We start from the raw sequence: 361,020 nt of genomic DNA, 5'->3' as shown, positions 1-361,020 counted from the left end.
CGATCAACCGGCGAGGGGCCCGTCTGGCTCCCCCTTTTAGCGCCCTGACGTGGGAGGAGTCGACCACGCAGCGGGACCAGTCCAGCCGCGAGGCCGCGTTCAGTTCGGCCAGCAGGACCTCGTGCAGCCGCTGCCAGACGCCGGCCTGGTTCCAGTCCCGCAAGCGGCGCCAGCACGTCATGCCCGAGCCGAAGCCGAGACCTTGCGGCAGGTACTCCCATTGGATCCCGGTGTGCAGCACGTACAGGATCCCGCACAACACCTGCCGGTCTGGCAGCGGCTTGCGGCCGGGGTACCGAAGGCGCCGCTCGCGCAGCGGCAGCAGCGGCTCCAGGAGGTCCCACAACTCATCCGACACGATCCACGGCGACGTCCCCACACCAGGCGAACGCTCAACTACCTTCCTCGACACGGCCATCAGGGCCGAGTCACCTCATTGTGTTAGCTGCTGTAAGCGATGATGGACGGCGACACCGGCACTCTCAACGATCTACTCGACGACGGCTTCGCCCTGACCCACATCACGGGGTGCGTGCAACACAAGGGCCGAGTGGCTCGCGCAGATGCGCGCCGAACGGCCTCCTTGACCGTCCGTCGCCCGTCTGGTGCACGGGCTGGGCTGAGCCCGCCGACCGCCTGCTCACGGACGCGCCGTCAGGGAGTCGGGGCGGGGGTGTCGAGCTGACGATCGACCTCGGCCCCGATCGCATCGAGGGTGGCCGTGAGGCGTTCGAGTGACCGTGGCAGGAGCCGGGGCCCACGCTGCCAGCCCCGGGAGCCGAAGACTTCCCACACCGGATCGGTGAGCTCGACCAGCAACTCGGCCTTCCGATTGTCTTGGCGCTCGGAGATCACCACCGCGCGGGCCTGCGTCACGTAGGTACCGATCATCGTGCGCAGGACGTCGGACGGCCAGGTCGGTAGGTAGCTTTCCAGGTTGTCGACCATCCACATGGTCGAGTCGTCGAGCTGAGTCATCCACCGGGCCCGCTCCGACCTGACACGGTCGCGCATCACGTCCGTCCACCCCGGATCGCCGACGGCGGGCTCCTCCACCGCGAGCAGCCGGCCCCCCGCTGAGACGATCTTGAGCATCGACGCCAGAAACTTGTCCCGGGCCTGATGAAGCTCGCCGATCCGCCGCTTGCGGGCCTCCAGCCTGGGAGCCACGAGCCACCCGGTTCCCACCGTCGTGACCAGCGATGTCGCCAGCGCAAGCACCAGCGTCTCCAGCGCCCCCGGTTCGTTCGGCATGCACCGCCCCTCCCCAGCACGCCCCAGCAGCGCGCCGTGCGCCGAAGTCTGCCACCCCGTACTTTTCGGCCCCGACCACAGCTGCTGGACTCGACTGATCTGCACGCGGGCGGTGAGGATTTCGGCCGACCGTTCGACGCACACGACGGCGACCACGCAAGAACGGACGCCGACCGGTCGGTGGCGCAGTACCGGATGACCGATACGCACCGCCGCACTCGGGCCGCGTTCCCAACTCCACGAACCGCGCTCGCCCTCGAGCCATCAAACAGCGGGAAGGGTCGCTCCGCTTCGCAAGATTCCAAGCAGACTTGCCTCATTGGCTGACTCAGCAGACCACCTGACCAGCTTCACAGCCCGCCTGACGCCCCATCAGAACGAGCGTCAAATGAGCGTCAAGACACCTCCACGGGCGTCATTTCAGCGTCAAGATATCGCCCGTAATGCACATAGCGCACATCACACACACCCGCTAAAACCGCAGGTCAGCGGCCCTTTTCGGCAGGCTCAAGGATCGCGACGCACTCCACGTGGTGGGTCATCGGAAAGACGTCAGAAGGGGGAGGACCTGACGTATTCGCAGGTCAGCCGCCATTTACAGCCCCGCCGAAGGACCCCACGGACGCTCGGAGCGTCAAACGAGCGTCACGGCCGAGGCATGAGCTGGCCTCCGCCCAACGAGGCTCAGCCCGCGGTAGGCGCTGGCGCCGCCCCGCCGACGTCGACCCACATCCCCGTGACTACGCCCCACGGAAGGCCATGGAGTGAGGAACCTACCCCTCCTCATGCCCTGCGGTTGGCATCAATCCTCGTCAGCTGAGAGCAGGCTGGCAACTGCCACGACAAGCAGGCGACGGCCGCGGAGGGGTGTGGGACGGCATGCGCGAGCCAGGCAGTATTCCGACGGAGATGGACCGGCTGAAAGGGCACGCTGAACGCGCCTTCGCCGAGGCGCAGAGGGCCGATACAAAAGCAACGGCGTTGTGCGGAATAGCCGGTGGCCTGCTGGCTGCAGGGGTTGCCGTGCTGTCGAGTGCACACGGCATGCCCCCCATCGCGGTGTTTTCCCTTGTCCTGATGTGTCTGTTGCTGATGGCCGCGATAGGGGCTGCGCTGCTCGCGCTGCGGCCCGTGGTCCCAAGGGCGGGGCTGCATACCGAATTGATGGGCGAGGCACTCGTACACGACCGGGCCGGTGTGAGTACGACTGCTCGTGGGGAGCTTGAACGGCATGTCGAGGGCCGCCGACTACGAGTGCTGGCCTGGCTGGCGGACAGGAAGCTGCGAGCGGCCCGCCTGGCCGTCGACTTTGCCCTAGCAGCACTCCTGATGGCTGGAATGTGTCTATTGAGCAACATTCTGGTTAGTTGAGACGATCACCTAAGTGTGTTGGGGCCGCATAGCAGGGGGACGCGTGTATCAGCCGCATGCCACGGTGATCGGCGACAAGTTATGGGCACGTCTGAAGGCGCTCGCACCGCAGCGCGTCAGGCCGGCTCGGAGTGTGCTGCTCCGGCAGGGAGATCCAGCAACTCACGTGATCGTGCTGGAGTCCGGGTCAACGCTGATCACCCTGGCCGGGGTCTGCGGAGAGAGGACGCTTCTTGCCGTGCGCGGCGCCGGTGAGTTACTCGGTGAACTGGCCGTGTTGGACTCCCAGCCTCGCACGGCCACGGTCATCGCCGCCGAGTCCTGTCAGATCCGCATCATCCCGGCTGCCGCTTTCCTCACGTTCGTTGAGGAGCATGATCTGCTGGCCCCGCTCCTGCGCCATGCCATCGCCCGAGTTAGGGAATCCGAGGCCGTGCGGCTCGAACTGGCCACTGCGTCTGTGCCGCTCCGTCTGGCATCGGCTCTGTCGCGGCTGGTCGAGGCCGCATCCGCTTCGGCTTCGGATCTTGCCGTGCGTCTGACCCAGACGGAGCTGTCTCAGATGATTGGCGCTTCCCGCAACGCGGTGGTCAACGCACTCAAGCCCTGGCGTGAGCAGGATTGGGTCCGCACCACCTCCAGCGGTGGGCTCCTCGTTCGCGACATCCATTCGATTCAGTTGCACGCGCGTACGCAGGCGTGACGGGCCGCACTTCAGGCGTGCCCACTACTGGGCAGCGGCGGCCGTCCCGCCCGATCAGCATGGGCACTTCCCTGACCGCCTGTGCTGAAAGGACGGTGCTCAATGGATGCGCCGCTGCACGCAGAGCCCCTGGATGTGCCCGCCGAACTCGCCCTTGTGGCGATCGACATGGAGAAGTACAGCCAGATCCCCGAGGCGAAGATGGCCGCCGCCCGGTGCGACGTGGACGACATCGTGGCGACTGTGCTCGCCGAATGTCAGCTACCCGACCCACAGGAACTCCCCGGCGGCTACAAGGACAGTGGCGACGGGGCGATCCTGCTGTTCCCGCCCTCGGTGCTGGCACGTCTCGTGGACCCGCTGCTCGGCCGGCTCGATGCGGCTCTGGTGCGCTACGAGCGGCAGCGGCTGGCCAGTAGTCCCGTCCTGCGGCTGCGGGCCAGTGTGCACGTCGGCCCGCTGTCCCTGCCCGACCACCGCGGTGACGCCATCAATGACACCACCCGGCTGCTCGACAGCCAGGCGACCCGCCAGGCTCTGTCGGCCGCGAAGGACAGTGACGGCTTCCTTGCTGCCGCGCTCTCTGAGATCGTCTACCAGCGCACCGTGCACGCGGGCCGCACGCAGGATCTGGGCCCACACCACTTCCTTGAGGCGGTTGCCCGCGTCGGCGACAAGCCCGGCTTCGAGCAGCCTTGCCGGATTCATGTGCCGGGCCTGACCGGGCCGGCCGTACGCCCCTACGTCACGGACGCCGCATCACCGGCCGCTGCTCCCTCCTCCACCGCGCAGCCGAGCGACGCGTCAGTGACACCGGTTTCCGGCAGCGGCGGCACGTTCCAGTTCCACGGTCAGGTCAGCGACGCCACGATCGCCAACAGCATCGACACCCTGCGAATCGATCGCCGCCAGCGGTGAGTCGCCTGGCCTTCCGTCCTCCCACACTTCCCACACTCACCCTGGAGCACTCGTATGTCTGACGTGCCGTTCGACCCCATCCAACCGACCAGCGAAGCTACCGAGAACCAGTCCAACGGCTCCGGCGGCTGGCTGCATCGCTTGCGCCCCGGATCCGGCGCTCCCGACCGACGGGACGCGACCCCTGACGCCCCATCTCCTTCCCTCGCTCCCCTACCACCGGATGCCGCCTCTCCCGCGCATCGCGTGCATGAAACGCAAGACCGGGCGACACACGTGTATGGGAACCCCGATGTCGTCGCCCACCACATCAAACAGCTGATCCTTGAGACCCGAAAGCAGGACTTACTAGAGGGCGTCGAGCAAAGTCGCGAGCGACTGCTCGATCAGCCGTTCGTTCGCAGCGCGCACTGGAACACGATCTGGGAGCAGATCGTCAATCCCGCCACCAGCCGCCCCCACCAGCCCGTGATCATCATCGTCGCGCCCCGCTCATACGGCTCGACAACCCTCGCACTGCGGCTTCTGGCCGAGCACACTGCTCACGACGCCACCCTGGTCAAGTTGGACGCAGACTGGAAGACCCCCAGCAAAGGACGCCTGCCGCTGGAGATCGCGCACGCCTACCAGCTTGACCTCAAGCACCCGGCGAAAGATCAGGTATCGGCCGACTTCCTCGACGCGCTGTCGGAACACGCCGCCCACCTCCGGGGTTGCGGTTCCTATCTGGCGCTGACCGTGGCACAGGACCTGTGGAAGGATCACCGTCTCAGCGATCGCGACGGCATCCAAGTGGTTCATCTGCACGAGGCTCCCGATGCCCAGGAAGTCGTAGAGGCGCATCTGGACGCCAACGGCTACGGACAGCTGGTCACATCGCTTTGCTCCTTCCCCAAGGCCACGGCTTCCTTGCGCGGACTGACGGCAGTGGCCGCCGTACGGGCCGCGTACTCCGCCGTGACGGCTTGGAAGGAACATATCCACGTCGGCTCCCAGCAGTCGCGAGTGCGGGCAGACTCCGACGGCGGAACCCCGGCCACGCTGGAAGAACGCATCATCGCGGCTCTGACCGACTGGCGCGGCGAACTCGACGGCCGGTTCGGCGAGATGAACAGCCTGTACGCCCACGACAACCCCTCACTCACCGTGGAGGACCGCTGTCTGCTGCTGGCCCTAGCTGTGCAGCAGACGGCACCCATGCCCGTCGTCGCGCGCAGTGCGGCCGCTCTGCTGAAAGCCATCGGCGACGCCCCCGACGCTCCCGGCGCAGCAGCAAAATTCTCACCGCCCCTCAGTGCGCTGGCCGGACGGGGAATGCGTCGGCGCATCCAGGATGTCGGGGGTGAAGTTGACCTGCAGGACACCGTGGTCTTCGACCGGCCTGCTTATGGACGCGCCGTGCTGGAGTATGTCTGGGACAACTACGACGTCATGCGTGAGCCCTTGCTGACCTGGCTCGTCGCGACGGCTCAAAGCGCCGATCCGGAAGACAACGCGGTGGCTGCGTTGGCCGAGCTCACCGTGCGGCACGGGTCAGTGGACTACCTCACGACACTGGGCGCCCTGGTCGGCAGCAGTCATCCCAAGGTGCTTGGTGCGGTCATGGAACGTGCCGTGCATAACGAACACGTGGGACGCCTGGCGTGGGAGGCGCTGTACGGATGGGCAGAGAAGGAGAGTTACGCGCCCGCGGTGATTACACTGTGCCGACGCATCCTGGAGGACTCCTCCGTCGCCACTTCTCTGGCCAAGCGGGCAATGGTGCGCCTGCGCCGGGTCACGCACAAGAACACCTCCGGCACCGTGATCGGCCAAGTCCAGGCTGCCTTCGACTCTCTGGTCCTTCACCCCACCGTCGCCCTGCGACTGGCCGGTGAAGTCGTGAGCTGGCAGAGGGGCAAGGTCTCCTCCGCTCGCAGCGGCGCCCTGGCCTTCCTAGCATTGATGACCCTCGGCCACGACGGCACGCCGTGGCTCGTGGACACCCCTCCCACGGACATCGACGTACAGCGCGGCGTCCACGACCTGCTGTCCTCTTCGGAGACCGCCGCCGAGGTCACCTCGCGTCTGACGGACTGGATTCGTGCTTGTGCCGACGATCCCAGCGCCTATATGCAGTTGCGCGACCAGCTTCTGCCGGCGCTGCGGGGCCACAACATGTTCGAGGCCGGCTGGAGGTTCATGAGCGGGCTGCGCGGCATCTCCACCGTTGAGGGTTTCAGCGTGGCCGACGACTTCTACAACCACCTCGTCGACAGCCGTGTGCGCACGGTCTTCCCGCTCGAAGAGAACCTCGTATGAGGTGGCCATGGCGCCGCGCCGTCCGTACAAGCAGGTCTGCCCAGCCACGATTGCTGCCCAGTGCCACCGATGGCATCGCCTTCGAGGCCCTATACACAATCACCTGGCGACCACTATGGCGGGTGCCTCCCAGCGTGGAGGAGACGGTACGCGCCACCGTGCATGCCACGGCGACCGAGACAGCTGTACGTCTGCGCGCCTCGGACGTGCCCGCCGCACAGGATGTCGTCAACGCGGCTCTCGGCACTCTACCCCGCCGTGCCCCGAACTACTGCCTGCTGAACGTCAAGGCGACTCTCGGTCTGCCCAGCGCAGCACAGGAGCTGCTGGCCCAGCGGGCAGCGGACGAGCAACGCGTCCGCCGCCTGCGCTTCTTGAAGGACAACCTCTACGACCACCCGGACCTCGTCGTCCTGGACCAACTCGAACACCACGCCCCCGGCGCCCTGGGCGACGAGCATGTTGCCGAACTCCAGCGCCTTGCGCGCCTGATCTACTCCTGCGACCGCTGGTGGTTCCCGCTCCTGCAGCAATGGGAGCAGGTCGGCCAAGGGTTCACGAACATTGAGAAGCGACAGCAGGCCATGCTCGTACTGTCCGACTCCCTTAAGGCTCTCAACGGCGGCAGTCTCCCCAGCGGCATCGCAGCAGTGGACATGTCCGGGTCTGACGGAGCACCCCGAAGGGCGCACCCATGAAGCTCGCCCTGTGGCGGATGCTGCTGGCACCCCTAACCAGCCTCCGAGCCCTGTTCATTCAACGGCGCAGCGCAACACCCCTGTCCTACGACGTCGCCTGGCGCCGGGCCCGCCTGGACCGTTGTCCCGACGACATGGTCTATCGACTACACGGCCACCGAAGCACCGCACCCGACCAAGCATCCAGTGCTCAGTCGCGCTTGGCCGCGCCGAGAAACGACGAGCCGACCGACCGGCGCGCCTGACCGACGTCTCTGCAAACACACAAACACCTTCGCCCTGTCCATGAGGACAGGGCGAAGGACGTTCATGCGGCAATGGTCAGGGGCGCGTCCAAACGCTCGGGTCTGGTGCAGGTTTGGGTGACAGGTTCGGTCACACGGCCCGGAGAGCCGGTGCGGTCATGACGGTCGCGAATTCGATGGGGGTCAGCCGGCCGAGCGAGGCTTGTCTGCGGCGGCGGTGGTAGGTCCGCTCGATCCAGGTCACGATCGCGATCCGCAGTTCCTCGCGGGTGGCCCACGACCGGCGGTCGAGGACGTTCTTCTGCAGCAGGCTGAAGAAGGACTCCATGGCCGCGTTGTCGCCCGCCGCGCCGACCCTCCCTATCGATCCGACGATCCGGTGCCGATCGAGCGCCCGCACGAACTTCCGCGACCGGAACCGGGATCCGCGATCGCTGTGCAGAATGCACCCGGCGACGTGTCCACGCCGGGCAATAGCGTTGTCAAGGGCTGCGACGGCCAGGCGAGACTTCATCCACGTGTCGATCGAATAGCCCACGATCCTCTTGCTGAAGGCGTCCTTGATCGCACAGACATACAACTTGCTTTCCGCTGGGGCGTGTTCGGTGATGGCAGTGAGCCACAGGCGGTTCGGGCCGTCGGCGGTGAAGTCGCGACGGACGAGGTCGTCATGCACCGGCGGGCCGGCCTTCCTGCCCCGGCCCCGTTTCTTTCCGAACACGCTCCACCAGCCGTTGTCCCGGCAGATCCGCCACGCGGTCCGGTCGGCCATCGCGGCTCCCGAGCCGCGGGCCTCGTCGGCCAGGAACCGGTAGCCGAACTCCGGGCCCTCACGGTGGGCGTCGAACAACGCGTTCGCACGCGTCGCCTGCTCGAACTCGGCATCAGCCACCGGACGATCGAGCCAGCGATAGTAGGGCTGGCGGGAGAGCTTCAGGACCCGGCACGTGACCGTCACAGGAATCCCGCCCGTGGCCAGCTCTTTCACGAGCGGGTAGATCCTTTTCCCGGCAGATGCGCCTGCGACAAGTAGGCCGCGGCCCGCCGCAGGACCTCGTTCTCCTGCTCCAGCAGCCTGATCCGCTGACGCGCTTCCCGCAGTTCTGCGTTCTCCTGGCTGGTCGTCCCGGGCTTCGTCCCGTCGTCGATGTCCGCGCGACGCATCCACTTCCACAGCGTCATCGCGTGCACTCCGAAGTCGGCGGCCACCTGCTCGACGTCCTGGCGGAACTCTTCCGGGTATGGCTTGGGCACAGCGACATCCTTCCCACCCGCCCCACAGGGCAAGCCAGTTCAGATGTCACCCGATCGTGCAGCAGACCCCTCCCCCATACCGCAGCCGTCGGGTAGTTGTGCGACTGGACGTCTGCGCACACTGCCCGAGCCCCAGCATCCACCGCCTTCACACTCGCTCCGCCCCACGCCGCCACGTCCACGTTGCCTGGATTCTGCAGCGCCTCGTGCAGCACGTCGCCTCGCGATTGCGTCGGGGGACTTGGAGCCGAAGACGACGCCTCACCGCCGGCCGAGCAGCCGGCCACCCCCAGCAGTACGCCAACCACGGCCACACTTACTGGTGGTATCAGAATGAGGTTCGGAGGCGGCGGAGGCATATGAGGCTGCAGGCCAGTTCGAGCAGACCCTGATGGAGGTCAGCGCGTCGTTCGTAGCGGATGCGGAGTCGTTTGAACTGGTGCAGCCAGGCGAAGGCGCGTTCTACGACCCAGCGCACCTTGCCCAGTCCGGAACTGTGGGCGATGCCGCGTCGGGCGATCAGCGGTTTGATGCCGCGCTTCCACAGCAGGCGGCGGTACTTGTCGAAGTCGTAGCCCCGGTCGGCGTACAGGCGCCGCGGCTTGCAGCGGGGGCGTCCCCGTAGGCCCCGGATCGGCGGCACGGCGTCCAACAGGGGCACGAGCTGGGTGACGTCGTGCCGGTTGCCGCCGGTGAGGGTGACGGCGAGCGGGGTTCCGTGGCGGTCGACGATCAGGTGGTGCTTGGAGCCTGGGCGGGCACGGTCGACGGATGAAGGCCCGACGTGGTCCCCCCTTTGAGGGCCCGGATGTGCGAGCCGTCCACGGAGCAGTCGTCCAGGTTCAGCAGGCCGGCGCGGCGCAGCTCGGCGAGCAGGGTTGCGTGCAGGCGTGGCCAGACACCGGCCTCAGTCCAGTCCCGCAGTCGACGCCAGGCCGTGACTCCGGAGCAGCCCACGGTCTCAGCGGGGACGTCGCGCCAGGCGACGCCGGTCCGCAGGACGTACAGGATGCCGGCGAGAGCTGCCCGGTCCGGAACGCGACACCGCCCGGGATGACGGTGGCGCCGTTCGGGAGCAGGTGGCAGCAGCGGGGCCACCCGCTCCCACAAGTCGTCCGAAACAAGATCAGCACGCACCCGGACACCCTGCCGACCACGATCGACGAGCGCAAGACCCACGGCTCAACCCACCCTGAAACGAACAAGCCGTGACTGCCGGTTGCCGCCTTGCCGAAGAAGCGTGCGTGATCCCCTTGCAGGAGCTGTCCGAACTGATCTCCGCGCTCCGGAGAATCGATTCCTCCTCGGGACTCGCTCGTTGATCACCACGCACACCGAACGCCCGATCATGGAGTCCTCACCGTGAAGATCCGCGCCTCCGCTACCGCGGCCCTCATGGCCGTATCCGTTCTGACCGCTCTCGCCCCGTCCCAGGCGCTCGCCGCCGCTCAGGCCCCGCCCTGCACGAAGAAGAACATCGCCTACCTCGACGCCCAGAACGCCCAGGAGGATGCCGAGGCCAAGGTCACCGAGGCTGAGCAGGCCCTCGACCGGGCCCGCGGCGACCGCACCACGCTCGACAAGGCAGCCGCGCAGGGGCGGCAGATCGTGGACTTCCTGCAAAGCACCCCCTCTGACGAAGCCAGGCGTGCCATGTTCGATCTCGCGGACGAGAACTACGCACTCTCGCAGGCTGCCGAGAAGTACGATCCGGCCGCGACCGCCGACGCTGCGGTGAAGCTGGCCGACGCCGCCGACAAGGCCCTCACCGACCACAAGGTCGACGACTTCACCGCCCGAAACGTCCGACACATGACGTCGATCCTGCGCGCGTACTCCGAGACCGTACGCAAGGCGACGGAAGCCCCGAACGTCGAGGCCCGCCAAACAGATCTGGACAGGGCCCGGTCCGAGCAGGCCGAGGCGCATCAGAAAGTGCGGCCCGCCCGCGACGCCTACCGCACGTGCCTGGACAACCTCGGCTGAAAGCCGCAGCAGGAACACAGGTGTCCGGCAGGGGAATCAACACTGCCGGACACCTGTGCGTTCTCAGACCTCATTCTGAAACGATCAGTTAGGCGACGGCGCCGCGGCCGTCATTCATCGGCAGCGCGGCGCCCTGGCGCCGCCCCACAGCGGCACAGTGCGGGTATGCCAGGTCAGCTGGAAGCCGTTGCCGTAGTCGCGGGGATCGAGGTGCGGGTCCTTCCCCGCGAGAACGACGGTGACGAGCAACCAAGCCCCTCTGCTTCCATCTATCTGCTCGGATACGGTCTGGCCCATGGCTTCCCGCGAACACCCGCCGCTTCCTGAGTCGGTCCGTCATGGTCTGCGTGCCATCGTCTTCGATACGAACTCCTTTCCCCGCGGTGGGCTCGACTTGGATCTCCTGCGGGAGTGGGCACAGCGAGCCTCGGATGATGGGTTCGAAGTCTGGGTGCCGGAGCCGGTGCTGTGGGAACTTGCGGAACACGCCGCCGCGTCTTGGGAGGCTTGGCGGGCGAGTACGAACCGAGCCAGGAGATCTATGCGAGCGGCCGGTTTGAGGATCCCCTCCGACGATCCTTACTCCTCGCGTGCGGAGGTGATGGCCGCTGTGGACACGTCCGTTCGAAGCCTTGCTCCGTCCGTCCGGATCATCGCCCTCGACGGTGATCTGGCAGTAGAGGCGCTCCGTGACCAGGTGCAGATACGCCCGCCCGCCAACAAGAAGAGTGACGTCAAGACGGGTGCCGCCGACAGCGCATGGATCAGGCAGGTGCTGCGGGCCTCCGACGGCAGCATCGACTCCTTCGTGATCGTAGGGGCGGACGCAGATGTCTACGACGCCTTCAAGGGCTGGAGCCTCCCGAAGCCACACATGGTGCCTTTGCACGCACTCCAGGGAACACTCTTCGTCCTGGAGGCTCCGAGCGACGAGACGAGGGACTCCTTGGTGCAGTTCCTCCAGGGCGCGGTGGGCCAGCCGCTGGAGGCGGGGCGCACTCCGGATGAGGACCTGACTCTGGGCGAGGTCGGAGCTCTAACCGATCTTTTCGGCGATTGGGAAGACGACCAGATTCGCGACGTGGAGCTCGGCGACATCACAGCCGTCGTGGGTATGAACGATGTGAAGATCAGCCGGAGAGGACTGGCCACCGCGGAGGTTTTCCTCTTGGTCGAAGCCGAGTACAGCAGCTGGCGGATCGACGAAGACGGAACTCTAGTTGCCCACTCATCGAACATCCCGCAAATCCTGGTGCGGGACGTGCTCAGCTTCACCCTCGATGGCGGCGCGGTCACTCGTGCCCGCTCCGAGATTGGTCAAGCCACGGCAACCCGAGCAGACAACCACGCCTACAGCGACCCGTCGGATGCGCTCTTCGAGCTCATCGACAACCTCAGGCTGATCCCGGGTATTGCGGAAGATCTGGAACTACTGGACGACGGTATGGTTTCCACAACGTTTTCCAATGGCTTCGACCTCGCGCTGGAAGTGGAGCACGGCGGCGGAGATCCTCATTGGACAGCCACATTCACTCTGTCGAAGGGGACATGGTCGGACACCCTCGAAGTGCGCTGCGAGTGGGACTCCCTCCGCGTCCCGTACGAGGATCCAGACATCTTTCCCGCGTACGTGCTCACATCCGGCGATGCCTGTGACCTGAACATCCCAGCCGAATGGGCACCGACCACCTGGGCCATCAACCGCATGTGGCCCCCTGCGTCCACATGACCGCACGGGCGCTCACGGCTACGCCCGCGTCGGTGAGGGCGCTGTGGCCGTCGCAGCGTGGCGCTGAACGTCAGCAGTAGCAGATACCGGAGCCGTCACGACGGGTCGACCAAACCCTTGGCACTGTACGCCGGGCACTTGACAGAATCTAGCGGGTGAAGGAAGCCCACATATCCAAGCAGCACCTCGTCTCCCAGGTCCTCCTCAGGCAGTTCACGATGCTTGGACCGAAAGCCAGCGGCCGGCAGCTATTGCCCATCGACCTGTGGAACCCGGAACGCCGGCAAAAGCTGAAGGGCCCCGGGGCGTGCGGCGCGGCCAAAGACTTCGTTGCGTTCGACTCCGCGTCTGCCGAGGATCTGTGGGGATCGGTGGAGACACGCGTGCCCGCCGCGCTCGCGGCTGTGAAAGCCGGCACTCCGTTCGCCGACCCCCTGCACGTCGAGGTACTGCGCGACCTAGTCGTACTCCACTATGTGCGCTCGCACCGCTACCGCGGCGTGTACACCAGCGCGTTCGAGACTGTGAGCGTGAATGTCCGCAGTGAGCTCGTCAGGCAGTATCCGGAGCACGTCCGTCGTGAGGCGCTGCGCCAGACCGGGTTTCATCTGTCTGGTTTCGGCTCCCTCGGTTCCTTTGCCGAGCGTCTCATCGAGCAGTCCGAGGCCACCCAGGACTTCGGGAGCGGCAAGCTGTTTCGCACAAGCATCGAGAACATTTTCAACAAAGCACGCGCCATGGCGGCGAAGTGGAATGTAGAGGTGTTGAGTCCGGAGAGCGGGCAGTTCCTGATCGGCGACAATCCAGGGGTGTCCGTGCGCATGGACACGACGCCCTTCTCGTACAACATGGCCTTCGGGGACGCGCACTCCGTCGTTCTGCCCATCGGTCCCCGGCACCTGCTGGCCTTGGGACCAAGAAACCTGCTGGGCAGCGTCCCCGGAACCGTCGTCGACGAGCTCAACACTGTGCAGATCCTCGCTGCCTACCGTTACGTCTATATGCACCCTCGAAGTGAGCTGGAGACGTTCGCCAGGGCCAAAGCGAGACAGCGGCAAGCAGACCGCGCGAACGACTGAATGCCGGCGGACCATTTTCCTGCGGAACATGGGAAGCCATGTTGAAGGCGGACGATGAGGGCTGGACCCTGTCGTGGCCGGTGGAGTGGCAGGGACGTTCGCCGCTGCGCGGGCTGGTGAGTGACGAGGAGGGCCCGGCGGAGGTCTGTTCGGCGATGCGCGAAGGGCCAGCCTCACGAGCGCGCCCGGGCTTTCTGGTCTGGGCGCGCTCGTGAGGTGTGGCTCTTCGCGTGAGCCGGTGTTCGGGTCCAGGTGGTGGCGGCAGAAAGGCGGTCCGGCTTCGTCTCAGAGCTGAGGGTTGTCCTCTAGGAGAAGTCTAGGATCTGCCTTGCGTCGCGGTCCGTGCGTCAGCACGGAGGTCTGGGGGCAGGGTCCAATTCGCCGTTCAGGAGGGCCTTGATGATCCTCTGGGTGCGGTCCCACATCTCGGTCCCGTGGCCGGCGAGATTGTGGTCGAGTTCGTGCTGTGGCATGTCGAGCACCTGCTTCATCTCGCCGACCAAGGTGGGCCATGGCGCCAGCGAGTCAGTCAGGCCCTCCACGTTGCCGGACCAATCGGCCCGGCGTGCTCCCAGGACGAAGGCAACCATAAAGACGGCCATGATGGGCTCGCTGTCGAGAACGATATGCCCGCCCATACCTGCGAAGTTTCCCTTGCCGGTCAAGGCGGCCATCGTACGGGTGACAACGGGGAGCTGGAGGAAGAGGGCTGCGGCTGGGGAGCGGGCCTCCTCCCATTCGGAATCGGTGGCGTCGGCGAGCGCGTTAGCCATTTTCGGCAGGGAGACGAAGTCGGCGGACTCAACGAGGGCGCTCGCCGGACCGGTCAGCCAAGGGTCGGCCTCTTCCACGCGCTGTCGTCTGCCCGGGGAAACGCCGAGGACCTTCTCGATCGTCTCCGCTTCCTCCTCTGTCACATCCGGCTGCTTGCCGAGGGCGAAGATCTGCAGCAGATGTGCAACCGCTGTTGCCCGTTCGTCGGCCGTGACGCGGATCGGGCGGGGCAGCGCGTTCTTGCCGCGCTTCGCAGCCATGGTCGTAGCGACGGCACTCACCACCGCATCCTGTTCGGTAACCGGGTCGAGGCCCTGGCGGGATGCCTCGGCCTGAAGGTCCTGCTCCACCTCGTGCAACAGCGTGGTCAGCACGGCGGTCGCCGATGCACGCACAGCGTCCAGGGCAACGGGAAAGCCCTCGACCCAGAGCACGACACGCAGCACGTCCACGTTCTGCGTGTGCTCACGCCAGCGCAGGAGTTGGACGAGCTGCTGATCGCTGCCAACCGGGTAGATCCAAACAGGCCAGCGCCCATCGTTGCCGGCGCGCACGGGGCGCGACATAAGGCCGTCTTGACGGAAGTCCTCCAGCCGCCTCTCGGTCATCGTGCCGAAGCCGGCAGACATCGCGGCGCGAAGGAGGTCGTCGCGCTGTAGGACACGGGGTTCAACTGCCATGCGGGGCAGCGTAGAGGCACGGTGGGCGACAGGAGGAGCCGAGTACTCCCGACCCAGGCCGCTCTAACTTGCAATCGCCCCTATCCCCGTTGTCACCTGCGGCTTTGCCCTGCTTCTGTGAGTCCACGACGCCAACACGGGCGTCTCTCCCCTCTCTCGAAAGGACTTGACCATGTCCAGGAAACAGGTTGCGGCGGTGGCCGGTGTGATCGTGCGGGCCCTCGCGAAACGGTGGGCCGACGACAACGGCCTCACCAGGGGTCAGGCCGTACTGCTCGCCTGGGCGGCAGGAGCCCTCGCGTCAGCGGCCGTCATGCATGTCTGACCCTTCCGACGGAGCGCTGCACCGCCGCAGACGTCGTGCGCGGAGAAGCCTCTGCCGGACATGCCGAAGGCCCCGCGAACCATGTAGTTCCGGGGCTTTCGGGCCCGACGTGGCCCGTTCCGTCCCGCTGCCTGTCTGCCGAACGGCGTTGGTTCCGCCGAGGGCTTGGCAGCCATTGACGGCTCCTGAGCACGGGCCGGCAGGCACTGCTCGCCGTCGTGAAAACTCGACTGGAGTCGCATCATCACTGCCGTGAATCCGGTGCGACGGTGGAATTCACCCACCTGGTTGGGCGCTTCGACGGGCATCACGGGAAGCGCGCCATAATACTCGTGGCACAGGAGAGGGACCCTGCCGGGGCACCTTGACCAACTGCACGACGGGCATCGCTGGAGCAGTCCGGCGATGCCCGTCGCATCAGGCCCCCGTCCACACCGACTCCCCGTCGGGGCACGGCGGCATAAGCGCCTCAGGTGTCACGAGCGTGTCACCAACGCCGTAGACGCTCTCGCACCACAAGACGCAAACCCGAACATACCCACCCGCTCTGGACCACGTGGACGCCTCTGGATGGCTTCTACGACATGTGCCATGTAGTACCGCGGGAAACTCCCCCGCTGGCATCACCAACCAAGATCCGGACCAGGCGCGGACCAAATCGGCTTCACATCGGGCGATTCCACCCGTTTCCGCAGGTCAGCAGTGCGTAAGGCCGTGTACCACCAGCAGACGAAGAACATGCTCGTGTCGTACTCGCCCAAGAAGCTCGGGTTCTTCTAAAAGCACAGAAAAGGGCGCCTGACCAGGCACGTTGCCTGATCGGCGCCCTTCTTGGGCCCCGTCTACGCCGCCAGTCGAAATGCGGCCCTACTCTCCTTTTCCGCCACCCGTACCCCACCTCTGACCAGTTGTTCCGGGGCATTTCCGGGCCAAGCCTGGGCTAACGCGCCCGGGCTCGCCTCGTCGTGGTTCTCCCATCGCCGCATGGAGTCCTTGATGAGGCGGTTCGCGTGGTGACGTGCCTCGGCGAGGAACTTGGCGTAGTAGCGGAAGCGAACCTGGATGCTCTGCCCGGCTCGGCGCGCACACTCGGCCGGGTCGACTCCGGAAGCCCGCCAGCCGGGAACGGGGCGGGAACGGCTCCGGCGGGGGACGTCCGTGGCGCCTGCCGCTGGGCGAGCGGGTGCTGCTCGTGGCTGTGTACTACCGCACGAACCCACATGAGAAAGCGGCATTCCTGCGGGTCATGATCATCTGCGAGACGATCATGAATAACCCTCTGGACGCGCCGCCGCTGCTCGTCGTCGCAGGAGCCCGGTGCGGCACCGTTCCGATGAGGCCTTGGGTCGCTCGCGAGGCGGGTTCACAAGCAAGATCCACCTCGTCGGAGAAGATGGGCGCCGCCCGCTCGGGTTTGTCACCGCGCCCGGCCGGGGGGGACGCACCGCAGATGATTCCCGTCCTGGAAGAGATCCGGGGCGTCACCTGCGCAGACGCCAGATCAAGCACACCATCCCCGAGCCGAGAGACCAGCGGGCCAACCGCCGACGCCGCGGCAGCCAGGGCGGCAGACCCACAGGGTTCGACAAGACGATCTACCGCCGCTGCAACAAAGTCGAGCGGACCATCAACCGGCTCAAGAGCTTCCGAGCCATCGCCACGCGCTTCGACAAACGGGCGTACGTCTTCCATGGAACGGTCACCGTGGCGGCGATCCGCCTGTGGCTCCGTCCGGAGTGAAGGGCCCCGCTCAGAGGTCTTTGGCACCCGGGTAGTGGTGGCGAAGTTCGCTGAGTACGCACTCGTCGACAGCCCTGACGTCCCACGAGGAACTGTCGAATTCGGTCAGGACGAGCATCAACTCGTCCCCGGCGAAGCCCCGTGCTTCGGCATCGATCAACTGAAGGAACGGGGTCGTCAGCGACAGCAGCGTCAATGTGTCCATGCCGGTGTCGGCGGACCGTCTCTCCATCTCGACACAGCGAGGATCGACGATCTCGTCGAATTCGATGCGCCACGTCAGGTCCAGGCCGAAGCTGCCGAGGCGAACCAGTAGCTCAGCCAAGGTCACGTAGTGCTTTCCGCGCCAGGCCGGAAACGTGATCCCCTTCATCCTTATCCCTGCTTCGGCTGTATCCCGTGCCATGTGCCCCCGTCGTTGAGCAAACACTGGGCCACAGCCCTGATCAGCTCACACGACCCATCGGACACGGCCTAGCCGGTCCTCACGAGTGAACTCGCCGTGCTTTCGGATCAGTTGCCATGACGCCGCGCAGGATGTCCGCCACTTCCTCGGTGTGCTGATTGATGAAGAAGTGCCCCCCAGGCAGCGCGTGCACCCGTAACGTCGAGGATGTGTGCCGCTCCCATGCCTGTATGTCAGGAGGGTTGGTGAGGGGATCCATGCACCCCATGAGCGCGATAACCGGACAGCTGACAGCCGAGTCGACTTCGGGGTGGTAGCGGCTGTGTGCCATGAGGTCACCGCGTATGACAGGCAAAAACATTCTGCGCAGCACCGGATGCCCCAGAAGGTCGGCATCGGCGCCTCCCAGCGAGCTGATCAGTTCGATCAGCGGCTCGTCAGCGTCTTCCGAGCCCTCGCTGACGGAATCCAAGGCAGGCAGCTTGATGCGAGAAGGGGCAGGATGCCCGGAGGCCACGAGAACGATCTGCCGCTGGTCGGGCGTGCGGCGGACGACCTCATACGCCACCGCAGCCCCCAGGCTGTGGCCGAAGAAGATTGCCGGTTCGTCCCCGCGTATCCGCGCGAGCACTTCGGCCACTTGGTCCGCGAGGACGTGAACATCGGTGAAGAGGGGCTCTCGTTGACGTTCCGCACGCCCCGGATACTGGACACACGCCGTCCGCGCCATGTCGGCCAGCTGCGCCGCGAGGTGCTGGTAGGAGCCGGCAGAGCCACCTGAGTGTGGGAAGAAGAGGACCGTCCAGGGCGTGGCCGGCGATGCAGCGCCGGGGAAGGACCGTATCCACGGTTCGGCGTCGAGCATGACTACCGCTCTCTGAAAGGACGACGAGGTCAGAGGGAGTGAAGCAAGGCGAGTGTCTGCCTGAGCTCGTCCCGCAGCGCTTGTCCGGCTGCCTCGGCGTCTCCCCGCACGACAGCGTTGATCAGTACGGCGTGCCCCTCATCGCCATGATTCGGATTGTCGGAGCGCAGGCTGAGCAACTCGACCAGATCGAGCAACCGACGTTGCAGCACAGGTACGAACTCGGTGAACAAGCCGGTGAGCACCGGGTTGTGCGCCGCGACGACCACGGCCTCGTGCAAGGCGATGTCGGCCTCGACGAATTCGGCGTTGCCTGCGTTCGCAGCGTCCCGGCGCCTGGCCAGGGCACCATGCAGAGCGGCGATGTCGTCGTCGGTGCGGCGTTGCGCGGCCAACTGCGCGGCTTCGACTTCGACGAGCATCCGGACCTCGTAGACATCGGTGATGACTGCCTGGCGCAACTGGGTGCCCCAGTCTTCCTTGGGCTTGGTCGCGATGACGAAGACACCGGATCCCTGGCGGGCCTGCACCAGGCCGGCGCCGGCCAGTGCCCGCAGAGCTTCACGAACGGTTGAGCGGCCCACACCAAGGGACTTGGCCAGAGTGGTCTCGCCGGGGAGCTTCGTCCCGACGGCCCATTCACCCCCGGTGATCTGTTCGCGCAGATGCTCAGTAGCTTGCTCGACCAAAGGGGACGGCCGCAAGGCACCTAGTGACATGTGAGGTTCACCTTCCTACACCTCTCAGGTTGTCTGAGGAGCTGAGTTGTCGTTACTGTACCGCCATGCTGCTGCACGAGCTTCTTCTCCTCGGCTGCCGCTGCGGGGCCTGACACGACCGGCACCCCGCAGCGGGGTACCGGGCTGCGCCGGTCGACGTCCGGTCGACTGAAAGAAGTTCCGCACGATGGCCTCCTCCTTCCAGGGCACGGTGTTTCCCACCCTGCGCACTCCCTCCGGCGACATCCCGGCTGACGCGCCCCGGTGGAACCCCCAGCGCCCGAGTGTGATGCCCCATCAGCGTTACCAGTCCGCAGACCAGCGCGTCGCACTGCCCCTGTCGGACAGGACCTGGCCGTCGCACCGGCTCGAGCGGGCTCCGCTGTGGGTGCCGGTCGACCTGCGCGACGGGAACCAGGCGCTGGCCGAGCCGATGGACACCGAGCGCAAGCGCCGGATGTTCGACCTCCTGATCACCATGGGCTTCAAGGAGATCGAGGTAGGTTACCCCTCCGCCAGCCAGACCGACTTCGACTTCGTGCGTCACCTGGCCCACAGCGGCGCTGTCCCCGATGACGTGACCGTCTCCGTGTTCACCGCGGCCCGCCAGGACCTGATCGACCGGACCATCACCTCCGTCGAAGGACTCCCCCGCACCCTCGTACACCTCTACACCGCGACCGCCCCCACGTGGCGGGACGTGGTCCTGGGCCGCTCCCGCGCCGAAGTCCACCAGCTGATCCGGGATGCCGCCGCCCACCTGATGCGCCGTGCCGAAGAACGGCCGGGTGCCGACATCCGGTTCGAGTTCTCCCCGGAGGTCTTCAACCTCACCGAGCCGGACTTCGTCCTGGAAGTGTGCGACAGCCTGACCGAGCTGTGGGAAGCGAGCCCGGACCGGCCGGTGGTGCACAACCTGCCCGCCACGGTGGAGATCGCCACTCCCAATGTGTACGCGGACCAGATCGAGTACATGCACCGCCACCTGGCACGCCGCGAGTCCGTGATTCTGTCGGTCCACCCGCACAACGACCGCGGCACCGGCGTCGCCTGTGCCGAACTCGCCGTCCTGGCAGGGGCGCAGCGCGTCGAGGGGTGTCTGTTCGGCAACGGCGAGCGCACCGGAAACGTCGACCTGGTCACCCTGGCACTGAACCTGTACGCGCAGGGCGTGAACCCGATGATCGACTTCTCCGACATCGACACGGTGCGCGAGGCGGTGGAGTACTGCAACAGGCTGCCGGTGCACCCCCGCCACCCCTACGGGGGCGACCTCGTTCACACGGCCTTCTCCGGCACCCACCAGGACGCCATCGCCAAGGGCATGGCCCACCACGCCAAGCAGGCCGCCGAGCAGGGTCTGTCCGCCGGGGAAGCCCCATGGGCCGTGCCGTATCTGCCCATCGACCCGGGTGACATCGGGCGCACGTACGAGGAAGTCATCCGTATCAACTCCCAGTCCGGCAAGGGAGGTATCGCCCACCTCCTGCACACCCACCACGGCCTGGACCTGCCCCGGACCATGCGCCCGGACTTCTCCCGCGCGGTCCAGCACGTCACCGACGCCACCGGTCAGGAGCTGTCCCACAAGGAGCTGTGGGAACTCTTCCGCACCACCTACATCGCCCCGGCCCTGGACGGCCCGGTCACACTGACGTCCTGGAGCGCCACCGAACCGGCTTCCGGCGAGCACCGGTTCACCTGCACACTGCGCATCGGAGGACAGGAGCGTGCCTGCGAGGGCACCGGGAACGGGCCGCTGTCCGCCCTCGCCGATGCGCTCCGGAGTGCCGGCATCACCGTCGACATCCTCGGCTACACCGAGCACTCCACCAGCACCGGACCGGGCAGCCCTGCCGCCGCCTACGCCGAGTGCCGTGTGGACGAGGTCATCTGCTGGGGAGCGGGCTGGGACACGTCGGTTCTGACCGCGTCGGTCCATGCCGTCATGTCCGCGGTCAACCGCTCGGGCGGGGCCACCTCGTGAGCGAAGCCCCGGTACTCCGCGTGGAGGACGTGGACGTCGTCCGCGACGGCAATCCGATCCTGCGCGAAGTGTCACTGACCGTACGAGCCGGTGAGCACTGGGCGCTGCTCGGCGCCAACGGGGCGGGCAAGAGCACCCTGCTCGGTCTCCTCGGGGCGCTCACGCACCCCACCCGCGGCATCGTGGAGGTGCTGGGCCACCGGCTGGGACGGGTCGACATGCGGCAACTGCGCTCCTACGTCGGCCATGTGAACCCGCGGCACGATCTGCGCTCACCCCTCAAGGTCCAGGACATTGTCCTGACCGGACTGACCAACACCATCGAACGCATGCCCCGCTGGGTCCCGACACCCGAGCAAGTCGCCGATGCCGATCGTCTCATCGGCCTGCTCGGCCTCAGTGATCGCCACAGTGCACGCTGGCCGACCCTGTCCCAAGGGGAACGGGGCCGTGCGTTGATCGCTCGGGCTCTCATGCCCAGTCCGCGGCTGCTGCTGCTCGACGAGCCCGCGACCGGCCTCGATGTCGCCGGCCGCGAGCAACTCATCGAACGGATCGACACGCTTCAGCACACCTACCCGGATCTGGCATCGGTCCTGGTCACCCACCATCTGGAGGAGCTGCCTCCCGGGACGACCCATGTGATGCTGCTGCGTGACGGACGTTGTCTGGCGTCCGGTCCCGCCGACGAGGTCCTGACCAGCGACCAGGTCAGCAAGTGTTTCGATCACCCCATCCGCCTCACCCGCGTCGATGGGCGTTGGAGTGTGAGGGCCAACCGCCCAGCCAGACCACAAGTCGGCTGAGAGGGCGCCCGCGGCGGTGCGCTCCCACCGGAGCACTCCGCCGCCTGCGCTCCCTCAGGACAGCGACTTCTCGGCCTTCTCGACAGCCTCCTGAGCCTGGCCCCAGTCCCCCTCGAAGTGATCGGCCAGGGCGTGAAGCCACCGCTCGATCTCTAGGAACACGCAAGTGGGTGCCGACCAGGCGTGTTGCCCGGTCGGCACCCTTCCGAGACCACGTTTCCGGGCCAGGCCCGGACTTGCGCGCCCGGGATCGTCTCGTCGCGCTTCTCCCAGCGGGGTCGACTCCGGGGGCCGCCCAGAAGGAGGTGCCCGCGCGGCCCAGGTCGTACGGCCGTGACCCGGTTCGGCAGTCCCGTGTACCGGGCGCGGATGGGTAACGCGCTGCTCGTCCGCCCGCGATATGTGGTGTTTTGCACGACTGTCTCCCATAGGTCCGAGGTAGCGTCAGGCGCACGAAGGGCGAGAGGAGGTTCCCTCCGCCACGAACTGTGGGTCCGGCCGGATCGATCGGAGGTGTGGTCGTGTCGGTGGACATGAGCACCGTGGACGAAGCGAAGTTGAACGAGCTGCTCGGGAAGGTCGTGACCGATCTGGGTGCGGTCGCGGCGGCGCCCCTGGCACTGCTCGGGGAGAGGCTGGGGCTCTTCCGGGCCCTCGTGGACGGCGAACCCGTCACCCCGGGGCAGCTTGCGGAGCGCACTGGCACCAACGAGCGCAACGTCCGCGAATGGCTGGCCGCGATGGCCGCCAGTGGATACCTGACCTACGAGGGCGATGACCGCTTCCGTATGACACCGGAACAGAGCGCGGTGTTCGCCGACGAGAACAGCCCGGCCTTCGCGCTGGGCGGGTACCAGTCGTTCCTGTCCTGCGGCTCGGCCGAGGAGCGGGACCGGCTGGAGCGCGCCTTCCGGGACGGCCACGGCGTCGGCTGGCACGAACACCACCCGGACCTGTTCGCGGGGACGGCCCGCTTCTTCCGTCCGGGCTACGCCGCGCACCTGGTGGACGAATGGCTGCCGGCGCTGACCGGCGTGATGGAGAAGCTGCGCGGCGGGGGCAGGGCGGCCGACGTCGGCTGTGGACTGGGCCACTCCACCGTGATGATCGGCGAGGCGTTTCCGGACGCGTTGGTGACCGGCTTCGACAATCACGGGCCGTCCGTCGAGGCGGCCCGGGAGCTGGCCGCGGAGAGTGGTGTCGAGGGCCGGGTCTCGTTCGAGGTGGCAGGCGCCCAGGACTTCGGCGGCGGGCCGTACGATCTGATCGCGTTCTTCGACTGCCTGCACGACATGGGTGACCCGGTCGGTGCCTTGGCGCACAGCAGGGAGCAGCTGGCCGAGGGCGGCAGCATCATGCTCGTGGAACCGATGGCGGGCGACCGGCTGGAGGAGAACCTCACCCCGCTCGGCCGCGCGTTCTACAGCGCCTCGAGCCTGATCTGCACACCGGCCTCGCAGTCCCAGGAGGTCGGCCGCGCCCTGGGCGCCCAGGCGGGCGAGGAGCGCACCCGCCAGGTCGCCTCGGAGGCGGGTCTGACCCAATTCCGCCGAGCGGCACAAACCCCGTTCAACATCGTCTACGAGGCTCGCGTCTGAACGCGGAGTCCCGGTGGTCCACTCACGCCGAGGACCTTCTGACCAAGCCGTACGCCCTGTAGTTCCGCTCGATGTGCCTGGTCCTGTGGTCGTCCGGGGCCGGCAGTTCCGACACGACTGCCGGCATCCAGGATGCGTGCTGCCCTGGAGCCCCGGACCGCTGCCCAGGCACGCCGACAGGCACCGCCCGGGTTGATGACCGCGCCGCAGGGCGGCCGCGCGAGAGTGGGCTGGTTCAGGCGTTGATCGGTCCGGGGCGTTCGCGGAGCATGCGTGATTCGCGGCCGTCGATTTCGGCGAACACCTCGGCGCGGATGGCCATGATCTGACCGGGCGGTGTGCGGCTTTCCACGCGGCGATCACCGGCTCGGCCCTTGCGCACTGCTCGTCGGACAGGTCGGCCTTGCAGAGCTTGCGTTCGCTCACGGTGTTCAGCCCAGCATGCCCGAGCGCCCCTCGGAATCAGTTGGCGCCGTACGGGCAGCCGGTGAACCAGCCGATCCGGCCGCAGTGCTGCTCGTGGACGAGACCGAGATGAGAGATTCTGCACGGGCTGCGTCGGCGCGGCCCGGTATCGGTCTGTGCCAGGTCGCCGCCGTCTCACCTACGCCGACCACACAACACTGAAGAGAGGAACAACCCGATGACTCCCGACCTCGGCCGACTGGCCGAAGTCATGCCCAGGCCCTCCACACCGGCACACGCCCCCGACTGGAACGCCGCCGAAACCACCCTCGACACGACGCTGCCCGCGGACTACAAAGAGCTCATCAACACCTACGGAGGCGGCTTCGTCGACGGGCTCATGCTGCTCCTGGAGCCGGGGTGCGCCAACGACGTCTACGACCAGCTCAAGATCTCGGCCGAGCGCGAGGAAGCCAACGACGCGCTGTGGCAGTACGAGGACAAGCCCACCGAGATGGAACAGGAGGGGAACCGTCTGGTCTGCTGGGCCACCACGGACAACGGCGACTATCTGTACTGGCTCGTGCGGCCCGGCGACTCCGCCGACAGCCGCCCCGTCCTCGTCAACGACGAGTCCGGACAGGAGTGGGAGCGCTACGACATGACCGTCACCCGGTTCCTCACCGCCGTCCTGAACGGCGAGGTGCGATCACAGATCCTCTGGGACAAGTTCCCTTCGGATCCACATGAGTTCCGCCCTGCTCGGGGCAGCATGTAGGAACACCGGCAGCGCGACGCCCCGCGCCTCGGTCGGCGCGGGGCGGTTGGGGCGGGACGGTCGGGGTGGGGCGGGGCGGTGTCAGGTCGCCGGGGTGACCTCCTTCAGGTTTCCGGCGTTCAGAAGGTTCGGGATCGTCGTGCTCGTCACGTACTGCGTGCCGAGTCCGGGCTGGCCGAACCACGGCCGGATCGGTCCGGCCTCCACCTTGAACGCCTTGACCACCTTGTAGAGGTGGTAGTTGTACGCCGGGTCCGAGGCGTTGTACTCGTCGAGGTTGGTCGGGGGGATCGCGCGCCGGATGTACGGGGTGCCCTCGGGGGCGAGGAAGTTGCCCCGGCCGCTGCCGAACAGGTCGACCATCTGGCCCACCCTCAGCGTCTTGGTCTCGTGCACCGGGCGGCCGTCACGGAGTACGAACCCGTTGTTGTCCGGGTACCACCAGCCGGACTTGTTCTGCTGGTCGGTCTGCCAGTAGCAGCCCAGGAACCAGTACGGCGAGGTGCTGTCCTGCGGCTTCCAGCCGCGCAGCATCCGGGCGATCGGGCCGGTGCGGGGCAGATGGCTGGGGCCCAGCCGCCAGTCCTCGCGGTAGTACGTCTCCAGGCCGACCGGCGGTGCCGTGGTCGAGCCGGCCGACCGGTGGGTGGTCGGGCAGCTCTGACCGGCGACACCGGCGACGCCGGTCGCCCCGGCGCGGGCGCCGGCGGCCTCGACGGGGCCCGGTGCGAGGCCGATCAGCAGGAGCGGCGACGTGAGCGCGCTCACCACGAGGCGACGCAGTAGCTTCATCCGAGTCTCTTCCCTGTCCCTTCTCAGCCGGTGCCGCACGGCACCGGGCACACGGGCGATGCCCGTGACGGAGCCATTAGTGGCGGGCGGGAGAACGGGATACCGGGATGGTGCGGCCGGAAAGACCTCCGAACGGCGCAGAAAAGGAACCCGGGCGGCGCAACCATGTGAGCGGACTCACGTACGGAACCGTGTTGCCTCCGGGGAGCCGGGATAGCAGGGTGCCGGATGTACTGCGGGGACGGCCGATCACTGGGGAGTGTCATGGCCGTCCCCGCGGTGTTTCCGGGCAACGCCGTTCAGGCGGGCCCGAGTTCAGCTGAGCGGAACGGCGTCGCCCGGGGCGGTGTGCCAGTTGGTGACGATCGGGGCGTCGACGGTGATGGTACCGACGGGCAGGGAGACCGGGTTGGGGTCGTCGTCACCGATGGCGACGATGATGGAGTCGAGTTCCTTGCCGCCGTTCTCCTTGGTGGTCTTCGGGTTGACCCCCGCGTAGGCGGCGGTGCTCCCGCTCAGCTTGATCTGCTTGCCGACGCTCTGCTCCGCGGGACGCGCCTCGGTGCCGTCGGAGCCGAACGCCACGGTCGGGAGCGCGGCGGGCAGGTAGCAGGTGATCCCGGGCTTCGCCTTGGCGGTGATCAGGATGTATCCGCCGGCCTGGGTCTCGGACTTGGTGCTCCAGGAGATGTCGTTGGCACCGCAGCCCTGCTCGACCGGCTCCCGCTTGCCGCCGCCGGTGTCGGCGCCGGAACCGGCGGCGGAGCCGGAGTTGGAGCCGGAACCGCCGGCCGAGCCTCCGGTTCCCTGACCCGTGGCACCGGACCCCTTGCCGGCGCTCCGACCGCCGCCCGCGGTCGCCGCCCCGGACGGGTTGGTCGCGCCGCCGGTGGGAGTGGCGGACGAAGAGCCCTGTGCGGCACCCGTGTCCGTGGCCGCGTCGCCGTCCTGACATGCGGTCAACAGCATGGCTCCGCCGACGAGCGCGGCGGAGACGAGGAGGGCCTTGCGACGGTTGCCGAACATGAAATCCCCTTTGGTCATCAGCAGTTGCGACCGATGCCGTTTCGGCTCCCCGTGGTCGCATGATCACTATGAGGGGTCCGCGAGCCGAGCGGACGCAACGCCTTCGTTCCATGACAACGCTGTCGCAGACTGGTGACATGATCACGCCGGGCCGGGGGGCCGCGCCGGCCGAGGCGCGAAAGCCTGGCCTGGCCTGGCCGGGCTACGCGGGGTCGAGCCGGACGGGTTTGTCAGACGGCCTGGACGACAGCGCCCGCGTCTTCGAGCGCGGCGACCTCGTCGGCGGGCGCGGTGGTGTCGGTGACGAGGGTCTGCAGGAGGGCGGCGGGGGCGACGTGGGCGTAGGCGGTGTGGCCGAGTTTGCTGCCGTCGGCGGCGACGATGACGCGGCGGGAGGAGGCGATGGCCGCCTTCTTCACCGCGGCGTCGTCGAGGTCGTAGGCGGTCAGGCCGTCGGCCGCGGTCAGCCCGCAGCAGCCGATGACGGCGGTGTCGAAGCGCAGGGCCGCGAGGGAGGCGAGGGTGAGGGGGCCGGTGAGGGCCCCTTCGGCGGCGCGGGGCCGGCCGCCGGGCACCATCAGTGTGGCCGGGCCCGGTGTCTCGCCGAGCAGGTGGATGGCTTGCAGGGACAGGGGCATCACGGTCACGGGCCGCTCGCGCAGGAGGCGGGCCACCTCCAGGCAGGTGGTGCCGCTGTCCAGCAGGACGCTCTCGCCGTCGGCGACGAGTGCGGAGATCGCGGCCGCGATCCGTCGCTTGGTGTCGACCGCTTCGTGGGCGCGCAGCGCGAAGGGGGGCTCCTCGCCCCGCAGCAGCAGGGTGCGTGCCCCGCCGCGGACGCGTTCGAGGACGCCCTGGGCGGCGAGGGTGTCGAGGTCGCGCCGGATGGTCATCTCCGAGGCACCGGTCAGCGCCGCGAGCTCCTGGACGGTGGCGCCGCCCGAGTCCCTGACGACCTTCGTGATCAGCCCGTGCCGGTCTGCGTTGCTCATACCCGGGATTGAACACCACCCCGAAATGAACAAGCAACTTGTTCGTTGATGCATATTTCGAACATGACTTATGTTCGTTACGGTGGGCGGCATGGAACGTACGCTTCGAGCCGCCCGCGTGGCGACCTACGTCTACTTCGTCCTGTGCGGCACCTTGATGGGCGCCTGGGTGGTGCACATCCCCGCGATCGAGGAACGCGTGGGCATCAGCCACGCCACGCTCGGCGGCCTGCTGGTGCTGCTCGGGCTCGGGGCCTTCGTCGGCATGCAGGTGGCCGGCCCCCTGGCCGACCGCCTCGGCGCCCGTGTCGTGGTCCCCGTCAGCGGCGTACTCTGCGGTGCGGCCCTGGTCCTGCCCGGGCTCGCCCAGGACCCGTGGACCCTGGCCGGGGCGCTGCTGGTCTTCGGGTTCTGCAACGGCTGCCTGGACGTGGCCATGAACGCCCACGCCGTGCACGTGGAGAAGGCGTACGGACGGCCCGTCATGTCGGGGTTCCACGCCACGTTCTCGGTCGGTGGTGTCCTCGCCTCGCTCGTCGGGGCGGGCGCGGCGAGCGCGGGTCTGAGCCCGGCCGCGGACATGGCCGCCATGGGGGTCGCGGGCGTCGTGATCTCCCTGGTCTCGGCGCGTGCTCTGCTGCCTGCCGATCCTGCTGCGGAGAGCCCCTACGACTCCGACTCCGGCTCCGTGGCCTCACCGGCCGTCGAGCGGCGCCGCACCAAGGGCCGGGTCTGGCTGCTGGCCGTCCTGGCGCTGATGGTCATGCTGTGCGAGGGCGCCGCCAACGACTGGAGCGCCCTGCATCTCAAGGACGTCCTCGGTGCGTCCGTCGGCACGGCGGCCTTCGCGTACGGCACCTTCGCCGCGGCCATGACCCTCGGCCGTCTGCTCGCGGACCGCTTCGTCGCCCGGTTCGGCTCCAGGGCGATCCTGCGCTACGGCGCGGCCACGGCGGCCGTGGGCATCACGCTCGTGGCCCTCGGCCCGTGGATGTGGGCCGCGTTCACCGGCTGGGCGCTGTTCGGTCTGGGCCTGTCCGGGTGCGTTCCCCAGCTGTTCAGCGCGGCCGGGCACGCCGACCCCTCCGCCGCCGGTGCCAACGTCTCCCGCGTCGCCGGTCTCGGCTACGTCGGCATGCTCGCCGGACCCGCCGTCATCGGCTGGTTGACCCACGTCGTCGCACTCAACCACGCCTTCGTCCTACTGACCCTGCTGTGCGCGACCACCGCTGTGGGCGCCGGGGTTCTGCGCACGGGGTCCGACCCCGCCCGCGAGAGCGAGCCGGTAACCAGCGGCCACTGACCGCTTGTGCGGCACGGGCCCTGACCTCCGTGCCGCACCAGCCGCTGCTTCTCCGGGCAGCCAAGCGGACACCCGCCTGGCTCTGGCCCGTACGGGCGAGGCCGTCGATGCCGTAGTCCTCGCCGGGGCGGGCCTGCGGAGGATCGGCCGGGAAGCCGAGGCCACGGAGGTCCTCGACGTGGACCTGGTCTCGCCGGACAACTGGCCGTGCAGACCCGGGAGTCCGACGAGGCCACCCGCGCGGTCCCGGCCCCGCCGAGGAGCTGATCAGCCACGGCGCGAACGAGGTTCTCGCCGCCTCCCGGCGCACCTGAGACGCCACCGTGCGCCGCAGAACCCGCAGAACCGCACCGCCCCGCACGCCCCCCTCAGTCGATACAGAACTCGTTGCCCTCGACGTCCTGCATGACGATGCACGAATCGTTGCCGTCGTACAGCAGCCGTACGCGCACCGCCCCGAGCGGGATCAGCCGCGCGCACTCCGCTTCGAGGGCGGCCAGGCGCTCTTCACCCACGAGGCCGGTGCCGACGCGCACGCAGAGATGCACCCGGTTCTTGACGATCTTGGTCTCGGGAACGCGCTGAAAATACAGTCGCGGGCCCACCCCCGAGGGATCACCGCAGGCGAACCATGAGCCCCGGTCCTCGGGAGACCGGGAGCGCTCGAAGTCGTCCCACGTGGCGAATCCGGCCGGCGGGGGCGGTACGACGTACCCGAGCACCTCGCACCAGAAGCGAGCGACGCGCTCGGGTTCCGCGCAGTCGAAGGTGACTTGGAACTGTTTGACCGACGACATCCACGCTCCAAAGCAGGGGGACTCCGTGATCGGCCCGTAGTGGTGATCGGGCCGTCGCGTACGGGGGCGCGCGGTCAGTCGGAGACGCGCAGCAGCAGCTTGCCCATGGACGTGCGTCCGCCGATGAGCCGGTGCGCCTCGGCCGCGTCCGACAGGGGGAACTCGGCCGTGACCGGAAGGACGACCGTCCCGTCGTGGACGGAGCGCAGGGCGCGTTCGGTCAGCACGCGCAGGGCGTCGGGGGCGGTCTGGGCGAGGCCGAGTACGGAGAAGCCCGCGACGGAGAGGCCCCGCGCGTACAGCTCGGCCTGGCCCACCCGCCAGGGGTCGGCACCGCTCGCGTTGCCGAAGGACACCAGGCGCCCGAAGTCGGCCAGTGCCTCTAGGCCGCGCCGCAGCGTGTCGCCGCCGACCGGGTCCAGGACCAGGTCGACGCCCCTGCCGCCGGTCGCCCGGTGGACGTCGGTCTCGAAGGTGTCGGGCCGGAACACGTGGTCGTAGCCGTGCTTGAGCGCGTAGTCGGCCTTGGCGTCGCCGGAGGCCACCCCGTAGACCGCGCCCGCGCCCGCCGCCCGGGCCAACTGCCCGACGGCCGTACCGATACCGCCCGCCGCGCCGTGCACCAGTACGCTCTCCCCGGCCCGCAGCCGCCCCACCTCGTGGACCAGGGCGTGCGCGGTCGGGAGCACGGTCGGCAGCGTGGCCGCGGTCCGCAGGTCCGGTCCGTCGGGCAAGGGGAAGACCCTCGCGGCCTCGGCGAGCACGACCTCGGCGTAGCCGCCTCCGTCGACGAGCGCGGCGACTTCCTGACCCACCCGCAGATCCGCGACGCCCGCCCCGACGGCCCGGACGCGCCCGGAGACCTCCAGGCCCGGCCGGTACGGCAGCGACGCCACCCGGTACCCCTCGGCACGCGCCTTGACGTCCGCGAAGTTCACCCCCGCCCAGACGGCCTCGATGGTGACCTGACCGGGGCCCGGCTCGGGCGCCTCCGTCTGTACGACCCGCAGCACCTCGGGACCGCCGTACTCCTGGAATTCGACCGCACGCATACGCAAGACGCCCTCCCCTGAGTGTTCAACCGGAGGCGAACACTAGCACTGTACGATGGCCATCGAACAGTAGATGGAGGAGGGCATCGGAATGCCGGACCGGACTCAAGGCGCGAGCCATCGCCAGCCGCCCGTGCACACGCACCCCGACGAAGTCCCGCTCCTCACCGCCCTGTCCGCACTCGCCGACCCCGTCCGGATCCAGCTGATCCGCGACCTGGCCGGCCACCCCGACTGGACGCTCAGCTGCAGCAACTTCGACGTACCGGTCGGCCGGGCGGCGAAGAGCCACCACTTCTCGGTGCTGCGCGACGCCGGTCTGGTCGAACAGCGCGACCAGGGCCCCAAACGACTCAACCGGCTCCGCCGCGAGGAGTTCGACGCCCGCTTCCCCGGCCTGCTCGACCTGACGCTGCGCGCCGACGAGAACGAGTAACAGCCCCCGGGCATAGGCGGATTGACGGGGCGGCCCGAAGTAGCCCCACGCGTCACGCCAAGCATTGACGTGTCCACGCCCCATCGCTACGTTGCGACAGCGTTTCAGCCCCACCGGCGTTCTCCGCACGAGCCGTCTTGCCCTACGCCGCGACAAGACGTCATCACGCGCACCCCGCATGGCTTCAACACCCTTGGCCAGACAGCCTCGTCCACCCTAGGACAACGTTGTCACCCCGCTCAGGAACCACATCGAGTCCTCCCCCTCCCCCACTCCCACAGGAGGCGCAATCGCGATGTTCGGTATCTCGTCATCAGGCAGACGCCGGAGTGGCCCGCCCGGGTGGCGGCCGGGCCGGCCGGGCCGGGGGTACGCCGTCCTCGGGGCCGTGGCCGGGGCCGCGCTGTTCGGTGCGTACGCGCTGCCCGTGCCCGCCGCGGTGGCCGCGGTCGCACGTCCCGCCGACCTCGTCGCCCACCCGGCCGATCTGGTCAACCCCTTCATCGGTACGTCCAACGACGCCAACGACTTCCCCGGCGCGGACGTGCCCTTCGGCATGGTGCAGTGGAGTCCGGACACCTCCTCCCGGCCGCCGGGCGGCGGGTACGAGTACAAGGACTCCTCGATCACCGGGTTCAGCCTCACGCACATCGCCGGGCCGGGCTGCGGCGCGGCGGGGGACATACCGGTGCTGCCCACGGTCGGCGCCGTCAACAACTCGGCCACCGACTCCTTCTCGCACGCCAACGAGTCCGCCACGGCGGGGTCGTACAAGGTCGCCCTCGACAACAAGGTGACCACGGAGCTGACCACCACCACGCGCAGCGGCATGGCGCGGTTCACGTTCCCCGCCACCACTCAGGCGAACCTGCTGTTCAAGCTGAACGGCAGCCAGAACGGCGCGAGTTCGACGCAGTTCAACGTCGTCTCCAGCACCGAGGTCAGCGGTCAGGTCACGAGCGGCAGGTTCTGCGGGGCCGGGAACAGCTACACCGTCTACTTCGACATGGTCTTCGACCGGCCGTTCGCCGGCAGCGGCAGCTCGCTCGCGCCGCAGTCGAAGCAGCCGGCGCCGAGCACGAAGCGGGCAGGCAAGAGCGCGGCGGACGAGCCCAACCACCCGCGTCTGCACGGCACCGGGCCGAAGACGACCGTCAAGGATGACGCCACCCCTCGGGCCGCCGCGTCCAACGCCCATGTCACCTTCGACACCAGCTCGAACCAGGTCGTCCAGGCCAAGGTGGGCGTGTCCTACGTGTCCGTCGCCAACGCGACCGCCAACCGCACCTCGGAGAACCCGAATTGGAACTTCGACGCCGTCCGCACCTCGGCGCACGACGCCTGGGACTCGGCGCTCGGCAAGGTACTGATCGGCGGCGGGACCTCGGACCAGCAGAAGATCTTCTACACCGCGCTCTACCACTCGCTCCTGCACCCGAACGTCATCAGCGACACCAACGGCCAGTACTTCGGGTTCGACGGCAGGACGCACCAGGTGGACTCCGGACACCGGGCCGCCTACGCCAACTACTCGGGCTGGGACATCTACCGCTCCCAGGCCCAGTTGGAGGCGCTGGTGAGCCCCCAAGTGGCCTCCGACACCGCCCAGTCGATGGTCGACGACTACCAGCAGACCGGAATCTTCCCCAAGTGGTCGGAGAACAACGGGGAGTCCTATGTGATGGTCGGTGACCCGGCCGCGGCGATCATCGCCGACTACTACGCCTTCGGCGCACGGGACTTCGACACCTCGGCGGCACTCTCGGGTCTGCTGAAGCAGGCGAGCACCGCCAACAACGACCGGCCGGGCCTCAATTACCTCGACAATCCCGGCTACGAGCCGCACGACGGCAGCTACGGCTGCTGCAACTTCTACGGCCCCGTCGCCACGACGCTGGAATACGACACCGCCGACTTCGCCCTCTCCGCCTTCGCCGGTGCCCTCGGCGACAGCCAGAGCCAGAAAACGTACGCGCACCGGGCGCAGGACTGGCGCAACGTCCTCAACCCCGCCTCCGGTTTCGTCCAGCCGCGCAACCTCAACGGCACCTGGACCGGCGGCTTCGACCCCACCAGCGGGACGGACATGGTGGAGGCCGACTCCTGGATCTACACCGGCATGGTGCCGTTCAACGTGGCGGGACTCGCCACCGCCAAGGGCGGCAACAAGGTGATGGGCGACTACCTCGACACCGTCCTGCGCAGCTACACCGGCGCGAACGGCTATGCCTGGGTCGGCAACGAGCCGAGCATCGAACTTCCCTGGGAGTACGACTACATCGGCATGCCGTACAAGACCCAGGCCACCGTGCGCGCGGTGCAGGACCAGATCTGGTCCAACTCCCCCGCGGGCCTGGCCGACGGCAATGACGACCTGGGCGCGATGAGCGCGTGGTACGTGTGGTCGGCGCTCGGCATGTTCCCGATGACGCCCGGCACGTCCGATCTCGCCCTCGGTTCACCGCTGTTCCCGCAGGCCCAGGTCACGCTGCCCTCGGGCAGGACGCTCACGGTCAACGGCACCGGTGCGGCGGACGACGCGCCCTACGTCCAGTCCGCGACGTTCAACGGCTCGGCCTGGAACAACGCCTACGCCCCTGCGTCCGCGCTCACTTCGGGCGGCACGCTCGACTTCACCCTGGGCACCACTGCCAACACCGGCTGGGCGAGCGGGACTTCGGCCGCTCCCCCGTCGTACCCCGGCGACACCTCCGCGCCGGCCAAGCCCAGGGTGGGTCCGGTGAAGTCGGGCGTCAGCTCCTCGCTCTGCGTGGATGACGCCAACTCGGGTACGGCCGACCACACGGCGATCCAGCTCTGGTCCTGCAACGGCACGTACGCGCAGGACTGGACGGTCGCCTCGGACGGCACCCTGCGCACGCTCGGCAAGTGCCTCGACGTGTCGAACAGCGGGACGGCCAACGGCACGCTCGTCCAGCTCTACACCTGCAACGGCACCGGCGCGCAGGCGTGGACGATCGGCTCGGACGGCTCGCTGAAGAACACCAACTCCGGTCTGTGCCTGGACGATCCGAACTCCGCCACGGCGGAGGGCACGCGGTTGCAGATCTACGGCTGCAACGGCACCGCGGCGCAGAAGTGGACACTTCCGGCGGCGTAGCCGACCCGCGGCGGCCCACACGGCACAACGCCTTCGCCCTGTCCTCCCGGGAGGACAGGGCGAAGGCGTTTCCGGATGTGCAAGATCTGTAAGGAGCCTATGGCAAGACGGAGTTGGCGCATAACCTGTTCGCTCCCCACCCCGAGAACGACAGTCGCTGTGCCGACGTCCCCGCCTTCTGGAGAGTCACCGTGACCATCAGCGATTCCGTCGACCGCGTCGCCATCGACCCCTTCGGCGCCGACATACCCGCCGAGATCGCCAAGCTGCGCGCCCTCGGCCCGGTCGTCCCCGTCGAACTGCCCGGCGGAATACCCGCCTGGGCCCCGACCGGCTACGACGTCCTCAAGGACCTGATCCTGGACCCACGGGTCAGCAAGGACCCCCGGCGGCACTGGCGGCTGTGGCCCGCACTCGGCGAACACCCCTCCTGGGGCTGGATCCTGGGCTGGGTGGGTGTCGTCAACATGTTCACCACCTACGGCCTCGAACACACGCGTCTGCGCAAGCTGGTGGCGCCGAGCTTCACGCACCGACGGACCGAGGCGATGCGCCCGCGCGTGGAGTCGATCACGGCCGAGCTTCTCGACGCCCTGGCGGACGCGGGTGCGGGCGGCCAGGTCGTGGACGTCAAGCGGATGTTCGCGCACGAGCTGCCACTGCGGGTGGTCTGCGAACTGTTCGGAGTGCCCCCGGAGTTGCGTGCGGACACCGCCGGTCTCATCGCGGCCATCATGGACACCTCCAACCCGGGCCCCGAGCACACCGCGTTCGTGCAGGAGCGGATCGGAACCGTCCTGGGCGGCCTGATCGCCTACAAGACCGGGCATCCGGGCGACGACATGACCACGGAGCTGATCCGGGTCCGCGACGAGGACGGCGACCGGCTCAGCGACGAAGAGCTGCTGCACACGCTGCTGTTGGTGATCGGCGCCGGATTCGAGACGACGGTCAACCTCATCGGCAACGCGGTCGTCGCCCTGCTGGACGACCCCGCGCAACTGGCGGCCGTACGCGCGGGCGAGATCTCCTGGGACGCGGTGATCGACGAGACGCTCCGGGTGCAACCCTCCATCGCCTCACTGCCGTTGCGCTACGCGGTCGAGGACCTGACGGTCGGGGACATCACCATTCCGGCGGGCGACGCCATCATCACCACCTACGCCGCCGCGGGCCTCGACCCGACCCACTACGGCGACGACGCCCACCTCTTCGACGCGGCACGCGGGGCCGACGACCACATGGCGTTCGGCATCGGCGTCCACCGCTGCATCGGCGCACCCCTGGCCCGCCTGGAGGCCCGCACCGCGCTCCCCGCGCTGTTCGCCCGCTTCCCCGGCCTGACCCCGGCCTTCCGCAGGGACGAGCTGCGCCAGGTGCCGTCGTTCATCGCCCTCGGCTGGCAGGAAGTGCCGGTCCGGCTGGGCGGCTGACCATGGCGACGGCGGTGCGACCGGCCGCTCGCGCCGGTCGCACCCCCGGGGTCCTCAAGGTCACGGGCAGGAGCTGGAGCTCTGGCCGATGACGTGGGCGTCCGCGTTGTCGGCCGCCTTCACCCAGGCGGCCGTCGTGCCGCGGCGGTCGTAGGTCTTGGTGAAGTCGGGGGCCAGGTCGATGACGAACTTGACCTTGTAGCACCAGCCGGCGTCGATCCGCAGGGTGTCCCAGTCCTCGCTGTAGGGGGTGTGGCCCCCGCCGGAGGAGAGGTAGTACGTGGTCTGGGAGACGTTGTCGCTCTTGCAGGTGGGCTGGGTGGCCGTCCAGGCGCCGGTGCTGTCCCCGCCGCGACACCAGTTCTTCAGCGCCGTGGCGCCCAGAGAGGTGTCGTTCACCGAGGACGAGCAGCCCGCGATGCTGCAACTCGCCCCGGCGCTGGCCGTGGTGGCCGAGCCCAGGACCGCGATGAACGCCATGGTGGTCACCGCGGCCGCCGCCCTGCCCAGTCTTGTGGGCAGCAGTTTCTTGGATGCCATGATCAGTTCCTCCCCTTTCGCCCATGCTTGGGCATGGGCTCAGGAGGGAAGCTAGTGTCATTCACGGGTGCTGTCAGCTCATCGGCACCTCTGTGAAATTGCCGCTCGGCCGCTCAGCCCAGCGGCTTGGACAGCACCGCCTTGCGGTGGCTGAAGGTGTCCATCGAGTAGCGGCCGTGGTAGTTGCCCATGCCGCTCTCCCCCACTCCGCCGAAGGGAAGGTCGGAGACGGTGAGGTGGGCGAGGGGCAGGCCGTGGCCGAGGCCGCCGGAGGAGGTTTCGGCGGCGATGCGGTCGCGGGTGGTGCCGGACTCGGTGAACACGTACAGCGCGAGGGGCTTGTCGCGGTCGTTGATGAAGTCGATCGCGGCGTCCAGGTCCGGCACGGTGACGATCGGGAGGATGGGGCCGAAGATCTCCTCCCTCATCACCGGCGCCTCGGGCTCGACGTCGGCCAGGACGGTCGGCGCGATGTACTTGTCCGTGCGGTCGCTCTCCCCGCCGACCGCGACCCGGCCGGAGTCGAGCAGGCCGGAGAGGCGGTCGAAGTGGCGTTCGTTGATGATGCGGCCGTACTCCAGCGAGGCCGCCGGGTCGGTGCCGTAGATGCCCTCGACCGCGCGGACGAGCGCGGCCTCCAGGGCGGGGGCGGTCTCCGGGTCGGTGAGGACGTAGTCGGGGGCGACGCAGGTCTGCCCGGCGTTGAGGAACTTGCCCCGGGCCAGCCGGTCGGCGACCACGTCGAGGTCGGTGTCCCGGTCGACGAACGCCGGTGATTTGCCGCCGAGTTCGAGGGTGACGGGGGTGAGGTGCTCCGCCGCCGCGCGCATGACGACACGGCCCACCGTGCCGTTGCCGGTGTAGAAGATGTGGTCGAAGCGCTCGGCCAGCAGGGCCGTGGTCTCCGGGATGCCGCCCTCGACCACGGCGACCGCGTCGGTGTCGAGGTAGGCCGGGATCAGTTCGGCCAGCGCGGCGGAGGTCGCCGGTGCCAGCTCGCTCGGCTTCGCCACGACCGCGTTGCCGGAGGCCAGCGCGCCGACCATGGGGGCGAGGAGGAGCTGGGCGGGGTAGTTCCAGGGGGCGATGACGAGGACGACGCCGAGCGGGTCGTACTGTGTCCAGGCCGTCGCGTCGTCGCCGAGGTGCGCGGGGACCGGGGCCGGCTCGGGGCGCAGCCACTCCGCCAGGTGTTCCAGCGTGTGGTCGATCTCGCGGATCGTGAAGTCGATCTCCGTGCGGTGGGCCTCGGTGGCGCTCTTGCCCAGGTCGGCGTGGAGGGCGGCGGCGAGGTCGGCGCCGTGCTCGGTGAGCATCGCGCGCAGGCGGCGCAACTGCTCGGTGCGCCACTCGACGGACTTGGTACGGCCGCTGCGGAACGTGCTGCGCAGCCGGGCGACGGTGTCGGCGGGCTGCTCGGTGGGGGCGTGGTTCACGGGTGCCTCGCGTTCTCGACTAACAGATGTAAACACCAACCTTTCAGGTGGCCGAACGCATTCCGTGGATTGCCCGGAATGACGCAGATCACGGCGCGTACGCGAGAGGGTGCTCGCTTATGGCGTCACGTGCCCGACCCCAGCCGTACGTCCAGCCCGTCGTTCTCCGTCCAGAACCGGTCGTCCGCGTCCTGGAGGCGGGACGCGGCGTGGCGGAGGTGGAGGCGGGCGGCGGCCTCGGCGGCCTCGGGGTCGCGGGCCTCGACGGCGGCCAGGATGGCGTGGTGCTCCTGGCGCACCGCCTCGATGAAGTCGCTGCGGCGGGCCTCGTTGGCGCGGGTGACGCGGATGCCGCCGCGGGCGACCTCGCCCAGGTAGCGCACCGTCGAGAGGAGGACCGGGTTGCCGGTGGACTCCGCGATCGAGCGGTGGAAGGCCAGGTCCTCGTCCACGCCGTCGCCGTCGGCGGCGACCGCCGCGTCCAGCGCGTCGAGCGCCCCGCGCATCCGGGCGATGTCGTCCGGCGTGGCACGGGTCGCCGCCAGGGCGGCCGCCTCCCCCTCCAGCGCGGCGCGGACCTCCACGATCTGCAGCACCCTGGCCTTGGTGCCGGGCGACTCCGCCTCCAGGTCGAGCGGCCGGGCGCGCCGGGGCAGTACGAAGACGCCGAGGCCCTGGCGCGGCTCGACCAGACCCGCGTTGCGCAGCCGGGACACCGCCTCGCGGATGACCGTGCGGCTCACGCCCAGCTGCTTGACCAACGCGACCTCGGTCGGCAGTTTGTCGCCCTCGGCGAGCCGCCCGGACTCGATCTCCTCCGCGAGGATCGCGGCGACCTGGTCCGCGAGCCGTATCGGACCGCTCACCTTGGAAAACATGCTTTTCAGTCTATCGATCCGCGCTCTGCCGCCCGGCCCCGAGCCCGGTGACGGCGGTCACCGCGTCGGCGTGGTCGGCGAGGTACTCCCGGACGACCGACTCGAAGTCCGGGTCGGCCGTGAGGCCGAGCGTGGCGGCGCGTGCGTTGTCGAAGCCGGCGGGCCAGGAGCCCACGATGGCCTCGACGGCGGGCTCCGGCGCGACCGTCACCCGGTCCGCGACCGCGTCCCCGGCCACCTGGCGGAGGGTCCGGAGCATGTCCGCCACGGAGACCGTCAGCGCGGGCAGGTTGACCGGGAGCCGCCCGCTGAGCAGGCCGGGGCCCTCGCCGCGCTCCAGCTCCGCGACCCGGAGGATGCCCGCGACCGTGCGCCGGGGCGACGCCAGGGCCACCCGCAGGGCGGGGTCGACCGGGCACACGGCCGGCAGCCCGGCCAGGGGCTCCCGGACGATGCCGGACAGGAACCCGGACGCGGCGGCGTTCGGCTTGCCCGGCCGCACCGACACGGTCATCAGGCGGGCCACGCGCCCGTCCACGAAGCCCCGGCGCGTGTACTCGGCGACGAGCTGCTCGCAGACGAACTTCTGCACCCCGTAGCTGGAGCGCGGGGTCGGCAGGGTGGCCTCGCTGACCGTCTCCGGCAGGGGCAGCGCGGGGTCCGGGCCGTACACCGCGACACTGCTGGAGAACAGCAGCCGTACGACCGGTCCCCCGGCGGCCGCCTGGGCGCGGGCGGCTTCGAGCAGGGCGCGGGTGGTGTCCACGTTGGCGGCCATGCCGAGGTCGAAGTCGGCCTCGCACTCGGCCGACACGGCGGAGGCGAGGTGGATCACCGCGTCCACGGGCTCGGCGAACAACTCACCCAGCCGCTCGGTCAGATCGCCCTGGACGACCTCCACCAGCGGGTCGGCGGTGAGCGGTGAGGCGTCCGGCACGAACAGGTCGGCCAGCACCAGCCGGTCCACGGGTACGCCGTTGAACGTCCGCGTCTCCAGCAGCCGTTCGGCCACCTGGCGGCCCAGGAAGCCGAAGCCACCGGTGATGACGATCCTCATGCGTGTGCTCCTCGGTAGTCGTGCAGCCAGCCGAGCCCCTCGCTCGTCCCGGCGCGGGGGCGGTACTCGCAGCCGATCCACCCCTCGAAGGCCAACTCGTCGACGACGTCGAAGAGATGGCCGATGTTCAGTTCGCCCGCGTCGGGCTCGTGCCGGTCGGGCACGCCCGCGATCTGGAGATGTCCGACCCGGCCGGTCGGCAGGTCCCGGCGCAGGGCCGTGGTGAGGTCGCCCTCGGTGATCTGGCAGTGGTAGAGGTCGAGTTGGACCTTGACGTTGTCGGCACCCAACTCATGGACGACAGCGTGTGCTTCGGTCTGCCGGTTCAGGAAGTAGCCCGGCATGTCCCGGTGGTTGATCGGCTCGATCAGGATGTCCACCCCGGCCGCCTTGGCCCGCTCGGCCGCCCAGGCGAGGTTGGCTACGTAGGTGTCGCGGTGGCGGGCCGCCTCGGCGGGTGTGACTCCGGCCGGCAGGAGTCCGGCCATCACGTGTACGCGCGGGCAGTCCAGTTCGGCCGCATACTCCAGCGCCCGGTCGATCCCGGCCCGCGTCTCCGCCTCGCGTCCGGGCAGTGCGGCGGTCCCGCGCTCGCCCGCGTCCCAGTCACCGGGCGGGGCGTTGAACAGCACCTGGCGCAGGCCGTTGTCGTCGAGAAGGCGGCGCAGCCCGGCGGCGTCGTACGCGTACGGGAACAGGTACTCGACGGCTTCGAAGCCGTCCGCCGAGGCCGCGGCGAAGCGGGCCGGGAACGGGTGCTCGGTGTACATCATGGACAGGTTCGCTGCGAACCTCGGCATGGTCACTCCCATGACGCCGGTGGGCGCCGGTCAGCGGTTGACGACGTCCTTCTTGGTGGTCAGTACGGCGGCGGCCCCCACGACCAGGCTCAGCGCCAGCACGTACATCGGTATCGCCGCCGAGCCGGTGCTGTCCTTGAGCGCGCCGATCATGTACGGGCTGACGAAACCGGCAAGGTTTCCGACCGAGTTGATCAGCGCGAGCCCGGCCGCGGCCGCCGTACCGCCGAGGAAGGCGGTGGGCAGCGACCAGAACAGCGGGGCGCAGGTCAGCACGCCGGCCGCCGCGAAGGACAGGGCGATCAGGGACAGTGCGGTCGAACCCGACCAGGAGGCGGCCAGGGTGAAGCCGACGGCGCCCATGAGGCTCGGGATCACCAGATGCCAGCGGCGCTCCCGGCGCCGGTCGGCCGAACGCCCGAAGAGGTTCATGGCGACCAGGGCGGCCAGGAACGGCACCGAACTGAGCACGCCGATGGCCAGGTTGCCCTTGATGCCGGTGGACTCCACGAAGGTCGGCATCCAGAACGTCAGCGCGTACTGGCCCATCACGAAGCAGAAGTAGATGAGGCTCATCAGCCACACCTTCGGGTCGCGGAAGCCGTCCCAGACCTTGCCGTGGACGGTCCGGTGCGCGGCGTCCTCGGCGAGCGCCCGCTCCACGACGGCCTTCTCCTCGTCGCTGAGCCACTTCGCGTCCCGCACCCCGTTGTCGAGGTAGAACAGCGTGATCACACCGACGACGAGCGCCGGGAGCGCCTCCAGCGCGAACATCCACTGCCATCCCTGCCAGCCGCCCGTGCCGTGGAAGGCGTCCAGGATCCAGCCGGAGAGCGGGTTGCCGAAGATGCCCGCCACGGGGATCGCCGACATGAACATCGCTATGACGCGGGCCCTGCGGTGGGACGGGAACCAGTAGGTGCAGTACAGGATGACGCCGGGGTAGAACCCGGCCTCGGCCGCGCCGAGCAGGAAGCGGAGCAGATAGAACGTCGCCTCGTTGGTGACGAACACGAACGCCGCCGAGACCACGCCCCAGCTGATCATGATCCGGGCGATCCAGGTGCGGGCGCCGACGCGCTGGAGCAGCAGGTTCGAGGGGACCTCGAAGAGGAAGTACCCGATGAAGAACAGCCCGGCGCCCAGGCCGTACGACGCCTCGCTGAACCCCAGGTCGTCGGACATCTGGAGCTTGGCGAAGCCGACGTTGACGCGGTCGAGGTAGGAGACGATGTAGCAGAGGACGAGGAAGGGGACGATGCGCCGGACCACCTTGCGGAAGACGGCGTTCTCGCGGGTGAGGTCGGCTTCGGTGGCGACCGTGGGGAGGGACATGGCGAATCCTTTGAGCGGCTCAGGGGGATTCTGGGACGTGGAGCGGGTGTCGGAACGGGTTCACCAGCGCGCGCCGAACACGGAGCGCAGTTCGGCGAGGGCGGGTTCGGGCAGTGGTGCGGGCCGGCGATCGGTGAGCAGCCACAGGTGTGCCGTCTCCTCGAGTTCTTCGAGGACGGCGAGGGCGGAGGCCGCGTCGGGCCCCCAGACGACCGGGCCGAGCCGGTCGAGCAGCACGGCCCTGATCGGCGTACCGCTCGCGGCGCGTTCGGCGATGCGGGCGGTCACGAGGTCGGCCACGCGCGGGTCGCCGGGCCGGTGGTAGGGGACGAGCGGAACATGCCCGACCTTCATCACGTAGTACGGCGTGATCGGCGGGAGCACGTCGTCCTGGCTCCACACCCCGGCCAGAGTCAGCCCGACCAGGTGCGTGGAGTGGGTGTGGACGACGAAGCGCGCGGTGGGGTCGGCGGCGTAGATGCGGCGGTGCAGGGTGAGGGTCTTGCTGGCGCGGTCGCCCGCGAGCTGTTCGCCCCGCGCGTCGACGAGGGCCAGCCGCTCGGGATCGAGGAAGCCCAGGGCCGCGTCGGTCGGCGTGATCAGGTGCGAGTCGCCGACCTGGGCGCTGATGTTGCCCGCGCTGGCGTGCACGTAGCCGCGTGCGAACAGGCTCGTGCCCACTCGTACGATCTCGCGCCGGGCCGCTTCAACCGGGTCGGTCATGGTTTCCGTCATGACTTGTCCAGCAGGGCGAACGCGGCGGAGAAGAAGTCCGGTCCCCCGAAGTTCCCCGACTTCAGGGTGAGATGGAGCGTCTCCCCGTCGGGCAGCACAGCCGCGCACCACGGCACACCGGGGTCGATCTGCGGGCCGATCCGGAGCCCGGTCACACCGAGCGCCTGGACGACGGCGCCCGAGGTCTCGCCCCCGGCGACGACGAGCTGCCGCACTCCGCGTGCCACGAACCCGCGTGCCACCTCGGCCAGGGTGCGCTCCACCAGCTCGCCGGCCTCGGCGGCGCCGAGTCTGCTCTGCACTCCGCGTACGGCGTCGGGCGCTTCGGTGGAGTAGATCAGCACGGGACCGTCGGCCAGATGGGCGTCGGCGAAGGCGAGCGCCTCACCGGCCACGTCCTCACCGGCCGCGATACGCAGCGGATCCACGCTGAACGCGGGGCGTCCGCTGTCCAGGAACGCCCGGACCTGGCCGTTCGTGGCCACGGAGACCGAGCCGGAGACGATGGCCCGGTATCCACCGGTGGGCGGCAACTGTGTGGCGGCCGTGGAGGGTTGGACACCCCAGTTCGCGGGGAGTCCGATGGCCAGGCCCGAACCGGCGGTCACCAGCGGCAGTTCGCTCACGGCCTCGCCGAGGCGGACCAGGTCGTCGTTGGAGACGGCGTCCACGACGGCGAACGCGACGCCTGCGGAACGGAGTTCGGCGATGCGGGCCCGCACCGCGTCCGCACCGGCCGCGAGGACCGTGTGGTCGATGAGTCCGACGGGACGTGTGGTCTGGGCGCCGAGCACGTTGACCAGATTGGAGTCGGTCATCGGCGTCAGCGGGTGGTTCCGCATGCCGCTCTCGCTCAACAGCACGTCGCCCACGAAGAGATGGCCCTTGAAGACCGTGCGCCCGTTGTCCGGGAACGCCGGGGTGGCCACCGTGAAGTCGGTGCCCAGCGCGTCCATCAGGGCCTCGGTGACCGGCCCGATGTTCCCGGCGGGGGTGGAGTCGAAGGTCGAGCAGTACTTGAAGTAGATCTGCTCGGCGCCCGCGCCCCGCAGCCACGCCAGCGCGCGCAGCGAGGCGTCGACCGCCTCCGCGACGGGAACGGTACGGGACTTGAGCGCGATCACGACGGCGTCCGCGTCCGGCGCGATGTCGTATGCGCCGTCCTCGGGGACGCCGATGAGCTGGACCACGCGCATGCCCGCGCGCACCAGGTTGTTCGCCAGGTCGGTGGCGCCGGTGAAGTCGTCGGCGATGGCGCCGAGTCGGATGCCCATGTTCAGTCGTCCTCCGCCTTCGGCAGGTCGATCCCGGGGAAGATCTTGATGACCGCGCTGTCGTCCTCGCCGCCCAGGCCCGAGGCCGCGGCCTGGAGGAACATCTGGTGGGCGGTGGCTGCGAGCGGCAGCGGGAAGCGCTCGGGGCGGGCGGAGTCGAGCACGATCCCGAGGTCCTTGACGAAGATGTCGACGGCGGACAGGGGCGTGTAGTCACCGGCCAGCACGTGCGCCATACGGTTCTCGAACATCCACGAGTTGCCCGCACTGTGGGTGATGACCTCATACAGCGTCTCGGCCGGTACGCCGGCCCTGATGCCCAGCGCCATCGCCTCGGCGGCGGCCGCGATGTGGACGCCCGCGAGCAGCTGGTTGACGACCTTGACCTTGGAACCGAGCCCGGCGCTCGCGCCCAGCCGGTGCACGGTCGCGCTCATCGCGTCCAGCACCGGACCGGCGACGGCGTACGCCTCCGGAGAGCCGGACGTCATCATGGTCAGCTCTCCGGCCGCCGCGCGGACGGCGCCGCCGGAGACGGGGGCGTCCAGGTAGAGCACGCCCGACTCGGCCAGTCGGCCTTCCAGTTCGGCCGACCAGGCGGGGTCGACGGTGGAGCACATCACGAACACGGCACCCTGCCGCAGCCGCCCGGCGGCCCCACCCTCGCCGAACAACACCTGCTCGATCTGGGCCGAGTTGACGACCACGCCGACCAGGACATCGACGGTCGCGGCGAGTTCACCGGCCGTCGGGAAGGCGGTGCCGCCCTCATGGGCGAAGTCGGCGGCCACTTCGGGGCGCAGGTCATGGACCCCGACGTCGTACCCCGCGTTCCGCACGCTCCGTGCCATCCCGAGCCCCATGGCCCCGAGTCCCACCACACCCACACGGGGCGGGGCGGACCTTTCCTGGTCGTTCACGCGCAACATCCTTGTCTCGCTGTGGCCGCCCGGGCGCCCTTCCCTGCCGGACCCCTTCGCCAACGGTCAGGTCATATGATGACCTGACGACGAGAGTTGATGCACTGTGATGCCGGTCACATTACGAGGGCCGGGATGTCAGGGAGGGCACCTGCGCGAACGTCCGCCGCGCAGCCTCACTTCCGGGTGGCCGTGATGAACAGAACCGCCCCGGCCACCACGACGACCGCGGCGATCAGGGTGTGCAGCCGCGCCCGGCGCAGCACGTTCCGCACCTCCCAGGCGTGGATCAGCTCCAGGAGGTTCCGGCGCCGTGCCGCCGCTTCCGCGAAGTTGGCGCGGGCCTGTGCCAGCCGATGCGTCACCTCCGCGCGGCGGCGTGGGTCCTCCTCCCTCGCCAGCAGATCCTCCAGGCGCGCGGCGACGGTGCTGTGCCGCGTGCAGGCGGCCGCGAGTTCCGCGGCGCTGGTGCCGAAGGGACCGAGGAAGGCGCGCGGCGACGCGGCGATCCTGGCGCGCAGGTCGTCGAGGCCGGGCTCGTCCAGAGTGGCGAGCGTGACGAACCTCGGGGACAGCGCCTCGCCGGTCTGCCAGATCGCCCAGGCCACTCCGGCCAGGGCGAGCAGCAGACCGCCGGCCGCGAGGGCGATGTCACGGGCACCGTGCACTTTCCCGATCGCGGCCAGCGGGACCCCGGCGAGGAGCACGCCGCCCACGGCAGCCGTGGCCCCGATGGTCCAACGGGCGGTGGCCCTCATGTCGGCCACCGCCGTCTGCGCCGAACTCAGCACCGGCTGCCCGGATTCGGCGGGGGACGCGGAGGCGTCACTCACCGGCCGGTCCCGTCCCGCTGCTCGTCGGTTCCGCCGGACGAGCCTTCGCCGTCGCGGAAGAGCGGCTCCTCCCCCTCGTCCGGCTCCCGTCCGTAGGGCTGCCAGTCCGCGCCGTCGTACTCCTCGATGCGGCCGTCGTCGCCGAAGCGGATGTCGTGGACTTCCGGCTGTTCCTCTGTACCCATCCTGTGTTCCTCCTTGTTGAGTCGGATCTGCTGTCCGGGGTTCGGTCCGGGGTCGGGTCCGGGGGGGCACGGCGGTCATTCGGCCGCGCAGCCCCATGGTTCGCCGTAGAGGGCGTAGGCGAGTCTGGACGCGTCGTCCGTGCCCTCCCGCAGGGTGGTTCTCGCGGTGTGGAGTGCGTGGCCGACCGGCTGGCGTGCGCCCACCAGTGCCTCGTAGAAGACTTCGGCGAAGCGGCGGGCGGTGTCGCCGGCGACCGGCCATTGCGTACCGATGAAGTTGCGGGCCCCCGCGGCCATGAAGCTGTTGGCCCAGCCGGCCAGCTCGACGAGCCCGTCGCCGAGGCAGGCGCTTCCACAGGCGTTGAGGAACACCAGCGCGGCCCGGTCGGCCAGCGTGCGCGCCTCTTCCGACCTGCCCAGGTGTACGGGCCGGAACATCCCGTCCCGCATCGGGAGCGCGGACAGACCGGCCTCGTCCACGCCGTTGTGGCACGCGAGGTGCAGCAGCCCGCCCTCGCCGCCCTCCACCCATTCGACGACCTGTCCGATCCGCCCGAACAGCCGGGGCTCACCGCCCAGTTTGCGCCGCAGGTGCTCCAATTCCGCACGGGCGTGAGCCAGTTCCTCCTGCGGGCCTTCGCTTCCCAGGACGAACGCGGGCCTGCGCAAGGAGATCTGACGGTTCTTCGGATGCGGCTGGAACGGATTCCTGGAGAAGGCGATCGAGTCGACGAGGAAACCCCGGTCGTCGGCGGGGCTGCCGGTGATCGGGTAGAGGAGTTCCCACGGTATTCGTTGGGCGTCCTTGGTCGCCGCGAGACTGAAGCTGTCCACGGAGTCCCTGATCTCCAGGAACTGCTCCTTGACGGCCTGCGGGACGAGCTTGCGCCACATGTCGATCCCGTAGTCCTGGATCTCCTTGCGGGCCAGGACCAGTTCGCTCGGGGACCTCATGGAAGCGATCTTCTGCAACCGTGTCCGCAGTTTCTCGAAGTACCGCACGTAGTCGTCGAGTTCGACCTCGACCGGCGCTCCGTTGGCATCGCACAGCAGCTGGAACTGAAGGCGCCCGCGTCCGATCGGGAAGACCTGAAGGGTCACATGGCCGCGCTCCGGCGCGAGCGTGTCGACACGGATCGCGTCGCCGACGGTCCGCGTCTGCGTCGCCTCCAGCGTGCCCCGCACCGGCAGGCACAGTCTGCCCAAGTAGGTGCCTCCCGCCCAGGCGTTGAGGACCACGGAGTAGGTGTGGAGTCCGTGCAGGCGGACCGGCAGTCCGACCGGCGAGGGCTCCTGGCCGGGCCGTACGACGATCTCCCGGTCCGCGCCGTCCGGCGCGCTCACTCCGTTGGGCAGGACGGCCGAGAGCCTGATGCGCAGGCTGCCCGTCGACACGTCGAACGGATGTCCCGCCGTGGCGTCCCCTCCCGGGGCTCCGCGGCCGCCGAATCCGGCGGCGGTCCTGGGATGCCACAGGTACACCGTGATCACCACGGTCTGTTCGAGCCTCGCCGTCCCCACGACCGAGGCACGCAGCTCCCAGCCCGCGACGGCCTGCTCGGGTATCCCGACGGCCGTCGGCCGCTCGCGTGCGGGCTCGTCCACGTAGTACCGGTCGACGGCCCTGAGGTGCAGTTCGTCGTCCTCGCCCACGCCGGCGTCGTGGAGACGGTCGCTCATGATGAGCCTGCGGTCTCCGCTCCAGAAGGAGAGCGCGGCCGCCGGGCGGGACGGCGAGCCCCACGGCGAGGCGGTGCCGTACGAGTCGAGCACCGGCCTGACCAGGTCTCGCAGCCGCAGACTGGAGGGCACTCCCTCGACCTGGAACGGCTGCCCGTCCGGTCCCTGGACGGTGAACTCACCGATCAGGTAGGGGCGATGCCGGTACGTCTCCTGGCGGACCACCACCCGTTCGGAGGCGCCGGCCGCGACGAGCATCCCGCGCAGCGATTCGACCTCCCGGTCCGCGAGCACGCGCGCGATCTCGACGGCGGCCTCGCCGTCCCACGCCCCCTCCGCCTTGCGGACGTAGATGAAGTCGGCGCCGGGGTCGTGGACGTCACGGACGATGTTCAGGAACTCGGTGTGATGGCTCGCGCTCACCAGGACCAGCGCGACGACGGAGCCGGACGGCTGCCCCGTGTCCCTTGTCCCGCCCGGGCCCCTGATCCGGCTGAGCGCCTCGCGGAAGACGCTGTTGCCCGGATACTCCCGCGCGGCACAGCCGACGAGTGTGCGTTCGGCGTGGTCCGAGGGCTGCTGTCCGACCTGGCGCCTCATTTCGTGCCAGAAGACGTCGGCCGGGAGTTCGGGGTCGGGAAGCCAGCGGGCGTCCTCGGTCAGCTCTGCACGGAGCAGGATCGTGGCCTCGATGGGGGTGATCACCCGCCTCAGCTCGGCGTAGAGGGTGTCGCGCCAGGTCATGGGCCGGCCTTCGGGGCATCACAGCGATTGATGTAGTAGATCTCGATCGTGGCGTGGTCGTCCGCACCGCCGGACCAGAAGCTGCGCAGGCCCACGTTCTTCCCGCAGAACGCGCCCCGTCGCCCGTTCTTCAGCGCTTCGTTGACGTCGTGGGCGAGCGCCTCACCGTTCTCGAGGCTTGCCTTGGGTGCGCTGCCGAACGTGATCACCATGCCGATCCGCCGTCCCCGGCCGGACTTGTTCATCTCCTTGTCCACGGCGGCGACCACCTTGCGGACGTCGTCCTTCCTCAGTGCAGAGGGCCCCGGCGCACGGCCGGTCGCACCGCGCCCCAGGGCGACCTCTATGGTGCGGTAGTGCGGATCGATGCCACCCGGCCCGGCGTTCTTGGGCGGCTCGGACTCTCCGGTCCCCGGGGCCGGTGCCACGGCCTCACTCGGCTTCGGGCCACCGGACGACGCGAGTCCGAGCGCCAGGGCGATGACGAACAGGGCCAGGAAGAGATCGGCGAAGAGCCAGCCCGCCAGGTACCTCGGCGCGATGCCCTTCCCCCGTCCCGCTCGGTCACGGGTCATCCGTCCTGCTCCGGATACCAGCCGTCGGCCACGCCCGCGTCCCCGTCGTCGCCCGTGTCCTTGCGGCCGTTGGCGCTCCCGGGCCCGGCCGGGGGTGTGCGGGGCGGCGTTCCGCCGTCGTGTCCGTGCCCCGTGTCCTGTCGCGGCACGTGGCGGCCCATCGGTCCGTCGCCCGCGCCGTTGGTCGTCGCGTTGGTCATGCCCGAGGCCACGGACGGGGTCGGCATACGGCCGCCGTCGAGCACGGCGAGCACGCGCGCCAGAACGTCCATGTACTCGTAGAGCCGCTCGCTGTGATCGACGAACCGGTCCATTCCCAGGGCCACTTGACGGGTGCCCTCGACCACCGAGGCGGCCACGCGAGTGTGGGCGACGTCGGCGTCCCGCGAGGACTGGCTGGCCTCGCCCAGCTCCGTGAGGAGCTCCTTCAGCGCGGCGCGCACGGCCTGCTCCTCGGCGGCCAGCTCGGCGCGCAGAGCGGTGAACCGGCGGATGAGGTCGTGGGGGACGGTGAGCGAACGCCCCATCTCCCGCAGCTCTCCGGCGGAGGCGGTCCACCGGTCGAGCGCGGTCGTGAAGGCGCTCTCCGGGCCGGGCTCGAAGATCTTCGCCAGACGCTCGGTGCTTGCCTTCATCGTCGCGGCGAGGGTCACGGAGGCCGCCGAGATGTCCCTGGCCGCGCGCACCAGCTTGGCCGCCGGCAGGGTGGCGGCCTGTGCCGCGGTCGACATCGACAACTCGAGGTTGATCAGCATGAGTTGTCCCGCGACCTCCTGGCGTTCGCGCTCCCTCGACCCCTGCCGCTCGGCCGTCCATTCCAGCCGCTGCAGCACGGCGGTGAGGACGACGACCACGACGATCAGGGCGATGACCGCGAGGACGGCCGTGCCGCCCAGACCCGAGATCCACAGCCGGAGGAAGTTGGTGCCCTTCGGGCTGTCCTCGAAGTCCTCGAACGCCTTCCACAACGAGAACCAGGTGATCGCGATGGGCACGAACACCGCCGCGTCCCGGACGCCGCCGAGTACGGCTTCCACCGCGCCCCGGCCCGCGGGCTGATCCGGCATCAGAAGCTCGGGCGGATAGGCGCGCACGAGATCGATCCCGGCCAGGGAGGAGCCCCCGGTCCTGGCCTCCGCGGCTATCCGGTGCAGGAGCTGCGATCCCTGTGCGCTGGGGCTGCGCGCGGCGAGCTCGTCGAGCCGGTCCGAAGCACGCTGCACGGCGGCCGTGGGGGCCGTCTCCTCTGGGGTCACGTGGTGCCTCTCATTCCTGGTGCTCTCCCCCGTACTTTCTGCTGCTCAACTGGTCCCGGAAGTAGGCGTTTTCGATGGCGGTCAGCACCTCGTACCGGGCCATGCGACCGCGTGCCAGGCGCGACAACGCCATGAGCAGTGCCGCGTCGGGGCGTTGTCCGGCATCCGCGAGAACCGTGACCACGCCGGTCCGCCCCGGCCCGCTGCCCACCGCGCACGTGATGAGGAGGCAGTAGAGATCGACGGCGTCCCGGAATCCGCCGACGGCCATGAGCCGTACCGCACGGCCGAGGTATCCCCGCTGACGCAGCGTCCGGCAGGTCTGTATCCGATCGTCCCGCCGGTCCCTGCGACGTGCGCAGTGGACGAGGAGTTCACGGCCGAGGAGCGGGTCGAGGGCGCTGATGCGGTCGACGGCCGTGATCAACTGGTGTGTGGCCAGCCGCTCGACGGCGTCGTTGCGGACCTCGTCGAACTCCCGCCCCGAGATGCCCACCGCGCGCGCCACCATCAGGACGTGCAGCACATCGAGACTCTCGCCCCGGCCGCCGACCGCGCCCAGCGCTCCCCGGACGGCCTCGACGACCAGGCCGGCGTCCGGCCGCGCCCGCTTCAGCCGGGCCAGGAGTTCGCTGCGCGCCTCGGGACTCCAGCCGTCGCTCACCCGGAGCGCGCGCCGGAGCGCCTCGGTGTGCAGGGCCGTCCGTACGGGACCGTACGCGTCCAGGTCCCCGCGATGCGGCGCCCACGCCTCCACGAGCGTCTCCAGCTCGGGCAACGGCGCACGGCGCAGATGCAGTTCGATGGTCGGACGACTCGCCGGGCGGGCCAGGAATTCCGCGGCCTGCGGATCGATGTCCCGGGCCACGGCGTCGTGCAGCAGGCTCGTCACGTCGGCGATGACGCCGGGCGCGATGTAGTGGTGGCGCTGCCACTCGCGTACGTCCTCGGCCGTGGCCAGCGGCCCGTCCGGCAGCAGCCTGCGCACCGCGTCCGGGCCGCGACGCCGGTGGTACTCGATGAGCTGCTCGGCGCGGGCAAGGGCCTCGGGGTCGTCCGGCTCCGCGTTCATCACGACGGTGACGCGGTCGCTCTGCCCGTAGAGGGAGCCCTGTTCCGGTTCCTCCAGGAAGACGAAGCGCGGCAGTCCGGTGCCCCGGTCGGACTCCTCCCGGGTGGCGAACGTCCACTCCCCCGCGACGAGCGGGGCGAGCACGTCGTGCAGCACGCGCACGACCTCCACGGGGGGGACGGGTGACCCGATGACGGTCACGGGTGACTTCGGGGTCGCCATGACCGCCTGCGCGACCGGGGCGAGCAGGCAGGCGGGAACGGTGTCGGCGGCGCTGGCCAACTCCGCGACAGCGCCCGTCAGATGCTGCCTGAGCTTGTCCAGCGGGACGGTGGGCAGCTCGCTCCGCCCGCCGTCCTGCAACGCGCCCGCGGGCAGCCACTCGTCCCATTCGCTGCGGCACAGCGCGAGGGCCAGGCCGAGGTCCAGCCAGTCGGCGGGGGCGGTGAGGACGTGGGTGAGGGTCGATCCGGCGCGGCCGCGCGCGTCGCGTACCGGCCGCTTGCGGATCATCGCCGCCTCGGCGCCGAACCGCAGATAGAGGAAGCCGGAGTCCGGTTCGCTCGTGCCCGCGTTGGCCGACCCGGTGACCGCCCACACGAACGGGGCGACCCGGCCGTCCCACAGGTGCAGGTCGTCGCGGTTCAGCGACGTCGCCACGGGGCCGACTCCGTTGCGCCCGGTGAGGGAGTGCTCGGACCAGCGGTAGACGCTCAGGTCCGCGCGGGGGCGCGCCCGCACGGACGGCGGGAGAGCAAGGGTCACGAACCCTCCTCCGTCCGGCCGAACCGACCGGCGTCAGTGGTGACGACCCCCTTCATCGCCAGCAGCGAGAGCAGGGGCATGAGCACCCGCTGCTGTCCGAACGACTCGGGGGGAAAGCGCAGCACGCCGTCCGCGTCCGGCACGGGGAGCGCCGCGGTTCCGGTCGCGGAGGCGAGGTGCAGCGTCGCGTCCTCGCACTCCTTCACCGGCGTCAGCCACTGTTCCCCGCCGCGTGCCGCCAGCATCGCGTACACGTCCCGGCTCTCCTCCTCGACGCGGGTGAGATCACCGGTCTCGCGGGGGTCGCGCCGCCTGGACAGCCACTGCTCGACCTCGTCGAAGCCGCGGTGCCTGAGCAGGTCGGACTTGCCGACGACCAGGGCGCAGGGCAGCCGGAGGAACGGGTCCGCGGGACGCTTCTTGTGCACGCGCAGGCGCTGGAACACGGTGTGCACCGCGGGGTCGCCCGCGTCACCGGGTTCACCGCCGGACTGCCCGTTCTCACGGCGCCCGAACGCGGCGAGCCCTCGTACGGCGTTGGGGTCGACGACGCACAGGAGCGCGTTCAGCCCGCTGAGGAAGTCGGTCTCGGGGCCCGTGTCCTGGAGCCGCTCGCCCGCGATGTCGAAGAAGACCACGGTGTGCGAGCGGTGCGTCCGCACGTCCGTGACGACGAGGCCGATCGCGAAGTGCAGGTCGGCCCTGACCCTGGTGGGTTCGAGCTGCTGCCGGTCCTGGACCAGGGGGTGGACGATCGTCGACATGTAGGCCGAGTACTGCATCAGGTCGAGCGGCTGCACCTGGAGGCCGACCCGGTTCATGGAGTCGACGTCACTGGTGACCTGGTGAATCATCGCGGCCAGCAGATGGGACTTGCCGGTGCTGGTGGCGCCGATGACCCCTACCCGGACGGGCTCCGTCCCGAACGCCGGGTACCGCTCCGGGAGGTTGTGGCTCTGCACCGCCTCGTTGCCGGGGCAGGTCCGGTACGCGTGCTGCTCCAGGCGCAGCCGGCCCTCCGCGTCGGCGGGGACCGTCTCCGGCCTCAGCGGGACGAGGCTTCCCGAGCCGTTGTTGTGGGTGCGGGGGAGGCTGTCCCAGTCGAGTTCGGTCAGGCAGACCGGGCACTCGACCGTGGAACGTGACACGGCTGTCGGGGGTGCGGGGGGCGGGGGCGCGGTGCGCGGGGCCGTGCCGGACGTGTCGAACGCCGCGACGAACCTCGACCACAGGCTGCCACGTCGCCCTCCGGCACCGCCGGCGGTGTCTCCCCGACGCGCGGTGGTGGGGTGTGTACGGCTCGTCGTGCGGGCGTGCCGTGCCCGGAAGTTCTCCTGCCGACGGCGCAGTTCGGTGAAGTCCGCCACCGCATCCTCGAGCCGTGCGGTGTGCCGCACGGAGATCGCGCGCCGGAACCTGAGGGTGACTCCCGGGCCGATCCTGGCGCTGATCGCCTGGGCGGACGGCAGCGGCCCGGCGGACGGGAAGACCGGCAGCAGGAGTTCCTGGACCGGTGTCTCGTGGCTGAGGATCAGGTCCCGGATCTCGCGCCGTCCGGCGTCCGGTGCCGTCTCGCCCGTCAGCATCCACAGCGCCACCAGTCCGGCGGCGTGGACGTCGTACTCGGCCAGCGCTCTGCCCCCGGCTCTGCGGCCCGGCGGGGTCCAGTCGGGACCGGGCCCCGGTCCGAGGGGCTCCCCGGCGCGGACCGCGCCCTCCAGGCCGCTCAGCTGAAGCCCGTCCCCCTCGGACCACCAGAGGTGCTCCGGGCCGATCGCGCCGTGCACCAGGCCGCAGGTGTGGAGCGCGTCGACGGCGGTGAAGAGGTCGTGGACGACGTCGGTGAGACCGGGGCCGTGCAGCCGGTCCGGGTCCGTCCAGCCGTCGAGGCACTCGCCGTGCCAGGACAGCAGCAGACGAGGGGCTCCCCGGCGCGCGTCCCGGGCGATCACATGGGCGAGTTGGTGCGGCATGTCGTGCCGCAGCGTGCGGCGGACCAGCCTGTTGTTCTCGTACTCGCGCTCGAGTGCTCCGCTCGACGTCTCGTCGAGCGCGGACTTCACCACGACGCGCTTGCCCGTGGGATGGAGGCGGTAGCGGACGAACTGGAAACTCCCCCGGGTGAAGCGGGCACCCGCGCCCGTTTCGGGGACGAGCCGGAAACTCTCCTCGGCGCCCTCGGACGACCCCGGACCGCGCCCTCGGAACTCCTCCGGCCACGCCTCTGGGAACTCTGCTGCCAACCCCGTGCCCTCCCCCACAGCCCGGCGTTCCTTTCCACGGGTCGGCGCACCGCGCACTTCCCGGAAGGGACTCTCTATCACAGATAATGCCTGCGTTGTCCGCGCTTTCACCCGGTCGCGTGCTAACTGACGTACGCTCAACCTTCATACGGCAAAAGCGGATTGATCAGACGCGTGACATGGGTAGAGTCCCCCGGAACGAGCCGTGGTGCCGAGGGGGAGGCTTGACCGCATTCAGCACACGACTGCTGCGGCGTGAGGGGGTGTTGACGACCCTCGCCGGGCTGTACCCGGATTCGGCGAGTGCTCAATACCTGCTGGACTCGCTCGGGGCGGACAGCACCCGGCTGCCCTCGTTCGGCGGCGGGCTGACCCCGCTGCACTACTGGGACCAGGTCTGCACCCGCATCGAGTACGGCGCCTTCCGCTTCGGCCTGGAGGAGCTGCTGGCCGAGGTCCTCGAGGAGTACCCGGGCCAGGACCGCATCCGTTCCTTCCTGGCGTCCCACGGCGACCGGGGCGCCCCCGGCGGCGAAAGCGGCCAGGACACGGGCGGCGACGCCGTCCTCCCGTCGGCCGTGCGCATCCTGTGCCTGCTGGCCGAACCGGCCGGAACCCCCCGCCCACTGCGTCTGCGCGCCGAGTACCGGACGGTGCAGGAGGCAGCCCGGACGGCGACCGGACGCACGGTGGGCGTCCAGTTGTGCGCGGCGACGCGCGTACGCGACGTCATGCCGGCCCTGCTGGAACACCGCCCGCACGTCCTGCATGTGGCGGGGCACGGTTCGCCCAACGGATACCTGCTCCTGGAGGACGAGCAAGGAGTGGTGGCCCCGGTGCACTCGGCCCGGCTGGCGGCCGCGCTGAAGTCGTACGGGAAGCTGCACACCCTGGTGCTGAGCTCCTGCCACCTGGGCCGCCATCTCGAGCAGTTCTCCGACTGCGCGGCCGTCTCCATCGGCGCCGTACACCCTCTGCGCGACGACGACGCGCTCGCGTTCACGCGCGGCTTCTACACCGCTCTGGGTTTCGGCCAAGGCCCGGCGCAGGCGTTCCGTTACGGGCAGGCCGAGTTGAGCCTCACCGGCGCCGATCCGCAGGACATGCTGCTGCATCCCCCGTCCGACGGCGCCACGGAGGACAGGGCATGAGCCGGACACGTCCCGCGTGGAGCGGCGTCGACCTGGAGGCCCGCAGGCGCCGCTACCAGGACGGCGGTGGTACGCCCACGGCAGCGGACTCGGACGAACCGGCGGGAATGGCACAGGAGTTCAGGCTGGGACTGGCCGGCGGCCGCGCCGGAGCTGACACCGGCCGCGCGGACGAGCCCGAGGACGACGTCAGCGTCGTCACCCCCCAACTGCTGGAGAAACTGGGCGCTCTCACCCGTTCGTGCCCCGAGTGCCACCACACCTTCCGGCTGGGCGAGGAAGTCACCGTCGAACACACCGGCACCGGCGACGAGTTCCTGATCCGGCACCGCAACCAGCTGCTCGGGTGCCGCAATCCCGACGGATCGCAGGAACTGACCCGCATGGCGGCCGAGTTCCACGAGGGTCTGGACGACGCCAACCCGCCGCCGCCCGATCTCCACCCCGTACGGCTCGACCCCGGTCACGAGCTCCTCAGGCTGCACCCGGGCACCGCCTCGGGTTCCGCCTCCCGGTACCGCTGCTGGGTCTGCGGGGACTCCCTGCGCCCCAAGGAACTGGTCATCCACTGCACCTGCTCACCCCACGACCCGCAGTGCAGGTGCGCCGTCCATCTGGACCCCGACCGCGGCCGCATGTGCTTCGACGACTGGAAGAGCGCGCACGGAGGCACGGTGCCCTGTCTCATGCGGAACGCTCCGAAGGGTTCCTGATGGCCACCCCGACCGACGAGGGCCGCTTCGCGCGGCACGGCCTGATTCCCGGCTGGAACCAGGACCGCCTCTCCGCCGCCACCGTCGTGGTGGTCGGCGCGGGCGCCCTGGGCAACGCGGTCGTCCAGGCGCTCGCCCTCGCGGGGGTGGGCCGTCTCCTGGTCTGCGATCCCGATGTGGTCGCCGTGAGCAATCTCAGCCGCTGCCCGCTGTTCCTCCCCTCCGACGTGGGGCGACCGAAGGCGGAGACGGTCGCCCGCACGCTCGGCCGACTGGCCCCGGACACCGAGACGTCGGCGCGCGTGGCCCCGCTGGTGTCCGGTGTCGGTCTGGCCGAACTGCGCGACGCCGACCTGGTGGTGAGCTGTCTCGACAGCCGGGCGGCACGCGTCGAGCTCGCCACGCGCTGCAATCTGGCCTCGGCGACCATGCTCGACGGCGGTACCCACGAATGGGGCGGCCAGGTCTCCGTCCACCCCCCGGGCGGACGCTGCTGGGGGTGCGGTCACGACCAGTCGTCGCTGTTCGTGCAGGACAGTCCCTACTCGTGCGCCGCACCCGTGCGCACCCTGCCCGAGGGTGCCTCCGCGCCGGTCTCCCTCCTGGTCGGCGCATGGCTGGCGAACTACGCGGTCAGGCTCCTGCTCGGGCTCCCCGTGGGCTCACGGCTGCTGCGCGTGGACGCGGCCGGCGGGGCCGTACCGGTGGCCGGACGGACTCTCGCGGAACACCCCGACCCGGGGTGCCCCCTGCACGAGCGCATCGAGGACGCGGACGTGACGCGGCTGCCGCTGTCCGCGCGGGACACGGTCGGCGATCTGCTGCTCCGGGTCGACGCCGACGAGGAACCGCTGACGTGGACCGGGTTCCGCGAGGCCGGGACCGGGCGGTCGCCCCTGGCCACCGGGACGCGGCTGCGGGCGGCGTCACCCGACACCCGCCTGGCCCGACTGGGCGTCGCCCCAAGGGAGATACTGACTGTGATGCACCCGCGCAAGTCCGGTCTGCGCTACGTCGAACTGACCGGCGAAACGGCTGCCGCCGCGGAGGTGAGCCGGTGAAGGACGAGATCTACGCGGAGCTCGCGCGCATCATCCCGCCGCAGGAAGCGGTGATCATCCTGCGGACGCAGACCGGCTTCCCGGCCCAGCACATCCCGTCCACGGAGCTGAACGCGAAGTTCTTCTGGTCGGAGGTGCGCCGACTGGTGGACGCGGGAGTGATGCTCGACGGCGAGCGCGAACTGATCCTCATCACGTCCGCCGAGTATCCGGGCAACCCGATCCTGCGCAGGGCCCGCGAGTCCTTGTTCACCGAGGCCGAACAAGGTGAACCCGATCAGGTACCCGTCGCCCACCGGCAGGACGCGCCGACGCGGCCCCCCACCGCGGCGCGGGAGTCGCCGCCCGAACCGGAGCCCGGCGTCCGGTGGACGCAGCCCTCCGCCCGTCCGTCACACGGGACCGGTCACGATTCCGGGGCACCGTTTCACGGACAGCCCACTCCCACGCGTCCGTCGCCCGAACCGCAGGGCCCGCACGTCGTACTGATCTTCGTGGGCCGCGGTCACCACACCGAGTTCATCAAGGCGGTACGAGACACGGAAGACCCGTCCGCCGGACTCCTCTACGTGAGCGCGAACGACAACGTCGACTTCGGCCAGGTCGCCGTGTCCGTACGGCACGAGCTGGCCGAGGACCGTATCGAGGCGCTGCGCCTACGGCTCGTGCAGGACGGAGCGGCCTCCGATCTCGAGATCGTCCAGGACACGTACGAGCATCGCCCCTACATGCTGGAGAAGCTGCTGGTGCGCGGGCCGGACCATCAGCCGTTCGACTTCGCCGGAGTCCCGTCGATCACCACGGTGCGGGACATCGCCGTGGCGATCCTGTCCCAGTACGGTTCGGACACCGCCCATGACAGAGTCGGCCACCGAAGGCGCACGGTCGTGGACCATCTCCAGCCCGACGGCAGCTTCCTGCGCCTCGACCCGAGCCAGTCCCTGCACGACGCGGGCGTCGGGGAGGGCGACACCCTCAACGTCTATCCGGAGAGCACGGCGGGCATCGGCCAGCTGAAGCTTCAGGCCATCCTGCGCGTACGCGAGGAGATCCGCAGATACGAGAAGCGGCACGCGAACTTCACGGTGCTGGAGATGGACGACCCGGACTTCCCCACCGAGTACGAAGTGGGCTTCCGGGCACCGGGTTTCCGGCCGCCCGGCGCCGGTGAGCCCCATGACGCGGATCCGTCGGCGCAGCAGGAACACACCGTGCTCATCGCCCTGGGAGCGGGCTTCCCGCTGCAGGCTCCGGCCGCGATCTGGCTCACGCCGATCTTCCACCCGAACATCGCGCGCAATCTGACGGCGGCCCCGGACGGCCTGGTCTGCCTCGGCGCGCTGCAGGGCTCCTACCGCCCCACGCTCGACTTCGGCCAGCTGTGCCAGATCCTGGTGGACATGGCGAGGTACCGCAACTACGACGTACGTACGGAGAACGAAGGCGGCGGCGGGACGGTCGACCGGCAGGCCGCCATCTGGGCGAGGTCCGAGAGGGGACAGGCGATGATCGCAGCGATCAGAGGGGCCGCCGCCGGATCGGCCGACCCCACGGGTGACGAGGGTCTGCGGCACAGGGCCCTGCGGGTGCGGCCGTCGGACGAGGTCGGCGATGCGGGTTGAAGTCGAGCTGTACCGCGGCGACGCGCGCGTCCCCGAGCGCAGGGTCGGCCTCATCGCGCTGCTCAAGGCCGTCCTCGCGGACGAACTGGCAGGCGACCGGGGCCAGGCCGCTTTCAACCTCAGGTTCCAGCCGATCGAGGACCCGGAGGACTATCCCGGGCCGCCTCTGCTGAAGAACCGCCAGTCCGGTTACGGCTATCTGAACGTCATGGCACAGGTGGAGGGTCGAGTGATCTACCGTCATCCGCACTCCGTCAAGGGCCTCCTGGGCCCCGCGCTCACCGCGCTCGCGCGTGAGATCGACGCGTCCGAGGAGTACTGGTCGTTCCGCATCGACGCACCGGGCATGGACGACGCCCCCGTACGGCGGCTTCCGCCGCCCGTCTCGGGGGCCATGGACGTGGACATCTCCCGGTCCGCCCGGCTCTCCTTCGGGGTGCGCCCCGCCGCGGAGCCCGAGCTGCCGGAGTTCGACCTGGTGGAATCGGCTCTGCCGCCCTCGACGGAGGACCAGCGCGTGACCGTGGTCCTGGCCCCGGGCATCGAGCGGCTCCTGACGCGTGAACTCCCCTTGTCCGACCGGGTCGAGGAGGGCGGCTTCCTGTTCGGCAAGGCGTACCGCCGCCCGGAGGCCGAGGAGCGCTACGTCGTGGTCGTGGAACACGTTCTGCCGGCGGAGCACACCGGGGCGTCCTTAATGCACTTCACGTTCACCGGCGACTCCTTCCGCGCCATGAGCCGTGCCCTCAGGGACCGGCATCCCGGAGCCCGGCTGGTCGGCTGGTACCACACCCATCTGTTCCCGGCGGTCGGCAGGATGGGGCTGTCCGGCACCGACATCGATCTGCACCGGGCCACCTTCCGCCGCCCCTGGCAGGTGGCCGCACTGATCAACTACTCCGAAGGCAACCGGGTACTGCGCTGCTACGCGCGGTCCGACGCCACCATGGAGGCCAGTTCCCTGTGGAGCCGTGATGACAACAGTGACAGATACCGTCCCGCGGCTTCTTCGCTGGGCCGCCAGTGAGCCGGACACCGGGGCACCGCTGCCCGGCCGCACGGCCGGACCCCCGTCACCGGATCAGGACCCGGCACTCCTGGTGGAGCGGCTCGCGGCGGTGACGGCGGCGAGGATGCGTTTGTCGGACCCGCCGCTGGACGACCCGGGCCCGGCGGGCCTCGCCCCGCTCCTGCTGGCCGCGGCCGTGGCCCTGCGCGAGGGACCCCTGGCGGAACGGACGCTGGACTCGGTGTCGGCGCCCGTGTCCGCCCGCGACCTGCTCGCCCGGCACGGCCTCGTCCACCGCGTGCTCACGGCGGAATCGCGTTCCGTCGGCACGTCGTTGGCCACCGCGCTGCTGCGCCACTCCCCCCTCACCGGCCTGCTGGACGCGCCCGCGCCGGGCGACGACGAGCCGTGCCGCCAGCTCCTCGACCGGCTCCTGGACCATCCGGAGGGCCGCCGCACCGTGACCGCCGCGCTGTCCGCTCCCCCGCGCACGCCCGACGCCATGCTCTGGCGCTCCGGGCTGCTCAGCCGCTACCGGTTCGACCCGGCCGAGCGGCAGTGGGTCTACGACGTGTACGAGACGGCGTTGCTCCACCACGGGCCGTATTACACACGGCGCACGCGCGAGGCGGTGACGGTGCTCACCGGAGAGACCTCGGGCGCCCCGGACACCGACCGGGCGGCTGCGGCGTGGGCGGATGCCACGTCCGACTGGTGGCGGCCGCTCGACGTGCTCGTACGGCGGTTCCCCGCCGAGCTCCGCGCCCGCAGGATGCTCCGGGGACACGAGATGGGGCTCCGTCTGTCCCGGCTGCGCGTGCGGGCCGAGGCCCTGCGGGAGCTGCGGGCGGTGACGGCCCGGTGACCTTCCCGCTGACCGTCGTCGCAGGCGGCGACGACGACCGCCTCCGGCTGCTCTCGTCCCCCGGCTCCCTGCCGCTGCGCGAGGCGCTGGCGTCCGGAGACTTCCTGCTCCTCGAGGAGCTGCCCCCGGAGTACGCGGACCGCCCCTGGTCGGACTTCGCCGTGACGTGCCTGCTGCGCGCGGAAGTCACCCCCGGCGCACACGTCTTCATGCCCGCCGCCCGCCCCGCCCCCGTGATCGAGAAGTCTCCCGGCCCGCCTCCGGCCGATCCGTCCGGCCATCCCGAGTCCGTCTCCGACGAGGAGGCCGTACGGCTGGCGTACTGGGACAGCATCGAGCGTGTCGCCTCCCTGCTGCGCGCGGACCTCCCCGTGCTCGTGATCACCGAGAAGCTCGTCGTCGCCCATCTGTGGCCCGACATGACGTCGCTCGCCCAGCGGCGCGGGATCCTGCTCGCCGAGCCCGACACGGCGGACGACCCGGTGGCCGACCTCTCGGCCAACCCGCGTCAGCGGCGGCTCGCCCAGCTGCGTACGCAGCTCGAAGGGCTCAAGGAGGGGGACGTCATCGTGCTGCCCCACCTCGACCTGCTGTGCGGGGGCGCCGACGTCAGCCGGCACACCGAGGCCCGGGAACTGGTCGAACTGCTCTACGAGTATCCGGACAGCCTCGTCCTGGCCTTCGCCGACACCTCGCTCTCCCTGCCCGAGGTGCTCGCCGAACGGTTCAGCGCGCGGCTCTCGCTCACCGGTCTGCCCCCCAACGTCACCCCGCCCGGAGGCAGCGAAGTCCCGCTCGGGCAGGCCCTGGTGACCTCGGCCGAGGCGGCGACCTTCGAGGGCTTCCAGCCACGGGAGTTCTACAAGCACATCGCGGGCATGAACCCGGTGCGGCTGCGGCAGGCCATGCGCTACGCACGCCAGGTGCACGCGGAGTCCGACCGCGCCACCGTCTCGGACCTGCGCAGGACACTGCTCACCTTCAAGGCCCAGCAGTACTCGGGCTTCGAGATCCCGCAGGTGACCCTGGAAGACATCGGCGGCTACGAGGAGGTCAAGGCGGAGATCCGCCAGGCGCTGTCCCTCGTGAGCGGCGCGCAGGAGCTGCCCGCGTCGATGGAGGAGGTGCGCAACGAACTGGTGCCGCGCGGCTTCATCTTCCACGGCCCGCCCGGCACCGGGAAGACCCTCTTCGCCAAGGCCATCGCCAACGAGCTCAACGCGACCATCCAGGTGGTCTCCGGGCCCGAGGTGATCGACATGTACGTCGGCGAGAGCGAGCGCAAGGTGCGCGAGCTGTTCGCCGCGGCCCGGCGCAGCGCGCCCTCGGTGATCGTCTTCGACGAGATCGACGCCATCACCATGCAGCGCTCCGGACGCGGTGACGGGGGCACCCGGGTCGGCAACAGCGTGGTCGCCCAGATCCTCACGGAGATGGACGGCTTCCGGCCGGAGGTGCCGATGCTGGTCATCGGCACCACCAACCGCATCGACATCATCGACGAGGCCCTCCTGCGCCCCAGCCGCTTCCGCAGCCTGGCCGTCGGACTGCCGGACCTTCCCGCGCGCCGGGCGATCCTGCGTCACCATGCCCGTCGTTACGCCATCGATCTGCAGGAGGAGCTGTTGGAACTCATCGCCGAGGCGAGCGAGAACCGCAACGGCGACGAGCTGCGCTCCATCATGAGTGAGGCGTTCGTCGACCTGTACCTGCGCAAGACCCCGCCCAGCCCGCGCCGCATGGGCTGGCTCGTGGGCAAGCTGCAGCAGGACCGCCGCCAGCGCGCCGCGGAGCGCCAGTGACGACCGCGGCGCACCGGTACGGGGAACTCCCGCCGTGGAGCCCGGACGATCTGGCGGCGATCCACCGGCTGCAGGCGCTCGGGCGCAGTGTGGGGCACCACTTCGTGGGGCGCCGGCTCGCGCTCGACCTCCTGGAGGTCGCGGTCATCGCCCGTGAGCACGTGCTGTTGCTGGGGCCGCCGGGGACCGGCAAGACGGACCTCGTGACCCGGTTCGCCGCCGGTCTGGGCACCCGGCCGTTCGTCCGGCTGCTGACGCGGTTCACCGAGCCGTCCGAGGTGTTCGGCCCCGTCGACGTCGCCGCGTTCCGGGACGGCAGGCACGCGATCCGCACGGAGGGCATGCTGCCGGAGGCTCTCATCGCCTTCCTGGACGAGATCTTCCAGTGCGGCAGCCCGATCCTCAACACCCTTCTGACCGTGATGAACGAGCGGGTGTTCCATCACGGCAGGGAGACCCAGCCGGTGCCGCTGATCAGCCTGATCGGTGCGTCGAACACCCTCCCGCAGGACCCGGCGCTCGTCGCCTTCGCCGACCGCTTCCTGCTGCGGGTGAACGTGTCCCCCGTGGCGGACAGCCATCTCGAGGAGCTGCTCGAGAAGTCCTTCGCTCCGCACCCGGCGGAGGGCGCGGGCCACACCTGGGTCGACCATGATTCCCTGGAGCGGCTGGGCCGCCAGGTCGACCGGGTCGACCTGAACCGGGTGACCGCCGTGTACCGATCCCTGATCCGCGAACTGCTGGCGCAGGGAGTCGTGCTCTCGGACCGCAGGATCGTGCGCGGTCTGCGTCTGGTGGCCGCCGCCGCGATGCGCCGGGAGAGCGTGCGTGCCGAGCCCCGCGACCTGTGGCCGTTGCGGCACATCTGGACCGACCCCGCGCACGAGCAGCTCGTCCAGGAGTCGGTGCAGCGCGTGGTGGAGGCCGACGGGGGTCCGTCGGCCTCCACCACCCTGCGAGCGGCACACCACATCGTCGGCGAGGCGAAGTTGATGAGCCGTCAGGTGTCCGCCGGTGCGTCCGACGCGGCCGTCGAGAACGTGCTGCGCGGACTGAACAAGCTCCGCCTGGAGCTGGAGAGCGTGGAGCCCGCCAATCTGACCGCCCGTGACGAGCTGACCACTATCATCGACAACACCCTCGCGCTGCTGCGGGTGTAGGGGACCGACCGATTCCGCACCGCTCCGGGGGAGTCGGTGGCGTACTGGGGGTGACGGGGCGTATGTGCAACCCACGCAGGGTCAACATCACGGCGACCCGGGAGGTGGTGGAGGCCTGGCAGGTAGAGGTCGAGCGCCGGGTCAGCCGAACCGACACCGTGGTCAGCGAGGTCGAGGTCGCCTACCCGTTCGGCGGCACCCTGGGCGCCCGCACCCGCGAGGCGTTCGAGCGCGCGCTCGCCTCCGCTCCCGGCTGGCAGGAGGCCGACGGCGTCTTCGTCCTCGACCTCCCCGACGGACGGGTGACGTACCGGCCGTCGACAGGGGAACTCGTCGTGACCGCCCGCCTGGAGGAGGAGGCCCGTGCGGAGGGTCGCGCGAGCGACGTCCTGAGCGGGACCGTGTCCGACACGGCGCAGGGTGAGGGCGAAGGCCGTTACTACGACGACAACTACGGCGGCATCACCTACGCGAGCGCCGAGGCGGACGCGCGGCGACAGGCCGAACGCGCCGCCGAGTCGCAGGCCATGAGGCTGCTGGAAGAGGTGCGCCGACAGGCCCGGGACGCCGCCGACACGGCAGCGTCGGCGGCCGACGAGCGACTGCGCGCGGCGGCGGGGGCCGAGGCGGAGACCCGCCTGGCGGCCGAACGGGAGCGTCTCCAGGCCGAGTTGGAGTCACAGAACCGCGAGCGGCTGCAACAGCTCGCGAGCGACGGACTCAGCGCCGTCAACGAGGTGCTCGCCGCTTCCTACCGTCAGGCGATTCTGGCGTACGCCCGCGAGCACGGCGCCACCGGCATCCAGGTCGAGGAATCGGATCATGTCATCGACATCGAGTTCGAGATGGAGGCCTGACCCGATGCGGGTGCGCGTGCGGTTCCGTTTCAACGCCGAGACCGGCGAGGTCGAGCTGTTCCGGGTCGACGACCTCGGGGGCTCCTCCGTCGGCGCCGATCACGACGCGGAACACGACCGGATCAGCGCCGAGCTCGGAGCGGTGGCGGCCCGCCGGCCCGAAGTGGAGGAGATCCGGCAGGCCCCGCCGGCCGGTTGGCCCGCTCCGCGCGTGGTGCACGCGGAGCCCGCCGACGACCTCGCGGCGGACGCGGCCGACGACGACGGCGAGCGTGAGACCTGGTGAGCCGGCACGCCCACCTGCTGGTCAAGGCCGCCCGGTCCTACGCCGAGGCGGGCGCGCACGCGGACGCCGCCCGCTGCTACGACGCCGTCGGCTGGCGGTGGACGGCGGCGGAGGCGTACGAGCGTGCGGGCGACCTGGAGCACGCGGCGGAGACGTACCGCAGGGCCGGGCACGCCGCCCAGGCCGCGCACTGCTACCGCCTGCTGGGCCGTCCCGAACGCGCCGCCCAGTGCTGGCTGGACCGGAACCGGCCGTTGGAGGCCGCCTGGGAGCTGTTGCTCGCGGGGCACACACACCGGACCGACTCCCTGCTCGCGGCAGCGGACCGGCCCTCCCGGCGGGCAGCCGGGGACGGTTCCTCCCCGCTGCGTCTCGAACTCGCGCGCGCGTTGCGTGCCCGTATCGGCGGTGGTCCGCCGGAACCGCTCCTCGCCGCGCTCGGCCGCCTCGAAGTGCACCTGGGGGCGCTGTCCGCACGCGGTGAGCGGATCGCGCTCCTTGAATGGGGCGTCGAAGCGGCCGACCGACTGGAACGGTTCGACTGGGGGGCACGGTTGTTCAGCGCGGCGCACCGACCGCACGGTGAGGACGAGGGTCCGGACGAGATTCTCGAACGGTGGCACCAATGGGCGGGCCTGCACCTGGGCGGCAACGCATGGCTGCCGCCCCTGAACGTCCGCGCGGGGTGAGCGGTGTCCTCCTCCCTCCGGCGGCTGCGACAGCTCTTCGGCCGCTCCCCACGCTCGACGCCGCACCCTCCGCCGTTCGCCACCGGGCCGTTCACGGTCCGGCCCGCGGCGGACCCGGACACCGCCGACGCCCGAGGGGTTCCCTTCCTCGTGCGCCCGGCCCGGGAGCCCGGGGAGCGGACGGCGGATCACGCGAACGCCCCCGCCGAAGCGCGGCCACTGCCGGATACCGCCCGCCTGGACGGCACCGATCCCCCGCTCTGGCGCAGCGCGGGCGTCTTCCGGTCCGCACGGCAGACACTCGCCGCGCTCGGCACCTTCCACGGCGTCGGCGCGCACACCTGGACGTGCCGCCGGCAGCCCGGCTCCGGCGGCTACTGGCTGCTGAGCGGCGCGGGCACGGCGACGGGTACGGACCTGGTGGCCCTCCACGGCGGACAGGCGTGGCACGTGCTCGCCGACGGCTCCCTGACCGGCCCGAAGGGGACCACCGGCCCTGCCCACCTGGACGAGGTCCTCACCTGGCCCGAGGTCACTCCGGTCGAACTGGCCGCCGCCTTTCCCGCCGTTCACGGCCCGGAGCCCGGTCACTATCTGCTGTACGTCCTCACCGCCCCGGAACTGCTTCCCGCGGTGGCACGTCACACGATGGCGGCGGCCGTCGAGACGGCCGTGGTCCCGGTCGGAGTCGGCGGTCTGTTCCCGCCGGGCCAGGAGCCGCCGCGCGAACGGCTGTTGCTGATTCTGGGCGGACCGTACGAGCTCGACGCGGCGGATGCCTCGCGCATGGTTCCCGACTCCCTCGTCCACGCCGTCGTCTCGCTTCCGAGAACGGCGGTGTGCCGCCCGGCCGCCCACTGCCCACAGCTCCTGATCGACGTACGTCTGCGCCTCCCGGTCGACGAGGAGCTGCTCCAACCCGGGCTGGCGGAGGACGAGTTCTGGCTGCTGAGCGGAAGCTCCGAGCAGCCCGCCGCGCGCCTGTCGGTCCTCGGCAGCCCGGCACCGCTGGTGATCCAGCCGCCTGGGTCGGACCTCCGGTGTCGTCCCCCGTCACCGGGTGCCGGGGCGACGGGCCTGCCACCGGCGCCCGAGACACGGGTCGAGGTCCGGCCGAGCGCCGTGGCGGACACCCGCGTGGACGCGGTGCTGCTCACGGACGACGACCTGGGCGTGGTGCGCCGGTATCTGCGGGGGCGCCCGCTGGCGGAGTCGGCGTTCCTCGTTCCGGGGGCCGGATGTCATCTCCTCGTGGACCCGGCGGACCTGGCCGTGTCACTTCCCTTCGGCACTCCCCTGCGCCGGGTGGGACCGGGCAGCTGTTACGTGCGCTCCGGCCATGATCTCGTCCCCGCTCTGCCACCGGGGGCGCGCGCACGTTCCCTCGGGGTGACGCCGAGTACGGCGGTCGCCTGTGTGCCGGGTGCCGTGCACCGTTTCGACCTGGACGGGCTCGTCCCGGTCTGGACGCTGTGGGCGCCGGTGCGTGCCCCCTCCGCCCCGGCGGGTGTGTCGGAGACGGGACGACAGCTGTTGTCCGCCCTGGACGGTCTCGTCGGTGAGGACGGCCGGGGCAGCGGGCTCGGACTGCCGGACGTGACCGACCCCACCGAGACGCTGGCCCGTGCCGCGCGTCTGTACGCGCAGGGCCACCTCGTCGAGGCGGCGGAGGCCTACCGCAGCGCGGGCGATCCGCTGGAGGCCGGGAGGCTGTACGAGCAGGCCGCGCTGCGTCTGATGGAGGAGCGGTGACGGCTGCCGAGCGGGAAGGCGTCGCACACGGGGGGCCGCGGCATCTGCGGGATCTGCGGGATCTTCCGGGCGGCGCCGACGGCGTCCGTGCCGTCACCGGGCTCTCCGCCGACGGCACCCTGCTCGTGACCGTCGACGGGCAGCGGCTGTCCTGCACCGACGATCTGGGGCACGGTGTCTGGTCGGCCGACCGGGAGACCGGGGCACCGTCCAGCGGCCGGGAGACCGGGGCACCGTCCGGCGGCCGGGAGACCGGGGCACCGTCCGGCGGCCGGGAGGCCGCGGCCCCGTCCGGGCCGCCCGCCCGGATCGTCTGGGGCCTGGACGGCGGCGAGTTCCTCGTCCTGGGGGACGGCCGCCTGGACATCCACGACGCGGACACCGGTGCCCTCCGTACGCCGCCGGAGGGCCTCGCCACGGCTCGGGGCGCGCGGGCGGCCGCCGTCTCCCCGGACGGGCTGTGGGTCGCGTTCCCCCGTTCCGGCGGAGGCGTGACGGTGCATCACCGCGGTTCCGGCGAGGACAGGCTCCTGCGCACCGCCGATCCGGTGGCGGACCTGGCGTGGGATCCGCTGGGGCGCCGGCTGTGCCTGGCGACGCACAGCTCGCTCCAGTTGTGGAACGTCCGCGCGCAGCGGCTGGACTTCTCCCCCGCCGGGGGGCGCCCCGGCATCACGGCGGTCGCCTGGTCGCCTGACCGGTCCCTGCTGGCCTGCGCGGACGCCGACGGCGTGCACCTGCTGACGCGCGACTCCGGCACGGTGACCGCCACGTCGCCCCTGGTCGCGGGCGAGGTGCTGGCGCTGGCGTTCAGCCGGACCGGACAGTTCCTCGTCTGTGCCGAGCGGGGTGCCCCGGTGACGGTGTACGACCGGGCGCTGGAGCCGGTGGCGCGGATCCCGGCCGACGTGCACGAGCCGCACGACGTGAGCATGTCCGCCTACGGCCGGGTGCTGGTGCGCGTTCCTCGTGCGCGGGACACGGACGAGGCCGGGCAGGCCCTGGCACTGTGGGAGCTGCCGGACGCCACCGCTCCCGCGCCCCGCCGCCGTTCCGCCGCGGGGTTGCGCCGCTGGACCGCGGCCATGTGCCGCTCGATCGGGCGCAGCGTACCGGCGCCGCGCACCCGGGCCCTCGCGGCGTCGCCGCCCCGGCTGCTGCACGACGCGGGCCCCGCCCTTGCCGCACCCGCGTTCGCCTGGACCGGCGACGACGACCGCCACGTGGCCGAGCTGCGTCCCGGGCTGATCGGTCTGCGCACTCCGGGCGAGGAGGGCGCGGTGTGGGCCTCCGCCGTGCCGACCGGGCGGGACGGAGCCCACGATCTCGCCGTCGCCCCCGGCACGGACGGCCCCGTCGTGGTCGCCACCAGGTCGGGCGGAACCGCACTGACCGTGCTCGACCGCTCGACCGGGGCTCTCCTCGCGTCGGTCCCGGGTGGCCAGGCTCCCGTGTGGTCCCCGCTCGGCACCCGTGAGCTGCTGGTGCCCGAACCGGTTGACGTTCCGACCCACTTGTACCTGTACGACCTGCGGCAGCCGGAACCCCGTCCGCGAAGCCGCCCGGTGGCGCACGGGACCGGCCGCCCGGACTGGTCGCCGAACGGCGCTCTGGTCGCGGCCGGTACGCAGGGCGGCGTCCTGCTGTGGCGCATGCCCGGCTTCCGGCGCACCGGCCCCCGGCTCTCGCTCGCCTCGGACACCTTCGTGGCACGGGTCGCCTGGTCGCCCGACGGCGGCCTCCTCGCGGCGACTCCGGTCGCGGGACAGGGGCCGACCGTCGTGTGGGACACCGCGACATGGCAGGTCCACCGGGAGCTGGGCCGTCCGGGCGGTCGCGGCTGGGCTCCCGCGCTGGCCTGGTCGCCGGACAGCACCATGCTCGCCGCGCCGGGCCCCGGCCAGGACACCAGGGCGGTGGAGGTCTGGGACGTCGTACGCGGGGAGCGCGTGCTGGTCCTGGAGCCGACCGGTGTTCCGGTCGGCCATGTGTGGTCCGTGTCGTGGTCCCCCACCGGGGACCGGATCGCGACGACGTACGGCGGCGGCACCACGCTCCTGTGGGACCTGCGGACGGGCGCCACCCCCGCGTCGCCGGACGCGCCGCTGCCGTTGCCCCTCGCCGCGCTGACCGAGCTGGCCGGAGCCGCGGCGGCCGCGGAGGCGGCGGTGCCGCTGTCCACGCTGGTCTCCGTGACGCGGCTGCTGCGGACCGCTCCCCCGCCAGGTGCCGAACTGGCGCACCAGGGACGGGTGGCGGCCGAACTGCGCTCTCTCGCCTGGCCGTTGGCGGCTCACCCGGCGCTGGCGGCGGTGGTGGCGTCCTGTTTCCCGGCGGACCCGCGTTTCGCCCCGCCGCCCGGTGTGCCGACCGCCGAACTGCGGGCCGCCGTCGAGCGGGGGCTGCGGGGCGGAACCGAGGAGCCCTTCCCGGCAGCGCTGTCGCCCGAGGTGTTCGCCGCGTCGCTGGAGCGGGTGCGCGCCGAGGTGCTGCCCGCCCTGCGCATGCTCGGGCCCGACGCGATCCGCCAGGACCCCGGCATCGTACGGCGGTTCCTGCGCGGGCGGTACGACGGCGGCGCACGGACCCGGCGCAGGCCGCCCCTCACCACCCTGCGCCTTCCGAACGCGATCGGCGACGATCTGACCGGCCCCACGGCCGCGGGCGCCCCCGCCGAGCTGGTGCGGCACGGGCCCCCCGACCGCCTCGTACCCAGTCAGCTGGCGCTGCCCGAGGACGTGCGCGAGGCGCTCCGGGTCGACGACGCGCTGCTGTACCGGACGCGCCTCGCCACCGCTCCGGTCGCCGTGCGCAACGCCGTGCTCGTCCTGGACACCGGGGCGGCGGCGCACGGCCGGGTCGGCAGCTGTCTGCGGGTCTGCGCGCATCTGCTGGCCGAGGCGCTGCTGCGTGCGGGACGAGCACTCGAACTGGTGCGTCTCGACGGGCGGTCCGGTCCCCTGCCCCTGATGCGGCAGGCGGACCTGGTACGGCTCTGGGAGCCGCACCCGCCCGCCCCGCCCGACCCGGCGCGTGCGACGGCGCTGGCCTCGGCGGCGGCGGGGCGGCTCGTCCATCCCACGGCGGGCATGCCCCGCGTCCTGCTGCTGACGCACCCCTACCAGCCGCGTCTGGAGCTGCCCGAGTCACTGACGCTGCGCGCCCACTACCCGGGGCATCCGGTCCTGGCGACGGAGCCGCACAGCTGGACGATCGATCCGGACGTGGCTCCGGAGCGGCTGCGCGCGGTACTGGCGGGCGTGCTGTCCCACCTTTGACGGGCCCACCGCCAACACGCCGATGCCGTGGGCCAGTTGTCGGCTGTCAGCCGCACATCATCTGCTCGATCCCGTCCGGGCCCAGCCGTTCGAGGAGCGCCTCCAGCATGTCGGGCCGGAACGCGTCGCCGAGGATCTCCACGCCGCCCGGCGACCAGCTGAGCCTGAGCCGGACGAGGCGGCCACGCGGATGCTCCGCGTACTCACTCGCGTCGATCAGGTCCGGCAGCTCGGGTACGAACCGGTAGCGCGGGGCTCCGGTGCCGGGCTCTTCGTTCACGACCACACTCCTGGAATCGCGGTTCCGCAGACGGGGCACGCACCGTCCACGAGGCTCACTTCGACGGCGCCCCACACTTCCCGGCCGATCACCTCGGCGGAGCACCGGGGGCAGTGCGTCGCCCTGCCCTTCGCACCGAGCGCCCGCTCCACGTAGACGTGCGCGAGTCCGGCCGAACGGCCGATCCGCACGGCCCGGGCGAGTCGCTCCGGCGTGGTGGGGACCTCGTCCGCCATGCGGTAGGTGGGCGTGAAGCGCAGGAGATGCCAGGGGACGTCCCGGCCGACCGAGGCCAGGAACCCCGCGATGAAGTCCAGTTGGGCGTCCGAGTCGCTGGTACCCGGGATCAGCGGCGTGCTGGCCTCCACCCAGACTCCCGCGCGGTGCAGCGCTCGTACCGTCTCCAGGACGGGGGCGAGGGGCGCGCCGGTGAGCCGCCGGTGGGTGGTGTCGTCGGCGGCCTTGATGTCGATGTTGACGGCGGCCAGCCCCGGGGCGAGCACGTCGAGGGCCTCCGGTGTGACGAAGCCGTTGGACTTCCACAGCACCGGCACCCCTCGCGTCGCCGCCGCGTCCGCCAGCCGCAGTGTCAGCTCCGCGGCGAGCGAGGGCTCCGAGTACGACAGGGCGATGCCCGCTCGCTGCGCCGCGGCCTGCTCCACCACGTCGTCCACGTCGACGGGGGTGGTGTGCCGGTCGGTGTCACCGTCGTCGCGGCCGTACTGCGAGAGGCGGTGGTTGACGCAGTAGTCGCATCGGAACGAACACCCCGGCGGGGCAAGGGTGATGACCCGGCTGCCCGGCCGGAAGTGGTAGAAGGGCTTGCGTTCGACGGTGTCCTGGTGGAACACGGTGGTGTCGAGAGTGAGGGTCTCCACCGTGTCGTCCCGGCGCCGGCGCACCCGGCAGGCCCCGGTCTCACCAGGGCGAAGCCGGCAGCGGAAGGGACACAGGACGCACTGGACCCCGTCAGCGGTGACCCGATAGAAGCCTGCGCGACTCCACCCCAACGCCCCTCCCTCGCCGAGAAGTCGGCTACGTTCAGCCACTTCACCTTACGCCTCGGCGAGCAGGACGGTCCGGGCATTCCGCACTGGACGCATGCCGTCAGCGGGACTTGCGCGCCCGGGCGGCCCGCCGGGCCTCCGCGAGCTTGCGGGCATCGGCGGCCTTGCGAGTCTCCTTCGCTGGGCGGCCCGGACGGGTGCCCATGCCGCGGAAGGGGGCGTTGGTGTTCTTCGCGGGCGCTGCCGACGGTGCGCGGCGGGCGCCGGTGATGTCGGTCAGCTTCGCCTCGCCGGAGCGGACCGGTGTGACCGTGGGGCGGATACCGGCGTCCGACATCATGCGGTTGACCTCGCTCCGCTCCCCGGGCGTGACCAGGGTGACCACGCTGCCCGACTCGCCCGCGCGAGCCGTACGGCCGCCGCGGTGGAGGTAGTCCTTGGAATCGGCGGGCGGGTCCACGTTGACGACGAGGTCCAACGCGTCGACGTGGATGCCGCGAGCGGCGACGTTGGTGGCGACCAGCACCGTGATCGCGCCGTCCTTGAACTGGCCGAGCGTGTGGGTGCGCTGGGGCTGGGACTTGCCGCTGTGCAGGGCGGCGGCCTTGATTCCGCTGTCCCGCAGATGACGGGTGAACCGGTCGACGGCCACCTTGGTGTCCAGGAACATCAGGACCCGGCCGTCGCGGGCGGCGATCTCGGTGGCGGTGGCGAGTTTGTCGGCCGGGTGCACGAGGAGTACGTGGTGCTCCATCGTGGTCACCGAGCCCGACGGCCGGTCGACCGAGGCGAACACCGGGTCGTGCAGGTGGCGCTTGACCAGCTGGTCGACATCGCGGTCGAGCGTGGCGGAGAACAGCATCCGCTGCCCGTCCGGGCGCACCTGCTCCAGGAGCTCCGTGACCTGGGGCAGGAACCCCATGTCGCACATCTGGTCCGCCTCGTCAAGGACCGTGATCTCCACCCGGTCCAGACGGCAGTCCCGACGCTGGACCAGGTCGGTCAGCCGCCCCGGAGTGGCGACGACGACCTCGGCCCCGGTCTTCAGCGACGCCGCCTGGCGACTGATCGACAGACCGCCGACCACGGTCGCGAGCCGGACCCCGAGGACCTGCGCGTACGGCGTCAGGGCGTCGGTCACCTGCTGCGCGAGTTCCCTGGTCGGTACGAGGACCAGCGCGAGGGGCCGCTTCGCGTCGGCGCGGCGGCCCGCCGTGCGGACCAGCATCGGCAGACCGAAGGCGAGCGTCTTGCCCGAGCCGGTGCGCGCCCGGCCGAGGACGTCACGTCCGGCGAGGGCGTTCGGCAGGGTGGCCGCCTGGATCGGGAACGGCTCCCGCACCGCCAGCTCGGTCATCGTCCGGACCAGCTCCGAGGGCAGGTCCAGCTCGGCGAACGCCTCGATCGGCGGCAGGCCCGGCGCACCGGAGTTCTGCTCGGGGTTCTGCTCGGAGTTCGGCGTCTTCGCGTTCATGGGGACCTTCCTCTGCTGGTGACCCCGAACGGAACAGGGCCCGCGCCTTGGTCGGCACGGGCCCTGAGTGTTTCGAAGCGTACGGACATTTTACCAGCGTGCGGCCCGCCACGGTCGGCCACCGCGACGGCGCCGTGAGCCGCCCGGCGCCCCCACTACCCTCGCCGATCCCCCAGAACCCGGCGGAACCACACCGGTTGAAAAATCCGCGCACCGCTCATTGACGCGTCCCCGCCCGACTGCAATCGTTCTCTGACAACGGTTTCAGCGACGAAACGGGAGATCCTCTGTGAGCACCATCCATGATGTGGCTGCCCGCGCCGGGGTCTCCGCGGCAACCGTCTCCCGGCATCTGCGCGGACAGCGCGTGCGGAGCGCGGAGGTGATCCAGGAGGCCATCGACGCGCTGGGGTACCGGCCCAGCGCCGTCGCGCAGTCGCTGAAGTCCGGGCGGACACGGACGATCGGTGTCGTCGTTCCCGACATCAACAACCCGTACTTCGCCGCCGTCGTGAAGGGCATGGAGTCGGCCTCCCGCGACCGTGGATACCGCATCCTGCTCGCCAACAGCGACGAGAGCGGCGAGCGCGAGGACGACGTGCTCTCCGACATGATCCACCAGGTCGACGGGGTGATCCTGGCACCCGCGACCGAGCAGGACGAGACGCCGCTGCATGTCCGGGACGCGGGCGTGCCGCTGGTGTTCGTGGACCGTGATCTGGCGGGCGGCGAGCACTTCGACGCCGTGCTGGTGAACAACCACGAGGGCGGCCGGCAGGCGGCCGCCCATCTGCTCGCGCTCGGCCACACCCGGATCGCCGCCATCAGCGGCCAGCAGGAGACGACGCCCGGACGGCACCGCCGCGAGGGGTTCGTGGAGGCGCTGGCCGAGGCCGGTGTGGAACTCCTGCCGGAGTTCGACCTGATCGGTGACTTCCGGGAGGAGAGCGGCTACCAGCTCACGCTGCGCCTGCTGTCCGCGGCCGAGCCGCCCACGGCCCTGTTCACGGCCAACAACCTCATGACCCTGGGGGCGTTGAAGGCGCTGCACGACATGCGCGTCGGCATCCCCGGCCAGATCAGCGTCATCGGCTTCGACGACCTCGACACCGGCCCGCTGCTGAACCCGCCGCTCACCGTCGTCGACCGCCCCATGGTCGAGCAGGGCGTCCTCGCCATGCGCCTGCTGCTCCAGCGGCTCGGCCAGGACGAGGACCGGGACGGCGCCTCCCGCCGGATCACGCTCGACACCAAGCTCGTCCAGCGCGGCTCCACGGGAGCGCCCCGGCGTTAGCCGGTGCTGGCGCCGGACCGCACCCGCGCCGTAGTCAGAAACATCAACACCCCCTGGGGCACCGCCACTTCCGCCGTGCCCCTCCCCCACCCATGCCAAAAACACCCATGCCAAAAACAGGAGGAAGACCGCGATGACCCGGACCGGTGTTCTCGTCGTCGGCAGCATCACCGCGGACGTCACCGCGTTCACCGGTCGGCTGCCCCGCCCCGGTGAAACCGTGCTGGGGGACGACTTCACCCTCGTCCTCGGCGGCAAGGGGGCCAACCAGGCCGTCGCCGCCGCCCGGGCGGGCGCGCCCACCTGGATGGCCGGCTGCGTCGGGGAGGACCTCTTCCGGGACCTCGCGCTGGACGGCCTGCGCACCCACGGCGTCGAGACCTCCGAGGTCCGTACGGTTCCCGGGCGCACCGGTGTCGCCCACATCCGCGTCGACGCCTCCGGTGAGAACGACATCGTCATCACGCCACTGGCCAACGCCTCCCTCACGCCCGAGATGGTGGACGAGAGCATCGCCGCGACCCGGGACCGCACGCGCGTCCTGCTGCTTCAGCTGGAGGTCCGGGCCGAGGTCACCCGTCATGCCGCACGGGCGGGCGCCGAGGCCGGGTTCACCGTGGTGCTCGACCCGGCGCCCGCGCAGCGACTGCCGGACGACATCTGGCAGTACGTGGACGTCGTCACCCCGAACGAGAGCGAGGCCGCCGCGCTGACCGGCGTCGACGTGGACGGCCCGGAGTCGGCCGAGCGGGCGGCCCGCTGGTTCCTGGACCGGGGCGTACGGCACGCGCTGATCACGCTCGGCGGGGCCGGGGCGGTCTCGGTCACCGCGGAGGCGGTCCGGCACTTCCCGGCCTTCCCGGTCACGCCCGTCGACACCACGGCGGCCGGTGACGCCTTCACCGGCGCGTTCGGCGCGGCCCTCGCGGCGGGACTGGACACCGACACCGCCGTACGACGCGGTATGGCGGCCGGTGCCCTGGCCACCACCCGCCCCGGAGCGAGCCCCTCGCTCCCCGACCTGGCCGCGGTCGACGCCCTGCTCGCCGCCGCCGACACCTACACCGACACCGACACCGATCCCACCCCCGGCCCGGCCACCGCCGACGCCGATTCCGCCGACGGCCACGCTGCCGCCGGCGCCGCGACCGACCTGGAAGGAGCCGCCTCGTGAGGCGCAACAACGGAACGCTCAACGGGCAGCTGGCCCGGGTCATCTCCGAGCTGGGCCACACCGATCAGCTCGTCGTCACCGACGCGGGCCTGCCGATCCCGCCCGGTGTGGAGCGGGTGGACCTGGCCGTCGCCGAGAACCTGCCGCGCTTCCTGGAACTGCTGGACGTGGTCCTGGCCGAGGTCGCGGTGGAGGACGTGCTGCTCTCGGAGGAGATCAAGGAGGCGAGCCCCGAGATGCTCGCCGAGATAGAGAAGCGGCTGGCGGCACAGGGCGTGGCCCTGCGCTTCGTACCCCACACCACCTTCAAGCAGGCGACCGCCGCCGCACGGGCCGCCGTTCGCTCCGGGGAGTTCACCCCGTACGCGAACGTGCTGCTCACGGCGGGCGTCGTGTACTGAGGAGCGAGGCATGAGGCTACGACTTGAGGACGTCACCAAGTCCTTCGGTGAGAACAGTGTGCTGCGCGGTGTCACCTTCGAGGTCGGTCCGGGCGAGGTGGTGGCCCTGGCCGGGGAGAACGGGGCCGGGAAGTCCACGCTCACCCGGGTCATCTCGGGCGCGCACCAGCCGGACTCCGGCCGGGTCGTCATCGACGGCGAACCGGTGACGTTCAAGAACCCGCAAGCGGCGATGGCCCGGGGCATCGAGGTCATCTACCAGGAGTTCCGGCAGAACCTCTTCCCGCATCTGAGCGTCGCCGAGAACATCCACGTCCTCGACCGCGAGCGGCGTTTCGGGCGGCTGCTGGTCTCCCGGAAGCGGATGGCCGAGGAGGCGCGGTCGACCCTCGCCGCGCTCGGCATGGACGGCATCGACGTGCTCGCGCCCGTCGGCACGCTGGGTGTCGCGGAGCAGCAGATGGTGGAGATCGCCAAGGCCACCTCCCACGAGCTGCGGCTGCTCATCCTGGACGAGCCGACGGCGGCGCTGGACGAGCGCGAGTCGGAGCAACTCTTCGAGCAGGTGAGGAGGTTGAGGGACGAGGGCGTGTCCATCGTCTACATCAGCCACCGTCTGGACGAGATCTTCGAGCTGGCCGACCGCATCGTCGTCCTGCGGGACGGTCTGGTCGCCCTGGACTCGCCGATCGCGGACACCGGCCCGGCGCAGGTCGTCGCGGCCATGGTCGGCAACGCGGTGGACGACTTCTACCCCAAGGAGCGCAACGCCGGGGAGGAGACCGTCCTGCGGCTGCGGGGCGTCGGCTCCGACTCCGCGTTCCAGGGGGTCGATCTCGAAGTCCGCGCCGGGGAGGTCCTGGGCATCGGCGGTGTGGTCGGCTGCGGCCGCAGTAGTCTGCTGCGCGCGCTGTTCGGCCTGGAGCCGCTCACCTCCGGCACGGTCGAGGTCGACGGCAGCCCGGTGCGGCTGCGGCACGTCCGGGACGCCATCGCCGCCCGCATCGCCTACGTCACCCCCGACCGGCAGGCGGAGGGCCTGTGCCCGGACCTGTCGGTGGAGGCCAACATCTCGCTGGCCACGCTGCGCAAGCACACCGGCCCCGCCGACCTCGTACACCGGGGCAAGGAGCGGGAGGCCGCCGGCGAGGTCATGTCCCGGCTGCGCGTGCGGACCGCCTCCCCGGAGGCCGCGGTGACCTCGCTGTCCGGCGGCAACCAGCAGAAGGCGCTCTTCGCCAAGTGGGTCCTGACCGGCCCCCAGGTCCTGCTCATGGACGAGCCCACCCGAGGGGTGGACGTCGGTGCCAAGACCGAGATCTACCGCATCATCAACCAGCTCACCGCGGACGGCGTGGCCGTCGTCCTGGTGAGTTCCGACCTCCCCGAGCTCGTCGCCATGTCGGACCGCGCGGTCGTCATGCGCCAGGGGCGGGTGGTGGCCGAGATGACCGGCGACCGCCTGAGCGAGCAGTCCGTCCTGGAACACGCATTGGTGGGTGCCGCATGACCTCCGTACTGAAATCCGTGGCCCGCCAACTGCGGGCGGTATGGATGCTGTTGCTGGTGGGCGTGGTCCTGAGCATCGCCTCGCCGGTCTTCCTGACCAGCACCAACCTGCTGAACGTCGGCCTCGCCACCTCGGTGGTCGCGCTGCTGGCCATCGGCCAGACGTACGTCATCATCCTGGCGGAGATCGACCTGTCCGTCGGTGCCGTCCTCGGCTTCTCCTCCGTGGTGACCGCCCTCGTCCTGCGCGACCACGGGCTGCTGCCCGCGCTGGCGGCCGGGATCGGCGTCGGCGCGGCCGCCGGTCTGGTCAACGGGCTGCTGGTGACCCGGACCCGGATGCCGTCCTTCATCGCCACGCTGGCGATGATGTCCATCCTGTCCGGGCTGACGCTCCAGCTGACCGACGGCAACCCGGTCGGCGTCGACGACTACGACTTCCAGGGCATCGGGCAGGACTACCTCGCCGGCATCCCGCTCCCCGTGTGGCTGATGGTGGCCGGGTACGCGGTGTTCGGCGTGCTGCTCGCCCGCACCGGCTTCGGCCGCTTCGTGTACGCGACCGGTGACAACCTGGAGGCCGCCCGCCTGTCGGGCATCCGCACCCAGCGGGTCAAGGTCCTCGCCTTCGTGATCAGCGGGGTCCTGGCGGCGCTCGGCGGCTTCATCCTCACGGCCCGGCTCTCCACCGCCGAGCCCACCGCCGGTACCGGTCTGGAGCTGGAGTCGATCGCCGCCGTCATCATCGGCGGCACCAGCCTCGCCGGTGGCCGGGGCAAGCTGCTCGGCACCCTGATCGGTGCGCTGGTCCTCGGCGTCATCGACAACGGCATGAACCTGCTCGACGTCTCGCCGTTCCTGCAGAGCGTGGTCAAGGGCGTGGTCATCCTCCTGGCCGTCTTCCTCGACCGCAACGTGGACGGCCTGCGGGCGATGGTCGCCTGGCGCAAGCCGCCGGTGCCCTCCGAGCCCGTGACACCGGACCCGGTCCCCGCGCCCGTCCCCACCGCGCACCACACCCCCTGAGCACACCTCCCGAGCACCCCCGAGCACCCCCGAGCACCCGCTGAACGTCCCCTGAACGTCCCTGAAGGAGCCGCACCATGTCCGTCACCCGTACCGTAAGAGCGGCCGCCGCGCTCACCGCCGTCACCGCGCTCGCCCTGACCGGCTGCAGCCGGGGCGCGACCACCGACGCCGCCTCCTCCTCCTCCGGCAAGGCGTCCGGCAAGAAGACCGCCACGCTGATCATGAGCACCCTGAACAACCCGTTCTTCGTCAGTGTCGGGAACGGTGCCAAGTCCCAGGCGGCCAAGTCCGGGGTGAAGCTGAGCGTGCAGAACGCCAACAACTCCGACTCCACCGCGCTCAACCTGGCCACCACCGCCGTCTCCAAGCAGGTCGGCGCCCTGATCATCGACCCGGTCAGCAGCACCTCCGCGACGGCGTCCGTCAAGCAGGCCAACGGCGCGGGCATCCCCGTCCTGGCCTTCGACCGCAAGCCCGAGGGCGGCGAGCTGGCCTCCTTCATCGGCTACGACGCGATCCAGGCGGGCCGCAACGCCGCCGACGCGCTCGCCAAGTCCCTCGGGGAGAAGGGCACGATCGTCGAGATCCAGGGTCTCCTCGGCACCAACGTCGCCCAGGACCGCAGCAAGGGCTTCGAGGAGCAGATCGCCAAGTACCCGAAGATCAAGACCGTCGCCAAGCAGGCCGCCGACTTCGACCGGGCCAAGGCGCTCGACGTCATGACCAACATCCTCCAGGCCCACCCCGACATCAACGGCGTGTACGCCGCCAACGACGAGATGGCGATGGGCGCCCTGGCCGCCCTCAAGTCCCGCCACCTCGCCGGGAAGGTCAAGCTGGTCGGCAACGACGGCATCGCCGACGCCCTCGCCGCGATCCAGGACGGCACGATGTACGCCACCAACGCGGAGTCGCCGTACGCCCTCGGCCAGAAGGTCGTCAGCCTCACCGGCGAGGTCCTCGACGGCAAGAAGGTGTCGGCCGCGGAGACCCTCCAGGGCAAGCTCGTCACCAAGGACACGGTGGGGGCGTACGCCCAGTACCTCGTCGGGATCGGTGACTCGGCGGACGTACCGGCGGCGCTGCGGAAGTAGCGCCCGCCCGTCCCACGGTGGAGGTCCGGATTCCGGGCCTCCACCGTCGCGTTTCACGAACGCGGCGCACCCTGCCGCGCCGTCACCGCCGCCACCGCCGTCACCGCCGCCCCACCGAACAGCGCCCGGACAGCCGCGCGGACCTGCGCATCCACCGCCTCGGGAGTCGAGGAGTCGAGCTTGCCGTCCAGATACAGGAAGGCCAGGCCGTGGACGAGCGCCCACACCGTGGTCGCGAGCGCCTCCGGGTCGGCGGCACCCGGGAAGGCGCCGCGCACGACACCCTGGACGTACTCCGAGATGGCGGCGGTCGCCGCCACCCGCTCCGCACTGTTCGGGTCGCACGGCTCCGCGAACATCACCCGGAACATCGCGGGCCGGTCGAGCGCGAAACGCACGTACGCGACGGCGACCGCGGCGAGTTCGTCCGGAGTCGTGGGCGCGGGATGCGCGGCGGCCAGATTTCCGGCGAGTTCCCGGTAGCCCTCGGCGGCGACGGCGGAGACCAGCGCGTCGCGGTCCGCGTAGTGGCGGTAGGGGGCCGTCGCCGACACGCCCGCCCGTCGCGCCACCGCCCGCAGGGACAGACCGGCACTGCCGTCCTCCTCCAGCAGTCCCAGCGCGGCACGCAGGCAGGCGGCGCGCAGATCGCCGTGATGGTACGAGCCACTCGCTTGCGGCACAGGTCACACCCCTTGAAGTTTACGGCGCTTACATCTCTGACTTAATGTGAACGCTGCACACATCATAAGCGGTGAAGATCGAGAGGGGAAAGCAGGATGACCAGCGAACTGTTCTCGCCGTTGTCCCTGCGCTCCGGGCAGGTACTGCGCAACCGGATCGCCAAGGCGGCCATGGAGGAGAACATGGCGGCCGACGGCCAGTTGCCGGGCCATGAGCTGTTCGGGCTGTACCGGCGCTGGGCCGAGGGCGGTGCCGGACTGCTCATCACCGGCAACGTCATGGTCCACGCCGAGGCGCTGACCGGGCCCGCCGGTGTCGTGCTCGACGAGGCCGCGCCACTGGAGCCCTTCGCCGAGTGGGCGAAGGCCGGCCGGGCGGGAGGCGGGAAGATCTGGATGCAGATCAACCATCCCGGGCGCCAGATCGGCTCCGACATGCCCGGCGTCGTATGGGGGCCGTCCGCCGTCGGCGTCGACCTCGGCAAGCACAGCGGCCGCTTCGGCCGCCCGGTCGCCATGACCGCCGAGCAGATCGAGGCGACGGTGACGCGGTACGCGGTCACCGCCCAGCGCGCCGAGGAGGCGGGCTTCGACGGCGTCGAGATCCACGCCGCGCACGGCTATCTGCTCTCGCAGTTCCTCTCTCCACTGGTCAACAAGCGCACCGACCAGTGGGGCGGCTCACTGGAGAACCGGGCCCGGATGCTGCTGGACATCGTCCGCGCCGTACGGGCCGCCGTCTCGCCCTCCTTCGCGGTCGCGGTCAAGCTCAACTCCGCCGACTTCCAGCGCGGTGGCTTCGACGCCGACGACGCGCGCCAGGTGATCGGGATGCTCGCCCCGCTCGGCGTCGACCTGGTCGAGCTGTCCGGCGGCAGCTACGAGAGCCCGGCGATGTCCGGCCGCCCGGCCGACACGCGCACCCAGGCCCGCGAGGCGTACTTCCTCGACCTGGCGAAGGACCTGGTCAGGACGAGCCCGCTGCCGCTGATGCTCACCGGTGGCATCACCCGGCGCGAGACCGCCGAGCGGGTCCTCGCCAGTGGTGTGGCCGTCATCGGCATGGGTACCGCCCTCGCCGTCACACCCGGCCTGCCGGAGCGCTGGCGCACCGGCCGCGAGGCGGACCGGCGGCTCCGGCCGGTGACCTGGTCCGACAAGGCGCTCGCCTCGGCGGCGGGCATGGCGCAGGTCCGCCACCAGATGCGCCGGATCGCCCGGGGCAGCCGCCCGACGCCCGGCACCCACCCGGCGGTCGCCCTCCTCGCGGAGCGGCGCAAGCAGCGGCGGGCACTGCGCCGTTACCGCACCTGGCTGGAGACGGTGAGGCGCGCCGCATAGCGCGGACCCATACGAACAAGGCGGCGCGGCTCCAACAGAGCCGCGCCGCCTCGTCGTTGGTTCAGCGGGAGCCGATCACCTTCAGCACCTTCAGCACCTTCAGCGCCCCGGTCAGCAGCGCGGCCCGCGTGCAGCCGGGCGGCGACGGCCCGGCCCCGCGCACCGCTGCGGGACCAGACACTGGCGTTGAGGCCGTACGGCGTGGCGTTGGCCCGCGCGATCGCCTCGCTGTCGTCACGCACGGGGTAGACGGCCACGACCGGTCCGAAGGTCTCGTGCTCGTACAGCGTCATGTCCGGGGTGACGTCGGCGAGGACGGTCGGCTCGTAGAACAGCGGCCCCAGGTCGGGGCGTGCCTTGCCGCCCGCGAGGACCGTCGCCCCCTTGGCCACGGCGTCGTCGACGTGCTCGGTGACGGTCTTGAGCTGGGCGGGCGTGGTGAGGCTGCCGACGTCGCAGCCGAAGTCGTACGAGCCGCCGACCTTGAGCCGTTTCGCGCGGGCGACGAACGCGGCCACGAACCGGTCGTGGACCGACTCGGCGACGTACAAACGCTCGATGGAGACGCAGAGTTGACCGGCGGAGGGGAAGCACGCGGCGACCGCGCCGTCGGCGGCCTTCTCGATGTCGGCGTCGTCCAGGACCAACATGGCGTTCTTGCCGCCCAGTTCGAGGGAGGCGCCGATGAGCCGCTCCCCCGCGTCCCGCGCGATCCTGCGGCCGCTGGCGGTGGAGCCGGTGAACATCATGTAGTCGGCGCCCGCCATCAGCGCGCCGCCGATGGAGCTGCCCCGCCCGAGCACCATCTGCCAGACACCGGACGGCAGTCCGGCCTTCCGCATCAGCTCCAGCGACCACAGCGCGGTGAGTGCGGTCTGGGTGTCGGGCTTCTGGACGACGGCGTTGCCCGCCATGAGCGCCGCGATCGCGTCGCTCGCGGCCATGCTCAGCGGGTAGTTCCAGGGCGAGACGACCGCCACGACGCCCTTGGGACGGCGCAGTTCGGTCGTGTGGGTGAGCAGCGGGATCGCGCCCCGGCGGCGCTTGGGCGCCAGGTACCGGGCGCCGTTGCGGGCGTAGTACCGGGACACGACCGCGATGTCCACGACTTCGAGGAACGCGTCCCGGCGGGTCTTGCCGTTCTCGGCCTGCATCAGGTCCAGCGCCTCTTCCTGGCGGGCGAGGACGAGGTCGTGGAAGCGCAGCAGGATCTGCTTGCGGCGGCTCAACGGGGTCGCGGCCCAGGCCCGTTGGGCGATACGGGCGCGTGCGAAGGCGTCCTCGACGTCGGCGGGCGTGGACACCGGGAGGTCGGCCAGGGGTGCGCCGGTGCAGGGGGCGGTGGTCGTCACGCGTACGGCGTCGGGCGCGGCGGTGACGCGTGCGGCGAGCCGCCCGATACGCGCCGGGGTCAGGGACGCGGGCAACTCGGCTGGGGCGACTGGGGTGTTGGCGTGGGCGGTGGTGGCCATGGCGGGGCTCCTCACTTACCGGCTGCGGACCGAGGTCGGGACCGGCATGTGCAGGGCGAGCTGCCCCTCGGTCACGACGTCGAACTGGACCGTCCGCATCGGCCTGAGCGAGCGCAGGTCGTCGGCCATCCGCCCCTCCCCCACGGCGAGTTGGAGCTCACGCGGGACGAGCGCGGTGCCCGCCGCCAGCACGTTGGTCTGGCTCAGCGTCGAGTGCCAGGCTCCGTCGATGGACGTGTACGAGGTCAGGGAGGCGACGCGCTTGCCGCTCGGGTAGCTGCTCTGGGCCGGGGTGGGCGCCGAGAGCGCGAGGTCGGTCCCGCCCGCGTCGTTGGCGACCCGCGCGGTCGTGCGGTGGGCGTCGATGTCGACGTCGAGTCCGGTCACCCACTTGGGGAAGCCGTAGCCGTCGTGGCCGCGCACCTGGGCGATCTCCGTGCTCACCGGCAGCGACAGCACGTACGAGTCGAGGTGCTCGTTCTTGAGGGCGGCGACGAGGTCGAAGAAGCCGAGCCTTCCGTGCCGGGCGGGCTTCACGGCGATGCCGACGGCGGCCTCGGTGTAGAAGTCGATGTCGCACACGTCGTACCGGAAGAACATCGCCGAGACGAGTCCGAGCCCCGGCGCGACCTCCAGCGGGGCCAGCTCGCGGGGCAGCCGGGAGCGGATGGCGCGGGTGGGCGCGAGCATCGTGAGCCGGGCGGTGGAGATCCGGTAGTAGAAGTTCGGGGTCAGCGTGGGGCCGATCGGGGAGTCGACCTTGGTCTTGGGCAGCTTCCGGAAGAAGTCGACGCCGCTGACGCGCGGGTCGCGGGCGACCTCGTCGAGGTCGGTGTCCATCCGGTAGCGGTCGTACAGGCCGCCCTTGGGGACGGTGACCGTACGGCCGCCGAGGTCGGCCTCGACGGTTTCCTGCTGAGACTGGCGGGACTGCTGAGACTGATGGGACTGCTGAGACTGGAATGCGGGCATGGCGCGGCTCCCGAGTCGCATGTTGACGGTGATTACATGAGCGTAGCCATCGATGTAAGCACCGTCAACAATCGCGAGCGGGAGCCCGGACGCGCCGCCGCCTCAGTCGTCGTGCAACGCCGACCCCAGGAAGTCGATGGCGATCTTGCGGGCGATGTTGGCCGCCCTGGTGTCGCGCAGGCTGTCCAGGAGCAGGAAGTCGTGGACCATGCCCGCGACCCGGACCGAGGTCACGTCGTTGCCCGCCTCGCGGAGCTTGTTGGCGTACTCCTCGCCCTCGTCGCGCAGCACGTCCGCCTCGTCGGTGATGACCAGGGTGGGCGGCAGTCCCTGGAGCTCCTCCAGGGTCGCCCGGAGCGGGGAGGCGTAGACCTCACGCCGCTGGGCGGGGTCGGTGGTGTAGGCGTCCCAGAACCACTTCATGGCGTCCCGGGTGAGGTAGTAGCCCTCGGCGAACTGGTGGTACGACGGCGTGTCGAAGTCCGCGTCGGTCACCGGGTAGAGCAGGCACTGGGCCTTGAGGTCGATCCCGCCGCGGTCCTTGTTCATCAGCGCGAACACCGCCGACATGTCACCGCCGACCGACTCGCCGGTGACGGCGATGCGCGAGGTGTCGAGGCCGTGTTCCGCACCGTGCTCCAGGACCCACTGCCCGACGGCGTAGTTCTGCTCCACCTGGGTGGGGTACTTCGCCTCGGGCGCGCGGTCGTAGACCGGGAAGACACCCGCGGCGCCCGCGCCGACGGTGAGTTCGCGGAAGAGGCGGTCGTGGGTCTTGTCGTCGCCGAAGACCCACCCGGCGCCGTGGATGTAGAACAGCACCGGCAGCGGGCCGGTCACACCCTTGGGCCTGATGATGCGGGTGCGGACGGTCCCCCACTCACCGGCGTCGACGTCGACCCACTCCTCGTCGACCTCGGGACGGGGCACGCTGGTGTCGCTCTGCAGGTCGGCCAGGATGGCCCGGCCCTGCTCCGGCGGGACCTCGTAGATCCGGGGGTGCGGGTCGGTCGCCTCGGCCAGCGCCTTCGCGGCGGGTTCGAGGTACGGGGTGACGGGCGGCGGGATGTCGGTCATGGCCACTCCTTGGGACGGGCACACGAATGTCGCGTCACGCGGCCTGTTCGGCCGCTGCCGGTGACGGCTGCCCCGAGACGGAGATCACCCACGCGTACGCGGCGGAGATCCCCGTGTCCATGCTTGGCGCCCCTGCGGTGGGGCGCAACCGGCCGCGAGCGCCGCCCGGCTCAGGCGCCGGAGGGCTCGTGCGGGAAGCACACGAACCCGAACACCTCACCGACGAGGACCGCCAGCGACCGGTCCTCACCGTCCACCGCCCAGCGTTCGAGGGCGACGTCGAAGCAGGCCAGGGCGGTGTTGACCATGGTCTGCGCCTTCAGTTCGGCGACGGGACCGCCGGTGTCCGTCCGGGCGGCGATCTCGGGTACGAGCGCCCCGGTCCAGGCCAGGTGCTTCTCCAGGTACCGGGCACGCAGGGCGGGCGTCCCGCAGATGACGCGGGTCGCCCGCTTCCAACGCCCCGCGTCGCCGTCCATCTGCTCAGCTGCGACGACGAACGTGGCCCGCAGGGCGTCCCAGGCCGACCGCCCGTCGAGGTGCCGGCACAACTCTTCCCGTACGTCCTCGGCGCCGGGGATGCGGTCGCCGAAGACGACGTCCTCCTTGTTGCTGAAGTAGCGGAAGAAGCTGCGCTGGGAGATCCCCGCCGCCTTCACGATGTCGGCGACGGTCACCTGGTCGAACCCGGAGGCGTCGAATAGCTCGAGGGCCGTGTCGGCCAGCGCTTCCGTGACGAGCCGACGGGTCCTCAGGCGCAGACCGGGCGTGGTCGTGGTCTCCCTCATACCGTGAGGCTATCAGTGCCGAACTTGGCACACTGTGCCAGAAGTGGCGTACGGTGTTGCGGGCGAGGCGCCCCTCGCCCGGGGAACTCGTCCTACCGGCCCCCGCCGCAGGTCGTCACCACTGTTGACCGCTGTTGCCACTGAGGGAGAAACAGCCATGACCAAGGTCCTCTTCGTCGTCTCCGCGGCCGACCACTGGACGCTGAACGACGGAACCGAGCACCCCTCGGGCTACTGGGGCGAGGAACTGGCGATGCCCCACAAGATCTTCGGCGAGGCCGGTTGGGAGATCACGCTCGCCACCCCGGGCGGCAGGCCCCCGACGCTGGACCGGCTGAGCATGTCCCGCACCGCGGGCCTCCCCGGCAAGCTGCGCGAGGTCGGCCGCTACCTGGACTCGATCCGGGCCGAACTGGACAGCCCGCGCCCGCTGGACGAGGTCGACCCGGCCGCGTACGACCTGGTCTTCTACCCCGGCGGACACGGCCCGATGGAGGACCTGGCGTACGACGAGGTCTCGGGCGCGCTGTTGACGCGCGTACTCGGTGCCGGCCGGCCGCTGGCCCTGCTGTGCCACGCCCCGGCCGCCACCCTGGCCGCCCGGAACGCCGACGGCTCGTGGCCGTTCGCCGGATACCGGATGACGGGCCTGTCCAACACCGAGGAGAAGCTCAACAGCTTCGGCCGCAAGGCGCCCTGGCTGCTGGAGGACCGACTGCGCGAGGAGGGCGCGGACTACGTCAAGGCCCGCCTGCCGCTGCTCCCGTTCGTGGTGGTGGACCGCAACCTGTACACGGGCCAGAACCCGATGTCCTCCGAGCGCCTGGCCAAGCGGCTGGTGACGGACCTGGGCGAGCGCTGAACCGACCCGATTCGGCGAGCACTGACCCGACCCGATTCGGCGAGTGCCGAGCCGACCCGTTTCACAGACCGAGGAGCACCCACCGATGAACAGCCGCATCCTCCTGCTGGGCGCCACCGGTTACACCGGCGGCCTGGTCCTGGACGCCCTGCTGCGCCGCGGGGTCCGGCCGACCCTGGCGGGACGCAACGCCGCCGCGCTGACCGCTCTCGCCTCGCGGAACGGCGGTCTCGACCACGTGGTGGTGGACGCCACGAATTCCGGGGACCTGAGACGACACCTGGGCCGGGGAGACGTACTGGTCACCACCGTGGGCCCCTTCGAACGCCTGGGCCACGCCGTCGCCGAGGCCGCGGCGGAGACCGGCGCCCACTACATCGACTCCACGGGCGAGGTCGGTTTCGTCCGCACCGTGCGCGACCGGTACGGTCAACGAGCCCGCGAGACCGGCGCGTTGATGCTCCCGGCCTTCGGCTACGACTACGTCCCCGGCATCCTCGCCGGAACCCTCGCCACCCGCCGGGCCGGAGCCGCCGTACGCACCCTGGACATCGGCTACTTCGCCACCGGCCCCCTCTGGCGCGGCATCAGCCACGGCACCCGTACGACCATGCGCGACGGCCTGACCCTCCCGTCCCCGACCTGGCACGAACACCGGCCGGCGGAGGAACGAACCGCGTCCCGAGTCCGCGAGTTCGCCGTCCAAGGCCACCGAAAGTCCGCCTTCCTCGTCTCCGGCACGGAAGTCCTCTTCCTCCCGGGCGACTTCCCCACCCTCGCCGACATCACCGTGTACAACGGCTGGTTCCCCGCCCTCAGCCGCCCCCTCTCCCTGATCTCGGCCGCCGTGAACACCCTGGTCCGCCTCCCCGGCGGCCGCCCCCTCACCGGCCTCCTCACCCTCCCCCTCACCTTCGGACCCCCCGGCGGCCCCGACACCACGGAACGCGCCCGCACCCGCTCGTACGTAGTCGCCGTCGCGTCGACGGGCACCCCTGACGCTCCCCCGCTCGCGGAAGTCCACCTGGAAGGCCCGAGCGCGTACAGCCTCACGGGCGAGCTGATGGCCTGGGCGGCGCAACGGCTCGCCACGTCGTCCGGTGGGGTGGCGGGGGTGGTGGGCCCGGTGGAGGCGTTCGGACTGGATGTGCTGCGGGATGCCTGCGCGGAGATGGGGCTTGTGCCGGTGGGATGAGGGCGGCGGGATGAGGGCGGGTGAGATGCGGGCGGGTGCCGCCAGTTCGGATGTACCCGGTCGCTGCCCTGATCAGCCCGGTCCACCATCTCGCAGACCGCCTGCGCTGATCGCACCGGCGACGCCGGGAGTGCTACTGGCTCGTCAGACCATGGCGCCATCGTCGAGCGGCTTCAGGCTGCTCCTCACGCGCGCGAGGAGCCGTCTCGATGAGATGCAGAAGGACCCAGGCCACGCCGAAGCATTCGTCGTCGCCGAAGCAGTCCGCCAAGGCACGAGCCTCCTCATCGGTCACAGGTCGCTCAATAAGACCCAGAAGAACTCCCGCGCGTTCAACGGCCTCCTCAAGAGCCTCGTCGGGCGTGCCGTCCTCGGACGGAAGTCTGCCCAGGGCGGTGAAATCGGCAACCTCCGGACGGATCACGGCACATCCTTCCCACCGTTGAGGTGAAGCCGCTGTGGCGGCCTCACCGCAGGCTATCGGGGCGGGAGACCTTCTCATCCGTGAACTGGCCGGTGCGCACATAACCGGATGTCTTCAATTGCCTTACGCCACAGTCGAGATCCGGGCGAGGATCGCCGTCGCCTGTGCCGGGTTGGCGCGGAGCCAGGCGGTCAGGTGTTCTCGGACGGCGTCGGTGACGCAGGCGCGGACGGGCCCGTTGCTCAGTCGGTCGCGGGTTGGCCCCTCAAGCTCGGGTCGATCGAGCTTCACCGACACGACCGCCGTCAGGCCCGTGCCCAGCTGGAGAGGGGTGAACTCGGGGTCGGACGAGCCGAGCAGCCGCTGTTCCCGGGCATAGGCGGTGAGCGCGGCCGCCAGGCCGTCTCGGAAGCCGAGTTCGTGCGTGCCACCGCCGGTGGTCGGCAGGCCGTTGGCATAGCTTGCGATCCGTTCGTCGCGGCGGTCGCACCAGCGGAGTGCCACCTCCACGGTTCCCGCCATCTCGGAGTACTCGCGCTCGAAGCAGATCACGTCCGGGTGGAGCGGGGCACTCTGCTCCGCGATGTAGTCCCCCAGGCCGCCCGGGAAGCGGAAGCGAACGGCCCGGGGCGCCGCGGGGTTGCGGTCATCAGTCAAGGTGATGTCCAACTCGCGGTTCAGGAAGGCTACTTCCCTGAAACGCTCGGTCAGCGTGTCGAACGAGAACTCCAGCGTCTCGAAGATCTCGGTGTCGGGCCAGAAGGTGATCACGGTGCCGCTGCCGTCGGCCGACCCGGTGCGGACGGGCACTCCGACCGGCACGCCTTGCTCGTACTCCAGCACCCAGCGGGCGCCGTCGCGCCGTACTTCTGCCGTCAGGCGGCTCGACAAGGCGTTGACGACGGCCGGCCCCACGCCGAAGTGGCCGCCGAACAGCAAGCGCCGGTCGGCGGGAGGTGCCCCGCACCAGAGCTCGGTCAGCCGGGTCTCCGCCGGAGGGCCGTCATCGTGGCCGGCGTGCCCGACCGCAAGACCCGTGCCGTCGTCGGCGACGTGGACGCCGCCGTCGGCGGTGAGGGTGATCTCGACACGGCCGGCGGTGCCGCCGAGGACCTCGTTCAGCGCCCGCTCGGCGACCTCGAGCACCAAGTGGCGAAGGCCGCGTTCACCGACCGATCCGATGTACATGCCGGGCCACTTCCGAACGGCCTCCAGGCCCTCCAGAACCACGATCGCGCTGGCGTCGTACGCATGGGATTCCTCGCTCATGATGCCCCCTCCGAGGGTGTCCGACAGAGCTCTCCCAACCTAGGAGATTTCCAGGAAAACACCAGGTCAGATCGGATACGGCGAGGCCATGGACAGGCTCCTGAAGGGCGCTCAGGAGCGATGGCCGGAGGAGTGCGCGCTGACGCGGTAAGGTCGCTGGCGGCCCTCCGAGGATCGTCTGCGGCACCGTTTCGCGCGGCCGCGGAGCCACGAATTCAAGAAATCCTCGCCTCGGCCCGGTGCGGCCGGGGAAGCCGAGTGATCCCGTTCGGCTTCACGCCCAGAGGGGTCGTGGACCTGATCGTATGGCGGGGCGGCCTCGCGTGAACCGGCGACAACCCCGAAGAGCGGCACGCCGGCGGCCGCATCGTGAGGTGCGTCCGGTGGTGGACAGCCACGAGCGGCACGAGGCATGGTCAGAGCCTGCGGCTAGGGTTCACACCGAGCAATCGTCAATTCCTGTGGATCACTGCGGGGAGCCTTGAGCGGCCCGCAGCCATTGATCGAGGACTGCGAATGGCAACGGATCGGCGATAGCGCTCTCCCGGGTGGCGCCCATGCCGGAACTCTTCGTGGGGCGGCCACGAGGGCCGTTGTCAGAGACGATCGGCAAGATTGCGGCCATGAATGTCACTCCTGTCACTCCGCCACGGCCGATCGACGTTGCCGCGGTCTTTCCTCAACTGGCTCCGCTGGCCCGCACGGCGACCCGCCTGCACCCGCGCCCTGGGACGCCGACATGGCACGACAGCTCGATCGGTGGGCCGCTGCTGTGGCCCGCCGAGGAGCCGTGGCCGCACTGCGAGGAACCGCATGTGGTGGATGGCATCAACCCAGCCCGGTCCCCCGCGGATCTGCGGCTGGAACGACGAATCTTCGCCGCCTCGCACGGCCGGGACCTGACTCCGGAGGAACGGGAGACTCTCGAGCGGATCCGACCCCCTCGGACGTATCCGGTGAGGCTGGCGGTCCAGTCGTACGACGGCCCCATAGCGATGCTGCCCGTCGCGCAGCTGTACGTACGGGATGTGCCCGATCTGAGCCCGCCGGAGGGCAAAGACCTGCTGCAGGTTTTGTGGTGCCCCTTCGATCATCCGATCATGCCCAGGACCCTGCTCTTCTGGCGTTCGGCAGCCGCCGTCACCGACATCCTCGACACGCCCCCCGAGCCGCCCGCAGTGCAGTTCGACGGCTATCTGCCGGAACCGTGCGCGCTTGAACCGGAGCAGATCACGGAGTACCCCGACCATCTGGAGCTGAGCGAAGAACTGCGGGAGCAGCTCAAGCAATGGAGTGTGCCGCAGGCAGCAGAGGAAGACATGGACCCGGACACGTAATACGACTGTGTGCTGTCCAACGCGCCCGGCTGGAAGGTCGGCGGCTGGCCCGCTTGGAACTCCACCGACCCCAGCCCGCAGCCCTGCTCCGAGTGCGGCACCGGCATGGAGGTCCTGATGACCGTCGCCACGTTCGAGGAAGGGGACGACGCCGGGAACAGCTGGTCTCCGCACCCCCACCCAGGTGCTGGACCGTACCCGGGCCACCGCGGCTACAACGCGACCGGCGTCCAGATAGGCAGCGGCTACCGGCAGCACCTCTTCGTCTGCCCGGCGGATCCCGAGCATCCGCACATCGAGTTGATGACGTAGCCCGTCCGCAGTGTGCAGCCGGGGCGTCACGGTGCGGGCATGCCGTGACGCCGGGTGACCGCAAGGCTCAGGGTGCCTACCTGCGGCCCGACATCCGAGAAGGAAGCAGGCCATACCTGACACGACCGCGACGTATTGCCCCAGGTTGAGGGCGTCCTGGTGAGCTCGCCGGCCGGTAAAGCCGCCCATGCTTGTCGCGCCTTCGCCCGCCGCCACGCTTCAGCCGAGGAACGGAGACGGGAGAAGTTCCCTCAGGCGTTTCGGCTGCGCGTCCCCGCTGACGCGAGCACCACCGTCGGCACCGACACCAGGACCGCCCAACCCAGGCGGCGCGACTGATAAGTCGCGCACATCGTCTTCAGTCCGTCCTCCATCGACCCACGCGCGGGGCTCCAGTTGTTGCCGAGGACGGAGCGGCACTCGGAGCGGGGGTAGGCCGAGCTGACGTCCGGCGCGCTGGTCAGCAACCACAGGATGGCACCGGCTCCGGTGCATGCCAGGAGCCACATATGTGTTCTGCTCACACCGTGACCGTATGTCTGCGGTCTGTTCCATGAGCAATGATCAAGAGCTGTGGGTGAGTTGATTGCAGCACTCGCTGCGGTGGTTGAGACTGGCTCTGGCGGCGTTACGGACCCGCTTGGTGCGGCCGACCTCGGCGAGGAACTCGATGGCCTCGGCGTTCGTCCCGGCCGCGGTCTTGAGCTGGAGCCAGTTGGACGACGCGAGCAGGTCGTCCGGCTGCCAGGGCAGCTTGAGTGCGACGGCGCGGAAGAGGGACCACTCCCGCAGGCGCTGCGCCAGGAAGGGGCGGTCGGTCATGATCTGAGTCATCAGCTGCGCCCACCCCTCGTAGGCAGGACCGGTGTGGAGGTCGGCGGCTCGACGGTCCACGTGCCGCAGCACGGCTGACTCGGCCATCGCCCGGTCCGGATCAGCGAGGACGCGGCTGACCAGGTCGACTTCGTCCGCATCGGCGACCTGCCGCAGCCTCTCGAGGTAGGCCGCGAAGCGGGCGTGTTCGTCCGGGTTCTGCGCGATGGGACGGAAATTCACGCGGGCTACTCCTCAGGACGTGCATCGAAAAGTGCTGACGGGCCGGACGACGTGACGTCCAAGTCCGGCCCGTCCGATCGCCGCTAGAGGTCGAGCTGATGCTGGTGTGCCGTGTGCGTAGGCACGTACCCGAGGCTGTCGTTGATGTGTCTCATGTACGTGTTGCTGTCCGCCGTGTCGGTCAGGAGGCCGCCGAGGTCCGGGCAGCGGTGGTGGGCCTGTCGGATCGACTCGGCCTTCATCCAGAGGCCGAGGCCGTGTCCGCGGTGCTCGGGCAGCACGGCTGTGCCGTAGTGCCGGCCGTCACCGTTGCCGTTGCCGTTGCCGGGGGTGACGAGTTCGGTGAAGCCGGCGATCGAACCGTTCGAGGTGTCGATGGCGACGACGGTGTGCAGCTGGTCGCCGCGTGCCTCGACGGCCTTTGCCGCGGCTCGAACCCGGTCGACGTCCCAGGTCACGGTGCCGTGGTCGGTGTCGTCCATGGGCATGTCGTCCATGGCGCGGCGTGAGGCGGCGAACGTCTGGGCGAGGTCGTCGGGGACGGTTCCGTGCCAGGACGCCAGGCGGTAGCCGGGATGCGGACGCTCGACGATCGCGGCAAGGGCGGTGGTGTCCACGTCGGCCGGCGGCAGGCGGGAGAACCTCAGAGTGAGGACCTTGCGGAAACCGCGAGCCGACAGGAAGTGGTCGCCGGACGAGCCTGCCTCGGCCTGGGCGATGACGCGGCGCCGGGCGTTGTCCCGGGCGGCGGCCACGGCGGCGTCGAGGAGTCGGGAGCCGACGCGCTTCCGGCGCTCGACGGGGTGGACGCGAAGGGTCAGTTCGGCCAGGTGTTCCTGCCCGGGGCCGGTGAACAGGCGCAGAAAGGCCGTACCGACGGGGATGGCGTCGGCGTCGGACGCCAGCCATGCGAGGCGTCGGCTGTGCGGCCCGTGAGCGGGGTCGATCAGTGGGGTGATGTGGAGCGACAAGGTTTCTCCGTCGTGAGGAGGCGGCAAAGGGCACTACGCGGGCTCAACCCCTGGGCACTCCTGCGCATGTGCTCCACACCTCCTCGTCGACGGCGCCGGTCCGGAACGGGTGGACGGCTGCTCGAACCTAGCCGCCCCCTCGCCTCCTCGGCAAAGGTTTAAAGGGGGCGGATCCGCACCACAACCGGGCCCTCGCTCCCCCGGACGACGAACCGAATTCAGCCGACCGCGTCGGGCTCCACCTGATCGCGCCCAGCCACGTCCTCGGCCGCCGCGGCCGTCTCCGCCGCCGCGATGTCGATGAAGCGACGTATCGCTTCGGCGGGCATGTCGAGCCCCTGGGAAGCCGCGTGTTCGTCGCCGAAGACCTGGACGGCCTCGGCGACGGCCATGGCGAGTTCCGCTTCCGCCTTGCGCAGCTTGACCTCGGCCTTGTCGACGGTGTCGACCACTGTCAGCTGACGGCGCTGCTTCTCCTGGAGTCGCTGCTTGCGGGATGGCGTCTTGCCGGTGTTCTGCACAGTCACACCATGATCATAAACAGTGGCGTGGCCAGAGATGTAATCGACAACTTCGCTTCGTCGGAGGGTTGTTCATGGCCCCGCCCCACGAGGCGTCTCAGGCCGACAGCTCCCACGCGTACGGCGGCTCCGCCCCCGAGCGGGAGCAGGTGAGCGCGGCGGCGCGAGCCGCGAAGCCGAGTACGTCGCGCCAGACCTCGGCGTCGAGTCCCGCGACGGCCGTGTGGCTCAACGCGTCGATCTCCCGCAGCCGATGGAGGAGCGCGGCGTTGACCGTGTCGCCCGCCCCGATCGTGTCGACCACCGCGACCTTCGTACCCGGCACGCTCACCTGGCCCGCGCCCCGGCTCCACACGCTCAGGCCGTCGCCGCCCCGGGTCAGGACGATCGCCGCCGGGCCGTACTCCAGCCATGCGGTCAGGTGGGTGTCCAGGTCGCCGTCGGGGCCGAGGTCCGCGAGCCAGAGGGCGTCCTCGATCGAGAGCTTCAGCAGCGCGACGTGGGGCAGCCAGGCGAGGAACCGCTTGCGGTAGGCGTCGGCGTCCGCGATCAGGCCGGGCCGGATGTTGGGGTCGAGGGCGGTGAAGACGCCGTTCGCGAACTCCCGGCGCAGCAGCGCCTCGTACGCGCTCGCACCCGGCTCCAGTACGAGCGAGCAGGTGCCCACGGACAGGGCGGTGGCGCCCTCCGGCAGCGCGGGCGGGAGCGCGAAGAGGCGGTCGGCGGTGCCCTCGGTGTAGAAGCCGTATCCCGCCGATCCGTCGCTGCCCACGTTGGCCACCGCCAGCGTCGTCGGCTCGGAGCCGCGCTGGACCAGTTCGGTGTCGACACCCGCGTCCCGCAGCCCCGCCAGCAGGGCGGCGCCGAAGGCGTCCGTGGACACCCGCGAGCAGAACGACGTCGGGGAGCCGAGGCGGCCGAGCGCGACGGCGACGTTGTACGGCCCGCCGCCCCGCTGCGGGAGAAGCTGCGGCAGCGGGGACGCCGACTCGGAGGTGGTGACGGGGGCGGGCACGAGGTCGATGAGCGCCTCGCCGGCGACGACGATCACTGTGCTGATTCCTTTCGGTGCGCCGTGGAGCGGCGGGGCGATATGTATGAACTAGCCTGCGGGACAACAGAGTTGGGGCGCGCTACGGCGACGCCGGCGGGGCATCGGCCGCTCCGGCCGCCCCGACGGGACCGGCCCCCGGCGGACATCCGCAGGACGTCCGGTGGACCACCGCGCACGGCAGCCGAACCGTCCTCGCCGCACGCTCCGGCGCGTCCAACCGGTCGAGGAGCATCCGCAGCGCCACCCTCCCGACCTCACGGCTCGGCTGACGAACGGCCGTGAGGCTGGGCGAGAACAGGTCCGCCCACTCGAAGTCGTCGAAGCTGACGAGCGCGATGTCCTCGGGGATGCGTAGCCCCGCGTCGCGGAGCGCCTGGAGCGCGCCGATGGTCATCGCATTGTTCGCCGCGATGAGAGCCGTGGGACGGCCGGAGCCCGACAGCAGGCGTTCCGTCGCGAGACGCGCGCCCTCGGACGCGGAGTTGCCGTGGTCGAGCAGCTCGGGGTCGTACGGGAGTCCGGCCGCGCGCAGCCCCTCCCGGTACCCCTCGATCCGCTCGGTCGTCGTGCTCAGCCCGGCGAGGCCCGCCACCATCGCGATCCGCCGGTGGCCGAGCGAGGCGAGGTGTTCCACGAGTTCCCGTACGGGCGCGGCGCCCTCGGCGCAGACCTGGTCGTACGCCGGTTCCTCGGACTCGTCGACGAGGCGGTCCAGGAAGACGGCGGGGACGGCGGCGCGGCCGAGGTAGTCGAGGAGGGCCGACGGCTGGGCCGAGGGGGCGATGATCACGCCGTCGACGCGGCGCTCGTGGAGCATCCGGACCACGCTCAGCTCGTGCGCGGGGTCGTCGTGCGGGTCGGCGATGAGCAGTCCGTAGCCGGTGGTGAGTGCCTCGGCCTCGACGCCCTGGAGGATCTCGGTGAAGTAGGGGTTGCTGATCGCGGAGACGGCCAGGCCGACGGAGCGGGTGCGGGAGGTCACGAGGGAGCGGGCGAGGGAGTTGTGGATGTAGCCCAGTTCCTCGATGGCGCGGAGCACCGCGTCGCGGGTCGCGGGCCGTACCGGACGTGTGGCGTTCAGCACGTGGGAGACCGTGGCCACCGAGACACCCGCGCGCCTCGCCACGTCCGCCATCGTCCGCATCCCGTACTCCTTCGTGTGCCCCGTACCGCGTGGTTCCGCCTGTTCGCCCGCCCATGGCGGGGCCGGACGGCGGTGAGCGCGCCGGGGCCGGCGCGGGCCGTCCGTCCATGAGACCTCGTCCGTCGGGGAGACAGACGCCGAAGACCTATGAAAAGTCACACGTAAGCGTTTGCGCAAGCGCTTACGTGGCGATTATGTTTCCCCGCGTCTTCGGACATCCGTCCGCACACCGCTGTGAGGAGGCGCCATGCGCGCTGTCGTGGTCACCCAGCCGGGAAGCGCCGAGCTGACCGCCATACCCGATCCGAGTCCCGGTCCCTCGGAGGTGGTCGTCCGCGTCAGCTCCTGCGGCCTCTGCGGCACGGACATGCACATCCTGGGCGGCGAGTTGCCGTCCGTGAGCTACCCGCTCGTCCCCGGCCACGAGCTGACCGGTGTCGTGGTGGAGACGGGCCGGGACGTACGCTTCCCGCTCGTCGGCCAGCGGGTCGCCGTGGACCCCAACACCCCGTGCGGCGCCTGCCATTACTGCCGGATCGGCCGCGGCAACCTCTGCGAGCACTACACCGCGGTCGGCGTGACCCGTAACGGCGGTTTCGCCGAGTACGTCGCGGTCCCCGCGGGCCGCTGCCACGTCCTGCCCGAGGGGCTGTCCGAGGCCGCCGCCGGTCTCGTCGAGCCCCTCTCCTGCGCCGTCCACGGCCTCAGCCGCCTCCCCCGACGGCCCGGAGAGCACTACCTCGTCTACGGCGCCGGGACCATGGGTCTGATGATGGCGGCCCTGGTGGCGCACTCGGGTGCGGCCTCCGTGTCCGTCGTCGACCCCAACACCCGCCGCCTGGACCTCGCCAAGCGCATGGGCGCCGACGCCACCGCCGCCAACGCCGACGAACTCGGCCGCGAGCAGGGCTTCGAGGTAGTGATCGACGCGACCGGCGTCATCGCGGCCATCGAGGACGGCCTGGGCCGCGTCCGCAAGGGCGGCACGTTCCTGCAGTTCGGCGTCGCGGACCCGGCCAAGCGGGCCTCGTTCTCGCCGTTCATGGTCTACAACCGCGAGATCGACATCATCGGCTCCATGGCGGTGCACAACGGCTTCCAGCCCGCGGTGGAGATCCTCGCCGGTGGACTGGACCTCGACCCGCTCGTCAGCGACGTACTGCCGCTGGAGAACTTCGACGAGGCGGTACGGCTCTTCCGCGCCGGTGCGGGTCAGAAGATCCACCTCGCGCCGCAGCTGGACGACCCGCGCGTCGCGGCGGCCACGGACGCCACCGCGCGCACGACCGGCACGGCGGCCTCGAACACGGGCGCGGCGTCGTGAGCGCCCTGGTGGAGTCCGAGGCCGCGCCGCAGCGGCGGCCCCGGCTGCGGAACGCCCTGATCTGGGTGTTCGGTGCCCTCGGCGGCATCCTGTGGGGCTACGACACGGGCGTGATCTCCGGTGCGATGCTCTTCATCCGCCAGGACATCGCCCTGACGCCCCTCATGGAGGGCCTGATCGTCTCCGGGCTCCTGGTGGGCGCGATGGCGGGCGCCGGGCTGGCCGGAAAGCTCTCCGACGCGTGGGGGCGGCGCCGGCTGATCCTGGGCGCGGCGCTGGTCTTCATCGCGGGTACGGTCGGCGCGGCGCTCTCCTCCGACGCGTCGCTCCTGATCGGCGCGCGCGTGCTCATCGGCGTCGGCGTGGGCATCGCCTCGGTCGTGGTCCCGCTCTATCTGACGGAACTGGCGCCGATGGAGGTGCGCGGCGGACTCGCCTCCCTCATGCAGCTCCTGGTGACCGTCGGCATCTTCCTGGCCTACCTCACCGACTACGCGCTGGCCCCCGCGCACGCGTGGCGCTGGATGATCGGGCTCGGCGTACTGCCCGCCGCCGTCCTCGCCCTCGGCATCCTCACCCAGCCGGAGAGTCCCCGCTGGCTGGCGGGGCGGGGCCGCCGGGACGACGCCCAGGCCGCCCTGACCCTCCTGCGCGGCGACGACGAGGCCGCCCGGACCGAGCTGCTCGACATCGAGAAGACCCTGGCGGAGGAGCGCGCGGCGACGCAGCGGCTGTCCCTGCGCGACCTTCTCTCCCCGCGCCTGCGGCCCATGCTGGTCGTCGGTCTGCTGCTGGTGTTCTTCCAGAACTTCGGCGGCATCAACACGATCATCTACTACGCCCCGACGCTCCTCACGAGCATCGGCTTCGGCAACAACGGCGCGATCCTCGCGAACGTCGGCATCGGCCTGGTCAACATGCTGATGACGCTCCCCGCGATGCGCCTCATCGACCGCCGCGGCCGTCGCCCCCTCCTGCTCTGGGGCTCGGTCGGCATGTGCGCGGGCATGGCCGTCCTGGCCGCGGTGAACCTCACCCCCCTCGGCCACGGCTCCCTCCTCGCCCCGCTCACCCTCTTCGGCGTCGCCCTGTACGTCGCCGCCTTCGCGGCCTCCTGGGGTCCGGTGCAGTGGGTGATGCTCCCCGAGCTGTTCCCCACCCGCATCCGCGCGGGCGCGGTCGGCGTGTGCGTCGTCTTCAACTGGCTCTTCAACATGGCCGTGGCGCTGGTCTTCCCGTCGCTCCTCCACGCGTGGGGTGCCGGGGCGAACTTCGTCATCTTCGCCGTGACGACGTTCCTGTCCGGGGTCTTCGTGAAGCGGCTGCTGCCGGAGACGAAGGGACGGTCGCTGGAGCAGATCGAGCGGGAGGTGCTGCGGCGGGAGGACGCGGCGACCTCTGCGGCGGACGAGGCGGACGAGGCGGACGAGGTGACTCCCTCGACGGTGTCGGTGTCCTGATCGGGACGGGGTCGCGTCGCGTGATCCGTGAGCCGTGAGCCGCGCCGGGGGTTGTTTCCCCCGGCGCGGCTTTCGCGCATGGGCCGGCGAGGAGGCCAGGAACAGCAGCTCAGCGCCGTGGTAGCTTCGTCGTGGAGGCTCGTAGGTGCCTGCCCCGGACGAGATGTGCGCCGTACCCGGCCCGCCAAGACGACGCACTCAGGAGGCGTCGTGGACGCAGGCACACCTTCCACCGATTCCGTCGGCCCGGTTCCCCGGCCCCGCGAGTTCGACGTCCGCTGGATCCACGGTTCACCGTCGGCCAAGCACAACACCGACCCGGACATCCAGGTCTACGCGTGCGACGAGCACACGGTCATCCTGCGGCAGAACATGGCGATCGACTACGAGGCGCCCTTCCTGTTCCTGCTCTTCGGAGACGCCCGGGCGGTGCTGATCGACACCGGTGCCACGGAATCCGCGGAGTTCTTCCCCTTGCGGCGCGTGGTCGACGAGCTCGTCGAGGACTGGCTCGCCCGCCACCCCCGCTCCGGCTACCACCTGCTGGTGCTGCACACCCATCCCCATGGCGACCACGTCGCGGGCGACGGCCAGTTCGCCGGCCGTCCCGACACCACGGTCGTCGGCGCCGACCTCACCACCGCGTGGAAGTACTTCGGGTTCGAGGAGAACCCCGCCGCCGTCGCCCGGGTCGATCTGGGAGGCCGCGTGCTCGAATGCCTGGCCACCCCCGGGCACCACCAGGCGGCGGTGACGTTCTACGACCCGTGGACCGGGTTCCTGCTCACCGGTGACACGGTCTACCCCGGCCGGCTGTACATCCAGGACCGGTCCGCCTTCGCCCGGAGTATCGACCGGCTGATCGAGTTCTCCGCACGTCGGCCGGTCACTCACGTCCTGGGCTGCCACATCGAGATGACCACCGAACCGGGCGTGGACTACCCGATCCGCACCACCTACCAGCCCGACGAGCCCCCACTGCAGATGACACCGGGCCACCTGCACGAGATCCGCGCCGCGCTCAAGGAAATCGGTGACCGGCCCGGACGACACGCCTTCCCCCTCTTTGTCATCTGCCCGGACGACTGACCTCGCACAGTGTCGTTCCGTCGCCCTCGGGATCTCAGAGCCTGAAGTCGATCTCCTTTTCACGCATCAGCGTCTCCAACTCCTTGTCCGACAGGGGCCGTAGAGAGCTCAGAAAACGGCGTAGCCCCGCTTCGTCCAGGGTCTGGCTGGAGACCTCGAACTCCGCGTTCCCGTGGCGGCGGGTGAGGGTAATCGCGTGGCCGCCGGGGAAGTCGACGACCGTGCGCATGTCGCCGGGGGCGGTCACCTCGCAGGTTGCCCCCTTCTGCAGGACAGCGGGGCACTGGAGCGTCGGCGTGACGGGTGGGCGGACGACGAGGTCCACGTACCCGCGTTCGTCCTGTCGGGCGGCGCGGTAGCTCACGCTGAAGTAGGCGGGGCCGATTTCGGCGCGGGAGAGTGTCATGCCCGGGGGCGGGGTGCCCAGGTACTGGAGTTCCGCGCGCTCTCGGTAGCGGGCGAAGTCCGCGTCGTGGCGGCGCTGTTGGGCGTGCGCCGGGCCGATGAAGCCGCCGTACGCCACCGAGGTCACCAGCACGGCGACCGCGCCCAGACGGACCCACCTGCTCGGGACGAAGAACGCGGCGGCCACGGCGTACGGCACTCCCACCAGCGCGATCCGGGCATCGGCACTCCCCAGGTCGACGCCCGCGTCATAGGCGACCAGGCCCGCCAGGACGCCGAGCGTGCCGAGCGCGAAGACGGACACCGCCCAGCCGAGCCGCTGCCGCGTGGAGCCGCACTGAGGCACCACGGTCCGCGCCGGCCCGGCCGCGGCGACCAGCACACCCACCGTCACCGGCACCCCCAACGCGAGCACCAGCCCCATCGCCCCTGCCCCACCACCCCACCCCGACGCCAACAACACCAGCCCGAGCATCGGCACGGCGGCCGCCATCAACGCCCAGACCAGGAAGAGATGCAGGGCCGTCAGCGCCCGTCTGTCGCTCATCATGCCGCCGGATGCTGCCAGTTGGGGTGCTGGGGCACATGAGTACGTGTACTCAACGCGCGCGGGTGGCGCCCGGCGGCTACTTCAGGAGCCGGAAGCCGGGTTCCCGGCGGCGGGCCCGGAGGAATTCCGCCGAGTGCAACCGGTGTGGCGCTACCGCTCGATCCGGTGGTTGCGCGCCGTCTCCGCGCGGACGGCCCAACGCTCGTGGTCCCTCCACTCGCCGTTGATGAGCTGGAAGGCGGCCGAGTAGCCCTCGCGTTGGAATCCCAGGCGTTTGACGAGGTTCAGTGAGGGAGTGTTGTCGGGCTGGATGTTCGCCTCCAACCGGTGCAGCGCGAGCTGGTCGAAGGCGTGCTGTATGACGAGGCCCACGCCTTCGGTCATGTACCCGCGACCGGTTGTGGACGCGTAGGCGACGTAACCGAGGGCTCCGCTTTGGAGGCCGCCTCTGACGATGTTGTTGATGTTGACGCTGCCGACGATGTCGCCACGGCCGCGAAGGCAGATGACGAAGCCCTCGTGTGTCGGCTGGTCGAGCCGAGCGAGGAAGTCCTCGAAGGCTTCTACCCTCAGTTCACGAGCGCCCACCCAGCGCCGGAGCATCTCCGCGCTTTGCTGGTTCAGGACCCTGAGGTTGTCGTAGTCCGCGCAGCTGACATGGCGTATCGACACCCGCGGCCCTTGCCGAAGATCACCGGTGGTTCCCATCTTGGGATCCTAGACAGGCTGTTCAGAATGGCTTCAGCGAAATCCTCGTGGTCAGCAGCCCCGGTCGTAGAGCGCCCGCAGCCACGGTTCCCTGACGGCGGGCAGCCGGGCGAGCGTGTTCCGGAACGCGTACCCGGACGGCTCGAACGGGTACCACGGGTGCGGCGGCAGCGGGTCGTCGCGCTCCGTGCCCGGTGGCAGGCCGCCGACGACCGGCAGTCGGGTCTGGTGTGGCGGGAAGGCGAGTTCGGACCAGAGCGCGGCGTCCATGGGTACCGGCACCGCTCCGGCGCGCGGTTGCCAGATGTCTCCGGTCTGCGGGTGGACCGGTACGAGCACCAGGTCGGCGGACGGCTCGCCGAACCCCGGTCCGGCCAGGTCGAGCCGCTGCGCACCCTTCCCGGCGGGCAGCAGCGCGCCGAGTGCCGGGCCGAGGAGCTTGGCGAGCGGCCCGGGAGCCACCTCGACCGGCGCGCCCTTGGCGGCCGCCACCACATGGGCGAGGGCCACTCCGGCCGGGATGTCCTGGAACGTGCTCAGCCGGTGCCACAGCGCGCCGGTGGCCAGCAGCTCCGGCCAGTCCATGACGGGCCGCTCCGGCGGGCCGGGCAGCCGTACGACTGCCTGTGGTACGAGCCGGACGAGCTGCCAGCACCCGCAGTCGTCCATCCTCGTTCCGACCGGCAGATCGCAGTCCACGCAGGCGAGGTTCGGGCCGTCCCGCCCGTCGATCCCCATGCAGTAGCCCGCGGCCCGCTCCATGATCAGCCGGGTGCCGCGGGTGTCGCCGGGCGCGAGGAGGACGGTGTCCGACGGTCCGTCGGACAGCGCGGCGACCGGCGCGAAGTATCCCCGTTCCGCCGCCTCGTCCGGTCCGACCTCGTCCCACTGCCGCCACGGCGGCCCGTACGGTGCGGGGTCGAGGGCGTAGGAACCGGCCTCCAGCAGTGGCGGGTGCAGTGTCTCCCAGTGGGTGTCGATCAGGTGGATCGGCAGTGCCACCCGCGAGACCGCCGCCGTCAGAACCGCACCGCAGCCCGCACACCCGAACACCGCCAAGCCGTCCCCTCCCACCGTCGAAACCTCTGCATCCCACCAGCGGGCCGACCTGCGGCGCAACGGGTTTTCAGGCGCCCGCGAACGCCCCACCGTGAACGCCCCACCGACCATCCGGCGGTGGCGTCCGGCGTGTGCGTCCTCCGGTTCCCTCAGCCCGAGTGCCAGCGGTCGCGGCCGTCGGAGCCGGGGCCGCAGACCATGGAGGTGCCTGCCCGGGTGACGCCCCGGGCTCCTGGGGGAGAGCAGAAGGCGCCGGGGTGGACGACCGCTCCACCGCCGCCTCCGGTGGACGAGGACGAGCCGCCACTTGTGGACGAGCCCCCGCCGCTCGTGCTGGAACCTCCCGCCGCGTCAGCGGCTCCCGATCCGCCACCTCCACTCGTCGTACTGCGCACCCGGTCATCCGTACGGTCCCGGTAGTCCGGAACCCCGTCGTCGTCCTTGTCCCCCAGGTAGGAGCCCTCCGTCGCGCACCCCGCCTTCGGGGAGGCCAGCCCGAGGGTGACCTCGGCGGTGATGTCGTCGCCCTGCGCGGGGTCCTGCTCGCACACGAGCCAGGAGTCGTGGTCACCGTCGGGCAGCGCGTCGTTCATGTAGTGCGACTCGGCCCGGATCGCGGACTCGGACACGCCCAGGTCCGTCAACTCCGCGACAGCGGCCCGCCAGATCCGCCCCGTCAGGCCCGGCATCACCGGCCACGGAATCCTCGCGCCGTCCTTCTCGGGGCACGGTTCACCGGACTTGACGGCGGCGAAGGTGATCGCCCTGGGACCGCCGGGTGAGTTCTGGAAGCAGACCACCCAGCCCGACCGCACGAGGATCGAGCGGTGTTCGGCGGAGGCGTCGTGGCGGTCGGTGGTGTAGCCCAGCGCACGGGCGGCGGTCTCCGCCCGGTCGAGCGGCTTGCCCCGGTAACTCGGAGGCGGGGCGGGCTCGTTCTGCCGCTGCCGGGACGGCTCGGTGCTCGGTTCGTGGGTGCGTGCCGAGGCCGGTTTGGCGTCCGTCCGGGCGGTGTCGTCGAGTTGGCCGCCCACGCCCGAGCCGATGCCCAGGAGGAAGAACGCCCCGACGCTCGCGCCGAGTCTGGCGAACCAGCGCCAGGGCGGGAGGAACCAGAGCAGTACGACGGCGGCGACCATCGCGAGGAAGCCCAGCGGGAGGCTGAACGCGCTGATGAGGGCAACTGCCGCCAGGAGGCCCAGACCTGCGGGGGTGGTCTTCCACCAGGGGCGTGCCGGAGGGGTCCGTGGGGGTGCGGGGGTGTACGGGTTCACGTGGGGCTTTCTGGATCGCCGGATGCGGGGGCGCTCCGGTTCACACAGGTGAGTCCCTTTTCACGGATGCGCCCAAGTCGCCCCACTTTAGCGGGATGTCACCCTCTGGGTCGCCTTCATCGCATTCCGCACGCCCCTCACAACGGCCGGTCCCCCACCCCCACACTCCCCCGCCCGCTCAACCGGAACAGCAGCAGGATCGACGGGACGATCAGCACCGCCGCCACACAGGCCACGCCCACGACCACCGCGAGCGTCGCGTCGGGGGCGGCGGCTTGGGTGAGGGTCAGGTGGGTGCCGAGGAGGTACGGGTACTGGGCGACGCCCCAGCCCGCGACCACCAGGGCGACCGCCCCGGCGGCGATGGCGCGCACGCCGAAGGTCCTGCGGGCGCGCAGCATCGCGAGGCCGAGTACGCCGCCGACCGCGGCCAGGACGACCAACGGCAGTGCGCGGCCGGTGAGATGGGCGAAGAGGCGCGGGGCGTCGGACTGGAGGACGAAGATGCCCGCGATGCTGACCGCGCCGGTCACCGCTCCGGCGGCGAGGGCACGGTTGCGGAAGTACCGGTAGAGGGTGTGCTCGTCGCGGCGCAGTGCCTCGACCGTGAGGTAGGTGGCGGCGAGGTAGGCGCAGGCCAGGACCGCGAGGACGCCGCCGAGGATGCTGGTGGGGTTGACCCAGCTCGATACGGCGTCGCCGTTGCCGGCCGTCGGTACGCGGCCGGAGGCCAGGCCGCCCGCGATGGCGCCGAAGCAGTACGGCGTGAGGACGGAGGACAGGGCGAACGCGGCGCCGTACAGGCGTTGTTCGGGTGTGCTGATGGTCGCCTTGCGGAAGGCGAACCCGGCGCCGCGCAGGACGATGCCGAGCAGGGCGAGGACCAGGGGGATGTACAGCGTGGTGGTGATGGCGGAGAAGGCGGTGGGGAAGCCGCTCCACAGGACGACCAGGCAGTAGATGAGCCAGGTGTGGTTGGCCTCCCACACGGGGGCGAGGGAGGAGTCGATGAGGTGGCGGGGCTCGCGGCCGCGCCGGGCGCCGCCCGCGATCAGGTCCCAGAAGCCCGCGCCGAAGTCGGCGCCGCCGAGCACGGCGTAGGCGATGACGCCGATGAAGAGGAACACCGCTACCACGTCGGCCATTTACGACACCTTCCCCTCGGAGCGCTCGCTCGGGGCACCGGATGGTGCGTCCGGCCCGTACGGCACGTGGACCGTCCCGTCGCCCTGCTTCTGCCACCGTCTCTTCATGGACAGCAGGACCCAGATGGCCGCGGTACCCACGGCGGTGTAGAGGGCGACCACGACCCCGAAGGTGATCCACAGGTTGCCCTGGGTGGCCACCGCGTCCCGGGTGCGCAGCAGGCCGACGACGATCCAGGGCTGGCGGCCGACCTCGGTGACCACCCAGCCGCTCTCCAGGCTGAGGATGGACAGCACCCCGCAGACGGAGGCCGCGCGCAGGAACCAGCGGTCGGTCTCCAGGGTGCCGCGGCGCTTCCACCACACCCAGACGAACCAGGCGGCGACGGCCAGCATGACCATGGAGGTGCCGACCATGATGTCGAACGCCCAGTGCACGATGTTGACCTGCTCGGTGGTGGGCCGTACGGCCACGGGTACGGCGTCGAGCCCCTTGATGGTGGTCGACGGTTTGAACCCGGCGAGGATGGAGGCCACGCTCGGTACCGAGATGCCGTAGCGCACCTCGCCGTCGATCAGGAAGCCGCCCAGGGTCTCCGGGACGTGGTTGCCGGTGGTGGGGAGCAGTTCGATGGCGGCGAACTTGGCGGGCTCGTCGTCGAAGACCTCACGGGCGATGGTGTCGCCGACGAAGATCTGGACGGGCAGGGCGGCGGCCGCGGTGACGAAGCTGATCAGGAAGCCGAGCCGCTGGTAGTGACCGCGCCGTCCCCGGAGCATCCCGACCGTGTAGACGCCCGCCACGACAAATCCGGCGACGATGTAGGCGGCGAGCAGCATGTGCCAGAACTGCCACCAGAAGGCGCCGTTGAAGAAGACCTCCGCCGGGCGTACGTCGACCACCCGCCCGTCGCGCATCGTGATGCCGCCGGGCTGGTTCATCCAGCTGTTGGCGGCGATGACGGCGGCCGCTCCGCCGACGCTGGCCAGCGCCACGGGTACGCCCGCCCAGAAGTGGGCCCAGGGGCGCATCCGGTCCCAGCCGTAGATGTAGATGGCGACGAAGATGGCCTCAAGGAAGAAGAAGAGCCCCTCAATGGCGAACGGGAAGCCGAAGGCGGCGCCGTAGTTCTTCATCAGGCCGGGCCAGAGGATGCCCAGCTCGAAGGAGAGGACGGTGCCGGTGATGGCGCCGACCGCGAAGAGCACGGCGGCGACCTTCGACCAGCGCCGGGCCAGCAGCAGGGCCGCTTCGTCGCCCTTGCGCAGTCCCCGGTAGTTGGCGATCAGCATGAGGGAGGTCAGCGCCACGCCGAAGGGGACCAGGATGATGTGGAAGCCCAGGGTGAAGGCCATCTGTTCCCGCGCGGGCAGCAGCTGATCCGGGTCCGCGGCGGCCAGGATCGCGGTGAGTCCGGCCGGGTCGACCGTGAACATGGACGGTTCCTCCTCGTGCTCGGGAGGGACTGCGGCCACCGGGGACTACGGCCGCCTTCCATGGATCTGTTTCACTTCGTACACCTGATTCGGATGCGTCCCCTTATGCCCTTGTTACGGCGGGTGCGGCCTTCAGATGTTTACGGCCGGGGCGTCGGACGTGGTGGTCAGGGCGACCAGGCCGCCGGGGGCGGGCCGGCTGCGCAGCAGGTCCGTGACGGCCTCGGCGGCCAGGGTGTGCCAGGTCGGCAGGCGGCGGAGCATGGCGTGACCGGTGTCGGCGAGGACGGCCATCCCGGCGTGGGCTCCCTCCGCGCGCGCCCGCTCGACGAAGCGGGCGGAGTCCGCCGCGGCCGTGACGCGGTCGGCGTCGCCGTGGAGTACGAGCAGACGCGCGCCGTCCAGGTGGGCGGTGGGCTCACCGGGCGGCAGCCAGGGGGCGAGGGCGAGTACGCCGCGTACGGCGGGGTGGTCGGCGACGCGCAGCGCGGCCCGGCCGCCCATCGAGTGGCCGACGAGGACGACGGGTACGGGGCCGTGCCGGGCGGCCAGTTCGGCGAGGGCGCGGCGGACGTCGTCGGCGGCGGCGCCGTCGTTCCAGCCCCGGTGGCGGTAGCGGATCTCGCCCAGCAGGACGTGGTCCGGGGGCAGGCCGGTCCCGACCGCGCGCAGGAGGGAGCGCATCCGCACCGCGGCGAGGTGCCAGGGGCGGGAGAGGGTGTGGTCCTCGGCGCGGCCGCCGTGCGCGGTGAGGACGGCGGCCCGTACGGTCTCCGGCGCGTGCCGTACGAGCAGGGCGCTCCTCGCTTCCCCGCCGTCCGTCACCGTCCTGTCCGTCGTCATCCGCCGTGCTCCCCGCTGTCGTGATCGTCGGCCGCCGTGGGGAATCCGTAGCCGATCGCCGCGCGGCTTGGCCCGGAACGGAAAACCCGGTTGACCGGGAACCGGTCACGGCGGTCCGGCGCCGCGCCCCCGCTCCGTGCGGAGCACCTCGTCCAGGTCGCCGAGCCGGTCCAGGACCTGGACGGCGCGCGCGGTGCGCAGGTTGCCCGCGAGGACCTCGCGGTGGCGGTGGACGAAGGACCAGTAGCCGGTGGTGAAGGGGCAGGCCCGCTCGCCGGTGCGGTCCCCGGGACGGTAGACGCAGCCGTCGCACAGGTCGCTCATGCGGTGGATGTAGGCGCCCCCGGAGGTGTACGGCTTGGTGGTCATGCGGCCGCCGTCGGCGTACTGGGACATGCCGACGACGTTGGGCAGCATCACCCAGTCGTAGCCGTCGACGAAGCTGCGGTGGAACCAGTCGGTCACCGCGGCCGGTTCCCAGCCCTGCTGGAGGGCGTGGCTGCCGAGCAGCATCAGGCGCGGGATGTGGTGGGTCCAGCCGGTGTCGCGTACCTGGGCGAGTGCGGTGGCCAGGCAGCGGGCGGTGACGGCGTCGGCGTCGAGATCGGCGAACCAGTCGGGCAGCGGGGCGTGGTGGTGCAGGGCGTTGCGGTGGCGGTAGGCCTCGCCGAAGTACCAGTAGAGGTGCCAGACGTACTCGCGCCAGCCGGCGATCTGCCGTACGAAGCCCTCGGCGCTGTGCACGGGCGCGTGTCCGGAGCGCCAGGCGTCCTCGGCGGCGTCGACGGCCTCGGCCGGGTCGAGCAGGCCGAGGTTGAGGGAGGACGACAGCAGGCTGTGGCTCATGACGGGGTCGGCGGCGAGCATGGCGTCCTCGTGCGGGCCGAATCCGGCGAGCCGGTGCTCGGTGAAGCGGCGCAGCGCGGCTAGGCCGTGTCCGCAAAGTAGCGTCGTCTGCCCGGAGGGCAGGGCTCGCGGCGTCTGGTGCGTGCGATCGCAAGGCGGAGGGTCGCCCGCGTACTGGGTGTACGCGGGTGAGCCCGACAACGCGGCGAGCGTGCGTGCCAGGCGTCGCGAGCCAGGCGGGACTTTGCGGACACGGCCTAGGGCCTCGCGGCGGGAGGCGGGGAAGCGGCGGGGGCCGTCGCGGCCGGTGAAGCGGATGCCGCCCTGCTGTTCCCAGCGGTCGAGGTCGGCGCGGACCTCGGCGTCGATGTCGTCCTCGCGGGGGCGGTAGGGGGCGGGGGCGCCGAGGGTGCTCGCGCCCTTGGGCGGGGGTTCGCGGTTGGCGTGGTCGTGGTTCCAGCGGCCGCCGGCCGGGGTGTCGCCGTCCATGAGGAGGCCGAGTTCGCGGCGGACCCAGCGGTAGAAGTCCTCCTGGCGCAGCCGTCGTCCGTCGCGGCCGTCCGCCCAGGCGCGGAAGGCGTCGTGCGGGAGCAGAAAGGCGGGGGTGGGCAGCACACGGACCCGGTCCAGGGAGCGGACCAGGCGCAGGGCAGCGCGGGAGGTGGGGTGGTGGACGGTGACAGGAGCGTCCCCGGCGGCTTCGCGCAGGCCCTCGCGGTAGGTCTCGGCGCGGACGTAGCGGACGCGGTCGCCCAGTTCGGCGGCGCGGTGGCGCATCGCGGAGAGGACCAGGTGGGCCTTGGCGCGGTGGAAGCGGCGGCGCCGGAAGACCGAGCGGGCCTCGATCATGACGACGGGGGCGTCGCGGGCGGGGCCGTCGTCGCCCGGGGTGAGGAAGTGGGGGCCGAGCTGGTCACCGAAGAGCCAGTGCGGGTCGGTCATGCGGGCGCCTTGTCTCCTCAGCCGGTCGTGTGGGCGCCGTCAGTCCAGTTCGGGGGCGGGGCGCGGGGTGCGGCGGAAGAAGGTGGTGGCGCGTCTGATGCGGGAGGCGGTGTCGTTCGGGCGCCAGAGGTTGCCGAGGTAGGGGGCGTACCGGCGGGCGCCGTGGTGGTAGAAGCCGGGCAGGTGTCCGGCCAGGGGCGGCTTGAGGTCGAGGGCGCGCAGGCGCGCGAAGGGCACGAACTCGGGTGTCATCCCCGGTTCGCGGGCCACCGGGCTCTGGCCGTGGGCCGAGCCGTCGGCGGCGAAGACCAGGTCGACCGTGCGCTGCCGGCTGTCGGGGTCGACGGCCTCCAGCACGAAGGCGACGCGGGTCGGTTCCACCGCGAGACCGGTCTCCTCGCGCATCTCGCGGCGGGCGCAGGCGGCCATGCTCTCGCCCATCCGCGGTGTGCCGCCGGGCAGCACCCAGTCGTCCAGGCCCTGTGCCGTGCGGTGGACGAGCAGCACGCACTGGCCTCGGAAGAGGATGGTGGAGCAGCGGAGCATCATGTCGTCCGGCATCGTCATGCCGACCTCCTCGCGAATGACGTGCGGGTCTGCCGGCAGAGGCCATCAGCGGCGCGTTCGCGTCCGCGGTTACGGCGAGCCTCATCGCCGCGGGTGCTGCGTCCATTGTCGAACCGGTCGGAAGCACCGGCAAACGGGAGCCGGGGCCATCGGTGCGTCCTACTCCGCTCCCCCGGCCGGGCCGAGCCGGGCGAGGAGCAGGGCCGTGTCGTCGCCGGAGGACTGGTCGAGGGTGTCGAGGAGCGTGTCGCAGATGTCCTGGAGGGAGGCCGTGGCGCCGGTGGCGCCTTCCAGCGCGCGGCACAGCGCCTCGATGCCGACGTCGATGGGCTCGTGCCGGGACTCCACGAGGCCATCGGTGTACAGGGCCAGCAGGGAGCCCTCGGGCAGCTTCGTCTCGAGCGTGCCGAAGGGGACGCCGCCCACACCCAGCGGCGCGGCGGGCGGCAGGGTGAGGAGCCGGGCGCCCTGGCCGGGCTGGACGAGCACGGGCGGCAGATGTCCGGCGCTGGACAGGACGCAGGTGCCGCGCTTGGGATCGCAGACGGCGTAGACGCAGGTGGCGAAGGACTCGCTCAGCTCCGCGGCGGTCTCGTCGAGGTGGCCGAGCAGTTCGGCGGGCGGGAGGTCGAGGCGGGTCAGGGCGCGGGTGGTGGTGCGCAGCTGGCCCATGATCGCGGCGGCGCGGATGCCGCTGCCCATCACATCGCCGACGACCAGTGCGACCCGGCCGTCGTGGAGCGCCAGTACGTCGTACCAGTCGCCGCCGACCTCGGTGCCGCTCCCGGCGGGCCGGTAGCCGACGGCGATCTCCAGGCCGTCGGGCTGGTCGGGGGGCTGCTGGGGCAACAGGCTGTGCTGGAGGGTGAGCGCGGTCTCGCGCTCGCGGCCGTAGAGCAGGGCGTTGTCCACGCTGACGGCGGCGCGGCCGACGAGTTCGCAGACCAGCTGGAGGTCGCGGCTGTCGAAGGGGCGGGTGTCCTCGGTGCGGTACAGCGTGAGCACGCCGAGCACGGAACCACGGGCCAGCAGGGGCGCGGCCAGGGCGCTGCGGACCCCGGCACCGCGCAGGGCCTCGGCGGCCCGTTCGTCCCGGGCGAGCTCGCGGAGCGCGGTGTCGTCCACGCGCGGGATCAGTACGGGGGCGGCCTCGCGGACGCTGCGGCACAGCAGCGGGGACGAGCCGGAGCCGGTGAGGCCGTCCGGCAGCTCGGCGGTGCCGTCGCTGCCGTCGGGGCGGACCGCGGCGACCGCCAGCGTGCGGAAGCCGCCGTGGTCGCCGCCCGAGTGCGGGGCCAGGGACCGCTGCCCGATCACGACGGAGTCCAGTACGTCGACGGTGACCAGGTCGGCGAACCGGGGTACGACGGCGGCGGCCAGCTCCCGCACGGTCTGCTGGAGGTCCAGGGTGCTGCCGATGCCGGAGCTGGCCTCGGTGAGGGTGGCGAGGTGCCGGTGGGCCGCCGCGATCTCGGTGGCGGCCAGATGCCGCTCGGTGACGTCCACGACGGACACCGCGACGCCGAGGGGGTGCCCGCGCTGGTCCTCGATGCGGTAGTACGACTCCGACCAGGCGTGGTCGTGGTCCGGGTCGAGCGGGGTACGGCCCACCGTGCGCTGGTCCAGGATCGGCTCGCCGGTGCGCAGCACCTGCCGCATCGCGGACTCGATCGCGCCGGTGTCCAGGTCGGGCAGCGTGTCCTCCAGGCGCCGCCCGCGCACCTCGCGCTCGCTGACCCCGTTGGCGGTGGTCAGGGCGGAGTTGATCCGTATCCAGCGCAGATCGGTGTCGAACACCGCGAGCCCGACCGGGGACTGGTCGATCAGCAGCTCCGACAGCGCGAGGTCGCCCTCCACGCGTCGTACGGTGCCTTCGTCGGCGGCGAGCGCCAGGCCCAGCACTCTGCCGTCGGGGTCGTGCAGGCGGCCCTTGCGGTACTCCACCAACCGGGTGGAACCGTCCTTGCACCGGGCGGGGAAGACGCCCGCGAAACTCTCCCCGACCTGTATCCGCCCGAACCGCTCGTGCGCGTGCTCCACGTCCTCCGGCGAGGCCAGCAGCTCGTCCACGGACGCGCCGAGCGCCTCGTCGGCGGCGTACCCGAAAAGCTCCTCCGCCTCGGGGCTCCACAGGACGATGCGGCCGTTCCCGTCGACGACCACGGCCGAGGCGTGCAGCAGATCCAGCAGCCCCCCGGGCACCCCGGCGCCCTGGACCTCGGCCGGTCCGGCCCCCTGGCCCCAGAGGTCCTTGCCACCCATACCCGCCGCCTCCCGTCGCCCGACCCGGCACGGGGTACGCCCGGGCCGCGCCTTTTGCGTCAGCTCATACCACTATGCCCGAGGGGCGCGGTGGTGCGGGGGCGCTGCCGCGCGGGGCGGGGGCCTGGACCAGGTGAGGCCGGAGCAGGGGTGATCGCTCGCGGTGGGATGATCGCGTGGTGAGTGAGGCGAGGGAGTCGGCCGCGGAGGCCGTTGAGTCGCATGTGCGGGCGTTCTTCGCAGGCCACGCCGTGGAGGTCGTCGACTTCGACCTCGGGCCGGAACGGCGAGAGGTGGTGCCCGAGCTGCGCGTTCTCGTCGTGGGGCCCGGTCCGCGCGGCGACGGCTGGGCCTATGTGACCGCCGGGTGCTGGGACTCGACGGAGGACGTCGATGACGGCCTGGAGTTCGTCATGACCGCCCATGTCCGCGACCAGCGGTTCATCGAACTCATGGCGATGATCGCCTACTACCACCGCGGAGGCCATCGGCTCGACGTGGAGCACAGCCTGCCGATCGGTGAACCCTGGGTGCCGGGGTCAACCTGCGATCACCTGTTGATCAGCCTGCCCTATCTCCACGGACCGGACCTCGAACACTGTCCCGTGCCCGGGGGCCACGCCCGCATCCTGTGGACGCTGCCCGTGACCACGGCCGAGATCGAGTTCCGCAGGCGTCACGGGCACGAGGCGCTGGAGCGGCTCTTCGACGAGGCGGAGATCGTCCCCACCGATCCTTTCAGGGCGTCGGTCGTCTGAGTTTCCGGGGCTCGTCGATCGCCACCGCGGGCGTCGTCCCGGCCGCGCCCCGGCCGGAGGCCCACCGCACCGCCGGACCCATCGCCAGGCCCGCCGTCAGGAACAGCGCTCCCAGCAGGAGCCAGCCGAGGGTGCCGCCGGAGAGGATCAGGGTGGTGAGGAGGAGGGGGCCGATGAGGCGGGCCACGGCGGTGCCGGCGCCGTAGAAGCCTTGGTACTGGCCTTGTTTGTCGGGTGGGGCGAGGGCGAAACCGATCTCCCAGGAGCCGGAGCCGAGGAGCATCTCGCCGAGGACCTGGACGCAGGCGGCGGCCAGGAGCAGCAGGGCGGCGGTCCAGGCGGTGGTGCCGCCGGCCGACAGGGCGAAGCAGGCGCAGGCGGCGAGGAGGACGAGCCCGGCGTGCCGTAGCGCGCGGGACGCGGAGGGCAGGTCCCTGACGCGGGCGGCCATGCGGACCTGGAAGAGGACCACGCCGACCGTGTTGACGACCAGCAGCGCCGAGACCGTCCAGCTCGGCGCCTCGGTGCGCTCCACGATCCACAGCGGCAGCACCACGCTGAGCAGCGGCATGTAGAGCAGCATGATCATGTTGAGGAGGGACACCAGGGCGTACGGCCGGTCGCGGAGGACCGTGAGGCTCGGGCCGCCCTGCCCCCCGTTCGGACCGCCCTGTCCCGCCGTCGCCGCCACCCCGGTCGGGGGCCGCAGCCGCGACAACACCACCGCCGCCACCAGGAAGCTCACCCCGTCCGCCGCCAGCGCCGTCAGATACGCCCCCTCCGTGTCGAGCCGCAGCGCGATACCGCCCAGTGCAGCGCCGAGGGCCAGCCCGGCGTTGACGGTCGACTGGAGATACGCCCGGGTCTCGGTCCGCCGGGCCGGTTCGACCAGCCCGGCGAGCAGGGCCTGCCGTGCCGCCCCGAGCCCGCACTGGCAGCAGGTGTACGCGCAGACGGCGGCCAGGAACGCCGGGTAGGAGCGGACGAAGAGGAACGACCCCACGGCCAGGCCCGTCGCCACGGACATGAGGATGGCGATACCGCGCGGCCCCCGCCGGTCCGCGAGGTGACCGAGCGGTACCCCGGCGACGGCACCGAGCGCCCAGCCGAGCGTGAGCGCGGCGCCGATGTGGGTCGGGCCGAGGCCGACGACCCGGCTGAAGTAGAGCACCGAGCAGACGTAGTACGCGCCGTCGCCGACCGAGTTCGTCAGCTGGGCCAGCGCGAGTGTGCGCGCGGGCCCGCCGGGCGGGACGATCCGGATGAAGCCCACGTACGTTCCTCTCGGTCGGTGACTCGCTGTCCGTGGCTCGCTCGTCGTGGCACCCGGAGGGCTCAGTCGAGTTCGTAGTCGAACCAGATCCGGTGCGTGCCGTCGGCCTCGATCTCGATGCCGCCGGTACCGGAGATGCCCGTGAGGTCGCCGGTGCCGCTCGACGGGACGATCACGAAGAACTGCGCGGCACGGTCGCTGCCCGTGGTGGTCGCCGAGTGCGCGAAGTTGAACGCGCCCTCGTGCCCGTTCAGCGAGCCCTCGAAGGACTCCATCGCCACATACGTGCCGACCCCGGCCGCCTGGTCGAACGCGGCGGTGAACAAGGTCGCCGCCCGCCCGCTGATCCCGCCCTCGAAGTGCTTCTCCATCCGCGCGACCCCGACCGGGAGGCCGGTGGTGACGGCCGGGTCCGGTGTCACCCCGGTCGGGACGAACGCTTTCACGGTGAACGTTCCGTCAGCTCTCATGGGCCGACCGTATCCGCAGGGTCTGACATCGATACTCGTAGCGGATTCCGGTGGTCTGGGTTCGGGGTCCGAGCCGATGATCTGAGGTGACGTCATGGATGATGAGGCGATGTTCGTCCGTACGGAGAGCCTGCCGCAGGACTTGCCGCAGGCCTCGTCGCACATGAAGGTTCGGGTGCACACCCCCATCGGGTCCGCCGTGGTGCTCTGGCGCGGTGATCCGCGCGAGGCCGACGGCCGGCACCTCGTCGAATGGACCGTCGACGAGGACATTCGATGGGGCCGCAACGCCCGGTCGGCCGCTGTCGCCGAACCGGAACTCCGGCAGGACGGTGACCGGGTGAGCCTGCGTGGCCGCCTCCGTCCGACCGACGACGGTGCCGCCCGCCTCCAGTTGGGGCACTGGTCCGTGCTGCTCGATCCGGCGACTCCGGTCCCCGACGACCTGGACGGCTCCTGGGTGCGGATCGACGTCGCGTCGGAGAACGTCGCCCTGTACCCCTACCAGGTCTGATCACACCGTGCGGAAGTGCGAGGTCAGCCGCGTTCCGACGCCGGGCGACCCGAAGTCGGCGGAGCCCTCGGCGAGTTCGGCGGGCAACTCCAGTACGTGCACCGCGTACCCGGGCGGAGCCGTCCGGTCGATGACCTCTCCCCACTCCTCGGCCCCGGTCTCCCAGCCGAGCCGGAGGGTGGAGGTCACTCCGGGGCCGAGGGCGAGGGGGCGACCGGCGAAGGTCGTCACGGTGGCGGAGTGGGTGTGGCCGCCGAACACCGCCACGATCTGGGGGTGTTCGGAGATCAGCGCGGCGAGGTCGTCGGCGTTGTCGAGCATGATGTCGTCGACCAGACCGCGCCCGAGTGCCACGGGCGGCTGGTGCAGAGCGAGGGCGACCGGTGTGCCCGCGGGCAGCGCGTCGCGGATCGTGGCGCGTGTCCAGGCCGCCGTCTCGTCGGCCAGATGCCCCTCGTCGCGGCCGGGGACGGTCACGTCGAGCATGAGGACGGCAAGCGGGCCGACCCGGTGGAGCCGGTTGACCGGCGCGGCGGAGGCGGGCTCGCCGAGCAGGACCTTGCGGTAGGGGCCGCGCACGTCGTGGTTGCCGGGCAGGCAGAGCACGGGGGCCGGGAAGTCCGCCAACAGCCGTGCGGCGACCTCGTATTCGGCCTCGGTGCCGTGGTCCGCGATGTCCCCGGTGACCAGCAGCGCGTCGAACGGCCCCGGCATGGACCGCAGTCGGTCGAGCACCCGGACGGCACGCTCCTCGGCGCGGGCGCCGCCGTCGAAGTGAAGGTCGCTGACGTGAGCGAGGGTTACGCGTGAACTCCTGTGATTCGTAAGCGACTTGCCTGTCGTGTCCTGTGCCATACCCGCTGCCACCCCTCAGCTCGCTCTAACGGTAAAGTGGACCATAACCGTTAGGAGCGCTCATGGAAACCACCGGCACGGAACCCGAGACCGCGCAGCGCACCGGCGCGGCCCTCTCACCGCTCGATCTGACGGGCACTGTCCACCACGACGGCCACGGCGGCGTGGCCGACGATCTCGCCACCGTCACCGGGTTTCTGGCCTGGGCTCCACCCGGCACGCCCGGAGGACTGCGGGACGAGGTCATCGACGTACGACGGGCGCTCCGCGCGCTGTTCGCGTACGCCACCGGCCGCGAGGACTCCCGGGCCGATCCAAGCCTCTCCCTAGCCCAGGCACTCGAGCTGCTCAACCATTACGCGGCACGTGAGCGGGTGACGGTACGTCTGGAGTGGACGGACCCCGACGCGGCTCCGCTCCTGGGACTCACGGCGGCCGATCCCTCCGACCTGCCCTCCCAACTTGCCCGCTCGGCAGTGGAGTTCCTGGCAGGTCCGCTACGGGAGCGGTTGCGCGCGTGTCCCGCGCCGCGCTGTGTGCGCTACTTCGTCCAGGACCACGGCAGACAGACGTACTGCAAGACCTCCTGCGCCAACAGGGCGCGGGCGGCACGGCATTACGCGAGGAATCGGTAGGCGCACCGGACGCGGAAACGGCAGGGCCGGTCCGGGGAGACCGATCCTGCCGTCGACTTCACGGGGGCCGGCGCTACTTGGCCGCCGTCGCCTTGTCGGCGGCCTTCAGGCCGAAGATGCTGACCGCTTGGTAGTAGGTCCAGGCGGTCGAGTTGCAGGCGGTCTTGGTGGCGCCGGAGTAGTTGTTGCACACGCGCTTGAGGTCTTCGTAGAAGGCGGAGTCGAGGCGGGACTTGTTGGCGTCGAAGGCACCGGCCGCCTTGTAGTTGCGGTAGCCGAAGTCATGGCGGGCACAGGACGTCTGGAACGGGAACCCGAAGGGGTTGTCCGGCGAGGAGCTGCAGTAGTCCGTGGACCAGTCGAACCCGTAGGCCGCCCACTGGCCCTGGTTCGACCGGGCGGAGTTCCAGGCGTTGTAACTGGCCGCGCTGGTCTGCGTCCAGGAGCTGAGCACCTGCATCTTGTCGGCCGGGGCAGCCGAGGCCGTGGCGGCCGGGATGAGGACCGCGGGGAGTGCGAGAGCGGCGACGACGAGGGGAGCGGCAAGACGACGACGCATGAAGACCTCCGGTATGTGGGGCCCGTGAGTGCTCGCGGGGTTCGCGAGGCGCGCTCAGCTTGGCCCAGGAGCGCTCCCATGAACAGTCCATGTCAAAAAATAAATGGCGGGAATTCGGCCGCGCGGCATCTCCAAGTTCCGCAAAGTTCGGCAAATCTACGCGAGTTGACGATGCCTCGGAGAAGCCGGACCGAACCGCCCGCACATCAGTCCGCCGTCGTGACCCGTACCGTCTCGACCCACGACGGCGGCTCCGGCGCGGACGGCCCGATCAGTGCCGCTATCAGCCGACAGGACAGGGGCTCCTGCGGCCACGGCGTCAAGCCGTCGGTCAGCACGACGACGATGTTCGGCCGCTCCGCGGCGGCGAGTGCCCGGCTGATGCCGACGACCATGTTCGTGCCTCCCCCACCGGCCAGTTCGACCTGGTCGACGCTGGTCACCCGGGAGACGGCGTGCACATCGGCGTCGCACGCGAGGACGGTGACCCGGTTGCCGCCGACGCCCACCTCCCGCAGTACGCCCGACACTTCGGCGAGGGCGGCGGCGAGGTCGTCCTCGCCCATGGAACCGGAGGTGTCGACGACGATCGCCACGCGCGGCAGCGGTCTGCGCAGGCTGGGGAGCACGATCCGGCCGCCGAGGGCGGGGGTGCGGCGGGACGGGCGGCGGTAGGTGTAGTCGACCGCGCCACCCGCCCAGGCGGCGGCCTCGCGGACCGCGCCGCTCAGCGCCTTGCGCCAGTCGACGGTCGGCTCGAGGACCTCCTCGGCCCAGTGCCGCCAGCCCGCCGGGACCGTACCCCGGGCGCGCAGGTGCGCGCGGATGGCCTGCGCGGTCTGGCGGCGCAGGGCCTCGGCCTCCACCGGCCCGAGCCGGGCCGGACCGCCCCGCTCCCCCAGGTCCCAGGGCGCGGGGACACCGTGCGCGCCGGAACCGCAGTTCAGGTGGTGTCGCGGGATCGAGGGGATACCGCGCAGATAGCCCTCGAAGAGGCCGCCGGACGGCAGACCGAACAGGGCGGGCTCCACGCGGCCCGCGGGCAGACGCAGTCCGTCGGCGAGCAGGTCGTCGTTGATCTCGCAGTCCTGCGCGATGTTGACCCGCAGCGGGTCGCCCTGGTCGGCCGCCGGAAGCCGTTCGGCCCGGCCGTGGTGGTCGCGCAGCAGATGCGCGACCTCGTGCACCCACACCCCGGCGAGTTCGTCGACGGCGATGTCCGCGACGAAGGCCGGGGAGACGTAGCAGCGCCAGTGGCGGTCGACGGCCATGGTGGGGACCCGGTCGGAGGCGACCACCGTGAGCGCGTAGAGCGCGGAGGCCAGATAGGGGCGCGCCTCGGCGGCCTTGTAGCGCGCGGCCAGCAGCTTGGCGCGGTCCAGCGACCGGCCGTCCGACGGCTCGTGCGGCGACTCATGCGGCGGCTCGTGCTCCGGCCGGTCGGCCGGTTCCCGGGTGGCTGACACGGGTCGGCCGGTCAGCGCGCGCCGGGCAGCGCGCCGGCGAGCTGGAGCAGTTCCAGGAAGGCGTCGATACCGGGCGGGACGGGCCAGTCGGGCTCGCGCATCGCGGCGAGGTCGCCGGCCGCCCGCGCGGCCACGTCGGGTACGCCCGCGTCGACGGCCTTGGCCAGCACCTCCCAGCCCGCCTCCCAGCGGGGACGGGTCGGCTCGCTCTGCACGGCGGCGACCACGGCGATGAGGAACGCCAGCTGGCGGTCGCCGCGTTCGGGGAGGGCGAAGGCGGCCGGGTCGGCCAGCACGCGGTCGGGGTCGGGCAGGTCGAGGTTCTCCAGGTAGGAGAGGAGTTCGATGCCGGCGGCCTCGCCGACGGCGCCCATCAGCGCGGCGGCCCGCGCCTCCGCCCGGGCCCCGGAGGCGTATCCGGCGGCGAGCAGGCGCAGAGCCATCTCCCAGGTGCGCGGCGACGGCCACGCGCGGCCCCGGCCCTCGGCCTCCTTGGGCATGTGGTGGACCAGTCCGGGGCGGGCGGTCAGGAAGCCGGATATCACGCCCCGGGCGCGGGCGGCGGCGCCGGACGCACGGGCGGCGTCGACGGTCGGGAGCGCGGTCTCGGGCCACGTACCGGCCATGCCGCGGGCCACAGTGCGCGGGTCGTGCGTCCAGTCGAGGTGGACGAAGCGGTTGGCGAGCGGCGGGCTGAGGTGCCAGCCGTCGGCCGCGCTGGAGGGCGGGTTGGCGGCGGCGACGATACGCACCGAGGGAGGCAGGGCGAGGCTGCCGACCCGGCGTTCGAGGACGACGCGGAGCAGGGCGGCCTGCACGGCGGGCGGGGCGGAGGAGAGTTCGTCGAAGAAGAGCAGCCCGTGCCCGGTGCGGGCGAGCCGGACGGCCCAGTCGGGCGGGGCCATGGGGACGCCGGTGGTGGCGGGGTCGTCGCCGACGATGGGGAGTCCGGCGAAGTCGGAGGGCTCGTGGACGCTGGCGATGACCGTCTCCAGCTGGACCCCGAGCGCGGCGGCGAGCTGCTCCATCCCGGCGGACTTGCCGATGCCCGGCTCGCCCCACAGCAGTACCGGCTGGTTGGCCGTCACGGCCAGGGCGAGTGCCTCCAGCTGGGGGTTCGCGGAGGACTCGCGCCGGGTGACGCCGAGCCGGGCGTTGAGGGCGTCGGCGGCGGCGAGGGGGCCGGCAGGCGCGGTGGGTGCGGACGTGGAGGTGGCGGTGGAGGTGCTCATGCTCGGTCGTCCTCGTCCTCGTCCTCGTGCTGGGTGGCGGGGCGGCCTTCGGCGAGCGCCCAGGGGTCGTCGGAGTGGTCGAAGTGGTCGGGCTCCTCGGTGGGGTCCGGCTCGAACTCCTCGTCGGCACCGGGCTCTTCGGCCGCCCAGTCGTTCTCTGTGGGCGGATCGGGGTCCTCGCCCGGTTCCTGGTCGCCGTCGTGCGAGTCACCGTCGGCGTCGGCGTCCCAGTCGAAGGGAGGCTCCTCGTCCCAGTCCGGCTCCTCGTCCCGCTCGTTCAGGTACTCGTCGTACCACTCGTGGCCGATGCCCGGATGCTCCTTCAGCACGCGGTGGCGCAGGAACATGAGGTCGTGCCGCTCGTAGGAGCGGATGACCTGGGCGAGGGACAGTTCCTTGTCGTTGACCCCGTCGATCCGGGCGCCCGCGTCGAGGAGTTCCCGGACCAGGTCGGCCGAGCCGCCGTACTCGACGGCGTTCTGGAGCGGGGTGCGCCCCGTCTTGCTCCGTGCCTCCAGGTCGACACCGGCCGCCAGCAGGCGCGGCAGCAGTTCGCGGTGGTCCAGCAGGTGCAGGACGTGCAGCAGGGTCAGCCCGCCCGCGTCCCGGACGCGCGGGTCCACCCCGGCGTCGAGCAGGGCGAGCACGCCGGGGGTGTCCCCGTGCTGGGCGCGCTCGAACAGGTCGCGTTGCTGGGCCCGCAGGGCGCGTGGCAGGCGGCCCTCGCCGCTGGTCCAGGTGTGCTGGGTGGCGAAGCAGCCGGAGACGGCACCGCCGAAGGCGCGCAGGGCGATTTCGCGCCGCTGCTCCTGGTCCGTGTGCGGTACGGCGAGTCCGCCGTCGCGGGAGACGACCTGGTGCCACTCGCCCCGGCAGCGGACGCGGACCGGGACGGGCTCGGGCGGTCCGGCCGGGCCCGTGGCGGGGCCTGCCTTCGGCAGCAGGGCGGCGGCGACCAGCGGGTGCAGCGTCTCGGGGCGTATCAGTCCCGCGCGCAACAGGGCGATGTCGGGCAGCCGTTGCCACGCGTAGTCGGGCAGACGGTGGGCGTCTTCGTCGCGCTCGCGGCCGGTGACGCGGGCGGGGGCGCCATCGGCGTCCGCCGGGGCGAGGTCGACGCGGAGGTGGCCCCGCCAGTGCACGGGGATGCGGAAGCTCGTACCGCGTCCGGCCCGCTCCAGCAGCCGGATCTCGGGGACGATCCTGGTGAGGTCGAGCCCGTCGCGGTGGGCCATCGCGGCCACGTCGAGCGGCCGGGAGAAGCGGCTGCCGCCCGGCGGAGCCGTGAGGTCGAGGTCGATGTCGGCCAGGGCGTATGCCTCGGCGTGCTCGCCCCGGGTCTGGAGGACGGCGACCCACTCGGCGCGGGCGGCCGGGTCGGCGGGGCCGGGGTCCTCGGTGGGCAGTTCGGCCGGGGTGAGCGGGGTGCCGTCCGGGTGGAGGAAGGGCAGCCGGTCGGCGCCGATGCCGCCCGCGCTGTACCGCAGTTCTCCGGTGCGGCGGGCGTCCCAGAAGCGGCGGGCGGCGGTCCAGTCCTCGGGGGCGTACGTCAGGCGGTGGAGCCGGTCGCGACCGGGCGCGGCGGCGGGGCCGAGGTGGAGCCGGAGCCGCTGTGGGCCCTTCAGCATCGGGGAGGTGGTGACGGAGAGGACGGGTCCGGTGCTGCCGTAGGCGGCGAGGGTGACGCGTCGGGCGGGGGCGACGGTGGTGTGGCCGCCGAGGGCGCGGGGCAGGTGCCAGCGCATCAGGTCGGGGGCGAGGTGGCGCAGGTCGTCCGCGACGCGTGCGGCCACGTCCGCGCCGTAGGTCTCGGCCACGCGGTCGGGCTCGACGCCGGGGGTGATGTCCACGGCGGCCGCGTCGCAGGCGGCGCGCCAGTCACCGGCGAGGCGGGCCTCGGTGGCGCGCTCGATCATCCAGCGGGGCACGGCGTAGCGGCGGACGCGGGCCCAGGCGGGGGCGTCTTCGCGGGAGAGGGCGGCGGGCGGCAGCGGGCGTGGGCTCATCGGTACACGCTGCCGATCGCGCGCAGGTCCGGGTGGGTCGGCCGGGCCGGGCACATCCGCTCGGCGAAGGAGCGCTTGACCCGGCGGGGCAGGCCGGGGCCGAGGCCGACGTACTCCAGGCGGTGGCCGTCGGGCAGGGCGGCGAGCAGGGTCTTGGCTCCCCGGCCGGTGATGCCGGTGTGGCGCAGTTCGAGGCGGCGCAGCGCACTGCCGGGCAGGGCGTCGGCGAGGGCCTGGGCGCCTGCGTCGCCGGTCGTGTTGCCCGGGGCGCCGAGGCTGCGCTCGGACATGGCGCGTCCGAGGTCGAGGTGTTCGATGCCGTCGAGGGCGTCGGCGAGGGCGCGGGCGCCGTCGGGTCCGATGCCGTTGCCGCCGAGGCCGAGGCGCAGGGGGCGGGCGGGGTCGGCCGCGCGGGCGAGGACGGCGGTGCCCTCGTCGCCGAGGTGGTTGGCCGTCAGGTACAGCTCGCGCACGCCCGCGTCCCGGACGAGGGCCGCGAGCAGCGGGGCCTCGGCGGCGGTCAGGCCGTTGCCCCCGAGGAAGAGCCGCTCCAGCGGGGCCGGGCGGTCCAGGAGGGCGTCCACGAGGAGGCGTACGCCCTCGGCGCCGATGCCGGAGTTGACCAGGTCGAGGGTGCGCAGCGCGGTGTTGCGGCGCAGGAGTGCGGCGAGGGTGCGGGCGCCGTCCGTCATGACGGGGTTGCGCTTGAGCCAGAGGGCGCGCAGGGCGGTGTCGTCGGCGAGGGCTCCGGCGAGGGCGGTCACGCCGTCCGGGCCGATGCGGTTGCAGCCGAGGTAGAGGGTGTGCACGCCGTGGGCGGCGGTGTCGCTCAGGGCGGCGGCGACGGAGCGGGCGCCTTCGTCGCCGAGGGCGTTGGTGCCGAGGAGCAGGTGGGCGGCGTGCGGGGAGGCGGCGGCCACGGGCAGCAGCCGGGCGGCGCCGTCGGGCCCGAGGCCCTGCTTGCACAGGTCCACCCGGCCGTCGGCGCGCAGGGTGCCGAGCGGGAACGTCTCGTCGGCGACCGGGGGAACCGGGTCCGCGAGGCGGTCGAGCAGCGGGCCGAGCGCCGCGGGGTCGGCCAGTGGCAGGTCGGGGTGCTCGATCGCCGGGCAGCGTACGGGCGTCGTCGGCTGGGTCATCACACTCCACCGGTCCTTCGCCGGGGACCGGCGGTCCGCGTCGGCACACGGCCGACATGAGAAGAAGCAGGTGCAAGACCGGTCGGATTCGAACCGACGTCCTCCTGCTTGATGCGTAGGCGCGACGACCTCTGCGCTACGGCCTTGCACGAGTGATCTTAGACATACGAGAACAGATTTTCGATCACTGGTTCGAGTGAATCACGCCTCAATCCGGCTTGCTCAGCAGCCGCGTCACGCTGTCGCCCACCTCCGGCGTGATCCGCCCCTCGCACTCCACCCCGACCGCCGTCGCCAGGTCCCTCCCGTGCAAGTCGGCCAGGGCTTCCGCGAGTTCCGCGAAGGACGCGGCGGCGGTGCGGCCACGGGACAGGCCCGTCAGGGCGGTCGTCACGCCGACGAACACGGCGGGCCACCACCAGACGGCGAGCAGAAGGTAGCCCACGCCCCAGGCGCTCAGCCGGGCCGCCGCGCTCAAGGCGCCCCGCGCGGTGCCGAGTTCCGTACGGGTGCTGTCGGGCGCGAGGAGCCACAGGTGCGGCCACGCGGTCGAGAGGTCGAGGCGGTAGGCGCGCCAGACGCGTTGGTCGGGGGCCGCGACCCGGTCCCCGGTCCAGAACGGGTGGCGGGGCCGGACCAGGGCGATCCGATTGCGTTCGGCATAGCGCGCCTCCGCCTCGTCGGTGAGTGCGCCGGCGTCGCCCCGGCCGCTCAGCCCGGCGCGTCCGGCGGCGACCAGCGCCGTGCGGTAGTCGGTGTCGGCGGTGCGCCAGCGGTGCAGCCGGCGTGCGGTCAGCAGGCGGGTCAGCGGGCCCCGGGGTGCCATGAGCCAGGTCCGCTCGATCAGGGCGCCGAGCGCCTGCGCGGCCGTGCCGGTGAGCGCGGCCCCGGCCAGGACGGCGACCGCCGCGACCGCGAGGGCGCCCGGGCTGTGGGCGCCGGGAGCCTCCGCCAGGGAGTCCAGGCGGGTCCGCAGCCGCCCGGTGTCGTACCAGTGGCGCTGGCCCAGGGTCACCGCCGTGGCCAGCGCCACCAGGTACACCAGTCCGGGGATGGCCAGCAGGGCGAGCCAGCGCTCGGCCATCTTGCCGCTCAGCGCGCCGAGGAACGCGTTCACGGACGGCGCACCCTGAACTCGCGCAGCGTCTCGCCGAAGACCCGACAGGCCGGGTGGCCGTCGTCCTCGGACGGCGGCGGCTCGACCCGGGCGCAGTGGCCGCGCGGGCAGATGAGCGCGTGCAGCGGCGGGTGTCCGGGCCCGGTGCCGGGGAAACTCCGGTACGGGGGCGGGGCGTCGGTGCGGTAGGAGCCGAGTCCGGAGCTGAGCCCCGAGGCGAGGAGCAGGTCCTCCAACTCGTCGAAGTCTTCTTCCAGTTCCTCGGGCGGACGGCCGCCGCGCACCTCCGAGGTGATGTGCTCCACCAGGAGGCGCACCGGCGGATCGAGGTCGTCCGTCCCCGGGGAGGCGGTCAGCCGATGGCACAGGGCGGCCAGCCGCTCGTGCCCGAACCCGTCCGCTGCCCCGTCCCCGCTGTCACCGAACCCGTCCGCACCGTCACCGAACGAGCCCACGCCGCCGCCGAGTCCGCCCATCGCCGCACCTCCATGGATCAGCCGGTCGTCGCAAGCTCACCACAACGAGCGTGACAGCGGGGCTTCGTGGGTAAAATCGGGCTTCGGAGTTCCCGCCGCGCACTACGGTCGAGAGCCCACAGTCAGCCGCACGGGGGCGGGCGATGCCAGACGTCAATGGACCGGACAGGGAGTCCCTCGAAGGGGTCGTCGCGCTGGTCGGACAGTTCCAGGGCACCGGTGACCGCCTCCCCCTGGACAGCGGCACCGAGATCTGCCGGGCGGTGCTGAGCACCGAGCCCGCGGCCCCGCACGTGCGGACCACCTGGGAGTCGACCCTGCGGCTGACCCTGGTCCTGCGCTGGGCGGCCTTCCGCGACCGGCGCGACCTGGACGAGTCGATCGAGCTGGGCCGTCGGCTGGTGGTGCGCGAGACCGTGCGCGAACAGGATCTGCGGCTGCTGGGCCGCATGCTCGCGGACCGTTTCGAACTCGACCGGGACCAGGCCGACATGGAGACCGCGATCGAGGTGCTGCGGCGTGCCGCCGACATGCCCGAGGACGGGACGAACCAGCCCTCGGCGACGCTCGACACCCTGGCGGCGTTACTGCGCGAGCGCGCCAGGATCACCGGCGGCACGGCCGATCTGGCCGAGGCGGAGCGGTTGCAGCGCCACGCCCTGAGCCTGCTGGACGACACTCCCGAGAACGCGCAGGGCATCGAGGCCCACCGCAACAACCTGGCGGCCACGCTCCAACTCGCCCTCAAGTTCGACCCCTCCCCCGCCGTCGCGCACGAGGCGGTGCACCTGCTCCGCACGGTCCTCGCGACGATGCCCGCCGACTCCCCCCGGCACACGGCGGCCCTGTTCAATCTCGCCACGGCATCCTTCGTACGGGCCGAACTCACCGGCGACGCCGCCGACATCGAGGAGATGATCACGGCGTGCCGGGCCGCCCGCGCCGCCACGCCCCGAGGTCATCCGTCGCACGCGCGCGGCCTGGCCGAACTCGGCGTCGCCCTGCGTCTCGCGTCCGAACACACCGAGGACACCGAACTGCTGGGCGAGGCAGTGACGTTGTTGCGCAAGGCGGTCGAGGGCACCGTTCCGGGCAGCCCGTCACACCCACAACGCCTGAACAGCCTCGGCAACGCCCTGCACCGACTGGGTGAACGCACGGGCGACGCGGTGCTGTTGGACCAGGCGGTGGAAATCCTGCGCGCGGCCGTCGCCGGGCCGTCCCCCGAACTCCCGGATCACTTCGGCCGCTTGACCAACCTGGCCGTCGCCCTGCGCGAGCGCCACCACCAGACCGGCGACCTCGCCGCCCTGCGCGAAGCGGCCCGACTGGCCCGGCTCGCCCCGAGCTTCCCCCACTTCCCGCACGAGTCCGCCCAGCAGTTGGCCAACCTCGGTGTCGTCCTCCAGACCTGGCACGACCGTACGGCGGACCCCGGCGCCGCCGTCGAGGCCGTCGACGTGGCCCGGCAGGCCCTCGCCCTCACCCAGGAGGACTCCCCCGAGCACGCCTCGCGGCTGAACCACCTCGGCAACGCCCTGCACCAGCGGTTCCGGAGCGGCGGCGACCCGGCCGACCTGGACGAGTCCGTCGACGCGCTGAACCTCGCGGTGGAGGGCACGGCGTACGGCAGCCCGGAGCACGCGAGTTATCTGCACAACCTGGGCCTCACCCTGCTCACCGCGGCCCGTCTGGCCGAGGACCCGGAGCTCCTGGACCGGGCGGTGTCCACGCTCGGCCGGGCGGTGTGGGCATCCGCCACCGGCACGGCCCACACCGCCGGATATCTCCAGTCCTACGCCTCGGGGTTGCGCACCCTGCACCTCGTGACCGAGGACCCCGCCGTCCTGCGCGCGGCCGAGGACGCCTACCGACAGGTGGCCAGGATCGAGGCGCTTCCGGCCGCGCGGCGTGTCCTGGCCGCCTGCGACTGGGGCGCGGCCGCGGCCGACGGCGGCCGGTGGCAGGAGGCACTCGAAGGATTCGAACTCGCCCTCGCACTGCTGCCGTTCAGCATCACCCGGCGACTCGCCCGCGACGACCAGGAGCACGAGCTCGTCAGCGTGCAGGGGCTCGCCGCCGACGCCGCCGCCTGCGCCGTACGGCTCGGCAGACTCGACCACGCCGTACTGCTCCTGGAGCAGGGGCGCGGGGTGCTGCTCGGCCAGGCGATCGCCGAGCGCGCCGAGTTGGAGCGGCTGCGCGCCGAACATCCCCTGACCGCCGAGCGGTTCGTCCATCTGCGTCAGCTCATCGAGTCGACCGATTCCGACGCGCCCGACGACGGAGGCATCGCCGATCTGCGGCACACCCTCGCGGCCCGCTGGGAGCGACTGGTCACCGAGATCCGCGCACTGCCCGGCTACGCGGGTTTCCTCGGGGCGCCGACGTACGCCGAGGTGCTGGCGTGCGCGGAGGACGGTCCCGTCGTGGTGGTGTACTCCAGCGTCTACCGGAGCGACGCCCTGATCGTGCGGCCGGACGGTGTCACGCCGGTGCCGCTGACCGGGGTGACTCCCGAGGCACTGGAAGGGCAAGTGGCGCGGCTGCACGGCGCGTTGGACGCCGCCGCGACGCCCGGACGGGAGCGGGAGGCCCAGGGCGCGGTCGCGGAGGTGCTGGGCTGGACGTGGGACCGTGTCGCGGAGCCGGTGCTCCGCGAGCTGGGCCTGCTCGACCCGCCCGCCGACGGCGCCTGGCCCCGGCTGTGGTGGTCGCCGGGCGGTGCGCTCGCGGCGCTTCCGTTGCACGCGGCGGGCCACCACGAGGAGCCGCCGGACCCCCATCCCCGGACGGACCCCCAGCTCCGGACAGACCCCCGATTCCAGCCGGACCCCCGGCCGCGAGCAGTGCTCGACCTCGTCGTCTCGTCCTACACGCCGACCGTCCGCGCCCTGTCCTACGCCCGCGCCCGCGCGGCCGGCCGCACCCCGGCAGGCGGCCTGCTCGCGGTGGTCGTGCCCGACGCGCCCGGCACCCGGCCCCTCGGCGGCGTCCGCCGGGAGATGCGGGAACTGCGCGCGCTGCTCCCGGTGCCCGGCGTGCTCACGGGCCCGCGCGCGACGCGTGGCAACGTGCTGGGCGTCCTGTCAGCCCACCCGTATGTGCACTTCGCCTGCCACGGGGTGAGCGACCCGGAGAATCCGTCGCGGGCCCGGCTGCTCGTGCACGACCACCGGGAACACCCTTTGACGGTGCGTCACATCTCGCGCCTCGACCTGCCGTACGCCCGGCTCGCGGTACTGTCCGCGTGCGACACGGCGCGGGGTTCGGACCTGCTGGCGGACGAGGCGATCCACATCACCTCGGCCTTCCAGATCGCCGGATATCCGCACGCGATCGGCACGTTGTGGCCCGTGCACGACGCGGTGGCGGTGCGCATGACCAGAAGCCTCTACCGCCATCTGCGGACCGGCATACCGGCCGCGTCCTACGCCCTCGACACGGACCGGGCCGCGCTCGCGCTGCACCACGCCGTGCGACAGTGCCGTACCGCCTTCCGGAACAGCCCGAGCCTCTGGGCGGCCCATGTGCACTCCGGGGCGTGATCCGGTAGCAGAGCCCACAACCCGGCCGAAGATCCCGAAGCGGTAGCCGACGAGAAGGAGTTGGTCGCGACATGGCCCCCCTGTGGCGCAGGAAGCGCGACGACGAACCACCGCAGCGGCCACCAACGGCTCCCGCCGATCCGGACCAGCCCCGGGCGGCCGATCTGGTGGTGACGATGCTGAACGACGACGGCGGGGAGGAGGAGATCGTCCGGGTCGGCCTTCCGCCGCACGAGTTCTACGGCATGAAGGCCAACGCCGCCTACGAACGACTCGGCCCCGAACACCCCGACACGCTCCTGGCGTTCCGCGACTACGCCCGCGCGCTGGCGGGCATGGAGGGGCGCCGCGAGGAGGCTCTCGAACGCCTCATGGACCTGGCGCGCCTCCAGACGCAGCTGCTCGGCTTCGTACACGCGGACACCCTGACGACCGCCGCCGACATCGCCGATCTGCTGCAGAGCATGGGTGATCCGGGAAAGGCGGAGGAGGTTTGGCGCAGCGTCTGGACGGGCCGGGCCGAACTGCTCGGCCGCGACCACCCCGACACCCTGAACAGCGCGAGCGGCCTGGCACGCGCGCTGGAGCAACTCCGGCGCGAACCCGAGGCGGTGGGGCTCCGCCGGGACGTGCTGGAACGCCGCAAGCGGCAGCTCGGGCCCGACCATCCCACGGTGCTGCACGACACCGGGCAGCACGCGGCCGCGCTGGTCAGATGCGGCCGCTGGGCCGAGGGAGAAGCGGAACTGCGCGCTTTTCTGGCTCAGTTGGAGCGGATGGGTGAGCGCGACGGCGAGATCGGCCTCTCCGCCCAGGCCAACCTCGGGGCCGCGCTGTGCCGGCTGGAGCGGCTCGACGAGGCCGAGGCGGTGATGCGTACCGTGCTCGCCGCCCAGCAACGGACCAACGGCTCCGCGCACTCGGACACGCAGTCCACCCGGAACAACCTCGCGGCCGTCCTGCACGCCCGGGAACGGTACGGGGAAGCGGTCGTGATCCTCCGCGAGGTGCTGTCCGAGGCCGCCGCGAGGAAGGGGGACGGCCACCCCGACACCGTCCATGCCCGTGACAACCTGGCCAACGTCCTGATCGACGCGGGCGAACGCACCGAGGCCGCCGCCCTGCTGCGCCGCTGCCAGTCCGACTACACCCGCGTCTACGGCAAGGATCACCCCCTGACCCGGACGGCGGCCGAGCGCCTGGCGTGGCTTCGGGACAACCCGGCTTAGAGAAAAGCCAGTTGGACATCGGGTGCGCGAGCCTCGGGCGGAGTCAGCGGGTGGCGCTCTCCGCGACCGGCTTCATCTCGGCCGCCGTACGTCGGGCCGAGGCACCCGATCGCGACAGGCCGGCGGCGAGGAGCAGGGCGACGGCGACGAGGCACGCGCCGATACGGAAGGCGAGCTGGTAACCGCCCGTGAGAGCCGAGGCGTTGCTCGCCCCGTCGTCCAGCAGGGCATCCGTGTGCGCGGTGGCGAGCGTGCTGAGGGCCGCGAGGCCGAAGGCGCTGCCGATCTGCTGCATGGTGTTGAACATGCCGGAGGCGATCCCGGAGTCCTGGGGCGTGGCCGCCGACATGGCGAGCGTGGCCAGGGACGGCATCGCGAGGCCGAAGCCGATACCGAGGGGCAGCAGCGCGGGGAGGACGTCCACGGCGTAGCTCCCGCCCGCCGGTACGCGGCCGAGTACGGCGAGACCTCCGGCGATGAGCGCGAGTCCGGGGAGGAGTACGAGGCGGGGGCCGAAGCGCGCGATCAGCCGGGGCGCGAGACCGAGGGACAGCGCGCCGATCGAGAGGGAGACCGGGAAGATGCCGAGGCCGGTGCGCAGTTCGTCGAAGCCGAGCACCTTTCGCAGGTGGAGCACGCACAGGAACTGGAAGCTGAACATCCCGGCCACCATGAGGGCCTGGACGACCAGCGCTCCCGAGACGTCGCGCGAGCGGAACACCCGCAGCGGCAGGAGCGGGTGGGGTGTCTTCGCCTGGCGGGCGACGAAGGCCAGGAGCAGGGCGAGTGCGGCGGCGCCGAAGCTCAGGGTGTGGGCCGAGGTCCAGCCGTGGCCGGGGGTCTCGACGATCGCGTAGACGCCGAGCATCAGTGCGGCGGTGACCAGGAGCGCGCCCACGGCGTCGGTCCCCCTGCGGAGGCCGACCCCGGGCTCGGGTGCGAGCACGCGTACGGCCGCCGACGCGGCCACGACGCCGATCGGGACGTTGACGAAGAAGATCCAGTGCCAGCCGACGGTCTGGGTCAGGGCGCCTCCGGCGAGGAGGCCCAGTGAGCCACCGGCGGACTGGACGAAGCTGTAGACGCCGATGGCCTTGGCCCGCTCCTTCGGCCGCGGGAACAGGGTCACGACCATGCCGAGCGTGACGGCGGAGGTCACCGCGCCACCGATGCCCTGGACGAACCGGGCGGCGAGCAGCGTCGCCGGGTCCTGGGCCACACCGCAGAGGAGCGAGGCGGTCGTGAAGACGCTCAGGCCGGTGACGAAGACGCGCTTGCGTCCGACGAGGTCGCCGAGTCGTCCGGAGAGCAGGAGCAGGCCGCCGAAGGGGACCAGGTAGGCGTTGACCACCCAGGCCAGGCCGGACGAGGAGTAGCCGAGGTCTTGTTGGATGGCGGGCAGCGCCACGCTCACGACGGTGCCGTCGAGGATGACCATCAGCTGTCCGGCGCAGAGCACGGCCAGTGCCGACCACGGTGATGTCCGTGCGGGTGTGTGGGTTCGCCACATGGGGGTTCCTTCCAATGGTGCATGACTTGTTACAGCGGTCATCGTCTGTAACCATGACGCGCGGCGGAAGGAGGCACTTTCATGTCACGCAGTCACACCGATGTGTCCGACCAGGTCAGCAACGAGGCGTGCCCGCTCACCGAGGTCCTCGACCATGTCGCGGGCAAGTGGAGCATCGGCATCCTCGTCGCCGCCGCGCACGGACCGGTCCGGTTCACAGAGTTGGAGCGCGCCATCGTGGGCATCAGCCGGCGGATGCTCACCCTGAACCTGCGCAAGCTGGAACGCGACGGCCTGCTCGTCCGGACCGTCTACCCCACCGTGCCGCCGAAGGTGGAGTACACCCTCACTCCCATGGCCCGCGAACTCCACGCGACCCTCACCGGACTCGTCGGCTGGGCGGAACGGCACCGGGCGGACATCACCGCCGCGCGGGCCGCGTACGACGCCGGTTCCTAGCCTGCCGTCCCGCTCCGAGCGGGCACTGCCACCCCGAGGGCCGGGCCTTTGCGGCACGGGCAGCGGCTCCGGATACCGTGGCCCCCTCAGCGAACAGACCCGGGAGTAGCCCCATGCCCGTCCCCCTCGGCCAGGACCTGGTGGCGCTGCTGCGCCGCCCCAGCACCTGCTACATCGCCACCACGATGCCCGACGGCTCGCCCCAGCTCACCCAGACCTGGGTGGACACCGACGGCGAGTACGTCCTGATCAACAGCGTCGAGTCGCACCAGAAGACCCGCAACATCGAGCGCGACCCCCGGGTGGCCGTCGCGGTCTCCGACCCCTCGGACCCGTCCAACTACGTCCAGATCCGCGGCCGGGTCGTGAAGGTGACCAAGGACGGCGCGGTCGACCACATCGAGGCGCTGTCCCAGAAGTACCTGGGCGGCCCGTACCCGTGGTTCGGCGGCCGCGACCAGGTCCGGGTGATCTACGTGATCCAGCCGGAGCGGATCAGCAGCCCGCGCGGCTGACACCACCGGGCCCCCGCAGCCGGTCTCACGAGGCTGCGGGACGCCCGGCTCAGAGTCTGCTCAAGTCGCTTGGCCACCGGCCCGGTCGCCCAGCACCATGATCCGTATGACGGGAATCAAGCACCTCAAGTACTTCACCGGCAAAGGTGAGTTCGCCCTGATGGTCCGGGACACGGACCTGGTGTCGGCGGCACTCCGGCAGGCGCTGGCCGACGCCGGTCCCGACGAACGGCCGGGCCTGGAGCGGGCGTTGGAGATCGTCGCGACGGTCGAGACCGCCGACGACGACCAGCTGTGCGCCCGCTGGTACCGCGACCGGCTGGCAGCCGCTGGATTCACGGGAGACATCGGCTCGGTCTCGGCGCTGAAGGCGCTGCGCCAGTCGGAGCGGGGGCTGAGCCTGCTGACCGCGGTACAGCTGCAGAAGGCGGCGTTGGCTCACCCCGAGTGACCGTCGAGTCTCCGCCACACGGTCAACATCCGTCACTGACAGCTCGATTGCGTTCGACAATCGATCGACAATCGACTTCCCTCGCTCAACAACCCTCACTCCCGAAGACCTTCGTACCGGCGCCGGTGCGGCTCGCCTAGCGTGCGGGCACCGGGCGGATCAAGTCGCGCCGGTTCGGACGACGTTCAAGGGGAGGATCACCATGGCGAGTGTGGAAGTTTCGCTCAAGGAGATGATGGCCGGGGTCGAGGGTGCCATGGGAGCGGCGGTGGTCGACTACACCAGCGGCATGGCCCTGGGCACGCTGGGCGGGGGCAAGGACCTGGACCTGAACATCGCGGCGGCGGGGAACACGGACGTGATCCGCGCCAAGGTCCGCACGATGGAGGAGCTGGGCCTCAAGAGCCAGATCGAGGACGTGCTGATCACGCTCGGTGCGCAGTACCACCTGATGCGGCTGGTCACCGGGCGCAACGGCAACGGGCTCTTCCTCTACCTGGTGCTCGACAAGTCGCGTTCCAATCTCGCGATGGCCCGCCACCAGCTCAAGCGCGTCGAAGAGCAGCTTGAGGTCTGACGCCTTCTCAGGTCCCGGGCCGACGCATGCCCATGATGTGAAGACTTCTTCAAGTCGCGACATCAGCATGACCCCAACTCGCGGTTGCGCGCGGCCCGGGACGAGAAGGATCGCCCGTACAGGGCGTATGGCACGCGGCGGCGCCCTCCGGACCGCCGCCGCGTCCTGGACCGACCGTCCCCGACGCGGCAGGGAGCGAGCCCCGATGCAAGTCCCCCTCTATCAGGCCAAGGCGGAGTTCTTCCGGATGCTCGGGCACCCCGTGCGCATCAGGGTCCTCGAACTGCTCCAGCACGGCCCCGTGCCGGTGCGGGACCTGCTGGCGGACATAGAGATCGAGCCGTCCAGCCTCTCCCAACAGCTCGGTGTGCTGAGGCGGTCCGGGATCGTCGTGTCCATCCGCGAGGGCTCGACCGTGAGTTACGCGCTGGCCGGAGGCGATGTGGCCGAACTGCTGCGCGCGGCCCGCCGCATCCTCACCGAACTCCTGGCCGGACAGAACGAACTCCTCGCGGAGCTGCGGCAGTCGGACGAGGCCGCGGCCGACCGGCCCGCGATGTCCTCGCGCACCGCGCACTAGGGGGTGTCTCGTCGATCAGGCCGGATCAGGGAGCGGCGTCTGGTGCCGTGCATCGCAAGGCGGAGGAGGGAGTTGATGCGGAGCATCGGCGACCGACGACAACGCGGCGAGGTGCGGTGCCAGACGCCGCGAGCCCGGCCTGATCGACGAGACACCCCCTAGCCCCGACCCACCGCCCACCACCCTGCCGAAAGCATTGACGCGACCGCGCTTACTTAGACTAGCCTTGCCTAAGTTGACCGGTTCCGGAGGGTGGGCTGGTGGGAACAGGCAAGCCGTCGGGGCGGGACGTCCTGGCACACGCCGTCCGGCGTCAGGGGCGCCGCCTCACGCTCGCCGTACTGCTCGGCGCGGGCCATCAGCTGGGCGAAGTCGCGGTGCCGGTGCTCATCGGTGTCGTCGTGGACCGCGCCGTGGCCCGGTCGGACGGGCGCCTGCTCGTCCTCTGGCTCGGTGTGCTCGCCGTGGTCTACGTGGCCCTGTCCTGGAGTTTCCGGCTGGGCGCCCGCGCCGGTGAACGCGCCGCCGAGGAGGCCGCGCACGATCTCCGGGTGGCCCTCGTGCGCCGGGTCCTGGACGCCCGGGGCGGAGCGGAGACGGGACGGCTGCCCGGCGAGCTGGTCAGCATCGCCACCGAGGACGCCAAGCGGGTCGGGGCGGTCGACATGGCGCTGATGAGCGGAATTTGGGCCTTCGTCGGCGTGGTGGCGGGCGCGGTGGCGCTGCTGTTCGTCTCCGTGCCGCTCGGTCTGATCGTGCTCCTGGGCACCCCCGCGCTGCTGTGGGCCGGTCACCTTCTCGGCAAGCCGCTGGAGCGACGCAGCGAGGCCCAGCAGGAGCGGGCGGCGCACGCCTCCGGGGTGGCCGCCGACCTGGTCTCCGGGCTGCGGGTACTCAAGGGGCTCGGCGCCCAACGGGCCGCGGTGGAACGGTACCGGCGCACGAGCCGCGACTCCCTCGCCGCCACTCTGCGGGCCGCCCGTGCCGAGTCCTGGCAGACCGGTCTCGTCCTCACCCTCACCGGTGTCTTCATCGCGCTCATCGCCCTGGCGGGCGGCCGGCTGGCCCTGAGCGGCGCCATCTCGCTCGGCCAGTTGGTCTCCGCCGTGGGGCTGGCCCTCTTCCTGCTGGAGCCACTTGAGGTGTTCGCCTGGGTCAACGCCGAACTCGCCCAGGCCCGCGCCTCCGCCGCCCGCGTCGCCGCCGTCCTCGCGGCCGAGCCCGCCGTGCCCTCGGGTGGCGCCGCCCTGCCGAGCCCACTGCGCGGCGCCCTCCGGCTGCGGGACGTACGGCTCGGCAGCCTGGCCGGGGTGGACCTCGAGCTGCGCCCCGGCGAACTGACCGGCATCGCCGTCACGGACCCCGCCGACGCCCAGGCCCTGCTCCACTGCCTCGCCCGCGAAACCGACCCCGAGTCGGGCAGCGTCGAACTGGACGGCGTACCGCTCACCTCCCTCGACCCGGCGCTGCTGCGCACGGCGGTGCTGGTCGCGGCCCACGACGCGGCCCTGTTCCAGGGCACGTTGGCGGAGAACCTGGGTTCCTGGGCGGACGCCGGTCAAAGCGACGCGGAGAGCCACACCATCCACGTCCTCACCGCTTCCCGCGCCGACGAAGTCGTCGACTCCCTCCCCCATGGCCCCGCCACCTCCATCGGCGAAGGCGGCCGCTCCCTCTCCGGCGGCCAGCGGCAGCGCGTCCTCCTCGCCCGCGCCCTCGGTGCCGTACCCGACGTCCTGGTGCTGCACGATCCGACGACCGCTGTGGACGCGGTGACCGAGGCGCGGATCGCGGAAGGTGTGCGAGAGGTGCGCGGCGGCCGGACCACGGTCCTGGTGACCAACAGTCCCACCCTGCTGGCCGTCACCGACCGGGTCGTCCTGCTGGACGGCGGCCGGGTAGGCGCGCGGGGCACACACGCGGACCTCGTACGCACCGACGCGGCCTACCGGACGGCGGTATTGGCGTGACCCTCCCCGAGGCGGCCCCGCCCGCACAGGACCGCGAACTCCTGCCGACCGCCACTCCCGCCCGCACCCGCGCCGCCGTACGCGAGCTGCTCCGCCCTCAACGCGCGCTCGCCGCAACGGGGTTCGGCCTCCTGGTCCTCTCCACCTCCGTCGGGCTGGCCACCCAACCGCTGCTCGGCCAGGTCGTGGACCTGGTGACCGAACACCGCCCGCCGAGCGCGCTCACGACGCCGGTCGTCGCCCTGGCCGTCGTCGCGGTGGTGCAGGGCGTGACCATCGCGCTCGGCATGGCCCGGGTGTCCCGGCTCGGCGAGACGGCGCTCGCCCGGCTGCGCGAGCAGTTCGTGGAGCGGGCCCTGTCCCTGCCCCTGGACCGGCTGGAGCGGGCCGGGTCCGGAGACCTCAACTCCCGTGTCACACGCGACGTTTCCCGCGTCGCGGAAGCGGTCCGCACCGCGCTCCCCGAACTCGCCCGCTCCGCCCTGTCGATCGTGCTGACCCTCGTCGCCCTCGCCGTGCTGGACTGGCGGTTCCTGCTGGCCGCGCTGGTCGCCGTGCCCGTGCAGGCACACACGGCCCGCTGGTACGTGCGCAACGCCGTGCCGCTGTACGCCCGCGAGCGTGTCGCCACCGGCGCCCAGCAGCAGCAGCTCCTGGACAGCATCGGCGGCGCGACGACCGTACGCGCGCTGCGACTTGAGGAACCACACCTGCGACGCGTGAACGAGCGCTCACGGGCGGCGGTCGATCTCACCATGCGCGGCGTCGGCCTCGTCCTGCGCTTCTACGCCCGCCTGCACATCGCGGAGTTCATAGGGCTCGCGGCCGTACTGGCCACCGGCTTCCTGCTGGTCCGCTCCGGTTCGGCCTCCCTCGGCACGGCGACGGCCGCCGCGCTGTACTTCCACAGCCTGTTCGGCCCGGTCGACACCGCCCTCGTCCTGCTGGACGACGCCCAGTCCGCCACGGCCGCCCTCGCCCGGCTGGTCGGCGTCGTGGACGAACCCTCGGTGAAGGAAACGGAAGTCGGCGAACTGCAAGCCTCCGACGCCGGCGTCACCGTCCGCGGTGTCTCCCATGCCTACCTGCCCGGCCGCCCCGTACTGCACGACGTGGACCTGGCCATCCAGCCCGGCGAGACCGTCGCCCTGGTCGGCTCCACCGGAGCGGGCAAGTCGACGCTGGCGAAGCTGATTTCGGGGCTGCACCGGCCGGACGCGGGGCGGATCGAGGTGGACGGCGCGGAGCCGGACGAGTACGGCCGCTCGGTCGCGCTGGTCACCCAGGAGGTGCATGTCTTCGCCGGGCCGCTCGCGGACGACCTGCGCCTGGCCCGCCCGGACGCGACCGACGGGGAGCTCCTCGATGCACTGGCCGCCGTGGGCGCGCTGGACTGGGCCGAGGCGCTGCCGGAGGGGCTCGCCACGGTGGTGGGCGACGGCGGGTACCGGCTGACCCCCGACCGCGCCCAGCAACTGGCGCTGGCCCGGCTGTGGTTGGCCGATCCGCCGGTCGCCGTGCTGGACGAGGCGACCGCGGAGGCGGGCAGTTCGGGCGCCCGACTGCTGGAGGGGGCCGCCCGGCAGGTGCTCAAGGGCCGGACGTCGATCGTCGTGGCCCACCGGCTCGGCCAGGCCGCGACCGCCGACCGTGTCGTGGTGATGCGCGAGGGCCGGATCGTGGAGCAGGGCCGCCACGAGGAACTGCTCGCCGCCGGGGGCGTGTACGCCGAGCTGTGGCGCGCCTGGTCCGAACAACGCCCGCACTCCCCCGAAGATCCCGGAGACCCCGACGACCCCGACGCCCCCGAAAGCCCGGCAGGCCCCGAAGACCCCGAGGACTCCCCCACCTAGAACCCCGGCACCGACCGACCGCTCACGACCGTAAGGATGATCCTTCAATGGCCCGTGCCAGTGGAGCCGCCCGGCTCACCGGACTGCTCACCTCCGTACTCCTGCTCGTCGGCGCGGCCGTCGCGTGCGGCTCCTCCTCCGACGGCGACCGCGCGGGGTCGCCCGGCGGGTCGGACGCGTCGGCGTCGAGCGGCGCCTTCCCCGTCACCATCGCGCACAAGTACGGCAGTACGACGATCAAGTCCGAGCCGAAGCGGATCGTCACCGTCGGCCTGACCGACCAGGACGCGGTGCTCGCCCTCGGCAAGGTGCCCGTCGGCACGACCGAGTGGGTGGGCGGCTACAAGGGTGCCGTCGGCCCGTGGGCCACCGACAAGCTGGGCTCGACGCCCGCGCCGACCGTCCTCAAGGACACCGGCACCGGGCCCCAGGTGGAGAAGATCGCCGCGCTCAAGCCCGACCTCATCCTGGCCCTGTACTCCGGGCTCACCAAGTCGCAGTACGAGAACCTGTCGAAGTTCGCCCCGGTGGTCGCGCAGCCCAAGCAGTACAACGACTACGGCATCCCCTGGCAGCGGCAGACGGAGGAGATCGGCAAGGCTCTGGGCACGCCGGACGCGGCGAAGCAGCTGGTCAAGGGCGTGCAGGACAAGTTCACCGCGGCCAAGAAGGCGCACCCGGACTTCGCCGGGAAGACGGCCGTGATGGCGACGCCCTACCAGGGCGTCTTCGTCTTCGGCAGCCAGGACCCCCGCTCCCGCCTCCTTGCGGACCTCGGCTTCTCGCTGCCGAAGGACCTGGACAAGCTGATCGGCGACCAGTTCGGCGCGAACATCAGCAAGGAACGGTACGACCTGCTCGACCAGGACGTAGCGGTGTGGATCGCGCCCGACACCACCTCGTCGGTCACCAAGCTCCACAAGAACGCGCTCTACGGCGACCTCGAGGTGGCGAAGGAGGGCCGTGAGGTCTTCGTCAAGGAGACCAGCGACTACGGCAACGCGGTGTCCCTGTCGACCGTGCTGAGCATTCCGTACGTCCTCGACCGGCTGGTGCCGCAGCTCGACGCGGCCGTGGACGGCAAGCCGTCGACCAAGGTGGAGCAGCCGGCGTCCTGAAGGCGGAACAGCTCACAATTATTTGACCGATCGTTCTAGATATGGTTCTGTCTTCGACATGGCCAGAACCAAGGAATTCGACCCGGACGCCGTTCTGCAGTCGGCCCTCGAGCTGTTCTGGCGGCGCGGCTACGAAGCGACGTCGCTGACGGATCTGGTCGAGCACCTCGGCATCGGCCGCGCCAGCATCTACGCGACCTTCGGCAGCAAGCACGAGCTGTATCTGAAGGCCATGGACCGGTACACCGAGACGCGCGACCCGGTTCTCCTCACCGAGCTGTCCCAGCCGGGCCCCGCGCTGCCCGCGGTGCGGGCCGTGGTACGCCGCTTCGCCGCGGAGGCCACCACCCCAGAGGGCCGGCTGAACGGCTGTTTCGTCACCAACACCGCGGCCGAGCTGGCCCCGCACGACCCCGCGGCGGCCCGCCGGGTCGAGATCAGCTGGGAGCACGTCGAGACCCTGCTGCACTCCGCGCTCGTACGGGCCCAGGCCCAGGGCGAGCTGCCCGAGGACCGCGACCCGCGCACCCTGGCCCGCATGCTGCTCGTACTGCTCCAGGGGGTACGGATCGTCGGCAAGGCGTCGGACGATCCCGCCCGAGTACGGGACGCGGCCGAACAGGCCCTGGCCCTGCTGGACTGACTCCATCCGTCGAATCCACCGGGCCCCTTGCCGCATGCCCAAATAATGAACCGATCAGTCAAATATCAGAGGGACCGAATGACCGCCACGGACGCGACCCACGTCGCCACTGTGCGGCAACGATGTGCCTTCGTCCTCCTTGGTTGTGTCCAGGCCACTCTGAGTGGCCCTTGCCGCCTCGCCCTCACGCCCCGGCTGCTGCCGCTCGACTCCTGGCCGCGACAGGGGCCGCTCTCGGCGCCGTCGCCCTTCTGAACCACCGCACCAAGTAATCCGTCGCTCAAGGGAGCCACCGAGATGAACCGCTTCACCGGCAAGACCGTCCTCGTCACCGGCGCGGGCTCCGGCCTCGGCCGTGCCATCGCACGCGCCTTCGCCGCCGAGGGCGCGTCCGTGGTCGCTGCGGGACGCACCGCGGCCTCCCTGGACGAGACGGTCGCTCTCATCGAGGCCGCCGACGGCACGGCCACCGCCGTCACCGCCGATGTCACGGACTCCGGCCAACTTCGGAACCTCGTACGCGAGAGCGTCACCCGCTTCGGCGGACTGGACATAGCGGTCAACAACGCCGGGATACTCCGCGGCGTCGGAGCCGTCAGTGAGGTGAGCGAGGAGGACTGGGACGCGGTGATCCGCACCAATGTCACCGGCGTCTGGCTGGCCATGAAGCACGAGATCGCGTACATGAAGGCAAACGGTGGCGGCGTCATCGTCAACATCTCCTCCAACCTGGGCGCGCACCTCCGCATCCCGAACCTTGCCGCGTACATCACCTCGAAGGCGGCGGTCTCCGCGCTGACCCGCGCCGCCGCTCTCGATCACATCCACCAGGGCATCCGCATCAACGCCGTCAGCCCCGGCGCCTCCGCCGCTCCCATGTCGCTGCGGCCCGGCGAGACCGAGGCCGACCGTGCCGAGCGGGTGAAGGCGGAAAACCCGCTCGGCCGGGTCGCGGAAGCCGAAGAGGTGGCGGCCTCGGTGCTCTATCTCGCCTCGCCCGCAGCGGGTTCAGTGGTCGGCGCCGACCTGGTCATCGACTGCGGGTCCTCGGCCTGACGATTCGATCAGGCTCTTGGGCCGCATGTCCGTCCAGTGGGCCTCCACGTAGTCCAGGCACTCCTGGCGTCCGGCCGGACCGTGCGCGACCCGCCAGCCCGCCGGTACGTCGGCGAAGTCGGGCCAAAGACTGTGCTGGCCCTCGTCGTTGACAAGGACGGAGTAGACGCCGTCGGGGTTCTCGAACGGGTTGGTCATGGGATGCCTTTCCGGGTCGGGATCAGGGCGTCTCGGTGCGGGCGTCGGCCCGTCGCACGAGGGCTTCCAGGGCGCGGAACCAGGTCCGGGCGAGGTCGTCCACCGCCTCCTCGGTGAGGTGGTGGGCCGCCCAGGCCCAGTGGGCGTTCAGCCGGGGGCCGTCGGCGCGGTCCTCGGTGAGGGCGTTGAGCGTGAGGGCGTGCGACATGGGCATCGCGGGGTCGGCGTCGAGGTCGGCGGCGTCCTCCTCCGGGGCGTAGGACCAGTCGGCGGACTCGGCGTGGCCGAAGCGGCCCATGTAGTTGAACTCGATCTGGGGCTGGTCGAGTTCGGCGAGCAGCGGACCGGTCTCCGGATTGAGGTGGCGCAGGAGTCCATGGCCGATGCCCGAGGTGGGCAGGTCCGCGAGGTGGCGCCCGATCGCGGCAAGCGCGGCGTCCAGCGCGGGTCCGCCCGCGAGCGCGTCGACGGGGTCGACGCCGCCAGGGTCGAGCCGTACCGGGACCACGCTGGTGAACCAGCCGACCGTGCGGGACAGATCGGCGCCCCCGCCCAACTCCTCCTCGCGGCCGTGCCCTTCGAGGTCGACCAGGACGGCTCGGCCCACGTTCCCGGCGCCCGACGCGCGCTCCCGCCAGTCCGCCACGGCGAGCGCGAACGCGGTCAGGAGTACGTCGTTGACGGTGGCGCCGAAGGCGGCGGGGACGCGGCCGAGCAGCGGCCCGGTGATCTCGGGCGGCAGGGTCAGGGAGAGATAGCGGGTGGTCTCGACGGTGTCCCGGGCCGGGTCCAGCGGACGGGCCGGCGAGAGCCCGGCGCCGGGGGCGAGTTCGGCGCGCCAGTGGGGCAGTTCGTCGGTGCGGGCCGGGTCGGCGGCGCGGGCGGCGAGCAGTCGGGACCAGCGGCCGAACGAGGTTTCCACGGGGGCTAGTTGGATAGGAAGCCCGGCCCGCAGGTCGTCCCAGGCGGCGGCGAGGTCGGGCAGCAGAACCCGCCAGGACACACCGTCCACGACCAGATGGTGCACGAGGAGCAGCAGTCGTCCCGGCCGCCCGGGTCCGGCGTCGAACCAGACGGCACGGACCATCGCCCCGCTGTCCGGATCGAGCCCGTCGCGGGCGAGAGCGGCATGGCTCGCGATCGCCTCCCGCAGCCCGGCGTCATCGATGTGGCGGACATCGACGCAGGTCAGCCAGGCATCCGTGTCCTGGGAGGCGGGCACCTCCAAGGTCCACGTCTGCCCGTCCAGTCCCCGGTCCAGGCGGGCCCGGAGCATGTCGTGGCGGTCGGCGAGCGCCCGCAGCAGGGTCCGCAGGCCGGGTTCGTCCAGGTCGGCGGGGGTCTGGACGAGGGCCGCCTGGTGGTAGGCGGCGATGGGGCCGCCCCGCTCGCGCAGGGCGTGCATGATCGGCGTCAGCGGGACGGTCCCGGTGCCGTCGTCGTGACCGGGCACGCGCTCGGCGGCGTCGAGGGGTACGGCGACGACGGCAAGCTCGGTGACCGTACGCAGCCGGAACACCTGGCGGGGCGTGATCCGCAGCCCCGCGGTCCGGGCGCGGGCGACCAGATGCATGGCGACGATGCTGTCCCCGCCGAGGGCCAGGAAGTCGTCGTCGGTGCCGACAGCGGCCGGGAGAATACCCAGGACCTCCGCGAACAGATCACGCAGCAGGAGCTCGGTGTCGTTCCCGGGTGCCCGTCCGCCCGTGCCGGTGAGTCGGGGCGCGGGGAGGGCCGCGCGGTTCAGCTTGCCGTTGGACAGCAACGGCAGCCGGTCCAGGACCACGGCGGCGGCCGGGACCATGTACTGCGGGAGCCGCGCGGCCAAGTGGGCGCGCAGGTCAGCCGGTTCGGCGCCCCCGCCCGGGACCTCGGCGTATGCGACCAGTTGCCGTACACCCGGCTGCGGTTCACGGGCAGTGACGACGGACCGCGCGACGGCCGGGTGGGTGTCCAACGCGGCCTCGATCTCGGCGAGTTCGACGCGGTACCCGCGGATCTTCACCTGGTCGTCCGCACGGCCCGCGAACTCCAGCAGACCGCCCTCGGTCCAGCGGGCCAGGTCTCCGGTGCGGTACATGCGGGCGCCGGGCGCTCCGAAGGGGTCGGCGGTGAAGCGTTCGGCGGTCTGGCCGGGCAGGCCGAGATAGCCGCGCGCCAGACCGGGTCCGGCGAGATACAGCTCCCCCGTGACACCGGGCGGCACCGGCCGCAGCGCCGAATCCAGCACATAGGCACGGGAGTTGTGTACGGGCCGGCCCACTACGGGCCGCTCGCTGTCACCCACCCGGCCGATCAGGGCGTCGACGGTCGCCTCGGTGGGGCCGTACAGATTGACCGCGTCGGTCTCGCGCAGAGCCGCCAGCCGGGTCCACAGCGGCTCGGGTACGGCCTCGCCGCCGAAGCCGACGGCCGCGAGCGGGCAGTCGCCGTCCGGCGTGAACAGCCCGGCGTCCGCCATCCGGTCGAGCACGGACGGCGTGACCTCGATGAAGTCGATGCCCCGGTCGCGGATGAACGCGGTGAGCAGTTCCGGATCGCGGCAGGTGTCGTCGGCGGCGAGGTGCAGCGCGTGCCCGTCCAGGAGCCAGAGCTGCGGCTGCCAGGAGGCGTCGAAGGCGAACGACCAGGCGTGGCCGACGCGCAGATGACGACGGCCGGTGCGGCGCTTGGCCGGGTCGTGCAGGTCGTGCCGGTGGCTGTGGAAGAGGTTGACGAGTCCTCGATGGGTGACGACGACACCCTTGGGACGGCCGGTGGAGCCGGAGGTGTGGATGACGTAGGCGGGGTGGTCGGGCTCCGGCGGAGTGACGGGCGCCTCGGGGGCGTCGGTCAGCTCCTCCAGGCTCACGACCGGAACGTCCGTCTCGGGCAGGGAGGTTGCCAGGTCGGCCGTGGTGAGGATCAGGGCCGGTCGGGTGTCCTCAAGCAGGTCGCGCAGGCGGGACGCGGGCAGCTCGGGGTGGAGGGGAACGTACGCGGCACCCGACTTCAGCACAGCGAGGATCGCGGCGATGTGATCGGCGGTGCGGGGCAGCGCGAGGGCGACGAGCCGCTCGGGGGCGGCACCCCGGGCGGCGAGGACACGGGCCAACCAATCGGTGCGGGCGTCGAGTTCGGCGAAGGTCCAGGTGGTCGTGGTGTCGCTGACGGCGGGGGCGCCCGGGGTGGCAGCGGCTTGTGCGGCGAACAGGGCGGGGACAGTGGTGTTCTCGGAGTCCACGGGCAGCCCGGTGTCGTTCCAGGTCTCCAGGACCCGGTGACGGCCTTCCGCGTCCAGCAAATCGAGCGCGCTGATGGGCAGTTCGGGCCGGTCGGCCATCGTGGTCAGCAGGGTCACCAGGGCGGCCGCGATGTGCCGTACGGTCCCCTCCTCGAACAGGTCGGGGCGGAACTCGGCGGTGAGTCGCAGCCGTTCGGCGGGCTCCACCGCCCAGGCGAACGGGTAGTGCGTGGCGTCCTCGTGGTCGCGGACGGTGATCCGGGGCCGGTCCGTGCGCTCGTCGTCGGGCCCCTCGGCCACCGGGTACGACTCGAACACCATGAGTGTGTCGAAGAGTTCACCGAGCCCGGCGGCCCGCTGGATGTCGGCGAGTCCGAGGTGCTGGTGGTCGATGAGCCGGGACTGCTCGTCCTGGAGCCGCGCGAGCAGAGCTGCGACGCTCTCCCCCGGCCCGGTGCGAACCCGTACCGGCACGGTGTTGATGAACAGGCCGATCATCGCCTCGGCGCCGGGCAGTTCGGGCGAGCGGCCCGCCACCGTGGCGCCGAACACCACGTCGTCGCGCCCGGTGAGCCGTCCGAGCAGGATGCCCCAGGCCGCCTGCACCAGCGTGTTGAGGGTGAGGCCCTGCGCGCGGGCGAAGGCGTCGAGCGCGGCGGTGTGGTCGGGGTCCAGTTCGACGGTGTGCGTGTGCGGAACCTCGGAGGCGCGGCCGGGGTCGGCGGGGGCGAGCCGGGTCGGCTCGGCCAGGCCGTCCAGGGCGTCGGCCCAGGCCCTGGCGGAGACCTCGGGGGCGCGGCCGGCGAGCAGCCGCAGCTGGGCGCGGTACGGGGCGGGCGCGGGCAGGTCGCGGCCCTCGTAGAGCTGCCACAGCTCGGCGGTGAGCAGCGGCAGCGACCAGCCGTCGAGAAGGAGGTGCTGGTGGGAGAGGACGAGGCGGTGCCGGTCGGGGCCGAGGCGGGCGAGGAGCAGCCGCAGCAGGGGCGGCCGGGCGGTGTCGAAGCGACGCCGTTCCTCACTCAAAAGCCGGTCCCATGCGTCCCGGTCGTCATCGGAGTCGAGTTCAAGCTGCCGCCAGGGCACGGCGACCGCACGCGGTACGACGGCGACGGCCCGCCCGGATGCCAGGTGCCGGAATCCGGCGCGCAGGTTCTCGTGCCGGTCAAGGAGGCGCTGGGCGGCGGCACGCAACCGCTCGGCGTCCAGGGGGCCTTCGAGGTCGTAGGAGACCTGGACGGTGTACACGTCGGGGCCCTCGTCGCCGTCGTCCAGGGCGGCGTGGAAGAGCAGTCCGGCCTGGAGCGGGGTGACGGGCAGCAGCTCGGTACCCGGGGGCAGCCCGGTGAGTTCGGCGCGTTCGGCCTCGGTGAGGGTGAGCAGGTCGGTGGTGTCGTCGGCGGACTCTGGCGGGGTCGAGTCGGTGGCCGTGGCGGCGAGTCCGGCGGCCGTCTTGTGGCGGAAGACGTCACGCGGGCTGAAGGCCAGCCCGGCGGCACGGGCGCGTGCGACGAGCTGCATGGCGACAATGCTGTCTCCCCCGAGGGCGAAGAAGTCGTCGTCGGGGCCGACCCGTTCGAGCCCGAGGACCTCGGCGATCAGGCTGCACAGGGTCTCTTCGCGCGGAGTGCGCGGGCGCGTGTCCGTGACCTCGGCGGCGAAGTCGGGCGAGGGCAGGGCGGTCCGGTCGAGCTTGCCGTTGGAGGTGAGCGGGAGTTCGTCGAGAAGGACCACGGCAGCCGGGACCATGTGGTCGGGGAGAGCCGTCGCGGCGTGGGCGCGCAGCAGTGCGGGGTCGGGATCGCCGTCGCCCTCGTCGGACGGGACGACGTACGCGACGAGACGGTCGTCCCTGAGCAGGACGGTCGCATGGGCGACGGCCGGATGGGTGACGAGGGCGGCCTCGATCTCGCCGGGCTCGACGCGGAAGCCGCGCAGCTTCACCTGGTGGTCGGTGCGGCCCAGGTACTCCAGCTCGCCGTCGGCCGTCCAGCGGGCCAGGTCTCCGGTGCGGTACATGCGGGCGCCGGACGCGTCGAAGGGGTTGGCGACGAAGCGTTCGACGGTGAGAGCCGCGCGGCCGAGATAGCCGCGCGCCAACTGGACTCCCGACAAGTACAGTTCGCCGGCCACGCCGGGCGGCACCGGGCGCAGCCCGGCGTCGAGGACGTAGGCGCGGGTGTTCCATACCGGCCGGCCGATCGGGACGGTCACCGGGTCGGGGCCCACCTCGTGCGCGGTGACGTCGACGGCGGCCTCGGTGGGCCCGTAGAGGTTGTGCAGGGCCGCGTCCGGGAGCACCTGGTGGAAGCGGGCGGCCAGCGGGGCGGGCAGGGCCTCGCCGCTGCTGAACACACGGCGCAGAGCCGCGCAGTCGGCGGCCGAGGGCTCGTCCAGGAAGGCGCGCAGCATGGACGGTACGAAGTGCGTTGTGGTGACGCCCTGTTCATGGACGAGGCTCGCGAGCCGCGCCGGGTCCTTGTGGGCCTCGGGCGGGGCGACGACGAGGGTGGCTCCGGTGATCAGCGGCCAGAAGAACTCCCACACCGACACGTCGAACCCGGCCGGGGTCTTCTGCAACACCCGGTCGTCGGAGGTGAGTTCATAGGCGTCCTGCATCCACAGCAGCCGGTTGACGATGGCCGCGTGCGGGACGGTGACGCCCTTGGGTCGGCCGGTGGAGCCGGAGGTGTAGATGACGTAGGCGGGGTGCAGCGGATCGTACGCGTCCGGCAGCGGGGCCTGTCGGGTGGTGGCCGGGATGCCGTTCAGGTCCGTGATGAGACGGGGGACGCCGGTGTCCGGGAGGTCGATGTCGTCGGCGGTGACCAGGCAGACCGGGCGGGCGTCGGTGAGCGTGTACGCCAGCCGCTCCGCCGGGTGGTCGGTGTCCAGCGGCAGGTAGGCGGCGCCCGCGCGGTGGGTGGCGAGCAGCGCGACGACCAGTGCGGTGGAGCGGGGCAGCGCGACGGCGACCGTGGCCTCGGGCCCGGCGCCGTGGGCGCGGAGGGCGCGGGCGAGCCGGTCGACGCGCTCGTCGAGTTCGCCGTAGGTGAGTGAACTTCCCTCGAAGACAAGGGCGATGGCGTTCGGGGTGTCGGCCACCTGGTCGCGGAACAGCTCGGGCAGTGTGACGGCCGGGACCGGGTGGTCGGTGGCGTTCCACTCGGTGAGGACGCGGGCGCGTTCCTCGTCCTGGAGCACGTCGAGGTCGCGGAGGCGGCGGCCGGGGTCGGCGGCGGCCTGCGTCAGGAGCCGTTCCAGACGGCGGGCGAGCAGTTCGGCGGTGGAGTGGTCGAAGAGGTCGGCGCTGTACTCGATCCAGCCCTGGATGCCCTCGCCCTCCTCCACGAAGTCGAAGCTGAGGTCGAACTTCGCGGTGGCCTGCCCGACCGGTTCACGGCGGGCCTCGATGCCGGACAGCGCGGGTCCGGCGCCGGTGCCCGCGAGGTGGACGACCATGACCTGGAACAACGGATGCCGGGCCAGGGAGCGTTCGGGGTTCACGGCCTCGACCAGCCGCTCGAACGGCAGCTCCTGGTGGTCGTATGCGGCGAGGTCGGCCTCCCGGACCCGGGCGAGGAGATCGGCGAAGGTCGGATCGCCGGACAGATCGGTGCGCAGGACAAGGGAGTTGACGAAGAACCCGACCAGGTTCTCCAGCGCCTCGTCGGTACGGCCCGACACCGGGGCGCCGAGCGGGATGTCGTGCCCGGCACCGAGCCGGTGCAGCAGGGCGGCCACCGCCGCCTGGGCGACCATGAACATACTGACGCCGTGCGTGCGGGCCACTCCCCGCAGGACGTCGGCCAGTTCCGCCGACACGGTGAAGCCCACGGTGCCACCACGCCCGCTGGACTCGGCCGGGCGAGGCCGGTCGGTCGGCAGGTTCAGCTCGGCGGGCATTCCGCGCAGCGTCTCGGTCCAGTGGGCGAGCAGCTCGGCTTCCGTCGCCTCCAGCAGGTCGCGCTGCCAGAGGGTGTAGTCGGTGTAACTCGCGGGCAGCGGCGTCCAGTCGGGGGCACGGCCTGCCGTACGGGCCGCGTAGGCGGTGCTCAGGTCCTCCAACAGGGGCCGGTCGGACCACTCGTCGGTGGCGATGTGGTGGAGCAGGAGCAGCAGGACGTGTTCGTCGGGTCCGGTCTCGAAGAGCGTGACCCGCAAGGGCAGTTCACGCTCCAGGTCGAAGACGTGGGCGGCGTGGACGGCCAGTTCCTCGTACGGTGCCTCGGTCAGCGAGACGCGAGCGTCGGCCGGGTCGAGCACCCGCTGGTACGGCACTCCGTCGACGGACGGGAAGACGGTACGCAGCGGGGCGTGCCGGGCCACCACGTCGTTCAGGGCCGCCGCCAGCGCCCGCCGGTCCAGCGCCCCGGTCAGCCGCCAGGCGGCCGGGATCGTGTACGCCGTGCTGTCCCGCTCGACCTGGGACAGCAGCCACAGCCGACGCTGGGCCGCCGACAGCGGCAGCGGCTCGGGGCGCGGCCGGGAATCGTGCAGCGCAGGGCGCTGCCCCGGGGCAGGCGTGTCGAGGCGGGCGGCGAGCCGGGCCGGGGTCGGGGCGTCGAAGACGGTGCGCAGGGTGAGTTCCGCGCCGAGCTGAGTGCGGACGCGGCTGACCAGGCGCATGGCGAGCAGCGAGTGACCGCCGAGGGCGAAGAAGTCGTCGTCCGGGCCGATCCGTTCCGCACCGAGGACGGCGGCGAACTGCTGGCACAGCAGCTCTTCGCGCGCGGTGCGCGGTGCCCGGCCCCGGCCCGGCCCGGAAGGCGCGGCCTGGTCGGGGGCGGGCAGTGCCGCCCGGTCCAGCTTGCCGTTGACCGTGCGGGGCAGCGCGTCGAGGGTGACGAAGGCCGCGGGCACCATGTGCTCGGGCAGCCGGGCGGCGGCGTGGGCCCGTAGGTCGGCGGGGTCCGGAGCCACGGGGCCGGCGGTGTCCTGCGCCGGGACGACATAGGCGACCAGCCGCGGCACCCCCGGCCGGTCCTCCCGTACGACAACCGTGGCGGCCGACACATCGGAGTGGCCGGTGAGTACGGCCTCGATCTCCCCCGGCTCGATCCGGAACCCCCGCAGCTTCACCTGGTCGTCGACACGCCCGAGGAAGACGAGCGTGCCGTCGGGACGGCGTCGTACCAGGTCGCCGGTGCGGTACATCCGCGCGCCGGGCTCCCCGAGGGGATCGGCCACGAAGCGCTCGGCGGTCAGCCCGGGGCGCCCGAGATACCCCCGGGCCAGTCCGGCGCCCGCGAGGTACAGCTCGCCGGGCGCCCCGACGGGGGCGGGACGGAGCAGCGGGTCCAGGACGTGGGCGCGGATGTTGTCCAGCGGGGCCGCGCTGTCGCCGTCGCCGGTGTGGTGCCAGCCGTACGCGTCGACGGCGCACTCGGTGGGCCCGTACAGGTCGTGCGCGGTCGTGCCGGGCAGCGCGGTCAGGCGCCGCCACAGGGCGGGCGGAGTGGCCTCGCCGCCGACCGCGAGCACGGCGGGTACGCGGGTGCCGGGAGCCAGGAAGCCGTGGTGGATCAGCTCGCGGAGATACGTCGGCGTGAGGTCGGTGAAGTCGATCGCGCTGTCGTCCAGGCGGCGCAGCAACGCGGCCGGGTCGAGCATCGTCGTCTCGTCCACGACGTGCAGTTCGTGGCCCGCGAGGAGCCAGAGCAGGGGTTCCCAGGACCCGTCGAAGACGAAGGAGGCGGCGTGTACGGCGCGCAGGGTGTCGCGGCCCGTGTCGCGCACCGCCGGTTCGATGAGATCGCGCAGGTGGGAGGCGTAGAGGTTGCTCAGGCCCTGGTGGGTGCCGACGACCCCCTTGGGGCGGCCCGTGGAGCCGGAGGTGTAAATGGCGTAGGCCGCGTCCTGCGGGTCGGGGGTCCGCACCGAGCCGGGGGCGGGCAGCGGCTCCTCGTCCAACAGGAGGAACGGGGTGTCCGTGGGGAGCCGATCCGCGAGCGCGCGAATGGTCAGGACCCAGACGGGTGCCGCGTCTTGCAGCATGAACTCCAGTCGCTGAACGGGAAGTTCCGGATCGAGCGGCAGATACGCGGCCCCGGAGGCGAGGACGCCGAGGAGTGCGGGCACCATCGCATGCCGGGGCAGCGCGAGGCCGACGACGCATCCGGGTGTGACGCCCCGAGCACGCAGGAGAGCGGCCAATCCCTCTACCTCACGCTGGAGTTCGGCGAAGGAGGTGCGCCGAAGGTCGTCGTCCGGCCCGGTGACCAGTGCCGTACGGCCGGGGTGCGCGTGGGCCGTGTCGGCGAGGATCTGCGGGACTCCGCGCGTCTCCAGCGGCCGCGCGGTGTCGTTCCAGTCGGCCTGCCGCTCCCCCGGGGTGAGCAGGTCGAGCCCGGCGATCGGAGCGTCCGGGGTGCGGGCGGCCTCGGTGAGGAGCAGGACCAGACGCCGGGCGAGGAGGTCGGCGGTCTCCGGGTCGGCCAGGTCGGTGGCGTACTCCAGGAGGAGGGTGATGCGCCCGGTGCTGTCGGACTCGTCGACGAACGTGAAATCGAGGTCGAACTTGGCGGTCCCGGTGTCCATGTCGTACCACCGGCTCACCGGCAGCTCGAGCAGGGTGCCGGGGTCGCCGTCGGGGCGGTGGTGGTAGCCGAGCATGACCTGGAAGAGGGGGTTGCGGCCGCTGACGCGGGGCGGGTTGACCGCCTCCACCACATGGTCGAACGGCACGTCCTGGTGCTCGAAGGCGGCGAGCGAGGACTCGCGTACCCGGTCCACGAGTTGGCGATAGGTGAGGGCTTCGCCGGACAGGTCGGCCCGCAGTACGAGGGTGTTGACGAAGAATCCGACCAGGTCGTCCAGTCGGCTGTCGGTGCGGCCCGCGATGGGGGCGCCGAGGGGGATGTCGTCGCCCGCGCCGAGGCGGTGGAGCAGGGCGGCGGTGGCGGCCTGGAGCAGCATGAACATGCTGGCGCCGGTCGCGGCGGACAGTTCACGCAGGGCCCGCCCGGTGTCCTCGGGGACCGTGCACCGTACGGTGGCTCCCCCACCGGTGGGCGCGGTGGGGCGCGGCCGGTCGAGCGGCAGCGTCAGCTCCTCCGGGAGGCCACTCAACGCCTGCGTCCAGTAGGAAAGTTGCCGCTCTCCCAGATGCTCCAGCAGACCGTCCTGCCAGAGGGTGTAGTCCGCGTACTGCACCGGCAGCGGGGCCCACTCGGGGGCGCGCCCGGCGGTCCGGGCCGCGTAGGCGGTGTCGAGGTCGGCGAGGAAGGGGCGGTCGGACCACTCGTCGGTGGTGATGTGGTGGAGGACGATCGCCAGTACGTGGTCGTCGGGCGCGAGGTGGAACACCTCCGCGCGCAGCGGAAGTTCGTGGGTGAGGTCGAAGGGACGGCGCTGAGCGGCCTCGATCAGCTCGGGCAGCTCGTCCTCGGTGCGGTCGGTGACGGTCAGGGTGGGCGCCGTGGAAGCCGGAAGGATGTGCTGGTACGGCTCCCCGTCGTGCTCGGCGACGAGCGTGCGCAGGGACTCGTGGCGGGCGGCCACATCGCGCAGCGCGAGCCGCAGGGCCTCCGTGTCCAGGGTGCCGTACAGCCGTACGACCAGCGGGAAGTTGTAGGCGGCGCCGGAGCCGGTGAGGGACTCCACGAGCCAGAGCCGCCGCTGCGCGGCCGACAGGGGCACGCGGTCCGGACGGTCGGGCACGGCCGCGACGGAGGGCCGGGCGGGCCTGCCGTTGTCGGCGCGGGCCGCGAGCAGGGCGGGGGTGGGGGCCTCGAAGAGGTCGCGGATGGCGAGTTCGGTGCCCAGCTCCGTGCGGGCGCGGCTGACCAGTCGGGTCGCGAGCAGGGAGTGGCCGCCGAGGTCGAAGAAGCCGTCCTCGGCGCCGACTTCGGGCAGCCCCAGCACCTCGGCGAAGAGACGGCACAGCGTCTCCTCCTCGGGGGTGCGGGGTCCGCGTCCGCCGCCCAGGGCGGTGACGGGCTCGGCGTCGGGCAACGCGTGGACGTCGAGCTTGCCGTTGGCGTTCATGGGCAGCGCGTCGACGGTGACGAAAGCGGACGGGACCATGTAGTCCGGCAGTTCACGGCCCAGGTCCTCACGCAGCCGCCGTACCAGCGCACTGGTCTCGCGGGCGGCGATGGGGTCGTTGGCGTAAGGGGCGGTGCCCGTGCCGGGCCGGTAGAGACCTGCGGTGAACCGGAGTTCGCCGGGAGCGCCGACGAACACGGCGTCATAGGTGCCGGGTACGGAAGACCAGGTCGTGAGGACCTGGTGACCCGTCCGGGCGCCGAGGTCGTGCAGCCACTCGGGCTCGATACCGCCCTCGACGGTACGCCCGTCGGGGACACCGGTGACGCGCAACGGGCTTTCAGCCAAGAGCTGTTCCAACTCCGCCGCCCCGGGCCACGTCACCGTGGGCAGGCCGTCCAGAGCCGCATCCGGCTCACCCCGGTACATCACCACGTCGTACCGGTGCCGGGTGAGTTCGTTGTGATGGTGACCGCGCTTGGTGCGCAGGTCGACCCGGTGTCCGAGAGTGGTGAAGTAGTCGGGATCGACCAGGAGTTCCTTCTCCAGGCGCAGCCCCCGCTCCACCGCCCGCTCCAGATCGGCGTCGTCCGTACCCCGGGCGCGCTGGATCTCGGTGTGGAAGAGGCGGGCGTGCCGGAGATTGCGTACGTCGCCCACGAACAGGGCACCGCCGGGCGCGAGGAGGTCCATGGCGCCCTGGATGACCGTGGTGAGGTGGTCGATGCTCGGGAAGTACTGGACGACCGAGTTGATGACGATGGTGTCGAACCAGCCGGTGGGCAGCCCGGTGAAGTCCTCGGCGCGTTGGCAGCGCAGCTCGACCTTTGCGGCCAACTCGGGCGCTGAAGAGCGGAGTTCCTCGCTGATCTTGCGGATGACCGGTGCCGCGAAGTCCGTCGCCCAGTACGCCTCGACAGTCGGGGCGAGACCGGAGAGCAGCAGCCCGGAGCCGACGCCGATCTCCAGGACGCGGCGGGGGCGCAGCGCGGCGATGCGGGCGAGGGTGGCCTCGCGCCACTCGTGCATCTCCTCGAAGGGGATGGGCCGGCCGTCGTAGGAGCTGTCCCAGCCGTCGTAGCGCTCGGTGCGGACGGCGGTGCCGATCTCCTCGTACTCGTCGGAGTAGATCTCCTGCCACTCCCCCACCTGGGCGTTTTCGGCGGTGGAGCGTTCCTCGGCGGTGGTGCGGGCGGGAACGACGTAGCCGACGAGGCGTTCGTCGCGGACGACGACGGCGGCCTGGGCGACGAGGGGGTGGCGGCTGAGGGCGGTCTCGATCTCGCCGGGTTCGACGCGGTAGCCGCGGATCTTCACCTGGTCGTCGGTGCGGCCGAGGAAGTCGAGGTTGCCGTCGGGGCCCCGGCGCACCAAGTCACCGGTGCGGTACATCCGTTCACCGGGCCGCCCGAAGGGGTCGGCCACGAAGCGGTCGGCGGTCAGGCCGGGGCGGTCCAGATAGCCCCGGGCCAGGCCGATGCCCGCGATGTACAGCTCGCCGGGCACCCCGTCGGGCACCGGGCGCAGCCAGGCGTCGAGGATGTGGGCGCGGGTGCCCCGGATGGGACGGCCGACGGTGGGAGTGGCGCTGTCGTGGGTGCCGCCGCCGAGGGTGTTGATGGTGTACTCGGTCGGGCCGTAGAGGTTGTAGCCGTACGTCCCCTCGGTGTCGCGCAGCGCCGTCCACACCGTCTCGGGGACGGCCTCGCCCCCGAGCAGCACGAGGGGCGGGACATGGCCCTCCAGCAGGCCCTGTTCGATGAGGATGCGGGCGTAGGTGGGGGTGACGTTGACGACGTCGATGCGGTGTTGTTCGCAGTAGGCGGTCAACGCCTCGGCGTCACGGCGCAGTTCCTCGTCGCAGATGTGCACCTCGTGGCCCTCGACGAGCCAGAGCAGTTCCTCCCACGACATGTCGAACGCGAAGGACACGGTGTGCGCGATGCGCAGCCGCCGTCCGCCGGCCGAGGCGACGGCGGGGTCGAAGATCTCCTTCTGATGGTTCAACTGCATGTTGGTCAGGCCCCGGTAGGGGGTGACGACGCCCTTGGGGCGCCCGGTGGAGCCGGAGGTGTAGATGACGTAGGCGGGGTGCTCCAGGCTGAAGCGCCGTCGTACGGGTGTGGCGGGCAGGGCGTCCAGGGCGGTGCGGGTCGCCGGGTCGTCCAGCAGCACGCGGGGCAGGTCGCCGTCCAGGGTCGCGGAGACGGCGGTCGTGGTGAGGAGCAGCAGGGGGTGGGCGTCGGCCAGCATGAGCGACAACCGGTCGGCCGGGTGGTCGAGTTCGAGTGGGAGGTAGGCGGCGCCGGTGCGCAGGACGGCGAAGAGGGCGATCACCGTGTCGAGGGAGCGGGGCAGGCCGAGCGCGACGATCTTCTCGGGTCCGGCGCCGTGACCGATGAGCAGGTGGGCCATGCGGTCGACGGCGGTGTCGAGTTGGGCGTAGGTCAGGGTGCGGTCGCCGAAGACGAGGGCGCGGGCGTCGGGGGTGCGGGCGGCCTGTGCGGCGAGCAGGTCGGCGATGGTGTCCTCGGGTTCGGGGACACGGCTCGCGTCCCGCTCCCGGGCGGGCGCGGCCTGTTCCTCGGGCAGCGCCGGGTCGAGGGAGCCGACGGGGGCGGTGAGGTCGGCGGTCAGCCGGTCGAGCAGCAGGGCGAAGCGGTCGAGCAGGGCGCGGGCGCGGTCGGCCGGGATCAGGTCGGGGCGGTGGGTCAGGGTGACCTGGACGCGCGGGCCCGGGGTGACGACGAGGTTGACCGGGTAGTGGGTGGCGTCCACGTTGGCGACGGCGGTGGCACCGTGCCGGGTGCGCAGGTCGGCCAGTCGCTCGGCGGTGTCGTTGTTCCGCAGCACGAAGAGGGTGTCGAACAGCTTGCGGTGCCCGGTCTCGGCCTGGAGGACACCGAGGCTCAGGTGCTCGTGCGGCATCAGATCGAGGCGCTCGCCCTGGACGCGGCGGAGCAGATCGAGCACCGGCTCGGCGGGGTCGTAGGCGATGCGGGTGGGGACGGTGTTGAGGAAGAGACCGATGATGCGCTCGACCTCGGGGACCTCGCTGGGCCGTCCGGCGACGGTGGTGCCGAAGACGACGTCGGTACGGCCGGTCGCGGACGCGAGGGCGAGCCCCCAGGCCGCGTTGAGCAGGGTGTTGAGCGTGAGGCCGTGCGCGCGTCCGGTCTCGCGCAGCCGATCCCCCAGCGCGGCAGGCAGCCAGAGGTCCAACTGGTCGGGAATCAACGGGTCGAGGCCGTCGGCGCCAGGGGCGAGCAGGGTCGGCTCGTCCAGGCCCGCGAGGGCGGCACGCCAGGCGGTGGTGGCGTCAGTGTCGTCCTGTGCGTCGAGCCAGGTGAGGTAGTCGCGGTAACTACCGTGCTCGGGCAGGGCGTTGGCATCGCCTCCGGTGGCGTAGAGGGTGAAGAGCTCGTCCAGGAAGAGCCATGCCGACCAGCCGTCCCAGAGGATCAGATGGCGGCCGACGATCAGCCGGTCGCCGCGCTCCGCGCCGAGCCGTACCAGCAGCAGCCGGAACAGCGGGGGTGCGGTCAGGTCGAAGCGGCGCTCGCGCTCGGCGGCGGTCAACTCGGCCAGCCGGGCGTCCTGTTCGGCGGGATCGAGGTCGGACAGGTCGGCTTCTTCGAGCGGGTCGCCGGGGTCCTCGGTGATGAACTGCACCGGACGGCTCAGCCCGTCACTGGTGAACCCGGCGCGCAGACCGGGGTTGCGGGCCAGCAGGGTACGGACGGCGGCGCGCAGCCGCCCGGCGTCGAGCCGGTCCGCGAAGTCGAAGGTCTCGTGGACGGTGTAGACGTCCAGGGCGGAGCCGTCGTCGTAGTTCGAGTGGAAGAACAGGCCCTCCTGGAGCGGCGCCAGCGGCCACACGTCCGCGAGCCCGGCCGCTCCGGCGAGGGCGCGCACCCGGGCCCGTTCGGCATCGGTGAGGATGAGCGCGGAGGCCGTACGGGCGCCCGACGCGACGACGACAGCAGGAGCCGCCTCGGCCAGCGCGGCCGGGGTGCGGTGGGTGAACACATCGCGCGGGCTGACGTCCAGCCCCGCCGCGCGGGCCCGGCCGGCGACGGCGATGGAGCTGATGCTGTCGCCGCCGAGCAGGAAGAAGTCGTCGTCGGGACCGGCGTCCGGGATGCCGAGGACCGCGCCGAAGATCCCGGTGAGCAACCGCTCCCGCTCCCCCTCGGCCACCCGGCGTACGGCGCGCTCGGCCTCCGGCGCGGGCAGCGCGGCCTGGTCGAGCTTGCCGCTCGGGGTGAGCGGGAGCGCGTCCAGGACCACGTAGTCGTCCGGCACCATCGCGGCGGGGAGGGCGTCGGCCAGGGCGGCGCGCAGCTCTGCGGTCTCGACGGTGCGGCCGGCGGCCGGGACGACGTAGGCGACCAGGCGCCCGTCCCGTACGGTCACGGCGGCCCGCGCCACCGCGTCCCGCGCGGTGAGCGCGGCCTCGATCTCGCCGGGCTCGATGCGGTTGCCGCGCAGCTTGACCTGGCGGTCGGCGCGGCCGAGGTAGTCGAGGATGCCGTCGGGGCGGCGGCGTACGAGGTCGCCGGTGCGGTACATACGGGCGCCGGGCGTGTCGGCGTACGGGTCGGCGAGGAACCGTTCGGCGGTGAGGCCGGGGCGCCCGTGGTAGCCCCGGGCCAGCTGGACGCCGGTGAGGTACAGCTCGCCGGGCACGCCGTCGGGCACCGGGCGCAGACAGGAGTCGAGCACGCGCAGGCCGGTGTTCCAGACCGGGCGGCCGAGCGGGACGGTCGGGTCGGGGGCGCCGTCGTAGGCGTGGTGGGTGACGTCGACGGCGGCCTCGGTGGGGCCGTAGAGGTTGTGCGGCGGCACCCCGGTCAGGGCGTGCCAGCGGGCGGCCGCGTGTCCGGGCAGCGCCTCGCCGCTGCTGAAGACGCGGCGCAGACTCGCCGCCCAGCCGGGGTCCGCGGTCACCTCGTCCGAGGCGAGGAACGCCTCCAGCATCGAGGGCACGAAGTGCAGGGTGGTGACCCGTTCCGACTGGACCAGCCGGGAGAGGTACGCCGGGTCGCGGTGGCCGTCGGGGGCGGCGAGTACGACGGCGGCGCCCTCGCACAGCGGCCAGAAGAACTCCCAGACGCTCACGTCGAATCCGGCCGGTGTCTTCTGCAACACCCGGTCGTCGGCGGTCAGTCCGTACGCGCCCTGCATCCAGGCCAGCCGGTTGAGGATCGCCCGGTGGGTGACGACGACGCCCTTGGGGCGGCCGGTGGAGCCGGAGGTGTGGATGAGGTAGGCGGGGTGGTCGGGGTGAGGGACTTCCACCGCGTCGCGCTCGTCCGCGACGGCATCCTGCTCGACGTCCACGCACACGATGTCCAAGTCGTCTGCGTGCGGCAGCCGTTCGGCGTCCCGTGTCGTCGTGACGACCGTCCGGGCGCCGGAGTCGGCGAGCACGTACGCCAGCCGGTCGGCCGGGTGGTCGAGGTCGAGCGGCAGATAGGCGGCGCCGGTCTTCAGCACGCCCAGCAGCGCCACCATCAGCTCGGCCGACCGGGGTACGGCGACACCGACGAACCACTCGGGTCCCGCGCCCCTGGCACGCAGCCGACGCGCCAACGCCTCGGCGCGGGCGTCGAGTTCGGCGTACGTCAGCGAGGCGCCCTCGAAGACGACGGCCGTCGCGTCCGGGGTGCGCGCGGTCTGCGCGGCGATGACGGCGGGCAGGGTGGTCGCGGGCACCGGATGCCGTTCGCCCTCGGGGTGGGCGCTCGCCCACTCGGCCGGGGTGAGCAGGTCGAGGGAGGCGGCCGTGCGGCCGGGGTCGTCGGCCAGGGCGTTCAGTACGAGGGTGAGCCGGTCCGCGAGGGCCTGTACGGCCTCTCCGGGCAGCCTGCCCGCGTGGTGCTTGAGGCGCAGGTCAAGGCGCTTGCCGGGCTTCACGACGAGCGCCAGCGGATAGTGCACGGTGTCGTGGAAGGCGTGCCCGGCGATCCGGACCGTGCCCGTGGGGTCGGCGAGGCGGGATTCGGCCGGGTAGTTCTCGAACACGACCAGGGTGTCGAAGAGTTCGCCGCCGCCGGGATGCCCCGCGACGCGCTGGATCTCCGCGAGCCCGAGATGCTGATGGTCGAGGAGGGCGCTCTGTTCCCGCTGGAGCCGCTCCAGGAGATCGCCGAGGGTGTCGTCGGGGCGCCAAGTGAACCGGGTCGGGAGCGTGTTGATGAACAGGCCGATCATCGACTCGATGCCGTCCACCGCGACGTCCCGGCCGGAGACGGTGGTCCCGAAGAGCACGTCCTGACGGTTCGTCATGCCGGACAGCAGCAGACCCCAGGCCGCCTGGACCACGGTTCCTAGGGTGACACCGTGCTCACGGGCGCGGGCGGCGAGCAGCGCGGTCGCACGCTCGGGCAGAACGACCCGGATCTGGGCCGGGGCGAGGGGCCCGGTGCCGGCCGGAGTCTCCACCATGCGGGTGGGTTCCTCGACCCCGGCAAGCGCGGTACGCCAGGCTTCGCGCGCGGTCTCGCGGTCGGCGCGGGCGATCCTGGCCAAGTACGCGCTGTAGACGGCTGGTTCATCGAGCGGTGCGGGCTCATCACCGTAGAGCGCCAGGAGTTCGCGGTGCAAGACGGGCAGGGACCAACCGTCCGCCACGATGTGATGGAACGTCAGGATCAGTCGACTGCGCTCCGCGTCGAGCCGGACGAGGGCGCAGCGCAGCAGCGGCGGCCGGGCGAGGTCGAAGCGGTGGGCGCGTTCGTCGGCGGCGACGGCCTCCGCGAGGCCCGCGCGTACGGCGGGTTCCTGGGCGGCGAGATCCACCTCGCGCCAGGGCAGTTCGAGGCCGGTGGCGATGAGCTGGGCCGGGCGGCCGTCGGGGAGTTGGCGGAAGCAGGCGCGGAGCGGGGCGTGCCGGTCCAGCAGGCGTTGGGCCGCTTGGCGCAGGAGGGTGCCATCGACGGGGCCGGTGAGTTCGATGACCTGCTGGACGACATAGGCGTCACTCTCACCGCCGTCGACCAGGGCGTGGAACCAGAAGCCTTCCTGGAGCGGGCCGAGCGGCAGCACTTCGGCCACTTCTAGGGGGTGTTGTCCTTGTAGCGCGGCGAGTTCGGCGTCGGTCGGGGTGTTCCAGGGGACATCCTCGGTGCTGTCAAGGGCGGCCGGGATGCGTGCGACGGTGGCGAGTTGGGCCACGCTGCGGTGCCGGAACACGTCGCGCGGGGTCAGTTCGAGACCGGCGCGACGGGCGAGGACAAGCAGTTGGATGGCGGTGATGCTGTCGCCGCCGAGGGCGAAGAAGTCGTCGTCGGCGGCGACAGAGGGCACCCCGAGTGCACGGGCGTACAGCTCGCACAGCAGCCGTTCGCGCGGGGTGCGCGGGGCCCGCCCCGAGCTGAGCAGACCGTAGTCGGGGGCGGGCAGCGCGGCCGCGTCCAGCTTGCCGCTCGGGGTGACGGGCAGCCGGTCCAGCGGGACGAGGGCGGCCGGGACCATGTACTCGGGCAGTGACGCGGCGGCGTGTGCGCGCAGGGCGGTCATCAGGGCGGTGACGTTGCGGAACGGCGCCGGGCGGTTGGTGAGGGGGTGGCCCTGGCCGGGGAGGTAGAGCGGCCCGGGCGCAGCGCCGTCACCGCCGTCACCCTCGCCCTCGGCCTCGCCCTCAGCCAGGTAGAACACCGCATCGACGCTGCCGTCCTCGGCGTCACCGTTCCAGGTGAGGTCGGCGCGGTAGCCATGCCGCGCGGCGGTCTCGTACAGCGTCTCCGGGTCCACGCCAGCGCCGCCGGTCCCGGAGCGGCTGCTGTCGTCCAGGGCACCGAGGGCGGCGAGGTCGGGGGCGAGCCGGGCATTGGGCACACCGGTGACGCGGAGCGCGGTGGGGCGGTCGCCGCCGAGCCGGTCGTCTAGGGCGTGCGGGCTGCCGAGCGCCGACCAGGGGACGGTCTCGACGGGCGCCCCCTTAGCAAGGTCACCCGACGGCCGCAGAACCACGTCGTACCGGTAGCGAGTCAGCTCGTTGTGATGGGCACCCCGCTTGATCCGCACCTCGGCGCTGAACCCGTCGAGCGTGGCGAAGTAGTCCGGATCGACCAGGAGTTCGCCCTCCCAGGCGACCGCCCGGTCCACGGCCGTACGCAGCGCCTCCTTGTCGGTCCCGTACTCGGCGCGCGCGTGCTCGATCGCCGCGCACAGCGTGCGGTGCAGCCGCAGGTTGCGCACGTCGCCGACGAAGAGGGAGCCGCCGGGGGCGAGCAGCCGGGCGGCGGCGCGGATCACGTCCGTGAGGTAGTCGGCACCGGGGAAGTACTGGATCACCGAGTTGACGACGACGGTGTCGAAGTGGCCCTCGGGCAGGCCGCTGGTGTCGTGTGCCGGGCACGCGCGCAGGGTCACCCGGTCGGCGAGGCCGGGTACGGCGGCGACCTGGGCACCGAGCGCGCCGATCGCCTCCTCGGACAGATCCGTGCCCCAGTACTCGGCGCAGTCCGGGGCGAGCCGCGACAGCAGCAGGCCGCTGCCGACGCCGATCTCCAGGACGCGGCGCGGCCGGAGCGCGCGGATGCGGGCCACGGTGGCGTCCCGCCACTCGCGCAGGTCGGACAGGGGGATGGGCAGCCCGTCGTACATGCTGTTCCAGCCCGCGAAGTTCTCCTCGGAGCCCTCCGAACCGGCGGCCGAGTACAGCAGTTCGTGCAGGTCCTTCCAGTCCGCGACCTCGGCCTCCCCGTCCAGCGAGGGCACGACGTACGCGGCCAGGCGGCGGTCGCCGGGACGGTCCTCGCGGACGACGACGGCGGCCTGGTCGACGGCCGGGTGGGCACGCAGTACGGACTCGATCTCACCGGGCTCGATCCGGAAGCCCCGGATCTTGATCTGGCTGTCCGCGCGGCCGTGGAACTCCAGCCTGCCGTCGGCCTTCCAGCGCACCAAGTCGCCCGTGCGGTACAGCCGTTCGCCGGGCGCTCCGAAGGGGTCCGCGACGAACCGCTCGGCGGTGAGCGCGGGTCGGCCGAGGTAGCCGCGCGCGAGCCCGTCGCCACCGAGGTACAACTCCCCCACGACGCCCGCCGGTACGGGTCGCAGCCGGTCGTCCAGTACATAGGCGCGGGTGCCGGGGTCGGGGACGCCGATGGGCACGATGGTGCCTGCCGGGGTGTCCGGATCGCACAGGCCGAGCGTGGAGTTGGTGGTGGCCTCGGTCGGGCCGTAGGCGTTGAACATCATCCGGCCGCGCGCGTACCGCCCCACCAGCTCGGGCGAGACCCGCTCGGTTCCGGCCAGCAGCGTTGCTGTGGCGGGGAGTTGTACGTCGTCGGGCAGCGCGGCGAGCAGGGCGGGCGGCAGGATCATGAAGGTGATGCCGTGCTCGAGTGCGTACTCCGCGAGCGGTGCGCCGGGGTAGCGGCGGTCGGCGGGTACGACGACGAGTCGGCCGCCGGAGAGCAGGCCGAGGCAGAGGTCCCAGAACGCCACGTCGAAGCTGGGCGAGGCGAATTGGAGGACGCGGCTGTGCGGGCCGATCCCGAAGCGCTCGCTCTGGGTGGCGACGAGCCCCGCGACGCCCGCATGGGTGAGGACGACGCCCTTGGGGCGGCCGGTGGAGCCGGAGGTGTAGATGACGTAGGCGGCATGGGCGGTGGTCAGGGCGCGGGCGGACTCGGGGTCGCGCGGCGGAAGCCCTGCCAGCTCGGCCTCGGTCTCCGGGGCGTCCATGACCAACAGCGGGACATTCGGAGGCAGTTCGGGTGCGACTTCGACGGTGGTCAGGACGCAGACCGGCTCGGCGTCCCCGAGCATGTAGGCCACCCGGTCCGCCGGATAGTCGGTGTCCAGGGGGAGATAGGCCGCCCCCGACTTCAGCACGGCGACCTCGGCGACGATCAGGTCCGCCGAACGGGGCACGGCGATGGCGACGACCCGCTCGGGCCCGGCTCCGCGTGCGGCGAGTGCCTGCGCCAACCGGGAGGCGCGGTCGTCCAGTTCGGCGTAGGTGAGGGACACGTCCTCGTGGACGAGGGCGACTGAGTCGGGGCGGGCGGCGACCTGGGCGGCGAACATCTCGGGCCAGGTGAGCGCGGGCACGGCGTGTGCGGTGTCGTTCCAGGCGTCGAGGACGACCGCGCGTTCCGTCGCCGTCAGCAGCTCCAGGTCGCCCACGAGGCTGTCGGGGCGGGCCAGCGCGTCGGCGAGGAGAGTGGCGTAGTGGCCTAGGACGCGGTCGACGGTGGCGGGTTCGAAGAGGTCGGTGCGGTACGCCACGCACAGCTCGCCCTCCGCCGTGACGCTCAGGGCGAGGTCCAGCGGGCCGCCCCAGGGCGCCGGTCCCCAGCCGGTGGCGCACAACAAGGCGCCGCCACGGCCGGGTTCAAGGGCCAACGAGGCGAGCACATCGGCGGTGGGCAGCCGATGCTCCTCGGCCGCCGCGATCTCCGCCTCCACCCGGGAGCACAGCTCCGCGAACGTCGTCGTACCCTCCACTGCGACCCGCAGCGGCAGCCCCGCACGGGCCACGACGAAGTCGGTGGCCGCCCCGCCGTACCGACGCAGGAGCGCGAAGTGGGCGGCGAGCAGGACGTGTTCGGCGGGGCGCGGCACACCGAGCGGCCGGTTCCGGGTCGCAGTGGGTGCGGACGCGCGGGGCGCGGGGTCGGCCGAGGCGCGGGCCCCGGTCAGGTCGACGGGCAGGGCCGTGTCCGCCGGCGGCCGGGCGAACCGTTGCCGCCAGTACTCCTCCACGGTCGCGGCCCCTGCGGTCCGGGGCCCTTCGGTCATCGCCTCTTCAGCAGAACGCGTGTTACCCGACACAGCGGCCCGTGCCTCCCATTCGCGAGACGGAACCGGCTCTGGGGAGCCGCAACCGCTCGCATAGTAAGGTAAGCATTGCCTTACCTGATAGCCCTCTTCGGGAAGATCGACCCCATGGGCGACAACTGAGGTTATGCTCGCCTTACCTGTCAACCAGGCCCCCACGAACGGGCGATGACATGGAGAGAGTCAAGTGGCCCCAGGTGGAAAGCCGCACGGCTCGGTGCTCGTCGGCCTCGTCGTCGCCGCACTCTTGCTGCTGTCCCTGCTCTCGGTCGCACTGGGCGCGCTGAGCGTTCCGCTGGACCAGGTGGTCCGCGCTCTCCTCGGCCACGCGCCCAACAGGACGGTGGACAACGTCATTTGGGAGGCGCGTCTCCCGCGCACCCTGCTCGGTCTGACGACCGGGGCCGCGCTCGGCCTGTCCGGGGCGCTGATGCAGGCGCTGACCCGCAACCCGCTGGCCGACCCGGGGATTCTCGGGGTCAGCGCGGGGGCTTCGTTCGCGATCGTCGTCGCGGTGGGCGTGTTCGGGCTCTCCTCGCTCTACGGCACCGTGTGGTTCGCGTTCGCCGGGGCGCTCGCGGCGAGCGTCCTCGTCTACTTCCTCGGCCGGCTGGGCCGTTCGGGGGCGACGCCGGTGAAGCTGGCGCTCGCGGGCGTCGCCATCACCTTCATGCTGTCCTCCTGCACGAGCGCGATCGTGCTGACCGACCCGGACGCGCTGGACCGCTACCGCTTCTGGTCGGCGGGTTCGCTGGCCGACCAGGACTGGGGGGACCTGGTGAGCGTGCTGCCGTTCCTCGCCGTCGGCGCGGTGCTCGCGCTGGCCTCGGCGCCCGCGCTCAACAGCCTCGCGCTCGGTGACGACGTGGCCGCCTCGCTCGGCCGCCGTCTCGGGCTGGTACGGCTCCAGGGGGTGACGGCGGTCATGCTTCTGACCGGCGCCTCGGTGGCGGTGATCGGCCCGGTGGTCTTCCTCGGCCTGGTCGTCCCGCACATCGCCCGCGTGCTCGCCCAGGCGGCCGGCATCGGCCCCGATCACCGCTGGCTGCTGCCGCTGTCGGCGGCCATCGCGCCGATGCTGCTGCTGGCGGCGGACATCCTCGGCAGGCTCGCCGCCCGGCCGGCCGAGATCCAGGCGGGCGTCCTGGTGGCGTTCGTCGGTGGCCCGTTCTTCATCGCCCTGGTACGGCGCCGCAAGCTCGCGGAGGTATGAGGATGCCCGCCCGCCCCACCGCCACGGTGATCCCGGCGCCGCCCACCCGGCGCGGACGCCCATACCGCCTCACGGTGCCGCCCGTCTCGGGCGTGCTGCGTCCACGCCTCCTTCTGACCGGCGTACTGGTCGGCGCCGCCGCCTTCCTGCTGTTCTGCTGGGGGCTGACGCTCGGGGACTACCCGGTCCCGCTCCCCGACGTGGTCCGCGCGCTCACGGGCGCGGGCGATCCGGGCACCGTGATCGTCGTCCGGGACCTGCGGCTGCCGCGCGCGCTGACCGGGCTGCTCGCCGGAATCGCCTTCGGGGTCTCGGGCGCGGTGTTCCAGACGATGACGCGCAATCCACTGGCCAGCCCCGACATGATCGGCCTGACCGAGGGGGCGGGTACGGCGGTCGTGGCGGCGGTCGTGCTCGGCTGGACCGGCGGGCTCGGTCTGCAGACGCTGGGGCTGCTCGGCGCGCTGGCCACCGCCGCCGTGGTCTACGCGCTCGCGTGGCGACACGGGGCCACCGGCTACCGGATCATCCTGGTCGGCATCGGAGTGTCGTGGATCTGCACCAGCGCGACCGACTTCCTGGTGGCGCGCGGCAACCGCTTCGAGGCGCAGGAGGCGGTCGGCCGGCTGGTGGGCAACCTCAACGGGCGCACCTGGGAGCAGGTGGACACCCTCGCCGTGGCGATGGCGGTGCTGCTGCCGGTCACGCTGGCGATGGGCCGCTGGATGCGCACGCTCCAGCTCGGGGACGACGTGGCGGCCGGGCTCGGCACGCCGGTCCAGCCGGTGCGGCTCGCGCTGCTGGTGACGGGGGTGGGGCTGGTGGCCTTCGCGACGGCCGCGGCCGGTCCGGTCGCCTTCGTGGCGCTGTCCGCCCCGCAGATCGCCCAGCGCCTGGCCGCGACCGACTCGCCGCCCCCGCTCGTCTCCGGTCTCACCGGCGCCCTCGTCGTCCTCGGGTCCGACCTGATCGCCCGGGAGGCGATCCCCGGTACGGAACTGCCCGTGGGGATCGTCACCGGTGTGCTCGGCGCGCCGGTCCTGCTCTGGCTGCTCATCCGCGCCAACCGCGCGGGCTCAGGAGGCTGATCGCATGGCATCCACCGACTCGCGCACCCCGCCTGCCGAGGACATCACCCAACCCGGTGCCTTCGAACCGAGGTTGACCGCCCACGATCTCCATCTCGCCTACGACGGACGGGCGGTGGTGGAGAGCCTGGAGCTGGCCGTACCGACCGGCCGGGTCACGGCCATCGTGGGGGCCAACGCCTGCGGCAAATCAACCCTGTTGCGAGCGCTGGCCCGACTGCTGACTCCCCGCCAGGGCACGGTGCAGCTGGACGGTGCCGCCCTGCGCTCGGTCCCCACCCGCGAACTCGCCCGCAAGCTGGGCATCCTGCCGCAGACCCCGGTGGCCCCCGAGGGCCTGACCGTGCTGGACCTGGTGAGCCGGGGTCGCTCGCCGCACCAGACCTGGTGGCGCCAGTGGTCGAAGGCGGACGAGGAGGCCGTGCACGGCGCCCTCGCGGCCACGAACCTCACCGACCTCGCCGACCGGCCGGTGGACGAACTCTCCGGCGGCCAACGGCAGCGCGCCTGGATCGCCATGGCCGTCGCCCAGGGCACCCCCGTACTGCTCCTGGACGAGCCGACCACCTACCTCGACCTCGCCCACCAGATCGACGTCCTCGACCTGATCACCGACCTCAACCGCCGCGAGGGCCGCACCGTCGTCATGGTGCTGCACGACCTCAACCAGGCGTGCCGGTACGCCGATCACGTCATCGCCATGAAGTCGGGCCGGATCGTCGCCGAGGGACCTCCGGCCGAGGTCGTGACCGAGGAGACCGTCGAGAACGTCTTCGACCTGCGCTGTCGGATCACCACCGACCCGGTGAGCGGCACACCGCTGGTGATACCGATGGGCCGCCACCACGCGGACTCCAAGGAGCCCGCTACGGCGCTGAATTGACGTTCACTCAGAAAGGTTCAGGGCGAGGTCACTCGGGCCGCGAGGTCAGATAACCGCCCATCGTGCGGAAGTAGCCGGTCGCGGCCAGTTCCGTGCCGTCCTCCGTCCGCACCCGCCGCACCAGCAGCCCACGCCCCTGCCCGCTGTGCGCGTCGGGGCCCGCCACGATCACCACGCCGTCGCCCTCGCGGATGAAGATCCGGCCCGGCGTGCCGCCGTAGCGTCCCCGGGAGACGGCGGCCGACACGATGCGGAGGCGTTCGCCGCGGTGGAAGGCGTACGCGTTCGGGTACGGGTCGGACTGGGCCCGCACCAGGCGTTCCAGGCGCTCGGCCGGCCAGGTCCAGTCGATGCGGCTGTCCTCCAGCGAGCGCTTGTGGAAGAAGCTGGCCCGGCCGCGGTCCTGCGGCCGCCAGCGTCCGGCGTCGGCGCCGGAGGCGATGAGGTCGAGGGATTCGCGCACCACGGGGGCGATGAGGTCGACGGTCCGGTGGAAGAGGTCGGTCGCGGTGTCCTCGGGGCCGACGGGTACCGCGCGCTGGATCAGGATGTCGCCCGCGTCGAGTTCGCCGTTCATGCGGTGCGCGGTGACGCCGACGCGCTCCTCGCCGTTGACGAGGGCCCAGATGAGGGGCGAGAACCCGGCGTAGGAGGGCAGCAGTGAGTCGTGGATGTTGAGCGTGCCGTGCGGGGGCAGGTCGAACAGCTCCGGGGGCAGCCAGGTGCGCCAGTTGTTGGCCACGATGATGTCGGGGCGCGCCTCCCGCACGGCGGCGAGGACTTCCTCGTCGTCGGGGCGGTTGCGCAGCAGCACGGGTATGTCGTGCTTCTCGGCGAGTTCGGCGACGCTGTCGTCCCAGATCTTCTCGTACGCGTGCTCGCTCGCCGGGTGGGTGAGGACGAGGACGACCTCGTGACCGGAGTCCAGCAGAGCCTGAAGGGTGCGGTGGCCCCAGGTCTGATAGCCGAACATGGCGACGCGCATGAGGATCTCCTCTTCGACGACTCCGTTGCTAGGTAAGGCTAACCTTATCTAACATGTGGCTGCCTGAGGGAGGCGATGCCACGGTGAAGTCACCCCGCACGGAGTTCGACATCGTCCACGATGTCCTCGGAATCGGGTTCGGTCCGTCAAATCTCGCACTGGCCATAGCCGTTGAGGAACACAACGCGGGCCGCCCGGAGGGAGAACGCCTCACCGCCCGCTTCCTGGAACGCCAGCCGCGCTTCGGCTGGCACCGGGGGATGCTCATCGACGACGCCACCATGCAGGTGTCGTTCCTCAAGGACCTGGTCACCCTGCGCAATCCGACCAGCGACTTCAGCTTCCTCTGCTTCCTGCGCGAGCGCGGCCGGCTCATCGACTTCCTCAACCAGAAGACGCTGTTCCCGCTGCGCGCCGAGTTCCACCAGTACTTCGAGTGGGCCGCCGACCGGGTCGGCCATCTCGTCGGCTACGACAGTGAGGTGACCGCCGTCGAGCCGGTGCGCGACGAGGCGGGCACCGTCGCGTACTTCGACGTGCGCTGCGCAGACCCGGAGCGTCCGGGCCGCACGGTCCAGCACCGGACGCGCAACATCAGCGTGGCGATGGGCCTGGAGCCGCATGTGCCGCCCGGCCTGGAGCCGACCGAACGCGTCTGGCACAACAGCCAGTTGATCCCCCGCATCGACGAACTCGGCACCACCGGGGCGCCCGTGCGCCGGGCGGTCGTACTCGGTGCCGGGCAGAGTGCCGCCGAGGCGGTGGACTTCCTGCACCGCTCCTTCCCGGACGCGGAGGTCTGCGCGGTCTTCGCCAAGTACGGCTACACCCCGGCCGACGACAGCCCGTTCGCCAACCGCATCTTCGACCCCGAGGCGGTGGACCTGTACTTCGGCGCCCCGGCCGAGGTGAAACAGTCCCTGTTCGACTACCACCGCTCCACCAACTACTCGGTGGTGGACATGGAGTTGATCGAGTCGCTGTACGCGACCTCGTACCGTGAGAAGGTCGCGGGCCACGAACGGCTGCGCTTCCTCAACGTCTCCCGGGTGCGCGACGTACGGCCCCGGTCCGGCGGCGACGCGCTGGACATCACCGTGGAGTTCCTGCCGACCGGCGAACACGAGGTGCTGGAGGCCGACTTGCTGGTCCTCGCCACGGGGTACCGGCCCCGCGACCTGACCGGACTCCTCGGCGAGTCGGCCAAGCTCTGCCTGCGCGACGACGGCGACGCGCTGCGGGTGGGTCGCGACCACCGGGTGGCCACGGCACCGGAGGTCACCGCCGGGATCTACCTCCAGGGCGGCACCGAGCACACGCACGGCCTGACCAGCACCCTGCTCTCCACCACGGCGGTCCGCGCGGAGGAGATCCACCGCTCCCTGCTCGCGGGGCGTACGGCCGCCTAGCGGCAGGCACAGCCGCACCCCCGGCACCGGGTCACCCAGGGGTGTCGGCCCACCGGTCCACCGGCGCCCTCTCGACGGTGCCCTGCCCGCCGAACGCCGCCACCAGCGCGTCGGTGTCCGCGATCACGGCACAGGTGGCGGCGAGCCACCGTACGGCCATCGCGTGCTCGGCGGCCGTACGGTCGGCCACCGCGTCGGCGGCGACGAAGGGCTCCAGGTCCTGCATCCAGGCGTCCGCCGCGGTGAGCAGTATGTCCGTCGCGGCGGCGACCCCGGCGACCACCAGCTGGTCGCGGCCCAGCTCCGTCAGCCGCGCGCGCAGCCGGGTACCGGCGAAGGCGCTGCACCGCTTCCCGGTGAACAGGCTGTCGCCGGGCCGGGGTCGGACGGCGTCGACCACGCCGCGGCCCGGCTGGATCGCGCCCTGATCCGGCGCCCGCACCGCGTAGACGACGGGTACGCCCGCGTCCCGAGCGGCCCGGACCAGCCGCTCGATGTGGGCGACGAACCCGGAGCCGTCCTCCACGGGACAGCCGCGTATGTCACGGACGAGGAGCACGGCCCGGCGCACCTCCAGACACCAGGAAGGACCACCACCGGGCTCGGGCGTCCCGTAGGGCACCGACGCGGCGGCCGCGTCCGGGAGTTGGGCGGATTCGGTCAACGGGTCGGCAGCGGCGGGCGGGATCGCCCCGGACGGCGTCACGGTCTCGGGGAACGGGAACGGGAACGGCATGGGCTTCGCCTCTCGCGGTGGGCTCGACGGGTCGCACCCCGCACTCGGGTACGGCCGCGCGGTCGACGCGCCCGGGTGTCGCCGGGCGGGGCGAAACCGGTCCGGGGCGAAGCCGGTCCGGGGCGAAGCCGGTCCGGGCCGCCGCGCGTTCCGGCGCCGACGGGCACCGCCACACCTTCCACATGCGGCGGCCGTGCCGCCGTTCACCCCGTGCGGCGCGCGCACCGGCGCACGCCGTCCACGGCTCCGCTCCGGAGACGAGAACCCAAGTTAGGGTACCCTAAGTATGCGCGCGGAACGGCGCAGCGCAAGCTCTCCCGCTCAGGCCGGTCCGTGGGTCCAGCGGCCGCCGAGCATGGTCGCGAACACGGGCATCTCCCGCAGGGTCGCCAGGTCCGCCTCCAGCGGGTCCACGTCCGTGAACACCAGGTCGGCGGGGTCGCCGACCCTGATCAGCCGCCTGCCCCGGGCCGAGGCGGCGAGGGCCGCCGCGAGCGGCACGCGCTGCTCGGGATGCCAGGCCGGGCGCTCGTCCCCGGTGCGGCCGACGGCCGACGCGATGCCGAGCCACGGGTCCAGCGGCGAGACCGGCGCGTCCGAGCCGAACTCCAGCCGGGCCCCGGCCGCGAGCAGATCCGCGTAGGCGAACGCGCGTCCCGTGCGCCCCGCCCAGTGCCGGTCCGCGATGTCCCGGTCGTCGGTGGCGTGCCGGGGCTGGACACCCGCCGTGACCCCGAGCGCGGCGAACCTCGGCAGGTCGGCGGCATCGAGCAGTTGCGCGTGCTCGATCCGGCCGCGGCAGCGCACGGCCTCGAAGGCGTCCAGGGCGACCGTGTTGGCGTGGTCGCCGATGGCGTGCACGGCCGGTTCGATGCCGTGGGCGGCGGCGCGGCGCATCAGCGCGACCAGTTCCTCGGTGCCGGTCTCCTGGATGCCGTGCGCCTGAGGGGTGTCCCCGAGCCCCGGGTAGGGGTCGCGGCACAGGGCGGTACGGGTGTTGAGCGAGCCGTCCGTGAACAGCTTGAGCGGGCCGACACGTACGACCCCGGCGCCCCCGTCGACAGCGGAACCGGTGCGCAGCCCGCGCTCGATCGCCGCGTCGAGGTACGACGGGTAGACGGCGGCCGCCACCCGGACGAGCGGCCGCCCGGCCTCGCTCCGCCGCGCCCACTGCGCGACCGTGTCGCCGTACTGGAAGTCGATGATCCCGGTGACCCCGCGCGCGGCGGCCGCCCGGCATGCCTCCTCGATCCGGTGGTCCTCGGTCTCGACGGGTGCCTTGGGCAGCGCGGCGAGGGCCTCCAGGCACTCGTGCTCGCGCAGCAGGCCGCTGGGATGCTCCGCGCGGCCGATCAGCGCGAGGCAGGCCGAGTTGAGCCACGCGGTGTGCAGATCCTGGCTGACCAGGGCGACGGGCACGTGGGGGACGACCGCGTCGAGCACGTCCTTGTGCGGGGCGTCGGGCCAGAGCCCGTCCCGGAAACCGAACCCGGTCAACACCCGCTCGTCCAGCGGTGCTTGAGCACGCTCGCGTACGGCTTCGGCGACCGCGCGGGCCGAGTCGAGCCCGGACACGTCGAGCCGGGTGCGGGCGACGGCCCACTCCCCCAGGTGCACATGGGCGTCCCACAGCCCGGGCAGTACGGTCCGCCCGGCCAGGTCGAACACCGGCTCGCCGGAACCGAGTCGAAGGTCCTTCTCGGCCCACATCCCGGTGATCCGGCCGCCCGCCACCCGGATGTGCGCGAGCGGGCCCCCGGCGCCGAGCCGTACCCGGGCGAGCCACAGCGGCGCCGCCCCCGCGCCGGCCGTCGCGGTGGACACAGCGGCAGTGCTCGTCATGGCGGGCTCCAGCGGAGAGACGGGGCGTCCGGCCACCGAACTCTACTTAGGCATACCTAACTCACGCCAGGGCGGCGGCCGTCTCACGCACGAAGGCCCCCGGGTTGTCGAGCATGATGTTGTGCCCGCAGTCGGGTACGGCGACGACCCGCACCCCTGCCTTCTCCAGCTCCTCCGTGCCCGGGAACGGCCCGTCCGCCTCGGGGAACAGGAAGGTGCGCGGAATCGGCAGCTTCAGCAGCAGCTCGCGCATCGTGGGCGTCGTACCGCGCGTGAGCCGGACCGCGCTGCGGTGCAGGGCGGTCCGGTCGGCCAGGCGCATGGTGGACCACCAGTGCGGGCCCGCCGAGTCGCGGACCTTCTCCCAGCCGCCGTCCAGGAACTCCTGCTCCGAGAACGCGGTGATCCCCGAGCTTCCGGGAGCACCGGGGACGGGCGTGATCGGGTCCAGGTTGGCGTCGATCAGGACGAGCCGGGAGACCAGCCCGGGGTGGCGGGCGGCCAGGACGATCGCCACGGAGCCGCCCATGCTGTGCGCGATCAGCTCGGCGCCGCTCACACCGGCGGAGGCCAGCGCGGCGGCCAGGGCGTCGGCGTGGGACTCCAGGCTGTAGTCGAAGTCCGCCGGGCGGTCGCTGATGCCGTGACCCAACAGGTCGATCAGCAGCGAGCGGTGACCGGCGAGCAGGGGGTGTACGGCGGACTCGGTGAAGTACGCGGGCGAGGTGGCGCCGAGGCCGTGGACGTAGACGCGCGGGGCGTCCCGGCCGGGCAGCTCGACCCAGCGCATGAGGTCCCCTCGGGGCGTGACGGCCGCCTTGCGCATGTTCTGCTCCTTGATCACGACGAGCGGCCGAGTGTATCCGCCCGCGGGGACCGCCGGATCGACACGTCACGACCGCCGCAACAGTCCCCCAACGCCCTCTCGCCGAACCGCCGAAGGCCCCCTCAGCCCTGCCGGGGCAGCCGCACCACCTGCACGAAGAAGTCGTCGATCTGGCGCACCGCCGCGATGAACTGGTCCAGGTCGACCGGCTTGGTGACGTACGCGTTGGCGTGCAGCTTGTAGCTGCGCAGGATGTCCTCCTCCGCAGCCGAGGTGGTGAGGACGACGACGGGAATGTGGGACAGCTCCGGGTCGGACTTGATCCGCTCCAGGACCTGACGGCCGTCGTACTTGGGGAGGTTGAGGTCGAGCAGGATCAGGTCGGGGCGGGGGGCGTCCGCGTGCTCGCCCTGCCGGTAGAGGAAGTGCAGCGCCTCCTCGCCGTCCCGGACGACATGAAGGGTGTTGCCGATCTTGTTGTCCTCGAACGCCTCCCGGGTCATCAGTTCGTCTCCGGGGTCGTCCTCGACCAGGAGTACGTCGATGGGGGTGGCGGCGGGGGTCGTCATGTCAGGGCCTTTTCCTGGGAGTCGGCGCCGGTCTCGTCCGGGACGGGGGCGGCCGGGGGAAGAGTGAGACAGAAACGGGTGCCGTCCGTGCACGCGGTGTCGAGCCAGATCCTGCCCCCGTGATGTTCCACGATCTTCTTGCAGAGCGCCAGTCCGATGCCCGTACCGCCGTAGGCGTCCCGGCTGTGCAGCCGCTGGAAGATGACGAAGACCTTCTCCGCGAACTGCCCCGGGATACCTATGCCGTTGTCCTTCACGCAGACCCTGACCATGCCGGGCTCGTCGGGATCGGGTGCACAGGTGACGGTGATGTGCGGGGCGCGTTCGGCGTGGCGGAACTTCAGGGCGTTGCCCACCAGGTTCTGCCAGAGCATGGTCAGCAGGGTCGGGTCGCCGACGACCTCGGGCAGCTCGTTTGGGCGGTCGATGCGGGCGCCGGACTCCTCGAGGGCCGTACCCAGGTTGGTCAGCGCCTTGTCCAGCGCCCGGTCGAGGCCCACCGGCACGCGGGCGTCGTTGAGGCGGCCGACACGGGAGAAGGTCAGCAGGTCGTTGATGAGCACCTGCATCCGCTTGGCGCCGTCCACGGCGAAGTCGATGTACTGCCGTGCCCGGTCGTCCAGTTCGTCGCCGTAGCGCTTCTCGAGGAGCTGGCAGAAGGAGGCGACCTTGCGCAGGGGTTCCTGGAGGTCATGGGAGGCGACGTACGCGAACTGCTCCAACTCGACGTTGGACCGGCGCAGTTCGACCGCCTGGGCGTCCAGGTCGGCGGCCTGGCGGGCCAGGATGCGCTCCTTGTCGCGGGAGGCGTCGAGTTCGGCGACGATGCGCCTGCGCATGCCCTCCACGTCGTCGGCGAGCGCGACGAGGTCGGCGGGGCCGCCGCCGGTGATGACGTGCGTGAAGTCACCGCCCGACACCCGGCGGGAGGCGGTGCCGAGGATCTCCAGCGGCCGGGCGACCAGCATGCGTACGAGGAAGGCGAGGGCGATCCCGGTCAGCAGGAAGGCGGCAACCATGCCGCCCAGCACCGAGTTGCGCACGGTGCGTTCGTGGGCGATGCGGGCGTGGCCCTCGCGGACGGTCCGGGCGAGGTCGGCGTTCTGCTTGGCCCACGTGGTGCGCAGGCGGTCGAAGTTCTGCCGGCCGCGTTCGGCGGTGGTCTTGTCGACGGGCTTCGGGGCGCCGGGGGTGACGGAGGCGGCCATCGGCTCGGCGTAGGCGCGGCGCCAGTCGGCGGCCTGCCGTTCGACGGCCTCCAGGTCGGCGAGCAGGTCGGGGCGGTCCCCGATGAGGGTGCGCAGCCGGGCGGCCGAGTGGGCCTCGTCGTCCTTGCCGCGGGTGTAGGGGGTGAGGAACTGCCGATCGGCGGCGATCGCGTAACCGCGGATGCCGGTCTCCTGGTTGACCAGGGCGGCCTGAAGCCGGTACGCCTCCGTCTGGGCGGGCTGGATGTGCTGGAGCAGCCCGTCGGTGGCGGCGGCCGTACGGCCCAGCAGGTCGGCGCCGATCACGGTGCCGACCACCACGAGCAGGGCCATGAGCGCCAGCACCAACTGGAACCAGCCCTGCACCGTCAGGCTGCGCCGGTGCGCGCTCTCGTCGTTCGTCACCGTGCGCTCCGACTTCGTTGGTTTCACTTCTAGTTCCAGCTCACATGGACGACGGCCACGTCGTCGGCGAGTCCGCCGCGTTCCTCGGCCAGTCCTTCGGCGCGGCCGATCAGGGTGTCCACGAAGTCCTCGGCGGGCAGGGTGGCCGACTCCCGGGCGAGGGCCAGCAGCCCGCCCTCGCCGAGGCGTTCGGGTCCGCTGCTCACATGTCCCTCGAACAGGCCGTCGGTGAAGAGGACCACGGACGCGCCCGGCGGTACCGGCAGTTCGGAGGTCGGCCACCCGGCCACGCCGGGGACCATGCCGAGCGCGGGTCCGCCGGGCACCTCCACCCAGTCCACCTCGGCGCCGGTGCGGCGCAGCAGTCCGGGGTGTCCGGCCCGTACGACGCTGGCGCTGTGGGCGCCGGGTACGGCGGCGAGACTCACCAGCGTCGCGAAGACCTCGTCCCGGGCGCGCTCGGCGACCAGCAACTCCTCCAGTCGGCCGACCTGTTCGGCGCCGGTGATGCCGCTGAGGACGAGGGTGCGCCAGGCGATGCGCAGGGCGACACCGAGGGCGGCCTCGTCGGGGCCGTGCCCGGAGACGTCCCCGACCAGGGCGTGGACGGCGCCGTCGGCGCTCTGCACGATGTCGTAGAAGTCGCCGCCGAGGAGGGCCTGGGCGCGGCCGGGGCGGTAGCGGGCCACCACGTCGACGCCCTCGGCGCGCAGCAACGGCCTTGGCAGCAGCCCGCGTTCGAGGCGGGCGTTCTCCCTGGCCTGCATCTGACTGGCCTGGAGGGCGACGGCCGCCTGCTCCGCCTGCTTGCGCTGGATCGCGTAGCGCACGGCGCGGCCGAAGAGTTCGGGTTCGACGCGGCCCTTGACGAGGTAGTCCTGCGCGCCCGCCGCGACGGCGGCGAGGCCGGTCTGTTCCTCGGCCAGTCCGGTGAGGACGACGACGGCCACCTGGTCGGCGTGCGCCTGGACCATGGACAGGGCCTCCAGGCCCCGGGCGTCCGGCAGGTTCAGGTCGAGCAGGACACAGTCGGGCAGCTCGGCGGCGAGCACGTCCGCGGCCTCGGTCATCGAACGCACCCAGCGCAGGCTCATCTTGAGGGCGCTGTCGGTGACCAGCTCCTCCACGAGGAGGGCGTCCCCGGGGTCGTCCTCGACAAGAAGCACCGACGGCTCCCGGCCGTCCCACTCCGCCTCGTCCCGTGCCGTCGGCACGAGCCGTGCGGCACCCGTCCGCGACGTCACCATGGCCCCGTCCCTCCCACCACTACCCGTCGCCTACGCTCAGTGGACGCCGACCGCCAGGGGCCGAGCATACTCATCGCGCCCATTCGAAGGTCACCAGTCCCCTATGCCCAGGGAGCGGGGAAAACGATCCGGGCATCATGGATGTCATGGAGACACCGGGTACCGAGTGGATCACCGTCGCGGCCTACGAGAACCTGCCGGGCGCCGTCCGGCCGATGGCGGCCGCGCGCGCTTGACTGCGCGACCGCGGCATCGACTGGATGCCCTTCGCCCCTGACGAGATCGGCCGGCAGCACGCCTGCGGGATCGGCGCCGACGGCCACTGGCACGGCTGGTTCGACGTCCGTGTCGACGCCGACGCGCTGCGGCGGCTCGGGCTGCATCCCGGCCGGCCCACCGCCGGGGTCGACGGGCCGTCCCCGCCGGGGTGGTGGCACGCGGCGGCGGAGCGGCGCGCTCGATGAGGGCGCCGCTCCGCCGGGCCACGGGCGTTCCGGTCAGCCTCGCGCCACCACCTCCCGCAGCGCCACGTTCAACTCCAGGACGTTCACGCGGGGTTCGCCGATGAAGCCGAGCGTCCGCCGCTCCGTGTGCGCGTCGACCAGTCGGCGCACCTCGGCCACGGACAGGCCGTTGTGTTCGGCCACGCGGCGGACCTGGAGCAGGGCGTAGCCCGGTGAGATGTCGGGGTCGAGGCCGGAGCCGGAGGAGGTCACCGCGTCCGGCGGGATGTCGGCCGGGGTGACGGGGTGCCCGGGGACCGAGTTGTCGCGGGCGACGGCGGCGCGGGCGGCGAGGACCTGGGCGCAGAGCGTGCCCTCGGCGGGTGCGGCGGGGCAACGGCCGCGCACCGCACCGCTGTCGGCGGCGAGGTTGGTCGCGCCGGACAGCAGGAGGTGGTAGCGGGTGTTGACGCTGTTGGTGCCGAGCCCGTTCGCCGGGCGCCCCTGGAACCACCTCGGGTCGGGGCGCGGTGCGCCCTCCCCCTTCGTGGGCGGAAGGTCGTACGACTGCCCGATGAGGGAGGAGCCGACGGTGCGGCCGTCCGCCCGGACCTCGGAGCCGTTGGCCGCAGCGGCGAACAGCGACTGGGCGACGCCGGTGACGGCGAGCGGGTACAGCACACCGGTGAGCACGCTGAGCACCAGCAGCGCCCGCAGGCCCGCTCCGAACAACCGGGCTGTGTTGGCAAGGGAGTTGTTCATGTCGTCACCCGATCCCGGGGATCAGCGAGAGAAGCAGGTCGATGAGCTTGATGCCGACGAAGGGCGCGACGAGGCCGCCGAGGCCGTAGACCGTGAGGTTGCGCCGCAGCATCCGGTCCGCGCCGACGGGCCGGTAGCGCACACCGCGCAGGGCGAGCGGCACCAGGGCGACGATGACCAGCGCGTTGAAGATCACGGCCGAGAGGATGGCGGAGTCCGGCGAGGTCAGCCGCATCACGTTGAGCGCTTCGAGGCCGGGGTAGACCGACGCGAAGAGCGCCGGGATGATCGCGAAGTACTTCGCAACGTCGTTGGCGATGGAGAACGTCGTCAACGCACCCCGGGTGATGAGGAGTTGCTTGCCGATCTGGACGACCTCGATCAGCTTGGTCGGGTCGGAGTCGAGGTCGACCATGTTGCCGGCCTCCTTGGCGGCCGACGTACCGGTGTTCATCGCCACGCCCACGTCCGCCTGGGCCAGCGCGGGGGCGTCGTTGGTGCCGTCCCCGGTCATCGCGACGAGCTTGCCGCCCGCCTGCTCCCGTTTGATCAGGGCCATCTTGTCCTCGGGGGTGGCCTCCGCGAGGAAGTCGTCCACGCCCGCCTCCTCCGCGATGGCCTTCGCGGTCAGCGGGTTGTCCCCGGTGATCATCACCGTGCGGATGCCCATGCGGCGCAGCTCCGCGAACCGCTCCCGCATCCCGTCCTTCACCACGTCCTTGAGGTGGACGACACCGAGGACGCGCGCCCCCTTCGCGTCGCGCACGGCGACGAGCAACGGGGTGCCCCCGGCGCGGGAGATACAGTCCACGACCGCCTCCGCGTCGTCGGCGACCGAGCCGCCGCGCTCGCGCACCCAGGCCACGACCGAACCGGCCGCGCCCTTGCGGACCTCGCGCCCGGCCACGTCGACCCCGGACATCCGGGTCTGGGCGGAGAAGGCGACCCACTCGGCACCCGCCAGCTCGCCCTGGTGCCGCTCGCGCAGCCCGTACCGCTCCTTGGCGAGGACGACGACGGAGCGGCCCTCGGGCGTCTCGTCGGCGAGCGAGGAGAGCTGGGCGGCGTCCGCGAGTTCGGCCTCGGTGGTGCCGCGCACGGGGACGAACTCGGCGGCCCTGCGGTTGCCGAGGGTGATGGTGCCGGTCTTGTCCAGCAGCAGGGTGGAGACGTCGCCGGCCGCCTCGACGGCGCGCCCGGACATGGCCAGTACGTTGCGCTGGACCAGCCGGTCCATACCCGCGATGCCGATCGCGGAGAGCAGCGCGCCGATGGTGGTCGGGATCAGACAGACCAGCAGGGCGATCAGGACGACCATGGTGAGGTGGGTGCCCGCGTAGTCCGCGAACGGCGGCAGCGTCGCACAGGCCAGCAGGAACACGATGGTCAGCGAGGCGAGCAGGATGTCGAGCGCGATCTCGTTGGGCGTCTTCTGCCGGGCGGCGCCCTCGACCAGACCGATCATCCGGTCGACGAAGGTCTCGCCGGGCCGGGTGGTGATCCGGACGACCACGCGGTCGGAGAGCACGCGGGTGCCGCCGGTCACCGCGCTGCGGTCGCCGCCGGACTCGCGGATCACCGGCGCAGACTCGCCCGTGATCGCGGACTCGTCCACGGAGGCGACACCCTCGACCACGTCACCGTCGCCGGGCACGATGTCCCCGGCCTCGCAGACCACCAGGTCGCCGACGCCGAGTTCCGTGCCGGGCACCCGCTCCTCGCGCCCGTCGACCAGTCGGCGCGCCACCGCGTCCGTCCTGGCCCGGCGCAGACTGTCGGCCTGCGCCTTGCCCCGGCCCTCCGCGACCGCCTCCGCCAGGTTGGCGAAGAGCACGGTCAGCCACAGCCACGCGCTGATCGCCCAGCCGAACCAATCGGTGGGGTCGGTGAGGGAGAACGCGGTGGTCAGGACCGAGCCGATCCAGACGACGAACATCACCGGCGACTTGACCATGACGCGCGGATCGAGCTTGCGGACGGCGTCCGGCAGCGACCTGACCAGTTGCCGGGGGTCGAACAGGCCCGCGCCAAGCCGGTGTTGAGGGTCCCGTCTCGGCGTCGGCGGCTCTTGGGAGGCTGTGGGGGCGGAGGTGAGTGCGGACATCGAGTCCTCTTGCCTGTCCATACGAGTGGTCATCACGCCAGCCCTTCGGCGAGCGGACCCAGCGCGAGCGCCGGGAAGTAGGTCAGGCCGGTGACGATCAGGATCGCCCCGACCAGCAGTCCGGTGAACAGCGGCTTCTCGGTGCGCAGGGTGCCCGCGGTGACCGGCACCGGGCGCTGGGCGGCGAGCGAACCGGCGAGCGCGAGCACGAACACCATCGGCAGGAACCGGCCGAGCAGCATCGCGAACCCGGTGGTGACGTTGAACCAGTCGGTGTTCGCGTTCAGCCCGGCGAACGCCGAACCGTTGTTGTTCGCCGCCGAGGTGAAGGCGTACAGCACCTCGGAGAAGCCGTGCGCCCCGGAGTTGAGCATCGAGTGCGGCGGGGTCGGCAGCGCCATCGAGGCGGCGGTGAAGACCAGCACCAGGGCCGGGGTGACCAGGATGTAGCAGGCCGCGAGCTTCATCTCGCGCGCCCCGATCTTCTTGCCCAGGTACTCGGGGGTGCGGCCGACCATCAGACCGGCCAGGAACACCGCGATCACCGCCATGATCAGCATGCCGTAGAGACCGGAGCCGGTGCCGCCGGGCGCGATCTCGCCCAGCATCATGCCAAGCATGGTGAGACCGCCGCCGAGCCCGGTGAACGAGGAGTGGAAGGAGTCCACCGCGCCGGTCGAGGTGAGCGTGGTCGAGGCCGCGAAGATCGACGAGGCGCCGACCCCGAAGCGGACCTCCTTGCCCTCCGTCGCGCCCCCGGCCGCCTGGAGCGCCGGGCCGTGGTGGGCGAACTCGGTGGCCATCATCAGGGCGGTGAAGCCGAGCCAGATGACGCCCATGGCGGCGAGGATCGCGTACCCCTGCCGCACCGAACCGACCAGCACACCGAAGGTACGGGTCAGCGAGAACGGGATCACCAGGATCAGGAAGATCTCGAAGAGGTTGGTGAAGGGCGTCGGGTTCTCGAAGGGGTGGGCGCTGTTGGCGTTGAAGTAGCCGCCGCCGTTGGTGCCCAGCTCCTTGATGGCCTCCTGGGAGGCGACGGCGCCGCCGTTCCACTGCCGGCTGCCACCCATGAACTGCCCGACCTCGTGGATGCCGGAGAAGTTCTGGATCACCCCGCAGGCGACCAGCACGAGCGCGGCCAGCACGGCGAGCGGCAGCAGAATCCGCACCGTGCCGCGCACCAGGTCGGCCCAGAAGTTGCCCAGTTCACCGGTACGGGACCGGGCGAAGCCGCGTACGAGGGCCACCGCGACGGCCATGCCCACGGCGGCGGAGACGAAGTTCTGCACCGCGAGACCGGCGGTCTGCACGACGTGCCCCATGGTCTGTTCGCCGTAGTACGACTGCCAGTTGGTGTTCGTCACGAAGGAGACGGCCGTGTTGAACGACTGCGTCGGCGACACCGAGGCGAAGCCGAGCGAGCCGGGCAGTACGCCCTGGAGCCGCTGGAGGAGATAGAGGAAGAGGACACCGGCGACGGAGAAGGCGAGGACGGCCCGCAGATACGCGGTCCAGGCCATCTCGGTGCCGGGGTCGGCGCCTATGGCCCTGTAGGTCCACCGCTCCACGCGCAGATGTCTGCGGGAGTCGTAGACCCGGGCCATATAGGTGCCGAGAGGCATGTGGACGAGCGCGAGCGCGCCCGTCAGGGCGAGCAGCTGGAGCACGCCCGCGAGTACGGGACTCATGGCCGCGCTCAGAACCTCTCCGGGAAGATCAGGGCGAGGACGAGATAGCCCAGCAGAGCGACGGCCACGACAAGACCGACGACGTTCTCGGTGGTCACAGCTTCGTCACCCCCTTGGCGACGAGGGCCACCAGCGCGAAACCCGCGAGGACGGCGAGTACGAGGGCCGTATCGGCCATCTTGGACTCCTGAAGGGCGAGGATTGATCGCTTGCCCTTCGAGCAAACCCCTCCCGCGACCGGTTCGGACCCCGCGTTGACAGCCCTCTTACGCCGCCGGGCCCTCCCTTGACGAGGCTCTTACGGCGACGACTCCGCAGGTCGGACGGCGGTGTCGCTGGAGCCGTCGGTGCAGTCGGTGCCGCCGCCCGGCGTGGGCGCGGCCTTCCGCGCCGCGAGCAGCACCTCCGGATCGAGGTCGACGACGACCAGCTCCTGCCGGTCGGGACCTGCCTCGGCCAGCACGCGCCCGTCCGGACCCCACACGGCGCTGGAGCCGCAGGTGTGCCAGTCGCCGGTGGTGCCGATGTGGTTGGAGAGCACGGTGTAGCAGGTGTTCTCGCGGGCGCGGGCCGGGAACCAGGTGCGCGACTCCTGGTAGCCGTTGCCGACGCCGAACAGTGCGCCGACCACATAGGCGTGACACCCGTCGAGGGCCGCCGCGCGGGCGTGCTCGGGGAAGCCGGAGTCGTAGCAGATGCCGAGGCCCAGCCGCCAGCCGTCGAGTTCGAGGGTGCGTCCGGTGGTGCCCGCGCGATAGATCGGGGTTTCCGTCGGGAAGAGGTGCTGCTTGTCGTAGCGCGTGACGTGCTCGCCGTCCGCGCCGATGACGAGCGCGGAGACATGCAGGTCGCCGTCCTCGAGGAACGCGGCGCCGACGACGGCGACGGTGCCGGTCTCCCGGCAGGCCGTGGAGACGGGGGCCAGGCGCGGGTCCCGCGGCCGTACGGCGTGGCGGCTGGGGTCGGCGCGGATCAGCTCGGGCTCGTAGCCGCTGAGGAACTTCTCGGGGAAGACGACGAGGCGGGCCCCTGCGGCGGCCGCCTCGCGGATCATGGCCGCGACGGTGACGACGTTGGCCTCGATGTCACCGGCGACCGCCTGGGCCTGCGCGGTGGCCATGCGGAGCGGGTGCGCGGGGAGGGTGAGGGTGGGGCTAGGGTGCTGACCTGCGGATTCTGTCATGGATCTTGAGCTTATCCGCAGGTCTGGGGCACGGGTTCGCATGTGGTCCGCCCACATGTCGAGGAAACTGTCGAGCGCTTCCTGCGTCTGCTCGGTGTTCTGCATATCTGCGTTCTGCATATCTGCGCCCTCCTAGGTCCGAAGACGGGCACACTCCTTATGTGGCGTGTCACAGGCGACACCCTGATCGCACGGGCACGGACGGCCACCGTCGGGGGACGCGGGGGTCCGGCGCAGCTCGGCCGTCGCGGCGCCCACGGCGACCACCGCGAGCACACACAGCAGACCGCCGCTGACGAGCGCCGTCGTGCCGGTGGTGGCGGACGCGACGAGTCCGCCGCGCATGTTGCCGAGGTCGGGCCCGGCCCGGCCCACGATCTGCTCGGCCGCTCCGACCCGTCCGAGCAGCGCGGGTGGGGTGTGTGCCTGGACGACGGTTCCCCGGGCCACGACGGACACCGTGTCGGCGGCGCCCGCGACGACGAGGAAGGCCAGGCCGAGCCAGGGTTCGGTCGACAGCCCGAAGAGGATCAGCGCGGCTCCCCACCCGGCGGAGGCGACGAGCATGATCAGTCCGGGGCGGGGGCTCCGGGTGAAGGTCCCGGAGAACAGGGAGGCGGCCACGCCTCCGGCGGCGATGGCGGCGAGGAACAGGCCGAGCGTGCGCGGGTCTCCGTCGAACCGTTCGGCGTTGACCAGCGGGAACAGGCTGATCGGCATGGACAGCACGGTCGCGGCCAGGTCGGTGAGCAGGGCTCCGCGCACGACGGGGGTGCGCACCAGGAAGGCCAGACCGTCCCCCACACCGCGCAGTCCGGGCCGGGCGGGCTCGGCGTCGTCGTCCGGGCTCATCGGGGGCAGGCCGAAGGCGCCGAAGAGCGCGGCGAGGAAGGTGACGGAGTCGATCAGATAGCACCCGCCGACCCCCACCCCGCTCACGAGCAGGCCGCCCAGCGCGGGTCCGGCCAGCATGGCGGCCTGGAAGGCGATGCGCCGCAGCGCGAGGCCGGCCGCGCGCTGCGGCTCGGGCAGCAGTTGCGGGACGAACGTACGCGAGGCCGGGGCCCCTCCGGCGACGAAGCAGGACTGGAGGGCGACAAGGCCCAGGACACCGGCGGGCGGCAGCTGCCCGAAGAACCCCTGGACCGCGAGGAGCAGCGCGCAGACGGCCTGGCCCGCGGTCGTCCACAGATAGAAGCGGCGGCGGTCCACCCGGTCGACCAGCGCGCCCGCGAAGAGCCCGAGCCCGATGAGCGGCACCGCCTGCGCCAGGCCGACGGCACCGGTCCACGCGGTGCTCCCGGTCATCTCCCAGATCTGGAACATCACGGCGACGACGGTCATCTGCCCGCCGAATCCGGACAGGGTCTGTCCCAGCCACAGCCGCCGGAAGACGGGCGACGACCGCAGCGGGGTCACATCGAGCAGCGCGCGTTCCAGGCCCATGACCGGCCAGTCTGCCCCAACGGCAGCCGAGTTCGCGCCACCCGCCCCGAACCGGTCATCCCTTCCGCCACCCGGCATGACGCCGCCCATGCCGGGGCAGTCTGAGCAAGCCCGCCGTATCCACCCGAGAGGTGCCGAAATGCCCGCCGATGAAGCCGACTTCGTACCCTCGACGGGCGGCCGGACCCTGAACGTCATCGGCGTCCACCTGTACGCGGAGGACCCGGAGGGACGGGTACTGCTCGGCCAGCGCCACCCCGACTCGCCCTACGAGGGCGGGAGTTGGCACTTCCTGGCAGGACACTGCGAGCAGGAGTCCGCCGTGGCCTGCCTGGTGCGGGAGGCGTACGAGGAGGGCGGACTGGTGATCGACCCCGCCGACGTGGAGTTCGCGCACGTGGTGCATCTGCTGGACGCCCCAAGGAGGCGGCCGCGCATGCAACTGATCTTCCGGGTGCGGGGGTTGAAGGGCATCCCGGAAGTACGGGAACCGGACAAGTGCCTGGCCTGGCACTGGTGGCCCCCGGACGGCCTCCCGGACCCGCTCGTGCCCTACGCCCGCGCGGCGATCGAGGGCATCCGCGCCGGACGCGCGTACACCGAGATGGGCTGGTGAGCCGGATGAACACCAAGTCACACGCACGGAGGCGCCGTTGAGCACCGGACGCCGTCACACCGAGCCCGTCGACGGCTCGGCGCGGCGGAGATCCAGGGGCTCGTGCCGGCCCCGGAGGAGCACGACGAGGGGCGGGTGTTGCCGCTCGTCGCCTGGCAACCGATCATGACGGAAAGGGATTTCGCGCGGCTGGGCGCGGTGGTGGAGGCCCGTTCCAACGGTGTGGCGGCCTACTTCGATTCAGGGGACTGGGAGACCGAGTGAGCATCGTGCTGATGTCCGACGACCGGGTGGCGCGGATACCGGTCAGGGAGTGCGGGGAGCGGCTGGTCGACGTGCGCGTCGGCGGCACGCTCCGCGTGGACGCCCGGCGGTGGGACGCGCCCGGCGCCTTCGCGCATCTGCGGGAGGGGGTGGTGGAGCGGCTGCTGCACGCGGGGTCGCTGCTGCCGGACGGGCTCGGTCTGCTGCTCGTGGAGGGGTACCGGCCACCGGCCCTGCAACGGCGTTACTTCGCGGACTACGCGGGCGAACTCGCCCGGGACAACCCCGACTGGCCCGCGGACCGCCTCCGTGACGCCGCCAGCCGCTATGTCTCGCCGCCGGAGATCGCCCCGCACAGCGCGGGCGCGGCCGTCGACCTCACCCTGGTCGACAGCGACGGCGTCGAACTCGACATGGGCACCCGCATGAACGCCACCCCGGAGGAGAGCGGGGGCGCCTGCTACACCGACGCCGCCGGCATCAGCGACCGGGCCCGCGAGCACCGCACCCTTCTCTCGACCGCCCTGACCTCTGCGGGCCTGGTCAACTACGGCACCGAGTGGTGGCATTGGAGCTGGGGCGACCGCTACTGGGCCTTCCGGACGGACCAACCCGCCGCGCTGTACGGCCCGGTGGAGGACCACTCCCTCCCACGGCCCACCCCCTCGCCGGAGCACTGACCCGATGACACCGCCCAGCCTCCTCGCCGTGTTCGCCCACCCCGACGACGAGTCCCTGGTCTCCGGCGGTGTCATCGCCCGCCACGCGGCGGCGGGCGCCCGGACGACGGTCGTGACCGCCACCTGGGCCCCCGACACCTACCGCACCCGCGAACTCGCGGACGCCGTAAGGGCGTTGGGCGCCGAGCCGCCCCAGCTGCTCGGCTACGCCGACGACCGCGTCCCCGACTCAGCACCGGGACAGCCGCGTTGGTGCGACGTGCCGCTGGACGAGGCGGTCGCCCATGTGGTGGCCGCCATCCGCGCCGTCCGCCCGGACATCGTGCTCACACACGACGCGTACGGCGGCCTCACCGGCCATCCGGACCACCGCCGCACCCACCAGGTCACCCTGCTCGCCGCGGCCGCCGCCGGGCTCGGGGACCTCCACCCGGAGGCGGGCGAGCCGTGGCAGCCGGGCGCCGTGTACCTGGCCACCCATCCGGACACGGCGGTGGCCGACCTCGGCCCCCTGATGACCCGGGCCCGCAAGTCCGTCCTGGCGGTGCCGCACCACCAGGTGAGCGCGGTGGTGGACGTACGCCCGTGGCTGGACCGGAAGTGGGCGGCGATCCTGTCCCACCGCAGTCAGGTGGAGCGCGAACGCCCCCTCCCCGGCCTCCTCGCCCGCCTCCCCACCGAGGTACGGCACCGCATCATCGGCACGGAGTACTACATGCGGGTCGGCCTGGCCCCGGACGCGCCATCCCTGACACACCTGACGGTCTGACCCCGCAGACCCACCGACAACTCACCCGCGCGCGAGAACACCGGTCATCCGTCGATCCGGCGCACCAGCTCCCGCAGCACCGGCCCGTACTCCGGGTGGGCCAGGGCGTGGGCCATCTGGGCCACCAGGTAGTCGGCGGGGTTTCCGGTGTCGTACCACTCGCCCCGGATGACCTGCCCGTAGACCGCGTGGTGGGCGGCGTACGCGTTGAGGGCGTCGGTGAGGTAGACCTCGCCGGCCGGGCCGCCCCGCCGTTCGGCCTCGTACCAGAGGCGGGTCTGTTCGCGGAGTTCGTCGACGATGCCGGGGGTGACGACGTAGCCGCCGATGGCCGCGTACGCGGACGGCGCCGCCTCCGGCTCCGGCTTCTCCACCAGGCCGGTGATCCGCAGCATGCCGTCGCCGAGGTCCTCCTTGACGACGGGGACGCCGTAGCGGGGGGAGTCGGCCGGGTCCATGGGGAGGAGGGCGAGGACGGGGCAGCCGGTCTGCTCGTAGGCGCGGATGAGTTGCTGGGCGCGGGGAACCTCGGCCACGAACACGTCGTCGGGCCACAGGACCAGGACGGGTTCGTCGCCGAAGCTGCGGGCGGCGTTGAGGACGGGAGTGCCGTTGCCGTACGGGCCGTGCTGGTCGAGGTAGGTGATGTGGCCCCGGCGGGCCAGCTCGGCGACCTCCTCCACGGCGTCGGCGTACGCGACCTTGCCGTCCTCCCTGAGCTGCCGTACGAGAGCCGGGTTGGGGCGGAAGTGATCCTGGATCAGGGACTTGCCGCCGGAGACGACGATGGTGATGTCGGTGATGCCGGAGTCCACCAGCTCGCGCACGGTGTGCTCCACGACGGGTTTGTCACCGACCGGCAGCATCTCCTTGGGCGTGGCCTTGGTCAGCGGCAGCAGCCGCGATCCGAGCCCGGCGGCGGGAATCACGGCCCGGCGGATGGTGGGGGGCATCAGCGCTCCAGGGGTTGTTCCGAGGGGTGTCACAACAGGCACCGACGCTAACGACGAAGACTGTGGAGGGTTGACATCTCCCGCACAGGCGGGAGACAGGAGGGCGACGCGGGGACGGCCATCGGGGAACCCGCCGACATCGGGGAAACTCCCATCAAACCCCCTATATCACCCCGCACCCTGACATAGTGCCGCCATGTCTCTCCCCCGCCGCACCCTCCCCCTCCTCGCCCTGACCGGTACCGCCGTCGCCCTCACCGCCACCGCCTTCCTCGTCCTCGAACCGCGCTCCAGGACACCGGGCACCCATCCCGCCGCCCCCGGTACGACCCGCACCACCGCACAACAGGCCGCCGAGGCGCCCGCTCCCGGCGCGCCCGGCATCGGTGACCCGCTCGTGCCGCTCGACGGAAACGGCGGCTACACCGTCGACCGCTACACGCTCGACTTCGACTGGCGGGCGCCCCGCACCCCCTTCCCCGCCACCGCGACCCTCGCCGCGACCGCCACCCAGGCCCTGTCCCGGTTCGACCTGGACTTCGCCGGGAACACGCTGCGCTCCGTCACCGTGGACGGCGCCCCGGCGAGGACCGAGCGGAAGGGGGACGAACTGGTCGTCACACCGGGGCGGCCCCTCGCGCGCGGGCACCGGTTCACCGTGCGGGTGGCGTACACCGCCGACCCGACGCAGCGACGCCATCGCGACGACGCGATCCAGGACTACGGCTGGGTGCCCACCGACGACGGCACACTGCTGTCGCCCCAGCCCGACGGCGCCAGGATGATCTTCCCGGCGAACGACCACCCCAGCCTGCGCGCGCCGTACACCTTCCACGTCACCACCCCGCCGGGCATCACGGCCGTCGCCAACGGACGGCTCGTCAAGCGTGAGGCCCGGCCGGACGGGCGGACCCGGTGGACGTACGACTCGGAGCAGCCGCTCGCCGCCCAGCTGGTCCAGCTCGCGATCGGCAGGCTGACCGTGATCGACGGCAAGGGCCCGAACGGGCTGCCGGTGCGGGACGTGGTGCCGGACTCCCTGGTGGCCGACACCACGGCGTACCGCTCCCTGACGCCGGACCATCTGGCCTGGCTGGAGCAGCGGCTCGGCCCGTACCCGTTCCGCCGCTACGGCGTCCTCGTCGGCACCGGCGATCTGCCCGTGGCGCTGGAGACCCAGTCGCTGTCGACCGTGCCGAGCGCCGATCTGCTGGGGGATCGGGTGACCGCCGAGCGCAACCTCGTCCACGAGCTCACCCACCACTGGACCGGCGACAGTGTGGCCATCCGCCGCTGGTCGGACCTGTGGCTGAGCGAGGGTCACGCCCGCTTCTACGAGCTGCTCTACGCCGACACCCACGGCGGCCGGAGCATGGCGGACATGATGCGTTCGGCCTACGAGCAGCACGACCAGTGGCGCCACGACGACGGCGCCCCGGCGGAACCGACGGAGCCGACGCTGTTCCGGCAGATCCGCTACGACGGCTCCGCGCTGGTGCTGTACGCCCTGCGGGAGAAGGTCGGCGCGGACACCTTCGCGCGGATCGAGCGCTCCTGGGTGACGGAGTACCAGGGGCGGACGGCCGGCACCCGAGACTTCGTCAGGCTCGCCTCGAAGGTCGCGGGCGAGGACCTGACACCGTTTCTGGAGCCCTGGCTGTACGGCGCGCACACCCCGCCGATGCCGGGTCACCCGGACTGGCACACCGACCCCGTGGAGGACGACTGAGCCCTCCCCCGCCGGGCGGGACGCGCTGCCGCCGACCGGGTGGCCTCGGCGCGGGTGATGGTCCACGCGGTTGACGCTCGGCGCGACGTGGCGCGCGAGGCAAGGAAACGTACGAGGGGTGACGTACAGGGCGAACCCCTGTGCCCTGGTCGCATTCTCTGGCCACGCCGACCTCGTTGGAGCCTCCCGTATGAGAAAACGCGTCGCCCCCCGCGTCTCCGGTTATGTGCGCGGACACCGGCGAATCGTCTGTGTGAGCGCTTCGGCAGCACTCTTGCTGCCGCTGCTGCTGCTCGACCAGTCGGACGACGGCGGCGGCCCGTCCGACAATCGCCTCCAGGACGACTACACCGCCGCCGCGGCCGAGTACCACGTGCCCCGCAGCGTCCTGATGGGCGTGTCCTACCTCCAGTCGCGGTGGGACTCGCACCCCGGCGTCGCGAGTGTCGTCGGCGGCTACGGCCCGATGCACCTGGTGGACTCCGCGGGGCTCCCGGCCCAGCAGCTGCCGCACCATGTGACGCCCCGGCCGCAGACGCTGACGCCGAGTCCGGCCGCCTCCCACGGGACCGCCTCCCGAAACGCAGTCGGGCAGGCGGACCTGCGGCGGGCCGCCGGACTCCTCAAGCTTCCGCCGGAGCGGCTCCAGAAGGACGACGCCGCGAACGTGCGCGGTGGCGCCGCCCTGCTCGCCGAGACCCAGCGGAAGCTCGGCAAGCCGCTCAGCGCCGACCCGGCCCAGTGGTGGGAGGCGGTGGCGAGGTTCGCCGGGACGGCCGACACGGCCCAGGCCGAGGCGTACGCCAACGACGTCTTCGACGTCATCCGCAAGGGCGCCGACCGTGTCACCGACGCCGGGCAGCACGTGGTGCTCGCCGCGAGCCCCCAGGTGCGTTCGCGTGCCGCCACCGCGCAGGGCGCGCAGCGCTCGAAGAACGTCGAGTGCCCGCCGGAGCTGAACTGCTCCTGGCTGAGCGCGCCGTACGTGCGGATCAACGAGGACGCCTACGGCAATCACGACCTGGCGAACCGCCCCAAGGACCAGCGGATCGAGTACATCGTCATCCACGACACCGAGGCACCGCTGGCCTCGATGCTCGCGACCATCCAGGACCCGGAGGAGGCGTCCTGGCACTACTCCATCCGCTCCAGCGACGGCCACGTCACCCAGCACGTGAAGACCAAGGACGCGGCCTGGCACTCGGGCAACCAGTTCGTCAACGGCCGCTCGATCGGCATCGAGCACGAGGGTTTCCTGCGCCAGCCGGACGCCTGGTACACCGAGCAGATGTACCGGTCCTCGGCCCGCCTCGTGAAGTATCTGGCGAAACGTTACTCCATCCCGCTGGACCGGCAGCACGTCTTCGGCCACGACAACGTTCCCTCACCGACCGAGGGCACCATCCCGGACATGCACGACGACCCCGGCCCCTTCTGGGACTGGCGGCACTACTTCGACCTGCTCGGCGCCCCGCTGAAGGCCACGGCCGGGCCGGACAGCGACATCGTGATGATCCTTCCGGACTACGGCAAGCACAAGCCGGTCTTCACGGGCTGCACCGAGAGCGGCGAGACCTGCGCCCCGCACGGTTCGAGCGCCGTCCGGCTGCACACCGAGCCCTCCGAGGACGCGCCGCTGATCCAGGACCCGGGGCGGCGCCCCGACGGCGAGGACACCACGGTCGACGTGGACGACCTGGGGTCGCGGGTCTCGGCGGGCCAGGACTTCGCGGTCGCGGAGCGCAGGGGCGACTGGACGGCGATCTGGTTCCAGGGCCACAAGGCGTGGTTCAAGAACTCCAAGGACCGGCCGACGGCGGTCGGCGCGCGCGGCCACATGATCACCCCCAAGGCGGGCCGGAGCGAGATCCCCGTCTTCGGCCGCGCGCTCCCGGAGGGGTCCGCCTACCCGGACGGCGTGGACGAGGCGCAGGAGGCCCCGCTGCCGTACACCATCAAGGCGGGCCAGCGGTACGTGACCGGGGCCCGGGTCTTCGGCTCGTACGTGGACCGCTCCTCCTTCCAGGACATCCCGGCGCCGGTGATCCAGGGCCAGGTGCCGTACTACGAGATCCAGTTGGACCACCGGCTCGCCTACGTCCGGGCGAGCGACGTGGACGTGCTCTCGACGCCCGGTGCGGCGGGCGCCCCCGCTCACGCGGGCCCGACGCCCCAGCGCTGACAGCGACTTGAGGGCCGATCCCGCGACCGGGGTCGGCCCTCACCCGTGAAGTACGCGTGCTGGACGTGCTGTTGGGGAGCCAGCAGACTGAAGGCATTGGAGGAAGCGATGGCAGACGAAGAGGTCCCCCGCGTCCGGCTCACACCGCAGGCCGCCGAGCTGGTGCACAAGCTGCGGGCCGCGCACGGTCCGCTGATGTTCCACCAGTCCGGCGGCTGCTGCGACGGCAGCGCACCCATGTGCTACCCGGCCGGCGAGTTCCGCACCGGCGGCTCCGACGTCCTGCTGGCCGAACTCGCCGTCGAGGACGTCCCGGAGCCGGTGCCGTTCTGGATGTCCAGGTCCCAGTTCGAGGTCTGGAGCCATACGCGCCTGACGGTGGACGTGGTGCCGGGGCGCGGCAGCGGCTTCTCCCTGGAGGCGCCCGAAGGGGTGCGGTTCCTGATCCGCTCGCACGTGGTCGAGGGCTAGCCCCGTCGTGAACCGCCGGTCTGCGGTGGTCGCTTCGTGCGGCGCGGTGCTCGCGCTGCTCACCGTGTTCGTGGCCCCTGCGGGGGCCGCGCCGGACGGCGGCTCGGTCGTACGGGGCGTGCGGTACCGGCAGTTCGACGTGGCCGGGGCGGCCGGGACCGCTCGGGTGCATCTGCTCACCGTCGACCTGGGCGACCGGCATGTCCGGGTCCGGCTGCTGCAGCCGGGCGCGGTGGCCGCGCGCGAGACCGTCTCACGGCTGGCGGACGCGGCGGGGGCGGTCGCGGGGATCAACGGGGACTTCTTCGACATCACCGAGACCCAGCACCCGGGCGTCGAGGCCACGGGCGCGAGCGTGGGACCGGCGGTCGCGGACGGGCGGCCCATGAAGGCGGCGGTCCCGCTGGGCCAGCGGTTCGGGCCGACGCCACCGCCCGGCACGACAGGGCGTGAGGTGTTCGGCGTGGGCATCGACCGCAGGGCCCGGCCGGGACGGCTGCGGCTGAGCGGCTCGGTCCGCACGGCGGTGGGCACGTTTCCGCTCGGCGGTCTCAACCAGTACGCGCTCCCCCAGGACTCCATAGGCGCGTTCACCACGTGGTGGGGCACCACCTCCCGGGCTCGCGCCGTATGCGGCACCGACACCAACCGGGCGGCCGGATGCGACACCGACGCCCGGGAGGTGACGGTGCGCGGCGGCCGGGTGGTGACCGTGTCCGAGGGGCCCGGCGGCGGTCCGATCGACCGGGGCACGACGGTACTGCTCGGGCGCGGCAGCGGGGCGCGGCTGCTCGGCGGGCTGTCCGTGGGCGACCGGGTGCGGGTGCGGTACGGCCTGGTGGCGGGCTCGGTGCCGTACGCCTTCGCGCTCGGCGGCTTCCCCGTCCTCAGCCGGGGCGAGCCGCTGCCCGGACTGGACGACACCGTCCCGGCCGTGCGTACGGCGGTGGGCGTCACCCCCGGCGGGCGCAGACTCCTGTTGCTCGCCCTTGACGGCTCCGCCGCCTACCGGAGCGGGCTGACCGTCGCCGAGGAGGCCGCGACGCTGCGGCAACTGGGCGCGGCGGAGGGGTTCAACCTGGACGGCGGCGGGTCGACCGAACTGGTCACGCGGGACCAGGGCGGCATCGTGATCCGCAACCATCCGAGCGGCGGCGCGGAACGGCCCGTGCCGAACGGGATCGGGGTGTTCGCGGCGCCGTGAGCCGGTGAGATGCGCGCCCCCCGTGCCCGAGCGTCAGGGCCGCAGCCCGCTCACCAGCTCCGCCGTCGCCGTGAGCCCGCTGGAGATGCTCGGGCCCATGCTGGTGCCCGCCAGGCAGAAGCCGAGCAGGACACAGGTCAGGGCGTGGGAGATCTTCAGCGCGCCATTGCGCAGGAAGACCACCGCCAGGATCAGGAGCAGCAACATCACCGAGATGGAAACGGCCATCGGAAACCTCCTCCGCGCGCGCCCGTTGGGCGGCGTTCGGCCGCAAGTGTGGCGTAGCGGAGGGTTCGTCCGGGCAGCTGACGTGTCCCCCGTCCGGGTGATGTCGCGCGGACGGGGGTTGTCACCGGTGCGGTGTCAGGGCGCCTGAAGATCGACCAGCGCGGCCAGGTTCTCGCGGTGGGCGCCCGCCGTGCCGTAGGCAAGGGAGTCGGCCTTGGCGCGCTTGAGGGACAGGTGCGCGGGGTGCTCCCAGGTCATGCCGATGCCCCCGTGAAGCTGGACCGCCTCCTCGGTGGCGTGCACGGCGACCGGAGAGGCGTACGCCTGGGCGACGGCCACGGCGACCTCGGTGTCCACGCCCGTGGCCAGCGCGTCGGCGGCCGCACGGGCGGCGGCACGGAGGTTGACGACCTCCAGCCACAACTGGGCGAGCCGGTGCTTGACCGCCTGGAAGCCGCCGACGGGCCGGTTGAACTGCCTGCGCTCCTTGAGATAGCGCACGGTCTCGGTCAACGCCCAGTCAGCAACGCCGAGTTGCTCGGAAGCGAGCAGTCCGGCGGCTACGGTCAGGGCGCGCCGTACGGCGGGTTCGGCCGCACCGACACGGCGGCCCGGCGCACCGGCGAGAGTGACGGTGGCGAGCGGGCGCGTCAGGTCGAGCGAGATCTGCGGAGCGACGGTCACCGCGTCGGCGTTCACCGCGTAGAGCCCGCCGTCGTCGGCCGGGACGAGCAGCACGTCGGCGGCGGCCGCGTCCGCGATCCCGGTGAACTCACCGTGCAGCAGGCCCTCTTCGAGACGGGCGACGGGGAACGCGGCACCGGGGGCGCGGTGCAGGCCGACGACGAGGGCGGCGACGGTGCGCCCGGAGGCGAGGTCGCGCAGCAGCTCGGCGTCCTCGCAGGCGAGCAGCGCCTCGGTGGCGGTGACCGCGCTGGTGAGGTACGGCACGGGCGCCACGGAACGGCCCAACTCCTCCAGGACCACGGCGACTTCGCGGTGCGTGGCCCCCTGGCCGCCCAGGTCCTCCGGGATCAGCAGCCCGGCCAGGCCCATGCCGTCCGCCAGCAGCTTCCACAGGGCGAGATCGTGCGGGGTGTCCGACTCGATGCGGGCGAGCACGGACTCCGGGGCGCAGTGGTCGCCGAGCAGGTCGCGGACGGCGGCGCGGAGCGCCTCCTCCTCTTCCGAGTAGAGCAGATCGGGTTCGGCGGCCGGCGTCCGCTCACCGGTGTTCGTCGTGCTCATCGGGCGAGGTCCTTCCAGGCGACGTCCTTGTCGGTGCGCGGTTCGGCGGGCAGGCCGAGGACGCGTTCGGCGACGATGTTCAGCAGGACCTCGCTGGTCCCGCCCTCGATGCTGTTGCCCTTGGCGCGCAGATAGCGGTACCCGGCGTCGCGGCCGGTGAAGTCGACCAGCTCGGGGCGGCGCATGGTCCACTCGTCGTACAACAGCCCTTCTTCGCCCCGGAGTTCGACCTCCAGGCCGCTGATCTCCTGGTTGAGTCGGGCGAAGGCGAGCTTCATGCCGGAGCCCTCGTAGCCGGGCTGTCCGGCGACGAGCTGCTGGCGCAGGCGTTCGGCGGTGAGGCGGGAGACCTCGGCCTCGACCCAGAGCCCCAGCAGGCGCTGGTGGAGGTCGTGGGTGCGCAGTTCGGGGCGTTCGCGCCAGGTCGTGGCGACCGGGCCGATCATGCCGCCCTCGCGGGGCAGTCGCATGCCGCCGATGGAGACGCGCTCGTTCATGAGCGTGGTCTGCGCGACCCGCCAGCCGTCGCCGACCTCGCCGAGGCGGCGGGAGTCGGGTATGCGCACGTCGGTGAGGAAGACCTCGTTGAACTCCGCCTCGCCGGTGATCTGGCGCAGCGGCCGGACCTCGACGCCGGGGTCGCTCATGTCGCAGATGAAGTACGTGATGCCCGCGTGCTTGGGCACGTCCGGGTCGGTGCGGGCGATGAGGATGGCCCAGCGGGCGAGATGGGCGCTGGAGGTCCACACCTTCTGCCCGTTGACCACCCAGTCATCGCCGTCCCGGACGGCGCGGGTGCCGAGCGCGGCCAGGTCGGACCCGGCGCCGGGTTCACTGAAGAGCTGGCACCACACCTCCTCGCCGGTCCACAGCGGGCGCAGGAAGCGGGACTTCTGCTCGTCGGTGCCGTAGCGCAGGATCGTCGGCGCGGCCATGCCGAGGCCGATGCCGATGCGCCGGGGGTCGTTGTCGGGAGCGCCCGCGGCCTCCAACTCGGCGTCCACGACGGCCTGGAGGGCGCGCGGGACACCGAGTCCGCCGAGGCCCTCGGGGTAGTGCACCCAGGCGAGTCCGGCGTCGAAGCGGGCGCGCAGGAAGTCGAGGCGATCGGTGGTGGCGGGCGGGTGCGCGGCCAGCAATTCGGCTGTGCGGCGGCGCAGTTCCCCGGCGTCGGTCATGCGGCGGCTCCGTTCTCCAGGACCACGGCGATACGGCCCGTGGTCGTACCGTCGGCGACCCGCTGCACGGCGTCGGCCGCGCCGTCCAGGGGCACGCGCTCGCTGATCAGCGGCTTGATGGCGCCGCGGGCTGCGAGTTCGGTCAGTTCCTCGTGGCAGCGCAGGACCAGCTTGGGGTCCTTGGTGTTGTACAGGCCCCAATGCAGGCCCACGATCGAGTAGTTCTTCACCAGGGCGTGGTTGAGGGCGGGGTTCGGGATGGTGCCGCTGGCGAAGCCGACGACGACGATCCGGCCCTCGAAGGCGACCAGCTTGGCGGACTGCGCGTAGGCGGTGCCGCCGACGGGGTCGTAGATCACGTCGGCACCCCGGCCGCCGGTGGCCTCCTTGACGGCGGCGACCACGTCCTCGGCGTTCCGGTCCACGACCACGTCACAGCCCAACTCGCGGGCGACCGCAGCCTTTTCGGCGCCACCGACGACGCCGATGACGCGTGCCCCGGCCGCCTTGCCGAGCTGGACGGCCGCGCTGCCGACACCTCCGGCGGCGGCGTGTACGAGCAGGGTCTCGCCCGCCTCCAGGTGCGCCCTGCGGTGCAGTCCGAACCAGCCGGTCTGGTAGCCGATGTGCAGGGCGGCGGCTTCCGCGTCGTCCAGCGAGTCGGGGGCGGGCAGCAGCGCGCGGGCGTCGGCGAGGGCGTACTCGGCGAAACCGCCGTACGGCAGCGCGGGGTTGGCGATCACGCGGCGCCCGTCCTCGGTCTCGCCGCAGATCTCGACGCCGGGCGTGAAGGGCAGCGGGGGCCGGATCTGGTACTGGCCCCGGCACAGCAGCGCGTCCGGGAAGTTGACGTTGGCGGCGCGCACCCGGAGCAGCACCTGCCCCTCGCCGGGCACCGGCCGGTCCACTTCCGCGAGGCGCATCACCTCACCCGGCTCGCCGTTCTCGTGCACCTGCCATGCCTGCATGTGAAGCCTCCACGGGACTGCCTCGTGCGACCGGGGTCCTCGGCATACTAAGCGGTCGCTTGCCGGTGAGGGAAGTGCGGTCACGCGCCGCTCGCCACCGATCACACAGACACCCCGAGCCAGCCCACGGCTCACTCCTTCTCGCCCTGCCGCCCCGTACGCGCCCGTACGTGCATCCGCTCGCCCTGCGGCCCGAACAGGCTCAGGAACTCCACCGGCCCCTCCCCCGTGGAGCCGAACCAGTGCGGCACCCGGGTGTCGAACTCGGCCGCCTCGCCCGGCCCGAGCACCACGTCATGGTCGCCCAGCACCAGCCGCAGCCTGCCGGAGAGGACGTACATCCACTCGTAGCCCTCGTGGGTGCGCGGGTCGGGCTCGCGGACGCGCTGCGGTTCGAGCACCTTGAACGCCTGGAGCCCGCCGGGGCGCCGGTTCAGCGGCAGGAAGGTGCGCCCGTCCCGCGTCAGCGGCTTGGCCCGTACCCGGGGATCGCCGACCGGCGGCGCGCCGACCAGCTCGTCCAGCGGGACCTGGTGCGCCTGCGCGATGGGCAGCAGCAGCTCCAGGCTGGGGCGGCGCAGCCCGGACTCCAGCCGGGACAGGGTGCTGACGGAGATGCCGGTGCGTTCGGAGAGGGCGGCGAGGGTGACGTCCCGCTGCTTGCGGATGCGGCGCAGCCGGGGCCCCACGCCCGCGAGCACCTCTTCGGTGCTCTCCTCGGTGCTGTCCTCGGCCCCTTGGTGGCTGTGGTTCATGTCCTTCATTGCAGAATCGGCAAAGAGGTTTGTCAACACGGCAGGCCGCGCGCGACCGTCGGACCCGGAGGTGGTCACCTTGACCAAGACGTTCGGGAACGAGAACAGCTACGACGTGGTCGTCGTCGGAGGCGGCGCGGCCGGGCTGTCCGCCGCGCTGGTGCTGGGCCGGGCCAGGCGGCGCACGCTGGTGGTGGACGCGGGCGAGCCGCGCAACGCGCCCTCGGCCCACATGCACGGCTATCTGTCGCGCGACGGCATGGCACCGGCGGACTTCCTGGCCGTGGGCCGCGAGGAGATCTCCCGGTACGGCGTGGAGCTGGTGCGGGACCGGGCGGTGACAGCGAGCCGCGACACGGACCTCACGCCCGAAGAGCGAAACCTCGCCCCCGGCGGCTTCGCCGTGACCCTCGCGAGCGGCCGGACCGTACGCGCCCGGCACCTGGTCGTCGCCACCGGCCTCAGGGACGAACTCCCGCCCCTCCCCGGCCTCGCCGAGCGCTTCGGCCGGGACGTGATCCACTGCCCGTACTGCCACGGCTGGGAGTCCCGCGACCTGCCCACCGGCGTGCTCGCCACCAGCCCGCTCAGCGCGCACCAGGCGCTGATGGTGACGCAGTGGTCCGACGACGTACGGCTCTTCCTCGACAAGGTGCCGGAGTCCGACCTGTCGGCCGAGGACCGGCGCAGGCTGGCCGCGGCCGGGGTGGAGGTCGTACCCGGCGAGGTGACCGGCCTGGCGGTGACGGAGGACCGGCTCACCGGGGTCCGGCTCGGTGACGGCACGGTCCACGACCGCGCGGTGCTGTACGTCGCCCCGCGCGCCGTACCCCGCGACGAGCTGCTGACCGCGCTGGGCGCCGAGATGCGCGAGACGCCGTTCGGCCGGTACCCGGTGATCGACGAGCGGGGTCTGACGAGCGTGCCGGGACTGTGGGCGGCGGGGAACGCGAGCGGTTTCGCGGAACAGGTGGTGAACGCGGCGAGCCGGGGCTACCGCGCGGGCGCCGCCATCAACGGCGAACTGCTCTTCGCCGACCTGGACGCGAAGGCGGCCGAACCCGCGTAGCCCACGAGCCGCCCGCACACCGGGTGTGGCGCGGCCTCCCTCGATGCACCATGGCTGCATGCTGCTGACCCGCCTCGCGGAGGTCTCCCGGGAGGTCGCCGCCACGGCGTCGCGGAACCGCAAGACCGCCCTGCTCGCGGAGCTGTTCCGGGACGCGGAGCCGGCCGACGTGCCGATCGTCATCCCGTATCTGGCGGGGCGGCTGCCGCAGGGGCGGATCGGTGTCGGCTGGAAGGTGCTGGGCGAGCCGGTGCCGCCCGCCGCGGAGCCCTCGCTCACCGTGCGGGAGGCCGACGCCCGGCTGACCGAGCTGGGCGCGGTGTCCGGCGCGGGCTCGCAGAAGGAACGGGCCCGGATCATCGGCGAGCTGATGGGCGCGGCCACCGAGGACGAACAGCGCTTCCTGCGGGCCCTGCTCACCGGCGAGGTGCGGCAGGGCGCGTTGGACGCGGCAGCCGTGGAGGGGCTGGCCGCCGCGACCGGCGCGGACCCGGCGGAGGTACGGCGGGCGGTGATGCTGGCCGGGTCGCTCCAGCCGGTGGCCGGGGCCCTGCTCGCCGAGGGGCCGGGGGCGCTGGACCGGTTCCGGCTCACGGTGGGGCGGCCGGTGCTGCCGATGCTGGCGCGCAGCGCGTCCTCGGTGGCGGAGGCGGTGGAGAAGCTGGGGGCGTGCGCGGTCGAGGAGAAGCTCGACGGCATCCGGGTCCAGGTGCACCGCGACGGCGATTCGGTGGGCGTCCACACCCGCACCCTGGACGACATCACCGACCGGCTGCCGGAGGTGGTGGCGGCCGCGCTGGCGCTGCCGGGCGAGCGGTTCGTGCTGGACGGCGAGGTGATCTCGTTCGGCCCGGACGGGCGGCCGCGCTCCTTCCAGCGGACGGCGGGAAGGGTGGGCTCGCGGGTGGACGTGGCGCGGGCGGCCGAGGAGGTGCCGGTCTCCCCCGTCTTCTTCGACGCGCTGTCCGTCGACGGCCGCGATCTGCTGGACCTGCCCTTCGCCGAGCGGCACGCGGAACTGTCCCGCCTGGTTCCGGAACCGATGCGGGTGCGCCGGGCGCTGGTGGCGGGTCCCGGGGAGACCGGGGAGGCGGAGGCGTTCCTCGCGGAGACGCTGGCGCGCGGTCACGAGGGCGTGGTGGCCAAGGGACTGGACGCGCCGTACAGCGCGGGGCGGCGCGGTGCCTCCTGGCTGAAGGTGAAGCCGGTGCACACCCTGGACCTGGTGGTGCTGGCCGCCGAGTGGGGGCACGGGCGGCGCACCGGCAAGCTCTCCAACCTGCACTTGGGCGCGCGCACCGCCGACGGCGGTTTCGTGATGCTCGGCAAGACCTTCAAGGGCATGACCGACGCGATGCTCGCCTGGCAGACCGAACGCCTCGGGGAGCTGGCCGTCGGGGACGACGGCCGGGTGGTGACCGTACGGCCCGAACTCGTCGTGGAGATCGCCTACGACGGTCTCCAGCGCTCCACCCGCTACCCGGGCGGTGTCACCCTGCGCTTCGCGCGCGTGGTCCGCTATCGCGAGGACAAGCGGCCCGAGGAGGCCGATACGGTGGAGGACCTGCTCGCGGCCCACCCGGAGGTCATGGCATGACAGTGCGTGCGACGAAGCGCAGCGCGGGACTGCTGGTGTTCCGCCACACAGCTGACGGACTCGAAGTGTTGCTGGGCCATATGGGCGGCCCCTTCTACGCGAAGAAGGACGCGGGCGCCTGGACGGTCCCCAAGGGCGAGTACGAGCCGGACGAGCCCGCGTGGGAGGCGGCCCGACGGGAGTTCCGCGAGGAGCTGGGGCTCGAACCGCCGGTCGGCGAGGCTCTGCCGCTGGGCGAGATCGCGCAGCGCAACGGGAAGATCGTCACCGCCTGGGCGGTCGAGGGCGACCTCGACCCCGCGACCATCTCCCCCGGCACCTTCACGATGGAGTGGCCGCCGCGCTCGGGGCGGATCCAGGAGTTCCCCGAGCTGGACCGGGTGGCCTGGCTCACCCCCGACCGGGCGCGGGAACTGCTCGTCGCCGGGCAGGGGGCGTTTCTCGACCGGTTGGCGGAGCACTCGGGCTGAGACGGACGACCACGCGTTGCGCCGCCCCGCGCCGCGCGCGAAGGTCGAGGAAAAACCGCTCAGGGAGGCCAGCCATGCCCATCGCGACGGTGAACCCGGCGAACGGCGAGACGCTCAAGACGTACGAGCCGATGGACGACGCGGAGGTGGAGCGCAGGCTCCAGCTCGCGGAGGCCACCTTCCGCACCTATCGCACGAGCCCGCTCGCCGAGCGCTCCCGGCTGCTCAACCGGGCCGCCGACCTGCTGGACGCCGACCGGGACGAGGTCGCGCGGATCATGACCCTGGAGATGGGCAAGCCGATCGGCCAGGCCCGCGCCGAGGCCGCCAAGTGCTCCATGGCGATGCGCTGGTACGCCGGGCGGGCCGCGGAACTGCTCGCGGACGAGGTCCCGGACCCCAAGGACGTACGGGACTCCGGCGCCATCGGGGTCCGGGTCGTCTACCGCCCGCTGGGCCCGGTCCTCGCGGTGATGCCCTGGAACTTCCCGCTCTGGCAGGTGATCCGCTTCGCCGCGCCCGCGCTGATGGCGGGCAACGTCGGCCTCCTCAAGCACGCCTCGAACGTCCCCCAGACCGCCCTGTACCTGGAGGACCTCTTCCACCGTGCGGGCTTCCCCGAGGGCTGTTTCCAGACCCTGCTGATCGGCTCCTCCGCCGTCGACGCGATCCTGCGCGACGACCGCGTGAAGGCCGCGACGCTCACCGGCAGCGAACCGGCCGGACGCGCGGTCGCCTCCACCGCCGGCGAGATGATCAAGAAGACGGTGCTTGAGCTGGGCGGCAGCGACCCCTTCCTCGTGCTGCCCTCCGCCGACCTCGACCGCGCCGCGCGCACGGCCGTGCTCGCGCGGACGCAGAACAACGGCCAGTCCTGCATCGCCGCGAAGCGGTTCATCATCCACCGGGACGTCTACGACACGTTCGTGACCGAGTTCGTCGCCCGCATGAAGGACCTCACCGTCGGCGACCCGCTGGACGAGAACGTGAACATCGGCCCGCTCGCCACCGAGCAGGGCCGCAGCGACGTCGAGGAACTGGTCGACGACGCGCGGCGGAGCGGGGCCGAGGTGCTGTGCGGGGGCGAGCCGCCCGAGGGCGCGGGCTGGTTCTACCCGCCGACCGTCCTCGGCGGGATCACCCGCGAGATGCGCATCCACCGCGAGGAGGCGTTCGGCCCCGTGGCCACGCTGTACCGGGCCGACGACCTGGAAGAGGCGATCCTGATCGCCAACGACTCGCCGTTCGGACTCAGTTCGAGCGTGTGGACGCACGACCCGGACGAGATGGCGCACTGCGCGCGGGACATCGAGGCGGGGGGCGTCTTCATCAACGGGATGACGGCCTCTCACGCGGCGTTCCCCTTCGGGGGTGTGAAGCGGTCGGGGTACGGACGTGAGCTGTCCGGGCAGGGAATCCGGGAGTTCTGCAACATCACGACGGTTTGGCAGGGTGCGTGAGGGTAGCCGGACTACGATCCGGACTGTGACCCGCGAAGTGACGTTGCCCTTGATCGTGGACGACCGTGGTGCCTTGCAGGTGTCGGCGGCGGATGTGAGTGCGTTGCTGCGCAGTGTGGGGGCGCGGTGGGTGCATCTCGTCGAGGCGGGGGAGAGGCTGGACGAGGATACGGTTGCCGCGTTGACCATTGAGTTGGCGAAATTGGCGGACCGGATTGATGTGGCGTGCATTGCTCATAGCAGTGGGGCGCCGTAGTTCTTTCGGCCGGATGTCGGGTGCGGGTGCGTGGTGGCTTGTCGCGCAGTTCCCCGCGCCCCTTCAGGGAGTTGCCCTGAGCCTCGTTTTCAAGTGGGCCCTCACCTGCGAAAACTCAATATCGTTACTCTCCGTTCTCGCCGGTTCGGAGTAACACCGCGCGAGTTCGTCGCTCTCTTGGGTGAGTGTGGGTGGACCACCTTCTGACCGGCGGACGAAGGCCCGCCGGACGGCGAAAGCAGGGACCGCTCATGGCGACTTTGTGCAGACCCTCGGTGTCCGTGCCGGAGCATGTGATCACGATGGAGGAGACGCTGGAGCTGGCGCGTACGCACCACGCGGACAACCCCCAGCTCCCGCTGGCCCTCCGGCTGATCGAGAACACCGGAGTGCGCACCCGGCACATCGTGCAGCCCATCGAGGAGACCCTGAAGCACCCGGGGTTCGAGCAGCGCAACAAGCTCTACGAGTCGGAGGCCAAGGCCCGTGTCCCCGCGGTGATCCGCGAGGCGCTGGACGACGCGGAACTCCTCACCTCTGACATCGATGTCATCATCTACGTGTCGTGCACGGGCTTCATGATGCCCTCGCTCACCGCGTGGCTGATCAACGAGATGGACTTCTCCAGCACCACCCGGCAGTTGCCCATCGCCCAGCTGGGCTGTGCGGCGGGCGGTGCGGCCATCAACCGGGCGCACGACTTCTGTTCGGCCTACCCCGACGCCAACGCCCTCATCGTGGCCTGCGAGTTCTGCTCGCTGTGCTACCAGCCCACCGACCTCGGCGTCGGATCGCTGCTGTCCAACGGCCTGTTCGGCGACGGCATCGCGGCCGCCGTCGTGCGCGGAGTGGGCGGCCGGGGCGTCGAGCTGGAGCGCAACGGCTCGTACCTGATCCCCAAGACCGAGGACTGGATCTCGTACGACGTGCGGGACACCGGGTTCCACTTCCTGCTGGACAAGCGGGTGCCGACCACGATGGAGCCGCTGGCCCCGGCGCTCCAGGACCTCGCGGGCACCCACGGCTGGAACGCCTCCGACCTGGACTTCTACATCATCCACGCGGGCGGTCCCCGAATACTCGACGACCTCAGCAAGTTCCTGAACGTCGAGCCGCACGCGTTCCGGTTCAGCCGGTCCACGCTCACCGAGTACGGGAACATCGCGAGCGCCGTCGTCCTGGACGCGCTGCGCCGGCTGTTCGACGACGGGGGTCCCGAGCACGGGGCGCGGGGGCTGATGGCCGGGTTCGGGCCCGGGATCACCGCCGAGATGACCGTCGGCCGCTGGTCCGAGGGCAGTTGAGAGGAGGCGCCATGTCCGAGGAGACACTCACCGAGACCCAGCCTCCCGTGCGGCAGTGGCCCGCGCTCGACCTGGCCGGGACGGACTTCGACCCGGTGCTCACCGAGTTGATGCGCGAGGGCCCGGTCACCCGCATCCAACTGCCCAACGGCGAGGGCTGGGCGTGGCTGGTCACCCGGCACGACGATGTGCGCCTGGTGACCAACGACCCCCGGTTCGGCCGGGAGGCGGTCATGGACAAGCCGGTCACCCGGCTCGCGCCGCACTTCATCCCGGACCGGGGAGCGGTCGGCTTCCTCGACCCGCCCGACCACACCCGGCTGCGCCGCTCGGTCGCCGCCGCGTTCACCGCGAAGGGCGTGGAGCGGGTCCGGGAGAAGTCCCGGCACATGCTCGAGGAACTGGTCGACGAACTCCTCCAGGACGGCCCGCCCGCCGACCTCACCCGGTCGGTGCTGAGCCCCTTCCCCATCGGGGTGATCTGCGAGCTGATGGGCGTCCCGGCCGCCGACCGGCACTCGATGCACGAGTGGACCCAGCTCATCCTGTCCTCCGCGCACGGCAAGGAGGTCAGCGAGAAGGCCAAGCGCGAGATGGGCGCCTACTTCTCCGACCTGATCGCCCTGCGCGAGGACAGCACGGGCGAGGACGTGGCCTCGCTGCTCGGCGCCGCCGTGGGCCGGGCCGAGGTCACCCTGGAGGAGGCCGTCGGGCTCGCCGTACTGCTCCAGATCGGTGGCGAGGCGGTCACCAACAACAGCGGGCAGATGTTCTATCTGCTGCTGACCCGGCCGGAGTTGGCGGACCGGCTGCGCCGGGACCCGGCGATCCGGCCGAAGGCCATCGACGAGCTGCTGCGCTACATCCCGCACCGCAACGCCGTCGGCCTGTCCCGGATCGCCCTGGAGGACGTGGACATCAGGGGCGTGCGTGTGCGCGCGGGCGACGCGATCTACGTCTCCTACCTGGCCGCCAACCGCGACCCGGAGGTCTTCCCGGACCCGGAGACGATCGACTTCGAGCGCGGCCCCAACCCGCACGTGGCCTTCGGCTTCGGCCCGCACTACTGCCCCGGCGGAATGCTGGCCCGGCTGGAGTCCGAACTCCTCGTGGACACGCTCCTCGACCAGGTGCCCGGCCTCAGGCTCGCGGTGCCGCCGGACCAAGTGCCCTTCCGCAAGGGCGCGTTGATCCGGGGTCCAGAGGCGCTGCCGGTGACCTGGTGAGTGCCCCATGACCACCGAGGGACTGCTGGTACCGCCGGGCCAGGGCCGGGTCGTGGAAACGGCCGCCCAGCGGGTCACGTTCAAGGTCACCGGCACCCACTCGCGGACGGCCTCCACCTTCGAGGTGGAGGTCCCGCCCGGGTTCGACGTCGGCGCCCATGTCCACACGCGCAGCGAGGAGTTGTTCTACGTCCTGGACGGCGAACTGGACGTCCTCGCCTTCGAGCCGCGCGTCCGCACCCCCGACAACTGGCAGAAGTGGGAGTCGAGTTCAGGCACCCGAGTGGTAAGAGCCACCCCGGGCACCCTGATCGTCGTACCCCCCGGCTGCCCCCACGCCTTCGCCAACCCCACGGACACCCCGGCGAAGATGTTCTTCCAGGCCTCTCCCCCACCGGACCACGAACGTTACTTCGAGGAGCTGTTGGAGATCCTGGACAGCGAGGGCCCACCGAACCACGAGGCCATAGAGGAACTGAGGAGGCGCTACGACATAACCCAACTGACGCCTCTGAAACACCGCTGACTGGTCCCACCCAAAAGGGGCGCGGGGAACTGCGCGAACGGCCACGACGAACGCGCGGACCGAATCAATCAGTTCCCCGACGGCGCTACCGAATCGGCACTCCAGCGAGCGTCCGCGCAATAACAAGCCTCTGAATCTCGCTCGTCCCCTCAAAGATCGTGTAAATCGCCGCATCCCGATGCATCCGCTCAACGGGATACTCCCGGGTGTACCCATTCCCCCCGAGAATCTGAATCGCCTGCCCGGTGACCTTCTTGGCCGTCTCGGAGGCGAACAACTTCGACATGGACCCCTCGGCCGCAGTGAACGGCTTGCCGTTGACCGCCATCCAGGACGCCCGCCACACGAGCAACCGAGCCGCGTCGATAGAGGTCCGCATGTCGGCCAACTGGAAGGCAACCCCCTGGTTGTCCACGATGGCCCGCCCGAACTGCTCCCGCGTGACGGCGTAGTCGAGAGCCACCTCATAGGCAGCCCGAGCCGTACCCACCGCCATCGCCCCGACGGCAGGTCGCGACGCCTCGAACGTGGCCATCGCCGCGTTCTTCACCCGCTCACCACTCCGCGCCCGCTCCCGCGCCCGCGCCAGCCGCTCGTCCAGCTTCTCCTTGCCCCCGAGCAGGCAGGCCCCGGGCACGCGGACGTTGTCGAGGACAACTTCCGCGGTGTGCGAGGCACGAATCCCGTGCTTCTTGAACTTCTGCCCCTGGGACAGCCCTTCCGCGCCGGGCGGGACGATGAAGGAGGCGTGGCCCTTGGAGCCGAGGTCGGGGTCGACCACCGCGACGACGACGTGCACGTTGGCGATGCCGCCGTTGGTGGCCCAGGTCTTGGTGCCGTTGAGCACCCACTCGTCCTTGGCCTCGTCGTATACGGCACGGGTCCGCATCGAGGCGACGTCGGAGCCGGCGTCGGGCTCGGAGGAGCAGAAGGCGGCGACCTTCACGTCACTGGCGTCGCCGTACATCTGGGGGATCCAGGTGCCGATCTGCTCCTCGGTGCCGTTGGCGAGGACGCCGACGGCGGCGAGGCCGGTGCCGACGATGGAGAGGGCGATGCCCGCGTCGCCCCAGAACAGCTCCTCCATGGCCATGGGTATGCCGAGGCCGGTGGGGTCGAAGTACTGCTGGGCGTAGAAGTCGAGGGAGTAGATGCCGACCTTGGCGGCCTCCTGGATGACCGGCCAGGGAGTCTCCTCACGCTCGTCCCATTCGGCGGCCGCGGGGCGGATGACGTCGGCGGCGAAACCGTGCAGCCAGTCCCGGACCTCCTTCTGTTCGTCGTTGAGCTCCATGGTGAACTCGGCCATGTCCCCTCCAGCGGCGGCGCGTACTACTGTTACTAGCGGTAACCAGAGTCTGTTACCGACCGGTAGAGGAAGTCAACTCCGTATGGCCTCTCGGTATCCCGTTCGATGTCAGGGGGCCTTTCAGTGTTACTTTGCGCAGGCGTCACCGAATCAGCACAGGTGGGGAGAGCACATGGACACCACGCAGCGGACCGACCAGCAGCGGTCCGCCGACCGCCGACGGCGCGAGTTGCTGGAGGCCGCCGACCGGGTGGTGCTGCGCGACGGCCCGCAGGCGTCGATGAACGCCATCGCCGCGGAGGCGGGCATCACCAAGCCGATCCTCTACCGCCACTTCGGCGACAAGGGCGGCCTCTACGCCGCGCTCGCCAAACGGCACACCGACGCCCTGCTCGCCTCGCTGCGGGCGGCCCTGGACGCGCCCTCGGACCGGCGCGAGCGGGTGGAGAACACCCTCGACACCTACCTCGCCGCCATCGAGGCCCGGCCGCAGGTCTACCGCTTCCTGATGCACCCCGCCGAGGGCAGCCCGTCCGGCGACCCGGGCTTCGACGTGGGCAAGCACAGCGTGCCGCTGCTGCGGCGGATGGGCGAGGAGCTGGCCCAGGTCATCGAGGAGCGGGTGGACCTCGGTCCGGGCAGCGAGCAGCTGGCCCGGGTGTGGGGGCACGGAATCGTCGGCATGATGCACGCGGCCGGCGACTGGTGGCTGGGCGAGCGGCCCTGCTCCCGTGCCGAACTGGTGCGTTCGCTGGCCGACTTGCTGTGGGGCCGCCTCGCGGCCGCCGGGGACCGGGTCGGCGGCCCGGGCTTCTGAGCCGACCCGGGCTCCCGACGAACCCGCAGGCCCTCAGCGGCTCCAGTCGGCCCGCTTCACCTGCCGGTCGAGCCGCCACTTGCGCCAACCGGTGACCCGGTCCGCGTAGACCGTGCCGTCCAGGTGGTCGCACTCGTGCTGGAGGCAGCGGGCGAAGAAGCCCGTGCCGTGCACGGTCACCGGTTCGCCGTCCACCGTGAAGCCCTCGACCACCGCGTGGTCGTACCGTTCCGTGCCCGCCTCCAGACCGGGCAGGGAGAGGCAGCCCTCGGGTCCGCGCAGCTCGATGCCGTCCGCCGTCACCAGGCGCGGGTTCACCACGTGGCCGAGGTGGCGGACCTCCTCGTCGTCGGGACAGTCGTACACGAACACCCGCAAAGGGACGCCGATCTGGTTGGCGGCGAGGCCGACTCCCTCGGCCGCGTACATGGTCGCGAACAAGTCCGCGACGAGCTGTGCGAGTTCCGGGCCGAAGTCGGTGACCTCCGCGCAGGGGGCGTGCAGCACGGGGTCGCCGAGGAGGGAAAGGGGCCTGACGCGCCCTCGGGCGCCCGGGATGGAACGTTGTCGCATGGCGGTAAGGGTACGGTTCGTTCGGCCCATGACCACCGCGCGATGTGGGCCGGGATTCGGGTGTGCGAACGGTTCTCGATAGGCTGAGGTCCCCACCACGTTGCCGGATGGCCTGAGGCGCGGCGCGTACGCAAGGAGGATCGAGGACTGATGGCAGGCAACTCGGACCCGCTCTCGCCGCGGGCCAAGCTGGCCGTGACCGCGGGCAAAGCGGTCGCGGCGGCATCACGCGCCGCCGGACGCGGCAGCGGGTCGGTGATCGGCGGGAAGGTCGCCCTGCGGCTCGACCCCGACCTGCTGGCCCGGCTCGCCACGCACCTGGACGTCGTCCTGGTGTCGGCGACCAACGGCAAGACCACCACGACCCGGCTCATCGCCGAGGCGCTGCGCGCCGCCGGACCGGTCGTGTCCAACGCGCTCGGCGCCAACATGCCGGCCGGTATCACCTCCGCCCTCGCGGGCGGCTCGGACTCCAAGTTCGGCGTCATAGAGGTGGACGAGAAGTACCTGGCCGGTGTGGCGCGGGACACCAGTCCCAAGTGCATCGCGCTGCTGAACCTCTCGCGCGACCAGCTGGACCGCGCGGCAGAGACCCGGATGCTCGCCGAGAACTGGCGCGAGGGTCTGTCGGACTCCAAGGCCGTGATCGTCGCCAACTGCGACGATCCGCTGGTGGTGTGGGCGGCCTCGTCCTCCCCCAACGTGGTCTGGGTCGCGGCCGGACAGATGTGGAAGGACGACGCCTGGTCCTGCCCGTCGTGCGGTGGCGTCATGCAGCGCCCGGGCGACGACTGGTTCTGCGGCGAGTGCGGCTTCCGCCGTCCGACCCCGAGCTGGGCGCTCTCCGGCGACCACGTGCTCGACCCGCACGGCTCGGCCTGGCCGATCCACCTCCAGCTGCCGGGCCGCGCCAACAAGGCGAACGCGGCCAGCTCCGCGGCCGTCGCCGCCGTCTTCGGGGTGCCCCCGCAGGTGGCCCTGGAGCGGATGTACCAGGTGCAGGCGGTCGCCGGACGCTACGACGTGGTCCAGTTCCAGAACCGCGACCTGCGGCTGCTGCTGGCGAAGAACCCGGCCGGCTGGCTGGAGACCTTCTCCCTGATCGACCCGCCGCCGACCCCGGTGATCCTGTCCGTGAACGCGCGCGGCGCGGACGGCACCGACACCTCGTGGCTGTGGGACGTGGACTACACCCGGCTGACCGGCCACCCGATCTTCGTGATTGGTGACCGCAAGCTGGACCTCGCCGTCCGCCTGGAGGTCGCGAACCAGGACTTCCAGGTGTGCGAGAACCTCGACCAGGCCGTGCAGCTCGCGCCGCCGGGCCGTATCGAGGTCATCGCGAACTACACCGCGTTCCAGGACCTGCGCCGCCGGGTCGGCAACTGATCAGGAAGGGCGATCACCTCATGAGCGACAACCAACTGCGGCTGGTGTGGATCTATCCCGACCTGCTGAGCACCTACGGCGACCAGGGCAACGCCCTCGTCGTGGAGCGCCGGGCGCGGCAGCGCGGCCTGGACGTGGCCCGGCTGGACGTGCGCAGCGACCAGCCGATCCCGACCTCCGGCGACATCTACCTGATCGGCGGCGGCGAGGACCGGCCCCAGCGCCTGGCGGCCGAGCGGCTGCGCCGCGACGGTCACCTCCAGCGGGCGGTGGAGAACGGCGCGATCGTGTTCTCCGTCTGCGCGGGCTACCAGATCCTGGGCCACGAGTTCATCAACGACCTGGGCCAGCGCGAGCCGGGCCTCGGCCTGCTCGACGTGGTCTCGGTGCGCGGCGAGGGCGAGCGGTGCGTCGGCGACGTGCTCGGCGACATCGACCCGCAGCTCGGTCTGCCCCCGCTGACCGGCTTCGAGAACCATCAGGGCGTCACCCATCTGGGCCCGACCGCCCGCGCCTTCGCCCAGGTCCGCCTGGGCCGGGGCAACGGCACCGGGGACGGCACGGAGGGCGCGTACAACGGGACCGTGTTCGGTACGTACATGCACGGCCCCGTGCTGGCCCGTAACCCGCAGATCGCGGACCTGCTGCTGAAGCTGGCGCTGGACGTGAACGCGCTGCCGCCCATCGACGACCGGTGGTACGAGGCGCTGCGCGAGGAGCGGATCGCGGCGGCGAAGCAGCCCGCGTAAGGGCGAACCCCCAAAAAGGTCAAAGCAGTACATTCCAGGCGGGCCTGTGACGGTGTCACGGGCCCGCCTGACTGTGTGTCCGCTCACCTGTGCGGGCGCGTCCATCAGGCGGACGCCCGGTGGGACGGTGGCCGGTCGCGCCGTACCCTGACCGGGAAAGCCGCCGGACAACGCGGTCCGGCCTCCCGGTACTCGTCGAGAAGGTATCTCGGGCTATGCGCATTGGTGTCCTCACCTCCGGTGGCGACTGCCCCGGTCTGAACGCCGTCATCCGGTCCGTCGTACACCGCGCCCTCGTCGACCACGGCGACGAGGTGCTCGGCTTCCGGGACGGCTGGAAGGGCCTCCTGGAGTGCGACTACACGAAGCTCGACCTCGACGCCGTGAGCGGCATCCTGGCGCTGGGCGGCACCATCCTCGGCTCCTCCCGGGTGCGCCCGGAGCGGCTGCGCGGCGGGGTGGAGCGGGTGCGGGGCCATGTCGAGGAGCTGGGCCTGGACGCGATCATCCCGATCGGCGGCGAGGGCACGCTCAAGGCGGCCCGGCTGCTCTCCGACAGCGGTCTGCCCATCGTGGGCGTGCCGAAGACCATCGACAACGACATCGCCGCGACGGACGTCACCTTCGGCTTCGACACGGCGGTCGGCGTCGCCACCGACGCGCTCGACCGGCTGAAGACGACCGCCGAGTCCCATCAGCGGGTGCTCATCGTGGAGGTCATGGGGCGCCACACCGGCTGGATAGCGCTGCACTCGGGCATGGCGGCGGGCGCCCACGCCGTCCTCGTCCCGGAACGTCCCTTCGACGTCGAGGAGTTGGCGCAGCGGGTCGGCGCGCGGTTCGCGGCGGGCAAGCGGTCCGCCATCGTGGTCGCGGCCGAGGGCGCCGAGCCGCGCGCGGGCTCCATGGAGTTCGACGAGGGCGGCACGGACGTGTACGGCCACCGGCGCTTCGCCGGGGTCGCCCGGCAGCTCGCGGTGGAGCTGGAGCGGCGGCTCGGCAAGGAGGCCCGCCCGGTGATCCTCGGGCACGTCCAGCGCGGGGGCACCCCGACGGCGTACGACCGGGTGCTGGCGACCCGGTTCGGCTGGCACGCGGTGGAGGCGGTGCACCGCGGGGAGTTCGGGATGATGACCGCGCTGCGCGGCACCGAGATCGTGACGGTGCCGCTCGCGGAGGCGGTGAGCAGCCTGAAGACGGTCCCGGCGGAGCGGTACGCCGAGGCGGAGTGCGTGGTCTGAGGGGCCTCAGGGTGCGGGCGACCCCGCTCACGGGCGGTCACGGGGGCGCCCGTACCCTGAGTGCGGACAGAATCCGCACAACCCCCACGAACCAGGAGCCGCCGGATGGACCACAGCGGGCACGGCATGATGCCGGATCTGCCGCCGTTCACGCTGGGACGGGGGCTGGAGTGGTCGGCGGACCCGTTCTTCCTGATCGCCTGTCTGGCCGGGCTCGGGCTGTACGGCTGGGGCGTGGTGCGGCTGCGGCGGCGCGGGGACCAGTGGTCGACGGCGCGGACGGTGTCGTTCGCGGTGGGCGTGCTGACGATCGCCCTGGTGATGTGCACCAGGCTGAACGACTACGGCATGGTCATGTTCAGCGTGCACATGGTGCAGCACATGGTGATCAGCATGCTGTCACCGATCCTGCTCCTCCTCGGCGCCCCGATGACGCTGGCGCTGCGCGCGCTGCCGACGGCCGGAAAGGGCCGCAAGGGCCCGCGCGAACTGCTCCTCGCGCTGCTGCACAGCCGGTACATGCGGGTGATCACGCACCCGGCGTTCACGATCCCGATGTTCATCGCGAGCCTGTACGCGCTCTACTTCACCCCGCTGTTCGACTTCCTGATGGGCTCGCAGCTCGGGCACATCGCGATGATGATCCACTTCCTCATGGTGGGTGTGGTGTTCTTCTGGCCGATCATCGGCGTGGACCCGGGTCCGCACCGCCCCGGCTATCTGATGCGGATGCTGGAGCTGTTCGCGGGGATGCCGTTCCACGCGTTCTTCGGCATCGCGTTGATGATGGCGTCCGAGCCGATGGTGAAGACCTTCCAGCACCCGGCGGCCTCCCTCGGCATCGACGCGCTGAGCGACCAGGGCGCGGCGGGCGGCATCGCCTGGGGCTTCAGCGAGGTCCCCTCGGTGCTGGTGCTGATCGCCCTGCTGTTCCAGTGGTACGGCTCCGAGCAGCGGCAGGCCCGCCGCAAGGACCGCGCGGCGGACCGGGACGGTGACAAGGAGCTGGAGGCGTACAACGCCTATCTGGCCTCGCTGAGCGGGCGCCAGGGCTGACGCGGGGGGGAGAGACGAGTCGTACGGGGCCGGTGGCGGAAAACGCGACCGGCCCCGATCCGTACCCCCGACCGGCCGACGCGGGGCACCATGGGAGTGGACCGACCACGAGGAGGGTGCCGCGATGCCCGGTTCCACGAACGGTTCCACCCGGCCCAACGGCTCCACGAGAGTGATGGGCGCCCTGACGGTCGGCGGTCTCGTCGTCGTCACCGCGTACACGGTCGTGCTGGGCGGCAACGGCTGGCTGTGGTTCGGCTGGATCGTCCTGGTCCTGCTGACGCTGGCTCTGGTCCTCACCAAGTCGTAGGGCGCCCCCTGGCCAGGCTGATTACAGTTCCCGCATGAACAGCAGGGCCGCGTCCTTCGACGACCTCGACCGGAAGATCATCACCGCGCTGATGGCGAACGCGCGGAGCAGTTTCGCCGAGATCGGTGCGGTGGTGGGGCTTTCGGCGACGGCGGTGAAGCGGCGGGTGGACCGGCTCCGGGAGAGCGGTGTGATCACCGGGTTCACGGCCACCGTGCAGCCCTCGGCGCTGGGCTGGCGCACCGAGGCGTACGTGGAGGTCTACTGCGAGGGCGCCGCCCCGCCCCGGCGCCTCGCCGAGGTCGTGCGGGGGCATCCGGAGATCGCGGCGGCCATGACGGTGACCGGCGGCGCGGACGCGCTGCTGCATGTGCGGGCGCGGGACGTGGAGCACTTCGAGGACGTCCTTGAGCGCATTCGCGCCGAGCCCTTCATCCGGAAGACGATCAGCGTGATGGTCCTGTCCCACCTTCTCCCGGACAGTCCGGAAGCGGGCGCCACCCAGGCCGCACCGGAGTGATCGTCCGGCAAACCTCGAACGGACGCAGGTGTCGTGCGTTCTCCCTGGTGGAGACGCAGCGATACTGCGCGGACACGCAGCTTTTGTTTCTTGTCCGCCGTCGCCGGGTGTTCTTACCGTGGTGACATCCCCGAGTGACACACCGGAAAGCGGAGGAAACCCTCTGTGGCCGAAACCCGTGTGCGGCGCCCCCGGCGCTTCCTGGTCTGCGAACCCAGACACTTCGAAGTGCGGTACGCCATCAACCCCTGGATGCGTCCCGACGCCCCCGTGGACGTGGAGCTGGCGCGGACCCAGTGGCGCACGCTGATCAGCGTCTACCGCGACCACGGACACACCGTGGAGGAGATCGACCCGGTCCCCGGGCTGCCCGACATGGTGTTCGCCGCCAACTCGGCGATCGTGGTCGGCGGCCGCGTCTTCGGTTCGCTGTTCCACGCCCCGGAGCGGCGTCCGGAGTCCGAGCACTACGACGCCTGGTTCAAGACGGCGGGCTACGACGTCTACCGCCCGCTGTCGGTGACCGAGGGCGAGGGCGACCTGGTGTGGACCGGCCGGTACGTGCTGGCCGGCACCGGCTTCCGCACCTCCCGCGAGGCCCATCGCGAGGCCCAGGAGTTCTTCGGGCACCCGGTGATCGCCCTGACCCTGGTGGACCCGTACTTCTACCACCTGGACACGGCCCTGTTCGTGCTGGACGACGACAACGTCGTCTACTACCCGGAAGCCTTCTCCACGGGCAGCCAGGAGGTGCTGCGGCGGCTGTACCCGGACGCCGTGCTCGCCACCCGGGACGACGCGCTGGCCTTCGGTCTGAACTCGGTGTCCGACGGCCGTCACGTCTTCATCGCCCCCCAGGCCGAGGCACTCGCCGCGCGTCTGGACGACCATGGATACACCCCCGTTCCCGTCGACCTGTCCGAGCTGCACAAGGCGGGCGGCGGCATCAAGTGCTGCACCCAGGAGATCCGCTCATGACCGCACCCGCGCACCCGCGCACGTCCGACGACCTCATCCGGGCGGAGGAGCCGGTCCTCGCGCACAACTACCACCCGCTGCCCGTCGTCGTGGCGCGGGCCGAGGGCGCCTGGGTGGAGGACGTCGAGGGCCACCGCTACCTCGACATGCTGGCGGGCTACTCGGCCCTCAACTTCGGCCACCGCCACCCCGCGCTGATCCAGGCCGCCCACGACCAGCTGGACCGCCTCACCCTGACCTCCCGCGCCTTCCACAACGACCGGCTCGCCGAGTTCGCGGAGCGCCTGGCGGCCCTCACCGGCCTCGACATGGTGCTGCCGATGAACACCGGCGCGGAGGCGGTGGAGAGCGGCATCAAGCTGGCCCGCAAGTGGGCGTACGACGTGAAGGGCGTCCCCGACGGCCAGGCCAACATTGTGGTCGCCGCGGACAACTTCCACGGGCGTACGACGACCATCGTCAGCTTCTCCACGGACGAGACGGCGCGTGCGGGCTTCGGCCCCTTCACGCCCGGCTTCAGGGTCGTGCCGTACAACGACCTCGCGGCGCTGGAGGAGGCGGTCGACGACAACACGGCCGCGGTGCTGATCGAGCCCATCCAGGGCGAGGCCGGGGTCATCATCCCGGACGAGGGCTACCTCACCGGGGTGCGCGAGCTCACCCGGCGCAAGGGGTGCCTGTTCGTCGCGGACGAGATCCAGTCCGGGCTCGGCCGCACCGGGCGCACCCTCGCCGTCGAGCACGAGAACGTGGTGCCGGACGTGCTGCTGCTCGGCAAGGCGCTCGGCGGCGGGATCGTGCCGGTGTCGGCGGTCGTCGCCCGGCGCGAGGTCATGGAGGTGCTGCACCCGGGCGAGCACGGCTCCACCTTCGGCGGCAACCCGCTGGCGGCGGCCGTCGGCACGGCGGTGGTCGAACTCCTCGAGACCGGCGAGTTCCAGAGCCGGGCCGCCGAGCTGGGCCTCGTACTGCACGAGGGGCTCACCGCGCTGCTCGGCCACGGCGTGACCGGGTTCCGGGCGCGCGGCCTCTGGGCGGGTGTGGACGTGGACCCGGCGCTCGGCACCGGGCGCGAGATCAGCGAGCGGCTGATGCGCGAGGGCATCCTCGTCAAGGACACCCACGGCTCGACGATCCGGCTGGCGCCGCCGCTGACCATCACGGCGGAGGAGCTGCGCGGGGCGCTGGACACCCTGGCGAAGGTGCTGGGGCAGGCGGGCTGAGGGGTTTCGAGTGGCGTGAGCGGGCCGGGCGTGCGATCGCGCCCGGCCCGCTCGTTCCTGTACGGCTCACTCGCCGTTCGAGCGGGTCACCTGCCGCTCGGGCGGGTCACTCGCCGCTGTCGAGGAGCTTCTTCATCTCCGCGATCTCGGCGCTCTGGCCGTCGATGACGGCGTCGGCCAGCTTCGTGGCGGGGGCGTAGCGGCCCTTGTCCTTCTCCGTGGTGGCCATCTCCACGGCGCCCTGGTGGTGGCGGATCATCAGGGAGAGGAACGCGGAGTCGAAGGCCGTGCCCTTCTTCTTCTCCAGGTCCGCCATGTCGTCGCCGCTCATCATGCCGGTCATGCCGCTCATGCCGGTGTGGGCCGAGTGGTCCATGCCCGCCATGGGCTCCTGCTCGCCCCAGGACTTCAGCCAGCCGCTCATGGTGCGGATCTCCGGGTCCTGCGCCTTCTCGATGCGCGCGGCGAGGTCCTTGACCTGCGCGGAATCGGTCCGGCCGGTGGCGAGCCGGGCCATCTCCAGGGCCTGCTGGTGGTGCGGGATCATGCCCTGCGCGAAGGCGACGTCCTGGGTGTTGTGCGCCGCCGCGGGGGCGGTGGCGCCGTGCGCGGAGTGGGCGCCGGTGTCGGTGGGGGCGCCGCCGCAGGCGCCGAGGAGGAGCGCGGCGGAGAGGGTGGCCGCACCGAGCGCGGCCGTGCGGAAGGTGTGACGGGTGGTCATGCTGGAACTCCTGTGGTCCGAGAGGTTGAGGGCACACCGCTGAACGCGACCGGGTACGGCCGCGCGGGTGCCTCTAGATCCGCAGGAGTTGGAGTTCCGCCAGGGAGGGCGGGGCGCGGGCGCCGTCCGGCGCCGACGCGGCTCGGGCGGGTGAGAGGGCGCCGGTCACGGGGGCGATGACGTCCGGGGAGGCGGGGAGCGCCAGTTCGGGTCCACCGGGTACGGCGCCCGACGCGCAGGTGGCGTCGGCGTGGTGCGCGTGCCCGCTTCCGTCGTGGCCGTGGTCGTGGTCGTGGTCCGCGCCGCAGTCGCCCGGGGCGCTGAGCACGGCTGCCGTGTGCGGGGCGCTCGCCCGCTGCACGGTCCCGGGTCCACAGCCGGGTGCCAGGCCGTGCATGGCCAGCAGCCCGCCCAGCACCAGCAGCACGAGCAGACGCCACGGGGGCGGGCCTGGGGTGCGCTGACGGGTACCGGACATCGGTCGCATCGTACGACGGCGCCGCTTCGGGCCCGCACCCGGACCCGCCGGTCAGGACAGTCCGCGGCAACCGTGTGCGACGACTCCAGGGGTGTGCCCGGGGGTGTGATCCGGTGACTACCCGTGGCAGCGGTGGCACTCCGACGCCGTCAGGATGCCGTAGGTGACGGTGCCGTAGACCAGGTGCGGGACCACGTCCGAGGTCCAGTCCACGGCGGACCAGGTCCTCGGGTCGCTCACGCCGAGCCGGGCCATCGGCACGTCGGCGCCGGCCATGGCGAGGGCGCCGGTGACGATGCCGCCGAGCCACCAGGGCATCCGGATTCCGGCGCCGCGCAGCAGGGAGACGACCACACCGGTGGCGCAGCCGACGCCGATGCCGGTGAGCGCGGCGATGCCGGTCAGCCGGTTCTCCAGGGTCTCGCCCGCACCGGGGACGGGGTGTCCTACGTCGTGGGCGACCTTGTCCACGACCTCGGACGGGGCCTCGCTGGCGGGCCTGCCCCGCAGCGCCATGTCGGCGTAGGTGACGGCGTTCAGCACGGTCGTTCCGGCGGCGCCCGCGACGCCGCCGCGCAGAATGGTCTCGATCATGCCCGCCGGGTTCCCAGGCGGGCGCCGCCGAATCCTGACCGGGCGCCGTCGCACACGGACACGGACACGTTTCGCCACGGCTCACCTGGAGAACCGGGCGGGTGGACGCGGACCCGTTCCGGACGGCACCGGCCTTCCGGGACACGGTCGGAGGTGGTGGCTCATGACTGCTGACCTGGCCCGGATCGACCCCGGTCAGATGCCCGAGTCCCTGTGCCGCGCCTGCGTGGGGCTGCTGCCCGTCGACGGCGCCTCCGTCTCCCTCGCGGGCGGACCGAGCGTACGGGCCACCTGGTGCGCCAGCGACCGTACGGCGGCGCGGCTCGCGGAGACGCAGTACACCCTGGGCGACGGCCCCTGCCGGAGCGCGCTGGACAGCGCGGCGGTGGTGCTGGCCGGCGACCTCACTCGGGGCCCGGACGCGCGCCGCTGGCCCGTGTTCGCCGCCGAGGCCGTGAGCCTGGGCGTAGAGGCCGTGTTCTCGCTGCCGCTGGGCGTCGACGGCACCACCGTCGGCACCCTCGACCTGTACCGCGACCGCCCCGGCGGACTGTCCGAGTCCGACCTGCGGATCGCCCTGTGGACCCGGGACGCCGTCACCTTCGCCGTCACGAACATCCAGCCCGGCGACGAGGCGGCCGAACGGTCCGCCGAGGAGGGGGTGGCGCCGTGGATGCGGGCCTCGGAGGCCGACCACGGCGAGGTGCGGCAGGCGGTCGGCATGGTCATGGTCCAGCTCGATCTGCCCCCGGAGCAGGCGCTGGACCGCATCGGGGCGGCCGCGTTCGCCGAGGGCCGGACGGTCGGCGAGCTGGCGCACGACATCGTGCTGCGCAGGTTCGGCTTCGGGTCGGAGCCGGGCGGTGGCCATGGCGCACGGGAGGGCGTTCCCTGACGTGTCCCGCGCCGCTCCTGACCGGCAAGGGCCATGTTTGCCCCGTGCCGCACCGGTGACTCGGCCGAGGAAGCCCTGCGGGGACTCGGAAGGAAGATGAAGGCCGTGACCAGCGACATCGCCATGACCAAGGACACCGAGGACAGCACCGGGGACACGAGGGAGGGGGCGTCCGTCCGCGTCGTCGAGACCGGCTGGGCCAGGGCCCGCCGGCTGCGCGGCCGGCGGGTGCGCACCTGTGTGGCCGCGGTCGTCCCGAAGGACTCCGCTCCCCGGACCGGTACGGAGTGGAACATCGTCAGGGGCGAGGACTGATTCCTCCGGCACCCCTGCGTTTCACAGGATGTCCGCCGGATACTTGAAACAGAGTATTTCCTCCGCCCGAGAGGGTGTTTCCCATGGATGTCGTCTATCTGTCCGAGCGGGAATTGCGGGCATTGGCCGAGATGGACAAGACCCTGGGCAGGGAGCCCTTCCTGATCCGGCACCTCCGGGGGCGGCGGCTCGCCCTGTGGGTGTCGGCGCTCGCCTTCGTCTCCGTCTGCCTGCTGGGCCTGGACGCGGTGTTCCGGACCCCGCTGCTGACCGTCGCGTTCGTGGTCGTCTGGGCGATCACCCTGACCGGTCTGGTGGGGCTGGTCGTGCGCTGGAGCCACCGGTGGAAGAGGCAGGTGACGATCCGTATATGAGGAGACCGGTATGAGGAGGCCGGAGACCGGGCCGTACATGCGGAGGCCGGAGACCGGGGAGGCCGGTTACGAGCCCGACCCGCGCAGGTGGCGGGCCCTGTCGGTCACGCTGGTGGCCGGGTTCATGAGCCTGCTGGACGTGACGATCGTGGCGGTCGCGCTGCCCACCATCCAGCGGGATCTGCACGCCTCCCCCGCCCAGGTGCAGTGGGTGGTCTCCGGATACGCCCTCACCTTCGCGCTCGCCCTCGTCACCGCCGGGCGGCTCGGCGACGCCCTGGACCGGCGCCGTATCTTCCTGCTGGCGCTCAGCGGCTTCGTGCTCTTCAGCGCGGCCTGCGGAGCGGCCCCCGACATCACTCTCCTGGTGGTGGCGCGTCTCGCCCAGGGCCTCGCGGCGGGCTTCATGGCGCCGCAGAACTCCGCGCTCATCCAGCAGATGTTCCGGGGCGCCGAGCGCGGCCGGGCCTTCGGCTTCTTCGGCGCGACGGTCGGCATCTCCTCCGCCGTAGGGCCCCTGACCGGCGGCGCGATCCTCGCCCTGGCCTCCGGCGACCAGGGCTGGCGGTGGATCTTCTACGTGAACGTGCCCATCGGCATCCTCGCCGTCCTGCTGGGCCGGCGGCTCCTCCCCCGCACCCGGCGCGGCGGGCGGGGGCACGTGGACGTCCCCGGGGTGCTGCTCCTCGGTCTCGGCGTGCTCGCGGTCATGTTCCCGATGGTCCAGGCGGACTCCGGTGGCATCGGGCGCCTGTGGTGGCTGTTCCCGGCGGGCACGGCGCTGCTCGTCCTCTTCGCGGCCTGGCAGCGGCGGCTCGTCGCCCGTGACACCCAGCCGCTGCTTGACCCGCGCCTGTTCACCACCGTGCGCGGCTACGCCGTGGGCGCGGGTGTCGGCACGCTGTACTTCATCGGCTTCAGCGGTGTCTGGCTGGTGTTCGCGCTCTTCTACCAGCACGGTCTCGGCTTCTCGCCGCTGATGTCCGGGCTCGCGGTGACCCCGTTCGCGCTCGGCTCCGCGATGGCCGCCGTACTGGCCGGGCGGCTGGTGGAGCGCTTCGGCCGCGTGCTCACGGTGTGCGGCCTTACGGCGGTGCTCGCGGGCCTCGGCGGCACCGCGCTCCTGCTGCGCCTCGCCCCGCTCGGCAGCGCCCCGTGGCTCGCCGCTCCGCTGCTGTTCCTGGGCGGTGTGGGCAGCGGGTTCGTGGTGTCCCCGAACATCACCATGACCCTGCGCGAGGTGCCCGTCCGCATGGCGGGCGCGGCGGGCGGCGCCCTCCAGACCGGCCAGCGCCTCGGCGCGGCGGTGGGTACGGCGGCGCTGCCGGGCTTGTTTTACGTCGCGCTCGGCGGCCACGGCGACTACCGCTCCGCGCTCACCACGGCCCTGGCCGCCGCCCTCGTCGGCATGGCGGCGTCCCTGGCGCTCGCGACCTTCGACTGGCGGCGGGACCGGCGCGCGTCCCGGGCCCGGCGCGAGTATTCCGAGGAGGTCGCGAACGATCCGGTGAACGCCCGGCAGAGCTGAGTCCGCCCGGGGGTGCGCTTTCCCGATCGCGGCGCGCGCGATACACGTTCCCGATCGCGGGCGTGCGCGGTGGACGTTCCCGATCGCGGGCGCGCGCGGTGCGCATTCCCCTTCACGAGCCGCGCGATGCGCTTTTCCGACCACTGCTCCACTCGTGTGCGGCAACCACCCGTACGGCGGCATGTCGACCGCCCGGGAACGCCCTTCTCCGCCCCGAGCCACCAGGATTGCGGTCACCTACGCCATGGGGCGGCCGGACCGCGAACACCAGGAGAAGCGCAACCCGTGACTACCATCGACCGCCCCGAGCCGGCAGCGGAGGACTCGTCCGAGAACGAGCTGCTGGTCCGGCGCAGCGAGCCCGGCAGTGTCGTGGTGAAGTGGCTGACGACCACCGACCACAAGACGATCGGCACGCTGTATCTCGTGACGTCGTTCGCCTTCTTCCTCATCGGCGGCGTACTGGCGCTGCTGATGCGTGCCGAGCTGGCCCGGCCGGGGCTGCAGATCATCTCCAACGAGCAGTTCAACCAGGCGTTCACGATGCACGGCACGGTGATGCTGCTGATGTTCGCGACACCACTGTTCGCGGGCTTCACCAACTGGATCATGCCGCTCCAGATCGGCGCGCCGGACGTGGCGTTCCCGCGGCTGAACATGCTGGCCTACTGGCTGTATCTCTTCGGTTCGCTCATCGTGGTCAGCGGCTTCCTCACCCCGCAGGGCGCGGCCGACTTCGGCTGGTTCGCGTACTCGCCGCTCTCGAACGCCATCCGCTCCCCCGGGCTGGGCGGCGACCTGTGGATCATGGGGCTGGCCCTCTCCGGCTTCGGCACGATCCTCGGCTCGGTCAACTTCATCACCACGATCATCTGCATGCGCGCGCCCGGCATGACCATGTTCCGCATGCCGATCTTCTGCTGGAACGCGATGCTGACCAGCGTTCTCGTCCTGCTCGCCTTCCCGGTCCTCGCGGCCGCGCTGCTCGCCCTGGAGGCGGACCGCAAGTTCGGCGCCCACGTCTACGACGCGGCCAACGGCGGCCCCCTGCTGTGGCAACACCTCTTCTGGTTCTTCGGCCATCCGGAGGTGTACATCATCGCCCTGCCGTTCTTCGGCATCGTCACGGAGATCATCCCCGTGTTCTCGCGCAAGCCGATCTTCGGCTACATGGGTCTGGTGGCGGCGACGATCGCGATCGCGGGCCTCTCGGTGACCGTGTGGGCGCACCACATGTACGTCACCGGTGGTGTGTTGCTGCCCTACTTCTCCTTCATGACGTTCCTGATCGCGGTGCCGACCGGAGTGAAATTCTTCAACTGGATCGGCACCATGTGGAAAGGCTCGGTGTCCTTCGAGACACCGATGCTGTGGACCACGGGCTTCCTCGTCACGTTCCTCTTCGGCGGCCTCACCGGCGTGATCCTGGCGTCGCCCCCGATGGACTTCCACGTCTCCGACTCGTACTTCGTGGTCGCCCACTTCCACTACGTCGTGTTCGGCACCGTCGTCTTCGCGATGTTCGCGGGCTTCCACTTCTGGTGGCCCAAGTTCACCGGCCGGATGCTGGACGAGCGCCTGGGCAAGATCACCTTCTGGACGCTGTTCGTCGGTTTCCACGGCACCTTCCTGGTCCAGCACTGGCTGGGCGCGGAAGGCATGCCCCGCCGCTACGCGGACTACCTCGCGGCCGACGGCTTCACCCTCCTCAACACCGTCTCCACGATCGGCGCGTTCCTGCTGGGCCTGTCGATGCTGCCGTTCTTCTACAACGTCTGGAAGACCGCGCACTACGGCAAGCTTGTCAACGTGGACGACCCGTGGGGCTACGGCCGCTCCCTGGAGTGGGCGACCTCCTGCCCGCCCCCACGCCACAACTTCCTGACGCTGCCCCGCATCCGCAGCGAATCCCCCGCCTTCGACCTGCACCACCCCGACATCGCGATGGCCGAGCACGCCGCGCACGCGATCCGGCCGTGACCGCGCGGAGACACCATGAGCGACCCAGCGGGACGTGAGGCCGAGGACGCCAGGCTCGGCAACGAGGTCGAGGGATACCTGCTGTGGCAGGCCACCATCGCGGTCGCGGAACAGCGCGCGCGTGACTTCACCGGCCCCATGGACTGGCTGACCACAGCCCAGCGCGAGGAGATCGAACGGCACTACATCGCCGACAGCCTCCACCGCGCCCGCCAGGACCTGGAGCGCGTCGCCGCCCGCTGCCGCTCCCTGCGCACCGAGTACGAACAGCGCTACCGCGCCCTCCGCCTCCGCTGCGTCGCCTGCACCCTGGCGGCCGTCGCCTGCCTGACCTCGGTGACGACGGCCGCGGTCTCCCTGGCCAGATGACCCGGCTCCCTCCGTGACGAATGCAGGCTCCCGGGTACCCGGGAGTCCTCACGGAGGGAGTCCAGCCATGAGCGAACCGACCCCGACCCCGTCCCAGGCCGAAGGCGAACGCGAACCGGACATGGACACGATCGGCGGCCGCGAGAGAGCCGCCCGCCGCGACGTACCCCGCACGACGCCGTCACAGGCGGAGGGGGAACGGGAGACGGACATGGACGAGAACGGCGCATAGGACGGACCGCGCTGCGACGTCCGCGCCGGTCACGCCGGATTACCGCATGACAGGCCGCCGACGCCGTGGTTACGATGCACGCGATGAAGAACTCCTCCTCTTTTGGATCGGGGGAATCGTTCGCGTCAGGTGAGTGCTGATGGCACATCACTTCGCGAGCATTCCGACCCGACTGTCGATGTGGCGCCGTGTGCGTGAGTACGCCGTGCCACTGTCCATGATCGAGACGGCCACCGCGCGGCGCGCGGTCGGTGACTGGGGCGGTGCCTGTGCGGCCGCCCGGGTGGACGTCGATCTCGATCTGCGCGCCGTGCGTGAGCGGTACGGCATGGAATTCACCGGCCTGCTGCGGGCTGATCTGCGGCGGCTGGCGCCGGATCTGCTGCGCTGGCACATGCCCCGGATCGCCCCCGACGGACGGCTGCGCCCCGGCCTCACCGTGACCCTCGCCCGCTATCCCGGGCCCCCACTCGTGCATCTCGTCGTACGGACGCCGCCCGCCTGGGCGGACGCCGGGCAGCGGATGACGCTGGCCCTGTGGGACGGGTCGGGGAGCGGGTACGGCGGTCATCATCCGCATCCGCATCCCGACCGGCGTTTCCGGCTCGATCTGCACCGGCGGCTGTGGGACGTCCGGGAGTGCGGCACGCTCGGGAGACCGCCCGGCCGGGCCGGCGCGCCTCCCGAGGGCCTGGACCTGCCCGCCCCGTGGGCCGTCGGAAACTGGGCGGCCGAGGCGGAGGCGCTGCTGCGCGCCGAGGGGCGTGCTCGGGGGATGTTCGGCGTCCGGCTCGGGGCGCGTCGTCGTGTCGTACTCGAACTCGTCGCGCCCGACGACCGTCATGCGCCGGTGGTTCGGCTCGTGCGGGAGGCGCTGCCCTCTCAGGAGGTCGCGGCGCTTCCGGTGCTGCCGGAGGCGGGCGCGCGGGTGCTGCCGGATGTCGAACTGCTGCGGGCGGGGCTGGTGACGCTGCCGAGGTTGCATCCGCTCGTCGCGGCCGCGTTGGCGGAGTACGGAGCGGCGGGTGCGTCCGCCGGGGCTCCGGCCGACCCGCACGATCCGCATCGGGTCGAGTGCCGGGGACAGGTGCACCGGATCGCCCTGCGGGACGGTGTACTGACCGCCGTCGACCACGATCCGGCCGAAGTGCGGCGCGAGGAACTGCTGGTGGCGCTCGGCGGGCCGCCGCTGCCGTGTCTGCGGGCGATCGACGCCGTGCACCGCAGCCCCGAGGCCCTGCCCGCGATCCGGGAACGGCTGCGGCACGGCGACACGGCCGGGGCACTGGCCGTGGTGGAGGGGCTGCTCGGCCCGGGGGCTCTGCTGCGCGACGGGCCGCTGCGGGACGAGCTGGAGTCGGCGGCGTCCGGCCGGATCGAGCACGGGCTGTACCGCTCGGGGCTGGTCGCCGTGCACCCCGCCGCCGAGGCGGCGAAGGAGGCGGAGCGCCGTCACCGGCACCGGCCCGACCGCCGTACGCCGCTCGTCCTGCGTCGCAAGCGAAACAAGAAGAACCGGCCCCGAAACGCCCTTTCCTCCTGACCGACTCCACGCGGAGCCCGGTCAACCTCCCACGCTTTCACACCCCTTGGGACATGTCTGTCCCCCTTGCCTCCCCCTGGTGATGCCCATGACTTCCAGCACCCTCAGCGCTCCCCAACTCGTCCTCGCACAAGACCTCTTGACCCTCCTGCGCACGACCACCACCGAGCCCCGCCCCGACGAGCAGCTCGAAGCGCTCGCCCTCGCCGTCGCGGCCGATCTGCCCGTGCTGCTCTGGGGCGAGCCCGGCATCGGCAAGACCGCCGCCCTGACGCAGCTCGCCGGCACGCTCGATCTGCCGCTGACGACCGTGATCGCCAGCGTCCACGAGCCGTCCGACTTCTCCGGGCTGCCCGTCCTCGGGGACGAACCGGAGGTGCGCGGGGTGCCGATGGCGCCGCCACAGTGGGCGGTCGAACTGGTGCGGGCCGGAAAGGGGTTGCTGTTCCTCGACGAACTGTCCACCGCCACACCCGCCGTGCAGGCCGCGCTGCTCCGGGTCGTCCTGGAGCGCCGGGTCGGCACACTCCAACTCCCGCCGGGCGTACGGATCGTGGCCGCCGCCAACCCGCGCGCGTCGGCGGCGGACGGTTGGGAGCTGAGTCCGCCGCTGGCCAACCGGTTCGTGCATCTGCACTGGGTCCACGACCGCGAGGTGGTGGTGCGCGGGCTGGGCGGTGTCTGGCCCCGGGCCGAACTTCCCCTGCTGGTGCCGGAGTTGCTGCCAGAGGCAGTGGCCCTCGCGCGGCGCACCGTCACCAGCTTCCTGCACGCCCGGCCGACCCTGATCCACCGCCTGCCCACCACCGAGACCCGGCGCGGCGGCGCCTGGCCCTCGCCCCGCAGCTGGGAGGCCGCGCTGACCCTGCTGGCCTTCGGCACGGCGGCGTCCGTCTCCCGCGACGTGCTGGCGCTGCTCGTGAGGGGCGCGGTCGGGGACGGTCCCGGACTCGAACTCCTCGCGCACATGGACCGGTTGGACCTGCCCGACCCGGAGGTCCTGCTCGCCGACCCGGCCACCGCCGAGCTTCCGGAACGGGGTGATCTGCGGCAGGCGACGCTGGACGCGGTCGTCGCCGCCGTGGGCGCCCGGCCCGAACGGCCGCGCTGGGAAGCCGCCTGGGCGGTCCTGGCCCGGGCGCTGGAGACCGGCGCCCCCGACCTCCTGGTCGCCCCGGCCACGACCCTGGCAGCGCTCCGGCGCGACGACTGGGACGTACCGGACGCGGTGGAGCGGCTGACCGGGGTGATCGGCCTCGCCCGGGGCGCCGACCGGTCGGTGGAGCGGGTGGCCGCGGCGGCCGGGGCGGGGCGTACGACGGGGGCGCGCCGATGACGGGGGCCACGGAGAGGCGGGTGACCGCCGCGACCGGCACCGCGAAGCGCCCCGTACCGCGCCCCATGCCCCCACCCCCGCCACCCCGCTCCGTCAATCCCGTACGCCCCACTGCTCCCCCACGCTCCACCGGCCCCGCCCTCCCCCTGGACCTGCCCAAGCTCCTCACCGCGCGCCTCCACGCGGTCAAGGTCCGCCCCTACCTCGCCGACGCCCTCTTCGCGCTGCATGTCGTGGAGGACCGCTCGGTGCCGACCATGGCGGTGGACGCGCACTGGCGCTGCTACGTCTCCCCCGCCTTCGTGGCACGCACCCCCGTGGAGGAGCTGGCCGGTGTCTGGGTGCACGAGGTCTCCCATCTGCTCCGGGACCACCACGGCCGGGGCGAGCGGTACGCGCGGGAGTACGAGGCGCACGGGCCGGGCGAGTCGTTGCGGTGGAACATCGCCGCCGACTTCGAGATCAACGACGACATCTACGGCGACGGTCTTCCGCGTCCCTTCGGGGCGGTGGTCCCGGCGCTGCTGGGGCTGTCCGACGGCCTGCTCATGGAGGAGTACCTGCGGACGGCCTCGCTGTCCGGGCCCATCGCGAGCCTGGCCTGGCTGGACTGCGGAAGCGGTGCCGACGGGCGGGTGCGGCCGTGGGACCTGGGGCCCGACGGGGCGTACGGACTGAGCAGACAGCAGCGGGACGCGGTGCGGTTCCGGGTCGCGGAGGGGATCAAGGGCCGGCCGGGCACCGCGCCGGACGGCTGGCGCCGGTGGGCGGACGAGGCGTTCCATCCCCCGCAGCCGTGGCGGCAGTTGCTGGGGGCGGCGGTCCGTTCGGCGGCGAGCTCGCCGGGGGTGGGCGAGAACCACACCTACCGGCGCCCGTCCCGCCGCTCGGCGAGTGTCCCCGGGGTGGTGCTGCCGAGTCTGCGCCGTACGCCGCCCCGGGTGTGCGTGGTGATCGACACCTCCGGGTCGGTGAGCGACGCCGAGCTGGGCGGCGCGTTGCTGGAGGTGGCGGCGATCTCCCGCGCGGTGGGCGGCCGGCGCGACCTGGTCTCGGTGATCTCCTGCGACGCGGCGGCCGGGATCGCCGTACCGCTCTGCCGCGCCGAGAGCCTCGAACTGATCGGCGGTGGCGGCACGGATCTGCGGTCCGGGTTCGCCCGGGCGCTGCGCGCGCGGCCGCGCCCGGACGTGATCGTGGCCCTGACGGACGGCCAGACGCCCTGGCCGTCCGCCCCGCCGCCGTGCCGTACCGTCGTCGGCCTGTTCCCGCGTCCGCCCCGGGCCCAGGACGAGGAGGACCCCGACTACGTCCCGGAGGGGCCGCCCGCCTGGGCCCGGGTGGTCACCATCGGATGACGGTCCCCGGGCCTCGGTGACGGCTCAACCGACGACCAGGTTCTGCGCGACCGTGTTCCCGGCGAAGCCGTTCACGCCGAACAGCCCGCTCGGGTACGTCCCGTCGGTGGCGTCGATGACCGGGTCGGGTGCGTTGCCGAGCCAGACGCGGATGCGGTCGCCGTTCGTCTGCACCCTGAGGTGATAGGCGCGGCCCTCGACGACGGTCGTCCGGTACGTGGCGATGTCCCGGCCGGGGCGCCAGAGTTTGACGACGCCGCTGGTGTCGATGTTCGCCGTGTACCCGGCACCGGAGGCGTCCGCGCGGAACGTGAGGCCGGTGGCCGTGCCGTTGGTGACGGACAGGTCGCCCTGGTAGGTGAAGTCGGTGCCGGTGCGGTCGCTGAGGTAGAAGCCGTCCCCGGCGCTGCGGCCGTGCAGCCCGTCGGGGCCGACCGTCCAGGTGCCGCCGCGCGGTGTCCACCGTCCGGCGGGGAAGCTCGCGAAGCCGCCCGTGCCGGTGTCGAGGTTCTGCACGGTGGCGGTGCCGCTGTAGACGTTCGCGCCGAACACCCCGCTCGTGTACGTGCCGTCGGTCGCGTCGATGACCGGGTCGGAGCCGTTGTCGAGCCAGACGCGGATGCGGTCGCCGTTCGTCTGCACCTTCAGATGGTGGGTGCTGCCGGGCGCGATGGGTGTGGCGTACGACGCGATGTCCCGGCCGGGGCGCCAGAGTTTGACGACCCCGCTGGTGTCGATGTTCGCCGTGTACCCGGCACCGGACGCGTCCGCCCGGAACGTGAGACCCCCGGCGCGGGCGGAGTCGAGGCTGATGTCGCCCTGGTAGGTCGCGTCGCCCGCGCTGGTGGCGCTGAGGTAGAAGGCGTCACCGGAGGCGGAGGCCCGCTTGCCGCCGCTGACGTCGCTCCAGGTGCCGCCGGAGGCGTGCCAGGGTCCCTTGAGGTTGCTCAGCAGTGTGGACTGGCCGGTGCCCCAACTGGTGTTGAGACGCGTGAACGTGGCGCTGTCCAGGGTGACCTTGCCGTCGAGCGCGAAGAGTCCGATGCCCTGGCTGTCGGCGCCGGAGTCGAAGTAGGCGTTGTCGGAGAGGGAGTAGAGACCGCCGTCGGCGAAGAGCTCCAACTGCCCCCGGTCCACGAGGAGTCGCAGGGTCACCTTGCCGTTCCTCGGCTTGAGCGGCTTGCCCTGGAGCGTCTGGGCCTGGGTGTCGTAGACGACCCGGCGGTCGGCGGAGCCGTCCGAGCGCAGATGCAGGTCGAAGCCGAACCGGGAGGCGGTGGCGTTCTTGACGTCGAACTGCGCGGTCAGCTCGTAGGTGTCGGCCTTGACGCCGTCGAGGAGGTTGCCGGACTTGGTGGTGTCGATCGTACGGTTCTTCCAACTGCGGCTGTCCGAGGCGAGGGTGGACAGTTCGGCGACCGGGGTGCGGGTGATCCGGGGGCCGTCGGGGGTGGTCGCCAGGGCCAGGGTCGCGGGGAAGGTCGCGTTGCCGGTCCAGGTGCTGCCGTAGTTGCCGCCCTGCCAGGCCATCTGGACGGTACGGCCGTCGGGGGTGTTGGTGAACGTCTCGGCGGCGTAGAAGCTGCCGCCCGCGTAGGTGGTGCCGAGGTCCATCTGCTGCGGCTGGGTCCAGTCGGTGCTGAACGTCCTGCCGTCGAAGGAGCCGACGACGTACTGGCTGGAGGCGGAGGTCAGAACCCACTTCTGCTGACCGGAGTTGCCGTCCAGGTTCAGCGGGTACATGTCCGGGCACTCGAAGAGCCAGGGCGCGCCGAAGCGGCTGGCGAACGTCCAGTCCAGGAGGTTGGGCGAGGTATAGATGTTCACGCCGTTGCCGCCCTGCGAGGACCACACCACCATCGCCCAGCGGTGCCGGGCCGCGTCCCAGAACACCTTGGGGTCACGGCTCTCGTCCGGGATGTCGATGACCTTGCGGCCCTTGTCGTAGGACTGGAAGGTCTGGCCGTTGTCGTTGCTGTAGAAGACGCTGACGCCGTTGGTGTTGGAGAAGACGACGATCGGGTCCAGCGACCCGGTCTTCAGGCCCGAGGTGTTGTCCTTGTCGACGACTCCCCCGCCGGAGAACAGCGTGCCGGGGTGGACTCCCGGCTCCAGCGCCATCGGCTTCTGCGTCCAGTGGACCAGGTCGGGGCTGGTGGCGTGACCCCAGTGCATCGTGTCCCAGGCCAGGCCGTGCGGGTTGTGCTGGTAGAAGAAGTGGTAGAGCCCGTTGGCATAGACAAGGCCGTTGGGGTCGTTCATCCAGCCGGACTGCGAGCTGAAGTGGAACTGGCCCCGGTACGGCTCGCTGTAGGTGGTCGGGGCGTACGGGAACTCCGGGTAGTCCTGCACCGTCCCGGCGGCCGCGGGCGTGCCCGGCAGCATCGCCGCCAGGAGCGCGATCAGGGAGACGAGCAGGGCTGCGGCTCTTCGACGCACGGGAAACCACCCTCACCTGGGGACATGTACATGTCATCGTTGACATCGTTATCGGCGCGCGGTCGATCAGATGATGGGGCTACGGGGTCAACTCGTCAACGGACAGGGCGAGTTCGGTTCACCTTCAGTGGCGTGACCCAGCTTCGCCCTGGCGCGCCAGCAACTCGTCCATCACCACGGCGGCCATGTGGCGCGCGGTGCGGAGAATGTCCTCGTCACTGAAGTCGCCGTGCGCGGAGGCATCCACCGCCGCATTGATGCTCAACAGGGCCATGCGCAACTGGAGTACGTCCGCCGGTGTGCGGCGGGGCAGCAGTCCGCTCAGCGCGTCGACGAGGGCCGCGAGCGCGGACCCGATCCGGTTGTCGGTCCGCTCGGCGAGGGTGCGCACCAGGAGGGGGTTGGCCGTCAGGAAACGGATGCCGTGGAGCTTGTCGGTGGAGAACGACTCGACCCAGCGCAGCACGGCCGCCTTCGCCAGCTCCGGCGTCCGGGGCCGGCTCTCGATCCATGCGAGCAACTCCTCCGCCTCCGCTCCCCGCTGGTCGAACAGGGAGCGGACGATGTCCCCCTTGCCGGCGAAGTGGTAGTAGAGCGACGCCTTCTTGATCCCGAGCGCCTCCGCGATCTCGCGCATCGAGGTCGCCTCGTACCCGGACGCGGTGAACAGCTCAAGGGCGACGCGGCGGATCGCGGCGCGGGTTTCGGCGCCGGAGCGGCGGGGTGGTTCAGGGGCGGGGGAAGCGGCCATGCCCGCAGCCTACCGCACGGTAGGCTTGCCTACCTTCCGGTAGGTAGGCTACGTTCGGCGACGCCACCCGGCCATCCGCCCCTGTAGTCCCGGAGGAAGAAGATGAGCAGGTACGACATCGTGTGCGAGTACCCGTATCCGATCGCGGAGGTCTGGCACGTCCTGACCGATCCCGCGTACGTCGCCCGGTGGACGACCACCGGCCAGGGCGGCCGCCCCGAGGGCTTCGCGCCGGTCGTGGGCACGGCGTTCCGCTTCGTCGGCAAGCCGACCATGGGGTGGGCGGGCGTCGTGTACTGCGAGATCCAGGAGGTCGACGCGCCTCACCGGCTGCGCTACACGTGGCAGGGCGACGCCGACACCGACGAGGTCACCGAAGTCGTGTACGTCCTCGAGGAGATACCGGGCGGCACCCGCTTCACCTGGCAGCACACGGGGTTCACCGGCGTCGGCGGCTTCGCGATGTCGAAGCTCCTGGGAAACGTCCGCCGCAGGATGCTGACCGAGGGCGTACCGCCGGTGCTCGCCGCCCACCACGCGGCTCAGTCGGCCTGATCGGCCACCCAGGCACCGTCCCGCATCAGCACCCTGCCCCGCAGCTCCGGTGACCCGCGCCAGGCCAGCACCGTGCCCAACTCCACCTGGACATAGACGAACGGGCCCTCCTCTTCCCGAGGGTCCCAGCCGAACTTCCCGGCGAACCCGGCCGCCGCCTCCTCGGGCACTTCCTCGGCCGGATAGCACCGCGCCTCGCCCTGCAGCAGAACGACGTCGAAGCTGTCCGGCAGCGCCAGCCGCACCCGTGGCTCCTCGCGGAGGTTGCGCGCGGTCGCGGAGTCCCGGCCGGTGCACATCCACAGGGTCCGGCCGTCCCACCAGAACCACAACGGCACTTGGTGCGGACCGTGTTGGGGGTGAGCGGTCGACACCCACACGTCCCGCTCCCCGGCGAGCCGCTCAAGAGTGTCCTGCCTGCGCTTCGCCCGGTCCCGGCGACTGATTTCCGTGGTCTGCATGTCGGTCAACGTAGCCAGCGGTGTCGGCGTGCGCCTGAGGCATTGGGCCTACGACCTGCGACCGAAGCCTCGGTGTGAGGAAGAACAGAGACGTTCAGGGTGCCGTGAACAGGGTCGGGAAGCGGGGTGCCAGCCAGGGTTTGCGGCCCCAGGCGAGCACGCCTCCGCGCGCCATGGCCTGCCAGGGTCCCAGGCGCCCCAGGGCGATGAGGAGGAAGGTGACCGGCTCGGTGAGGATGGTGCAGTCGGAACGCTCGGGCGGGCCGGGGAGCACCTCGACCGTGCCGTCGGCGAAGGTGACGCCGAACGCCTCGCCACCCCGGACGCGCAGGGTGTAGCGGGCCGTCACCCCGGAGGCCGCGTCGGCGTCGGCGACGCGCGGCATCGCCGTCTTCAGGAACGGCAGGCACAGGGCGACCCGCGTCCGGTCGATCATGTGCGGGCGGCGCAGGGCACGGGCGAGGTCGTAGCCGTGACCCAGCATGTGGGTCAGCAGGTACGACGCGAGGACGGTCCGGTCCATGGGGCCGAGCGGGGTCACGAGTGTCCGGTCCCCGGTCCCGTCCGCCGCGGCGCGCTCCACCGCCTCCAGGAACGCCTCCGCCTGCTCCACGATCATCGCGGCCAGCGGCTGCGCCCCGCGCTCGGGAAACTCGGCGAGACTCCGCGTGTTGGCCGCCGCCAGGCTCTGCGGCGTACCGTCCCCGTAGCGGCGGTCCCGGCCGGACGCGAGATCGGCCATCAGCCCGTTGGCCAGGGCAAGATGAGCGGCCGTCTCGCCGACGGTCCATGTCAGTCCCGGCACGGGACCGGCCATGTCCGTCGCACCGTCCAGAAGCGCCGCGATGTCCCCCGCGGTCTCCCGTATCGCCCGCCCGAGCCCTTCCGGCAACGAGCCCCCGCCGCCGGCCTCCACTTCCCGCTCCACGCCGCCCGCTCCTCGCATCTCCGTGATCACGCACTCGTAGCGCGGTACAAAACCAGACCCACCGGCCGGGAGACAAGGCGTGGGCGCGGGCTCGCACGGCACCGCGGGCGGCGGGAGGAGGCCGCGTCCCTCCGTGCGGTACGCACGGCCCTCGCTCGCAGTCTGGCGGGAAACCGGCCGTCCAGGGCAAACTGGGCGTTCCCATGGTGAGCGGACCACGACTACCGAACAGGGCAGCTTTCCTCTCGGGGTTTGGGGGCCATCGTTGCTCGTAGGAATCATCGGCGGCGGTCTGTGCGGCCTTGCCGCGGCCCGCAGGGCGCTCGAACTCGGGGCGGACGTCGAGCTCTTCGAGAGGGAGGCGTCGACCGGCGGGATGGCGTCGAGCCTGCGCGCCGGGGAGCTGACCTTCGACCTCGGGCCGCACACCCTGTACGCCGGCAACCCGGCGATCGTGCGGGACATCCGGGGACTCCTCGGCGGGCGACTGCGTGAGGTGACACCGGAGCGCGGCATCTGGCGGCAGAGCCGGCTGTACCAATTCCCCTTTCACCTGGGCGACTTCGTCCGGACATCGGGGCTCCGCGGTGCGGGGCTGCCGCTGCTGCGGTACGTGACCGCACGCGTCACGGACCGCCTGAACGGCCCTGCGGAACCGTCCAGTCTGGAGGAGTGGGCCGTACGGCGGTTCGGCCGGCCTCTCTACGAGTTCTACGTCCGCGACCACGTCACGAAGAACGTCGGCCTCTCCCCCACAGCCCTTCCGGCCCTCTGGGGCAGGCAGCGCATCAGGATCCCGGATCTCACCGAAGCGGCGGCCCAGTTGATGGGACGCGCGGCGCCGCCCAGAGTCTCCTACTACCCGGAACACGGCATCGGCCGCATACCCGACGCGCTCACCACCGCCGTGACCCGCCGAGGCGGCCGGATCAGCACCGGCACACCGGTCGTGGGGTGGGCCCGGACCCCCGACGGCATCGAGCTGGACACGGGGACCGCGGCCCGGGCGCGGGTCAGGAAGGCCGACGTCGTGGTGAACACCGGCCCACTCGACTCGTTCCTCCTCCGTGCGCGGAACGACTCGGTGCCGCCGGAGGTCACCGAAGCGGCCCGGCGGCTCACCTACCGCTCGACGGTCTTCGTCTACGTGTCCACGGACGACCGACGGGCCCAAATGCCCTGCGACCTCTGCTATTTCCCGGAGCCCGCACAGATCTTCAGCCGGGTCTACAGCCCCGCCGGATACTCCGAGCACTGCGGCGGCCCGTCGAGAACGGGCTTCTGCTTCGAGATCCATTGCGATCCGGACGACGCGCTCTGGAAAGAGACCGATGACGCCCTCGCACGCCGCACCGTGGCCGAGGCGGGCACCGTCCCGTTCTTCGGCTTCCCGGACCGGCTCCGTGTGGAGGCGGTCGTCCGGGTGCGCAGGCACTATCCGCTGGCGGACCCGTCCTCGGACGCCCTGCGCACCGTCGACCGCTTCCTCGACTCCTCGGCACCGAGGGTCATCAGCGCGGGACGACTGGGTTCGCACCGCTACGTGAACATGGACAGCGCCATGCTCATGGGCACGGCCGCCGCCGAGGCCGCCCTCGGTTCGGGGACGGCGGCGGACATTCGACGGATCGCCGACACGCCCCAGTTCGTCGAGACGGGACGGGCGCGCAGGTGAGCGGCGTACCGCGGCATGTCGGGGTGATTCCCGACGGCACCCGGCGCTGGTCCCGGCTGCACGGGCTGCCGCTGACGGAGGGCTACCTCCTGGCCATGCGGAACTTGGCGGACATCACCGACCTGCTGCTCGCCTCGCGGGTCCGCACGGTGAGCGTCTACATGCTGAGCGCCAGAAACCTCCTTCGCCCCGCGGAGGAGCTGGCCGCGGTGTTCGAGGCCGAAAGCCTGTTCTGCTCCATGATGCTGCCCGAGGTACTGCGCCGGCACGGGGCGCGAGCCGAGGTCGTCGGCCGCGACGAGGGCCTTCCCACCGGTTTCCGCGACGCCCTGGAAGGGCTTCGGAGCATTCGGGGCGAGGGAGGGAAGGTCCATCTGCTGGTGGGGTACGACGGCTGGGACGAGGTCCTCACCGCGCTGCGCGGTGCTTCGTCGGTCGAGGAGGCGAAGGCCGCGCTGACCGTTCCGGAAGACGTGGACCTGGTCATCAGGACCGGCGGGGGCGCCCTGCTCAGCGGCTTCCTGCCGATGCAGTGCCAGTACGCCCACATCGCCACCGTCGATGCCCTCTTCAACGACCTCTCCCCGGCCGATGTCACCGCTGTGCTCGCCGAGTTCGCCGCACGCACCAGGCTTCAGGGGCTCTGAGCGGCCTCCAGCATGCCCGCCGCCGTCTGCGCCCGGGGTGAGCCGAGTTCGGCGAAGGCGGCGTGCGCGGCGGTGAGAGCCTCGTGCATCCGGGAGACGTCCCCGATGCCGCGGTAGAGCAGCCCGGCCTCGAACAGCACCCGGGCGGTACCGGGCCGGTCGCCGAGTTCCGCGAAGACGGTGCGGGCCGCGTCGAAGCATGCCTGCGCCTGATCGGGCCGACCACCGCGCCGGTGCACGACTCCTCGGTGCATCCGGCTGATGCCCCGCCAGCGCCGGTCGTCCAGCTCGTCGAAGACGACATCGGCCGCGTCGAGGCGTTCGGCCGCCGACCGGTACTCGCCGAGATCGCACAGGGCGGCCGCCTGGTGGACAGCCGTGATACCCGCCCAGCTCCGGTGCTCCCGTCCGGCGAAGACGGGCAGGGCGCGCTCGTAGACCTCCAGGGCCTGTGCGGGCCGCCCCTGCCCCCGCAGCACGGCGCCGATACGGATCCAGGCCATGGCCTCGCGCGCGACGTCGCCGGCCTCGTGGAACAGATCGACGGTCTCGGAGAAGTAACCGAGGGCTTCCTCCCACCGCTCCTGCGACTGACGGACGATCCCCAGCCCGCGCGTGGCGAAGGCGATGCCCCAGGGCTCGGCCAACTCGACGAGCACGGCGCGGCTCTCCAGGAAACAGCGCCAGGCGCTGTCCCAGGCGCCTTCATTACGCAGGGTGACTCCGATGCTGGCCAGCGCGAGGGCGCGCTCCCGGCTCGCGGGCTGGTCCTCGTAGAGCGCGATGCACTCTTCCAGCGCCTCGACGGAGTCGCTCCAGCGGGCCTGCGAGCGGCGGACGGCGGCGATGTCGAGCAGGAGTTTCGCCTTCACACCGAGGTCGCCGAGCCGGTCGGCGGCCTCTCTGGCCAGCGCGTAGAACTCCTCCGCGGTGTTCCACAGGCACCGGTTCTGCAGGAAGGGCAGCAGCGCGCCGCCCAGCACCGCGGCATCGGGCCATTGGTGTGCGGCCAGAGCGCGGCCGGCCATGAGGAAGACGTTGGCGTACTCGACCGAGCACCACGCGTACGGGTCGTCGACGCGGAGTTGTCCGATCGCGCCCAGTTCCACCGCGCGACGGTCGGCGGAGCGTCCTTCTCCGGCCACGAAGAGTCCCGGCCCGATGGTGACGGCTATGGCCCGGTAGGCCGCGATCAGCCTGGCGTCCGGGTCGGCGGAGTCCTCCCCGCTCTCCTCGAAGAGCTCCTGCGAGAAGTCCCTCAGCAGGTCGTGGAAGCGGTAGAGCACCTGGTCGCAGCCGTCCGTGGCGGGGGCCGCCTCGACGAGGTGCAGATCGTGCAGGCGGGTCAGCACATCGTCCGCCCGGGCCCGGGTGGTGCCCGTGAGCGCCGCCAGGTGCCACCCGCCGAAGAAGCCGCCGTTCATCCGGGAGAGGAGGCGAAACGCCTCCTGCTCGTCCGCCGGCAGTTGCCCGTAGCTCAGTCGGAAGGACGCGCGTACCTCCAGGTCTCCGGCCGCCAGCCAGTGCAGACGGCGTCTTTCGTCACCCAGCGCGCTGATCATGTGCCGGCTCCGGGAGCCGTCCACCGTGTCGAGCCGGGCCCCCGCGATCATCAGCGCCAGCGGCAGGTCGCCGCAGTACGAAGCCACCTCCGCGAGTTCCTCGTCGGGCAACTGCTCCACGAACCCCCGGGAGAGGATCCGCAGCAGCCCGGTCGCCACCTCGCGTTGCAGTGTGCCGAGCCTCAGCGTGCGGGTACCGGTCAGTCCGGCGAGCCGTCTTCGGCTGGTGACCACGACCATGACCGCCGGGCCGGCCGGCAGGAGGTCTCTGACGTCCGCCTCTTTCGACGCGTTGTCGATCAGCACGATCAGACGCGACCGCGCGGTCAGGGTGCGGTACAGGTTCTGGCGGTCCTGGAACGAGGACGGGATGTCGGACGCCGGTGTGCCCAGCGCGAGGAGGAAACCGGCCAGCACGTCCGTGGTCCGGAGGGCACGCCCGCCGAAACCGCCGAGGTCGGTGAAGAGGGCGCCGTCCGGATGACTGTCCGCCTGCGCGTGGCAGAAGCGCAGCGCCAGGGCGGTCTTCCCGACGCCCGCGGGACCGGTGACGACGATGACCGGCGCCTGGTCCCCGGTGCCCACCCAGCGTGCGGCGTCCTCCAGTTCGGCGACCCGGTTGACGAAGTCCGAGGAGGCACGCGGGAGAAGATTCGGCCGGGGTGAAACCCGCGGTGCCTCGTGCCTGATGTGGATGTCCCGCCCGGCTACATAGCCACCGGAGATGGTGACATCGCCGTGCACCGTGGTCGTGCTGTGCGCCGTGCGCACCGAGGCGTTGGAGGGGACACCGGTGATCACCGTACCGCCGCCGAGATCGGAGATCGCGTCGTTGCCCGCCTGCAGCAGGTCACCACCGACCTCGGCATCCTCCACGGACTGCTCCGCCGCCCCTACGGCGTCGCGCGGGCCGCGGCGCCTGCCCGGCCACCATCTAGGGGCCATGAGGCGTGTCACCCTGTCGCTGGCTCAGATCCCGGGCGACCCGGGAGCCGTCCACCGACTGCTCCCCCGTCCCCGTGCCCAGATCCTGCCGCAGCGACCCGCCGACGATCACGTCCCGGACACGCTGCCCGGAAACGGGTCTTTCCCCTACGGCGACCCAGACCTGTAGCGCGGCACCCACCACCACCAGGACTCCGAACGCGACCCACCACGCCACCGCCCAGTGCTGGGTGAGCACCCCCGTGACGATGTTCACCACCGCGGCCACCACGAACGTGACCGCCGCCGCGACTCCCCGCTTCACCGCCGGGCTCATCTCCACCCCCTCACAACCTGGACTGTCCGGCTCTTACCTTGCCAAAACGTCACCGTCGGCGCCAGGGAACGGAGTTGATTGCCGACGCTCCGTCAAGGGGCGGCCGACAAAGCGCGCGGCCAGGAAGCGCCCTTGCGCAACGCCCCGATGAGGAGGTCGAGGTCCCCGCGTGCCGTGTACGTACGGATCGGGTCGATGTAGTCGCGTGACTCGATGATCTCGCCGTCCCGCACCCGCATGACGAAGACGCAGGGCACCTTGGCCGTGGAGTCGTCCGGCGACGTGAACTCGTAGGCGAACTCGGCGACGATCACTTCGGGATCGGCGGTCTCGTGAACGACGACATCGACGACACGCCTCTTCGGAAGGGACTCCCGGACTTCCGGCGGCACCGTGAAGTGCTCCCGGAGCACACGCCGACTCGTCAGCGGCTCGGACTCCGGTGTCGCCATCGGATGCCGGACGTCGGTGACCTCGCCATACAGGTCGGGCAACTCGTTCAGGTTCCCGTCGGCGACTCCGTGAACCAGCCGGAGAAACACCTCGCGCGGACTCGGACTCACAAGACCTCCCCATGTAATACGACAGGCAGACGAAGGTCATTATCGCCTGGTGCAGGCCGGAACCCTTCCCAGATCTCATCGCCGCAGGGCGAGAACGCTCCTCTCCCCTCTTGAGCCCCGTACAGGTATCCGTCTCGACCTGGGCTTGCCATACTTCCCGAATGGAGACGCGGGCCGTGGAGGTGGCGCGGCGCTGGCTGGCCGATCAGGGCGTGCGCCAGGTGCCCGGCGGGTGGGTGAGCGCCGCGGAGCCGGAGGTGTTGCTCACCGCCGAGCAGGTGGCGCATACCTGGGCCGATGAGGTGTTCGCCGAGGACCTGGAGGCCGCCGACCAACTACGCTTGGCCTTCGGGCTGTTGGATCTGCTGGACGAATACTGGGTCACGTGCGAGATCCGGTTCGCGAACGAGGGTGCGGAGGGTCCGCTGCCGGCCGACGTGCTGTGGGACGGCTATCGCCGACGACTGGAGGCGGACCGGGATGCCGAGGCCGTCACCTACTCGCTGTGGGTGGACTGGTTCGAGGACCACGGCACTTCCGCGGTGGCCTTCGCCGAGGTCCTCGGCAACGACATCGACCGGGTGGTGGCCGAACGATCGGAAGCCCTGCTGCGCCGGGCCCGTCGGGTTCTGGAGTGTTCGGGCCCGGTGCCCTGGACGGTGAAGGAGCCGACGTACCGCGCCGCCGTACAGCTTCCCGCCCTGCACCCAGCCGTCTTCCGCGGCCTTCGGGCGAGCTTCCACGACTTCTACGGCGACCTGGAACCGACCGCCGCACTGACCCTCCTCGACCGGCTGGACCTCCCCACGGACACCCCGCACCTTGCCGAACTGCGCCACGTACTCGCCGCGGGACACAACTCATCTGATGGATCATCAGATGACTCGGCGACGGTCAGCATGAGTTCCGCCGAACGTGGTTACAGATGACTGCAGATACACCCGGGCAACATTCCGCATCTCCGCGTTGACCTGCAGAAACTCCGGCCAGCGGCGGACCTGTCGAGGTGAAGGTCGAGCCATGTTCTACAACCTGCTCAAGTACGTTCTGCTGGGCCCGCTGCTCAGAGTCGTGTTCCGGCCGCGGATCGAGGGGCTGGAGAACGTGCCCGCGGAGGGGGCGGCGATCGTCGCCGGGAATCATCTGTCGTTCTCGGACCACTTTCTGATGCCCGCGATCCTCAAGCGGCGGATCACGTTTCTCGCGAAGGCCGAGTATTTCACCGGGCCCGGGATCAAGGGGCGGCTGACCGCGTTCTTCTTCCGGAGTGCGGGGCAGATCCCGGTGGACCGGTCGGGGAAGGAGGCGGGGCAGGCGGCGATCCGGGAGGGGCTCAAGGTGCTGGGGCGCGGGGAGCTGCTGGGGATCTACCCGGAGGGCACGCGGTCGCACGACGGGCGGCTCTACAAGGGCAAGGTCGGAGTCGCAGTGATGGCACTGAAGGCGGGCGTGCCGGTCGTGCCCTGCGCGATGATCGGGACCTTCGAGGCGCAGCCGCCCGGCCGGAAGATCCCCCGGCTGCGGCCGGTGGCGATCCGGTTCGGGGAGCCGATGGACTTCTCCCGGTTCGCGGGGATGGAGGGCGAGCGCGCGGTGCTGCGGGCGGTGACGGACGAGATCGTCTACGAGATCCTCGCGCTGTCCGGGCAGGAGTACGTCGACGAGTACGCGGCCGTCGTCAAGGAGAGCCAGGGCGAACGGCAGCGCCGCTTCCCGCGCGCCCCGCTCAGCTGACCCGCGCCGCCCGGCCGGTCTGGCCTGCTCAGCCGACCCGCGCCGCTCGACCGGCCCGCGCCGCTCCACTGATCCACCCCGCCCGCCCGCTTCCGCTGTCGGCGGACTCCGCCCTCGGCGCAAACACGCGTCAACCCCACCCCCCACGGTCAAGATCGCCGCATGAAGCGAGCTGTGGTGATCGGTGCGAACGGTCAGATCGGGCGTCCCGTGGTGGACGCGCTGGTCCGGGACGGATGGGAGGTGACGGCCGCCACGCGCGGCGGTGGCCGGAGCGCGGCGTGGGACGAGGGGGTGCGCGCGGTCCCGCTGGACCGTGCCGACGACGCCGCGCTCGGCGCCGTGGTGGGTGACGGCTGCGATCTGGTGGTCGATCTGGTCGGCTACGACGCCGTGCACGCACGGCAGTTGACCGCTCTCGCGGGACGTATCGGTTCGGCCGTGGTGATGTCCACAGTCGCGGTGTACGAGGACGACGCGGGCCGAGGTTTCGACACCATGGGCGAGCTGGACGGCTTTCCGGACTTCCCGGTGCCGATCCCGGAGACCCAGGCGACGGTACGGCCCGGCGACGCGACCTACGCCACCCGCAAGTCCGCCCTGGAGCATGAACTCCTCACCAATGCAGCCGGGTTGCCGGTGACCGTGCTGCGGCCGGGCGCCGTCCACGGGCCGCACAGCCGGCTCCCCCGCGAGCTGTACTTCGTCAAGCGCAACCTCGATGGGCGCCACGCACGCGTGCTGGCCTTCCGGGGCGAGACCCGGTTCCACACCGCGAGCGCCCACAACGTGGCCGAGTTGGTCCGGCTGGCCGCCGCCCGGCCGGGGACGCGGGTGCTCAACGCCTGTGATCCGCAGGCGCCGACGGCCGGGGAGATCGGGGCCGCGATCGACTCGGTCATGGGGGTGAAGACCGAGACGGCACCGTTCGACGGGCCGCCGCGCGAGGGCTCCGTCGGCCTCAATCCGTGGGCCGGGCCCCGACCGGTGGTGTGCGACATGTCTGCCGCGGAAAGGGAGTTGGGGTACCGGCCGGTGGTGTCGTACGAGGAGAGCCTGCCGGAGACGGTGGAGTGGCTGACCGCCGAACTGCGCGCCGGTGCTTGGGACGAGCGTTTCCCGCTGCTCGCCCGGGCGTATCCGGAACTCTTCAACTACGCGTCGGAGGATGCCCTGTTGGGTGCGTGAAAGGTATGAGAAGAGGGGCGGCCGGAAGGCTCCGGCCGCCCCTCACTCTCGTACTGGGTGTTACGGCTTCGGCGTCGCGTGCGGGGCGCACGTGACGTCGGAGCGGTCCAGCTGACCCTTGAGCAGGTAGGCGTCGACCCGCTCGTTGATGCACGGGTTGACCAGGCCGGTCACACCGTGCGAGCCCGCGCCCTGCTCGGTGATCAGGCGCGAGTTCTTGAAGCGCTTGTGCAGCGAGACGGCGCCCTCGTACGGGGTGGCGGCGTCACGCGTGGACTGCACGATCAGGACCGGCGGAAGACCTCGGTGCGTCGTGACCTCGACCGGGGTGTGCTGCTTGGCCGGCCAGGTGGCGCAGGGCAGGTTCATCCAGGCGTTGGCCCAGGTCATGAACGGGTAGTCCTTGTTGAGCCGGGTGTTGTCCCGGTCCCAGGTCTTCCAGTCCGTCGGCCACTTGGCGTCGGCGCACTCCACGGCGGTGTAGACCGCGTTGCCGTTCTCGGAGGACGCGTTGCCCGCGATGTCGGACAGGTCGGGCGCGGCCGCGTCGACCAGCGCCTGGGTGTCACCGGCGACGTACTTGCTGAACACCGTGGCGACCGGCACCCACGACGAGTCGTAGTACGGCGCGCTCTGGAAGAAGCCGATCAGCTCGGCCGGGCCGACGACCCCGCCGAGGGGGTTCTTCTTGGCCGTCGCGCGCAGCTTCAGCCACTTGTCCTGGACGGCGGCGCGGGTGGTGCCGAGGTGGAAGGCGGCGTCGTTGGCGGCGACCCAGTCCTCCCAGTCCTTCCAGCGGCCCTCGAACGCGATGTCCTGGTTCAGGTTGGCCTTGTACCAGATGTTGTCGCGGTCCGGGTCGACCACGCTGTCCACGACCATGCGGCGCAGGTGGCCCGGGAAGAGGGTGCCGTAGACGGCGCCGAGGTACGTGCCGTACGAGACGCCGAGGTAGTTCAGCTTCTTCTCACCGAGCGCGGCGCGGATGACGTCCAGGTCGCGGGCGGTGTTCGGCGTGGTCATGTGCGGCAGCATCGCGCCGCTGCGCTCGCCGCAGCCCTCGGCGTACTCGCGGGCCAGCTTGCGCTGGGCACGCTTGTCGGCCTCGGTGCCGGGCACCGGGTCGGCCTTGGGCGCCTTGACGAACTCCTGCGGGTCGACGCAGGAGATGGGCGCGGAGTGGCCGACGCCGCGCGGGTCGAAGCCCACGAAGTCGTAGGCCTTGGACACGTTGGTCCACAGCGGGTTCTTGTTGGTGACGCGCGTCGGGAAGCGCATCCCGGAGCCGCCGGGGCCGCCCGGGTTGTAGACCAGCGCACCCTGGCGGTCCTGCTTGGTGCCGGTGTTGCCGATGCGGTCCACGGCGAGCTTGATCTGCTTGCCGTAGGGGTGGGCGTAGTCGAGCGGCACGCTGACCCAGCCGCACTGGATGGGCTTGACCAACCCCCAGTCGGCGGGGCAGTCCTGCCAGTCGATGCCCTGGTGGGCGGCGCGGGCGGCGGCGATCGCGGCGCCGCGCGCCTCGCGGTCCTGCGCGGGCCGGCTGTCGGCGGTGGCGGCGGGTGCCGACACCGCCCCGGCTATCAGGCTTGCGACGAGTGTTCCGGCCGAACTCAGCGCCAGAACAAGGTTTTTTCTGTTCTCCCTCAAGGAGCCCCTCCCCGTGCCTGATGAACATATTCAGGCGGGGATCCTTTCGGCTGTGAGCCGTCTGAGAACAGAGTTTGCGGATCTTCTTTACCAATCCGATAAACGGATCACCGGATACCGGTGAGCGAGCGGCTCTACGACAGCACCGCCAGCGCCTCGTCCAGCCTCCGCCGGAGGGCCAGCGCGTCGGGGGCGACGGCGCTGACAAGGACGGCGGGACCGGCGAGCGGCATCAGCGCGGCGCCCTCGCCCAGCAGCCGGGCTTCGGGCCGCTCCTGGGCGAACTCTGGCCGTACGACGATCAGTTGACCGACGGCCCGCATTCCGCCGAGAACCGCCGGGCCGTCCCAGCCGCCGGGTGCGCCGGGGCCGCAGGACAACTCCTGGTCGAGGACGGTGGTTTCCGCGATCCGTACGGTGAGGCGGCTGGTGAGCCTGCCGGGGGCCTCCCCGACCCGGCCGAGCACCTGCTCCTCGCGCAGCACCAGCCGTGCGCCCGGGGCGAGTTGGGCCCGAGTGGTGACGTGCAGATCGCTTCCGGCGGCCGAGATCAGCTGTTCGGGGAGCCAGTGCAGCTCGCCGCCGTCGGCCACGTCGAGCCGTACGTCGTAGTACGCCTCGTGCTTCGCCTGACCGGGCAGGGCGATGGTGGCGGCGGCCGAGCCCAGGTGCAGCCGGGCGCCCTCCCCCACCTCGGCCTCGACGGTGAAGTGGTCGCCGCCGAGCGGTCCGCTCATCGCGCCGACGAGCAGTACGCGGGCCTCTCCCCCGTGCGCACGGGTGCGCCGGAGCGCCAGCGGGCCGTCGCCGTCCAGGACCGGGAGCGCGGTGCCGCCGCGTCCGTCGGCGCGGGCGGTGATGCGGGCGTGGGCGTGAACGCCGTTGGCTCGCGGGCCCGTTGGTGCCATCCGGGTCATGCCGCCCACGCCGCGAGCCGCCCCCGCACCCACCCCGCCACGTCCGCGACGCCCGCCTCCGTCCGCAACGACTGGAAGACGACGGGAAGTTCGGCCCGCTGGGCCTTCGCGTCGGCGGCCATCCGGGCGAGGTCGGAGCCCACGTACGGCGCGAGGTCGGTCTTGTTGACGACCAGCAGGTCGGCCGTCGTGACCCCGGGGCCGCCCTTGCGCGGGATGTCGTCGCCGCCCGCGACGTCGATCACGAAGACCTGTGCGTCCACGAGTCCCTTGGAGAAGGTCGCGGTGAGGTTGTCGCCGCCGGACTCGACGAGGATCAGGTCCAGCGGCCCGACCGCGTTCTCCAGGTCCTCCACGGCTTCGAGATTGGCGGAGATGTCGTCGCGGATCGCGGTGTGCGGGCAGGCGCCGGTCTCCACGGCCGCGATCCGCTCGGGGGGCAACACGGCTTCCCTGAGCAGGAATTCGGCGTCCTCACGGGTGTAGATGTCGTTGGTGACGACGGCGAGGGACAGCTCGTCGCGCAGCGCCCGGCACAGCGCGGCGACGGTCGCGGTCTTGCCGGATCCGACAGGGCCGCCGAGCCCGATGCGCAGCGCGCGCCGCGTGCCGTCGGGCCGATGGGCGTCGGCGCTCATGGCGGCCGGGCCGGTGTGGGTGTGGTCGAGGTGCATGAGCGGCTCCAAGTTCGGTGCGGGGTGAGGCGCTAGGAGGCGAAGAGGCGTACGGGCCAGGCCGCGTGCCACTCGGCGCCCGTCTCCAGCAGGGGTGCCGAGGCGGCGGGCAGCACGTCGGTGCCCTCGGTCACCGCCCGCCGGGCCGCCTCCACCGCCCGGTCCACCACGCGGTCCAGCTCCGGTGCCAGCCGGGCCAGTGCGCCGGTCGCGTCGAAGGGGTCGAGGCTCAGCAGCCGTACGGTGGCCGTCGCGGGACCGCTCACGCTCTCGTAGGCGGCGCAGTAGGCGGCGTCCTCGGGTGCCAGACCGGCGGCGCGGGCGGTGAGCCCGAGGACGACCGGTTGATGCGCACCCTTGGGGAACTCCGCTGCCAGCGCGTCGAGTTCGGGCGACGGCCAAGTGGCTCGGGCGGCCCGCGCCAGCTGCCGTCCGAGCCGTCGCGCAGCGGTGCGCAGCGCGGGCGACGGCGTACGCGCGTCCGCCGCAGCGTCCAACTCCCTTACGGACAGCCCGAGTACAGCCGCTGCCGCGAGCGCGGCGGCGAGCAGACCCGAGGTGTGCAGCCGTCCCCGGCAGAACTCCTCCAGGCTCGCGGCGTCGGTGATGCGGCCCGCCTTGACGGCGGCCTCCGCCCCGCCGGAGTGCGCGTGCCCTCCGGCGGGGAAGCGGCCGTCGGCCAGGACGAGCAGGGCTCCCCTGGACATCAGAAGAGGAAGTAGAGCTGGGCCATGGGCAGTTCGGCCGCCGGTGTCGCCTCCACCAGCTCGCCGTCGATGTGCACGGCGAAGCTGTCGGGGTCGATCCGTACGTCCGGCATGGCGTCGTTCTCGCGCAGGTCGGCCTTGGTGACCGCGCGGGTGGACTCGATGGCCACGAACCGCTTGCCGAGGCCGAGGCGTTCGGGCAGCCCGTCCTCGATCGCCAACCCCGCCACGAAGTTGACCGAGTTGGACGCCGGGGCGCGCCCGATCGCGCCGTACATCGGGCGGGGCAGGACCGGCTGCGGGGTGGGGATGGAGGCGTTGGCGTCGCCCATCTGCGCGTAGGCGATCTGGCCGCCCTTGAGGACGAGCAGCGGCTTGACCCCGAAGAACGCGGGCTCCCACAGCACCAGGTCGGCCAGCTTGCCGGTCTCCACCGAGCCGATCTCGGCGGCGAGGCCCTGGGCGAGGGCCGGGTTGATCGTGTACTTGGCGACGTAACGCCGTACCCGGTGGTTGTCGGCGCGGCCGTCACCGGGGAGCGCGCCCCGGCGGCCCTTCATCACGTGCGCGGTCTGCCAGGTGCGCAGGATGACCTCGCCGACGCGGCCCATGGCCTGGGAGTCGGAGGAGATGATCGAGATCGCGCCGAGGTCGTGGAGGATGTCCTCCGCGCCGATGGTGGACGGCCGGATGCGGGACTCGGCGAAGGCCAGGTCCTCGGGGACGGCGGGGTTGAGGTGGTGGCAGACCATCAGCATGTCGAGGTGTTCCTCGGCGGTGTTGACGGTGAACGGCCGGGTCGGATTGGTCGAGCTGGGCAGCACGTTGGGCTGCGAGACGACCGTCATGATGTCCGGCGCGTGCCCGCCCCCGGCACCCTCGGTGTGGTACGAGTGGATGCCCCGGCCCGCGATGGCGGCGAGGGTGTCGCCCACGAAACCGGCCTCGTTGAGGGTGTCGGTGTGGATGGCGACCTGGATGCCGGTGCGGTCGGCCACGGTGAGCGCCGCGTCGATGACGGCCGGGGTGGAACCCCAGTCCTCGTGCAGCTTCAGACCGACGGCGCCGCCCCGGATCTGCGAGAGCATCGCCTCCTGCGAGACGGTGTTGCCCTTGCCGAGGAAGCCGACGTTGACGGGGTACGCCTCCATGGCCTCCAGCATCCGGGCGAGGTGCCAGGGGCCGGGGGTGACGGTGGTGGCCTTGGAGCCCTCGGCGGGACCGGTGCCGCCGCCGACCAGCGTGGTCACGCCGGAGGCCAGCGCCTCGTCGGCGATCTGCGGGCAGATGAAGTGGACGTGCGCGTCGATGGCGCCCGCCGTGAGGATGCGGCCGTTGCCGGCAATGACCTCGGTCTCGGGGCCGATGACGAGGTCGGGGTGGACGCCGTCCATGGTGTCCGGGTTGCCCGCCTTGCCGATGCCGGTGATCCGGCCGTCGCGGATGCCGACGTCGGCCTTGATCACGCCCCAGTGGTCCACGACGACGACACCGGTGATCACGGTGTCCGGGGTGCCCTCGGCGCGGGTCGCCCGGGACTGGCCCATGGACTCGCGGATGACCTTGCCGCCGCCGAACACCGCCTCGTCGCCGGAGCGGCCGGGGCCGCCGGAGCGGTCCTCCTCGATCTCGATCAGCAGGTCGGTGTCGGCGAGCCGGATGCGGTCGCCGGTCGTCGGACCGAACAGGTCGGCGTACGCGGCGCGGGAGATCTCAGGCATCGAGGGCACCTCCGGTCTCGCCGCGCAGTCCGGGCACGATCCGGGCGCCGGTGAGCGGGACGAGTTCGACCTCGACGGGGATGCCGGGCTCGAAGCGGACGGCGGTCCCCGCGGCGACGTTCAGCCGCTTGCCGTGCGCCTCGGCACGGTCGAACTCCAGGCCGGGGTTGGCCTCGGCGAAGTGATAGTGGGAGCCGACCTGTACAGGGCGGTCGGCGGCGTTGAGCACAGTGAGCCGGGTGATCTCACGGCCCTCGTTGCAGACGATCGGCCCGTCCGCGAACAGCGTCTCTCCGGGAATCATCGCGGGCCCCCTCAGACGATCGGTTCGTGGACGGTGACGAGCTTGGTGCCGTCCGGGAAGGTCGCCTCGACCTGCACGTCGTGGATCATCTCGGGCACGCCGTCCATGACGTCGTCCCTGGTGAGGACCTTGCGACCGGAGGACATCAACTCGGCGACACTGCGGCCGTCCCGGGCACCCTCCAGGATGTGCGACGTGATGAGCGCGATCGCCTCGGGGTGGTTCAGCTTCAGCCCTCGGGCCCGGCGCCGTTCGGCCACGTCCGCCGCGACATGGATCAACAGCCGCTCTTGCTCGTGCGGGGTCAGTTGCACGTCCCACCTCACAGTCCTCGCTCCGGACCGTGCGGGGCCCGGTTGCCGCCGCCACCGCACGGCTCCGCCGGTTCGACCGGAAAACCCCTGGTGGCGTGGAGGGGAAGGCTAGTTCGCGGGCGTTTCAGCGAGGTTAACCGGCGGCGATTCGGCGCGCCCGCGCCAATGGCGCCCTACGAGGCCCCCGGCCCCCGGTGCTCCGCCGCGATCCCGAACCGCTGCCGCACCCCCGAGCCGGTCTCGTGCACTCGCGACACCGAACTGACGACATGCTCCTGCTCCGCCGCGTCCAACGCCTCCAGCCGCTCCAGATCGGCGGCGGACACCAACGCGACGAGCGGTTTCCCATGCCGGGTCACGACGACCCGCTCCCCGCCGTACACCACCCGGTTGATCAGATCCGCCAGCTCAGCCCTGGCTTGCGTCACCGGAATCTCATAGGCCATGGGGGCAAGTCTAGGCGCCGCCCGAAATGGGCCCGGGATTCCCCGGTGGACGCCGTGATGCCCGTGGAGCCACCTCTCCCCTGAACTCCCGTCGCACTGAATGGACATGACCGTCCGTCGGGCGAGCACAGCGCCCCGTACGTCCTGTACATTTTTTACAGAAGCGAGGGCCATCACGGCCCGCTCGTCAGGAGGGGTACGCCCATGTCCCGTTCGTCCGCCCGATATGTCCTGCCCGAGTTCACCGAGCGCTCCGGGACGGGGCAGCTGCGCACGCTCGATCCGTACTCCAAGCTGTTCGAGGGGCGGATCGTGTTTCTGGGGACTCCGCTGGACGACACCGCGTCGACCGATGTGATCGGTCAGCTGATGCAGCTCGAACACACCGCGCCGGACCGGGACATCACCCTGTACCTCAACAGCCCGGGCGGCTCGTTCCACGCCATGACCGCCGTGTACGACACGATGCGGTACGTCTCCTGCGACGTGGCGACCTACTGCCTCGGCCAGGTCGCCTCCGCCTCGGCGGTGCTGCTCGCGGCGGGGACACCGGGGAAGCGGTTCGTGCTGCCCGGGGCCCGGGTCGTGCTGGAGCAGCCCGCGCTGCACGAGCCCGCGCACGGGCAGCCGAGCGATCTGTTCATCCAGGCCGAAGAGCTGGTGCGCACCAGGGCCCTGATGGAAGAGATCCTCGTCCGCCACACCGGTCGGGACGCCGAGCGCGTGCACGCCGATCTGGAACGGCAGCTGGTGCTGGACGCGCGGGACGCCGTCGCGTACGGACTCGCGGACGAGGTCGTGCAGAGCCGCACCTCCGGCGCCCGGTGAGCGCGCCGTGCTGCCGGACCTTCCACCGCTGCCCGCGCTGACCCGCGCCGAGGGCGAGCTGATCGACCGTTACCTGGAGACGGCCGAGCTGCTCGGCCGGATCAACCCCGCCCGGGAGGAGGACACGTACCGCGGTCTGCGGGCCGCGCAGGCCCTCGTGCGCAAGGCGACAGAGCTGAGGGACGCGCTCACGCTGATGCACCAGCGGGGCGAGACGGAGCTGCACGGGAGCACGCTGACACGCGCGCTGCGCCTGCTGGACGGCGAACGCCGCACCGCGCGGGTCGTGCTTCCGCCGGACGACGGGAAGTGACCCGACGCGCCGGAATACCACTGACCTTCCACGAGCCCGGCACACCCCTCGACCCCACCCCCGCCACGCTCCCGCCCGACCACGACACCCCGCCCGGACGCCCGGCACCCCCACCGGACCCCGCGCGTCGAGCACTCCCCCACTCGGGGAGCCGAAACGGGCCGAACGTGGTACCGCCGACCGGTGTATCTCCGGGCCCGTTTCCGCGCCCTCCGAGTTGCGCGGCGCACGCGTGACCGTGCCGTGAGGGGCCCTCGCGCCCCAGGTCCGGGGCTACGCACGGGGGCTGACGGAAGTTCGGGAACGGGACTGTCCACCCGATCGGGCGAGTGGTGAGTAACGCCACAAACCGCCGATTCCATTGGGATTTTCCGGCAGTAGTAAGTGAAGATCCCTGTCTGACGACAAGCCCCCGCCACAGCGGCGGGGCGGTCCGGGCGGACGCCGAGTCCTGCCGCCGCCCGGATGACCGGTCGACAGGAGTGCATCGGCAGGAGTGGAGGACCCGAGCAAGACGGGTCGCCGGCACGGACGTTCGCGAACAGCGGGCGGTCGTACCGAGTGGCCCTTGGGGTGAAGCCGTGGCGACACGGCCGGGCAACTTCGCCAGCCCGAATCCGACAGGTCATCCTTCACAGGCGGCTGACGAAGGGTTGCGCATGACTGCGCTCAATCGTGTCCCGTCGCTGATGGCCCGGGCCGGAACGGCTTCGGCCCTCACTCTTGCCGCCGTGGGCGGCTCGATCGCGGTGCCGGGGCTGGCCACGGAGGCCTCCGCCGCGACCACCGCGACGAAGGCGCTCCAGATCGCCGCGTCCAAGAAGGGCGCTCCGTACAGCTACGGGGCCACCGGACCGCGCCGGTTCGACTGCTCGGGGCTGACGCTCTACTCGTTCAAGAAGGCGGGCAAGAAGCTGCCCCGCACCGCCGCCCAGCAGTACAACAAGACGCACCACATCTCGGCCGGCCACCGCAAGGCCGGCGACCTGGTGTTCTTCCACTCGGGGTCCAGCGTCTACCACGTCGGGATCTACGCCGGGAAGGGCAAGATCTGGCACGCCCCGAAGACCGGGGACGTGGTGCGCCTGCAGAAGATCTGGACCAAGAGCGTCTGGTACGGCCGGGTGAACTGACCCGGCGTGAGCGCCGCCGCGGTCCCCGGAGCGGGGCCGCGGCTACGGTTCCTGACGCGCCGCCGCCGTCAGGGGCCCGGCCGGCGCCGTCCAGGGCAGCTCGACGGCGACCGTCTTGCCGCCCTCGCGGGTGGAACGGACCCGGAGTCTGCCGCCGCACTCGGCGGTCAGGCACCGGATGATGACCATCCCCCGCCCGTTGTCCTGCTGCACGGCCGCGGGCAGCCGTCTGGGAAAGCGCGGGTGGCTGTCCGTCACGCCGATGCGCAGCCACTCGTCCCGCACCAGGACGAGGTCCACGGTGAACGTGGGCGACTGCCCGAAGGTGTGCTGCACGGCGTTGGTCGCCAGCTCCGAGACGATGAGCCGTACGGTGTCGGCCGCCTCGGTGTCCGACGGCAGACCCCACTCCGCCAGGACGCGGAGTACGTAGGAGCGGGCCGTGGCGACCGAGGCGGGCTCGCTCGGCAAAGTGACGGAAGCTTCCAGATGGTCTGCCATGGCAACGTCGTCCCTTTCCACGCCGGGCGGTCAGCCTGCCACCACCGGACCGGCCGGGGGTACCAACCCCCGATATATGCACATATCTATCGCCCGATGCGGTGAACTCTGCGACGCGAGAACGGATTTGGGGTTCCCGACGCGCTCCGGCGCACGCCCGGCTCACTCCCGTCCGCGTCGGACCTGCGGCCGCGTCTCGCCGATCACCCTCACAGCGTGCGCGATCTCCTCGCCGCTCAGGTCCGCCCGCGCCGTCAGCCGCAGCCGTGAAATCCCGTCCGGCACCGAGGGCGGCCGGAAGCACCCCACGGCGAGCCCGGCCGTACGGCAGCGGGCCGCCCACTCGACGGCGTCGGACGCGGAGGGGGCGCGTACGGAGACCACGGCGGCGTCGGGACGTACCGCGTTCAGGCCCTCGGCGGTCAGGCGCGTGTGCAGCTCGGCGGCGACCGTACGGGCCCGGGCGGCTCGTTCGGGCTCGCGGCGCAGCAGCCGCAGCGCGGCGAGGGCGGCGCCGACGGAGGCGGGGGCGAGACCGGTGTCGAAGATGAAGGTACGGGCCGTGTTCACGAGGTGGGCGATGACCCGCTCCGGGCCGAGCACCACGCCGCCCTGGCTGCCGAGCGACTTGGAGAGGGTCGCGGTGGCCACCACGTCGTCGGCGCCCGCAAGCCCGGCAGCGTGCGGGGCACCCCGGCCGCCGTCGCCCAGGACACCGAGGCCGTGGGCGTCGTCCACCACCAGGCCCGCGCCGTGCGCCCGGCACGCGGCCGCGAGCGCGCCGAGCGGGGCCGCGTCGCCGTCCACGGAGAACACCGTGTCGGAGACGGCGACGGCGGCTCCCCGGTGGGTGCCGAGCACTTTGTCCACGGCCTCGGGGTCAGCGTGCGGGACGACCTGGGTGGTGCCCCGGGCGAGCCGGCAGCCGTCGATGAGCGAGGCGTGGTTGCCCGCGTCGGAGACGATCAGCGAGCCGTGCGGGGCGAGCGCGGTGACGGCGGCGAGGTTGGCGGCGTACCCGGAGGAGAAGACCAGGGCGGCCTCGAAGCCGCAGAAGTCGGCGAGTTCGCGCTCCAGTTCGGTGTGCAGCTCGGTGGTGCCGGTGACCAGCCGGGAGCCGGTGGAACCGCCGCCCCAGGCACGGGCGGCACGCGCGGCGCCCTCGGTGGTCCCGGGGTGGCGGGCGAGGCCCAGGTAGTCGTTGCTCGCGAGGTCCAGGAGCGGGGAGTGGGACGGACGGGGGCGCAGGGTGCGTACCAGTCCGGCGCGGCGGCGGGCCCCGGCCTCCTCGTCGATCCAGCCGAACGCCATGGGTCCTCCGGTGCTTTTGTAGGTAGCGGACAGACACTAGCGGTCCGTGTCGCCGCCCATGATGTGGCAATACCCACACTCCGAACGGCTTCTGTTGTGTGAAGTCTCCTTGGCCCGGGGCGGTGCCGTAGGACAGGATCGGGCCCCATGGACCTCCTGAACACGCTGGTGGACAAGGGACTTCGGCGCGAGTCGCCGACGCGGGCCGAGGCGCTCGCCGTGCTGGCCACCACCGACGACGAACTGCTCGACGTGGTGGCCGCGGCCGGCAAGGTGCGCCGGCACTGGTTCGGGCGGCGGGTGAAACTCAACTATCTGGTCAACCTCAAGTCGGGCCTGTGCCCGGAGGACTGCTCCTACTGCTCGCAGCGGCTCGGCTCGACGGCGGGCATCCTCAAGTACAGCTGGCTGAAGCCGGACCAGGCGTCCGAGGCGGCCGCGGCGGGGCTCGCCGGGGGCGCCAAGCGGGTGTGCCTGGTGGCGTCCGGGCGCGGGCCGACGGACCGGGACGTGGACCGGGTCTCGGAGACCATCAAGGCGATCAAGGACCAGAACGAGGGCGTGGAGGTGTGCGCCTGTCTGGGTCTGCTCTCCGACGGCCAGGCGGAGCGGCTGCGCGCGGCGGGCGCCGACGCCTACAACCACAACCTCAACACCTCCGAGGCGACCTACGGCGACATCACCACCACCCACACGTACGCCGACCGGGTGGACACGGTGCACAAGGCGCACGCGGCCGGGCTGTCCGCCTGCTCGGGGCTGATCGCGGGCATGGGCGAGAGCGACGCGGATCTGGTGGACGTGGTGTTCGCGCTGCGCGAGCTGGACCCGGACTCCGTTCCGGTGAACTTCCTGATCCCGTTCGAGGGCACCCCGCTGGCCAAGGAGTGGAACCTCACCCCGCAGCGCTGTCTGCGCATCCTCGCCATGGTCCGCTTCGTCTGCCCGGACGTGGAGGTGCGCATCGCGGGCGGCCGCGAGGTCCATCTGCGCACGCTCCAGCCGCTCGCGCTGCACCTCGCCAACTCGATCTTCCTCGGCGACTACCTCACCAGCGAGGGCCAGGCGGGCAGGGCCGACCTGGAGATGATCGCGGACGCCGGGTTCGAGGTGGAGGGCGCCGACGAGGTCACGCTGCCGGAGCACCGGGTGGCGGGCGGGGGCGGGTGCGGGTCGGGTGCCGCCGGGGAAGGTGGCTGCGGTTCGCACGGTGTGTGCGGTACGGCGGACTCCGCACCGGCGAAGGCCCCGGCGCAGGCGACCGCCCCGGACGAGACGGAGACCCCGGCCGACACCAAGCCCGCCGCCGACGCGCCCCGTACCGACCTCGTCGCCGTACGCCGCCGTGGCGCCGGAACGGACCTCGCGCCCAATGCCTGACCTCGTGCCCGACCTCATGCCCGACCTCGACACGGCCGGGCTGCTCGACCTCGACCGGCGGCACGTGTGGCACCCGTACGGCCCGATGCCCGGCCGCGCCGAACCGCTCGTCGTGGAGTCGGCGAGCGGGGTCCGGCTGCGACTGGCCGACGGCGGCGGCGAGTTGGTCGACGGGATGTCGTCCTGGTGGTCCGCGATCCACGGTTACCGGCACCCGGTGCTGGACGCGGCGGCACGGGAGCAGCTGGGCCGGATGAGCCATGTGATGTTCGGCGGGCTCACGCACGAGCCCGCCGTACGACTGGCGAAGCTCCTTGTCGACATGTCCCCCGAGGGCCTTGAGCACGTCTTCCTCGCGGACTCCGGCTCGGTGTCCGTCGAGGTCGCCGTGAAGATGTGCCTCCAGTACTGGCGCTCGCTCGGCCGCCCGGCCAAGCGGCGGCTGCTGACCTGGCGCGGCGGCTACCACGGCGACACCTGGCACCCGATGTCGGTGTGCGACCCCGAGGGCGGGATGCACGGGCTCTGGTCCGGGGCGCTGCCCCGCCAGGTGTTCGCGGACGCGCCGCCCGCCGCGTACGAGGAGACGTACGCCGACCATCTGCGGACCCTGATCGAGCGGCACGCGGACGAACTGGCCGCCGTGATCGTGGAGCCGGTGGTACAGGGCGCGGGCGGGATGCGGTTCCACTCCCCCGCGTATCTTCGGGTGCTGCGCGAGGCGTGCGACGCGCACGGCGTGCTGCTGGTGTTCGACGAGATCGCCACCGGGTTCGGCCGCACGGGTGCGCTGTTCGCGGCGGATCACGCGGGGGTGACCCCGGATGTGATGTGCGTGGGCAAGGCGCTGACCGGCGGCTATCTGACGATGGCGGCGACGCTGTGCACCGCGCGGGTGGCCGACGGCATCTCGCGCGGCGAGGTGCCGGTGCTCGCGCACGGGCCGACCTTCATGGGCAATCCGCTGGCCGCCCACGTGGCCTGCGCCTCCGTCGGACTGCTGCTCGGCCAGGACTGGCGGGCGGAGGTCAAGCGGATCGAGGCGGGGCTGACGGAGGGCCTGGCGGAGGCGGCGGAGCTGCCCGGCGTACGGGACGTACGTGTGCTCGGCGCCATCGGGGTGGTCCAGCTCGACCACGAGGTGGACATGGCGGCGGCCGGCCGGGCCGCCGTGCGGGAGGGCGTGTGGCTGCGCCCGTTCCGCGATCTGGTCTACACGATGCCGCCGTACGTCACGGACGACGCGGACGTGGCACGGGTCGCGCGCGCGGTGTGCGCCGCCGCGCGGGAGGGATGACATGCCGGTACTGGTGATCACGGGCACGGGCACGGAGGTCGGCAAGACGGTCACGACCGCCGCCGTCGCCGCGACCGCGCTCGCGGCGGGGCGTTCGGTGGCCGTGCTGAAGGCCGCACAGACGGGCGTACGGCCCGGTGAGCACGGGGACGCCGATGAGGTGGCCCGCCTCGCGGGCCCCCTCACGACGGCCGAACTCGCCCGCTATCCCGACCCGTTGGCGCCGGGCACGGCGGCCCGGCGGGCCGGTATGGCTGCGGTGCGGCCGCAGGAGGTGGCCGAGGCGGCGGCCAAGCTGGCCACCGAGCACGATCTGGTGCTGGTGGAGGGCGCGGGCGGGCTGCTCGTACGGTTCGACGCGGCGGGCGGCACGCTGGCGGACGCGGCGGTGCTGCTGGGTGCGCCCGTGCTGGTGGTCGCTCCGGCGGGCCTTGGCACGCTCAACTCCACGGAGCTGACGGCACGTGAACTCAGGTTGCGTCAGCTTGAGTTGATCGGCGTGGTGATCGGCTCCTGGCCGAAGGACCCCGATCTGGCCGCGCGTTGCAATGTGGCCGACCTGCCGGAGGTGGCCGGGGCTCCGCTGCTCGGCGCGATCCCGGCCGGGGCGGGTGCGCTGAAGCCCGTCGACTTCCGTGCAACGGCGCCGAGTTGGCTGTCGGCGCGGCTGGGAGGTGAGTGGGACGCGGGGGCCTTCCGGGAGCGGCAGGCGGCGTTCTAGCGGGCCGGCGTCGCATGGTCGGGCGCGCGCCGGGTTCGTATCCGGCCGCGTGTCCGCGAGGGGGGGACATTCCGCGTGTCCTCGGGAAGAATCGGCGTAGAGGCGGGACCGTTCCTCCGGGAGGCTGCCATGCGACTGTCCTCGACCCGCTCCGGCCGGGCGGCGGGCCCCGACGGCGTCCACCACCCCCTGTTCGCCCGCTGCTGGGCCCACCTCAGCGAGAGCGCGGACACGCGACTGGGCCTGGCCGCGCTGCGGGAGCGGCTGCTCGCGGGGCTTTCCGGGCGGGTGATCGAGATCGGCGCGGGCAACGGGCTGAACTTCGCCCGCTACCCGGCGGCCGTCTCGGAGGTCGTGGCGATCGAACCGGAGCCGCTGCTCAGGCGGTTGGCCCTCCGGGCGGCGCTGCGGGCGGACGTGCCCGTGGACGTCGTACCGGGGACGGCGGAGGCGCTGCCGGTCAAGAGCGAGTCGTTCGACGCGGCCGTGCTGTGCCTGGTGCTGTGCAGTGTGCGGGACGTGCGGCGGGCCCTGGCGGAGGTGCGGCGGGTGCTCAAGCCCGGCGGTGAGGTCCGCTTCCTGGAGCACGGCCGGGGCGGTGGGCGTGTGATGCGGTCGGCCCAGCGCGCCCTGGACCGCACGGTGTGGCCCCACCTGGCCGGCGGCTGCCGGCTGTCCCGAGCCCCGCTGACGGAGCTGCGCGAGGCGGGCTTCACCGTCGGGCCGTACCAGCGGGTGAGCCTCCCGGACCGGGGACCGAAGCTGCCGTGGTCGTACGGGGTCCTGGGGACGGCGCGGCGCCCGGGGCCCGTAACGTAGCGCGGCCCACCCGGAAGGATCAGCGTCCCCGGCTCCCGTGGCGGGCGGTCCGGCGGGCGCTCCCGCGCGGAGAGCCCCTCCGATCTCGCCTGTACCGGCTGCCGTGAAGCGGAGCGGATGTGGGGCGGGTCACACTAGGCTCCCCCTGGGCAGGAAGTCGGGACATCCAGGTGACCGGGAGGCGGTCTTGTTCACATCTGCCGAGGAGAACGTGCCGGGGGCCGAGCCGGGGCGGGGCACCGCGGCCCGGGCGCGCGGGCTGACCAAGGCGTACGGCTCGGGCGAGACCGCCGTGATCGCGTTGGACTCGGTCGACGTGGACATCGCACGCGGCCGCTTCACCGCCGTGATGGGCCCCTCCGGCTCGGGCAAGTCCACGCTGATGCACTGCCTGGCGGGGCTGGACACCGTCTCGGCCGGTCAGGTGTGGCTCGGGGACACCGAGATCACGGGGCTGAAGGACAAGGAGCTGACCCGGCTGCGGCGCGACCGGATCGGGTTCATGTTCCAGTCGTTCAATCTGATCCCGACGCTGAACGCGGCCGAGAACATCACGCTCCCCATGGACATCGCGGGCCGTAAGCCGGACGAGAAGTGGCTGGACCAGGTGATCGACACCCTGGGGTTGCGCGGCCGCCTCAAGCACCGGCCCTCGCAGCTCTCGGGCGGTCAGCAGCAGCGGGTGGCCTGTGCGCGGGCGCTGGCGTCCCAGCCCGAGCTGATCTTCGCCGACGAGCCGACCGGAAACCTGGACTCGCGGGCCGGTCTGGAGGTGCTGGGCTTTCTGCGCAGGGCGGTGGACGAGCTGGGGCAGACCGTCGTGATGGTCACCCACGACCCGGGCGCCGCCGCCCACTCCGACCAGGTGCTCTTCCTGGCCGACGGCAGGATCGTGGACCGGATGGAGCGGCCCACGGCGGACGCGGTGCTGGAGCGGATGAAGGCGTTCGACGTGGTGCGGGGCCGGATCGGCGGCGACGCCGTGGCGCAGGAGGACTGATCCGGTGCTCACGGCGACGCTGAGAAGCTTCCTCGCGCACAAGGGACGCCTCGCGCTGTCCGCGCTGGCCGTGCTGCTGTCCGTGGCGTTCGTCGCGGGCAGCCTGATCTTCTCCGACACGGTGAGCCGGACCTTCGACCGGCTCTTCGCGTCGACGGCGGCCGATGTGACGGTGAGCCCGAAGGAGGACCTGCGCTCCCCGGTGCCGGGCGGCACCGTGCAGACCGTCCCGGCCGCGCTGCGGGACCGGGTGGCGAAGGTGCCCGGGGTGGCGTCGGTCCACGCGGACGTGTCCGTGCAGAACGTCGTGGTGGTCGACAGCCGGAACAAGTCCGTCGGCCCGACGACCGGCGCCCCCACCATCGCCACGTCCTGGTACGTCACCGACCGCAGCCCGGTCGAGCTGACCTCGGGTCACGCCCCGCGCGGCGCGGGCGAGGCGCTGCTCGACGCGGACACCGCGAGCAAGAAGCACGTACGGGCCGGGGACACGCTCACCGTGCAGGCGCAGCCGGGCACCTTCAAGGTCCGGGTCGTCGGCATCGCCACGTTCACCACGACCAACCCCGGCGCGGCCCTGGTGTTCCTGGACCCGGCGGTGGCCGGGCGCGAGCTGCTGGGCTCGGCCGACCGGGCCACCGCCATCTCCGTGGACGCGGCCCCGGGCGTCGACGACAAGGTGCTCAAGAGCCGGGTGGCGACGGCGGTCGGGCCCGGCCGCTACGACCTGAAGACCGCCGGTGAGCAGGCGAAGTCGGCCGCGGCGAACCTCGGCGGCTTCCTCGACGTGATCAAGTACGTGATGCTGGGCTTCGCCGGGATCGCCGTCCTGGTGGGCATCTTCCTCATCGTCAACACCTTCTCGATGCTGATCGCGCAGCGCACCCGTGAGCTGGGCCTGCTGCGCGCGCTGGGCGCCGACCGGCGGCAGGTGCGCCGCTCGGTGCTCCTGGAGGCGCTGCTGCTCGGCGCGGTCGGCTCGACGCTGGGTCTCGCGGCCGGGATCGGGCTGGCCTTCGGGCTGATCCGGCTGATGAGCGCGTTCGGGATGAACCTGAAGGCCACGGAGATGGTGATCGGCTGGGGCACGCCGGTCGCGGCGTACGCGGTCGGGGTGGGCGTCACCTTCGTCGCCGCGTATCTGCCCGCGCGGCGCGCGGCGACCGTCTCCCCGATGGCCGCGCTCTCGGACGCCGAGATCGCGGGCATCGACAAGCCGCTGACCGCACGGGCCGTCGCGGGCGGTGTCATCGGCGTGGCCGGCGCGGCCGCGCTGGCCGGCTGCGTGGCCTCGGACAAGGCCGGTACGGCGGCCTCGCTGCTCGGTCTCGGTGTGGTGCTGACGCTGATCGCGACGGTCGTCGCCGGGCCGCTCCTGGTGCGGCCGGTGATCCGGGTGCTCGGCGCGGCCTTCCCGGCGCTGTTCGGCTCGGTGGGCCGGATGAGCCAGCGCAACGCGCTGCGCAATCCGCGCCGTACGGGCGCCACGGCGGCCGCGCTGATGGTGGGCCTGGCGCTGGTCGGCGGGATGTCGGTGGCGAGCGCGTCGATGTCGGCCTCGTTCGACCGGCAGATCGACCGGACACTGGGCGCGGACTACGTCGTGCAGAGCCAGAACTTCACGCCGTTCACCAAGGAGGTCACCCGCGCGGTGGAGGGCACCCCGGGCGTCGGCCTGGTCGTCCAGCAGCGGCTGACCCCGCTCGCGCTGCGGCTGCCCGACGGCAAGCGGGTGGAGACGGCGGCCGCGGGCTACGGCCCGCACCTCGACCAGGTCGCCCATCTGACCTACACCCAGGGCGGGACGGCGGCCGCGCTGGCGGACGGGAATCTGGCGATGGACGCCGGGTTCGCGAAGGACCACCGGGTGAAGATCGGCAGCGTGCTCCCGGTGGAGTTCCCGGGCGGCCGGCGGGCCGCGCTGACGGTCGGCGCGCTCACCAACCTGGACACGGGCGAGGGCTTCGGCACCCAGGGCGGCGTCTTCCTCGGCCTGGACACCCTGGAGAAGTACGCGCCCGGCGGCCAGGACTCCTCCCTCTACGTCAACGCCTCCCCCGGCACCGACGCGAGCAAGCTGCGCGGCGCGCTGGACACGTCCCTGAAGCCGTTCCCGCAGGTCCAGGTGCGTGACCAGGCCGACTACAAGAAGCTGGTGCACGACCAGATCGCCGTCCTGCTCTACCTGGTCTACGCCCTGCTCGGCCTCGCCATCGTCATCGCCGTGCTCGGCGTGGTGAACACGCTCGCGCTCTCGGTGGTCGAGCGCACCCGCGAGATCGGCCTGCTGCGCGCGATCGGGCTCAGCCGTCGGCAGCTGCGCCGGATGATCCGCCTTGAGTCTGTGGTGATCGCGGTCTTCGGCGCGGTCCTCGGGCTCGCCCTCGGCCTGGTCTGGGGTGTGTGCGGCCAGCAGGTCCTGGCCCTGCGCGGCCTGAAGGAACTGGCCGTCCCCTGGGGCACGATCGTCGCGGTGGTGATCGGTGCGGCGGTGGTCGGCGTGGTCGCGGCCCTGCTCCCGGCGCTGCGCGCATCGCGGATGAACGTGCTGGCGGCCATCGCGCACGAGTGAGTCACGCGTTCGGACCCGGCTGAGCCATGCGTTCGGCCCCGGCCGGGCGCGTGGCGTGGTGGAATCGCCGGGTCAGCTCAACTCGACCCAGGTACAGGAGAGTTCATGCCGCGCCCGTTCCGGTTCGGAGTCAACATGCTCACCCCGTCGCCCGCCGCCGAGTGGCGGGCGAGGTGCCGGCTGGCCGAGGAGCTGGGGTACGACGTGATCCTGGTCCCGGACCATCTGGGCATGGTCGCGCCGTTCCCGGCGCTGGTGGCGGCCGCGGCGGTGACCGAGCGGCCCCGGCTCGGCACGCTGGTGCTCAACGCGGGGCTGTGGAACCCGACGCTGCTGGCCCGCGAGGTCGCCACCACGGACGCGCTGACCGACGGGCGCCTGGAGCTGGGCCTCGGCACCGGTTACGTGCGTGCCGAGCACGAGCGGGCCGGGCTGCCGTTCGGTGCCCCGCAGGAGCGGGCGGATCATCTGCGCCGCACGGTGGAGGAGCTGGAGCGGCTGCTCGGCTCCGGCGAGGCGGGTTTCCGGTCCGCGCAGGAGCGGGTGCCGCTGCTGATCGGCGGCGACGGCGAGCGCACGCTGCCGCTGGGCGTGGCGCACGCGGACACCATCGGCTTCACCGGGGCGCGGCTGGTGGGCGGGCAGTTGCGGCCGCTCCCGGCGAAGGAGGTGGCCGAGCGGGTGGCCCGCTACGCGGAGCTGGCGGCGGACCGGGCCGTACCGGCGGAGCGGAACCTGCTGATCCAGACGGTCGCCGTCACCGACGATCCCGCCGCCGCGCTCGCCCCGCTGCTGGAGCGGCAGCCGCAGCTGACCCTGGAGGAGGCGCTGGAGCTGCCCGTCGTCCTGGCCGGAACGCTGGACGAGATCGTGGCGAAGGTGCTCGCGCTGCGGGAGCGGTACGGGTTCTCGTATCTGACCGTGCTGGACCCGTACCTGGAGGTGTTCGCGCCGGTGCTGGAGCGGCTGCGGACAGCGGACGCTTAGACCATTCGGGGTTTTCCTTCCGATTCGGGGCGGTATACATGCTTCCGTACCGCGTGACCCGCACGGGGTGCCCCCGCGCGCGGTGTGGAGCCCGTACGGCCCGGACGCGGCCGTACGTCCTGCGGGCGGCCCGGCGCACGCGCGCCGAGGGGCCGCCGGGCGCCCCCGCGACCGCCTTCCGGAAGAGGGATGCGCCATGACGACAGACACCGGCGACGGGCAGGTCGGCTTCGCCGATCTCGAACTGGCCCCCGAGATCCTGCGGGCGCTGACCGCGCTCGGCTACGAGGAGCCCACCCCGATCCAGCAGGAGGCGATCCCGCCCATGCTGGCGGGGCACGACCTGCTGGGGCAGGCGGCCACGGGCACCGGCAAGACCGCCGCGTTCGCGCTGCCGCTGATCCAGCGCATCGCGCGCGACGGCAAGCGCGGCGCGGGGCCCTCCGCACTGGTGCTGACGCCGACCCGCGAGCTGGCCATCCAGGTGTCGGAGGCGGTCCACCGCTACGGCACCGACCTGGGCGTACGCGTCCTGCCGGTGTACGGCGGCCAGCCCATCGGGCGGCAGCTGCGCGAGCTCCAACGCGGCGTGGACGTGGTGGTGGCGACCCCGGGCCGAGCCCTTGACCACATCGCGCGGGGCACGCTGAAGCTGGACGACCTGCGCACGGTCGTCCTCGACGAGGCCGACGAGATGCTGGACATGGGCTTCGCGGAGGACATCGACGCGATCCTGGAGCACATGCCCGAGGAGCGGCAGACGGTGCTGTTCTCGGCGACGATGCCCGCACGGATCGACTCCATGGCGCGCAAGCACCTCAGCGATCCGGTCCGGGTGCGCATCGAGCGGGAGGCGCCCGCGCCGGGCGAGGCACCCCGGGTGCGCGAGTCGGCGTACGTCGTGGCGCGCAACCAGAAGCCCACCGCGCTGGGACGCCTGCTGGACGTGGAGTCGCCGGAGGCGGCGATCGTGTTCTGCCGCACCCGTGACCAGGTGGACCAGCTCTCCGAGACGCTGAACGGGCGCGGCTACCGCGCCGAGGCGCTGCACGGCGGCCTCAGCCAGGAGCAGCGGGACCGGGTGATGGGGCGGCTGCGCAGCGGTACGGCGGATCTGCTGGTCGCGACCGATGTCGCGGCGCGCGGCATCGACGTGGAGCATCTGACACACGTGATCAACTACGACGTGCCGTCGGCGCCGGAGTCGTACGTCCACCGGATCGGGCGGGTCGGCCGCGCGGGCCGCGAGGGCGTGGCGATCACGCTGGCGGAGCCGCGCGAGTCCCGGATGCTCAAGACGATCGAGCGGGTGACCGGGCGGAAGGTCCCGCTGGAGAAGGTGCCGTCGGTGGCGGACCTGCGGGCCCGGCGTCTCGAGCTGACGCGGGCGGCGCTGCACGAGAGTCTGCTGGACGACGAGGACCTGGAGCGGTTCCGGGTGGTGGTGGAGACCCTCGGGGACGAGTTCGACGTGATGGACGTGGCGCTGGCGGCGGTGAAGCTGGCGCACGAGTCGAGCGGGGCCGCGTTCGACGAGGAGGAGATCCCCGAGCTGGCGCCGAGGGACGACCGGGACCGCGGCCGCGACCGGGGCCGCGACCGTGGCACGCGCGGCCCCCGGGGCCCCCGGCGCTCCTCGCCGGGCATGACGCGGCTGTTCGTGGGCGCCGGGCGCAGTGCGGGCATCCGGCCGCAGGACCTGGTGGGCGCCATCGCGGGCGAGTCGCGGCTGAGCGGGCGGGACATCGGCTCGATCGAGATCGCCGACCGTTTCTCGCTGGTGGAGGTCCCCGACGACGCGGCGGAGGACGTGATCCACGCGCTGCGCGGTGCCTCGATCAAGGGGCGGCGGGCGCAGGTGCGGCGGGAGCGGGAACCGCAGCGCTGAGCTGAAAGGAGCGGTGGGGAAATTCCCTGGCCCGACGGGACGGCGTTCTGGTTGGGTCGGGGGACATGAGCGATCTCCAGATCAGGTCCGCCGCCGCCTGCGACATCGACTCCGTCCTGGGGTTCTGGCGGGAGGCGGCGGAGGGCACGAGCATCAGTGACGACCGGGACGGAGTGGCCCGGCTCATCGCGACGGACCCCGAGGCGCTGCTGCTCGCGGAGCGCGCGGGGGTGCTGGTCGGGACGGTCATCGCCGGTTTCGACGGCTGGCGCTGCTCGGCGTACCGCCTCGCCGTGCACCCGGACCATCGCCGTCAGGGCGTCGCGAGCGCGTTGCTCGAAGCGGCGGAGCGGCGGTTCGCCGCGCTCGGCGGGCGCCGGGCGGACGCGATGGTGCTGGTGCGCAACGAGACGGCGCACCATGCCTGGGGCGCGGCGGGGTACGCGCCGGAGGAGCACTGGCGCCGCTGGGTGAAGCCGCTGACGTCCTGAGGCCGGAACCGCTCGGCCGCTCCTGAGGCCGAAGCGGCCCGGCCACACGGACGCTTTGCGTTTCCTTTACCCTTGAGGTGCCATCCGGCCCTCGACGAAAGGTTGTGAGCGTCCGCCCATGGGCGAGCCTCCCAGTACGCGACATCGCGCGTTCCGCGCCCCCGTGCCCGATCATGGGACGGGGGTGACCCGATGACCGAAGTACTGCTCCTTCTGGTGGCGGTCCTGCTGTCGCTCGCCTGCGGTGCCTTCGTGGCGGCCGAGTTCTCGCTGACCACGGTCGAGCGCGGCGAACTGGAGCGGGCCGCCGCGCGCGGCGAACGCGGCGCCCCGGGGGCGCTGAAGGCCGTACGCAGTCTGACCTTCCAGCTCTCCGGCGCCCAGCTCGGCATCACCGTGACCAACCTGGTGGTCGGCATGCTCGCCGAGCCGTCGATCGCCAAGCTGCTGTCCGGGCCGTTCCGGGCGATGGGCCTGTCGGCGACCACCGCGAGTTCGGTCGCGCTGGTGCTCGGCACGGCCCTCTCGACGGTGTTCCTGATGGTCGTCGGCGAGCTGGTGCCGAAGAACTGGGCGATCTCCTCGCCGCTGGCCGTGGCCAAGCGGGTGGGTACGCCGCAGCGCTGGTTCAGCAATGCCTTCCGCCCGTTCATCACCCACCTGAACAACACCGCCAACCACGTGGTGCGCCGCTTCGGCCTGGAGCCCGCCGAGGAGCTGGCCTCGGCGCGCGGGCCGCAGGAACTGGTGGCGCTCGCCCGGCACTCCGCGAAGCAGGGCGCGCTGGAGGCGGACACCGCCGAGCTGTTCGTCCGCACGCTGAACCTGGCCGACCTCACCGCGGAGAACGTGATGACACCCCGCGTCCAGGTCGTCGCCCTGGACACCCAGGCGACCTGCGAGGACGTGGCCAACGCGACCCGCGCGACCGGCCTTTCGCGGTTCCCGGTGTACCGGGGCGGGCTGGACTCGGTGGTCGGCGTCGCGCACATCAAGGACGTACTGGCGATGCCCGCCGAGGACCGGCCGGTGCGCTCGGTCACCCAGATCATGCGCGAACCCCTGCTGGTCCCGGAGTCCCTGACCGTGGACCGGCTCCTCGACCGGCTCTCCGGCCGCCGCACCATGGCTGTCGTCATCGACGAGTACGGCGGCACGGCGGGCGTCGCGACACTGGAGGACATCGTCGAGGAGGTCGTCGGCGAGGTCCGCGACGAGCACGACCCGCACGAGACGCCCGACCTCGCGCCCGACGGCACCGACGAGGCGGGGCGTCTGGTGTACGCGGCGGACGGCGCCGCCCGCACCGACCAGCTCGCCACCATCGGACTCCGGGTGCCCGAGGGGCCGTACGAGACGCTCGCCGGGCTCGTCGCCACCCGGCTCGGCCGGATACCCGAGGCCGGGGACCGGGTCGAGGTGGCCGGCTGGCGGCTGGAGGTGACGGACGCCTCCGGGCACCGGGCCGCACGGGTGCGGCTGCACGCGCCATGGGGCGCTGTCCGGGGCGGCTCGGAACACGGTGGCTCGGAACACGGTGGCACGGAGCACGGTGGCACGGAGCGCGGTGAGCGGACGGAGGGGGCGCGATGACCGCCGTACAGCTGTTGATCGGACTGGCGACCCTGGTCGTCAACGCCTTCTTCGTGGGCGCCGAGTTCGCGCTGATCTCGGTACGGCGCTCGCAGGTCGAGCCGCTGGCCCAGGAGGGCGACAAGCGGGCCCGGCGGGTGCTGTGGGGCCTGGAACACGTCTCCGCGCTGCTCGCGGCGGCCCAGCTCGGCATCACCCTGTGCACGCTGGTCCTCGGCGTGGTCGCCGAACCGGCCATCGCGCACCTGCTGGAGCCGGTGTTCCACGCGGTCGGGGTGCCGTCGAGCGCGGGACACGTGGTGTCCTTCGTGATCGCGCTGAGCCTGGCGACGTATCTGCACATGCTGCTCGGCGAGATGGTCCCGAAGAACATCGCGCTCGCGGAGCCGGTGCGCTCGGCGCTGCTGCTCGGCCCTCCGCTGGTGGCGCTGTCCAAGGCGCTCCGCCCGGTGATCTTCACCATCAACGCCTTCGCCAACGGCCTGCTGAAACTCCTCCGCGTCGAGGCCAAGGACGAGGTGTCGGCCACCTTCACCGACATCGAACTCGCCGAGATCGTCAAGGACGCCAGCGAGGCGGGCCTGATCGACGACCGCGCCCAGGAACGCCTCCACGACGCCCTCGAACTCGGCAGCCGCCCGGTCCGCGACGTCGTCGTCCCCCTGGAACGCGTCGTCTACGCCCGCGTCGGCATCACCCCCGAACAACTCGAACGCCTCTCCGCCGAGTCGGGCTTCTCCCGCTTCCCGGTGGTCGACGACGGCCGCCGCATCGTCGGCTACCTCCACGTGAAGGACGCCCTCGACGCCTCCCCCCGCGACGTGCCCTTCCAACTGCGCGACATGCGCCCGATCGCCCGCGTCCGCGAGAGCGGCCCGCTGGACGACGTGCTCACGGCCATGCGCGGCAGCCGGACGCACGTGGCGGCGGTGATCGGTGAGGACGGCCGGCTGGCGGGACTGGTGACGATGGAGGACGTACTGCGGGAGCTGTTCGGCCAGACGGCGTGATGCCTCCGGCGGTGGGCGGGTTCGCGGCAGGGGCGGGCGGTGCTGCTTACGGCCGGGCCGGGGGCACCGACCGACGGGTATGGCGGCAGGGATACCATCTCTGTCGCCATGCACACGAACTCCACGCCTCCCGCCCACGCCAGCCTCGTCGCCCTCGGTGACTCCTTCACCGAGGGGATGTCGGACCGGTTGCCCGACGGTTCCTATCGGGGATGGGCCGATCTTCTCGCCTCGCGGATGGCGGCACGCACGCCGGGATTCCGGTACGCCAACCTCGCGGTGCGAGGGAAGCTGATCGGGCAGATCGTCGACGAGCAGGTGGATGTCGCGGCGGCGATGCGGCCGGACGTGATCACGCTGGTCGGCGGCCTGAACGACACCCTGCGGCCCAAGTGCGACATGGGCCGGGTCAAGGGCCTGCTCACCGAGGCGGTCGAGCGGCTGGCACCGCACTGCGGGCAGCTCGTGCTGATGCGCAGCCCCGGCCGGCAGGGCCCAGTGCTCGAACGGTTCCGGCCGCGCATGGAGGAGCTGTTCGACTGCGTGGACGGGCTGGCGGAGAAGCACGGCGCGGTCGTCGTCGACCTGTACGCCGCGCCCTCCCTGTCCGACCCCCGCCTGTGGGACGTGGACCGCCTGCACCTGACCCACGAGGGCCACCGCCGGGTCGCGGAGGCGGTGTGGCAGTCGCTCGGCTACGCGCCCGAGGACACCGAGTGGCGCACCGCGATGCCGCCCACCCCGCCGCCTGGCTGGATGGACCGCCGCGTGGCGGACGCCCGCTTCACCCGGCAGTACCTGCTCCCCTGGATAGGCCGCCGCCTGACCGGCCGCTCCTCGGGCGACGGCCGCACGGGCGCCCAGTTCAGCGCCGAGCTGGGCAAGGCGTTCTGGATCACCCCCGCCGACCACATGGAGCCGGGCCCGGTGACGGACTGGCGCCGGGTGGAGCTCTGAGCGGGAGCCCCGCCCGGCGGCCTCGCACCGCTTGAACGCGAGGCGCCGTATCTCTCCCTGCCGGAGTGCGACACGGTCCTTCCGTGGTCCGGCCGCCCGTCACTCCGTCGGCATGGAGGAGACGACGCGTGAGAACTCCGCCTCGGTGAGAGGGCGCCCCCAGAGCGCCACCGTCCACGACCAGCGGGCGTCCGCCCAGTGGTGCACGTAGGCCGAGGGATCGGAAACCCACCCGGGCTCGAAGGACGGGGAATTCAGGGGCCGGCGGATGAGAACCGCCATGCTCGGGGTGCTCTCGGGCGCGTCGTCGTTGTACAGGTCGATCGCGAGGACGCCGGTGCCGAGGTCGCCTTCGGACACGACGGGTTCGAAGTGTGCGGTGCCGCCGGGGCAGCGGCAGCGGCAGCGGCAGCGGCAGCGGCAGCGGCAGCGGCAGCGGCAGCGGCAGCGGCAGCGCATGGTCCCGGTAGTACGGCCTCCGTCACCTCGGCCACGAGGATGATGCCGAGCTCCGCGTCCACGACCAGCCGCAGGGGATGGGCGAGCGCCGGAGTGCTGAGGGTGACGTCCCAGGCGTCCCGGCCGTCGTGTACGACGCGGGTGGGCCCCTCGCTGGCGGTGGCCCCGCTGAGGGAGTCCAGGCCCGCGCAGTCGATGAGCCGGTGCGGCAGCGGAGCGAGATCCCAGGGGAAGTCGTCGGTGAACTGCAGCCGGTCGGCGCGTACGACCTCGGACAAAGGGTTCCTCGCCGGGCTCCGCGAACTCGACCGAGACGTCGCCGCTGTCGTGTTCCAGGAGCCAGTCGCGCGGCGGCCGGTGCGCGAAACGCGTCCCGAGACGGACCGGGCTGGCCGGCGGCCACCCCTGACGGTCCTGGTGTCGCGGCTGGACCGAGGCGTGGTGCCCCTCCACAGCAGGCGCGGGTGTCCCGTCGAGCAGCTCTTTGAGCTCGCTCCAGTTCATCACGGCGTCTCCGCGGCCCGGGTCAACTGCCGTCGCCCGTGGTGTGGCACAGCTTGGTCGTCGTCCTGGTGACGCACACGTCCCAGCCGTGGGACTTCTCGCCCGCTTTCCCGTCGTCTCCGGTGGCGTGGGACCCGTCCGCGAAGTCGACCATCAGATTGACCATCGGGAACTTCGTGACCACCACGGTGTTGCCGAATCCCTTCACGATCTTCTGCTTGTCGACCGCGACCCCCGAAGCGGCGCCGTCCGCCGCGTCCTTCCTCCAACTGCAACTGGCCTCGATCGCGAAGACATCACCGGATTTGTAGATGTAGTCCGTGGTCTTCGCTCCGCGCCGGAGCTTGTACCCCGTGGGCGTGGGCCGCTCCGGTGAGGGCGAAGAACGCTGCCATGGCGGCTGCGGCAGCCTGTCCGGCATGACGTACGCGCACCGTTCCCTCCTGCGGGTGGGAGATGGGGGGCGGTTGGGAGACACTTGACGCTCATGGTCGTCCCGACTCGATTGGTCCGTCAGGAGTGTCCCGCACGGCACGGTCACGCACCGGGAGCCCACGGGGCTGGTTCACGCGGATGAGTGAGCACGAGCACCGCGCCCCGATTCCGTAGGGCTGCCGGCGCCTGCCGGCGCCTTGCCGAAGTTGGGGCGCGAGGTCCATGAGAAGCTTGACGGCCGTCGAGAACGGCACCCCCTTGGCGAGCCACAACACCCTTGTAGCTTCCTCCGAACAACCCCAGCGCGCTGGCCTGCACGAATTGCCAGTAAACTCGGTGCACGTGACTTCAGCGCCCGCCAAGCCCCGCATCCCGAACGTCCTCGCCGGACGCTACGCCTCCACCGAGCTCGCCTCGCTCTGGTCGCCCGAGCAGAAGGTGAGGATGGAGCGGCAGCTCTGGCTCGCCGTGCTGCGGGCGCAGAAGGACCTCGGCATCGACGTGCCCGACGAGGCCATCGCCGACTACGAGCGTGTGCTCGACACCGTGGACCTCGCCTCGATCGCCGAGCGCGAGAAGGTCACCCGGCACGACGTGAAGGCCCGGATCGAGGAGTTCAACGCCCTCGCCGGTCACGAGCACGTGCACAAGGGCATGACCTCGCGCGACCTCACGGAGAACGTCGAGCAGCTCCAGATCCGCGTCTCGCTGGAGCTGATGCGCGACCGTACGGTGGCCGTCCTCGCCCGCCTGGGCAGGCTCGCGGCGGAGTACGGCGAGCTGGTCATGGCCGGCCGCTCGCACAACGTGGCCGCGCAGGCCACCACCCTCGGCAAGCGCTTCGCCACGGCGGCCGACGAGCTGCTGGTGGCGTACGAGCGTGTGGAGGAGCTGCTCGGCCGCTACCCGCTGCGCGGCGTCAAGGGCCCGGTCGGCACCGCCCAGGACATGCTGGACCTGCTCGGCGGGGACGCCGCCAAGCTGGACGAGCTGGAGCAGCGGATCGCCGCCCACCTCGGCTTCTCGCGGGCGTTCACCTCGGTCGGCCAGGTCTACCCGCGCTCGCTGGACTACGAGGTCGTCACGACGCTGGTCCAGCTGGCGGCGGCGCCGTCCTCGATCGCGAAGACGATCCGGCTGATGGCGGGCCACGAGCTGGTCACCGAGGGCTTCAAGCCGGGCCAGGTCGGCTCCTCCGCGATGCCGCACAAGATGAACACCCGCTCCTGCGAGCGCGTCAACGGCCTGATGGTGATCCTGCGCGGCTACGCCTCGATGACCGGCGAGCTGGCGGGCGACCAGTGGAACGAGGGCGACGTGTCCTGCTCGGTGGTGCGCCGGGTCGCGCTGCCGGACGCGTTCTTCGCGCTGGACGGCCTCCTTGAGACGTTCCTGACCGTGCTCGACGAGTTCGGCGCCTTCCCGGCGGTCGTCGCCCGTGAGCTGGACCGCTATCTGCCGTTCCTCGCCACCACCAAGGTCCTCATGGCCGCGGTGCGGGCCGGGGTCGGCCGCGAGGTCGCGCACGAGGCGATCAAGGAGAACGCCGTCGCCACCGCGCTCGCCATGCGCGAGCAGGGCGCCGACCGCAACGACCTGCTTGACAAGCTCGCCGCCGACGAGCGCCTCCCGCTGGACCGCGAGCAGCTTCAGGCCCTGATGGCCGACAAGCTGTCCTTCACCGGTGCCGCCGCCGACCAGGTCGGCGTGCTCGTCCGCCGCATCGACGAGATCGCCGCCAAGCACCCGGAGGCCGCCCGCTACACCCCCGGAGCGATCCTCTGAGTTTCACCCAGGCGGAGCTGGAGGCCGCCCGCGACCGTCTCGTCCCCGACGTGATCGCGGACGGCCTCCACGTCCTGTTCTGTGGCATCAACCCGGGCCTGATGTCGGCCGCGACGGGCCACCACTTCGCCCGCCCCGGCAACCGCTTCTGGCCCGTGCTCCACCGCTCCGGCTTCACTCCCCGGCGGCTCGAGCCCGCCGAGGAACGCGACCTCCTCTCCTACGGCCTCGGCATCACCAACGTCGTCGCCCGCGCGACCGCCCGCGCCGACGAGCTGAAGCCAGAGGAGTACCGCGAGGGGGGCCGGCTGCTGGCAACGAAGGTCGAGCGGTGTGCCCCGCGCTGGCTGGCCGTGGTCGGCGTGACCGCCTACCGCTCGGCCTTCGCGGACCGCGCCGCCCGGATCGGCCCGCAGGAACGGACCATCGGGAACACCCGGGTCTGGGTCCTGCCCAACCCCAGCGGCCTGAACACCCATTGGACACTGGAGACCATGACGGAGGAGTACGCGCGGCTGCGGGAGGCGGCGGACGGCGCGTAGCGAACGGGGCACAGCGAACGGGGCACAGCCGCTCTACGGCGGAGCCGTCCACGTCACGGCCGCCAGCAGCTCGACCTCGTCGTCCGTGTCCCGGTCGGCCACCCCCACCGCCACCCACACCCCGCCCTCTCCCGCCTGCCACACATCCAGTTCGTCCGTGCGCAGACAGAGCGTGGCCCAGGGTTCGGGTATGGACTCCCCGCGCGCGAGCCGGACCCGGAGGGTGAGCTGGCCCCAGGCGGGGCCACCGCCCCAGCGCTCGTCGAGCCGCGCGGCGATCGCCTCGCGCAGTGCGTGGAAGTCCTCGGCCGCACGTCCCCGCGCTCCCGCGTCGCCCGCGCCGAGCCCCTGGCTGGTCTCCAGGGCCGCAGTGCGATACCCGGCCCCGCCCTCCCGGAGATCCAGGGTGCGGAGCCGGTCGATGGCGGCGAGATGCCGGGCGACGACGTCCATGAGTCCAGTAAAGCCGGGGGCACTGACAATTGGCGGGGCGTCAGCGGGACTGCGGGGACCGAACTGGTGCCGGTCGCTCAGGCGTCCCGTCGCCGTACGCACCATGCCCCCGCGAGGAGTGCCGCCGCGGTCCACAGCGCGGTGACCGCGAGCCCGGTCCAGGGGCCGAGGGCGCCGTCCCAGGTGCTGTGCAGGGCGACCTGGCCGGCCCGGTCGGGCAGATAGTCGGCCGCTCCGGCCGAGAGGTCGCCGATGACGAAGGACACGATCAGCAGGAAGGGGATCAGCAGGGCGAGCGTGGTGACGCCGCTGCGCAGGACGGCCGCGAGTCCGGCGGCGAGGAGCGCCATCAGCGTGAGGTACAGCGCGCAGCCGACGGCGCCCCGCAGCCCCTCACTCCAAGTGGGCGCGTCCGCACCGAGGTTGATACGGCCCAGACCCAGGGTCAGCAGGCCCGTGAGCAGGCCGACCGCGAGCATCGGCAGGGCGACGGCGGTGGCCTTGGCGGCGAACCAGCGCGTGCGGTCCGGTACGGCGGCCAGCGTCAGCCGCAGCGCACCGTCCCGGTACTCACCCGCCACCGCCATGGCGCCGAAGGAAACCGCCGCGATCTGGCCGAGGCTGACGCCGAAGAACGCCGAGAACAGCGCATCGGAATGGTCGGGATCAGCCGCCGCGACCGCCGAAAAGCCCACGGTGACAAGGAGGATGGCAGCCAGGGAGCCGACGAGCGACCGCAGCGTACGGATCTTGAGCCACTCGGCGTGCAGGACGGGTACGAACGGCATGGTCAGACCTCCTGGGGCTGTGCGGTGAACTCGGCCTCGGCGGCCGTGAGGTCGAAGTACGCCTCTTCCAAGCTGGCTTCCTGGGAGGCGAGTTCGAGGACGGGCAGCCCCTCCTCGGACATCAGACGCCCCAACTCCTCGGCGCGGGCCTGCCGTACGGTCCAGGCGCCGTCCGCGTCCCGCTCGGCCTCGTGGCCGTGTCGCAGGAGCAGCGCGCCGAGGGCGTCGGCGTCGGCCGTGCGCACCCGCACCCGGGGACGCACCCGGGCGTCGATGAACTCCCGTACCGAGGTGTCCGCGAGGAGGCGGCCCCGGCCGAGGATCACCAGATGGTCCGCGAACACGGCCGTCTCGCCCATCAGATGGCTGGACACCAGGACGGTACGGCCCTCGGCGGCCAGTTCGCGCAGCAGCGAGCGGACCCAGACGATGCCCTCGGGGTCGAGCCCGTTGGCGGGTTCGTCGAGCAGGATCACCTCCGGGTCGCCGAGCAGTGCGGCGGCGATGCCGAGCCGCTGGCGCATCCCGAGGGAGAAGGTCCGCACCCGGCGCCGGGCCACGGAGGCGAGCCCGGTCCGCTCCAGGACGGTGCCGACCCGCGCCACGGGGATGCGGTTGGCCGCCGCGAGCACCCTGAGGTGGTCGTGGGCCGTGCGGGCGCCGTGGGCGGCACGGGCGTCCAGCAGGGAGCCCACCCGGCGCAGCGGCTCGGTGAGTTGGTCATAGGGGCGGCCGTCGAGGGTGGCGGTGCCGGAGGTGGGGCGGTCGAGGCCGAGGACGAGCCGCATGGTGGTGGACTTGCCCGCGCCGTTGGGGCCGAGGAAGCCGGTGACGCGGCCGGGGCGCACGGTGAGGGTCAGGCCGTCGACGGCGTGTCTGCCGCCGTACTCCTTGGTGAGGTCGCGCAGTTCGATGCTGGTCATGGCAACGAGCCTCGCCGGATACGCGCGCCCGCACCTCCCCCTGGCGTGGGGATCTCCTCCCCCGCGCGGGGGAGGCCGGCCACCGGTGCGGCCTGCGACGATGGCTCCATGGTCCGCTTCCTGCGCCCGCTGCTGCGCGGGACGACGTATACACGCCTGCTGCATCTGTGGGTGCCGATGCTGATCGTCAGCGTCTGGCTCTTCATCGACCCCGGTACGCCCTGGATGCCCGCGCTCCTGATCGCGCCGGCCGGTCTCGTGGCCGGGGTGCGGATGGGCGAGGGCGTGCAGGCGCGGCTGCTGCTGACACCCGGCGAGAAGGAGCCCGGCATCTCCGCGGTCCCGGCGGCCTCGTGGCGGGACCGGTGGCGCACCGTGCTGTGGCTCGAGGTGCGGATGGTCCTCGGGGCGGCCGCGACGTTCGCCTGCGTATGGCTGCCGACGCTGACCTTCGACCTCGTCAAGTACGCCTGGGGGAGGCCGTCTTCGGGTGTCCCTCTCCTGGACCGGCTGCCGCCGCACCCGGCGTACGCGCTGCTGGCCCCACTTCCGCTGCTCGCCCTGTACGGCGCGGTGGTCGGGCTCGGCGCCCTCGTCACGGCGTGCGCACGGCAGTTGCTCGGCCCTTCGGCCGCCGAACGCCTGGCCGCGCTGGAGGAGCGCACCGAGCTGTTGCTCGAACGGACCAGGATCGCCCGGGAGTTGCACGACTCGATCGGGCACGCGCTGACCGTGGCCGTGATCCAGGCGGGCGCCGCGCGGGCGGCGGGCGACGCGGAGTTCACCGGGCGCGCGCTGACCGCCATCGAGGAGACCGGCCGGGCCGCCCTCGAGGACCTGGATCGGGTGCTCGGGGTGCTGCGCGAGACGGAACGTCCGGTGGGCGCGCGCCCCACGCTGACGGACGCGGGCAAGCTGCTGGAGTCGGCGCGGGCCTCCGGTGCCAAGGTGGACTCCGAGGTGACGGGCCCGATGGAGGCGGTGCCGGGACCGGTGTCCCGCGAGGGCTACCGCATCCTCCAGGAGGCGCTGACCAACGTCCTGCGGCACGCGGGCCCGGTCCCCGTGCGGGTCCGGGTGGCCGTCGCCGGGCAACGGCTCACGCTGGAGATACGCAATCCCCTCCCGGCGGGGCTCGCCGAGAGCCGTGGCGGCAGCGGGCTGCGTGGCATCCGCGAGCGGGCGGCGCTGCTCGGCGGCAGCGCTCTGACCGGGCCGGACGAGGGCGAGTGGCGGGTACGGGCGGAACTCCCGCTCGGCTGAGGCGAGATGGGGGGCAGCGGCTTCACCGGTGACGGCGGCGGTCCGTGCTGATCTAGTGCCGCGGCAGGCAACGTTTGCCCGTCAAGGAGCGGCGTCCGGTGCGTGCTCTCGGCGTGCCGGCCGGAAGCCCTCGTACTGGGCGTACTCGGGCTTTCGGCCGGTGCGGCGAGAGTGCGTGCCGGGCGTCGCGACGGGGCGAACGTTGCCTGTTGCGGCACTAGGCTGGCCGGATGCCGGTCACCGTACTGCTCGTCGACGACGAACCCCTGGTCCGCGCCGGTCTGCGGGCCGTGCTCGACGCCCAGCCCGACATCAAGGTGGTCGGCGAGGCCGCCGACGGCGCGGCCGTCATCCCGTTGGTGCGTCAACTCCGCCCGGACGTCGTGGCGATGGACGTGCGGATGCCTCTCCTCGACGGCATCGAGGCCACGCGCGCGGTCCTGCGCACGGTGACCGATCCGCCCAAGATCGTCGTGGTGACGACCTTCGAGGAGGACGAGTACGTCTACGAGGCGCTGCGCGCGGGCGCGGACGGCTTCCTGTTGAAGCGGGCCCGCCCGGAGGAGATCGTGCACGCGATACGGCTGGTCGCGGCGGGCGACTCGCTGCTGTTCCCGGCGTCCGTACGGCAGTTGGCCGCGCGGTACGGCGGGGAACGGGCCGCCTCCGATCCCCTGTCGGCGGCGCGGCTGACGGAGCGGGAGGCGGAGGTGCTGCGGCTGATGGCACGGGGTCTGACCAACGCGGAGATCGCCGCCCGGCTGGTGGTCGGCGCCGAGACGGTGAAGTCGCATGTGAGCGCGGTGCTGGCCAAGCTCGGGGCGCGTGACCGCACGCAGGCGGTCATCGCCGCGTACGAGTCGGGGTTCGTCGCACCGGGATGATCCCCGCCCGGCCCTCGCCGGGGCGTGCGGGGCCGAGTACGATCCGCCCCACGACGCCCGCGAGCTGGGAGGACGGACCGTGGGGCAGCTGACCGGTGGCGATCCCTCGCTGCTGCGGAGGATCAACTCCGCGGTGGTGCTGCGCGCGCTGCGTGACGCGGAGTGCGCGACGCTCACCGAGATCACCCGGGTGACCGGGCTGTCCCGGCCCACTGTCGAGGGGGTCGTGGAGGGGCTGGCCGAGGCGGGGCTCGTGGTGGAGACGGCGGCCGAGGAGGGGACGGCCAGGAGGCAGGGGCGCCCGGCGCGGCGGTTCCGGTTCCGGGCCGAGGCGGGGCATCTGCTGGGCCTGGAGATAGGGGCGCACCGGGTGGTGGCGACCCTGTCCGACCTGGACGGACGGGTTCTCGGCACCCAGACCAGACCCGTCGACGAGAAGGCCCCGGCCGACGAGCGCCTGGAGCGGCTGCGCGGCACGGTCGCGGAGCTGCTGCGCCGGGCCGGGGTCGCGCGCGGCTCGCTGCGCGCGGTCGGGGTGGGCACCCCGGGCATCGTGGAGGCGGACGGAACGGTTCGGCTGGGTACGGCGCTGCCCGGCTGGACGGGGCTGCGGCTCGGTGACCGGCTGAGCCGTTCCTTCAAGTGCCCGGTGCTGGTGGAGAACGACGCCAACGCGGCTGTCGTGGCCGAGCGTTGGAAGGGCGCGGCGGCCAAGAGCGACGATGTGGTGTTCGTGCTGGCCGGGCTGAGCCCGGGCGCGGGCGCGCTGATCGGCGGGCGGCTGCACCGGGGGTTCGGCGGGGCGGCCGGGGAGATCGGGGCGCTGCATCTGCTGGGCCGCGAGGCCACGCCCGAGACGCTGCTGTCCACCACGGGCGAGCCGCTGCCCCCGCTCGACGAGCAGGCGGTCACGGAGGTGTTCGCGCTGGCCCGCGAGGGCGACCGGGCGGCGCGGGCGGCCGTGGAGCGCTTCATCCAGCGGCTGGTGCACGACGTGGCCGCGCTGGTCCTGGCCCTCGACCCCGAACTGGTCGTCATAGGCGGCTGGGCGGCGGGCCTGGACGGTGTCCTGGACCCCCTGCGCCGCGAGCTCTCCCGCTACTGTCTGCGGCCCCCGGGCGTCGCCCTCTCCCTCCTGGGCGAGGCGGTCGTCGCCATGGGCGCGCTGCGGCTGGCCCTGGCGCATGTGGAACGGCAACTGTTCGCGGTGGAGGGGGCGGTGGGCGCGGCCGACTGAGCCGCCCCGGCCGGAAAACACCGCACGCCCCGCCAAGTCGGCGGAGCGTGCGGTCAGTTCCATGCACCCGTCTCAATGCATCCGTCAGGACGCGCGGCGCGTTCTGTCGTCGTGTATCTCGACGTCCGGAGAGTCGCCGAACGTCAGCCGGCACGTGTCCGCACGGTAGGTCGCCACCGAGAGCGCGGCCGTACGGCCCGCCGCGTGGAAGCGGGTCGTGAGGACCAGGACCGGGGAGCCCGGCAGCCGGTCGAGTTCGCGGGCGTCGTCCGCCCCGGCGGAGCCGAGTTCGACGGCGCGGTCCTGTCCGTCGAGCTCCAGCCGGTGCAGCTCGCGCAGCACCGCACGCGCGCGGGACGGGCCCGAGGGCGCATCGATCGCGGTGAGGTCGGGCACCGAGGCGGCCGGGACGTAGAGCAGTTCGGTCGCGACGGTGCGGCCGTGCGAGGTGCGGGAGCGGCGCACGATGTGCACCTCTTCCCCGCCGGTCTCCAGCGCGGCCGCGACGGAGGCGGGCGGCACGGACCGTACACAGTCCACGGGCTGCCAGACGTCGCCCCCGGCTCCCGGCCAGGTGTGCCGCGAGGTGCCGACGGCGACGCCCATGCGCGGCGGCGCGACCGTGGTGCCGACCCCCCGGCGGCGCTGGAGGCGGCCCTCCAGCTCCAGCTGCTCCAGGGCCTGGCGCAGCGTGGCGCGGGCCACGCCGTAACGGGCCGCGAGATCGCGTTCGTTCGGCAGGATCTCCCCGACCGAGAACTCCGAGTCGAGTGCCTCGGTGAGCACGGTCTTGAGATGCCAGTACTTCGGTTCCGGCACCGATTCCAGTTGCGTGGTCCCCACCCTGTCCTCCGCAAGCCGTTGTCCGGCGGTTTTGGCGCCCTTGTTTATTAAAGGTTGTTGCAGTTATCAGTGACCATAAAACGGGCCTGACCCTTGGTCAAGACCAATTCTCCCTCCAGCGCCCATATCGGCGGGCCCCGGACAACCCGGCGTTCATACGGTGTTCGCGAGAGAGCGCAGCTTGTCCGGGTTGCGAGCGATGTAGACCGTGCTGATGAGGCCGTCCACGATGCCCACCTGGAACACGGTGTCGGGCTTGCCGTCGGACAGGACGAGCACCGCGACTCCGCCGTTGACCTCGATGAACTCGAACGACTGGCCGGGCACGGAACCCTTGCGGGTGACGCCCACGAGGAAGCGGCCGACCTTGTCGGCGGTGTGCAGCTCCCGGACCGGCGCCTTCGCCTTGCCGCCGCTGTCGCCGACGAGCCGGGCCTCGGGGGCGAGCAGCGACATCAGTCCTTCGAGGTCGCCCTCGGTCGCGGCGGCCAGGAAGCGCCGGGTGAGGTCGCGGCGCTGGGCGGGGTCGACGTCGTAGCGCGGGCGCCGCTCCTCGACGTGGTGGCGGGCGCGTCCGGCGAGCTGGCGCACGGCCGCCTCGCCGCGGTCGAGGAGTTCCGCGATCTCGGCGTACGGATAGCCGAACGCCTCACGCAGCACGAACACCGCGCGCTCCAGCGGGGAGAGCGACTCCAGCACGACGAGGACGGCGAAGGAGACGGAGTCGGCGAGCAGGGCGCGGTCGGCGGTGTCGGGGACGGCGTCGCCGAAGTCGGTGACGTACGGCTCGGGCAGCCAGGGGCCGACGTACGCCTCGTCGCGCGCCTTGACCTGGCGCAGCCGGTCGATGGCGAGCCGGGTGGTGACGCGCACCAGATAGGCGCGCGGTTCGCGGACCTGGTCGCGGTCGGCGCCCGCCCAGCGCAGCCAGGCGTCCTGGACCACGTCCTCGGCGTCGGCGACGCGGCCGAGCATCCGGTAGGCGACTCCCATGAGGAGGGGGCGGTTCTCTTCGAAGACGTCGGTCGCGATGTCGGTGGTCACCGCCACATCCCAGCCGACCCGTCCGCCGGTGTCCAGACGGTATCGCCCGACACGCCCCGTGGTCCGTACGGAATCGGCCCGTCCGGTGCCGACGGGCGTGCGGGGCAGGTGTGTTCACGGTCCGGCGGCGCGGGTACTACCCGTCGGTAGCCATTGCTGACAAGCTGTCCACCGCGTCCGTCAGCAGTCCACCCGAGGAGCACTTCATGTCCGCCACCGCCTCCTTCACGGTCAACGGCCCGCACGCCGCGGGGGACGTGACCGTCTCCTACGAGCGCGTGGGACGCGGCGAGCCGCTGGTCCTGCTGCACGGCATCGGGCACCACCGGCAGGCGTGGAGCCCGGTGATCGACATCCTGGCGACCGAGCGCGAGGTGGTCGCCGTGGACCTGCCGGGCTTCGGCGCCTCCCCCGGCCTGCCGAACGGCCTGGACTACGACCTGCCGACGACGAACGCGGTGCTCGGCGCGTTCTTCCGCGAACTGGGCCTGGACCGGCCGCACGTGGCGGGCAACTCGCTCGGTGGCCTCCTCGCCCTGGAGCTGGGCAGCGCGCGACTGGTCCGTTCGGTCACCGCCCTGTCCCCGGCCGGGTTCTGGACCGAGGCCGAGCGGCGCTACGCCTTCGCGCTGCTGCTCACCATGCGGGGCATCGCCCAGCGCCTCCCGCTGCCCCTGGTGGAGCGGCTCGCGGGCAACGCGGTGGGGCGTACGGCGCTGACCAGCACCATCTACGCCCGCCCGCAGCGCCGTTCGCCCGAGGCGGTGGTCGCCGAGACGCTGGCGCTGGCCGGGGCGACCGGGTTCGAGGCGACGCTGCGCACGGGCACCACCGTGCGGTTCACCGACACCGTGCCCGGTACGCCCGTCACGGTGGCATGGGGCGCCCGGGACCGGGTGCTGCTGCGCAGGCAGGGCGTGCGCGCGAAGCAGACGATTCCGCACGCCCGCCTCGTGCGGCTGCCGGGCTGCGGGCACTGCCCGATGAACGACGACCCGGCGCTCGTGGCCCGTGTCCTGCTGGACGGCAGCCGCTGACCGCCCGCGTCCCGTACCCTCGGCAGTGCCGCGCACCGGCGTCATCCCCCGGAGCGCGGCACTCCGCCGTAGGGGTCAACTCGGCTGTCGGCTGAGCACGTTCCGTGGCTGATGGGACGCCGTGCACGGCGCCGCGGCGCGGCAGGGCCGTAGAAAATGCAAGGAAATCGACCCAATCAGCCTTTACCCATCGGTCACAGAGCGTTCGTGATCACGCAACACCGCTGGGTCACAGTGGCCGCATGACACCAGAGACAACGCAGACGATGCGCGCCCGGCACGGGCGCCCGGTGCACCACTGGCGGCGGGATCTCGTGGAACTGGCCGCGCTGTTCACGGCCGTCGCCGTCGCGGACGCGGTGGCGAACCTGGTCGGGCACGGCCCCGACGGTCCCGCGCTGCTGGTGGCCTCGGCGGTCGCGCTGGCCGCGACCGCCGGGTTCCACACCTGGTGGTCCCGACGGCACGGACACGCACCCCCGGTGCCCGACAGCGATACCGGCGCCCGGTCCGCCGCCGCGGCGCGGCCGGCCGGGCAGTCCGACGGCGAAGGCGCTCCGGTGGACGGACCGGGCGCGCTGTGGCGTATGCGGACGACGGTGCGGGACGAGCCGGGTTCGCTGGCCGTGCTGTGCACGGCGCTGGCCGAGGCCCGGGTCGACATCGTGAGCCTCCAGACGCATCCGCTGGCCGACGGCACCGTGGACGAGTTCCTGCTGCGGGCGCCGGGGCCGCTGACGGCGACCGAGCTGACCCGGACGGTCGCCCGGGCGGGCGGCTCCGCCACCTGGGTGGAGCGGGCCGACGCCCACGACCTGGTGGACGCCCCCACCCGGGTCCTCGGCCTGGCCACCCGCACCGCCCTGGACACCGCCGAACTGCCGCTCGCGCTGCGCCAGTTGCTGGGGCGGTGCACGGTGCGTTCGCTGCCCGGCAGGTCCACGGACGAGGAGACGGTGCCCGTCGAAGGCGTCCTCGAGGACACGGTGCTGCGGCTGCGGGCCCCGGGCGGCGGGGTGTTGAGCGTGGAGCGGCCGTATCTGCCGTTCACACCCACCGAGTTCGCGCGGGCGCGGGCGCTGGTCGAGCTGGACGGCAGGCTGGGGCCGCGCATTCCGCGCGGCCGTGACGTGCTGACGCTGCCCGAGGGCAACGACATCACCGTGCGCCGGGTGGACACCGGCGACCTGGAGGCCGCCCGCGCGATGCACGAACGGTGCTCGCCGGCCACTCTCGCGCTGCGCTACCACGGCCCGGTCGCCGACGCGGACCGTTACCTCAACCATCTGCTCAGCCCCCGCTTCGGCCGCACCCTGGCCGCGCAGACCACCTCGGGACGCGTCGTCGGACTCGGCCATCTGCTGTGGGACGGCGACGAGACCGAGGTCGCCCTGCTGATCGAGGACGACTGGCAGCGGCGCGGCATCGGTGCCGAACTTCTGGGCCGCCTGGTCGCGTTGGCGGTCGAGGCGGGCTGCGAGAGCGTGTACGCCGTGACCCGCTCCTCCAACACCGGCATGGTCGCGGCGATGCGCGGCCTCGGACTCCCTCTCGACTACCAGGTCGAGGAGGGCACCCTCGTCATCACGGCCCGGCTGGACGCGGTGCCGGTGCCGGTCACGCAAAAGGACGGCCGGACCCGGACGGCCACCCCCGGCCACGGCTGATCCGTACCCGGTACGGCCCGAACGGCGCCTGGAAACAGGTCCGTTCGGGCCGTACGACGTTCACCCCACCGCCTCGCTCAACGGCACCGGCGTACGGACGGCCGTACCCAGCGCCCCGTCCAGGTCCGCCCACAGGTCGTCCACGTCCTCCAAGCCGACCGAGAGCCGCAGCAGCCGGTCGCTCACTCCGGCGCCGCGCCGGTCGTCGGCGTCGACGATGCGGTGGCTGATGGACGCGGGGTGCTGGATGAGGGTGTCCACGCTGCCCAGGCTGACGGCCGGGGTGATCAGCCGGACGCGGGAGATCACCTCGTGCGGGTCGCCGTGCGTCTCGAAGGCGATCATCGCGCCGCCCAGCCGTGGATAGCGGACGCGGGCGACGCGCGGGTCGGCGGCGAGCCTGCGGGCCAGCTCGGCGGCGTTCGCGGAGGCGGCCCGGACGCGTACGGGCAGCGTGGCCAGGCCCCTGAGCAGCAGATACCCGGCGAGCGGATGCAGCACCCCGCCGGTCGCGAACCGTATCCGGCGCAGTTGTCCGGCGAACTCCTCGTCGCAGGCCACCACTCCGGCGAGCACGTCCCCGTGGCCGCCGAGGTACTTGGTGGCGCTGTGCAGCACCAGGCGGGCGCCGAGCGCGGCGGGGCGTTGCAGCACGGGGGTGGCGAAGGTGTTGTCGGCGAGCAGCGGGACCGTGCCGCAGGCGTGGGCGACGGCCCGCAGGTCGGTCTCGGCGAGGGTGGGGTTGGCCGGGGACTCGACCATCACCAGGCCGGTGTCGGGGCGCAGCGCGTCCGCGATGCCCGCCGGGTCGGTCCAGGTGACCTCGGTGCCGAGCAGCCCGGCGGTCAGCAGATGGTCGCTGCAGCCGTACAGCGGCCGTACCGCGACGACATGGCGCAGGCCCGCCGCCGAGCGGGCGAGCAGGACCGCGCTGAGGGCGGCCATGCCGCTGGCGAACGCCACGGCGGACTCGGTGCCTTCGAGCCGGGCGAGCGCGGTCTCGAAGCGGGCCGTGGTCGGGTTGCCCAGGCGGCCGTAGACCGGCGGTCCCACGGGGTCGGCGCCGTCGGCGGCGAAGGCGTCGATGCGGGCCGCCTCGGCGCGGCTGTCGTGGGAGGGGTAGGTGGTGGACAGGTCGATGGGCGGGGTGTGCAGGCCCTGGCGGGCGAGGTCGTCGCGGCCGGCGTGCACGGCCTCGGTGGCCAGGGCACGGGAAGGGGCGTAGTCAGAAGCGCCGTTGCTCGCTGAGTCCATGGCGTCAGGGTGAACACCGGCCGGGTTCGGATGGCCAAAGGCCGTGTTACGTTCGGCCCATGGCCGATTCCGTCGTACTGGACCCGGTGGATCTGCTTCTGCTGCGGCTGCTGCAGAACGACGCCCGGACGACGTACCGCGACCTCGCCGCGCAGGCCGGGGTGGCGCCGTCGACGTGTCTGGACCGGGTGGCACGGCTGCGCCGTTCGGGGGTGATCCTCGGGCACGAGCTGCGCCTGGACCCGGCGAAGCTGGGGCGTGGGCTCCAGGCACTGCTGTCCGTCCAGGTCAGGCCGCATCGCCGGGAGCTGGTCGGACCGTTCGTGGAACGGGTGCGCGCGCTGCCCGAGTCGCGGACCGTCTTCCATCTCACCGGCCCCGACGACTACGTGATCCATGTCGCGGTGGCGGACATGGCCGATCTTCAGCGCCTGGTGCTGGACGAGTTCACCTCGCAGCGTGAAGTGGCGCGGGTGGAGACCCGGTTGATCTTCCAGCAGTGGGACTGCGGTCCGCTGCTGCCGCCCGGCACGCCGTGATCCGAAACGGGGTGACGTGGGCACGTCGTGGGCGCGAGGATGGGCGCCATGTCTGAGACGAAGAGCGCACTGCCCCGTCGGATCGCCGACGCGTACGTCGACGAACTCGTCGCCCTCGACCCGGTCACCGGCACCTACCTCGGTGTCGCCGAGAGCTCCAGCAGGCTCCCCGACTACTCCCCCGCCGGCCAGGAGGCCGTGGCGGAACTGGCGCGCACCACCCTCGCGCGCCTGGCCGAGGCCGAGCGGCTGCCCGGCGCGGACAGCGACGCCGAGCGCCGGTGCGCGCGGCTGCTGCGCGAGCGGCTGACCGCCGAACTCGCCATGCACGACGCGGAGGAGCACCTGCGCGCCGTCGGCAACATGCACACGCCGGGGCACTCGGTGCGGGACGTCTTCACGCTGACCCCGGCGGAGACCGAGGAGGACTGGGCGGCGATCGTGGAGCGGCTGCGCGCGGTCCCGGCCGCCTACGCGGGCTACCGCGCCTCGCTCGAACTGGGCCTGGAACGCAAGCTGTTCGCGGCGCCCCGGCCGACCGGCGTCTTCGTCGAGCAGCTGACCGAGTGGGCGGACACCGGCGAGGGCCGGGGCTGGTTCGAGGACTTCGCCGCCGCCGGTCCCGACGCGCTGCGCACCGAGCTCGACGAGGCCGCCCGCGCGGCGACCGCCTCCGTCGCGGAACTCCGCGACTGGATGCGGGACGTGTACGCCCCGGCGGTCGAGGGCGCCCCGAACGTGGTCGGCCGGGAGCGCTACGCCCGCATGTCCCGCCACTTCAACGGCACCGACCTCGACCTGGACGTGGCGTACGCCTACGGCTGGTCGGAGTTCCACCGGCTGTACGCCGAGATGGTGAAGGAGGCGGAGAAGATCCTCCCGGGTGCGAAGACGCCCTGGGCGGCGCTCAAGCACCTGGACGAGCACGGCCGGCACATCGAGGGGGTCGAGGAGACCCGGCAGTGGCTCCAGGACCTGATGGACCGGACCATCGCGGACCTCGACGGCACGCACTTCGAACTGGCCGAGCCGGTGCGGAAGGTGGAGTCGCGCATCGCCCCGCCCGGCAGCGCGGCGGCCCCCTACTACAGCGCGCCGTCGGAGGACTTCTCCCGTCCGGGCCGGACCTGGCTGCCGACCATGGGCGCGACCCGCTTCCCGGTCTACGACCTGGTGTCCACCTGGTACCACGAGGGCGTGCCGGGCCATCACCTCCAGCTGGCGCAGTGGGCGTACGTCGCCGGGGACCTCTCGCGCTACCAGGCCACGGTCGGCGGCGTGAGCGCCAACGCCGAGGGCTGGGCGCTGTACGCGGAGCGGCTGATGGACGAGCTGGGCTACCTCACGGACGCGGAGCAGCGGCTCGGCTATCTGGACGCGCAGATGATGCGCGCGCTGCGGGTGATCGTCGACATCGGCATGCACCTGGAGCTGGAGATCCCGGCCGACTCGCCGTTCCATCCGGGCGAGCGGTGGACCCCGGAGCTGGCGGAGGAGTTCTTCGTCGCCCACAACAGCCGTCCGGCGGACTTCCTCGCGAGCGAGCTGACCCGGTATCTGACCATGCCGGGCCAGGCCATCGGCTACAAGCTCGGCGAGCGCGTGTGGCTGCTCGGCCGGGAGCGGGCGCGCGAGCGGCACGGCGACTCCTTCGACCTGAAGGCGTGGCACATGGCGGCGCTGTCGCTGGGCTCACTGGGTCTGGACGACCTGCTGGAGGAGCTGTCCCGGCTCTGACCTCAGAGGAGTGAGCGGTCGTACGGCCGGGGGTCGCGCTCGGCCGTACCCGCGCGGGCGTCCCGCTCGGCCGTACGGCCCCCTCCCGCTGGCGCGGTCCCGCGCACCGGCTGCTTGCTGGTGCGGGGGCCGTCGCTCGGGAGGTGGGCCGCTCATGCAGGTCAAGGGGCGCAGGGGGCCGGGCCGGGAGGTGCTGGAGACCCCGCGCGCGGCCGGGCTCGCCGGGGTGGTGTTCGCGCTGCTCCTCGCGGCGACGATCGTGCTGATGCGGCTCGGCATCCCCGAGGGCGCCGACGCGGCGTCCGCCCAGGGGTTCACCGACCCGGAGCGGCGCACTGCGGTGCAGACGGCACTGGCACTGATCCCGTTCGCCGGCATCTTCTTCCTCTGGTTCCTCGGCGCGGTGCGCGCCCATGTGGGTGAGGTCGAGGACCGGTTCCTCGCGACCGTGCTGCTCGGCAGCGGTGTGGTCTTCACCGCCACCCTGTTCGGCGCGGCCGCGGCGGCGTCCGCCGTGCTGGCGGTGTCGCACCCGGCGGGCAGTACGCCGTCGCCGGAGACCTGGGACTTCGGCCGGCAGTTCGCCTACGGGCTGATGACCGAGTACGCGATGCGGATGGCGGCCGTCTTCGTGTCGTCGATGTCCGTGATCGGCAAGCGGCTGGGTGTACTGCCGCGCTGGCTGGTCGTGCTGAGTTCGCTGACCGCGCTGGTCCTGCTCTTCGTCTCCTCGAACGTGCCCTGGGCGGAGCTGGTCTTCCCCGCCTGGTCGCTGGTGCTGAGCGCCCACATCCTCGTGGTGGGCGGGCGTCGGCGGGCCGCGGGCACCCCTTGAGGGCCCTCCGGGTCCGTTCACCCGATCGGCGGCTCCCGGCGCGCGGCCGGGTGCGCTCCGCTTCCATGCTGGCGGGCGGGGGACGACCGCCGTCCGGGACCGCGTGCCGTGCGAGAAGGCGGGGCACACCGGACCTGGCCACCGGAAGAGAGCGGAGCGTCGATGAGGATCGTCGTCGATCTCAACAAGTGCCAGGGATACGCCCAGTGCGCCTTCCTGGCCCCCGACGTCTTCACCATGCACGGCAACGAGGCGCTGCTCTACAACCCGCGCGCCGCCGACGAGGAACGGGACGCGGTCGCGCGGGCGGCCGCCGCCTGCCCGGTCCAGGCGATCACCGTGGAGGGTCTGCACCGGGGCGCCGCCGCCGAGGACGCGTGGGTGGCCGCCGGAGCCGCCCGGGAGCTGTCCGATGGCCGCTGACCACGTGGACTGGCTGCGCCGCGAGGGCCGCATCGTCATCGTCGGCGCCTCGCTGGCCGGGCTGCGCGTGGCCGAGACACTGCGCGAGGAGGGCTTCACCGGCGCGCTGACCCTGATCGGCGACGAGCCGTACGAGCCCTACGACCGGCCGCCGCTGTCGAAATCGGTGCTGCTCGGCAAGGCGTCCCCGCAGCACACCGAGCTGCCCCGGCGGCGGGACCTGGACGCGGAGTGGCGGCTCGGTGTCCCGGCGGCCGGTCTCGACCTGACCGGCAAACGGGTGCTGCTCGCCGACGGCGAGGAGGTGGAGTACGACCGGCTGCTGATCGCGACCGGTGTGCGCGCCCGGCCCTGGCCCAAGGAGGAGGAGGCCGAGCTGGACGGTGTGTTCGTGCTGCGCACCCGGGACGACGCGACCGCGCTGTGCGACCGGCTGCGCTCCGGGGCCCGCCGGGTCGTGGTGATCGGCGCCGGGTTCGCCGGGTCCGAAGTCGCCTCGGCCTGCCGGGAGATGGGCCTGGAGGTGACCGTCGCCGAACGCGCGGGCGGGCCGCTCGTGGGCGCGCTCGGCGGGGTGATCGGGGCCGTCGCCGCCGAGCTCCACCAGGAGAACGGCGTGGACCTGCGCACCCATGTCACCGTGACCGCGCTGGAGGGCGACTCGGTCGGCCGGGTCCGTGCGGTGCATCTGTCGGACGAGAGCGTGGTCGAGGCGGATGTCGTGGTCGTCTCGCTGGGCTCGCTGCGCAACACCGAGTGGCTGACCGGGTCCGGGATCGGCGCGGGACCGCGCGGCATCGCGAGCGACGCGGGCTGCCGTGCCTTCGACTTCCGGGGCATCGTCACCGACGACGTGTTCGTGGCCGGTGACGTGGCCCGCTCCCCGCATCCGCTGTTCGGTTACCAGTTCCTGTCGCTGGAACACTGGGGCAACGCGGTCGCACAGGCGGAGACGGCCGCGCACAACATGATCTGCCCGCCTTATGACCGGCGCCCCCACATGTGGATGCCCGCCTTCTGGTCCTCCCAGTTCGGGGTGAACATCAAGTCGGTGGGCGTGCCGCCCATGGGCGACCAGCTGATGATCACCCAGGGGTCGACGGCGGAGCGCCGGTTCGTCGGCGTCTACGGCTACAAGGGCCGGATCGTGGCGGCGGTGTCCTTCGACAACGCGCGCTGGCTGGAGTACTACCAGCGGCAGATCGAGCAGGGCGCCCCCTTCCCGGCCGACCATCCGACGATGGACCGGCGTCCCGAGGGGCGGCGGGCGGTGCCCTCCGACTTCCCCGACCCCTCGCTGCCGACGCACGGCCCGACCGTGACCCTCAGCGGCTACTCCCCGGCCGACCGCCGCCTGGTCTTCACCCCCGGCCACCACTGACCGCACGCCCGAAGGACCTGCCATGACGCGAGCCTCGCTGGTGCGCCAGATCACCGACTTCGCCAACCGCGCGAACCCGTACCCCCTCTACGCGGAGCTGCGCCGCACCCCGGTGCTGCACGAGGAGGAGGGCGACCCCTACGTCATCAGCTCGTACTGGGACATCGAGAGCCTGCTGCACGATCCCCGGATCAGCTCCGACGCGGCCAATCTGGCGGCGGCGGGGGCCGACGAACTGAACCAGGCGGAGAACACGGGACTGCCGCCGTCCTTCATCCGCCTTGACCCGCCGGAGCACGACCGGCTGCGGCGCATGACCAACAGCGCCTTCGGGCCGCCGGACAAGCCGCGCAGGATCGACGACATGCGGCCCGAACTCCACTCGATCGTGGCCGAGTTGATCGACGGGTTCGGGGACGCCCGGGAGATCGACCTGGTGGACCAGTTCGCGTACCCCTTCCCGGTGACGGTGATCTGCCGGCTGCTCGGCGTGCCCCGTGAGGACGAGCCGCGCTTCCGGGCCTGGGTGGACCCGCTGGTGGCGAGCCTGGACCCGGACACCCGGCAGGGGGCGGACCCGGAGTTCGTGAAGACCGCGCAGGAGGCGCGGATGCAGCTCGGCATGTATCTGGCCGGGCTGGTGGAGGAGCGGACCAAGGAGCCGCGCGACGACATGCTGTCCGACCTGGCCACGCACAGGGGGCCGGACGGCACCATGACCATGATGGAGATCCTCAGCACCGCCGTGCTGCTGCTGATCGCGGGCCACGAGACCACGGTCAACCTGATCACCAACGGCATGCTGACCCTGCTGCGCCACCCCGAGATCCTGCACCGGCTGCGCGAGGACCCGGACCTGGCCCCCAACATCGTGGAGGAGCTGCTGCGCTACGAGCCGCCCGTGCAGCTCGTGCCCCAGCGCACCTGCATCACCGACATCGAGGTACGCGGGGTGCGGATTCCGGCGGGCTCGCGGATCTGGCTGATGCTGGCGGCGGGCAACCGCGACCCCGAGCGGTTCAAGGATCCCGAGCGCTTCGACCCGGACCGCGAGGACCTCCAGCATCTGGGCTTCGGCAGCGGCATCCACAGCTGCTTCGGCGCCCCGCTGGCCCGGCTGGAGACCCAGATCGCGCTGGCCGAGCTGGCACGGCGGCTCGAAGGGCCCCGGCTGGTGGAGGACCCGCCGCCGTACCGGCCGAACGCGGTGCTGCGCGGGCCGCGCCATCTGGGCATCGCCTTCGAAGGCGTACGGCCCTGAGCCCGGGCGTACGGTCCTGAGGAACCGGGTTTCTCACACCCCCCGCTGCCGCAGCGTGGACCCCGACCTCCCCTTGACCACCTCCAGTTGGGCGTGGACACGGCGCCGCAGGTCGGCCACATGGCTCACGATGCCGACGCTGCGGTCGCGTTCGCGCAGGGAGTCCAGGACGTCCAGGACCTCGTCCAGGGTCTGGTCGTCGAGGCTGCCGAAGCCCTCGTCGATGAACAGGGTGTCCAGGCGGACCCCGCCCGCCTCGTCGGTGACCACGTCGGCGAGGCCGAGGGCGAGCGCGAGCGAGGCGAAGAAGGTCTCGCCGCCGGACAGGGTCGCGGTGTCCCGCTCGCGGCCGGTCCAGGCGTCCACGACGTGCAGCCCGAGCCCGCTGCGCCCGCGTCCGCTGCGGTCGTCGGAGTGGACGAGGGTGTAGCGCCCCGAGGACATCATCCGCAGCCGGGCGGTCGCGGCGGCGGCGACCTGTTCAAGGCGGGCGGCGAGGACGTACGACTCCAGGCGCATCCTGCGCTCGTTGTCGGCGGAGGTGCCCGCGGTGAGGCCGGCGAGCCGGGCCACCCGGTCGTACTCCTCGCGCAGCGGGGCGAGACGGCGGGCGCCGTCCTCCGCGTGGGCGGAGAGCCGGTCCAGCTCGGCGGTGGCCCGCTGGGCGGCGTCGCGGGCGGAGGCTGTCTCGCGCATCCGGCGTTCCGCCCCGGCGGCACGCTGTTCGGCGGCGGCCGTGTCGGCGGGCGGCTGCTGAGCGGCCCGCGCCGTCTCGGGCTCGGCCAGTGCGACCCGTACGGCGGTCTCCTCCGACTGCCAGGCGTCCAGGCGGAGTTGCAGCTCACGGTGGGCGGCGGGGTCGAGCAGGGCGGCGGCAGCGGCGGCCGGGGTGTCGAAGCCCGCGCGGTAGGCGGCGTCGGCCAGGCGGGCGTCGGCCTCCTTCAGACGCGTGGCGGCCTCGTCGGCGGCCCGGACGGCATCGGCGGCACCGGTCAACAGGGCGGCGCGGCGCTCCAGTTGGGCGGCCCGGTCGGCCACGCTGGCGGCGGCTCCGCGCGCTCGGGCCAACTCCTCTTCGAGAGTGACCTGTTCGCGCTCCAGGGTCTCGCGCCGGGTGACGCGGGAGGCGGTGCGCACGGCGGCACCCTGACGGGCCTCCAGGCGCTGTTCGCGTTCGCGTTCGGCCCGGCGCAGCTCTTCCTGGGCGGCGTGCAGGGCAGAGGCTTCGCGCCGGGCCTGCTCGAACTCGCGCTCCAGGTCGTGGAGTTCGGTGGCGAGCCGGTCGGCGGGGGTGTCACCGGCCTCGGTGGTGACCGTGTCCAGAGCGGACCGGAGTTCCACCGTGCGGTGCTTGTCGCGCGCGTGCTCCTCCTCGGCCTCCTGATGCGCGTCGAAGGCACGCTGCTCCGCCTCACGGTCCACGTGCCCGGCGTCCTTGCGGGCCGGGGCGGGGTGTTCGGTGGCGCCGCAGACGGCACAGGGCTCGCCGTCGGTGAGGTGGGCGGCGAGTTCGGCGGCGATGCCGTTCAGGCGCTGTTCCCTGAGGTCGAGCCAGTCCTGACGCCGGTCGCCCGCGCGCCGACCCGACTCGAAAGCCTGCCGGTCGGCGGCCTCCACCTGCTCCGTCAGCGCGTCCCGCCGCCGAGCCGCGTCCACCCGTCGCCGGGCAGGCTCGCGGCGCGCACCGAGCTGCTCCGCCCGCACCGCCGCCTCTCCGGCGGCGTCGATCCGCTGCTGAAGCCCGGCCCGCAGCCCCTCCCACCCGCCGAGCCAGGCGTCCGCCTCGCGCAGCGCGTGCTCGTCCTCGCGCTCCTGGCGGTCGAGTCCGGCGCGCTCGGCGAGGAGCTGGGTGAGCCGCCCCTCCGCGCGCCGGGCGGAGTCGAGTCCGCCCAGTTCCTCGGCGGCACGACGAGCCGCTGCCGCGAGCCCGGTCACGTCGGCCTCGGCGTGCTCCTCGGGCAGCGGCCGCCGGGCGTGTTCCTCGGCGCGGACCGCCTTCTCGTGGAGGCTCACGGCGTCCCGGCGCAGGTCGAGGGCCGGGGCGACGGTCTCGGCCTTGCGGCCGCGCTCCATGCGCTGCTGGGCCGCCCGGTGTTCTCCGGAGCGCTCCTCCAGCCGCGCGGCCCGCTGCCGTGCCTCGGTGAACCTGGCCTGCGCACGGGCGAGTTCACGCGTCTCGGCCAGCTCCCGCTGGGCGCCGACGTGGACGGACTCAGCGGCGGTCAACCAGCAGTGGGCGATGGTGAGGCGTTCGCGGGCGGCGCTGCGCGCGACGGCGGCGGCCGCGAGAACGGCACCGGCGAGCCCGGGGTCGCCGGGGGCGAGGTCGGGCAGCTCCATGGCACCGCCCGCGGCCTGCTGCATCCGGTGGGCGTCGGCGAGCAGGGCGGTGTCGGCCTCGCGCACCCGTGCCTCGGTTGCCCGGCGCCGTTCCGCGAGCCGCTTCTCCACCTCCGCGAAGCGCAGGGTGTCGAAGAGGCGCCCGAGCAGCTTGCCGCGTGCCTCGGCGTCCGCGCGCAGGAAGCGGGCGAAGTCGCCCTGGGGCAGCAGCACGACCTGGCAGAACTGCTCGCGGCTCATGCCGAGCAGCTGGGTGATCTCCTCGCCGATCTCCTGGTGGGAGCGGCTGAGGTCCTTCCATGCGCCGCGCTCGGCGTCGTACTCGCGCAGCCAGGTCTGGGCCTTGTCGAGCGTCGTGCCGGTGCCGCGCTTCTTGGGCCGCGCCCACGGAGGCTGCCGGGTGATCTCCAGGCGGCGCCCCGAGACGGTGAGTTCGAGGCGGACCTCGGTGCGCGTGCCCGGCTCGGCGTGGTCGCTGCGCAGGTGGGTGCCCTGGCCGTTCTGCCGGGCGCCGGGGACGGAGCCGTAGAGGGCGTAGCAGACGGCGTCCAGGACGGAGGTCTTCCCGGCGCCGGTCGGGCCGTGGAGCAGGAAGAGTCCGGCGGCGGAGAGGGCGTCGAAGTCGACGCTCTGGGTGGCGCCGAAGGGGCCGAAGGCGGTGATGTCGAGTCGGTGCAGCCTCACCGGGCCACCTCCCGCACGGTGTCGTCGGCGCGTACGGCGTCGAAGGCGTCGCGCAGGACGGCCGCCTCGCGCGGGTCGGGTCCGGCGCCGCGCACATGGGCGACGAAGTCCTCGGCGATCTGCTGGTCGTCGCGTCCGGCGAGGCGGCGGGCGTAGGAGACGGCGGGGTCGTCGGGGGCGCGCTCGGGGTCGAAGACGAGGCTGAGGGTGTGCGGGAAGCGGGCGGCGATCCGGGCCATGGGGTCGGCGGGACGGATCGCGTCGGTGAGGGTGGCCTCGACCCAGGCGTCCTCGTGGCCGTCCAGGCGAGGGTCGGCCAGCAGGTCGTCCAGGGTGCCCCGGATACGGGCGAGCGGGCGCGGGACCGGGCAGTCGAGACGTTCGGCGGTGACCGCGCCGTCGGCGGCGAGGTCGACGAGCCACATGCTCTTGCGGTGGTCGGCCTCGGAGAAGGAGTAGGCGAGCGGGGAGCCGGAGTAGCGGACGCGCTCGGTGAGGGTCTGGCAGCCGTGCAGATGGCCGAGGGCGACATAGTCGACGCCGTCGAAGACCCCGGCGGGTACGGCGGCCACTCCCCCGACGGTGATGTCCCGCTCGCTGTCGCTGGCCTGGCCGCCGGTGACGAAGGCGTGGGCGAGGACGACGGAGCGGGTGCCGGACGGGCGCGCGGCGAGGTCGGCGCGGACCCGGTCCATGGCGGCGGCGAGCACGGCCTCGTGCCCTGCCTTGGTCACCCCGAACTCGTCCTTGACGAGGGCGGGTTCGAGGTAGGGCAGGCCGTAGAAGGCGACCTCGCCGTGGGCGTCCGACAGGACGACCGGGGTGCCCGCGGCGGAGGGCTCGGTGCGCAGATGGATGCCCGCGCGGTCGATGAGTCCGGCGCCGACGCCGAGGCGGCGGGCGGAGTCGTGGTTGCCGGAGATCATCACCGTGGGCACGCCGAGGTCGGCGAGGCGGTGCAGGGCGTCGTCGAACAGCTCGACGGCGGCGAGCGGCGGCACCGCGCGGTCGTACACGTCCCCCGACACGACCACGGCGTCCACGGCGTGCGCGCGCACGGCGTCGACGAGGTGGCCGATGAACTCGGCCTGCGCACCGAGCATGTTCACCCGGTGGAAGGACCGGCCGAGATGCCAGTCGGAGGTGTGCAGGAGTCTCATGACTCCCGAGACTAACGGGAGGGTCCGACAACGGGCTCCGCCGCTTGCGTACCGACCGCCCCACACTTGACCGTTATGCCCGTTTTATCTCAATTGCCGGGCGCTGTCAGCCGCTTCCCCTGCTCAGACGTCGCCGTACGCTTCGCCGCCCAGCTCGAAAACCGCCGTCCCCGCCGTCGCGTCCGCGAGCCAGCCCCGGAAGGCGGCCACGTCGGCGTCCGGCAGCGCGATCTCGATCGTGACCGCCTCGCCGTAGCGCACGTCCCGCACCTCGCGGCCCGTGGAGCGCAGATCGTTCTGCACCTTGCCCGCGCGCTGGTGATCGACGGTGACCGTGGCGAGCCGGTACCGGCGCCGGGTGCGGGCGCCGACCGCGTCCAGGGCCTCGCCGACCGCGCCCCCGTAGGCCCGGATCAGTCCGCCCGCGCCGAGCTTCACGCCGCCGTAGTAGCGGGTGACGACGGCGACGACGTACCGCATGTCGCGGCGCAGCAGCATCTGGAGCATGGGCAGCCCGGCGGTGCCGCCGGGTTCGCCGTCGTCGCTGGCCTTCTGCACGGAGGCGTCGGCGCCGATGACATAGGCCCAGCAGTTGTGCGTGGCGTCGGCGTGCTCCTTGCGGACGGCCGCGACGAACTCCTGCGCCTCCTGTTCGGTGGCTGCCGGGGCGAGCGCGCACAGGAAGCGGGAGCGGTTGATCTCGGTCTCGTGCGTGCCCGCGCGGGCCACGGTGCGGTACTCGTCCTGCATCCCGCCAGCCTATGCGGAGCGCCGCACTGGCCCGCGCCCCGGTGTGCGGGTGAGGATGCGGGACATACGCGTCGGGCGATCAGGCGGCCGGCGTCCCGGTCACCGTCCGAGGAGGCAGCACCGTATGACCCGCGTCCCCGTCCACGCCCACGTCGGCACCGTATGACCCGCGTCCCCGTGCACCCCGACGCCACCGGTGCTCCCGGGCGGCACGGCGTGCTCGCCCGGTGCCGGGCCTGGCTCCTCGAGGGCCTGAGCGAGCAGACCGCCCGGCATCCGGGGCCGCACCGCACCCCGCGCCCGGACCAGGAGGGCCACCCGTGGTGGCGGGTGATGTGTCTGACCGGTGTCGACTACTTCTCCACGCTCGGCTACCAGCCCGGCATCGCCGCCCTCGCGGCCGGGACGCTCTCCCCGCTGGCCACCCTCGTGCTGATCGCGCTGACCCTGTTCGGCGCGCTGCCGGTCTACCGCCGGGTGGCGCACGAGAGCCCGCACGGCGAGGGCTCCATCGCCATGCTGGAGCGGCTGCTGTCCTGGTGGTCGGGGAAGATCCTGGTCCTCGTGCTGCTGGGGTTCGCGGCGACCGACTTCATGATCACGATCACGCTGTCCTCGGCGGACGCGGCCGCGCACGTGCTGGAGAACCCGTTCGCCCCGCACTGGATCGAGGGCGCCAACACCTGGATCACGCTCGTGCTGATCGGGCTGCTCGGCGCGGTCTTCCTCAAGGGCTTCAAGGAGGCCATCGGGATCGCGGTCACCCTGGTGGCCACCTACCTCACACTCAACGTGGTCGTGCTCGCCGTCTGTGCCTACGAGGTCCTCAGCCGCCCGGTCCGGATCTCCGACTGGACGCACGCGATGACCACCGCGCACTCCTCCCCGCTCGCCATGGTGGGCGTGGCCCTGCTGGTCTTCCCCAAGCTCGCCCTCGGCATGTCCGGCTTCGAGACCGGTGTCGCGGTGATGCCGCAGATCAAGGGCGCCCCCACGGACACCTGGGAGAACCCGGCGGGCCGTATCCGGGGCGCCCGCAAGCTGCTGACCACCGCCGCGCTGATCATGAGCTGTCTGCTCCTCCTGTCCAGCCTGGCGACGACGATCCTCATCCCGCAGGAGGACTTCGAGTCCGGCGGCCCGGCCAACGGCCGCGCCCTCGCCTATCTGGCCCACAAGTACCTGGGCGAGATCTTCGGGACGGTCTACGACCTCTCCACCATCGCCATCCTGTGGTTCGCGGGCGCCTCCGCCATGGCGGGCCTGCTCAACCTCGTCCCGCGCTACCTCCCCCGCTACGGCATGGCCCCGGAGTGGACCCGGGCCGTACGCCCGCTGGTGCTGGTCTTCCTGGTCGCGGCGGTGCTGATCACCCTCTGGTTCCACGCGAGCGTGGACGCGCAGAGCGGCGCCTACGCCACCGGCGTGCTGGTCCTGATGCTGTCGGCGGCCTTCGCCTCGACGGTCGCCGTGCACCGGCGCCACCACCGGGCGGCCACCATCGGCTTCGGGCTGATCACCGCCGTGTTCGTGTACACGCTGGTCCTCAATGTGATCGAGCGGCCCGACGGCATCAAGATCGCGTCCATCTTCATCGTGGCGATCATGCTCACCTCCTTCGGCTCGCGCGTGCACCGCGCCTTCGAACTGCGCGCCACCGACGTGGTCTTCGACGAGGCCGCGCTGCGGATCATCGACACCGCCGCCGAGCACGGCCCGCTCCAGCTGATCGCCAACGAGCCGCAGGAGCACAGCAAACGGGAGTACCGCGCCAAGGAACAGGAGCAGCGCGAGCACACCCGGCTGCCCAAGGGTGCCGACGTGATCTTCCTGGAGGTGTTCGTGCGCGACTCCTCGGACTTCACCGCCGAGATCACCGTGCACGGCGACGAGAAGCACGGGGTACGGCGGCTGCGCGCGGACGGGCCCACGGTGCCCAACACCATCGCGGCCGTCCTGCTCGCCCTGCGCGACCGCACGGGGAAGCCCCCGCACGTCTACTTCAACTGGACCGAGGGCAACCCGGTCAGCCATCTCGTCCGTTTCCTGGTCTTCGGCAACGGCGAGTCGGCCCCGGTCACCCGCGAGGTCCTGCGCCGCGCGGAGCCGGACCAGGAGCGCAGGCCCTGGGTGCACGTGGGCTGACTCCACGTCCACCGGAATCGGGGCTACGCCTTCTGCCCGCGCGGGACCGTGACCGAGGTCAGCCGGGCCGTGCCGGGGGCGAGCGCCGTCCAGTCGGGGCCCGCCCAGTCCAGCACCGCGAGGGCCGAGGTGGGGAACTTGGCCCGTACCCGCTCCAGGGTGTCGCCCTCCGCCTCCCCCGCGAGCCCCGCGATCAGCCCCTCGAGTCCGGGACTGTGCCCGATCAGCAGCAGGGTCCGCACCTCGGGCGGCGTCTCGCGCACGACCTCGAGCAGCCGGGCCGGGGCAGCCTCGTAGATCCGCCGCTCGAAGCGCACCGGCGGCGGTACGGCCCACTCGGCGGCGGCCAGTTCCCAGGTGCGGCGGGCCCGTACGGCGGTGGAGCACAGGGCGAGGTCGGGTGGGTCCAGCGCCCGTCCGGCGGCGGGGGCGTCCCGCAGACCGCGCGGGCCGAGCGGGCGGTCGTGGTCCGGAATCCCCTCGGGCCAGGCGGACTTGGCGTGCCGCAGCACGATCAGACGGCGTGCCGGTCCGCTCACGCCGTGCCGCCCAGGCCGCTCGCGAGGTCGAGGGCGAGGAGCCGGTCGGCGTACATGTACGTCTCGAAGCGGGCGCCGTCGGGCACCCCGGGTGCCTGGGCGACCTCGCGCAGCACGGTCAGCACGCCCGGCAGGTCGAGGTCGTCCTCCCAGGCCGCGCGCAGCCGCGTCCGTACCTCGTCCGGCACCGGGCGCGAGGGCCGGTGCGCCCAGCCGGCCACGTCGGAGCGCCACCGGGCGACGGTCCGCGCGGCCTCGTCCAGCGTCGCGCGGTCCAGTTGGACCGGTCGGGTGCGCGGGACGGAGAGCAGGGCGAGGCGGAGGGCGTCGGGTTCGTCGAGCAGCTCGGGAAGGGGTTCTTCGGCCGTCCCCGTCCACTCCACCGGGGCGACGGCGAGCACCGGCCCGGCGCCGGGAGCGGAACCGTCCTCGCTCAGCACGTGCACGGTCTGTGCCTCGCCGAGCCCCGAGGCCAGGTCGCGGCTGTCCTCGAAGGGGCGGATGCCGAGAGTGGTCCCGGCGGTGCGCAGCTCGGCCTGCTCGCGGGGCGCGCTGAGCAGGGTCCACAGCGGGGTCCCCGCCAGTTCCAGGGCGCGCACGAGGAGGTCGGCAGTGAGCAGGACCCGTAGCGCGGTCAGGTCCAGGCCGGGCACATGGGCCTCGACGCGGGTCAGCCCGCGGCGGGCGGGGGTGGCGGGGACGGGCTCACCGGTCCGGGCGTCGAGGATGCGCAGCACGCAGCGAGCGTAGGCGTGCGAACGCCCGAACGCAGCACCTTGCGCCGATTTGGGCCACGTCGTTATCGGATGAGCGGTCTCATCGTGTCCGGGGCGGGGGAATCGGCGCGCTCGGGGCGTTGTTCGAGCCCACGGCACCGTTCCGCCGAGAACCGAGGAGGCCGCCGTGTACGGCGACGAGGCGACGATCCGCAGCATCCTGACCGAGCTGGGCGACACCTGGGCGGTGGTCGGCCTGTCCGGCAACCGGAACCGGGCCGCGTACGGCGTGGCGCAGGTGCTCCAGCGGTTCGGCAAGCGGATCGTGCCGGTGCATCCGAAGGCCGAGACGGTGCACGGCGAACAGGGTTACGCCTCGCTCGCGGACATCCCCTTCGAGGTGGACGTGGTGGACGTGTTCGTCAACAGCGACCTGGCCGGCGCGGTCGCCGACGAGGCGGTGGCCAAGGGCGCGCGGGCGGTCTGGTTCCAGCTCGGCGTCGTGGACGAGGCGGCGTACGACCGGACGCGGGCGGCGGGCCTGAGCATGGTCATGGACGCGTGCCCGGCGATCGAGATCCCCCGGCTGGGCCTCTGACACGATCCGGCGCGGGTCTCGCGCCTGCGCACCATATGCAGGTGACAGGTGCATGTTTGGGCGTTCGCGTCCACAATGTCCCCGTGGGCGCGGCACGTCCAGGCGCCGCCCGACGGAAGGGGACCGCCGTGAGCCACCGTCACTCTCGTCACCGTCACGCTCCTCACGCGGGCCCGCTCCACCGGCTCGCCCACCTCCTCACCCCGCACTCGCACGCCACCACCGACCGGACCGACCCGGCCCTGGAGTCCTCGGCGCGCGGGCTGCGGGCGCTGTGGGTGTCGCTGGCCGTGCTCGGGGCAACCGCGCTGGCGCAGGCGGTGGTGGTGGTCGTCTCGGGGTCGGTGGCGCTGCTCGGGGACACCGTGCACAACGCGGCGGACGCGCTGACGGCCGTGCCGCTCGCCATCGCGTTCCTGCTCGGGCGCAGGGCGGCGACCCGGCGGTTCACCTACGGCTACGGGCGGGCCGAGGACCTGGCCGGACTCGTGATCGTGCTGACCATCGCCGCCTCCGCCGTGTTCACCGCCTGGGCGGCGGTGGAGCGGCTGCTCGACCCGCGCCCGGTGGAGCACCTGCCCGCCGTCGCGGGGGCCGCCCTTGTGGGCTTCCTCGGCAACGAGTGGGTGGCCCGGTACCGGGTACGCGTGGGCCGGGAGATCCGCTCGGCCGCGCTGGTGGCGGACGGGCTGCACGCCCGCACCGACGGGTTCGCCTCCCTGGCCGTGCTGGTCGGCGCCGGGGGCTCGGCGCTCGGCTGGAGCGCGGCGGACCCGCTGGTGGGGCTCGCCATCACGGCGGCGATCGTCCTCGTCCTGCGGGACGCGGCCCGCGAGGTGCTGCGGCGGATGCTGGACGCGGTCGATCCGGAGCTGGTCGACCGGGCCGAGCGTGCGGCGCGGGAGGTGCCGGGCGTACGCGGGGTGGGCGAGCTGCGGATGCGCTGGATCGGGCACCGGCTGCGGGCCGAACTGGCCGTCCTGGTGGACGGGGAGGCCACCGCACGCGAGGCGCACGCGGTCGCCGTGGCGGCCGAACACGCCCTGCTGCACGCCGTACCCGGGCTCACCGCCGCCCTGGTGCACGCCGATCCGGCACCGGTGCCCGGCGAGAGCGACCCGCATCTGCCGCTCGCCCACCACGTGCCGGTCCGGCTCAGTTGAGGCCGAGCCCCTCGATCACCACGGCGCCCGGCAGTTCCGCGAACACCGCGCCGGGCACGAGGAGTTTGCCCTGCCTGCGCCCGCTGCCGACGAGCACGTACGGCAGTTCCACGACGGCGGAGTCCACCAACAGCGGCCAGCTGTCGGGCAGTCCGATGGGCGTGATGCCGCCGTACTCCATGCCGGTCTCGCCGGTCGCCGTGTCCATCGGGGCGAACGACGCCTTGCGGGCGCCCAGTTGGCGGCGCACCACGCCGTTGACGTCGGCCTTGGTGGTGGAGAGCACCAGGCATGCGGCGAGCGTGGTCTCGCCGCCCCGCTTGCCCGCGACCACCACGCAGTTGGCCGACCGCTCCAGCAGGTCGGCGCCGTAGTGCTCGACGAAGACGGCGGTGTCCGCCCAGCGCGGGTCGGTGTCCACGTAGACGATCCGGTCGGCCGGGGTCTTGCCCTGCCAGTCGCGTACGGCGGCGGCGACGGGCGCGGTCAGCCGGTCGAGGGCGTCCGGAGCGGGGAGGGCGGTGTCGAAGTTTCCGATGGGGGCGCGCATGGCGGCACGCTAACAGCGTTACGGGCGCACGGGAGGCACGGAGACGGTCATGACCATCTCCATGGGTACGTCGCCCTCGTTGCCGTACGTGTGCGGGCTGTTGGCCTCGAAGGTGGCGCTCGCCCCGGCCGGTACGCGGTGCGGTGTGCCGTCCACCGTGAGGGTCAGCTCGCCCGAGGTGACGTGGACCAGTTCGACCGTGCCGGTGGGGTGCGGGTCGGAGGGGCTGCTCTCGCCGGGCATGAGCCGCCAGTCCCACAGCTCCAGCGGCCCTGGCGCCTCGGTGCCGGTGAGCAGCCGGCTGTAGCTGCCCGCGTCCGTGTGCCACAGGCGGACCGCCTGCTCGGCGGCGACGACCCGGACCCGCGGCCCGCGCTCGTAGTCGAGCAGCGTGGGCACGCTCACGCCGAGCGCGTCCCCGATCTTGACGACCGTGCCGATGCTGGGGTTGGTACGGGCCTGCTCGATCTGGATCAGCATGCCCCGGCTGACCCCGGCACGGGCGGCCAGCGTGTCCAGGGTGAAGCCGCGCTCGGTGCGCCAGCGTCTGACGTTGCGCGCCAGGGACTGGGTCAGCAGGTCGAGGTCCGACACATCACGTCCATTGGGTCCAGCGGGTTCGGCAGGAGGAGTGCGGGGCCGGTGCGCTGCACCCCGTCGTACACCGCACTGTACTGCGGGCGACCGACGGGCAGCGGCGGGATACGGCGCCGGGCGGCACCGGTACCCGGGATCAGCCCTCCGCGTCCAGCCGGGCCAGCCGCTCGATCTGCTCCTCGTCCAGCGCGGCCAGCGCCCGGAACTGCGCCGGGGTCGACCCGTCCGGCGGCGGCACGGGCGCCGGGGTGCGCAGCGGGGGCTGCCAGCCCTCCTCCGGGGTCCAGCGGCGCACCACCCGGGCGGGGGCGCCCGCGACCACGGCGTGGTCGGGGACCGTGCCGCGCACCACCGCACCGGCCGCGACGACCACGTTCCGGCCGATCCGCGCGCCCGGCAGGATCACCGCGTTGGTGCCGATCCAGCAGCCGGGGCCGATCTCCACCGGCTCCATCCGGGGCCACTGCCGGCCGATGGGCTCGTGCGGGTCGTCGTAGGAGTGGTTGGTGGAGGTGACGTAGACGTACGGCCCGAAGTAGCAGTCGCGGCCGATGGTGACCGAGGTGTCCGCGATGACGTGGCTGCCGCGGCCGAGGACCACGCCGTCCCCGATGCGCAGGATCGGCTCCGGACCGAGGTCGAGGTCGGGCATGAGCCCGGCGGTGAGGGTCACCTGCTCGGCGATGATGCAGTAGGCGCCGAGCCTGATCCAGGGCTCGCCGAAGACGGTGCCGAGCGGGAAGGCGAGCCGGGTGCCCTCGCCGATCGCGCCGAAGCGGAGGCGGCCGGGGTGCTCGGCGGAGACGGAGCCGGTGCGCCGCGCCCACTCCCAGACCGCGTGGACGGCCCGCTGGGCGAGGCCCTTCCGCCAGGAAGAGAAGGTGTTCTCGGTCTTCGGCACGCGCTCACGTTACTCACCGGTCGCCTCCGGCGAGGGGCCGTACCGCTGTGATCTTCACCCCATACGACAGCCCCCTGCGGCAGAAGGGGGATGCACTAGCGTGCGCGGGTACGCGACCTCGCCGACACGGCGGCTTCGCGACCTCGACGACTCGAAGAAGAGACGGTGGACCGGATGACGCACCAGCCCTTGATCGTGGGCATCGGCGGCAAGGAGCCGAAGATCGACCCGGACGCCTTCGTGGCCCCCACGGCCTCGGTGATCGGTGACGTCACGCTGGACGCGGGGGCGAGTGTCTGGTACGGCGCGGTGGTGCGCGGTGACGCGGAGCGGATCGCCGTCGGCGCGGACGCCAACGTCCAGGACAACGTCACCCTGCACGCCGACCCCGGTTTCCCGCTGACGGTGGGGGAGCGCGTCTCCATCGGCCACAACGCGGTGGTGCACGGGGCGACCGTCGAGGACGACTGTCTGATCGGCATGGGCGCGACGGTCCTGAACGGCGCGGTGATCGGCGCCGGTTCCCTGGTGGCGGCCCAGGCGCTGGTGCCGCAGGGCATGGTCGTGCCGCCGGGCTCGCTGGTGGCGGGGGTGCCCGCGAAGGTGAAGCGGGCGCTGTCGGAGGAGGAGCGTCAGGGCGTCACCCTGAACGGCACGCTCTACGTGGAGCTGGCGAAGACGCACCGGGCCGTGCACGAGTGACGTACGGGGTCCCGCGCGGGCAGGACGGACGCGCGGGGGGTCAGTCCCCCGCGCCCACCGGCTCCGCCTCCGGAGTCTTCTCGGTGGCGGACTCGTTCCGCTTCGCCCGGCGCCTGACGATCAGCAGGGAGCCGACGCCGATGGCGAGGGCCACCAGGAGACCCACGTACGAGAAGCGCTTCAGCCAGTCCTCGGCGACGATGCCGACGTAGTGGACGACGGCGGTGGTGCCGCCCGCCCAGACGATGCCGCCCAGGATGTTGGCGATCAGGAACTTCCAGTAGGGCATCTGGAGCACGCCCGCGAGGGGGCCGGCGAAGATGCGCAGCAGGGCGACGAAGCGGCCGAAGAAGACGGCCCACATGCCCCACTTCTCGAAGGACCGCTCGGCGGTGGCCACATGGGCCTCGCTGAAGTGTTTCGGGAGCTTCCTGGCGAGCCACGCCAGCAGGGGACGACCGCCCTTGCGGCCGATCGCGTAGCCGATGGAGTCACCGATGACGGCACCGGCGGTGGCGCACGCGCCGAGCACGAACGGGTCGATGCCGGAGTGACTGGAGGACATGAGCGCGGCCGAGACCAGCACGATCTCGCCGGGAAGCGGGATGCCCAGGCTCTCCAGGCCGATCACCAGGGCCACCACGGCGTAGACGGCGAGCGGGGGCACCGAGTCGAGCCATTCCTGGACGTGCACCGCCGGTTCCTCCCAGTCGCCGTCCCTGAGCGCGGGGGCCACGCCTGCTTCAGGGGTTTCTCCGGGAAGGCTACCCGTTCGAGGACGGCGGACGGCCTGCCTCCACCCGCCCGGGGGCGTGATCCGGGCCATGAGGGGCGCGGTGCGCGGCTCAGGGGCGCGTGCCCGACCGGACCACGCCCCTGAGGTCGACCCTGACCCGTCAGCCGTTCGGCCGCAGGGTCCAGACGACCGTCATCTCGCCGGAGACGGAACCGTCCTCGCGCTCGATGGTGATGGCCACCGGGAACTCCGGCCGCTTGCCCGCGTCGAGGTCCGCGACGACCTCGGCCGCCGGGCGGCCCAGGGTGGCGGTGGCGGTGACCGGGCCGAGGGCCAGCTTCTTGTAGTCGATCTCGGCGCGCACCGCGAGCGGCACCGCGCGCGAGAGCTGCTCACCGAAGGCGGTCAGGACGATGGCGCCGCTCGCGGACTCGGCCAGCGTGAACATGGCGCCGGCGTGCGGTCCGCCGAGGTGGTTGTGGTACTCGGGCTGGTCCGGCAGCCGGAGCACCGCGCGCTCGGGGGTGACCTCGATGAACTCCAGGTTCAGGGTCCGCACCATCGGCACCGCGGCGGCCAGCATGTCGCCCATGGAGGCGCTCTCAACTGTCATGCCCGTGATGTTACCGGCGGGTAGCGAGCCTGACCAGTCCGAATCATGTCCATGGCGCATTAGGGTTGCTGGCCATGTGGCCAGGAGAGCAGCCGCCAGGGGGCGCGCAGAACCCGCAGCAGAACCCGTACCAGCAGCCGGGTTATCAGCAGCCGAATCCGTACCAGCAGCCCGGCTACCAGCAGTACCCGCAGGGCAGCCCCTACGGGCAGCAGCCGCAGTGGGGCGCGCCCCAGCCGCCGCAGCCGCCGAACGGCGGCGGGAACCGGACCAAGGTCGTCGCGATCGTCGCGGCCACCGCCGTGGTCGTGGCAGCGGCCGTGACCGGCTATCTAGTCCTCGGCAACTCCGGCAAGGACGAGGCCCACGACGGCAAGCGCGGCAGCACCGCACAGCCGACCACGTCCGCCCCGTCCACGAGCGCGTCCACGCCGGACGACAACCCGCGCGGGGACGACAGCGCCGTGAAGCCGGTGATCGCGGGCTGGAAGGCGGTCGTCAACCCCAAGTTCGGCACCGCCTTCGACGTGCCGCAGGACTGGCAGCTGGAGTCCGTGGACACCTCCTACTTCATGGAGGACCGCGCCGACGACGACAAGCTGCTCACCTCCGTGTCCGCACCGGCCGTCTACAAGTCCAAGTGGTGCACCTCCGACAGCGACCGGGACGGCCGCAGCGACGACACCTCACTGGCGGTCGCGGGCACCCGGGGCGAGAACGGCGCGAAGAGCACGGCCCAGGCGGCGGTCGCCCGCGTGCCCTGGTACATCTACGGCGGCTACACCCAGCCCGACAAGAAGAGCATCACCTTCGACAAGCAGGCCAAGCACTACGTCACCAAGTCCGGCGTCGAGGGCGACTACGCGTGGGCGCAGTCGAGCAACACCCCGCAGACGGGCAAGTGCGCGAGCGACGGCAAGGCGATCTCGTTCGCGTTCAAGAACGCGGCGGACGACATCGTCTCGTTCGACTTCTACGGCGCCAAGGGCGTCAAGGGCGAGGTCGACACCGCGACGATCATGAAGATCCTCAGTTCGGTACGGCTGCACGGACAGCCGACCGGGAGCTGAGCCGGGGCCCTGACCACATGGGCGGGCGGCGCGGCCCGGGTGGCGGGGAACTCGCTTGGCAGGCGCGACGGCCGGAGGCGATAGTCGCCGGGTGACCTCCACCCCGGACCCCGCCGCCCAGGGAACGCCCGCCGCCGAGCCCGCCGATCGCACCGCCGGCCCCCGGCCGGAATCGGGGTCGTCCCGTACGGGCCGCACCTACCGGCTGCTGACCGCGGCGGCCGTCGTCACCGCGCTCGGCTCCAACGGCTCGGTCATCGCGGCCGCGTTCGCGGTGCTCGACGCGGGCGGCGACAGTTCGGACGTGGGTCTGGTCGCCGCCTCCCGCACCCTGCCGCTGGTGGTGTTCCTGCTGGTGGGCGGCGCCGTCGCGGACCGGCTGCCCCGGCACCGGGTGATGGTCGCCGCCAACGCCCTCAACTTCCTCTCCCAGGGCGCGTTCGCGCTGCTGGTCCTGACCGGCGAGGCCCGGCTGTGGCAGATGATGCTGCTCACCGCGCTCGGCGGCACCGGACAGGCGTTCTTCAGCCCGGCCGCCGAGGGGATGCTGATGTCCTCGGTGAAGGCCGAGCACGCGGGGCGGGCGTTCGCTCTGTTCCGCATGGCCACGCAGGGCGCGGCGCTCGGCGGTGCCGCACTCGGCGGCGCGCTCGTCGCAGCGGTCGGCCCCGGCTGGGTACTCGCGCTGGACGCTGCGGCCTTCGCGGTCGCCGGGTCGCTGCGCGCGTTCCTCGACGTCAGCCATGTCCCGGCGCGGGGCGCGGGCGGCGGTCTGCTCGCCGATCTCCGGGAGGGCTGGCGGGAGTTCATCGGCCGACCGTGGCTGTGGGGCGTGGTCGCGCAGTTCTCCCTCGCCAACGCGGTGGTCGGCGCTGCCGACGCCGTCTACGGCCCGCTCGTCGCCCGCGACAGCCTGGGCGGCGCGGCCCCCTGGGGCCTGGCGCTGGGCGCCTTCGGCGCGGGCACGGCGGTGGGCGCTCTGCTGATGACCCGCTGGAAACCCCGCCGCCTGCTGTTCACCGGCACCCTCTGCGTCTTCCCCCTCGCCCTGCCCTCGGCCGCACTGGCCGTACCGGTCCCGGTGGAGGCCCTCTACGGCGTCATGTTCTTCGCCGGCGCCACGGTGGAGGTCTTCGGCGTCTCCTGGATGACCGCCCTCCACCAGGAGATCCCCGAGGACAAACTCTCCCGCGTCTCGGCCTACGACTGGTTCGGCTCGGTCGCCCTGATGCCCCTGGCCACGGCGCTGGCGGGCCCGGTCGAGTCGGCCGTCGGACTGACCGCCGCCCTGTGGGGCAGCTCGGCCCTGGTCGTCCTCGTGACCGCCCTCGTCCTCCTCGTCCCGGAGGTCCGCACCCTGACCCGGCGCACGGCCCGGGCGACCGCAGTCGACCACCAGGCGGTCTGATGTCGTCGGGAAGTGCCGGCTCGCCGTAGGCGTGATCGGGCATCAGCGTGATCGGGCATCAGCTCGAGAAGCTCGTCCTTCCCCTGCGCGCAGCGGTACGCGGACCCGGGACGCCCGGATTTTCGGCCGGGCGCCGCATGGTGACGGCGACACAGCGATCGACGGTGGCCACGACGGGTCGTCGCGCGCAGCGACGACCCGTCGTGGTGGGACTCCGTCGCCGGACTCAGGTCCGGTGCGGCCGGGCGGTATCGCGCGAAGCGGACGTGCCGCGACCGGCCGCCGGAGGCGTTGTCCCGGGGCGTGCCTCAGCGGGCGTTGCGGCTGTCGGCCTCGATACGGGCGATGGCTTCGGCCTCGGCATCGGCCAGCGCGATCGCGACACCGAACGCCTTGGCGATGTGGCTCGCCGCCGACATGACGCGCGCCGTGCCCACGATGGGGGCGATGGCGATCAGCAGGTCCTGCAGTTGCTCGGCGGTGAAGTCGGCCTTGAGCGCGGGGTCTATGTGCGCCAGGTAGGAGACCGCCGGGGCGTCCATCGCCACGAGCGCGGCGATGCGGCTGAGGATGAGCGTGTTGTCGTCCATGTGACAACGCTCGAGGGAATCGAGGGTCATGGCGGCGATCGTGTCGATCACGGGGGCAGATGCGGTGGCCATGGTGAACCGCCTTCCGGTGCTGCGGGGAACGGGAACCGCCACCCACCGGACGTGGGCCCCCCGTCTCCGGCGGCATGCCTCCAGACTAACCACCAAGGACTCGTCGGGGCGTGCCGAGCGGGCGGTCAGCCGGTCGGCCGAACTCGCGCCGGACACGGGACCCCTGGCGCGGCGACGGGTTCCCGGCTGGCTGACCGGGGCTTCTCGGCGCACCATGGACGGCATGGGGCGCTGCGATGTCCCGGGACCGGCCGCGGGCGCGCCCGCCCGGTGCCCTCCCCCGCCCTCGTCGTCGTTCCTGAGGGTGCGGGGCGCCCGCGCCCCGGGGCGTGGACCCTTCCGGAGAGCCGCCGGAGGGACGACGAAGGGACAGCACCGATGACTCTCGCGTACGACTACCCCCTGCTGAACGCCTTCTGGACCATGCTGTGGTTCTTCCTGTGGATCATGTGGTTCTTCCTGCTCTTCAAGGTCATCGTCGACATCTTCCGCGACGATTCCCTGCACGGGTGGGCGAAGGCCGGCTGGCTGGTGTTCGTGGTCCTGCTGCCCTTCCTCGGCGTCTTCGTGTACGTCGTCGCCCGCGGCAAGGACATGGGCCGACGCGAGCGCAAGCACATGACGGAGCAGCGCGCGGCCTTCGACGCCTACGTCAAGGAGGCGGCGGGCGGGCCGGGCCCGAACAGCGCCGATCAGCTGGCCAAGCTCTCCGAACTCCGCACGCGGGGCGACATCACGCAGGAGGAGTTCCAGCGCGCGAAGGACATGGTCCTCGCCGGTGGCACCCCCTCGGAGAATCCCCGACCGGGAACGCCGTCCGCCTGACCGCGACGTGGCTCACCCGATGCCGAAGGTCCCGTCCGGCGGCTCGGGTGAGGGTACGGCGTCCCCGTCCTCGACCGGGCGTGCCGCGCCGGTGAACTTCCGCAGCGCGGGGCCGTGTTCGACGCGGGCCGGGAAGACGTCGGCGGCGGTGCGGCGGGCCAGGGCCGTCAGGTCCAGGGGGCGGTGGGAGGCGAGGAGTACGGCGTTGCCGAAGCGGCGTCCGCGCAGTACGCCCGGTTCCGCGATCAGCGCCAGCTCCTCGAACAGGGCGCCGAAGGTGGCCAGTTGGGAGCGGAGGAAGGTGAACGGCGTGCCGTCCGCGAGGTTCGCCAGATAGACGCCGTCGGGCCGCAGCACCCGCGCGGCCTCGGCCGCGTAGCCAAGCGAGGTGAGGTGGGCGGGGACGCGGGAGCCGCCGAAGACGTCCGCGACCAGGACGTCCGCGCTGTCGTCCGGGGCGCCCTCCAGCCAGGTCCGGGCGTCGGCGGTGTGGACCGCGATGCCCGAGCCCGGCGGCAGCGGAAGGTGCTCGGCGATCAGTTCCGCGAGGCCCCGGTCGGCCTCCACCACGTCCTGCCGGGAGCCGGGCCGGGTCACGGAGACGTACCGGGGCAGGGTGAGCGCGCCGCCGCCGAGGTGCAGCACGTCCAGCGGGCGGCCGTCCTCGCCGGCCACGTCGAGGGCGTGCCCGAGCCGTCGCGCGTACTCGAACTCCAGATGCGCGGGGTCGTCCAGGTCGACGTACGACTGGGGCGCCCCGTCCACGGTGAGCAGCCAGGCCCGCTCCCGGTCGACGTCGGGCATCAGCTTGGCGGTGCCGTGGTCGACGGTCCTGGTCACGGGTATGGCTTCGGTCACGGAACCATTCTCCCCCGACCGGAGCCGTACCCGTGTGCGCGGGGGCGGCCGCCCGTCCCCGCGCACCCCCGTGCTCACTCCACCGAGGTCACCGTCCCGGCGCCGACCGTCCGCCCGCCCTCGCGGACGGCGAAGCCGAGCCCCGGCTCCAGCGGGACCTCGCGGCCCAGCTCGACGGTCATCTCGACCGTGTCACCGGGCCGCGCGACCGCCGTCTCGCCCAGGTCGATGTCCCCGACCACGTCGGCGGTGCGGATGTAGAACTGCGGCCGGTAACCGGTCGTGACCGGGGTCGTACGGCCGCCCTCGCGCGCCGAGAGGACGTACACCCGGGCCGTGAACCGGCGGCCGGGCGTCACACTGCCCGGCGCCGCCACCACATGCCCGCGCCGGACCGCGTCGCGGGGCACCCCGCGCAGCAGCAGCGCCACGTTGTCCCCGGCCTGCGCCTCGTCCATCGGCTTGCCGAAGGTCTCCAGACCGGTGACGACGCTCTCCACCTCCGCGCCGAGCACCTCCACCCGGTCCCCGACCCGCACGGTCCCGCGCTCGACGGCACCGGTGACGACCGTGCCGCGCCCGGTGATGGTGAGCACGTTCTCCACCGGGAGCAGGAACGGCGCGTCCAGATACCGCTCCGGCATGGGCACGTAGGTGTCCACCGCGTCGAGCAGCGCCTCGATGGAGGCCGTCCAACGCGGGTCGCCCTCAAGGGCCTTGAGCCCGGAGACGCGTACGACGGGTACGGCGTCGCCGTCGTAGCCCTGGGCGGTGAGCAGCTCGCGGACCTCCAGCTCGACCAGGTCGGCCAGCTCCTCGTCGCCGACATCGGCCTTGTTCATCGCGACCACCAAATGGTTCACGCCCACCTGCCGGGCGAGCAGCACGTGTTCGGCGGTCTGCGGCATGATCCCGTCGAGCGCGGAGACGACCAGGATCGCGCCGTCGAGTTGCGCGGCGCCGGTGACCATGTTCTTGACGTAGTCGGCGTGGCCCGGCATGTCCACGTGGGCGTAGTGCCGGGTGTCGGTCTCGTACTCGACGTGCGCGATGTTGATGGTGATGCCGCGCGCGGCCTCCTCCGGGGCCCGGTCGATGCGGTCGAACGGCACGAAGGTGCCGGTGCCACGCTCGGCCAGGACCTTGGTGATGGCGGCGGTCAGGGTCGTCTTGCCGTGGTCGACGTGGCCCATGGTGCCGATGTTGAGGTGCGGCTTGGTGCGCACGTATGCCGTCTTGGGCATGGGAGATCCTCGTGATGGTGATGCGTGAGGCGCGCGAACGCGCGGGGACCCCGGTGACTCTCCGACCCTCCCCCTGCGGGGTCCGCCGGACGATCCGGAGAGGGTCAGCTTCGGGCGCCGTCGACAGCGGCCACGAGGAACGGGACGGCAGCCTTCGGCGCATCCGCGACTGCGGATGCTGCGAGGAGGAAGGCGTACCGGAACATGAGGCAGATCATCGCGGACGCGTCGCTCCACGTCGAACGGTTTTTCACGGGCGGGGTGCGCCCGGCGGCCGCCTTCCGTACACCGATCACACCCCCGCGTCGGTTAGGGTCACCGGATGCCCGCTGCCACCAACCGCTCTGGGGGCACCGTCATGGCCACTCCCCGGGCCACCGTCGCCGAATCCGCGCTCGCTGTTTCCGCAGTTGTTCCCGAACCGGCCCTCGCGCGCCGGGGATTCGCCGCGCGCGGAGCCGCCGTCCTCCTCTCTCCGTACGCCCGCCTGGCATTGCTGCTCCTCCTGCTCGCGGGCGGCGCCGCATGTGTGCTGGCGTTCGCGCCGCAGCAACTGCTGACGCGGCAACTGCCGCCAGGATTCAGCGGGTTGGCGGCGGCCACCGTGTTCGCGGCGGGGTACGGCCTGTGCACGGTGGCGTTCGTACCGCGTCCCCTGCTGAACCTCGCCGCGGGCGCGCTGTTCGGCTCCCCGCTGGGGCTGACCTCGGCGCTCGCGGGCACGGTGTTCGGCGCGGGGCTGGCCTTCGTACTGGGCCGGGCGCTGGGCCAGGACGCGCTGCGTCCCCTGCTGCGCGGGCGCTGGCTGCGGGCGGCGGACGGGCAGTTGAGCCGGCACGGCTTCCGCTCGATGCTGGCGGCGCGGCTCTTCCCCGGCGTGCCGTTCTGGGCGGCGAACTACTGCGCCGCCGTCTCCCGGATGCGGCTCACACCGTTCCTGCTCGCCACGGCGCTGGGCTCCGTCCCGAACACGGCCGCGTACGCCGTCGCGGGCGCCCGCGCCTCGGCGCCGACCTCGCCCGCCTTTCTGATCGCGATGGCCTGCATCGCCGTACCGGCGCTGGCGGGGACGTGGGTGGCGTGGCGCAAGCGGCATCATCTGAACGGCAGTTGAAGACAAGGCGCTTTACAGAAGTCGCGGCGGACCGGCGACCCGGATGACCATCCCATGACCAACCCCCGATGAGGTCTTTGCCATCGGGGCCCGCTACGCTGCCCCCGTCACATGATCACGCCTTCTTTTCCGAGCGCTTGGACCTCCTGCCGCCATGTCTTGGTTTGAATCCCTCGTCCTGGGACTCGTCCAGGGGCTCACCGAGTTCCTGCCCGTGTCCTCCAGCGCCCATCTGCGGCTGACCGCGGCGTTCTCGGGCTGGAAGGACCCCGGCGCGGCCTTCACGGCGATCACCCAGATCGGCACGGAGGCGGCGGTGCTGATCTACTTCCGCAAGGACATCGGGCGGATCGTGACGGCGTGGTTCCGCTCGCTGTTCGACAAGGCGGCGCGCGGGTCGCACGACGCGCGGATGGGCTGGCTGGTGATCGTCGGCTCGATCCCGATCGGTGTGCTCGGTGTGACGCTCAAGGACCAGATCGAGGGCCCGTTCCGCGATCTGCGGATCACGGCCACGATGCTGATCGTCGTCGGCGTCCTGATAGGCATCGCCGACCGGCTCGCAGCCCGCGACGAGTCCGGCGCCCGCCACCGCTCCCCCAAGCAGCGCAAGTCGCTGGAGAACCTGAGCGTCCGCGACGGCCTCATCTTCGGCCTCTGCCAGGCCTGCGCCCTGATCCCCGGCGTCTCCCGCTCCGGCGCCACCATCAGCGGCGGCCTCTTCATGGGCTACCGCCGCGAGGCCGCCGCCCGCTACTCCTTCCTCCTCGCCATCCCCGCGGTCCTCGCCTCCGGCGTCTTCGAGGTGAAGCACTCGCTGGACGAGAGCGGTGCCGTGTCGTGGGGGCCGACACTGTTCGCGACGGTGATCGCGTTCGGTTCGGGCTATGCGGTGATCGCCTGGTTCATGAAGTGGATCTCCAACAAGAGCTTCATGCCCTTCGTCTGGTACCGCATCGCCCTGGGCATCGTGATCATCGTCCTGGTGAGCATGGGCGTACTGAGCCCGCACGCGGCGGAGTCGGCGGGCTGACCCCGCACAGTTGCTCGGCGGTGACGGCGTCATCCGTGGCAAGGACGCGCTGCGGGACTGCGCCCGGCTCCGTCACTCCCCTGCCGGTGCGTGGCGCGTCGCCTCGGGCTGCACCCCCAGATGCGCGAACGCCCCCATGGGGTACGGCCGTTCCTCGGGCAGCAGCGCCGCCGCGCGATCGAGCCGTCCCGCCCGCACCTCCGCGTGCACCTCGCACGCCAGCGGCGTCACGTCCTCGATGCCCACGATCCACTCGTCGGCGTACCGCACCGCCGCCTCACCACCGAGACCGAGTTGCAACGACCGGTACGGCAGCGGTTCGAGTCGCAGGTCCCGCTCCCCGTCCCACTGCACACGGGCCGGTGCCCGCCGCAGCTCCCGCTTCCAGACGGCCTGGCTCTCGTGCACGCCCCGTGTGTACTGCGACAGGCAGGCGTTCCGCAGCGCCCATGCGAAGCCGTCCCGGCTGATCTCGACGGCGAGGACGGTCTCCTGGCCCTCCTTGGCCGCCCATCCGCAGCGGTACATCATCCACAGGAACGACGGCTTGATCCATGTCATCCGGTCCCGTTTCCACGCCGGGGGAAACCGGCCGTCGCGTGCCGCGGGGACGCCGATCGCGGGTGTGTACGCCTGGTAGACGGTGATCGTGGAGTCCGTGTACCGGGCCCGGATGCGGTGCTTCGGCTCGCTCGTGGTGAATCGGTCGTTCATCGCGCCAGATTCGAACGGCGGCCGTGTCCGCACAACCGAATATCCCCGGAGTGGGCAGCACCCGGGCCCCTGTCCTGGATCGCCCACCCGGCGCACACTGGAACCAAGCCCAAGGAGTGGGGAGACTCCGGATGAGCGGTGCGTGGGATGCCGGGCGGTGGGTCGAGGGGCGCTGGCGGCGCTCCGGGGTCGCCGCGGTCGCGGGGACGCTGCCCGTGCTCGCGTTTCCGGGCCCCGCGTGGTGGTGGTTCGCGTACGTCGCGCTCGTGCCGTGGATATTGCTGGCCCGGTCCGCGCCGAGCGCGCGCAGGGCGGCGTACGACGGCTGGTGCGGCGGATTCGGGTTTCTGCTCGCGGTGCACAACTGGCTGTTGCCGAGCCTGCACGTGTTCATCTTCCTGATCGCCGCGCTGCTCGGTGCGCTGTGGGCGCCGTGGGGCTGGCTGGTCCGCAGGCTGCTGGGCGGGATGCCGTCGCCGGGTCGGTGCGCGGCGGCGATGGCCGTGCTGCCCTCGGCGTGGCTGGCGGTGGAGCTGGTCAGGTCCTGGCAGGGGCTCGGCGGCCCGTGGGGGATGCTCGGTGCGAGTCAGTGGGAGGTGGAGCCCGCGCTGCGACTCGCTTCCGTGGGCGGCGTCTGGCTGCTGAGCTGGCTGGTGGTGGCCATGAACGTGGCGGTCGCGGCGCTGATCGCGGTGCGCGCGGCCCGGCTGCCCGCCGCGGCCTCGCTGCTCGCCACCGCCGCCGCGACCTCGGCCGCCTGGGCGTGGGCGCCGCGCCCCGCGACGGAGGGGACCGCCCGGATCGCCGTCGTACAGCCCGGTGTCGTGGAGGGCCCGCGCAGCGTGGACGACCGCTTCGACCGCGAGGAGCGGCTGACCCGGAGCCTGGCCGGGCAGGACCTGGACCTGGTGGTGTGGGGCGAGAGCAGCGTCGGGCACGATCTCGCCGCCCGCCCGGATCTCGCCCGCCGGCTCGCCGCGCTGTCCCGGCTGACCGGCGCCGATGTGCTGGTGAACGTGGACGCCCGCCGCTCCGACCGCCCCGGCGTCTACAAGAGCTCGGTCCTGATCGGCCCGGACGGCCCGACCGGTGAGCGGTACGACAAGATGCGGCTGGTCCCCTTCGGGGAGTACATACCGGCCCGCTCCCTGCTCGGCTGGGCCACGTCGGTGGGCAGGGCGGCGGGCGAGGACCGGCACCGGGGTACCGAGCAGGTCGTGATGGACGCCGGGCACGGGCTGCGGATAGGCCCGCTGGTGTGCTTCGAGACCGCGTTCCCGGACATGAGCCGCCACCTCGCGGACGACGGCGCGGGCGTCCTGCTCGGCCAGTCCTCCACCTCGACCTTCCAGGGCAGCTGGGCCCCGGAGCAGCACGCCTCGCTGGCCGCGCTGCGCGCCGCCGAGACCGGCCGCCCGATGGTGCACGCCACCCTGACCGGGGTGAGCGCCGTCTACGGCCCGGACGGCCGGCGCCTCGGCCCCTGGCTCGGTACGGACGCGGACACCGCCCGCGTCTACGACGTACCGCTCGCGCGCGGCGTCACCCCGTACGTCCGCCACGGCGACTGGGCGGTGCGCGGCGCGCTCCTGGTGCTGGCCTCGCTGGGCGCGGTGGAGGGCGTACGGACGCTCAGGCCGCGCCGGACGGGTCCTGAACCGCTCGTACGATCCGCTCGCACAGTTCGTGGGTGGCCAGCGCGTCCCCGGCGCTGAGCGTCCTGCCCGCGCGGACGGCGTCGAGGAAGGTGAGGACGGCCTGCTCGATGCCGCGCTGCCGGGAGACGGGCACCCAGTCGCCGCGCCGTCGCAGGGTCGGCTGGCCCTTGTGGTCGATGACCTCGGCGAGGTTGACGACCTGGCGCTTGGTGTCCTGTCCGGAGACCTCCAGGACCTCCTCGGCGGAGCCGCTGAGCCGGTTCATGACGCCGAGCGCGGTGAAGCCGTCACCGGCGAGCTGGAGCACGACGTGGTGCAGCAGCCCGTTCTCGGAGCGGGAGCGCACGGTGACGTCGTCGATCGGGCCCGGCACCAGGAAGCGCAGGGTGTCCACGACGTGGATGAAGTCGTCCAGGACCATCGAGCGGGGCTCCTCGGGCAGCCCGACCCGGTTCTTCTGGAGGATGATCAGCTCGCGCGGGTGCTCCAGGCACTGCGCGTACGCGGGGGCGTACCGGCGGTTGAAGCCGACGAACAGGGAGACGCCCCGCTCCTCGGCGAGCGCCACCAGCCGCTCGGCGTCGGCGAGTTCGTAGGCGAGCGGCTTGTCCACGTAGGTGGGGACGCCCGCTTCGAGGAGCCGGGTGACGATCTCAGGGTGGACGGCGGTGGGCGCGTGCACGAAGGCGGCGTCGAGTCCCGCGTCCAGGAGGGAGTCCAGGCTCTCGTGCCGCCGCTCCTCCGGCAGGTGCAGCGAGTCCGCCACGGCCGTCAGGGTGGCGGGGGTGCGGGTCTGGAGGTGGAGGTCGACCCCGGGCAGTGTGCCGAGCACCGGAAGGTAGGCCTTCCGCGCGATGTCCCCGAGTCCGATGCAGCCGACCTTCACATGCTCTCCTAGTGGCGGTACTCCGTGTGTTCCTCTGCGGAAGGATACGGCGGCCGGGTCTCGTCGGAGGGCCGCGGAAACCCCCTGTCGCCGCCGGGGCCCGGCTGCGAGGATGCCGATCATGACTGCCGAAAGCCAGGCCCCCGCCGAGGACCACGCGCCCGCCGACCGCCACTGCCCCGACCTGACCGTCGGTGAACGCGCCATGCTGGAGGGCTGGCTCGAGTACCACCGCCGGACCCTCGCCTGGAAGTGCGAGGACCTGACCGACGAGCAGCTGCGCACCGCGTCCGTGCCACCGTCCGACCTGTCGCTGATGGGCCTGGTGCGGCACATGTCCGACGTGGAGCGGTCCTGGTTCCGCAAGGTGCTGGCCGGTGACGACCAGGGGTGGATCTACTGGAGCGACGAGGACCCGGACGGCGACCTCCACCTCACCGAGGCGGACACCTGGAAGGACGCGTACGCCGTCTGGCAGGCCGAGATAGCGACGGCCCGGACCAACGCGGCCCGCTTCGAGCTGGACGACCTCGGACTCGGCAAGCGGCGCCCGAACAACGAGGAGCGCTACAGCCTCCGCTGGATCTACACCCACATGATCGAGGAGTACGCCCGCCACAACGGCCACGCCGACCTGCTGCGCGAACGGATAGACGGCCGCACCGGCGAGTGAGCGTCACCCCCGGTACGCGCACGTCCTCCCTGCGGGCGACGCGATCACTCCTGCGAGTGGATCACCCGTGCGTAGCTGATGCCAATGCGGCGGCCCGGCCAGCAGAGTTGCCCGGGTGCATCGACCGACGACCACCGCAGCGCTCTGGGTCACCGTGGCCGTCTCGGCCCTCACCGCCTGCGTGACCGTACATGGCCCGGCTCCTGTCGCCCCCCGTCCGGCGGCGGGCACGGCGACCCCCCGCCCGGTGCAGGCGCCCGCCCGCGAGGCCCTGGCCCGGATGGGACCGCCCCCGCAGGACCCCACGCCCTCACCCACATCGGCCAAGCCGTCCGCTCCCCCGCCCGCACCCCCCGCTCCGCACCCGACTCCCACCAGCCGGAACCCGCGAAGCGCCCCGCGCCCGGCCCCCGCGACCCCACCCCGCCCGACCGTCAAAGCCCCGGACATCTGCGCACTGGGCCGCAAGTACGGCGGCTGGCGGAAGGACAGCCCGGCGTCGGTGATCTGCGGTCGCGCGTACGGGCGTTGAGGGTGTGGGAGCGGTCCGGCGCCTCCGTTACCCCACCGGCCGCTGGCGCGGCGGTCCGAAGCCCTCGCCGTCCCCGCCCCCGGACGGGCCGAGACGCAGTTCCAGGCGGCTGATGGCCGCCCGGACCCCCGTCCCGTAGCCGTCGTCCGCGAGGGAGTCGGCGGCGTGCCGGGCGCGGCGGAGGTGGGTGCGGGCGGCGTCGGAGCGGCCCAGCTTGAGGTAGTCGGCGGCGAGGTTGAGGTGGAGGGAGGGGTAGAAGCCCCCGACCGGCGAGGGATCGGCGCCGGTCAGCTCCTGGGCCGCCGACAACGCCCGGAGGTCCCAGGCGAGTTCGGCGTCGGGGTCGTCCTGGGTGTCGGCGAGGTAGTGGGCCAGGGTGCAGCGGTGGAGCGGGTCGCCGGCCTCGGCCGTCTCGGCCCACAGCTCCAGGAGGCGGCGTCTGGCCTCCTCGCGGTCGCCGCCGTGGTGCAGCATCACGACCTGCCCGATCCGGGTCAGCAGGGCATCCGGCGCCGCCTGCTCCTGCCGCTCCGCCACCGCGCCCTCCGAGCCGTCACGCCGGGCCGCTGTCCGGCCCGCCTGCCCCGACGCTAGCCGCAGCCGGTGGAGATGCCGGGCAGGCGGCCCCGTACGCCGGGGTGACACACCCGAACCGGCATCCCCCCAGGGCCTGTCTCAGCCCGCCAGGTTCGGAATCCGCCAGTCGATCGCCTCGTGCCCCTGCTTCTCGATCGCCTCGTTGATCTGGGTGAACGGGCGGGAGCCGAAGAACCGCTTGGCGGACAGGGGCGAGGGGTGCGCGCCCTTGACCACGACATGGCGGGTCTCGTCGATCAGGGGGAGCTTCTTCTGCGCGTAGTTGCCCCACAGGACGAAGACCGCCGGGTCGGGGCGGGAGGCCACGGCGCGGATCACCGCGTCGGTGAACTTCTCCCAGCCCTTGTTCTTGTGCGAGTTGGCCTCGCCCGCGCGCACCGTCAGCACCGCGTTCAGCAGCAGGACACCCTGCTCGGCCCAGGGCATCAGATAACCGTTGTCCGGGACCGGGAGGTCCAGCTCCTCGCGCATCTCCTTGTAGATGTTCCGCAGCGAGGGCGGCGTCTTCACGCCGGGCCGCACCGAGAAGCACAGGCCGTGCCCCTGGCCCTCGCCGTGGTACGGGTCCTGGCCGAGGACGAGGACCTTGACCTTGTCGTACGGCGTCGCCGCGAGGGCCGCGAAAACCTCCTCGCGCGGGGGGTAGACGGGGCCCTTCGCCCGCTCCTCCTCGACGAACTCGGTCAGCTCCTTGAAGTAGGGCTTCTCCAGCTCGTCGCCCAGTACCCCGCGCCAGGACTCGGGCAGCATGGCGATGTCGGTCACGTCAACGTCCTCACGATGTGCGGTCATTTCCAGCACTCAGAACCTACAGGCGACCACTGACAACGAGCACGCGAGGATGCCGTACGCCCCCTCTCACCAGCTGGTCTTCCGGTGCAGCTCCCACATCGTCATGATCGTCGAGGGGTCGAGGGACCGTTCCCCGCCGGAGATGTCCCCGTTGGCCGCGACGTACTGCCGTCCCTGCCACAGCGGCAGCAGCCGCGCGTCGTCCGCGATCTGCTGCTGCGCCTCCCCCAGGTCCTTGACCACCTCGGCGCGGTCGCGCATCGCGCGCGAGCGGGGCAGCAGGACCGAGGTGATCTTCTTGGCCGGGTAGGGCGTGCCGAGCGCGTTGTTCTCGCCGACGAACGGCGTGATGAAGTTGTCCGGGTCGGGGAAGTCCGGGAACCAGCCGCGCCCGAACACCGGGTACTCGCCCTTCTGGTAGCCGGCCACATAGCTCTTCCAGGGCCGGGCCTTCAGGGTGATCGTGAACAGCCCCGAGGCGTCGAGCTGCCGCTTCAGCTCCTGGAACATCAGAGCCGTCTCGGAGCCGTAGCGGTCGCTGGTGTACCAGAGGGTGAGCGGGACGCGCCGGGTGATGCCCGCGTCGGTGAGGGTCTTGCGGGCCTTGGCGGTGCTCGGGTCGCCGAACGTGTCGAAGAACGGCGTGGTGTGCCCGACCAGCCCCTTGGGGACCATGGAGTACAGCGGGTCCACGGTGTCCTTGTAGACCCGGTGCGCGATGGCCCCGCGGTCGACGACCTGCGCGACGGCCCGGCGTACGGCGTCCTGCCGGGCCCAGGGGTCCTTGGGGTTGAACACCAGGTAACTGATGTCGGTCCCGGCGCCGTCGATCAGCTGGAGGTCGGTCCGGTCCTGCCTCTCGAGGGTGACGATGTCACCGGCGGCCAGACCCCGATAGGTGACGTCGATCCGCTTGTCGCGCAGCGCCTTGACCATGGAGCGGGAGTCCTGGAAGTAACGGATGGTCACCGCGTCGTTGAGCCGCTTGGCGTAGCCGTCGTAGCGGTCGTTGCGGACGAGGACGGCCTCCTTGCCCTCGTCGTAGGACTCGAGGCGGTACGGGCCGGAGCCGTGGATGCCGCCCTTGTCGCGCAGGGAGTGGGCGGGGTAGTCGCGCGGGTCCACGATCGACATGGCGGGGGTGGCCAGCACGAACGGGAAGGTGGCGTCGGGCTTCTTGAGGTGGAAGACCACGTCGCGGTCGCCGGAGGTCTCCACCCGGTCCAGGCTGCCGAGCAGTCCGGCGGGGCCGCCCGGCGCGTTGATGACACGGATGCGGTTGATGGACGCCTGCACGGCCTGGGCGTTGAGCGGGTGGCCGTCGGAGAACGTCATGCCCGGACGCAGCCGGCAGTGGTAGGTGGTGCCGCCCGAGTCGGAGAAGCCGCAGCTCTGGGCGGCGTCGGGCTGGGGGCTGGTGGCGCCGGTGGGGTAGGCGAGAAGCGTCTGGTAGACGTTGCGGAACAGTTCCCAGGAGCCGTCCCAGGAGCCTGCCGGGTCCAGGGTGCTGGGGGCGCTGGTGGTGCCGACGACGATCGGGCCGTCGTCGGTCCGGGCGCTGCCGGGGAGCAGGGCGCACCCCGACACCAGACTGATGGACGCGGCCGCCGCGACTCTTCGAAGGAATCGGTTCCGCTTGAACACGCGCACGCTCCTCGATCCGCCGTACCAAGGTCGGCAGACCATACCGCAGCAATACGCCTCCTGAACCTCCCCTGAAACAGCCGTTGTTGACGGATCGGACGGTGACGACGTTGTCATCGCGGCGACCGGTCGCCGCACAGCACTCCGGGCGCCGTTCCGCTGGGGAACGGCGCCCGGAAGAGACGGCCGGTCAGAGGCCGTGAGACCCCCGCGGGGAGGGTCAGCCCACCCCGGCGTTGAGGAAGATGCCGCCGTCCACGACGAGCGTCTGACCGGTGATCCAGTCGGACTGCTCGGAGGTGAGGAAGGCGGTGGCCCCGCCGATGTCGGAGGGCACGCCGAGCCGGCCCAGCGGGTAGGCGGCAGCGGCCTCCGCCTCGCGGCCCTCGTAGAGCGCCTCGGCGAACTTGGTCTTCACCACGGCCGGGGCGATCGCGTTGACCCGCACCTTGGGCGCGAACTCGTGCGCCAGCTGCTGGGTCAGGTTGATCATGGCGGCCTTGCTGATGCCGTAGGCGCCGATGAACGGCGAGGGCGCGAGGCCCGCGACGGAGGCGATGTTGACGATCGCGCCGCCGTGCGCGCGCTGCCAGGCGTGCCAGGTCTTCTGGGCGAAGCCGAGCGCCGAGACGACGTTGGTCTCGAACACCTTGCGGGCGACGTTCAGGTCGACGTCCGCGATGGGGCCGAAGACCGGGTTGGTGCCCGCGTTGTTCACCAGGAAGTCGATGCGGCCGAAGGCCTCCATGGTGCGCTCGACGACCGCGCTCTGGTGGTCGAGGTCGTGCGCCTTGCCCGCGACGCCGATGACGCGCTCGGCGCCGAGCCGCTCAACGGCCTCCTTCAGCGCCTCCTCGTTGCGGCCCGTGATGCACACGCGGTCGCCGCGCGCTATCAGGGCCTCCGCGACGCCGTAGCCGATGCCCCGGCTCGCGCCCGTGACGAGCGCGACCTTGCCGGAGAGCTCCGGGAGTTCAGTCATGTCCGTGATCCTCAGATTCCCGAGTGACTAGGTTCTTCAGCTGCCCGGGCGACTAGTCGAGCGGTCCGCCGGCGACGTACAGCACCTGGCCGGAGACGAACCCGGCGGCCTCGCCGGTGAAGAAGGCGATGGCGTTGGCGATGTCCTCGGGCTCACCGACGCGCTGCACGGGGATCTGGGTGGCGGCGGCCTTCTTGAAGTCGTCGAAGCCCATGCCGACGCGCTCGGCGGTGGCCTTGGTCATCTCGGTGGCGATGAAGCCGGGGGCGACGGCGTTGGCGGTGATGCCGAACTTGCCCAGCTCGATGGCGAGGGTCTTGGTGAAGCCCTGGAGACCCGCCTTGGCGGCCGAGTAGTTGGCCTGGCCGCGGTTGCCCAGCGCGGAGGACGAGGAGAGGTTGACGATCCGGCCGAAGCCCGCGTCCACCATGTGCTTCTGGACGGCCTTGGCCATGAGGAAAGAGCCGCGCAGGTGCACGTTCAGCACGGTGTCCCAGTCGGACGCGCTCATCTTGAACAGCAGGTTGTCGCGCAGCACACCGGCGTTGTTGACGAGGATCGTCGGCGCGCCCAGTTCCTCGGCGACCCGGGCGATGGCGGCCTCGACCTGCGCCTCGTCGGAGACGTCGGCGCCGACCGCGACGGCCTTGCCGCCGGCCGAGGTGATCTTCTCGACGGTGTCCTTGCAGGCGGCCTCGTCCAGGTCGACCACGGCGACGGCGTGACCCTCGGCGGCCAGGCGTACGGCGGTGGCGGCGCCGATCCCTCGTGCCGCACCGGTGACTACCGCGACCCGCTGTTCAGTGGTGGACATTGCTGCTTCTCCTCGCCCTTGAGAGAACCCGAGTGGCCCTGGACAGGACCCGAGTGCGGTGAGCGACCGCTTAGTACCTTCCGCACCCGTGACGCTAGAAGCCCTGGCACCCGGTGTCAACGGGACACCGGGTGGTGTGATCCATTACCTCACCAGCAGGTCGAGCAGCCGTTCGGTCTCGGCCACCGGATCGGTGGTGAGCCCGGTGTGCACCGAGCCCGGCTGTACGACGGCGGAGCGGGGCGCGATCAGCCAGCGGAAGCGCCGCCCGGCGTCGTCGCCCGCGGCCTGAGCTGCCTCTTCGCCGCCCGCGCAGATCCGCTCGACGGCACCGAGCGCGGCCCGGATGCCGGTCACGTCGGCCTCGGGGTCGAGCGCGAGCAGCCGGGCCTCGTCCAGGTGGGTGCGGGCGCCGACGTAGTCGTGGGCGCGGCAGTAGACGACGACCCCCGCGTTGATCCGCTCGCCGCGCTCGACGCGGGGCACGACACGGAGCAGGGCGTACTCGTACACATCGCGGTCGCCGCCCTGGCCCGTGCGGGTGATGTGGCGCTCGACCACATGTCCGGCCATGTGGATGTGGTGCTCGCTCACTTGCTCTCCTGGAGGCCGTTGATGCGCTCGTGGACGGAGACCGCCCGCGCGAGCAGGGGCCGGGCGTAGGCGCGGCGCAGGTCGTCCGGTGTGCCGAAGCCGGGCTCGCCGGTCAGCCACGCGTCGGGGATCTCGGCGGTGACCTCGGCGAGGAGGTCCTCGGTGACCTTCGGGGCCAGCTCGGCGGCAGCGGCGGCGACGTCCGGGGCGAAGCGGGCCAGCGCGTGGTCGGAGGCGTCGTAGGGGCGGGCGGCCGAGGCGTCGGCGGAGGGCCAGTTGTGGTGCCAGATCATGGTGGCGCCGTGGTCGATGAGCCACAACTGCCCTTGGTGCATCAGGAGATTGGGGTTGCGCCAGGAGCGGTCCACGTTGTTGATCAGCGCGTCGAACCAGACGATCCGGCCCGCCTCCTCGGGCGTCACCGGGAAGGCGAGCGGGTCGTAGCCGAGGGCACCGGAGAGGAAGTCCATGCCGAGATTGACGCCCCCGCTGGAGCGCAGCAGCTCCTGCACCTGCCGCTCGGGCTCGGCGAGCCCCAGCACGGGATCGAGGCCGAGCGTCACCAGCCGGGGCACCCGGAAGCCGAGCCGCCGCGCCAGCTCGCCGCACACGACCTCGGCGACGAGTGTCTTGCGGCCCTGCCCCGCGCCGGTGAACTTCATGACGTACGCCCGGAGATCGTCCCCCTCGACGAGCCCCGGCAGTGAGCCGCCCTCACGCAGGGGCGTGATGTACCGGGTGGCCGTGACTTCGGTCAGCATTTGCCCAGGTTATAACGCGGGTTGGCGCCGGATTCCGGTGCACCGCCACGCGACGGGGCCACGCGCGGGCCTTACGCCCTCCTCATACCCGAGCGGTGAGGATCGGGTCACATGCCTGAACGGGTGGTGCTGCCGGACCGTACCCCCGGACAGATCACGTACGACCATCCCGGCGGAAGGGAACACCTCATGACCAGCGCATCGTCCCAGCCCGTAGCGAATCCCGCCCGGCGTACGGTGATGGCGGCGGCCGGTGCCGCCGGCCTCACCGTGGCACTGGCGGCCTGCGGCTCGGACGGCGGTTCGGACACCGTCGGCAGTGGCGCGGCCGGCACCACGCTCGGCAAGACCTCGGACATCCCGGAGGGCGGCGGCAAGATCTTCAAGGACGAGGGCGTGGTGGTCACCCAGCCGTCGGCCGGGACGTACAAGGCGTTCTCCGCCAAGTGCACCCACCAGGGGTGCGCGGTGGGCAGCGTGAGCGACGGGGTGATCGTGTGCCCGTGCCACAACAGCCGTTTCTCGGTGGAGGACGGCAGTGTGAAGCAGGGGCCCGCGACGCAGGGGCTGCCCGCGAAGGAGATCAAGGTGTCCGGCGACACGATCGAGCTGGCCTGATCACGCTCCACCGGGCCGCGTTCCCTTTTCTGGCGACGCGTCAGAGGATCGGCGGCACAGGGGTGTTATCGGCACGGGGGGTGTCTCTTGGACAACTGGGGAGAAGAGGGGGCCGTATGACCGTCACCGAGCAGCGCCGGGGTCGGAAGATCATGATGACTCCGGGCGAGCTGGACGCGTTCCTGACCGTCCAGCGCACCTGCCGGGTCGCGACCGTCTCGGCGGACGGCACCCCGCACGTGAGCGCGCTGTGGTTCGTCTGGGACGGCAGCTCGCTGTGGCTCTATTCCGTGGTGCGCAGCAGGCGTTGGGCCCAGCTGAGCCGTGACCACCGGGTCGCGGTGGTGGTGGACGCGGGCGAGGAGTACGACCAGTTGCGCGGGGCCGAGCTGTCCGGGCGGGTGGAGTTCGTGGGCGAGGTGCCGCGCACGGGCGAGCTGTGTGCCGAACTCGACGCGGTGGAGACGCTGTTCGCGCGCAAGAACTTCGGCCTGGACGAGATGCCGCACGACGGACGGCACGCCTGGGCCCGGCTCACCCCGGAGAAGATCGTCTCCTGGGACTTCCGGAAGCTGGGCAGGGCGTAGGAGTCGGTGCGCAAGTCCCGTACGGAGGGCGGGACTTGCGCCACGTCGTGCCGACGGATCGCGTCGGCTCAGCCGAGCCGCGCGGCCGCCGTCCGCAGCGCCTCGACCGCCGCGCGGATCGAGGGACGGCGGTCGGCGTCCGCCCGCCAGACGACGTACACATGCCTGCGGACCCGCTGCTTGAGCGGGACCAGGACCACTCCCGGCGGCACCGGGTCGCGCCCCAGCAGGGGTGCGATGCACACACCCAACCCTGCGGCGACCAACGCGAGTTGGGTGTGTGTCTCGGCCGCCCGGTGACCGACGAGGGGTTCGACTCCCCTGGACCGCAGGGTGAAGATCAGCCACTCGTGGCAGAACTCGCCCTCGCCCCAGGTGATCCACTCGTCCTCGGCGAACTCGGCGAGGTCCACCTCGTCGCGGCCCGCGAGCCGGTGCCCGGCGGGGATCGCGACCTCCGCCGGGTCGTCCAGCAGGGGCGCCTTGACCAGGCCGTCCGGGACGGGCATCGGCTTGTTGTACCAGTCGAGCACCACCGCGAGGTCGAGATCGCCGCGCACGACTCCGGCGACGCCCCGCTCCGGCTCCAACTCGCTGGAGCGCACCCGCAGATTGGGGTGCAGGGCACGCAGTCCGGCCAGCGTGTCGGGGAACAGCCCCCGGGCGGCGGTGGGGAAGGCCGAGAGGCGCAGTTCGCCGACGACCTGCCCCCGGTGCGCCTCCAGGTCCGACTGGGCCAGCTCGACCCGGGAGAGGATGCGCGCGGCGTGCTCGGAGAGCAGCCGGCCCGCGTCCGTGAGCCGGACACCGCGCCCGTTCTTGGCGAGGAGCCGCTGACCCACCTCCCGCTCCAGCTTGCACAGTTGCTGCGAGACGGCGGAGGTGGTGACGTGCAGCGCGGCGGCTGCGGCGCTGACGGAGCCGTGCCGGGCGAGGGCGTCCAGGGTGCGCAGGCGCTCCAAGTTCAACATGTAAGCGATCCTAAAAGATACCGCGTGATAATTCTCGATTGTGCTACGAAGTTGCGGCCCGCATCTTTGATGCCATGAGCACGGTCTCCCCTTCCCGCACGGCACAGTCCGCCTCCGCGTCCCCGTCCGCATCCACCTCCGCCGCCGCACCGGACGCCACGCCGCGCCCCCGCACCGACTGGCGGCTGCGCTTCGGCGTGCTGTCCCTGATCTGGGGCTTCAGTTTCCTCCTCATCAAGGTCGGCACGTCCTCCTACGCCCCGTTCCAAGTCACCCTCGGCAGACTGGTGTTCGGCACGGCCGTGCTCGCGGCGGCGATGGCCGTCAAGCGCGAGCGGCCGCCGCGCGGGGCCCGCACCTGGGGACACATGGCGGTCGCCGCGTTCTTCCTGAACGCCGCCCCGTTCTCCCTCTTCGCCTACGCCGAGCTGACCGTCCCCTCCACCCTGGCCGGCATCTGCAACGCCACCTCGCCGCTGTGGGGCATGATCCTCTCCCTGGTCGCGCTCTCCGAGGACCGCCCGAGCCGGGTCCGCTTCGCCGGGCTCGGCCTCGGCTTCCTCGGGGTGCTGACCGTCCTCGGCGCCTGGCAGGGCTTCCACGGCATCGACGCCACGGGCACGGCCATGGCCCTGCTCGCCTCGCTGTGCTACCCGATCGGCTGGATCTACGTCCGCCGCACCCTGTCGGGCACGGGCAACTCGCACCTCGCCATGACCGGGACGCAGTTGTTCCTGGCCACTCTCCAACTGACCGTCATCACACCCCTGTTCACTTCGGTCCCGACGCACTTCGCGATCGTCCCGCTGCTCGCGGTGGCCGCGCTGGGCGCCCTCGGCACGGGCGTGGCGGTGCTCATCCAGTACGGGCTCGTCGCCGAAGTCGGGCCCACCACCGCCCAGATGGTGACCTACTTCATCCCGGTCATCGCCACGGCGGCGGGCGTGGCGATCCTCGGCGAGTCGATCGCCTGGACCACTCCGATGGGCGCGGTGATCGTCCTCGCGGGGGCCGCGCTCACCCAGGTCAGGCCGAAGAGCTGACCGCCGGGCCGACCCCGGCGGCAAAGGCGCACCCGTGTCACCCGTACGACCGCGCCGGTGACGGCCGTACCGCCGCCGCCACCGCGTCCGCCAGCGGCTCGATGTCCGCCTCCGCGAGCGGCGAGACGGTGATGCGGACGCCGGGCGGGGTGTCGAGCCGGAAGCGGGCGCCGGGCGCGACCGCCCAGCCGGACTGGAGGAGCCGGGCGACGGCGCCCGTCTCGTCCGGGACCGGCACCCACACGTTCATGCCGCTGCGGCCGTACGCGGTGACCCCGCGCCGTGCGAGCGCGTCGGTCAGCGCCTTGCGGCGCGCGCTGTAGGACCGCGCGACCGAGTCGTCCACCGCGCCGTCGGACCACAGCCGGGCGACCGCGCGCTGGAGCAGCAGGCTCACCCAGCCGGGTCCGAGCCGCTGCCGGCCGCGCACCCGGTCGACGGTGCGGGCGTCCCCGGTGAGGACGGCGACGCGCAGATCGGGGCCGTAGTTCTTGGAGACCGAGCGGATGAACGCCCAGTGGGCGGTGGCGCCCGCGAGTGGATGCGGCGCAAGGTCGACGAAGCCGTGGCCGTGGTCGTCCTCGATCAGCAGCACGTCCGGGTGCTCGCGCAGTACGGCCCGCAGCGCCCGCGCACGCGACGCGGTCACCGAGGCGCCGGTGGGGTTCTGGGCGCGGACGGTGACGATCAGCGCGCGGGCCCCGGCGTCCAGGGCGGCGCGCAGGTCCGCCACGCGCGGCCCCTCGTCGTCCACGCGCACGGGTACGGCGCGCAGCCCGAGCGCCGGGACCAGGTCCAGGACGCTGCCCCAGCCGGGGTCCTCCACCGCGACCGCGTCGCCGGGCCTGAGGTGGGCCGCGAGGACCCGTTCGACGGCGTCGAGGGAGCCGGAGGTGACGGTCAGCGGACCCTCGGGCACGCCGTCGGCGTCGAGTTCGGCGCGGGCGACGCGCGCGAGGCCGGGGTCGACCGGCTCGGTGCCGTAGAGGACGGGGGCGCGGTCCGCGCGGGCGGCCGCGTCGGCGAACGCCGGGCCGAGCGGGGGCAGCAGGGCCGGGTCGGGGTTGCCGGTGGACAGGTCCCGCACCCCGGGCGGCACCTCCACACGCAGCTCGTCGCGCCCGGTCGTGGCGGGCTTGGGCCGCACCCGGCTGCCCCGCCGTCCGGCGGTCTCGATGACTCCGCGCTCGCGCAGGGTGCGATAGGCGGCCGCGACGGTATTGGGATTCACCCCGAGCCGGGACGCCAACTCCCTGAGCGGGGGCAGGACTTGACCCGGTCGCAGCTCTCCACTGCTCACCGCGCGCTCGACACTGCCCGCGATCTCCGCTGCGCCGCGGCCTTCGATCGGATACTCTCCTAGCACAAAGCAGATTATGCACTAGTGCAATAAGAAAGTCCAAGGAGGGGCCGCCATGCAGGGGACCGAGGAGAAGCCCGCCGCCTACACGCCGACCGACCGCACCGTGCCCACCCGGGCCGCCGCGCGCGCGTCGTACGACAAGGAACTGGTGCACGCGATACTCGACGAGGGGTACGTCTGCCACCTCGGCTTCGTCCGCGACGGCGCCCCGGTGGTGCTGCCGACGCTGTACTGCCGGGTCGGCGAGCGGCTGTACGCGCACGGCTCCACGGGTTCGCGCCCGCTGCGGATGACCGCCACGCAGGACCCCGGCCTACCGGTCTGCCTGACCGTCACCCACGTCGACGGCCTGGTCCTGGCCCGCTCCGCCTTCCACCACTCGATCAACTACCGCTCGGTGATGGTCCACGGCATCGCCCACCAGGTCACCGACCCCGAGGAGCGCTCGATGGCCCTCGACGCCCTCGTGGACCAGGTCGTCCCCGGCCGCTCCGCCGACTCCCGCCCCGCCGACAAGAAGGAGCTCGCCGCCACCGCGGTGATCCGCATCGACCTCACGGAGGTCTCGGCCAAGCTCCGCACGGGCGACGCCAACGACGAGCCCGAGGACCTCTCCCTCCCCCACTGGGCAGGCGTGCTCCCCCTCCGCAAGGGCTACGAAGTCCCGGTGCCGAACGGCGACTTGGCACCGGGACTCGAACTCCCCGGCTACCTGGCGGCGTTGACGGAAGACGCCTCGGACCGCGCGACCACCGCGGTCTGACCCGTCACGGCCCTCCTCTCCCCCGCCGCGAGGGCCGCGACCGCGCCGAGCATCAGCAGCGTGCCCGTGACGGTCGCCGTCGTCAGCCGCTCGCCCAGCAGGGCGACGGCGAGGACGGCGGCCGTCACCGGCTCAAGCAGCATGATCACGGAGACGGTGGCGGAGCGTACGGCGGCGGCTCCCGCGAAGTAGAGCGCGTAGGCGAGGGCCGTGGGGACGGAGGCGAGGTAGGCGAGCAGGGCGAGGAGCCGCAGGGGGTGCCCGGTGTGCGGGAACAGCCCCTCGACGAGGGCGAACGGCAGCAGGCACAGGGTGGTGACCGCGAAGGCGCCGACCGTGGTGGCTCCCGCGTCACCCGTTCCGGCACGACCCCACCAGCGGGTCAGCAGGGTCATGGCGCTGTACCCGGCGGCCGAGCCGAGCGCACAGAGGACGCCCGCCGGGCGGACGGTACCGCCCGAGCCGCCGAGGGTGAGCACGGCAAGACCGGCGAGCGCGCCGACGACCGCCAGGAGACCCCCTGCGCCCAGCCGTTCCCCGAGCAGGAACCGGGCGCCGAGCGCGATGAGCACGGGACCGGCGCCGAGGGTCACGACCGTGGCGACGGCGAGTCCGGTGGCGTCCACGGCGGCGAAGTAGGCGGTCTGGAAGACGGCCAGGCCGACGCCGGTGGCCAGCGCCTGCCGGAGCAGGGCGGCGCGGTCACGCGGGGCGGCGGCCGTGGAGCGGCGGCCGCGGCGCAGCAGCCGGCCCGCGACCAGCAGGACGAGTCCCGCCGCGCAGCGCCAGAAGGACAGGGCCAAGGGGCCCATGTCCCCGGTCCGGTAGACCAGAGAGGCGACGGCGCCCGCCGTGCCCCAGGTGGCACCGGTGACGATCAGATAGAGCAGGCCACGCCCGACGGGCAGGCCGGAGACAGCGTTCGACACGAGGTTTCTCCGCAGAAACGCACTGGATCAGTGCGGAAGTTGGAAGGCGTCCGACTCGGACGCGCGGACTTCGTCTGCGGGCAGCACCGTCCCGCCCGGCGCGTGATGCGCGGGCGTGTTCTTCCCGGAGGCCCGCCTCAGACGGCCGGGGGCGGAAGGACGAGTGCGTGTGAATGCATGATCAGCAGCCTAGGCGGCGGTACCCCGCGCGGACAACTCCCTCTCCGCGCCACCGCCTTCCGCGACCGGGGCGGCGAAGCCCTTGGCGGGTGTCGCGGACTGCGCGATGAACGCGCCGACGAGCACGACCGCGCCACCGAACACCTGCGGCGCCGACAGGTGCTCCCCGAGCAGCACCCAGGCGAGCACCGTCGCGATGACCGCCTCCAGACAGGCGACGACCCCGGCGACCTGCGGCGAGAGCCGCCGTACCGAGAGCACGCCGGTGACGTAGGCGAGGACGGTGGCGACGAGGACGATCCAGACGAGCAGCGCGGCGGCGGGCACGGCGCTGCCGTCGAGCCGTACCGTGCCGCCGAGCACCCGCCAGTCCATGCCCCAGGGGCGGGCGACGACCGTGAGGACGGCGGCGCCGACCAGCAGGCCGTACGCGATCACGCCCAGCGGGTCCGGCGCGTCCTCGCCCGCGTCCCCGCCCTGGTCGGACAGGACGAAGTAGCCGACCTGGCAGCAGGCGGCGCCGAGCGCGAACAGCAGGCCGAGCACGTCGAAGCTGAGCCCCGACCAGACCTCCACCACACAGGCGAGGCCGCCCGCCGCGAGGACCACACCGAGCGCGGCCGCCTTGGTGACCGGCCTGCGCTGCACGAACCGCACCCAGCCGAGCACCAGCGCGGGCGCCAGATACTCCAGGAGCAGCGCCACGCCGACCGGTATGCGGGAGAGCGAGGCGAAGTAGCAGGCCTGGACTCCGGCGACGGCGAGGAGTCCGAACCCGGCGAGCAGCGCGGGGCGGCGGAACGGCAGTGCGCGGTGCCGTACGGCCACGGGCAGCATGACCAGCGCGGCACCGGCCACGCGCAGCCAGACGACATGCAGCGGGTCGAGTCCCGCCTCGATCAGCGGCTTGGCCGCCACTCCCGACCCGCCGAACGCCACGGCCGACACCAGGGCAAGCCCCAGCCCGGCACCGCGGCCGCCTTCTCTGCTCCCAGACGCGTGCACGCGCACATGATGACAGGCGACGACATGAGCGTCACCCTTTTTTACTCCTGTCTCAGGGACTGGACGGGAGGGGCTTCCCGGAAGGTCGGGGCAGGAGCTTCTCGGGAGGTCAGGGCAAGGGCTTCTCGGGGGGGGTCAGCAGGGGGGCGAGCCATCGGCCGTACGGCCCGACAACCGGCTCCGCAGCTCACCCGCCGGAATCCCGGCACGCTCCAGCACCTCGACGGCCCGCGACTTCGGATCGGTCACCAGGGCAGCGAGCAGATCGACGCCGTCGGCCGCGCCCCGGCGCGGGGCGGCCCGCACCTCGGCGTCGCGCAGCGCGGCGGCCGCGACCGGCGACCACCGTTCACCGCCGGCGGCGACTTCCGCGCCGGGCACCTCGGCACCGCCCTGCCAGCGCAGCCCGTACCCGATGCTGCGCTGCACGAGGTAGCCGAGCAGCCGTGCGAGCTGGGTCGGGGTGCCGACGGCGGCGCGGGCCTCGGGGTCGGACTCCAGGAGCGAGTGCAGCAGATGGGCGGTGTCGATCTGCCGGTCGCCGTCGCGTACGGCTCTCCGGCGGGCACCGGCGATCACCGACGCGAAGCCGGTGCCGGGTCCGGCGTCGTTCTCGGCACGCGGCACGCCCTCATGAGGCGCGGCCCGGCCGACTGTGCGGGGTTCCACATCAGACACCTCATCAGCCGCCGGGACGGACGGCATCCACGAGGGGAACCATTCTCGCGTCCCACGGTGAGCGGACAACGGGCCGTTCCATCTCATCCTCACGGAGGAGATCCGGCCGATCCCACCTCAGGGGCGCGCGCCGCCTTGCATACGCCCCACGAGGCAACCACTTGCCCCTTTCGTACGTCACACAACAAGTGGAGGACGGATGCCTGTGCTGGCTGGTGGGCCTCCCGGCGGTGGACGGCAAGCAGTACGTGTACCGGGTCTACGCCCCGCACGACGCCCTGCTCGCCGACCTGTTCTGGGATGCCTGGCACTGCCACGACGAGAGCGCCTTCCCGCGCGCGTGGGACTTGTTCGACGCGGCGGTGATACGACGCGTGCGGACGTGAGGGCGACTCAGTCCTCGTCCGCGAGGATGAGATAGAGCCTCTTGCGGGCCTCGTTGATGACGGTGAGCGCCTTGTCGCGCTGCTCCTTGGTGCCGGTCTTCCAGACCTGCCCGAAGGCTTCCATCAGCCCGAAACCGGCCTGCCGGATCTCGCCCAGCGCCTCCCAGTCGACACCACGCGTGGCCTCTTCCCAGGGAGCCTCCGGCCCCTCCTCGGCGGAGGCCCGCCCGGCCTCGGTGAGCGAGAACAGCTTCTTGCCGCCCTCGCTCTCACTGACGATCAGCCCCTCGTCCTCCAGCAGCTGAAGCGTCGGGTAGACGGAACCGGGGCTCGGCTTCCACGCACCCCCGCTGCGCTCCGCGATCTCCTGGATCATCTCGTACCCGTGCATCGGCCGGTCCCTGAGCAGCGCCAGGATCGAGGCCCGCACATCACCCCGCCGAGCCCGCCCCCGACCACCACCACGCCCCATGCCGCCCCACGGCCCCGGGCCGAATCCGGGCCCCCCGAACCCGTGCCGCCCCGGCCCACCGGGTCCACCAGGCCCAAATCCCGGCCCACCGGGCCCGAACGGCCCGAACGCCTCCCGCAGCGCCTCGACTCCCCCGAACGCCCCCCAGCCATGCCGACCGGGCCCGCCAGGACGATGCCCACGCTCGAATCCGTGGCTACGCATCGCGACCACTCCATTCCATCGTCGATCAGTCACGTACCCGTCGCGTTCCTTACGCGACACTTCGACGATATATCGCTACTAGGCTTACGGCAATGCCCTTCGCGGAGAAAGTCGACCTGCGTCAGGGGGTGTTGATCGATTGCCGGCGAAGGCCGATCGATTGACTTCTGCGCCAGTCAGGGACGGCTGGCTGCGGGGTTCGTGACAGTGGAGGATGACCGCAGACGGCGAAGATCACTCCGCTCGACGGGTCTGTAGTGTGCGGCAATGACGAGAAGCGAGCGACTCGCGGAGCAGTTGGACTGGTACTGGCACCGGTGACCACGATTGCCTGGCGGCCGGCGCACATCATCGTCTCGCGCCTGGGCGATCGGGTCGGATGGCACTTCGGCGGCCAGGACATCGACTCCCAGACATTCGCCTACGCGGGGACCGCTGACGAGGCTCTGAAACAGCTCGATGAGATGTACGGGAGATGAAACACGAAGGTCCGCGAACTCTCGGACGCCGACCTGGACAATCCGCCCACGGCAGGTCCCGAGCGGTTTCCCCATGGAGAACAGGGTCCTGCACGTCAACAGGGAGCTGATCCATCACGGCGCCGAGATCTCCCTGCTGCGAGACCTCTACCGCTGACAGGACGGAGCCGTGCCGCGCCGCGGACCGTTGACGAAAAAGGCCAGGTCAAAGGCCGTAAGGGCAGCCTCTTCCGACACGCTGGCAAGTGCCCCGACCACGTCCCCCGCCTGCTGTACGCCAGGTGATCATCTTTAGGTGACACAAACTAGCATCGACGCCCGCGACCGCCTGACCAGGTGGCTCACCAGCGAGGGCAGCGGTGAGTCCCTTCGGCAGAGATGGAACCGCTGCCTCCACGTGCTGGGCGAGGACCCGTTCTCAGCGACCTGTCGGCCTCGCCATCTTGGCAAGACCATCCCCAACTGCCAGTCGAAGCAGCACAGCGACTCAACATCGCACCCCATCAGCTTCCACTGCATGAGATGGTCGTCGCCACGATCGGAAAGGGCGGTGATCTCACTCCCCGCCTGTCAGCGGCGATCGTCATCATGGAAGACATGTCCAACCCGAACCTGACCACCGGCAGTATCTGGCGGCTCCGTGATGGCGGCCAGGAGATTGCCCGGCTGACCGTGACCGGCACCGATATGCCCTGGAGCACGCAAAAGTCGAGACACTTCCTGGCTTTGAAGAGTTCCGTCCCCTCTTCAGTGAGCAAGAGCGGGCTGCCGACGAGGAGGACTGGGAGCGGGCCGACGCCTGCTACGCCCAAATCCGCGATGCGCTCACCATGACGTTTCCCGTCGGCAGCCCTGTCGCCGAGTCCATGCTGCACATCCACGACGACGGCACCGCCGGCTGGCGCTGGCACGACGAGCCCTTTGACGCGGTGAACCTGTGACGACTTGGGTTCGCTGCTTCCGGGACAAGGAAGACGTCTGGTTCTACTTCGAGCTGGACGCCGATGGCTATGTGATCCGGCAAGTCGAGTTGCAGGAGCCCGGAAACAAGGCACTGACCGCTGCCTCGCTGGCCAAGTGGCAAGAAGCCCAAAGAGACGGCCGGTCAGCTGAATACGAGAACGTCTACGGTCCGACCGCGGAACCACCCATCCCCGAGTGGGAAGGGCACGACCCGCAGTCGTTGCCAGCCGATGAGTTCGAGATCGTTTGGTCGACCGCCCGCGATGAGCTTCAGGATCGTCAGCCGCGCCCCTCTTCCTGAGCACGTCCATTACTACGGCTTCCGATCAGGAAACCGCCATCTTCAATGCGAAATCGGCCGTCAAGCGTCTCGCCAACCTGACAAGGTCCTGCTCAGGCGGCAGCGGTCTGCCGCAGCCATGTCGGAGGCCCCGGTTACGGTTTCCGGGTGAGCGGATCAGAAGCGTCAGCCAACGTACCTGTCCACCTCGGCGCGTTGCTCCCTCTCCTGGGTGCCGACGAGGAGGTCGTTTCCTTCTTTGCGGGGGTGGCGGATCTCGATGCGATGGACCCGGCCGACCACTTGTTGGAGGACGGGGTCCGGCTCGCCTCCGGGGCCCGACTGGAGCAGTTCGCGCGGGCGGGTTCAGGGGACGCGTTCTGCTTCGTCGGCGAGGGCGGAGAGGAACGCCCGGTGGTGTACGTCAGCCTCGACGGCGAGGCCGGACCGCTCGCGCTCGGGCTGCCGGAGCTGGTGCGGCTGTGTCTGGTGGCACCGTGGTGGCGGGATGCTCCCGGACGGACGGCCGGCGAACTCCGGGGAGTCATCGACGAGTACCGGGAGGACGTGCCCGACTTCGACCAACGTCGCGACCGCGCGGCCCAGGCCCTCGGAATCGACCCGGCTGGCCTGCCTTCCGAGACGGCTGTCCTGGCCCGGCTCACGGAGCTCTCCCGGGGACCGGTGGCCGAGACCTGTCTCGTGGTGGGATACGAGGGCGAGCCACTCGATCCCCTCTTCGACACCACGCACGAGTGATCAAACTTCCGCGAGATCCCTCAAGGTTCAGTGAGACGGGACAGAAAATCAGGCGCGCACCCGCAGTTGCGCGCGTTCCGCTTCGTCGGTCACAGCGACATCCAGCAGAAGAGCCGATCACCCGCATCCCGAGCCCGCCCGGCAAGCCCGATCAGCGCCTCGGCCAGCGGCCGCATGTCCTCGGCACACGCTCCCCGCAGTTCCTCGGCCCGCACCCACCTGGCGACGACGGCCGGGACCTCGGAGGCGTGCACTCCTGCCAGGGTGTCCCGTGCCAGGGGATGGAGTTCTGACACCCACGGCCCGGTCACCCACGGGTCGTCCTCGCCCTCGGGGCCGTCGGGGCCGGGAGTTGGGGAGGTCGGCCACACGGTTGTCTCCCCCACCAGATCCACTCGCCACTCGGTCTGGTGGACAGCGGCAATCAGCTGCCCCAGAACGACAGCTGGGTCGACGCGCTTGGCTTCGACACCGTCGAACGCGGGGGACTCCGCGTAGAGCGGGGAGCCCCCCGCCGTCCGCTCCAGCACCCGCACCACGGATGCGGCATCCGCCGCGCGGAAGTAGTCCGTCAGAACACCCATCGCTTCGCTCCCCATCTCCGATCCGTCGCCGGGCAGTAGATCAGCCACCACTGACATCGATCCTCTAGCCTGGCGCGATGACTGATGAGCAGGAGCCGGTGCGGCCGTCGGGAGTGTGGGCCACGGCGGTGGGGGTGGCCCGGGTGCGGGCACTGGAGACGGAGCGGGAGAACGCGCTGTTCCGCGACCCACTGGCGCGGGCCTTCGCCACCGCCGGCGGCCTATGGCCCTCCTCGCCGCCGCTGCCCGATGACGAGGCCGCGCGCCGCCGCCGACTGGCCGTGTCGTTCTCCATCGTCATCAGGACGAAGTTCCTCGACGACCTGTTGCAGCAGGCCTCCGCGTCCGGAGTCCGGCAGGTCGTGCTGCTCGGCGCCGGCATGGACAGCCGGGCCTTCCGGATCGACTGGCCAGCGGGCACCCGGCTGTTCGAGGTCGACACCGCCGCGCCACTGGACTTCAAGGCTTCGGTGCTGCGCCAGGAGCGGGCCGTCGCACGCTGCGAGCGGATCACCGTCGCGGTGGATCTGCGTGAGGACTGGCCGGGCGCGCTGACCGCCGCCGGGCACGACCCGGCAGCGCCGACCGTGTGGATCGCCGAGGGACTGCTGATCTATCTGCCCGAGGACGCGGTGGAGTTGCTCTTGGCCCGGATCGGCGCGCAGTCGGCGGCAGGCAGCCGGATGGGGCTGACACTGGGCTCGCGCGGCGTGATCGAGCGCTTCGGCGCGGATGCCGAGCCGGGCTCGGCGGCGTCCATGTGGCTCTCGGAGATGCCCGACGACCCGGTGGGCTGGCTGGCCGGGCACGGCTGGGAGGCGAGCAGCCACACCCTGCGCGAGCGCGCCGCCGCCTACGGCCGCCCGATCAGCACCCCGCCGCAGCGCGAGGAGCTGCCCGGCGGACTGATCTCGGCGGTCCGCCGGTAGAACGCCTCCCGGCGGTCAAACCGGTACCGGGCGGCGACCGGGCGGCACGTCGGCTTCAAGTCGGGCCCTACATCCAGTTCGCCCACCCAAAGGTGAAGAGATAGGCCCGTTTCCTCGCGTCCAGACCTCGAACGCCCCGCATCGACATGACCGCCAGGGCAACGAGGAAGAGAACGGCAAAAGCTCCAGCCACGAGGGCCCCGGTGACCGGTCCCACGAGCAAGCCCACGATCATGCTCGCGACGATGACGATCCCGAGACCACAGTGCGCGGCAGGCAGATCTGCCCTGATCGCCTCGCGCAGCGCCTTGCGTTCCGCCCGCATCCCAGAGTCATACCGCTCCCGCGCCGCTTCCGGATCAGCGGCGGAACCCTCAGACCACCGTTCCATCGTCGCCCCGCTCAATCCGAACGGAGCCTAGCGCGGAGGGGTCCCAGGCTCGTTCCGTCTCGACGAACCGAGTCCACCGCGCCCCACTCCATCCGTGGGCCGGTAGATGTGTCCTACCACGAGTACCACCAGGCACGTCTTGCCGACGGAAGCGCCCTGCCCCACATCGTCGCGGGCCTCGATCTCGACGCCGTGGGCGTCGCCACGGGAGGAGGGCTGGGGCGTGCTCGACACCCGGGCCCCTGCTGGCAACGGCTGCGCTGGGCCGAGCTTGCCCAGCGGATCGGCGACGCCGAGATCCTCTACAACCACTCCGAGGAAGATTTCAGCCCGTCCAACCTCTGGGCTGATGATCACTCCTGGGTCCTGTGCACGGACTACGACCTGTGGGCCACCAAGGTCGCCGGACCCCCGGCCCTCATCGACGCGTTGCTGAACGACTGCGAAGACGATCAAGTCGCCCAGATACATCACCGCACCCGAAATGGTGCACCGTCATCCGTACGAGCCGGTGCATGTTCGCGTGCAGGCCGACAGGCCGTCAATCGCCATCGGTCCGTGTGACCCGGTCGCGGCACTCTGCCCGCCGCCGGAACGCTCACCCCTTGGGCCGCGACGACCGGACAGCACTTCGACTGACCGACCACAAGGTCACTCGGAGTACTCCGCCTCACCGTCGTCATCCGCCGAGGGACGAAGTCGCCGACGTGCCGCTTCCAGACGCTCCGCGTAGTCCGCCGCAAAGACTCCGGGGAGGGCCTTGTCCAGGGTTCCCGCGAGCCGGTGGTGAGCTTGATGGTGATCTGCTCGCTGTCCACAGCCCCGACCATAGTGCGCGCCATGCTGTCGGCATGAGCGCGTCACGCGAGCTGCGGACAGGCACACGGGTCGCACCCGCCCGAAACCCGGCTCGCCCCTCCACACGACAGGGCGGAGCCGAGCCGTACGCCGAGACCATCACCCTGCGCGCCCGATCCACCCCGCCCCAACTGGCCTTGGACGCCCGGTCGTCCGGCCCTCTAGGGTCTGCGCCATGCGCATTCGAATCGTGGACGCCTTCACCGATCTGCCCTTCACCGGTAACCCCGCCGGAGTGGTCCTCCTGGACGACGTCTTCCCCGACGACGACTGGCTGCAGAACGTCGCCGCCGAGGTGAATCACCCCGAGACCGCGTTCGCGCACCGGCTGCCGGAGGGCGGTGAGGCGGACTGGGCGCTGCGGTGGCTCACTCCGCGTACCGAGGTCGCGATGTGCGGGCACGCCACGCTGGCGACGGCCCATGTCCTGTACACCACCGGCGCGTTCGAGGGACCGGTGCGGTTCGCGACCCGGAGCGGGGTGCTCACGGCCACCCCCGGCGAGGACGGCTGGATCACCCTGGACTTCCCGACCGCCCCGCTCACCGAAGTGGCCGCACCGGAGGGCCTCGCGCGGGCACTCGGCGCGGACCCGGTCGCGGTGTACGACACCGGCGCCGAAGTGGGCGATCTGCTGGTCGAGTTGGCGGACGAGAAGGCCGTACTGGAGCTGGCTCCGGACCTCAAGGAACTGACCGAGCACTCCTCGCGCGGCGTGATCGTCACCGCCCGCGCCGAAAACCCCACCCTCGGCTGCGACTTCGTCTCCCGCTGCTTCTTCCCGAACGTCGGCATCGACGAGGACAACGTCACCGGCAGCGCCCACACCGCCCTCGCCCCCTACTGGGCCCCCCGCCTCGGCCGCGACGACCTCACCGGCCTCCAGGCATCCCGCCGCACGGGCTACGTCCGCACCCGCCTGCGCGGCGACCGCACCCTGCTCATCGGCCGCGCGGTGACGGTCATCGACGGCGAACTGCACGCGTGAACTGAGGGGTTGACCCCGGGCACACCCTGCCGGGCGGCAGGCGGCATCGGCCCGGTCCGCCGCCGCCTGCGCGACCTCAAGAGGACGAGATCCTCAAGCCGTCGGCAACCAACCCACCTTGCCCGCGAGCAGCGCGTAACCGACGAAGGCGCCGATGTCGAGCAGCGAGTGCGCGACGACCAGGGGCCCGACCCGGCCCCAACGGCGGTAGAGCCAGACGAAGACCACGCCCATGACCATGTTGCCGATGAAGCCGCCGATGCCCTGGTAGAGGTGGTACGAGCCGCGCAGCACCGCGCTGGCGACCAGGGCCGTGCCCGGTGTCCAGCCCAACTGGCCGAGCCTGCGCAGCAGGTAGCCGACGACGATCACCTCTTCGAGGACCGCGTTCTGCACGGCGGACAGCACCAGGACCGGGAACTTCCACCACACGTCGGGCAACGCCTCGGGCACCACGGTGAGGTTGAAGCCGAGACTCCGCGCGGCGAGGTAGAAGGCGATGCCGGTGCTGCCGATCACGGCCGCGACCGCCGCGCCCCGCGCCAGGTCGGACCACGGCCGGCTGCGGTCGAAGCCGATGACGCGCAGGCTCTTGCCCTCGCGCTGCAACAGGTGCGCCACGAGCAGCACGGGCACCAGCGCGGACGCGATGCCGAACAGCTGCCAGGCGAGGTCGAGCCAGGGACGGCCGGGCGCGGCCGAGGCGTTGAGGGTGGCCGCCTGGTCCTTGAGACCGCCCGGCTTGGTGACCGAGCCGATGAAGCTGATGAGCGCGGACACCCCGCTCGCCCCGAGCGAGAGCGCCAGAACGAGCAGGGTCTCGTCCCGCAGCATCCGCCGCGGATTCCGCTCCCGGGGAAGGGACTCGGCCACCGGTTCAGCCTCCACCTGCGCTCGACCTCAGACGGCCCACCGGCCCCCTGCGCACCTAATGTCCCGCAAGGATCGCAGAAGCGTGCAAGCGTGCCGTGCACCGGGTCGCACACGGCTCACCGCCCCATGACACCGACTCCGCCACCCCATGAACCGTGCGCGGACGGTGTTCGCCGACCAGATCGCCCCGGAGCGTCCGCGCGGCCGGTCTTCACGGGCCGCATGGCCTCCCTCAAGGGGTACCGGCGCGGCCGGCCCGATCGGTCCCGGCAGCCCGGCGCCACCGCCATGGGCAACCCCACCGATCCCGGCAGCCCGGCGCCACCGCCATGGGCAGCCCCACCGGTCCCGTCACCCCGGAAGCACAGGCTGACCGGCCCGCCCGACCCGTCGCCCCGGAACACCGACGCGGTCGGAGTCCACGGCCGCCCAAGACCCCGGAAGCACCGCCGTAGCCGAACGCCCCCAGCCGCGTCACCCCGAGGCACGGCGTCGCCAACCCCACCGGTCCGTCAGGGCCGACCACGCCCGTCATCTCAACACCCGGCACGGCTCAAAGCACCCGGCACGGCCACCCCCGCCACCCCGCAAAGCGCCCCTCACCCCAGCGCCACCGCCGAAGGCACCCCCACCGGCCACGTATGCACCGGCTCCCCCGCGTGCATCAGCTCGCCGTACCGACGTGTCGTGGCCGCCAGTGCCGCTTCCCGGTCCATCCCCCGTTCCAGGGCCCGGTGGAAGGTGGCCGCCTGCCAGGACGCTCCGTTGACGCGGCGGCGGCAGCGTTCCTCGATCACGCCGAGGTAGAAGTCGCGGTCGGCGGGCTCAATGCCCCAGGCGTCGAGGCCGGAGGAGGCCATCGGGAGGAGTTCCTCGCGGACGAGGGTGACCGCGTCGATCTCACCGACGCCGCCGTAGCGGCCACGCCGGGGCCAGACGAAGCGGGCGTCGATGCCGTACCGGCAGGCCGCGTCGAAGTTGGCCTCGGCGGCCGTGAAGGGCAGCCGGGTCCACACCGGGCGCGATTCCTCGGCGAGGGCGCGCACCAGCCCGTAGTAGAAGGCCGCGTTGGCGATCACGTCGGTGATGGTGGGCCCGGCGGGCAGTACCCGGTTCTCCACGCGCAGGTGCGGGACGCCGTCCGCGATGTCGTAGACGGGCCGGTTCCAGCGGTACACCGTGCCGTTGTGCAGGACGAGTTCGGCGAGCCGGGGGACGCCGCCCGCGTCGAGGACCTCCAGCGGGTCCTCGTCGTCGCAGATCGGCAGCAGGGCCGGGAAGTAGCGCAGGTTCTCCTCGAACAGCTCGTACGCGGAGGACACCCACCGCTCGCCGAACCAGGTACGCGGCCGCACCCCCTGCGCCTGGAGTTCGGGCGGACGCGTGTCGGTGGCCTGGAGGAACAGCGGCGGCCGGGACTCGCGCCACAGCTCGTGCCCGAACAGGAAGGGCGAGTTGGCCCCGACCGCGATCTGGGCGGCGCTCGCGACCTGCGCCGCGTTCCACACGTCCGCGAACCGGCCTGGCGTGACCTGGAGATGCAGTTGTACGGAGGTGCACGCGGCCTCGGGGACGATGGACCGGGAGGTGCACCGCAGGTGCTCGACCCCGTCGATGTCGAGCCGGAAGTCCTCACCGCGCGCGGCCACGATCTGGTCGTTGAGGAGGGCGTACCGGTCCACCTCGGAGAGGTTCGAGGAGACCAGGTCGTCACGGCCGAGCGTGGGCAGGATGCCGATCATCAGGATTCCGGCGTCGACCTCGCCGGCCTTGCGGTCGGCGTAGGCGAGGGACGTGCGCAGTTCCTCTGCCAGCCCGTCGAAAACGCGGCCGCCCAGCCGGTGCGGTGCTATGTTCACCTCCAGATTGAACATGGCGAGTTCGGTCTGGAAATCCCGGCTGGCGATCCGCTCCAGAACCTGACCGTTCAACATTCTGGGCAGGCCGTCGGCGCCGGCGAGATTCAATTCGATCTCGAGCCCCATGAGGTTCTTGGGCCGGTCGAAACGCTTCTCTGCCAGCAGCCGCTCCAGTCCCGCCAGGCACTTCTGGAGCTTTTCGCGGTAGCGCCCGCGATCGGACAGGTCGAACGACCCTGCCACGACCTTCTCCCCCATGCAAATATCCCTCCTCGGACGGGCGGCCCGAGGGTCCGGCCGCCGGGTTCACCGGTCCGGGCTCCCCGGATCAGGTGGGATGATGCCCAGCGGAAGCGATCCATAACGCCGCATCCGGCCTCGCCGCCCGTTATTCTGTCGTGGTGTCCTGCGGCACATTCACCGGGCATACCGCAGCACGCATCTTCGGGTGCCCAGATCGTCTCGTGAAAAACGCCGACGACATTCGGCCGACCGCGCGACACGCGGAGCACGAGGTCAGCGGCGCGGGCCGCCCCGGAAATCGGGAGGAATACCGCAGATTCCCGGCCGGATATCCGCTTGTTCCGATCACCGGAATCCGATAGCCGAAACACCACCTGAACACGTGTCGTATAAACTTCGCGGAGAAGGCCGAAGGTTGGCGCCCCGGTAGCGGTTTCCGACGCGTTCCCACCGTGTTCCCGCCGTCAGGTGACGGACGACGGGCCTCAGCCACACCCGCGTCCACCGCTCCGGGCCCCCATCTCCCAGGCCGCCCACCTGTGAGCAGACAGCGCCGTCCGCCCTACCCTCCTCGCGCCGCCGCGCCTGTCGAACGAGAGGCGACCCACCATGCCGCTGCACGTTCCCCCTGCCCCCGCGCCCGCACTGCGCACCGTCCTCACGGCCCTCGGTTCCCCCACCGCGGTACGTGAGGCCCGCACCCCCTCCCTGCGCGCAGCCCAGGGACCTGTCACCGCCGAACTCCCGCTCGCCGTACACGTGTTGGACCACGCCACCGACCCGGGTCCGGCCGCGACCCGGCTGGCCGGCTGGCGCTTCCTCATCCGCTCCGGCGACCGCGCCGTGGCCGCCGCGGACACCATGCTCACCCCCGACGGCTGGGCCTTCTCGCGCTTCTTCGAGGGCCCCTACCTCCCCTCCACCGAGCGCGCGCTCCAGCAGGCGGAGATCCTGCAACATCCGTACCAGCCACGCCTGTTGTCCGTACCCGGGCTCTACATGCTCACCCTGTGGCTGCACGGCGACATCACGGCCGACCCGGCCGAGGGCCTCCCGGCCGCCGACGACCTGCTGATCCCGCTCGCCCCGGCGCCGCCCGGCATCTCCGCCCACCGGCCGCACCGCGTCTCGGAGTTGCTGCCCGTCCTCACCCTCCGGGCGAACCGCGTCCCGCTGCTCGGCTCCCCCGCCTGACCGGGACGACACCGAGCACGACACCAGCACCGGAATTGAACCGCCGTACCCCGCTTCCGCGCGCCGGAAGCGGGGTACGAGTGTCCGCGGGCCGACGCCACGACCCGCATGGAGTCCCCGGATCATCCCGGACCGCCCATGTGGACCATGCGGACTAGCCCCTTCCGGTGACTGCGAACCACCCAAAATGACAGTGCAGTTGGATTGAACCGTCCGCGTGGGTGACACGTCATCAACCTGTGAGAAGCGGTGCCGCGAAATCCCTGCGGAACGACCTCCGTAGGGCAACACTGGGTTCCGACCGACTCATTACGGGGGGACGGACATGACCACGACAGAGCGAGAGATCCCATCCATGTGCCAGCACCAGCCGCCGTGCCCGCCAGCCGAGTCCGCCGACCGCGAGTCCGCCCGCCTCGTGGCGCACCACCCGGAGCAGGGATGGAGTCTGCTGTGCAACGGCGTCCTGCTGTTCGAGGACACCGGTGAGCTGCTGCCCGACGGCCGGGTGATCGCGCCGCACCGCCCGCTCGGCGCGGACCACGTGATGACCGCCGCCTGAGCGGCACACCGAGCACGACCCGGGAGCCCGGCAGGGCACCCGGCGACCCGAGGGGCCGGACGCACACACCGAAGTGCGCACCGGCCCCGACGCGTGTCCGGGGCCGGAAGACGCGCGTCGGGGGCCGGAATGCGCCCCGGCGGCCGGGCGTACCGGACTCCCCCGTCAGGGACCTGCCAGAAACACCCCCGCCGACTGGTCGGATCGCCCCGGTGGGCGTGGGATGGAAGGAGAGCCCCGCCCGCGGGGAGAGCCGTCACGAGGAACGGTGCTGTGATGCCGGGTTACGACGCCTCCGTCACCACTCGGGTGGTGGCCGGCGTGAGCGGGTCCCTGGGCAGTGTGGCGGCCCTGCGCCAGGCCACCGCGCTGGCCCGCCGACTGGGCGCGGAGCTGTGGCCCGCACTCGCCTGGGAGCCGCCCGGCGGAGAACCGGTCGCGCGCCGCCCGCTCGTCCACGACCCGCTCCTCGACGAGTGGCAGCGGCTGGCCGAACAGCGCCTGGTCTCGGTACTGGAAGAGGTCTTCGGGCAGGCCGGTCCCGGCTTCCCGCTGCATCCCGTGATCATCCGGGGCTCACCGGGCCGCGCCCTGGTGACCGTGGCGGACCGCGAGAGCGACCTGCTCGTCGTCGGCGCCGGGCGCCGCAAGCTGCGCCACCCCTTCTCCGGCCGGGTCTCCCGCCACTGCCTCGCCCACGCCCACTGTCCGGTCCTCGCCGTACCGCCCTCACCGCTGGAGTCCCAGCTGGTGGCCGTCCACCGGCGCAACGCCTGGCATCTGCGCATCGACACCCGCGAGCTGTGACGCCACACCGGCACACCCCCGCCGGGACCGCCGTACCTCTCCCTCCGTACGGCGCCCACGCCACACCCCCTCCGTACGCCCCTCACCGGCTGCGGACCCGCTCTGCCCAGGGCAGCATGGAAATGTCGTACGAGACACATGGACAACCTGGCTTGAGAGATAACGCTCGGTGTCCGCCCCGGGAGCGCGGACCAGCCCTCCTCCGACCCCTATCCGCAGTGCCCCGCCAGGCTCCGGGCCTCCACTTTTGCTGCTTCGCCACCACCGGTCGAGCCATTCTTAACGCAAGATTGACGCCCTCGGCTCCGGCAGGGCATGGGCCCTGGCGTCACTCTCCGCTTACGCTGGTGCCGCCGTCCGCGTGATGGCCGCAGAGAGCCGCAGAGAGCTGAGCCGCACACCAGGAGCACGCCGATGGCCACGACCGAGCACCCTCCCAGTCGCCTGCGCGCCTGGATGCTTGAGGGGCTGTCCGACATGGGCAGGAGCGGCGGCCTGACCGGACCCCACGCCGAGCCGGAACCCCCGCACAAGGGGCAGCGCTGGTGGCGGGTGATGTGCCTGACCGGTGTCGACTACTTCTCCACCCTCGGCTACCAGCCGGGCATCGCGGCCCTGGCCGCCGGACTCCTCTCGCCCATCGCGACCGTGGTCCTCGTCATCGTCACCCTGGCGGGCGCGCTCCCGGTGTACCGGCGGGTGGCGCAGGAGAGCCCGCACGGCGAGGGCTCGATCGCGATGCTGGAGCGGCTGCTCTCGTTCTGGCAGGGCAAGCTGTTCGTGCTGACCCTCCTCGGCTTCGCGGCCACGGACTTCCTGATCACCATCACCCTGTCCGCCGCCGACGCCTCCACCCACCTGGTGGAGAACCCGCATCTGACGAGCCTGCTCCAGGGCCATCAGATGCTGATCACACTGTTGCTGGTCGCGCTGCTCGGCGCGGTGTTCCTCAAGGGCTTCCTTGAGGCGATCGGCGTCGCCGTCGCCCTGGTCGGCATCTATCTCGGGCTGAACGTGGTCGTGGTGATCTCGGGCCTGTGGCACGTCCTGACCGCCGAACACGTGGTGACCGACTGGACCACCGCGCTGACCGCGCAGCACGGCAACGTCTTCGTGATGATCGGCGTCGCCCTGATCGTCTTCCCGAAGCTCGCCCTCGGTCTGTCCGGCTTCGAGACCGGGGTCGCCGTGATGCCGCACGTCCGCGGCGACGAGGGCGACACCGAGGAACGGCCGACCGGCCGCATCCGGGACACCAGGAAGCTGCTCACCACGGCCGCCGTGATCATGAGCTGCTTCCTCATCACCACCAGCTTCATCACCACGCTCCTGATCCCGGCGCAGGAGTTCAAGCCGGGCGGCAAGGCGAACGGCCGCGCCCTCGCCTACCTCGCGCACGAGTACCTGGGCAACATCTTCGGCACGGTGTACGACGTCTCGACCATCGCGATCCTGTGGTTCGCGGGCGCCTCCGCCATGGCCGGGCTGCTCAATCTGATGCCGCGCTATCTGCCCCGCTACGGCATGGCACCGCACTGGGCGCGCGCCGTCCGCCCGATGGTCATCGTCTTCATCCTGATCGCCTTCCTGGTCACCTGGCTCTTCGACGCCAACGTGGACAAGCAGGGCGGCGCGTACGCGACCGGTGTGCTGGTGCTGATCAGCTCGGCCGCCATCGCGGTGACCATCGCCGCGCACAAGGCGAAGCAGCGCGGCTGGACCATCACGTTCGCGGTCATCTCGGTGGTGTTCCTGTACACGACCGTCGTGAACGTCATCGAGCGCCCGGACGGTGTGAAGATCGGCGCCTGCTTCATCGCGGGCATCATGCTCGTCTCGCTGCTGTCCCGCCTGGCCCGCGCCTTCGAGCTGCGCGTGACCAGCGTGACGATGGACCCGATGGCGGAACGTTTCATCAGGGACATGGCCAGCCGGAAGATCCGGTTCATCGCGAACGAGCCCGACCAGCGCGACAAGGCCGAGTACCGCGACAAGATCGAGCAGATCCGGGCCGACAACGACATGCCCGAGCAGGAGGACTTCGTCTTCGTCGAGGTCAAGGTGTCCGACCCCTCCGAGTTCGAGTCCTGTCTCACCGTGCACGGCGAGGTCCTGCACAACCGCTACCGGGTGCTGACCGTCGAATCCGCCTCGATCCCCAACGGCCTGGCCGCGCTGCTCCTCCATGTGCGCGACATGACCGGCCGTATCCCGCACATCTTCTTCGAGTGGACGGAGGGCAACCCGTTCGCCAACTTCCTGCGCTTCTTCCTCTTCGGACAGGGCGAGGTCGCCCCCGTCACCCGCGAGGTCCTGCGCGAGGCGGAGCCGAACCGGGCCCGCCGCCCACGTGTCCACACGGGCTGAGGCCACACGGCCGGGTGGAACAGCCCGCCCGGGAGGCCCCTCGTACACGGGCGGCCCCCACCCGGCGGGCCCCTCCCCTCGTCCACTCGGCCCACTGCGCGTGACACGCGAAACCGGACCCGTGTGCCCCGTTCCCGACCTCTGGATTTATGGTGACGAACATGCAGTCATACACCATCGGCCAGGCGGCGCGGCTGCTCGGCGTGAGCCCCGACACCGCGCGACGCTGGGCCGACGCCGGCCGCATGGCCACGCACCGCGACGAATCCGGACGGCGCCTGATCGCGGGCAAGGACCTCGCGGCCTTCTCGGTCGAGCTGGCCCAGACGGGCGCCGGTGAGGAGGAGACCTCCTACACCTCGGTCCGCAACGCCTTCCCCGGCATCGTCACCGCCATCAAGCTCGGTGACGTCGCCGCCCAGGTGGAGATCCAGGCGGGCCCGCACCGGCTGGTCTCCCTGCTCACCCGGGAGGCGGTGGACGAACTGGGCCTGGAGGTCGGCATGGAGGCCACCGCACGCGTGAAGTCCACAAATGTCCACATTGATCGCATCTGAGCGTTAATAGATACATAGCGCCAAACATGGCTTTACGCGAATTTCCGGCCCGGACGCGAAGCGGCTTCCGGGCCGGAAATCGGTGAAAGAAATCTCACAGACCGGACATTGACGGCCCTGCCGTCCAGAACGCCACCAACGCCCCCGGAGCGTCGTCCGCGCAGCTCAGGAAGCCGCCGCCGACGCGACCGGTGCGGGCGTGCCGAAGTGGTAGTTCCCGTCCACCCTGATCCCCGTGATCCCGCTGATGTGCCGACCGCCGCAGCGGTCCTGCGGCAGCACCAATTGCGGACCCGCCGCGTCCAGCGGAGTGCCGTCGATCGTGACCCCGAGAAGTACCGGAGCGTGCGCGAAATCGGGGTCGATCTCGGCCCACGACAACACCGCGTGATGCCCGTCCGTCCCTGTCACCGCAATGAGAAAGCGGAGTCTGTCCTTACGGCGGGCCGGGTCGAAATGAGGGCCCGCGTCGGTGAGGACGTCGTAAAGGCGCGGCCCCGAAAAACGGTGCCGCTGAATGCCGCTCGTGGCGCATTCGAAGGCCACGTCCACCCCGTACTGCGGCCAGCCGAGCAGGTCCCGCACGGTCAGCCGGGCGGGTCTGGCCAGGTCACCGGTCATGACCCATTGCGCGAGTGCCACCTTGCGACCACCTCCCGGGAATACGTACCCGCAAGGGGGTGGCACGCAAACGCATATGCCAGCTCCAGGTAACAACTTGGCCGCTCATGCAATGCGACAGATGGTCTACCACTGGTAATTGCGGCAGTATCATCGCCGCATGGCCGATCTCCGGCCGTGGAAGAGCACAAATGGCTGTTCCACTGATCGTGAGGAGAAGAACCGTGATGACCCGTTCCGTACGCCGGACCCGCCGGATGCTGCCGCTGGCCGGTGTGGGAGTTGCCGCCCTGCTGGCGCTCAGCGCGTGCTCCTCCTCCGACGGGTCCACGCCTGCCAAGGCGGACTCGTCGGACTCGGCCTCGGCGAGCCCGAAGCTGAATGGCACCGTCACCGTGTTCGCGGCGGCCTCCCTCAAGGAGACCTTCACGACGCTCGGCAAGCAGTTCGAGCAGCAGCACCCGGGCACCAAGGTCGAGTTCAACTTCGGCGGCAGTGACACCCTCGCCGCGAGCATCACCAGCGGTGCCCCGGCCGACGTCTTCGCCTCGGCCAGCCCCAAGACCATGAAGATCGTCACCGACAAGCAGGACGCCGAGGGCACCCCGGCCACCTTCGCCCGCAACCAGCTGGAGATCGCGACCCTGCCGGGCAACCCCGACAAGGTCGACTCCCTGAAGGACCTGACCGACCCCAAGCTCAAGGTCGTCCTGTGCGACAAGACGGTGCCCTGCGGCGCCGCCGCCCAGAAGGTCCTGGACGCCAGCCACCTCAAGGTCACCCCGGTCTCCTACGAGCAGGACGTGAAGTCGGCGCTCAACAAGGTCGAGCTGAAGGAGGCCGACGCCTCCCTCGTCTACAAGACCGACGTCAACGCCGCCAAGGGCAAGGTCGCGGGCGTGGAGTTCGCCGAGTCCAAGGACGCGATCAACGACTACCCGATCGCCCTGCTGAAGGACTCGAAGAACGCCGAGACCGCCAAGGCGTTCATCGCCCTGGTGCAGTCGCCCGAGGGCCAGAAGGTGCTGACCCAGGCCGGCTTCCTCCAGCCGTGACCGCGCTCGACGGCACCGGCGCCGCGACCACTCCCCGCAAGGGAGGGCCGCGGCGCCCCCGCGTACGCGCGCACCGGCGCGGTGTCCCCCTCCCCCTGCTGGTGCCGGGCATCGTGGCGATCGCGTTCCTGCTGGTGCCCCTCCTCGCCCTGCTCGTGCGGGCTCCCTGGAAGAGCCTGCCCGACCAGCTGACCAGCCCCGAGGTGTGGCAGGCGCTCCAGCTGTCCCTGATCAGCGCGACGGCCGCCACCGCGGTCAGCCTCGTCCTCGGGGTGCCCCTCGCCTGGATCCTCGCGCGCACCGAGTTCCCCGGCCGGTCCTTCCTGCGCGCCCTGGTGACGCTGCCGCTGGTGCTGCCGCCGGTCGTCGGCGGTGTGGCCCTGCTGCTCGCCCTCGGGCGCAACGGCGTCGTCGGCAAGTGGCTCGACGCCTGGTTCGGGGTCACGCTGCCGTTCACCACCGCCGGCGTGATCATCGCGGAGGCGTTCGTCGCGATGCCCTTCCTGGTCATCAGCGTCGAGGGCACGCTGCGCGCGGCCGACCCGCGCTTCGAGGAGGCGGCCACCACGCTCGGCGCGTCCCGCTTCACCGCGTTCCGCCGGGTCACCCTGCCGCTGATCGCCCCCGGCATCGCCGCCGGTGCCGTGCTGGCCTGGGCGCGTGCCCTCGGCGAGTTCGGCGCGACGATCACCTTCGCGGGCAACTTCCCCGGCCGCACCCAGACCATGCCGCTCGCGGTCTACCTCGCCCTGCAGAACGACCCCGAGGCCGCGATCGCCCTCAGCCTGATCCTGCTGGCCGTGTCCATCGCGGTGCTCGCGGGGCTGCGGGACCGGTGGATGACAGGAGCGTGACGGTGCCGCGAGGATGGAAGTCGCCCCCCGCGCGAGTACCGACGAAGGACAGTTCCCGGATGACCGAGATCAACGCGCCCCGCCCGGGCGTGAGCGACGTGGAGGCCACGGACGAGCAGGGCCTGGACGCCCGGCTCGTCGTCGACCGGGGCGCCTTCCGTCTCGACGTGTCCCTGCGCGCCGCCCCCGGAGACGTGGTGGCCCTGCTCGGGCCCAACGGCGCGGGCAAGACCACCGCGCTACGGGCGCTCGCGGGCCTGATCCCGCTCAGCGAGGGGCATCTGCGCCTGGACGGCGATCCGTTGGAGCGCACTCCGCCGGAGTCCCGCCCGGTCGGCGTGGTCTTCCAGGACTATCTGCTCTTCCCGCATCTGTCCGCCCTGGACAACGTGGCGTTCGGGCCGCGCTGCCACGGTGTGGGCAAGGCGGAGGCCCGTGCCCAGGCCGCGGCCTGGCTGGACCGGCTGGGTCTGGCCGACCACATGAACGCCAAGCCCCGTCGCCTCTCCGGCGGCCAGGCCCAGCGCGTCGCCGTGGCACGGGCGCTGGCCACCCAGCCCCGCCTGCTGCTGCTCGACGAACCCCTCGCCGCCCTGGACGCGCGCACCCGCCTGGAGGTCCGCTCCCAACTGCGGCGCCACCTCGCGGAGTTCGAGGCCGTCGCCGTACTGGTCACACACGACCCGCTGGACGCCATGGTGCTCGCCGACCGCCTGGTGGTCGTGGAGCACGGCCGCGTGGTGCAGGAGGGCAGCCCCACGGAGATCGCCCGCCATCCGCGCACGGACTACATCGCCCAGCTCGTCGGCCTCAACCTCTACCGGGGAACCGCCGACGGCCACACCGTACGGCTCGACGCCGGGCCGGAGATCACGACCACGGAGGAGCTGACCGGACCGGCCTTCGTCGCCTTCCCGCCGGTCGCGGTGACCCTCTTCCGGGACCGCCCGACCGGGGCCAGCGCCCGCAACCTGTGGCGCTGCCATGTCGTCGGCCTGGAGTCCCACGGCGACCAGATCCGCGCCGACCTCACGGGCGACCTGTCGCTCGCCGCCGACCTCACCACGGCCGCGGCGGCGGAACTCGACCTTCACCCGGGCGCCGCGGTCTGGGCGACCGTCAAGGCGACGCAGACGCACGCTTACCCAGAGTGAGTGTTTGTACCCATTACGGTGGGGCGCCATGACCATGAGTATCCGCAACCAGCTTCCCGGCACCGTCACGGCGGTCCATTCCGGCGAGGTCATGGCGACCGTCAAGGTCCGGCTGACCGGCGGTCAGGACATCACCGCGGCGATCACCCTGGAGGCCGCCGAGGACCTGGGCCTTCGCGAGGGCACGTCGGTGCGCGCCCTGGTGAAGGCGACGGAGGTCTCGCTCGCCACCGAGCCCGTGCACCACATCTCGATCCGCAACCAGCTCGCGGGCACCATCACCGACATCGCCACCGGCGAGGCCATGGCCGCGGTGAAGATCCAGGTGCCGGGCGCCGAGCTGACCTCCGCCATCACCCACGAGTCGGCGGAGGAGCTGAAGCTGTCGACGGGCTCCGACGTGGTCGCGCTGATCAAGTCGACGGAGGTCTCGCTGGCCACCGCCTGAGAAAACGCCGAGGGGCGGCTCCCAACCCGTGAATCCACAGGATCCACGGACCGGGAGCCGCCCCTCACGCGTCTACGGGATCAGTCCTCGTACGCGTCCGGCGGCGGGCAGGAGCACACCAGGTTCCGGTCGCCGAAGGCCTGGTCGATACGGCGCACCGGCGGCCAGTACTTGTCGGCGGCCGAGACACCGGCCGGGAAGACGGCCTCCTCGCGGCTGTACGAGTGCGACCACTCACCGCCGAGGGCGGCCGCGGTGTGCGGGGCGCCGCGCAGCGGGTTGTCGTCGGCGGACCACACGCCGGAGCCGACCTTGTCGATCTCGGTGCGGATCGCGATCATCGCGTCGCAGAACCGGTCCAGCTCGGCCAGGTCCTCCGACTCGGTCGGCTCGATCATCAGCGTGCCGGCCACCGGGAAGGACATGGTCGGGGCGTGGAAGCCGTAGTCGATCAGGCGCTTGGCCACGTCGTCCACGCTGACGCCGGTCGCCTTGGTGAGCGGGCGCAGGTCGATGATGCACTCGTGCGCGACGAGGTTGCCGGGGCCGGTGTAGAGCACCGGGAAGTGCGGCTCCAGGCGCTTGGCGACGTAGTTCGCGGAGAGCACGGCCACCTGGGTCGCGCGCTTGAGGCCCTCGCCGCCCATGAGGCGCACGTACGCCCACGAGATCGGCAGGATGCCCGCGCTGCCCCAGGGGGCGGCCGAGATCGGGCCGACGCCCGTCTCGGGACCGGCGGCCGGCTGGAGCGGGTGGTTCGGCAGGTACGGCGCGAGGTGCGAGCGTACGGCCACGGGGCCCACGCCCGGACCGCCGCCGCCGTGCGGGATGCAGAACGTCTTGTGCAGGTTCAGGTGCGAGACGTCACCGCCGAAGTGACCGGGCTTGGCGAGGCCCACCAGGGCGTTGAGGTTGGCGCCGTCGACGTACACCTGGCCGCCCGCGTCGTGCACCTGGGCGCAGATGTCGGCGACGTGCTCCTCGAAGACGCCGTGCGTCGACGGGTAGGTGATCATCAGCACGGACAGCTGGTCGCGGTACTGCTCGATCTTGGCGCGCAGGTCCGCGACGTCGATCTCGCCGTCCTCGGCGGTCTTGACGACGACGACCTTCATGCCGGCCATCGCGGCGCTCGCGGCGTTGGTGCCGTGCGCGGAGGACGGGATGAGGCACACGGTGCGCTGCTCGTCGCCGTTGGCACGGTGGTAGGCGCGGACGGCCAGCAGACCGGCCAGCTCGCCCTGGGAACCGGCGTTGGGCTGGAGGGAGACCTTGTCGTAGCCGGTGACCTCCGCGAGCCGGTCCTCCAGCTCGTGGATGAGGGTCAGGTAGCCCTCGGCCTGGTCGGCGGGCGCGAAGGGGTGCAGCTGGCCGAACTCGGGCCAGGTGACCGGCTCCATCTCCGTGGTGGCGTTCAGCTTCATGGTGCAGGAGCCGAGCGGGATCATGCCCCGGTCGAGCGCGTAGTCGCGGTCGGACAGCTTGCGCAGGTAGCGCAGCATGGCCGTCTCGGAGCGGTGCTCGTGGAAGACCGGGTGGGTGAGGTAGTCGTCGGTGCGCAGCAGCGCCTCGGGCAGGGCCTCGGCGGCGGCCGCGTCCAGCGCCTCGATGTCGCCCTCGACGCCGAACGCGGCGAACACGGCGGCCAACTGGGCGCGGTTGGTGGTCTCGTCGCAGGCGAGGGAGACGTGGTCGGCGTCGACCAGGCGCAGGTTGACCCCGCCCTTGCGCGCGGCGGCGACGACATCGGCGGCCGTGCCGGGCACGCGCGCGGTGAGCGTGTCGAAGTAGGCGCCGTGGACGATCTCGACACCGCCCGCCTTCAGGCCCTCGGCGAGGATCGTGGCGTAGCGGTGGGTGCGGCGGGCGATCGTGCGCAGGCCGTCGGGGCCGTGGTAGACGGCGTACATCCCGGCCATGACGGCGAGCAGCACCTGCGCGGTGCAGATGTTGCTGGTGGCCTTCTCGCGGCGGATGTGCTGCTCGCGGGTCTGCAGCGCGAGCCGGTAGGCCTTGTGGCCGTCCGCGTCCACGGAGACGCCGACGAGGCGCCCGGGCAGGCTGCGGGCGAACTTCTCGTGCACCGCCATGTAGCCCGCGTGCGGGCCGCCGAAGCCCATGGGCACGCCGAAGCGCTGCGTGGTGCCGATGGCGATGTCCGCGCCCAGCTCGCCGGGCGAGGTGAGCAGGGTGAGGGCGAGCAGATCGGCGCCGACGGTGACGAGCGCGCCCAGCTCGTGCGCCTGCTCGATCACCGGCTTCAGGTCGCGTACGGCACCGGAGGCGCCGGGGTACTGGAGCAGGACACCGGTGATGTCGCGGGCGGCCAGCTCGGCCGGGATGCCGTCGCTCAGGTCGGCGACGACGACCTCGACGCCGGTCGGCTCGGCGCGGGTCTCGATGACCGCGATGGTCTGCGGCAGCGTGTCCGCGTCGACCAGGAAGAGGCCCTTCTTGTTCTTGCCCATGCGCCGGGAGAGCGCCATGGCCTCGGCGGCGGCGGTGCCCTCGTCGAGCAGGGACGCACCGGAGGTGGGCAGTCCGGTGAGCTCCGCGACCATCGTCTGGAAGTTGAGCAGGGCCTCCAGGCGGCCCTGGGAGATCTCCGGCTGGTACGGCGTGTAGGCGGTGTACCAGGCCGGGTTCTCCATGACGTTGCGCAGGATGACCGGCGGGGTGAAGGTGCCGTGGTAGCCGAGGCCGATCATGGAGCCGAGGACCTGGTTGCGGTCCGCGAGCGAGCGCAGTTCCGCGAGCACCTCGGCCTCGGTGCGGGCGTCCGGCAGGTCGAGGGCGTCGGCGTTCTTGATGACGTCCGGGACGGCGACGGCGGTCAGCTCGTCGAGCGAGCCGTAGCCGACCTGCGCGAGCATCTTGGCCCGCGCCTCCTGGTCGGGCCCGATGTGTCGCTGCTCGAAGGGGATGCCCGCTTCGAGGGCGGAGAGCGGAATGCGAGGGGCGGTCATGTGCGGAGGCCTCCTGGTCTGGCGCGACCTGCGAGGGGCACCTCGGCGCGGGTGCCCACCGGCCTCCCCCTCTGTCATCTCATACCTGAGAGCTTCACCGGATGCCCGAGGGCCCCGGCTTTCACCGTCGGTGAGAGCGGGAGCCGTGGACGCCCGCTCTGCTTTCCAGAGTGACCTCGTCCGTGCGGTACGGGGGCCTGAGAGATTCCGGGGAGGAGTTGCTCCTTCGGCGCCTCCGACTTGCTCGGAGGACTCTCCCGCACGGGGTCAGCAGCCGTTGTCAGAGTACCAGCGGGGCCGTGCCGCGCGGCGTTCGAGTGGCCGCCGCGCTCATTCTGCTCTTTTGTAGTGCTAACGGATGAGTTGGGACCACGTGGAGGGAGAGGGACCGTGCAGACCGACATCGATCCGCGCAATCTGATCGGCCGCAAGGCGTTCGACCGCAACGGCACCAAGATCGGCACCATCGACGAGGTGTATCTCGACGACGCGACGGGCGTCCCCGAGTGGGCCGCCATACGCACCGGACTCTTCTCCCGCGACGCCTTCGTCCCGCTCGAACCGAGCGAACTGGTCGAGGGCACCCTCCAGGTCCCCTTCGAACGCGCGCTGATCAAGGACGCCCCGGACTTCGGGGTGGGCCGCCACCTCTCCCCCGAGCAGGAACTCCAGCTCTACCACCACTACGGCCTCGACGTGTCCGCCTCCCCCACCGCTCCCAAGGTCCCGGACCGCGACTTCGGCAAGCTCGCGGGCACCGAGGACGCCTGACCCCTCTCCTCCCTCACGTCCCCTCTCCCTGTCCACCGCTCGCCCTCGCCACCAGGGGCAGCGGGTCGGCCGGTGCCAGGTCCGGGTCGTCCACCCAGAAGGTCCGCACCCGGCCGGGCGCCGAGTCCTCCGGCGTCTCGAAGCGCACGGTGACCCGGCCGAGCCCGCTGCCCTGCACCCAGCCGGGCCCGTGTTCGGCGTGCCGTACGTCCTGGCCGGGCCGCCACTGCCGCTCCGGCGGCGGGGCCGGCGCGGCCGGGAGCGGTTCGGGCGCGGCCTCCTCGGGCTCCGCGGCGGCGAGTTCCCCCGCGGCCTGTGCGAACAGGTCCTCCTGGGTGTAGTCGGCCAGTCCGGTGACGCCGACGCCGAGCAGGCGCACTCCGCCGGTGGTGTCGACCGACTCCAGGAGCCGCGCGGCCGCCTCCCGGACCACCGCCGGGTCGTCCGTGGGCCCGCGCAGCGTCTCGGAGCGGGTCAGGGTCGAGAAGTCGTACCGCCGTACCTTGAGCACGATGGTCCGGCCGGACAGTCCCGCGCCGCGCAGCCGCTGTACGCAGCGGTCGGCGAGGCGCCGGACCTCCAGGCCGATCCTCGGCCGGTCGTGGATGTCGACGTCGTAGGTGTCCTCGACGGAGACCGACTTGGCCTCACGCTCGGCCACCACGGGCCGGTCGTCGCGGGCCAGCGCCATGGCGTACAGCGCGTGGCCGTGCGCCTTGCCGAGCAGCCGGACCAGTTCGTCCTCACCGGCCTCGGCCAGCTCGTCCACGGTGGTGATTCCGGCCCGGCGCAGATGGTCGCCGGTGGCGGGGCCGACCCCGGGCAGGGTCCGCACCGGCATCGGTCCCAGCAGGGCGCGCTCGGTGCCGGGCTCTATGAGGCACAGTCCGTCGGGCTTGGCCCGCTCGGAGGCGATCTTCGCGAGCATCTTGGAGGCGGCGAGCCCGACCGAGCCGGTCAGTCCGGTGACCGCCTTGATGTCGGCGCGCAGCCTGACCCCCGCCGCACGCGCCGACGGCTCGTCCCAGGCCGTTCCCCCGGCCTCCAGGTCCACGAACGCCTCGTCCAGGCTCAGCGGCTCCACCAGCGGCGACAGCTCGCGCAGCAGGGCCATCACCTGCTCGCTGATGGACCGGTAGAGGGCGAAGCGGGGCGTGACGTACGCGGCGTTCGGCGCCCGTCTGCGCGCCTGGGCCGTCGGCATCGCCGAGTGCACCCCGAAGACCCGCGCCTCGTACGACGCCGTGGCCACCACCCCGCGCGGCCCGAGCCCCCCGACCACGACCGCCTTGCCGCGCAGGCTCGGCTTGGACGCCTGCTCCACCGAGGCGTAGAAGGCGTCCATGTCGAGATGGAGGATCGTCGGCGCGGCTCTCACATGTCCGATGGTGCACCACACCACTGACAACGCCGGTCACCTCATCGGCGCCGGGATGCTTCCGCGGGCTCAGACGGCCCGGTTGCGCCGCCTGGCCAGTTCGTCGGAGGGGTTGTGCCCGATCAGCGTCTCGCCGGTGTCGACGCGCTCGCCGTGCAGCTGGGACAGCGCGCTCTCCACGTCCCGCCACACCACGCCGACGGCGATGCCGAAGATGCCCTGGCCGCCCTGGAGCAGGGCGTGGACCTCGTCCGGGGAGGTGCACTCGTAGACCGTGGCGCCGTCGCTCATCAGCGTCATGCGCTCCAGGTCCCTGAAGCCGCGGTCCCTGAGGTGCTGTACCGCCGAGCGGATGTTCTGCAGCGAGACACCGGTGTCCAGGAAGCGCTTGACGATCTTCAGGACGACCACGTCCCGGAAGCTGTACAGCCGCTGGGTGCCCGAGCCGTGGGCGGGGCGCACACTCGGCTCCACCAGGCCGGTGCGGGCCCAGTAGTCGAGCTGCCGATAGGTGATGCCCGCCGCCGCGCAGGCCGTGGGCCCGCGATAACCGATCTCCTCGGACACCTCCGGCGCCACCCCTTCGCCGTCCGGCACCGCCGTCGGCCGCTGCGAGGCGTGCTCGACCCCGCCACTGGGCTGGGGATATCCGCCGCTCGGGCGGAGCCGCGAGCTTGGGGGAGGGTACGGACCGCTTGCCCCGAACCCGTTTCCGGGGGCGCCCCCAGCCGTACCGTCGCCGCTGGTTCTCACGCCGACCTCCGTCCTTGACCTGCCATCTCGACGGTAGGCAGTCACCAGGGGTGCGTCAACGATCGCCACACTCGGCACGCCGAGTGATAATCACCCTGAGAGTGGTTTCTCGTGTCCCACCGCGGGGAAAGGCTAGCCGAATGCGCTCGTGAAGGGTCGTAGGACGCTCTCACGAGCCGTTGGCAATTGCCCGCTCGTGACCCCGCCCGCGACGGCACGACAGGGCACGACCGACCGACCTCGTGGCCTCCTGACCACGCGGCCGGCGTCGGCGCCTCACTGGCTGCTGGTGCCGAAGTCCTCGGGCGAGATCTGGTCGAGGAACTCGCGGAATTTCTCCACCTCGTCCTCCTGCTCGTCCGGGATGGCGATGCCCGCATCGTCGAGCACCCCGTCACTCCCGTAGATGGGCGTGCCGGTGCGCAGGGCCAGCGCTATGGCGTCGGACGGACGCGCGCTCACCTCGACCCCGCTGGCGAACACCAGCTCCGCGTAGAAGACGCCCTCACGCAGATCCGTGATGCGCACTTCGGTCAGCTCCTGACCGACGGCCTCCAGCACGTCCTTGAACAGGTCGTGCGTCAGCGGCCGCGCGGGGGCCATGCCCTGCTGGGCGAAGGCGATCGCCGTCGCCTCCCCGGGCCCGATCCAGATGGGGAGGTAGCGGTCGCCTCCCACTTCGCGCAGGAGCACGATCGGTTGGTTGGAGGGCATTTCGACCCGGACACCTACGACATCGAGCTCGTTCACACAGCAACCCTAGGCCGTGCCCGGGACGTTTGGGTAGTCGGGCCGGGAACAGGCGGGCGATCCCGTCCCCTCCCGGGGCCCCGCGCTCAGGGCAGCCGGACCCCGAGCGCGGACTTCACCAGAGCCGCGTGCAGCTTCATGGTGAGCGCTGCCAGCTCCTTGGTACGCGCCTCGGCGAGCGCCCGGGTCTGCGGGTTGCGGTGGCGCTTGAGCGGGGCCACCAGCTGGTCCACCAGACCGGCCTCGCGCTCGGCCGCCGCCTTCATGACCCGCAGATGGCGCGGCTCGATCCCGAACCGGCCCAGTTCGGCCACGAGGGCCGCCACGGTGACGGCCTCGGCGTCGTAGACCCCGTCCGCCAGGGGGGCGATGAGCCCGTACGACTCCCACTCCCGCAGCTCGGCCTCGTCGATGTCGGCGGCCGCCAGCAGCTCGGCCCGGCCGATCCGGGCCACCGTGGGCCCCTCGAACCACTCGTCCGCCGCGTCCTCCGCCGAGCGCTGACGCCCTACGACGGGCAGCTGGACCGCCTCACCGCGCTCCATGGCGTCCAGGTGCTCCCGGATCACCTTCAGCGGCAGATAGTGGTCCCGCTGCATTCTCAGGATGTGGCCCAGTCGCTCGACGTCGTCCGCCCCGAACTTGCGGTACCCCGAGGGGGTCCGGCGCGGCTCGACGAGGCCCTCCGACTCCAGGAAACGGATCTTGGAGATGGTGACTTCGGGGAACTCGTCGCGCAGCACGTTCAGGACGGTGCCGATGCTCATCGGCTCACTGTCCCTGGCGGCGGTACCGCTTCCGGCACCGCCGCTCGGTGTTTGAAGCATGGACCTTCCCTGGGGTTCCCCCGGACGGGTGCCCGGGGGGAGGTCAGACGCCCTGCCGGCTCGCGTAGAAGACGAGCCGGTACTTGCCGATCTGCACCTCGTCACCGTTCGCCAGCGGGACCTCGTCGATCCGCTCACGGTTGACGTACGTGCCGTTCAGACTGCCCACGTCCGCCACCGTGAAGGACCCGTCCGCAACGCGCCGGAACTCCACGTGACGGCGCGAGACCGTCACGTCGTCCAGGAAGATGTCGCTCTGCGGATGACGGCCGGCCGTGGTCAGGTCACTGTCCAGCAGGAAGCGGCTGCCCGAGTTCGGACCCCGGCGCACCACCAGGAGGGCGGAGCCCACCGGCAGCGCGTCGACCGCCGCCTGCGCCTCGGGCGACAGCATCGGGACCGCCGTCTGACCGGTCATCTCGGCGTCGTACGCCTCGAGACCGGAGATGGAGATCGTCGACGTGGTCTCCGAAGCACGCTCCGGCGTGGCGCCGGGACGCAGCGGCGCACCGCAGTTGGAACAGAAACGGGCGTTCTCCGCGTTGCGGTTCCCGCACCTGGAACACTCCAGGACCGACATGGACCCCCCGGGGGCGTTGGACGCGGACGGGTCGGAGGCAAACCCTCCACCCGCACTTGAGGTTGACGGTTGCCCGAAACCTATGCCGCCGGACCGGGCAGGGTCAACGGACGCCGCGCCCTGGCCTCCCGAATTGCCACCGGCCGGACCAGCGACCTCGTCGCGGAACAGCGGACGGGGGCCTTCCTCTTCGGACTGTGCGCGATGACGGGCCGTCGCGTTGTCGTTGCCCTCACGCGCGCTCTTGCCGAACAACTTCCCAAACAACTTCACGGGCGATTCCCCTTGACCGAAACAGACCCGCCCGTGGGGCAGGACGAACCCTGATTGCCGACACCGGCCGATCCGGACATCTTCACAACGTCCGTATCCACCAGACAGTTTCCACCACGCACCACCCCTTCGGTGCGCCGACCCCCCGCAACCTCATGCCCCTGCCGGACGCGGCCCATGCACCACCGGTTCACCGGGAGGACGACCGAGCGTAGTCAGGCTGCTTCGCCTGCCGCAAGGCATCCACGACGATCTTGTTCAACCGCTCGACACTCACCGTGGCCTGCTCCTTCTCGAAGGTCTGCACCACGCCCCCAGGGATGTTCAACGCCGGCTCGAGGTCCTGCGGCTTCCCGATGACCTTGAAACGATACGGCGCGTCGATCTTGTTCCCGTCGACACTGACCGTCTTGCCCGAGTCGGTGAGATAGGTGTTCGCCACCACGCGGACGTCGTTGATCTGTATCGCCTCCGCGCCGGCCGCGCGCAGTTCCTGGATCGCGTCGAGCAGCATGTCCGACTCGACCGTCCCCTTCGCATCGTCGACCGTCACGGTGATGCCCGGCCCCTGAGCCGCCACCGTGCCCGCGAGTATGCCGAGTTGCTTCTCCTTCTCGGCGGTCTGCTTGCGGGCCTCGGCCGCCTGGTCGGAACTGCTCTGCAACTCCTCCCGCTGCTTCTCGAGTCCCTGCTTCTCGTCCTCAAGACGCTGAGTACGGTCGTCCAGTTCATCGAGGATGCGGACGAGATCCTCCTGGCGCGCGCCGCGCAGCGCACTGTCACTGTCGCTGTTGGACGCCACCTGCACGGCCAGACCGAATCCGAGCCCGAACAGCAGCAGGGCGACGATGAGTTGGGCCCGGGTCAGCCGCGGCGGCCACAGTCCCGCGGCCAGCCGCTGACGCCCGGTGGGCAGCGGCTCGGCGGCCTCCGATTGCTCCTCGGGAGCGGGGCCGGGCTCGGGCGCGGACTCCGGCTCGGGCAGCGGGGCGGCCTTCGGCGCGGCGTCGCGCTCGGGTTGGGGCTTGGTTCCGGGCTGCGGCGCGCTCGGCGCGGTGGACTCGCGCTCCGACGCCGGTACCTCGTCGGGCAGTTCCCTGCGCAGCCTGTTCTCCGGCCGCTCGTCCTGGTCGCTCATCGCGCTCACGCCCGGAAGACGTGCCGGCGGATGGCCGCGGCGTTGGAGAAGATACGGATACCGAGGACCACCACGACACCGGTCGACAGCTGCGCGCCCACGCCCAACTTGTCGCCCAGGAACACGATCAGGGCGGCCACGACCACGTTCGACAGGAACGAGACCACGAAGACCTTGTCGTCGAAGATGCCGTCGAGCATGGCCCGCAGACCGCCGAACACGGCGTCGAGCGCCGCCACGACGGCGATGGGCAGATAAGGCTCGACGACCGCCGGAACCTCGGGCCGGACCAACAGGCCGGCCACGACTCCCACGACGAGGCCCAGTACGGCGATCACGATGTGCCCTTCTCAGTCTTCTCTGCGTTCGGCTGTGCTGTGCGTACGATCACACTGGGTGCGGACGGCAACCGGACGTCCTTCTCCGCGGAGAGGGAGACCCGGATGCCGAAGTTGTCCTTCAGGGCGTGGAGATACAGCCCGTCGGCGGTGTTCTGGAACCTGGTGGCCAGCCGCTGCCCGTCCCCCACCGCCAGCACCGTGTACGGCGGCACCAGCGGCCTGTTGTCGACCAGTATCGCGTCACCCGCGTTCCTGATCGCGGACAGGGCGGTCAGCCGTTGCCCGTTGATGGAGACGGCCTCGGCACCGGACTCCCACAGCCCGTTGACCACGCGCTGCATGTCCCGGTCGCGCACCCGCCCCGTGTCGGAGAACCCGGAGGCCTCACGCGGGCTGGTGGCATCCCCGCCGGTACTCGCCTCCTTGGCGTCGTTCACCACGAGCCGCACCCCGGGCCCGTGCACCGCCGTGGCACCCGACAGGACGCCCATCAGGTCGGCCTGGCTGCCCCCGGTCTCCTTGAGCGCCGCCCGCTGGCGCGCGCTCACGTCGTCCCGCAGCTTGTCCACGCCGGCCTCCAGACGGTCGGCGGCGGCGTTCTCCCGGTCGATGCGGTCGATCAGCTCCTGGCGCTCCTTGGCCACCACCGGCGCCGCCACACGCGCCTGAGCGGCCCCCACGGTCACCACGAGTGCCGCGAGCACCAGTCCCCCGGCAAGACCCAGCTTGGCCCGCAGGGTCTTCGGCAGCCCGCGTTCGCCCGTGGACTCCTTGCGGGCGGCGGCCTCGGCGTACCCGTCGTCGAGGCTGTGGTCCATGACGTTGGTGATCAACGACATGGAGGCGTCCGGACGCCTCGGCCGCGTGGGGCTGCTCCGAACGGGGGGTTGCTGCGGCATGTCGCACATAGTCCCATGCCGCGAACGGTGCTTTCGAACGGCCCCACCCCGGCGACCGGACCCCGCGCAGGGGGCCGAAGCGGACACAACCGCGGGCCGTCGCCGGTGTGACGACGGCCCGCGATGCTCCGTATGACCGGCTTACCGGCCCGCGCTGTCCACGACGGCCGACCACTCGTCGAGCAGGGCCTGCGCGGACGCGTCGTCCGGGCCTTCCGCCCACAGGTGCGTGACGGCCTCGGCGGGGTCGGGCAGCACCATCACCCAGCGCCCGTCGCTCTCGACCACGCGCACCCCGTCCGTCGTGTCCACGAACCGGTCACCGGCCGCCTCCACGACCCGCCGCATGACCAGGCCCTTGACCGCCCACGGGGTCGCCAGGTCCCGCTTGAGGACATGCGCCCGCGGAATCCGCGCGTCGATCTGGCTCAGCGTGAGCTGCGTCCGCGCGACCAGACCGATCAGCCGCACGAACGCGGCCGTGCCGTCGTAGACGCTGCTGAACTCGGGGACGATGAAGCCGCCCTTGCCGTCGCCGCCGAAGATGGTGCCCTCTTCGCCGCCGACGCGCGTGAGGTCGTCCGGGGACGTGGTCGTCCACTCGACCTGCGTGCCGTGGTACGCAGCCACCTGCTCCGCGATGCGGGTCGTGGTCACCGGCAGCGCCACCCGGCCGCTGCGCCGCTCCGCCGCGACCAGGTCGAGCATGACCAGGAGCGCCCGGTCGTCCTCGATGATCCGGCCCTTCTCGTCCACGAGCGACAGCCGCTCGCCGACCGGGTCGAACCGCACACCGAACGCGGCCCCCGAGGACGCCACTATCTCGCCGAGCCGCTCCAGGCCCCGGCGGCGCATCTCCTCGGTCTCGGTCGGTCTCGACTCGTCCAGACCGGGGTTGATGGTCAGCGAATCCACCCCGAGCTTGCCGAGCAGACTGGGCAGTACGAGCCCCGCGCTGCCGTTGGAGGCGTCCACGACAACCTTGAGCCCGGCCTCCGCGATCCCCGTCGTGTCGACGTTCCGCAGCAGCGAGCCGGTGTACGAGTCGAAGACGCTCGACGGGAAGTACAGGTCACCGATCTCGCCCGGGAAGGCCCGCCGGTACTCCTGGCGCGCGAACACCCGGTCCAGCTTCCGCTGGCTGCCCTGGGAGAGATCCGCGCCCTGCCCGTCGAAGAACATGATGTCCACGGAATCCGGCACACCGGGCGAGGTACGGATCATGATCCCGCCCGCGCTGCCCCGCGCGGTCTGCTGCCGCGCCACGGGCAACGGCACGTTCTCCAGGTCCCGTACGTCGATGGCGCTGGCCTGGAGCGCCGAGATGACCGCCCGCTTGAGCGCACGGGCACCCCGGGAGTGGTCGCGGGCCGTGGTGACCGTGGCGCCCTTCTTCAGGGTCGTCGCGTAGGCGCCGGCCAGCCGGACCGCCAGCTCCGGGGTGATCTCGACGTTCAGGATGCCGGTCACGCCACGGGCGCCGAAGAGATGCGCCTGGCCCCGGGACTCCCAGATGACCGAGGTGTTGACGAAGGCACCGGCCTCGATCGTCTTGAACGGGTACACCCGGACGTTGCCCTGGATGATCGACTCCTCGCCGATCAGGCACTCGTCACCGATGACCGCGCCGTCCTCGATCCGGGCGGCCCGCATGATGTCGGTGTTCTTGCCGACCACACAGCCGCGCAGATTGCTGTTGTGCCCGATGTACACGTTGTCGGCCACGACAGCCTTGTGCAGGAAGGCACCGCTCTTGACGACCACGTTGGAGCCGACGACGGTGTCCTCGCGGAGCTCCGCGCCCGCCTCGACCTTGGCGTAGTCACCGATGTACAGCGGCCCGCGCAGCACCGCGTCCGGGTGCACCTCCGCGCCCTCGGCCACCCACACACCGGGCGAGATCTCGAATCCGTCGATGTCGACGTCGACCTTGCCCTCGAGGACGTCGGCCTGGGCCTTCACATAGCTCTCGTGAGTACCGACGTCCTCCCAGTAGCCCTCGGCGATGTAGCCGTAGATGGGCTTGCCTTCCTTCATCAGCTGCGGGAAGACATCGCCGGACCAGTCGACGGACACATCCGGTTCGACGTAGTCGAATACCTCGGGCTCCATCACATAGATGCCCGTGTTCACCGTGTCGGAGAAAACCTGGCCCCAGGTCGGCTTCTCGAGGAAACGCTCGACCTTGCCTTCCTCGTCGACGATGGTGATGCCGAACTCCAACGGATTGGGCACCCGGGTCAGGCAGACCGTGACCAGGGCGCCCTTCTCCTTGTGGAAGTTGATCAGATCGGTGAGGTCGAAGTCCGTGAGGGCATCACCGGAGATCACGAGGAAGGCATCGTCCTTCAGCGCTTCCTCGGCGTTCTTGACGCTTCCGGCGGTACCGAGTGGCTTCTCCTCGTTGGCATAGGTCAGCTCCATGCCGAGTTCTTCGCCATCACCGAAATAGTTCTTGACGAGCGACGCCAGGAACTGGACGGTCACGACGGTCTCGTTGAGTCCATGCCTTTTGAGCAGCCTCAGCACGTGCTCCATGATCGGGCGGTTCACCACCGGCAGGAGCGGCTTGGGCATGCTAGAGGTCATCGGGCGCAGGCGTGTGCCTTCGCCACCGGCCATCACGACGGCCTTCATGTCGGAAGCGTCCTCCTCAAGAGATGACGGTCCAGCCGACTTCACCCGTCCAGATTGTCCCGCACTTTTCCCTGGCGGGCCATCGAAGCGTTACGGAAGCATCGCCTCCGGGCAGCGCCGCCCGGGCTCAATCGGCCATGGCATCCGCGCGCACCAGACGGCGGACCTGAACCACGTAGAGCACTCCTGCCCACCAGTACAGGGTTGTACCCCACCCTGCGAACGCCCATCCGAAAATGGCGGCGAGTGACGCGATCCAACCGGTTCCGTCACTGAGCAGAAGCAGCGGGAACGCGTACATGAGGTTGAACGTGGCGGCCTTCCCGAGGAAGTTCACCTGCGGCGGCGGATAGCCGTGCCGACGAAGGATGCCCACCATCACGAGCAGCATCAGCTCACGCGCCAGCAGCAGCGCGGTCAGCCAGAGCGGGAGGATCTCCCGCCAGGTGAGACCGAGCAGCGTGGAAAGCACATAGAGCCGGTCGGCGGCGGGATCGAGCACCCGGCCGAGGCTGCTGATCTGATTCCAGCGCCGGGCGAGCTTGCCGTCCAGATAGTCGCTGACCCCGCTGAGCGCCAGGACCAGAAGTGCCCAGCCGTCGCTCTTCGGACCGCCGAACTCCGGCCTGAGGATCAACCACAGGAACAGCGGTACGCCGGCGAGCCTTGCCATGCTGAGGATGTTGGGGATGGTGAGGACCCGGTCTGTCTGGACGCGGGTCTCCTGGACCTCCACCCGGGGGCCTCCTGTTACGAAACGTGCCAACAATTCCTCATGACCTTACCCCAACGCAAAAAAGCTCCGGCCCTCGGGCAGTTATGCCCAAGAGCCGGAGCTGTAAAAGGAGTTCGGCGGCGTCCTACTCTCCCACAGGGTCCCCCCTGCAGTACCATCGGCGCTGTGAGGCTTAGCTTCCGGGTTCGGAATGTAACCGGGCGTTT

General features: G+C 71.7%; 326 protein-coding genes, 1 tRNA gene, 1 rRNA gene, 5 pseudogenes and 4 riboswitches. Of the genes and pseudogenes, 169 read left to right on the top strand and 164 right to left on the bottom strand.

What is annotated here, in order from left to right; translation table 11 throughout:
* Together AB0E91_RS24085 and AB0E91_RS24080 are read right to left on the bottom strand one after the other, a co-directional pair.
* Positions 1 to 396: pseudogene (locus tag AB0E91_RS24085) on the bottom strand (transposase); the annotation flags it as partial.
* Between the two features lie 258 nt (positions 397 to 654).
* Positions 655 to 1,410 (bottom strand): hypothetical protein, encoded by a 756-nt coding sequence (locus AB0E91_RS24080; protein ID WP_361785509.1) that lies wholly within the window; start codon positions 1,408 to 1,410, stop codon positions 655 to 657.
* A 723-nt stretch (positions 1,411 to 2,133) separates the two neighbouring features.
* Between AB0E91_RS24080 and AB0E91_RS24075 the strand changes: the two genes are divergently transcribed.
* From AB0E91_RS24075 to AB0E91_RS24055, 5 genes are all read left to right on the top strand, one after another.
* Positions 2,134 to 2,625, top strand: a complete 492-nt coding sequence (locus AB0E91_RS24075) for a hypothetical protein (protein ID WP_361785506.1) — start codon at positions 2,134 to 2,136, stop codon at positions 2,623 to 2,625.
* Between the two features lie 43 nt (positions 2,626 to 2,668).
* On the top strand, positions 2,669 to 3,328 hold the full coding sequence (locus AB0E91_RS24070) for a Crp/Fnr family transcriptional regulator (RefSeq protein WP_094216368.1): 660 nt from the start codon (positions 2,669 to 2,671) through the stop codon (positions 3,326 to 3,328).
* A gap of 102 nt (positions 3,329 to 3,430) precedes the next feature.
* A complete protein-coding gene (locus AB0E91_RS24065) occupies positions 3,431 to 4,246 on the top strand; it encodes a hypothetical protein (RefSeq protein ID WP_361785503.1) in 816 nt (271 codons plus the stop codon).
* Between the two features lie 54 nt (positions 4,247 to 4,300).
* Positions 4,301 to 6,547, top strand: a complete 2,247-nt coding sequence (locus AB0E91_RS24060; RefSeq protein ID WP_361785500.1) for a hypothetical protein — start codon at positions 4,301 to 4,303, stop codon at positions 6,545 to 6,547.
* Positions 6,548 to 6,669: 122 nt separating this feature from the next.
* The gene (locus tag AB0E91_RS24055) at positions 6,670 to 7,245 is read left to right on the top strand and encodes a hypothetical protein (protein ID WP_361785497.1); all 576 of its coding nucleotides are present in this window, start codon (positions 6,670 to 6,672) and stop codon (positions 7,243 to 7,245) included.
* Between the two features lie 375 nt (positions 7,246 to 7,620).
* Here AB0E91_RS24055 and AB0E91_RS24050 read toward each other — a convergent pair.
* Positions 7,621 to 8,702 (bottom strand): annotated as a pseudogene (locus AB0E91_RS24050) (IS3 family transposase); the annotation flags it as partial.
* A 370-nt stretch (positions 8,703 to 9,072) separates the two neighbouring features.
* A protein-coding gene (locus tag AB0E91_RS24045) for an IS5 family transposase (RefSeq protein ID WP_361785494.1) occupies positions 9,073 to 9,881 on the bottom strand; the annotation gives its coding sequence in 2 pieces (ribosomal slippage) (positions 9,073 to 9,542 and positions 9,542 to 9,881; 810 coding nt in all).
* Positions 9,882 to 10,106: 225 nt separating this feature from the next.
* On the opposite strand from AB0E91_RS24045, the gene AB0E91_RS24040 reads away from it, so the two are divergent.
* Positions 10,107 to 10,730 (top strand): hypothetical protein, encoded by a 624-nt coding sequence (locus tag AB0E91_RS24040; protein WP_361785491.1) that lies wholly within the window; start codon positions 10,107 to 10,109, stop codon positions 10,728 to 10,730.
* A gap of 114 nt (positions 10,731 to 10,844) precedes the next feature.
* On the opposite strand, the gene AB0E91_RS24035 is transcribed toward AB0E91_RS24040, so the two are convergent.
* On the bottom strand, positions 10,845 to 10,979 hold the full coding sequence (locus AB0E91_RS24035; protein ID WP_361785488.1) for a hypothetical protein: 135 nt from the start codon (positions 10,977 to 10,979) through the stop codon (positions 10,845 to 10,847).
* A gap of 46 nt (positions 10,980 to 11,025) precedes the next feature.
* Between AB0E91_RS24035 and AB0E91_RS24030 the strand changes: the two genes are divergently transcribed.
* Both AB0E91_RS24030 and AB0E91_RS24025 read left to right on the top strand, forming a co-directional pair.
* A complete protein-coding gene (locus AB0E91_RS24030) occupies positions 11,026 to 12,459 on the top strand; it encodes a hypothetical protein (protein ID WP_361785485.1) in 1,434 nt (477 codons plus the stop codon).
* 155 nt (positions 12,460 to 12,614) lie between these two features.
* Positions 12,615 to 13,538, top strand: coding sequence for a DUF4238 domain-containing protein (locus AB0E91_RS24025; protein ID WP_361785482.1), 924 nt, complete (start codon positions 12,615 to 12,617; stop codon positions 13,536 to 13,538).
* Positions 13,539 to 13,885: 347 nt separating this feature from the next.
* On the opposite strand, the gene AB0E91_RS24020 is transcribed toward AB0E91_RS24025, so the two are convergent.
* Positions 13,886 to 14,992, bottom strand: a complete 1,107-nt coding sequence (locus tag AB0E91_RS24020; protein ID WP_361785479.1) for a hypothetical protein — start codon at positions 14,990 to 14,992, stop codon at positions 13,886 to 13,888.
* A gap of 172 nt (positions 14,993 to 15,164) precedes the next feature.
* On the opposite strand from AB0E91_RS24020, the gene AB0E91_RS24015 reads away from it, so the two are divergent.
* The 3 genes and pseudogenes from AB0E91_RS24015 to AB0E91_RS24005 all read left to right on the top strand — a co-directional run.
* Positions 15,165 to 15,317, top strand: coding sequence for a hypothetical protein (locus AB0E91_RS24015; protein ID WP_361785476.1), 153 nt, complete (start codon positions 15,165 to 15,167; stop codon positions 15,315 to 15,317).
* Positions 15,318 to 16,440: 1,123 nt separating this feature from the next.
* Positions 16,441 to 16,533: pseudogene (locus AB0E91_RS24010) on the top strand (IS5/IS1182 family transposase); the annotation flags it as partial.
* An 86-nt stretch (positions 16,534 to 16,619) separates the two neighbouring features.
* Positions 16,620 to 17,057 (top strand): annotated as a pseudogene (locus AB0E91_RS24005) (IS5/IS1182 family transposase); the annotation flags it as partial.
* A gap of 10 nt (positions 17,058 to 17,067) precedes the next feature.
* Here AB0E91_RS24005 and AB0E91_RS24000 read toward each other — a convergent pair.
* The 3 genes from AB0E91_RS24000 to AB0E91_RS23990 all read right to left on the bottom strand — a co-directional run bounded on the left by AB0E91_RS24000 (position 17,068) and on the right by AB0E91_RS23990 (position 19,047).
* A complete protein-coding gene (locus AB0E91_RS24000) occupies positions 17,068 to 17,430 on the bottom strand; it encodes a hypothetical protein (RefSeq protein ID WP_361785473.1) in 363 nt (120 codons plus the stop codon).
* A gap of 112 nt (positions 17,431 to 17,542) precedes the next feature.
* Positions 17,543 to 18,328: an alpha/beta fold hydrolase gene (locus tag AB0E91_RS23995; protein WP_361785470.1), complete on the bottom strand. Its 786-nt coding sequence runs from the start codon at positions 18,326 to 18,328 to the stop codon at positions 17,543 to 17,545.
* Between the two features lie 29 nt (positions 18,329 to 18,357).
* A complete protein-coding gene (locus AB0E91_RS23990; RefSeq protein WP_361785467.1) occupies positions 18,358 to 19,047 on the bottom strand; it encodes a FadR/GntR family transcriptional regulator in 690 nt (229 codons plus the stop codon).
* A gap of 187 nt (positions 19,048 to 19,234) precedes the next feature.
* On the opposite strand from AB0E91_RS23990, the gene leuA reads away from it, so the two are divergent.
* The 4 genes from leuA to AB0E91_RS23970 all read left to right on the top strand — a co-directional run bounded on the left by leuA (position 19,235) and on the right by AB0E91_RS23970 (position 24,621).
* Positions 19,235 to 21,034, top strand: a complete 1,800-nt coding sequence (gene leuA / locus AB0E91_RS23985) for a 2-isopropylmalate synthase (RefSeq protein ID WP_361785464.1) — start codon at positions 19,235 to 19,237, stop codon at positions 21,032 to 21,034.
* Between the two features lie 20 nt (positions 21,035 to 21,054).
* Positions 21,055 to 21,840, top strand: coding sequence for an ATP-binding cassette domain-containing protein (locus AB0E91_RS23980; protein WP_361785461.1), 786 nt, complete (start codon positions 21,055 to 21,057; stop codon positions 21,838 to 21,840).
* A gap of 521 nt (positions 21,841 to 22,361) precedes the next feature.
* Positions 22,362 to 23,438, top strand: a complete 1,077-nt coding sequence (locus tag AB0E91_RS23975) for a methyltransferase domain-containing protein (RefSeq protein ID WP_361785458.1) — start codon at positions 22,362 to 22,364, stop codon at positions 23,436 to 23,438.
* A 643-nt stretch (positions 23,439 to 24,081) separates the two neighbouring features.
* Entirely contained in the window at positions 24,082 to 24,621 is a 540-nt protein-coding gene (locus AB0E91_RS23970; protein ID WP_361785455.1) for an SMI1/KNR4 family protein, read from the top strand.
* A gap of 81 nt (positions 24,622 to 24,702) precedes the next feature.
* Here the strand turns inward: AB0E91_RS23970 and AB0E91_RS23965 are convergent, their stop codons facing one another.
* The 3 genes from AB0E91_RS23965 to AB0E91_RS23955 form a co-directional block, all read right to left on the bottom strand.
* On the bottom strand, positions 24,703 to 25,413 hold the full coding sequence (locus AB0E91_RS23965) for a TNT domain-containing protein (protein ID WP_361785452.1): 711 nt from the start codon (positions 25,411 to 25,413) through the stop codon (positions 24,703 to 24,705).
* Positions 25,414 to 25,728: 315 nt separating this feature from the next.
* Positions 25,729 to 26,439, bottom strand: a complete 711-nt coding sequence (locus AB0E91_RS23960; RefSeq protein WP_361785449.1) for a hypothetical protein — start codon at positions 26,437 to 26,439, stop codon at positions 25,729 to 25,731.
* Between the two features lie 230 nt (positions 26,440 to 26,669).
* Positions 26,670 to 27,431, bottom strand: a complete 762-nt coding sequence (locus tag AB0E91_RS23955; RefSeq protein WP_361785446.1) for a DeoR/GlpR family DNA-binding transcription regulator — start codon at positions 27,429 to 27,431, stop codon at positions 26,670 to 26,672.
* Between the two features lie 91 nt (positions 27,432 to 27,522).
* Between AB0E91_RS23955 and AB0E91_RS23950 the strand changes: the two genes are divergently transcribed.
* Both AB0E91_RS23950 and AB0E91_RS23945 read left to right on the top strand, forming a co-directional pair.
* Positions 27,523 to 28,734 carry an MFS transporter gene (locus AB0E91_RS23950; RefSeq protein ID WP_361785444.1) on the top strand — a complete coding sequence of 404 codons (1,212 nt, stop codon included), beginning with the start codon at positions 27,523 to 27,525 and terminating at the stop codon, positions 28,732 to 28,734.
* A gap of 4 nt (positions 28,735 to 28,738) precedes the next feature.
* Entirely contained in the window at positions 28,739 to 29,143 is a 405-nt protein-coding gene (locus tag AB0E91_RS23945; RefSeq protein ID WP_361785441.1) for a hypothetical protein, read from the top strand.
* Here the strand turns inward: AB0E91_RS23945 and AB0E91_RS23940 are convergent.
* Entirely contained in the window at positions 29,103 to 29,531 is a 429-nt protein-coding gene (locus AB0E91_RS23940; protein WP_361785439.1) for a VOC family protein, read from the bottom strand. The two genes, AB0E91_RS23945 and AB0E91_RS23940, sit on opposite strands and share 41 nt — an antisense overlap.
* A 74-nt stretch (positions 29,532 to 29,605) precedes the next feature.
* Complete coding sequence (locus tag AB0E91_RS23935) at positions 29,606 to 30,583, bottom strand: zinc-binding dehydrogenase (protein ID WP_361785436.1); 978 nt, start codon at positions 30,581 to 30,583, stop codon at positions 29,606 to 29,608.
* Positions 30,584 to 30,674: 91 nt separating this feature from the next.
* Between AB0E91_RS23935 and AB0E91_RS23930 the strand changes: the two genes are divergently transcribed.
* The 3 genes from AB0E91_RS23930 (at position 30,675) to AB0E91_RS23920 (ending at position 35,573) form a co-directional block, all read left to right on the top strand.
* Entirely contained in the window at positions 30,675 to 31,019 is a 345-nt protein-coding gene (locus AB0E91_RS23930; RefSeq protein WP_361785433.1) for a helix-turn-helix transcriptional regulator, read from the top strand.
* Positions 31,020 to 31,407: 388 nt separating this feature from the next.
* On the top strand, positions 31,408 to 34,140 hold the full coding sequence (locus AB0E91_RS23925) for a lectin (protein WP_361785430.1): 2,733 nt from the start codon (positions 31,408 to 31,410) through the stop codon (positions 34,138 to 34,140).
* A 191-nt stretch (positions 34,141 to 34,331) separates the two neighbouring features.
* A complete protein-coding gene (locus AB0E91_RS23920) occupies positions 34,332 to 35,573 on the top strand; it encodes a cytochrome P450 (RefSeq protein WP_361785427.1) in 1,242 nt (413 codons plus the stop codon).
* 60 nt (positions 35,574 to 35,633) lie between these two features.
* Here the strand turns inward: AB0E91_RS23920 and AB0E91_RS23915 are convergent, their stop codons facing one another.
* The 16 genes from AB0E91_RS23915 to AB0E91_RS23840 form a co-directional block, all read right to left on the bottom strand.
* Entirely contained in the window at positions 35,634 to 36,113 is a 480-nt protein-coding gene (locus tag AB0E91_RS23915; RefSeq protein ID WP_361785424.1) for a hypothetical protein, read from the bottom strand.
* A gap of 113 nt (positions 36,114 to 36,226) precedes the next feature.
* On the bottom strand, positions 36,227 to 37,549 hold the full coding sequence (locus tag AB0E91_RS23910) for an aldehyde dehydrogenase family protein (RefSeq protein ID WP_361785421.1): 1,323 nt from the start codon (positions 37,547 to 37,549) through the stop codon (positions 36,227 to 36,229).
* Positions 37,550 to 37,674: 125 nt separating this feature from the next.
* Positions 37,675 to 38,427 (bottom strand): FadR/GntR family transcriptional regulator, encoded by a 753-nt coding sequence (locus tag AB0E91_RS23905; protein ID WP_361785418.1) that lies wholly within the window; start codon positions 38,425 to 38,427, stop codon positions 37,675 to 37,677.
* A gap of 10 nt (positions 38,428 to 38,437) precedes the next feature.
* Positions 38,438 to 39,484, bottom strand: a complete 1,047-nt coding sequence (gene denD, locus AB0E91_RS23900) for a D-erythronate dehydrogenase (RefSeq protein ID WP_361785415.1) — start codon at positions 39,482 to 39,484, stop codon at positions 38,438 to 38,440.
* Positions 39,481 to 40,284 carry a 2-oxo-tetronate isomerase gene (otnI, locus tag AB0E91_RS23895; RefSeq protein WP_361785412.1) on the bottom strand — a complete coding sequence of 268 codons (804 nt, stop codon included), beginning with the start codon at positions 40,282 to 40,284 and terminating at the stop codon, positions 39,481 to 39,483. The genes denD and otnI overlap by 4 nt, the downstream gene beginning before the upstream one ends.
* Positions 40,285 to 40,314: 30 nt before the next feature.
* Entirely contained in the window at positions 40,315 to 41,619 is a 1,305-nt protein-coding gene (locus AB0E91_RS23890) for an MFS transporter (protein ID WP_361785410.1), read from the bottom strand.
* A 60-nt stretch (positions 41,620 to 41,679) separates the two neighbouring features.
* Positions 41,680 to 42,342, bottom strand: coding sequence for an aldolase (locus tag AB0E91_RS23885; protein ID WP_361785407.1), 663 nt, complete (start codon positions 42,340 to 42,342; stop codon positions 41,680 to 41,682).
* An 8-nt stretch (positions 42,343 to 42,350) separates the two neighbouring features.
* Complete coding sequence (gene otnK / locus AB0E91_RS23880) at positions 42,351 to 43,628, bottom strand: 3-oxo-tetronate kinase (protein WP_361785404.1); 1,278 nt, start codon at positions 43,626 to 43,628, stop codon at positions 42,351 to 42,353.
* A 2-nt stretch (positions 43,629 to 43,630) separates the two neighbouring features.
* Positions 43,631 to 44,557, bottom strand: coding sequence for an L-threonate dehydrogenase (ltnD, locus tag AB0E91_RS23875; protein ID WP_361785401.1), 927 nt, complete (start codon positions 44,555 to 44,557; stop codon positions 43,631 to 43,633).
* A gap of 167 nt (positions 44,558 to 44,724) precedes the next feature.
* On the bottom strand, positions 44,725 to 45,381 hold the full coding sequence (locus tag AB0E91_RS23870; RefSeq protein WP_361785398.1) for a hypothetical protein: 657 nt from the start codon (positions 45,379 to 45,381) through the stop codon (positions 44,725 to 44,727).
* On the bottom strand, positions 45,378 to 45,566 hold the full coding sequence (locus AB0E91_RS23865; RefSeq protein WP_361785395.1) for a hypothetical protein: 189 nt from the start codon (positions 45,564 to 45,566) through the stop codon (positions 45,378 to 45,380). Before AB0E91_RS23865 ends, AB0E91_RS23870 begins: the two co-directional genes overlap by 4 nt.
* A 75-nt stretch (positions 45,567 to 45,641) precedes the next feature.
* On the bottom strand, positions 45,642 to 47,990 hold the full coding sequence (locus AB0E91_RS23860) for a CHAT domain-containing protein (RefSeq protein WP_361785392.1): 2,349 nt from the start codon (positions 47,988 to 47,990) through the stop codon (positions 45,642 to 45,644).
* On the bottom strand, positions 47,987 to 48,565 hold the full coding sequence (locus AB0E91_RS23855) for a hypothetical protein (RefSeq protein WP_361785389.1): 579 nt from the start codon (positions 48,563 to 48,565) through the stop codon (positions 47,987 to 47,989). The genes AB0E91_RS23860 and AB0E91_RS23855 overlap by 4 nt, the downstream gene beginning before the upstream one ends.
* On the bottom strand, positions 48,562 to 49,821 hold the full coding sequence (locus AB0E91_RS23850) for a hypothetical protein (RefSeq protein ID WP_361785386.1): 1,260 nt from the start codon (positions 49,819 to 49,821) through the stop codon (positions 48,562 to 48,564). The genes AB0E91_RS23855 and AB0E91_RS23850 overlap by 4 nt, the downstream gene beginning before the upstream one ends.
* A gap of 10 nt (positions 49,822 to 49,831) precedes the next feature.
* A complete protein-coding gene (locus tag AB0E91_RS23845) occupies positions 49,832 to 51,658 on the bottom strand; it encodes a hypothetical protein (protein ID WP_361785383.1) in 1,827 nt (608 codons plus the stop codon).
* Positions 51,655 to 53,901 carry a hypothetical protein gene (locus tag AB0E91_RS23840; protein ID WP_361785380.1) on the bottom strand — a complete coding sequence of 749 codons (2,247 nt, stop codon included), beginning with the start codon at positions 53,899 to 53,901 and terminating at the stop codon, positions 51,655 to 51,657. Before AB0E91_RS23840 ends, AB0E91_RS23845 begins: the two co-directional genes overlap by 4 nt.
* 224 nt (positions 53,902 to 54,125) lie before the next feature.
* Here AB0E91_RS23840 and AB0E91_RS23835 point away from each other — a divergent pair, with 224 nt between their 5' ends.
* The 13 genes from AB0E91_RS23835 to AB0E91_RS23775 all read left to right on the top strand — a co-directional run bounded on the left by AB0E91_RS23835 (position 54,126) and on the right by AB0E91_RS23775 (position 70,146).
* Positions 54,126 to 55,052: an effector-associated domain EAD1-containing protein gene (locus tag AB0E91_RS23835; RefSeq protein ID WP_361785377.1), complete on the top strand. Its 927-nt coding sequence runs from the start codon at positions 54,126 to 54,128 to the stop codon at positions 55,050 to 55,052.
* Positions 55,049 to 55,765 carry a hypothetical protein gene (locus tag AB0E91_RS23830; protein ID WP_361785374.1) on the top strand — a complete coding sequence of 239 codons (717 nt, stop codon included), beginning with the start codon at positions 55,049 to 55,051 and terminating at the stop codon, positions 55,763 to 55,765. The genes AB0E91_RS23835 and AB0E91_RS23830 overlap by 4 nt, the downstream gene beginning before the upstream one ends.
* A complete protein-coding gene (locus AB0E91_RS23825) occupies positions 55,765 to 56,826 on the top strand; it encodes a ThiF family adenylyltransferase (protein WP_361785371.1) in 1,062 nt (353 codons plus the stop codon). The genes AB0E91_RS23830 and AB0E91_RS23825 overlap by 1 nt, the downstream gene beginning before the upstream one ends.
* The gene (locus AB0E91_RS23820; protein WP_361785368.1) at positions 56,823 to 58,448 is read left to right on the top strand and encodes a hypothetical protein; all 1,626 of its coding nucleotides are present in this window, start codon (positions 56,823 to 56,825) and stop codon (positions 58,446 to 58,448) included. The genes AB0E91_RS23825 and AB0E91_RS23820 overlap by 4 nt, the downstream gene beginning before the upstream one ends.
* The gene (locus AB0E91_RS23815) at positions 58,438 to 59,475 is read left to right on the top strand and encodes a JAB N-terminal domain-containing protein (RefSeq protein ID WP_361785365.1); all 1,038 of its coding nucleotides are present in this window, start codon (positions 58,438 to 58,440) and stop codon (positions 59,473 to 59,475) included. Before AB0E91_RS23820 ends, AB0E91_RS23815 begins: the two co-directional genes overlap by 11 nt.
* Positions 59,423 to 60,322 carry a hypothetical protein gene (locus tag AB0E91_RS23810; protein WP_361785362.1) on the top strand — a complete coding sequence of 300 codons (900 nt, stop codon included), beginning with the start codon at positions 59,423 to 59,425 and terminating at the stop codon, positions 60,320 to 60,322. Before AB0E91_RS23815 ends, AB0E91_RS23810 begins: the two co-directional genes overlap by 53 nt.
* Positions 60,319 to 62,124: an AAA family ATPase gene (locus AB0E91_RS23805; protein ID WP_361785359.1), complete on the top strand. Its 1,806-nt coding sequence runs from the start codon at positions 60,319 to 60,321 to the stop codon at positions 62,122 to 62,124. The genes AB0E91_RS23810 and AB0E91_RS23805 overlap by 4 nt, the downstream gene beginning before the upstream one ends.
* Positions 62,121 to 63,284, top strand: coding sequence for an AAA family ATPase (locus AB0E91_RS23800; protein WP_361785356.1), 1,164 nt, complete (start codon positions 62,121 to 62,123; stop codon positions 63,282 to 63,284). Before AB0E91_RS23805 ends, AB0E91_RS23800 begins: the two co-directional genes overlap by 4 nt.
* 62 nt (positions 63,285 to 63,346) lie before the next feature.
* A complete protein-coding gene (locus AB0E91_RS23795; protein WP_361785353.1) occupies positions 63,347 to 64,141 on the top strand; it encodes a hypothetical protein in 795 nt (264 codons plus the stop codon).
* Positions 64,142 to 64,145: 4 nt separating this feature from the next.
* A complete protein-coding gene (locus tag AB0E91_RS23790; protein WP_361785350.1) occupies positions 64,146 to 64,427 on the top strand; it encodes a hypothetical protein in 282 nt (93 codons plus the stop codon).
* Positions 64,424 to 65,116: a hypothetical protein gene (locus AB0E91_RS23785; protein ID WP_361785347.1), complete on the top strand. Its 693-nt coding sequence runs from the start codon at positions 64,424 to 64,426 to the stop codon at positions 65,114 to 65,116. Before AB0E91_RS23790 ends, AB0E91_RS23785 begins: the two co-directional genes overlap by 4 nt.
* A 3-nt stretch (positions 65,117 to 65,119) precedes the next feature.
* Positions 65,120 to 66,868: a hypothetical protein gene (locus AB0E91_RS23780; RefSeq protein WP_361785344.1), complete on the top strand. Its 1,749-nt coding sequence runs from the start codon at positions 65,120 to 65,122 to the stop codon at positions 66,866 to 66,868.
* A complete protein-coding gene (locus AB0E91_RS23775; protein WP_361785341.1) occupies positions 66,865 to 70,146 on the top strand; it encodes a hypothetical protein in 3,282 nt (1,093 codons plus the stop codon). Before AB0E91_RS23780 ends, AB0E91_RS23775 begins: the two co-directional genes overlap by 4 nt.
* A 46-nt stretch (positions 70,147 to 70,192) precedes the next feature.
* Here AB0E91_RS23775 and AB0E91_RS23770 read toward each other — a convergent pair whose 3' ends face one another.
* The 3 genes from AB0E91_RS23770 to AB0E91_RS23760 are packed head-to-tail and all read right to left on the bottom strand — an operon-like array spanning position 70,193 to position 72,907.
* Entirely contained in the window at positions 70,193 to 70,426 is a 234-nt protein-coding gene (locus AB0E91_RS23770; RefSeq protein WP_361785338.1) for a radical SAM-modified peptide, FtsH ternary system-associated, read from the bottom strand.
* On the bottom strand, positions 70,423 to 71,475 hold the full coding sequence (gene amrS / locus AB0E91_RS23765) for an AmmeMemoRadiSam system radical SAM enzyme (RefSeq protein ID WP_361785335.1): 1,053 nt from the start codon (positions 71,473 to 71,475) through the stop codon (positions 70,423 to 70,425). The genes AB0E91_RS23770 and amrS overlap by 4 nt, the downstream gene beginning before the upstream one ends.
* 58 nt (positions 71,476 to 71,533) lie before the next feature.
* Positions 71,534 to 72,907 (bottom strand): DEAD/DEAH box helicase, encoded by a 1,374-nt coding sequence (locus AB0E91_RS23760; RefSeq protein WP_361785332.1) that lies wholly within the window; start codon positions 72,905 to 72,907, stop codon positions 71,534 to 71,536.
* Positions 72,908 to 73,196: 289 nt separating this feature from the next.
* On the opposite strand from AB0E91_RS23760, the gene AB0E91_RS23755 reads away from it, so the two are divergent.
* The 6 genes from AB0E91_RS23755 to AB0E91_RS23730 all read left to right on the top strand — a co-directional run bounded on the left by AB0E91_RS23755 (position 73,197) and on the right by AB0E91_RS23730 (position 79,408).
* The gene (locus tag AB0E91_RS23755) at positions 73,197 to 74,201 is read left to right on the top strand and encodes a LacI family DNA-binding transcriptional regulator (protein ID WP_361785329.1); all 1,005 of its coding nucleotides are present in this window, start codon (positions 73,197 to 73,199) and stop codon (positions 74,199 to 74,201) included.
* A 133-nt stretch (positions 74,202 to 74,334) separates the two neighbouring features.
* Positions 74,335 to 75,375 carry a ribokinase gene (gene rbsK, locus AB0E91_RS23750; RefSeq protein ID WP_361785326.1) on the top strand — a complete coding sequence of 347 codons (1,041 nt, stop codon included), beginning with the start codon at positions 74,335 to 74,337 and terminating at the stop codon, positions 75,373 to 75,375.
* Positions 75,372 to 75,776, top strand: coding sequence for a D-ribose pyranase (gene rbsD, locus AB0E91_RS23745; protein ID WP_361110427.1), 405 nt, complete (start codon positions 75,372 to 75,374; stop codon positions 75,774 to 75,776). The genes rbsK and rbsD overlap by 4 nt, the downstream gene beginning before the upstream one ends.
* Before the next feature lie 10 nt (positions 75,777 to 75,786).
* A complete protein-coding gene (locus AB0E91_RS23740) occupies positions 75,787 to 77,286 on the top strand; it encodes a sugar ABC transporter ATP-binding protein (protein WP_361785323.1) in 1,500 nt (499 codons plus the stop codon).
* Positions 77,283 to 78,311, top strand: coding sequence for an ABC transporter permease (locus tag AB0E91_RS23735; RefSeq protein ID WP_361785320.1), 1,029 nt, complete (start codon positions 77,283 to 77,285; stop codon positions 78,309 to 78,311). Before AB0E91_RS23740 ends, AB0E91_RS23735 begins: the two co-directional genes overlap by 4 nt.
* A 77-nt stretch (positions 78,312 to 78,388) precedes the next feature.
* Positions 78,389 to 79,408, top strand: coding sequence for a substrate-binding domain-containing protein (locus AB0E91_RS23730; RefSeq protein WP_361785317.1), 1,020 nt, complete (start codon positions 78,389 to 78,391; stop codon positions 79,406 to 79,408).
* Positions 79,409 to 79,461: 53 nt separating this feature from the next.
* Here AB0E91_RS23730 and AB0E91_RS23725 read toward each other — a convergent pair whose 3' ends face one another.
* Complete coding sequence (locus tag AB0E91_RS23725) at positions 79,462 to 80,091, bottom strand: TetR/AcrR family transcriptional regulator (protein WP_361785314.1); 630 nt, start codon at positions 80,089 to 80,091, stop codon at positions 79,462 to 79,464.
* A 96-nt stretch (positions 80,092 to 80,187) separates the two neighbouring features.
* On the opposite strand from AB0E91_RS23725, the gene AB0E91_RS23720 reads away from it, so the two are divergent.
* The gene (locus AB0E91_RS23720; RefSeq protein WP_361785311.1) at positions 80,188 to 81,432 is read left to right on the top strand and encodes an NADH:flavin oxidoreductase/NADH oxidase family protein; all 1,245 of its coding nucleotides are present in this window, start codon (positions 80,188 to 80,190) and stop codon (positions 81,430 to 81,432) included.
* On the opposite strand, the gene AB0E91_RS23715 is transcribed toward AB0E91_RS23720, so the two are convergent.
* The 4 genes from AB0E91_RS23715 to AB0E91_RS23700 all read right to left on the bottom strand — a co-directional run bounded on the left by AB0E91_RS23715 (position 81,393) and on the right by AB0E91_RS23700 (position 85,741).
* Positions 81,393 to 82,904, bottom strand: a complete 1,512-nt coding sequence (locus tag AB0E91_RS23715) for a succinic semialdehyde dehydrogenase (protein ID WP_361785308.1) — start codon at positions 82,902 to 82,904, stop codon at positions 81,393 to 81,395. The two genes, AB0E91_RS23720 and AB0E91_RS23715, sit on opposite strands and share 40 nt — an antisense overlap.
* 15 nt (positions 82,905 to 82,919) lie before the next feature.
* The gene (locus tag AB0E91_RS23710) at positions 82,920 to 83,876 is read right to left on the bottom strand and encodes an acetoacetate decarboxylase family protein (RefSeq protein ID WP_361785305.1); all 957 of its coding nucleotides are present in this window, start codon (positions 83,874 to 83,876) and stop codon (positions 82,920 to 82,922) included.
* Between the two features lie 102 nt (positions 83,877 to 83,978).
* Positions 83,979 to 84,953 (bottom strand): alpha/beta hydrolase, encoded by a 975-nt coding sequence (locus AB0E91_RS23705; protein WP_361785302.1) that lies wholly within the window; start codon positions 84,951 to 84,953, stop codon positions 83,979 to 83,981.
* 170 nt (positions 84,954 to 85,123) lie between these two features.
* Positions 85,124 to 85,741: a TetR family transcriptional regulator gene (locus AB0E91_RS23700; RefSeq protein ID WP_361785299.1), complete on the bottom strand. Its 618-nt coding sequence runs from the start codon at positions 85,739 to 85,741 to the stop codon at positions 85,124 to 85,126.
* A gap of 157 nt (positions 85,742 to 85,898) precedes the next feature.
* Here AB0E91_RS23700 and AB0E91_RS23695 point away from each other — a divergent pair, with 157 nt between their 5' ends.
* Both AB0E91_RS23695 and AB0E91_RS23690 read left to right on the top strand, forming a co-directional pair.
* A complete protein-coding gene (locus tag AB0E91_RS23695; protein ID WP_361785296.1) occupies positions 85,899 to 86,603 on the top strand; it encodes a type 1 glutamine amidotransferase domain-containing protein in 705 nt (234 codons plus the stop codon).
* A gap of 85 nt (positions 86,604 to 86,688) precedes the next feature.
* Entirely contained in the window at positions 86,689 to 87,798 is a 1,110-nt protein-coding gene (locus tag AB0E91_RS23690) for a saccharopine dehydrogenase NADP-binding domain-containing protein (RefSeq protein ID WP_361785293.1), read from the top strand.
* A gap of 133 nt (positions 87,799 to 87,931) precedes the next feature.
* Here the strand turns inward: AB0E91_RS23690 and AB0E91_RS23685 are convergent, their stop codons facing one another.
* Positions 87,932 to 88,222: a hypothetical protein gene (locus AB0E91_RS23685; RefSeq protein WP_361785290.1), complete on the bottom strand. Its 291-nt coding sequence runs from the start codon at positions 88,220 to 88,222 to the stop codon at positions 87,932 to 87,934.
* 123 nt (positions 88,223 to 88,345) lie between these two features.
* Positions 88,346 to 89,491, bottom strand: a complete 1,146-nt coding sequence (locus tag AB0E91_RS23680) for a DNA gyrase subunit B (RefSeq protein ID WP_361785287.1) — start codon at positions 89,489 to 89,491, stop codon at positions 88,346 to 88,348.
* A 557-nt stretch (positions 89,492 to 90,048) separates the two neighbouring features.
* Between AB0E91_RS23680 and AB0E91_RS23675 the strand changes: the two genes are divergently transcribed.
* Together AB0E91_RS23675 and AB0E91_RS23670 are read left to right on the top strand one after the other, a co-directional pair.
* A complete protein-coding gene (locus tag AB0E91_RS23675; RefSeq protein WP_361785284.1) occupies positions 90,049 to 90,828 on the top strand; it encodes a hypothetical protein in 780 nt (259 codons plus the stop codon).
* Positions 90,829 to 90,837: 9 nt separating this feature from the next.
* Positions 90,838 to 91,140: a hypothetical protein gene (locus tag AB0E91_RS23670; protein ID WP_361785281.1), complete on the top strand. Its 303-nt coding sequence runs from the start codon at positions 90,838 to 90,840 to the stop codon at positions 91,138 to 91,140.
* Between the two features lie 251 nt (positions 91,141 to 91,391).
* Here the strand turns inward: AB0E91_RS23670 and AB0E91_RS23665 are convergent, their stop codons facing one another.
* The 6 genes from AB0E91_RS23665 to AB0E91_RS23640 form a co-directional block, all read right to left on the bottom strand.
* On the bottom strand, positions 91,392 to 91,664 hold the full coding sequence (locus AB0E91_RS23665) for a hypothetical protein (RefSeq protein WP_361785278.1): 273 nt from the start codon (positions 91,662 to 91,664) through the stop codon (positions 91,392 to 91,394).
* A gap of 40 nt (positions 91,665 to 91,704) precedes the next feature.
* Positions 91,705 to 92,196, bottom strand: a complete 492-nt coding sequence (locus AB0E91_RS23660) for a hypothetical protein (protein WP_361785275.1) — start codon at positions 92,194 to 92,196, stop codon at positions 91,705 to 91,707.
* Between the two features lie 83 nt (positions 92,197 to 92,279).
* The gene (locus AB0E91_RS23655; protein ID WP_361785272.1) at positions 92,280 to 93,167 is read right to left on the bottom strand and encodes a GNAT family N-acetyltransferase; all 888 of its coding nucleotides are present in this window, start codon (positions 93,165 to 93,167) and stop codon (positions 92,280 to 92,282) included.
* Positions 93,168 to 93,385: 218 nt separating this feature from the next.
* A complete protein-coding gene (locus AB0E91_RS23650; RefSeq protein WP_361785269.1) occupies positions 93,386 to 93,694 on the bottom strand; it encodes a hypothetical protein in 309 nt (102 codons plus the stop codon).
* 91 nt (positions 93,695 to 93,785) lie between these two features.
* Positions 93,786 to 94,739: a carbohydrate kinase gene (locus AB0E91_RS23645; protein ID WP_361785266.1), complete on the bottom strand. Its 954-nt coding sequence runs from the start codon at positions 94,737 to 94,739 to the stop codon at positions 93,786 to 93,788.
* 82 nt (positions 94,740 to 94,821) lie between these two features.
* Positions 94,822 to 95,886 (bottom strand): LacI family DNA-binding transcriptional regulator, encoded by a 1,065-nt coding sequence (locus AB0E91_RS23640; RefSeq protein WP_361785263.1) that lies wholly within the window; start codon positions 95,884 to 95,886, stop codon positions 94,822 to 94,824.
* 247 nt (positions 95,887 to 96,133) lie between these two features.
* On the opposite strand from AB0E91_RS23640, the gene AB0E91_RS23635 reads away from it, so the two are divergent.
* The 3 genes from AB0E91_RS23635 to AB0E91_RS23625 all read left to right on the top strand — a co-directional run bounded on the left by AB0E91_RS23635 (position 96,134) and on the right by AB0E91_RS23625 (position 99,759).
* Positions 96,134 to 97,210, top strand: coding sequence for a zinc-dependent alcohol dehydrogenase family protein (locus AB0E91_RS23635; protein ID WP_361785260.1), 1,077 nt, complete (start codon positions 96,134 to 96,136; stop codon positions 97,208 to 97,210).
* A complete protein-coding gene (locus tag AB0E91_RS23630; RefSeq protein ID WP_361785257.1) occupies positions 97,207 to 98,670 on the top strand; it encodes a sugar porter family MFS transporter in 1,464 nt (487 codons plus the stop codon). Before AB0E91_RS23635 ends, AB0E91_RS23630 begins: the two co-directional genes overlap by 4 nt.
* 131 nt (positions 98,671 to 98,801) lie before the next feature.
* Positions 98,802 to 98,869, top strand: a riboswitch (guanidine-III (ykkC-III) riboswitch).
* 11 nt (positions 98,870 to 98,880) lie between these two features.
* A complete protein-coding gene (locus AB0E91_RS23625; RefSeq protein WP_361785254.1) occupies positions 98,881 to 99,759 on the top strand; it encodes an MBL fold metallo-hydrolase in 879 nt (292 codons plus the stop codon).
* 34 nt (positions 99,760 to 99,793) lie between these two features.
* Here the strand turns inward: AB0E91_RS23625 and AB0E91_RS23620 are convergent, their stop codons facing one another.
* The 10 genes from AB0E91_RS23620 to AB0E91_RS23575 all read right to left on the bottom strand — a co-directional run bounded on the left by AB0E91_RS23620 (position 99,794) and on the right by AB0E91_RS23575 (position 111,797).
* Complete coding sequence (locus AB0E91_RS23620; RefSeq protein WP_361785251.1) at positions 99,794 to 100,714, bottom strand: hypothetical protein; 921 nt, start codon at positions 100,712 to 100,714, stop codon at positions 99,794 to 99,796.
* A gap of 150 nt (positions 100,715 to 100,864) precedes the next feature.
* Positions 100,865 to 101,422 (bottom strand): GNAT family protein, encoded by a 558-nt coding sequence (locus tag AB0E91_RS23615; protein WP_361785248.1) that lies wholly within the window; start codon positions 101,420 to 101,422, stop codon positions 100,865 to 100,867.
* A 51-nt stretch (positions 101,423 to 101,473) separates the two neighbouring features.
* A complete protein-coding gene (locus AB0E91_RS23610; RefSeq protein ID WP_361785245.1) occupies positions 101,474 to 102,481 on the bottom strand; it encodes a hypothetical protein in 1,008 nt (335 codons plus the stop codon).
* Between the two features lie 149 nt (positions 102,482 to 102,630).
* Complete coding sequence (locus AB0E91_RS23605; protein WP_361785242.1) at positions 102,631 to 103,755, bottom strand: PASTA domain-containing protein; 1,125 nt, start codon at positions 103,753 to 103,755, stop codon at positions 102,631 to 102,633.
* 137 nt (positions 103,756 to 103,892) lie between these two features.
* Entirely contained in the window at positions 103,893 to 104,900 is a 1,008-nt protein-coding gene (locus AB0E91_RS23600; protein WP_361785239.1) for a cytochrome d ubiquinol oxidase subunit II, read from the bottom strand.
* Positions 104,901 to 106,337: a cytochrome ubiquinol oxidase subunit I gene (locus AB0E91_RS23595; RefSeq protein ID WP_361785236.1), complete on the bottom strand. Its 1,437-nt coding sequence runs from the start codon at positions 106,335 to 106,337 to the stop codon at positions 104,901 to 104,903.
* Between the two features lie 132 nt (positions 106,338 to 106,469).
* Positions 106,470 to 107,180 carry an alpha/beta fold hydrolase gene (locus tag AB0E91_RS23590; protein ID WP_361785233.1) on the bottom strand — a complete coding sequence of 237 codons (711 nt, stop codon included), beginning with the start codon at positions 107,178 to 107,180 and terminating at the stop codon, positions 106,470 to 106,472.
* Between the two features lie 105 nt (positions 107,181 to 107,285).
* Positions 107,286 to 108,968, bottom strand: coding sequence for a cryptochrome/photolyase family protein (locus AB0E91_RS23585; protein WP_361785230.1), 1,683 nt, complete (start codon positions 108,966 to 108,968; stop codon positions 107,286 to 107,288).
* Between the two features lie 39 nt (positions 108,969 to 109,007).
* A complete protein-coding gene (locus tag AB0E91_RS23580) occupies positions 109,008 to 109,535 on the bottom strand; it encodes an NUDIX hydrolase (protein ID WP_361785227.1) in 528 nt (175 codons plus the stop codon).
* A 29-nt stretch (positions 109,536 to 109,564) separates the two neighbouring features.
* Positions 109,565 to 109,633, bottom strand: a riboswitch (Fluoride riboswitch).
* Positions 109,634 to 109,694: 61 nt separating this feature from the next.
* The gene (locus tag AB0E91_RS23575; RefSeq protein WP_361785224.1) at positions 109,695 to 111,797 is read right to left on the bottom strand and encodes a SpoIIE family protein phosphatase; all 2,103 of its coding nucleotides are present in this window, start codon (positions 111,795 to 111,797) and stop codon (positions 109,695 to 109,697) included.
* 179 nt (positions 111,798 to 111,976) lie between these two features.
* Between AB0E91_RS23575 and AB0E91_RS23570 the strand changes: the two genes are divergently transcribed.
* A complete protein-coding gene (locus tag AB0E91_RS23570; RefSeq protein ID WP_361785221.1) occupies positions 111,977 to 112,555 on the top strand; it encodes a suppressor of fused domain protein in 579 nt (192 codons plus the stop codon).
* On the opposite strand, the gene AB0E91_RS23565 is transcribed toward AB0E91_RS23570, so the two are convergent.
* Together AB0E91_RS23565 and AB0E91_RS23560 are read right to left on the bottom strand one after the other, a co-directional pair.
* A complete protein-coding gene (locus tag AB0E91_RS23565) occupies positions 112,536 to 113,828 on the bottom strand; it encodes an MFS transporter (RefSeq protein ID WP_361785218.1) in 1,293 nt (430 codons plus the stop codon). The genes AB0E91_RS23570 and AB0E91_RS23565 overlap by 20 nt on opposite strands.
* A 62-nt stretch (positions 113,829 to 113,890) precedes the next feature.
* Positions 113,891 to 114,298 carry a DUF3224 domain-containing protein gene (locus tag AB0E91_RS23560; RefSeq protein ID WP_361785215.1) on the bottom strand — a complete coding sequence of 136 codons (408 nt, stop codon included), beginning with the start codon at positions 114,296 to 114,298 and terminating at the stop codon, positions 113,891 to 113,893.
* A 94-nt stretch (positions 114,299 to 114,392) separates the two neighbouring features.
* Here AB0E91_RS23560 and AB0E91_RS23555 point away from each other — a divergent pair, with 94 nt between their 5' ends.
* A complete protein-coding gene (locus tag AB0E91_RS23555; RefSeq protein ID WP_361785212.1) occupies positions 114,393 to 114,812 on the top strand; it encodes a hypothetical protein in 420 nt (139 codons plus the stop codon).
* On the opposite strand, the gene AB0E91_RS23550 is transcribed toward AB0E91_RS23555, so the two are convergent.
* Positions 114,813 to 115,667, bottom strand: a complete 855-nt coding sequence (locus AB0E91_RS23550) for a metallophosphoesterase (protein ID WP_361785209.1) — start codon at positions 115,665 to 115,667, stop codon at positions 114,813 to 114,815.
* 62 nt (positions 115,668 to 115,729) lie between these two features.
* Here AB0E91_RS23550 and AB0E91_RS23545 point away from each other — a divergent pair, with 62 nt between their 5' ends.
* A complete protein-coding gene (locus AB0E91_RS23545) occupies positions 115,730 to 116,302 on the top strand; it encodes an ABATE domain-containing protein (RefSeq protein WP_361785206.1) in 573 nt (190 codons plus the stop codon).
* A 73-nt stretch (positions 116,303 to 116,375) separates the two neighbouring features.
* On the opposite strand, the gene AB0E91_RS23540 is transcribed toward AB0E91_RS23545, so the two are convergent.
* From AB0E91_RS23540 to AB0E91_RS23505, 8 genes are all read right to left on the bottom strand, one after another.
* The gene (locus tag AB0E91_RS23540) at positions 116,376 to 116,861 is read right to left on the bottom strand and encodes a phospholipase (protein WP_161181792.1); all 486 of its coding nucleotides are present in this window, start codon (positions 116,859 to 116,861) and stop codon (positions 116,376 to 116,378) included.
* A gap of 206 nt (positions 116,862 to 117,067) precedes the next feature.
* A complete protein-coding gene (locus tag AB0E91_RS23535) occupies positions 117,068 to 118,243 on the bottom strand; it encodes a VWA-like domain-containing protein (RefSeq protein ID WP_361785546.1) in 1,176 nt (391 codons plus the stop codon).
* 95 nt (positions 118,244 to 118,338) lie between these two features.
* Positions 118,339 to 119,559 carry an AAA family ATPase gene (locus AB0E91_RS23530; RefSeq protein ID WP_361785203.1) on the bottom strand — a complete coding sequence of 407 codons (1,221 nt, stop codon included), beginning with the start codon at positions 119,557 to 119,559 and terminating at the stop codon, positions 118,339 to 118,341.
* Positions 119,556 to 121,565, bottom strand: coding sequence for an ankyrin repeat domain-containing protein (locus AB0E91_RS23525; protein ID WP_361785200.1), 2,010 nt, complete (start codon positions 121,563 to 121,565; stop codon positions 119,556 to 119,558). The genes AB0E91_RS23530 and AB0E91_RS23525 overlap by 4 nt, the downstream gene beginning before the upstream one ends.
* Positions 121,562 to 122,704, bottom strand: coding sequence for a gala protein (locus AB0E91_RS23520; protein ID WP_361785197.1), 1,143 nt, complete (start codon positions 122,702 to 122,704; stop codon positions 121,562 to 121,564). The genes AB0E91_RS23525 and AB0E91_RS23520 overlap by 4 nt, the downstream gene beginning before the upstream one ends.
* 73 nt (positions 122,705 to 122,777) lie before the next feature.
* A tRNA-Asp gene (locus AB0E91_RS23515) sits at positions 122,778 to 122,850 on the bottom strand.
* 62 nt (positions 122,851 to 122,912) lie between these two features.
* Entirely contained in the window at positions 122,913 to 123,821 is a 909-nt protein-coding gene (locus tag AB0E91_RS23510; RefSeq protein ID WP_361785194.1) for a hypothetical protein, read from the bottom strand.
* Positions 123,818 to 124,297 (bottom strand): hypothetical protein, encoded by a 480-nt coding sequence (locus tag AB0E91_RS23505; protein WP_361785191.1) that lies wholly within the window; start codon positions 124,295 to 124,297, stop codon positions 123,818 to 123,820. Before AB0E91_RS23505 ends, AB0E91_RS23510 begins: the two co-directional genes overlap by 4 nt.
* A 143-nt stretch (positions 124,298 to 124,440) precedes the next feature.
* Between AB0E91_RS23505 and AB0E91_RS23500 the strand changes: the two genes are divergently transcribed.
* Entirely contained in the window at positions 124,441 to 127,845 is a 3,405-nt protein-coding gene (locus tag AB0E91_RS23500; RefSeq protein WP_361785188.1) for a CHAT domain-containing protein, read from the top strand.
* A 71-nt stretch (positions 127,846 to 127,916) separates the two neighbouring features.
* Positions 127,917 to 129,074 carry a tetratricopeptide repeat protein gene (locus tag AB0E91_RS23495; protein WP_361785185.1) on the top strand — a complete coding sequence of 386 codons (1,158 nt, stop codon included), beginning with the start codon at positions 127,917 to 127,919 and terminating at the stop codon, positions 129,072 to 129,074.
* Between the two features lie 43 nt (positions 129,075 to 129,117).
* On the opposite strand, the gene AB0E91_RS23490 is transcribed toward AB0E91_RS23495, so the two are convergent.
* Positions 129,118 to 130,584, bottom strand: a complete 1,467-nt coding sequence (locus AB0E91_RS23490; RefSeq protein ID WP_361785182.1) for an MFS transporter — start codon at positions 130,582 to 130,584, stop codon at positions 129,118 to 129,120.
* Positions 130,585 to 130,665: 81 nt separating this feature from the next.
* Here AB0E91_RS23490 and AB0E91_RS23485 point away from each other — a divergent pair, with 81 nt between their 5' ends.
* The 10 genes from AB0E91_RS23485 to AB0E91_RS23440 all read left to right on the top strand — a co-directional run bounded on the left by AB0E91_RS23485 (position 130,666) and on the right by AB0E91_RS23440 (position 139,806).
* The gene (locus AB0E91_RS23485; RefSeq protein ID WP_361785179.1) at positions 130,666 to 131,043 is read left to right on the top strand and encodes a helix-turn-helix domain-containing protein; all 378 of its coding nucleotides are present in this window, start codon (positions 130,666 to 130,668) and stop codon (positions 131,041 to 131,043) included.
* 113 nt (positions 131,044 to 131,156) lie between these two features.
* Positions 131,157 to 131,558, top strand: coding sequence for a PPOX class F420-dependent oxidoreductase (locus AB0E91_RS23480; protein WP_361785176.1), 402 nt, complete (start codon positions 131,157 to 131,159; stop codon positions 131,556 to 131,558).
* Between the two features lie 106 nt (positions 131,559 to 131,664).
* Positions 131,665 to 132,009, top strand: a complete 345-nt coding sequence (locus tag AB0E91_RS23475) for a hypothetical protein (RefSeq protein ID WP_361785173.1) — start codon at positions 131,665 to 131,667, stop codon at positions 132,007 to 132,009.
* A 202-nt stretch (positions 132,010 to 132,211) separates the two neighbouring features.
* A complete protein-coding gene (locus AB0E91_RS23470) occupies positions 132,212 to 132,586 on the top strand; it encodes a hypothetical protein (protein WP_161183188.1) in 375 nt (124 codons plus the stop codon).
* Positions 132,587 to 132,791: 205 nt separating this feature from the next.
* A complete protein-coding gene (locus AB0E91_RS23465) occupies positions 132,792 to 133,166 on the top strand; it encodes a metalloregulator ArsR/SmtB family transcription factor (RefSeq protein ID WP_161183189.1) in 375 nt (124 codons plus the stop codon).
* Between the two features lie 260 nt (positions 133,167 to 133,426).
* Positions 133,427 to 135,136: an ABC transporter ATP-binding protein gene (locus AB0E91_RS23460; RefSeq protein WP_361785169.1), complete on the top strand. Its 1,710-nt coding sequence runs from the start codon at positions 133,427 to 133,429 to the stop codon at positions 135,134 to 135,136.
* Positions 135,133 to 136,989 (top strand): ABC transporter ATP-binding protein, encoded by a 1,857-nt coding sequence (locus tag AB0E91_RS23455; protein WP_361785166.1) that lies wholly within the window; start codon positions 135,133 to 135,135, stop codon positions 136,987 to 136,989. Before AB0E91_RS23460 ends, AB0E91_RS23455 begins: the two co-directional genes overlap by 4 nt.
* A 47-nt stretch (positions 136,990 to 137,036) precedes the next feature.
* The gene (locus AB0E91_RS23450; protein WP_361785163.1) at positions 137,037 to 138,107 is read left to right on the top strand and encodes an iron-siderophore ABC transporter substrate-binding protein; all 1,071 of its coding nucleotides are present in this window, start codon (positions 137,037 to 137,039) and stop codon (positions 138,105 to 138,107) included.
* Between the two features lie 58 nt (positions 138,108 to 138,165).
* Positions 138,166 to 138,750, top strand: a complete 585-nt coding sequence (locus AB0E91_RS23445; RefSeq protein WP_361785160.1) for a TetR/AcrR family transcriptional regulator — start codon at positions 138,166 to 138,168, stop codon at positions 138,748 to 138,750.
* A 297-nt stretch (positions 138,751 to 139,047) separates the two neighbouring features.
* A complete protein-coding gene (locus AB0E91_RS23440) occupies positions 139,048 to 139,806 on the top strand; it encodes an SDR family oxidoreductase (RefSeq protein WP_361785157.1) in 759 nt (252 codons plus the stop codon).
* On the opposite strand, the gene AB0E91_RS23435 is transcribed toward AB0E91_RS23440, so the two are convergent.
* A complete protein-coding gene (locus tag AB0E91_RS23435) occupies positions 139,759 to 140,004 on the bottom strand; it encodes an MbtH family protein (protein WP_361785154.1) in 246 nt (81 codons plus the stop codon). The two genes, AB0E91_RS23440 and AB0E91_RS23435, sit on opposite strands and share 48 nt — an antisense overlap.
* 22 nt (positions 140,005 to 140,026) lie before the next feature.
* A complete protein-coding gene (locus tag AB0E91_RS23430) occupies positions 140,027 to 161,971 on the bottom strand; it encodes a non-ribosomal peptide synthase/polyketide synthase (protein ID WP_361785151.1) in 21,945 nt (7,314 codons plus the stop codon).
* Positions 161,972 to 162,197: 226 nt separating this feature from the next.
* Between AB0E91_RS23430 and AB0E91_RS23425 the strand changes: the two genes are divergently transcribed.
* From AB0E91_RS23425 to AB0E91_RS23415, 3 genes are read left to right on the top strand one after another with little or no spacing between them, the layout of a single operon-like run.
* Positions 162,198 to 163,223, top strand: coding sequence for an iron chelate uptake ABC transporter family permease subunit (locus AB0E91_RS23425; RefSeq protein WP_361785148.1), 1,026 nt, complete (start codon positions 162,198 to 162,200; stop codon positions 163,221 to 163,223).
* Between the two features lie 2 nt (positions 163,224 to 163,225).
* A complete protein-coding gene (locus AB0E91_RS23420) occupies positions 163,226 to 164,311 on the top strand; it encodes an iron chelate uptake ABC transporter family permease subunit (RefSeq protein ID WP_361785145.1) in 1,086 nt (361 codons plus the stop codon).
* A 4-nt stretch (positions 164,312 to 164,315) separates the two neighbouring features.
* A complete protein-coding gene (locus AB0E91_RS23415; RefSeq protein ID WP_361785142.1) occupies positions 164,316 to 165,194 on the top strand; it encodes an ABC transporter ATP-binding protein in 879 nt (292 codons plus the stop codon).
* 28 nt (positions 165,195 to 165,222) lie between these two features.
* On the opposite strand, the gene AB0E91_RS23410 is transcribed toward AB0E91_RS23415, so the two are convergent.
* On the bottom strand, positions 165,223 to 166,179 hold the full coding sequence (locus AB0E91_RS23410; protein ID WP_361785139.1) for a methionyl-tRNA formyltransferase: 957 nt from the start codon (positions 166,177 to 166,179) through the stop codon (positions 165,223 to 165,225).
* An 83-nt stretch (positions 166,180 to 166,262) separates the two neighbouring features.
* Here AB0E91_RS23410 and AB0E91_RS23405 point away from each other — a divergent pair, with 83 nt between their 5' ends.
* Positions 166,263 to 167,588, top strand: a complete 1,326-nt coding sequence (locus AB0E91_RS23405) for a SidA/IucD/PvdA family monooxygenase (protein WP_361785136.1) — start codon at positions 166,263 to 166,265, stop codon at positions 167,586 to 167,588.
* 31 nt (positions 167,589 to 167,619) lie between these two features.
* On the opposite strand, the gene AB0E91_RS23400 is transcribed toward AB0E91_RS23405, so the two are convergent.
* The 6 genes from AB0E91_RS23400 to AB0E91_RS23375 all read right to left on the bottom strand — a co-directional run bounded on the left by AB0E91_RS23400 (position 167,620) and on the right by AB0E91_RS23375 (position 174,421).
* Entirely contained in the window at positions 167,620 to 168,324 is a 705-nt protein-coding gene (locus AB0E91_RS23400; protein ID WP_361785133.1) for an isochorismatase family protein, read from the bottom strand.
* 321 nt (positions 168,325 to 168,645) lie between these two features.
* A complete protein-coding gene (locus AB0E91_RS23395; protein WP_361785130.1) occupies positions 168,646 to 170,166 on the bottom strand; it encodes an amidohydrolase family protein in 1,521 nt (506 codons plus the stop codon).
* Between the two features lie 61 nt (positions 170,167 to 170,227).
* Positions 170,228 to 170,992, bottom strand: a complete 765-nt coding sequence (locus AB0E91_RS23390; RefSeq protein ID WP_361785127.1) for an alpha/beta hydrolase — start codon at positions 170,990 to 170,992, stop codon at positions 170,228 to 170,230.
* Between the two features lie 122 nt (positions 170,993 to 171,114).
* The gene (locus AB0E91_RS23385) at positions 171,115 to 171,561 is read right to left on the bottom strand and encodes a response regulator (RefSeq protein ID WP_361785124.1); all 447 of its coding nucleotides are present in this window, start codon (positions 171,559 to 171,561) and stop codon (positions 171,115 to 171,117) included.
* Positions 171,558 to 173,102, bottom strand: a complete 1,545-nt coding sequence (locus AB0E91_RS23380) for a CHASE3 domain-containing protein (protein WP_361785543.1) — start codon at positions 173,100 to 173,102, stop codon at positions 171,558 to 171,560. The genes AB0E91_RS23385 and AB0E91_RS23380 overlap by 4 nt, the downstream gene beginning before the upstream one ends.
* 101 nt (positions 173,103 to 173,203) lie before the next feature.
* Positions 173,204 to 174,421 (bottom strand): fused response regulator/phosphatase, encoded by a 1,218-nt coding sequence (locus AB0E91_RS23375; protein WP_361785121.1) that lies wholly within the window; start codon positions 174,419 to 174,421, stop codon positions 173,204 to 173,206.
* Positions 174,422 to 174,681: 260 nt separating this feature from the next.
* Here AB0E91_RS23375 and AB0E91_RS23370 point away from each other — a divergent pair, with 260 nt between their 5' ends.
* Positions 174,682 to 174,885: a hypothetical protein gene (locus AB0E91_RS23370; protein ID WP_361785118.1), complete on the top strand. Its 204-nt coding sequence runs from the start codon at positions 174,682 to 174,684 to the stop codon at positions 174,883 to 174,885.
* 33 nt (positions 174,886 to 174,918) lie between these two features.
* Here the strand turns inward: AB0E91_RS23370 and AB0E91_RS23365 are convergent, their stop codons facing one another.
* The 6 genes from AB0E91_RS23365 to AB0E91_RS23340 form a co-directional block, all read right to left on the bottom strand.
* A complete protein-coding gene (locus AB0E91_RS23365; protein WP_361785115.1) occupies positions 174,919 to 175,626 on the bottom strand; it encodes a potassium-transporting ATPase subunit C in 708 nt (235 codons plus the stop codon).
* 4 nt (positions 175,627 to 175,630) lie between these two features.
* Positions 175,631 to 177,730 (bottom strand): potassium-transporting ATPase subunit KdpB, encoded by a 2,100-nt coding sequence (gene kdpB / locus AB0E91_RS23360; protein ID WP_361785112.1) that lies wholly within the window; start codon positions 177,728 to 177,730, stop codon positions 175,631 to 175,633.
* A gap of 32 nt (positions 177,731 to 177,762) precedes the next feature.
* Positions 177,763 to 179,424, bottom strand: a complete 1,662-nt coding sequence (kdpA, locus tag AB0E91_RS23355; RefSeq protein WP_361785109.1) for a potassium-transporting ATPase subunit KdpA — start codon at positions 179,422 to 179,424, stop codon at positions 177,763 to 177,765.
* Between the two features lie 8 nt (positions 179,425 to 179,432).
* The gene (kdpF, locus tag AB0E91_RS23350; protein WP_161183200.1) at positions 179,433 to 179,522 is read right to left on the bottom strand and encodes a K(+)-transporting ATPase subunit F; all 90 of its coding nucleotides are present in this window, start codon (positions 179,520 to 179,522) and stop codon (positions 179,433 to 179,435) included.
* Between the two features lie 200 nt (positions 179,523 to 179,722).
* A complete protein-coding gene (locus AB0E91_RS23345) occupies positions 179,723 to 180,607 on the bottom strand; it encodes a carbon-nitrogen hydrolase family protein (protein WP_361785105.1) in 885 nt (294 codons plus the stop codon).
* A gap of 132 nt (positions 180,608 to 180,739) precedes the next feature.
* Entirely contained in the window at positions 180,740 to 182,053 is a 1,314-nt protein-coding gene (locus tag AB0E91_RS23340; protein ID WP_361785102.1) for an MFS transporter, read from the bottom strand.
* A gap of 139 nt (positions 182,054 to 182,192) precedes the next feature.
* Between AB0E91_RS23340 and AB0E91_RS23335 the strand changes: the two genes are divergently transcribed.
* The 4 genes from AB0E91_RS23335 to AB0E91_RS23320 all read left to right on the top strand — a co-directional run bounded on the left by AB0E91_RS23335 (position 182,193) and on the right by AB0E91_RS23320 (position 184,382).
* Entirely contained in the window at positions 182,193 to 182,669 is a 477-nt protein-coding gene (locus AB0E91_RS23335; RefSeq protein WP_361785099.1) for an NUDIX domain-containing protein, read from the top strand.
* Between the two features lie 102 nt (positions 182,670 to 182,771).
* Positions 182,772 to 182,933 (top strand): hypothetical protein, encoded by a 162-nt coding sequence (locus AB0E91_RS23330; RefSeq protein WP_361785096.1) that lies wholly within the window; start codon positions 182,772 to 182,774, stop codon positions 182,931 to 182,933.
* 11 nt (positions 182,934 to 182,944) lie between these two features.
* Complete coding sequence (locus tag AB0E91_RS23325; protein ID WP_361785540.1) at positions 182,945 to 183,613, top strand: M15 family metallopeptidase; 669 nt, start codon at positions 182,945 to 182,947, stop codon at positions 183,611 to 183,613.
* A 4-nt stretch (positions 183,614 to 183,617) separates the two neighbouring features.
* The gene (locus AB0E91_RS23320; protein WP_361785093.1) at positions 183,618 to 184,382 is read left to right on the top strand and encodes a PIG-L deacetylase family protein; all 765 of its coding nucleotides are present in this window, start codon (positions 183,618 to 183,620) and stop codon (positions 184,380 to 184,382) included.
* A gap of 44 nt (positions 184,383 to 184,426) precedes the next feature.
* On the opposite strand, the gene AB0E91_RS23315 is transcribed toward AB0E91_RS23320, so the two are convergent.
* Complete coding sequence (locus AB0E91_RS23315; protein WP_361785090.1) at positions 184,427 to 185,335, bottom strand: UTP--glucose-1-phosphate uridylyltransferase; 909 nt, start codon at positions 185,333 to 185,335, stop codon at positions 184,427 to 184,429.
* Between the two features lie 196 nt (positions 185,336 to 185,531).
* Here AB0E91_RS23315 and AB0E91_RS23310 point away from each other — a divergent pair, with 196 nt between their 5' ends.
* The 4 genes from AB0E91_RS23310 to AB0E91_RS23295 all read left to right on the top strand — a co-directional run bounded on the left by AB0E91_RS23310 (position 185,532) and on the right by AB0E91_RS23295 (position 190,921).
* Positions 185,532 to 187,064: a M1 family metallopeptidase gene (locus tag AB0E91_RS23310; protein ID WP_361785087.1), complete on the top strand. Its 1,533-nt coding sequence runs from the start codon at positions 185,532 to 185,534 to the stop codon at positions 187,062 to 187,064.
* A gap of 253 nt (positions 187,065 to 187,317) precedes the next feature.
* A complete protein-coding gene (locus AB0E91_RS23305; RefSeq protein ID WP_361785084.1) occupies positions 187,318 to 189,246 on the top strand; it encodes an N-acetylmuramoyl-L-alanine amidase in 1,929 nt (642 codons plus the stop codon).
* 108 nt (positions 189,247 to 189,354) lie between these two features.
* Entirely contained in the window at positions 189,355 to 189,717 is a 363-nt protein-coding gene (locus AB0E91_RS23300; protein WP_361785081.1) for a DUF779 domain-containing protein, read from the top strand.
* Positions 189,718 to 189,781: 64 nt separating this feature from the next.
* Entirely contained in the window at positions 189,782 to 190,921 is a 1,140-nt protein-coding gene (locus AB0E91_RS23295) for a phosphodiester glycosidase family protein (RefSeq protein ID WP_361785537.1), read from the top strand.
* Positions 190,922 to 190,954: 33 nt separating this feature from the next.
* On the opposite strand, the gene AB0E91_RS23290 is transcribed toward AB0E91_RS23295, so the two are convergent.
* From AB0E91_RS23290 to AB0E91_RS23270, 5 genes are all read right to left on the bottom strand, one after another.
* Entirely contained in the window at positions 190,955 to 191,149 is a 195-nt protein-coding gene (locus AB0E91_RS23290; protein WP_018546599.1) for a hypothetical protein, read from the bottom strand.
* A 135-nt stretch (positions 191,150 to 191,284) separates the two neighbouring features.
* Positions 191,285 to 192,397, bottom strand: coding sequence for an acyl-CoA dehydrogenase family protein (locus AB0E91_RS23285; protein ID WP_361785078.1), 1,113 nt, complete (start codon positions 192,395 to 192,397; stop codon positions 191,285 to 191,287).
* Complete coding sequence (locus AB0E91_RS23280) at positions 192,394 to 193,575, bottom strand: acyl-CoA dehydrogenase family protein (protein WP_361785075.1); 1,182 nt, start codon at positions 193,573 to 193,575, stop codon at positions 192,394 to 192,396. Before AB0E91_RS23280 ends, AB0E91_RS23285 begins: the two co-directional genes overlap by 4 nt.
* A complete protein-coding gene (locus AB0E91_RS23275; RefSeq protein WP_361785072.1) occupies positions 193,572 to 194,543 on the bottom strand; it encodes an NADPH:quinone oxidoreductase family protein in 972 nt (323 codons plus the stop codon). The genes AB0E91_RS23280 and AB0E91_RS23275 overlap by 4 nt, the downstream gene beginning before the upstream one ends.
* 131 nt (positions 194,544 to 194,674) lie before the next feature.
* Positions 194,675 to 195,298, bottom strand: a complete 624-nt coding sequence (locus AB0E91_RS23270) for an XRE family transcriptional regulator (protein WP_361785069.1) — start codon at positions 195,296 to 195,298, stop codon at positions 194,675 to 194,677.
* A gap of 70 nt (positions 195,299 to 195,368) precedes the next feature.
* Between AB0E91_RS23270 and AB0E91_RS23265 the strand changes: the two genes are divergently transcribed.
* From AB0E91_RS23265 to AB0E91_RS23230, 8 genes are all read left to right on the top strand, one after another.
* On the top strand, positions 195,369 to 196,367 hold the full coding sequence (locus AB0E91_RS23265) for an NAD(P)/FAD-dependent oxidoreductase (RefSeq protein ID WP_361785066.1): 999 nt from the start codon (positions 195,369 to 195,371) through the stop codon (positions 196,365 to 196,367).
* Between the two features lie 58 nt (positions 196,368 to 196,425).
* Positions 196,426 to 197,964, top strand: a complete 1,539-nt coding sequence (locus tag AB0E91_RS23260; RefSeq protein WP_361785063.1) for an ATP-dependent DNA ligase — start codon at positions 196,426 to 196,428, stop codon at positions 197,962 to 197,964.
* A complete protein-coding gene (locus AB0E91_RS23255; protein WP_361785060.1) occupies positions 197,961 to 198,434 on the top strand; it encodes an NUDIX domain-containing protein in 474 nt (157 codons plus the stop codon). Before AB0E91_RS23260 ends, AB0E91_RS23255 begins: the two co-directional genes overlap by 4 nt.
* A gap of 74 nt (positions 198,435 to 198,508) precedes the next feature.
* Entirely contained in the window at positions 198,509 to 199,894 is a 1,386-nt protein-coding gene (locus tag AB0E91_RS23250) for an NADP-dependent succinic semialdehyde dehydrogenase (RefSeq protein WP_361785057.1), read from the top strand.
* A 25-nt stretch (positions 199,895 to 199,919) separates the two neighbouring features.
* Positions 199,920 to 200,150, top strand: a complete 231-nt coding sequence (locus AB0E91_RS23245) for a DUF6213 family protein (RefSeq protein WP_361785055.1) — start codon at positions 199,920 to 199,922, stop codon at positions 200,148 to 200,150.
* A 251-nt stretch (positions 200,151 to 200,401) separates the two neighbouring features.
* A complete protein-coding gene (locus AB0E91_RS23240) occupies positions 200,402 to 201,454 on the top strand; it encodes a type III polyketide synthase (protein ID WP_361785052.1) in 1,053 nt (350 codons plus the stop codon).
* An 11-nt stretch (positions 201,455 to 201,465) separates the two neighbouring features.
* A complete protein-coding gene (locus AB0E91_RS23235) occupies positions 201,466 to 202,680 on the top strand; it encodes a cytochrome P450 (RefSeq protein ID WP_361785049.1) in 1,215 nt (404 codons plus the stop codon).
* A 7-nt stretch (positions 202,681 to 202,687) separates the two neighbouring features.
* Positions 202,688 to 203,206: a cupin domain-containing protein gene (locus AB0E91_RS23230; RefSeq protein ID WP_361785046.1), complete on the top strand. Its 519-nt coding sequence runs from the start codon at positions 202,688 to 202,690 to the stop codon at positions 203,204 to 203,206.
* 85 nt (positions 203,207 to 203,291) lie between these two features.
* Here AB0E91_RS23230 and AB0E91_RS23225 read toward each other — a convergent pair whose 3' ends face one another.
* The gene (locus tag AB0E91_RS23225) at positions 203,292 to 204,515 is read right to left on the bottom strand and encodes an acyl-CoA dehydrogenase family protein (RefSeq protein ID WP_361785044.1); all 1,224 of its coding nucleotides are present in this window, start codon (positions 204,513 to 204,515) and stop codon (positions 203,292 to 203,294) included.
* Positions 204,516 to 204,687: 172 nt separating this feature from the next.
* On the opposite strand from AB0E91_RS23225, the gene AB0E91_RS23220 reads away from it, so the two are divergent.
* The gene (locus AB0E91_RS23220; protein WP_361785041.1) at positions 204,688 to 205,332 is read left to right on the top strand and encodes a TetR family transcriptional regulator; all 645 of its coding nucleotides are present in this window, start codon (positions 204,688 to 204,690) and stop codon (positions 205,330 to 205,332) included.
* A 33-nt stretch (positions 205,333 to 205,365) separates the two neighbouring features.
* Here AB0E91_RS23220 and def read toward each other — a convergent pair whose 3' ends face one another.
* Complete coding sequence (gene def, locus AB0E91_RS23215) at positions 205,366 to 205,905, bottom strand: peptide deformylase (RefSeq protein ID WP_361785038.1); 540 nt, start codon at positions 205,903 to 205,905, stop codon at positions 205,366 to 205,368.
* A gap of 150 nt (positions 205,906 to 206,055) precedes the next feature.
* Here def and AB0E91_RS23210 point away from each other — a divergent pair, with 150 nt between their 5' ends.
* The 8 genes from AB0E91_RS23210 to rocD all read left to right on the top strand — a co-directional run bounded on the left by AB0E91_RS23210 (position 206,056) and on the right by rocD (position 213,371).
* Complete coding sequence (locus tag AB0E91_RS23210; RefSeq protein ID WP_361110203.1) at positions 206,056 to 207,294, top strand: MurT ligase domain-containing protein; 1,239 nt, start codon at positions 206,056 to 206,058, stop codon at positions 207,292 to 207,294.
* Positions 207,295 to 207,314: 20 nt separating this feature from the next.
* Positions 207,315 to 208,043: a glutamine amidotransferase gene (locus AB0E91_RS23205; RefSeq protein ID WP_161183228.1), complete on the top strand. Its 729-nt coding sequence runs from the start codon at positions 207,315 to 207,317 to the stop codon at positions 208,041 to 208,043.
* A 215-nt stretch (positions 208,044 to 208,258) separates the two neighbouring features.
* The gene (locus AB0E91_RS23200) at positions 208,259 to 209,284 is read left to right on the top strand and encodes a 6-phosphofructokinase (RefSeq protein WP_361785034.1); all 1,026 of its coding nucleotides are present in this window, start codon (positions 208,259 to 208,261) and stop codon (positions 209,282 to 209,284) included.
* Positions 209,285 to 209,389: 105 nt separating this feature from the next.
* Positions 209,390 to 210,340 carry a cytochrome c oxidase assembly protein gene (locus tag AB0E91_RS23195; protein WP_361785031.1) on the top strand — a complete coding sequence of 317 codons (951 nt, stop codon included), beginning with the start codon at positions 209,390 to 209,392 and terminating at the stop codon, positions 210,338 to 210,340.
* A 124-nt stretch (positions 210,341 to 210,464) separates the two neighbouring features.
* Positions 210,465 to 210,650 carry a hypothetical protein gene (locus tag AB0E91_RS23190; RefSeq protein WP_161183248.1) on the top strand — a complete coding sequence of 62 codons (186 nt, stop codon included), beginning with the start codon at positions 210,465 to 210,467 and terminating at the stop codon, positions 210,648 to 210,650.
* Between the two features lie 34 nt (positions 210,651 to 210,684).
* A complete protein-coding gene (locus AB0E91_RS23185; protein WP_361785028.1) occupies positions 210,685 to 211,170 on the top strand; it encodes an Lrp/AsnC family transcriptional regulator in 486 nt (161 codons plus the stop codon).
* Between the two features lie 165 nt (positions 211,171 to 211,335).
* Positions 211,336 to 212,148 (top strand): dimethylargininase, encoded by an 813-nt coding sequence (gene ddaH / locus AB0E91_RS23180; RefSeq protein WP_361785025.1) that lies wholly within the window; start codon positions 211,336 to 211,338, stop codon positions 212,146 to 212,148.
* Entirely contained in the window at positions 212,145 to 213,371 is a 1,227-nt protein-coding gene (rocD, locus tag AB0E91_RS23175; RefSeq protein ID WP_361785022.1) for an ornithine--oxo-acid transaminase, read from the top strand. The genes ddaH and rocD overlap by 4 nt, the downstream gene beginning before the upstream one ends.
* 106 nt (positions 213,372 to 213,477) lie before the next feature.
* Here the strand turns inward: rocD and AB0E91_RS23170 are convergent, their stop codons facing one another.
* The 3 genes from AB0E91_RS23170 to AB0E91_RS23160 form a co-directional block, all read right to left on the bottom strand.
* Positions 213,478 to 214,092, bottom strand: coding sequence for a DUF305 domain-containing protein (locus tag AB0E91_RS23170; protein WP_361785019.1), 615 nt, complete (start codon positions 214,090 to 214,092; stop codon positions 213,478 to 213,480).
* Between the two features lie 73 nt (positions 214,093 to 214,165).
* The gene (locus AB0E91_RS23165) at positions 214,166 to 214,570 is read right to left on the bottom strand and encodes a DUF6153 family protein (protein ID WP_361785016.1); all 405 of its coding nucleotides are present in this window, start codon (positions 214,568 to 214,570) and stop codon (positions 214,166 to 214,168) included.
* A 117-nt stretch (positions 214,571 to 214,687) separates the two neighbouring features.
* Positions 214,688 to 215,164 carry a hypothetical protein gene (locus tag AB0E91_RS23160; protein ID WP_361785013.1) on the bottom strand — a complete coding sequence of 159 codons (477 nt, stop codon included), beginning with the start codon at positions 215,162 to 215,164 and terminating at the stop codon, positions 214,688 to 214,690.
* 163 nt (positions 215,165 to 215,327) lie between these two features.
* Here AB0E91_RS23160 and AB0E91_RS23155 point away from each other — a divergent pair, with 163 nt between their 5' ends.
* The 10 genes from AB0E91_RS23155 to AB0E91_RS23110 all read left to right on the top strand — a co-directional run bounded on the left by AB0E91_RS23155 (position 215,328) and on the right by AB0E91_RS23110 (position 225,094).
* Positions 215,328 to 216,059 (top strand): GAF and ANTAR domain-containing protein, encoded by a 732-nt coding sequence (locus AB0E91_RS23155; RefSeq protein ID WP_361785010.1) that lies wholly within the window; start codon positions 215,328 to 215,330, stop codon positions 216,057 to 216,059.
* Between the two features lie 105 nt (positions 216,060 to 216,164).
* Positions 216,165 to 216,374: a hypothetical protein gene (locus AB0E91_RS23150; RefSeq protein ID WP_361785008.1), complete on the top strand. Its 210-nt coding sequence runs from the start codon at positions 216,165 to 216,167 to the stop codon at positions 216,372 to 216,374.
* Positions 216,375 to 216,457: 83 nt separating this feature from the next.
* A complete protein-coding gene (locus AB0E91_RS23145) occupies positions 216,458 to 216,748 on the top strand; it encodes a hypothetical protein (protein WP_361785005.1) in 291 nt (96 codons plus the stop codon).
* Between the two features lie 10 nt (positions 216,749 to 216,758).
* Entirely contained in the window at positions 216,759 to 218,276 is a 1,518-nt protein-coding gene (locus AB0E91_RS23140; protein WP_361785002.1) for an MFS transporter, read from the top strand.
* Positions 218,277 to 218,561: 285 nt separating this feature from the next.
* Positions 218,562 to 220,256, top strand: coding sequence for a cytochrome c oxidase subunit I (ctaD, locus tag AB0E91_RS23135; protein WP_361784999.1), 1,695 nt, complete (start codon positions 218,562 to 218,564; stop codon positions 220,254 to 220,256).
* Positions 220,257 to 220,271: 15 nt separating this feature from the next.
* Positions 220,272 to 220,625, top strand: coding sequence for a cytochrome C oxidase subunit I (locus AB0E91_RS23130; protein ID WP_361784997.1), 354 nt, complete (start codon positions 220,272 to 220,274; stop codon positions 220,623 to 220,625).
* Between the two features lie 67 nt (positions 220,626 to 220,692).
* A complete protein-coding gene (locus tag AB0E91_RS23125; protein WP_361784994.1) occupies positions 220,693 to 220,857 on the top strand; it encodes a hypothetical protein in 165 nt (54 codons plus the stop codon).
* 139 nt (positions 220,858 to 220,996) lie between these two features.
* Positions 220,997 to 222,400, top strand: a complete 1,404-nt coding sequence (locus AB0E91_RS23120) for a hypothetical protein (RefSeq protein ID WP_361784991.1) — start codon at positions 220,997 to 220,999, stop codon at positions 222,398 to 222,400.
* 88 nt (positions 222,401 to 222,488) lie between these two features.
* On the top strand, positions 222,489 to 223,736 hold the full coding sequence (locus tag AB0E91_RS23115; RefSeq protein ID WP_361784988.1) for an AAA family ATPase: 1,248 nt from the start codon (positions 222,489 to 222,491) through the stop codon (positions 223,734 to 223,736).
* Between the two features lie 152 nt (positions 223,737 to 223,888).
* Positions 223,889 to 225,094, top strand: coding sequence for a VWA-like domain-containing protein (locus tag AB0E91_RS23110; protein WP_361785534.1), 1,206 nt, complete (start codon positions 223,889 to 223,891; stop codon positions 225,092 to 225,094).
* A 24-nt stretch (positions 225,095 to 225,118) separates the two neighbouring features.
* On the opposite strand, the gene AB0E91_RS23105 is transcribed toward AB0E91_RS23110, so the two are convergent.
* Both AB0E91_RS23105 and AB0E91_RS23100 read right to left on the bottom strand, forming a co-directional pair.
* Positions 225,119 to 227,533, bottom strand: a complete 2,415-nt coding sequence (locus AB0E91_RS23105; protein ID WP_361784985.1) for a glycoside hydrolase family 32 protein — start codon at positions 227,531 to 227,533, stop codon at positions 225,119 to 225,121.
* Between the two features lie 124 nt (positions 227,534 to 227,657).
* Positions 227,658 to 228,284, bottom strand: a complete 627-nt coding sequence (locus AB0E91_RS23100) for a helix-turn-helix domain-containing protein (protein WP_361784982.1) — start codon at positions 228,282 to 228,284, stop codon at positions 227,658 to 227,660.
* Positions 228,285 to 228,386: 102 nt separating this feature from the next.
* Here AB0E91_RS23100 and AB0E91_RS23095 point away from each other — a divergent pair, with 102 nt between their 5' ends.
* Complete coding sequence (locus AB0E91_RS23095) at positions 228,387 to 228,839, top strand: SRPBCC domain-containing protein (protein WP_361784979.1); 453 nt, start codon at positions 228,387 to 228,389, stop codon at positions 228,837 to 228,839.
* Here AB0E91_RS23095 and AB0E91_RS23090 read toward each other — a convergent pair.
* Positions 228,827 to 229,300, bottom strand: coding sequence for a pyridoxamine 5'-phosphate oxidase family protein (locus tag AB0E91_RS23090; RefSeq protein ID WP_361784976.1), 474 nt, complete (start codon positions 229,298 to 229,300; stop codon positions 228,827 to 228,829). The genes AB0E91_RS23095 and AB0E91_RS23090 overlap by 13 nt on opposite strands.
* Before the next feature lie 94 nt (positions 229,301 to 229,394).
* Positions 229,395 to 230,246 (bottom strand): maleylpyruvate isomerase family mycothiol-dependent enzyme, encoded by an 852-nt coding sequence (locus tag AB0E91_RS23085; protein ID WP_361785531.1) that lies wholly within the window; start codon positions 230,244 to 230,246, stop codon positions 229,395 to 229,397.
* A 247-nt stretch (positions 230,247 to 230,493) separates the two neighbouring features.
* Between AB0E91_RS23085 and AB0E91_RS23080 the strand changes: the two genes are divergently transcribed.
* A complete protein-coding gene (locus AB0E91_RS23080) occupies positions 230,494 to 231,903 on the top strand; it encodes an FAD-dependent oxidoreductase (RefSeq protein ID WP_361784973.1) in 1,410 nt (469 codons plus the stop codon).
* Complete coding sequence (locus AB0E91_RS23075) at positions 231,900 to 232,550, top strand: undecaprenyl diphosphate synthase family protein (protein WP_361784970.1); 651 nt, start codon at positions 231,900 to 231,902, stop codon at positions 232,548 to 232,550. The genes AB0E91_RS23080 and AB0E91_RS23075 overlap by 4 nt, the downstream gene beginning before the upstream one ends.
* Here AB0E91_RS23075 and AB0E91_RS23070 read toward each other — a convergent pair.
* The 3 genes from AB0E91_RS23070 to AB0E91_RS23060 all read right to left on the bottom strand — a co-directional run bounded on the left by AB0E91_RS23070 (position 232,538) and on the right by AB0E91_RS23060 (position 235,915).
* A complete protein-coding gene (locus tag AB0E91_RS23070; RefSeq protein ID WP_361784967.1) occupies positions 232,538 to 235,057 on the bottom strand; it encodes a tetratricopeptide repeat protein in 2,520 nt (839 codons plus the stop codon). The two genes, AB0E91_RS23075 and AB0E91_RS23070, sit on opposite strands and share 13 nt — an antisense overlap.
* Positions 235,047 to 235,373 (bottom strand): hypothetical protein, encoded by a 327-nt coding sequence (locus tag AB0E91_RS23065; protein WP_361784964.1) that lies wholly within the window; start codon positions 235,371 to 235,373, stop codon positions 235,047 to 235,049. The genes AB0E91_RS23070 and AB0E91_RS23065 overlap by 11 nt, the downstream gene beginning before the upstream one ends.
* Before the next feature lie 92 nt (positions 235,374 to 235,465).
* Positions 235,466 to 235,915, bottom strand: a complete 450-nt coding sequence (locus AB0E91_RS23060; RefSeq protein ID WP_361785528.1) for a nuclear transport factor 2 family protein — start codon at positions 235,913 to 235,915, stop codon at positions 235,466 to 235,468.
* A gap of 182 nt (positions 235,916 to 236,097) precedes the next feature.
* Between AB0E91_RS23060 and AB0E91_RS23055 the strand changes: the two genes are divergently transcribed.
* The 3 genes from AB0E91_RS23055 to AB0E91_RS23045 all read left to right on the top strand — a co-directional run bounded on the left by AB0E91_RS23055 (position 236,098) and on the right by AB0E91_RS23045 (position 238,858).
* Positions 236,098 to 236,865: a hypothetical protein gene (locus AB0E91_RS23055; RefSeq protein ID WP_361784961.1), complete on the top strand. Its 768-nt coding sequence runs from the start codon at positions 236,098 to 236,100 to the stop codon at positions 236,863 to 236,865.
* 91 nt (positions 236,866 to 236,956) lie between these two features.
* Positions 236,957 to 237,670, top strand: coding sequence for a lysophospholipid acyltransferase family protein (locus AB0E91_RS23050; protein ID WP_161180932.1), 714 nt, complete (start codon positions 236,957 to 236,959; stop codon positions 237,668 to 237,670).
* 162 nt (positions 237,671 to 237,832) lie between these two features.
* Positions 237,833 to 238,858 carry an NAD(P)-dependent oxidoreductase gene (locus tag AB0E91_RS23045; protein WP_361784957.1) on the top strand — a complete coding sequence of 342 codons (1,026 nt, stop codon included), beginning with the start codon at positions 237,833 to 237,835 and terminating at the stop codon, positions 238,856 to 238,858.
* Between the two features lie 60 nt (positions 238,859 to 238,918).
* On the opposite strand, the gene AB0E91_RS23040 is transcribed toward AB0E91_RS23045, so the two are convergent.
* The 8 genes from AB0E91_RS23040 to AB0E91_RS23005 all read right to left on the bottom strand — a co-directional run bounded on the left by AB0E91_RS23040 (position 238,919) and on the right by AB0E91_RS23005 (position 245,591).
* Positions 238,919 to 240,481, bottom strand: a complete 1,563-nt coding sequence (locus AB0E91_RS23040) for an alpha/beta hydrolase (RefSeq protein ID WP_361785525.1) — start codon at positions 240,479 to 240,481, stop codon at positions 238,919 to 238,921.
* Positions 240,482 to 240,642: 161 nt separating this feature from the next.
* A complete protein-coding gene (locus AB0E91_RS23035) occupies positions 240,643 to 241,416 on the bottom strand; it encodes an urease accessory protein UreD (protein ID WP_361784954.1) in 774 nt (257 codons plus the stop codon).
* A 5-nt stretch (positions 241,417 to 241,421) separates the two neighbouring features.
* Positions 241,422 to 242,099, bottom strand: a complete 678-nt coding sequence (gene ureG, locus AB0E91_RS23030; protein ID WP_361784951.1) for an urease accessory protein UreG — start codon at positions 242,097 to 242,099, stop codon at positions 241,422 to 241,424.
* 32 nt (positions 242,100 to 242,131) lie between these two features.
* On the bottom strand, positions 242,132 to 242,806 hold the full coding sequence (locus tag AB0E91_RS23025) for an urease accessory UreF family protein (protein WP_361784948.1): 675 nt from the start codon (positions 242,804 to 242,806) through the stop codon (positions 242,132 to 242,134).
* Positions 242,806 to 244,527 carry an urease subunit alpha gene (locus tag AB0E91_RS23020; RefSeq protein ID WP_361784945.1) on the bottom strand — a complete coding sequence of 574 codons (1,722 nt, stop codon included), beginning with the start codon at positions 244,525 to 244,527 and terminating at the stop codon, positions 242,806 to 242,808. The genes AB0E91_RS23025 and AB0E91_RS23020 overlap by 1 nt, the downstream gene beginning before the upstream one ends.
* Complete coding sequence (locus AB0E91_RS23015) at positions 244,520 to 244,831, bottom strand: urease subunit beta (protein WP_361784942.1); 312 nt, start codon at positions 244,829 to 244,831, stop codon at positions 244,520 to 244,522. The genes AB0E91_RS23020 and AB0E91_RS23015 overlap by 8 nt, the downstream gene beginning before the upstream one ends.
* A gap of 11 nt (positions 244,832 to 244,842) precedes the next feature.
* Positions 244,843 to 245,145 carry an urease subunit gamma gene (locus AB0E91_RS23010; protein ID WP_361784939.1) on the bottom strand — a complete coding sequence of 101 codons (303 nt, stop codon included), beginning with the start codon at positions 245,143 to 245,145 and terminating at the stop codon, positions 244,843 to 244,845.
* A gap of 173 nt (positions 245,146 to 245,318) precedes the next feature.
* Positions 245,319 to 245,591, bottom strand: a complete 273-nt coding sequence (locus AB0E91_RS23005) for a type II toxin-antitoxin system Phd/YefM family antitoxin (RefSeq protein WP_361784936.1) — start codon at positions 245,589 to 245,591, stop codon at positions 245,319 to 245,321.
* Between the two features lie 204 nt (positions 245,592 to 245,795).
* Between AB0E91_RS23005 and AB0E91_RS23000 the strand changes: the two genes are divergently transcribed.
* The 3 genes from AB0E91_RS23000 to AB0E91_RS22990 all read left to right on the top strand — a co-directional run bounded on the left by AB0E91_RS23000 (position 245,796) and on the right by AB0E91_RS22990 (position 247,865).
* A complete protein-coding gene (locus tag AB0E91_RS23000) occupies positions 245,796 to 246,419 on the top strand; it encodes an ATP-dependent Clp protease proteolytic subunit (RefSeq protein WP_361784933.1) in 624 nt (207 codons plus the stop codon).
* Between the two features lie 7 nt (positions 246,420 to 246,426).
* The gene (locus AB0E91_RS22995) at positions 246,427 to 246,732 is read left to right on the top strand and encodes a hypothetical protein (RefSeq protein WP_361784930.1); all 306 of its coding nucleotides are present in this window, start codon (positions 246,427 to 246,429) and stop codon (positions 246,730 to 246,732) included.
* A gap of 432 nt (positions 246,733 to 247,164) precedes the next feature.
* Positions 247,165 to 247,388, top strand: a riboswitch (cyclic di-AMP (ydaO/yuaA leader).
* 3 nt (positions 247,389 to 247,391) lie between these two features.
* Entirely contained in the window at positions 247,392 to 247,865 is a 474-nt protein-coding gene (locus AB0E91_RS22990) for a C40 family peptidase (RefSeq protein WP_361784927.1), read from the top strand.
* Positions 247,866 to 247,907: 42 nt separating this feature from the next.
* On the opposite strand, the gene AB0E91_RS22985 is transcribed toward AB0E91_RS22990, so the two are convergent.
* Together AB0E91_RS22985 and AB0E91_RS22980 are read right to left on the bottom strand one after the other, a co-directional pair.
* Entirely contained in the window at positions 247,908 to 248,366 is a 459-nt protein-coding gene (locus tag AB0E91_RS22985) for an ATP-binding protein (protein WP_361784924.1), read from the bottom strand.
* A 162-nt stretch (positions 248,367 to 248,528) separates the two neighbouring features.
* Complete coding sequence (locus AB0E91_RS22980) at positions 248,529 to 249,677, bottom strand: 8-amino-7-oxononanoate synthase (protein ID WP_361784921.1); 1,149 nt, start codon at positions 249,675 to 249,677, stop codon at positions 248,529 to 248,531.
* A 147-nt stretch (positions 249,678 to 249,824) separates the two neighbouring features.
* Between AB0E91_RS22980 and bioB the strand changes: the two genes are divergently transcribed.
* The 12 genes from bioB (at position 249,825) to AB0E91_RS22920 (ending at position 264,392) form a co-directional block, all read left to right on the top strand.
* The gene (gene bioB, locus AB0E91_RS22975; RefSeq protein WP_361784918.1) at positions 249,825 to 251,057 is read left to right on the top strand and encodes a biotin synthase BioB; all 1,233 of its coding nucleotides are present in this window, start codon (positions 249,825 to 249,827) and stop codon (positions 251,055 to 251,057) included.
* Between the two features lie 16 nt (positions 251,058 to 251,073).
* Positions 251,074 to 252,354, top strand: coding sequence for an adenosylmethionine--8-amino-7-oxononanoate transaminase (locus AB0E91_RS22970; protein ID WP_361785522.1), 1,281 nt, complete (start codon positions 251,074 to 251,076; stop codon positions 252,352 to 252,354).
* A gap of 1 nt (position 252,355) precedes the next feature.
* Positions 252,356 to 253,075: a dethiobiotin synthase gene (bioD, locus tag AB0E91_RS22965; RefSeq protein WP_361784915.1), complete on the top strand. Its 720-nt coding sequence runs from the start codon at positions 252,356 to 252,358 to the stop codon at positions 253,073 to 253,075.
* A gap of 129 nt (positions 253,076 to 253,204) precedes the next feature.
* Complete coding sequence (locus tag AB0E91_RS22960; RefSeq protein WP_361784912.1) at positions 253,205 to 253,894, top strand: class I SAM-dependent methyltransferase; 690 nt, start codon at positions 253,205 to 253,207, stop codon at positions 253,892 to 253,894.
* 187 nt (positions 253,895 to 254,081) lie between these two features.
* A complete protein-coding gene (locus AB0E91_RS22955; protein WP_361784909.1) occupies positions 254,082 to 254,894 on the top strand; it encodes an ABC transporter ATP-binding protein in 813 nt (270 codons plus the stop codon).
* Between the two features lie 4 nt (positions 254,895 to 254,898).
* The gene (locus tag AB0E91_RS22950; RefSeq protein ID WP_361784906.1) at positions 254,899 to 257,466 is read left to right on the top strand and encodes an ABC transporter permease; all 2,568 of its coding nucleotides are present in this window, start codon (positions 254,899 to 254,901) and stop codon (positions 257,464 to 257,466) included.
* A 105-nt stretch (positions 257,467 to 257,571) separates the two neighbouring features.
* Positions 257,572 to 258,453, top strand: coding sequence for a TIGR03621 family F420-dependent LLM class oxidoreductase (locus tag AB0E91_RS22945; RefSeq protein ID WP_361784903.1), 882 nt, complete (start codon positions 257,572 to 257,574; stop codon positions 258,451 to 258,453).
* Positions 258,454 to 258,649: 196 nt separating this feature from the next.
* On the top strand, positions 258,650 to 260,341 hold the full coding sequence (locus tag AB0E91_RS22940) for a DEAD/DEAH box helicase (RefSeq protein WP_361784900.1): 1,692 nt from the start codon (positions 258,650 to 258,652) through the stop codon (positions 260,339 to 260,341).
* A gap of 65 nt (positions 260,342 to 260,406) precedes the next feature.
* Positions 260,407 to 260,832, top strand: a complete 426-nt coding sequence (locus tag AB0E91_RS22935; RefSeq protein WP_361784897.1) for a GNAT family N-acetyltransferase — start codon at positions 260,407 to 260,409, stop codon at positions 260,830 to 260,832.
* A 192-nt stretch (positions 260,833 to 261,024) separates the two neighbouring features.
* Positions 261,025 to 262,425, top strand: coding sequence for a hemolysin family protein (locus AB0E91_RS22930; protein ID WP_361784894.1), 1,401 nt, complete (start codon positions 261,025 to 261,027; stop codon positions 262,423 to 262,425).
* Entirely contained in the window at positions 262,422 to 263,435 is a 1,014-nt protein-coding gene (locus AB0E91_RS22925; protein ID WP_361784891.1) for a hemolysin family protein, read from the top strand. Before AB0E91_RS22930 ends, AB0E91_RS22925 begins: the two co-directional genes overlap by 4 nt.
* A gap of 108 nt (positions 263,436 to 263,543) precedes the next feature.
* A complete protein-coding gene (locus AB0E91_RS22920; protein WP_361784888.1) occupies positions 263,544 to 264,392 on the top strand; it encodes an SGNH/GDSL hydrolase family protein in 849 nt (282 codons plus the stop codon).
* Between the two features lie 99 nt (positions 264,393 to 264,491).
* Here AB0E91_RS22920 and AB0E91_RS22915 read toward each other — a convergent pair whose 3' ends face one another.
* The gene (locus AB0E91_RS22915; RefSeq protein WP_361784885.1) at positions 264,492 to 264,752 is read right to left on the bottom strand and encodes a hypothetical protein; all 261 of its coding nucleotides are present in this window, start codon (positions 264,750 to 264,752) and stop codon (positions 264,492 to 264,494) included.
* A gap of 625 nt (positions 264,753 to 265,377) precedes the next feature.
* The gene (locus tag AB0E91_RS22910; RefSeq protein ID WP_361784882.1) at positions 265,378 to 265,776 is read right to left on the bottom strand and encodes a hypothetical protein; all 399 of its coding nucleotides are present in this window, start codon (positions 265,774 to 265,776) and stop codon (positions 265,378 to 265,380) included.
* A gap of 356 nt (positions 265,777 to 266,132) precedes the next feature.
* Here AB0E91_RS22910 and purB point away from each other — a divergent pair, with 356 nt between their 5' ends.
* Together purB and mug are read left to right on the top strand one after the other, a co-directional pair.
* Positions 266,133 to 267,575, top strand: a complete 1,443-nt coding sequence (gene purB, locus AB0E91_RS22905) for an adenylosuccinate lyase (protein ID WP_361784879.1) — start codon at positions 266,133 to 266,135, stop codon at positions 267,573 to 267,575.
* A gap of 50 nt (positions 267,576 to 267,625) precedes the next feature.
* On the top strand, positions 267,626 to 268,117 hold the full coding sequence (mug, locus tag AB0E91_RS22900; RefSeq protein ID WP_361784876.1) for a G/U mismatch-specific DNA glycosylase: 492 nt from the start codon (positions 267,626 to 267,628) through the stop codon (positions 268,115 to 268,117).
* Positions 268,118 to 268,150: 33 nt separating this feature from the next.
* On the opposite strand, the gene AB0E91_RS22895 is transcribed toward mug, so the two are convergent.
* The 3 genes from AB0E91_RS22895 to AB0E91_RS22885 all read right to left on the bottom strand — a co-directional run bounded on the left by AB0E91_RS22895 (position 268,151) and on the right by AB0E91_RS22885 (position 270,281).
* Positions 268,151 to 268,570, bottom strand: a complete 420-nt coding sequence (locus AB0E91_RS22895; RefSeq protein ID WP_361784874.1) for a hypothetical protein — start codon at positions 268,568 to 268,570, stop codon at positions 268,151 to 268,153.
* Positions 268,571 to 268,647: 77 nt separating this feature from the next.
* Positions 268,648 to 269,358, bottom strand: coding sequence for an ABC transporter permease (locus tag AB0E91_RS22890; RefSeq protein ID WP_361784871.1), 711 nt, complete (start codon positions 269,356 to 269,358; stop codon positions 268,648 to 268,650).
* 2 nt (positions 269,359 to 269,360) lie between these two features.
* Positions 269,361 to 270,281, bottom strand: a complete 921-nt coding sequence (locus AB0E91_RS22885) for an ATP-binding cassette domain-containing protein (protein ID WP_361784868.1) — start codon at positions 270,279 to 270,281, stop codon at positions 269,361 to 269,363.
* A 108-nt stretch (positions 270,282 to 270,389) separates the two neighbouring features.
* Here AB0E91_RS22885 and AB0E91_RS22880 point away from each other — a divergent pair, with 108 nt between their 5' ends.
* The 3 genes from AB0E91_RS22880 (at position 270,390) to AB0E91_RS22870 (ending at position 273,665) form a co-directional block, all read left to right on the top strand.
* Positions 270,390 to 271,544, top strand: a complete 1,155-nt coding sequence (locus AB0E91_RS22880; protein ID WP_361784865.1) for a histidine kinase — start codon at positions 270,390 to 270,392, stop codon at positions 271,542 to 271,544.
* Between the two features lie 230 nt (positions 271,545 to 271,774).
* Positions 271,775 to 272,428 carry a response regulator transcription factor gene (locus AB0E91_RS22875; RefSeq protein ID WP_361784862.1) on the top strand — a complete coding sequence of 218 codons (654 nt, stop codon included), beginning with the start codon at positions 271,775 to 271,777 and terminating at the stop codon, positions 272,426 to 272,428.
* A gap of 79 nt (positions 272,429 to 272,507) precedes the next feature.
* A complete protein-coding gene (locus AB0E91_RS22870; RefSeq protein WP_361784859.1) occupies positions 272,508 to 273,665 on the top strand; it encodes an ROK family transcriptional regulator in 1,158 nt (385 codons plus the stop codon).
* Positions 273,666 to 273,749: 84 nt separating this feature from the next.
* Here AB0E91_RS22870 and AB0E91_RS22865 read toward each other — a convergent pair whose 3' ends face one another.
* Both AB0E91_RS22865 and AB0E91_RS22860 read right to left on the bottom strand, forming a co-directional pair.
* Positions 273,750 to 274,508, bottom strand: a complete 759-nt coding sequence (locus tag AB0E91_RS22865) for a GntR family transcriptional regulator (RefSeq protein ID WP_361784856.1) — start codon at positions 274,506 to 274,508, stop codon at positions 273,750 to 273,752.
* Positions 274,509 to 274,661: 153 nt separating this feature from the next.
* Positions 274,662 to 275,552: an RNA polymerase sigma-70 factor gene (locus tag AB0E91_RS22860; protein WP_361784853.1), complete on the bottom strand. Its 891-nt coding sequence runs from the start codon at positions 275,550 to 275,552 to the stop codon at positions 274,662 to 274,664.
* Between the two features lie 206 nt (positions 275,553 to 275,758).
* Between AB0E91_RS22860 and AB0E91_RS22855 the strand changes: the two genes are divergently transcribed.
* Together AB0E91_RS22855 and AB0E91_RS22850 are read left to right on the top strand one after the other, a co-directional pair.
* Entirely contained in the window at positions 275,759 to 276,589 is an 831-nt protein-coding gene (locus AB0E91_RS22855; protein WP_361784850.1) for an alpha/beta hydrolase, read from the top strand.
* Positions 276,590 to 276,831: 242 nt separating this feature from the next.
* Positions 276,832 to 278,256, top strand: coding sequence for a GNAT family N-acetyltransferase (locus AB0E91_RS22850; protein ID WP_361784847.1), 1,425 nt, complete (start codon positions 276,832 to 276,834; stop codon positions 278,254 to 278,256).
* Between the two features lie 60 nt (positions 278,257 to 278,316).
* Here AB0E91_RS22850 and AB0E91_RS22845 read toward each other — a convergent pair whose 3' ends face one another.
* A complete protein-coding gene (locus tag AB0E91_RS22845; protein ID WP_361784844.1) occupies positions 278,317 to 279,510 on the bottom strand; it encodes a PLP-dependent transferase in 1,194 nt (397 codons plus the stop codon).
* A gap of 59 nt (positions 279,511 to 279,569) precedes the next feature.
* Here AB0E91_RS22845 and AB0E91_RS22840 point away from each other — a divergent pair, with 59 nt between their 5' ends.
* The 6 genes from AB0E91_RS22840 to AB0E91_RS22815 all read left to right on the top strand — a co-directional run bounded on the left by AB0E91_RS22840 (position 279,570) and on the right by AB0E91_RS22815 (position 285,686).
* Positions 279,570 to 280,049 (top strand): Lrp/AsnC family transcriptional regulator, encoded by a 480-nt coding sequence (locus AB0E91_RS22840; protein WP_161179188.1) that lies wholly within the window; start codon positions 279,570 to 279,572, stop codon positions 280,047 to 280,049.
* A gap of 48 nt (positions 280,050 to 280,097) precedes the next feature.
* Positions 280,098 to 281,786, top strand: a complete 1,689-nt coding sequence (locus AB0E91_RS22835; RefSeq protein WP_361784841.1) for a DUF885 domain-containing protein — start codon at positions 280,098 to 280,100, stop codon at positions 281,784 to 281,786.
* Between the two features lie 154 nt (positions 281,787 to 281,940).
* Entirely contained in the window at positions 281,941 to 282,621 is a 681-nt protein-coding gene (locus AB0E91_RS22830) for a hypothetical protein (protein WP_361784838.1), read from the top strand.
* A gap of 162 nt (positions 282,622 to 282,783) precedes the next feature.
* Positions 282,784 to 283,044, top strand: a complete 261-nt coding sequence (locus AB0E91_RS22825; protein ID WP_361784835.1) for a ferredoxin — start codon at positions 282,784 to 282,786, stop codon at positions 283,042 to 283,044.
* Positions 283,034 to 284,425 (top strand): FAD-dependent oxidoreductase, encoded by a 1,392-nt coding sequence (locus AB0E91_RS22820; RefSeq protein ID WP_361784832.1) that lies wholly within the window; start codon positions 283,034 to 283,036, stop codon positions 284,423 to 284,425. The genes AB0E91_RS22825 and AB0E91_RS22820 overlap by 11 nt, the downstream gene beginning before the upstream one ends.
* A 22-nt stretch (positions 284,426 to 284,447) precedes the next feature.
* Entirely contained in the window at positions 284,448 to 285,686 is a 1,239-nt protein-coding gene (locus AB0E91_RS22815; RefSeq protein ID WP_361784829.1) for a cytochrome P450, read from the top strand.
* A gap of 33 nt (positions 285,687 to 285,719) precedes the next feature.
* On the opposite strand, the gene AB0E91_RS22810 is transcribed toward AB0E91_RS22815, so the two are convergent.
* From AB0E91_RS22810 to AB0E91_RS22800, 3 genes are all read right to left on the bottom strand, one after another.
* The gene (locus tag AB0E91_RS22810) at positions 285,720 to 288,710 is read right to left on the bottom strand and encodes an SMC family ATPase (protein ID WP_361784826.1); all 2,991 of its coding nucleotides are present in this window, start codon (positions 288,708 to 288,710) and stop codon (positions 285,720 to 285,722) included.
* Entirely contained in the window at positions 288,707 to 289,870 is a 1,164-nt protein-coding gene (locus tag AB0E91_RS22805) for an exonuclease SbcCD subunit D (RefSeq protein WP_361784823.1), read from the bottom strand. Before AB0E91_RS22805 ends, AB0E91_RS22810 begins: the two co-directional genes overlap by 4 nt.
* A gap of 123 nt (positions 289,871 to 289,993) precedes the next feature.
* Entirely contained in the window at positions 289,994 to 290,620 is a 627-nt protein-coding gene (locus AB0E91_RS22800; protein WP_361784821.1) for a YigZ family protein, read from the bottom strand.
* A 162-nt stretch (positions 290,621 to 290,782) separates the two neighbouring features.
* On the opposite strand from AB0E91_RS22800, the gene AB0E91_RS22795 reads away from it, so the two are divergent.
* Positions 290,783 to 292,765 (top strand): amino acid transporter, encoded by a 1,983-nt coding sequence (locus AB0E91_RS22795; RefSeq protein WP_361784818.1) that lies wholly within the window; start codon positions 290,783 to 290,785, stop codon positions 292,763 to 292,765.
* Positions 292,766 to 292,788: 23 nt separating this feature from the next.
* Here the strand turns inward: AB0E91_RS22795 and AB0E91_RS22790 are convergent, their stop codons facing one another.
* A complete protein-coding gene (locus tag AB0E91_RS22790) occupies positions 292,789 to 293,304 on the bottom strand; it encodes a histidine phosphatase family protein (protein ID WP_361784815.1) in 516 nt (171 codons plus the stop codon).
* Positions 293,301 to 294,041 carry a hypothetical protein gene (locus tag AB0E91_RS22785; protein WP_361784812.1) on the bottom strand — a complete coding sequence of 247 codons (741 nt, stop codon included), beginning with the start codon at positions 294,039 to 294,041 and terminating at the stop codon, positions 293,301 to 293,303. Before AB0E91_RS22785 ends, AB0E91_RS22790 begins: the two co-directional genes overlap by 4 nt.
* Before the next feature lie 166 nt (positions 294,042 to 294,207).
* On the opposite strand from AB0E91_RS22785, the gene AB0E91_RS22780 reads away from it, so the two are divergent.
* Together AB0E91_RS22780 and AB0E91_RS22775 are read left to right on the top strand one after the other, a co-directional pair.
* Positions 294,208 to 294,618: a CoA-binding protein gene (locus tag AB0E91_RS22780; protein ID WP_361784809.1), complete on the top strand. Its 411-nt coding sequence runs from the start codon at positions 294,208 to 294,210 to the stop codon at positions 294,616 to 294,618.
* A 128-nt stretch (positions 294,619 to 294,746) separates the two neighbouring features.
* Positions 294,747 to 295,781: a cation diffusion facilitator family transporter gene (locus AB0E91_RS22775; RefSeq protein ID WP_361784806.1), complete on the top strand. Its 1,035-nt coding sequence runs from the start codon at positions 294,747 to 294,749 to the stop codon at positions 295,779 to 295,781.
* Here the strand turns inward: AB0E91_RS22775 and AB0E91_RS22770 are convergent.
* The 3 genes from AB0E91_RS22770 to AB0E91_RS22760 all read right to left on the bottom strand — a co-directional run bounded on the left by AB0E91_RS22770 (position 295,774) and on the right by AB0E91_RS22760 (position 297,829).
* Positions 295,774 to 296,331, bottom strand: a complete 558-nt coding sequence (locus AB0E91_RS22770; RefSeq protein ID WP_361784803.1) for a YbaK/EbsC family protein — start codon at positions 296,329 to 296,331, stop codon at positions 295,774 to 295,776. The two genes, AB0E91_RS22775 and AB0E91_RS22770, sit on opposite strands and share 8 nt — an antisense overlap.
* Positions 296,332 to 296,349: 18 nt before the next feature.
* The gene (locus AB0E91_RS22765) at positions 296,350 to 296,925 is read right to left on the bottom strand and encodes an XRE family transcriptional regulator (protein ID WP_361784800.1); all 576 of its coding nucleotides are present in this window, start codon (positions 296,923 to 296,925) and stop codon (positions 296,350 to 296,352) included.
* 139 nt (positions 296,926 to 297,064) lie between these two features.
* The gene (locus AB0E91_RS22760) at positions 297,065 to 297,829 is read right to left on the bottom strand and encodes an acyltransferase (protein ID WP_361784797.1); all 765 of its coding nucleotides are present in this window, start codon (positions 297,827 to 297,829) and stop codon (positions 297,065 to 297,067) included.
* Between the two features lie 174 nt (positions 297,830 to 298,003).
* Between AB0E91_RS22760 and AB0E91_RS22755 the strand changes: the two genes are divergently transcribed.
* Positions 298,004 to 298,531: a gamma carbonic anhydrase family protein gene (locus AB0E91_RS22755; protein ID WP_361784794.1), complete on the top strand. Its 528-nt coding sequence runs from the start codon at positions 298,004 to 298,006 to the stop codon at positions 298,529 to 298,531.
* Between the two features lie 40 nt (positions 298,532 to 298,571).
* Here AB0E91_RS22755 and AB0E91_RS22750 read toward each other — a convergent pair whose 3' ends face one another.
* Entirely contained in the window at positions 298,572 to 299,225 is a 654-nt protein-coding gene (locus AB0E91_RS22750; protein WP_361785519.1) for a DedA family protein, read from the bottom strand.
* A 202-nt stretch (positions 299,226 to 299,427) separates the two neighbouring features.
* Positions 299,428 to 299,880 (bottom strand): DUF4442 domain-containing protein, encoded by a 453-nt coding sequence (locus AB0E91_RS22745; protein ID WP_361784791.1) that lies wholly within the window; start codon positions 299,878 to 299,880, stop codon positions 299,428 to 299,430.
* Positions 299,881 to 299,954: 74 nt separating this feature from the next.
* Here AB0E91_RS22745 and AB0E91_RS22740 point away from each other — a divergent pair, with 74 nt between their 5' ends.
* Entirely contained in the window at positions 299,955 to 300,950 is a 996-nt protein-coding gene (locus AB0E91_RS22740) for a hypothetical protein (RefSeq protein ID WP_361784788.1), read from the top strand.
* Between the two features lie 205 nt (positions 300,951 to 301,155).
* A complete protein-coding gene (locus AB0E91_RS22735; protein WP_361785516.1) occupies positions 301,156 to 302,358 on the top strand; it encodes an MFS transporter in 1,203 nt (400 codons plus the stop codon).
* A gap of 308 nt (positions 302,359 to 302,666) precedes the next feature.
* Here the strand turns inward: AB0E91_RS22735 and AB0E91_RS22730 are convergent, their stop codons facing one another.
* On the bottom strand, positions 302,667 to 303,020 hold the full coding sequence (locus tag AB0E91_RS22730) for a carboxymuconolactone decarboxylase family protein (protein ID WP_361784785.1): 354 nt from the start codon (positions 303,018 to 303,020) through the stop codon (positions 302,667 to 302,669).
* A 378-nt stretch (positions 303,021 to 303,398) separates the two neighbouring features.
* On the opposite strand from AB0E91_RS22730, the gene AB0E91_RS22725 reads away from it, so the two are divergent.
* Positions 303,399 to 303,845 (top strand): SHOCT domain-containing protein, encoded by a 447-nt coding sequence (locus AB0E91_RS22725; RefSeq protein WP_361784782.1) that lies wholly within the window; start codon positions 303,399 to 303,401, stop codon positions 303,843 to 303,845.
* 12 nt (positions 303,846 to 303,857) lie between these two features.
* On the opposite strand, the gene AB0E91_RS22720 is transcribed toward AB0E91_RS22725, so the two are convergent.
* Together AB0E91_RS22720 and tuf are read right to left on the bottom strand one after the other, a co-directional pair.
* The gene (locus tag AB0E91_RS22720; protein ID WP_361784779.1) at positions 303,858 to 304,703 is read right to left on the bottom strand and encodes a fused MFS/spermidine synthase; all 846 of its coding nucleotides are present in this window, start codon (positions 304,701 to 304,703) and stop codon (positions 303,858 to 303,860) included.
* Positions 304,704 to 304,777: 74 nt separating this feature from the next.
* A complete protein-coding gene (gene tuf / locus AB0E91_RS22715; RefSeq protein ID WP_361784776.1) occupies positions 304,778 to 305,947 on the bottom strand; it encodes an elongation factor Tu in 1,170 nt (389 codons plus the stop codon).
* Between the two features lie 322 nt (positions 305,948 to 306,269).
* Between tuf and AB0E91_RS22710 the strand changes: the two genes are divergently transcribed.
* On the top strand, positions 306,270 to 307,061 hold the full coding sequence (locus AB0E91_RS22710) for a VTT domain-containing protein (RefSeq protein WP_361784773.1): 792 nt from the start codon (positions 306,270 to 306,272) through the stop codon (positions 307,059 to 307,061).
* A gap of 154 nt (positions 307,062 to 307,215) precedes the next feature.
* Positions 307,216 to 308,094, top strand: coding sequence for an undecaprenyl-diphosphate phosphatase (locus AB0E91_RS22705; RefSeq protein WP_361784770.1), 879 nt, complete (start codon positions 307,216 to 307,218; stop codon positions 308,092 to 308,094).
* Positions 308,095 to 308,166: 72 nt separating this feature from the next.
* Here AB0E91_RS22705 and AB0E91_RS22700 read toward each other — a convergent pair whose 3' ends face one another.
* Entirely contained in the window at positions 308,167 to 308,808 is a 642-nt protein-coding gene (locus AB0E91_RS22700; protein WP_361784767.1) for a DUF4291 domain-containing protein, read from the bottom strand.
* A gap of 131 nt (positions 308,809 to 308,939) precedes the next feature.
* Between AB0E91_RS22700 and lnt the strand changes: the two genes are divergently transcribed.
* A complete protein-coding gene (lnt, locus tag AB0E91_RS22695; RefSeq protein ID WP_361784764.1) occupies positions 308,940 to 310,523 on the top strand; it encodes an apolipoprotein N-acyltransferase in 1,584 nt (527 codons plus the stop codon).
* On the opposite strand, the gene AB0E91_RS22690 is transcribed toward lnt, so the two are convergent.
* Positions 310,441 to 311,352, bottom strand: a complete 912-nt coding sequence (locus AB0E91_RS22690) for a Gfo/Idh/MocA family oxidoreductase (protein WP_361784761.1) — start codon at positions 311,350 to 311,352, stop codon at positions 310,441 to 310,443. The two genes, lnt and AB0E91_RS22690, sit on opposite strands and share 83 nt — an antisense overlap.
* Positions 311,353 to 311,473: 121 nt before the next feature.
* Here AB0E91_RS22690 and AB0E91_RS22685 point away from each other — a divergent pair, with 121 nt between their 5' ends.
* Positions 311,474 to 312,025: a DinB family protein gene (locus AB0E91_RS22685; protein WP_361784758.1), complete on the top strand. Its 552-nt coding sequence runs from the start codon at positions 311,474 to 311,476 to the stop codon at positions 312,023 to 312,025.
* A gap of 559 nt (positions 312,026 to 312,584) precedes the next feature.
* Here the strand turns inward: AB0E91_RS22685 and AB0E91_RS22680 are convergent.
* The 7 genes from AB0E91_RS22680 to AB0E91_RS22650 all read right to left on the bottom strand — a co-directional run bounded on the left by AB0E91_RS22680 (position 312,585) and on the right by AB0E91_RS22650 (position 318,741).
* A complete protein-coding gene (locus tag AB0E91_RS22680) occupies positions 312,585 to 313,094 on the bottom strand; it encodes a hypothetical protein (protein ID WP_361784755.1) in 510 nt (169 codons plus the stop codon).
* A 138-nt stretch (positions 313,095 to 313,232) separates the two neighbouring features.
* On the bottom strand, positions 313,233 to 313,919 hold the full coding sequence (locus AB0E91_RS22675; RefSeq protein ID WP_361784752.1) for a uracil-DNA glycosylase: 687 nt from the start codon (positions 313,917 to 313,919) through the stop codon (positions 313,233 to 313,235).
* 93 nt (positions 313,920 to 314,012) lie between these two features.
* Positions 314,013 to 315,590 carry an ABC transporter substrate-binding protein gene (locus AB0E91_RS22670; RefSeq protein ID WP_361784749.1) on the bottom strand — a complete coding sequence of 526 codons (1,578 nt, stop codon included), beginning with the start codon at positions 315,588 to 315,590 and terminating at the stop codon, positions 314,013 to 314,015.
* 220 nt (positions 315,591 to 315,810) lie between these two features.
* Positions 315,811 to 316,572, bottom strand: coding sequence for an SDR family oxidoreductase (locus AB0E91_RS22665; protein WP_361784746.1), 762 nt, complete (start codon positions 316,570 to 316,572; stop codon positions 315,811 to 315,813).
* A 52-nt stretch (positions 316,573 to 316,624) separates the two neighbouring features.
* Positions 316,625 to 317,386, bottom strand: coding sequence for a 3-oxoacyl-ACP reductase FabG (gene fabG, locus AB0E91_RS22660; RefSeq protein WP_361784743.1), 762 nt, complete (start codon positions 317,384 to 317,386; stop codon positions 316,625 to 316,627).
* A gap of 144 nt (positions 317,387 to 317,530) precedes the next feature.
* On the bottom strand, positions 317,531 to 317,980 hold the full coding sequence (locus AB0E91_RS22655; protein ID WP_361784740.1) for a DUF3037 domain-containing protein: 450 nt from the start codon (positions 317,978 to 317,980) through the stop codon (positions 317,531 to 317,533).
* The gene (locus AB0E91_RS22650; RefSeq protein ID WP_361784737.1) at positions 317,977 to 318,741 is read right to left on the bottom strand and encodes a HipA family kinase; all 765 of its coding nucleotides are present in this window, start codon (positions 318,739 to 318,741) and stop codon (positions 317,977 to 317,979) included. The genes AB0E91_RS22655 and AB0E91_RS22650 overlap by 4 nt, the downstream gene beginning before the upstream one ends.
* A gap of 189 nt (positions 318,742 to 318,930) precedes the next feature.
* On the opposite strand from AB0E91_RS22650, the gene AB0E91_RS22645 reads away from it, so the two are divergent.
* Both AB0E91_RS22645 and AB0E91_RS22640 read left to right on the top strand, forming a co-directional pair.
* On the top strand, positions 318,931 to 319,359 hold the full coding sequence (locus AB0E91_RS22645; protein WP_361784734.1) for a Rieske (2Fe-2S) protein: 429 nt from the start codon (positions 318,931 to 318,933) through the stop codon (positions 319,357 to 319,359).
* Between the two features lie 116 nt (positions 319,360 to 319,475).
* On the top strand, positions 319,476 to 319,946 hold the full coding sequence (locus AB0E91_RS22640) for a pyridoxamine 5'-phosphate oxidase family protein (protein WP_161181652.1): 471 nt from the start codon (positions 319,476 to 319,478) through the stop codon (positions 319,944 to 319,946).
* Positions 319,947 to 320,014: 68 nt separating this feature from the next.
* On the opposite strand, the gene AB0E91_RS22635 is transcribed toward AB0E91_RS22640, so the two are convergent.
* Positions 320,015 to 320,917, bottom strand: coding sequence for a LysR family transcriptional regulator (locus tag AB0E91_RS22635; RefSeq protein WP_361784731.1), 903 nt, complete (start codon positions 320,915 to 320,917; stop codon positions 320,015 to 320,017).
* 74 nt (positions 320,918 to 320,991) lie between these two features.
* Between AB0E91_RS22635 and AB0E91_RS22630 the strand changes: the two genes are divergently transcribed.
* Positions 320,992 to 321,960 (top strand): DMT family transporter, encoded by a 969-nt coding sequence (locus tag AB0E91_RS22630; protein WP_361784728.1) that lies wholly within the window; start codon positions 320,992 to 320,994, stop codon positions 321,958 to 321,960.
* Between the two features lie 37 nt (positions 321,961 to 321,997).
* Here the strand turns inward: AB0E91_RS22630 and AB0E91_RS22625 are convergent, their stop codons facing one another.
* Positions 321,998 to 323,326, bottom strand: a complete 1,329-nt coding sequence (locus AB0E91_RS22625; RefSeq protein ID WP_361784725.1) for an aminotransferase class I/II-fold pyridoxal phosphate-dependent enzyme — start codon at positions 323,324 to 323,326, stop codon at positions 321,998 to 322,000.
* Positions 323,327 to 323,375: 49 nt separating this feature from the next.
* Here AB0E91_RS22625 and AB0E91_RS22620 point away from each other — a divergent pair, with 49 nt between their 5' ends.
* Positions 323,376 to 324,086 carry a pyridoxamine 5'-phosphate oxidase family protein gene (locus AB0E91_RS22620; RefSeq protein WP_361784722.1) on the top strand — a complete coding sequence of 237 codons (711 nt, stop codon included), beginning with the start codon at positions 323,376 to 323,378 and terminating at the stop codon, positions 324,084 to 324,086.
* Here the strand turns inward: AB0E91_RS22620 and AB0E91_RS22615 are convergent.
* The 3 genes from AB0E91_RS22615 to AB0E91_RS22605 all read right to left on the bottom strand — a co-directional run bounded on the left by AB0E91_RS22615 (position 324,032) and on the right by AB0E91_RS22605 (position 326,869).
* Positions 324,032 to 325,015, bottom strand: coding sequence for an EamA family transporter (locus AB0E91_RS22615; protein ID WP_361784719.1), 984 nt, complete (start codon positions 325,013 to 325,015; stop codon positions 324,032 to 324,034). The two genes, AB0E91_RS22620 and AB0E91_RS22615, sit on opposite strands and share 55 nt — an antisense overlap.
* Positions 325,016 to 325,204: 189 nt before the next feature.
* Positions 325,205 to 326,200, bottom strand: coding sequence for an EamA family transporter (locus AB0E91_RS22610; protein ID WP_361784716.1), 996 nt, complete (start codon positions 326,198 to 326,200; stop codon positions 325,205 to 325,207).
* 135 nt (positions 326,201 to 326,335) lie between these two features.
* On the bottom strand, positions 326,336 to 326,869 hold the full coding sequence (locus AB0E91_RS22605; RefSeq protein ID WP_361784713.1) for a Clp protease N-terminal domain-containing protein: 534 nt from the start codon (positions 326,867 to 326,869) through the stop codon (positions 326,336 to 326,338).
* A 197-nt stretch (positions 326,870 to 327,066) separates the two neighbouring features.
* Here AB0E91_RS22605 and AB0E91_RS22600 point away from each other — a divergent pair, with 197 nt between their 5' ends.
* Positions 327,067 to 327,264, top strand: a complete 198-nt coding sequence (locus AB0E91_RS22600) for a hypothetical protein (RefSeq protein ID WP_361118189.1) — start codon at positions 327,067 to 327,069, stop codon at positions 327,262 to 327,264.
* 7 nt (positions 327,265 to 327,271) lie between these two features.
* On the opposite strand, the gene AB0E91_RS22595 is transcribed toward AB0E91_RS22600, so the two are convergent.
* Positions 327,272 to 327,940: a PadR family transcriptional regulator gene (locus AB0E91_RS22595; RefSeq protein WP_361784710.1), complete on the bottom strand. Its 669-nt coding sequence runs from the start codon at positions 327,938 to 327,940 to the stop codon at positions 327,272 to 327,274.
* A gap of 267 nt (positions 327,941 to 328,207) precedes the next feature.
* Here AB0E91_RS22595 and AB0E91_RS22590 point away from each other — a divergent pair.
* The 4 genes and pseudogenes from AB0E91_RS22590 to AB0E91_RS22575 all read left to right on the top strand — a co-directional run bounded on the left by AB0E91_RS22590 (position 328,208) and on the right by AB0E91_RS22575 (position 330,421).
* Positions 328,208 to 328,576: pseudogene (locus AB0E91_RS22590) on the top strand (DinB family protein).
* Between the two features lie 365 nt (positions 328,577 to 328,941).
* Positions 328,942 to 329,253 carry a hypothetical protein gene (locus AB0E91_RS22585; protein WP_361784707.1) on the top strand — a complete coding sequence of 104 codons (312 nt, stop codon included), beginning with the start codon at positions 328,942 to 328,944 and terminating at the stop codon, positions 329,251 to 329,253.
* A 103-nt stretch (positions 329,254 to 329,356) separates the two neighbouring features.
* Complete coding sequence (locus tag AB0E91_RS22580; protein ID WP_361784704.1) at positions 329,357 to 329,683, top strand: hypothetical protein; 327 nt, start codon at positions 329,357 to 329,359, stop codon at positions 329,681 to 329,683.
* A gap of 246 nt (positions 329,684 to 329,929) precedes the next feature.
* Entirely contained in the window at positions 329,930 to 330,421 is a 492-nt protein-coding gene (locus AB0E91_RS22575) for a hypothetical protein (RefSeq protein ID WP_361784701.1), read from the top strand.
* A gap of 89 nt (positions 330,422 to 330,510) precedes the next feature.
* Here AB0E91_RS22575 and AB0E91_RS22570 read toward each other — a convergent pair whose 3' ends face one another.
* Positions 330,511 to 331,005, bottom strand: a complete 495-nt coding sequence (locus tag AB0E91_RS22570) for a hypothetical protein (protein WP_361784698.1) — start codon at positions 331,003 to 331,005, stop codon at positions 330,511 to 330,513.
* A 77-nt stretch (positions 331,006 to 331,082) separates the two neighbouring features.
* On the opposite strand from AB0E91_RS22570, the gene AB0E91_RS22565 reads away from it, so the two are divergent.
* Positions 331,083 to 331,934 carry a class I SAM-dependent methyltransferase gene (locus AB0E91_RS22565; RefSeq protein ID WP_361784695.1) on the top strand — a complete coding sequence of 284 codons (852 nt, stop codon included), beginning with the start codon at positions 331,083 to 331,085 and terminating at the stop codon, positions 331,932 to 331,934.
* A 67-nt stretch (positions 331,935 to 332,001) separates the two neighbouring features.
* Here AB0E91_RS22565 and AB0E91_RS22560 read toward each other — a convergent pair whose 3' ends face one another.
* Positions 332,002 to 332,259 carry a hypothetical protein gene (locus AB0E91_RS22560; protein ID WP_361784692.1) on the bottom strand — a complete coding sequence of 86 codons (258 nt, stop codon included), beginning with the start codon at positions 332,257 to 332,259 and terminating at the stop codon, positions 332,002 to 332,004.
* 174 nt (positions 332,260 to 332,433) lie between these two features.
* On the opposite strand from AB0E91_RS22560, the gene AB0E91_RS22555 reads away from it, so the two are divergent.
* Both AB0E91_RS22555 and AB0E91_RS22550 read left to right on the top strand, forming a co-directional pair.
* On the top strand, positions 332,434 to 332,889 hold the full coding sequence (locus AB0E91_RS22555) for a hypothetical protein (protein ID WP_361784689.1): 456 nt from the start codon (positions 332,434 to 332,436) through the stop codon (positions 332,887 to 332,889).
* 469 nt (positions 332,890 to 333,358) lie between these two features.
* Positions 333,359 to 334,171, top strand: coding sequence for a PhzF family phenazine biosynthesis protein (locus tag AB0E91_RS22550; protein WP_361784686.1), 813 nt, complete (start codon positions 333,359 to 333,361; stop codon positions 334,169 to 334,171).
* Between the two features lie 93 nt (positions 334,172 to 334,264).
* On the opposite strand, the gene AB0E91_RS22545 is transcribed toward AB0E91_RS22550, so the two are convergent.
* Together AB0E91_RS22545 and AB0E91_RS22540 are read right to left on the bottom strand one after the other, a co-directional pair.
* The gene (locus AB0E91_RS22545; protein WP_161183361.1) at positions 334,265 to 335,005 is read right to left on the bottom strand and encodes a type II CAAX endopeptidase family protein; all 741 of its coding nucleotides are present in this window, start codon (positions 335,003 to 335,005) and stop codon (positions 334,265 to 334,267) included.
* Between the two features lie 638 nt (positions 335,006 to 335,643).
* A complete protein-coding gene (locus tag AB0E91_RS22540) occupies positions 335,644 to 337,161 on the bottom strand; it encodes a glutamate--cysteine ligase (RefSeq protein WP_361784683.1) in 1,518 nt (505 codons plus the stop codon).
* 594 nt (positions 337,162 to 337,755) lie between these two features.
* Here AB0E91_RS22540 and AB0E91_RS22535 point away from each other — a divergent pair.
* The 5 genes from AB0E91_RS22535 to AB0E91_RS22515 all read left to right on the top strand — a co-directional run bounded on the left by AB0E91_RS22535 (position 337,756) and on the right by AB0E91_RS22515 (position 342,633).
* Positions 337,756 to 338,340: a hypothetical protein gene (locus tag AB0E91_RS22535; protein WP_361784680.1), complete on the top strand. Its 585-nt coding sequence runs from the start codon at positions 337,756 to 337,758 to the stop codon at positions 338,338 to 338,340.
* A 355-nt stretch (positions 338,341 to 338,695) separates the two neighbouring features.
* Positions 338,696 to 338,902, top strand: coding sequence for a DUF5999 family protein (locus tag AB0E91_RS22530; protein ID WP_116152356.1), 207 nt, complete (start codon positions 338,696 to 338,698; stop codon positions 338,900 to 338,902).
* Between the two features lie 276 nt (positions 338,903 to 339,178).
* On the top strand, positions 339,179 to 339,709 hold the full coding sequence (locus tag AB0E91_RS22525; protein WP_361784677.1) for a universal stress protein: 531 nt from the start codon (positions 339,179 to 339,181) through the stop codon (positions 339,707 to 339,709).
* 414 nt (positions 339,710 to 340,123) lie between these two features.
* Positions 340,124 to 342,076, top strand: a complete 1,953-nt coding sequence (locus tag AB0E91_RS22520; protein WP_361784674.1) for an amino acid transporter — start codon at positions 340,124 to 340,126, stop codon at positions 342,074 to 342,076.
* Positions 342,077 to 342,237: 161 nt separating this feature from the next.
* The gene (locus AB0E91_RS22515) at positions 342,238 to 342,633 is read left to right on the top strand and encodes a helix-turn-helix transcriptional regulator (protein ID WP_161183349.1); all 396 of its coding nucleotides are present in this window, start codon (positions 342,238 to 342,240) and stop codon (positions 342,631 to 342,633) included.
* A 165-nt stretch (positions 342,634 to 342,798) separates the two neighbouring features.
* On the opposite strand, the gene AB0E91_RS22510 is transcribed toward AB0E91_RS22515, so the two are convergent.
* Positions 342,799 to 343,254, bottom strand: a complete 456-nt coding sequence (locus AB0E91_RS22510; protein WP_361785513.1) for a molybdopterin-dependent oxidoreductase — start codon at positions 343,252 to 343,254, stop codon at positions 342,799 to 342,801.
* 227 nt (positions 343,255 to 343,481) lie between these two features.
* Between AB0E91_RS22510 and modA the strand changes: the two genes are divergently transcribed.
* The 4 genes from modA to AB0E91_RS22490 are packed head-to-tail and all read left to right on the top strand — an operon-like array spanning position 343,482 to position 346,765.
* A complete protein-coding gene (modA, locus tag AB0E91_RS22505; protein WP_361784671.1) occupies positions 343,482 to 344,309 on the top strand; it encodes a molybdate ABC transporter substrate-binding protein in 828 nt (275 codons plus the stop codon).
* The gene (locus tag AB0E91_RS22500) at positions 344,306 to 345,163 is read left to right on the top strand and encodes an ABC transporter permease (protein ID WP_361784668.1); all 858 of its coding nucleotides are present in this window, start codon (positions 344,306 to 344,308) and stop codon (positions 345,161 to 345,163) included. The genes modA and AB0E91_RS22500 overlap by 4 nt, the downstream gene beginning before the upstream one ends.
* A 59-nt stretch (positions 345,164 to 345,222) precedes the next feature.
* Positions 345,223 to 346,317, top strand: a complete 1,095-nt coding sequence (locus tag AB0E91_RS22495; protein WP_361784665.1) for an ABC transporter ATP-binding protein — start codon at positions 345,223 to 345,225, stop codon at positions 346,315 to 346,317.
* 28 nt (positions 346,318 to 346,345) lie between these two features.
* Positions 346,346 to 346,765, top strand: coding sequence for a TOBE domain-containing protein (locus tag AB0E91_RS22490; RefSeq protein WP_161183354.1), 420 nt, complete (start codon positions 346,346 to 346,348; stop codon positions 346,763 to 346,765).
* An 80-nt stretch (positions 346,766 to 346,845) separates the two neighbouring features.
* Here AB0E91_RS22490 and gcvP read toward each other — a convergent pair whose 3' ends face one another.
* A complete protein-coding gene (gene gcvP / locus AB0E91_RS22485; protein ID WP_361784660.1) occupies positions 346,846 to 349,731 on the bottom strand; it encodes an aminomethyl-transferring glycine dehydrogenase in 2,886 nt (961 codons plus the stop codon).
* Positions 349,732 to 349,906: 175 nt separating this feature from the next.
* Positions 349,907 to 350,001: riboswitch (glycine riboswitch) on the bottom strand.
* Between the two features lie 120 nt (positions 350,002 to 350,121).
* On the opposite strand from gcvP, the gene AB0E91_RS22480 reads away from it, so the two are divergent.
* Positions 350,122 to 350,502 carry a PRC-barrel domain-containing protein gene (locus tag AB0E91_RS22480; RefSeq protein WP_161183356.1) on the top strand — a complete coding sequence of 127 codons (381 nt, stop codon included), beginning with the start codon at positions 350,122 to 350,124 and terminating at the stop codon, positions 350,500 to 350,502.
* A 13-nt stretch (positions 350,503 to 350,515) separates the two neighbouring features.
* On the opposite strand, the gene AB0E91_RS22475 is transcribed toward AB0E91_RS22480, so the two are convergent.
* From AB0E91_RS22475 to rrf, 11 genes are all read right to left on the bottom strand, one after another.
* Positions 350,516 to 351,880 carry a DNA polymerase IV gene (locus tag AB0E91_RS22475; protein WP_361784656.1) on the bottom strand — a complete coding sequence of 455 codons (1,365 nt, stop codon included), beginning with the start codon at positions 351,878 to 351,880 and terminating at the stop codon, positions 350,516 to 350,518.
* Positions 351,881 to 351,949: 69 nt separating this feature from the next.
* The gene (locus AB0E91_RS22470; RefSeq protein ID WP_361784653.1) at positions 351,950 to 352,633 is read right to left on the bottom strand and encodes a MerR family transcriptional regulator; all 684 of its coding nucleotides are present in this window, start codon (positions 352,631 to 352,633) and stop codon (positions 351,950 to 351,952) included.
* Positions 352,634 to 352,909: 276 nt separating this feature from the next.
* A complete protein-coding gene (locus AB0E91_RS22465; RefSeq protein ID WP_004002801.1) occupies positions 352,910 to 353,383 on the bottom strand; it encodes a bifunctional nuclease family protein in 474 nt (157 codons plus the stop codon).
* A gap of 86 nt (positions 353,384 to 353,469) precedes the next feature.
* On the bottom strand, positions 353,470 to 354,210 hold the full coding sequence (locus AB0E91_RS22460) for a MerR family transcriptional regulator (RefSeq protein WP_361784649.1): 741 nt from the start codon (positions 354,208 to 354,210) through the stop codon (positions 353,470 to 353,472).
* A gap of 43 nt (positions 354,211 to 354,253) precedes the next feature.
* A complete protein-coding gene (locus tag AB0E91_RS22455; protein ID WP_161183306.1) occupies positions 354,254 to 355,171 on the bottom strand; it encodes an FHA domain-containing protein in 918 nt (305 codons plus the stop codon).
* An 82-nt stretch (positions 355,172 to 355,253) separates the two neighbouring features.
* Positions 355,254 to 356,201: a DUF881 domain-containing protein gene (locus AB0E91_RS22450; protein ID WP_361784646.1), complete on the bottom strand. Its 948-nt coding sequence runs from the start codon at positions 356,199 to 356,201 to the stop codon at positions 355,254 to 355,256.
* Positions 356,202 to 356,206: 5 nt separating this feature from the next.
* Positions 356,207 to 356,539, bottom strand: coding sequence for a small basic family protein (locus AB0E91_RS22445; RefSeq protein ID WP_003988855.1), 333 nt, complete (start codon positions 356,537 to 356,539; stop codon positions 356,207 to 356,209).
* A complete protein-coding gene (locus AB0E91_RS22440) occupies positions 356,536 to 357,441 on the bottom strand; it encodes a DUF881 domain-containing protein (RefSeq protein WP_361784643.1) in 906 nt (301 codons plus the stop codon). The genes AB0E91_RS22445 and AB0E91_RS22440 overlap by 4 nt, the downstream gene beginning before the upstream one ends.
* Positions 357,442 to 357,582: 141 nt before the next feature.
* Positions 357,583 to 360,078 (bottom strand): mannose-1-phosphate guanyltransferase, encoded by a 2,496-nt coding sequence (locus AB0E91_RS22435; RefSeq protein WP_361784641.1) that lies wholly within the window; start codon positions 360,076 to 360,078, stop codon positions 357,583 to 357,585.
* A 127-nt stretch (positions 360,079 to 360,205) separates the two neighbouring features.
* Complete coding sequence (locus tag AB0E91_RS22430; RefSeq protein ID WP_161183299.1) at positions 360,206 to 360,814, bottom strand: CDP-alcohol phosphatidyltransferase family protein; 609 nt, start codon at positions 360,812 to 360,814, stop codon at positions 360,206 to 360,208.
* Positions 360,815 to 360,925: 111 nt separating this feature from the next.
* Positions 360,926 to 361,020, bottom strand: a 5S ribosomal RNA gene (gene rrf, locus AB0E91_RS22425); the annotation flags it as partial.

The organism is Streptomyces sp. NPDC026659 (assembly GCF_040638245.1).
Taxonomy (GTDB): Bacteria; Actinomycetota; Actinomycetes; order Streptomycetales; family Streptomycetaceae; genus Streptomyces.
Note: the sequence above shows the minus strand (reverse complement) of the source record. Positions and strands in the feature narration are given on the sequence as shown.

Excerpts from the sequence above, each read along its gene's own strand:
- AB0E91_RS24075 (WP_361785506.1), top strand. The coding sequence starts at position 2,134 with ATGCGCGAGCCAGGCAGTATTCCGACGGAGATGGACCGGCTGAAAGGG.
- AB0E91_RS24065 (WP_361785503.1), top strand. The coding sequence starts at position 3,431 with ATGGATGCGCCGCTGCACGCAGAGCCCCTGGATGTGCCCGCCGAACTC.
- AB0E91_RS24060 (WP_361785500.1), top strand. The coding sequence starts at position 4,301 with ATGTCTGACGTGCCGTTCGACCCCATCCAACCGACCAGCGAAGCTACC.
- AB0E91_RS24030 (WP_361785485.1), top strand. The coding sequence starts at position 11,026 with ATGGCTTCCCGCGAACACCCGCCGCTTCCTGAGTCGGTCCGTCATGGT.
- AB0E91_RS24020 (WP_361785479.1), bottom strand. The coding sequence starts at position 14,992 with ATGGCAGTTGAACCCCGTGTCCTACAGCGCGACGACCTCCTTCGCGCC.
- AB0E91_RS24015 (WP_361785476.1), top strand. The coding sequence starts at position 15,165 with ATGTCCAGGAAACAGGTTGCGGCGGTGGCCGGTGTGATCGTGCGGGCC.
- AB0E91_RS24000 (WP_361785473.1), bottom strand. The coding sequence starts at position 17,430 with ATGAAGGGGATCACGTTTCCGGCCTGGCGCGGAAAGCACTACGTGACC.
- AB0E91_RS23995 (WP_361785470.1), bottom strand. The coding sequence starts at position 18,328 with ATGCTCGACGCCGAACCGTGGATACGGTCCTTCCCCGGCGCTGCATCG.
- AB0E91_RS23990 (WP_361785467.1), bottom strand. The coding sequence starts at position 19,047 with ATGTCACTAGGTGCCTTGCGGCCGTCCCCTTTGGTCGAGCAAGCTACT.
- leuA (WP_361785464.1), top strand. The coding sequence starts at position 19,235 with ATGGCCTCCTCCTTCCAGGGCACGGTGTTTCCCACCCTGCGCACTCCC.
- AB0E91_RS23970 (WP_361785455.1), top strand. The coding sequence starts at position 24,082 with ATGACTCCCGACCTCGGCCGACTGGCCGAAGTCATGCCCAGGCCCTCC.
- AB0E91_RS23965 (WP_361785452.1), bottom strand. The coding sequence starts at position 25,413 with ATGAAGCTACTGCGTCGCCTCGTGGTGAGCGCGCTCACGTCGCCGCTC.
- AB0E91_RS23960 (WP_361785449.1), bottom strand. The coding sequence starts at position 26,439 with ATGTTCGGCAACCGTCGCAAGGCCCTCCTCGTCTCCGCCGCGCTCGTC.
- AB0E91_RS23955 (WP_361785446.1), bottom strand. The coding sequence starts at position 27,431 with ATGAGCAACGCAGACCGGCACGGGCTGATCACGAAGGTCGTCAGGGAC.
- AB0E91_RS23950 (WP_361785444.1), top strand. The coding sequence starts at position 27,523 with ATGGAACGTACGCTTCGAGCCGCCCGCGTGGCGACCTACGTCTACTTC.
- AB0E91_RS23940 (WP_361785439.1), bottom strand. The coding sequence starts at position 29,531 with ATGTCGTCGGTCAAACAGTTCCAAGTCACCTTCGACTGCGCGGAACCC.
- AB0E91_RS23935 (WP_361785436.1), bottom strand. The coding sequence starts at position 30,583 with ATGCGTGCGGTCGAATTCCAGGAGTACGGCGGTCCCGAGGTGCTGCGG.
- AB0E91_RS23930 (WP_361785433.1), top strand. The coding sequence starts at position 30,675 with ATGCCGGACCGGACTCAAGGCGCGAGCCATCGCCAGCCGCCCGTGCAC.
- AB0E91_RS23915 (WP_361785424.1), bottom strand. The coding sequence starts at position 36,113 with ATGGCATCCAAGAAACTGCTGCCCACAAGACTGGGCAGGGCGGCGGCC.
- AB0E91_RS23905 (WP_361785418.1), bottom strand. The coding sequence starts at position 38,427 with ATGTTTTCCAAGGTGAGCGGTCCGATACGGCTCGCGGACCAGGTCGCC.
- denD (WP_361785415.1), bottom strand. The coding sequence starts at position 39,484 with ATGAGGATCGTCATCACCGGTGGCTTCGGCTTCCTGGGCCGCCAGGTG.
- otnI (WP_361785412.1), bottom strand. The coding sequence starts at position 40,284 with ATGCCGAGGTTCGCAGCGAACCTGTCCATGATGTACACCGAGCACCCG.
- AB0E91_RS23890 (WP_361785410.1), bottom strand. The coding sequence starts at position 41,619 with ATGTCCCTCCCCACGGTCGCCACCGAAGCCGACCTCACCCGCGAGAAC.
- AB0E91_RS23885 (WP_361785407.1), bottom strand. The coding sequence starts at position 42,342 with ATGACCGACCCGGTTGAAGCGGCCCGGCGCGAGATCGTACGAGTGGGC.
- otnK (WP_361785404.1), bottom strand. The coding sequence starts at position 43,628 with ATGGGCATCCGACTCGGCGCCATCGCCGACGACTTCACCGGCGCCACC.
- ltnD (WP_361785401.1), bottom strand. The coding sequence starts at position 44,557 with ATGTTGCGCGTGAACGACCAGGAAAGGTCCGCCCCGCCCCGTGTGGGT.
- AB0E91_RS23865 (WP_361785395.1), bottom strand. The coding sequence starts at position 45,566 with ATGGGTACAGAGGAACAGCCGGAAGTCCACGACATCCGCTTCGGCGAC.
- AB0E91_RS23860 (WP_361785392.1), bottom strand. The coding sequence starts at position 47,990 with ATGACCTGGCGCGACACCCTCTACGCCGAGCTGAGGCGGGTGATCACC.
- AB0E91_RS23855 (WP_361785389.1), bottom strand. The coding sequence starts at position 48,565 with ATGACCCGTGACCGAGCGGGACGGGGGAAGGGCATCGCGCCGAGGTAC.
- AB0E91_RS23830 (WP_361785374.1), top strand. The coding sequence starts at position 55,049 with ATGAGCCGGACACGTCCCGCGTGGAGCGGCGTCGACCTGGAGGCCCGC.
- AB0E91_RS23825 (WP_361785371.1), top strand. The coding sequence starts at position 55,765 with ATGGCCACCCCGACCGACGAGGGCCGCTTCGCGCGGCACGGCCTGATT.
- AB0E91_RS23815 (WP_361785365.1), top strand. The coding sequence starts at position 58,438 with ATGCGGGTTGAAGTCGAGCTGTACCGCGGCGACGCGCGCGTCCCCGAG.
- AB0E91_RS23810 (WP_361785362.1), top strand. The coding sequence starts at position 59,423 with ATGACAACAGTGACAGATACCGTCCCGCGGCTTCTTCGCTGGGCCGCC.
- AB0E91_RS23795 (WP_361785353.1), top strand. The coding sequence starts at position 63,347 with ATGTGCAACCCACGCAGGGTCAACATCACGGCGACCCGGGAGGTGGTG.
- AB0E91_RS23790 (WP_361785350.1), top strand. The coding sequence starts at position 64,146 with ATGCGGGTGCGCGTGCGGTTCCGTTTCAACGCCGAGACCGGCGAGGTC.
- AB0E91_RS23760 (WP_361785332.1), bottom strand. The coding sequence starts at position 72,907 with ATGAACGCGAAGACGCCGAACTCCGAGCAGAACCCCGAGCAGAACTCC.
- rbsK (WP_361785326.1), top strand. The coding sequence starts at position 74,335 with ATGACCCGGACCGGTGTTCTCGTCGTCGGCAGCATCACCGCGGACGTC.
- AB0E91_RS23740 (WP_361785323.1), top strand. The coding sequence starts at position 75,787 with ATGAGGCTACGACTTGAGGACGTCACCAAGTCCTTCGGTGAGAACAGT.
- AB0E91_RS23735 (WP_361785320.1), top strand. The coding sequence starts at position 77,283 with ATGACCTCCGTACTGAAATCCGTGGCCCGCCAACTGCGGGCGGTATGG.
- AB0E91_RS23730 (WP_361785317.1), top strand. The coding sequence starts at position 78,389 with ATGTCCGTCACCCGTACCGTAAGAGCGGCCGCCGCGCTCACCGCCGTC.
- AB0E91_RS23720 (WP_361785311.1), top strand. The coding sequence starts at position 80,188 with ATGACCAGCGAACTGTTCTCGCCGTTGTCCCTGCGCTCCGGGCAGGTA.
- AB0E91_RS23715 (WP_361785308.1), bottom strand. The coding sequence starts at position 82,904 with ATGGCCACCACCGCCCACGCCAACACCCCAGTCGCCCCAGCCGAGTTG.
- AB0E91_RS23710 (WP_361785305.1), bottom strand. The coding sequence starts at position 83,876 with ATGCCCGCATTCCAGTCTCAGCAGTCCCATCAGTCTCAGCAGTCCCGC.
- AB0E91_RS23705 (WP_361785302.1), bottom strand. The coding sequence starts at position 84,953 with ATGACCGACATCCCGCCGCCCGTCACCCCGTACCTCGAACCCGCCGCG.
- AB0E91_RS23700 (WP_361785299.1), bottom strand. The coding sequence starts at position 85,741 with ATGAGGGAGACCACGACCACGCCCGGTCTGCGCCTGAGGACCCGTCGG.
- AB0E91_RS23695 (WP_361785296.1), top strand. The coding sequence starts at position 85,899 with ATGACCAAGGTCCTCTTCGTCGTCTCCGCGGCCGACCACTGGACGCTG.
- AB0E91_RS23690 (WP_361785293.1), top strand. The coding sequence starts at position 86,689 with ATGAACAGCCGCATCCTCCTGCTGGGCGCCACCGGTTACACCGGCGGC.
- AB0E91_RS23680 (WP_361785287.1), bottom strand. The coding sequence starts at position 89,491 with ATGAGCGAGGAATCCCATGCGTACGACGCCAGCGCGATCGTGGTTCTG.
- AB0E91_RS23675 (WP_361785284.1), top strand. The coding sequence starts at position 90,049 with ATGCCGGAACTCTTCGTGGGGCGGCCACGAGGGCCGTTGTCAGAGACG.
- AB0E91_RS23640 (WP_361785263.1), bottom strand. The coding sequence starts at position 95,886 with ATGCGGACGATGGCGGACGTGGCGAGGCGCGCGGGTGTCTCGGTGGCC.
- AB0E91_RS23635 (WP_361785260.1), top strand. The coding sequence starts at position 96,134 with ATGCGCGCTGTCGTGGTCACCCAGCCGGGAAGCGCCGAGCTGACCGCC.
- AB0E91_RS23620 (WP_361785251.1), bottom strand. The coding sequence starts at position 100,714 with ATGATGAGCGACAGACGGGCGCTGACGGCCCTGCATCTCTTCCTGGTC.
- AB0E91_RS23615 (WP_361785248.1), bottom strand. The coding sequence starts at position 101,422 with ATGGGAACCACCGGTGATCTTCGGCAAGGGCCGCGGGTGTCGATACGC.
- AB0E91_RS23600 (WP_361785239.1), bottom strand. The coding sequence starts at position 104,900 with ATGGCCGACGTGGTAGCGGTGTTCCTCTTCATCGGCGTCATCGCCTAC.
- AB0E91_RS23595 (WP_361785236.1), bottom strand. The coding sequence starts at position 106,337 with ATGTTCACGGTCGACCCGGCCGGACTCACCGCGATCCTGGCCGCCGCG.
- AB0E91_RS23590 (WP_361785233.1), bottom strand. The coding sequence starts at position 107,180 with ATGACGACGGACAGGACGGTGACGGACGGCGGGGAAGCGAGGAGCGCC.
- AB0E91_RS23585 (WP_361785230.1), bottom strand. The coding sequence starts at position 108,968 with ATGACCGACCCGCACTGGCTCTTCGGTGACCAGCTCGGCCCCCACTTC.
- AB0E91_RS23580 (WP_361785227.1), bottom strand. The coding sequence starts at position 109,535 with ATGACGATGCCGGACGACATGATGCTCCGCTGCTCCACCATCCTCTTC.
- AB0E91_RS23575 (WP_361785224.1), bottom strand. The coding sequence starts at position 111,797 with ATGGGTGGCAAGGACCTCTGGGGCCAGGGGGCCGGACCGGCCGAGGTC.
- AB0E91_RS23560 (WP_361785215.1), bottom strand. The coding sequence starts at position 114,298 with ATGAGAGCTGACGGAACGTTCACCGTGAAAGCGTTCGTCCCGACCGGG.
- AB0E91_RS23555 (WP_361785212.1), top strand. The coding sequence starts at position 114,393 with ATGGATGATGAGGCGATGTTCGTCCGTACGGAGAGCCTGCCGCAGGAC.
- AB0E91_RS23550 (WP_361785209.1), bottom strand. The coding sequence starts at position 115,667 with ATGGCACAGGACACGACAGGCAAGTCGCTTACGAATCACAGGAGTTCA.
- AB0E91_RS23545 (WP_361785206.1), top strand. The coding sequence starts at position 115,730 with ATGGAAACCACCGGCACGGAACCCGAGACCGCGCAGCGCACCGGCGCG.
- AB0E91_RS23540 (WP_161181792.1), bottom strand. The coding sequence starts at position 116,861 with ATGCGTCGTCGTCTTGCCGCTCCCCTCGTCGTCGCCGCTCTCGCACTC.
- AB0E91_RS23530 (WP_361785203.1), bottom strand. The coding sequence starts at position 119,559 with ATGAGCACCTCCACCGCCACCTCCACGTCCGCACCCACCGCGCCTGCC.
- AB0E91_RS23525 (WP_361785200.1), bottom strand. The coding sequence starts at position 121,565 with ATGAGCCCACGCCCGCTGCCGCCCGCCGCCCTCTCCCGCGAAGACGCC.
- AB0E91_RS23520 (WP_361785197.1), bottom strand. The coding sequence starts at position 122,704 with ATGACCCAGCCGACGACGCCCGTACGCTGCCCGGCGATCGAGCACCCC.
- AB0E91_RS23505 (WP_361785191.1), bottom strand. The coding sequence starts at position 124,297 with ATGGGCGGACTCGGCGGCGGCGTGGGCTCGTTCGGTGACGGTGCGGAC.
- AB0E91_RS23500 (WP_361785188.1), top strand. The coding sequence starts at position 124,441 with ATGCCAGACGTCAATGGACCGGACAGGGAGTCCCTCGAAGGGGTCGTC.
- AB0E91_RS23495 (WP_361785185.1), top strand. The coding sequence starts at position 127,917 with ATGGCCCCCCTGTGGCGCAGGAAGCGCGACGACGAACCACCGCAGCGG.
- AB0E91_RS23490 (WP_361785182.1), bottom strand. The coding sequence starts at position 130,584 with ATGTGGCGAACCCACACACCCGCACGGACATCACCGTGGTCGGCACTG.
- AB0E91_RS23485 (WP_361785179.1), top strand. The coding sequence starts at position 130,666 with ATGTCACGCAGTCACACCGATGTGTCCGACCAGGTCAGCAACGAGGCG.
- AB0E91_RS23480 (WP_361785176.1), top strand. The coding sequence starts at position 131,157 with ATGCCCGTCCCCCTCGGCCAGGACCTGGTGGCGCTGCTGCGCCGCCCC.
- AB0E91_RS23475 (WP_361785173.1), top strand. The coding sequence starts at position 131,665 with ATGACGGGAATCAAGCACCTCAAGTACTTCACCGGCAAAGGTGAGTTC.
- AB0E91_RS23470 (WP_161183188.1), top strand. The coding sequence starts at position 132,212 with ATGGCGAGTGTGGAAGTTTCGCTCAAGGAGATGATGGCCGGGGTCGAG.
- AB0E91_RS23465 (WP_161183189.1), top strand. The coding sequence starts at position 132,792 with ATGCAAGTCCCCCTCTATCAGGCCAAGGCGGAGTTCTTCCGGATGCTC.
- AB0E91_RS23450 (WP_361785163.1), top strand. The coding sequence starts at position 137,037 with ATGGCCCGTGCCAGTGGAGCCGCCCGGCTCACCGGACTGCTCACCTCC.
- AB0E91_RS23445 (WP_361785160.1), top strand. The coding sequence starts at position 138,166 with ATGGCCAGAACCAAGGAATTCGACCCGGACGCCGTTCTGCAGTCGGCC.
- AB0E91_RS23440 (WP_361785157.1), top strand. The coding sequence starts at position 139,048 with ATGAACCGCTTCACCGGCAAGACCGTCCTCGTCACCGGCGCGGGCTCC.
- AB0E91_RS23435 (WP_361785154.1), bottom strand. The coding sequence starts at position 140,004 with ATGACCAACCCGTTCGAGAACCCCGACGGCGTCTACTCCGTCCTTGTC.
- AB0E91_RS23430 (WP_361785151.1), bottom strand. The coding sequence starts at position 161,971 with ATGACCGAAGGGCCCCGGACCGCAGGGGCCGCGACCGTGGAGGAGTAC.
- AB0E91_RS23420 (WP_361785145.1), top strand. The coding sequence starts at position 163,226 with ATGCCCGCCCGCCCCACCGCCACGGTGATCCCGGCGCCGCCCACCCGG.
- AB0E91_RS23415 (WP_361785142.1), top strand. The coding sequence starts at position 164,316 with ATGGCATCCACCGACTCGCGCACCCCGCCTGCCGAGGACATCACCCAA.
- AB0E91_RS23410 (WP_361785139.1), bottom strand. The coding sequence starts at position 166,179 with ATGCGCGTCGCCATGTTCGGCTATCAGACCTGGGGCCACCGCACCCTT.
- AB0E91_RS23400 (WP_361785133.1), bottom strand. The coding sequence starts at position 168,324 with ATGCCGTTCCCGTTCCCGTTCCCCGAGACCGTGACGCCGTCCGGGGCG.
- AB0E91_RS23395 (WP_361785130.1), bottom strand. The coding sequence starts at position 170,166 with ATGACGAGCACTGCCGCTGTGTCCACCGCGACGGCCGGCGCGGGGGCG.
- AB0E91_RS23390 (WP_361785127.1), bottom strand. The coding sequence starts at position 170,992 with ATGCGCAAGGCGGCCGTCACGCCCCGAGGGGACCTCATGCGCTGGGTC.
- AB0E91_RS23385 (WP_361785124.1), bottom strand. The coding sequence starts at position 171,561 with ATGACGACCCCCGCCGCCACCCCCATCGACGTACTCCTGGTCGAGGAC.
- AB0E91_RS23380 (WP_361785543.1), bottom strand. The coding sequence starts at position 173,102 with ATGGCCCTGCTCGTGGTGGTCGGCACCGTGATCGGCGCCGACCTGCTG.
- AB0E91_RS23375 (WP_361785121.1), bottom strand. The coding sequence starts at position 174,421 with ATGGTGACGTCGCGGACGGGTGCCGCACGGCTCGTGCCGACGGCACGG.
- AB0E91_RS23370 (WP_361785118.1), top strand. The coding sequence starts at position 174,682 with ATGCCCTTCGCCCCTGACGAGATCGGCCGGCAGCACGCCTGCGGGATC.
- AB0E91_RS23365 (WP_361785115.1), bottom strand. The coding sequence starts at position 175,626 with ATGAACAACTCCCTTGCCAACACAGCCCGGTTGTTCGGAGCGGGCCTG.
- kdpB (WP_361785112.1), bottom strand. The coding sequence starts at position 177,730 with ATGTCCGCACTCACCTCCGCCCCCACAGCCTCCCAAGAGCCGCCGACG.
- kdpA (WP_361785109.1), bottom strand. The coding sequence starts at position 179,424 with ATGAGTCCCGTACTCGCGGGCGTGCTCCAGCTGCTCGCCCTGACGGGC.
- AB0E91_RS23345 (WP_361785105.1), bottom strand. The coding sequence starts at position 180,607 with ATGACAGAATCCGCAGGTCAGCACCCTAGCCCCACCCTCACCCTCCCC.
- AB0E91_RS23340 (WP_361785102.1), bottom strand. The coding sequence starts at position 182,053 with ATGGGCCTGGAACGCGCGCTGCTCGATGTGACCCCGCTGCGGTCGTCG.
- AB0E91_RS23335 (WP_361785099.1), top strand. The coding sequence starts at position 182,193 with ATGCCCGCCGATGAAGCCGACTTCGTACCCTCGACGGGCGGCCGGACC.
- AB0E91_RS23325 (WP_361785540.1), top strand. The coding sequence starts at position 182,945 with ATGTCCGACGACCGGGTGGCGCGGATACCGGTCAGGGAGTGCGGGGAG.
- AB0E91_RS23320 (WP_361785093.1), top strand. The coding sequence starts at position 183,618 with ATGACACCGCCCAGCCTCCTCGCCGTGTTCGCCCACCCCGACGACGAG.
- AB0E91_RS23315 (WP_361785090.1), bottom strand. The coding sequence starts at position 185,335 with ATGCCCCCCACCATCCGCCGGGCCGTGATTCCCGCCGCCGGGCTCGGA.
- AB0E91_RS23310 (WP_361785087.1), top strand. The coding sequence starts at position 185,532 with ATGTCTCTCCCCCGCCGCACCCTCCCCCTCCTCGCCCTGACCGGTACC.
- AB0E91_RS23300 (WP_361785081.1), top strand. The coding sequence starts at position 189,355 with ATGGCAGACGAAGAGGTCCCCCGCGTCCGGCTCACACCGCAGGCCGCC.
- AB0E91_RS23290 (WP_018546599.1), bottom strand. The coding sequence starts at position 191,149 with ATGGCCGTTTCCATCTCGGTGATGTTGCTGCTCCTGATCCTGGCGGTG.
- AB0E91_RS23285 (WP_361785078.1), bottom strand. The coding sequence starts at position 192,397 with ATGAGCACGACGAACACCGGTGAGCGGACGCCGGCCGCCGAACCCGAT.
- AB0E91_RS23280 (WP_361785075.1), bottom strand. The coding sequence starts at position 193,575 with ATGACCGACGCCGGGGAACTGCGCCGCCGCACAGCCGAATTGCTGGCC.
- AB0E91_RS23275 (WP_361785072.1), bottom strand. The coding sequence starts at position 194,543 with ATGCAGGCATGGCAGGTGCACGAGAACGGCGAGCCGGGTGAGGTGATG.
- AB0E91_RS23270 (WP_361785069.1), bottom strand. The coding sequence starts at position 195,298 with ATGAACCACAGCCACCAAGGGGCCGAGGACAGCACCGAGGAGAGCACC.
- AB0E91_RS23260 (WP_361785063.1), top strand. The coding sequence starts at position 196,426 with ATGCTGCTGACCCGCCTCGCGGAGGTCTCCCGGGAGGTCGCCGCCACG.
- AB0E91_RS23255 (WP_361785060.1), top strand. The coding sequence starts at position 197,961 with ATGACAGTGCGTGCGACGAAGCGCAGCGCGGGACTGCTGGTGTTCCGC.
- AB0E91_RS23250 (WP_361785057.1), top strand. The coding sequence starts at position 198,509 with ATGCCCATCGCGACGGTGAACCCGGCGAACGGCGAGACGCTCAAGACG.
- AB0E91_RS23240 (WP_361785052.1), top strand. The coding sequence starts at position 200,402 with ATGGCGACTTTGTGCAGACCCTCGGTGTCCGTGCCGGAGCATGTGATC.
- AB0E91_RS23235 (WP_361785049.1), top strand. The coding sequence starts at position 201,466 with ATGTCCGAGGAGACACTCACCGAGACCCAGCCTCCCGTGCGGCAGTGG.
- AB0E91_RS23230 (WP_361785046.1), top strand. The coding sequence starts at position 202,688 with ATGACCACCGAGGGACTGCTGGTACCGCCGGGCCAGGGCCGGGTCGTG.
- AB0E91_RS23225 (WP_361785044.1), bottom strand. The coding sequence starts at position 204,515 with ATGGCCGAGTTCACCATGGAGCTCAACGACGAACAGAAGGAGGTCCGG.
- AB0E91_RS23220 (WP_361785041.1), top strand. The coding sequence starts at position 204,688 with ATGGACACCACGCAGCGGACCGACCAGCAGCGGTCCGCCGACCGCCGA.
- def (WP_361785038.1), bottom strand. The coding sequence starts at position 205,905 with ATGCGACAACGTTCCATCCCGGGCGCCCGAGGGCGCGTCAGGCCCCTT.
- AB0E91_RS23210 (WP_361110203.1), top strand. The coding sequence starts at position 206,056 with ATGGCAGGCAACTCGGACCCGCTCTCGCCGCGGGCCAAGCTGGCCGTG.
- AB0E91_RS23205 (WP_161183228.1), top strand. The coding sequence starts at position 207,315 with ATGAGCGACAACCAACTGCGGCTGGTGTGGATCTATCCCGACCTGCTG.
- AB0E91_RS23200 (WP_361785034.1), top strand. The coding sequence starts at position 208,259 with ATGCGCATTGGTGTCCTCACCTCCGGTGGCGACTGCCCCGGTCTGAAC.
- AB0E91_RS23195 (WP_361785031.1), top strand. The coding sequence starts at position 209,390 with ATGGACCACAGCGGGCACGGCATGATGCCGGATCTGCCGCCGTTCACG.
- AB0E91_RS23190 (WP_161183248.1), top strand. The coding sequence starts at position 210,465 with ATGCCCGGTTCCACGAACGGTTCCACCCGGCCCAACGGCTCCACGAGA.
- AB0E91_RS23185 (WP_361785028.1), top strand. The coding sequence starts at position 210,685 with ATGAACAGCAGGGCCGCGTCCTTCGACGACCTCGACCGGAAGATCATC.
- rocD (WP_361785022.1), top strand. The coding sequence starts at position 212,145 with ATGACCGCACCCGCGCACCCGCGCACGTCCGACGACCTCATCCGGGCG.
- AB0E91_RS23170 (WP_361785019.1), bottom strand. The coding sequence starts at position 214,092 with ATGACCACCCGTCACACCTTCCGCACGGCCGCGCTCGGTGCGGCCACC.
- AB0E91_RS23165 (WP_361785016.1), bottom strand. The coding sequence starts at position 214,570 with ATGTCCGGTACCCGTCAGCGCACCCCAGGCCCGCCCCCGTGGCGTCTG.
- AB0E91_RS23160 (WP_361785013.1), bottom strand. The coding sequence starts at position 215,164 with ATGATCGAGACCATTCTGCGCGGCGGCGTCGCGGGCGCCGCCGGAACG.
- AB0E91_RS23155 (WP_361785010.1), top strand. The coding sequence starts at position 215,328 with ATGACTGCTGACCTGGCCCGGATCGACCCCGGTCAGATGCCCGAGTCC.
- AB0E91_RS23145 (WP_361785005.1), top strand. The coding sequence starts at position 216,458 with ATGGATGTCGTCTATCTGTCCGAGCGGGAATTGCGGGCATTGGCCGAG.
- AB0E91_RS23140 (WP_361785002.1), top strand. The coding sequence starts at position 216,759 with ATGAGGAGGCCGGAGACCGGGCCGTACATGCGGAGGCCGGAGACCGGG.
- AB0E91_RS23130 (WP_361784997.1), top strand. The coding sequence starts at position 220,272 with ATGAGCGACCCAGCGGGACGTGAGGCCGAGGACGCCAGGCTCGGCAAC.
- AB0E91_RS23125 (WP_361784994.1), top strand. The coding sequence starts at position 220,693 with ATGAGCGAACCGACCCCGACCCCGTCCCAGGCCGAAGGCGAACGCGAA.
- AB0E91_RS23120 (WP_361784991.1), top strand. The coding sequence starts at position 220,997 with ATGGCACATCACTTCGCGAGCATTCCGACCCGACTGTCGATGTGGCGC.
- AB0E91_RS23115 (WP_361784988.1), top strand. The coding sequence starts at position 222,489 with ATGACTTCCAGCACCCTCAGCGCTCCCCAACTCGTCCTCGCACAAGAC.
- AB0E91_RS23100 (WP_361784982.1), bottom strand. The coding sequence starts at position 228,284 with ATGGCCGCTTCCCCCGCCCCTGAACCACCCCGCCGCTCCGGCGCCGAA.
- AB0E91_RS23095 (WP_361784979.1), top strand. The coding sequence starts at position 228,387 with ATGAGCAGGTACGACATCGTGTGCGAGTACCCGTATCCGATCGCGGAG.
- AB0E91_RS23090 (WP_361784976.1), bottom strand. The coding sequence starts at position 229,300 with ATGCAGACCACGGAAATCAGTCGCCGGGACCGGGCGAAGCGCAGGCAG.
- AB0E91_RS23085 (WP_361785531.1), bottom strand. The coding sequence starts at position 230,246 with ATGCGAGGAGCGGGCGGCGTGGAGCGGGAAGTGGAGGCCGGCGGCGGG.
- AB0E91_RS23070 (WP_361784967.1), bottom strand. The coding sequence starts at position 235,057 with ATGGCCCCTAGATGGTGGCCGGGCAGGCGCCGCGGCCCGCGCGACGCC.
- AB0E91_RS23065 (WP_361784964.1), bottom strand. The coding sequence starts at position 235,373 with ATGAGCCCGGCGGTGAAGCGGGGAGTCGCGGCGGCGGTCACGTTCGTG.
- AB0E91_RS23055 (WP_361784961.1), top strand. The coding sequence starts at position 236,098 with ATGGAGACGCGGGCCGTGGAGGTGGCGCGGCGCTGGCTGGCCGATCAG.
- AB0E91_RS23050 (WP_161180932.1), top strand. The coding sequence starts at position 236,957 with ATGTTCTACAACCTGCTCAAGTACGTTCTGCTGGGCCCGCTGCTCAGA.
- AB0E91_RS23045 (WP_361784957.1), top strand. The coding sequence starts at position 237,833 with ATGAAGCGAGCTGTGGTGATCGGTGCGAACGGTCAGATCGGGCGTCCC.
- AB0E91_RS23035 (WP_361784954.1), bottom strand. The coding sequence starts at position 241,416 with ATGGCACCAACGGGCCCGCGAGCCAACGGCGTTCACGCCCACGCCCGC.
- ureG (WP_361784951.1), bottom strand. The coding sequence starts at position 242,099 with ATGCACCTCGACCACACCCACACCGGCCCGGCCGCCATGAGCGCCGAC.
- AB0E91_RS23025 (WP_361784948.1), bottom strand. The coding sequence starts at position 242,806 with ATGTCCAGGGGAGCCCTGCTCGTCCTGGCCGACGGCCGCTTCCCCGCC.
- AB0E91_RS23020 (WP_361784945.1), bottom strand. The coding sequence starts at position 244,527 with ATGCCTGAGATCTCCCGCGCCGCGTACGCCGACCTGTTCGGTCCGACG.
- AB0E91_RS23015 (WP_361784942.1), bottom strand. The coding sequence starts at position 244,831 with ATGATTCCCGGAGAGACGCTGTTCGCGGACGGGCCGATCGTCTGCAAC.
- AB0E91_RS23005 (WP_361784936.1), bottom strand. The coding sequence starts at position 245,591 with ATGGCCTATGAGATTCCGGTGACGCAAGCCAGGGCTGAGCTGGCGGAT.
- AB0E91_RS23000 (WP_361784933.1), top strand. The coding sequence starts at position 245,796 with ATGTCCCGTTCGTCCGCCCGATATGTCCTGCCCGAGTTCACCGAGCGC.
- AB0E91_RS22990 (WP_361784927.1), top strand. The coding sequence starts at position 247,392 with ATGACTGCGCTCAATCGTGTCCCGTCGCTGATGGCCCGGGCCGGAACG.
- AB0E91_RS22985 (WP_361784924.1), bottom strand. The coding sequence starts at position 248,366 with ATGGCAGACCATCTGGAAGCTTCCGTCACTTTGCCGAGCGAGCCCGCC.
- AB0E91_RS22980 (WP_361784921.1), bottom strand. The coding sequence starts at position 249,677 with ATGGCGTTCGGCTGGATCGACGAGGAGGCCGGGGCCCGCCGCCGCGCC.
- bioB (WP_361784918.1), top strand. The coding sequence starts at position 249,825 with ATGGACCTCCTGAACACGCTGGTGGACAAGGGACTTCGGCGCGAGTCG.
- AB0E91_RS22970 (WP_361785522.1), top strand. The coding sequence starts at position 251,074 with ATGCCCGACCTCGACACGGCCGGGCTGCTCGACCTCGACCGGCGGCAC.
- bioD (WP_361784915.1), top strand. The coding sequence starts at position 252,356 with ATGCCGGTACTGGTGATCACGGGCACGGGCACGGAGGTCGGCAAGACG.
- AB0E91_RS22960 (WP_361784912.1), top strand. The coding sequence starts at position 253,205 with ATGCGACTGTCCTCGACCCGCTCCGGCCGGGCGGCGGGCCCCGACGGC.
- AB0E91_RS22945 (WP_361784903.1), top strand. The coding sequence starts at position 257,572 with ATGCCGCGCCCGTTCCGGTTCGGAGTCAACATGCTCACCCCGTCGCCC.
- AB0E91_RS22940 (WP_361784900.1), top strand. The coding sequence starts at position 258,650 with ATGACGACAGACACCGGCGACGGGCAGGTCGGCTTCGCCGATCTCGAA.
- AB0E91_RS22935 (WP_361784897.1), top strand. The coding sequence starts at position 260,407 with ATGAGCGATCTCCAGATCAGGTCCGCCGCCGCCTGCGACATCGACTCC.
- AB0E91_RS22930 (WP_361784894.1), top strand. The coding sequence starts at position 261,025 with ATGACCGAAGTACTGCTCCTTCTGGTGGCGGTCCTGCTGTCGCTCGCC.
- AB0E91_RS22925 (WP_361784891.1), top strand. The coding sequence starts at position 262,422 with ATGACCGCCGTACAGCTGTTGATCGGACTGGCGACCCTGGTCGTCAAC.
- AB0E91_RS22920 (WP_361784888.1), top strand. The coding sequence starts at position 263,544 with ATGCACACGAACTCCACGCCTCCCGCCCACGCCAGCCTCGTCGCCCTC.
- AB0E91_RS22910 (WP_361784882.1), bottom strand. The coding sequence starts at position 265,776 with ATGCCGGACAGGCTGCCGCAGCCGCCATGGCAGCGTTCTTCGCCCTCA.
- AB0E91_RS22895 (WP_361784874.1), bottom strand. The coding sequence starts at position 268,570 with ATGGACGTCGTCGCCCGGCATCTCGCCGCCATCGACCGGCTCCGCACC.
- AB0E91_RS22890 (WP_361784871.1), bottom strand. The coding sequence starts at position 269,358 with ATGCCGTTCGTACCCGTCCTGCACGCCGAGTGGCTCAAGATCCGTACG.
- AB0E91_RS22885 (WP_361784868.1), bottom strand. The coding sequence starts at position 270,281 with ATGACCAGCATCGAACTGCGCGACCTCACCAAGGAGTACGGCGGCAGA.
- AB0E91_RS22880 (WP_361784865.1), top strand. The coding sequence starts at position 270,390 with ATGGTCCGCTTCCTGCGCCCGCTGCTGCGCGGGACGACGTATACACGC.
- AB0E91_RS22875 (WP_361784862.1), top strand. The coding sequence starts at position 271,775 with ATGCCGGTCACCGTACTGCTCGTCGACGACGAACCCCTGGTCCGCGCC.
- AB0E91_RS22855 (WP_361784850.1), top strand. The coding sequence starts at position 275,759 with ATGTCCGCCACCGCCTCCTTCACGGTCAACGGCCCGCACGCCGCGGGG.
- AB0E91_RS22850 (WP_361784847.1), top strand. The coding sequence starts at position 276,832 with ATGACACCAGAGACAACGCAGACGATGCGCGCCCGGCACGGGCGCCCG.
- AB0E91_RS22845 (WP_361784844.1), bottom strand. The coding sequence starts at position 279,510 with ATGGACTCAGCGAGCAACGGCGCTTCTGACTACGCCCCTTCCCGTGCC.
- AB0E91_RS22840 (WP_161179188.1), top strand. The coding sequence starts at position 279,570 with ATGGCCGATTCCGTCGTACTGGACCCGGTGGATCTGCTTCTGCTGCGG.
- AB0E91_RS22835 (WP_361784841.1), top strand. The coding sequence starts at position 280,098 with ATGTCTGAGACGAAGAGCGCACTGCCCCGTCGGATCGCCGACGCGTAC.
- AB0E91_RS22830 (WP_361784838.1), top strand. The coding sequence starts at position 281,941 with ATGCAGGTCAAGGGGCGCAGGGGGCCGGGCCGGGAGGTGCTGGAGACC.
- AB0E91_RS22825 (WP_361784835.1), top strand. The coding sequence starts at position 282,784 with ATGAGGATCGTCGTCGATCTCAACAAGTGCCAGGGATACGCCCAGTGC.
- AB0E91_RS22820 (WP_361784832.1), top strand. The coding sequence starts at position 283,034 with ATGGCCGCTGACCACGTGGACTGGCTGCGCCGCGAGGGCCGCATCGTC.
- AB0E91_RS22815 (WP_361784829.1), top strand. The coding sequence starts at position 284,448 with ATGACGCGAGCCTCGCTGGTGCGCCAGATCACCGACTTCGCCAACCGC.
- AB0E91_RS22805 (WP_361784823.1), bottom strand. The coding sequence starts at position 289,870 with ATGAGACTCCTGCACACCTCCGACTGGCATCTCGGCCGGTCCTTCCAC.
- AB0E91_RS22800 (WP_361784821.1), bottom strand. The coding sequence starts at position 290,620 with ATGCAGGACGAGTACCGCACCGTGGCCCGCGCGGGCACGCACGAGACC.
- AB0E91_RS22795 (WP_361784818.1), top strand. The coding sequence starts at position 290,783 with ATGACCCGCGTCCCCGTGCACCCCGACGCCACCGGTGCTCCCGGGCGG.
- AB0E91_RS22770 (WP_361784803.1), bottom strand. The coding sequence starts at position 296,331 with ATGCGCGCCCCCATCGGAAACTTCGACACCGCCCTCCCCGCTCCGGAC.
- AB0E91_RS22755 (WP_361784794.1), top strand. The coding sequence starts at position 298,004 with ATGACGCACCAGCCCTTGATCGTGGGCATCGGCGGCAAGGAGCCGAAG.
- AB0E91_RS22745 (WP_361784791.1), bottom strand. The coding sequence starts at position 299,880 with ATGACAGTTGAGAGCGCCTCCATGGGCGACATGCTGGCCGCCGCGGTG.
- AB0E91_RS22740 (WP_361784788.1), top strand. The coding sequence starts at position 299,955 with ATGTGGCCAGGAGAGCAGCCGCCAGGGGGCGCGCAGAACCCGCAGCAG.
- AB0E91_RS22730 (WP_361784785.1), bottom strand. The coding sequence starts at position 303,020 with ATGGCCACCGCATCTGCCCCCGTGATCGACACGATCGCCGCCATGACC.
- AB0E91_RS22725 (WP_361784782.1), top strand. The coding sequence starts at position 303,399 with ATGACTCTCGCGTACGACTACCCCCTGCTGAACGCCTTCTGGACCATG.
- tuf (WP_361784776.1), bottom strand. The coding sequence starts at position 305,947 with ATGCCCAAGACGGCATACGTGCGCACCAAGCCGCACCTCAACATCGGC.
- AB0E91_RS22710 (WP_361784773.1), top strand. The coding sequence starts at position 306,270 with ATGCCCGCTGCCACCAACCGCTCTGGGGGCACCGTCATGGCCACTCCC.
- AB0E91_RS22705 (WP_361784770.1), top strand. The coding sequence starts at position 307,216 with ATGTCTTGGTTTGAATCCCTCGTCCTGGGACTCGTCCAGGGGCTCACC.
- AB0E91_RS22700 (WP_361784767.1), bottom strand. The coding sequence starts at position 308,808 with ATGAACGACCGATTCACCACGAGCGAGCCGAAGCACCGCATCCGGGCC.
- lnt (WP_361784764.1), top strand. The coding sequence starts at position 308,940 with ATGAGCGGTGCGTGGGATGCCGGGCGGTGGGTCGAGGGGCGCTGGCGG.
- AB0E91_RS22685 (WP_361784758.1), top strand. The coding sequence starts at position 311,474 with ATGACTGCCGAAAGCCAGGCCCCCGCCGAGGACCACGCGCCCGCCGAC.
- AB0E91_RS22665 (WP_361784746.1), bottom strand. The coding sequence starts at position 316,572 with ATGACTGAACTCCCGGAGCTCTCCGGCAAGGTCGCGCTCGTCACGGGC.
- fabG (WP_361784743.1), bottom strand. The coding sequence starts at position 317,386 with ATGTCCACCACTGAACAGCGGGTCGCGGTAGTCACCGGTGCGGCACGA.
- AB0E91_RS22650 (WP_361784737.1), bottom strand. The coding sequence starts at position 318,741 with ATGCTGACCGAAGTCACGGCCACCCGGTACATCACGCCCCTGCGTGAG.
- AB0E91_RS22645 (WP_361784734.1), top strand. The coding sequence starts at position 318,931 with ATGACCAGCGCATCGTCCCAGCCCGTAGCGAATCCCGCCCGGCGTACG.
- AB0E91_RS22640 (WP_161181652.1), top strand. The coding sequence starts at position 319,476 with ATGACCGTCACCGAGCAGCGCCGGGGTCGGAAGATCATGATGACTCCG.
- AB0E91_RS22635 (WP_361784731.1), bottom strand. The coding sequence starts at position 320,917 with ATGTTGAACTTGGAGCGCCTGCGCACCCTGGACGCCCTCGCCCGGCAC.
- AB0E91_RS22630 (WP_361784728.1), top strand. The coding sequence starts at position 320,992 with ATGAGCACGGTCTCCCCTTCCCGCACGGCACAGTCCGCCTCCGCGTCC.
- AB0E91_RS22620 (WP_361784722.1), top strand. The coding sequence starts at position 323,376 with ATGCAGGGGACCGAGGAGAAGCCCGCCGCCTACACGCCGACCGACCGC.
- AB0E91_RS22595 (WP_361784710.1), bottom strand. The coding sequence starts at position 327,940 with ATGCGTAGCCACGGATTCGAGCGTGGGCATCGTCCTGGCGGGCCCGGT.
- AB0E91_RS22585 (WP_361784707.1), top strand. The coding sequence starts at position 328,942 with ATGGTCGTCGCCACGATCGGAAAGGGCGGTGATCTCACTCCCCGCCTG.
- AB0E91_RS22570 (WP_361784698.1), bottom strand. The coding sequence starts at position 331,005 with ATGGGTGTTCTGACGGACTACTTCCGCGCGGCGGATGCCGCATCCGTG.
- AB0E91_RS22565 (WP_361784695.1), top strand. The coding sequence starts at position 331,083 with ATGACTGATGAGCAGGAGCCGGTGCGGCCGTCGGGAGTGTGGGCCACG.
- AB0E91_RS22560 (WP_361784692.1), bottom strand. The coding sequence starts at position 332,259 with ATGCGGGCGGAACGCAAGGCGCTGCGCGAGGCGATCAGGGCAGATCTG.
- AB0E91_RS22550 (WP_361784686.1), top strand. The coding sequence starts at position 333,359 with ATGCGCATTCGAATCGTGGACGCCTTCACCGATCTGCCCTTCACCGGT.
- AB0E91_RS22545 (WP_161183361.1), bottom strand. The coding sequence starts at position 335,005 with ATGCTGCGGGACGAGACCCTGCTCGTTCTGGCGCTCTCGCTCGGGGCG.
- AB0E91_RS22540 (WP_361784683.1), bottom strand. The coding sequence starts at position 337,161 with ATGGGGGAGAAGGTCGTGGCAGGGTCGTTCGACCTGTCCGATCGCGGG.
- AB0E91_RS22535 (WP_361784680.1), top strand. The coding sequence starts at position 337,756 with ATGCCGCTGCACGTTCCCCCTGCCCCCGCGCCCGCACTGCGCACCGTC.
- AB0E91_RS22530 (WP_116152356.1), top strand. The coding sequence starts at position 338,696 with ATGTGCCAGCACCAGCCGCCGTGCCCGCCAGCCGAGTCCGCCGACCGC.
- AB0E91_RS22525 (WP_361784677.1), top strand. The coding sequence starts at position 339,179 with ATGCCGGGTTACGACGCCTCCGTCACCACTCGGGTGGTGGCCGGCGTG.
- AB0E91_RS22520 (WP_361784674.1), top strand. The coding sequence starts at position 340,124 with ATGGCCACGACCGAGCACCCTCCCAGTCGCCTGCGCGCCTGGATGCTT.
- AB0E91_RS22515 (WP_161183349.1), top strand. The coding sequence starts at position 342,238 with ATGCAGTCATACACCATCGGCCAGGCGGCGCGGCTGCTCGGCGTGAGC.
- AB0E91_RS22510 (WP_361785513.1), bottom strand. The coding sequence starts at position 343,254 with ATGACCGGTGACCTGGCCAGACCCGCCCGGCTGACCGTGCGGGACCTG.
- modA (WP_361784671.1), top strand. The coding sequence starts at position 343,482 with ATGACCCGTTCCGTACGCCGGACCCGCCGGATGCTGCCGCTGGCCGGT.
- AB0E91_RS22495 (WP_361784665.1), top strand. The coding sequence starts at position 345,223 with ATGACCGAGATCAACGCGCCCCGCCCGGGCGTGAGCGACGTGGAGGCC.
- AB0E91_RS22490 (WP_161183354.1), top strand. The coding sequence starts at position 346,346 with ATGACCATGAGTATCCGCAACCAGCTTCCCGGCACCGTCACGGCGGTC.
- gcvP (WP_361784660.1), bottom strand. The coding sequence starts at position 349,731 with ATGACCGCCCCTCGCATTCCGCTCTCCGCCCTCGAAGCGGGCATCCCC.
- AB0E91_RS22460 (WP_361784649.1), bottom strand. The coding sequence starts at position 354,210 with ATGCTTCAAACACCGAGCGGCGGTGCCGGAAGCGGTACCGCCGCCAGG.
- AB0E91_RS22450 (WP_361784646.1), bottom strand. The coding sequence starts at position 356,201 with ATGAGCGACCAGGACGAGCGGCCGGAGAACAGGCTGCGCAGGGAACTG.
- AB0E91_RS22440 (WP_361784643.1), bottom strand. The coding sequence starts at position 357,441 with ATGCCGCAGCAACCCCCCGTTCGGAGCAGCCCCACGCGGCCGAGGCGT.
- AB0E91_RS22435 (WP_361784641.1), bottom strand. The coding sequence starts at position 360,078 with ATGAAGGCCGTCGTGATGGCCGGTGGCGAAGGCACACGCCTGCGCCCG.